Raw genomic sequence first — 461,373 nt, forward strand, 5'->3', positions numbered from 1 at the left:
TATCTGGCGCAGCGCGCCGACATCGACGCGGCGATCCTGCGCGTGCTCAATGACGGCTGGTACATCATGGGCGAGGAAGTCGCGGCGTTCGAACGCGAATTCGCTGCCTTCGCGAAGACCCGCTTTGCGGTTGGTGTCGCCAGCGGAACCGATGCGCTGACCCTGGGCTTGCGCGCGCTCGATGTCGGTCCGGGCGACGCTGTCATCACCGTCTCGCATACCGCTGTCGCAACCGTTGCAGCCATCGAACTGGCCGGCGCCACCCCGGTACTGGTCGATATCGGCGCCGACTGGACCATGGATCCGCGCGCCCTCGGCAGGCTGCTCGACGCCTGGCCGGCCGGCGTGCCAAAGGCCAAGGCAATCGTGCCAGTGCATCTCTACGGTCAGCCGGCTGCAATGGCCGCGATCGCACCGATCGCCGAAGCCCATGACCTCATCATGCTTGAGGATTGCAGCCAGGCCCACGGTGCCGGCATCAACAACCGCCTGGTCGGTAGCTGGTCCCGCCTGGCGGCCTACAGCCTCTATCCGACCAAGAATCTGGGCGCGCTTGGCGATGCCGGCGTCATCAGCACCGACGATCCGGTCCTCCAGGAAAAGCTCTGCGCGCTGCGCCAGTATGGCTGGCGCGATCGCTACATCAGCGACATGCCGGGTATCAACAGCCGGCTCGACCCCATCCAGGCTGGCGTGCTGCGGGTGAAGCTGCAGGTGCTTGAGCGCGACACGGAGCGGCGCCGCGCTATTGCCGCGCGCTACGATGCTGGGCTCGCTGGCCTCTCCGGCCTCGTCCTGCCCGCCCGCTCGGCCGGCTATGCGCCGGTCTTTCATCAGTATGTCGTCAATGCCGGCCCGCGCCGCGATGCGTTGCAGGCGGCGCTTAAGGCGCGGGATATTCTGACGGTGATTCATTATCCCGTGCCGATCCATCTCCAGCCGGCCTATCGCGGCAAGATCGCCATCGGCCCCGGTGGCTTGCCGCAATCGGAACTGGCGGCTCACTGCGTCCTCAGCTTGCCGATGTTTCCGCAACTGAGCGACGAAGATGTCGACTGCGTCATCGCGGCTATCCGCGGTTTCTGGCAGACCGCCTAGCCGCTTTGCCTCAGCCCATGGCGAGGATCCACTCCAGATATTTGCCGTAGGGACCGCTGCCATAGCCGGCCGCGATCTTGGCCACTTGCGCCGCGTCGATGAAGCCGAGGCGCCAGGCAATCTCCTCCGGCACCGAAATCTTCAACCCTTGGCGCTTTTCCACCGTGGCGATGAAGTTGCTGGCATCGAGCAGGCTCTCCGGCGTACCCGCATCCAGCCAGGCAAAGCCCCGGCCCAGCACCTGGACCTGCAATTCGTTGCGCGCCAGATAAGCACTGTTGACGTCGGTCACTTCCAGCTCGCCGCGCGGCGACGGCTTGATACCGGCGGCGACATCGGCGACGCCCGGGCCATAGAAATAGAGGCCGGTCACCGCCCAGTTCGACGGCGCGGGATTCGGCTTCTCCAGGATCGCCTTCACCTTGCGGTCGGCGCCCATATCGAGCACGCCGTACCGCTCCGGATCGGCCACCCAATGCGCAAAGACGAAGGCCCCGGTCTTGACCGATGCGGCCCGCATCAGCAGGTCACGCAGCCCAAGGCCGAAGAAGATGTTGTCGCCCAGGATCAGCGCGCAGGAATCGTTGCCGATGAACTCACGCCCGATCAGGAATGCCTCGGCGATACCCCGCGGCTGCGACTGGACGGCATATTGCAGCCGGATCCCCCACTGGCTGCCATCGCCCAGCAGGGAGCGGAACTTCTCAAGATCCTCCGGCTTGGTGATGATCAGGATATCGCGGATGTCAGCCAGCATCAGGGTGACCAGCGGATAATAGATCATCGGCTTGTCATAGACCGGCAGGAGCTGCTTGGTCACCACGAGCGTCGCCGGATGCAGGCGCGTGCCGCTGCCGCCCGCCAGAATGATCCCCTTCATGCCCGCTTTTCCTTGTCGTCAGAAATCAATCCGATCCGGCGCCGATCATAGCTGGCCTCGGAACGTGCGCAAAAGGCCGGATTGTCGAGATACCACTCCACCGTCTCGCGCAACCCCCGGTCCACCTCGATCGCCGCGTACCAGCCGATCTCGCTCTCGATCTTGCGCGGATCGATGGCATAGCGGTCATCATGGCCCGGCCGGTCGGTAACGAACGCGATCTGCTCGGCATAAGGACGGCCGTCCGTCCTTGGCTTGAGCACATCCAGCAGCGCGCAGATCTTCTGGACGATGTCGACGTTGCGCATCTCGCCGCGCGCGCCGACCAGGTAGGTTTCGCGCGGACGGCCGCCCGCCACCACCGCGCGCAGGGCCGCCGCATGATCATCGACATGAATCCAGTCCCGCACCTGCTGTCCGGCGCCATAGACCGGCAGCGTCTTGCCGGCCACGGCATTGAGGATGGTCAGCGGAATGAGTTTCTCGGGAAACTGGCGCGGCCCGTAATTGTTGCCGCAATTGGTCAGCAGCACAGGCAGATCATAGGTCCGCGCGAAAGCGCGTGCGAAATGATCGGCCGCGGCCTTGCTGGCGGCATAGGGCGAATTTGGGCGATAAGGACTGTTTTCATCGAAGGCGCCGCTCGCCCCCAATTCGCCATAGACTTCGTCGGTGGAGACCTGCAGGAAACGGAACTGCCCCCGTGCCGTGGCATCCAGTCCGGCGCAATAGTCACGCGTTGCCGTCAGCAGCACCGCCGATCCTTCGACATTGGTGCGCACGAAGGGGACCGGGTCGTCGATCGACCGATCGACATGGCTTTCCGCCGCCAGATGATAAATCGCAACCGGCCGTGTTTCGGCGAAGATGCGGCGGACCGCCGGCGCATCGCAAATGTCGACCTGGTGCAGGCGATGGAGGTCGGGCCGCGCCAGGTCGGCAAGATTGTCCGGGTTGGCAGCATAGGTAAGCTTGTCGATCGTGACGACGCTGGTGCCCAGCGCGTTCAATTGCCCCACCAGGGCCGATCCGATGAACCCCGCCCCGCCCGTGACAATGACCGTCATGCAGCCTCCCCATGCGCGCCGCGGCCGCCGCGTTGGCGGCGCCGCCATGCTTCCTTTCGGACGCCCGGCATTATGAACCGCAGCGGCGATTAGGCAACGAAATATCGGCGGTCAGCGGGTTGTCGGTGACGTGTTGACACCTGCTGGACGCTCTTACATTGTGCGGGAGATGGCCGACCGTTCGCGGCGACAGCCCATTTGAGGGGACCAGAATGGCGATCGAAGCCATGTATCTCAACCTGCTGAACAGCGCCATCTCGGCGCGCCGCAAGGCCGTCGGCCCGGACGTCCGCTTGCGCGCGCTGGCGCTTGCCTATCCCGACCTCCTGGTGCCGCACGCGTCCATGGTGCAGCTGTTCGGCGCCGATCTGGTGGCAAGGCTCCCGGTGCGGGAGGATGCCGACAAGATCTGGGGCTGGCACGGGTTGCAGGGCTGCAAGGAGCCACTCTACGATTCGCTCTCCTTGTTCGACGCCCTGGGTCTCGACGTCACCGTGATCGACATCGTCAACGCGCGCGGTTTCGAGCGCATCGTCGACCTCAACGATCCTCTGCCGGGCGATCTGGTCGGCAAGTTCGACCTCGTCATCGACACCGGCACCTGCGAGCATTGCTTCAATGTCGGTGTTGCCTTCCGCAATGCCTGCGAGGCCGTCTCGCTCAACGGCTTCCTGGTGCATGCGGCACCGCTGAGCCGATTCAACCACGGCTTCTGGAATTTCTCGCCCACCGTCTATCCCGATTTCCTCGGCGACAATGCGTTCAAAATCCATGTGCTGACCGGCGTCACCTGCGACCTGCGCAACGGCTTCAAGCCCTTTCAGGTCGAACCCACCCGCCGATTCGACGCCGCCAGCAACGCCGCGCTCTATGTCGTGGCGGAGCGTACCGAGATCCGGCCGATGGTCTGGCCGGTGCAGCGCAAATACCGCACCGCTGCGACATGAACGTCGCGGGCGGTCAAAGCCTGCCGCCACCGTTGCTGGCGGCGATCGAAAAATGTCGCGCCGAGCCCGGCAACATCATGGCCGCCGGCGAACTGGGCGGCCTGTTCCACGATTACGGCATGACCGAGCAGGCGGAGCATATCCGCCACCAACTGGTCGGCGCTCTGGCGACGCTGTGCGCCAAGGGGGCACCGCCGGACACGATCTTCAACCTGCTGCAGATGCTCTACCAGCACTTCACCAAGAAGATCGAAACCGAACAGTATGCGCGCACCTGCTTCCAGGCCTGGCAGGACAGCGTCGTGCCCTATGGCCGAAAATTCCAGGACCCGGTCCTGCCGCGCAAGCTGCATGCGCCGTCGGCGGCGCGCCCGTGGCGCCTCGGTTTCCTGCTGCAGAACGCGGTCATCCTCGGTCATACCGACGGCATGCTCGAAGTCATCGCCAACCGCCCCCATGGCCTGCCCTGGGCCGACCAGCCCATCGTCTACACCTTGTTCGGCGATCTGCCGGCACTCAACCAGCGGGTCCGCGGGATGGGTGCCGAGATCGTCAACTTGGCCCAGAATAGCAGCGAGTCGGTGGTAGCGCGCATCGCGCGCCTGCGCCGCCGCATTGCCGAGGACGGCGTCACGCACCTGGTCTGGGTCTCTGCGCCCACCACGGCCGATTTTGTGCTCGCCATGCGCCTTGCGCCGGTACAGCTGTTCTGGACTCTCAAATTCCACCCGTTCCGCATCCCCGAGGTCGACGGCTATATCAGCTATGGCGGCTGGTCCGAGACGCGTCGCATGGTCCATGACGAGGAATGGCAGGTGGTGCCGTTCCTCCTTGCCAGGCCATCGCCGCCGGTAGCGCCGGAAGCGGTTGCCGCAGCGCGCGCGCGCTTTGCCCAACATCCCGTACTGTTCGGCGCGCTCGCCCGCACCGAGAAGCTCAATTCGCCGCCTTATCTCGCCGCCGTGGCCGAGATCCTGCGCGCCAATCCGGCCGCCGGCTATCTATGGACCGGACGCGAGCAGCATGACGGCATACAGCGTTTCTTCAACGAGGCCGGCGTAGCGGCGCAGACCCATTTTATCGGCTGGGTCGATACCACGCTCTACGCCCAGGTGCTCGACATCTTCCTCGAAACCTTTCCCTTCGGCTGCGGCGTCACTGCGATGCAGGCGCTGGTCGCCGGAACGCCGCTGCTATCCTTCGCTGCGCCCGAAACGCAATACGGCATGCACTTCTTCCGTCCGCTCGCCGAGGGTGGGCCGGCCGCGCCGGAGATCCACCGATTGCTGGCTGGCGAGAACGCCGCCGGGCCGCTGCTCTATGCCGCCGACGCGGCGCAATATGTCGAGCTTGCCAACCGCCTGGCGCGCGATCCTGCCTGGCGGCATGGTGTCGGCCAGGCCGGACGCGACTATTACCAACGTTATCTCGCCGATTCCGGCCGGATGAGCCAGCGCTTCTATGAGGTCGTCGCCGCCTGCAAGCAGCCGAAGCCGGACGCCTGATCCTCAGCGCAGATAGTTGCCACCGTTCATGTCGATGACTGCACCCGTCACATAGGCGCCGGCAGGTCCCAGCAGCGACAGGACCATCGCCGCCACCTCGCCCACCTCGGCAAAGCGTTTGAGCGGAATCGTCTCCTTGATGCGGTCGAGATCGTTCTGCTGCCGCCCCGCCGTCATGCGCGTGCCAATGACGATGCCGGGCGCGATGCCGATGACGCGCACATCAGGGGCAAGCTTCATGGCCAGCGATTTGATGAAGGTGTTGATGCCGCCCTTGGAGGCGTTGTAGGCATCGTCCCAGCCACCACGATAAGCCGATTGCGAGGACAGGAGAATGATGGCGCCGCCGGCATTGATCTTGCCGCGCAGCGCGCCGCAGGCCAGCATCGGGCTGATCAGGTTGACGTTCATGAGGACGCCGATATCGCCCGGCGCCGTATCCCAGATCGCCTTGCCGATCGCCATGCCGGCCGCGTTGATGAAGGAATCGACCGGACCCTCGAAGGACTGGAACGCGCTCTGCGTCTGCGCTGGATCGGCGAAATCGCACAGCAGATGCCGGGTGGCGCCCAGCTTCACCGCATCCTCGGCACGGCGCACGACCGGCACAACTTCATCGCCTGCACGCTGCAACTCCGCGGCGATCCTGGCGCCGATCCCGGAACTGGCGCCGGAAATCAGATGTATGCGACCCATCGCTCTCCCCTCAGCGTCCTGCCGCCATGTCGGCGTGCAGCTGATGATAGGCGGCCGCGACCGCCTTGCCAAATCGATCGGTATCGAAGAAAGGTGGTGTGCCGCAGGCAATCTCCTGCAGCCGTGCGCGCAGCCCCTGCCGCCGAGCCGTATCTTCGCCCAGGGCTACCGTGAGGTCGACATAGGCGGCGCTGGTCTCGACCACAAGTTCGTCCATGCCGACGCTGTGCAGGATCGCGGCACCCTGCGCCGTACGCAAGGTGCGGCCGGCAAGACTGACAGTCGGCAGGCCGGCCTCGATCGCATCGACGATGGTGGTGACGCCGGTATAGGGAAACGAGTCGAGGCCGAGATCGACATGACGCAGCATGGCGATGACCGCATCGCGGCCGGGCAGCGGCGGCGGCACGATCAGGCGATCCGCGGCAATGCCATGAGCCGTCAGTTGTGTGCGCAGGCGCTGCTCGACTTAGACCCCAGCCGCCCCGAAATGAGGCGGGAATGGATAAAGCAGCAGCCGCGCCTGCGGCAGTCGCCGCAGGATGTCGATCCATACATCGACGAGGTCGGCATGCAGCTTCGTATGATTGGCGCCGGAGGTCAGCAGCAGCGTATCGGGCGCAAGGCCGAGCGCCGCTCGGTCCAGCACCTCGGCAGGCATCTGCCGCGACGGGAACAGGAACGCAAAGCCCGGATCGGGCAAGGCCACGAACTGCTCCGTGAATTCGCTGGCGCAGCCGCGCGCGGCGTAATAGTCGCAGCCGAAATAGACATCCATCTGCGGTGAGGCCGTCGTCACCAGGGTCGAGACGCAGCAGCACATGCGCCGCGCGATGCGGTAGAAGCTCAGATAGGCCGGAACCGAGGGCTTCGCCGTGATGTCGTTGCCGAACAGGACAATATCGAGATCCTCCTGGCGCAGCATTCGCACCGCATCCGGTACAGAGGTCGGCAGCTGCACGATCTTGTTGCACACGGTCTTCAGATGATCGACGAAGGCCTGGTGGCCGCGCGCCTCGACTACGAACAGGATCACCTCGATCCCGGCCGCCTTCGCGTGCTGGAAGAACGGCAGCACCGAGGTCGTCTCCGGGTCCTGCTGCATATGCTTGAAGATGATACCGAGGCGCGGCCGCGCACCGTTGGCGACCGGGGTCGCAAACACATGGCTGCGCGGCACGGCGCTCTGGGACAGGGCATAGCCGAACAGCGCTGCGCGCCGCCCCATGAAACCGGTCAGCAAGAGGTCATTGTGCACGGTGTGGCGGAACTGCGCCCCGTGCAGGAACTGCGCTGCGAGGTCGGCGGCAAATCGCGGCTCGGCTGCGCCGCATGCCGTCTCCACCAGCGCCATCAGGCTGTCAGCCAAAGCGAGATAGTCATCATGCTCGGCCGCGGTCTCGAACCACGGCGGCGCATTGAACAGCAGGCCCCACAGCTTGGCGTTGAGGAAGGCGCGCGGCGCCAGATGGAAGGCCTTCTGCGTGGCGGCGAGCGCGGTCGGATAATCGCGCCGCGACCGCGCACCAAGCGCCACGTCGACCAGCTGCTGGAGCGGATTGGCGGCGGCGTCACTCGGCATCTGGATGTCCCGTCTCTCTCTAAGCAGCCGGGGCCGCGCGCGGTGCCAGCATGGTATCGCACTCTATCACGAAGGCTTGTTGCGCGGTGGCCGATTGCAACGCCGACACCTCATGACCCGCACCCGCCAGGCGAATGAGCGTCGCGCCACTTTCGGCCGCGAATTGTTCCGAACGCGCGATCGGCGCCACCACATCGTCCGCGCCGTGAATGACATGGAGCGGTCCCTTGAACCGGAGCGCGTCGACCCTGATGCGGCAGGCATCAAGGCCGCTAAAGAAATCGTGACTGACGACGATCCCGCTCGCCGGCACATGAATCTGGCCGTTGCCGTGGGTGGCAAGGCCGCCACGCTCCGACAGCGGCTTGAAATAGGTGAGATCCCAGTCGAGCGCTGGCGCGAGGGCAAGCATACCCCACAGCAGGCTGTTGCGCTGTTGCTGCGCCGCCAGCAGGGCCCAGGCGCCGAGGCTGGCGCCGATGCCGAGGCAGTTCCGCAATCCGAGGGTGTCGGCCGCGGCCAGAATATCATCGCGCATGCCCGGCACTGACATGCCTTGGGCTAGCGGCGAGGAGCGCCCCTGGCTGCGGAATTCCAGCACGATGCAGGCGCGTTGCCGTTGCAGCGCATATTGGAGGGCGATGGAGCCGATCGGCTTCTCAAGCGCGCTCTTGCCATAGCCGCCGACCACCAGCAGGCCCGGTTCGGCACCACCCACGCGCACGAATCCGAGGCGGTCGCCGTTTGGCAGGTTCATGGTTTCATGCGGCAGGCTTGCCATGACTAGCCTTCGATCGCGGCCGGGGCGCCGCCTTGCGCCGCCGAACGATGCGCGGCCGCGACGATCCGCATCACCCGCACTCCGCTCTGCCCGCTGGCACGCGGCACGGCACCGCTGCGGATGCAGGTGACGAAATCGGCCATCTCGGCGGCCAGGGCCTCCGTGTCGCCGAGCGTCGGCACGGTCACCTCGCCATTTCGGTAGCTGACGTCGGCGCGGCCCGGTACGACGGCGGATTCGGTGCGCGTGATGCCGCTGTCGAAGATGCGGATTCGCTCGCCGACGCGGCTGTCGTCCCAGGCCAGCATGCGAGCATCGCCGGCGATGACTACTTGACGCTGCTTGAGCGGCGACAGCCAATGAGCCGCGAGATGCGCCACCAACCCATCTCGGTAGGTGAGCGTGATATAGGCAAGGCTCTCGCGCAGCCCGCTGAAACTCGCGGCGGCCGTCGCCGACACGGTTGCGGGCAGCTCGGCGAACAGATGTTCCAGGATGGCGATGTCGTGGATCGCCAGATCGTCGACGATGTTGACGTCGCTCTTGAAGATGCCGAGCCCGGTGCGCACGGAATCGTAATAGAGCGGCTTGCCGAGATCCCCCTGCGCCAACGCCTGTTTCAGGAAAGCCACTGCCGGCGTGTAGAGGAAGGTATGATCGATGAGCAGCGTGCGGCCATGCTGTGCGGCGAGCGCCGCCATCGCCGCCGCGTCGGCGACACTGGTTGCCAGCGGCTTGGTCACCAGCACATGCTTGCCCGCCTCGATGGCACGCTGGCAGATCTCGGCATGGGTCGAGGCCGGCGTTACCACGATGACCGCGTCGATGGTAGCATCCGCGAACACCTCGGCGCTGTCGGCGAGAATCCGCGCGGTGGGATGCGCGGCAGCCGCCTTGGCGCGGTTCGCCGCGCTCACATCGCAGATGAGATCGAGGGATAGCTGCGGATTGGCGGCTGCGTTGCGGGCAAGGTTGGTGCCCCAATAGCCATAGCCGATCTGGGCTACCGAGATGGCCTTAGGCGACGCCATAGCAGGCACTCACGACCTTCATTGCATCGCGGAGATTGCGTTCTTCGGCGCCCGTGATCGCGCGCATCTCGATGGCGACGGCGCCGGTATAGCCGATTTTGCGCAGGGCGACGCCCATGGCGCGGTGATCGACCCGGGACGGTGCGAAGGTTCCGAGCGCCGGTTCGCTGGCATGGGCGTGGCCGATCACATCGGCGCAGGACTGGATGGTGCGCTCGATCGGTTCGCCCTCGCCCGCCAGAAAGGCTGAGTCGAGGTTGAGGCAGATGCCCGGGTGATCGACCAGGCGCACGAAGGTCGCGGTCTCGAGGGTGGTGAGCAGGAATCGCCCCCCGGCATCGGCCGGCACCGGCTCCAGGCACAGGCGCGTGCCGGCATCGGCGAAGATTCCGCCCAGCCGCCGCAGACGGCGCAGCGCGATCTCGGCGGCGGCAGCGGCCGCCAGATTGCCGGGGTCGCGGTTGGCCGGCGCCCCGAACACGATCCGCGTCGCGCCGATATTCTTGGCAATTCCCGCAACACGGCGCAGATGCCGTTTCGTAGCTAGCCAGCGCTCGCCATCGGCAAAGATGTTGAGGCTCGTGGTGCCGAAGAAGATCGATTGCATGCCGATGGTGCGCAGGCCCGCATCCGTGACCTGCCGTGCGAATCGCGCCGTCGCAGCGGAATCCGCCTGCCAGTCGGGCCAGATCTTGGTGGGCGCCACGTCGAGCCCGGCATAGCCGTTCGCGCGCAGCAGGTTCAGCAGCGCCGGGTCATCGCCTTGTGTCCAAGCGATGTTGGAGACCGAGAGCAACATGGAAGCTCAGCGTCGCGAGACGACGAAGAATGCATTGCCATGCGGCCAGGCCGCCGTCCAGCTGTCCTTCACCCCGCGGAAACTGTGCGTGGCGGAATCGACATTCCAGCCGTTCTTCTGGAACAGCTCCATCCACCAATGCAGCGGCTCCATCGTCACATGTGTGATGTCACGGTCGTATTCCGGGATAATGAAGCCCTTGCTGTCATCCTTGCCGATGGGAATGGCGGCGAACATGTGCTTCACGCGGCCGCGGGCCAGCTGCAGCAATTCGGTGAGCTGCGCCTCGGTCAGATGTTCGAACACATCCTTCGACACCAGCCAGTCATAGTCGCGGTTGAAGCAGCGCGGATCCTGCGGCCCGGTGATGCGTGTGCACAGACCGCGCACCTGCGGATCGACCCGGTCGATCGCATATTCCGAAACATCGACGCCATAGGCATCGACATCGAGCAGGCGCAGCGCCTTGACCAGGAAACCCTTAGCGCAGCCGAAATCCAGCACCTTCTCGCCGTGCTTGATCGGCAGGAGCTGTACCAGATGGTGCGCCATCTTGATGGTCAGCTCCGGGAGCCAGGAATAATTCTGATAGCCGGACTTCTGCGTCTGCACGCCACGCTCGAAGTAATCCTCGTCATAGGTGCCTGGGTCGACGACCTGGTTCTCAGCCATCAGCCGGATATCCTCGTTCTTCGCTGGTTTGTTCATGGGAAATTCAGATGTTGGAGGCCGGTTGGAACCTCGACCGAGAGGTCACGCGGCGCGTTGATGATTTCCTTGACGGTGCGGTTGTTGCGCATGAAGAGGCACGACGTGCACACCTTGCGCGGGTCGAAATAGGCCTTCACCGGCTCGGTGTACAGGCGGTTCACCTCGGTGTTGGGCACGGTGCCCCATTTCTCGTGATTGAACTTGCGTTCCGAACTGGTGACGGTGCCGCTTTCGTCGCTGTCGACGAGGACAGTCACGGAATCGCATGCATAGCAATAGGACTTGCCATTCTGCTCATGGCCCGTCGTGTCCCAGAACACGCTGTAGGTCTGCAGGAAGCACTGGCCGCCATCCCACAGTTCCTCGGCCTCCGGCTTGGAGCCATGATACTTGAACTGGTGGAAGATGCGGCCCGTCGGGTTGCCCAGCGCGTCGATATAGCCGAGGCGGAACAGGCGCTCGGCCAATTCCCGGTGCGCGATCAGCTGCATCTCGCGCGTCAGGTTGCAATCGGTCAGCGTGCGGCAATAGTCGAAGCCGTTATCGGCCAAGGATTGCGTAATCCGGTTCAGGATATCGTCGGTCGTCCACGGACCGAACACATAGGAATAGCCGACCGTGATATCCTTGTTGTTCCTGATCAGCTCCGGCATGTACTGCTTGTCGAACCGCTGGTCGGGATAGAAGGGCGACGCATCCTCCGGCGTGATCGAAATGCGGATCCACTGGACATGGCGGTAGGTCTCGTCCGGCACCTTCTGCGGAAAGCCGTTGGTAATGAGGCCGAGATCGATATCGAGCGTCGACAGGTACTCGACGAACTCGGCGAAATGCGGCCACAGATTGGGCTGGCCGCCGCCGGACAGGATCAGGCCGCGCAGGCGGATATCGCTGCCGGTCGCGGCCTTGTAGGCCTCGTTATACTCAGGAAAATTCTTGCGGTTGTAGTCGGCCTGGTCGAAATAGAGGCGGTCGACGAAATCCTTGGCTTCCTGCAGGGTCACGGCGTCTTTGCGGTTGCGCGAGATGGTCGAACAGAACGGACAGCGCGATGCGCAGACCTGATGATTGGTCATTGTGGCGCGGATGATGCTGCCGAACCCGGTGTCGCGATACTTGTCGAAAATGGGTTTGTGGTACCACAGCTTGGCGCCGTTGGCGGTGAAGCTCTTCTCGGCGTTGGTGAGCTGGTGGCGCACCTGGGCCGGGGCCGTGCGCTTCGAGCGCTGCTGGTCGAAATGCCCGCTGTCGAGATCGCTGCGATAGATGCTGAAGGATTCCGTGTCGCCACGCTGCTCGAAATTGGCAAACACGAACTCGGCGATCGCATCGTCGATCGGGCGCGCTTCGATCAAGCGGCCATTGTCGTCGAGGATATCGACCCGCGCATGTTCGGCGCGGTGCTTCCCCTCGGTCTTGCCCTGGAGGACGAGCTCACGGCGTCCGGACCGCTGATTGTCGACATAGGACAGGATAAAGCGCGCTGTCTCCATGCGCTTCAACACTTGCCCCGCAGTCATTGTGCTCATCGATCGCTCTCACCTGGTGAAGACGCTGTGAACCCACTTTCGGCCGGCCCGGATGGTCCGTAACGCCTGATAGCCTAGTGATTAGCTTAGCAATTTTCGGGCCAGAAGTCCCGATTTGCCGCCGCCACTGGTCCGCCGGTCGAAGCCGAGCGTTCACCTTCCCCGAACATGGATAAGATTCAGTTAAGAAACGGGGCGCACGTGTGGGCGGAAACGGTCTGTACAGGGGCCGAAACATCGACCACCATGCGGCAGCAATTCGTTAATCATCAGTATTTGCGACGATAGGGGCTTGGAAAATGGATCGAGACGGCGCAATTCGCGACATCCTGGCGCTGCATGGAAGCGGCCGACTTGCCGAAGCTCATAACCTCGCCCAGGAAGCCAGCAAGGTGCTCGCGACCGATGGCCAGTTGTTCCAGATCCTGCATGCCCTGCGCCTCGAACTGATGGCCAACCGCCAGAACGATCTGCTGACGGAAATGGCCCAGACGATGCGCCGCGAGGCCCAATGCACCTCGCAGCTGCTGGTGCGCGACATCCTGCGCGACCCCAAATATGACGACCCCAAGCGCCTGGAACGCTTCGGCTATTCGGTCGCCTCCCAAAACGAAGAGGACGGCATGCTGATGGAGGTGTTCCGGCGCATCGGCACCACCAGCAAGACCTTCTTCGAGTTTGGCGTCGGCAATGGCCGCCAGAACATCACGCTCCATGCCCTGCTCAACCAATGGCGCGGCTGGTGGATCGAGATCAACCCACCCAAGGTGAAGTATATGCGCAAATACTTCGCCGCCGCCCTGGCATCGGGCCAGCTCGTACTGGACGACACCCCGATCGATGCCGAGAACATCGACGCGGTCTGCGCCAAGCTTGGCATTCCGGCGGAAATCGACCTGCTTTCGATCGATATCGACGGCAATGACTATCATGTGTTCAAGGCGATGAAGGCGGTTCAGGCACGCGTCGTGGTGCTGGAATACAACCCGCTCTATCCCCCGCCGATGAGCCTGGTCGGTGCCTATGACAAGACCTACAGCTATACGGGCGACAGCTATATCGGCGCCTCGCTCTCGCCCCTCACCCGCCTCGCCGAGGAAAAAGGCTACCAGCTGGTGGGCACCAGCATCAGCGGTATCAACGCGATCTTCGTGCGACGCGATCTTGTCGGCGACAAGTTCGCAAGTCCGGCGACACCCGAGCATCTCTGCAATGCACCGCGCTACCAGCTCCAGCTATCTGGGTGGTTTCGGGGCTGGCGCCAGTGCCAATTTCGGCCCCATGATTCCGGGGTAACCCGCGGGCGGATCAGCTTTTTTCCTTGCGACGGATAACCTTTGCCGGATTGCCGGCGACGGTCTCGTCCGCAGCCACGTCTTTCACCACGACGGCACCCATACCGACCAAGGCCCTGGCGCCGACCCTTATATAGGGTCGCAGCGACGCGCCGCCGCCGACAAAGGCGCTGTCCTCGACCGTGACATAGCCGAGGATCGTGATGCCGGACGACAAGGTGACATGGTCGGCGATGCGGGAATGGTGATTAACCACCGTGTTCTGCAGGATGATGACGTGATCCCCGATCACCGCGTCCGGGCAGATTACGCTGTTCGCCATGATCGACGTGCCAAGCCCGATCTGCGCCGTGCGGGCGATGCTCGCCGCGGGATGGATGATGGTGACGAACCGCTCTCGCGCCAGGCCTGATCGCGCGACGATCTCCGGCTTCCTGGTGTAGCTGGATTCGCTGGCGATTCCGTTGATGAACCTGCAGTCGGCAAATTCGCGCCTGATCGATGCGCCCCAGCACCGGATAACCCAGGACCGATTTCCCCTGGTTTTCAGGGATGTCGTCAGAAAGCCGCGAAGTTCGAAGCTGGTACCGGTGCCACCGCGCCGGTTTGATCTCTTCAATCGCATCAACGATCGCCAGCGAGTTGCCGCCGGCTCCCAGCACCACTACCGCTATCACGCTCATGCCCTGCTTCCCACTATGTCTAGCCAAGATATAGCCGCATCGCCGCGGGCCTGTACAGCCGCGGGCGACCATCAGGGCAGCAACCGCCGGGCCACGGAAAAGTTTGCTCGGCAATTCGCGCCAACAGACGCGGCCACCGTGCCGGCCATGGATCGTTCCTGATATTTTCCAAGTTATTTCAGTAAGTTGCGCCCCAGACCGAAGTTGGCTCGGGACTTGCTTATAGGTGCCCGAACAAACCAATCTTATGAACCGGGCGAGGTTTTCAATGAGCATCCTTGGGGCAATGTTTACGGCAGTCAGCGGTGTAAACGCCCAATCGAAATCCCTCGGACACATCTCCGACAACATCGCCAACTCGCAGACCACCGGCTACAAGAAGGTGGACACGCGCTTTGAGACGTTGATCACCGTCTCCAACGCCAATCTGCACCAGCCGGGCGGCGTCGTCGCCTCGCCCTATTTCTCCAACACGGTGCAGGGCAACGTCAACCAGACCCAGAGCCTCACCAACATGGCCGTCAGCGGCCAGGGCTTCTTTGTGGTCAGCCGGGCGGAATCGCAGAACGCCAACCAGACCCTGTTCAACGACCTGCCCTATTATACCCGCGCGGGTGATTTCGAGGTCAACCGCGATGGCTACCTGGTCAATAACGGCCAGTATTTCCTGAACGGCTGGGCGGTCGATGAAGTGACCGGCGTCGCCGACACCTCGACCCTGGCCCCGATCCAGATCACCCAGACCATCGACGAGCCGACCGCGACCACCGAGATGGAATTCGTCGGCAACCTCCCGGCTTCCTCGGTCGTCAATCCGACCCCGCCTCTCGCCCCGACCAACATCAAGGTCTATGACGCTCTCGGCAACGCCCACACGGTCTCGCTCGTCTGGCAGAAGCGCGCCGACAATCTGTGGAAGCTCGACATCGTCGCGGCCGACAGCACTCTCGATCCGGTGTCGGGCACCCTGGTCGGCGTCAACGATCAGGCGATGGCCGTCGCCAACTCGACCGCCAACGTGCCGGCGGTGGCCCAGGTCGACACCATCACCCTGCCATCCGACGGTCTGGGCTTCGGCCAGTCCCTCACCTTCACGATCGGCTCGAACTCGATCACCGTGACCGCGCCGGTCGGCGGCTATACCCAATCCCAGGCGGGCGCGGCCCTGGTTGCGGCGATCAACGGCAATGCTGGCCTCTCCGCCCAGGTGACCGCCGGCAACCTCACCGCCACCACCTTCGATGTCTCGGCCGATGTCGGCGGCACGCCCTTTTCGCTCACCCTGGGCGGCAGCGGTTCCGGCCAGACCGACACGATCACCATCCCGGTGACCGGCCTCGTCATCGGCGATACCATCAGCACCACGATCAACGGCACGCTCATCACCTATACCGCGACCGCCGCCGTCGAAAGCGCGCAGACAGCGCGCGATGGCCTCATCGCCCTTATCAATGCCAACGTCACGGTCAATGCCCAGGTTACCGCGACACCCGGCGCCACCAACACCGTCGTCATCAATGCCGATGCAGCGCAAGGCACCTTCACCAACGCCATCGGCGGTGTGCTCACCACCGGCGCCGTGACCCTCGCCACGGCGGCCGGCGCCTCTGCGACCAACACCACTGCCAATGGTCTCCCCATCGCCCAGGTCGACACCGTGACGCTGTCCGGCACGGTCGGACCGGGTGAAATCGGCGATGCCTGGACGGTCAATATCGGCTCGCAGACCATCTCCTATGTCGCCAACGGCACCGAGACAAGCCTCAACGATGTCGCCATCGGCATCGCTGCCCAGATCAACGCCAACTCCTCCCTGGGCGTCACGGCGGTGGCGCTGGGCAGCACTGTCGCCCTCACCGCGATCGCCGCTGGCACGCCCTTCTCCTCGACCGTCAGCGCCTCCAACGGATCGACCGACTCCTTCATCGACGTGCAGTTCGGCACCTCCTCTGCCACCGCCGGCAAGCTGGTCGCTATCAGCAATGCTTACAACCTCAACGGCAACGCCGTGACGCCGACCGCGCAAAGCGCCAATGACGACGCCATCATCTCCTTCCAGGTCGATTACGGCGTCGGCCCGCAGGTCATCGAGCTCAATCTGGGCCGCTTCCAGACGACCAACGGCGTCACCCAGTTCGCCGGCCAGACCATCGATGTGCGCCGCTTCACCCAGGACGGTGTGCCGCAGGGCATCTTCAAGGATCTCAACATCCGCGATAACGGCGACGTCGAACTCAACTACGACAATGGCCGCAGCCGCGTCTTCTTCAAGATTCCGATCGCACAGTTCTATGACGGCAACAGCCTGAAGCGCGAAGGCGCTCAGGCCTTCACCGAGACGTTCGACAGCGGCTCGGCGCGCTTGTCCGGCGCTGGCGAAAACGGCGCCGGCACCTTGCGCGGTTCCGCCGTGGAAGGCTCCAACGTCGATATCGCCGAGGAATTCTCGAAGATGATCGTGACGCAGCGCTCCTACTCGGCCAACACCCGCGTCATCACGACGGCCGACGAAATGCTGCAGGACATCATCAACATCAAACGGTAATTGAACAGCAGATCGGGATAGGCAGTCATGTCACTGACAGGCGCCCTCAACGCCGCCGTCGCCAGCCTCCGGGTCAATCAGGCCAGCATCCAGGTGATGTCGGCCAACATCGCCCATGTCAACGACCCCAACTACACCAGGAAGACCCTCAACCGCGAATCCATGGTGCTGGGCGAAACCCAGATCGGCAGCGTCACCATCGGCTCCTACTCGACCGCGGTGAACGAAAGCCTGCGCAAGCAGATGGAAAGCCTGATCGCCCGCACCAGCACGACCGGCGCGCAGGACGAATACATGTCCCGCGTCCAGCAATTGCTCGGCACCAGCACCGACCAGGCGGCACTTCCCAACCTGCTCGGCCAGTTCAACGCCGCCTGGCAGACCTTGCAGGCGACGCCGGAATCCGAATCGGCCCAGAGCGCCGTCATCCGCTATGGCGAGCAGCTCAGCAACGAGATCGCGCGCGTCGCGGCCGGCCTCGACGCCATCGATGCCGAAGCCAAGGACGATACCGCGCAATCGGTCGGCCAGCTCAACAGCCTGCTGGAGCAGGTCTTCGAGATCAATGTCCGCCTGCGCTCGGCCAGCGAGAACGGCGCCGAACGCACCGAACTGCTTGACCAGCGCGACGCGCTGGTGCGTGAAGTCGCCAAATATGTCGACGTGCGCACGGTCGAGCGCGAGAACGGCGCGGTCGCCCTGTTCACCCCGGCCGGCCTCGGTCTGGTCGACGGACCGCCCTCGACTTTCACCTATGACGGCACCAACGTCTTCCGCACCGAGGACCCGACGACGCCCGTCGACGCGCTGCTGCGCGACGGCAAGATCCGCGCGCTGCTCGATTTCCGCCTCGACAACAGCAACAAGGCGGTGCCGGTCAGCACCGATCCGGCAACCGAGGTGCTTCGCAAGCTGCGTTCGCAACTGGACGCCGTGGTCGGCGCGCTGACCTCGACTGTCGGGTCGACCTTCAGCAGCGCCTACGACGCCGCCGGCCAGTCGCTGCGCATCGAGGCCTCGTTTCAGACGACGGTGAAGGCGCAGCCAAGCTCTGCCCAGTATTCGACCATCTCGCTGACCGGCGACCTGCGCGCCGGAGACGTGTTCGAAGTCGAGATCAACGGCCATGTCTTCAGCTACACGGCGCTCGACACCGACGTCACCCTGGACGCCATCGCCAGCAAGCTTACAACGCTCATCAACAGCGACACCACCCTGGGCGTGACGGCACTGGCCGGCGCCGGCGCCCTGCAACTGGTCGGCAGCGCCGTCGACACGCCGTTCTCCGTCACCACTCTGGTCAATGGTGAACTGCCCGAATTGAAGAGCGGCTTCTTCACCGGAACCGACCGCTTCACCTTCAAGGTCAACCAGGCCCTGCTCGACGGCACCGCGCAGTTGAAGAAGAATTCCGCCTCCGACGTGGTCAACGCGCTCAACAGCACCGACCGGACCTTCGTCTCGGCCGGCCTCACCGTCAGCGGCGTCTCCTACAAGGGCATGATGGTCGGCATTGCCGGCACGGCAATTGCAAATGCCAAGTCAATCTCCGACCAGGCCAAGTTCAATACCGAAAGCCTGAAGCAGACCGAACAGCGATACCAGGCCGATGTCGGCGTCAACCTCGACGAGGAAATCGCGAACCTTCAGGTCCTGCAGAACGCCTATGCCGCCTCGGCCCGCCTGCTGACGGTCATTCAGCAGTTGTTCGACACGCTGCAAGCGGCACTGAGATAGCCGCATGAGACAGCAAGGATAGCGTCATGAGCATCAATGCCTACAGTTCCTACGCCACCTATCTCGGCAACGTCGCTGGTTTCAAGAACCTGCAGACGTCGCTGGCGGAACTGACGCAGCAGCTCAACACCGGCAAGAAGTCGGTGAGCCTGGTGGCCTATGGCGTCCAAGGTTCGCGTCTTCTCGACCTGCGCGCCGAGATCCAGCGGCGCGAAGGGTATCTCGATACCATCAAGGCCGTGACACCGGACATCAAGGCCTATGACAAGGTCTTCAACAGCATGGAGAAGCTGGCTGGCAACATGTACAGCGCCTTCCTCAGCCCGCTCAGCGACCCGCCCACGGCGCAGCAGAACAAGATCACCTTCGATGGCAATGTCGGCGATGTCGGCGACATCTATAAGGTGACCGTGGACGGCAAGCTCTACTCCTATATCACCAGCGGCCTGGAAGGCAGTGTCGACGACATTACCGGCAATCTGGTGGATCAGATCAATGCCGAGCCCGGCGCCCGCGTCATGGCCAAGGTGGTGGGCGAAGACATCGTCATCACCGCGACCGAGGTGGGTGCCACCTACAATGTGGGCGCCAGCGTCACCAACGTCACCGGCGGCGGCGACAATACGGTCAGCACCGTGCAGACCAAGCAGGGCAAGGTTTCGCCCATCGTCGGTCAGATCGACAGCGCGCTCCAGCAGATGCGCTCCTTGCTCAACGAGCAGATCAATGACCGCTTCCTGTTCGGCGGCCTCACCGCCAATGACAGATTGCCCGTGGTCGATCTGAGCCGCCTGCCGGACCCCTCCGGCAGCGCCAATGCGGCGACTTCCTCGACAGCGCAGCAGCTGGCCGCCGGCACCGCGGTGCAGCAGGTCCGCATCACGACCGATTACCTTGGCTCGCTGCAGTCGGAGACTTTCACGATCAACGCCCAGACCTTCACCTTCAACGGACCACTCACGGCGCAGCAGCTGGCCGACCAGCTGCGCACGGCGATCAACGCCTCGGTGCCGCTGACCGGCGTCGTCTCGGTCAGCGATGTCGACGCCAACGGCCTCACCATCACCGCCGTGACGCCGGGCACCGCCTTCAGCACCGTCATCACGGGCACCGATCCCACCCCGTCCAAGGTCGCGACCGTGAAGCCGAATGTTCCGATCGGCCTCAGCCAGGTCGATCTCATTCAGCTGTCGGGTCCGGTCGGGACGATCAACGAGACGTTCAGCGTCACCATCATGGACCCGCCGAACAATGCGCTGCCGGTCACCATCGACTACACAACGACGGGCGACGAAAAGAGCCTGGACGAGATCGCGGTCAAGCTGATCGAGAAGATCAACGCCTACCAGCCACCCTTCACCGTCACGGTGACGGCGCCTGGCTACGGCCGGATTCAGCTTAGTTCGACCACGGCCTTCGAATCCCACGGCGCGGTGCAGGATAGCGGGTCGGTCACGACCACGCAGCGCACTGTGGTGCCCGTCGCGCAGGAGGACGAAGTGACCTTCCCCGGTCCCTTCGGCGACAATGGCGACGTTTATACCGTCAACTTCACATCGCCGGTGGGCGGGCCGTTCACCGTCACCACCACCAATCTTGACGACGACCAGTCGATCGCCCAGAAGTTCGCCGGCGTGATCAACGCCGCCAACATCGGCGTTACCGCCGGCGTCAAAGGCGGCAAGCTGGCGCTTGAATCCGACACGCCCGGCACGCCCTTCACCTACACCGCGGTCCTCACCACGGATGTGGGTACCGTCAGTGCCGCGCCAACCACGGCGACGGTCATTGCCAACATCCCGGCAGGACCCCTGCCGCAGATCGATACCGTGGCCCTGTCGGGGCCGCTCGGCCGCAAGGGCGATGCCTATGAACTGACGGTCAATGGCCGCACCATTCGTTACACAACCACCGGCAACGAACGCGATATGGACGCCATTGCCATCAACCTCGTGGCCCTGGTCAATGCCGCGGTCCCTGCAATGCCGGTCTCCGCAACCGCGGGTGCCACCGGCACCGGCACCTTCACCTTGACCTCCACTGCGCCCGGCACGGTGCTCGACACGTCGTTCAAGGTCATCCAACCGACCGTGGTGGGCAATCCGGTCGCACCGATCTACAACGAACATCAGGAACCGCTCGATTCCGCCAATGCCTGGGAGCGCGGCAAGGTCACCATCGCCGACCAGCTGACCCTGCGCAGCACCTTTTCGGCCAATGAAATCGGATTCCAGAAGCTGCAACTCGCCTTGCGCTACGCCCAGTCGGCGGTAAACGATCTCGACAACTATCAGGAAAAGATCGAGATCGCTCGCGGCCTCACCAACGATGCCCTGACCAGCATCCGCGCGCTGCATGCCGACAACACGGTCAATGATGCGGTCATTACAGCGACCACCCTGTCGCACCAGACCTCGATCAATCTCTATACCGACGGCTCCGCCAAGATCGAGGAAGTCGATCGCAACGAGGTCGCGGCCAAGATCGACGTCGCGCAAACCCAGTTGCAGGCGATCTTTGCCGTGATGGGCACCACCAATCAGATTTCTCTCGTGAATTTCCTGGCCTGAGGACCGTTGAATGGAAACAAATCGCATCGACCTGTTCTTCGGCCTCGCCGGCAAGGGCAGCAATGCAAAGGGCAGCGATGGCAGCGGCGGTTTTGCCGACATGCTGTTCGGCGTGATGAGCAAGCGTGCCGGCGGCGCTGTCCTCGATCAGGGCCTGGTAAAACCCGCGCCCACGCTGGACCTTCCGCCACTCGCCCAGCGCCCGCTGTTCGAGCATGACCGCGCCAGCGACGCCGATGGTGGCAAGCGCCGCGACGCAGATACCTTGCCCGACCGACGCGCGGATTGCGACCAGGCGACGCGCGGCCGCCGCGGTGACGGCGATGCGCTCGCCCGTCCGTCCTCGGCCCAGGGCGAGAATGTGGTCAATCATCCGCGCCTGGAAAGGAAGATCGAACACGCGTTGAAGCAGGCTCATGGCGATCAGGGCACCTGCGATGCCGTTGATGACGGCGCGCTCGATGCGGCCGGCGGCATCGACGGCTCCGGCGAAACCGAAATGTCCGACGATGGCCAGGAACTCGGCCTGGGCTCTGGTGCGGGCCAGGGCGATAGCTTGGCGGACGGCGAGACGGGCGAAGACCTGAACTCTCAGCCGACCATCGTCGCCTTGCCAGCCGCCATCGCGGCCGTTGAGCCCGGCGCAACGACGGATCTCGATGCGCCCGGTTCGGTTCCGGCCGTTCCCGGTGCTGCGATCGAGACAACCGAACCCACTGCCGAGCCGGATCAGGCCGCGATCGCCGCGGCAGCCGCCGCCATTGCCGATGGCGCTGACATCGCGCTTGCCGAGGAAGGCGATACGCCGCCGCTGTCAGAGGACGGCACGGCGGTCGCCGCGCAAACGGCGGCACCGACGGAAAAGAAGGGACCGATCACCTTCCTGGAAACCACGTCCTTGTCCGATGCCAGCGACCTTGAGGCGGCGGCACAGGGCCAGGCGGCAGCGGTAGAAAGCGAGAACCAGCGCCAGCTCGAAGACGGGGGCAGTTCTTTTCGCCGCAACGCCGGCAACGCCCGCAGGGCCGCAGCCAACGGCCAGGGGGCCACCGATCACACCACCCAGCAGCAGTCCCAGGCCAATCAGGCGACCGCCGCGCAAACCCAGGCTACTGCCATCCCGGGCGGCAGCTCGACCGCGGCAAGCTCGACGGCCCCCGCCGGATTGGCACCGATCGGCTTTGACACCGGCCTTGGCAACGTCACGGGCCTGCCCGGCTGGAACCTCCACCTGGCCCAGGGCGCGGCGGCCAGGCGCGGCGATTTCGTCGCCAATCTCCGCCAGCACCTGCAGAATTTGCCGGTCCACGACCAGGTGGCGCTCAGCATCCAGCGCTCGCTCCGCGATGGCGGGGGCAGTATCACCCTGCAGCTTTCGCCGACCGAACTCGGGCGCATCAATCTGAAGCTCAATATAGACGAGGAAAATAACGTCCAGGCCCAGATCATGGTCGAACGCCCGGCGACGCTCGACCTTCTTCAGCGCGACATGAAGGCGTTGGAACGGGCCTTGCAAGAGGCTGGATTGAAATCCGGTCCGGGTGACCTTTCCTTCTCACTTCAGGGGGGCGACCCGGAAAACTTTTGCCCGTGATTTCGGCTCCGGCAACGGCTCCGGTTCGGGCGGCAATGGTCGCGCGACCGAAGACGGGGTCGACGGTCAACCGACCGAAACGGCCGCTGCGGTGATCGCCACGGGCGATGGCTGGGTGGACGTGCAGGTCTAGATTCAGGAATTGGAGAGTATCGCCATGGAAGTTCCCAGCATCAGCCAGACGCTCGCCGAGAAGACGGCTGCCAATCAGGCCAACGCCGCCTCGACCGGCAAGGATGCGCTTGGCAATCTCTCCGACAGCTACGACAATTTCCTCACCCTGCTGACCAAGCAGCTGCAGAACCAGGATCCGCTCTCGCCGATGGATACCGCCGAGTTCACCCAGCAGTTGGTCGCTTTCTCCTCGGTCGAACAGCAGATCCAGTCAAACAAGAACCTCGAAAAGCTGATCAACCTGCAATCCTCGACCAATGCCTATGCGGCGGTGAGTTTCATCGGCACAGATGTCGCGGTCGATACCGACAAGATCATGCTGGTCGATGGCGAAGTCAGGTTCGACTACACCCTCGACAAGGCCGCCACCAAGGCAACGCTGCAGATCTATGACAAGAACAACCAGATCGTCATGGTGACGGAAGCCGATCGCGCCGTCGGCCCCCACAAAGCTGTTTGGGACGGAACCGACGTCTTCGGCAACCAGTTGCCCGATGGCGAATACCGCGTCGCCGTCAGTTATGAGGACGCGCAGGGCAAGAGCTATACCGCGCCCATCACCAGCTACGGCATGGTGGATTCGGCCGAGATCATCGACGGCGGCGTTTTCCTCAATATCGGCAGCATTCGTGTACCGCTCGATAAGATTGAGCGCATCACCAAGTCGTCGAGCGACGCCTAACCCGCACAAACGCTTGTTTTTCCAAGAGGTTTTTAAGAGCTTTTGCCGCAATGCGGCCAAATCGGTCGCTGCGTGTTTAGGACTTTTTAAATGGCCGTGGCGTATGAATGGTCGCAACCGAGAGCGGATTCACGGGAGATCCTGATTGGGATGCCCAGCATGGCCATGGCAGAATTGAGACCATCGCAGAACAGCATCATCGATGCGTCACCCAAAAGCATCGAGGAATTGCCGCCGCCGGGGACCCGTCGCTGGGTGATCCGGCGAAAGGCCGAGGTGGTAGCCGGCGTCCGCGCGGGCCTGATCAGCATCGAGGAGGCCTGCAAGAGGTACTCCCTTTCTGTCGAAGAGTTCCTCTCCTGGCAGCGCGCGATCGACCGGCACGGGCTCCGCGGGCTGCGCACGACCCGGATTCAGGATTATCGTACTATCGATAGGGTCGAACCTGAGGATGAATCCCCACACTCGTGAGAGCTAGAGGTAATATTCCTTAACGCCTGTGGATTACCTAATTTTGATTAACCATATCAATGTTCTAGCTAGGCAGAATTTTCACGCCAACTAGGCAATTCTTACCGACATTAACTTCTCCTTAAGCCCTCCGTCCTAAATTGAACCTCGTTTCCGCGGCAAATCCGGCCCCAAACCAAGCAATTCGTCGAAAATTTTAGTATATAAAATTTTAGTCGAATTGTGCGGCCCGAGTCGGCAAAAGCTGCCTATTAGGAGCGAGTGGCTAACGTGAATCCATTGATGCAGACGCTGCGCAACCTTGGCCCTGTGCGCCTTGCTAGCCTCGCCGCTGTGGCTTTGGCGCTGGTCGCGTTTTTCGGCTTTATCGGGTCACGCCTCACGACGCCGGGCATGGCCCTCCTTTATGGCGGCCTCGACGGCACGGATTCCGCGGCCATCGCCGCCAAGCTCGAGGAGACCCAGGTCCCCTTCGAGATCAAGGGCGACGGCGCCCAGATCTATGTCCCCGACGACCAGGTCGGCCGCGTCCGCCTCGCCATGGCCGGCGAAGGCCTGCCGAATGGCGGCTCCATCGGCTACGAGATCTTCGATCGCGCCGACGCCCTCGGCACCACAAATTTTGTACAGCAGATCAATCAGTTGCGCGCCATGGAGGGTGAACTCGCCCGGACCATCCGCGCGCTCCGCCAGGTCAAGGGCGCCCGCGTCCATCTGGTGATGCCCAAGCGCGAGCTGTTCTCCCGCGACAAGGCGGAACCGACCGCCTCGGTGGTGGTGACCCTGCAGGGTGCCCTTGAGAAGGAACAGGTGGCGGCCATCCAGCACCTCGTCGCCTCCTCCGTTCCCGGCATGAAGACCGCCAATGTCTCGGTCATCGACGACAAGGGCCATCTCCTCGCCAAGGGCGGCTCCGAAGACGAATTGAGTTCCGCCAACGCCGACGAAATGCGCCGCGGTTTCGAACTGCGCATGACCCAGGCGATCGAAGATCTGCTGTCGCAGACCCTGGGGGCCGGCAAGGTGCGCGCCGAAGTCACCACCGAACTCGACTTCAACCAGGTCACCACCAACACCGAGAGCTTTGACCCCGAAGGCCAGGTGGTGCGCTCGACCCAGACCGTGGACGAGAACGAGCAGAACCAGGAACGCTCCGCCAACAACGACGTCTCGGTCGCCAACAATGTGCCCAATCCGCCCGCTGCGGCCGGTGGCAGTGGCGGCGACACCAGCAACAGCACTGTCCAGCGCACCGAGGAGACCGTCAATTACGAGATCTCCAAGAAGGTGCAGACCGAAATCAAGCACAGCGGCGACGTGAAGAAATTGTCCGTCGCCGTCCTGGTCGACGGCACCTACACCACCGATGCCAACGGCGTCCGCACCTATGCCGCCCGCCCGCAGCAGGAACTCGACCAGATCTCGACCTTGGTGAAGTCCGCCGTCGGATTCAATGCCGATCGCGGCGACACGGTCGAGGTGATCAACATGCAGTTCGCCGAACCTGAGATCGTCGAGGAAGGCATCAGTATCCTCGGTCTCGAGAAGACCGACCTTATGCGCATCGCCGAACTGGTGGTGCTCTCGCTGGTGGCGGTGCTGGTCCTCCTCCTGGTCGTGCGCCCGCTCCTCAACCGCCTGCTGGCGATCCCGGGGGCGGCCCCCGAACAGTTCGCCATCGCCGGTCCGGGTGGCGCGGCCCTGCCCCCGGGTGCGGCGGCGGCCCTTGCCCTGCCCGGCTCCGGACCGGTCGACATGGCGGCGCTGACCAGCGGCCAGCCCACCTCCATGGGTGAAATCACCAATATTGCCAACGAGATCGAGCAGATGATCGACATCAACCAGGTCGAAGGCCGGGTCCGCGCCTCGTCCTTGAAGCGGATCGCCGATCTGGTTGACCAGCATCCCGAACAGGCAGTGAATATCATGCGTCAGTGGATGTATCAGGAAGCCTGACATGCGCAGCAAAGATGATTACAGGTCGCTGACCGGCGTCCAGAAAGCTGCCCTCCTCCTGATGTCGGTGGGTGAGGAAAGCGCGTCCAAGCTTGTCGCCATGATGCATGACGACGAGATCCGCGAAATCTCGCAGACCATGGCCAATCTCGGCACGGTGAGCGCCACCGTGGTCGAGCGCCTGTTCGTCGAATTTGCCGACAGCATCTCCTCGACCGGCTCGCTGACCGGCACCTTCGAATCGACCGAACGCCTGCTCGCCAAGGTGCTCGACAAGTCGAAGGTCGATCAGATCATGGAAGAAATCCGTGGTCCGGCCGGCCGCACGATGTGGGACAAGCTCAGCAACGTGAATGAAAGCGTGCTGGCGAACTACCTGAAGAACGAATATCCGCAGACCGTTGCCGTGGTCCTCTCCAAAATCAAGCCGGACCATGCCTCGCGCGTCGTGGCCCTGCTGCCGGAAGCCTTCGCCATGGAAGTCATCATGCGCATGCTGCGCATGGAATCCATCCAGAAGGACGTCATCGACGATGTCGAGCGCACGCTCCGCAACGAGTTCCTCTCCAACCTCGCCCGCTCGTCGAAGCGCGATGCCCACGAACTGATCGCCGAGATCTTCAACAATCTCGACCGCAACACCGAGCAGCGCTTTGTAACCGCCCTCGAGGAACGCAACCGTGATTCGGCCGAGAAGGTGAAGTCCTTGATGTTCACCTTCGAGGATCTCTCCAAGCTCGATCCGGGCGGCGTGCAGACCCTGATGCGCGGCGTCGACAAGACCAAGCTGCCGATTGCCTTGAAGGGTGCCTCCGAGGGCCTGCGCGATCTGTTCCTCTCCAACATGTCGGAACGCGCCTCGAAGATGCTGAAGGAAGACATGGCCGCGATGGGCCCGGTGCGCCTCAAGGATGTCGAGGAAGCGCAGATGTCGATGGTCAACCTCGCCAAGGAACTGGCGGCCAAGGGCGAACTGATCCTGGCCGACAGCAAGGGCGATGACGAGCTGATCTATTGATCTTGATCCAGGGAAGACAGGCTTGAAAACCGTGCGCAAATTCATGTTCGAGACCGATTTCGACGATGCTCCCGAAGCATCGCCGCGCGGTCCTGCGCGCAAGGTGAAGGCCGAGGCGGCACCGGTGGTGGAACCGCCTCCCCCGCCACCACCACCCCCCGCCCCCACATTCAGCGAGGCGGAACTGGCGGCAGCCGTGGCCGAGGCCAGGGCCAGCGGCCTCAAGGAGGGTATCAGCAAAGGCCGGACCGAGGCGCAGGCGCAGATCGAGGCGCAGATCGCTTCCGCTCTTGGCAGCATCACCGGCGACGTGGCGGCCCTCACGGCGAAACTCACCACCGACCGCGCGACGATCCTCGGCGAAGCAGCCGGCCTCGCTTTGGCAATGACCGCGAAGATGCTGCCGGAATTCACCCGCCGCGGTGGCTTGGCCGAAGTTGAAGCCGTGATTGAGCAATGCCTCGTCGATCTCCGCCGCGAACCGCGCCTCAATGTCCGCGTGCCGGCCGACCTTCTGCAGGCGCTTCAGGCCAAAATCACCGAGATGGCGAACGCGCAGCATTTCGAGGGCCGCGTCACCCTGCTGTCCGACCCCACGCTAAGCGGCGCTTCCTGCCGCATCGAATGGGCCGATGGCGGCCTCGAACGGCATGACACCACCATCTGGCAGCAGGTTTCCGCAGCACTCGACCGCTGCCTCACCTTGCAGGGCATCGTTCCCGTGCCCCAGCCTGACATAACGACCAGCGCGGCGGAGACAGACTCCATCGCGGGCGACGACGACACGGCCGCGACCACGCGGGCCGACTGAACAAGGAGCGGACCATGGGTGACGAAGAGAACCTGCAGCTGCAGGAATTCGAGGAGCAGGCCGCCGGCGGGACAGATGTCTCGACCGAGGGCGCCCGCGTGCCGACCAATGCCAAGGAACTGGACGCCGTCTACGACGTGCCGGTCCAAGTCTCGGCGGTGCTGGGACGCGCCACCATGCAGGTGAGCCAGCTGCTGAAGCTTGGCCGCGGCGCGGTCGTGGAACTCGACCGCAAGGTGGGCGAGGCGGTCGACATCTATGTCAACAACCGCCTGGTTGCTCGCGGCGAGGTCGTGGTGGTCGACGACCGCCTCGGCGTCACCATGACGGAAATCATCAAATCCGATCGCGGCTGATACACGCCAGGAAGCCAAGCGCCAGGAAACGAAACCATGTCCGACACAGCCAACGACCCGATCCAGAGCTTCACCGCCAAGAGCGACCTGCCCTTGCGGCTGGAACCGGCGCGCCAGGGCATCGACATGGCGACCGTGCTGGGCCTGCTTGGCGCCTTGGCGCTGATCGGCATCGCCATCTTCATGGGCGGCAACTGGTACGCCTTCATCGACGTGCCTTCGATCCTGATTGTCCTCGTCGGCACCTTCGCCATCACCATGGTTTCCTATTCCTTCACCGAGGTCATGCAGGCGCAGCCGCTCATGCTGCGTACCATGTTCAGCCATGGCCACACCCCCAACGAGGCCGCGGCCAAGGTCCTGCAGCTCGCGGAACGGGCGCGTCGGCGCGGTCTCCTGGCGATGCAGAATGAACTCTTCAGCCTGAAGAACGAGCCCTTCCTGCTGCGCGGCATGACCATGCTGGTCGACGGCATGCCAATCGAGGAGATTGAGCGCAACCTCACCTTCGAAACCCATGCCATGGCCCAGCGCCATCAGCGCTCGACCGGCATCCTGCGCCGTGCCGCCGAAGTATCCCCCGCCATGGGCCTCATCGGCACGCTCATCGGCCTCGTGCAGATGCTGGGCTCCCTTGACCAGCCCGAAGGCATCGGCCCGGCCATGTCGGTAGCGTTGCTCACCACCTTCTACGGTGCGGTCCTCGCCAACGTCTTCTTCCTGCCGATCGCCAGCAAGCTGGAACGCAATTCCGCGATCGAGCTGCTGATCAATCAGATCTTCCTCCTCGGCGCCCTCTCGATCGGGCGCCAGGAAAATCCGCGGCGTCTGGAACTGGTGCTCAACACCATCCTGCCAGCCAGCCAACGCGTCAAATATTTCGATTGAACGGAGACTAACCGATGCGACTTCTCATCGTCGGATCCCTTGATGGCCATATCACCCTGGCTGGCAAGATCGCCATCAGCCGGGGCGCCAAGGTGGCCCATGTCGACGGTGTCGACCAGGCCATGACCGCCTTGCGCAACGGCCAGGGCGCCGAGCTCATCATGTTCGATGTCAGCCTCGACATCACGCACATGATCGACAGCCTGAAGCGCGAGCGCATCAGCATCCCGGTGGTGGCCTGCGGCATCGGCACCTCGGCCGAAATCGCCGTCCGTGCCATCAAGGCCGGCGCCAAGGAATACATCCCCCTCCCGCCCGATGCCGAACTCATCGCCGCAGTGCTGGCCGCCGTCACCGAGGAAAGTTCCGCATTTATCTTCAGCGACCCCATCATGAAGGCGACCCTGAAGCTCGCCGACCAGGTGGCACCCTCCGATGCCAGCATCCTCGTCACTGGCGAGAGCGGCACCGGCAAGGAAGTGATGGCGCGCTACATCCACACCCATTCGAAGCGCGCGAACAAGCCCTTCGTCTCGGTCAACTGCGCCGCCATCCCCGAGAACCTGCTGGAATCCGAACTGTTCGGCCATGAGAAGGGCGCCTTCACCGGCGCCATTGCGCGCCGGATCGGCAAGTTCGAGGAAGCTACCGGCGGCACATTGCTACTCGACGAAATCAGCGAAATGCACCCGCGCCTGCAGGCAAAGCTGCTGCGCGCCGTACAGGAGCGCGTCATCGACCGGGTCGGCGGGTCGCAGCCGGTCAAGGTCGACATCCGCCTCATCGCCACCTCCAACCGCGACATGCAGGAGGAAGTCCGCAAGGGCACCTTCCGCGAGGACCTCTATTTCCGCCTCAACGTCATGTCGCTGGAACTGCCGCCCTTGCGCGAACGGCCCGGCGACATCGCGCTGCTGGCCGAGCATTTCGCCCATAAGTACGCCGCCGCCAACGGCGTCCACATCGATTCCATCGCCCCCGAGGTCATCGACCTGCTGAAGGCCCATGAATGGCGCGGCAATGTGCGCGAGCTGGAAAACACCATGCACCGCGCCGTGCTGCTCACTCATGGCCCGATCATCGAGCAGGATTCCATCATGCTGACCGGCGGCCGCGGCCTGCCCGTAGTCGGCGCCGGCATGATCGCGGTAACCTCGCCCACCGACAGTGCCGTGGCCAAGGCCGCCGCGGTCGCCGCTGCCGGCACCACGGCCCTGGTCGGCCGCACGGTAGCCGCGGTCGAACGCGATCTCATCATCGACACGCTCAGCCATTGCCTCGGCAACCGGACCCATGCCGCCAACATCCTCGGCATTTCCATCCGGACGCTCCGCAACAAGCTCAAGCAATACAATGACGAAGGCTTTGCCGTTCCGCCTGCCCATGGCGAAAGCGAAGCCGCCAACGCTTGAGGCTTCCGCCTGATTGCCCGCTCTAGGTTGAACATGTCGAGACAAAGGGGATAACGGTCGATGACCGATACGGCAACGGGCGCAAACACCGGCGGCGGCATGGGCGCCTTCAATCAGGCCGTCAAATTCATGAAGCGCGGCGAGATCGCGCTGGCTCTGGGCCTGGTTGCTGTGCTGTCCGTGCTGATCTTCCCGATGCCGGCCTGGCTGCTGGACGTTTCGCTCGCCTTCTCCATCACCGTCTCCATCCTCATCCTGATGGTGGTGCTGTTCATCGAAAAGCCGCTCGACTTCTCCAGCTTCCCGACGGTCCTGCTGCTGGTCACGATGCTGCGTCTCGCCTTGAACCTCGCCTCGACCCGCCTCATCCTCACCCATGGCCATGAAGGCACCGATGCCGCCGGCCACGTCATCCAGGCGTTCGGCGGTTTCATCATGGGTGGCAATTACGTTATCGGCATCATCGTCTTTGCCATCCTCGTGCTGGTCAACTTCGTCGTCATCACCAAGGGCTCGGGCCGCATCGCCGAGGTCTCGGCGCGTTTCAGCCTCGACGCCATGCCCGGCAAGCAGATGGCGGTCGATGCCGATCTCTCGGCCGGCCTCATCGATGAAAAGGAAGCAAAGCAGCGCCGCAAGACCCTGGAGGATGAGAGCAACTTCTTCGGCTCGATGGACGGTGCTGCGAAGTTCGTGCGCGGCGACGCCATCGCCGGCCTCATCATCGTCTTTATCAACGTCATCGGCGGCATCATCATCGGCGTGGCGCAGGCCGGCATGTCGATGAGCGAGGCGGCCTCGACCTATACGCTGCTCAGCGTCGGCGACGGCCTCGTCTCGCAGATCCCGGCCCTCATCGTCTCGACCGGTGCCGGTATGCTGGTGACCAAGGCCGGCGTCGCAGGCTCGACCGACAAGGCGGTGTTCAAGCAGCTCTCCGGCTATCCGGCAGCGCTGGGTCTTGCCGCCTTTCTCATGACCCTCCTTTCCATGATGCCGGGCATTCCGGCCGTCCCCTTCATGGCGCTGGCCTGCATCACCGGCACCATGGCCTTCCTCGTCATGCGCCATCAGCGCAAGGTCGTGGTCGAGGCGGCGCAGGCCCACGTCGTCGAACAATCCCATGTCCCGGTCGCCGAAGAGCCGATCTCGACCGCCCTCACGCTCGACGCCATCCGCCTCGAACTCGGCTACGGCCTCCTCGGCCTCATCAATACCGAACGCGGCCACCGCCTGACCGATCAGGTGAAGGCATTGCGCCGCCAATTGGCCGGTGAAATGGGCTTCATCCTGCCGGCCGTCCGCATCCAGGACAATCTGCAGATCAACGCCAATTCCTATGTCATCCGCATCAAGGAAATCGAAGCCGGCCGCGGCGATCTCCGCCCCAACATGATCCTGGTCATGGACCCGCGCGGCGACAAGATCAACATGACCGGCGAAGACACGACCGAACCCACCTTCGGCCTGCCCGCCATGTGGGTCGACCCCAGCGCCCGCGAGGAAGCACTCTTCCGCGGCTATACCGTGGTCGATCCGGCGACCGTCATCACCACCCATCTGACCGAGCTGGTGAAGGACAACATGCAGGAATTGTTGTCTCATTCGGAAACACAGAAGCTGCTCGACGAGTTGCCCAAGGAACACCAGAAGCTGGTGGCCGACCTCATCCCGGGCCAGATCTCCGTGGGCGGCGTCCAGCGCGTGCTGCAGGCGCTGCTCACCGAACGCGTCTCGATCCGCGACCTCTCCAACATTCTCGAAGGCATCGCCGAGGCCACCGGCTATTCGCGCAACGTGAATGCCATCGTCGAACATGTCCGCGCCCGCCTCGCCCGCCAGATCTCCGACGCCAGCAGCGACAATTCCGGCGTCATTCCGCTGGTCACCTTGTCGCCGGAATGGGAACAGGCCTTCGCCAACGCGGTCCGCGGCGATGGCGAGGAGCGCCAGCTGGTCATGGCGCCCAGCGACCTCCAGCAATTCATCCAGACCGTACGCCAGACCTTTGAACGCTTCGCCATCATGGGCGACAGCCCGGTGCTGCTCACCAGCCCCGGCATCCGGCCCTTCGTGCGCTCGATCGTCGAGCGCTTCCGTCCGGCGACGACCGTGATGTCGCAGAACGAAATCCACCCCAAGGCCAAGATCCGTACGCTCGGGCAGATCTGATGATGGGCAGGTTTCACGCTCCCACAATTGTCATGGGCAACCCCTGACATGCGCCTGCGCAGCTTCAACGCGCCCAGCATCAAGGATGCCATGGCGTTGGTGAAGGCCGAGCTTGGCCCCGACGCGGTCATCCTCAACACCGAACAGATCGGCCGTGCGTTCAAGATCACAGCTGCCCTCGACCGCGATGCGATCCTTGCCCAACCGCGACCCAACACCTCCCAGGACCCGCTCGACGCCATCGCCCAGGCGCTTGACTTCCACCGCGTGGCACCTGCCCTGGCCGAGCGGCTCACCCACCAGGCGGCCAATGTGCTGCTCGACAGTCCGCACCAGGCGCTGGCTTCCGCCTTGCGCGCGCGCTTCCCGGTGCAGGCGCTGACCGACCGGCAACCGACCAGGCCGATCATGCTGGTGGGCCTGCCCGGTGCCGGCAAGACCGCGACGCTCGCCAAGCTGCTGGCGCGGGCCAAGCTGCGCAGATGGCCCGCCATCGCCATCACCTGCGATGTGGTGAAGGCCGGCGCCATCGAACAATTGGGCACCTATGCCAAGGCCCTGCAGATACCGGCCTTTCGCGCCAAGGATGCGGCGACCCTGAAGCGCGCCGTCGACCAGGCGCCGCCCGGCGCCTTCGTCATCATCGATACGGTCGGCTGCAATCCGCTGGATGCCGACGACCTCGCTCATGTCTCGGCCCTCGCCCAATCCGTAAAGGCCGAGATGGTGCTGGTCATGGCCGCAGGCGGTTGCCCGGTCGAATCCGGCGAACTCGGCCAGCTCTTCACCGAAGCCGGTGCGCAGCGCCTCATTCCGACCCGGATTGACGCCGCGCGGCGCTACGGTGGTATCCTGGCCGCGGCTGAAAGCGGTCGCCTGGCCTTTGCCGAATTCGGCACCTCGCCGGAAATCGCCAACGGGCTGGAGATCGCCGGCGCCGATCGTCTCGCCGACTGGCTGCTGGAGACAACGGCCGGGCCGAGATTGGCGGTGCACGACCTAGCGCGCAGCGAGGATGACATCAGGACCAACGAAACCAGGGCGAGTGGAACGTGGCTATGAGCGAAGCGGGTCAGACTGGAATTGCCGCGGCCAAGCCGGACGCCGGCGTGATCAGCGGCGCCATCGCCATCGCGTCGGGCAAGGGCGGGGTCGGCAAGACCTGGCTCGCCATTTCGCTGGCCCAGGCACTGGCCCGGAACGGCGAACGCGTCATGCTGTTCGACGGCGATCTGGGTCTTGCCAATGTCGACATCCAGATGGGCCTGACGCCCGCCATCGATCTCGGCACGGCGCTTGAACGGCAATGGCCCCTGGCGCGAGCGGCGACCCAGGTCCCCGCCGGCTTCGACGTCATTGCCGGCCGCTCCGGGTCGGGCGGCCTTGCCAACATGCCGGCGCACCGCCTCGCCATCCTGACGGCGGGGCTGCGCGATGTGGCGGTGGGTTACGACCGGATCATCGTCGATCTTGGCGCCGGCATCGACCGCCCGGTGCGCTCGCTGGCAGCACTTTGCGCCACCATCATCGTCGTCATCAATGACGAGCCCACCACGCTCACTGATGCTTACGCGCTCATCAAGATGCTGACCGCGGACCAGGCGCCCTCCAGGATCGGCATCGTCGTCAATTCGGCGCAGGATATGGCGGCCGGCCAGCAGACCTATGCGACCCTGTCCAAGGCCTGCCAGAACTTCCTCAAGCTCAACCCGCCGCTGCTCGGCATCATCCGCCGCGACCCCAAGGTCAAGGATGCGATCCGCGCGCAGACACCCTTGCTCACCCGCCATCCAGGGGCGATCGCCGCCCAGGATGTTGAGGCCCTGGCCGGCCAGATCCCGCTCATCGCGCTCACATGAGCGACTTCCTCAACCCGCTTGGTGGCCGCTTCATCGGACCCTCCGGTCCGGTCGGCACCAGCGCGGTGATGGGCACGGTTCCTGATCCGCCGCGCGGCTTCCGCCTGCTCGACCCCGGCACGATCATCAAGGGCGTGGTGCTGGGGCGCGAGAGCGACGGCCTCACCGCGATCGCCACCGACAAGGGCACCATCCGGGTCGCGAGCAACGTCACCCTGCCGGTCGGCACCCAGGTAACGCTCGAAGTGCGCCCGACCGGCGATCGGTTGCAGGTGCTGATCCTCGCCAACGATGCCGCCCAGCATCAACCGCAGACCCAGCCACAGCAGACATCGGCGTCCGGCCAGGGCACGCAGGCCATGCCCACCGGCCCGTATCCGCCGGGCGGCGGCGGCCATGGCAGCGAGGCGCGAGCGAGCGGTCAGCAGGCGACACCGCCGGCTGTGACGCCGCGCGCCGATCCACCGAGCATCCAGGTGGCTGGCTCCAGCCTGCGCGCCGTCGTCGTTCACGCACCACCCCCTCAGGCGCTGCAAGTCCAGGCGCTGCAAGCCGAGGCACCGCAAGCACAGCCATCACAAGCCCAGCCATCACAAGCACCGGCACCGCAAGCACAGTCATCGCAAGCACAGGCACCGCAAGCCCAGGCACCGCAAGCCCAGGCACCGCAAGCGCAGCCGCCGCAAGTGCAGCCGCCGCAAGCACCGGCACCACAACCATTGCCGCCACAACCTCTGCCACCTCAGGCCCAATCCCCACAGGCCCAACCACCGCAGGCCCAACCACCTCAGGCCCAATCCCCACAGGCCCAACCACCACAGGCCGGCACGCCCGCACCGGCGCAACCGGCACCGCAATCGCCACCGCCGACACCTCTGCCGCCAACCACCGCCAGCGCCGCGCCCCAGGTCCCGACGCAACCGGCCACACCGCCAACAACAACACTACCGGCAACCACACAGCCGGCGGCGACGCCACCAGCAGTGACACAGCCGGGGACCGCACCGGCGACCACCACGACGGTCACGGCTCCCGTGACCTCACCGCCGCAAGGCCAGCCGCCAGTGCCGCCGGGCATCGTTTTGCCCAACGTGCCCGGTCCATCGGCGATCCCCAATCTTGCCACCACCCAGGCAGCCCTCATCGCCGCCATGGCGGAAAAGAAGGACCGGCCGCCCACGACCACCGCCACCGCGGCAACGCCGCGCGCCGGCGCGGCGGCGCTGCCCAACATGGCGCCGCTGGGACAATCCACGGCCCACATGCCGCCCGCCGCGACCGGCGCGGCACAGGCGGCGGCAACGACCTCCACCAGCCCGCAGCAGATTCCGGCGAACTCCGCCCTCAGTGCCGACACCAGGCTGCGCATTCTCGCCCTCTTCGCCAGTGCCAGCGCCACGGCCGAGCACAGCCAGCACGCCGCCACCGACGAGGTGCAATCGCCGCAGCAGCCGATCAGCGCCAAGCATCCGGCCTTGCCCCTGCCTCTCGGCGCCGAGTTGAAGCTGCGCGTCCTTGCCGTGCAGATGCAGGCCCATCAGCAGATCGAGATCGACCCCATCGCCCAGGATCCGGACGGAAACGGCCAGGTAATCTTCGGCCGGGTCGTGGCGATCACGCCCGCGGGCCACGCTGTCATCCACACGCCCATCGGCGACATCATGCTGCAGGACCGCTCCAGCCTGCCCCTGGGGGCGCGGCTGGCGCTCAGCATCGACACGCTGGAAACCGCACCTCCACCGGCCGCCATCGCAGCGCCCATCGTGCAGACACCGCAGCAGGCGCTGCTCACCCTGGCGCAAGGCTGGCCGACCCTCGCTGAACTGATCGCGATCTTCCGCGGTACGGCCGCGCATCCCGGCCAGCCCGGCGGTGTCGATCCCGAGATCGCGCGCCAGGCTCTGGGCCTGCTGCCTCAGGCCGGCAACAAACTCGGCGCCGGCATGATGAATGCGATGGCGGCCCTGCGTGCTAGCGATCTTGGCAAGCTGCTGGGACCGCTCTTCACCAGCAAGGGCGCCGGGCCCGAGCGCGAGGAAATGGTGCGCCGCCTCAAGGGCGAGTTCGCCCAACTCTCGGCCCTTGCCCAGGACCGGCCGGAAGTCGATTGGCGCGCCTTGTTCCTGCCGGTGATCGACGATCAGGGCCGCGTCACCCAGATCAATCTCTTCTACCGCCACCCGAAGAAGGACGAAGGCGCCGACCGTCCCGGCGGCGGCACCGGCACGCGCTTTGTGGTCGAGGCGGATTTTTCCCGGCTTGGGCCTTTCCAGCTCGACGGGTTGATGCGCCAGCAGCGTTTTGATCTCATGATCCGCAGCCGCACCCGCCTCACCGACCGCATGCGCCGCGAGATCGAAGCGATCTACGAAGAAGCCCGCGGCCTCACCGGCTTTTCCGGCAGCATCGCCTTCCAGACCGTCGACGAATTCCCGGTCATCCCCCTCGACGACCTGAAGCGCGGCACACCGACGGTGATGGTCTAGGGAGACCCCTCATTCCCCTCGCCTCGTCAGGTGGAATTGTATACCGGGCTGAACAAGGAATCGGCCCATGCGAATAAGCGACAGGCTGACGCTATTTGTGGGATTGAAGCTATCCCTGCGATGAATGAGGTGGGTGCTCGAGTTATTCGCGCGTATTAATCCTTACGTGCCCCTTTACGATGTGGAGATGGCTGCTGTTCTTTGCTGGGAGGCGATGCTTTCAGGGCTTTCGCCAGCATTAGGGCGCGCCTCCGATCAAGCAGCTTGCCCTGAAGTATCTCGTAGCGCTTCAGGACACCGAGAAGCTCTTTGAGCGTCACTTCTGTCTTGTTCAGGAAGCTGTGGTATTCCGTCTCGGCTTCTAAGTAGATGGTTTCGCCGTCATCATGCGTGTACCAAAGTCCATGAGCGTAGGCGTTGCGAATTCCGTTCAGGTCCTTGTATTCCTTGATCAGCTCATCAAAGAATATCGTGCGGTCGGCGTGCTGCGGAGCCTTCTCTAACATTGCCGTCATTATCTGAATGCGTGCCTTCTGATTGATGATACTTCGGAAGATCAGTCTGGCAGACGACTCATCTTCGACGCCGATTAAGTCACCAAAAACTATGACCATTTTTCTTCGATATGGGGCCAGAAGGTTATAATCTGTCCCAGTATATTAGTGAATTGATCGTTCCAGATGCCGGAACGCGAAGGGCCATCTTTTGTCGGCACGATCTTCGCGCGGTAACGGGTCGGTGATTTTGTCCGGGGTGTATTCATGGCTGGCTCCAGATTCTAAAGCGGATGCTCAACACGCCGCATAAGCCGCACGATGCGAAGGAAAAGCCGAAGGCCAAAGCGAAAACTAAGAAGCCCGCGAAATAGCGGGCTTCTATCCATGGAGGTGACGCGATGCGAACAGCAGTGTTCAGCGCGATTGCCTGATTGTTCAGAATGACTTTCAGCGTAAATGGTCTGCCCTATGGCGTAAGGCGGCGGCGAGGCCAGATGGACAACGGGGATTAGAGATTTTCGTCCAGCCACTTATTCGTCCCATCGTTAGCTTTTGTGAAATTTGGGCGCTTAGTAAATTCGATAACCATTAACTTATCGTCGTCGTCGATGTACTGGGCGAGATGATCTTTGAGATCCTTGCCCGTTCCGTCCACATTCATCAAATACAAAGAAGCAAGCGCCTTGCGGCTGTTCATGCGGCCTATTTCTGTCAGCAGCTTCTTATAATCTTTGTTCTTTATTAGATCATACGAGACCATAAACAGGCCCATTGGTAGCCTCCACCTTAGGGTGCTGAGGAGCAATCGATTCCACAAAAGGTTGCGGAAGTCCAGTAGTGCGACGGGAAAGGCTAACCCCTCCCCTTTTATCCATCTGTGGCTTGGCCTGACGCCAGTTAACTGGCTTGGTTAGTCCGCCGATAGGTCAGGCGCTTGCCTTCGGCGCCTTTGATGGCTTCGATGGCGCGCATGTTATCGCCAACCTTAAGGCTGGCGCGGTTGTTGCAACGGAAGTCGATCGATCCCACTTGCGCCTGCGGGATTGTAATCACGATCAGGGATAACGGATGATAGAAAGCTGTACATCAGCGGGAATACGTACTCTGCCATCTGCTTGATCAGGAGAACTGGAGCAGTCGTTTTCCACGATAGAACCGATTATGAGTGAGAAATGAGGGGTGCCAGCAGGAAGGTCCCTCACTATTTGTATCGAGCGAAAGGTGTTCAGTTCGTTCGGAGCCCCTACGCTTGGAACATGCACGAACTCAACTGCCGGTCTAAAATGAGGAAGAATGATTGTCTGTGAGTTACTTCCAGCACTATGCACGACAGCTAGCTGATACCAGACTTTGTAAAGGTCCCCGCTGCCGCATCGACGGAGTCGTAGAATCCCGCGAGGCACTACCAGCGCGTTTATCCGGTATTTTCCCGCGCCCAGGGCAGGACAAAGCCATGTCGCTTCCTCGCCCTTTCCCAAAACATCAACTGGACTAGGTGTAGTTGAAATCGTGCAGGCTGTGGCGAATGCTTCATTTGCAGGGTTGTTGCTTGGTGCAGCGCACCCCACGATCAATAACATCGTTGCAATCAGTCCGCAGCGCAGCATGATTCTGACTCCCCAACGATCCAATTGCGCAACTAATACTATCACGGGAACAACCATCACGCTAGCATTCTGCCGCATCGTGAAGGGGTGGGGGTCAGAGTGAGTTTATTCGCGGCCGCCGCGCGACACCGCTGCCGGCCGGGAGGCCGCACAACGACCACGACGAGGATCGACATAGCCGGGGATGAAGGCGGCAAGTTCGTTCGCCCCCTTTCAGGCGGAGGCTAGGCGGGGGTGCGGGTAATGGCTTTGTGAAAGCGGAACCGGACCGCCCCCCACCCGACCTCCCCCCTGAAGGTGGGAGGAGCAGCAGACGGCGCAGAACCCCCTACAAACTCCGCGACGCACCCCCATCCACCCGCATCATGCTGCCCGTCACATAGGCGGCCGCCTTGCTGCACAGGAACGCCGCGGCGGCGCCGAACTCGGCGGGGTCGCCATAGCGACCGACCGGAATGGAGGCCGCCGCCGATTGTGCCACCACCGCTTCCGCGATCCCTTCGCGTTCGGCCTGGCGGCGGTTGATCGAGATCGTCCGGGCTGTGGCAAAACTTCCCGGCAACAGCATGTTGACGGTGACACCCTCGCCCGCCACTTCGCCCGCCAATGTCTTCGACCAGCCGGCGATCAAGCCTCGCAGGCCGTTCGAGATGGCCAATTCCGCGATCGGCTCAACAACGCTGGTCGAGGCAATGTTGACGATGCGGCCCCAGCCACGTTGCCGCATCGCGGGCAGCAGCAAATCCGTCAGTTGGAAGGTCGAGAGAACCATCTGCTGGAACTGCGCCTGCCACAAGGCGGCGTCGGCATCGGCCGCCGTCACCGGCGGCGGCCCGCCGCAATTGTTGATGAGAATGTCGATCGGCCCCAATTGCGCCTGCGCCTTGGCAACGGCCTCGGCGATGGCGGCGGGATCAGCAAGGTCGGCAATAAGTGCCACGGCGCGCCCCTGCTTCCGGCCGTTGATCGCCTTTGTGGCCGCCTTCAAGGCGGCGGGATCGCGTGCCAGCAAGGCGACCGACACGCCCTCGCCGGCCAACGCCTCGGCAACACCCTGCCCCAAGCCCTTGCTGCCGCCCACGACCAGCGCGTTGCGCCTGCCTAATCCGAGATCCATCGTCCTTGTCCCTTCAGAAACCGTGTTACCGCACGATGTCGCGCAGCTCTTCGCACAGCGCGTCGATTTCCTGCTCGGTGTTGTAGACATGGACCGAGGCGCGCAGGATTTCGGCAAGGCCACGCGCCTTCATGTCGAGCGGCGTGTAGGCGGCACCACCGACCGAAATGTTGAACTGCCGGCCATGGAGCCGGTTGCGCACGTCGAGCGCCGTCAATCCCTCGACCGTGAAGGACACGATGCCGGATTGGCGCCGGCCCTGATCGCGCAGGGTCACGCGGTCGATGCCCGCCAGCTGGCGCCGCAGCGTGGCCGCCAGCTCCGTGATGCGCGCCTCGATCGCGTCCAACCCCAGCGCCAGCGCATAGCGGATGGCAACGCCCAGGCCAAGCTTGAGGGCGCGCGCATTCTCGTTTGTCTCCAGCATCCTCGCATCCCGGGCAAAGACGATCTCGCCGCTCTCCGACATCGTGCCGCAGGAATTGTCGACCAGCACCGGCCGCATCTTCTCCAGCAGCGATGGACGGATGTAAACGAGGCCCGTGCCGCGCGGGCCGCGCAGGAATTTCCGGCCGGGCGCCGTCAGCATGTCGCAGCCGATCGCCGCGACATCGACCTTCATCTGCCCGACCGATTGCGCGGCATCCAGCAGGAACGGAATGCCGGCCGCGCGCGCGATGGCACCCACCTCCGCCGCCGGATTGACCATGCCGCCATTTGCCGCCACATGGGTGAGCGCGATCAACCGGACCCGATCGTCGATCAGGGTCCGCAGCGCCGCGATATCAGGCGTGCCATCCGGGCCGGTCGGGATAAGCTCAACGGCTGCACCCGCCGCGCGTGCCGCATCCAGCAGGGCGATGTAATTGCCGGCCCATTCGCTGGCGGAAGTGAGGATGCGGTCCCCGGCGCGGAACCTGCCATTGCCCAGGGCAAAATGGCTGAACGCCAGGCTCCAGGCGCGCGAGCCGCTCTCGGGGCTGGCGATCTCATGGGGCTGGCAGTTCAACATCTGGGCCGCCGCGGCGTAAGAATCGTCGATCGCCGCCGTGGCGGCAAGTCCGGCTTCGACCGGCCCCTGCAGGGCTTCGCGTTGCAGGTGGGAGATGACCGCCTCCAGCACGGCGCGCGGTGGCAGCGACCCGCCGGCATTGTTGAAATGCCGCACCAGCTCGCAGCCCGGCGTCTCGGCGCGCAGCCGGTCAATATCCATCGCCATGATCATGCATCTCCCCTCATCAGCACAATTGCCGTCGATCAATCGGCGATCTCGAAGATACCGTCAACTTCGACCGCCGCATTGACCGGCAGATTGGCGACGCCGATCGAGGTGCGCGCATGGCGGCCGCGCTCGCCGAACAGGGCCACCATCAAATCCGACGCACCGTTCATCACCTCCGATTGCTGATCGAAGCCTGGGGTACAATTGACAAAGCCACCCAGGCGCACGCAGGCCTTCAGCCGGTCGAGATTGCCGCCCAGCGCATGGCTCAACTGCGCCACCAGATTGAGCGCAGAGAGTTCCGCGGCCTTCCTGCCCTCGGCCACCGTGACCTCGGCGCCGAGCTTGCCGGCATAGGTGATCTCATCGCCGATGGCGGAGATCTGGCCGGAGATATAGAGCAGGTTGCCGGTGCGCCGGCTGGGCACGTAATTGCCGCCGCTGCCGCCGGCCGGTGGCAGGTCGAACCCCAGTTCCTTGAGACGCGCCAGATATTGATCAGCCATGAGCTTCCTCCGTTGTCAGAACGAAGGGCACGCTAGGGGGCGAAGATCAGCCCGACAAATCAGTCTTTGGCCGTGGGTCGGTGAGTGAGACTCATGCATCGCCTGCTTCGGCGAGGAGCCAGGTGCGAAACGCGTCGATCGCCTGATCGCCGCGCCGTGCCGGCAGGGTCACCAGGTAATAGCCCATCGCATTGCGCAGGGTCTGCGCCAGCGGCTGCACCAGCTCGCCTGATCGGAGCCGCTCCTCGACCAGGATGCGGCGGCCGAGCGCCACCCCCATGCCGTCGAGGGCCGCCTGCAGGACCAGATTGTAATCGTAAAGCATCGTCTGGCGCGGCACCGATTTGAGATCGAGGCCGGCCGAAGCCGCCCAATCCTCCCAATCGGAGCGCGGTCCCGAGAGCAGCAGATTGTGCTGCGCGAGGTCCGCCACCACGTTAAGCGGTGGGCCCTTGGCAAGCAGGGCCGGGCTGCACACTGGGAACACTTCTTCCGGCATCAGGGCGGTGGCATCGAGACCCGGCCAGTTGCCGCTGCCATAGCGGATCGCCGCATCGATGCCTTCGGCCGAAAGATCGATGATCTGCACCCCCGGCTCAAAATCGATGCCGATCTCCGGATGTGCTGCGGTGAACCGCGCAAGTCGCGGCAGCAGCCAGTTGGCCGCGAACGAGGCCGTGAGGGCGACCTTGAGGCGCCGTTCAGCCCGCGATTCGCGGATCTGCCGGCTGCCCGACGCCAGGAGGTCGAACGCCTGCCGGACGGTCCCAAGATAGGCCGCACCCGGCACGGTGAGTTCGAGGCTGCGAACGCGGCGGTGGAACAGCTTGACGCCCAGCTCATCCTCGAGCCCGCGCACGTGGCGGCTGATGGCGCCTTGGGTCAGGGACAACTCTTCGGCGGCGCGGGTGAAGCTCAGATGCCGGCCGGCAGCTTCAAAGGCGCGTAGGGCCAGCAGGTTCGGGAGTTCGCGGGCCACGTGTTGCTAGCTGTCGCGCTTCGCCTTGCGGCGGTGCTGCTCAGGCCCATCTCGTCGGTCTCGATCTGCTCGCGCCTGGCCATCGCCTGGCGCTTGCGCTCAAGCCGGTTCTCGATCGTCTGCTCGGTCTTCTTGATGTCGCCGAAAGTCTCTGCGATTTCGTCGCGCACCCGCTCCAGCTCCAGATTAACGTCGGCCACCGATTGTTCCAGCCGCTCACGGCGCTTGCCCATCATCTCGCGGTAGGGCGGCAGGTGCCGGCTGGCTTCGAGATTGCTGCGCGCCACCTCGATCTCGCGCGCCACATCCTCGTCGAGCCTTGCAATATCGCCCTGCAGCCGCTCGATGAGCGCCATCAGATCAGCCGCCTGGCGCCGCTTCTCGTCCAGCGTCCATCTCTGCAACCTGAGGAGCTGGTTGAGGCCGTTCATGACTCAGCGACCTCTTCCGCTGCCGCCGCCGGCCGGGGCGTGTCATCGACCATGCCGAGGATCGCGGCAAGCTGCGCATAGCCGCTGGCGAGGTCCGACTGCTCGCCGCGCTGCTGGCCGGAGGAATTTCTCGATCTCCGGATAGAGCTGGATAGCCTGGTCGACCGCCGGGTCCGTACCGCGGCGATAGGCGCCGAGCCGGATGAGTTCCGCCATGTCCTCATAGGTCGACATGTGCCGCCGCGCCTCGCGCACGATCCGGTTCTGGAACTCGCTGTTGCAGCCCGGCATGGTGCGCGAGAGCGAGCGCAGGATATTGACCGCCGGATAGCGCCCGCGCTCGGCGATCGAGCGCTCCCAGCACGATATGCCCGTCGAGAATGCCACGGCAGGCATCCGCGATGGGCTCGTTGTGATCGTCGCCCTCGACCAGCACGGTGAACAGGCCGGTGATCGAGCCTGAGCCAGCAACGCCCGGCCCTGCCCGCTCCAGCAACCGCGGCAGTTCGGCAAAGACCGAGGGTGTATAGCCCTTGGAAGCCGGCGGCTCGCCGATCGACAGCCCGATTTCGCGCATCGCCATGGCAAAGCGGGTGACGGAATCCATCAGGCACAGCACGTTCTCGCCTTGGTCGCGGAAATATTCTGCGAGCGCCATCGTCATCTGCGCCGCCTGGCGCCGCAGCAAGGGCGATTCATCCGAGGTCGCCACCACCACGACGCTGCGCGCCAGCCCTTCCGGCCCCAATTCGTCCTCGATGAATTCCTGCACCTCGCGGCCACGTTCGCCGATCAGGCCGATGACATTGACATCAAGCGACGTATAGCGCGCCATCATCGACATCAGGACCGACTTGCCGATGCCGGAGGCGGCGAAGATGCCGAGCCGCTGGCCCTGGCACACGCTGGTGAAGGTGTTGATGGCCTTGATGCCGAGATCGATCTTGGCACCCACCCGCATGCGCGTATGGGCGGGCGGCGGCTGGTTGCGGATGCGGCAGGGCTCGATCCCCTGCGGCAGCGGTCCCTTGCCGTCGATGGGTTCGCCGAATGCATTCACCACGCGCCCGAGCCAGGCGCGGGTCGGGCGCACCACCGGTTCGCCATCCACCAGCACCACCTTGCTCCCCAAGCCAACCCCTTCGAGCGAGCCATAGGTCATGGCGAGAGTCAGGCCCTCGCGGAAGCCGACGATCTCGCACGGCACATGGCGGTCGTTGCGATCAACCAGCGCGCAGCGCGCGCCGATCGAGAGCGCGCTTTCCATGCCGCTGATTTCCACCAGCATCCCGACCACGGCCGCGACACGGCCATAGATGCGCGTCAGAGGCACGCGCGCGAGTTCACGGTGGAAGGCGTCGAATTCGTGCAACTGAACGCTCAACGGATCGGACTTCCTCACTGTTGCGCCGCCGAAATGGGCCATCTGCAGCGGCAGGATAGACTAGCGCCCGGTGATTAAATAAGTGGTTAAGACAGTCTTTATGCCCGCTTTAGGCGCGAAAAATTCGTTAACAGCCTGTTCTTGCAGGACTTTAGGCTGAAATTCCTGACTGACAATCCTTCACTACTTCTTCAAAGTTAACGCCAAGCGCTTTACATAAGCTGTAATTGATGGTTAAGATTCACACATCAATCGGCTGCGGTCGAGAACCGAATGAGGTCCTTGCCATGCGCGTGCTAGTCGTCGAAGACGATTCCAACACCGCCCAAAGCATCGAGCTGATGCTGAAAGCCGAGGGCTATATTGTCGACACCACCAATCTCGGCGAAGACGGATTGGAAATCGGCAAGCTCTACGATTATGACATCATCATCCTGGATCTGATGTTGCCGGATATCGACGGCTATGAAGTGCTGCGCCGCCTGCGCGCCGCGCGCATCAACACACCCATCCTGATTCTCTCCGGGCTCTCCGAGCTCGACAGCAAGATCAAGGGTTTGGGCTTTGGTGCTGATGATTACCTGACGAAACCCTTCGACCGCCGCGAACTGATCGCGAGACTTCAGGCGATCGTGCGCCGCTCCAAGGGCCATTCGGATTCGATCATCAAGACCGGCCGCCTCACCGTCAATCTCGACACCCGCACCGTCGAGGTCGAGAGCCAGCCGCTGCATCTCACCGGCAAGGAATACGGCATCCTTGAGCTGCTGTCCTTGCGCAAGGGCACGACCCTCACCAAGGAAATGTTTCTCAACCACCTCTATGGTGGCATGGACGAGCCGGAACTGAAGATCATCGACGTCTTCGTCTGCAAGCTCCGGAAGAAGCTCAGCACGGCAACCGGCGGCGACAATTACATCGAGACCGTGTGGGGCCGTGGCTATGTGCTGCGCGACCCGGAAGACAGCACCCTCCCCGCGAAGACCGCCGAGCGCGTAAAACTTCCTCAACATCCCTGTTCTGGAAATGCCCGGGTCGATCCCGGGCATTTTCTTTTGGGTGCATCATGTCTTGCTGGGATGGCGGTCTCCCCTCGCCTTCAGGGGGGAGGTCGAGCTCAATCTACGCCACTGGGGCTATCGCCGGAAAATAGTCGGCGCTTCACGCAACAAAATGAAGGGGAAGCTGACTACCGCGGCGCCGCGGTGCTGCACCCCGGGTGCCGAACGCGGTCGGCGCCTTGATGCCGCCGGTCAGGCCATAGATGCCGCGCTGGCCGGCGAGCAGCTGGAACTTGTCGGAAATTCCGAGCACGGTTTCCGCGCCGCCCAGGAACAGATAGCCGTCTTCCGGCATCTGCTTGGCGATGCCCGCCAGCACCTTGGTCTTGGTCGGCTGGTCGAAATAGATGAGCACGTTGCGGCAGAACACGATATCGAACTTGCCCAGCGGAGACGGATCGTTGAGCAGGTTCCATTCGCGGAACTGCACCTTGGAGCGGATCGCATCGGAGATTTTCCAGCGATCGCCCGTCTGCTGGATATACTTCACCAGCAGGGGGATGGGGAGGCCGCGCTGCACCTCGAACTGCGAATAGAGACCGTCCTTGGCGCGTTGCAGAATTTCGCCTGAAAGATCCGTGCCAACGATCTCGATCTTCCAGCCGGCAAGCTGCGCCCCCATTTCCGAAAGGATCATCGCCAGCGAATAGCCTTCCTGCCCCGACGAGCAGGCGGCCGACCAGATGCGGATCGATTTCGACGAAGCGCGCGCCTTGATCAGCGCCGGCAGGCAGATCTGCTTGAACTGATCGAACGGCTTGGTGTCGCGGAAGAAGAAGGATTCATTCGTGGTCATCGCCTCGACCACGTCGCGGATGACCGCTTCATCATTCTTGGTCCGGATGAGGCGCACGAGATCGTCGAAGGTGGCGAGCTTCCACTTGCGCGCGACCGGCAGCAACCGGCTTTCCAGCAGATAGGCCTTGTCGTTCGTCAGCAGAAGGCCGGACCTGGTTTTCAGGATCTGGCAAATAAAGTCGAAGTCCGTGATCGTCATCGACGTTTGCCTCATGCCACGCTGCGGGTGATAGCCTTTTTGACGAACGGACCGATATCCGCGAGCGGCAGAACCGCGGAACACAGGCCGGCTGTCGCCACGGCACCGGGCATGCCCCAGACTACGGAACTTGGTTCGTCCTGAGCAATCACCGTTCCCCCGACATTGGTTAGCTCCGTCGCCCCCTTCATTCCATCCTGCCCCATTCCCGTAAGCATGACAAACAAAGTCTTGTTGCCATAAACCTTTGCAATGGAACGCAGCATCGGATCAACCGCGGGGCGGCAGAAATTTTCAGGCGGATTCTTGTTGAGGCGCACGACGCGCTGCGTCGCATTGCCTTCGACGATCATATGGAAATCGCCGGGCGCCACATAGATGCGGCCAGGGACCACCGGTTCCCCGTCCTTGGCTTCGGCCGACGGCATGCCTGCCGCCTGACCGATATGTTCGGCGAGGATGGTGGTGAAGGTGGCCGGCATATGCTGGGTCACGAAGACCGGCAGGTGCGTGATCTTGCCGATGGCCTGGAACACCTTGAACAGCGCCTGCGGTCCACCGGTCGAAGAACCGATCGCCAGGCAATCCGGCCGCAGCAAAGGTGGCATGTCGCGCAACTTGATCGGCTGGCCGCCGTAAAGACGCTTTGGCGCGGTCGGCGTCGCGCTGCCGGGCTCGGCGGTGGCCGAGGGAGCCGCGATGCCGCGCTTGCGGCGTCCTGCCTGGGCCCAGGATTTTACCTTTTCGACCAGGTCCGCCTTGAAATCCGTGGCGGCGGAAATGGCGCCCGTCGTGGTCGGCTTAGGCACATAGTCGGATGCGCCAAGCGACATCGCCTTCATCGAGACCGAGGCACCCTTCAATGTCAGGGTCGATGCCATGATGACGGCAACGCCGGGCTTCGTCTGCAGCAGGCGCGGCAGTGCCGTGATGCCGTCCATCACCGGCATTTCGATATCGAGCACAATCACTTCGATGTCGTTATCTGGGCGGCCCAGCGCATCGATCGCCAATTGTCCATTGCCGACGGTCGTCACTACCTTGATGGTCGGATCGGATTCGAGGGCGCGGGTGAGCAGGCCGCGAATGACAGCGGAATCGTCAACCACCATCACACGGTAAGGCCCTGCCTTGCCGCCACTGGCGCTCACCGCTGCTGCCTTGAAGGGTGTCATGCCGCGAACCTACCCCAGCCTGCCGTCACAGCGCGCCCACAGTCACCGCACGCAGGGCGATCACAGCAAGCCGACCTGGGAGAACTTGGATTCGATGATCTCACTGTCAAAAGGCTTCATGATGTATTCGTTGGCGCCGGCCGTGATCGCTTCCTGGATGTGCTGGATGTCGTTCTCGGTTGTGCAGAAGACGACGATCGGCGTCTGGCCGCCATCCATCTTGCGCAGCTGGCGCAAGAAGTCGATGCCGCTCATGACTGGCATGTTCCAGTCTAGCAGAATGGCGTCCGGCATAGCCTTGGCGCATTCTTCCATGGCCAGCTTGCCGTTCTCCGCTTCGACGATCTGAAAATTCAGGCCCTCGAGGATCTTTCGGGCCACCATGCGGACGACTTTCGAATCGTCAACGACCAGGCAAGACTTCATTCAGAAACTCCGTTCGTCGAACGTATGCACTTGCGACCAAGAAAATCCTGTTGGCGTGGGGATGGCAGTACAAACTGTCACTGCGGCCCCGAACCATCTCTCTATCAATAGTCAGCCTGGGCCGGGTCCGTCAATTGCCGTACCTGGTTTTTTAGCCGAATTCCTTCTACAGAAAGAGATTCTACCCCCGCCTAAACCACCGCGCCCAAATCGCCTGACCGCGTCACCCATCTGACGCTCCCCAAACCGACCCCTGGGAAGCGTCCAGGAAACAACCCAACGTCCCGGGCGGCAAACCCTGCCACCCGACCTTTACTGTCGATCAGGCAACCCAGACCGATTGCCGAAATCAAGCAGCGATCCGACGCTGAGAACCACCAGCAAGGAACCGTTGAGACGATAGATACCGTCCGAGAACTCCCGCAGGCGCGGGCTGAGCGTTGGCGGGTTGCGCTGATAGTCGCGCGAATTCAGGCTCAGCACTTCGCCGACGCTGTCGACCAGCAGGCTGTAAAGCTCGTTTTCGTGTTCGACCACGACCGACATTGCCGCTTTGCCGCCTTCACGTGTCGCAAGGCCAAGGCGCGGGCGGACGTCGATCGCCGTCACGATACGGCCACGCAGATTGAGACTGCCGGCAACTTCCGGCGGTGCCAGCGGCACGCGGGCAATATTCTGCGGCCCCAGGACGTCCTGCACCGTCAGCACCGGAATGCCGAACATCTGGTCGCCGATCGACATGGTGACGTAATCGCGCTGCTCGCCGCTGTTGGTGCTGGAGCTGCTTGTCGCGCCGACATCGATGTCGGCGCCGTTCTTCATACCGCTCATGCGGCACCTCGCACTTCGGAAAGGGCTTCGTTGATCGTGTGGACCAGGCCTTCGCGGTCGTATTTGGCGACGTAATCGTCAAACCCGACATGACGGCCCTTGGCCAGTTCCTTGGGGCTCGCATGGGACGACAAGGCGATCATCGGCGTTGTCGTCCAGCGGCCGCTCTTCTTGACCGCTTCGCAGAAGGCAAAACCGTCCATCCCCGGCATTTCGATATCGGAGATGATGAGATCGAACTCTTCGCCCGCTTCCGCAAGTTCCAGTGCCTTGTCGCCGCTGTCGACCGCGGTAACAGAGAAACCGGCCGCCGTCAGCTGCGGCGCAAGCAAGTTACGGAAGAAGGCACTGTCATCGACCATCAGCACGCGCTTCACGGCAGCGCCCGTTGCATCGGCGCGGCGCGAACCAATCCGCAAAGGCCTGGGCAAGGAAGAAGCCCGTGTCGATGATATCGGTCGCCTGCCCCGCGATGATGGCGCTGCCGATGCGGCCCGGCGTGTCGGCCGTGAGGTCGACATTGAGCTTGGCTTCGACGATGTCGACGATCTCGTCGACCATCAGGCCCATCGAATGTTCGCGGTCCGAGAACACCAGCACGGGTTGGCGGCCTTCGGTCGCGGTGAGGTCGGGATAACCCTCAAGCGGCACCAGCGGCATCAACTGGCCGCGATACTGCACGACCAGGCGATCGTTGGAACGTTCGATGGAACCGCGTTCGATCTCCTCGAGGCGCGCCACCAGTGCCAGCGGCACGGCCTTCGGCGCACCCTGGCCGGCACGGAACAGCAGCAGCGGCACGGCCTCGTCGCCATGGGCGCGGCTCCTGATCGCCTGCTTCTCGGCGGCATCCGCATCGCCCATGCTGATCTGGCCCGACGTGGCGGCAATGCCATTGGGGTCGAGGATCATGATGACCGAACCGTCGCCAAGGATGGTGTTGCCCGAGAAGACCTCGATATGGCGCAGGATCGGCGCCACCGGCTTCACCACGATTTCTTCCGTGTCGAACACGCGGTCGACCATGATGCCGAACTGATAGGTACCGACCTGCGTCACGACGATGAAGGTATCGTCGCTGCTGCGGTCGGTCTTGGCTTCCAGCTTCAGCTTCTCGCGCAAGCTAACGAGCGGCAACAGCTTGTTCCGCAGGCGCAGGACCGGCGTGTCGTTGATGCGCTCGACCTTCAGCTCGCCGGTCGGGCTGGCGCGAACCAGTTCGACGACGCTGATCTGCGGAATGGCGAAACGCTCCTCGGCGCATTCGACCACCAGCGCCGAAACGATAGCGAGAGTGAGCGGGATCTTGATCGAGAAGCTGGTGCCCTTGCCTTCGACCGAGCGGAGCTCGATGGTGCCGCCGATCTTTTCGATGTTGGTGCGCACCACGTCCATGCCGACGCCGCGACCCGAGACCGAGGTCACCTTGGCGGCGGTCGAGAAACCGGCCTTGAAGATGTATTGCTGGATCTGCTGATCCGACATGTTCTCCAGTTCAGCCTCGGAAGCGAGGTTGTTCTGGATGATTTTCGCCTTGATCTTGTCGAGGGCGAGACCCTTACCGTCATCGTTGACTTCGATGATGATATGGCCGCCTTCGTGATAGGCGTTGAGGGTGATCTTGCCGGTTTCCGCTTTGCCGGCGCGGCGGCGTTCCTCGGGGATTTCGATCGCATGATCGGCCGAGTTGCGCACCATGTGGGTGAGCGGATCCTTGATCATCTCAAGGACCTGGCGATCAAGCTCGGTATCCTGACCGATCATGATCAGATCGATCTTCTTCTTCAGTTCGTGGCTGAGGTCGCGAATGATACGCGGCAGCTTGGCCCAAGCATTGCCGATGGGCTGCATGCGCGTCTTCATGACGCCTTCCTGCAGTTCCGAGGTCACGTGGTTGAGGCGCTGCAAGGGGGCGGCGAACTCGCTGTCCTTGTGCTTCCTGAGGATCTGCAGCACCTGGTTCCGGGTCAGCACCAGTTCGCTGACCATGGTCATCAAGTTTTCAAGCAGCTCGACATTGACGCGGATGCTCTGGTTGGCAATGGCCGATTCCTTGGCCTCGCCGTCGACCGGGGCTTCCTTCTTCACGGCCGCGGCCTTGGCGGGCTTCGGCGCTGGTGCGGGCGCAGCTTCTTCGGCCGCGGGCGCGGCGGTGGCAGTGCTGCCGGTTGCTTCCTCGCGGCCGGCATAGATCATTCCCATGACCATCGCGGCGATCTGCTGCGGCACTTCAAGCGTGTTGAGTGCTGCCTGCAGGTGGCCGCAGAAGGCGTCGAACTGGGTGTCCGACAAGGCGCGGCCGGCGAGCGGGTTGGGTGTGTTGGAATCCGGACCACCGCACAGCTTGGCGAGATACTCGCGCATATGCCCTTGCAGGTGATCGATGCTTTCTCCTTCGAAGATGCTCTTGACCCGGAGATCGCCGACGATGCGCATGAACATGACTTCGACCACGGCATCGACCGTGCCCATGCCGATCTGTTCATAGATCGTGGCGCCGGACTTGGCCGGGGCAGCGGCTGGCGCGCTCGCGGCGGCTGCCGGTGCGGCTGCAGGAGCCGGGGCGGCAGCAGCGGGTGCCGCGGCCTTGCCGCCTTCTGCAAAAGCATTAAGGCTTTTGATGAGGACCGAATCGTCGCCCTCGGGTTCCGTGCCGGTCGCCTCAAGATCGCCCATGATGGTGCGGATGCGATCGAGGCAGGCCAGGATCAGGGTGACGGCTTCGGAATCGACAACCAGTTCACCGTCGCGCACCTTGCCGAGCACGTTTTCGCCGGCATGGGCGACTGATTCCAGTCGCGGCAGGCCGAGGAAGCCGCAGGTGCCCTTCACCGTGTGCACCAGTCGGAAGATGTTCGACAACAAATCGATGTCGTTGGGATTTTGTTCGAGCTTCACGAGCTCGACATCGAGTACGGCGAGGTTCTCGTTGGTTTCGGTCAGAAACTCGCTTAACAGATCGTCCATGGCGCCTGCCCCACTCCGTTTGCCAATATGGCCAGCGAATCTTCAGCCGGTCGGCCGATTTCGCGAAGCTAATCCTTGGCCAAAAGGATTAATATTGCGTGAAGCTGGCGCCGCTTCTCCAAGATCCTGTTTTATTTACGCAATCCAGGTCTGTGGGCGATCTTCGACCAGGCGTCAGGCATGGGCGCTGGCCAGAAATTCCAGGCGTCCGGGGCCGCTCTGGCCAAGCTCGATCTTCATCCCGGATACGCGCGGCCAGCAGGCCGGTGAGGTAGGCCAGCACATTGCGCGCATCGAGGGTCGCTGTGCTGGCATTGGCGGCGAGCAGTGGCTTGTAATCCTCCGCCAGCACAATCTGCTGGCCCTCGGCGATCAGGCGGAAGCCGGCGCCCGGGCCTTCGCCATCGACCACCAGCAGCAAATCGCCACCCCGTGCCAGGGTCTCCGACATCAGGATGACGCTGACCAGCAGCAGTTTGGGAAAACCGGTCGGCAGGTCGCTCGGCGACATCGCCGGGACACCTGCCAGGATCACCCGCCCGCCTTCCAGGAAATCGCGCGCCAGCTTGATCGCCTCGCCGAAACCGAAGCTCGCCTGGTTGCCGGCATTGCCCAGCGCGCAACGATAGGCCTGCAGCAGGATGCTGGCGCGCCGCGCGGATCGGGCGGCAAGTGCCCGGGCTTCCGCCACCAGCTCCGGATCCTGCTCATCCTCCAGCAATTCGAGGCCGTTATTGACCGCCCCGATCGGGCTGATGAGATCGTGGCAGAAGCGCGACACCGTGAGTTCAAGAATGGCGAGGTCTATTTTCATGTGCCTGATCCGTATAGGCTCTGAGGATGAGCGAATCTCTGATACCCGCCACTCTCGCCCCTGGCGGCTTCGTGCGCAACCCGAACCAGCCGGATTGGGGCCTGGGTCGCATCCAGACTGTGCTGGGCAGCCGCGTCACCGTCAATTTTGAGCATCTCGGCAAGGTCGTCCTCGACCTCGCCACCGTGACCCTGGTCGAAGCTGAGCCTGAGAATAATCTTTAGTCATCCGGTCGGGATTGGCGCAGGCGCTTGACGCCGCCGCGCTTGGCCTTGCTCTCCATCCGCTTCTGCTGTGACGCCTTGGTCGGCTTCGTCTTGCGCCTTGCCTTGGGCACGATGGTGGCGGCGCGGATCAGCTCCAGCAGCTTCTCCAGCGCATCGGCCCGGTTCATCTCCTGGCTGCGATGGCTCTGTGCCGTGATGACGATCTCGCCGCCCAGCGTCAGGCGGCGGCCGGCGAGCTTCATCAGCCGCTCCCTGACCCCCTCCGGCAGATTGGGGGAGTTGCGGGCGTCGAAGCGGAGCTCGACCGCCGAGGAGACCTTGTTGACGTTCTGCCCACCCGGGCCCGAGGCACGGATGAAACTCTCCTTGATCTCGCGCTCGTCGAGATGGATTCGGCTGGTGACCTCGATCATGGATCGCAAACTAGCAAATATCCCCGGGAAACGTGCAAATATCCCCCGGAAACCGACCCGATTTTTGGGCTATTTGGGCAATTCGACCCCGTGCTGGCGACAGGCGGCGAGCAGCGTCGAGTGCAGCAGCATCGCAATCGTCATCGGCCCGACACCCCCAGGACCGGCGTGATCGCCCCGGCGCGGGCCACGCAGGACTGGAAATCGACATCGCCCACCAGGCGGAATTTCCCATCCTTTTCAACGCGGTTGATGCCGACATCGATCACCACGGCACCCTCCTTGAGCCAGTCACCCTTGACCATTTCCGGGCGTCCGACCGCCGCCACCACGATATCGGCGCGGCGCACTTCGCCCGGCAGATCCTTGGTCTTCGAATGCGCGATGGTGACCGTGCAACTCTCGTTCAACAGCAGCTGAGCCATTGGTTTTCCAACGATATTTGACCGCCCGATGACCACCGCATGCAGGCCAGAGAGGTCCCCCAGCCGATCCTTCAGCAGCAGCAGGCAGCCATAGGGCGTGCAGGGAACAAGCCCTTGCCCACCCGTCGCCAACCGCCCGGCATTCACCACATGAAAGCCATCCACATCCTTGTCCGGGTCGATCGCATTGATCACCGCCTGCGCATCGATCTGCTTGGGCAAAGGCAGCTGCACCAGGATTCCGTTGACTGATTTGTCCTTGTTCAACTGGTCGATCAGCTTCAGCAGCGTTTCCTGCGACGTGCTGGCATCAAGCTTGTGCTCGAAGCTCGCCATGCCGGAGGCCTTGGTCTGCTCGCCCTTGTTGCGCACATAGACCTTGCTCGCCGGATCTTCGCCGACCAGCACTACGGCGAGGCCGGGCGTAAAGCCGTGCGCCTTCTGCACGCTCGCCACCTGGGTCGCGATCTTGGCGCGGATATTCTCGGCGAAGGCCTTGCCGTCGATGATCTTCGGGTTGCTCATGATGGAATAGCCTCGTCTTTCATTGTATCGGCCAGCCAGTCCTCAAGCGCGCGCGCCAAGGCTTCCGGATCGCCCCGAATGTCCACCAGCTTGCGTCGGTCTTTTGCCCCCACGGCGACCGAAATGGCCGCTTTTGCGACAGGAAGATGTTTCGCCAGCAAGGCAATGACGGCGGCATTGGCCTTGCCGTCCTCGGGTGCCGCGTTGATGCCGAATTTGAGGGCGACACCACCTTCGGGCAGGTCGACAAAACCCTGCGGCCCGGCGCGGCGCGATTTCGGCGTCACACGCAGGCGAAGTCGCAACCCGTTGGCGAGGCGTTCGTAGCAGGCCGGGCGCATTGGTCCAGATCGCGCTCAGGCGAAGATGACGTATTCGAACAGCAAGTCGCGGATGAGATAGAGCAGCAGGATCAGGATGACTGGCGATAGATCCAGACCGCCGATCATCGGCACATAGCGGCGTATGGGGCGCAGCAGCGGGTCGGTCAGGCGAGAGGTGACGTCGCCAACGATTTGCACGAATTTCTGGCGCGCATTGACGATGCCGAAATGGATCAACCATGTCAGCGCGATATTCACAATCAGGACGAAGATGTAGATCTGGACGACTGCGTTGATAAGGTTGCCAAGGGCCAGCATTGATTTTCCCGTCGCGGCGTTTTCTCTGGGACGCAAGCTAAGCCAGCCTTTGCCGACTAATCAAGTGTTTGGACCGCCCGCCGTGGGTGGGCGGCCCCCAGCCTTCTGGAGAATCGCCGCAACTCCCCCGGAAGCGCTCGGAAGATGGGGTTTTTATGCTAGAATTCAAGCCATTAACGTAGGCTTGACAGCGCCCCTCCCCAACCATATTCCCGCCCGTTCCGGCCGTGCGCCGGAATCCCAGCGGGTGGGCCCGTAGCTCAGTTGGGAGAGCGCCTCGTTCGCAATGAGGAGGTCGTCAGTTCGATTCTGATCGGGTCCACCAAATTTCTCTGAGTCAGGTCAAAGACTTAGAGACGGCGGCAAGAGCCAAACAGAACCCAGAAGGATCAACCTGTCACACTGGCGTCACAGTGAGGTGGGGTTTTCGTGGCAAATATCCGCAAGCGAGGCAGTCGTTGGCAGGCCCAAGTTCGCCTGAGAGGCAGCCTTCCAGTTGCCAAGAGTTTCGATCGCCGAGCAGATGCTGAAGCCTGGGCAAGGCAGCTTGAGACCTCGATCGACGGCGACCCTCGCCTTATCGAAGCCCGAACCGGTCGCATATCGGGCCCGACCTTAACCGAACTCCTCATTCGGTACCGAGATCAGATCGTACCCCGTAAGCGGTCCCGAGATCAGGAAACCTCCGCCATCAATGCCTTCTTGCGTGAGAGGCTTTGCCAGCTGCCCGCTGCCGCCATCACCGTCGAGGCCATAGCGGACTACCGAGATCGACGATTGCTGACACTCAAACCGGCCTCCGTCTGCCGCACCCTTTCGATTGTCCAGCATGCCTATGAGACCGCTATTCGGGAGTGGGGACTACAGATAGCAGGAAACCCGGTCAAAGCCGTGAAACGCCCACAGTTGGCGAATGCCCGCGTGCGGCGGCTCTCATCGGATGGGGGAGCGAAAGTCAGAGTCTATTCGGAGGAACCAGCGGAGCTGGGCACGGTTTGATCTGCATGAGCTATTCGCAAGGAGAATCATGATGAAGATAAGACTTCTGCTCGGCGGCGCCGCTTTGATGGCGCTGGTCAGCACCGGCGCCCTGGCGCAGCAACAGAACAATCCGACCGATCCATCCGCGCCTTCTGGTGGCTGCACCGGCTTTCCTGGTGATTCTGCGTCTTGCAACAAGATCGAACCCGCGCTGCCGAATGAGACCGTACCTGAAGAGCCCGAAGCGCCGGATCTCGACACGCAGTCAGGTGACCAGGAACCTTTGCCAATGCCAAATACCAACGGCAACCAGTTGGACCTTCCCAGCGGCGCAAGTCCAGACAACCCGGCCACCAATCCAGACGCGGGCAGCGGCAACTGAGCGGATTGCGCTTTGCGCGAGGATATCCTCAATCGCCGCGATGGTGCGATATCGTTGACAGGCTTCATTGTTGTCGCGGCGCAGGGTCGAATCTGACAGATCGGTCAAGGCGCCTGGTTCTGGACCGCGCAGGCGTTGACCGCCGTGCCGACAGCTATCGGCAAGGAAATCGGCTCCGCCTCATATATCGACCTCCGCCGGGTCATCCATGAAAATGACGCGATACTTGGTCGCAAGAGTCGGGCAGCGATCCAGGAGCGCACCGCGAATAGCTGCCGACACTTCTCGGGCGCGCGGCGGCACGGGCCGGCCATTGGCAAAGATGGGCAAGCCATTCTTGTGCGTGCGCGGATCGCTGAGATCCATCGGCACAACCGGCCCGTCGATCGGCGAGTACCAGAAGTATTTTATGAAGAGCTCGTTGGCCCAACCGTTGAAATAGTGGCCACTGAGCGCCATGGAAATCTCGCGCTGGTCGCCGGTCGGGATCACGCTGATGATTGACTTCAGAGCGCAATCCTCCAGCGCCGGCCAATCTTCACCCACCACGCCTGGCGGGCGGTCGATGGTCGTATACTTGCGGATCGCGGCTTCAAGAGTCTCGGCATAGCCCGTGGTATCAACTTTGGCCCCAGCGCAGCCGGCGGCGAGCATAAACAGGATCATCATGAGGCAGAAGCGCATCGAAGCATGCCGATTCTTGTCCGTGGGAGCGGCTACCTTTGCGCGTCAGAACAAATTTGTCGAGTTGTGCGCTGGTTGGAGCGTACGTGGGTGAAGATTGCGGGATATGGAGACAGAAGGCGCCCCCCTCCCAGCTTCCCCCCAGAAGGGGGGGGGACGAGGAGAGAATATTCAGTTGCTAACCGCGCGCCATGATCCGCTCGGCGACCAGATCCTGCAAATGCCAGAGATGGCGATCATGGATGCCCCTGGCCTCGAGATGCGCCACCGTGTTGTGGAGATATTCCGCGCCGGCGCCCCAATGGCCGCAGGCGATGCTTAGGATGTCGGCGGTCTCTTCGGGTGAGAGCTTGCCGGTATAGGCCGCGGCCTGTCGGTTCATTACAAAAGCAATGGCCCGCACATTTCCCTGCGCCGTGGCGACCGTGATCCAGCGCGGCTGGCAGTTCGCCGGCTTCACCGTGAATTCGCGACGGAACAGCTTGTTGATCTGCTGGTCGAGATCGTCATCGGCCAGGCGATAGAGCATGCCGCCGCATTGACCACCGCGATCCAGCGCCATCATGAGGCCGGGCTGGGCGCGCGTGCCGCGAAATCGTGTCACCCGAAAGCAGAAGGCGCGGTGCCAGCCGCGCGCCTCACCGCGCATCTCCGCCACGTGCGGGACCTCCGGCTTCCAGATCAGCGCCCCATAGGCAAACAGCCAGCAGGCGGCGCCGGGCGGGTGGATGGCCAGCATGGATGTCGTGATCGCGGCGTAGTCGGCGTCGTCGTGGTAATGCAGCCCGGGGTCCGGCCCCTCATCGGGCAAAGTCTGGTGCACGCGGGCCACCAGTTCCGGTGTCAGCGCCATCCGGCGGGGCTTTTCTACGTTGGCGTTCAGCGGTTTCTCGCGACAATGCTGCAAAGCACAAATTGCACACGACATGGTCGCCGAGCTTGGCGTAGAAGAGCAAGTGATGATTTTTCACGCGCGCCGTGAGCCGAACACCCATCTGCCAGGAAAGATGCATGAAAACCGCCCTGTTGTTCGACCTCGACGGCACCCTGGTCGACACCGACCACCTTCACCTCGACGCTTTCAACCAACTGTTCGCCGAACACGGTTTCCAGGTCGACCGCCCCACCTACACCGCGAGGATCATGGGCAAGCCCAATAGCGGCATCGCCGAGGCGTTCCTGCCGCATATGCCGCGGGCTGAGGCGCTGGCGCTTCTGACGCGCAAGGAAGCGGCCTATCGCGATATGGTTGGCGAACAGCTCACACCGATCGCCGGCCTGATACATCTGCTCGACTGGGCGGATGGGCATCGGATTCCCTGCGGCGTGGTGACCAATGCGCCTCGCGCCAACGCCGAACTAGTGCTGGCGGCACTGGGCATTAGCCAACGGTTTCAGACCCTGGTCATCGGTGACGAGCTCGCTCATGCCAAGCCGCACCCCCTGCCCTATCTCACCGGTCTGGAACGGCTGGGGGCTAGCGCCGCTCACTCTGTCGCGTTCGAGGACTCACCCTCGGGCCTGCGCGCGGCAGTGGATGCAAGGATCCCCGCCGTCGGGCTGATGACAGCGCTCGCCGCGGCGCAGATCCTGGAGATCGGCGCCACGCTGGCGGTGGCGGATTTCCGCGATGACCGCGTGCGCGACCTAATTCTGCAGCGGATGGCGGACGCTGCCTGAGGAGGCGCTTCTGACGCCTTGCGCCGCAAGCTCAAGCCGCTTCTCCGGCTCTTTGCCGGTTCCAGGGCAGCGCCTCTTCAGCCGCCGGCGATGTCAATGAGGGCCTGGACGGTGCGGCGGCGGCGACGCGGCTTCAGATAGACCAATGTGTTCCTGTTCGAACCGCGCAGGTCGCGCAATGGCACGGCGGCACTGCGCGGATCCTCATTCTGTTCCTGATCGAAGATGAAACCGATGCCGATCTTCCGTGAGACGGCCTCGATCATCGCCTCACGGCTACCGACCACCAGGACAGGCTGCAAGGGCAGGCGCATCTTCTTCAGGCGCGCCTCGAGGGTACGCTGGGTGTTGGAACCATGTTCGCGGAAGATCACCCGCTCGGCGGCAAGGTCCCTAAGCGCTACGTCTGGGCGCTTGGCAAAGGCATGGCCCCGCGGCACCAGCACCATCATGTCCTGTTTCACCACCGGGATATAGCCGACGCGCGGGTCCTCGGGTGGATTGGCAAGGATAGCGACATCGACCACCGACTGCAGCAAGGCGCTCCAGGTCTGCGTCGCATTGCCCAAGACAAGTTCCAGGGTCACGCGCGGATAGAGCTTTCGATACTGCGCCACCAGATCGAGGGCCAGATGCGGGCCGTCGGCGCCAAAGCGAAGATGGCCGCGCTGCAAAGTCTCGGCGGATTCCAGAAAATCCTCGATCTCGGCCTCAAGGATGAACATCTGCCGGGTGAGCGCGAACAGCGCCGTGCCGTCGGTGGTGAGACTGAGGCCCTGCCCGGAACGTTGAACGAGGTCGGTGCGATAGGCGCGCTCAAGGGCTGCCACCTGCAACGAGACAGCGGGCTGGGTCACGCCCAGCATCTGCGCGGCACGGGAAAAGCTGCCGGCCCGGGCCACTGCGTCGAATGCCTTCAACTGGCTGTAGCTCATGATGACAGTATAAGTCTTGTTGTGTTTTTAAGTGATGATTACCAATTTGCTTAATGTCAAGACCGGGCGGAGTGTAGGGGTCAGTCCCCCAAGTTGGAGAGCCCAGTCCATGGATACCGCCGCCCCGAATCTCAAGCCGCTTGCCAGCACCATGCCGGACATGCCGGTGCATCGGATTCCTCTCGTCCTGGCGACGCCGGAAAACCTCAAGGGCTATGGCGAGATCATCGACAATCCGAATGCCCGCGCGGTCGAGATCGTGCGCTGGCCTTCCTTGGGCTGGCGCAAGGTGGAGCCCGGTACCGGCGACCAGGGCGGCACCACCGAGGGAGAGTTCGCCTTCAAATGGCATGGCGATGTGCTGCGCGCGCGCAACGAAGCGGTCAATGACGATTATGTACTGGGCTGGTCATGCCAGCCTTCCCAGGCGCGGGAAGATCGCATGACAGGACCGCGCGAGGATCTGCTGATGTGGCGCAGCAACTACCATCCCGATGTCGGCCAGCTCTTCTTCCCGCTGGAGCCCGGCCCTTTCGTCACCACGCTCGCTTTGCCGGGCGATGACATCACACCTGAGAGCTTCGTCGCCTTCTGGTCAGATGGCGGCACCGGGCTCTACATCCATCCAAATGTGTGGCACGAGGCATTGTGCCCGGTGAATGACAGCTTCCGCTTCTTCGGCCGTCAGGGAAAGGTGCATGCGCGGGTTGGTTCGAACTTCCCCAAGGAGTTCGGCTGCTATCTCTCGGCGCCTTTGCGCAAGGAGGCTGCGCGCGCGAAGCTCTAGTTTCGCTTCGGCCGGCGCAACATTGCATCCGGATCGGGCAGGTCGGCGCCATAGTTCCGGTAAGAGGCACGCGCCGCGTCCTGGCGCGGTTCGAAATCCCAAGGCGCAATGCGGCCCTTGATCAGCGCATCATGCACGATCCGACGGCGGCGCTGGCTCTCCAGCACACGGGCGCGCAGATCGTCCAGATCCCAGCGTGATTCCGCTTCGGCGGTGAACCGGGCCAATTCGACCAAACAGGTCGGGTCACCAGCAAGATTGTTCTGCTCCAGCGGATCGATGCCAAGGTCGTAAAGCGTCGCGCCATCTTCCCGGGAGTAGGTAAACTTGCGGTTGCCGCGACGGATCATCACGGCCGGTTGGGTGTAACCCTCCCCCATATACTCCGCGACCACCTCGCCGGCCGGCTGCTCGGTGCCGGCGAGGCTCGGCCACAGGCTGCGGCCATCGGCATCAAGACCGGTGAACGCGCTGGCACTGAGATCGGCAAAGGTCGGCAGGAGGTCGAGATGCGAGACCGGCGCCACAATGCGCCTGCCCTTGCCGATACCGGGACCAGCGAAGATCAGTGGCACACGAACCGCGCGGTCGAGAAACGTCATCTTGTACCAGAGACCACGTTCACCCAGCATGTCGCCGTGATCGGACGTCACGATGACGATGGTATTGTCGAGAACGTCAAGCATCTTCAGCGTCTCAACGAGGCGACCCAGGAGATCGTCGCAATAGCTGATCATGGCGTAATAGGCATGGCGCGCCTTGCGGATCTGCGTGTCGGACAACGGAATGTCGCCGCGGTCGTAGAGCCGGTACATGCGCATGCCGGCAGCATCGCGCTCATGCGGTGCCTTCGGGGCGACGGCCGGCATATCGATCTCGGCAGGATCATACATGTCCCAGAACTTGCGCGGAGCCTGATAGGGATCATGGGGATGCATGACCGAGAGCGTCAGCATGAACGGTCGGCCATCCGGGCGATCGGCATGCTGATGCAGCCACTGTCTGGCGCGGAAGGTCGCATCCTCGTCATATTGCAGCGATAGCGAATAGTCGCACGGGCCTGCCTCCGCCACGGATTGCAGCGTATGATACCACGGCTGCACCACATCAGGATGGTCCCAGTCCGGCGTCCAGCCGAGATCGGAGGGCGACAGATCCGTCGTCAGCCGCTCCTCATAGCCATGCAACTGATCGGCCCCGGTGAAATCCATCTTGCCGGAAAGACAGGTGCGGTAGCCGGCGCGCCGCAGCAGATGCAGAAAGGTAGGCACGCTGGACGGCAACTCGCTGGCATTGTCGAACGCACCAATTCTGCTCGGCAAATGCCCGGTCAGCATGCCGAAGCGAGAGGGTGAACAGAGTGGGGCCGCGCAATAGGCATTCTCGAACAAGGTACCACGCGCCGCGAGCGCATCGAGGTGCGGCGTCTTGACCAGCTTGTGGCCATAGCCGGGCAGCGAGAGGGCTGCCATCTGGTCGAACATGACAAATAAGATGTTGGGCTGGGCCATCCGGATCACCTGACGTCGAGCCGGAAGCCCGCGCCGATAAGAGAATTAGGGCATGGGCGCCGGTTCAGGAACGAATACGGCGATAAATGAACAGCAGGATCAAAGAGCCGACCACGGCGATGATAAAGCTTCGAATATCGAAGCCGGTTATATCGCCTAAGCCCAATTGCGTCGCCAGCCAGCCGCCCAGCATCGCGCCGATGATACCGATGACGATGGTCATGATGAAACCGCCAGGATCACGCCCCGGCATGATGAACTTTGCGATGATGCCGGCGATAAGGCCGAACAGGATCCAGGCAAGCCAGCCCATGTCGATATTCTCCGCATTTTGTTGCTGCGACAGACTAGCCAATATTCGGGCTTTCCGCCACTGGTGACATCGTCGTGGAAAATGATCTTTGCCTTCACGGCAATGTCACCACCCTCCCGATTTGGACGCGGAACGATCAACTCACCCGACCATTTCAATAGTGAGCTGGGCATCCATCTGGTGCCCGTTCGCCAATGAAATGTTGTGAAGGAGAACGTCATGAAGAAGCGCATTGCCTTGCTGGCAACCGTGGCTGCATTGTCCATGGGATCGGTCGGGGTTTCCGGCGCTCTTGCCGACGACACCACCACCATCACACCACCGCCTGCCGAAATCACCACCCCGGCAGCTGACGCCCCGAGCAGCGCAGGCGTCGGCATCGTGGAGGCGGAAGCTCCCGCGACGCCACCGCCAAGCGACGCTGTCATTCCCGCCCAGCGCGCCAATGAAGTCCGTGCTGAGACATTGATTGGGGCCACCGTCTTCAGCCCCGACGGTGACAAGGTCGGTACCGTAAAGGACATCCTGTTCGACACGAGCGGCAAAGCCACCGGGGTGGTTCTTTCGGTGGGCGGCATTATGGGGTTGGGCGCCAAATCGGTCGGCCTGACCTGGGAGGAAGTCGATGTGCAACCCGACCCGAAGCTGCTGCAAGTGAAGTACACCGAAGACCAGCTTGAGGCTGCCCCGACCTTCAAGACCCAGGAAGCCCAGCAGGCGGAAGCGGACGCCGCCCGAATGGAGCAGCAGCAGCCGGCCGCGCCAATGACGACGGCACCGGCGCCAGCTCCCGCAACGACCGAATAAAGTCGTTTAGGCGAATGACCTCGGCACATCGGGTGCCGGGGTCATTTCCTTAGCCGTGTAATGTACGCGAGGGCGGGAATGAGACGGTCACCGTCGTGCCCCTGTTGGGCGAACTGGCCACGGCAATCTGACCGTCATGGGCTTGGACCAGTTTCTTGGTGATGGCTAGACCAAGACCCGTGCCGCCATAGCGGCGGGAAACCTTGGCATCCACCTGGTAGAAGGGTTGGAAGAGCTTTTCGAGCGAACCAGCAGGGATTCCGATACCGCTATCGCTGATGGTCAGCTCCACGCCACCTTGCTGGTTGCAGCGCGCGCCGACACTTGCTGTTCCGCCGATTGGCGTGAACTTGACAGCGTTGGATAGAAGATTGAGTACGATCTGCTTCAGCGCACGCTCGCCGCCCATCATGAGTGGAAGCCCCGGCGCCACCTCCGTAACAATGGTGACGCGGCCTTCGCTCGCCTTGCGTTCGACCAGACGTAGACTGCTGCTGATTACCGCGGGAATATCGACTTCGCGCTCCTCTATGTCGACCTGTCCCGATTCCAGCTTGGCCATATCGAGAATGTCGTTGATGAGCTGCAGCAAAAGCTGGCCGCTGTCGAAGATATCCACTGCGTAGCGGCGGTATGTCTCAAGATCGGTCGCAAGACGCTGGTCGCGAATAATCTCGGAGAAACCCAGGATGGCATTGAGCGGCGTGCGTAGTTCGTGGCTCATATTTGCCAAGAACTCGGACTTGGCGCGATTGGCAAGTTCCGCCTCATTTTTGGTCGCGATCAGATCTGCCTCGAATCGCCGCTGTTCGGTAACGTCGAAACCAATGCAGACGAGGAGAGAGATGCGGCCCTTGGCGTCCTTGAGCGCGACATTGGACCATCGCAACAACCGTCGTTCGCCGCTGCGACTTACCCAGTAGTTCTCATTGATGATGGGGTATTCGTCTGCCCGACGCCCCGCGACGATCGTCGTGACCCTGTCATAGTCATCGCCCGGCAGGATTGCCCGCCAGGTGGATTCTTCATGCAACTCCGCTTCACTGTAGCCGGACAAGGTTTCGGCACCCCTATTGGCGCGCAAAAGTTTGCCATTGGCATCGTAGACCGTGATGGCGGCATCGACTGAGTCGAGGATCAGGGCGACGAAGGCGTCCTCAAAGACCGGCACATTCTTTCGGAGACTGACGGCCAAACCACAAATGCCAGTATTGGCAACGAGCACGGCTCCGACCAAGGCAACCGGGAGCCATCCAGCATCCGCCGTATCGGAGAGGACGGGCTCGGCGATCCAGGCTACGAGGACGGCAAGGCCCGTTAGATTGAGCACCAATAATGCGAACGCAATCGCCAGGCGGCGACGAGGCATCATACCAGCAGTGCCGATGGAACTCGCGCTCACGCCGTCAGCCGCCCGCCAGAATTCCCGCCTCGGAATTGATTGCACATAGCCCGCCAGCCTCACGCCACAATTGGCTAGGAGTGTCCACCAGAATGGTTAATAAAGTGTTCACTCGCTGAAAATTATCCTGCGATTCTTGCAGGTTACCCCAAAAAGACCGGCGAGCATCGAGATGCCCACCGCAATCTCCCGAGATCCAAAGAGGGGCCTTATTTGTGATGGGTCGTCTGCAGGAAGCCTTTCAGGCGGTCGGAACGCGGATTGGCAAATACCTCTTTGGGGTTGCCCTCCTCCTCGATACGTCCCTGATGCAGGAAAATGACCTTGTTGGCGACTTCGCGGGCGAAGGCCATTTCGTGGGTCACGACCAACATCGTGCGCCCTTCTTCCGCCAATTGGCGCATGACGCGCAGCACTTCACCGACAAGTTCAGGATCGAGAGCCGATGTCGGTTCATCGAACAGCATCACCTTTGGCTCCATGGCAAGCGCCCGGGCAATGGCTGCACGCTGTTGCTGACCGCCGGAAAGGTGATTGGGATAATGGTTGCGCTTGTCGGCAATGCCGACCTTGGCAAGCAGCTTTTCTGCGCGCTCAATCGCTTCCTTGCGTGGGAGCTTCAAGACATGAACCGGTGCCTCGATGACGTTTTCGAGGATCGTCATATGCGACCACAGGTTGAAGCTCTGAAACACCATACCAAGACTGGAGCGAATGCGGTCGACCTGTTTCCAATCTTCCGGAGTCGCATGTCCGTTCTTGAGCGGACGCATGCGGATCAGTTCACCGCTCACGGTGACGCGGCCGGAGTCAGGCGTTTCCAGCAGATTGATACAACGCAGGAGGGTACTCTTGCCCGAGCCGGACGAACCGATCATGGCAATGACGTCGCCCGTATGGGCTGTCAACGAGACGCCCTTCAATACTTCCAGTTCGCCGAATCTCTTGTGCAGATCTTCGACTTCGAGCGCATTTTGCACCATTTGGTCCCCCTTGCCTGCCCCTGTCCCGGGTCGATTGGTTTTTGCGTCGGCCGCTTGGCGCGGCTATTCGGCAAAGTTAAACCCACTTTCCCCTGGATCGCCAAGGAAAAATCATGACCAACGCCCCAATCTCGCCGCTATCCTGCGGTGAAATCCCCAACGCGGCTACCATTTGACATCAAATGCCGCCTTCGCCAAAGTCGCGCAACGACAAAGCGCCAGCAACTGAATCGGGAAAAACAAGAATGAGTCCAGTCGATCAGCAACATCGCAACCGCCACCATCTCCAGCTCAAGCGGTTTGCGATCCTGGCCATCGGCGCCCTATCACTTGGCTGGATTTCGGCGGCTGCCGCGGAGGATGAAGTCGAATGCGGCTCCATTCGCATCGAGATGCAAAGCGATGGCTATGACATGACCTGTGGTGTCGAGAACATCACGGATGTCACCGTGGAAACGCTGGAAGCGAATTCGGTCGACGGCAGCCATTTTCTGGTCGTCACCGATTTCCGCACCAATTATGGCTACATCTTCGAAAGCCGCGGGTTGCGCCAGGGTCTTGCCACGATCTTCAACGATCTCGAGATGGAGGATTGGACCGGCGGAAAGGGAGAACAGGGACTGACGACGTCCGAATTCAGCAGCGTCTACAAGACCGTTCCTTCGGAATGCGTAGGCTTCCAAAGATACACGTCGCGCGACCAGTGGGGCGGTTGGCGCCGTCATGTCATCGGGTTCGGTTGCAGCCGCGTCGGTGACAAATCGCAGGTCTATGAAGCGATGAAACGGGTGAAGTTCCCGCAGTAACCGCCCCCTCCTGCCGGCATTCGGGCGCCGCAACAGCTTCGGTCCGACCAATTTTTCCCGGGCGCCAATTTGCGCATACCGCTCTGCAACATGTGAACTTTCCTGAACAGCCCGCTTGCTGCTAGATTGCCTGCATGTCAGAGATCGAAACTCAACGTGCCATTCTCGACCGTCGCAGGCTCATGGCGGAGCTGGACGCGCTTGCCGCCTCCCTGCCAGATCCCACCAATCCGGGGCCGGAACTGGTCGACATCCTGAAGCGCCATCTGCAGGCCGGGCGCGACGAGATACAGCGCCGTTTCTTCAGTAACAGCCGCGGCGCCCATGCCGGCCTTACCAGCGCCCGCGAAGCAAGCTTCCTGGTCGACCAGTTGCTGCGCGGCCTGTTCGATTTCACCACGACCAGGGCCTTTCCACTCGGCAATCCGACCATTGCCGAAAAGCTGAGCCTGATCGCAGTCGGCGGCTATGGCCGCGGCGAACTCGCCCCCTATTCGGACGTCGATCTCCTCTTCCTGCTGCCTTACAAGATGTCGCCATATTGCGAGCAGGTCGTCGAGTTCATGCTCTATCGCCTGTGGGATCTAGGCCTCAAGGTCGGCCAGGCGACGAGGTCGGTAGAAGAATGCGTCCGCCAGGCCGAGGCCGATCTCACCATTCGCACCAACCTGCTAGAAGCGCGTTATGTGTGGGGCGACCAGGATCTATTCGAGCAGTTCAAGGCGCGCTTCCAGAAGCAGGTCGTCAAAGGCCATGGCGAGGCGTTCTATCAGGGCAAGCTCGCCGAACGGAACGCGCGGCATCAGCGCCACGGCGGCTCGCGCTATACGCTGGAGCCCAATATCAAGGAAGGCAAAGGCGGCCTTCGTGACCTGCAGACCTTGCTGTGGCTGGCGCGCTTCGTGTGCCGCGTGGACAGCATGCAGGCGCTGGTCGACCAGGGCATGTTGACGTCGGCCGAGCGCGGCGCCTTCGACAAGGCTCTCAACTTCTTTTGGACGCTGCGCTATCACCTGCATTACCTCACCAACCGCGGCGAGGAGCGCCTCACTTTCGATTTGCAGCCGGAGATCGCACAGCGTCTCGGCTATACCGACCACGCTGGCACCAAGGGTGTCGAACGGTTGATGAAACACTACTTCCTGATGGCAAAGTCGGTAGGTAGCCTCACCCGCTATGTCTGCGCCGCGATCGAGGCCAAGCTGATCAAGAAGCCGATGCTGCGCATGCCGGCGTTGGGCATCCTGCGCAAGGAACTGGGTGGATTCCCGATCGCCGGCGGGCGCCTCAGCATTGCGCGCGCCGATCATTTCGCCCAGCACCCGATCGACCTACTGCGCATCTTTGCCGTCGCGCAGAAGCATGATGTCGAGATTCACCCGACAGCTATGACAGAAATGTCGCATGCGCTGCGCCTGGTGGATCGGTTGCGCGACGATCCAGAAGCCAATGCGCTGTTCCTCGAAATGCTGACATCCGACAAGAGCCCGGAGCTGACGCTGCGGCGCCTGAGCGAAGTGGGCATTCTCGGGCGCTTCATTCCCGATTTTGGCCGCGTCGTGGCGCAGATGCAATACGACATGTATCACAGCTATACGGTCGACGAGCACACCATCTTTGCTATCGGTATCCTGGCGCGGATCGAACAAGGCGAACTCAAGGACGAAGCGCCGATCGCAAGCCAGGTGGTCAAGGAAGTCCTGTCGCGGCGAGTCCTCTATCTGGCCGTCCTATTGCACGACATCGCCAAGGGTCGCGCCGGCGATCATTCGGTGCTGGGTGGCGATGTGGCGGAGAAGCTGTGCCCGCGCCTTGGCCTCACCGCAGAAGAGACGGAACAGGTTGCCTGGCTGGTGCGCTATCACTTGCTGATGAGCAACACTGCGTTCCGGCGGGACATCGATGACCCGAAGACCATCGCCGATTTCGTGGATCTGGTTCAATCGCCGGAGCGCCTGCGCCTGCTGCTGGTGCTGACCGTTGCCGATATCCGCGCTGTGGGCCCCAAGACCTGGAATGGTTGGAAAGCGCAGCTGCTGCGCGAACTCTATCACCGTGCCGTCAACCTGATGCTGGGTGGCCTTAACACGGCCGAGGAAGACCGCGCGGCATCGGCCATCACCATCCTGCAGCAAGAATTGACGGATTGGAGCGACGAGGATCTGGCGAACCATGCAGCGCGTGGCCACCCGGCCTATTGGCTGGCTTTCCCACCCGCAGCCCTGGGCCGGCAGGCACGCATGATCCGCGCGGCGGAGGCCGAACAGCGGCCGCTATCGGTTGAGTTCAATGTCGACCGCTGGCGATCGATGACTGAAGTCACCATCTACACCCCTGACCGCCAAGGTCTGTTCTCGCAACTGGCCGGCGCCATGGCGCTGTGCGGCGCCAGCATCGTCGATGCGCGCATTTTCACGCTGCGCAACGGCAAGGCGCTGGATACGTTTTTCGTACAGGATAGCGAGGGCGGCCCGTTTGACCGGCCGGCGCGCCTCGCCAAATTGTCATCGACGATCACCCGCGTGCTTGATGCGCCGGAACCGACCCTGGCGCAATTGCAGGAATTGCCGCCCCTGGCACACCCGGCGGCACGCAACTTCCCGGTCATCCCGCGCGTTCTGATCGACAACCGAGCAAGCGCCACGCATACAGTGGTCGAGGTGAACGGCCGCGATCGGCGCGGGCTGCTTTACTACCTCACGGCGGCGCTCACAAATCTCAATCTGCAGATCTCCAGCGCCAAGGTTTCAACCTTCGGTCATCGCGCGGTCGATGTGTTCTATGTGAAGGATCATTTTGGCTTGAAGGTCGAAAGCGAGGCGCGCCTCAAGATCCTGCACAGCGCCTTGATGGTGGTGCTGGCCGAAGCGGAACCGGAAAGCGCACTGCAATCGCGCGCGCTCAAGGTCGATTCGTGGCCACCGGTGGCCCCTTCCACCGCCGCCCAGTGACGCGCTATTCGTTGCGGAGATAGGGCGCCGAGCGGGCGCTGAGCGCGCGCCACGATCCGGCAAAGCCCAGACCCAGCGCCAGGACCAGGCTGATGGCTAGTATGCCCACCGCCAGCGGCGCATCGAAGGCCCAACTGCTTTCCATCACTTCGGTGAGGAAGAAATAGGCCCCGACGCTCCCGATCACGAGAGCAAAGAGGGCGCTCAGGCCGGCCAGCACGGCGAACTCGGTGACATATCCCAGCGCGACATCGCGCCTGGTGCCGCCCAGCATCTTCAGCAATACGGCTTCGTAGATGCGGCGCTGTTGCCCGGTCGCCATGGCGCCGGCCAGGACCAGCGCACCCACCACAAGGGCGATGCCGGCGGCGGCGCGCACTGCCCAGCCGACCGCATCCAGAATGCGCGTGGCAGTCGAGATGGCATCCTTGACGCGGATCGCCGAAATATTGGGATAGCGCGCCGCCAATTCGGTCACCAGCGCGCTTTCGCGGGCTGGGTCGACATGGACCGTGGCGATATGCGTCTGCGGCGCGCCTGAGATCATGCCGGGCGAGAACACCATGACGAAATTGATGTCCAGCCTTCCCCAGTCGATCTCACGGAAGTTGGCGAGGCGGCCGGTGAGTTCGCGCCCCAGGATGTTGACGGTGAGGTGATCGCCGATCATGAGGCCGAGACCGCGGGCGGTTTCGACGTCGAGTGAAATGAGCGGCTCGCCGCTGTAGTCCGCAGCCCACCATTCACCTTCGACGATCTTCGAGTTGGGCGGCGGCAGCGCCGACCAAGTGATGCCCCGATCGCCGCGCAGGACCCAGGCGATATCCGCCGGCGCATTCACTTTCTCGGAGGGCGTATCGTTGATCTTGACGATGCGGCCGCGCAGCATCGGTACATGTTCGAGGCCGGTGGAACTGGGGTAAGCCGCCAGTTCCTTTGCAAAGCTGTCCAGCTGGTTCGGCTGGATGTCGATGAAGTAGAAACTCGGCGCTTGGGCCGGCAGGGTTTCCTCGATATCGCGGGTGAGGCCACGCTGGATGAGGCCCACCGCCACCAGCACGGTAAGACCTAGGCCCAATGAGATCACGATGCCGGCCGCCGGTGCCTGCGGCCGCACCATGGCGCCCAAGGCAAAGCGGATCGCCTGCGGCCAGGCGTTGCGCTGGGCACGGCCGCGCAAGGCAGATGCCAGCATGCGGATGCCGATGGCAAGCAGGCGGAACAAGGCGAGCGAGATGACAGACGCAATGATGAACCACATGCCGAGCATGCGATCCTCGCTGCCGAGGAGGACCAGGCCGGCCAGCACGATTCCGATGAGGCCCAGCGGAATGGCGTCCACCCGCCGCACGGCGCCGAGTTCCAGCGCCAGCGCCCGGAAGAGCTGCGCGGGGCGAATCCTCTGCGCCCGCAGCAGCGGGAGCAAAGAGAAGCAGGCGGCTGTCAGCAGGCCGACTGAGGTCGCGAACAGCAGGGGGACTGCATAGAGTCCTGGCAGGATGCGCAGGCCATAGCCGCTCAAGGCCGATTGCGCCCCGAAGGGCAAGGCCACACCGATGGCGAGGCCGAGCATCACGCCAATCGCGGCCATCACAAGAATCTGCAACCCATAAATGGCAAAGAGAAGATTCGACGTCGCGCCGAGACACCGCAGGATGGCGAGCGATTGCGCCCGGCTTTCGAGATAGGCGCGCACCGCATTGGCGATGCCGATGCCGCCGATCAGCAGGGCTGCGAAGCCCACGACATTGAGGAACTGTGCCGTGCGGTCGATGAAGCGATTGGCACCGGAGGCAGCATCGCCCAGATCGCGGATGCGCCAGCCGGCCTTGGGCAGATCGGCCCGCAGCTTGTCGAGAAAGGCCGGACCGTCGAGCGTGGGAGCATAGGCGACACGGTAAAGATGATAGACCAGGGCACCCGGCTGGAGCAGGCCCGACTCATCAAGTGCTGCCGGTGCCACCATCAGGCGCGGCCCGAGGGAAAAGCCGCGCAGGCCGCGATCGGGTTCGAACTGCAGCAGCGCCTTCAGCCGATACTGCGCGCTGCCGATGGTGAGGAGGTCGCCAACCTTGATGCCCAAGCGGTCCGCCAGAGCGGGTTCCGCCACGGCACCAAAAACGCCGTCGCTGCCTTTGCCAAGCGCCTCCGCGAGGGGAATCACCGGTGCCAATTCCGGCTCGCCATAGAGCGGGTACACATTGTCAACGGCCTTCACCTCGGCAAGGGTCGGCGGCACGTCACTCTTGTCGACCTTGACCATGGCGCGGAGCTCCATGGCGTGGGAGACAAGGCCACCGGCGTCGAGTGCTGCCCGTTCTGTGACATCGGCTTCGCGATAGGCAAGGCGGAACTCGGCATCGCCGCCGAGGATCGCGCGGGCGTCCTGGGCGAAGCCGGCCTCGATGGCGGCGGAGAGTGAGCCAACGCCAGAAATGATGCCGACACCCAGGGCCAGACTGGCGATGACGATGCCGAAACGCTTGAAACCGCCACGCAGTTCACGGCGGGCAAGATTGAGGGCCAGCTTGAAGGTCGGCATGTTCAGGCAGCGAGCCTTTCGTCGCTGACGATGCGGCCATCGGCCATGCGCAATGCGCGGTCGCAGCGCTTTGCCAGGGCGGGATCATGGGTGATGAGAAGCAAGGTGGCACCCACCTGCTCGCGCAGGCGGAACAGCAATTCGATGATGCGGCCGCCGGTTTCGAGATCGAGATTGCCGGTCGGCTCATCGGCCAGCAGCAGTTTGGGCTTGGGTGCGATGGCGCGCGCCAGGGCGACGCGCTGTTGCTCTCCGCCGGACAGCTGCGAGGGGTAATGCGTCAGCCGGTGGCCGAGCCCCACCTCGGTGAGCGCCTGGGCGGCGATGCCGAATGCGTCGGGGGTCCCCGCCAGTTCCAATGGAATGGCGACATTCTCCGTGGCCGTCATCGTGGGAATGAGGTGGAAGGATTGGAACACGATGCCGATCTGGCGGCGGCGGAACAACGCCAAGGCGTCCTCGCTCATGCCTGAAATATCGGCACCGTTGATGCGAATGCCGCCGGAACTGGCGCTTTCGAGACCCGCCAGGAGCAGCATCAGGCTGGTCTTGCCGGAGCCCGATGGCCCCACCAGCCCGACGGTTTCTCCCGCCGCAATTGATAAATCGATGCCGTTAAGGATATTGACCTCGCCGGCCGCGCTACCCAGTTTAAGAGTAACCTGAGATAATTCGATCATTCGTCCTGTTCCGGAAATCCCCATGAACCGCCGCTATTTGGCCGCCCTTACCCTAGCCGTCACGCTGTTCGCCGCCATTTCTGGCGCAGCCTTTGCCGCCCCGGTTAAAATCCTAGCCTTTGGCGATAGCCTGACCGCTGGATACGGTCTGCCCGAGGGTGATGGATTTGTCCCCCAATTGCAGCAAGCCCTGGAGAAGATGGGGCGTGAGGTCACTGTAATCAATGGCGGCCTGTCGGGCGACACCACGGCGGGCGGCCTGTCGCGGCTCGACTGGATGCTGGCCGATAAGCCGGACGTGGTGATCCTGGAGCTCGGCGCCAATGACATGCTGCGCGGCCTCAGCCCGGATGAGGCCCGCGCCAATCTCGATGCCACCATCCAGCGCATCAAGCAGTCCGGCGCCAAATTGCTGCTGGCCGGCATGCTCGCTTCGCGCAACATGGGGGCGGATTACCAAAGCAGGTTCGATGCGATCTATCCCGACCTCGCCAAGGCCCATGATGTTGCCCTCTACCCCTTCTTTTTGGACGGGGTGGCGGCAAAGCCCGAGCTCAATCAGCAGGACGGACTGCACCCGACCAAGGACGGGGTGGCGGTGATCGTCAGCAACATCCTGCCCCATGTCACAAAGCTGCTGGATTCGCCGGAATCATGACTGGTACGGCAGAGCCATTTGCCAGCGCCCATGCCAGCGGCAAGCACCGGGCCGACATTACCCGTGCTTGCCTAGCCACCCTGGGTCCGGTATCGCGCGAGCATGCGCTGGGATTTGTCTATGTGACGGATCATCTGGCCCAGGACCTTCCCGCCATTGTCGATCAGCTACGCCTCACCACCGGGCTGGAGCATTGGATCGGCACCGTGGGCATCGCCATCAGCGGTCAGTCCGGTAACGCGCCGGCCGAGGAGTACATCGACGAGCCTGCCATCAGCCTGATGGTCGGCCATTTTGCGTCGGACAGTTTTCGCCTGCTGGAACCGGAGCCGGGTGGCGTCGGCAGCCGCTTGCGTGCATGCGAGGAATGGCGCCGCCGACGCAGTCCCGCCGTAGCCCTGGTGCATGGCGATCCGCGCAACCCACAACTGCCCAATCTGATGCGCCAGATGACCGAGGAATCCGGCCTCTTCCTGCTGGGCGGCCTCACCTCATCGCGCGCCGGTATGCCACAAGTGGCCGGTGCCGTCGGCGAAAGCGGTCTCTCAGGCGCGCTGCTCGCCGGCGACGTGGCGCTGGTGACGGGGTTGAGCCAGGGTTGTTCGCCGATCGGGCCGCAGCACGTCATCACCCGGGCGCAGGACAATATCATCATGGAGATCGACGGGCGCCCGGCGCTCGACATCTTCCGTGAAGAAATCGGCGTAGTCCTGGCGCGCGACATTCGCAAGATTGCCGGCTTCATCTTCGCCGCCCTGCCGATCACCGGCTCCGATACCGGCGACTATCTGGTGCGCAACATCACCGGCATCGACAGCAATAGCGGATGGCTCGCCATCGGCGCCGAGGTCGCGGAAAACGATCCGATCATGTTCGCCCGGCGCGACCGCAATTCCGCCCTGGCTGACCTCGAACGCATGCTGGAGCGGTTGAAGCAGCGGATCGACCGGCCGATCCGCGGTGGGCTCTATGTCTCCTGCATTGCCCGCGGACCCAATCTGTTCGGACCGGATGCGACCGAAACCAGGCTCATCGCCCAGCATCTCGGGCAGTTTCCCTTGACCGGCTTCTTCGCCAATGGCGAGATCAGCCATGATCGCATCTATGCCTATACCGGCGTGCTCACGCTGTTCCTGTAATCAAATCAACTAGGGGATCGTCCCATGGAATACCGTCGCCTCGGGCGCAGCGACATCAAGGTCAGCGTCATCTGTCTCGGCACCATGACATGGGGCGAACAGAACACGGAGGCCGAGGGCCATCAGCAGATGGACCTGGCCCTCGACCGCGGTGTCAATTTCTGGGACACGGCCGAGATGTACTCCGTGCCGCCGCGCCAGGAAACCTACGGCGCCACGGAAACCATCATCGGGACATGGCTCAAATCGCGCGGCAAGCGCGACAAGATCGTGCTGGCCAGCAAGATCGCCGGCCCCGACAAGCGCCTCACCTACCTGCGCGACGGCAAGCTGCCCTATGATGCGAAGAACATCGCAGCAGCGGTCGATGCCAGCTTGAAGCGCCTGCAGACCGATTACATCGATCTTTATCAGCTGCACTGGACCGAGCGAACCACGAATGGCGCGGCGCGGCTGGGCTATGAGCATCTTGCAGACGAGACATTCACGCCATTCGCCGAAACCCTGCTGGCCCTCCAGGAGCAGATCAAGGCCGGCAAGATCCGCATGATCGGGCTCTCCAACGAATCCGCCTGGGGCACGATGCGTTGGCTGTCGGAATCGGAACGGCTCGGACTGCCGCGCATGATGTCGATCCAGAATGCCTACTCTTTGCTCAACCGCAGCTTCGAAGTGGGCCTTGCCGAGGTCGCGATCCGCGAGGAATGCGGACTGCTCGCCTATTCGCCGCTCGGCATGGGCATTCTCTCCGGCAAATATATCGGCGGGGCGGCACCCGCGACGGCGCGCCTCAACCGGTTCCAGCAGTTCCTGCGCTATCTCGGGCCGATCGCGGCGACAGCCACAGAGAAGTATGTGGCGATCGCCCGCAGGCATGGACTGGACCCGGCCCAGATGGCCCTGGCTTATGTCAACAGCCGCCCGTTCCTGACCGCCAACATCATCGGCGCCACGACCCTGCCGCAATTGGAAGCCAACATCGCCAGCATCGACATCAAGCTGTCACCGGAAGTGCTTAACGAGATTGATGCAGTAAATAAGGAACACACCTATCCCTGCCCTTGAGACCACATATCCGGGGGTGCGGTGCGGCATGGCCAGGGAATGTGATCGCTGGTATGATGATGGCAAGTTCGATTCGGCCGTTAATTTCGGCAGGTGAGTGATGCGCCTATTCGTGGCCATTTCGCTGCCCGACCAGGTGCGCTGGCAGTTGCGCCTGCTTTGCGGTGGCCTGCCGACGACCAAATGGGTCCCGCCGGAGAACTTCCATATCACCCTGCGATTCCTGGGCGAGCTTGATGGCCGCGACCTCGATTATGTCGACGCGGCGCTCGCCGGAATCCGGGCCCCCACCTTCACCCTGCGCCTTGCCGAGGTCGGCCATTTCGCCAGCGGCGGGCGGGTCAAGACAGTCTGGGCGGGTGTCGCGAAGGAACCGGCACTCACGCATCTGCATGACAAGGTCGAATCGGCCGTGGTGCGTGCCGGCCTCCCCCCGGAGGGACAGAATTACCGCCCGCATGTGACTTTGGCGCATCCCAAGGATCCGCCGCCGCACAAGCTGCAGCAATATCTCGCCATGCATAACCTCTTCCGCTCAGAAAGCTTCGAGGTCACGCATTTCACTTTGTTCTCGAGCCATATCGGCAGCGAGACGCCGATCTATCATGCCGAGCGGTCCTACGACCTGTCGTCCAACCTGGTGCGCTACGCCGCGCAGCGCTGAGGCACCCTATTCCGCCGCCTCGACATGGCCATGATCGGCCCAATAGGTCATGGCGAGCGAGAGCACGCCCAGCACGGCAAAGCCGATGCAGAGCGGCAGGATCGTCCCTTGATAGAGCTGACCGATGATGGCGCCGGTGCCGGCAGAGACAAAGGTGGTGAGGGCGCCAATGACAGCGGCACCGACGCCGGCGATATGCCCCAGCGGCGCCATGGCGAGCGCGTTGAAATTACCGAACAGCAGGCCGATGAGGAAAAAGGCCGCCAGCATATAGGCCATGAAGAGCCAGAAGGGTGGCTGGCCATCGAAGGCAAAGGCCACGAAGACGAAGATCAGCGACAAGACCGTATGCGCCCACAAGGCGCGGTTGGAAAGCTTGCGCATGCCGAAGCGCATCACCAGCTTCGCGTTGATTAATGAGGCTGCACCCAGGGTCGCGGCCAACGCGCCGAAGCAGATCGGGAACAGCGTGCCCATGCCGTACATTTCCTGGAAGATCTGCTGGGCTGAGGCGAGATAGCCGACGAAGGCCCCGAACACCAGACCGGTCGCCAGCATATAGCCAAGTGCAACTCGCGTGCGGCAGGTTTCGGCAATCGCGCGCAGAATCCGCACGAAGGAGAGTTCGCGGCGACGCTCGATCGTCAGCGTCTCCTCCTGGCGCAGGGCAAACCAGACCGACGTGATGATCCCGAGCGCCAGCAGCATCCAGAAGATGACGCGCCAATGTGCCAGCAGGATGATCCCCTGCCCGACCGACGGCGCCACCACCGGCACCAGAATGAAGACCGAGGTTACCAGCGACATGATGCGGGCCATGGCACGCCCTTCATAGCGATCACGCACCATGGCAACAACGACAGTGCGCGGCCCGGCGGCACCAAAGCCCTGCAGAAAGCGGCCGATCAACATGGTATCGAAATCGGTCGAGAAAATGCACAGCAGGCTGCCCAGAATGAAGATGAGGAAGCCGGCATAGATCACCGGCTTGCGGCCAACGCTATCGGAGATGGGGCCGTAGAGAATCTGGGCGATGCCGAAGCCGGCGAACAGTATGGTGATCACCATCTGCCGGTCATTGTGGTCGGTCACACCGAGGTCGGCGGCGATCTCCGGCAAGGCCGGCAGCATGGAATCGATGGCGAGCGCCACCAGCGAGATGGTGAGCGCCAGCAGTACCACGAATTCCACCCGCACCTGTTCGGCGATGGCGCCCTTTTCCTTGATCGTCGTCACGGTTTTCACGGCCTCATATCGAAACGCGACGGGCCGCCAGTTTGACCAGCGGCCCGCAATTTCTGAATTTGAGGAACAGCTATATCCCGGGGCGATGGCACACGGCCAGCCATGAGACCGAATAGGTGCTATGCAGAGGCCGTCGGCAAAGTCGGACCAATCGCTGTTAACCCTATTCCGCCGCCACCCGTTTCATCCGATAGATCATGTTGTCGAGCGCAAAGACAGCCGTGTCCTGATCGATGAGATCGAAATCCATGCTGATATCGGCGACGTCGGAGATGCAACTCATGCTGAGCTGGAGGATGTCGCCTTCGGCAAAGCCCAGTTCCTTGGCCTGCCGCGCCGGGTCGGTAAGCCCGCCCTGGAACAGATATTCCGGCGGCACTTTCATGACCTCAAAATGCGCCTTGTCGCAATTGAGGAAGCCAGGTCCCTGCACGGAATCGGCCATGAAGGTGATGCGGCCGCGCGCGATCTCTTCGTTGAGATAAGGCTTGTTGTCGGAATTCGCATCGACCCAGGGCGCCGCGTGCACGTTGAACACATCCCAGGAGCCGGCAAGGGCTTCCTGCGCAGAAGCGGGTCCCGCCTTGAGGATAAATCCGATGCCAGTGGCCGCGATCGCCAATCCGAGTGTGGCGATCACAAGTTGAATGCGCGTCATCTCTCGTCACTCCCGCCGACCATCCCGTCGGCGCACGGTTTCTTGTCCCCTTGGAAATGAGTGGTACAACGCCGGCGCCGTCGTGAGCAACCGTCAGCGCTGTGCGCTGCGTCACGCGGCCGTCACATTTGCGGCATAGATGGACCGAGATACGCTAGCGGCGCACGCGGAGACCGCCGAGATTGGGCAAAAAGACTGCCAACAGGCCGAGGGCCGGCAGGAAAGCGCAGAGATTGTAAACATAGGTAATGCTCGTGAGGTCGGCCAACTGGCCGAGGACTGCAGCACCGACTCCGCCCAGGCCGAAGGCAAAGCCGAAGAACAGGCCGGCCACCATGCCGACCTTGCCGGGGATCAGTTCCTGGCCATAGACGACGATGGCGGCAAAGGCCGAGGCAAGCACCAGGCCGATGGGGATCGTGAGCAGCACCGTCCAGAAGAGGTTCACATGCGGCAGGATCAGGGTGAAGGGCAGCACGCCGAGGATCGAACCCCAGATTACGGCCTTCGGCCCGACGCGGTCGCCGATCGGCCCACCAAGGATCGTGCCCAAGGCAGCGGCCCCGAGGAAGACGAACAGATAGACCTGGGCATCCTGCATCGCCACGCCGAAATGGTCGATGAGGTAGAAGGTGTAGTAGCTGCTGATACTGGCCATGTAGAAGTATTTCGAGAACAGCAAGCCAAGGAGAACCGCGATGGCGCCGGTGATCTGCCGACGCGACAGTGGATTGGCGATGGGGGCGACGAAAGGTCGCTTGGCCCGCGCGGCGCGATGCGCCTTGTACCAATTGCCGACGCCGGCCAGCAGGATGACGCCAACAAGCGCAGCACCTGAGAACCAGCCGACGCTGCTCTGTCCGTTGGGCACGATCGCATAAGCTGCGACCAGCGGGCCGACCGCGGAACCGATATTGCCACCCACCTGGAACAGCGATTGTGCAAAGCCATGACGGCCACCGGAGGCGAGCCGGGCGATGCGCGAGGATTCCGGATGGAAGACCGAAGACCCCAGGCCGACCAGAGCCGCCGCCGCCAGAACCATTGGATAGGTATCGGCAAAGGCCAGCAGCAGCAGGCCGCAGAGGGTGAAGCTCATGCCCACCGAGAGTGCGTAGTTTTTCGGCCGCTGGTCGGTATACATGCCGATCAAGGGCTGCAGCAGCGAGGCGGTGATCTGGAAGGTGAGCGTGATGAGGCCGATCTGACCGAAATCGAGCGCCAGTCCCGCCTTCAGCATCGGATAAATGGCGAGGATCAGCGACTGCATCATGTCGTTGAGCATGTGGCAAAAGCTGATGGTGAGCAGCACCGCGGTCGCGGATTTCTCGCGCCGGTGCGGGCTGTCTTCGGTCAATTCAGCAGTCAATTCAGTCTCCGGCGGGCAGCCTTCGGCGCCCAAAAATGGCTCGACAGGCGCAGAATAGCCGATAGGATTAGGCCTGCATTCCATAATGGGTCATATACTTTCGAGATTGGGCCATGGTTCGTAATATCAGGGGGACGGAGCTCGATACGGCGATCCGGCCCGTCATCGCGTCGGGCAACGATTATCCGCATGATTACGAAATCGCCCCGCATCACCATGCGCGGGGCCAGCTGCTGCACGGCGTCCCAGGTGTCATGACGGTGCGGACCGAACATGGTGCCTGGGTGGTGCCGCCGGATCAGGCGGTCTGGATTCCACCCCATATCGAGCATTCCGTGCGCATGATGGGCGAGGTCGAAACCCGATGTGTCTTCGTCGACCCCAACCATGTCGCTGGACTGCCGGAGAAGTGCCAGGTGCTCAGCGTGTCGCCGCTGATGCGCTGTCTCATCCAGGCGGCGGTCGATCTGCCGCTCGACTATGCCCTCACCGGCCGCGAGGGCGAGATCATGGCGCTGCTGCTCTCCGAACTTCGGGCGCTTCCCGTGCTGCCGCTGTCGCTGCCCTTCCCGGCCGATCCGCGCCTGGGCGAACGTTGCCAGGCCTTTCTCGCGCGGCCCCTCGCGCATCAGACCATCGACGAATGGGCGGACAGCCTGGGTATGAGCCGGCGCACCTTCACGCGCCACTTCAAGCGCGAATGCGGGTTGAGCTTTGCCGCCTGGCAACGGCAGGCCTGCCTGTTCGCGGCCCTCCCGCGTCTTGCCGAAGGCGAAGCGGTCACCACCATCGCCCTCGACCTTGGCTATGAAAGCCCGGCCGCCTTCACCACCATGTTCCGCAAGACCCTGGGTTTTCCGCCCAGCCGATATCTCACCGCCGCGGCAGCCTAGAAACCACGCAAGGGCAGATCGGCACCGCGCCGCAGCCAATTGTCGGCAGGATAGGTGCTGGCGCCATCGATCACATGAAGCGTGTAGGCGTGGCGCGACCGCGAAGAGCGGTTGGCGGAGCTGTAATGCGGCAACAGGCCATGCAGCACGATGAGGCTGCCCTTCTTCGCATCGAGCTTGACCGCGGGCTGGTCGGGCCAGGGCGCATCATCGAGCGTTTCAGTGACCAGCGCGTCACCCTCGTGCCGGAACCGCTTGCGCAAGGGACCGCGATGGGCGCCGGGCATAGCCAACATGCCGCCGTTGCTGCTGTCGGCATCTTCGAGTGCGAACCAGAAACCGATGCAGCTCATCGGTTCGGTATAGAGATAGGTTGAATCCTGGTGCCAGGAGACCTCGCCGCCGATGCCGGGCTGCTTGAAGATATACATCGACTGCAGCAGCAGCGGATCCTGGAACAGGCCTTTCGCCAAGGCAGCCAAATGCCGCTGTCGCGAGAATTCGGAAAAGACCGGATCAAGATCATGCATGGCATGGCCAAGCTTGTTGACCGCAAGGCGCTTTGGGCGCGTGAGGTTGCCGTCAGCATCGACCGCTTCTTCTTCCAGGAAGAAGCGGATGGCGTCGCCGGATTCCTGGAAATAGCGGTCGGCGGCATGCGCCACCGACTGCGTGGAGAACACGGTCCGGTGTACGCTGGCATCAAACCCATCGACCAGCGCATTGGCGCGCTCGATCAGGCGATCGCACAATTCGGGTGCTACGAAATCTTCGATCAGCAGATAGCCCTCTTCGGCAAAGGCCGCGCGCATCGCAGGCGTGAGGCCATCGTCATGGGCGGTAAAGCGGTGTAAGTGTCAACCATCAAGCCTTTCCAGTTGCGTGAGCACATACTTGTTGAACGAGCCGTCCCAGTAGCAGATCACCGCCAATGTCGGATCCTGACGTTCAGGGCAACCGTCCAGCACTTCATCTGTCATCGATAGGAACCGCTTCGCCTCGTTGCGCGCGCAGGCGTAGAATGAACCATCAGACACCGTGCCTGACGGATCGCATACCTTGTGCGTCTTTTCAAACCAATGTACCCAAAGGTCATTGTCATTGAGATCGAAGGTGGCCCAATTCCCGCGCATCGGCTGGCCGATCAGGCCGCTCACATAGTTCCAGTAACCAAAGTCCAACAGACAGGCAGCGGTCGGACGGCTGCCGACGAGGCCCGCACATTCCTTGGCGCCGGGCTGCGCGTCGGGCCAGGCTGCGAGCAGCTTGGTATGAGCGCAGGCGCCGATCTGAAGCTCGGTCGCGCCGTTGACCGAGCACGCGTCGGTGATGGGGCGCAACGCGTCATCCGCCGCCTTGTTTGTCGGCAGGCGCCAAACGCCATTGGATTGGCTAGATCCCGGACCAGCGAGGATTTGGTCCCACCGTTCGTGCCGCCTTGCGATGTCACACAGGCCGCCAAGAGCATCGTTAAGGCCAAGATCATTACGCGCTTATTCATCGCATTTCCCCGCTTGATTTCCCGCGATCAGACCCTACTACGAGGCCGGCGAATGCGGCAATCAAAAGCACGCCTTGCCATGAGTGAGCGGTGGGATGCCGAGATGCTTGGCGAGCGTCTGGCCCATATCGGCAAAACTTGCGCGACGGCCGAGCGAGCCGGTGGGTGCGCCAGGGCCGAAGAACAGCACCGGCACGAATTCGCGGGTGTGATCCGTCCCGCCTGATGTCGGATCGCAGCCATGATCAGCCGAGATGAGGGCGAGGTCTCCGGGTTGCATCGCGGCCAGGAAGTCCGGGATGCGGCGGTCAAAGGCTTCGAGTGCCGCCGCATATCCGGCGACATCGCGGCGATGGCCGAACAGCGTGTCGAAATCGACGAAGTTCGCAAAGGTGAGGCTGCCCGCCGGGGCCATCTCCATCAGTTCCAACGTCACGTCGACCAATGCCGCATTATCCTCGCCCTTCACCTTCCGCGTGATGCCGCGATGGGCAAAGATGTCGGCGATCTTGCCGACCGAAATCACCTCGCGACCAGCTTCCTGCAAGTGATCCAGCAAAGTGGGTTCCGGCGGCGGCGTGGTGAGGTCGCGGCGATGGGACGTGCGCTTGAACTGGCCAACCCTTTCACCGAGGAAGGGCCGTGCGATCACCCGCGCGATGCGATAGGGCTCCAGCAGGCGCTTGGCCACGGCGCAGATGTCGAGCAATCGGTCGAGACCGAAATGCTCTTCATGGGCGGCGATCTGGAACACGGAATCCGCCGAGGTGTAGCAGATGGGCTTGCCGGTGCGGATATGCTCCTCGCCCAGGCGATCCAGCACCTCCGTGCCCGAGGCGTGGCAATTGCCGAGGATGCCCGGCAGCTTGCAGGTGGCGATGAAGTCGGCGAGGAAGTCCGCCGGGAAGCAAGGCTCGGTCCTCGCAAAATAGCCCCAGTCTAGCGGCACCGGACAGCCGGCCATCTCCCAATGTCCGCTCGGCGTATCCTTGCCGGCGGAGAGCTCAGCCGCGGCGCCATAAGCTGCCGTGACCGTCATGGTCTCAAGGCCGACCGGCACCCGGCCGGTTGCCAGTTCAGCCGCGCGGCCGAGGCCGAGGCCGGCAAGGTTGGGAAGCTGCAGGGGACCTTGGCGCAGGCCGGCTCGATCGGCCTTGCCGGCAGCGCAATAGGCCGCGATATGGCCCAGCGTATCGGCGCCGGCATCGCCGAATCGATCGGCGTCGGGTGCCGCGCCAATTCCGAATGAATCCATTACCAGGATGAAGGCGCGTTTGTTCATGGTATCATTCTACCCTAACGCAGTTCCTCGATCACGACGGGCCCGATCTTGGTGGCCTCGCCGGTGACGCGGATAGGCGGCGTGAACCATGGCGATCGGGCGGTCCGGGCCGATCGCCTCGCCCAGCCCGACGATCTCGGTCAGGCCCACCCGGTGGTCAATGCCGTCGCCAGGCCGCGTCCTGCCGCCACCCAGCGCCACCACGGCCATGCCGATGGCGCGTGTATCCATGACCCGCACCTGGCCCGGATCCTCGGGGAAGCAGGGCTTGATGACCGGCGCCACCGCCAGATGCTTCTCGGGCCGCTCAAGGATGTCGGCGGGACCACCCAACCCAACGACCATGCGCTGGAATTGTTCCGCGGCGCGGCCGCTTTCCAGCGCGCGCTCGGCAAGGCGCCTTCCTTCGCGCGCATCCCCTGCCCGGCCACCCAGCACCAGCAGTTCTGCCGACAGCGCCAGCGTGCAGTCGAGCAGGCGCGGTTCCGCCGGCTCGCCCTTCAGGCAGCGGATCGCTTCCTGCATCTCGACCGCGTTGCCGGCGGTGCGGCCGAGGACCTGGTTCATGTCGGTGATGAGGGCGCTGGTCTTGACCCCAGCGCCATTGGCAACGCGCACGATGGAATCGGCAAGCTCCCGCGCCATCTCGAGTTCGGCGGCAAAGGCGCAGGATCCGTTCTTCACATCCAGCACCAGCGCCTGGAGCCCCGCCGCCAGTTTCTTCGACAGGATCGAGGCGGTGATGAGCGGCACTGATTCCACGGTCGATGTCACGTCGCGGATCGCATAGAAGCGCCGGTCCGCGGGCGCCAGATCCGCGGTCTGGCCGATGATCGCACAGCCGGTCTCTTTCACCACGCGACGGAATGTGTCGAGATCAGGCGCCGTCTGATAGCCCGGGATCGCATCGAACTTGTCGAGCGTGCCGCCGGTATGGCCAAGGCCGCGGCCGGAGATCATCGGCACATAGCAGCCGCAAGCCGCCACGATCGGCCCCAGGATCAGCGAGGTCTTGTCGCCGACGCCGCCGGTCGAATGCTTGTCGACGATCGGCCCATCCAGTCTGAGTGGCGCCCAGTCCAGCACCGTGCCGGAATGCATCATGGCGCGGGTCAGGGCCACGCGCTCGGTCATGTCCATGCCGCGGAAGAAGACCGCCATCGCGAAGGCCGCGATCTGCCCTTCGGTGACGGCACCTGAACTGATGCCGGCAACAAAGAACTCGATCTCCGCCGGCTTCAGGCGCTGGTTGTCGCGCTTTTTCCGGATGATCTCCTGCGGCAGCATCATGATTGTGAGTCCAGAAAGGCGATCAGCAGGCGCGTCAGCTTCTCGGCGGCGGCGGTCATCTGTGCGATCGTATGTTCGTGGCTGAGCTGCTCGTCGCTCATGCCGGCGCCCATATTGGTGATGGCGCTCACCGCCAGCACCTTCATGCCGAAGTACCGGGCAAGGATCACGTCCGGCACAGTCGACATGCCGACCGCATCGATGCCAAGACCGCGCAGGGCTCGAATTTCTGCAGGCGTCTCGAATTGCGGCCCAGCGAGCCAGGCATAGACGCCCTCATGGAGAGTAATGCCCTGTCTATCCGCCTGCGCCTTCAACTGCTTGCGCAGTTCAGCATCATAGGCGCCCACCATGTCGACAAAGCGCTTATTGGTGGCGATGCCGAAGAGCGGCGAGGCCTGCACGCAGTTGATATGATCGCTCAGCATCATCAGGCCGCCAGGCCCGACCTCGGGCATCAGACTGCCAGCAGCATTGGTGAGGATGAGGGTCTGGCAGCCGAGGCCATGCAATGTTTCGATCGGAGTCTTCATGGCCGCAGCATCGCCGCGTTCGTAATAGTGGATGCGGCCCTGCAGGACCGCGACCCTCACCTTGCCAAGACGCCCCAACACCAGCCGCCCGGCATGGCCGCTGACACCGGATTGCTCAAAGCCCGGGAGATCGGCATAGGGCAGCGCAATCTGGTCCAATACCTTGTCGGCAAAATCACCCATGCCTGAACCCAGCACCAGACCGATATCCGCACGGAATCCGGGCGCCTTGCGCGCGATCACCTGGAGGGCGGCATTGCTCATCCGAGATGTTCCTTGCCGAAGGATTCTGGCAGCAGATCGCCCAGCCGGAAGCTGCGACGATGGCCTTCCGGGCCGCAGATATGGACCGGTGTTTCGGCATTGCCGAATTCGGCGATGCGCTGGCGACAGCCGCCGCATGGAGTGGTGAGACCCGCGCCACCCCCGATCACCGCGATCTCGCGGATCTTTCTGGCGCCACCCAGTACCATGGCACCTATGGCCGTGGTCTCGGCGCACCAGCCCTCTGGATAAGACGCATTTTCAACATTGCAGCCGGCATAGATGACACCGTCGTCACCCAGGATGGCAGCGCCCACCTGATAGTTCGAGTAGGGCGCATGTGCGCGTGCCATCGCCTGGCGCGCGGCATCGAGCAGGCGGGAATCCATCGTCATCGCTCCTTGATATAGGGCAGGCCCAGGGCCTTGGGTGCGACGGCCTTGCCGATGAAGCCGGCCAACAGCACGACCGTGAAGATATAGGGCAGCGCCTGAATGAAGGGGACTGGCACATGGCCGATGCCAGGCAGCGAGACACCCTGCAGGCGAATGGCGATGGCATCGAGGAAGCCGAACAGCAGGCAGGCAAAGAAGGCCGGCCAGGGTCGCCATTTGCCGAAGATCATCGCCGCCAGCGCGATGAAGCCGCGCCCGGCGGTCATTTCTTTCTGGAAGGTGGCGTTCTGCGAAATCGACAGGAACGTGCCGGCGACACCGCAGAGCAGGCCGGCGACCATCACCGAGGAATAGCGCAGGCGCACAACTGATATGCCCGCAGTGTCGACCACCGCGGGCGCTTCGCCCACCGCCCGCAGGCGCAGGCCGAAGCGCGTGCGATAGAGCAGGAACCAGACCAGCGGCACCAGCAGCATCGCGGCATAGGTAATGAGGCTGTGGCCACTGATAATGTTGGCGTAGACCAGACCGATGACAGGCACATCGCGCAAGGCATCCGCCCCCGGCAGGGTGATCGGCATGAAGCGCTGTTCCGGCGAAAGGTCGGGGGTGTTGCCGCCGCGGCCATACCACGCATGCCCCAGGACCACGGTGAGGCCGACTGCTGTAATGTTGATGGCAACCCCGGAGACAACCTGGTCGCCCCGATGGGTGATGCAGGCAAAGCCGTGGATCAGCGATAGCAGGATGGCAACGATGATTCCCGCCAGCAAGGCGAGATAAGGCGAGCCGGTCTCGGCGGCAACCGTCGCCGCGGCGAAAGCGCCGGCCAGCATCTTGCCTTCCAGGCCGATGTCGATGACGCCGGAGCGCTCCGAGAACAGACCTGCCATGGCACAGAGAATGAGCGGTGTCGCCATGCGCAGGGTCGCTGCCAGCGTGGAGATGAGGATGTCATCCATGAACGGGCGCCTCCGTGACCGGAGAAGCGGTCAACCGCAGATAGAGCCGTTCGACCCAGGGCCGGTTCATATAGGCGAGGGCACCGGAGAACAGGATGATGAGACCCTGGATGGTGATGATCATTTCCCGCGTGATGGTGGGAATTTCGAAGGCGATTTCCGCACCACCCTGGTAGAGCGCGCCGAACAGGATGCTGGCGAGGACGATGCCGAACGGGTGATTGCGACCCATCAGGGCGACGGCGATGCCGGTGAAGCCCGCACCGGCCACGAATTCCAGCAACAACCGATGCTGCACGCCGAGGATCTCGTTGACGCCGACCGACCCCGCAAGTGCCCCGGAAATCGCCATGGCGATCAGGGTCACATGGGCGGGCTTGATGCCGGCATAAATCGCGGCGCGCGGTGAAAGGCCCGTGGCACGGATTTCATAACCCAGACGCGAGCGCCAGATGAAGACCGTCACCAGCACGCAGCAGATCAGTGCCCAGACGAGCGAGAGATTGAGCGGCGTCGAGGGAATCTTGATGCCGACCCAGCTGAACACCGTCGCCATCTCCGGCAAGGTCGCCGCCTCGGTGAAGGTACGGCTCTGCGTCGACATCTGGCCGGGATCGCGGAACACATCGACCAGCAGGAAGACCATCAGGGACGATGCCAGGAAGTTGAACATGATCGTCGTGATGACGATATGGCTACCGCGATATGCCTGGAGATAGGCCGGCACGATGGCCCAGGCGGCACCGAAGACGGCCGACGCGAGGATCGCCAGCGGCACCAGCACAGGGGCCGGCAGAATATCGTCGAAGGCGAGTGCCATGGCGCCAGCGCCGAGACCGCCCAGAACGGCCTGCCCCTCACCGCCGATGTTGAACAGGCCGGCATGAAACGCCACGGCGACGGCAAGGCCGGTAAAGATGAAACTGGTCGCGTAATAGAGCGTATAGCCCCAGGCATAGCCGCTGCCGAAGGCGCCCTTGACCAGGATGACGATGGCGTCGAACGGATCGGCTCCGATCGTCCACAGGATGAGACCAGCGACCATCAGGGCCAGCAGGACATTGAGGATCGGCAGCAGGCCGATCTCGATCCAGCGTGGCAGCTGGCTGGGACGGGCACTCATGATGCCACCACCTGCGGCTCGGCGCCGCCGGTCATCATCAAGCCCAATTGCCGCTCGTCAGCCTTGTCACCGGCAATCTCGCCGACGATGCGACCCTGGTTCATGACCAGAATTCGATCCGCAAGTGCCAGGATTTCGTCGAGCTCGACCGAGACCAGCAAGATGGCGACACCACGATCGCGCAATGCCATGATTTCGCGGTGAATGAACTCGATGGCGCCGATATCGACACCGCGCGTCGGCTGGCCGACGATCAAGATTTTGGGTTGGCACGCCATTTCACGCGCCAGAATGAGCTTCTGCTGATTGCCGCCACTGAACTTGCTTGATCCAAGCTCCGGCTGTGGTGGTCGCACGTCAAAATCACGCATCATGTTCTGGCAACGGTCGATCATCGCCTGCCGATCTAGCAGGAAGCGCCCACCGAGGGCAGCGTCGCGCTGATAGCCGAGTGCGGCGGATTCCCAGGCCGGGAATCCTGTGACCAGGCCCAAGCGATGGCGATCCTCCGGGACATGGGCAAGACCCAGCTCGCGTCGGCTGGCCGGGCCACCGGGGTGCTGCGCCGAAGTAACCTGGTCGCCGATATGAATGGTCCCGCTGCTCGGCGCGCGAATGCCGGCAAGCACTTCAAGGAGCTCGCTCTGGCCGTTCCCAGAGACGCCGGCGATGCCAACGATCTCGCCGGCGCGCAGCGCGAAGCTGATATCCTGCAGACGCGCAACACCGCGATCATCGATAAGGGAGAGATGCTCGACCGTTAGCTCGGCATCATGCGGCCGGGCCGGGACCTTGTCGAGATCGAGCCTCACCTTGCGCCCGACCATCAGTTCGGCGAGTTCGCTGGCATTGGTGGCAGAGGTTTGCCGGTCGGCCACTACCTGACCGCCGCGCATGACGGTCACCCGGTCGGTCACCGCCAGCACTTCCTTGAGCTTGTGCGTGATCAGCAGGATGGTGACGCCGCGTGTGGCGAGCGCACGCAGGATCCGAAAGAGCTGGTCCGTTTCCTGGGGCGTCAACACGCCGGTCGGCTCGTCGAGGATAAGGATCGAGCAATGGCGGAACAGCGCCTTCAGGATCTCGACGCGCTGCTGGTCGCCCACGGGCAGATCGCCGATCCGCGCATCGGGGTCGACCACCAGGCCGAATTCCTGCGCCAGGCGCACCAACTCGGCGCGGGCCTTGTCGGCGCCTTCGGTGAGGAGCGCGCCGCCTTCGGCGCCCAGCATGACGTTTTCCAGCACGGTGAAACTGTCGACCAGCATGAAATGCTGGTGCACCATGCCGATGCCGGCAGCAATGGCGTCGGCGGAGGTGCGGATCACGGCTGGTTTGCCATCGATCTCGATGGCGCCGCTGTCGGCGTCGTAGAAACCGTAGACGATCGACATCAAGGTCGACTTGCCGGCGCCATTTTCACCGATGATGCCGTGGATCGTGCCTTTCTCGACACGCAGAGAAACATCGCGATTGGCCTGGACGCTGCCGAAACGCTTGTTGATTTCGATCAGTGCGATGGCAGGCGGCGGCGCCCGCCCAGTAACTGAATGGGGAGACGCCGCCGCCTTCATCGCCTGATCCGGCCCGTGAGGGACGGGTGGCATAGTTGGATATCGAACCGGGTTAGTAGGTGCAGGTATTGTCGGCCATGTAATCATGGACCTGGATCTTGCCGGCAATGATGTCGGCCTTGGCAGCCTCGACCTTGGCACTCATATCCGCCGTGATCAGCGACTTGTTGTTGTCGTCGAGCGCCCAGCCCACGCCGTCCTGGGCAAGGCCCATGACCGTGACGCCCGGCTTCCAGCTGCCGTCCTTCACGGCCTTGGCCGAATTGTAGACGGCAACATCGACGCGCTTGAGCATCGAGGTCAGCATGGTGCCGGGATGGAGATGGTTCTGGTTGCTGTCGACACCGATGGCGAGCTTGCCGGCATCCTTGGCGGCCTGATAGACGCCGGTGCCAGTGCCGCCGGCCGCCGCGAAGATCACGTCGACACCCTGGTCGAACTGGCCCTTGGCCAATTCGGTGCCCTTGGTCGGGTCGTTCCAGGCGGCGGGCGTGGTGCCGGTCATGTTTTCAGTGACCGCCACGTCCTTGTTGGCGAACTTGGCGCCCTGCTCGTAGCCGCAGGCAAAGCGGCGGATGAGGGGAATATCCATGCCGCCGATGAAGCCGACCTTGGCCGACTTGCTGGCCATCGAGGCGAGGATGCCGACCAGGAACGAACCTTCATGTTCGTTGAACACGATCGATTGCACGTTCGGCAGATCGACCACCATGTCGATGATGGCAAAATGCTTGTCGGGGAATTCCTTGGCAACCTTGGTCAGCGCATCGGCCTGGCTGAAGCCGATGCCGATGATGGGATCGGCACCCTTCTCCGCCATGCGGCGGAATGCCTGCTCGCGCTGGGCGTCGGTCTGCACTTCAAATTCGAGATAGGTATCGCCGGTTTCGGTCTTGTATTTCTCGATGCCGTTGAAGGCGGCCTCATTGAAGGATTTGTCGAACTTGCCACCGGCATCGTAGACCACGGCCGGCTCGGCCGAGGCGGAACCCGCGGCGAAGACCAGGGCCAGCGCCGTGGCGGCCTGCAACACGTACTTGTTCATTTCACGTCTCCCAAATTGGGCCTTTTGGCCGTTTCTTGTCGTCAGCCAGATGGCCGAAGTGAATTGGCCACCAGTCTTGGGGGGATAATGCTGACCCTTTGGACAGGAATCAACCTGGATATCCCCTGGATCGGTCAAAGATGATCCTCGGCGCGGTATTTTCAAAGAAAGATTGTGAGAGTTTCGCGTGACAGCCGCGCTGCCCAAAAGGCGGGTTTCGCGGTGTAAGCTGTTGGTCGGAAATAGGCATGGAATCAGGGGGCAGCGACAGATGCCGGGGGAGAAGTATCCGCGCGATCTCATCGGCTATGGCAACCGGCCACCTCGGGCGAACTGGCCCGGGGATGCCCGCATCGCCGTGCAGTTCGTGCTGAACTATGAAGAAGGCGGAGAGAATTGCGTGCTGCATGGCGATGCGGCATCGGAATCGTTCCTGTCCGAGATCGTGGGCGCCCAGCCCATTGTGGATCAACGTCATCTCAGCATGGAATCGATCTACGAGTATGGCAGCCGGGTCGGCGCCTGGCGGGTGCTGGATCTGTTCCAGCGCCAGGGCATTCCCCTCACCATCTTTGCCGTGGGCATGGCGGTCGAGCGGCATCCGGCGATCATCCGGGCGATGCACCAGGCGGGCCACGAGATCTGCAGCCATGGCTATCGCTGGATCAACTACCAGAACGTCGACGAGGCCACCGAACGGGATCATATCCGCCGCGCGATCGAGGCGATCAGGCAGGCAACAGGCGAGCGGCCGCTTGGCTGGTATACCGGACGCACCGGTCCCAACACCCACCGCCTGGTCGCCGAAGAGGGCGGATCTCTCTACAATGCCGACGATTACAGCGATGATCTGCCGTTCTGGTCGACGCTCTACGGACCGCCGCAGCTGATGGTGCCCTATACGCTCGACGCCAATGACATGCGCTTTGCGACGCCGCAGGGCTTCAACAGCGGCGATCAATTCTTCGCTTATCTGCGCGACAGTTTCGATGTCCTCTATGCGGAAGGTGACCGGACGCCCCGCATGATGTCGATCGGCCTTCATGCCCGGCTGATCGGACGGCCTGGCAGGTTGCGGTCGCTGGAGCGGTTCATTGAACATGCGGGTGGCCATGACAAGGTCTGGTTCTGCCGACGCATCGACATTGCGCGGCATTGGCGCGAACATCATCCCTTTGGAGAGACGGCATGAGCATCCCGGTTACCGACCAGCACCCGTTCGGTGCATCCGTCATCAATCTGCTGGACCCGCGCCTGGGTGCCGAGGCGCTCTCCGCCAGCGACGATTTTTTTGCGCCCAAGGAGCGGATGCTCAACCCCGAGCCGGCAACGTCTATCCCCGGGAAGTATGATGAGAACGGCAAGTGGATGGATGGTTGGGAGAGCCGCCGCAAACGCAGCGAAGGCCACGATCACTGTATCTGCAAGCTGGGTCTTCCCGGCCGGATCAGGGGTTTCGACATCGACACCAGTCATTTCACCGGCAACTACCCGCCGGCTGCCTCGATCGACGCCTGCCTTGTGACGGGAACGCCCGACGCCAAGACAGTGTGGCAGACAATCGTGCCGGCTTCGTCACTGAAAGGCGACAGCCATCATTTCATGCCGGTCGCGAGCGACGGCGTGTTCAGCCATGTGAGACTCAACATCTATCCGGATGGCGGGATAGCAAGGTTGCGCGCCTATGGGCGGCCAGCGGTCGATTGGACGACGCTCGATCGCTCAAAACCACTCAATCTCGCCGCCGTGGAGCTTGGCGCCTATGCCATCGCCTGCTCTGACCAGCATTACGGCACGCCGATGCGCCTGCTCTTTCCAGGACGCGGCGTGAACATGGGCGACGGGTGGGAAACGCGGCGGCGGCGCGAACCCGGGAATGACTGGTGCATCATCGCCCTGGGCGCCCCGGGCCGGATATCGAAAATCGAAATCGACACAGCCCATTTCAAGGGAAACTACCCCGATCGCTGCTCGGTCCAGGCATCAATGATGGGGAATTCAACCGAACAATCCATCGTCACGCAATCGATGTTCTGGCGGGACCTGCTCCCGGAACAGAATATGACGATGGACAGGCAGCACAGCTACAGCAGCGAGATTGTCGATCTGGGCCCGATCAGCCATGTCCGGCTGAATGTCATTCCGGATGGCGGCGTGTCGCGCCTGCGCCTGTGGGGATTGCCGGCATGAACATCAGGATCGAGCCACTGACCCGCGAGGCCTTCGCCCCCTTTGGCGACGTCATCGACGGCGATGCGGCGGCGAAACACTACACAATCAATGACGGCTATGCCGAACGATATCATGACCTGACCAGGATCGACGTGGCCGAGGCGAATGGTCGACCGCTGCTCAACATCTTCCGGGCCAAGGCGCGGCTTCTGCCGATACGAATTGCCTTGATGGAACGCCATCCATTGTCATCGCAGGCTTTCATCCCGCTTCAGCCCGGCTCCTTCCTGGTGCTGGTTGCGCGTGCCGGCGATGCGCCGCGACCCTCGGATCTGCGCTGCTTCAAGACAGTGGGCTCGCAAGGGGTCAACTACGCGCGGGGTACCTGGCATCACCCGCTCATCGCACTCGACGATTCCCAGGATTTCCTGGTCATCGATCGCGGCGGCGTCGGCAAAAACTGCGACGAGATCTCCTACAGCGAAGAAATCTACCTGACCGACTAAGTCGCCAGCGGCAGGCTGAGCGTCACTTCAAAACCACCCTCAGGCCGATTGCGCGCGGAAACGCGCCCACCCATCAGCTCGATGTTCCGCCGCACGATCGCGAGACCAAGGCCAAAATGCGGACCGCCCGAGGCGCGCCCGACCGTGCCATTCGACTGTGGCCGGTGCGAGACATGCCGCTCGAAGATCGCCGGCAGCAGTTCGATCGGCACCCCCGGCCCCTGATCAATGACGGCGAGGCGCGCTCGCCCGCCGCCTTGCTTCAGTTCCAGGCGCACGGTCGATCCCGGTGGCGCGAAGCTCACCGCATTGTCGACCAGGTTCTCAATTGCTGTCTCCAGCGCCTCTTCGCTGGCCGCTACCTTGATGCCGGCCTCTACATTGGCCACGATCTTGACATTCTTGCCATGAGCTTCGGCAAACGCGCGGGCCGTGTTCTCGACCATGGAGGACAGCTTGATCGGCGAGGACGGCGCATCGATCATTTCGGCGATGGCTTCGTCGATCCGCCGCGCGGAGGCAACCAGATCCTCCATCCGTTCCAGCGCTCGTTCGATCGTCTCGACCGCGCGCTTGGCGCGATCGTCATTGATGGCGTTGGCAACGCGGCGGATGGGCTCCACCGCCTGCGCCATCGCGGCAATGGGCGCCTTCAGCGCGTGGGCGTTTTCTTCCGCCGCTTCGCGGATCGAGCGCGCCGAGGTTTCCAGCGTGGTGACGAGGCTGTCGAATTCCACCGCGACGGGCTTGAGTTCCGGCACCGGCGTCGCATTGGCAAAGCTGATCTGACGCCGCCCGGGCGCGCGGCGAATGAGTCGCGCGAGGCGCGCAAAGCGCCGAAGGCCCAGCGCCACCGAGACGGCAACCGCAAGAATAAGCAAGGCCATCATCGCATAGAAGATGCCGGCCCAGCGCACCTCTGGAGCTGAGGCAAAGGGACGCGCCAGCGTCGTGCCGGCAGGATCGCTCTCGGCATAGGCCGTGATGACCGCCCAGCAACCGACTTCGGTATGGAAGGGGGAGATCGACGTCAAAATCTCAATGGTGCCGGTCGGGCCGGTAAAGGTCTGGCTGAGGCTGCGATTGCCGGCACAGCTTTCCTCGACCTTGCCAAGGATACCGGTGGCCACCAGCGCCTCCCTCTCGGCATCGAGATAGGCGGCATCGACCGTTGGAAAGGCGGCCACGTAATAAAAGCTTTGTTGCTCGCCCACAGGCCGCATCAGGAGCTTTATGCGCAAGCTGCTGGTGCCCAGTCGTGCCACCCAATCGGCAGCGGCAACCGGCGCTTTGGCCCCTTCGGCGCGCAAGGCGAGTTCCAGACCTTGCGACAGCAGATAGCCCTGGTTCTGGAGGTTGCCCAGCAGCAATTGCTGGCGCTCTTCATCAACCGTGGCGAAGCGGCCATAGAGGATCATCGGCACGCTCAGGAATACAAGCCCGAGCAGCACCAACTTCACCAGAACCGATCCAAACAACGCGCGCAGCATCCCTTCCCCCGAACGCCCCAGAATGATCCCCTGGTCTTATGGTTCCTTGCCGGCCGCGCGCCAGCGATAGCCGAAGCCCGGAAAATTCTCGATTGCGTCGAAACTCGGGTCGACGGCGATGAATTTTGGCGCACGCGCTTGATCAATGCGCGCACATTGGCACGATACCCATCGGGCCCCTGGCCAGCCGCGAAATTCTCACCGCGCAGGGCATCATAGATCTCGCGGTAGCTGACGTCGCGCCCGGCACGCACCATCAGCGCCACTGATTTGAATTCACCCAGGGTCAGGCTCACGGGTCGCTCATGCCAGCTCACGGCATGGGAACCCGCATCAAGTTGCAATGGGCCGGTCTGCAGGATGCCGTCCGCCGAGGCATGCGCATCACCCTGCCCTTCGGCAACTTCAGACCGGCTGAGCGCCAGTTCGATACGACGCTGGAGAATGGCAAAGCTGCGGGTCTTGCCGACAAAATCGATGGCCCCCGCCTTGAGCGCCGCCTCCTCGTAGATGACGTCATCCAGCGACGTCAAGAATATCGCCGGGGTCATCAAGCCGATCTGGCGCAAACGCTGCAGCAGTTCGAGGCCGGTCAGTCCGGGCATCTTCCAGTCGAGGATCAGGAGGTCGATCGTCGCTTCCGGAGCCACGCTCTCTGCACTCAATTCCTCGAGGGCGACATCAGGCGCAGAAAACTCACGCACGCTGAACCCAGCTTCCGACAGATTGCCGACCAGCATGGGGCGAAACAGATCGTCATCGTCAACGACGACAATGCGTGTGGCCTCAGCCATTGGTTCTGTTCCGATCTTTATTGCACATGTTGAGCTTCCTTGAGGGCCTTGTAGCAGCCTTGGGTTAGGTCGTCCTCGGGCACCATCTCGTAGCTCAGGGCCCGCCGTCGATTGTCAGCGACATCGAGGAAGAAATAGACATCTAGGGAGCAAGTTCCCGCGCGATATGTCCAAACCGTTCCAGTCCCTTCGCTGCGGGTCGTGACGGGCTTTCCCAGGAGCGCAATGACTTCGGATTCCGCCTTGCTCTTGAGCTCATCCGGCGAGGCAATCTTGGACACGGGTTCCGGTTCTGCCGGAACGACGGCCGGTGCGGGAAGCGTTGCAAGGTCTCCAGCCGGAACACCGCCAACGTTCGAAGAACTGCCCATCGGCGAGCCAAGGGGCATGCCGCTTGCGTCGCCCGCGTCCTTTTCTACCGCTTCGACGAGTTGTCCCGCCGGACCATCTGGCGCCAAAGCGCCGGCCGCGGCATCCTCTGCCGGTTCCGGTTCAGTCAATCTTGGCGATGCTGGCGCCTTCTTGGGGTCTTAGGTTTCAGTTTGGGAATGACCGGCTCTTCGGGTGGTTCTGCCTTAACCACAGGTTTCGCCACCACAATGGCCGGCTTCTGCCTATCCTGATCGCCCACGGCACAAGCGGAAAGCAGCATTGCCGCGACAAATCCGTTAACAAGCTGCGAAATCACGCGTCGTGTCATGCTTCTACTCTTGGCATCGCCCGGAGGCTGTCTTTTTTGGCGTATCGTGGCCTGCTGATAGCCGGCAAACCCGATCGCTACAAGATAGTGATCAAGCCATGGCGGTGGGGCAACACCAGAATGTAGCCAATTCGCTCGCGCAGCGGTCAAATGCCCGAGCCAAACCACAGCGATTTAGATGATTTATCACAGAAATCACACCACGCTGCCTGGCCACAACCACGGCCCCAGGTCGCGACCAGGGCCTCTTACCGGCAGTCCTGGCCGCGAATGGACCGACCTAGTGCCCGCACCTTTCGGGCTGCCGGGGTGATTTCGAATTGCGGCAGTTCTGCCAAGGTCACCGCCAGATAACCAATGGCCGTCCGATCATTCGCTACCGCCAGGCTTCGCGCGAAATCGGCGGCGCCGGCAAGGCCACGCCGAAGGGTGATGGCGTGCCAAGGCAGCAGGACCCGCGGGACGGGTGATGAGGAAACTGTTTCGCGGAAGAAAATGGTGGGCGCAGTAGGACTCGAACCTACGACCCGCTGATTAAGAGTCAGCTGCTCTACCGACTGAGCTATGCGCCCGCGCGGCCAACCCTGGCCATGACCAGAAGGTCCGGTCGGCGCGCGGTATAGCAAACGCCCCGCGGCCTGTCGATAACAAAAATTCAACAGTTAGTCCCGGGACTTACCGCGCTGTTTGCAAGGCTTAATTTTCCTCGCGACCAGAGCGGCCGATCTTGGCGTCCCGGTGGACATAGGTCGACATCATCAGACCGAATCCGGCCAGGACCGTCATCATCGCGGTGCCGCCATAGGAAATCAGCGGCAGGGGCACGCCGACCACCGGAATGAGGCCCATGACCATGGCGGTATTGATGAAGAAATACGTGAACAGATTGAAGCTGAGACCGAACGCCATCATCTTGCCGAACTGGCTTCGGCAGCGGAGTGCAATCACAACACCGTAGAGTACCAGCATCGAATAGAGCGTCAGCAGGACGACGCCACCCACCAGCCCCCACTCTTCGGCAAACATGGTAAAGATAAAATCGGTCTGACGCTCCGGCAGGAAATCGAGATGGCTTTGCGTTCCTTGCAGAAAACCCTTGCCCCAGACCCCGCCAGACCCAAGCGCGATCTTTGACTGGATGATGTGATAGCCGGCGCCGCGCACGTCTGATTCCGGATCGAGGAAAGTAAGAATGCGCGCCTTCTGATAGTCGTGCAGCAGGTCGGAGTTCCAGGCGAAGTATGCGCCCACCACGCCGATGGCAATGATGATCGCAAACTTCCACCATCTGACACCGGCAGCAAAGAACATGGCGCCACCGACGATCATCAACGTGACCGCTGTACCAAGATCTGGCTGCTTCATCACCAGGCCCGCCGGTGCCACAGCCATCAGCGTTGGCGGAATGAGGACCCAAGGCTTGCCGACCGCCTCCCAGTCCGTACCATGAAAATAGCGCGCCAAGCTGAGGACCAACGCGACCTTCATCATTTCCGAAGGCTGCAGCTGGATGAAGCCGAGATTGATCCAACGCTGGGCACCCATGCCGATCTCACCCAGGAATTCGACATAGACGAGAAGAACGAAGGCGAGTGCATAGAACGTGTAGGCAAAGCGCATGTAGAGGCGCAGGTCGATGAGACCCAGCACCAGCATGCCGATGAGGCCCAGGCCAAAACGCTTCATCTGCGCGGCCATCCAGGGCTCGGCATTGCCGTGTGCCGCCGAATAGAGCATGGCAAATCCGATCGACGCGACCGCCGTCACCAGCAGCACAAGGCTCCAATTGAGCTGCACCAGCTTCTCGCCCAGCGAGACCTTCTTCTGCTTGTTGCCCATCGGCGTCATGGCAAACATGCTAGACGCTCCCGCCAAATGGGGTTGTTGTGCCGAATTGCCTCATGGCATTTCCCGCCTGCCGCCTTCGTCATTGGGATTGCGGCGCGCCGGGTCACGACGCTGGCATTCAATGAGAATGTCGCGCGCGATCGGCGCGGCAAAGGTAGAGCCGCCACCGCCATGTTCGATGACGACCGAGATGGCGTAACGCGGCTGGTGTACCGGTGCGTAGGCGACAAACAAGGCATGATCGCGCTGCGGCCAGGGCAGATCTTCGTTCTTGCGCACTCCAGTCGCACGTTCCGACATGGTGATGCGACGCACCTGGCTGGTACCGGTCTTGCCCGCCATCTCCATACCTGGAATGTCAATGCGACGACGATAGGCGGTCCCGCGCTGATCGTTCGTCACCAGATCCATGCCGCGCCGAATAATGGCCAGATGGTTGGGATTGACATCCATCTTGGGTGCCGCCCCTTCGGCGAGACCGGCATTGGCGGCGAGTTCGCCGGCCTCCGCCGCGGCGCCGCCAGAGGCGCCATAGCGCTTGAACAGGCGCGGCGTGATGGCATAGCCACCGTTGGCGACCCGTGCGGTCATCAGGCAGAGCTGAAGCGGTGTCGTCTGAATGAAGCCTTGGCCGATTCCCGCGACCAATGTCTCGCCCGGATACCACTTTTCGCCCAGCGTTCCGATTTTCCAAGCCTGGTCTGGAATGACACCGGAATTCTCGCCGGGAAGATCGATGCCCGTGACTTTGCCCAGTCCAAACTTGCGCGCCATTTCGGCGATGGCATCGATACCGACCCGCTTGGCAATATCGTAGTAGTAGACGTCGCAGGAGTGCTTCAGCGCATCGGTCATCGAGACATGGCCGTGCCCTTCTTTCTTCCAGCAATGCAGGCGCATCGGCCCAAAAGTGTAGAAGCCCGGGCAGAAGACGCTGAAGTTGGGGCTTATGCCGGCTTCCTGAGCTGCCATCGTGGTCACGATCTTGAATGTCGACCCAGGTGCGTAGCCATCTGAAATGGTCTTGTTGGTCAACGGCCGGAACATGTCGGTGTTCAGCATCTGCCATTCGTCGCTTGAAATGCCGCGATAGAACGACGCGGGATCGAAGCTGGGCGTCGAGGCCATTGCCAGGATTTCACCGGTGAAGATGTCCATGACAACAGAGGAACACGATTGCTCGGCGGCGATGCGCTGTTGGGCGAATTCCTGCAGACCGATGTCGATCGTGGTGACGAGATCCGCGCCGGCCTTGCCTTCGACGCGTGACAGCTGCCGGATAATGCGGCCAACTGAATTGACTTCAATCTCACTCTTGCCGGCCGAGCCGCGCAGCGACTTGTCATATGTGCGCTCGAGACCATTCCGCCCGATACGAAATCCAGGCAGGGTCAGCAGAGGATCGGCATCGGCCGCTACCTCGCTTTCCGAGGCCGTCTGAACATAGCCGAGGATATGTGCGGTGAGACCGGCAAAGGGATAGTACCGCTTCTGGTCTTCTTCGATCGAAATGCCGGGCAGTTCCGGAAGGTTGAGCTCGACCTGGCTCATCTGCTCCCAGGACAGATCCTCCTTCACCGGGATCGGCGTAAAGGCCCGGTTGCGCTTCAGTTCACGCATCACCTTGGTGCGCTCGCGCTCTGTCAGCGGCACCAGGCGGGCGAAATCCCCAAGCGTCTGTTCCAGATCCTTGGTCTGCTCCGCGACGAGAATGGCGCGGTAGTTCGGGAAATTGGCCGCGAGCGGAACACCGAAGCGATCGAGAATGAGCCCCCGCGACGGTGGCAGGAGTCGAAGGTTGATTCGGTTCTCATCCGCGAGCAGGCGATACTTTTCGGATTCAATGACCTGGAGATAATAGAGGCGCGCAATGAGCGAGCCCACAAGCGTCGCCTGCATCCCGCCCAGGATCATTGCCCGCCGGGAGAATATTTTGGCCTGATTTTGAGCCTGTTGCTTATTTCCAGCCATGGCGCATTCTCAATCGGTCGGCAGCAATCGGCGCTCGATCCACGCGAAGACGTAAGCGAGGGGCGGATAGCAAACCAGTTCGAGCAGGAAAAGATTGAATGCCTGGGCTGGATTTACCAGCATCTCCTGCAGGAACGATACCAGCAGCCAGGTCAGCAGCGTGGCGCCGGCGGCGACGACACCGAACAATCCCCAGATCAACAAAAACGGCATCCCGTTGAGCGCCTTGCGCTGCCAAAGGGCGATCCCATGCACGATCAGGAGTACCAGAAGGCCAACACCGAAAGGCGCCAACGTCATCAGGTCGTGGATAAGCCCGATCGACAGCACGCCCCACATACTCATCAACCCCGGCTGATGCAACGTCCAGAAGAAGACCGAGATCAGCACCAAGGCCGAGGCAATGGTGCCGAGGCGCGGCAGATGCCAGGACAAGAGAGCCGCGAACATGAGCAGCAAAGTCAGTCCGACGGGTAGTGCTGCGCGCCAGGCGATATCCGCCTGCTGGCCCAGGCTCGGCCTGATCACTCCGATGCCCCGGAGGTAATCGTTCCGGCCTTGGCTGGACTGAGGGCCTTGGTTGTATCGACGCCGAGATCGTTGAGCAGAATGCCGGGCAGGCTGTAATCGATCAGTCGGATGTTCTCGAGGCGGCTGAAATCGACAAAAGGCTGGACGAGGATATGGCCGCCGGTGACCGAAACCACCTCACCCACCGGCAATCCGGCCGGGAACACACCGCCTTGCCCGGAGGTGACCATGCGGTCACCGATTTTGACGTCGCTGTCGCGGGACAGGTAAAGAAGCTCCGGCAGATCGGAATTGCGTCCAGCGAGAACCGCCTGGTCGCGGCTGCGTTCCGCCACCACCGGCACACGGGCATTGATGTCGGTGATCAGGAGGATGCGCGCCGAGCGCTCCCCCACCTCAAGCACGCGCCCCGCGAGCCCACTCCCCGTGACCGCAGCCTGCCCCTTGGCAACGCCGGCCCTGGTGCCGCCCAGCACGATCAGCGAGCGGACAAAGCTCGATGAAGTGTCCGCAACGACACTGGCCGTCACGAAACTAACCTTGGGGCCCGGCTGGAAGTTCAGCAGGTCACGCAAGCTGGCATTTTCGGCCTGCAGTTCACGCGCCACCCGCTGCCATTCCAAAAGGGTGTCGTTCTGACGCTTGAGCGCTTCATTTTCGGCCTTGAGCGCGAAGTAGTCGCGGACATCACTCGCCGTTTCACGGGCTGCATCGATCGGCCGGGAGACTGCATTGATCACCGGCGCCGTGATATCCATCATCATCATGCGAACGCGGCTGACCAGGACGGAATCAGGTTTGCCGATCAGCATCAGACCGAAGGCAAAGGCGACCAAAAGAACAAAAGTGAAACGATGGGTCCATGAGCGAGACGCCGCGGCGGCCCCGATCGATCCCATACGCTTGTTCACCTATGATTCCTCCCAAACCAAGGAGACCGACCACGAGTCTGAGGTCAATCAATCACTTAGGGCATTTTTCCACAGGCAGGGTTAAAGCGCAATTAATAAGCTGGCGAATTCTCGTGAGAAATCGCTCAGCGAGGGCCAACCGCCTCAATACATGTTGATGAGGACGTGCCTGTGGGCCTTGATGTCTTCAAGGCAGCGCCCCGTGCCCAACGCCACGCAGGAGAGCGCGTCGTCGGCGATCGAGACCGGCAGGCCGGTCGCGTGACGGAGGACGAAGTCGAGGTTGGCCAGCAGCGCGCCGCCGCCGGTGAGCACGATGCCCTTATCGACGATGTCGGCCGCGAGTTCCGGCGCCGTGTGCTCAAGAGCCACTTTGACGGCCTCGATAATGGCGCCTACTGGTTCGGCCAAGGCCTCTGCGACCTGACGCTCAGTGATCACCAATTCCTTCGGCACGCCATTCATGAGATCGCGACCCTTGATCTCCATGACGCGGCCCTCGCCGTCTTCCGGCGGGCAGGCCGAACCGATTTCCTTCTTGATGCGCTCGGCTGACCCTACGCCGACCAGAAGGTTATGGTTGCGGCGGATATAGGCGATAATCGCCTCGTCCATCTTGTCGCCCCCGACGCGGACCGAGCGGGAATAGACAATGCCGCCAAGGCTGAGCACAGCAACTTCCGTGGTGCCTCCACCGATATCGACGACCATCGAACCTGTAGGTTCGGTCACCGGCAAGCCAGCGCCGATCGCAGCCGCCATCGGTTCCTCAATGAGGTAAACCTTGCTGGCACCGGCGGATTCAGCGGATTCCTGGATGGCGCGGCGCTCGACGGCGGTGGAACCGGAGGGCACGCAGACGATGATCTGGGGACGCGCGAAGCTGCGACGGTTGTTATGCACCTTGCGGATGAAATGCTTGATCATCTCTTCGGCAACTTCGAAATCGGCGATGACGCCGTCGCGCAAGGGGCGGATCGCCTGGATGTTGCCGGGCGTGCGGCCCAGCATCAGCTTGGCCTCGTCGCCCACGGCGAGCACATGCTTCTTGCCCTTCACGTCGGCGATGGCGACGACCGACGGCTCGTTTAGCACGATGCCACGGCCCTTGACGTAAACCAGCGTGTTTGCAGTACCGAGGTCGATCGCCATATCGGCGGAGAACATGCCCATCAACTTCGAAAACATCAGTACCACCTGCTTGCCGCACCGCGCGGCGTTATTGTTCTTACCGGCATGCCCGTTACAGCCTGCTCGGGATCAGACATATTGCAATTCCTTGGCCTGCATTCCCCTGGTGCAAATCGCGCGCTGCCGGCAGATACCTTGGCGACGCCCTGATCTATCGGGAATATTCCTTGGTTTTGTCATGCCTTACTGGCCCGAAACGCACCCGACTCCGGAAGTCTGCGCGATCCGATCCGGGCTTGCTTTTACCGCCCGCATGTAACCGGGACAAGAGGATTTGTAATGGAATTCCAAACGAGTGCCGGGCATTTTGGAAAATCGAGGTGCGGATGCTGGCCCGGTCCCGGCAAAATCACCTGTGCATCACAAGGCGCCGGACGGCCAACTTACCCATGCCAACGCTGAACCTTGGCCGCAAAGCCGCCCTGGAGGGCTCGCTGTCGCGGGCAATTACCGTAAAAATTGCCCTATTTCCCGGCCGACTGACGGCACCTCCAAGGGCGGCCGGCATGTCGCTCAATGGCCGAAAAACAAAAGGACGGTTCCGATGGAACCGTCCTTGTCCTTGAGCGCAACCCGGCAGTCGCTTAATTCTTGGTCTTGTCGACCAGGCGGTTCTTGCCGATCCAGGGCATCATGGCGCGGAGCTTGGCGCCTACTTCTTCGATGCCGGCTTCGGCCTGACGGCGACGGGTCGCCTTGAAGCTCGGCTGACCGGCCGCGTTCTCCAGAACGAAGTCGCGCACAAAGCGGCCCGACTGGATGTCCTCGAGGACCCGCTTCATTTCCTTCTTGGTCTCTTCGGTGACGATGCGGCCACCGGTCACGTAGTCGCCGTATTCGGCGGTGTTCGAGATCGAGTAGCGCATGTTGGCGATGCCGCCTTCATAGATCAGGTCGACGATCAGCTTCACCTCGTGGAGGCACTCGAAATAGGCCATTTCCGGCGCATAACCGGCTTCGACCAGGGTTTCATAACCGGCCTGGATGAGGGCTACGAGACCGCCGCACAGCACGACCTGCTCGCCGAACAGATCGGTTTCGCATTCCTCGCGGAAGTTGGTCTCGATGACGCCCGAACGGCCACCGCCGATGGCGCTGGCATAGGAGATGGCAAGCTCAAGCGCATTGCCGCTGGGGTTCTGCGCGACGGCCACGAGGCAGGGGACACCGCCGCCCTTCACATATTCGCCGCGCACAGTGTGACCCGGGCCCTTCGGCGCGATCATGACGACGTCGAGATCGGGACGCGGCTCAATGAGCTTAAAATGGATGTTGAGGCCGTGGGCGAAAGCAAGTGCCGCACCCTGGCGCATGTTCGGCGCCAGATCCTCGGCATAGAGCTTCGCCTGCAATTCGTCGGGCGTCAGGATCATGATGAGGTCGGCCCACTTCGCCGCCTCGACCGGGCTCATGACCTGCAGGCCCTGCGAGGTTGCCTTGGCTTCCGACGCGGAGCCCTTGCGCAAAGCCACGCGCACGTCCTTGACGCCACTGTCTTTGAGGTTGAGCGCATGGGCATGGCCCTGGCTGCCGAACCCGACCACGGCAATCTTCTTGCCCTTGATCAGGTTCACATCGGCGTCACGATCGTAATAAACACGCATGGTCTTTCCCTTTCAGTAAAACAAGTCAGCTCCAGCTTTCGGGCCGGACGATTAGTTGGCTTCGCTGCCGCGCTTCATGGCGACGATCCCGGTACGCGACACGTCAGCCAGGCCCAAGGGCTTCATCAGGCCGATAAAAGCATTGAGCTTCTCAGTCGAGCCAGTCATCTCGAACACGAAGGATTCGATTGTCGCATCGACCACATGGGCGCGGAAGATGTCGGCGATGCGCAGCGCTTCGACGCGCTTATCGCCAATGCTCGCCACCTTGACCAGCGCCATTTCCCGTTCCAGCGAAGGTCCCTCGACCGTGAGGTCGGTCACGCTATGCACGGGCACCAGGCGCTGCAACTGGTTCTTGATCTGCTCGATGATCATTGGCGTGCCGGAGGTCACCACGGTGATGCGCGAGACATGCTGGTCGGCATCGACCTCGGCCACCGTCAGGCTCTCGATATTGTAGCCGCGGCCGGAAAAGAGGCCGATGACACGGGCGAGGACACCGGCTTCGTTGTCCACCAGCACCGACATCGTATGGCGTTCGATCATTGTATCTTTCACGTTTGTAGCCTCCCCGCTCAGCTTCATGCCACCGGCAATTCCGGTCGGCACGCCTGAGACAATTCCCAAACCACGACGCTTTGCATCACTCATGATCAGACCAGAACCATGCCCTCTTCCGAGACCGGCCGGGCAGACTGATCATCGGGACCAAGCAGCATTTCGTTATGCGGCGCGCCGGAAGGAATCATCGGGAAGCAGTTCTCCTTTTCATCGACGCAGCAATCGACCATGACCGGCCCCTTGATGTCGATCATCTGCTTGATGACGTCATCAAGTTCAGACGGCTTCGTGGCACGAAGGCCGGAGGCGCCGAAGGCTTCGGCAAGCTTCACGAAATCCGGCAGCGCATCGCTGTAGGATTCGGAATAGCGGCCGCCATGCAGCAATTCCTGCCACTGGCGCACCATGCCCATCCATTGATTGTTCAGGATAAAGATTTTCACGGGCAGCCGGTACTGCACCAGCGTCGCCATTTCCTGGATGTTCATCAGGATCGAAGCTTCGCCGGCGACATCGATCACCAGGGATTCCGGATGCGCCACCTGCACGCCATAGGCAGCCGGCAGGCCATAGCCCATGGTGCCGAGACCGCCCGAGGTCATCCAGCGATTGGGCTTCTCGAATTTCAGGAACTGGGCAGCCCACATCTGGTGCTGGCCAACTTCCGTCGAGATGTAGAAGTCCTTGTCCTTGATCGCCGCATAGAGCCGCTCAAGTGCAAACTGCGGTTTGATGATCGTGTCGTGCGGCTTGTATTTGAGGCAGTTGCGGCCGCGCCATTTGTTGATCTGGTCCCACCAGGTCGCCAGGGCCTTCTGGTCGGTCTTGATCTGACGCGCCTTCCAGATGCGCATCATCTCTTCGACCACATGCCCCACATCGCCCACGACCGGAATGTCGACGCGGACGCTCTTGTTTATCGAGCTCGGATCGATATCGACATGGATCTTCTTCGATCCCGGCGAGAAGGCGTTGAGGCGCCCGGTCACGCGATCGTCGAACCGCGCGCCGATATTGATCATGACGTCGCAGTCATGCATCGCATGGTTGGATTCGAACATGCCATGCATGCCGACCATGCCCAACGACAGCGGATCGGAGGCCGGGAAAGCGCCGAGACCCATCAAGGTCTGCGTGCAGGGAAAGCCCGTGAGGCGCACGAAATCGACCAGCATCTTGCAGGCCAGCGGACCCGAATTGACGCAGCCGCCACCGATATAGAACAGCGGGCGCTTGGCAGTCGCCATCAACTCGACGGCCTTCTCGACCTGCGCGCGGTCCGGCTTCTGCACCGGATTATAGGTGCGGTGACGCTGGCCGGCATGGTTGACATATTCGTACTTCGCCTGCTGCACATCCTTCGGCAGATCGAGCAGCACCGGGCCGGGCCGGCCGGAGCGGGCGACATAGAAGGCCTCATGGACCTTCCGCGACAAATCCTCGACCGACTTCACCAAGTAGTTATGCTTGGTGCAGGGCCGCGTGATGCCGGTGGTGTCGGCTTCCTGGAAGGCATCGTTGCCGATGAGATGCGTCGGCACCTGGCCGGTGAGGCAGACCAGCGGGATCGAATCCATCAGCGCATCGGTAAGGCCGGTGACCGCATTGGTGGCACCGGGGCCCGAGGTCACGAGGACCACACCGACCTTGCCGGTCGAGCGCGCATAACCCTCCGCCGCATGCACAGCCGCCTGCTCGTGCCGCACAAGAATGTGGCGCACCTTGTTCTGCTTGAAGAGCGCGTCATAGAGCGGCAATACGGCCCCGCCGGGGTAGCCGAAAATTACCTCAACCCCTTGATCAATCAGTGCTTTGACGATGATTTCCGCACCGGTGATAGGTTCTGCTGCCATGATCTGATCCTCAGGTTGCGCCCCCTTGGGCACAAGAAATTCCAATCGCAGGGCGAATTTCGCGCTGCGGTGGCCGGACCTTAGTGTCTGGTCCCTAAGGGGTCAACAGGAAATCGCGAATTTTGTGGCGCATTTCTGCCGTATAACTTTGCGAAAATTTCATAGCTGGTACGTCAGGCGATATAAAATATGCATCCGTGATTTGGTGGCGAAACCAGGTGAGTTGACGCTTGGCATAGCGGCGGGTCGCCTGCTGCGCTGCGGGGATCGCTGCTTGCAGGTCGGTGGCCCCTTGGACCACGGCTGCCAGCTCAGGATAACCCAGCGCTTTGCGGCCCCCGGCCACGGCCTGACCCGGCAGGCGTTCCGCCGCCGCGACCTCGGCCAGCGCGCCGCGATCGACCATGACTCTGAAACGCCCATCAACCGCCTCGTAAAGCGCTGCTCGATCCGGATTGATGACCAGCGTGAAGAAGCGATGCGCCGTCGGCGCCACGGGCGCTTGCGCCTGCCACCAGGAGAGCGGCTGGTCCGTCGCTGCCAGCACCTCCCAGGCCCGGGCGACGCGCTGCCGATCGGTCGGCTTTAGGCGCGCGGCACTGATTGGGTCCCGCTCCAGCAGCAACTCATGGACGGCTGGCGCGCCCTGCTCCGCCACCATCGTCCGGGCAGCGCTGCGGATGGCTTCGGGAATATCCGGCAAGGGGCTGAAACCCGTGATGAGTGCCCGCAAATAGAGCCCGGTGCCACCCACGAGGATCGGAACGCCACCACCTTCGATGACCTTACTTATCTCGGTGGCGGCAAGGTCTGCCCAGCGCCTTGCGTCGCAGGCGTCATCGAGATCGAGAAACCCGTAGAGGCGATGCGGCACGCTGGTGAGATCGGCCGGATCCGGCTGCGCCGTGAGGATGGGCAAGTCGCGATAGACCTGCATGGAATCCGCGTTGATGATAGTGCCGCCCAAGGATTCCGCCAGATCGAGCGCCAGGGCGGACTTGCCCGAGGCCGTAGGTCCCGCAAGCACAATGACGCGCCCAGCACCTGCCGGCTTGTCCTCTACAGCCCTTTCCTCTATACGCCCAACCGTCATGGAGCTCGTTCTCACCATCGTTTCAGCCACCGACAAGGCCCGCCTCGACCCGGTCAGGCTTGCCGGCATTGAGGCTGCTCTGTCCCGCGCCGGCGCCAAAGTCGCCGGTCCGGATTGGCTCGACCCCGGTTTTGCCTGCGATCTCGCGTTCACGGGCCTTGGTGCCACCAGCGCCCAGAATATCGCCCTGGCGATGCTGGGCGGCGATGCCGTCGATTGTTATGCCCAAGCCTCGGCCGGGCGCAAGAAGCAGCTTCTGCTCTGTGATATGGACGCCACCATCGTCACGGCCGAAACGCTCGACGATCTTTCGGTCTTTGCCACGAACAAGGCGGAGATCGACGCCCTCACCCAGAAATCCGTGAAAGGAGAGATCAATTTCACGCAGAGCCTGATTGCGCGGGTGGCGCTGCTTGCCGGCCTGACCGAGACCGAGTTCGCCGCCGCCTATGACAAGGTCGAAGTGTCGCCCGGCGCTGAGACCCTCATCCGCACCCTGCGGCGGGACGGTTGCTATACGGCCCTGGTATCGGGTGGCTTCCGCTATTTCACCAGCCGCGTCGCATCCCGGGTCGGTTTCGACATCGATATTTCGAACGATTTCGAATTCGAGGACGGCAAGACGACCGGCCGCCTGATACCGCCGATCGTCGATCCGGATGGCGAGTTCGGCAAGCTCGGCCGCCTGCGTCACCTCACCAGGGAATTGAACCTCGCGCCAGGGCAGACCGCGGCCATCGGTGACGGTTCCAACGACATCCCGATGCTGAGTGCAGCGTCCCTGGGCTGCGGCTATCGCGGCAAGGCCAAGGTCAAGGCAACCATCGGCTGCCAGCTGAACTACGCCGATCTCACCGGCCTGCTGTTTTATATGGGCTATCGTCGAGCTGAGTTCGTTCAGTAGCCGTGCGAGCTACTTCTTCCCGATCTTGACCGCGATCCATTGGAAATCGCCCTCACGATTGATCAGCAGCGTGACCAGACGATAGCCATTTTCCTGGGCCGACTTGACCCGGTCACGCACATCGCCGGGCACCACCACCGCCTTTTGGTCGACCTCGGCGATCACATCGCCAGGCCGCAGATCCTTCTCCGCCGCCGGACCATTCTCATCGACCGATAGAACAACGACGCCCTCGGCATCCTCCGGCAGCTCGAACCTTGCGCGCGCAGCGCCATCGATCTTGCCGACCTCCATGCCGAGAAGCTCGATCTTGTCACCCTTGTCGGGTGCCGCTTCAGGTTCGCCTTCCGGCTGGGTCGTCTGCAAGGCAGCTTCGGCCTGTTCGTCGAGTTCGCCCAGTTCCACGGTGACTGTCGTCTTGGCACCTTTGCGCCAGATCGAGACGGGCACCGATTTGCCGAATTGGGAATCCGCAACGAGGCGCGGCAGGGCCTTCATGTCGGCCACGTCACGACCATTGAACTCCAGGATAACGTCACCCTGCCGAATGCCGGCCTTGTCAGCTGGGCCACCGGCTGAGACGCTCGATACCAAGGCACCCTTGGCTTCAGGTAGCCGCAAGCCTTCCGCCAGTTCCGGGCTGACTGTCTGGATACGGACCCCCAACCAGCCACGTCGCGGATGGCCGAACTCCTTGATCTGGGCGATGACGCCCTTGGCAAGGTTGGAGGGGATCGAGAAGCCGATACCGACCGAACCGCCCGATGGCGAATAGATCGCTGAATTGATGCCGATCACCTCGCCATCCAGGTTGAACATCGGGCCGCCCGAATTGCCGCGGTTGATCGAGGCATCGGTCTGGATGAAGTCGTCATAGGGACCGGCGTTGATGTCGCGCTGGCGCGCCGAGACGATACCAGCCGTCACCGTGCCGCCCAGGCCGAACGGGTTGCCGATCGCCAGGACCCAATCGCCGATCCGCAACGCGTCGGAATTGCCCCAATTGACGGCCGGCAGCGGCGTCTTGGGTTCGACCTTCAGCAAGGCAAGATCGGTCTTTTCATCGCGCCCCACCAGCTTGGCCTTCAATTCCTCGTTGTCGTGGGTGATGACCGTGATTTCCTCGGCACCGTCGATCACATGATTGTTGGTGACGATGTAGCCGGTGGCATCAATGATGAACCCGGACCCCAAGGAGGTCGCCTTGCGTGGCTTGGGCCTTTCGCCATCCTGACGGTCCAGGAACTCCTTGAACATCTCATCAAGATCCTGGACCTGGCTGTCCGGCGAGACCATCTGCGTGGTTGAGATGTTCACGACGGCCGGCAGGGACTTCTCGGCAAGGTCGGCGAAGCTCTCCGGCGCTGAGCGCGCGGTGGCCAGTTTGAGGCCGGCCAGCATCGCCAGCAGCACCACCAACAGCGCCAACCCAAGGAGGCGGAGCTGGCCGATGCCGATCATCGGCCGCGCCACGGCAATTGCCCGGGTCTGTGCATGGTTCCGGTTTGTATGCATCGCCCTGTTCACCTCGTCATGATTGGCGCCAATGGTGCCGCCACCTGACTACGTGTTCGGCCGCCACTCGGATTTCATTACCCACTATAACGCAAAAACCGACCGGGCAAGATGCCCGATCGGTCCTTGTCAACAAATCAACAATGCTGTCGCAGCAAGGTTTCTTCAGCTCTTTACTGGGCAGACGGCTTTTTGCCCATCTCGGTTCCGAAAAACCGGAAGAAATCGCCGCTCGGCGGACCGACATAGGTGGTTGTGTCGCCGCGCAGGCCTTCCTGCATCGCCTGGAGCGAGCGGTAGAAATCGAAGAAGGCCGGATCGCGCCCAAACGCCTGGTTGTAGATGCCGATCGCTTCGGCCTCGCCCTCACCGCGCAGGATTTCGGACTTCTTGCGCGCCTCTGCCACCACGACGATCCGCTGCTTGTCCGCTTCCGACCGCTTTTCACGGGCCTCTCTGGCACCCTCGGCGCGGATACCGGCTGCTTCCTGGGCACGCTGTTTGCGCATGCTGTTGAAAACCGCTTCGCTGTTCTGCGCCGGCAGATCGACACGCTTGAAGCGCACATCGACGATCTTGATGCCATAGGGTTCAGCCGCCTGCCGCGTCAGCTCGCTGCGGATCTGCCGCATGATATCGGCCCGCTTCGGGGTCAAAGTATCGACGAGGGCGACATTGCCGATGACGCTGCGCAGGGTCGAACCCAGCACGCTGCGGATCTGGCTTTCCGCGTTCGAGTAAGTGCGGCCGACCTGATAGAACTTCAGGCTGTCAACGATCTGGTAGCGCACGAAGGCTGAGATCACGACGCGCTTCTGATCACGAGTCAGAAGTTCCTGCGCCGGCGCGTCAAAGTTCAGGACGCGACGATCCAGGATCACGAGCTGGTCGGCTACAGGCACACGGAGCTTCAACCCCGGCTCCTCAATCACGGCCTGCGGGTTGCCGAAACGCAGGACAATAGCAGACTCAGCCTGCTGCACCACGAATGTGGAACTGTAGGCAACAATCGCCGCCAGGACGATGACAATAGCAGCAAGAACGATCTTTCCCTGGCTCATTGCGAAGCTCCCGTAATGCTACCGGAAGCCGGCGCTGGATCGGTTGACGTCGTGTCAGGTGCCTGCTGGCGCGATTTCAGTAACTGATCGAGCGGCAGGTAGGGGACGGTGCCGCCGGCGCCTGAATCGTCAATCAGGATCTTGTTCATACCGGCAAGGATACCGGCCATGGTTTCAAGATAGAGTCGGCGCTCAGTGATATCCGGCGACTGCTTGTATTCCTCATAGACCGAGATGAAACGCTGCGCGTCACCCTGGGCGATGGCGACCTTTTCTGCCTTGTAGGCTTCGGCCTGCTTGACGATCTGGGTTGCCTGCCCTTTGGCCTCTTCGGTCACCTGATTGACATAGGCCTGGGAGTCGTTGATCGCCGCTTCGCGATCGGCCCGGGCCTTCTGCACATCGCGGAAGGCGTCGATGACTTCGCTTGGCGCATCGACCTTCTGCAGTGACAATTGTTCGATGATGATGGCGCCAGCCTTGCTCTCTTCGACTTCGCCAGCCGTGGGCAAGCGATAGCTGTCAAGCATCTGCTGCGCGAGGTCGCGCGCCTTCACTTCGATCTGGCCGCGACCCTCGGTAATCGCGAACTCAAAGCTGGACTGGCCGATAATCTCGCGCAACGCCGCTTCAACCGTGTTCTTGACGCTGGTCTCCGGATCGCCAATTCCGAACAGGAACTGCTCGACATTGTTGATGCGCCACAGAACGACCGCGCGCACGTCGATGATATTCTCGTTGCCGGTAAGCATCAGGCTCTCTTCCGGCACATCTCGGTCGGAGCCGCTGGCCGTTTCGGCCCGGAAGCCGACCTCGACGCGGTAGCGGGTCGCGACATCCGGCGTGTAGTGATCGCCGATCGGGACCGGCCAGTTCCAGCGCAGGCCCGGCGTGGTCTGGCTGACGAAGCGGCCGAACAGCATGTTGACGCCGACCTGGCCCGGATTGACCACATAAAAGCCGGTCAGCAGCCATAAGGCAACCGCTACGGCGCCGATCAGCGTCAGGGCCCGGCCGGAACCAAACCCGCCGGGCAGGATGGATTTCATCCGGTCCTGGCCACGCTTGATCATTTCTTCGAAATCGGGGGGTTGATTGCCGCTGCCGCCACCGCGACCCCAGGGACTTTGCCCGCCACCCCAGGGACCGCCCTGATTATTCCACGCCATAAGAATCCTCGAGACTGGTCATGAATGAGACCGCTGCCGGCCAGCGCCCTTTTATTGGTCGCGTCAAAGCCTTATATGACAGCCGCCGCACCACCGCAATCAAAGGACCTTAAGAGCTCGGTCCCTCTGAATGATTGGATGGCGCGCGCATCATATCGGGGTGGAAAGAGGGTATTTCAAGGATGGCCAGCATCACCGAAGCGGAAATTCGCTCGATTCTGTCGACAATTACCGCTCCAGAAGGCGGAAATCTCATCGACCGCGGCATGGTTCAGGGCTTGGTGCTGCGCGAAGGCCATGTCGGGTTCACCATCGAGGTCGATCCGGCCCTGGGCGACAAGCTCGAGCCACTGCGCAAAGCGGCCGAGGCGGCGGTCATGAAACTCCCTGGCGTCCTGTCGGTCACCGCTGTCCTCACTGCGCATAAGGCACCGGCGGCCGGTGCGGCGGCGCAACAACGACCGGCGGCACCCGGGCAGAAACCGGGCGGCGCCAAGGCATTGGTCCCGGGCGTCAAGCACATCATTGCCATCGCCAGCGGAAAGGGCGGGGTCGGCAAATCCACCACCGCCACCAATCTGGCCCTCGCCTTCACCACCCTCGGCCTCAAGGTCGGCCTGCTCGATGCCGACATTTACGGTCCATCGCAACCCCGCCTCATGGGCCTGAGCGGTCGCCCCGAAAGCAAGGACGGCAAGACGCTGGAGCCCAAACAGAGCTTCGGCGTCAAGGTCATGTCGATGGGCTTCCTCATCGAGGAAGACACACCGATGATCTGGCGCGGCCCAATGGTCATGAGCGCCATTACCCAGTTGCTGCGAGAGGTAAATTGGGGCGAGCTCGATATCCTGGTTTGCGATCTGCCGCCTGGAACGGGCGATGCGCAGTTGACCATGTCGCAATCGGTGCCGCTGTCCGGCGCCGTCATTGTCTCGACGCCGCAGGATATCGCCCTCCTCGATGCCAAGAAGGGCCTGAACATGTTCCGCAAGGTCGATGTGCCCGTGCTGGGCATCATCGAGAACATGAGCTATTTCAGCTGCCCCAATTGCGGCCATCGGACGGACATCTTTGCCCATGGCGGCGCGCAGCGCGAAGCAGTGAAGTTCGGTGTCGATTTCCTGGGCGAGATCCCTCTCGACATCCAGATTCGCGAGACATCCGATGCCGGCACCCCGATCGTCGCCAGCAATCCCACCTCGCCGCATTCGCTGGCCTATGGCGAGATCGCCACAAAGATCTGGACCAAACTGGAAATGACACCGCAGCGCGTCGCGCCGCGCATCGTGCTGCAATAGGAGATCTCCAATGAAAGCGCGTGTGACCTGGGTCGAGAACAAGACGTTTTTGGGTGAGAGCAACAGCGGGCATGCGGTCGTGATGAGTGCTGCCACGACGCCGGGTGGTCCGACCGTGGCGCCATCGCCCATGGAATATCTCCTGCTGGGTACCGGCGGTTGCACCTCCGTCGACATGGTCATGATTCTGCAGAAGGGCCGCCACGACATCCGTGGCTGCGAATGCCGGCTGGAAGCCGAACGGGCTGACAGCGACCCCAAGATTTTCACCAGGATCAACATGCACTTCGTCGTTACCGGCAGCAATCTGAAGCCGGAAGCGGTCCAGCGCGCAATCGACCTCTCGGCGGAGAAGTACTGTTCCGCCTCGATCATGCTCGGCAAGACCGCCGAGATCACCCACAGCTTCGAGATCGTTGCCGTCTAGAATCGAGCGCCTTTTCAGATTGCGTCGAGTGCGCGCGACAGTTGACAGTCGCTTTGCCCCCTGCGCCAATAAGGCATTGTCTGATTGTCGCGGGGTTGTGGGGTGGTGGCGCGACCAAAGTTGAAAACTGTGGCGGTTGTCGCCGCCGCAATCCTTGTTGCGGTGCTTGTCTTTCTCATAGGCGAATTTGCCTATCGTCGCGATATTGCCCGCGCTTCCGAGGCCCGCACCAGGAGCCAGCTTGAAACCCTTGCTAACAACTTCTTAACTGAGATCGCCGCGGGGACCGACCTCGGACTGGGTCTGGCTGCCCTTGTCGCCGCCGAGCCAAACATCAACGAGCGAAAATTCACGGCGATCTGCCGCACCATTTTGTCGGCACAGCCGAAGGTGCGCAACATCGCCCTCATCGTCGGCGAAACCGTCAAGTACAATTGCCCCTTCGGCGCGCCACCAATGGCCATCGAGGCCGATCCGAAAAGCGCAGGTGACCCACCGGGTTCTTATGACAAACTCACTCCAGTCCGACGATGCTGTTGTCTCGGGACCGATGCAACTCCAGTCGGGTACGTGGTCATCGTCGTGCGCATCCCGATCCGGATCAAATCGGAGACCGGCCTTCTCAACTACTGGGGTGCGATCAGCCTGCCGTTAAGATTGGACGGACTGCTGCAGCAATCGGGGATTTCCGATATGACATTGGGCCTCAAGATCGCCATCCGCGGCAACCGCCAGCCAATGCGCGTGCCGGATGTCATATTTGGTGATGCGGGCATCTTTGCCGCAGACCCGGTCGAAGTTCCCATCCGTCTGCCAGAAGGACAATGGTATCTGGCAGCCCAGGTTGTTGCCTCGGCACCGGACCACCAGCAGACGCTGCAACGCCTGTTCATTATTATTGCTGCCGTGTTCTGCGGCGCTGTGGTTCTCGTAGCGGTGCCCTATGTGGAACGTCGTCGGCGACTGGAGATAGAGGTCAATCGCAATCGCGATCTGTTGCGCGCGCTGATGAGAAACTCGCCTATCGCCATGTATGTCAAAGGCACGGATGGGCGTTACCTGGATCTCAATGAAGAGGCATTCAGGGCCTACAAGATCGGCGAACGGGATTTCCGCGGGCGGACGGCAGATGACTTCGTCAGACCGGAGCTTGCGCAGGAACTGGCACGGGACGACGCCCTCGCCCTCAAGGGGGAGGTTATCAGGGCGGAGCGTCGGTCGGACGATTCGAGCCTCTATACCTGGGAGCGGGAGATCAAGTTTCCGGTGATCGACGCCGCCGGAAAGGTCATTGCCATTGCCGGTTACGTGCTGGACATCACGAGTCAGAAGCAGGCCGAGGCACGCATGCTGGAGGCCTTGCGCCGCGCCGAGGCCGCAAATCGCGAGAAGTCGAAGTTCCTCGCCACGATGAGCCACGAGCTGCGGACGCCACTGAACGCGATTATCGGATTCTCCGACATTCTAAGACGAGAAATGTTCGGGCCGATCGGCAATGCCACATACCTCAACTATGCCACCGACATCCACAAGAGCGGCCAGGTGCTGTACGATCTGCTGGGCGGGATCATTGACCTCTCCGCCGTCGAAGCCGGACATCTCGACATCAAACCCGAATCTTTGACCCCGGACCAGCTTCTGAGTGACTGCCGCGCCATCCTCGATGCCCTGGCCCGGGAATACGGGCACAGCCTTAACATTCAGGTCGAGACGAATGACGCGTGCTGGGGCGATCGCCGGTTGATGCGCCAAGTCGTCATCAATCTTACCAGCAACGCCGCCAAGTACACCCGCAGAGGCGGTCTGATCGATGTCATTGTGGCGGCGGATGGTGATGATCTGGTGTTTCGCGTAATCGACAACGGCATTGGCATGGAGCCCGGCGACATCGAACAGGCCCTCCAGCCCTTCACTCGCCTCGGCGACCCGATGCGGGCGGAAGTGGGTGGTTCGGGCATCGGATTGGCGCTGGTGAAGCGTCTGGTCGAGGCCATGCGCGGGACATTGACGATCACGAGCGCGCTCGGCGCCGGGACCAAGGTTGAGGTGCGCATGCCGCGCGCCAGATAGCAGGTTCACCTCGCATCCGCGGTCTGGCCATCCGGCCCTTGGCATCGCAGCGGCGGCAAATGTTGACAGCATCAGCTCCCCCTGCCCCAATGACATCTCGGTATCATTCAGGGCAGAATCGCCATCATGCCCAAATCGCGCCTCGTGAGGTACCTCCTGATCGGTCTCGTCGCGATGGCCGTGTTTATGTCGAGCGAATACATGAACCGACAGAGGCTGGAAGTATCGGCGCGCAACAACCTGCGCAGCACTGGCTCTTGAAAGGCAGCATGCCTTGACGATTGTCGACGCGGCCAGATGCTCTTGTCTCGCTGACCGGCGTCTCCTTCGCCAGGTGCTGCTCAATTTGGCCAGCAATGCCGCCAAGTACACGCGCAAGGGGGGCAGCCTCGTCTTCGCAACAAGCGATGACGGCGACGTGGTGACGTTCCGCGTAACTGACAATGGGGTCGGCATGGCTCCCGAAGAGATCGAGCGCGCCATGCAGCCCTTCACACGCCTGGGCGATCCCATGCGGGCGGAGGTCGGTGGCTCCGGCATTGGCCTCGCCTTGGTCAAGCGCCTGGTCGAACTGATGCGTGGCCGCTTGACAATCACCAGCACCCCGGGCGTCGGGACGACCGTGGAGGTCGCCATGCCAAAGGCACAGGATGCTCAGCGTTAAGGCTGCTTGAAGAAGTCCTCCGGCAGTTCGGAAATGTCCGGCGGTACAATCAGTTTGGGTTCGAACTGCAGGGAGCGTTTCTGGGCCGCTTCCAACTGCGCCGGCGTCAATAGAGCGGCGACCTTCTCACGTCGCTCCACCATCTCCAGGCGCTCCTTGCCCTGCGGCAACTGCGCAACGGCGATGTTGTACCACATGTATGCCTTGCCCGGGTCGATGAGAGTACCGTCGCCGTTTTCATACATCTGCGCCGTGGGAGCGTAGGCGGCAAAGCAGCCCTGCATGGCCGCCTTTTCAAACCAGCTCAATGACGTACGCAGGTCCAGCGGCACGCCTTGTCCGAAATAATAGACATTGCCCATCAGCCATTCCGCCACTGGGTGACCCAGCTCGGCAAGCCGCGCAAAGACGGGCACGGCCTTCGTAAACTCGCCATTGCTGTAAGCAATCCATGCGGTATCGGTGCCCTTCTCAAGCATGTCCCAGGTATAGGGAATTTCCTCGACGAAGACCGTGTGCTTGCAGGCACGCTTTTCGTCGACGGGAGCTGCCGGCGCACTCGCTGCCAGCGACGGATCCGTGATGGCCGATGCTGGCCCCTCCCCGGGCGCTGCCGAGGCGCCGTCCGGCGGAGGCAGAGGGGTTGCTTCCTGGGCAGCGGCCAGGCGAACGACCAAAAGACCGGCACAAAGGGCCGCCGAGAACAGGATGTGTCTGATTTTCATGGACCGAACGTCAAAATTGCCCGCTTACCTTAGCATTTTCCGAGCCAGTTAAGCTCACAATCCGTTTATAACCTCTGAATTCCGCCACCCTCGGCTACCACCAGGCTTGCCAGGCAGGATCTGACGCCCCATCTGTGATGACGCTACGGGGAAGGAGAATTGTTTGACGGAGCCATCCAGATCGATGACTGAACCGGCCGAATCCGCCAAGTTTGAACGTGACAAGGCCAGAGTCGAGCAGGGATTCTGGCCGAAGGTGCGCCGTATCGCCAAGCGCATTCCCTTCCTGGATGAATTGGTGGCGGCTTACTATTGCGCCACTGACCCGGCCTCCCCCTTCAAGGTGAAGGCGGTGCTGATGGCTGCCCTTGCCTATTTTGTCCTGCCGCTTGATGCGGTCCCCGACTTTCTCGCCTTCTTCGGGTTCGCCGACGATGCCGCCGTGGTCTATGGGGCGGTAAAAATGGTCGCCAAACATATCACTCCCGAACATCGGGCGAAGGCCCGGGCAATGATCTCCAACCTCGATTCCTGAGGGTGCCCTACGTCCCGGGCAATTTGGCCTGCGACTGGCCAAGGCGCGCTTCGCGCTGGGCAATATAAACCGTGCTGCTGATGATGAGTCCGGCACCAATCAACGTCCAATGATCTGGCAGTTCCGCAAAGACCATGAACCCGACTGCGCCGGCAAACAGCAGCCGAAGATAGTCGAACGGCGCCACGACTGACGCCTCGCCCGCCTTGAACGCCAGGATCCACCAATACTGCGACATCGCCCCGGTCGCCCCGATGATGATCAGATAGAGCCATTCGATGGGCTCTGGCCATTGCCAATAATAGATCGCGGGGGGCGCCACCAGCGCGGTCGCGATGAGGCCATAATAGAACAGCATGATAAGCGGCGTTTCGCTTGCCGGCAGGCGCTTCAGGATGGTGATCAGGAGGGCGATCGACATGGCATCGCCCAGGGCCAGCAATGCCCAGGGGTTGAAAGCACCACTGCCAGGCTGCATCATCACCAGCACGCCGAGGAAACCGACGATCGTCGCCGCCCAGCGTCGCCAGCGCACGTCTTCCTTTAAAATGATCACGGCGAGCAACACGGCAAAAAGGGGTTTGGTGAAGCTCAGCGCCGTATAGGTCGCCAGCTCCAGCTTGGCGATGCCGAGATAGGAACAGGCCATGGCCACGATGCCCAGGCCAGAGCGCAGCACATGCGCCTTCAGATGCTGCGTGTGCAGGCCCCGCGGCCCTGTCTTCACGATGAACGGCACCAGCATCAGGAAACCGATGAAACAGCGGAAGAAGGTGATCTCGAAGGTATTGATACCGGCTTGGCCCACCAGCTTGACGAACGCCGCCATGACGGAAAAGCCAAGACCGCACAAGGCCATCCAGATGCAGCCGCGGGCATTGCCCGAGAGATTGAGGAAGCCCTGCCTCATCGCGGCACATCACCTTGGCTGGAATTTTTAGGGGCGTTGACGTCGGCGCCGATACCTGGCTGCGCACTCTCCGCGCTGGCCTGCATTGCAACCGCCTTGGTCCCACGCGAGCCGCGCAGAAAGGCTTCGCGCTGGGCGATGTAGAGACCCGCGGCAATGATCACGGCCGAGCCGATCCAGAACCAGTGATCCGGATTCTCGCCGAACCAGATGATGCCGATCCCGGTGGTGAAAATCAGGCGTGAATAGTCATAGGGCACGATGGCCGAGGCATCGGCCATGGCGAAGGCGCGGGTCCAGCACAGATGCCCCAACGTGCCGAACAGGCCCAATGCCACGACATAGGGCCAGGCGGCAAGGCTCGGCCAGTCCCAGTGGAAGAGCGCCGGCCCGAGTGCCAGCGGCGTCGACAGCAGGACCATATAAGTCACGATGGCCTGCGAGCTTTCGCTGCGCGAGAGGGTCTTGACGATGACCGAGACGGTCGCCGTCAGGAAGGCGCTGCCGATCACGAGGATCTCCCCCAGGCCGATGCCGGTCGACCCCGGCTGCAGCACGATCATGACCCCGGCAAACCCCAGCAGCGTCGCCGACCAGCGTCGCAACCGCACCTTCTCCTTGAGAACCAGGGCCGCAAGAATGGTCGCGAACAAGGGGGCGGTGAAGCTGAGCGAGGTCGCATTGGCGATCGGCATGTAGGCGAGTGCGGTAAAACCGCACATCATGGAGATGACACTGAGCCCGGACCGGAACAGATAGGTGCCGAACCGGCCCGTCCGCAAACTGCCCAGGCCATGGCGCCACAGCCAGGGAATCATGAAAACGAAGCCGAACAAATTGCGCCAGAAAGCGATGGCGAACCCATGCAGCTCGGTCGACAGATGCTTCACCGTAGCGCTAAGGCAGGCAAAAAAGACGCAGGCGCCGAGGGCCAGGAGGGCGGCCAGCATCGGGTCCGGCAGGCCGCTTCTCTTGTGGTCGGAACTCGTCATGTGTATGTCGGGAATCGTCTTGCCAGGGGCAGCGCGGCCTCGGAAGATGCGCTGGCTCGACACAGTAAGGGTCGGGCGCGGCAATAAAAAGGCTCGACAACGCGGCCAAGCCTTGCATTTTCCGCAGGTCGGGTCAGTTTGGGCATGTTGCAGCGCGGCGCGCGCTGGGCAGGTAAGGGGATTGAGAGTATGGACGATTTGCTGTGGCAGCCGAGCGAGGCCGTAATCGCCGGCGCCAACATGACCAAGTTCCGCACCCAGGTGGCCCGCGACTGGCAAATCAACCTGCACGACACCGCGGCCCTGTGGGAATGGTCGGTGGCGGAGATCGAGAAGTTCTGGGTCTCGCTGTGGCGTTATTGCGAGGTCATCGGCGACGGTCCCGGCCAGCACGTCCTGGTCGACGGCCATCTGATGCCCGGCGCCAAATTCTTCCCCGACGCCAGGATCAACATCGCCGAAAACCTGCTGCGCTTCTCCAAAGCCGGCAGCCAGCATGATGCCCTGGTCTTCTGGGGCGAAGACAAGGTCAAGCGCCGCCTCTCCCATGGCGACCTCCACGACCGCGTCGCGGCACTTGCCGCCCACTTCCGCGGCATCGGCCTCAAATCCGGCGACCGGGTCGCGGGCTTCGTGCCCAACATGCCGGAAAGCATCATCGCCTCGCTCGCGGCTGCGTCCCTCGGCTGTGTCTGGTCCTCCTGCTCGCCCGATTTCGGCGTCCAGGGTGTGCTCGACCGCTTTGGCCAGATCGAGCCCCGCGTGCTCATCACGGCCGACGGCTATTGGTACAACGGCAAGAGCCATGACTGCCTGGAGCGAGCCGCCGAATTCCTGGCGCAGCTGCCCAGCGTCGAAGAAGTGCTGGTCATTCCCTATATCAGTGATACACCGGACGTTTCGAAACTGCCCAACGCCCGCAACATCGATGACGTGATCGCCGCCAATATCGGTGCCGCCCTCCAGTTCGAGCGCGTGCCCTTCAATCATCCGCTTTACATCATGTTCTCCAGCGGCACGACCGGTGTGCCCAAATGCATCGTGCACGGCCAGGGCGGCACCCTGCTGCAGCATCTCAAGGAGCATCGCCTGCATTCCGATGTGAAGCATGGCGACCGCGTCTTCTACTTCACCACCTGCGGCTGGATGATGTGGAACTGGCTGGTCTCGGGTCTCGGATCCGGCGCCACGCTGCTGCTCTATGACGGTTCGCCCTTCGCGCCCGACGGCAACATTCTGTTCGATTTTGCCCAGGCCGAGAAATGCACCTTCTTCGGCACCTCAGCCAAATATATCGATGCCTGTCTGAAAGCCGGCATCGATCCGATCAAGACCCATGATCTCTCCACCATGCGCACCATCGGCTCGACCGGATCACCCCTGGTGCCGGAGAGTTTCGACTACGTCTATGAGCATGTGAAAAAGGATGTCTGCCTGTCGTCGCTCTCGGGTGGCACGGATATCGTTTCCTGCTTCATGCTGGGCAACCCCACCGGCGCGGTCTGGCGTGGCGAAATCCAGATGCGTGGTCTCGGCATGAAGGTCGAGGTCTGGGACGACAACGGCAAGCCTGTGCAGGGCGAGAAGGGTGAGCTGGTTTGCACACGTCCCTTCCCCTGCATGCCGGTCGGTTTCTGGAACGATCCCGATGGCAAGCGCTACAAGGCGGCCTATTTCGAACGCTATCCGAATATCTGGCACCATGGCGACTATGTCGAACTGACGGAGCATGGCGGCATCATCGTCTATGGCAGGTCGGATGCCGTCCTCAATCCCGGCGGCGTCCGCATCGGCACGGCGGAGATCTATCGCCAGGTCGAACAGGTCCCCGAAATCCTCGAAAGCATCGTCATCGGCCAGGATTGGCAAAGCGATGTGCGCGTCGTGCTGTTCGTGCGCCTGCGCCCCGATGTGAAATTGGATGAGGCGCTGGAGAAGAAGATCAAGAACCAGATCCGTGCCAACACGACGCCGCGCCATGTGCCGGCGAAGATCATCGCAGTGACCGATATCCCGCGCACCAAATCCGGCAAGATCGTCGAACTCGCCGTGCGCGATGTGGTCCACGGCAACGCGGTGAAGAACAAGGAAGCGCTCGCCAATCCGGAAGCGCTCGATCTTTATGCCAATCTCGCGGAGTTGAAATCTTGAGCCTGTCTGCCAACCCGCTTTTGGCCGCCGTTGCCGTACCACCCATCGCCGAGGCGCAAGGCTGGATCGAGGGCCGTCAGTTTCCGGCCGACAAACCGCTGATCGATGTCTGCCAGGCGGTTCCCGGTTATGCGCCGCCTGACGCACTGATCGCGCATATGGCCGAGGCGTTGAAATCGCCCGCGACCCATCGCTACACCGATATCAACGGTCTCGAAGATCTGCGCGCGGCCTTGGCCGTCGACATCAACCGCGTCTACGGCCCCGCAGACCGCGCCGTGGTGACGGCCGACAACGTCATGATCACTGCCGGCTGCAACCAAGCCTATTGCCTGGCGACCGCGGGACTTGCCAAGGCCGGCGACGAGATCATCCTGCCCTTGCCCTACTACTTCAATTACCAGATGTGGCTCGACATGATCGGCGTCACGGCGCGCCACGTCCGCTTCCGTCCCGAAGCCTGCGGCCTGCCGGATTTGATGGAGATTCGCGACGCCATCAACGCAAAGACCCGCGCCCTCGTGCTCATCTCGCCCAACAATCCGACCGGCTCCGTCTATCCGGATGAATACCTGCAAGCTGCCCTGCAGCTCTGCAAGGAGACCGGCATCGCGCTCATTCTTGACGAGACCTATCGCGATTTCATGCCCCATGATGCGGCGCCACACAGCCTGTTCCGAACCCATTGCTGGGAATCGAACCTCATCCACCTCTACAGTTTCTCGAAAGTGTTCTGCCTCACCGGCCACCGTGTCGGCGCCATCGTTGGCGATCCGAAACTGCTCGATCAGATTGGCAAGGCAATGGATTGCGTCGCCATCTGCGCGCCGCGCATCGGCCAGATCGCGGCCAAGCACGGGCTGCAGGCGCTGGGTGATTGGCGCCAGGGCAACACGGGCCTGATGCGCGACCGCCTGGCGGCGTTGAAGACGGCCTTCGCCCGCAACGATCTCGGCTATGAAGTGGTCAGCGTCGGCGCCTATTTCGCCTATTTGAAACATCCCCATCGCGGCCGACCGGCAACCGCCGTGGCGAAGCGTCTCGCCGACAAGCAGAACCTGCTGGCGTTGCCCGGCTCGATGTTCGGCCCCGGCCAGGAAGACTTCCTGCGCGTGGCTTTTGCGAATGTCGATGCGAAAGCGATGCCAGAGATCGCGGCACGGTTGGCCGCGGACGCTGCGGATAGGGTTTGGTAGGCCCCCTCACCCCAACCCCTCTCCCGCGAGGGGAGGGGCTTGTGCCACGCACTCTCACGCACCTCAACGCTAGATCGCATATTGCCGGCAGATCTCATCCCCTCTCCCCTCGCGGGAGAGGGTCAGGGTGAGGGGGTATGCGACGGCTCCCACCCATTCAGTCGTCGGAAAGTTTACGGCCGGATCTCGATCGGTGTACCCAATGCAACAGCCGACCAGATCACATCCATCGCCAGGTTGCTCACCCCGATGCAGCCATTGGTGAGCGGCGAGCGGTTGAACCAGCGCCACCATTGCCGCTGGCCGTGGATCATGATGCCGCCGCCGGCGTCCTGGCCGTTGGCCACCGCGCGCGCCGCCTGCTTCCTGGTCGGATACGACACCAACAGCGAGCGGTGATGCGTCGATGCGTCATTGCCCCAGATCAGCTTGTAGGAACCTTCCGGGGTGCGCTGGTCGCCCTCGCGGCGCTTCTGACCCACCGGGTTCTTGCCCAGCGAAATCCTGGTGCTCCACACCGCCTTGCCATCACGCATCAGCGACAATGTCCGCGCGCTCTTGTCGACCAGCACCTTGTCGACCGGGCCGATGACCAGCGCCATGATCGGACCCGGCAGCGTGTTGAGCGCCATCAAGACAAACGCCAGGATCATCGCGGCAAGCATGTATGACGCCGCCAGCGCACATACTTTGCGCGCGCGCGCGGAACGTCCCGCCAGTCTGCTACGTCGAGGGCAGCGATATCGAGGGCGATGTCCGTCATGCCCGATCAATCATTCCTGTCGAGCAGTGCCTGCAGCTCGGTCCATTCGCGCCGGCCCATGCCGCTTGTCTCCTGCGTCACAGTCTCGCCGGCGAGGCGCCGCTTCACGACGGCAAGCGCGTTCTTCGACAAGGTGACGGAATTCAATCGGTGCTGGACGAAGGCCTCATAGGTGAGCGGCACCCAGCGCTTGAGCATGTCGAGCATCGCATCGGCATAGACGCGGATCTCATACTGCGCATGGGCATCGGCCCGCAGCGACAGGAAGTGCATGAGGTTGTGGAGGTCGATCTTCCAATACCATTGGGTATAGAAATTGAGGCTGAGATTCATGCGCGCAAGCTCGCGGGCAAGGCCCGGGCGGCTGGGGTCGACCGGTTCACCGTTCTCGGTCTCGTTCAGCATCTCGGCGTAATGATCATAGGCCTGGGTCGAATCCTGCTTGAGGAGATCCAGCACCCTCTGGGCCTCGGCACCCTCCAGCACTTCGCCGCGCCCCTGGCGGTTGGAGGCGGATTGCGCCGCCAGATGCTCTGGCGCCGGAATGTAGAACTCCCGGTCGAGGATCGAATAGCGCGCCGAATATTCGTTCACATTGGCGGTGCGGTGGCGGATCCATTGCCGGGCCACGAAGATCGGCATCTTCACATGGAACTTGATCTCGCACATCTCGAACGGCGTCGAATGGCGGTGGCGCATGAGGTAGTGAATGAGCCCCTGGTCTTCCGAGACCTTCTTGGTGCCGCGGCCATAGGAGACGCGGGCCGCCTGCACGACCGCGTTGTCGTCGCCCATGTAGTCGATGACCCGGACGATGCCGTGATCGAGGACCGGCACGGCCTGATAGAGGATTTCTTCGAGGGCCGGGGCGACCGCGCGGCGCGTGCTGTTCGTCTGCGCGCGCTGGTCCTCGATCGCCGCCAATTGCTCGGGTGATAAGGGCATGCCGGGTCCCGTCTGATGATGCTGCGCCGGAAGGGCCTGATTCGCCGCCTCCCCCGGCCAAAGCCGGTCGCGCGTTTTACCGGGAACCGGTCTGGAGGACAAATCCGAACTTAACGATCTATTGCCGCGGGACTTTCACATCCCGCCCGGCACGCCTATATTAGGGATGTCGGGAGACCGACTATGGCGATAAACGCCTTGTGAAATAAGCGTTGCGGACCCGGGGGCGGTACCCGGCGCCTCCACCATTTAACCTTACCTATCAATCAGTTGCTGATTGCCGGTCGGGCTCCATGGGGGCGAAACAGGATCGACGTGCGCGGTAAAGACATGGCTTTTGCTCGGTATGATACCCGCCGTTATCGGGTCAAACCTAGAGATGCCAACGACAACGTTGCATCCGATCTTCGTATGGCTGCCTAACATCCCTAACGGGCTGTAAGTAGCTTACAAAGAACGCGGTACCAGGGGGCGCCGGGCAACGAAAGCCCCCCACCTGATTTCCGGCGCCACGCATGGGGCGCCTTGGTTCAGCCAGGGGGCTGGGCCGCCGGAACGGGATTTTGAGGGAGATGGGACGGCACTATGGCGAAAGATTGGTTGCGGTACGACCAGATGGTGGAAGACGCCCTGCGCGGCGTCGTGCGGCGGGTGTTGACGGAAGCAGCCGTGAGCGGCCTGCCCGGTGACCATCATTTCTACATCACCTTCCGCACCGACAGCCCAACTGTCCGCATTCCCAGCACCTCAAGGCCCAGTATCCGCGCGAAATGACCATCGTGCTTCAGCATCAGTTCTGGGGCCTCGAGGTCACCGATGACAGTTTCACCGTGACGCTGAGCTTCGGTGGCAAGCACGAGCCCTTGTTCATTCCCTACGACATGATCGTGAGCTTTGCCGACCCGTCGGTGAAGTTCGCCCTGCAATTCGATTCCGGCGAGAATGACGCGGAAGACGAAGGCGAGACCGATGAGACCGAGGGCAATGATCCGATTCTGGCCCTCGACAAGCCCGAGGTGAAACCGGCTCTGCCCGATCAGCGCGCTGGCGCCAAAGCCGAGGGCGATGCTGTCGCCGGGCCGAGTGGCGGCACGGTCGTTGCCCTGGACGCGTTCCGCAAGAAGCAGTAGCTGCTGGACGCAGCTACCCGGAAGCCACACCCACCTCCAAAATTTGCATCGATAAATTTTCTCGGCTTGACGGGAGTCGGCCTGCTGCGTATTTTCGCCGCACCTCTCGAACAAGGAGGAGGACCGTCGAATGAACTATGTCACCCGAAAGAGCTGCCAAGCAGCCTGAGATTCGATGTCGGCCGACGTGCCGATGACGTGTCCCTATTACCCTTGTTCTCCGGAAATCCCTTTCAACTCTAACCGCGTAACGTCGGATTAAAGCCGTCGCTGACTGACTCTCCCCTATGGAGATCCTGACAGCGCCAGCTGTCGATCCGTCACTTTCCGGATCCGCTTGGGTATTCGCACGCCACCGCCGCTCGCGTTGAGCGGATGCAAAGCCGCCATCGAATCTCAACCACAAACCCCAGCCCTTGATACCGGTCGTTCGCCCCTTTTAGGTGTGTTCGACGGAACGGTGGAACTTTGCCGGCATCACGGGCGATCTGAAAAAGAAGGAACTACGTCATGCCGATCCATCTCAATCTCTGGCCCATGATGCTTGGCCGCTGGCTCTATCGCTCGCGTCAAAGCAGCGCTTTGACCACCGTCGACAGTAGCCACGCTGCATGGGATCGCAGTGATGGCGACAAGCCAAGGCGCGGACAGGCACCACCGCTCGATCTGGACCGGTTGTCGACGCATCTGCGTCGTGACATCGGGCTGGAGTTCGATCGCGCTTAAGCTGAGAACCCCGGGGGCGAGGCCATGCCCTGCCCCCGGGATCCCGGCTATTAGAGAGAGTCCGTGACGCGCGCCAGGCGCTGGCTCGCCGTCAGCGCGATCTGCAGAATCTGCACACGGCGGCGATTGCCGTTGAGCGGCGATGGTGTCGGCTCCCGAAGGATGGCGCCGCCATGCCGATCGGCGACGATGAGGCCGCAATCCGCCGGCAGGATGTCGCGCGGAAAATCCGGGTCGACGGCGAAGAAGAACCGGTCGCAGAAATCCAGATAGTCCGGCCATTTCTGGTCCGACTTGAAATCAGCGCGGCAGGACTTGATCTCGACAATGATGATCTCGCCGGCATTGTTGAGCGCCACGATATCGGCGCGCCGCTTCACCCGCAGCGGAAATTCCTGCAAGGCCGCATAGCCCAGATCGGCAAACAGGCGCATGACGCCGCGGGCGATCCCGGCGGCAACCAATGGATTGCCGTTGGCTTCATCGGCGATGGGAAAAAGACTGTCAGGCATCGCAAAAATCCTCCATCGGCCGAGCTTGCCTTCACGTTCCCGTTTTGTCCAGATGCCTGCAGCTTGCCTGCCCGTCTCCGGCCAGATATCCAGGGCCCCTGTATGAGGCGGGGGGTTTTGAGGGGCGGCATGATCCAGGCGGAAATCAAGAAGCGACCGAGCTGGCTGCGCCGCGCCTGGCGACTCCTGATGCGCGTGATCGCCCTCTTCCTGATGATTTCCGTGGTGATGACGGCGGTCTATGCTTGGGTCCCGCCGCCGGTCACCTGGCTCATGCTCTGGCGTGTTGTCGAGGGCAATTGGATTCACAAGAACTGGGAAGCCTACGACAACATCTCGCCCAATCTGGTGCGCGCCGTGATCGCTGCCGAGGATGCCAAGTTCTGCGAGCATGAGGGCTTCGATTGGGAATCGATCGAGAAAGCGTGGAAGCGGAACCAGAACGGCAAGCGCATCCGCGGTGGCTCCACCATCAGCAACCAGACGGCCAAGAACGTCTTCCTGTGGCCGGACCGAACCTATGTCCGCAAGGGATTGGAGTTCTATTTCACCGGCCTCATCGAACTGATGTGGACAAAGAAGCGCGTAATCGAGGTCTATCTCAACGTGGTCGAGTTCGGGCCGGGCATCTACGGCGCCGAAGCCGCGGCACAAGCGCATTTCAAGAAATCCGCCAAGGATCTCAGCCGCCGCGAAGCAGCTCTGCTCGCCGCCGTTCTCCCCAACCCGATCCGCTGGTCCGCCTCGAAGCCCACCAGCTACATCCGCGGCCGCGCCGGCACGATCCAGGCGCGGATGAACGATGTGCCGGATCCCACCGGCGACCCCTGCGCCAAGGCGACGCCCGCCAATTAACCAAGACTCCATCGCATAACGGTCGCAAAATGGTGCATGCCCACGATCGGCAGCGCCGTCAACAATGGTCAAGGACAGGTGATCGGGAGATTGCCGGGTGGTGCGCCCGGTACCGAGACGCTTGTCGTGCGCAAATTGGCACAAGGCGAAGCGTCAACCGCTGCCGCACCGGCAAACGTCCCCGGACAACTCTCCGAGAGCGACCGCCGCGTCATCGCCGAATTGCAGCAGCGCGACCGCGAGGTCCGCAACGAGGAAGAACGTCACGCCGCCACGGCCGGCCAGTTTGCCGGCGCCCCGCAATACACCTTCAAGCGCGGCCCGGACGGCAAGCTCTATGCCGTCGAAGGCAAGGTGCCGATCAACGTCAACGTCTCGGGCACAGCGGAAGATCGGGAGCGCGCGCTACGCCGTGTGCAGGCAGCAGCAGTGTCGGTGCAATCGCCATCATCGGGCGATACCGGTGCGGTTGCCGGCGCCGCTGCGGCTTTGGTCGCGCAACGTGACAGCACCGAGCTCTCTTCGGCCGAACGACGCCAGCAGGCAGAGAAAGCCTATCGCCAGGGACAGGAAACAGAACGCGCAGCCGGCCTTGCCGCGCAGATCTTCGGCGCGATCGCCGATCAGCGGATCTAACCCCTCACCCCAACCCCTCTCCCCGGAGGGGCGAGGGGCTTGTTGCAATGACTGGATAGAAACTCCCTCGCCCCACGAAGTAGGGAGAGGGCCGGGGTGAGGGGCGTTCGCCGCAACTCGCTCCCTGCCTTGTCATCCCCCGCCCAGGGCTTGAGGCAGGGGCGGGGCATCCACGAGTTCCCCTTCTTCAGGCCACACCTCCCGTGACGTCGTACCCCGCATCTTCAATCGCCGCCACGACTTTGCCTCGGTCCGCAGCACCCGTGACCTTCACGGCGCCGGTCGGAATATCCACCGCAACCTCGGCCCCTGGGGCCGCCACGGCCAGCGCCTTCTTGATGGAGCTGACGCAGCCGCCGCAATTGATGCCTTCGACCTTCAAATTCAACATATGCCGTGTCTCCTGCCTGATCGCGTTCCAGGCCTGAATATGGGTCTTCCCATCATGGGAAGGTCAAGGCCGCCCGAAAATTTCTGATGCATGGGCTTGAAACAGACCGTATTTAGATATATCTAACATCAGATATATCGAAACAGAAAGGACAGATATATGTTTTTCAAACACTTAAAGGAATGTCGCGAGAGGCGCTTTGCTCGAGACGAGCTGGGCGGCGGCCGCGGTTTCGGTCATCGCCATGGTTTCGGCGGCCGTCACGGCTTCGGCGGTCGGGGCAAGTTCGCCCGGATCTTCGATCATGGCGACCTCCGCTATGTCATCCTGCAGATGATCGCCGAGAAGCCGCGCCACGGCTATGAGGTGATCAAGGCGATCGAGGAGAAACTCGCCGGCGCCTATACGCCCAGCCCCGGCGTCGTCTACCCGACCCTCACCCTTCTCGAGGAAACCGGCTACGCCACGGTGGCCGAGGCCGAAGGCAACAAGAAGCTCTACGCCATCACGGATGCCGGCAAGGCCTTCCTCGCCGAAAACCGCTCGATCATCTCGGCCATCTTCGACCGCATCAGCGAGACCCACGCGGCACACGGTGGCGGCCCCGCCCCGCAGATCCTGCGCGCGATGGAAAACCTGAAGGTTGCGATCCGCCTCCGCCTCTCGCAGGGCCCGCTCAATGACGAGCAAACCCGTGCCATTGCCGCCGCCATCGATGCGGCAGCGCAGGCAGTCGAGAATGTGAAATGATGGTGATGATGATGGCAGAATCCGTCGCGACCAAATTCACCTCGATGGCGCGCGTGCCGACGACCTCGCCCGCGCGCTATCTGGGGCAGCTGTGCAAGCATTTCGCCCACAAGGTCCCGGCGACCCATGATGCCGAGACCGGGCGGATCGAATTTCCCTTCGGCCTCTGCGAACTGGCGACCGGCAAGGACGTCCTGGTCATGTGCGTCTCGGCGATCGATCCAGACTCCCTCGCCCGGATGGAGGACGTGATCGGCAGCCACCTCACCCGCTTCGCCTTCCGCGAGCCGGTCGAGATCAGCTGGACGCGCGGCGAGGCGTGAGCCTTGGGGACGTCCCGGGTTACTGCGCCTGTTCCTTCACCTTGAGGAAGCGCAGTTTGGGGTGGTCCTTCTCGGCCCGGTCCAGATGCCAGGCGTTGCGCGCCAGGAACACGTGATCGCCATTGTGGTCCTTGCCGACACTGGCCCGCGTCTCGTCGAGGAAGGTCTTCAGCGCCGCCGGATCGTCGCTTTCGATCCACCGCGCCGTGTAGAGGCTGGTCGGCTCGAACCGCACCGGCAGGCCATATTCGGTCCGGATGCGGTCGGCCAGGATCTCGAACTGCAGGGCGCCCACGACACCGACGATGTAGTCGGTGCCGATCTCCGGGCGGAAAACCCGGGCGGCACCCTCTTCCGCCAATTGTTCCAGCGCCTTGCCGAGATGCTTGGCGCGCAAGGGATCATCGGCGCGCACGGCCTGCAGATGTTCCGGTGCGAAGCTGGGGATGCCCACGAACTGCAGCGGCTCACCCTCGGTCAGCGTATCGCCGATCCGCAGATTGCCATGGTTGGGAATGCCGAGGATGTCGCCGGCATAGCCCTCCTCCGCGATTTCGCGGTCCTGGGCCAGGAAGACGACCGGATTATGGAGGTTGATCTGCTTGCCCGAGCGGACATGCAGCATCTTCATGCCGCGTTCGAACTTACCCGAGCACAGCCGCGTAAAAGCAATACGATCACGGTGCTTGGGGTCCATGTTCGCCTGGATCTTGAAGACGAAGGCCGTGGTCTTTTCCTCTGTCGGTTCGACCATGCGTGTCGCCGCTTTCTGCGGACGCGGTGGCGGTGCCATCTCGGCGAGGCCCGTAAGCAGTTCGCCGACACCGAAATTGTTCACCGCCGAGCCGAAATAGACCGGGGACAGATGGCCTTCGCGATAGGCCGCGAGATCGAACGGCTTCATCAGCCCCGCGCCATCTCGATATCGTCGCGCAGGCGCTGCACTTCGTCCGGCTTCAGATTGGCGTCGAGCTTGGGGTCATCAATACCTTTAATTTCAACGACATCCTCGTCCTGCTTGCCGCCACGCTCGAACAGGATCAGCCGATCCTTCAAAAGATCGTAGCAGCCGCGGAACGTCTTACCCATGCCGATCGGCCAGGATGCCGGCGTCACGTCGAGCGCCAGCTGCTCTTCGATTTCCGAGAGGAGATCGAGCGGCTCGCGGCTTTCGCGGTCCATCTTGTTGATGAAGGTGATGATCGGCACGTCGCGCAAGCGGCAGGCGGCGAACAGCTTCAGGGTCTGCGCTTCGATCCCCTTGGCGGCATCGATCACCATCACCGCGCTGTCGACCGCGGTCAGGGTCCGATAGGTGTCTTCCGAGAAATCCTCGTGGCCCGGCGTGTCCAGCAGGTTGAACGCACAGCCTTTGTACTCGAAGCTCATCACCGAGGCGGTGACCGAGATGCCGCGCTCACGCTCGACCTTCATCCAGTCCGACCGCGCGCGGCGCTGCTCGCCACGCGCCTTCACGGCACCGGCCAACTGGATGGCGCCGCCGAACAGCAGCAGCTTTTCCGTAAGCGTGGTCTTGCCGGCGTCGGGGTGCGCGATGATCGCGAACGTCCTGCGCCGGGATACTTCATTCGGCAGATTGGCCATGAATCTCTCGGGGTGTCTCAAGGGCAACGGATTGGTGCGCAATCTAAGCAATTCGGGCGGATTTTCCACCCAAATCCACGCTCAAGGCCGATTCGCAACCAATTGATTTTCAGGCTTTTTTGGAACTGACCAGCATGACGCCGCCCAGCACAAAGCCGGCACCCACCATCTGTTCGATTGAGACGTCCTCGCCCAGGATCAGCCAGCCGAAAAAGATCGTGGCCACCGGCCCGATCGACCCGACGATCGAGACCTTCGAAGCCCCGATCAGCTGAATCGCCTTGGCGGTGAGGAAGATCGGCAGGATGGTCGAAAGACCAGCCATGGCCGCTGCATAGGCATAGACCTGCCAGGGCTGCTGGACAGCCTCAACCAGGGGGCTGGCAAGCATGAAATGGATCATGACAGAGACCGCGGCGACGCTGGTCGCGAGTGCTGCAAAGCGGGTCGATCCCATGCGATTGGTCATCTGGCCGCTGCCCACCAGATAGATGGCGTAGGTGATCATGCACAGAAAGATGAGGCCGCCGCCGATCATCGTCGCCCGGTGGTCGCCGGTGATCTCGACGTCGTGCAGGAAAGCAATGCCGATGCCGATATAGGACAGCACCATGGCGAAGATCGCCCGCCTGCTGATGGTCTTCCCGAACATATAGACCGAGATCAGCACGACCACGGTCGGATACAGGAACAGGATCAGGCGCTCGAGCCCGGCCGAAATATAGGCAAGACCCAGGAAATCGAGCAGGCTGGAGAGGTAATAGCCGACGAAGCCCAGGAAGATGATGTTGCGCCAATCCCGCGCCGTCAGCCTCAGTTCGGAATTCCGGCCGGACCACCAAGCCGCCGCCAGCAGGGCCGGCAGGGAGAACGCCATCCGGAGCGCCAGGAGCAGCACAGCGTCAACGCCATAGAGATAGGCGAGCTTGACGAAGATGGCTTTCATCGAGAAGGCGGCGGAGGCAAGAAACGCCAGCAAAACGCCGCGATTGGCGAGCATGATTTGGTCCCGGTCGGAAACGCGTGCAACTCGTTTCCGACCCTAAACAGCCGGGCCATCTCTGAGTAGCGCGAAACCATGGCCCCATCTGCCGGAAATCGCATGGCGGGCCGACCCGTCACCTTCTCCCTCACCCCGACCCCTCTCCCGCGAGGGGAGAGGGGCTTTTGCCACGCGATTCCGGTGAGATCACGCGGCCAGACTGTTTATTGCCGGCAGATCTCTTTCCCTCTCCCCTCGCGGGAGAGGGTCAGGGTGAGGGGGCCTTCCTTGCCACCGACAATCATTCCCAAACCTTGATATCCGCCCCCTGAATCCCCATATGCGGCAAGGGCTTGGTCCGGGACCCTCGCCCTCCTCACCCATCCATGCAACGAACCTGCGACGTGAACTATGCCGCACGCCACGCCGCTCATTGCCACGATTGTCGGCAGCCTTGCCTTGGCCTTTGTTTTCGGCACCTTGGCGCACCGGCTGCGCATCTCGCCGCTGGTGGGATACCTGCTGGCCGGTGTGATCGTCGGCCCCTTCACCCCCGGCTATGTCGCCGATCAGGGGCTGGCGCTGGAGCTGGCCGAGATCGGCGTCATCCTGCTGATGTTCGGCGTCGGCCTCCACTTCTCATTGAAGGACCTGCTTTCGGTGCGCGCCATCGCCGTGCCCGGCGCCGTCGTGCAGATCGCCTTCGCCACATTGCTGGGCTGGGCTCTGGCCTGGGCGCTCGGCTGGCCGATGGCCGGCGGCCTGGTTTTCGGCCTTGCTCTCTCGGTGGCGTCGACCGTGGTCCTGCTCCGCGCCATGCAGGAACGCCATGCCCTGGACACGGATCGCGGCCGCATCGCCATCGGCTGGCTGATCGTCGAAGACTTGGTCATGGTGTTCGTCCTCGTCCTGCTGCCGCCCATCGCCGCCGCCTTTACCGAGGGCCAGGCAACCGGTTCCGAGGGTGGCGCCGATTTCCTGATGCCACTGCTGATCACGCTCGGCAAGGTCACGGCCTTCGTGGTCTTCATGCTGGTGGTCGGGCGGCGGGTCATTCCCTGGATCCTGCATTACATCGCCCATACCGGTTCGCGCGAGCTGTTCCGGCTTGCTGTCTTGGCAATCGCGCTGGGTGTCGCCTTTGGTGCGGCGGCCCTGTTCGGCGTGTCCTTTGCACTCGGCGCCTTCTTTGCCGGCATGGTGCTGGCAGAATCCGAGCTCAGCCACCGGGCCGCCGAAGAATCCCTGCCACTGCGCGATGCCTTTGCGGTCCTCTTCTTCGTCTCGGTTGGCATGCTATTCGACCCAAACATCCTCATAACCAGCCCATTTCTAGTCGCAGCCACGTTCGGGATCATCGTTTTCGGGAAATCGATCGCGGCCTTCCTCCTCGTCCGGCTGTTCCGGCATCCGACCGGCACGGCCCTGATCATCTCGGCCAGCCTCGCGCAGATCGGCGAATTTTCCTTTATTCTTGCGGCATTAGGCGTCGAACTGAAGCTGCTTCCTCAGGAGGGGCGCGACCTCATTCTGGCCGGCGCCATCCTCTCCATCCTGGCCAATCCGGTCCTCTTTGCCGCCATCGATCGCCTCAAAGGGAAAAAAATCGAGGCTCAGGAAATTAGAGCCTCCGCGGACCAGCTCGTCACCACCGGCCTATCGCATCACACCGTCATTGTGGGGGGTGGCCGGGTCGGCAACGCGCTCATCGACTACCTGCGCCGGGCAGGGCTGCCATTCCTGGTGATCGAGGACCGGGCGAACGCCCTGAAGCGCCTGCGGGCGGACGGGATCGAGGTGATCGCCGCCAATGCCGCCGATCCGGAAGCCATCACGGCTGCCAATATAGCCGGCGCGAGGCGGTTGTTCGAGGCGATCGACAATGCGTTCGAGGCAGGTCAAGCCGTCGAGCAGGCGCGTGCCGCCAATCCATCGCTGGAGATCATCGCCCGCGCCTTCTCCAGCGACGAGATCGACCATCTCAAGCTCCACGGTGCCGACCGCATCGTGGTGGGTGCGGAGGCGATCGCCCAAGGCATGCTTGGCACGGCCTTCGGGAATCAGGCCGACATCAGTTCAGCGCCACCTCAAACAGCTGGCTAGGTCTTAGCCGACAGCCTGCAGCGTTTCCGGTTCCGGCTGGTCGATGCCCCACATCTTTTCCAGGCTGTAGAGCTTGCGCACATCCGGCCGGGAACAGATGGATGATGATGTCGTTGCCGTCCACCAGCACCAGTCACCCTGGCTGATGCCTTCGATGCCGATCGGCTTCGCCCCGGCCTTGGCAAGCTTTTCGGCAATGTGATGCGCCATGGCAGCCAACTGCCGCGTATTGCGACCGGTGGCGATCACCATGTAATCGGCGATGGCCGATTTGCCGGAAAGATCAATCGTCACGATGTCCTCGGCCTTGTCCGCATCCAGGGACTTCTCGACCATCTTCAGGAGATTGCGCGACCATTGGTCGATCGGCCGGGATGCCGTCGGCACAATAGACTTTGTGCCAATCGCCTTCACCGCGGGCTTCTTGCCAGCGGTTTTCGACTTCACGGCCGTCTTGGATTTTGTCGCCACCTTGGACTTCACGCCATTGGACTTCACTGGCGTCTTCTTGACAGCAGCCTTCGCTCCCTTGGGAGCAGATGCCTTCTTCGGCGCGGCCTTCTTCGTGGCGGGTTTGCTTTTGCTGGTGCCGGACGCTTTTGTTGCGGTCTTCCGGCGAACCGCGGTGTTCTTTTCGGAAATGGCGTTAATCCTCCTCAAGCCGGCGTCATGGGATAGAAATCATCGGGGCATCGTCGGCTCTGCCGCCCGTGGACCTGTCTCGCCCCAAAGCCGCCTACGGCGAATTTCGGTGGCAGAGATCGGGTTCAATCGATGATGCACAAACGTCCACGCCGGCGGTGGCGACGTAACCAGCGTTCGGGCTGCTTGCTCCCGCGCCCGAAAACAGGCGAATCGCCGTGCCGCCTTAGCGGCCAGTGCACGGTAAGTATATGTCGGACGGTCAAAAACCGCAATTGGCACCAGATGAAAGATCTGTTGCCAATCCTTCCACTGGTCCATGCCGGCAAGGTTGTCGGCCCCCATCAGCCAGACAAACCGAAAGTTGGCGAACTTGCGGGTGAGGTGCCGGAGGGTATCCGCGGTATAGCGGGTGCCGAAACGGCGCTCGATATCCGTCACCCGGATGCGCGGGTGATGCGCCACCCGTTTCGCTTCCGCCATCCGGGCTTCAAACGAAGCCATGCCGGTGCTGCTTTTCAAGGATCCTGGGGTGCCACCATCCACCAGATCTCATCGAGGCCGAGATAAGCCAAGGCAGCCAGGCTGATATCCCGGTGCCCGTCATGGGCCGGATTGAAGGAGCCGCCCAGGATGCCGATCTTGCGCGCGACCGTGCCCACGCTTACGGCCGTACCTGGCCGTCGCCGCGCACGATGTATTTATAGGAGGTGAGCTGCTCCGCCCCCACCGGCCCGCGGGCATGGAGCTTGCCGGTCGAAATGCCGATCTCGGCCCCCATGCCGAACTCACCGCCATCCGCGAATTGGGTCGAGCTGTTCCAGATCACGATGCCGGAATCGATTTCGTTGAGAAAGCGCGCGGCCGTCGCCGCGTTCCTGGTGACGATCGCTTCGGTGTGATGAGAGGAGTGACGCTCGATATGCTCGATGGCACCATCCACACCGTCGACCACGCGGACCGACAGGATGGCATCGAGATATTCGGTATCCCAATCTTCCGGTGACGCCGGTGCAACACGCTTATCGAGGGCCTGGATCGCCGAATCGCCACGCAATTCGCACCCGGCCTTGATGAGATCGTCGAGGATCGGTTTCGCAAAGGCGAGCGCCGGCCGGTCGATCAGCAATGTTTCGGTGGCACCGCAGATGCCGGTCCGGCGCATCTTGGCATTGACCACGATCTTGCGCGCCATCTCGGGGTCGGCTTCACCATCGATATAGGTGTGGCAGATACCGTCGAGATGCTTCAGCACCGGGATGCGGCTTTCATTGGCGACGCGTTCGATGAGGCCCTTGCCACCGCGCGGGATGATGAGATCGATGCTCTCGGTCATGCCGAGCATGATGCCGACGGCGGCGCGGTCGGTGGTCGGCAGGCGCTGGACCGAAGCTTTCGGCAGGCCGGCCGCGCAAAGACCTTCCTGCAGGCAATCGAGGATGGCGGCAGCACTATGCGCACTTTCCGACCCGCCGCGCAGGATCGCGGCATTGCCCGATTTCAAACAGAGGCCCGCGGCATCCGCTGTCACATTCGGCCGACTTTCATAGATGATGCCGATGACACCGAGCGGCACCGAGACGCGCTCGATCTTCAATCCGTTGGGACGGTCCCAGGCACCGAGCGAGCGGCCGACCGGGTCCGGCAATTGCGCGATTTCCTCAAGGCCCGACGCCATGGCCTCGACCCGCTTTGCGTCGAGCAGCAGCCGGTCCAGCAAGGCACTGGAAAGACCGCGCGCTTGCGCCGCTTTCATGTCGCGTTCATTGGCGGCAAGGATCTTCGCCGACTGCACGCGAATTTCAGCAGCCATGGCTTTCAGCGCCAGGTCCTTCTTCTCCCGCGGTGCCTGGGCAAGCTTGGTGGAGGCCGCCTTGGCCGCACGGCCCAGCGCCAGCATCTCGTTCATCAACGAATCGCCACCGACATCCTTCTTGAGCGCGGTCATTTGTTGTCCCTAGCTGACGACCAGATCATCCCGGTGGATCATCTCATCACGGCCGCGATAGCCGAGCAAGGCCGCAATCTCCTTCGACTTATGGCCCATGATGAGCTTGGCATCGGCGGCGTCATAGGCGGCAAGGCCGCGAGCGATCTCATTCCCGGCATTGTCGACCACCAAGACGGCATCCCCGCGCTCGAAGCGGCCTTCGACCCGGGTGATTCCGGCAGGCAGCAAGGAGCGGCCGCCCTTCAATGCCGCCAGGGCGCCATCGTCGACCACGAGCTTGCCTTTGGCTTTCAGCGAACCGCCGATCCAGCTTTTGCGCGCGGCCTGGACCGCTCGCCGGCAGGAACCAGGAACAGGTGCCGCCATCGAGGATCGCCTGTAGCGGATTCATCTCCTTGCCGCTGGCGATCACCATGCGGCAGCCGGCCGACATGGCGATGCGGGCTGCGGCGATCTTGGTGACCATGCCGCCCGACGAATAACCGGCCGGCGCCACGCCGGCCATGGCTTCGATATCGGCCGTGACCTCGGTGATCTCGCCGATAAAGGCCGCCGACTTGTCCTTGCGCGGATCGGCGGTGTAGAGGCCATCGATGTCGGAAAGCAGCACCAGCGTATCCGCGCTGATCATGGCGCCGACACGCGCAGCCAGGCGGTCATTGTCGCCAAAGCGAATCTCGCTGGTGGCCACGGTGTCGTTTTCATTAATGACGGGCACAGCGCCCATCTGCAGCAGCGTCGCCAAGGTCGAGCGCGCATTGAGATGGCGGCGCCGTTCCTCGGTATCGTCGAGGGTGAGCAGGACCTGGGCCACGGTGATACCGTGACGCGCCAGCGTTTCCTGATAGGCATGAGCCAAGCGAATTTGGCCGGTTGCGGCAGCCGCCTGTTTCTCTTCCAGGCGCAGGACACCATCGGTCAGCCCGAGATGGCGGCGACCAACGGCGATGGCGCCGGATGATACCAGCAGCACTTCCTTGCCCTGGGCACGCAAGGCCGCGACATCATCGGCGAGCGCATCGAGCCATTTGCGGCGAATACCACCCGTCTCGTCATCGACCAGCAGCGCCGAGCCGATCTTGACGACGATGCGCTTGGCGCTGGCGAGCGATCGCTCTTTTCTTGATACCTTCTTCTTGTCACTCATGTCAGCGCCCCCTCGCGCTTCACTGACCCTTTAGGCGTCGCCAGCATCGATTTCGATGCCCTGACTCATATCCTTCGCCGCTTCCGCTTCGCGCGCCTTGTCAGTATCGATGATTCCAAGCATGGTGCGCATCAATTCCTTGACGCCCATGCCGGCAGCCCCCGACACCCGGTAGACCACTTGCCCTTTCTTGAGCTTCGCGGCTTTCCTGAGCGCGGCAGCTTTTTCTTCGATTTCCTCTTCGGTCAGCGCATCGCATTTGTTGAGGGCAACCAGTTCCTGCTTGGCGGCGAGCATCGTGCTGTAGGATTTCAGCTCGGTGCGGATGGTCTTGTAGGCGCCGGCCACATCTTCCTGGGTCCCGTCGATGAGATGGAGCAGCACACGGCAGCGCTCGACATGGCCAAGGAACTTTGTGCCGAGGCCTGCCCCTTCATGAGCACCCTCGATCAAACCTGGAATGTCCGCGAGCACAAATTCCCGCTCATCGACATGCACAACACCGAGCTGCGGCTTCAGCGTGGTGAATGGATAGTCGGCGATCTTCGGCTTGGCCCGCGACACGGCGGCCAGCATGGTAGACTTGCCGGCATTGGGCAGGCCGACAAGTCCCGCATCGGCGATCAATTTCAGGCGTAGCCAGATCCAGCGCTCTTCCCCTGGCCAGCCCTGTCCCGCCAGGCGCGGCGCCTGGTTGGTCGCGGTCTTGAAATGCGCATTGCCGAATCCGCCATCGCCACCGCGACACAAGACGACGCGCTGACCGGGCGTCACGAGATCGAACAGCAGCGTTTCCTTGTCTTCATCGAAGATCTGAGTGCCGACCGGCACCTTCATGACGATGGTCTCGGAATCGGGGCCGGTGCGATTCTTGCCGCTGCCGTGATAACCGCGACGCGCCTTGAAATGCTGCTGATAGCGATAGTCAATCAGCGTGTTCAGATTCGCCACGACCTCGACGATGATGTCGCCACCGCGCCCGCCATTGCCGCCATCCGGCCCGCCGAATTCGATGAACTTCTCGCGCCGGAAGGAGACGCAGCCAGCGCCACCATCACCAGACTTCACGAAAATTTTGGCCTCGTCGAGAAACTTCATTGTATTGGTCTTTCACCAAGATGCTGGCAGAAGCGCAGCAAATATCCGTCAGGGTCCTGCACCAGGAATTGGCGCTGGCCGGTCTCATGTTCATCGACCCGGTACCAGCGGTCGACAGGCTCTCGATAGAAGGCAATGCCAGCCCGCTTTACTTTTGCCGCGAGGTTATCGAGATCGTCGATCTCGATCTGCAAGTTGATGCCGCGGCCATAGGGCTGCGCCATCTCGCCGGTGAGCCACGAACCTTCATTGCTGAACTGCTCGATCATGAGCTGTGCCGCACCGCGTTCGAGATAGGCAAACAGATCTTCCGGCCGCTCATAGGCCGGACGGAAACCCAGCAGATCGACATAGAACGCCCGCGACCGCGCGAAATCGCTGCAGATCAGTTCGGGCACCAGGGCGTTATAGGCAAACTCGCTCGGTTTCATGTTCAATTCCAAAAACGAAAAAGGGGAATGGCGTTTCCGCCATTCCCCTTTTAAACCGCTTCAGCGAATGGCCGCGCCCTCAGGGGCGCAAATGGCTCACTCGGCTGCCGGGAGTGCCACAGGCAGCACCGACACGACGGTACGCCCGCCAACGCCGGTCTTGAACGTCACACGACCCGCCGCCGTAGCGAACAGGGTGTGGTCCTTGCCGATGCCGACATTCTGGCCGGGGTGAACCTTGGTGCCGCGCTGACGGACAATGATGTTGCCCGAGACGATGACTTCGCCGCCGGCCTTCTTCACGCCCAGGCGACGGCCAGCGCTATCGCGACCGTTGCGCGAACTACCACCGGCTTTTTTATGTGCCATTTGGAATTCTCCCTAATTCGATCAGGTCGGCCCTCAGGCCGCCTTGATGCCTTCAATCTTGAGCACCGTCACGAACTGACGATGGCCGCGCTTGCGGCGGTAGTTGTGGCGACGGTTCTTCTTGAAGATAAGAACCTTGTCGGCCTTGCGCTGCTCCAGCACCGTGGCCGTCACCGAGGCGCCAGCCACATTGGGCGCGCCCACCGTGATGTTGCCACCTTCGCCGACCATCAGCACGTCACCCAGGGTGACGCTCGAACCCGCTTCGGCCTCGAGCTTCTCAACAAGGATGATATCGTTGGTAGCGACCTTGTATTGCTTGCCGCCCGTCTTGATCACTGCAAACATAATTGCCGTCCTAGAGGCGGGTCGCGGGTCGGATCTAAACACCGGGCCGCGCAGCGCCATTTCATGCCAAAAGCTTCGGGCCGCCGAAGGGCGACCCGTTCGAGGTGGGAAATAGACGTTATCGCCCCTGCCTGTCAACCGGATTCGCGGCGAATATTGTCCACCCGGTGCGCTTTCCGAAGGCGCTGTAACTGACCCTAAGCCCTTGGTTTCAGGCCCTCAAGCCGCAGAATCTGGGTGGCCGGGACAGCGCTGTCGCCAGACTGTTCCAGGCCCAGCACCACCATATCACCGGCGACGCAGTCCATCATGACAGCTAACCGGCTGTATTTATTAAGAACAGGATAGCGCAGCCAGTCGAAATCTGCCGGCAAGGCCGCCATCTCTCGGGCCAGGACACAGGCATCCCGGAACCGCCCGGCACTATCCACCCCGCGCTTCCAGCCGGGCGGCCAGGCTTTGGCCACACCTGGCAAAGCCGGCCAATGATTGGAAATGGCGACGGGGCCAGGGCGCAGCCGATAACTCGATTCCAGCCGTTCGACCACGACCGACTGGCCATCGGCGCCAGTCAGGCTGAACAGGGCCGGCATCGACAATTCGGTATCCCGCAGCAGCGCCAGCGCTTCGTCAAAATTACACGCCTTTTCAAATACCTGACGCAGGAGATGGGTGGGCGGAATGGCCTGTCGCCGGCCGACACGGACACGCTCAAAAATCCAATCCAAAGGCCTTATCCAGGTCACTCTCCGGATCGGCGGCTGGTTGAAGGAGGCAGCGAAGCGCCCCGGCGCTAGTCCGGTCAGCACCCCCACAAAGCCCGGCCAAGTCGCCTGCCACCAGGCCCCGAGGGGACAGTCGTGCCGCGTCACGGTGAGACTAGGTCCCATGCCATGAAGTGGCCAATCCAATGTCCGCATCAAGCGCCCGCCATGGACCATGCTGGAACAGGCCCATTCGGTACTGATATTGAGGGCGTAGACACCGGATACCCCTGGAATGGCTGCAACCCGGTCGATCTCCACCTTATAAGGGGTCACATTCCGGGCGAGCCAGGCTTTGGAGCGCCAATCCATGAGCGCCTGGACCGGTCCCGTGACGAGGGCGCGACCGGCGGCTGCCAGCAGCAACACCTTCTCGGGCGCGGATGTCGCCAGATGGTCGAAGCTCAAATGCTTGAGATCGACCACCGGGATGATCGGTAATTTGGCAGGGGCCATGTTCACAGCCCCTCCTCCGGGCTTCTGGCCAGAGGATCGGCGTTAACTGTGAATGGGGTCAAGCCGGGCTTGCGAAGACTGATTCACTTCGTTAGGTTCCGCGCGCGTCAAACGGCCCGGATTGCCCGGATCCCTGCGGAGGGGTGCCAGAGTGGCCGATTGGGACAGTCTCGAAAACTGTTGTACGTGCAAGCGTACCGTGGGTTCGAATCCCACCCCCTCCGCCATCGCACCGCTGTAAACAGCCGCTTTCCTCACACTTTTTAAACGACTGTTCCGAGAGCCGCCCATCGATTTCTGGGACAATCCGGGACAAAAGGGTTTTTGAGGAATGGCCAAGCGCAAGCTGCCATCCGACGTAAGTTACCGGGGCAAAAACACAGGACGGACAGCCCAAGCATCTGGGCAAGGTCCGGATGCGCGGCCACAAGCTGAAAAAGCTCTTCATCGGTCCAGAATCCGATCTCGAAGCTGGCCGATGGGTCGTCGAAACCAAGGCGGCAAATCGCGGCGACGACGACAAGGACTTTAAGAAGGAAGATGAAGGATACATCTGGCATCTTCCGGAAACTAAGAACGGCACTGCGCGCGATGTGGCGCCTCTTCCGGAAGCGGAGGCGCTGGCATTCGAATTGATGGATGTAGCTCCAAAGCGCAGGGACGTTTATGTCTTCGGCGACCCAGATTTGCCAGCTTCCGAAGGTGGCTTCAATACGAACTTGGTGACCATGGCTCACCGCAATGCGGCGATCCGATCAGGTTATCGCGACCCCGGCGACACCGAGGGAGACATTGAAGACGACGAACTGGATCGGGATCTCGATAAAATCGCAATCGGTGCTGTCTTGGAGACCGACTCAGAGGGTGAAAAGAAAGTCGAGCTTAAGGGCAAGTCGACAAATCACGATCTCCGGCACACCGCGATCACTATGCTCGCGAAATTCCACCCAACATTCTCGAACTCCAAGAAGTCACGCACCATAAAACGCTGAGCTAACTGAAGCGCTACTACAATGTGTCACGTGCAGAAAAGTAGCAAACTTGAAGCGCTGTCCACGCAACCATACGCGGAAGCTGGGAGACGACCGCATTGCTGCAAAGAAGGAGCACCTGCGCGGCGAGCCTGCGCCTGTCAGTCCTCATGAAGAGAGGCCCGAGACTGCTGCCGGCGCGGCATTGATTGATCGCACGGCCTGCCTGCTCGCCCCGCAGGCGAAGGGCTGCTAGATCAGCCTCGGCAAGCATATCTTGGAAGAGCAGGTTCGCCGGGTGAAGCAGTTCCTCGTGCTCTGATCGCGCCGTCCTCTACGCCCCCTCCGTCCGCCATCAATCCTGATCAAGCGCTTCACGTCCCCATTCCTGGCTGGCGCAATCTTGCCAGCGGCGCCGAGCCAGGATGGATTCGTTTCGGATTCTAGTCTGCCAATTTCGCCATCGCGACTGCTATATCCTGGCGACGTCCCGCATCGGCGTCTAGACGATCGGGCCGTGGGCGGCGGCAAGAGCTTTCTGCAAGTATTGCGCAGCCTTCTCCTTTTCCCCCTGCTCTATCAGATAATCGGCAAAGAAATAGTTTTCATCAATTCCGGCCGGATTCAAGGCTAGGCCCTTCGTCAGATACTCGGCGGCCTTGTCGTCGTCGCCGAAGCCCAAAGGCCATCCCGGCACCCGGTAGTAGAGTGCGCCAATCGACGTGTCGATACCGCCGCCGATTGCCTTCTCATCGATTTCTGCTGCGGCCTCCAACGATTGAAGCGCCCGCTTGGCGAGGTCGAGCGCGCCCAGCCCTCTCTTGGCACCGGCATATGTACTGAGGATGATGCCGCGCCACGCCAATAGCGCCGCAGATTGCGGGTATTTCTGGACAGCGCCATCGGCCATTGGGACGAGCGCCTTGAAGGCCTCCTCACGTTCGTTCTCTGGAACCTGGTAATTGGCGGTCGCCCAACGATGCTGCAGAGCGAGGAGTACACTCGCCTGGTCATCTCCGGCGAATGCCGTTCCGGCCAATCCCCCCAACGGCACAATGACGGCCAAGTGTATCATCAATTGACGTATGTTCATCTTAACTACGCTCCTCTTCAAGTAAATGTCGGGTAGCAATTTCTGGTGCATGAGCCAGGATCTTACGGTTCGTCCGGCTGAGGCCACGATCAACAAGCCGGGGAATTATGGCATTCAGCTTGGCAAATGCCCGCTCCGGCCAGCCGATAAGCGTCTCCGGGCGTTGATTGACGATCGCCTCAACAATGCGTCTTGCCACGGCATCTGGAGCATCCATTGTCATGCCGGTCGCTCGCGCCATCCTGTCAACCGCTCCGTCGTTGAATGCGGTCTTCGTGTAGCGTGGCGCGATATAGACAACCTTGACCCCGGTGCCACTAAGTTCCCGACGCAGAGCTTCTGAAAATCCGCGCAAGGCGAACTTGCAGGCGCTGTAGACCGGAAACCCGGCAAAACCGATGCTGCCGAAGACAGAACCGATGTTGACAATGATCCCACGCCCGCTCCGCCGCATGCCGACCAGCGCCGCGCGGGCCATGCGGATCGGCACCGTGACATTCGTGGCAATCAGCCCGTCGATATCCTCATCCGGCATATCCGCAAAATGACCAAACCAGTTGATGGCTGCGTTGTTGATCAAGATGTCGATCGGACGATTGCTGTTGGACACGCGTTGCAGAAGTTCCGGATAATCTGATTGTGTCCCGAGAGACATGGCGATCTCGGTTACGGTGATTTCCTCATGCCGCAGTTCGTCAGCAAGTACAGCCAAACGTTCCGGATCGCGCGCAATCAAAGTGAGGTCACATTTCATGCCAGCCAGTCGGCGAGCTATTGCCGCCCCGATGCCGCCGGTGGCGCCTGTGATCAGGACGTGCGGTCGCGAGTTCATGCCGGCGACCGGTCAATGCCACGGAATACATCGGCATAGAGGCGATAGAAGGCCCTGGCCGCATGCACGACCGCCTCCTGATCGTCGCCTTGATCGAAGCGGTTGACGAGGCTGGCGAACACTTTGGTATGTTCAATATCGAGTGTGCCGTGGGACGCCAAATAGGTGAAGGCATTGGCCGGAAGTGCGAGCGCCTTGTGCAGGACATCTGCAGCCTGACTCGCCAATTGTACGCTGGTACCCTCCAGCACATGCGCCATACCGAAGAACACGACCGGATTGCGGCGTAGAATACCATCATAGGCATAGGCGACCATCACCTCGGTCGCATGGCTGGGGGGACTTTGCGTACGGCCGCCGAATTGCCGCCGGCGTGATCTATATCTGACAGAATCCACTCGTCATGGCCGGTCTCTTCATCAATATAGTCAACGATCGCGTCCCGCAACCAACCCATCCGATCGGGCAGACGCGAGCCACACGCCATCAGCAAGGGTACTGTGTGATGCACATGATGATAAGCTTGCGCCAGGAAATCGAGATAGCTTTCGCGTGTGACATCGCCGCGCAAGGCATCTTGAATCAGCGGCACTTCGAACAGCGCCTGTCGTTCCCCTTCGGTGCGAGCGACCAGTTCCTCAAAAAACATCTGCGGCATCCTCTTCATACAAAAAATCAATACGATTTTGATAGATGGCGGCTATCTGTTGACGGCGCAGGCGACCATTCCAAGTCATCAGACCATTGCTCGTGAGGAATGGCTGATCGATCGTCAACCAGCGCCGAATCCTGGCGTAGTCAGGCAGACGATCATTGACGGCTGCGACCTCTCCCGCCACCAGATCTCGACAAGCGTCGTTGCCCTTTGCCAGCGCCTCTGACCGCGGTACGATCACCGCAACGTTCCAGGGCCTAGCCTCGCCGAATACAATGGCCTGGCCGATGGACGGCATCGCGGTGAGTTCGCATTCGACCCAGTCGGGTGCAACATTTCGGCCATAGGCGGTAATGAACATGTTCTTCTTACGCCCAAGCAGATAGAGATAGCCGTCGTCATCGAAGCGACCGATGTCACCGGTTGCAATCGGGCCCGACGCCAGATCTGACACGTCGCCGTTTGGCTCGAGATAGCCCACAGCGCTCGAACCGTCGACCAACACTTCACCATCCTCTGCCAACCTCACATCGCAATGGGGCATTACACGCCCGACGCTGCCGGGACGATTGTGAGTGCGAGTGTTCAGAGAAACGACAGAGCCGCATTCAGACAGTCCATAGCCCTCGAAGACCGGCAATCCCAGGCCCCTCGCCTGTTCCACGGCACCCAGCGGCAATGACGCGCCGCCTACTGCCACATGGCGCAGATAGTCCTGTCGCCATGATGCCTTGTGCACCATCTGCATAAGAACTTTCAGTATCTGCGGTACCGTAACGATGCTGCTCGGCTGATAGCGATCCAGCGCCGTTATCAAATGTTGTGGCTCAAGGCCGGAGGAACCGGTGAACCCCAGAGAGGCGAGTGGCAGCGCACAGATTTCGGCACCAGCCATCAGCGTCACATCGATGCCTGCAATATTCTCCAGCAACGCGGGATAGGGCAGGATGCTGAGGTGCCGATCATGGGAAATGCCCTCAGTGGCAACCAGAAGCGTGTGTGCGACCCTGTCAATAACAGCATCGCTGAGGCAAACACCCTTTGGTTGGCCGGTTGTCCCGGATGTGAAAGTGAGTTTCCGTGCATGCGGTGGCAAAGACGGATGCGCATCGCCTGTTTTGTGATCGAGTCGGAACAGCCGCACCCGCTGCAACTCGAGGTCTTTGCCCAGTGTCGTTTGCGATGGAATCAGTCTGGCCATGGCCAGACGTCCCAGACGCTCGGGCACGTCCGTAACAACAAGATCAACACCCGCACGGCGCAAGACATGATCGATCTGTGCCTCCAAGAAGTATCCAGGCAGCGGTACTGACACGCAGTTTGCCTTTCGGAGCGCCAGATCGGCGACAATCCAGCCGAGCCCATTGTCCATAAAGATTGCGCATCTCTTGCAGGATGCTGCATCCAAAAGGGATGCTGCCTCAGTGACCATCTGCTGCAACTCACTGAAGCTAACGTCACGTCGCTCCGTACGAACTGCGATTCCGTTCGGCCGCGAACATGCCCATTGACCCAGGGCTGTCAGGGAATCCGGGGGCTCCCGCGCGTCACCGCCATGACACCGGGCCCGACGACGCTGTCGCTTCAAGCATGCGATAGCCATTCCGGATATCGCCAGCCATCACCTGCGGTGCGGCTGTGAAATAGTCGCCCCACTTTGCCAGGTCGGCCGGTTCGAGGCGGCTTGGCTCAGCCGCGGCAAGGATCATGGGTTGAAGGCCAAGTCGGGAAAATGCCGCCCGCAGCGCTGTAACGCCAGTAAACACCACCCAATGAAAGTCAGCGTTATAAAGATATCGGGTCAACGTCACGATCAATGATCGGGCGTTTCCGGGCATGGAAGCCAAGTTGCCGACCTCGATCACTTGCGACCGGTCAACGGATCTGCATGCACGCTCCGCGATAACACTCTCGACGGGCTGATCCAGGTATTGTTCCATGTACAGCCTCTCCTTGGCGGCTTCACGCAAGCCAAATGCACAAACCAGCTGGCCATCACCATCTGCCATCGTGAACAGGCGTGGCATCAATGTGTGGAGATCTGCGCCATATGACTTTCGGAAGCGGCCGCGGATAAGTTCTTCAGTGCGAGATCGATCCGTTCCCATGCACTCCCGAAGGACTGACCCTTCAGTGCCTTGGGGCCATTTTGGCAATACTGACATTTCCCTGTCCTCGTCTTTTCGCGACGCATCGATCTCTTCACCCCACAGTCACGCAAAGTGAATGGTCTCTAGACCACGGGCGTCGTCTGTTGCGCGACGGGACCTTAGGCCGGGCATGCTGACGGATCGCTGTCGGTTTAGATGCGACGCATTGACCTCAAGCACGACTCTCGATCATTCACGGGTAAGTGAATGGCGACAGCTTTCAACGCTGTCTTCAACGCTCAGCTAGCTGACTTTATCCTGACAAGGGATTGGACTCTGAACACGAGCAAGGTGCGCGCGTTGATCAGTCTGCGACGGTGCACAATCTCGTTGGCAACGTTCGCCCTGAAATCGAGGGAATCCTCGTTACTGTAGCAGCGCTCCGCAGCAGGGACGGGATGACTCGCGCTACAGCCATGATGGCCACCTGCCCGACATCGTGAAGCATACCAGCTGAAAGGATGCCCGCACGTGCGACTTGCGGGCCAATCTCCGCACGCATCCGGCGATGGTAGACTTCCGCGGCCTCACCAATGAGGCAGGCCTCTGATGCAGCAAATGCCGTATGCAAAGCGATCGACATGCCATCGCCAGTGAAGGATGGCGTCACCGCCAGCTGATCACCGAGGCGGAAGAAGGCACTGTTGTCACAGTTGTTCGGATGGTGAACGAACCCAAAGGGGATGCGCGAGATGGCCAGCGGGCGCTCCAGTTCCTCGACAGCACCCATCAGCCGGTCGCGCAATTGGAGGGTCTCCAGTTTCAGGCTTGCGATGAGACTCATCCAATCCTGACCAGCCTCGTCGAAACGCTTGCGTCGCATCAACAGACAAAGATTGGCGAGGTCGCCCTCGACCATCTGCAAGCCTGCATAGCCGCCACGGAACAGGATGATTTCAACCTGCTCCCGCAGGGCATCGACCTGATCCGGCGCCAAACGGAGATAGGTTTTCAACCCGATCAGGTCGTTCGGCCTTGCGGATGACCTGCGCCCAGCCCCACGGATTTCATGCTTGCCACAGGCGAGGAACAGCGCCTCGGGGCGCACTTCTCCGATCTCATCCACAACAAGTCGCATTTCCCCCGTCAGATCAATTTCCCGAATGACATGACCCCGTATCACTTCGGCACCGTGGCTGGTAGCCAGCTCCAGCAGCGCCTCGTCCAGCACATGACGCGACAAGCTCATGCCGCGGAACGGCAAGTCAGCACCAATGGCATGCTTCCGATGCAAAAGCCGAACGCGATCGATCGGAATAGCGCCGAGTTTCGCAAGATCGAGGCCCAACTCGGAAAGATAGTGTTGAGCCTCGTAGCTCAGGAACTCCCCGCATACTTTGTGCTTGGCACTTCGTTCACGTTCGATCACGCAGACGGCCCTTCCGGCCCGCGCCAGAAGGCAGGCAGCCGCGGCCCCGGCCAGGCCGCCGCCCGCGATGACCAATGGCTTCCGGGTCGCCCTCATTGCCCTCTCGAAGAATGATCGAGTTTCATTCTACTCACGCAATAGCGGAACGGCATGTGCCAGCGAATTGTCGCTGATACACCGGCTAGCCTCAGGAACGCCTCCCAATCCCCGCGACGGAAGCTGCGAGCGATCGAGACCGGACCATCGTGGCGCACGAATCGATGCCAGCCAGCGATCCCAGCCATCAACCGGAAAATGTGATATGGGGCAGGATGCCGATGAAGGTCGTTGATGAACCATCCGCCGATCGACTGACCTTCCAGCAAACGCAAGAACGAGACCACCTCGTCATTCGACAGGTGATGCGTCAGGAGCGAGCAGATGATGAAGTCGAACTGCGGCGACGCCGGCAACGCAAACACATCGCCTGTTCGGTAGTCGATCTGCATATGGGACGGCGTTGCCCGCTTCGCAGCGGCTACGCTCAGCGGATTGAGATCGACACCCACCAATTCGGCCTTCAAGCCGCGCCGTTGGCACATTTCCCAGATGGCTCGCAGCATATCGCCCTGGCCGAAACCGACGTCGAGAACCGTGATGGCACTCCCGGCTGGGAGCGGGCGGAGCGCTGCAGCCAGCCAGGACAAAGTCGGCTGCTTCGCCATCGTGAGGCGATTGACGGTCGCAAGATCTGCTAGGCAGGCCGCGAAATCATCGGCCGTAACGATCTCGGTATCCATAAGCTCCGGGAGCGTGCTGCGCTGGGCAAAGTCCATGGCCGGTCATGCCGCGAGGGAAAATCGGGCCGTCTCCGCCACCATGCCGGGGCCGAAGGCCATGGCCATGCCACGAGACAGAGAGCTTGCCTGGAGTTTTGGCTTGCGCAGCATCCGCTCCAGCACGAACATGATGGTGGCCGAGGACATGTTGCCATAGTCACGCAACACGGCGCGCGAATGGTCAAGCGCGTCCGCGGCCAGCGACAACCCATGCTCGACAGCATCAAGAATGCTCTTACCGCCGGCATGAACGGCCCAGAGGTCGACCGCCTGGGTTCCCTCCCCGCGCAACAGTCCATCAGGCCCTTCGCGCCCCATTTCCTGGCGCAAGGACTGGCTGATCCGCTTCGGAACCTCACCTGACAGATACATGTCGAAACCCTGATCGCCAATCTGCCAAGTAATGAGATTCGCCGTTTCCGGAATGATGACCGATCTGAAATCCTCAAGCGCGATGCCGCTCTCTTCGCTGGATATCAGGGCAGCAGCGCAGCCATCCCCAAACAAGAGAAAAGACAGCATGGCTTCGAGATCGTCTGTCTCCTGAAGATGCAGCGTGCAAAGTTCAAGGTTGACCACAAGGATGCGCGCCATGGGTTCGGAGCGAATGATGTGATGTGCCGCGCGCAATGCGGGGATCGCCGCGGAGCAACCCATGAAGCCGATCATCTGTCGCTCAACATTGATTGAGAGTCCCAACCGATGCGCCAGTTGCAGATCGAGGCCCGGCGCGCTGAAGCCGGTGCAGGATGCGACGATGAGATGGGTTATGCCCGCCATTTTCCGGTCGAGCATCAGGCCATCGATCGCCTGCCCAGCCAAAGCCAGCGCGTCCGGCGCATAGCGCTCCATACGCCGCGCCGTGGTGGGGAAATTGCCGTGTTCATAGAACCGCACGCCATCGACTGCCGTGAGAACGTCGCTCCCAACCGGCAGGAATGAATAGCGGTGAGATATCCCGCTGCGCCGAGCAGCACGATCGAACAAGCGGATACGATCCAGGTTCCCCAGCATATGGCGGGCGTGGGCGAGAAAGCCCTCGTGGACATCATGGGGTGGCACCGCGATACCGATGCGATTGATGTGAGCTTTGGCGACTGTCTTCATATTTGTCACGGCTGTCTCTGCTTTCTGGCCAATACTGACTGTTCGATCTGAGCGACTGGCGCTCGTCCGAGCCCAATCTTGGGGTGGGACTCCGGTTTCGCGCGCTACACGTAGCTGACAATCAATGGCTGCCGAGTGAAATGGTTCACTTTACGATCGCACCATCACATATTAGCTCTGATGGCAGCCACATCACGGAGAAGAACAGATGCCCGCCTATTGTATCGTCTACGAGCATATTGACGATCCAGCGCTATTCGAGATCTATCGGTCACAGGTCATGCCGACGATCAATGCCTTTGGGGGCAAGTTCCTTGTCCGCGGTGGCAAGTTTACCACCCTGGAAGGCGAAATGCCGTTCGAACGGATTGCCATGCTGGAGTTTCCCAGCCGCCAAATTGCCGAGGATTGGTATAACTCACCGGAATACCAGCGAATTTTGCCCTACCGTCTCAAATCAACGCGCTGCCAGTTCATTGTTGTCGATGGGGTGGACTGATGCGGAGCCCGACATCTGGCGCTTGAGCAGCAGAGCCACCAGCAACGCTGCGAACCAGAGCGTGGCCGTTGCCGCGAAGGAGACGGTCCGGAACCCGGCTAGCGTGTAGACGGTGCCGAAAATGGCGCCGCCAAGGCCCACGGCGACATAGGTGATGAACGAGAAGAGCCCCATTGCGGTGCTGCGCGCCGCCGGCGGCGCCGTGCTGATAAAGGAGACCAGCACGTTCATGCAGACATGGTTGGCAAGGCCCCAGACGAAGGGGAACAGGAACACCGACCAGATCGCCAACATGGCAAAGGGCAGGATCACGTAATTGAGGCCGACCGCGAACAGCGACAGCGCCATGACCCGGACTGGACCCAGCCGATCCAGCCAGGAATTGCACAGAATGGCGGAACCGAAACCAATGCCGTAGGAACAGGCAACCACACCACCCAGCCAGGCACCGGCCTGGTGTAGGTTGCGCACATGATCGCCGATGAAAGTATAGGTCTGATAGAAGCCGATCATGTAGGCAAAAGTCGCGATCAGGCAGAGCTTCATCCCCGGCACGCTGAACACCTGCGAATAGGAAATGCGCTCCGACGCGATGGTGCCGCTGCCGCGTGGAACAAGGCCGACCACGGCCACCATGACCATGCTGACCATGGAAATGAGGCCGAATGTGCTGCGCCAATCGAGGAGGTCGGCCAGGAAGGCAGCGAGTGGAATGCCGCCAACCATGGCAACGGACCAGCCGAAGATCACCTTGCCGATGGCGCGCGAACGCATCTCGGGTGCCGACAATTCCGCGGCAAGGCCATAGGTCGCCGGCAGGATGATCCCTGCCGAGAGTCCGGTCACGAATTGCCCAGCCACCAGAACACGCCAATCCCAGGCGAGGCCGCAAAGTGCGAGACCCAGCGCCATGACGGCAAAGGCGAGTTGAATCGCCAATGCCTTGCGCCACTGACCGAGCCGAGGGGCGGCCAACAACGCCGCCAACGCAACGCCAACGCCGTAGGCGCCGGTTGCAAAGCCGATCTCCCGCGGCGATGCGTGCAAAGCGGCTGCGATGTCCGGCAGCAGGGGCGAGAGCATCAGGGCTTGGATTCCAACCGCGGCGATCCCGCACATCAAGATCAACAGGCTGCCGCTGGAGGATTGGATCACATTGTTACTGGACATGAAACTAACTATGTTTTGTCAATTTATACAATTGCCGTACTATGTTATAATCTCACTTACAATAGGCAAATTTCTTACTCTAACGCCATTCGAAAAGCCGAGCTCATGGACGCCACCGACCGAAAATTGTTAGGCCTGCTCGCCGACGATGCCACCATCGCATATCGCGATTTGGGCGAGAAGTTGGGCCTCTCCGCCCCCTCCGTCTTCGAGCGGGTCAAGAAACTAAAGGCGCAGGGAGTCATCAAGCAGACCACCATCGCCATCGACGGCGAGGCGATCGGCCGGCCGCTCATGGCCTTCGTCCATGTCATGACCGAAGGTTGGGGCAAGACGCCGGAAATGATGGCCCTCGAGACCGATCCACGGGTGGAAGAAATCCATGCCGTGGCCGGCGACACCTGCATGATCCTGAAGGTCCGTTGCGAAGGAACCCGCGCGCTGGAGCAGTTGCTGAAGGCCATCTATGACATTCCCGGCGTCAAGGAGACTCGCTCCTACATCGCGCTCAACACCTATCTTGAACGCAATGTGCGGGTGGAACTGGCCTCAGGCTGAACAGTTCCCGCTCAGTACATCCGGCCTTTGCCGCTCGGGCCCTTGTATTCCTGGATCGAGTTGCCGCCATCGACCACCAGCATCTGCCCGGTGACATAGGATGCGTCGCGGCTGGCAAGGAACGCTGCCACGGCCGCAACCTCGTCGGGTCGGCCCGGACGCTTCGCCGGCGTATGATTGCCGGCGACAATCTCGGATTTTGCGGATGAACCTGTCTGGATCCAGCCTGGCGCCACCGCATTCACCGTGATGCCCTTGTCGGCGACTTCGATCGCGAGTGCGCGCGTCAGGCCCACCATGGCGGCCTTGGCGGCAGAATAGCCGGCGCTACGCGGGTTGGTCACCAGCGGCCCGGTGACCGAGGCGATGTTGACAATGCGGCCATATTTCCGCCGCAGCATCTGCGGCAGCACGGCGCGGCTGACATGAAAACATGTGTTGAGGTTGATATCCATGGTGCGCAGCCAGTCTTCGACAGCGATCTCGTGGAAGAGGCGCGCCCGTTCGCGCTTGCCGGTCTGGATCATGCCGGCATTGTTGACCAGGATGTCGATCCTGCCGAGCCCGGTATTCACACCCTTCACGAGTTGCGCGACCGCTTCGGCGTCGGTGAGGTCGGCAATGAGCGCCAGATGCTGGTCTGCACCGCCCATGTCCTTGAGCCGGGATTTGATGCGGTTGGTGGTTGACGTTATCGCCACCCGAGCACCTGCCGCCGCCAGTGCCTGGGCGATGGCAAAGCCGATCCCATCTGGGCTGCCCGCCCCGGTCACCAGGGCCACCTGGCCGGTCAATGTCGTCATTCCTGCGTCCTCTGCTGGCATGTGCGGCAGCGGAGACTAGCGCGGCACCTTTTCAATTGACAGTCCGTCGCGCCAGTCCTACCAAACGATCGATTGCTGGGCGCATGTTGGCCCCGGCCTATGTCAGGAACTGTCACATGAACCGGGCACAATCCACCGCCGCAGAGCCTCCCAGTACGCGCTCAACTGGCGCGGCGCGGACCATCACAGGCCCGGACTCATCCGCAAGCACAGGCTGCCACTAACCATCTGAGCCTGTTGCTGCCGATGCCTTCGGGTGGAACGTCACCATTCGTTTACCTTCGGAGGCCGGCATGATCACCGCTTATGTCCACCAAGAGGACGTCCTCACCAAGATCGTCGTGAGCGGGCTCGCAACACGTCCCGTCGTGACCGACCTGCCCGCCGCCGAGATGCTACCGAGCCGCCTGCAGGATGCCGCCGACCATGCCGCCGAGACCTTGCCGCGCGATGCCGTCTGGGTCGATCTCCTGGAGCCCACCCCGACTGAAATCCAGGCGGTCGAGACTGCCTTCGCCATCGAGGTGCCAACACGCGAAGAAATGCATGAGATCGAGGCCAGCAGTCGCCTCTACAGCGAAGAAGGCAGTTTGGTGATGACGGTTCCCGTCTTGCACAAGGCCGCGACCGAGCATCCGGAGAGCGGCGCGGTCACCTTCATCCTCACGCCGACCGCCTTGATCACCGTGCGGTTTGTCGACCCCCTGCCCTTCGCGGTCTTTGCGCGGCGCGCCCTGCGTCACCCCAACATTGCAACCGGCGCGCAGCCGATTCTTCTCGGCCTGCTCGAAGGTATTGCTGACCGCCTCGCCGATATCCTGGAACTGGCCGCAGCTGATATGGAGCAAGTCTCGCGCGACATTTTCTCCAAGCAAACCGGTGCCATAGGTTCACGGTCGCAGAACAAGGGTCGCGGCGCACATAAGAGCAGCAGCCTCCAGGATGTGTTGCGGCGTATTGGTCGCAACGGCGATCTTGCCACCAAGGCACGGGACAGCCTGCTCGGCCTCAGCCGCGTCGTATTGTTTCTCAACGCGCAGAACAACATGAAGAAGGACGTCAAGACGCGCGTCAAAACACTGTCGCGCGACGTCGCTTCGATCGCCGATCACGCGACCTTCCTCGCCGGAAAGATCAACTTCCTGCTGGACGCGACGTTGGGCCTCATCAATATCGAGCAGAACGCCATTATCAAGATCTTTACGGTGGCGGCCGTGGCCTTTCTGCCGCCCACCTTGATTGCCAGCATCTACGGCATGAATTTCGAGCATATGCCGGAACTGTCCTGGGATTACGGCTATCTCGTCGCCATCGGCCTGATGGTGCTCTCGGCCGTCCTGCCCTTCTGGTATTTTCGTAAACGCGGCTGGCTCTGAGTTAACCTCCTCGCCAGGCATTTGACGCCTTCGCTGCATTGCGGCAGCGCAACAGCCCATTGCGCCTCAAGGGGTTAAGCCCGCCTCTTGCTAATCCCCCTGGGCAGTCGTTATCAATGGCGCCTCTTTGGCCCGTCGCGGCCGCAGCAGAAGGACAGAGTGCACGCATCATGGAATTATCGGAAGCCGGCCTGCCGAAGGCGCAGGTCGAGGCGATGACAAAGCGAGAGACTGACCGCTACATCCAGTCCAACCCGATTTCACAGCAGCTGGGCGAGGCAGCCCGCGCCAACTGGATCAAGGGTGTGCCGCATCATTGGATGCTGGATTGGTCGACTCCTTCCCTCTCTTTGTCGCCGATGCCAAAGGTGCGACACTCACCGACGCCGACGGCCACACCTATGACGATTTCTGCCTGGGTGATACCGGGTCGATGTTCGGCCATTCACCGGAACCGGTCGCCAAGGCCATCGCCGCGCAGGCATCCCACGGCCTCACCTATATGTTGCCGACGGAAGACATCATTGCCGTTGGCCGGCTGCTTGAACAGATGTTCGGCCTGCCGCAATGGCAAGTGACGACGACGGCGACGGATGCCAACCGCTTCGTCATTCGCTGGTGCCGTGCCATCACCAAGCGCACCAAGGTGCTGGTTTTCCACGGCGCCTATCATGGCGCGGTCGACGACACCTTCGTGCGCCTGAAGAATGGCAAAGCCATTCACCGGCCGGGCCTCATCGGCCAGGTCTATGACCTCACCACACATACCAAGGTGGTCGAGTTCAACGATGTGGCGGCGCTGGAAGCGGCCCTCAAGGAACGCGACGTCGCCTGTGTCATCACAGAGCCAGCCCTCACCAATATCGGCATGGTGCTGCCACAGTCGGGTTTCCTCGATGCCCTGCAGAAGCTTTGCCGCAAGACCGAAACCCTGCTGGTAATCGACGAAACGCATACGATCTCGACTGGCTATGGCGGCTACACCCGCACCCATGATCTGAAGCCGGATTTTCTCACCTTGGGAAAGCCCGTCGCCGGCGGCTTACCGACGGCCGTCTTTGGCTGTACAGCCGAAATAGCCGCCCGCATGCGCGTCGCGGAACAGGAGGCGGGATCGGGCTATAGCGGCATGGGCACGACGCTGTCCGCCAACGCCCTCCAGTTCAAGGCGATGCGCGCCAATCTTGAGCATGTCATGACGCCGGCAGCCTATGATCACATGTTGCCGCTGTCAGAAAAACTTGCCCGTGGCATCGAAGCGGAAATCCGCAAGCGGGATATCCCCTGGCATGTCTCCAATGTCGGTGCGCGCGCCGAGTTTGTCTGCGCGCCAAATCGGCCGCGCAACGGGACCGAAGCACAGGCCGCCATGCATGGTCCGGTGGAACTCGCTGTCCATCTCTATCTACTCAACCGAGGTCTTTTGATCGCGCCCTTCCACAACATGACGCTGGTCAGTCCCGTGACGACGCCGGCGCAAGTGGATCGGTTGGTCGCGACGATCGGCCAATGTCTGGACGAATTGGCTGCCTGATCTGGCGCCGTTCTAAATTTTGGGGGTTTCTATGAGTACGACTGTCAGCAATATCGCCGAATGTGATGCCTTCCTCGCCGCCCATCCGGACGTGAAGTTCGTCCAGATTTTCTTCACCAACCAATCCGGCGTACCGCGCGGCAAGAATCTGCTGCGCCAGGACATCCGCCCGATCTTCGAATATGCCCGCTTCCTGCCCGGCACCATGCTGGCGCTCGATATCACCGGCGAGGATGTCGAGGAATCCGGTCTGGTCTGGGCCGATGGCGATGCCGACCGGCTGGGCAAACCTGCCCCGGGCGGCCTGACCCTGGCGCCCTGGCTGGGCGATGATTTCGCGCAGATGATGCTGTCTGTCTATGAACTCGACGGCACGCCCTGCGACGTCGATCCGCGCCATGTGCTGAAATCCGTCATCGACCGGTTCAAGGAGTTCAACCTCATCCCGGTTGTCGCCTGCGAGATGGAGTTCTATCCCATCGACCGGCAACGCCGTGCCGACGGCACGCTGCAGCCGCCGGTCTCCGCGGTGACCGGCAACCGCTCCTGGGACATTCAGGCCTATGGCCTGCGGGAGCTGGACGATTTCGAACCCTTTTTCCGTGACGTCTATGCCATGGGCGAGAAGATCGGGCTGCCGCTCGAATCCGCCATCTCCGAGTATGCGCCGGGCCAGATGGAGTTGGGCCTCCGTCACCAGGCCGATGCGCTCCAGGCCTGCGACGAGGCGGTGAAGTACAAGCGCCTGGTGAAGGGTGTCGCCGTCCGCCATGGCTTCGAGGCGACCTTCATGGCCAAACCGCACAGCGATATCGCGGGGTCCGGCATGCATCTCCATGTCAGCCTCGCCAATCCGGACGGCAGCAACGCCTTTGCCAGCGATGACCCGGCCGGTACGCCGCTCCTCGCCCAAGCCGTCGCCGGCATGCAGGCGCTGCTCAACGACTCGATGGCGATCTTCGCGCCCAACGCCAATTCCTACCGCCGCTTCCGGGCCAACTCCTACGCACCGGTCGCCCCCACCTGGGGTATCAATAATAGAACGGTGAGCTTCCGTGTGCCGGCTGGTCCGGCCAAATCGCGCCATATCGAGCACCGGATCTGCGGCGCGGATGCCAACCCCTATCTCGCCGTGGCGGCGATGCTGGCGGCGGTGCATTGGGGCCTCAAGCAGAAGCTCGATCCCGGTGCGCCGATCGAGGGCAATGGCTATGCCAAGGCCCAGGAAATGGGCTTAACTATCCCCACCAACTGGCAGGCGGCCATTGATCTGTTCACCCGCTCGACACGGATGAAGGAGTATCTCGGCGAGCGCTTCCACCACGTTTTTGCAGCCGTGAAACAGGCCGAATACGACCGCTTTAACGCCCGCGTGACCGAACTCGATTACGCGTGGTATTTGCGCAACGCCTGAGGGATCGCAAATAAGGTCACAGCCTTGGCACCACACGACCTTGTTCGGTTCGGGTTCAGATGCTACGTTCCCGCCCGAATCAAGGTCATAGCCGCCAAGATGCCGGTAAGTCCCGGGGCCGACTCGGCCAGCGGCCGGCCTGTTAACGATCGCTGCCAGACGAGCGCTGAAGACATGGGCCTGTTCAGTTCCAAGAAAGACAATCGGGTAACGGTCGGCGCGCGCTACAAGTCCGCCGACACGAACCTGATCACCTGGGAAGTTGCATCGATCTTCAACGGGATCGATGGCACGCCCTATGCCCACATCTTCTGTGTCCAGGATCAATCCCGGCGCAAGACCGTGGCGCAAAGCTCGCTGGAGTCAGGGGTCCAATACGTCCGCCTGCCAAACCGACCGGCCTGAGCCTCGGCGCGATGGCCAAGCAACCACTCCAGGTCAGCGAACGCCTATACAGCTACATCCTTGAATTTGGCTTTCGCGACGACCCGCTCCTGCAGGAGCTGCGCGCGGAAACGAGCAAACTGCCCGCCAGCATGATGCAGATTTCGCCCGAGCAGGGACAGTTCATGGCCCTGCTCGCCCAATTGATGGGAGTCCGGCGGGCCATCGAAATCGGCACGTTTACCGGCTATTCGAGCCTCTCGGTAGCGCGCGCGCTGCCGGCCGACGGCAAGCTGATCTGTTGCGATGTCAGCGAGGAATATACGGCCGTTGCGCGCCGCTATTGGGCCAAGGCAGGCGTCGCCGGCAAGATCGACCTGCGTCTGGCGCCGGCGCTCGATACATTGGCAGCGCTGAAGAAGTCGGCTCCGGGCAGCTTCGACATGGCCTTCATCGATGCTGACAAAACCAACTATCCGCATTATTACGAGGCCGTCCTGGACCTGCTCCGGCCGGGCGGCGTGGTCCTGATCGACAATGTGCTGTGGGGTGGCGATGTCGCCGATCCAGCGTCGCAGGATCTGGAAACGACCACGCTGCGAAAACTCAACAGCTTCATTGCCGCCGACGCCCGCGTCGATTTCTGCCTGCTGCCGATCGCCGACGGGCTGACGATCGCCCGCAAACGCTAGGTTATGGCGTCGGCTGGGTCGGCTGAGCCGGCCACTCCACCAGATCGCCCGGCTTGATCCCCAGTTGGGCGGCCGATCCGCCCAGGATTTCCAGAACAGCCTGAGCCGGCCCGTTGGAACTGATCGGGCTGGTATCGAACGGCACGGCCATGGATGCCACGTGAATGATGCGGCCTTCCCCGCCGATGAAGAGCAGATCCAGCGGCAAAGGCGTGTTCTTCATCCAGAAGGAGACCGGCTTGGCCGTCGGATAGAGAAACAGCATGCCTTCATTGGCAGCAAGCTTCTCGCGGAACATGAGGCCTTGCGACCGCTCCTCGGCCGTATCGGCGATTTCGGCGGCGAACTTGTAGGTGCTGCCGCCTGCATGGATCAAGACGGGCACCTGCTCAAGCGCCGCAGTCGGCGACGCGATTGCCAGTGAGAAGGCGATGATGGCGTACTGCCATAGGTTCCCGAGTTTCAACGATCCCTCATATGCAAGATGCTATCCCCGGCAAAGATTGGCCGTGTTGGCGGACCAGCGTCAAGGACAAGCCGAGCCCGTTGACAAGATGTGACCGGCGCGCCTCTATTCTGACCCCATGTCAGGTGGGAGTTTAAGCCATGGAAATTTCCGGCATGTATCCGATCAAGGCCCCGCGTTCTGTGGTTTGGGCAGCGCTCAATGACCCAGATGTGCTGAAAAGCGTCATCGCTGGTTGCAAGGAACTGGTCCGCGACGGCGACGGTTTTACGGCAACCGTGGTGGCCAAGGTTGGCCCCGTGAAGGCCAAGTTTGGCGGCCGCATCACGCTGTCCGACCTTGATCCACCCAATGGATACACCATCACCGGCGAAGGCCAGGGCGGCGCTGCCGGATTTGCCAAAGGCAGCGCCAAGGTGGCTCTGGAAGATGACGACAGTGGCGGCACAATCCTCAAATACACCGCCGCCGCCCAGATCGGCGGCAAGCTCGCACAGATCGGCTCCCGCCTGATCGAAGGCACCGCCAAGAAAATGGCCGACGATTTCTTCAGCGCCTTTGCAGCCGCCGTGGCGGCGCAGCCGGCTGTTGCGACCTCGGAAGCAGCCGCCGAGTCAGACATTGCTGCCCAGAGCGAGATGGTATCCCCCACCCTTAGCACACAGACACCGCCCGCGCAGAAGGGCCTGCATCCGGCCATCTGGATTACCGGGTTGGTCGTTGTTCTTGGCGGCGTACTCTACTTCTTCATGAAGGAATAAGGCACTCGCTGCCAAGCAGGACAAAAGTCGAATAGAGCACAGATGGTCGCGAACCTTTCGCAGCGAGGGCGCCGGTATCACCACGCCAAAATCTGACGCAATGCAGCAATGAACAATAAATAGGCAGGCTTCCGTCATCAGCCTGTCGCATGTTCCGCACGATAGCAGTGCGACGCCCGGGTTCTGATTCTAGACCTTGACATTCAATTGACCGGGCAAGCTTAATTCTCTCATTCGATCACGACGAACCGGCCTCACCCAGGTGAAGGCCGGCAAGACGCAAAAGGCAGCTAGTGGCGGCAAGCCACGGCAACTCAGGGAGGATCGTTATGCCCACCGTTAAGATGACGGTGAACGGCAAGGCTGTTTCGGCAGATGTCGAAGCACGTACATTGCTCGTTCATTTCCTACGCGACAAACTGGCTCTCACGGGAACGCATGTCGGTTGCGACACCGCGCAATGCGGTGCCTGCACCGTGCATGTCAACGGCAAGGCCGTGAAGTCATGCAATGTCCTGGCCGTTCAACTGGACGGCGCGCAGGTGACGACGATCGAAGGCCTGGCGACGGGCGACACCATGCATCCGATGCAGGAAGCTTTCCGCAATAACCATGGCCTGCAATGCGGCTTCTGCACGCCCGGCATGGTGATGAGTGCCATCGACCTGGTACAGGGGAAGCCAGCGCTGAGCGAGAGCGAAATTCGCGCCGGCCTCGAAGGCAATATCTGCCGCTGCACCGGGTACCACAACATCGTGAAGTCCGTGAAAGCGGGCGCCGAAGCGATGCAAGCTGGGAAGGGGAAATAAGCCATGGCTGACTCTGGACAAGAAACTGGCATCGGCCATTCACCCAAGCGGAAGGAGGATTTCCGGTTCCTGACCGGCCGCGGCACTTATACCGACGACATCAACCGCCCTGGCCAGACCTATGCCTATATCCTGCGCTCTCCGCATGCCCATGCTGAGATCGTCAAGATCGATACGGCGAAGGCCAAGGACATGCCGGGCGTTGTCGCCATCTTCACCGGCGCCGACTATGACAAGGGCGGCGTTCCCTGCGGATGGCAGATCCACAGCAAGGATGGCAGCCCGATGATCGAGCCGCCGCATTTCCCACTGTGCAAGGACCGCGTCCGCCATGTCGGCGACCAGGTGGCGCTGATCATCGGCGAATCACTGGCCGAAGCGCGTGATGCCGCGGAAGCCGTCAACGTCACTTACAAGGAATTGCCGGCAATTGTCTCAACCGGCGGCGCTGACAAGCCGGGTGCCGCCCAGGTCTGGCCGGACGCGAAGAATAATACCTGCTTCGACTGGCATATCGGGGACAAGGCCGCCGTCGATGCGGCTTTTGCGAAGGCACATCACGTCACCAAGATCGACCTCGTCAACCAGCGTCTCGCCCCCAATGCCATGGAGCCGCGCGCCGCTGTCGGTGACTACGACCGCGCCACCGGCGAGTACACGCTCTACACCACCAGCCAGAACCCGCACGTCATCCGCCTGCTGATGGGCGCCTTCGTGCTGCAGATTCCCGAACACAAGCTGCGCGTCGTGGCACCGGATGTGGGTGGCGGCTTCGGCTCCAAGATCTTCCATTATTCGGAAGAAGCGCTCGTTACCTGGGCGTCCGAGAAGGTACGCCGGCCGATCAAATGGACCTCTGACCGTTCCGAAGCCTTCATCACCGACGCACAGGGTCGCGATCATGTCAGCCATGCAGAACTCGCCCTCGACAAGGATGGCAAGTTCATCGGCCTCCGCGTCAACACCATCGCCAATATGGGCGCCTACCTCTCCACTTTCGCGCCTTGCGTGCCGACCTATTTGTCGGCAACCCTGCTGGCCGGCGTTTATACGACCCCGGCGATCTATGCCGAAGTGAAGGCCGTCTTCACCAACACCGTGGCTGTCGATGCCTATCGCGGTGCCGGTCGCCCGGAGACGACCTATCTCCTGGAACGCCTGGTCGAGAAGGCGGCACGCGAGACCGGAATCGACCGGGTCGAATTGCGCCGCAAGAACTTCATTCCGAACAGCGCCTTCCCGTACCAGACACCGGTCGCCCTGCAATATGACAGTGGCGACTATGGTGCCACCCTCGACATCGCCCTCAAGCTGGGCGACTGGAGCGGGTTCGAAGCACGCCGGGCCGAGGCCAAGAAGCGCGGCAAGCTGCGCGGTATCGGCATCTCGACCTATATCGAAGCCTGCGGCATTGCGCCGTCGGCGGTCGTGGGCTCGCTGGGCGCCCGTGCCGGTCTCTATGAATGCGGCTCGATCCGCGTGCATCCGACCGGATCGGTCACCGTCTTCACGGGCACCCACAGCCATGGCCAGGGCCACGAGACGACCTTTGCCCAGCTGGTGTCGGATACGCTTGGCGTCGCGTTTGAGAGCGTCGAGGTCAGCCACGGCGATACCAACAAGATCCCCTTCGGCATGGGCACCTATGGGTCGCGCTCGCTCGCAGTCGGCGGTTCAGCCATCGTCAAAGCGATGGACAAGATCATCACCAAGGCAAAGCGCATCGCCGCTCATTTGATGGAAGCCTCGGTGGCCGACATCGATTTCAAGAACGGCGAGTTCACCGTGAAGGGCACCGACAAGAAGGTGACTTTCGGCCAGGTGGCGCTGACGGCCTATGTGCCGCACAACTACCCGATCACCGAGTTGGAACCAGGGCTCGAAGAGACCGCGTTCTACGATCCGCTCAACTTCACCTATCCGGGCGGTACCCATATCTGCGAGGTCGAGATCGATCCGGAAACGGGTGTCACCCAGGTCCTGAACTTCACCGCGGTCGACGATATCGGCCGGGTCATCAACCCGATGATCGTCGAGGGCCAGGTGCATGGCGGCGTTGTCCAGGGTATCGGCCAGGCGCTGCTGGAAAGCTGCACCTATGACGAGGTGACGGGCCAGCTCCTCACCGGCTCCTACATGGATTACACCATGCCGCGGGCCGATGACGTGCCGAACATCACCGTCGCCAACCACGCCACCATGTGCACCCACAACCCGCTCGGCTCTAAAGGTGTCGGCGAAGTGGGCGCCATCGGCTCGCCGCCCGCCGTCATCAATGCCGTGCTCGATGCGCTGCTGCCGGTGGATGTCACCGATATCTCGATGCCCGCGACCCCGCACAAGGTGTGGCAGGCCATTCAATCCGCCGGCAAAGCTAAAGCGGCAGAGTAAGGGAGGAAGCAAATGCATAATTTCGCATTCCATAGGCCGGGCTCTGTCGCCGATGCCGTAAAGGCCATCGGTGCGGCAAGCGACGGCAAGATCATCGCCGGTGGCCAGACCTTGCTGCCAACGCTGCGTCAGCGCCTGGCGGAACCCAGCGATCTCATCGATCTGGGCGCCATTGCCGAGCTCAAGGGCATCAAGGCGGAAGGTGAGGGCATCACCATCGGGGCCATGACCACCCATGACGAGGTCGCGAACTCCTCCGTCGTCAAGGGTGCCATCCCTGCCCTCGCCCATCTGGCCGGTCATATCGGCGACCGCCAGGTGCGCTATCGCGGCACGATCGGCGGATCCTTGGCCAACAACGATCCGGCGGCGGATTATCCGTCGGCGGTGCTGGGCCTCGGCGCCACCATCCGCACCAACAAGCGCGAGATCAAGGCCGACGACTTTTTCCAGGGCATGTTCACGACCGCGCTGGGAGAAGGCGAGATCATTACCGCCGTTCATTTTCCGAAACCGGAAAAGGCCGGCTATGAGAAGTTCGTACAGCCCGCCTCGCGCTTTGCCCTCGTCGGTGTGTTCGTCGCCAAGACCAAGGGCGGCGTGCGCGTCGCGGTGACGGGTGCCGGCCAGGAAGGTGTCTTCCGCGCCAAGGAAGTGGAAGCGGCCCTTTCTGGCAGCTTTACCGCCGAGGCGGCCAAGGGCGCCAAGGTCTCGGCCGGCAACATCAACAGCGACCTCCACGGTTCAGCCGCCTATCGCGCCCATCTCGTGAGCGTGTTGGCGGGGCGGGCAGTCGCTGCAGCGAAATAAGGGGTTACCTCCGACCGAACGGAAACGGGCGGGACCTTGGTCCCGCCCGTTTTCTATGCAATCCCGTCTTTGCGATCAGCCGGCGCGAATCTTGGCGATGAACGCATCGACCTCGCGCCGCAAAGCCTCAGATTGCTGCGACAATTCGGATGACGCGCCAAGGACCTCGCCGGCAGCACCACCGACCTCGGTTGCCGCCTGGTTGACGCCGCCGATATTGCGGGCAACTTCATCAACGCCCATCGCCGCCTGCTGCGCATTGCTGGAAATTTCCTGGGTCGCCGCCGATTGCTCCTCGACCGCAGCGGCGATCCCCGAGGCAATATCGTTGATCCGGGCGATGGTCGAGCGGATGCTGCCCATGGCGCCGGCCGCGGTGCGTGTCACCTGCTGCATGCCGCTGATCTGGAAGGAAATATCCTCGGTTGCCTTGGCGGTCTGACTTGCGAGGTTCTTCACTTCCGACGCCACCACGGCAAAACCCTTGCCGGCCTCGCCGGCCCGGGCCGCCTCAATTGTCGCATTGAGCGCCAGCAAATTGGTCTGGCTGGCAATGTCATTGATGAGCTGAACAATCCCGCCGATCTTCTCAGCTGCCACCGCGAGGCTTTCGACCGTTTCGCCCGTCTTGGCGGCCTCATCGACCGCCGATTTTGCGACCGTCGAACTGTCGGCGACTTGCCGGCTGATCTCGGTGATGGATGAGGAAAGCTCTTCCGCCGCCGCTGCCACAGTCGTCACATTGGCCGATGCCTGCGTGGTGGCTGCTGCCACCGCCGTCGACTGGCGGGTGGCCTCTTCCGCAGTACCAGACATCGAGGTAGCACTCGACTGCAGCTCCGTCGCTGCCGAAGAGACACCTTCAACCACACCTTTGATCGCCACTTCGAATCCATCGGCAAGATCCAGCATGGCTTTGCGCCGTTCAGCCGAGACCCGCTGCTCAGAAACCTTCTGCTCTTCCCGCAGCCGGTCGACCTCGATCAGCTTCTCCTTGAAGAAGTCGATGGCGCGCGCCATGACACCAAGTTCGTCGCGGCGCGTGGTAAGAGGCACGTCAAGGGCGGTATTGCCGCCTGCCAGCCCCTCGACGGCGCCGGTCAGTTTGCGAACTGGGCTAGCAGCGAGATAGCCGACCAGCAGGGCGATGATGATACCCAGCGCAGCAACGATCGCGGCAGCGACGATCAGCACCGTGTTGGTGAGTTCATTGACCGGGGCTTGTATCTTGTCCTTTGGCAGATTCACCAGCACCGACCACCGATCGCTAGAGAGGCCAGCGGTCACCGGCATGAAAATGCGCGTGACATCGGTATCGAGCGACTGAGAGTGATCCTCTGTTACCAGCCGTTCGCCGTCCTTGATCGCCGGCAACGCTGCCTTGAGCGTCGCCGATGCTTCTTCAATCGGCTTACCAAGTGCTGCCACGTCCGTATAGGCAGCCCACAAGCCGCCGTTGGAGATGAGTGATACGGATCCTGTTTCAAATGGCTTCATCTCGCCCAGCAGGCCGTTGAGCCCCTCCAGCAACAGGTCGATGCCCGCGACACCGACAACCTTGCCATCGGCCACGATCGGCACAGCGGCGCTGGTCATCAGCACATCCTTGCCGTTTACGCGATAGAGGTAGGGTTCCAGCAACTGCTCCTGACCGCTGTCGCGCGCCAGCAGATAGTAATCGCCAAGGCTCGGCGTTTCGTAGTCGGTTAGTGCCGTCAGGCTCGACCCTTCCCCATCCCGCGCCACATAGGGCACGAAACGGCCGGTCGCATCGTGGCCTTCGGCGGACACGAAGCTTGCATCCTGGCCATCAAAGGCATTCGGCTCAAAGGCGACCCAGGTCGCCAGCAGGCTTGGATTGTCGGCCAGGAGTTTGCGCAATGAGGCGAGCACGCTGGCGCGGCTGGCTGATTTTCCTTCGATTTGACCCACTGTGTTGGCCGCCGTGGCTCGCGCGGAGGCAAACGCGCCGGCAATAACATTCTCAACCTTGTCAGCGGCGGAGACAGCTACCTCCATACCAAGGTCACTGCTGAGCTTGCCAACGGTCATGCTGCTTTGAGAGACTGTGACCCAAGTGGAAAGGCCGAGGCCAATCAGAAGCGCCGCCGGGATGGGCAGCAGGATCTTGACTGCCAATGAGCCCCCGGAAATACCGACACGTGACATATGAAATTTCCCCCGCTGAAATATTATTTAACAGTGGGAATTTCGACTATATCCCTTAATAAGTTATGAACGCTCTCGATCGAAGATGGGGCGACTGCCTTCATGGTGGACCGGTTGGCACCGGGGAGCATGATCGAAAACGATACCCGGAAGGCACAGCTGGAACCACCCGGCAACGACAACCGGCTCATCGCGTGGATTGACAATTACCGCATTAGAGTCACGAACTGCACATCTCTGTTCACTTGGCAGACAATGCCCGCCATCTCGTGACAGGTCGCCGAGTGCCGCAACGTATCATGATAAACTTTCTGCCCAATGCAGCGAAATGCAACAGGCATGATGGCAGCATCTCCGTTGCGTCGCGACGAAAGGATACCGGCGTGCTTCTTGTCATCGAAGGCACGGGGCCTGGCTTGCCAATCGTCCACGCGTTGATCGCACTCATCGGCGGAGATATCTCCCATACATCCACCGATGGCATTGGAGCACGGCCTGAACTTCTCCCGCCAGACTGAACGAAAGAGAGTATCTGCGTCGCGTGATTCTTTAGAGACGCCTGCAGATGCGTCCTTTTGGTTTGTCAGACAGCTCATCCGCATGGCCTTTCACATAGTCGCGCAGAGCATCAAGGTCACCTCCGCCCTGGACCAGGTTGCGCCCTTCGGTCAGGATCTTGAAGCGATCTCCGCCGCCAGCCAGGAAGTTGTTGACGGCAATTCGATAAACTACATCCGGCCTGAGAACCTCGCCGTCGAGGCTGATCGTTTCTGCAAGGATCTTGTTTCCTTCGGCGCGACGGTCGTCGTAGCAATAGCTGAAACCCTTGGAGATCTGCAGAATGCGCGGCTTTCGGTCATCCGGCTGACCGATCCACTGCTGTTCCAGAAGAAGCTTCAATTGCGCACCAGAAACATCCATGACCACCAGATTGTTGCCAAACGGCTGCACCGCAAAGAGATCACTCAGGGCCACCCCCAGGCCTTTCTCCGGGTCACTGGGAAGATCCTGGCGGATGCCGCCAAGATTTGTCAGGGCAATAACGGCTCCAAGATTCCGCGTTGCCGCCAGCTGCGCGTCTGCGACGACGTCACCCAGGGCTGACTCGCCTGCTTCATTCTGTTGACGTGTGAGAGCGGACGGCAAGGTCGCTGCTTTCTCCTGGCGGATCGGCGCGGTCGCCACTTCGGCAAGGGTCAACTCAGCTAGGATGCCAGTATCCGGGGCGACGTCATGCGTAACAGCGACATTGTGCGCCGACGCCGAAGTAATCTCGCCGTCGGCAGGATCGAGCAGCAGATCGACTATGCTCATTGATCGGCCATAATTTCCTGCCTGGGTCACCAGGCGTCCACCCAACCGGCAGGCATAGCTTTGATGCGTATGTCCCGTCACGAAAAGATCGATCGCCGGATCCACCCGGGCAACGATTTCATTCAGCTCCCCGGAGAGGCCGACACAGTCCGATCCGTCCAACGGCGTATCCGGGCCAGCATTTGACCCCTCGTGAAGGACCGCAACTATGGCGCGGACGCCGCGCTTGGTAAGTTCCCTGGCATAGCGATTGAGTGTTTCGGCTTCGTCCAGAAATGTCAGGCCGGCAACGCCGCGCGCGGCGACGATACTGGGTGTTTCTCTGGTGACCACACCAATGAAGGCAATCTCGACGCCTTCGAACTCGCGCACCACATAGGCTGGGAACAATGGCTTGCCATTATCGGCATCGACGACATTGGCCGCCAGATACTCAAATGCCGCCCCAGTAAAGGAGCCTTCCGGGCAAAAGAGCGACGTGGCACAATCGCCCAGCGATTTCCTCATCAGTTCGCCGCGACCAAGATCGAACTCATGATTGCCAACAACATTGATATCTAGCCCGATCTGATTCATGACTCGGATGGTCGGCTCGTCCTTTAACAAGCCTGACAGCATCGGGCTGGCTCCCGTCAGGTCGCCTGCGCTGATCAGCATCGTGTTGGCGTGATCGGCGCGTTCACGCGCGACGATGGCCGCGAGGTAGGCCGCACCACCAACCTCGACCAATTCCTGTTTGCCATCCCTGACGACGGCAACGCGTCCGGGGCTGGGATCACTGGACTGGATGTTACCGTGGAAATCGTTGATGGCGAGAAGTCGTAGCTCTACGGGGCTCGATGTCGTTCCGGCGCAGCTTGCAAGCAACATAGGCAGAACGACAATGAGAGATCGAGGCGACATGTCCCTGGCTCCTGATTAATGTCTGCCAGCTACTTGTTCTGGTGCTGCTCGTCCGGTGCCTTTGGCGCTGGAAGTGTGTTCTGTCCGGGTGCAGTTTCTCCATTGCCCTCGACATCCGGAAGTTCTGTTCCGTCATCGGTAAAAAGATCGCGAATAAAGCCGGGGGCGAGCGCCGACCATTCATTGACATCAATCTTGGGTTCGTCAAGGTTGCCGGTAACGGCGTAAGTAGCCGCGAAAAGACCCTCGCCCTCACCGCCTTGGATGATGGAGCCAATCAATGGAATATTGCCAAGCACGCTGTTGATGGCATAGGCCGGTACGAGCGTACCTTTGACATTGATCAGGTTTCGATCCAGGTCGATCTGCCCCTGTGCGGTCATGCCCACTGACGGTCCTGCACTGCGAAACCGTGAAATCTCTATGTTACCCCTTGTCTTCGTAAAGCGCCCCTCGGCACCACCAAACAGAAAACCCTCACCTGTGACCGCATCCACGACCCCGGTGATCGTGGCTACTGTCAGGAAGCGTGCAACGAATGGGGTGTTGATGACGCGGAAAGACGACATCGAGATCTTGCCGCGCAACGGCCGCCAGGGCTGGTTGTCCTTTACGGTCCCGGTAATGGATAGCGTTCCACCTTTGATGGAATCATAGAGATCGAGAATGCGCAAAGCGCCACCGCCATCCTTGGTCGAGATGTTGAGCGCGTGCTGACCTGGCTTGCCCGGCCTGTAGTCGAAAGTGATAGGCGCTCCACTAGGTAGCGTCGCCTGGAAACTCACGACATCCCACCAATAGGGGTCATGGATTGCCTCAATCGTCGCATTGGCCAGTTCACGTCCCTCACCAAGTCGCAGCTGCGCCAGCTGACCCTTTAGAGTGAATGGGCGTTGCTGCTCAGGTCCGGTTTGCGCCAGTTCTTCGGGCGTCAAAGTTGACGTGTCTTCGCCCAACCATGGTTCTGCGTCCAAATTGCCGCCAGCAACTGTGACCAGCGTCCAGCCCTCTTTCAGCTCAGCATCGAAGCCGGTCAAGTGTGACGGCCCGATCTTCAGCTCGGGCAATGTCACGCGAGAAATGGTCCCGTCTGCGGCGAACTGAATCGCGCCACCCGTGGCAAGATCGCCGGCGGATACCATAAAATGAGGAATAGCGACCGGCTTGTCGTTCAACATCTCAAGGGTCAATTCGGCGCGTCCGGCAACGCCCGCATCCTTGTGCCATTTCGCTGCCGGTACGTCCAACACGGACGCGGTGAGGTCGAATACGCCCTGCAGGGTTGCTCGACCATCAGCCAGGGTCGTATAGGTGACATCGCACTGGCAACTGCCTTCGACCCAGGGGCGATAGTCGAAGCCGAGGGATGCCAGTTGCTCTGCGGTAGCCGCGCCGTTGACGTGCAGTTTCTCGTCGAACGCGGCGTCGTCCGAAAAGGTCTGACTCCAATCGAGAATAATCGGAATATCTGCGAAGACGATTGGCCCAGCGATGTTCATGCCTTTCTCGTCAAGATTCAGCTTGAGCACGCCCTGCGTGACATCCTGATCGAAGCGCATCTTGGCGATTTTGACATCGTTCATTTCGGCCGCCACCTTGACCTTCACTTCGGCGAAGGTGAGTTTCTTGGCAGCCGGGAAGTCGAACAGGATATTTGCCTTCGCGGTGCCGCCTGCCGTCTTCGGGTCGATTCCCAGTTTCTTGGCATATCCAAGGCGCGGATGATCGAGCAGGTCGAGGGCGTCCTTCAACGGTGACGCGACATCGCCACTGACTTTGATAAACTGGTCCTCGACATCGAGCCCGGTAATGAGCAGATCACCCGCCGTCACCTTGATGTTGCCCACCTCGCCGCCCGTAATCTTGGCGGTAAAGGTCTTGGCATCGAACTCCGCCGTCGCAATACCTTTGGTAATGGGCGGCATCGGCCGCAGATAGTGCACCGTCATGTCGCTGGTCTTGAGGATCCCCTTGACGGATTCAACCTTCGCGCCAACGACGTCGAGTGGCAGTCGAAGGACAAGATCAGCGCTCGCTTCTTCGACCATTCCATGAGGAATGTTGGGCACAACCCAGTTTCGCGTGTCGCTCGCCACCGTTTCTGGCCAATAGGGGTCCAGCAGTTCCGCAGGCAGTTTGGTAACTTTGATGGCGGCAGTCAGCAGAGGCGCGGCACCGTCTTTGGCCTTACCACTGAAGGCACCCTGCCAATCCCCGTTGGCAGTGATATGCGGCCCCCCGATATCAAGATCGAAAGCCCTGATCGCCATGATATCCTGGTCCCTGTCGACGCGCCCTTCGACCGAGAGACTGGCAACTGGAATCGGCTCCTTTGTGAGACCCGGCAAATCTAGGGCGCCAGCGCCGCTTGCCAAAGTGAAATCAACCTCGCCAATGTCGCCGAGATGCTCGCTGGCAATCTGGATGGACGTCTTTACCGTCGCCGTCACGGCGAGATCGGCCGTCGACAAATCGGAAAGCGCCGGCTCAATCAGGCCGAGCGATGACAATTGAAGAGCCGCTACCGCTGCATCAATGCTGAGCTTCTCGCTGTCGCGGCGATAGTCGAGCTTGGCGCTGACGATGGCTGGATCGCCGAATTGCGGCATCGCCGCGAAGAGATCGCCAACCAGGCCGCCTACATCGCGTCGCGCCTCCGCGCCGAAATTGTCGGCCTGCCAGGTCAGGCCGGTGACATGGTCGATGATCTGAACGCTGCCATTGAGGATGGCGGCCGAGGTCAGGTAGCCCGTCGGCTTGGTGCGATCCGGCGGCTCCAGCATATCGCCAGCCAGCAGCATGAGCGCTTCGAAACTGCCATCGGATTCCTTCGTGGTCGGCGAACTGGTGACACCACCGGGGCCAAAGGCTAGTGAGCCGTCTGCGTTCCGAATCAGGGTTAGCTTGGGGCCGATGATCTCGATCTTGCTGGGTGCAACCAGTCCTTTCAGCAACGCCCGAGCACTGAAGGTAATTGATACTTCCGGCAAATTGGCGAGTTCGCGGCCTTCCTGGTCCCGTACGCGCAAGTTGATCGCGCGCACGTCTAACGCCCGGTCCCAGCCCGCCCAGGTCAGGACTGTATCGTCGATCGAAATGCGATAGGGTTGGTCATTGCGGATCAGCGCCTGTTCCACATAGGAAGAGAGAAAGCGCAGATGGATCGGACCTTCCTGAGTCAGGCGCCATGTCAGAAAGGCAAGGATGATCGCTGCGCCCGCAAGGGCCGCGCCGAGAACTTCGAGTGTTATTTTTGTCGTTCGACGAATCACGCGCGGTTAGCTCCGATCGGCAGGCGGTAAGGTCAGAAGCACTATTCTGCTGAAGAAACACGTCCCGGTGCCAAGGGTTTCCGCACCCCATACAAAGCATTGGCTTGACCAGGACCGGTAGCTTCAGCAGTCTCTCGGTTTCCCCGCTGACAACAGCCAGACAATGCCCCTCGCAACCATTGCCGCCATCGACCCCGCCTTGCTGCCGCGCCCGAGTGATCAGCGGCAGGCCGAACTCCATCTGGAACAATTGACCCAGAACCTGACGCCGGAGGCAGCCTCGCTCCTGGCAACTCCCACCGTTGCCGGTCTGCTCGCTGCGCTTTTCGGCAACTCTCCCTTCCTGGCTCGCTGCCTTTTGGCAGAAACTGAGGTGTTTTTTGAACTTTTAACCCAGGATATCGATTCTGTCTTTAACAATGTCGTGAAGGAGATATCACCCAAAGCATTGGAAAGCCTCGATGAAGTAGCGTTAATGACAGCCTTGCGCCGAGCCCGCCGGCAAGTGGCGCTCATCGTAGCAACAGCAGATATCTGCGGGTTGTGGGACCTCGGCGAGGTAACTGGTGCGCTGAGCAGCTTTGCTGACGTCTGTCTACAGGCAACGATCTCGCACCAGTTGCGCAAACTCGCACTTTCCGGGGAGATTTCCTTACCGTTTCCTGACGAGCCGGAACGGGATTGCGGCCTGATCGTGGTCGGCCTCGGAAAGCTTGGTGCCGGCGAACTCAACTATTCCAGCGACATCGACCTTATCCTGCTCTTCGAACGTGACAAGGTTCGCTATACGGGGCGCAAGACCGCCCAGGAATGTTTCGTCCGCCTGGCGCGAAATCTGGTGCGGATTCTGCAAGATGGAACCGCCGAAGGCTATGTCTTCCGCATCGACCTGCGCCTGCGACCCGACCCGGCTTCGACACCGCTGGTGATATCCACCCTGGCCGCCGAGACATATTACGAAGGCATGGGGCAGAACTGGGAGCGCGCCGCCATGATCAAGGCGCGTGTTGTTGCAGGCGATATCAGCGCCGGCGAGGTTTTTTTGTACCGGCTTAGGCCGTTCATCTGGCGCAAACATCTGGACTTTGCAGCCATCCAGGACATTCACTCGATTAAACGGCAAATCTACGCCGTCAAAGGGCATCGTCATGTGGCGGTCGCCGGTCACAACATCAAACTCGGCCGAGGTGGCATTCGCGAAGTCGAGTTCTTCGCACAAACCCAGCAGTTGATTTGGGGCAGACGCGCCAAGGAACTGCGCAAACGCGCGACCTGCGCGGCGATCGAAGGCCTCGTCCAAGTCGGCAAATGTCGGCGTGACGTCGCCGACGAGCTGATCACCGCCTATGCCTATCTTCGCAAAATTGAACATCGCCTGCAGATGATCGACGATCAGCAAACCCAGACTTTGCCGGACTACGGGCCGGCGCTGGACCGGGTCGCTATCTTCAGCGGTCATGCCAATACAGTGGAATTTGAAGCGATGCTGCGCCACCATCTGGGGCGGGTCGAAGATCACTACGCCGAGCTTTTCGAGGAGGCACCGACCCTGGGCGCCGAAGAAGCCGGTATTGCCGGCAGCCTGGTCTTTACCGGCACCGACGACGATCCTGAGACGGTGCGCAACCTTGAGAGCATGGGCTTTCCCAACGGCAGCGCCGTCGCCGCCCAGATTCGTGCCTGGCATCATGGGCGCTACCGCGCAACGCGTAGCGCTCGGGCTCGCGAATTGTTGACCGAGTTGATGCCGCGCCTGCTGACAAAGCTCGGTCGGACGGCAGAACCCGATACCGCCTTCCGCCGCTTTGATGATTTTCTGCGCGCCCTTCCGGCAGGCGTTCAGTTCTTCTCGCTCATCTATTCCAATCCAGCCCTGCTCGACTTGATCGCGGAGGTCATGGGAACGGCGCCACTGCTGGCCGAACAATTGGCACGGCGCCCGGCCTTGCTCGACGGCGTCGTTGCCGCCGGCCTTTATGACGCCAATGCCGATCGGGCAACATTGTCCTTGGATCTCGACCGCCAAATGGATCTGGCGACCGACTTCCAGGATGCCATTGACGTTCTGCGGCGCTGGACCAAGGACCAGCAGTTCCAGATTGGCGTGCGTATCCTGCGCGGTACCTTGGACGGAGATGACGCCGGTCCTTTGCTGTCGGACGTTGCCGACTGCGCATTGGCAGCATTGTTTCCGCTTGTTGCTGCCGAGTTTGAAGCCCAGCACGGGAAGTTGCCGGGCCGCGGCCTGGTCTTCTTGGCGCTAGGCAAACTTGGCAGCCGGGAAATGACCATCACGTCCGACCTCGACCTGGTCTTCATCTATGACGCCCCGGCAGACGTGCCTGACTGGGATACAAAGCTGTCCAGTGGTGCCAAGCCACTGGCACCGATCCAGTACTATGCCCGCCTCGCCCAACGCCTGATCAATGCCATCACGGCGGCCACGGGCGAAGGAAGGCTGTTTGAGGTCGACATGCGGTTGCGGCCGAGCGGCAATTCCGGACCCATCGCAAGCGGCCTTTCGCCGTTCGAAAAGTATCAAATGACCGAGGCATGGACCTGGGAGCATATGGCCCTGACGCGCGCGCGCGTTATCGCCGGCGATCCCGGTCTGGCCAATGACACGATGGCGATGTTGAATCGCGTTCTGCGCCAGAAACGCGATCCTGAAAAACTCCGGATCGATATCCTGGATATGCGGCGCCGCATGGCCCAGCAGTATCGCACTGACGACATCTGGGATCTGAAACACTGTCGTGGCGGTCAAGTTGATATCGATTTTATCTCGCAATATCTGGTTCTTAAAAATGCTGCCGAACACCCGGACATTGTCGCAGGCGACCCGGTTATTGCCTTGGGTCGCGCGCATCTCCTGGGGTTGATTGATCCCGTGACGGGCGACAGGCTGATCACCGTGGCAAGGCAGTGGCACCGCCTGCAGCAAGTCATCCGCTTGATTGTCGGTGGCAAACTGGAGGAAGAAAAGCTCGGCGCGCCGGCCAAGAAACATCTTGCTCAGATCGTGAGCGAACCGGATTTTCCGACACTTAAGGCCCTGATCATCGAGCAAGAGGCAATGGTTTTCGAATGCTTCGAGACCATATTTGACGTTGAATCCATCCCGGAATGAAGGAGACCACAATGGCACTCGAAATCGGCGCCAAAGCGCCTGCTTTCTCCATGAAGACCGATGGCGCAGGAAAAGTCGCACTGAGCGAGTTGAAGGGCAAGAATGTGGTCCTTTATTTCTACCCCAAGGATGACACCAGTGGCTGTACAGCAGAGGCATGCGGCTTTCGTGACCAATTGCCCAAGTTCAAGAAGCTGGACGCCGTCGTTATCGGCGTGTCGCGCGACAGCGTCGAGAGCCACGACAAGTTCAAGAAGAAGTACGACATCAACTTCACCCTCGGCTCGGACGAGTCCGGCAAGGTCACCGAGGCCTATGGCGTCTGGGTCGAGAAGAACATGTACGGCAAGAAATACATGGGCATTGAGCGCGCGACCTATCTGATCGACGGTAAGGGCATCATCCGCGGCGTCTGGCGCAAGGTGAAGGTACCGGGCCATGTCGAGGAAGTCGCCAAGGCGATCAAGAATCTCGATTGATGCTGGATCTGGCGCAAGAAGCCGTCGGGATTCTCACAACCGCCGACCCGCTGGAAAAGGCGGCTGCCGCCCGCAGTCTCGGCGTAGCGTGGCGTGGCGGGCAGGTGACGATCCAGGGCCCCGGCTCCCCACCGCCGCGGCCGGCGCGGCCGCTTCGCCCTGATCTCCGGCGCCCCGGAGACATGCCAAAACGCAAGGCCAACGGTGGGCTGGAGAAGCGTGTCGCCTTGCTGCACGCCTTGGCGCATATCGAATTCAACGCGATCGATCTTGCCTGGGATTTGATCGCGCGCTTCGGGTCAGCCGATTTGCCACGTGCCTTCTTCGACGATTGGGTGCGCGTGGGAGACGAGGAGGCACAGCATTTCACCATGCTGGCCACACGCCTTAATGAACTCGGCGCCAGCTACGGCGACCTGCCGGCCCATGACGGGCTGTGGCAGGCGGCCGAGGAGACGTCCCATGATCTCCTCGCTCGCTTGGCCATCGTCCCATTGGTGCTGGAAGCGCGTGGGCTCGACGTGTCGCCGGCAACGATTGCCGACCTCAGACGCTCGGGCGACGAAGCCTCCGCCGCCGCCCTCGACATCATCTACCGCGATGAAATCGGCCATGTCGCGGCTGGCAAGCGCTGGTTCGACCATGTCGCGCTCGCCCGCGGGCATGATCCAGCGACGATCTGGCAGCATCTGGTGGCCAAGCATTTCCGCGGCCGGCTGAAACCACCTTTCAACCGCGCTGCGCGCGACGAAGCCGGATTCTCCGCCGCCTTCTATGAACCCATCGCGCTCGCCTAGGCGGGCAAGGCGCCGAACAGCAGGTTATCTAGACCGCGTACCAGCCCCTTCAGCGCCACGACACGCCGCGCTGCCAGCAATGTGCCCGCAACATAAGGACCGGCCGAGGTCCCGGCATCATGACGGATGGTCAGACGCTCGCCATCCTTGCCAAAGATCGCTTCCACCGCGAGCACGTAGCTTGGCAGCCGCACGGCATGGACACGTCCGCCACCCACGTCGGCGCCGCGCGCTTCTTGGGGGCCGATAATGTCCTTAATGGGATAGCCGGGAACGCTCTTCTGGATGGCGCCCATACGCTCGGCCAACTCGCGGGCCGTTCCCGAAGGCACATCCGGCTTGGTCGCCTTCGCATAATCGATGATCTCATAGTCGGATACGTGCTGCGCCGCCAGGAGCGAAAAACGCGTCAGCAAGCTTGCTGTGATCGAGAAATTGCCGCTGGCGACAACGCCCAACCCTTGCTTGTCGGCGAACTTGGCGATCTCATCATATTCGGCGGCGGCGAGACCCGATGTACCAACCACCGCCGGCACACCCATCTCCAGGGCCTTCAGCACATTCGCCTTCACCGCCGATGGATGTGTGTAGTCGATGTAAACGTCGGTCGGCTCGGACTTGAGCGCCTCTTCCACGCTGGCCGACACCCCGAGGCCCAGCGCGTCCAGGCCGGCCACGATCCCGGCATCCTGGCCGGCTGCTTTGCGTGCCACGGCGCCGGAAAGGGAAAGATCCGGAGCCGCCACAATTCCCGCCACCAAGGCCTTTCCAGTCCAGCCGGTGGCACCACCGACGCAGATACGAAGCGACATAACTAACCCCTTCAAATAAGTATGATGTTTACCAGAGGTGCGACGGCATGCCCCACAGCCGGCAATGGCTCGGGGCTTTGACTTCGGTCTGGCGACAGAGGATATTGCCATTAGCGTCATAGAACCAGCCGCCAAGGATGGCAAACGGCTGGTCTTTTTATGTTCGGAACAGGGATATCATGACCGCAAGACCCAATTCGCTCGCAGCGCGTGACGGCGCCTTTCATTTCCACGGCTATACCAATGCGCTGAAGAATGAGCAGGAAGGCGGTTTTGTCGTCACCCGTGGCGATGGCCCCTTCGTATATACCGAGGACGGCAAGGAGTATTTCGACGGCTTGTCCGGCCTGTGGTGCTGCTCGCTGGGTTTCGGCCCGCAGCCGCGCCTGGTCGAGGCGGCGAAAAAGCAGATGGAAACGCTGCCATTTTACCACACCTTTACCCAAAAGGTGGCGGCCCCGGCCGTGGAACTGGCTGAGAAGCTGGTGCAGCTGGCACCGGTGCCGATGTCGAAGGCCTATTTCTGCAATTCAGGCTCGGAAGCGAATGATACCGCGGTCAAGATGATCTGGTATCTCAACAACGCGCTGGGCCGTCCGCAGAAGAAGAAGATCATCGCCCGGGTGAAGGCGTATCACGGTGTCACCGTCGCTGCAGCATCGCTCACCGGCCTGCCGGCGCTCCACAATGATTTCGATCTGCCGATCGCCGGCATCCTGCGCACCGACTGCCCGCATTACTACCGCTTCGGCGAAGTCGACGAGAGTGAGGAAGCGTTTGCCACGCGCTGCGCGGACAACCTTGAAAAGCTGATCCTGGCGGAAGGGCCGGATACGATCGCGGCACTGTTCGCCGAACCGGTCCAGGGCGCCGGCGGCGTCATCATCCCGGCCAAGACCTACTGGGCGAAGATCACCGCCATCCTGAAGAAATACGACATCCTGCTGGTGGCCGACGAAGTCATCACTGGCTTCGGCCGGACCGGCAACTGGTGGGGTACGCAAACCTTCGGCCTGCAGCCGGACATCATCACCTTGGCCAAACAGCTCTCCGCCGGACAACTGCCGATCGCCGCCGTTCTGATCAACCAGCGCGTGTTCGAGGCGCTGCGCGACAACTCCAACAAGCTGGGCGGCTTCGCCCACGGCCTCACCTATTCCGGCCATCCGGTTGCCGCGGCCGTCGCGTTGGAGACGATCAAGATCTATGAAGACCTCAAGATCGTCGATCACGTCCGCGCCGTGGCGCCGCATTTCCAGCGCGAGATGTTGGCCTACGCCGCTCATCCGCTGGTGGGCGAGGTGCGCATGGTCGGCCTGGTCGGTGCCATCGAACTGGTCAGGAACAAGCAGACGCATGAAAGCTTTGATTCCAAACTCGCTGTCGGTCCGACGCTGGTCAAGTTCGCCCACGAGCATGGGCTGATCGTGCGCCCGGTGATAGACTCGCTCTGCTTCTGTCCGCCGATGGTATCGACCGAGGCGCAGATCACCGACATGTTCGGTCGCTTCGGCCGGGCGCTGAAGGACACGCAAGATTGGCTGAAGCGTGAAGGACATGCCTGACAAACAGACCGACTTCGCAACCCTCTTTGCCGCCCGTCTCGAGGCGCTGAAGAACGAGGGCCGTTATCGCGTCTTTGCCGATATCGAGCGCATCGCCGGCCGCTTTCCCAAGGCGCTCTACCGCAGCTCGCTGGGCGGCACGCCGACCGAGGTAACGGTCTGGTGCAGCAATGACTATCTTGGCCAGGGTCAGGATCCGGCGGTCATGGCCGCCATGCAAGCGGTCATCGCCAGAACCGGGACGGGTGCCGGCGGCACCCGGAACATCTCCGGCAACAGCCACGAACTGGTCGAACTGGAGCGCGAGCTCGCGGTGTGGCACGGCAAGGAAGCAGCGCTTACCTTCACCTCCGGCTTCGTCGCCAATGAGGCGGCGCTGAGCGTACTTGCCCGTCAGATCCCGGATTGCATCGTCTTCTCCGATGCCTCGAACCATGCATCGATGATCGCCGGCATTCGCAACAGCCGGGCCGCGTACCAGGTCTTTCGCCATAACGACGTGGCGCATCTCAGGGAACTGCTGGCAGCGGCGCCGGCGGGTCTGCCAAAGCTCATCGCCTTCGAGAGTGTCTACTCGATGGATGGCGATATCGCCCCCATCGGCGCGCTATGTGATGCCGCCGCCGATTTTGGGGCGCTCACCTATCTCGACGAAGTTCATGCGGTTGGCCTTTACGGCACAACCGGTGCCGGCATTGCCGCGCGCGATGGGCTCTCGCATCGCCTCGACGTCATCCAGGGAACTCTCGGCAAGGCATTTGGCCTGATGGGCGGCTACATCGCCGGTTCGGCCTTGCTCGTCGATTTCGTGCGCAGCTTCGCGCCTGGTTTCATCTTCACGACGGCTCTGCCGCCGGTCATCGCCGCCGGTGCCAGGGCCAGCCTTGCCAGTCTGATCGCGGCGGGTGACCTGCGGCGGAGGCACCAGGCAAATGCCGCCCAGCTGAAGCAGTTGCTGGCAGAGGCCGGCCTGCCCGTATTGCCCAGCGAAAGTCATATCGTGCCCCTGATGGTCGGCAATGCCGACGCCTGCCGGGAAGCCGCGAGGCTCCTGCTGCAGCGTCATAAAATATATGTCCAACCGATCAACTTTCCGACCGTGCCGCGTGGCACGGAACGCTTGCGCCTAACCCCGACGCCTTTCCACGATGAGGCCCTGATGATGGCGCTGGTGGATGCACTACGTGATGTTTGGCGCGAATTGTTTCTGCCACTTGCCGCCTAAGGTTGCTGCACCAATTCACTGAAAGCTCTCTGAATTGAGACCATCTGCGTTTTGCATTTGACTCATTAAGCTCGGTTGCTTTAAACGCGGATGGCGGGAAAAAATGCCGCGGCCGCGAAGGGGTCCTTTGGATGCATTCGCGGTACTAAAAAAACCAGAAACAGCGAGTGATGTGACCTGTCAGGGTTACTCATACGGGGGCTAAGCTTAGGGACGATGGGAACGACCAACGATCCGTTTGTCACATTTACCGATGTCCAGAAAACCTATGACGGCGAAACTCTGGTCGTCAAAAACCTCAATCTCAGGATTGAGCAAGGGGAATTCTTGACCCTTTTGGGTCCGTCCGGTTCTGGCAAGACGACGACGCTCATGATGCTGGCCGGCTTCGAAGTGCCGACCCATGGGCGTATCGAAATGGGTGGCGTAGAGATCAACAACGTCGCTCCGCACAAACGCAATATCGGCATGGTGTTCCAGAACTATGCCCTGTTCCCGCATATGACGGTCGAGGAGAACCTCGCCTTCCCCCTGCAGGTGCGCAAGGTCGCCAAGGACGAAATCACCAAGAAGGTCCAGCGCGCCCTCGACATGGTGCAGATGCCCCAGATGAGCAAGCGCCGGCCGGCGCAGCTCTCCGGCGGCCAGCAGCAGCGCGTAGCACTCGCCCGCGCCCTCGTCTTCGACCCGAAATTGGTTCTGATGGACGAACCATTGGGCGCCCTCGACAAGCAGCTGCGCGAGCATATGCAGATCGAGATTAAGCATATTCACGAGCGCCTGGGTGTTACCGTGGTCTACGTGACCCACGATCAGTCCGAAGCGCTCACCATGTCGGACCGGGTCGCCGTGTTCAATGACGGCATCATCCAGCAGTTGGCCAAGCCCAGCGATCTCTATGAGCGCCCGGAAAATTCCTTCGTCGCGCAGTTCATCGGCGAGAACAATCGCCTCAGCGGCAAAGTCGCCTCGGTCAATGGCAAGTCCTGCGGTGTCGAGATCCCCAATTTTGGACTGGTCAATGCGATACCAGTGAGCGTGCAGAGCGTGGGCAGCCCGACTACCCTGTCGCTCCGCCCTGAACGGGTGCGGATCAACCCGGAAAGCGGCGCCTACGCCAACCAGTTCGATGCCGAAGTGCAGGAACTGATCTATCTAGGCGATCACACGCGCTGCCGCGTCTCGGTCCTCGGCAATTCGAACTTCATTATCAAGGTTGCCAACGCCGAAGGCGTTCCCAGCCTGACCCCCGGACAGATCGTCCGGGTGGGCTGGAAGCCTGAGGATTGTCGCGCGCTGGACGCCTACTGACGCGGAAGTGTTTGGGCGGTCGCCCCCTGCGACCGTCATGATGTGCGGACGTCACCATTTGGCTACCGGGCCCGGGCTTCACACCGCTCCGGCCGGGCTCCGGGAGAGACGAGCGGTAAGCTTAAGCGATTCCAGGCCGAAACCCGTTTCGGCCGGGGCAACAGGGAAGGTTCCACAATCATGAAGAAAAATCTCCTCACCACGGGCTTCGTTGCTGCGGTTGCAGCGGCGGGTGTCCTCGCATCGGTCGCCTATGCGGCTGATGGCTTGACCGTCGTCTCCTGGGGCGGTGCTTATCAGGAAGCGCAGCGCAAGACGATCTTCGAGCCGTTCAACGCCAAGACCGGCAGCGCGATCAAGGAAGAAGAATATAACGGCGAAGTCGCCAAGATTAAGGCGATGGTCGAAAGCGGCACAGTGAGCTGGGACATAATCAGCGTTGATACCGCCACCGCCCTGCAGGGCTGCGATGACGGCGTTCTCGAAACGCTCGATTACTCCAAGATCCTCGACAAGGCCAAGGTGCTGCCGGGTGCGGCACTCGATTGCGCGATCGGCAGCGACGTGTATGCGACGGTGTTTGCCTACGATACGGCCAAGCTGCCGAACGGCCCGGCCAGCATCAAAGACCTTTTCGATCTCGAGAAGTTCCCGGGCAAGCGCGCGCTGCAGAAGAACCCGTTCGTCAATCTCGAATGGTCACTGATTGCCGACGGCGTTGATCCGGCGCAGGTCTATGACGTGCTCGGTACGCCGGAGGGCGTAGATCGCGCTTTCAAGAAGCTCGACACCATCAAGTCGCAGGTCGTGTGGTGGGAAGCCGGCGCTCAGCCGCCGCAGCTGCTCGCCGACGGCGAAGTCGTGATGACCTCGGCCTGGAACGGCCGTATTGCCAACGCGATCAAGGAAGGCAAGACCTTCAAGATCGTCTGGGACGGCCAGGCGCCCGACCTCGACATGTGGGCCATTCCGAAAGGCACGCCGAACCTCGACAAATCGTACGAGTTCCTGGCCTTCGCCAGCTCGGCCGAAGTCCAGTCGGCATTGGCGCCGCACATCCCCTACGGCCCGACCAACCTCGATGCGGTTGCCCTCGTCGATCCGGAGCTGGCCAAGTCGTTGCCGACCCATCCGGACAACCTCAAGGCCGCCATTCCGCTCAATCCGCAATTCTGGGGTGACAATGGCGAAGAACTGCGTGCCCGCTTCAATACCTGGCTGGCACAGTAACCAAGACTGAGACGGCCCTGGCGGAAGGTCACTTCCCGCCGGTATCGTTTTGGTGACCTGAGTATTTTTGACGAACCATTTTGATGGCGGCTTCCGGCGACATGAGTGTCAGCGCAATATCCGATGATCGATCGACCCTGAAATCAAGACTGCGCCGCGCCGAGCGCGTGCAGCGTCTCCGCGCCATTGGCCTCGTGCTGCCGTTGTTCCTGTTTATCCTGGTTGTGTTCGTGACACCCATCATCATTCTGATGACACGGGCGGTCGACAATCCCGAGATCGCCGACAGCTTGCCACTTACCAGCGCCGCGCTCGCCAATTGGGACCGTGAAGATGTTCCGGGCGAAGACGTGTTCGCGGCTTTTGCCGTCGATCTGGTCGCGGCCCAGAAGAACAAGGCTACCGGCCTTATCGGCAAGCGCCTCAATTACGAAATGCCTGGCACACGCAGCAAAGTGCTGCAGGCCGGCCGCGCTGCCGAAAAGATGACGGCGGCCCCCTACAAGGATGCCTTCCTGAAGCTCGACCCGCTCTGGGGCAAGATCGAAACCTGGAAAGTGCTGGAGCGCGCCAGCCACCGGAACACCACCTTCTATTTGCTGAAGGCGGTCGATCTGCAATGGAGCGCCAATGACGAGATCGTCAATGTGGCGCCTGACCAGGCCCTGTTCCGCGATGTCTTCGTTCGCACGCTCGGCATCAGCACGCTGGTGACGTTCGCCACGCTGCTGCTGGGCTTCCCGCTCGCCTATATGCTGGCGACATTGCCGCCCAAGCATAGCAATATCCTGATGATCCTGGTCCTGCTGCCGTTTTGGACATCGTTGCTGGTGCGCACCACCGCCTGGGTCGTGTTGTTGCAGACGGAAGGACCGATCAACGATCTGCTGCTCTTCCTCGGCCTTACGGACGAGCGCCTGCAGCTCATCTTCAGCCGCTTCGGCACCATCGTCGCCATGACGCACATTCAGCTGCCGTTCACCCTGCTGCCCATCTACAGCGTCATGCGCACGATCTCGCCGAACTATGTCCGCGCAGCGCGGTCCCTGGGCGCCGGCCCATTCCACGCCTTCTGGACGATCTATTTCCCGCAGACGATGCCTGGCATCGCTGCCGGCTGCCTGCTCACTTTCATCCTGAGCCTCGGCTACTACATCACCCCGGCGCTGGTCGGTGGCCCGACCGACCAGATGATCAGCTACTTCGTGGCGCTGTACACGAACAAGGAACTCAACTGGGGCCAGGCATCGGCCCTTGGCGCCATCCTGCTGATGGCGACACTGGTCCTTTATGCCGTCTATAACCGTCTGGTCGGCATCGACAAAATGAAGCTCGGATAAAGATCATGATGGCCTTGCCCCCCTACGCATCACCGCTTGAGCGCCTGTGGCGCGTCGCGTTCATCCTGTTGTGCGCCCTGGTGTTGCTGTTCCTCATCTCGCCGATCCCTGCGATCATGCCGCTGAGCTTCAATGCCGAGCCCTACTTCACCTATCCGATGCCTGGCCTGTCCATGAAGTGGTATGCGGACTTCTTCCAGGATCCGCGCTGGCTGGATTCCGTGCGGGCCAGCGTCTTCATCGCGGTCTGCACGACTGGTCTTTCCATGGTTTTCGGCACGCTTGCTGCCCTGGGTCTCAGCCGCAGCAATTTCCCGCACCGCGCCCTGGTCATGGCCTTCCTTATCTCGCCGATGATCGTGCCGGTCGTCATCACCGCCGTCGGCATGTATTTCTTTTTTGCGACGCTTGGCTTCAACAACACCTACTTCGGCATCATCCTGGCGCATACGGCGCTGGCCACGCCCTTTGTCGTCATCACCGTGACGGCGACGCTTATCGGCTTCGACCAGTCACTGATCCGCGCCGGTGCCAGTCTCGGCGCGCCGCCAATGACCGTGTTCCGGAAGGTAACCTTCCCGTTGATCCTGCCAGGCATTATCTCCCGCGCGCTGTTCGCCTTTATCACCTCGTTCGACGAAGTGGTGGTGGTGCTGTTCATCGCCAGCCCCGACCAGCGCACCCTGCCCAAGCAGATGTTCAGCGGTATCCGCGAGCAGATCAGCCCGACCATCGCCGCCGCCGCTACTTTGCTGATCATCTCCGCTGCCTTGATGCTGGTTGCGGTCGAACTGCTGCGGCGACGTTCCGAGCGCCTGCGCGGCATCAGTTCCTGATCAGTGATGCCCGCGCCGCGACGGCATAGCGGCCTCGTTCACCGATCCAGCCGGCTTACCGTCTATGCATTAGCGGGATTGCTGGTCGTCAGCGGCTGCGCGACACCGACACCGACACCGACATTATCCCCGCACCTTGCCTACGGGACCGAGCAGATGGTCGCGGTCGGCCATCCCAGCGCAGCGCGCGTTGGCCTTGATATTCTCAATCAGGGCGGATCGGCCGTCGATGCCGCTATCGCCATGCAGATGGTCCTTACATTGGTTGAACCACAATCGTCCGGGATAGGCGGTGGCGGGCTCCTGCTCCACTATGCCGCTGCCCGCGACCGGCTGGACAGCTATGACGGGCGAGAGAAAGCGCCGACAGCGGCACGCAGCGACATGTTTCTCGGCACGGATGGCCAACCCCTGCCGTTCATGGAGGTGATGCCGGGCGGCTTGTCGGTTGGGGTGCCGGGTGTCATGCGCATGCTGGAGATGGCCCATCGCGACCATGGCCGCCTGCCCTGGCGCGACCTGTTCGCACCGGCGATTGGGCTCGCAGAGCAGGGTTTCGACATTTCGCCGCAACTCGCCGCCAAGATCGCCGGTAACGAGATTCTCGCCAGGCAACCCAGCACCCGATCCTACTTCTTCGACAGCGCCGGAAGGCCGCTTGCGGCCGGTGCCCACCTGACCAACCCCGCCTTGGCACATAGTCTGCGCGCCATTGCCGAAGGTGGAGCCGATGCCTTCTACCATGGCGCCATCGCAGCTGACATCGTCAAGGCTGTGACCGGCGCGCAGCCGCGCCACGGTCAGATGACCCTCGAGGATCTGGCAAACTATGAGGCGCAGAAGCGGCCTGTCCCCTGCCTCGACTATCGCGACAGCAAGGTCTGCTCCATGGGCCCCCCTTCCTCAGGCGGACTCGCGGTGTTGCAGATCCTCGGACTTCTGCGCCGCTTTGACATGGCTGCTTTGCCGCCGGACAGCACCGCGGCTGCGCACCTCATTGCCGAAGCAAGCCGGCTCGCCTTTGCCGATCGGGAGCGCTATGTCGGCGATCCGGATTTTGCGCCGGTACCAGTGGAACGCTTGCTGGCGCCGGAATATCTATCGGCCCGCGCGGCGGAAATCGATCCCCGGAAGTCCATGGGCGAGGCCAAGCCGGGTCGCCCGGCCGACGCGGCCCTGCTCGGCAGTTTACCGTCTCCGCCCCTACTACCGGAACCGCTGTCCACCAGCCACATGGTGATCATCGATCGCGACGGTAACGCAGTCAGCTTCACGACCACCATCGAGGGCGCATTCGGCGCCCATATCATGGCCGGCGGCTTCCTGCTCAACAACGAACTGACCGATTTCGCCTTTGCACCAGCCGCCAAGGGCCGCCCCGCCGCCAACCGGGTCGAAGCCGGCAAGCGGCCACGCTCCTCCATGGCGCCGGTCCTGGTCTTTGACCGTAAAAGCGGCGCCTTGACCGCTGCCCTTGGATCGCCCGGCGGCGGCAACATCATTGGCTATGTGACCCAGGCCCTGATCGGCCTGATCGACTGGCGCCTGGACCCATTTTCGGCCATCGCCGCCCCACATGTACTCAACCGCAATGGGCCGACGATCATCGAGGCCGAACAAGGTCTTGAGACGCTGGCGACGGACCTTGAGGCCCTCGGCCACAAGGTTAAGGTGCAGGAACTCAACAGCGGTGCTAATGTCATCGTCGTTCGCGACGGGCAACTAATCGGCGCCAGCGACCCCCGGCGCGAAGGTGTCGCCCTGGGTGACTGACCATCCGGGCGTGTGACCCCCGATCCGCTCACCTTATCAGACTGAAAAGACAGGATATCTTCTATGACGAAGCGGCCCACGATCCATTTGAAATCGGGCGAAGAGCGCCGTGTGCTCGGCGGCCACCCTTGGGTCTATTCGAATGAACTGCAAACCGGCCCGGAACTGAAGGCGATCAAACCGGGCAGCATTGTAACCTTGCGCCAGGCCGACGGTCGGCCCATGGGTCTCGCCTTCTTCAACGCCAAATCCCTCATCAGCGGCCGCGTCATCACCCGCGACCACAGCGTCGAGATCGATGCCCAGTTCTGGCAGCGCTGTCTGGAGCGGGCGCTCAAACTGCGCGACCGCCTGATTGGCGCCCCCTATTATCGCCTGGCCCACGCCGAGGCCGATGGCCTGCCCGGCTGCGTCATCGATCGCTATGGCGATGTCGTCGTGATCGACGTCTCGAGTGCCGGCATGGACGGCGAGATCGAGAATCTGGCTGCCGCGATCGACAACCTGCTGCAGCCGCGTGTCATCCTGGTGCGTGGCGACGGACCGGCGCGCGAACTCGAAGGGCTGGAACCGGTGAGCCGCCTCGTCAAAGGATCCCTCGATGGGCCGGTCGAGATCATCGAGAATGGCGTCAAGTTCATGTGCGACCCGCGCGAAGGCCAGAAGACGGGCTGGTTCTTCGACCAGCGCGACAATCGCGCCTTGATCAGCCGCCTCGCCAAGGGTGCCAAGATGCTCGACGCCTACAGCTATATGAGCGGCTTCGGCATTCAGGCGCTGAAGGCAGGGGCAGCCGGCGTGCTGGCCCTGGATCGCAGCGCTCCGGCGCTGGACCTCGCGCGCAAGGCTGCCGACCTCAATGGCGTCACAGCTTCATTCGAAACGCGCCAGGGCGACGCCTTCGATGTCCTGCCGGAAATCGCCCAGAGCCCGGCGCGCTACGACATCGTCGTCGCCGACCCGCCCGCTTTCGTCAAATCGCGCAAGGATTTCCATCAGGGTGCCCGCGCCTATCGCAAGCTCGCGCGCCTTGCCGCCAGTTGCGTCGGCAAGGATGGCATTCTCATGCTCTGTTCCTGCTCGCACAACATGCCGGCCGATGAGTTGATCAAGCAGACCGATCGCGGCATCGCCGAGGCTGGCCGCTCAGCGCGCCTGCTCTACCACACCGGCGCCGCGCCCGACCACCCGGTTCACCCAGGTCTTCCCGAGAGCGCCTATCTGAAGGCCCTGACCTTCGCGATCGAATAGAACATCAGCCCCACGCAAAACGCGCTGAAGCCAAGGCCGCCCCAATAGGGCGCGCCATGGCCGGCGCGAGCCGTTGACATCTCCGGAGTTGATCGAAGCTGGCAAGAATTATCGCGACACCGCGTCCATTTTTCAATGCGCGAGGTTCAGCTTGTTCGGCAAATTGATCGCAAACGATGCGCCGCTCGCATCGCTGCGCAACAGGCGCAGATCGCCGCCCTGGCCACGCATCAGTTCCCGCGCGATCGCCAATCCAAGCCCGGTGCCGCCGGCCCTGGCGGATCCCTTGAAGGGGATAAAAAGATTTTCGATGGCTTTTGGCGGCAGCCCAGGACCATCGTCGCGTACCCAGATTTCCACGCCTTCCGGTTGCTCCCTGGTGTCGACCGTGACGGTATGAGCGCCCATTTGCAGGGCGTTCTCACCTAGGTTACGCAGGATACGATAGAGCTGGCCGCGATCCGCCATCACTGTCAACGTGTCCGGGATCTCGTTTGACCAGAGCTTTCCGTCGATCAACAACTTGGCCAGCCCCTCACCCACTTCATCTGCCAGTTCTTTGAGGCGGATGCGCTCGAACTCAGGCTTCGGAGGGCCCTCACGCGTGAAGTTCAATGTGTCGGAGCAGAGGTCGACGGCTCGGTCGAGTGATCTCAACAATGCTGGCGCGGCCTTCCGCACCTCGGGATTATCGCTCTCCGCAAGCCGGTCTGTTATAAGGCGCGCGGTCGCCAGAATGCCGCGCAGATCATGGTTGATCTTGCTGACAGCCGTGCCGAGCGCTGCCAATCGTGCCTTTTGCTGAAGAGCCTGCCGGACATTCGTGTGCATCTCGGCGAACTCACGCTCGGCAACACCGATTTCGTCGCCGCGCGTCGTGGCACCGAACTCGCCCAGCATCGCCTCCGGGTCCTGGCGGAATGCAACCATGCCACCGGTGAGTCGTCGCATCGGTCGGATGATCAGCCACTGCAGAGCGCCGAAGACCAAAGCGGCGGTAATCAGCGAAATGACCACGGAGAGGCCCAGCACCCGCCAGGAATATGCAATCATGGCTTGGCGCAGCGGCCATTCGTCAAACACGACATCGACCACGACGTCAGCCGCGCGTGGTGAATAGCCTTTCACGCGCAGAACCCGGTTGCGCGGCTGCACCAGCGTGTCGATCCCATCTTCCAGCAGTTGAACAAAGCCGCGCTCGCTGAGATCTACTGTCGCATCCACCAGCAGTGGCGGCGTCGTGCCGCGCATGATCAGGTTCTTGCCGTCGCTGCCGCGCAAGCCGATGATCCGTGCGCCGACATGATCAAGCAGCCGGATCTCAAGTTCCGGATCGATCATGTAATCCGGTGTCGCCTCCAGCGCCAGGATGGCGAGATGCGCGGTGTTGAGCTTTTCCTCCAGCCAATCAAGCCGAAAACGTGCGATCGAAGGGGCATAGATAAGGACCTCGCTGACCAACACGAACAAGATGGTGAGCAGCAGGACCCGGGCCGAAAGGCCGCGACCGAAAGTCGGCAGCTTGACGGCCTCAGCCTTCATGGCAGCCTCAACAGGCCGCGCACGAGTGACCGCACCCCCGGGACTGAACAGGCGCGGCGCATAGTAATTGCCGGCCAAGCGCTTCGATATTTCAGACAACGTCGGATAGGGCAGCAATAGCCCCGCCATCGCCGACAGCTTCAACCCGCGCGCGATGGCGAGGCACCAGGGTGCCAACAGGTCGCCAGCTTGGTGCCCGACAATGCCGACACCCAGGATCTGGCCATTTCTGCGCAGCACGATCTTGATCAGTCCATCCGTGCGCCGTTCGCTGCGCGCCCGGTCATTGGCTGAAAAATCCAGTTGCTCCACCCTGACATCCTTGAAGCGCGTCCGGGCCGACATCTCGCTCAATCCCACATAGGCCAGTTCCGGATCGGTAAATGTCACCCAGGGAATGATGTCGGCGTTCACCTTGGCGGGCAGCCGGAAGAGGATGTTCCTGAGGACGATACCGCCATGATAGCCGGCGACATGGGTAAAGGCCGGGCCGCCGACGCAGTCGCCGATCGCAAAGATCTTCCTGTTGCTGGTTCGCAGTCGGGCGTCGACTTTGATGGCCGCTCCGTTGAGGTCGACGCCGGCCTTATCCAGCCCCAGGCCCTGCGTATTGGGCCGCCGACCGACTGCCAGCAGGAGATGGCTCGCGGTGACCGTTTCCGTCGCACCGTCATTTCGTGCCAGGTGAACGGCAATCCCGTCACCATTCTTCTCGACGCGGACGACACTGGTTCCTTCGCAGACTCGGATCCCATCGTTGACCAGCGCTTGGCGGACGCAAGGCACGAGGTCCGGATCATCCTTGGGCAGCAGACGCGCCATCTCGACAATGGTGACTTTGGCGCCCAATCGCGCTTGCGCCTGCGCCAGTTCGACACCGATTGGACCACCGCCGATGACCAGCAGATGATCGATCGGCTCGGTCACGGCAAAGATGGTCTCATTCGTGAGGTATGAAACCTGGTCGAGACCCGCAATCGGCGGAATGGCGGGCACCGACCCGGTCGCAATCACGAAGCGCTTTGCGAAAATCCGTCTGCCGCCGGCTTCGACCGCATCCGGTGCCACGAAGGTCGCGCGTTCCTGAATGACCGTGACACCTAGGCCGGTGAAGCGCTCGACGGAATCATGCGGCGCAATGCCGGCGATGACGTCCGCGATATGCTTGGCGAGTGCAGTCCGATCGATGGTTGGCGCCTCGAAGAAAATGCCGAACTTGGTGGCGGATTTCGCCTGCGCCGCGACATGGGCTGCCGCCAGCAGGGCTTTCGATGGGACGCACCCGTAATTGAGGCAGTCGCCACCCATCTCCCCGGCTTCAATCAGCACAACCTTGGCCCCAAGTTGCGCAGCACCTGCGGCAACCGTAAGGCCCCCTGATCCACCGCCGATCACACAGATATCCGGGCTAAGGTCCACCAAGTCACTCATGAGATTTGTTCCGCCTTGCGGCAAAGCGTTTGAAGATAATCGGCAAGGCACTCAATGCGGCCAGACCCAAGAGAGCACCCAGAACACCAGGCGACAGCGCTGCCTTGAGATCGCCGCCGCTGGCAATCGCCTCCTCCAATCCGGTCCCGACCAGTGCGTAGATAAAGGTCGCGGGTATGATCCCGAAGAAAGTCGTCACCGCGAAGCAACGCAGGGATACGCCCAGAAACGCCGGCACCAGATTGACGACGAAGAAGGGAAAAAGAGGCACCAGGCGCAGGATCAGCATGTAGCTCCAGGCATTGTCATGAAAGCCGGCCGCGAGCTTGGTCAACCACGGCCCGGCCCGCGCCCGCAACGGCTCACCAAGTGCTGACCTCGCTGCCAGGAACAGGATTATGGCGCCGAGGGTTGCCGCCACCACGATATAGCATGTGGCGGCGATGGCGCCAAACATGAAGCCCCCGGCGACCGTCAGCACGGCCCCGCCCGGCAATGAAAATGCCACCACCAGCACATAGACCGCCATATAGGCCAGCACCGCCTGCAGATAATGCTCGGCGACGAATATGGCGAGTTCTCCATGGCGGCGCTGCAACTCGGCAAAGCTCAGAAGCCGGTAGCCGCCCAAGCTGAAAAAGAGCGCGATTCCGGCCAGGATTGCCAGCATGGGCCATAGCCGGCGCAGCGGCCAATTGTGATTGTCTGCCATCCTCGCTCTTTCCCCGCCTAGGCCAGATCGTCGCAGTTGGCGCAGGACCAAAAGGTAATCGGCTTGTCGCGGCCGCGCACGGGCTGGTCCACCCGCAAGGTCAACCCCCGGATCAGATCATCGTGGCCGAGGTCCCGGACGGCCGACACCATATCATCAGAAATTACCAAGATAGCGCCGATCGATTTGGCCGCTGCTTCCAGCCGGCTCGCAACATTGACCGTATCGCCGGCAGCTGCAAGCTGTGCCTGGTGTCGCCCGCCGAGCTGCGCCATTGCCACGGGTCCGAAATGCAGTCCGACCCGGGCTGGGATATTGGGCTGCCAGCGCGCAAGGCGCAGCAACATGTCGCGCGCGCAGGCCAGTGCCGCCGCCGGGTCATCTTGCTGTGGTTGCGGCAACCCCCACAATGCCAGAGCACCGTCGCCCAGGAACTGGGCAACGATGCCGCGATGCGCCGTCACGACCTCCTCCAGCTGCCCATGGAATTCCTTCAGGAAATGCGCTGTGTCGGCTGGCGAACGACTCTCGCTGGCATGCGTAAAGCCCTGCAGGTCAACGAAGAGAACGGCAGCCATTTGTTCGCGTTCGTCAAAGGCCGGTCGAGCCCGTTCCGCCAGCGTCTCCACCATCGTCGGCGGCACATAGCGCGCGAGGTTGCCGCGCTGCCGCTCAACTTCGCTGCGCAGGCGCCGCTCATAGACCATGCGGCCAATGGCACCCAGTACCGCGCCGATGACAATGGCAGAACTCGGCCCCGCTACGGCAACCCATCGATACTCCAGGACGAACAAGGCCTGGCACATTGCAAACCAACTGATCAACAGCAGCATGTTGAACAGCAAGCCCCAACGTGGCCCAGGACTCTTGGCACCCAGGAACCACGCTGCGACAGCCAGCAGGACAATGGCGAGCGACTCATAGAAGCGCTGCTCAACTGTGCGAATGATGCTGTCCCCATGGAGTAAATTGGCAACGCCCGTCGCCAGCACCTCGACACCCGGCAAATTGAGGGCATAGGGTGTCGTGAAGATATCGCCGAGCGAAGTCGCCGTAGCTCCGACTAGGATCGCCCTGTCCTTCAGCAAAGGATGGGGGATGCGATCCTCCAGCAGGTCAAGCACCGAATAGGTGCGGAACGTACCGGCTGGGCCTAGATAGTTGAGCGCCAGACCATATGCGTGATCCATTTCGATCTTGTGCGGGCCCAGGACAAGCCTGCCATCTCTGCTGACACCGATTGATCCTCTCGACAAATCCTGCTGGAGGGCGGCGACCATCAATGAAAATGATGGGATGAACCACTCTCCATACCCAATCACCGGATATTGCGCTCTGGTCTGTCCGGAATCGTCCGATTGCTGGTTGGTATGGCCAACGGCGGTTACCGCCTCGAACTCGGCAAGCGGGCGCAACATCCCATCGGCGGTGATCGATCTGGTGTCCTTGAAAGCGGCAAGGCTAATCTTGTCGACATCCTTGACGGGACTGCCCGCCGGCGAGCCATCATTGAACAGCATGGCCATGGCGAGCACAGTGCGCCCATGGCGGGCGAGCGCATCCGCCAAGGCGCGATCCCCGGCACCGCTTGCATCCGGCTCATGCTCGGACAGAATGATATCGAGGCCGATGGTCTTGGCACCCGCGTCGTTCAGGCGATTGATGACGTCGGCAAGAACGGAGCGCGGGAACGGCCATTGCCCAAGTTTAGCCAACGACCGGTCATCGATCACGATGATGGCAATATCGTTCGGTGGCGGCTGTGAGCCACGCAGCCTGAAACGCCAGTCCAGGGTGACGCCCTGCTCGAAAGATTCCAGATTTGGATGCGCGGAGATGTGCAGGACGGCAACGCCAATGCCGAGCACAAGGGCGAGCACGAAGCCAAGCCAACCTCGTTTTGCCGTCCTGTTGCCATCTCCGATAGAAGCCATCTAGGGATCTTGACGCCGGCCTATGGGATTGTCACCCGCGCCAATGCTTCGACACGGCGCTTCTCGCCCCAGAATTTGGCAACCAGATCGACATACTCGCCGGTCACGTCGACGCCCTGGCCCTCGCGCAAGACGACCGTGCCTGCACCGACCCGGCTGGAAACCGCAACGCGCCCCTCAGCAACGAAGACCGAGCTCTTTTCCGGCAATGCCTCGACGAGATAATCCGTGCCGCGCACGGATGCCACTGCTGTTGTGGTTCTGACTTCGAAGCGGCCCCAGGCCGTGGCCTTGTTGACCGTCATGCGGGCAATGCCGGAGACCAGGTCAAGGATAGCCGCCGACTCATTGGCCTCCGGCGCGAAAAAGGAGACAGCCACGTCGCTGTTGGGGCCGACCGTCAGGACTGAGCCGTCGGTGAAGGTGACCTCGGCGCGGCTATCCGCAGCCGTGCGGATGGTGTCTGCGATGTTGATCGCCTGTTCGACGGCGAGTGGCGTTTCCGCACCTTGCCGGACGACGATCGCTGTCCCGGCCAGCCGGGAGACGCGACCAGCAAGCCCGTCCTGGGCCGATGCCGGCCGGGATCTGGCGAGACCGAACAGAGCCGGGCAAGCGACTGCCGCCAAAGGCAGTGTCAGCAGAAATTCTCGTTTGGTGAGGGCCATCTTCATCTCCTTGCGCGGACCGCCAGCCTCGGCGAGGCTTGGCTTTGCAGGCTAGGTAGGTTGCCGCAAAGCCTCAAGCGGCTTGATGTCCATGATGTGGGCACCGTCACGATACCAGCTGTGAAGCGGATCACCATTGCCCCCGGAAACTGACATCGCTTCCTCAGGAAACCATTAATTCATTGAATTAATTAAATTATTCTCACGCCAAGAGTCGTCGAGGCTGCCGGATCGGGCATGTTCGACAGATTATTCGACAGATTATAGGCCAGGTTGCTCGGAACGGACCAAATCAGCCCGCGGCGCATTCGCGTCCAGGAATCTCTGGAGTCGAAGCGGCCACAGCGGCAACGCGGACGGTTAGTCGCCCGGGCAATTGCGGATCACGGCGGGCGTGCTGGGCATATTCCCTGCTGCCCGCCTACTTTCACGCGAAGATTGGCGGATAACCGTGGGCAGGATCGACCAAAATCGGTCGCTGAACGCTTCTCAGGCAGGATTTGGGCCGCTAAACTGCGGCCAGTGACCGGGCCCGATTGGCGGGCTGCGATCAGGGGAGATTGACGATGAATGTACGGGGCCTGCTCATCACAACGCTGATGAGCGCCACACTCCTTGCGGGCTGTGAAGGAGCACTTTTGCCATGGAGTGGCGGCGCCAGTGAGCCGGTCCAACCGGTAACCCCGATCACGGCGGCGGTTCCGCAAGCACCGGCCATGATGAACGTGGCCCAGCCCAATGAACTCATCGGATCCTGGCAGATGGTGCAATTGCCGCCGACCTTCATGCAGCCGACGCGGCCGACGGCCCCCTTCAGCAACCCTTGGCAGTGGTTCATCATCAGCCCAATGGATGCCACCGGCGTTGGCAGGATCGGGCTCGTGACTCGTGCCGATCCGCCGCAGGTGCCGATCAACGACCAGATCCTAGCGGAAGCCTGGGCACAAGCGCCGATGTACGACACCTACCGCATGGCCGGTGGCGTTATGTCGATTACCCCCGTCGCGGTGACCGGTTGGTCCGCCCAGGGCACCCAGACCTGGCGGCTCTATACCGTGACCAATGCCGGGATGATGCTGGGCATGCAAGCACTGCCGGGCGATCTGCTCATGGCGTTGACGACGCCGGATAACAAGCCGCTCTTTTACCGCATGCTGCGGCGTATCCCGCGCGTCCAACCCTGAGCCAAAAGCCACGAAGACTGCGCAGCGCGGGGTCCGGAGATGAATCGGCACCCGAGCCCTTGGGACACCGCCCTGCCCCACGCTGGGCGGCGCGTCTCATATGATCGTTTGACACATCCCCTGGCGCCCGCCAGGGGAACTGACGCGAATTTCTGAGGCCTCGCCCGAGAAAAACTCGCTCGCTTTGCGCCCGGTCGCACCACTAGACCGGGGTGCAGCCAATCGCGACATGGTGAACCATTTCGCAAGGTGATCGCGAACCACTTGTATTACAAATGACCAGTAGACTCCCCAATTGTTGACGTACTAGCCTCGCTCTCAGTGATCTGCTGCTGTCTGATCACGCTGATTTCAATGCTGAATGGCGTCTTGCGATGATTGTTCGATCCATAGCCGCGCGCCTCGATCAGGAGCGGATTGTCCTGGCGATCGCTGTCGCCTTGTTTGTCGTTGCAGCCATTGGCTTGCCCGGCTTCTTCACGACCGCCAACATCATCTCGATCATTCGGAGTGTCTCGGTTCTTGGCATCCTCGCCGTCGGCATGGCGATTGTGATCATCGGCCGCGGCATCGATCTTTCGGCCGTGGCCATCATGGCAATGTCCGTGGCCTGGTACCTGCAGATGCTCGGCAATGGCACACCTGACAGCACGGCATTGCTCAGCGCATTGGGCGCCGTTTTGCTGATTGGCCTCGCCAATGGCTTCCTCGTGGCCTACGCCGACGTACCACCGATCTTCGTGACACTGGCCAGCGGCTCCTTCGTGTTTGGCTTTGTTCGCTCGCAACTGATCTCCCAGGACGCTATACCCGTGCCCCCACAGCACTGGATCGAGACCTTGGGCCAGACCCGCTGGCTCGGCATCCCGATCGAGGTCTTTCTTTTTTCCTCGATTGTCTTCCTGGCGTTTCTTTTCCTTCGCTTCACAAAATGGGGCCGCTACGTCTACTTCGCCGGTGACAATCCGATGGCGGCCCGCAATCTGGGGATGCCAGTGCGGCCGATGATCCTCCTTCGGTATTCGATCTCGGCGCTCATCGCCTTCGTCGCCGGAGTCTTGACGGCATCCAGCCTGCTCTCCATCAATACCCGCGTCGTCAACTCGACCCTTCTCTACGACATCGTGCTCGTCGCCGTAATCGGCGGTATCGGCCTGTCCGGCGGCAAGGGCGGTATGCGCAATGTTGTTGTCGGGGCGCTGCTGATCGGCATCATGCTGAACGCGATGACCATTCTCGACATTCCCAACATCTACCAGAACCTCATCAAATCGACGATCCTGTTGGCCGCCATCATCATCGATGGACTGCTCAACCCGCGCGACGAGCAGACAGCACAGCAGGGCGATATCTAAGCCAACTTACAACAATGACCAGACAGGAAAGGTGCAACATGATCAGCCTCAAGAACACATTGGCCGCCGCAGCGGCGGCCGTGACGCTGACTTTCAGCGGCGTGGCATTGGCGCAGGAGGATCCCGGACCCGCTGCCTATAGTGCCGCTCTCAAGGATAAGCGCGTGATTCTGGTGCCGATGGCCATGGGCTTTGATCTTGCACAGGGCTGGGCTGCCTATATAAAGAAAGAAGTCGAAGGCTTTGGCGGTGTGTTCGAGACGCGCGATCCGAATTGGAGCATTGAAGCCGGCGCTCAGGCGATCACCGAGGCAATCTCCTCGGATCCGAAGCCGGATGTCTTGGTGGTGCACGCACCGGACCTCAACTCCTATGTCAAACTTTTCAAGAAGGCACAGGAAGCCGGTATTTATGTCGTCGCCATCGACAATCCGGTCAACTACAAGGTCGATGCTTTCATCGGCAGCGACTGGGATCGCCTCGGGCAGCTGGAAGCCGAAGCCGTGATCAAGGGTTGCGGCGAGAACTCTTCAAAGCAGATCGGCCTGGTGCAGGGCGACCAGGTAAACGCCTCCAGCCTCTATCAGTACGCCGGCATCATGAAGGTGCTCGAAAAGCACCCTGACTTCAAGGTCGTGGCGAAGCCGGATTCGAACTGGGACGCGACCACGGCGCGTAACGTCACCACCACAATGCTGCAGCAGTTCCCCGACATCTGCGGCATCATCGACTTCTGGGATGGCGACGCGACTGGCACCGCGGCAGCGATCCGCGAGGCTGGCAAGCAGGACAAAATATTCCTGGTCACCACCGGCGGCGGCGAAAAGGTCGATTGCGATGCGCTGGAGAACGGCACCTACGGCGCGGTCGTGATGACCGAACTGGCCGGCCAGTCCCGTGACATCAACGCCATCATCAAGTACCTGCTACAGAGTGGCCAGAAGCCGGGCACCTCGTCGGCATACATCTACACGCTCGAGAAGGCGACGACGAAGGCCGATTTGAGTCCGAGCTCCTGCTGGGACCTGAAGGCCTTGCAGGCGGCAGCCAACTGATCTTACGACACGGGCTATAACGCGGTCGGCGCACCTGCCGGCCGCGTTGTTGCATCCACATTCGGGAACACCCATGTCCTTTCGGGAAACACGGCAGCGCTGGCGTTACAATTTTATCCCCGATCATCTGATCGGGGAAATCCTTACCAAGCGCTGGACGGACAGTGCCATTCCGTTCCTGGCGCTGGTCATCACCATCGTTGGCTTCGGCACGGTCATCGACGGATTCTTCAAGCCAGCTTCGCTCAGCGGCTCCACGAGGCAACTGGGCGAATTTTCGATCGTCGTCACGGGGCTCACTATTGTCATGCTGGGTGGCGGCATCGATCTCTCTGTGGGCTCGATCTTTGCCCTCGCTGCCTTTGCGGCTGTTTCTTCGCTCTTCATCTTCGACCTCCCGATTTGGGTGGCCCTGTTCGCTGCCATCTCGGTCGGTGCCGTTTTCGGAGCAGTCAACGGCTTTCTGATCGGCTACGTACGGCTGCGTGCCTTCCTGACGACTCTTGTCACCTTTATTATCGGCCGCGCGATTTACGACATACTCGTGGTCAATTTTGCCTCTCAGGTTCAGCTCTCGGACGTAACGTCAGACACCTGGGACTTCATCGGCGATGGCACTGTCTTTGGCATCCCTATCAGCGTCGTCGTCGCACTTTTCATCGCCCTTCTCGCACATATCGCCCTCACCCGTTCTCGACCCGGCTGGCACATCCTGGCAGTCGGTGGCTCGCGCCGCTCGGCCCACAATGCTGGCATCCAGGTGCGCGAAACTGTCTTCATGACCTATGTCATTTCCGGTATCTGCTGTGGCGTGGCGGCATTCCTGTTTGCCTGCCGTTTGAGTGGGGCCGGGCCGGGAACAGGCCACAACCTCGAAATCATGGCGCTGACCGCCGCGGTCGTCGGCGGTAACAGCCTCGGCGGCGGGCGTGGCTCCATCGTCAAAGGGTTGATGGGCGCCGTCATTGTTCTGGTCATGACAAACGGGCTTATTCGCCTCGGCTATGGCACGGGCACCAATCAAATGGTGCTGGGTGTAATGCTCGCCGCTGCCGTGACGCTCGACATACGTTGGCTCAAGAACCGCCACAAGGTGCTCAACGAAGTCTATGTGGCACCTATATATCAGCGCATGGGCGACACCCAATCGGCCGAACCTGGTTCCGGCTCACCCTATGCGCTCAACAACGATCTCGCCAAGACGACCTATATCGGCCTGGGAGAGCTGGAGGGACCAGAAGACGTCATCCTGGACGCCAACGATCATCTCTATTGCGGCACCCGGCACGGCGAGATTATCCGCTTTTTCGCGCCCGACTATCAGAAGTCCGAAGTATTCGCCCATACCGGCGGATTTCCGCTGGGCCTGGCCTTTGACCGCGCGGGCAACCTTATCTCCTGCGTCGGCGCTATGGGGCTCTATTCTATCTCCAGGGACCGAACCGTCACCAAACTCACCGCGGAGACACGCCGCAGCTGGACCTCGGTCGTCGATGACGCGCGCCTGCGCGACCCCAATGATTGTGACGTTGCGCCGGACGGTCGAATCTTCTTCACAGATTCTACCAAGCGCTACGATGCCCATGACTGGGCGCTGGATTCGATCGAGGCTCGCCCGACAGGCAGGTTGCTCTGCTATGATCCAGCGACAGGCAAGACCACGACGCTGCTCGATAACTTACTTTATGCAAATGGCGTCTGCATCGCCCATGACGGACAATCGCTGTTCCTTGCCGAATCCTGGGCATGCCGTGTCCATCGTTACTGGTTCGACGGGCCAAAGGCTGGCCAGGTCGAATGCGTCATCAAGGACATGCCGGGCTATCCCGACAACATAAACCGCGCTTCCGACGGTACCTATTGGATGGCCTGGCTCGGTATGCGGACGCCGAGCTTCGATCTCTCGCTCCGCCACCCAGCCATGCGCAAGCGCATGACGCGCCGACTGCCGCAGGATGAATGGCTGTTCCCTAATATCAATACCGGCGGGGTCGTCAAATTCGATGAAACCGGCAAAATCATCGCGACGCTCGGCGATCTTACTGGCACGTCGCATCCGATGGTGACCTCCATGCGCGAACACAAGGGCGACCTTTTTGTGGGTGGCATTCTCAACAACCGTATCGGCCGTCATAGACTCTCCGGCGCAGATCCTGATTGGACGGGCCTCACATCATACTGGGGTGGGGCCAAATGATCTTCGACCCCATCCTCGACCTCTTCCGAGGCAAAGCGGTGACGATCCCACCGCTCGACGGTGCCTTCCGACCGAATATGGTTCTGGACGAGGCGCAAGTTCAGCGCGATGTCGCAGCCCCGGACAACCTCTGTGCGGCCGGCGGCCGGATCCTGTTTTCGTCGGGTCCGGACCTTCATCAGATGAATGCGACCAGCTCAACAATCCTCGCCAACTTCGAGGCATCCATCTCCGCAATCGCCTTGGCACAGGATGGCTTGCTGGCTCTCGCCTTGGACAATGGCCGATTGTTTGTGGGCGACAACGAGATCACTTTGCCAGACGAGATGCGCTGCCTGACGGCACTGTGCTTCGGCCAGGACAATATGCTCTATGCCTGCAACGGCTCAAGCGCTCATAAGCCCAGCGACTGGGTCATGGATCTGATGGCCGCGAACGCGCTGGGATCAATCTGGCAGATCGACCTCGCGCGCGGCAAGATCGGGGCCCTGGCCACCGGCCTTGCCTTTCCGCATGGCCTCATGCTGACGGCCGACGGAAGGTCTTTGCTTGTCGCCGAAAGCTGGAAACATCGCCTGCTGCGCGTGCCGCTCGACGGGACAAAGCCGATACCTGTCCTGGAGAAGCTGCCTGGCTATCCGGCGCGCCTGTCCCCGGCCCGTGACGGCGGCGCCTGGCTTAGCCTCTTCGCCCCGCGCAACCGATTGGTGGAGTTCGTCCTCCAGGAACCGGCCTACCTCGCCGACATGCTGCAATCGGTACCGCGGCCCTATTGGATCGCCCCCAGCCTGTCGTCAGGAACCAGCTTCCTCGAACCCCTGCAATGCGGTGGCATCAAGACCATGGGCATTCACAAGCCTTGGTCGCCCAGCCGCTCCTATGGGCTGGCAGCGCGACTGGACAGCGCCTGCCGCCCAGTCACCAGCTTCCATAGTCGTGCGAACGGCAACCGCCACGGCGTGACCAGTGTGGTCGAGATAGGCACGTCTTTGCTGGTCGGGGCGAAGGGCGGTGATGTCATCCTCGATGTTGATCTATCAGCGCTGGTGGCATGATGACAGACCCGATCATTGAAATGCAGAAAGTCACCAAGGCCTATCGTGGCGTACCGGCGGTGCGTGAGATCGACTTCGATCTGCGTTCCGGCGAAATCCACGCGCTGCTCGGTGAAAATGGCGCCGGCAAATCGACGCTTACCAAGATCATGGCCGGTGTGGTCGAAGCCACCAGCGGTCGCATGCTCTATCGCGGCCAGGAGGTGGCATTCAAGACACCGCATGAGGCCCTGCAGGAGGGCATCGCCATGGTGTTCCAGGAAACCAGTCTGGTACCGTCCATGACGGTGGCGCAGAACCTCTATCTCGGCGAAGAGAAGTTCCTCAACAGACTGCGCGGCATCTACATCTCAGCCCAGCAGTTCCTGCAATCGCTGAATTTCCCGGTAGATCCCGCGGCCATCGTGGAAACGCTTGGCTCCGCGAAACGGCAGATGGTCGAAATCGCCCGCGCCGTTCATCACAATGCCGAGGTGATTATCTTCGATGAACCGACCGCGACGTTGACGCCAGAGGAGAAGCGCCATTTCTTTGCCCTCATGCAGCGTTTGAAGGCGCGGGGCGTCTCTATCGTCTTTATCAGCCATGCGCTGGAGGAAGCTCTGGCGCATGCCGACCGCATCACCATCCTGCGCGACGGCGAGCATGTCATCACCGCAAATGCCGCAGACTTCGACCGTGACAAGATCGTGCGTGCCATGGTCGGGCGCGCGCTGTCCGACGAACTCTACGGGAAGCACCGCGATGTCGCGACCCTGCGCAAGGCCGGCGCTAAGGTGCTGTCGGTAGAAGATATTTCGATGGGTGCCGTCGTGCGCAACAACTCCTTCTCGGTCTTTGAGGGGCAGATCACGGGCGTGTTCGGCCTTATCGGCTCCGGCCGGACGGAGACCTTCAAGATCGTGTCCGGCATCTACAAACGCGACTTCCTGCGCGGTGGCGAAATACAGCTCGACCACCGGCCGGTGCGTTATGTCGTGCCCCGCGAGGCCGTGCGTGATGGCATCGTCTATGTGACCGAGGACCGCAAGGCCGAGGGCTTCTTTGAAACGATGTCTATCGCCGAGAATCTCTTTTCCGGCCTGCTCGCCTCGGGCCGCGAGAAGCACAGCTATGTTTCCTTGCGCGAGATGCAGGCATTGGCGGCGGAATGGAAGGGCACGCTTAACATCCGCGCCATCAACGACAATGCCCGCGTGGTTGAACTCTCCGGCGGCAACCAGCAGAAGGTCGTGATCGGCAAGGGATTGGTGCAAAAGCCTCGAATCATCATCTTCGACGAGCCGACCCGAGGTGTCGATGTCGGCGCCATCGCCGAAATCCATCAACTGATCAACCGCCTGGCCGATGAAGGTCTCGCCGTCGTGGTGATCTCATCCTATCTGCCGGAGATCATGAATCTGTCGGACCGCATTCTGGTTTGCCGCCAGGGTCGCATTGTCGAGGAGTTCTCGCCGACCGATGCCACGGAGGAGAAGATCATGTATGCTGCAGTTCACTGACGAAGGATCAACGCCATGGCGACCGTAAAGCTGCCGAGCATTGCCGAGGCCGAGAGGAATCCGGCCGTGAAGGAAGTCTTCGACGATATCCGCGCCACGCGGAAGTCCGATTTCATCAACAACATATGGCGCGGACTGGCCGGCAGTCCCGATCTCCTGAAGCGAGTCTGGGCGCAGATCAAGATCGTCATGGCAACGCCCAGCGAATTCGATCCGCTCACCAAGGAGTTGATCTACATCGCCGTCTCAACCGCCAACGGCTGTTCCTATTGCGTCCATTCCCACACAGCGGCGGCCCGCGCCAAGGGCATGACCGACGCACAGCATGCGGAACTGATGGCAATCATCAGCCTCGCCGGCCAGACCAATCACCTGGTGACGGCAATGCAGATCCCGCTAGACCCGGAGTTCGAGGTGAAGGCGTGATGGCCGCTGCCTCCAGTCGGATCCTGGCGGACGAGCCTTGAGTCTATCCAGGACCGGACCTTTTCTTGGGTGCCGCGCGCAATAGCCGGTCCGTGATCGCTGGCGACAGCGTACCGAGCAGCCAGGCAATGAAGGCAGTGGGCAGGGGAAAGGCAATCCGTGCCTTGTTGCGTCCCAGCCCCCGCATGATGATCTCGACCGCGCGTTCCGGCGGCATCAGGAAGGGCATTGGAAAATCATTGACCGCTGTCATCGCGGTCGTGACGAAGCCCGGCATGATCACGCTGACGCCGATGCCCAAATCCGCCAGATCGCCGCGCAATCCCTCACCCCAGACCTTGACCGCCGCCTTCGAACCGCAATAGGCAGGCGCACTTGGAAAACCCCGATGTCCGGCGAGCGAGGCCATGATCGCGATCTGGCCGCGGCCGGACTTTGCCATCAAGGGCACCACCGGCAGAACCGTGTTGAGAACGCCGTCGACGTTGACGGCAAAGATAGCACGCACCTGCGCATCGCTCTCCGGCCCATCCGAGGTGCCACCCGAAATGCCGGCATTGGCGATGACCAGATCCAATTCTCGCAACTTATGCGCCTCGGCGATCCACTGCGCCATTTCCGCCGCCATTGTTACATCGACAACGCGCGTATTGACCTCGGCACCTTTGGCGCGACATGCCGACGCCAGCTCGGCCAGCAGGTCGCCCCGGCGGGCACCAAGATGGAGCGTGACGCCGGTCCTGGCATAGCCCGTGGCCAGCGCCGCCCCAAGCCCGGAGCTGGCGCCGGTGATAAGAATGGATCGAAAGGACTTGCTCATTTTGCCTCTTTGGGTCGGTCGCCGCATGATCGCAATCTCAACCGGCCCAGCCACGGCTTGCCAGCGGACAGAGCTTCCGTGATGATGGTGGCTCTTTACAAGGGGGTATGCCGTGTCGATCGCCAGCATGACCGGATTCGCGCGCACCAGCGGCGCAGTCGGTGACTTTTTATGGACCTGGGAACTCAAGACCGTCAACGGGCGCTCGCTTGACGTCCGCTGCCGTGTGCCCCAGGGGTTCGAGGCGATGGACGGGCTGGTGCGCCAGGCTGCGGCCGAACATCTCAAGCGCGGCAACCTGTCGGCCAATCTCAGTGTCGATGAGATTGCCAGCCGGGGGCGCCTGACCGTCAATCGCGGAGCGCTGGATCAGGTCCTGGCGCTGGTCGGCGAATTGCAGGGCAAGCTCGATGCCCGCGCACCCAGCATCGATGGTCTCCTTGGTCTCAAAGGTGTGCGGGAGGTGGAAACGCCGTTGGTCGATGCTGACATCATGGCCAAGCGACAGCTGGCAATCGAATCCGGCCTGAAGCTGGCAATGACCGAACTTGGCGCCATGCGCCGGGTCGAGGGCGGGCGCCTCGGCAAAATGGTGCTGAGCCATCTCGACGAAGTCGAACGGCTCCGTGTTGCCTCTGTCGCAACCGCGGGCGCCCAGCCGCTCAATATCCGCCTGCGCCTGGAAGAACAGCTGAAGCAGTTGATGCCCGAAGGCGTACCGGTCGAACCGGAACGCCTGGTGCAGGAATTGGCCATCATCGCCGGCCGTGCAGATGTCAGAGAGGAAATCGATCGCCTCGCAGCCCATGTGGCGGCGGCGCGCGACCTGATCTCCAAGGGAGGCGCGGTCGGCCGCAAGCTCGATTTCCTGTGCCAGGAATTCAACCGCGAGGCGAACACATTGTGTTCCAAGGCGGCCGATCTGGCCTTGACCAACCTGGGGATCGAGCTTAAGGCAGCGATCGAACAGTTGCGTGAGCAAATCCAGAATATTGAGTGAGACGAGAACTGTGACCGATTCCGCTTCCGACAATTCGGGCTTCGTTGACATCCGCCGTCGCGGGCTGATGCTGGTCCTCTCCTCGCCTTCTGGTGCCGGCAAGACGACGATTTCACGCCGCCTGCTGGATCTCGAGCCACAGATCGCCCTCTCCGTCTCGGCTACTACCCGGGCAAAACGCCCTGGCGAAACCGCCGGAATCGACTACCATTTCGTCGAACCCACTGAGTTCAACCTGATGATCAATCGCGGTGAGTTCCTGGAATACGCCAAGGTATTCGATAATTACTACGGCACACCGAAGGCGCAGGTTGCCAAGGAGATTGCGCGCGGCCGCGACATCCTGTTCGACATCGACTGGCAGGGCACGCAGCAATTGGCCCATAACGCCCGCGAAGACCTCGTAAGCGTGTTCGTGCTGCCGCCGACCACGCGCGAGCTTGAACGGCGCCTTCACACGCGCGCGCAGGACAGTGCCGAGGTCGTTGCCAAGCGTATGGCCAAGGCCGCGGATGAAATGAGCCACTGGGCCGAATACGACTACATCATCGTGAACCACGACATTGATTCAAGCGTCGATAGCGTGCGCGCCATCCTGCGCGCCGAGCGCCTGCGCAGGCAGCGTCAGATCGGGCTCACCGACTTCGTGAAGGGCCTCAGAGAGGGCCAGTAGCAGCACCTGGCCCGCGCCGCGCCTTGAAGGCCCGCGCCAGCGCGCAGAACTCTTCGATCGTCAGCTCTTCGCCCCGTGCCGTCGGCGCGATGCCGGTGGCAACCAGCACCTCTTCCGCCTGGGGCGACACCTGCCGCAGGGATTGCCGCAACATTTTGCGGCGTTGGCCAAAGGCCGCCGCCGCCACCTTCTCCAACATCTCCGCATCGGCCGGATAAAGCGGCTCCGCGCGGGGAATGAGCTGAACCACGGTCGACGTTACTTTCGGGGGTGGCGTGAATGCCCGCGGCGGCACATCGAACAGGCGCTTCACATCGGCTCGCCATTGCGTCGCGATACTGAGGCGGCCGTAATCCTTCGTGCGTGGCTTAGCGGTAAGTCGGTCAGCGACTTCCTTCTGGAACATCAGGGTCAAGCTGGCAAAGGCCGTGCCGGAATCAAGCCAGGCCAGCAGCAGGGGTGTTGCAACATTGTAGGGTAGATTGGCAACGATCCGCCGCGGTGCCTGGCCCAGTTTCGCGGCATCAACCTTGAGTGCGTCGCCGTCGATAATCTGCAGGCGGCCGGGATAGGCGGCGGCGATTTCCGCAAGAATGGGCTGAAAGCGGCGATCCCGCTCGATCACGATAACCTCGCGCGCACCATGATCGAGGAGTGCGCGCGTGAGCCCACCCGGCCCCGGCCCGATTTCGATGACGCTGCCCGTATCCAGGGGCGCCGCGGATCGGGCAATCCGCCCGGTCAGATTGAGATCAAATAGGAAGTTCTGCCCCAGCGCCCGGTTGGCACTCAGCCCATGACGCGCGATGACATCCCTGAGCGGTGGCAGCGGATTGACCGGCGGCGAACCCTGCCGCTTGCCCGGATTGAAACCGGACTCTTCATCGGCGTCGTCCGCGCCGTGGCCGATCATAGCCGGATATCGATCACCGCGGCCCGGCGCAGATCCGAAAGATAGCCGCGCGCCAGCGTGTCCAGCCTTTGGCGCCCCAGCCGATCGGCGACGCTGACTCGCGACAAGGCAGCGTCATCACCACCGCCGCGGTTGCAGACAACATAAATGCCAATACCACGCGCAGTCCGGACAGGCGGGCTCGGTTCACCGATCGGCTGGTTGAGTGCAAAGGGTTGCACCTCGACAGGAAGGTCATTGACCAGCACATTGCCGAGGCTCCGATGGACGCCCGGCTTGGCATCCGGCGCAACAGTGTTCATATCGCCGCAGGATTGCACCCGGGGATCAGAGTATTGGCCTGCGAGATCGCACTGTCGATTTCGGACTCCGCGGCATTGGACGGCAGCGACCAGAAAATCTGCTCCATCTCCACGGTGCCGGCCAACACGGCCGTCACATCGATAACGCGGGTCCCCTTCACCAACACGACATAGTAGCCGCCGGCGCCGCGCACGGGCCCGCCGACTTGCCCCGGCGGCAGCGCCTGCACAACCTGGGCAACCGGCGGATCGAGCATGTCGAGCCGTACCCAGCCCCAATCGCCGCCGCGGATCGCCCCCTGATCCTGGGAGAACTCCGTGGCCAGGGCGGCAAAGTCGGCGCCATGCTCCAATTGCTCCTTCAAACGCTGGGCCGATTGCAGAACGCTGGCCTCGTCGCCACTGGCTGAGGACAGGAATATCTGCGACAGGCGAAACTCTGTCTGGCCTTGCGCTGCTTGCATCGCCGCAAGTGCCTGGTCGATCTCTTCGTCGGTGATCTTCACTTGCGACCGGAGGCGGCGCTGAACGAGGCGAGCCCAGCTCACTTCCGTCTTGATCTGGTCCGCCAGGACATCGATCAGGATGCCGTTCGATTCGAGGGTTTGGGCGAATTGATCCGTCGTTATGCCATTGCGCTTGGCGAGATCATCGATGCGCCGCTGAATTTCGGTCGCAGCCACCGGAATGCCCTGCCGCTTGGCTTCTTGCGCCTTCAATCTTTCGTCGATCATCGTTCGCAACAGGGTTGGCAACAATCGCTGCCGTGTCTCCGGCGTGTCGCTGAGTTTTGCCGACAGCATGGCGAGACGCATGCGCATGAAGAGATCGAGTTCCGTGATCACGTCTTCGTTGACAACAGCCACGATCTTCAGCGCGTCCTGGGCGGATGCCGGCGTCATCGGCATGGTCGCTGCGCCCAGCACACACGCGGCGCCAATCAGAAATGCGCGAAGTTTCATCATACTCATCGTCATAAACTCTTGTCCCAAGCTCAGGCAGCAAGGATAGCTCGCCACGCGGCGTTAGAAATTGGATCCGATATTGCCAAGGTTGGTGAACCGGAATTGCACCATGGCCGTGAAATCTCCACTCGAATCTTCGTCGTCGCTCTCGGGCGAATAGGCGGCATTGAGCATCATGCCAAAGCACTCATCCTGATACTCGAGCAGCGACCCGATAGCAATCAGCTCGGAATCATGAATGTCATAGGTTCCTTGGGTACCAATGGTCCAGAACTCACCAAGCTTCGCGCGCACGCCCGCGCTGACCTGTTCTTCTTTGCTGTCCTCGACGTCGTTCTCGAGCTGGATATAGTGCAGATCGACACGGAATTCTTCCGGCCCCGCGCTTAGTCCGAGATCCTGACGATTCATGTCCAGGTCATCGAGGTCGAGCCGGAAGCGATATGTCATATCGAGCCAGTCCGACGGCACAACCGCAATTCGCCCAACCAGGTCGGAAAGATCCTCATCGATACCGCTGCCGTCGCGCAGTTCGTCGTTGTCGTTCCAGAAACGCAGACTCTGCCCGAGGAATACATCCGCATAACCGCCTTCGGGCAGATAACCGGTCCACTCGAAACCGTAATTCAGGCGCGATCCGGAGTCGACGCGATCCAGTCCCGAAAAGCGATCTGGATCGAACACTTTTGTGTCATCCCACTCAAAGGCCCGGCTGTCATCATTCGGAATCTCACCGACATTGCAGCAATCCGGCGCCAGCACCAACTGCGCGATCGGCTGGAATACCTGGGTGATCGTCTCGCCCGGACGCACGAATGGATAGCGCCACTTCAGGCTCGCTTCCGGAAAGAAGCGACCAGCCACGCCATCAAAATCATCACCGCCGCCAGTCACGCTGTCGGAATCTTCGTCGACATCGTTAACGACATAAAGGTCGCTCTGAAACGAGAGCTTCAATTCGTAAATGTCGCCGATCGAACTGGTGTAGGGCAGCGTCCAGTTGGGGCTGACCGAGAAACGCAGCGAATCCCGCTCATCCACCCGCACAATGTTCTGGATGTTTGCATTGAGGCCCCAATAGGCGCCGTACTGCCCTGGTTCGCCGACAAAATTGTAGTTGAGCGACGGCAGAACCATCGGCGCGTTGTCGGATTCCAAAATCCTTGTCGGTCGACTGGAACCCCATGGCGCGCGCGTCAAAATAGGAGCGACCAAAGAAACCCTCGGCCCAGAGCTGGCTTTCCAGCCAATCCGGCGATCCGAAATGGTATTGGCTGAGATAGGATTTGTCGGTTGCAACCTTGCTGTTGAAACCCCAGCGCCAATCCCGATTGATCTCGAACAGGCCGTCGCCTTCAAAATGGCCGCGCAGTTCGTTGTTCTTGACGATCGAGGTATTGTCGTTGCCGACGCGGTCCTCATAGGTGCCCGAGAGTTCAAGGCGGAAGCCGCCATCGCGTACGCGCTGCCGGTATTCAATGTCGCCGACAGCGCCGGCCGAATCAGGATCTCCGCCGATGCGCACGATTGGCGTGACCGTTAGGTCCTTATCCGGCCCCAGCGTCACGAAGTACGGCTGAGCATATTGCGTCCCGGCGCGACCCGATGAGTAGCTGAAGCGCGGCTCAAGCAGCCCCGACATCCGCGCGACGCCTGGTTCGGGATGCTGGAAATACGGTGTCCAGAAGATCGGCACCCCCACATTTCCATCCAGGCGTTGTGATAGGTGATCGTCTGCTCGGTGGAATCCTGGACGACGTCGCGTGCCTTCACCTGCCAGACAGGTTGACGGGATGGGTCCGTCCTGCAGGGAATGCAGGGCGTATAGACGGCATTCTTGAGTACCATTTTGTTGCCGCCGACGCGCTGCGCCGTCGCTGCGGCCATGCGCGACTGGTCCTTGAACAGGGCTTTGAACCCCTGGACGATACCGTCGTTGAAATCCTCGCTGACATCGGCGTAATTGCCAAACAGCGTATCGCCGTTGGGCATCAGCATGGCGACATTGCCATTGGCCGTGACGGTCTTGGTCCGTTCGTTATAGGTCAGCGTGTCGGCCATGATGATCTTGTCGCCGCGCTGGGCCTCCACGTGGCCGCGCGCAACATAGATGCCGAAATCCTCGTCATAGCCGACTTCGTCGGCGACCAGATGGACCGTATCATCGGCTTTGGCGACACTGATTGTCCCCACGGTCACGAGAGTGCCGTAGAGGGCAGCGCCGAAGGCTGAACCCAACAAATCGAACCGCGCCAAAGTCGCTACCCCCAAACCGCCCTGTTCAATATTTTAGGTCCCGGCCTTTGGCAGCCGGAAACCGGGGCTAAAGTACCACGCCATGACCATTCGTCCACAGATTTCAGTAGGTTGGCGTATATTGACTGGGATGCTCAGGCATTGGCGGACCAAATCCCTTTGTGCTAAGGCTTCACCCTACATCATCTGGCGAATCGTCCCCCCGACCCGGTCGACGCGACGCCGCATTCAGGCAATTTCCTGCCGCCATCGCGGCCCCGTTCCCGGGTCTCGGCCACCGGAAAATTGCGAAAAAGCAGGAGAATCAAGATGAAGGTCGCCTTTTCCAAACCTGAGTTGCCGAGCCAAGGCGCCTACATCGTCGGCGTGCTCGAGGGACGCAAGCTGACGAACGCTGCCGCGCAGGCGGAAAAGGCGACCAAGGGCGCGGTTTCACGCGCCCTCAATGCCAGCCGTTTCAAGGGTGGCCATGACGAGCAGTTGATCCTGCTGGCCCCGCAGGGACTGGATGCCAGTCGACTGATTCTGAGCGGATTGGGCAATGCGGCCAAGCTGGATGGCTTTGCTCTTGAAGCGATCGGCGGTCGCCTCGTCGCTGCCCTTAACGGCGCCGGCGAGCGCGAAGCCACCATTGCCGTCGAAACAATTGCTGGCTGCAATCTCAGCGAAGGCGAGATGGCGGCACGTATCGCGGCCGGGGCGCGCCTGCGTTCCTATCGGTTCGACAAATATCGGACCAAGGAGAAGCCCGAGCATAAGCCCACCCTGAAGAAGCTGACGATCACCCTGGGTGACCCCGCCAGCGCCAAGAAGGCATTCGATTCGCTCGACAAGATCGTCGATTCCGTCCTCGTCACCCGCAACCTGGTCTCGGAACCCGCCAACATCATCTACCCGGCCACATTGGCCAAGGAAGCGAGCCAGCTCGCAGAGCTTGGCGTGACCGTCCAGGTTCTCGGTGAAAAAGAAATGAAGAAGCTTGGTATGGGCGCCCTTCTCGGCGTCGGCCAGGGCTCCGAGCGCGAAAGCCAGCTCGTCACCATGGAATGGAACGGCGCCGGCGACAGCAAGGCGAAGCCGATCTGCTTCGTTGGCAAGGGTGTCACCTTCGATACCGGCGGCATCTCGATCAAGCCGGCTGCCGGCATGGAAGACATGAAGTGGGACATGGGCGGTTCGGCCGTCGTGATCGGCGTGATGCGCGCCCTCGCGGCCCGCAAGGCAAAGGTCAACGCGGTCGGCGTGATCGGCCTGGTCGAAAATATGCCCTCCGGCACGGCGCAACGCCCGGGTGATATCGTGACCTCGATGTCCGGCCAGACCATCGAGGTCCTGAACACGGATGCCGAAGGTCGCCTGGTCCTCGCCGACGCCCTCTGGTACGCGCAGGAGAACTTCCGGCCGCGCGCGATCGTCGATCTTGCCACCTTGACCGGCGCCATCATGGTCGCCCTTGGCACCGAACATGCGGGCCTCTTCGCCAATGACGATGATCTGTCCGACAAGCTGGTCGCTGCCGGCAAGGCGACGGGTGAGTTGCTTTGGCGCATGCCGCTGGCACCCGCCTATGACCGCCTGATCGATACCCCCGCGGCCGACATGAAGAACATCGGCGGCCGTTATGGCGGCTCGATTACCGCGGCGCAGTTCCTGCAGCGCTTCATCCACAAGGGCACGCCCTGGGCGCATCTTGACATCGCCGGCGTGACCTGGAGTGAGAAGGACCGCGCGACAACACCCAAGGGCGCCACGGCTTTCGGTGTGCGGCTGCTGGAGCAGTTGGTCGCGCGGGAATACGAAGACAAATAACCAGCGATATGGCGGAGATCCGCTTTTATCATTTGACGAAGTCGCGATTGGAGGATGCGCTGATACGCCTCCTCCGTCGCGTCGTCGACCGCCAGGACCGGGCCGTCGTCATGGCCGGGTCGAGCGAACGGGCGGAGGCGCTCAATGCTCATCTGTGGTCATTCGACCCGGCAAGCTTCCTGCCCCACGGTTCGGCCCGCGACGGCAATGCGGCCGAGCAGCCGATCTACCTGACGGCGCGTTGTGAAAACCCCAACGGCGCCAAGCTCCTGATGCTGTGCGACGGCGCCGAACCGCCAGCTGCCGCTGACCTTGCGGCACAGGGATTTGACATGGTTTGCGCCCTGTTCAATGGCCAGGACGAAGACGCGCTGGCGGCGGCGCGGGGTAGTTGGCGAACCTACAAGGCGGCCGAGCAACGTCTTGTTTACTATCAGCAGGACGAGGACGGCGCCTGGGTCGAAAAGGCGCGCCAGTAACTGCGGATCGGCCACCGGATTTCTTACATCATGGTGCAGGCAATGCCGTTCTGAGCTTGCTGCCACTAGACTTCCAGCAGCGTTGGCCTATCCTTTTCTCTGGCCTCGGACGCGCTGTCGGCGAGCCATTTCCACCGCGCGTGTCGGCCGATACAAGCTTCCTGGATGGCCGGAAAACTGCGCACAAAATGAGACAAATTGATTCCATTCGCAGGCGCCTTCTCGGCGGCCGCAAACTCGATGATAGTGGCGTTGCGATCATCGAATTTGCGCTGATTGCCCCGGTCCTGTTTCTGATCACGTTCGGCATCATCGAACTCGGCATGATGATGGCGACATTGACCAGCCTGGAAGGCGGCCTCAAGGAGGCATCGCGCTATGGCATCACCGGGCAGAGCCCGGACGATGCCACGCGCATTGAGAAGATCCGGACGATCCTCGATCAGCACACGATCGATCTTGTCGATTTCAGCGAGGCCACTTTTACCGTCAAGACCTATCCAAGCTTCTCCATGGTCGGGCAGCCGGAACCCTTCGTCGACAGCGGTCCTGGGGACCCGGATGATCCAAACCCTTGTCACAACGACAAATATGACGCGGATCCTCTGCGCGGCGAATCCTTTACCGATCTCAACGGCAATACGCAGTGGGATGAGGATATCGGCGAGGACGGCGCCGGCATGGGGGGCGAGGTCGTTTCCTACACCGTCCAGGTGCCGTGGCACATCATGACGCCGGTCTTTGACAAGGTCCTGGGCAAGGGCGGGTCGCTGCCTTTGCAGGCGACCATCGTGGTTCGGAACGAACCCAACCTTTATCAGAATCCATAGGCCGAACGATGCGCAGAGCCTGGTCGAAGTCCGGCATCAAGCAGTTGAAGACCGCTGAGAGCGGTTCCATGGCCGTCGAGATGGCATTGTTTCTGTTCTTCTTTTCGACGCTTTTCCTCGGCACTTTCGAGGTGCCGCGCTTTCTGCTGCTGGGTCAGAAAGTTGAGCGGGCGTCGGCGTCGATGGCGGATCTCGTGGCCCAGATCGATCCGTCGCAGGGCAATGTCGAGGCCAAGATCGACGACCTGTTCGAGGCCGCCAACGGGCTGCTGGAAGGATATGACCTGCAGACCAAGGGCCGAGTCATCGTCTCCTCGATCGCCAATCCGACCGGCGATGCCGAGGTGATCTCCTGGCAGATCATGAGCCCCGGTAGCTTTGATGCGATTAGCAAATTAGGCGTTGCCGGTGCCGCGCCGACCCTGCCCGGCGATCTTGTCGTGCGTGAGGGGGAGAACATTATCGCGGCCGAGATCGTGTTCCTGTACGAGCCGCTGTTCGGGTCGATCATCTATGATCCGCGGACACTTTATGCCCGCTCGTTCACCCGCCCGCGCTTCACCAACCTCACCGACGTCCCGGACTGACGCCCCAAAAAAACTGGCATTTCAGGTCAGTTTCCGGGGGATATCTGCACGTTTCCGGGGGATATCTGCAAGTTTCCGCGCTGGCCCACGGGGCCTGGCGCCGGCAGCCCACCCGGATCGATCTCCGGGGGCTGGCAGCAGCCTTTACTTGGCGAGGCGGAGGACCGAGAGGCTGGCCGCGATCTTCTTGAAGGCGGTCTGCAGGGCGGCCGGAGTCATTGGCCTGGTAGTAGTAGGGCGCTCCCGGCTCCGTCGCCACGGATTGCAGCAGGGTCTTGAGCGACGTGCTCGGGTCGTCATATTGCACGACGTAGATCTTGACACCCTTGGCGGGGTCCGCGCCCTTGATGGTGGCCGCGAGCTTCTTCAGGCGCTCATTCAGATTGTTGTTGGTGGTGCCGCTGATCTTGCCATGCTTGTTGGTGGTGCCGGCACCGTTGTCGGGACCGAACACGCCCTTATAAGCATCGCCATTCTCGCCGGTGATCTGACCGTCGGTCAGCAACACGATGGCCTGGGTCCGCGTGAAGGGCGTTGACGCCTTGGCCTCGTTGAAGGGTTCGCCGGCCATCAGCACTTCCCAGGCCCAGTACAGACCCTGGGGCGCATTGGTATTGCCCTTTGGCACCGAGCCCGGCGGTGCATAGAGACCCTCGATCGAATTCACCACCAGCTGCTTGCTGGCGGCATCGCGCACACCCTGTAACGGCAGGATGCCGTGGGTGAGTGTCGGCGTGCAGTCGCTGGTGCTGGCGTAACCCTGGCCCGGATTGCCTTTCACCCAATAGCCGGGTGCAAGCGGAATGCTGGGCGGTGCGCCATTGTCGGCCGCCCAATTCGGACGGTCGGGATCGGCCACATCGTCGTTCCAATAGGCCTGGCTGCAGCTCTTCTGCGAACTCTTCCAGGCCGCACCATAGTTGTTGTTGTTGGGGTAGGTGCCGCTGATCGGCTCACCCTCCTGCGGCGGAATAGGTTCGAAGGCGAGCCAATCCTTGGTGCCAAATCGCGTGTAGCCGAGCTTGAGGTCGCCGTCATTGCTTTCATCGTTCGGCACCGCGGGGGTCGCCCCAGCCGGCGCCCGATAATCGTCGATATAGCGGGCATAGACGCCGCCGTTCCAACCGGCCGGCGGTATGCTCAGCAGGCGGACGGGGAAATATTCGTGACATAGACTGCGTTCTGGTTGACGCCGGTGACCGGGTTCACGAAGGGCGGGTTGATGGTCAACGTCGAGGTGGCAGCCGGGTCATAGGCAGCATTGCTCACGGCCGCATTGTAGCGAATATTGACCTTCGCGTTCCACGGCACCATGCCGATGTTGAGCAAGGAATAGTCGATGCCGTTGAGCGTCACCGATTTAGGGTTGGGGTCGGCATAGAGCGTGTCGATCAAGGTCTTCGCGGCCGTCTCGGCGGCCTCGATCTTGGTGCAGGGCGAGCACATCGAGCCCGACATGTCGATGGCGATGACAACATCGAGCCCGTTGAGGCCGCGCACGGCGCTGGCGGCGGCGCCCACGGTGATGGTGTCGAAACCCAGCACCGACATCAGCGTGGAATCGATCGTCGCCTTGGCGTTCACGCTGACCGTGTTGGTATCGATATCGGTATCGATATACGGCCCGTCGACCGTGGCATCGAGGTCGCCGGCCGGGAAGTTCGCCGCGAAGAACATGTTGATGTCGCTGTTGACATTGTCGGAGCCCAGCGACTTGGCACCCGCGAGGGCCGCCGCGTCGAGCGCCTGGGAGAGGCGCGCCTTCACCATGTAGCCGCGCGCCGTATCGATCGCCATGCCGGCACAGCCGATGAAGACGGTGAGGGAAATGCCAACCCAGACAGCGACCGAGCCGCGCTGATCTCGACCAAATCGGCCGAGGAATCCAGTTGGCCGGCCGATGGTCCGGGACGTCAGCAATTTGCCCATAATGGCTTCCTCTCAGTTCCGCCAAACCGATCCAAATGGACATGGTTCAACGCGCGCCGACATGCGCTGGTCATTTCCTCAAAGCAACATCAGCCGCCGCAGCGGCCAGGTATTTCGCACCCGGCCAATGGCCTCAGTAGGGGGCGATGATCGTTCCGGGCTGGCCGCTGACCGCGCCACCAACCGCACTGCCAGCCTGTCCCGTGCCGCGATTGGAATCCGCCACACCCTGAGCCGTCTGCCCTGCGGCAGCACCCAGTTCAGCCGATGGATCGCCCGGCACCGCGCCGCCGCCAACACCAGCCGCGGAACTGCCGCCACCCTGGGCGCGCACCGAGGCATAGGTCGTGCCGGCCGGACCCAGCACCTGCACGCAACGGGTGAGACAGGTCCAGCTCCGCTCGGTGATGACATTGCTGCCCGGCGAGATAATCGAGACCTGGCGATCGTCTTCCGGCATCACGATGATGACGGCGTCATAGAGCACCGTATTGTCGGATCCCAGGACCATCATGTTGGTTTCGCCCGGCACCTTGCCGAACACCACCACCTGGCCGGACCCTTCCAGGGTCACGTCGATGACCTTGGGATCGCCGATGATGATGCTGCTGACGCCGCCGCCGAACGACATGATCTCTGCCTTGCGCCAGGTGATCGAGACCACGTCGCTGGCAAGTGCCGGCACCGCCATCGCGCTGATGGTCGCCAGCGTCAACGTGGCGAGAGTGGCCGTAACGATCGCACGCATGAGGCACCTCTATCTTTGTCTGGCGCGGGCCAGATCGAAAGTGCATCCTAGCGCCAATCGAGTTTCGCCTCAATGAAATTTCCTATGTAACTGTTGGATTTAGCTTGGATTTGTGCGAAACTACTTGAATGTCGTTCAGAGCCGTGAGGGCCAGTCGATGATGATTGCCAGGAATAGCGCGCTGGGGTTTGGCCGGGGATTGCCAGGATCATCCTGGCGGCCGGAATCATGGGCATGGCCGCCGGTTGCGAAACGATGAGCGGCGCCTCGGACAAGAACATGGCGACCAATGCGGATGGCGCCCCCGTCGCCAAGCCGTCCGAACTGGACCCCCAGATCCGGCTCGCGGCATTGCAGGCGGAAGCGCAGAACAATTACCTGGAAGCGGCCCAGCATTACCAATCGCTGCTGACCCGCGATCCCCAGAACATGGAATTTGCCCTGGGACTGGTGCGCAACCTGCGCTTTGCCGGCAGCACGCCGCAGGATATCGACATCATCAACCAGCTTATCGCGAGATCCGGCCGGACGCCGCAATTGTTGACCGAACTCGGCAAGTCCTATGTCTCGAGCGACAAGATGAACCTTGCCATTCCGATCCTGGAAGAGGCTTGCGCGATACCGGGCGCCACCTGGGACAGTTTTTCGGCGCTGGGCGTCGCTCTCGATTACGAAGGCGAGTTCGATCGCGCGCGACAGGCCTACTCCCAGGCGCTGCTGCTGTCGCCGCGCAATCCCGATGTCCTCAACAATCTGGCTTTGTCCCAGGCCCAGGCGGGCGACCTTGATGGCGCCATCCAGACGCTCGGCCAAGCCGTCGACCAGGCCAGCGCCTCGCCGCAGGTCAGGCAGAATCTCGCGCTGATGCTGGCCCTCAAGGGGGACACCGTGGGTGCCGAGCGCCTGGCGCGCAAGGATCTGCCGAAGGATCTCGCCGATCTCAATGCCGAGTATTACCGCTACCTCGCCAGCAGCGACTGAGTTTCACGCGTGGCCGCTGCAAGGCCCGCGTCAACCACCTGTCGTCACTTGAACGTCGCCGACACTTTGATGACGATCGGCACGATGATGACGATGAACAGCACCGGCAGGAAGAACACGATCATCGGCACGGTGAGCTTTGCCGGCAGGGAGGCGGCCTTTTTCTCGGCCGCCATCATGCGCTCCTCGCGATTCTCCTGCGAGATCGTGCGCAGGCCGACGGCGATCGGGGTCCCGTATTTTTCCGCCTGGACCAGGGTGGTCGAGAGTGACTTGAAACTGCGCAGCCCGGTGCGGACGGCCAGATTTTCGAAGGCGACGCGGCGATCGCCGAGGAAAGCCAGCTCGGCCGCTGTGATGCCGATTTCCTCGGCGAGCTCAGGTGCCGATTCCGCCATCTCCTCGGTCACTTTCTGGAAGGCGGCCTCGATCGACATGCCCGCCTCGACGCAGATCACCATGAGGTCGAGGGTGTCCGGGAAGGCGCGCCGCAGTGCCGCCTGGCGCTTGTGAATGCCGTTGCGCAGCCACAGATTGGGAAAGACATAGCCGAAGGCCGCCGCCGCGATGGCGACACCAAGATGCAATTCCGCCGATTTGTTCGGCAAGGCGATCGACATATAGAGATAGCCGCCGATCAGCAGCACGATCGGCGCGGCGATGCGGGCGAAGATGAAGCGCACCGGCGTCGAGGGGTGGCGCCAGCCGGCCTGCTGAAGCTGCACGCGCAGCTCCTTGGCCTGCAGCAGATTCTCCATTTTGAAGAGGTTGATGATGGCGCGCATCATGCCTTCCTGCCGCGTCGGCATCAGGCGCTTGCGCTGCTGGAACTGTTCCTGCTGCTTGACCCGCAACTCCTCGCGCCGCACCGCCACGGATTTCAGGCGGTTGGCGAAACTGTCGCGCATGACGAAAGGCAACGCGACCGCCATGACCGAGGCGAAGGCGGCAATGAAGGAAATGACGATGATGAGGGACGGTAGGTTGAGGCCGAAGTTGAAGTCCTGCATGTCCGGCCTCAGATATCGAAATGGATCATCTGCCGCATGACCAGCGAGCCGATGAGCATCATGACGATCCCGATGCCGATCCACAGATTGCCGGTCGTGGTCGTGAACAGCAGCTTGATCAGATGTGGCTGCAGGACGGCAAGCGCACCACTGAGAATGAAGGGCAGCGAGCCGATGATGGCGGCCGACGCCTTGGCTTCGCTCGACATCGCCGTGACCTTGTCACGCATGCGCTTGCGTGAGCGGAGCACGTCGGAAAGCTTGGCCAGCGTTTCGGCGAGATTGCCGCCGGTCGTCTGCTGGGTGATGAGCACGATGGTGAAGAAGCGCACTTCCGGCGTCGGCACGCGGTCAGAGAGGCGCTGCAGCACCTCGCCCATCGTCATGCCGAGCTTGATGCCCTCGTTCACCAGCGTGATTTCGGGACCGATCGGCGCCGGCATTTCGCGCGCCACGATGTTGAGGCACTCGCCGACCGTCAGGCCGGAGCGGACGCCGCGCACGATGATGTCGATGGCATCGGCGAAATAGGTGGTGAACTTCGCCTTGCGGCGCTTGGTTAGGAAGCTCAGCAGCAGCTTCGGCAGACCGAACGCCCCGATCGGCAAGGCGACCGGCCACACGAAGCTGGGGGCACCCATCAGCCAGGCGAGGAATGCGAGGGTCACGCCGCTGACGGCTGACAATATCATGAAACGCTTGGGCGACATGGTGAGGCCGGCATGGACCAGGGCTTCCCGCAGCCGTGCGCCGGCGCCGCTGGCTCAGCGCTTCGGCTTCCTTGAGCTTTGCCACGACCTGTTTCTTACGCCCGGCAAGTTGCTGTTCCTTGCCAGCGCCTTTGCCGTCGCCCGCATAGTGGGGGCCGGTGCCGACGACCGCGGCGATGCGTTTCTTCATGCGCGCGCGCGGCGCGCCAACCACAGCCACGACGGCCAGAATGACCAGCAGCAGCGCTATCCCCGCCACGCCGGCGAGCAGCAGGATCTGCGGCATCATTTCGGCAACCTGGCTAGACACTGCTCTCCTCCATGACATCCGCCAGTTCGCGCTCCTTGCCGAAATAGCGGACCCGCTCATAGAAGGCCGGCCGGAGGCCTGTCGAGCGATGTCGGCCGACGATGCGGCCCTGCGCGTCCTCGCCCTGGATTTCGTAGATGAACAGATCCTGCAGCGTCACCACCTCACCTTCCATACCGACGATCTCGCTGATATGGGTGATCTTTCTGGACCCGTCGCGCAGGCGCGAGGCCTGGACCACGACATTGACCGCGCCGGCGATCTGCTCGCGCACCGTCTTGGCCGGCAGCGTGTAGCCACCCATGGCGATCATGTTCTCGATACGCGAGATGCATTCGCGCGGGTTGTTGGCATGGATGGTGCCCATCGAGCCGTCATGGCCCGTGTTCATGGCCTGCAGAAGATCAAAGGCCTCAGGCCCGCGGACTTCGCCGACGATGATCCGTTCCGGGCGCATACGCAGGCAGTTGCGCACGAGATCGCGCATGGTCACCTGGCCGACACCTTCGAGGTTGGGCGGGCGCGTTTCCAGGCGCACCACGTGCGGCTGCTGCAGCTGCAGTTCTGCCGCTGTCCTCGCAGGTGATGATACGTTCGTTGCGGTCGATATAATTGGTGAGGCAGTTCAACAAGGTCGTCTTGCCGGAGCCGGTACCGCCCGAGATGATGACGTTGAGCCGGCAATGACCGATGATCTCGAGCAGCCGGCCGCCGGGGTTGGAGATCGTGCCGAACTTGACCAGCTTGTCGAGCGTCAGCCGGTCGCGCTTGAATTTTCGAATGGTGAGGGCCGGCCCGTCGATGGCGAGCGGCGGGGCGATGACGTTGACGCGCGAACCGTCCTGGAGGCGCGCATCGCAGATGGGGCTGGATTCATCGACGCGCCGGCCGACCGCCTGCACGATGCGCTGGCAGATGTTCATCAGCTGCTGGTTGTCACGAAACTTGATGTCGGTGAGCTGGATGAGGCCGTCGGTCTCGATATAGACCTTGTCATAACCGTTGACCATGATGTCGGCGATGTCATCGCGCGCGAGCAGCGGTTCAAGCGGCCCCAGGCCCAGGATGTCGTTGCAGATGTCGGTGATCAACTGCTGCTGTTCGACCGCCGACAGCATCAGGTTGCGCATGTTGATGATTTCGCCGACGATCTCGCCGATCGCCTCGCGCACCGATTTGTGATCGAGCTTGGCGAATTCGCCGAGGTCGACGGTGGCCATCAGGTCGTTGAAGACACTGACCTTGACCTCGCTCAACCGGCTGTCCATCTCGGCCGAGCGCGTGTTGGGCGCCATCGAGACATTGCCGGAGGTGGCGGCCGCCGTGGCAACGGGCAGTTGCGCCGTCTTCTCGACAGCGTCGGTCTTGGGCGGTGTCTTGTCGCCCGCTGTCCCGATTGGCGTGTTGCGCTTGCCGAACATCAAAAATTTCCCGGCTCGTAGGTTACCCGAATACTACCGCGGGATCATTTCTTGGCCTTGGCCGGCCGTTTCAGCCAGCTCAAGAGTTTGGGCTGCGACGCCGGGCGCGCGGTGCCGCCCTTACGACCGCCAAGCTGTTGGGCGAACTGGCGCAATTGCTCGTTCAGCCGGTGCGATTTGGCACCCTCACCGACCATCTGGCCATTGTTCGCCAATTGCGCAAACAGCGTCGGATCGAACCCGATGGTCAGAACCGGCGCAAGGCCCAGCGTATCCTGGAAGTCCTTGGCCGACAATTGGTTCCTCTTGGCCACATCCGCCTTGTTCAGCACCAGGCGATTGGTGGCGCCGCCGCGGCGGCCTTTCAGCCAGTCGAACAGCATCTTGGCATCGCGCAGATTGGCAAGGTCCGGATTGGCGGTGACGACGATCTCGTCCGAGAGCAGCAGCGTGGCGCTGACCCAACTGTTCCATTGGCGCGGCAGGTCGAGGATGACGACCTGCGCCATCGACCGGCAGAGGTCGACCAGCCGCTCGATCGCGTCGGCCGACGGCTCCGCCATCTCCTTCAGCGAGCCGGTGGTCGACAGGACCGAGAGATGCGGCCCATGTTCGGTCATGAAGCGTTCGACCAGCACCGGGTCGATGCGCTCGGCGTCGCTCAGGGCTTCGATCAGCGGCTGCTTGGGATCGAGATTGAGCGACAGGGCCATGGTGCCGAAATTGAAGTCGAGATCGATGCCGATGACCTCGTCCTGCAGGGTGTTGGCGAGCGTCCAGGCGGTGTTCACGGCCAGCATCGAGCTGCCGACGCCGCCGCGGCTGCCGATGAAAGAGATCACGCGACCCTTGGGCGCGGAGCTTGCATCCTTGACGCAGCTCATGATGGCGGCGGCGATGTCGGCAGTGGTCACCGGGCCGACCAGATATTCGCTCACCCCCTGGCTGATCAGGCGGCGATAGGCCTGGACGTCGTTGATGGTGCCGATGACGATGACCTTGCGGCCCGGCTCGACCACGTCAGCGAGGGATTCCAGGCCCTTCTGGATGTCGTCGGGTCCGCCATTCTCCTCGACGATGATGAATTGCGGGCTGGGATTGTCGACATAGTGCTTGGCCGCCCGCGCCATGCCGCCGAAATGAATCGTCATGCGGGTCTTGGCGAACTCGCGTTCGCCGGTCAACCCTTCCAGCGCGGCCTCGGTATCCTTGGAGAGCGGAAACGCCTCGATGCTGAAGCGATGAATCACTTAGAATCCCCCGGTCGTGGTCGAGGTCGAGAGCGCCGGGGTCTCGTTCGATGCGCCGATCTTGCCGCCGATGATGTATTTGCCGACGACATTGTCGGCGCGGGCCGCGAGGCGGCCGGTGGGTGCGGCCGCATCCACGAGGTCGCGCGGATTGACCACCATCGCCGCGATGTTGCGTTGCATCGAGCAGCCGAAATTATAAGTGTTCTCGTTGACCGGGGTGAATTCCGGGCGATCCTTCCAGATGCCGCATTCGTCGGCTAGCGCCACATAGATCGGAAATTCCATCACGGCGCGGCCGTATTTGGCCGAGTCCGGGTCGGTTGCGTAGCTGAGCTGGATGGCGCTGGGCGGCACACCGCGGCTGACCAGGACCTGCGCCACGTCATTGGCAAAGGCCGCGGCGAGCGGGTCGCTGGCGCTGGCGGCGCCGATCCGCACCTCGATGCCGCCTGCCGCCTTGTTGCCGAAATCGCGGCTGAATTCCTCGATCGCCGGCGCATCCATCAGCTTGACGCGGCCGCCGGGGCCAGGTTCCAGGATAAGGAGAGCGGTGCGCGTCTCGACCTTGATCGGGTGCTGCACGGTGGCGTCGTAATCCGCCATGTTGCCTTCGCAGGCACCGAGCCCGGTGGCGGCAATTCCGGCCAGCAGCATGGTCGCAAACAGATGGCGCGTCATGGATCGCCCCTCCTACCGAATGATGTAGCCGACCGGACCCTGGAGCTGCGGCACCTGTTCGCGCGCCGCCCCGTCCCGGTTGGTATAGATGTTCTGCAGATGGCCCAGCAGATAGAAGTCGAGGTCGTTGGCCGGCGCGAAGCCGTCGGTCGGCAGCGACAACACGTTGGGATCGGTCGGCTGCACGATGAAGGCGCGCGCCACGATCACCAGTTCGGATTCACGCTGCTGGAACGAGGTCGAGCGGAATAGGGTCCCGAGGATCGGGATGTTCATCAGGCCCGGCACGCCCCGGAGGGCATTGGTGATGTCGTTGTTGAGCAGGCCCGCCATCATGATGCTGCCGCCGCTCGGCAGTTCGACGGTCGAGGTGGCGCGGCGCACGATGAAGCTGGGCAGCACGATGTCGCCGATCGCCACCGAATCTGTGAAGTTGGCGGCACTCACTTCCGTGGCGATCTTGAGGCTGATGCGGCCGCGGTCCATCACGATCGGCAGGAAGGTGAGCGAGACGCCGAACGGCTTGAAGGTCACGGTGATGACGCCGTCATCGGTCGCGGTCGGGATCGGCACTTCGCCGCCGGCCAGCATGGTGGCGTATTCACCGGAGACGGCGACCAGGTTCGGCTCGGCGAGCTTGTTGGCAAGGCCGTGCTGTTCCAGGATCTTGACCGCTGAATCGATGGCGCCCGGACCGTCGATGAAGAGCGCGCCGGCGGGTGTCGCGGTGGTCGCCGCCGAGGTCAGCAGCGTGCCGAAGCCGCCGCCGATCACCGCCGAGGCGCCGCCGGTGACGCCGGTGATGACCAGATCGCCGACCGTGGTCGGGCTGATGAGGTTTTCGAGGCCGAGTTCCTTCAGCGCCGATTTCTGCACCTCGGCCACCGACACCTTGATGAGGACCTGCTGCTCGGCGTTGATCCGCATCATGTTGATGATCTGCGGGTCGGCGATGACGAAGCGGCGCGCGATGCTGGTCGCCTGGCGCGAGGCAAGATCGGATCCGACCGAGCCGTTGAGCACGAGCGAGTCACCGGCACCGGTCACGGTCACGCGGTCGTTCGGCAGGGCCTCGCGAATCGCCGCCTCGGCCGCCTTGGCGTCGGGATGGACCGAGACCTGGTAATGGTCGATCATCTTGCCGGCGGCATCGAGCAGGAAAACGTTGGTGGAGCCGATATTCTTGCCGGCGATGAACAGGCGCGTCGGCGAGCGGATGATGACGTCGGCCACATCGGGATTGCCGACGATGATGTCGCGCGCCGGTTCGGCGAGGGTCAGTTCGCGCGTGTTGTTGATGGCAAGCTCGATGCGCTTGTCGACCGGCGCTTCCGCGGGAATGAGGCTGTCCGGCACCGTGGCCGGCTGGACCAGCGTGCTCTGGGCATGGGCGGTGCCGACCGACGGCTGCCCCATCATGAGGCCGATCGCGATCCCCGCGAGTGCCATGCGGGCACCCGCCGACCGTAACGAACATCCCTGCTTCATTTTCGCCCGATCATCTCTGCCAGTATTTCGCTGCCCGCCCCTCATTGCCCGAGGCTTTCGACGGTGACGGCACCACCACGATTGATTCGGATGGTCTGCGACACGACCGGCGCCCGCGGCGCTTCCGGTTGCTCGTCGGCCATCGGCATCTCGAACAGATCGGTCTGCAGGCCGCCGCGCATCAGGTCGTCGAGAACCTTGCTGGTGCTGCGATCGGTAACGAAGATCGGCGCCTTGGCATCTTCCGCGGCGGCCACATCGTTCCTGGCCCAGCTGCGCAAGGTCAGCACGATCTGGCCGAGCTGGGTTGCAACGAGGATCTTCTGTGCCTGTTCGGAGGTGACTTCCATCGTCACCGTCTGCGCGTTGAGGCCGGGGCCGGTGCCTTCGGGCGGGCTCAGATTCTGGTTGACCGCCAGCACCTTGATGTCGCGCATGACGGCTTCGACCGCGACCGTGCTCAGCAGATCGCGGCCCACATCCTCGGGCACGCCGGCAAAGTCACGCACATTGGTGATCATGAAAACGTCGACGCGGTCGCTGGGCAGGATGAGACCGGCGGCACCAGTGCGCGGCGAGACGTCGATGGTGACTGTGCGCATGCCGGGAGCGAGCACGGCGGAGGTCATGCCGGCGTCGCCGCGCTTCACGATCGCCGCGTTGGAGAGGGGTTCACCTAACATGATGGCGCGGCGCGCCATGGTATCGCGGAAGCCGGCCAGCGGATCTTCGCCGGCACTTGCCTTCACGACAAAGCGCTGATCGATCACGCTCTTGGGCCATTGCTCCCACCGGAGGTCGCTGTCGACCAAAACGTCGCCGGGCTTGATATCGCGGGCGGCCACCAGGACTTCCTCGACGCCGCCAACGGCGGCTTCGGGGGTCGCCTGGACGGGCTGCTGCTGCACCGAGGCCAGGAAACTGGTCAACATGAACGCCGTCAGGACCGCCGCCCCAAGCGCCACCACGATCAAAATGATCACTATCGGTCGCATGAGGCCCCTCTTTTTCCGGCCCGCAGACTACACCCACGGCTTGGGCGATTCATTTCGCCGCGTCACTTCCCCGTAAACCATTATTACCAATTTTTGGTTAAGATGCCAGTAATTTCGCCCGAAAACAGCCATGCTGCATTGCGATTCAGCCGTTTGAGTCAAAACGTTGCGAAGCTTTCTGAATATTTAACAAGAAGTCCCCGGATTAACCCCCGCCGTGTGGCGCCGGCGACATCGCGGCGCGCGCGGTCAGATTCCCCATATGGCCCGGAGATTTGTCGCCAAGTAGCTGTGCTGAAACCAGAAATCGAGGCTGGCCGCGGCAATGGCGACGCCATAGGGCAAATGCCGCTTGCCGTTCTGCAGACCATAGGCTGGGCGGAAGCGCGCCAGGATCAATATCCCAATGGCGAGCAGCCCGCCCAGCAGGGTGGTCAGCATCAGGAAACGCACCAGCACAAGATTGAGCCCGATCCAGAGAGCCAAGCCAGCCAGCCATTTGGCGTCACCACCGCCCAGCATGCGGAAGCGAAAGGCGAGGATGCCAACGCCCAGCATCACCGCGCCGGCGGCAAGATGGAGCAGCGCGTCGGTGAGCGATGTGACCGAGACCAGCGCCGCCGCCGATCCCACGAGGGCGGTCGCGATGGTGAGCCAGTTCGGCAGGCGGAATAGCCAGACGTCGCAGACGGCGCCCGCGATCAACAGACCGAACAGCAGGATTTCGCAGGTGGCGAGAAACATGGGCGATGGTCACCAGGCGGGATTGACGGAAGCGGCCCCCAGCGTATCAGGCAATGCGGTCGATGGGCAGTTGCCCGGATGCGGTGGCCCACAAAAAGGAACGCGCCGGCCCATTTCTGGGCCGACGCGCTTCCAAGCAAACCAGATAAGCGTCGTAGAACGCTTAGTTGGTCGCGGTGCTCGAACCTTCCGCGGTGGTCGCGGCGTTTTCCATGGTCGAACCGATGACCTGGAACATACGGTTCAAGCCGTTACCGGCCAACTGCGCGCCGACGAAGATCGCCAGAGCGACGAACGCTGCGATGAGGCCGTATTCGATGGCCGTCGCACCGGATTCAGACGAGAGAAACTTACGGATCTTGTTCATGATCATCTCCAAACTTTAAGAGGACGTTGCAACCTCGACCACGATTTGATTATCGCAATCGGTAATTCTTTTTGGTGCTTCTTGACGCCAAGACATGACGCGGGCACTGAGGGTCATCATCCAACGCGACTCATGGCTTCGCAAGTCATTCGAACACCAGGCCTCTACAACATTGTGTGCGCAAACTCCCTGATCGGCACCTTTTGCCTCGTAGGGCACCAGCTTGGATACCACGGCAACACTTTATTAAGGATTAACGCACGGAATTGGGGCCACCTATTTTGGACCAGGCACGCATGCAATCTTCCTACGGGCGCCTCCACCTCGCCGCCGACACGATCGTCATCATCTTGGCCGCCGCAGCCCTGCACAGCGTGCTGGCCTGGCAAAGCGACCTCGTCGGCGGCGGCAATCTGCGCGACACGGACGCTTATATGCGCCTCATCCGCGTGCAGGAACTGTGGCAGACCGGCGATTGGTACCAGACGGTGACGTCCAGCCTGGGTGCGCCGGACGGGTTGTCACTGCATTGGACACGCCCGCTGGACATCTTGATCCTGCTGCCGGCACTGCTGCTGCATCTGTGCGGGATGGCGATCGGCACGGCCATTTATTGGTCAGGGGCGCTCGTCTCGCCGGTTCTTCATCTCCTGACCTGCCTTGCCGCGGCTTACGCCGCCAAGCCGATCTGGGAACGGCATGGAGCCTGGCGCGTTGCGGCGCTCGCCATTCTCTTCAACGGTGCCGCCATCACCTATTGCATGGTCGGGCGACCGGACCATCACAGTCTTGGCCTGCTGCTGACGGTGCTGGGGGCCGGGCAGACGATCCGCGCAATGCTGGCGCCGGACGATACACGGAAGGCATATGGCGCCGGCGCCCTTGCTGCGATGGGCATCTGGATCAGCCCTGAATCGCTGGTGGGCGTCGCCCCGGCACTCATCACCTTCGGTCTTTTGTGGCTGGCAAAAACATCCGATGGCAAGGCCGGCGCCGGCCAGCATTGGGCGCGCCTCGGCCGACGCTTCTGCCTCGGCATGGCGGCGACCCTGCTGCTGGCCATCGTCATCGAGCAGCCGCCCGCCCATTGGCTGACGCCCGAATATGACAAGGTCTCGGTCCTCCATCTTGTCATCGCCGCGCTGGCGGCCCTCGACTTTGCGCTGGCAGCAGCGATGCCCTGGACCGATTGGCGCCGTATCGCAGCAGCCGGCCTCGTCGCCGTCCTGTCGGCGGTAGCGCTCGCCTTGCTGTTCCCGCGCTTCTATCTGGGTCCGCTCGGTGACGTCACCGATCAAACGGTGCGGATATTTCTCGACGATGTGAAGGAAATGGCGCCGCTGTGGCCAACCAGTGCCATCGCGGCCGACCAGTTCTTCGGCCTCATCGGCAACACGCTGGCGGCCCTGCCGGTCATTCCCTATTGCCTGTGGCGCTGGTGGCGGCAACCGGCCTTCGTCGCCGGACTCTTCCTGTCGCTCTCGTTCCTCACAGCATTGGCGGGCGCCCTGCTGCATCAACGCCTCGCCGTGCCGCTCAGCGCCTTCGGCGCGATCCTGGGCTGCGGCCTCTTTGCCATCCTGTGCGATCTGGTCATCATCCGGCGCCCGATCACCCGGGCAGCGACACGGCTGGGCGCCGCCGCGATCGTGGTATTCGGGGGCCAGTTCTGGCTGGTCTTCACCAAGGCGCCGGCAGCGAATGCGACCACTTCTGCCAATGTCGCCAGCGTCGCCTGCGATCCCAGATATGTGGCCGACTGGCTCAACGCCACGCGCCCGGGCATCGTGACCGACGATGCCCTTGGCGCCCAGCGCACGACGCCGATCATCCTCACCGAATCCATCAACTATTCGCCGGACCTTGCCTACCGTACGCCCTATCGCTTTGTCGGCGGCCCCTATCACCGCGGCATCGACGATATCGCCGACATGTTCAACGCCGCGATCGGGACCGACGACACGCAGGTTCGGGAGATCGTCAATCGGCGCCAGGCTGACTACATTTTGATCTGCATTCGAGAGGTTCCGAAAGCGATCGGTGAATCGGCGCCCGGGTCATTGTATCATCGGCTGCTGAGGGGCGAACCGCCATCGTGGCTGCAGCCCATCCCCATGTCGACGGAGGCTGGCCGGGAGTTCAGGCTGTTTGCCGTGCTACGTTGAAGCCGGTGCGCGGCAGGTATCTATGCATCACCAATTATCGGTGGTAGAAGATTCCGGGGACGCGACCGCGGCAATGGGCACGCCGTTGCCGGTCAAGCGGAGACAAAAGGCGAGATGGCGCGCGACAAAGACCTGATCCTGGTGGTCGATGATTCACCCACTAACCTGGCGATCCTGAACGTCGTGCTTCGGGAAATCTACCAGGTTATCACATGCAACAATGGGGCGGACGCCCTCACCCTCGCCGCGGCCGAAGAACCGGACCTCATCATCCTCGACATCATGATGCCGGGCATGGACGGGTATGAAATCTGCGACCGGCTGAAGGCCAACCCCGCCACCCGCGACATTCCGGTGATGTTCGTGACCGCGATGGACCAGGAGCGCCAAGAGGCCAAGGGACTGGCGCTAGGTGCCGTCGATTACATTGCCAAGCCCGTGAGCCCGCCCATCGTGCTGGCCCGCGTGCGCAATCAGTTGGAACTCAAAAAGCAGCGCGATTATCTGCGCCGCCTTTCCGCCATCGACGGTCTGACCGGCATCGCCAACCGCCGCGCCTTCGAAGAGGATTTCGACCGCGAATGGCGCCGCTGCATCCGCCTCAAATCCAGCCTCTGCGTCTATCTCACCGATATCGACAATTTCAAAGCCTATAACGACGCCTATGGCTTTCTCGCCGGCGACGATTGCCTGCGCATCCTGGCGCAGGCGATGACGAAGGCGCTGATGCGGCCGGGCGATATCCTGGCGCGCTACAGCGGCGAGGAATTCGTCGGGCTGATGCCGGACACGGATGCGAGCGGTGCTGCCATCGTCGGTGAGCGCCTGCTGAGTGCGACGCGCGCCCTGGCCCTGCCACATTCCCATTCGGGGACGGCCTCGATCATCACCGTGTCAATCAGCGCCGCCGTGTGCCGCCCGGTGCCGAGCAGCGACCGCGCCAGCCTGTTCAAGCTGGCCGGCGATGCGCTCTATGCCGCCAAGAAAGGCGGCCGCAACCAGGTGCGCGTCTTCGAGATGCCGGATTCGGTGACGGCGATCTAGTGGATTGACTCAAACGGTCGCGATCCATGTGCGGTACGCCGCCGCGCAACGATGGATCGCGTGAGGCCAGCCCCACATCCGGTGGAGACGACCGGCTCTGCCAAGCGGGTGGCTCATACACCAGAGACTATCAACGCGGTGTCTTTGGCTGGCGGGTATCTCGAGCTAACTATCTGAACCATCGGTTGGCGAGACAGCCGAGGCCGCGGCCTGCGCGGCGACTGCAAGCTGGGACATGACACTCCCAGCAACACGCGATGCCTCTTCGCCAAGTGCCTCAGCCAACCGTACCCGGGCGCGCTCCCAAGCGGCCATGGACTCGTCCATCAGCCGGCGGCCCCCCTCGGTAAGCACCAGGCGTTTGCCGGCTCGGCCGAGCCCCCGCCCCCCATGATTGCGGACGAGACCCCGCCGCTCCAGGCTCTTTACGCTGCGGCTGAGCGTGGTGGCATCGACCCCGGCGCGTGCCGCCAGCTCGGCAAGCGTTGGCTCGTGGCTGCCGCCTATCCCCACCAGAAGGCTGAACTGCTCCGCAGTGATCCCCAAGGACCGGAAGCAGGCATTGTAGTAGCGCGTGAGCGCCCGCGCGGTGACCCGGGCCTGGAAGGCCGGGCACTCGGTTTCAACGCGGCGATAGAGGTCGGATGTCTCGGTCATTTGTTGCTCTCGACAAGCCCTGGCGCATGAAATACTGTATATGCAGTATTCATGAGGAGCTATAGCATGACGGCCTATGTTCACGTCAACCTGCGTATCAAGGACCCGGCCCGGCAAGCCGCGCTGGCTCCGCTCTTTCAGGCGGCGCTGACGGCAGCAGGAGGCCGCATTCTCCACTTCGGGCCGGTGGCCCGGATGCTGGAAGGAGACGTGGCGCCCTTGCCGATGGCCGGTATCTTCGAATTCGCAACCCTGGCGGACGCTCTGGCCTTTTATAGCTCGCCAGAATATGCGCCGATCAAGATCGAGCGCGACGCGGCGCAAGAAGCACGCATGTTTGTCGTCGACGCAAGTTGACGCAAGCGGCTATGGCCATCCACCAGCCGGACAGTGGCAAAGCCAGACGGCTTGTCCTCGTCTGGTTCTGGCTGCTAGCGTCCAGCCATGACATTCTCTGTCCTTCTCGACCTCGACGGCACCCTGATCGATTCCTGTCCCGGCATTCTGGCAAGTTGCCAGGCGGCCCTGCGCGCTCTCGGACATGAGCCGGATGAAGCCCTCGATGTGAGACGCTTCATCGGGCCACCGCTCGAAGAGATACTGCACGTCCTGCTGCAGCCATATGGCGACGACAGGGTCGATGCAGCCGCTATCGCCTATCGCCAGCATTACGGCGAAAGCGGATACCGGAGTAGCATCCCCTATCCCGGCATTGGCAAAGCCCTGGAAGAGATAAAATTTGCAGGATTGCAGGTCTATCTCGCGACATCAAAGAGGGCGGTCTTCGCCCACCGCATCCTGGATCATCTGAAGTTTGCCGCCTATTTCGACGGCATCCATGGCTCGGTGCCAAGTGGCAAGCTCGATCACAAGCCGGAACTGCTCGCCCATGTCATCGCGCAACATGGCCTGTCGCCGTCGCACTGCCTGATGGTCGGCGACCGCCGGCATGATGTCGCCGGCGCCCATGCGGTCGGCATGCGCGGTCTCGGTGTGCTGTGGGGCTATGGTAGCCGGGAGGAACTTGAAACGGCCGGCGCTGATCAGTTGGTGGAGTCACCGGCCGATCTCTCTTCTGCCATCCGCGCGATGCTCGAGGGGCAGGCACGCCCTTGCTAAAGTGATTGCGACACCCGCGCGGGCCAGGCCGGTTCCGGGATGGCGGGGTTGCCGGCCAGCCAGTCGCGCACGATCGCGGCTTCGGGCGCCAGGGCTGTACCTTGCGACCAGACGATGTGAAAGGCGAGGCCCGTCACCCAGGGCCGGTCGAGCGGATGCATGAGAAGGCCGCGCGCCACCAGATGATCGGTCTGGTGCCGCCAGCCCAGTGCCACCCCCTGCCCTTCCAGGGCCGCCCCCACCACCAGCGCATAGTCATTGAGATGAAGGCCGCGATCATCGGGGGCGAGGCGTTCACCGGCGGCGCGGAAGTAATCGGCCCAGTTCGGGCGCGGGCGGAACGGCTCGTCGAGATGGATGAGGCGCTGGCGCTTGAGGTCGGCCACGCTCGCGAAGGGACCGGCGCGCTCCAGATAGGCCGGGCTGCAGATGGGGATGATGGATTCCTCGACCAGCTTCACGGCATCGCAGCCGGGATAGCGGCCATCGCCGCGCCGGATGGCGAGCGAGATACCCTCGGCGTCGAGATCGATATCTTTGTCCGTGGTCTGCAGGCGGAGATCGATGCCGGGATTGTCCTGGCGAAAGCGGGAGAGGCGCGGCAGCATCCACCAGGAGGCGAAGGCGGTCGAGCAGGACAGGGTCACATGGGTCCCCGTCTGGCGCTGGCGCAGGGTCTCGGTCGAGCGGCGCAGATGCTCGAGTGCCAGGGTGACGTCCTGATGATAGCGTCGACCGTCCTCAGTCAGGCGCACGCGCTGGTGTTCGCGCCGGAACAGGGCAAGGCCCAGCGCTTCTTCCAGCTGCTTGATGCCATAGCTGACCGCCGCCTGGGTCATATTGAGTTCGCGCGCGGCCTGGGTGAAGCTCGCCAGCCGGCCGGCAGCTTCGAAAATGATCAAGCCGTTCAAGGGCGGCAGTTGAATGCGCAGGGAGTTCATAAGTAAATTCTATCAACTTCCTTATTTTTTTCCAGGATTACATACAGGCCATAGCCGCTAGCATGATTTGACTGGCTTACCCCGCAGGCCGGTACCAGGGGAAGGTAGACGAGATGAGCGAGCCAACCACCAGCGCGCAACCCGCCGCAAAGACGCGCAACCGCAGCCGCGTAAGACCGGCGGTGGCCGCACCCACATTCCTGCGGCGGCAGATTCCACCTACACCTTCCTGCAGCCCGATGGTCTTGACCGGCTGCACGCACAGGCCGAGCAGATCCTGGCCGAGATCGGCGTCGAGTTCCGCGGTGATGATGAGGCGCTGGAACTGTGGCGCAAGGCCGGCGCCAAGGTCGAGGGCGTGCGTGTCAAGTTCGAGCCGGGGCATGTGGTCGAGATCATCAAGAAGACCACGCCCAGGACCTTCATCCAGCATGGGCGCGACGGAAACCATGCGGTCGAGATCGGCGGCGATGCGGTGGTGTTCGCGCCGGCCTATGGCTCGCCCTTCGTCTATGACCAGGAGAAGGGCCGCCGCTATGGCTCGCTCGAGGATTTCAAGAACTTCGTCAAGATGACCTGGATGTCGCCCTGGCTGCATCATTCGGGCGGCACCATCTGCGAGCCGGTCGACGTGCCGGTCAACAAGCGCCATCTCGACATGGTCTATGCCCATATCAAGCATTCGGCGAAACCCTTCATGGGTCGGTCACCGCACCCGAGCGCGCGGAGGATTCGATCGAGATGTGCCGCATCCTGTTCGGCGCCGATTTCGTCGACAAGAACTGCGTCATCCTCGGCAACATCAACACCAACTCGCCGCTGATCTTCGACGGTGTCATGTCGATGGCACTCCGCGCCTATGCCCGCGCCAACCAGGCGGCGGTGGTGGTGCCGTTCATCCTGGGCGGTGCCATGGGACCGGTGACGACGGCAGGCGCCATCGCCCAGGCCCATGCCGAAGCCATGGTCGGTGTCGCACTCACGCAATTGGAACGGCCGGGCGCACCGGTCATCTACGGTAACTTCCTCTCCTCCATGTCGTTACGCTCCGGTGCCCCCACCTTCGGCATGCCGGAACCGGCCATGGCCTATCTCGCCATCGGGCAGTTGGCGCAGCGCTTGGGCGTGCCGCTCCGCTGTGGCGGGTCATTGACCGCGTCCAAGGTCGCGGATTCACAGGCGGCACAGGAGAGCGCTGATTCCCTGTGGCCGGCGCTGCTGGGCGGGGCGAACTTCATCCTCCATGCGGCCGGCTGGCTCGAGGGCGGTCTCGTCATGGGGTATGAGAAGTTCATCCTCGATTGCGACCATCTCGGCATGATGCACAAACTGCTGGCTGGCCTGCCGATGGATGAGAATACGCTCGCCATGGATGCCTTCCGCGAGGTGGAGCCCGGCAAGCACTTCCTGGGCTGCGCGCATACGATGGCCAATTACACGACCGCCTTCTATGACGCGGACCTTGCCGATAATGATTCGTTCGAACAATGTCGCGATGCGGGATCAAGGCCGGCCGATGTGCGCGCCGACAGGAAATGGCGGGCATTGCTGGCCAGCCACACGGACCCCACGATCGATCCCGGGATCGACGAGGCGCTCAACGATTTCATGAACCGCCGCAAACAATCCATGGCGGATGCCTGGTACTGAGGACACGAAGATTATGGAAACGCATGCGAAGGTCGTCATCATCGGTGGTGGCGTGGTGGGTTGCTCGATCCTGTTTCATCTGGCGAAGTTCGGCTGGAAGGATGTCATTCTGCTGGAGCGCAGCGAACTGACCTCCGGCTCCTCCTGGCATGCGGCTGGGCAGATCCACACCATCTCGTCGGATCCCAACATCTCACGCCTGCAGGGCTATACGATCAATCTCTACAAGGAGATAGAGGCCACCTCGGGCCATTCGGTCGGCATGCATTCGACCGGCGGCTTTTATCTCGCCTCCAACCAGATTTGGTACGATTACCTGAAGCGCGAACGCTCGAAGGCGCGCTACATGGGCCTCGACCAGGAATTCATCAGCGTCGAGGAAGCAGCACGCCGCCATCCGCTGATTGATCCCAGCCGCTATATCGCGGCGCTGTGGGATCCCCTGGATGGCGACATCGATCCCTCCGGCGTCTGCTATGCCTATGCCAAGGCTGCCAAGGTGCATGGCGGCAAATACTACACGCACACGCCGGTCATCGAGACCAAGCAGCGCGTGGATGGCAGCTGGAACGTGGTGACGCCCAATGGCACGATCAATGCCGAGATGATCGTCAATGCGGGCGGGTTGGGGGCGCGCGAGGTTGGGCATCTTGCCGGCATTCATCTCCCCGTGCAGCCGATGGAGCATCATTACCTCATCACCGAGGCGATCCCCGAGATCGTCGAGCGTGGCGAGGAACGGCTGCCGGCCGGCATCGATTACGAAGGCAACATGTATTTCCGGCAGGAGCGGCAGGGCATGCTGCTCGGCACCTATGAACCGCGTGCCACACCCTGGTCGGTCAAGGGCACGCCGCAGGATTTCGGCCATGAACTGCTGGAACCCAAGCTCGACAATATCGCCGAGCGGCTGGAACTGGGCTTCCAGCGCATTCCGGCCTTGGGCCGCGCCGGCATCAAGAATGTGATCAACGGTCCGTTCACCTTCGGTCCCGACGGCAACCCGATGATCGGCCCCGTGCCGGGGATGCGCAATTACTGGGTCGCGGTCGGTGTCATGGCGGGCTTCTGCCAGGGGGGTGGTGTCGGCCTCTGCATGGCGGAATGGATGATGGACGGCGAGCCCTCGATCGATGTCTGGGCGATGGACGTGGCGCGCTTCGGCAATTTCGCGACACCGGAATGGGGCACCATCAAATCATCGGAGAATTACGAACGCCGCTTCGTAATGACCTTCCCCAATGAGACGCTGCCCAAGGGTCGGCGCCAGAAGACGACGGCGCTCTATGACCGGCTGACCGCCAAGGGGGCGGTCTGGGGCCAGGGCTTCGGCCTGGAACACGCGCTGTGGTTTGCCGACGGGCCGGCGGATGCCCATGAGGCACCGACCTTCAACCGCCCGCGCGCCCATGACTATGTTGCGCGCGAAGTGAAAGCCGTGCGCGAGGCGGTGGGGGCGATCGAGATCGCCAATTTCGCCAAGCACGAGTTCAAGGGACCTGGGGCGCGGGCCTTCCTCGACCATGTGCTGGCGGGGCGGTTGCCGAAACAGGGCCGCATGTCCTTGACGCCGATGCTGACGCCCAAGGGCAGGCTCTATGGCGATCTAACCGTGGCGTGCCTGGGTGACGATCATTTCATGCTATTCGGCTCGGGGGCGATGCAGGAAGCCCATCGCCGCTGGTTCGAAAAGTATCTGCCGGCAAGCGGTGTTGCCTATCGCAACATGTCGGACGAGCTGCATGGCATCGCGCTCTCCGGCCCACGGTCGCGCGAGCTGCTGGCGCGGCTGGTGCGGGAGGATGTATCGAATGCGGCGCTGAAATTCCTCGACATCCGGCGGAGTTTCGTCGCCGGTGTGCCGGCGATCCTGGCGCGTGTCTCCTTCTCCGGCGAGCTTGGCTATGAGATCTATGTGGCACCTCCTTATCAGCTGCGCCTCGCCGAGGCGATCGAGGAAGCGGGCCAGGATTTGGGCCTCCGCTGGTATGGTGCGCGGGCGCTCATGAGCCTGCGGCTGGAGAAGAACTGGGGTGTCTGGACCCTCGACTACCGCCCGGATTTCACGGCCGCCGAAAGCGGGCTCGATGCCTTCATCAACTGGGGCAAGGAGTTCATCGGCAAGGAGGCGGCACTGGCGCAGAAGACCAAGGGGCCGGCGAAGAAGCTCGTCACCATGGTGGTGGCGACGAAGGATATTGACGTCACCAATGACGAGGCGGTGATGGTCGGCGACAAGGCGGTGGGCTATGTCTCGTCGGGCGGTTATGCGCATTCGGTGGGAAAGTCGGTGGCGTTCGGCTATGTGCCGACAGAGCTTGCCAAGGCCGGCACCAAGGTCGAGATCGAGATCAACGGCCAGCGCTTCCCGGCTGAAATCCTGGGTGCCCCCCTCTACGATCCCAATGGCGGCAAGATGCGCGCCTGAGCCAACAAGAAAAGCCACACATCGGAGTCACCATGGCCGACCCCTTGCTGCAGCCCTATCAACTGAAGCATCTCAAGCTCAAGAACCGCATCTTCTCGACATCCCATGAGCCGGCTTACTCCGAGGCCGGACGGCCGGGCTTGCGCTACCAGCTCTATCATGAGGAGAAGGCCAAGGGTGGCGCCGCCATGACGATGATCGGCGGCTCCTCGGTCATCGCCAAGGATTCGCCGCAGGCCTTCGGCAATCTTTACGTCCATGACGATGCGATCATTCCGGACTTCAAGGCGCTGGCCAAGCGCGTCCATGCCTATGATTGCGCGGTGATGTGCCAGATCACGCATCTCGGCCGTCGCACGTCCTGGAGCAAGGAACATTGGCTGCCCATCATCTCGGCATCCCACGAACGCGAGCCCGCCCATCGCGGCTTCCCGAAGATGATGGAGGATTTCGACATCAGCCGCGTCGTGAAGGCCTATGGTTCTGCCGCCAGACGCTGCCGCGAGGGGGATCTCGACGGGGTGGAAATCGAAGCCTATGGCCATCTTTTCGATTCGTTCCTGTCGCCGCGCACCAATTCGCGCGAAGACAATTACGGCGGCAGCCTCGAGAACCGCATGCGCTTCGGCATGGAGGTGCTGGCCGACATGCGCCGCCAGGCCGGGGCCGATTTCATCATCGGCGTGCGCATGGCGGTCGATGAAGCGGCATCCGATGGCTTTGGTTTCGACGAAGGTCTCGAGATCATGCGGCGGCTGCACGCGGCCGGCCTCGTCGATTTCATCAATGTCATCGTGGGGACGATCGACACCGATGAATCACTGTCCCACATCATCCCGCTCATGGGCACGCCGGCCGGGCCGAACTTTGCCAAGGTGAAGGCGGCGCGCGCCGCCCCTCCCCGGCCTCCCCATCTTTCACGCGGCGCGCATCAACGATCTCGCCACAGCGCGGCATTGGGTGGCCGACGATGCGGTCGACATGATCGGCATGACGCGGGCGCATATGGCGGACCCGCATATCGTGGCGAAGATGATGCGCGGCGAGGAAGAGCGGATTCGCCCCTGTGTCGGTGCCGGCTATTGCATCGACCGCATCTATCAGGGCGGCGAAGCGCTGTGCCTCCACAATCCGGCGACGGGGCGCGAAGAGACGATGCCCCATGTCATCGCGCGGAGTGACGGGCCGGTGAAGAGGATCGTCATCGTCGGTGCCGGACCCGCCGGCCTCGAAGCGGCGCGTGTCTCAGCCTTGCGCGGCCACAAGGTGACGGTGTTCGAGGCCACCGACCGTGTCGGTGGCCAGGTCGCCATCGCCGCCACGGTGGGCCGACGCAAGGAACTGGTCGGCATCACCGACTGGCTCTATGCCGAGGCACAGGCTGCCGGTGCCGAATTCCGCTTCAACAGTTTCGTGGAAGCGGCGGAGATCGTGGCAGAGCAGCCGGATATCGTCATCATCGCCACGGGCGGCACGCCGAACACGGCACCGTTCCAGCAAGGCGGCGATCTCGCCATCTCGACCTGGGATGTGCTCTCCGGCCAGGTGGCCCTTTCCGACGACATCATCCTCTATGACGATGAGGCGGGGCATGAGGCGCTGTCGACGGCGGAATTCCTGACCGCCAGGGGCATCAAGTTCGAGCTCATCACGCCGGAGCGCATGATCGGCGCGGAAGTGGGCGGGCTCAACTACCCGGCTTACTACAAGGCGTTCTATGCGGGTGGCGTGACGCTCACCATCAACCAGCGCATGACCAAGATCGCGAAGGTCGGCAACCAGCTGGTGGCGACCCTGTTCAACGCCTATGACAAATCGACATCCGAGCGCCGCGCGCAGCAGATCATCGTGGCGCACGGCAATCTGCCGGCGGATGCAGTCTATTTCGATCTCAAGGAGCAAAGCGTCAATCGCGGCGAGATCGATATCGACAGCTTCATCGAGGGCCGCCCGCAGGCGCTGAAGACGAACGCGGCGGGATCCTTCCAGCTGTTCCGCATCGGTGATGCGGTCTCCACCAGAAACATCCACGCCGCGATCTATGACGGCTTGCGGCTGTGCAAGGTGTTTTGAAGTGAGCCCCCTCACCACAACCCCTCTCCCTCAAAGGCGCAAGCCAAAGTAGTTAATCATTGCTCGCAAGCAAGACTTGCGGGATGATTGCCATAGGCCCTTCGGGGTGGTTTAGGCCCCCAGACCCCCGAGACATCGGGGCAACTCTGGGCTCTCCGACGCCGACACCATTTGTACTGGTGTCCTGGGAGATGGCTGTGCGCACAGCCGGATCTCACCCGATGAAGCCCCAAACGGCGGGTTATCCGTAATGGGGACGCGATAAGCAGACCTTCAATGGCCTGCGGTACCGTGGGTCTGAAAGGACTTGCCGTGCGCAAGATTCAGATCACCGTAGACATCAAGTTTAACGTCGCTTCCACCCTCGGGTGGTTGTGCTGGCTAATCGTGATGCTGGCCTAAAAGCCGGGGCGGTTCCTTAGGGGGCCGCCTCTACCTTTTCCCTTCTTCGTCGCTATCTTTGGCGTCGCTTTCGTTTCGTGCGGCGTTCGTGGCGTATTCAGCATGCGCTTTAGACTCTCTTCACGCTCTTGATCGTCAAATTTGGAGTCAGCCATGGCCCGCCGTCCCTCTCGAAAGAAATATGCCGAAACCATAGGCGAAATTGCCATCGGGTGGAACTTGCTAGAGCGACGCGTAGACGTTGTTGGGTTTCACTATCTCGGCGGAAAGGCCGAAGTAGCGAGCCGAATTTTTCAAAGCATGGGCAATCAAACCAAAGAAGAATTCTTCCGGTACTTGGTGAAAAAAATCGAACCTGACGCCCGCATATCGGAATGCGTCAATCATCTCCTAAGTGCAACGAGCATTCTTCGAGAAAACCGAAACACTATTTTGCATGCTAGTCCGGCTATAAATCCAATTACCGCTACGCCTAGATATGAGGGACGAATATTTAAAACTCACAAGCTCGGGCACTCATCGCATTTCAACGTAAGCATCGAAGTTTTAGAAGAGATAGTCTTCAACCTTAAAAACTTCGCTGACTATGCCGCTATAATATCGGCCAGCTTAGAATCGGAAGACAACGACGGATTGAAGCAGGGTCCTTCGACAAAAGAAGCGATGACTCTTGCGCTTTCAACATTGAAAACCAAACTTCCTCTACCGTATAAGATAGCCTCACTCCCGCTGCCTGAAGATCCGCTAGGCGCAAAACCCCGGCCCAAACCGTCTCGGGGATCGCCCCCCAAAGAACCCCCTCGTCCCAAAAAGCTCTCATCTGCACAGAAGCGCGCCCTTCTCGCTAAGGGCAAAGCTTCGTAGCGCCGACCTGTCGTTTGCTCAAATGGTCGTCGCCTTCTGTTCAGTCAAGCATACAAGCACTCTCCTTCAAGGGGAGAGGGGGGTGCATATGGTAATTTGTAGGTCGTCATCCCCGGGCTTGACCCGGGGATCAGTCCGCAACTGAGGATCAGAGCCCAGTCGTATCTGATGCCCGGGTCAAGCCCGGGCATGACGATACTGGATACATACGATTGCCCTCCTCCTTCAGGCGGAGGCACTGTCGGCGAATGCCGACATTCGTCGGCGGGGGTGGGGCGTGGGTGATGATTGTGAGAAATGCAGACTGAGCGCAGCCCCCCTCCCGACCTCCCCCCTGAAGGTGGGAGGAGGAAGCGATTCCAACAGAACAGGAATCGATCTAGCTGCGCAGGCGGGATGAGCTGGGGTCGAAGGGGGCTTCCTTCAGACGCGAGGCCGGCACGCGCTTGCCCATGACCTCGATCTCGAAACTGTCGCCGCTCATCGGCAGATAAGCGAGTGCCAGCTGCTTGCCAGTCGAATGGCCGACTCACGAAGCGGCCCCAATCGGCTTCTGCCGCATTGTAGTCGGCGGTGAAGTCGCGGCCCCAGGAGCCATAGCCCTTTTCCATGCGCATGGAATGGAGCGCGCGGACGCCGAACATCTTCAAGCCATGATCGGCACCTGCTGCGCGCAGCCGTTCATAGACATGGATGAGGTTATGGGGCGCCACATAGATCTCGTAGCCGAGCTCGCCGGTGAAGCTTGCGCGGATGACCAAGGCGTCGGCGAGGCCGACATGGATCTGCCGCGCATGGAGGAAGGGGAATGCGGCATGGCTGAGATCGGTCTCGGTCAGCTGCTGCAGGACGGCGCGGGCCTTGGGGCCGGTCAGCGACAGGCCGGAATAATCGTTGGTGACGCTGCGGATGGCAACCCGCTCGCCTCTGAGATTGGTATGGAGCCAGCGCGTGTAATAGACCTCCGCGCCGCCGGAACCGATCATCAGGAAGGTATCTTCCTTGGTGCGCGTCACGGTGAGATCGCCGAAGATGGCGCCGTTTGGCGACAGCATAGGACACAGCACGGTGCGGCCCAGAGCCGGCAGCTTGTTGCTGACGATGCGATCGAGGAACGAGGCGGCATCGGCGCCGCTCACCTCGATCTTGCCGTAGCTCGAGGTTTCCCAGATGCCGACATGCTCGCGCACCGCCTTCACCTCGGCCGCCACATGGGGGAAGGCGTTGGAGCGGCGATAGGTCGGCTCCTCCTTGGGCTCCGTGCCCTTGGGCGCGAACCAGAGCGGGTATTCCCAGCCGAAGGCCACCCCGAACAAGGCACCTTCGCTTTTCAGATGCGGATAGATGGGCGAGGTCTTGAGGGGCCTTGCCGCCGGCAGTTCCTCGTTCGGGAAGGTCATGGTGAAACGGCGGCGATAGTTTTCGGTGGTCTTTTCGAGGGTGAAGGCGCGGTTGTTATGGGCGCCGAAGCGCGCCACATCCATCGCGAACACATCCATGCCCGGCTCGCCGTCGATGATCCAGTTGGCGACAACCATGCCGACACCGCCGCCCTGGCTGAAGCCCGCCATGACGCCACAGGCGCTGAAATAGTTGGTGAGGCCCGGCACGGGACCGACCAAAGGGTTGCCGTCGGGGGAGAACACCATCGGCCCGTTGATGGTGCGCTTGATGCCGCCCTTCTCCAGGCAGGGATAGCGCGTCATCGCAAATTCCAGCGCCGACCAGATGCGGTCGACATCTTCCTGCAGCAGTTCATGGCCGAAATCCTGCGGCGTGCCTTTCAAGGCCCAATGGCGGCAGTCATGTTCATAGGTGCCGATGAGCAGGCCCTTCTGCTCCTGGCGCATGTAGCTCTCGCCCTCGAAATCGATGGTCATCGGGATCTCGTGATCCAGCGCCTCGACCTCGGGGATCGCATTGGTGACGATGTATTCATGTTCCATCGGCAGGATCGGGAGATCGATGCCGGCCAGGCGCCCCACTTCGCGCGCCCAGAGGCCGGCGGCATTCACGACATATTCCGCCTCGATGGTGCCTTCCTTGGTCACCACCAGCCAATGGCCGTTGGGCTTCTGGCGAAGCTCCAGAACCGGGTTGCGCAGCGAGATCGTGGCGCCCTTGTTCTTCGCGGCCTTGGCATAGGCGTTGGTGACGCTGGAGGGATCAACATGGCCGTCGGCCGGATCGAACATCGCCTTGGTGAATTTGGAGGTGTCGACCAGCGGGTTGATTTTCTTCACCTCGTCCATCGAGACTTCATGGAGGCCGATACCGAGATAATGGGCCTTGGCGAGTTCGGTCTTGAAATAATCGGCCCGCGCCTCGGTGCCGGCGAGATAGAGGCAGCCCACGCGGTGGATGCCGCAGGACTGGCCGGATTCGCGTTCGAGCTCATCGTAGAGCTTCACGGTATAGGCCTGCAGATGCGACATGTTCGGGTCGCCATTGATCGTGTGCATGCCGCCGGCAGCGTGCCAGGTCGAGCCCGACGTCAGTTCCGAGCGTTCGACCAGCATGACATCGGTCCAGCCGCGCTTCGTCAGATGGTAAAGCACGCTCACACCGACCACGCCGCCCCCGATGACGACGACCCGCGCCTGCGATTTCATGATGCAGAGATCCCTTTTCGATCAAGCAGATAGGTTGAGCCGCCCAACGCGGCCGCGATGGCCCTAACTATGCCAAGGCGGGGCGGGCGGAAAAGCCTGGAAATCTCATAAATCGGGTGAGTTTTCGTGTTTTGGACATGAAAAAGGCCCGCGGTATCACCACCGCGGGCCTTTTCCTCAGGGAGCGAAGAAAGCCGTCAGGCGTCGACGAGATCGCTTTCCAGGGCCGGATAGTCGGTATAGCCCTTGGCGCCGCTGCCATAGAAGGTGCTGGCATCCCAGTCGTTGAGCTTGGCACCCAGGGCAAAGCGCCTGGGCAGATCCGGGTTGGCGATGAAGAGCTTGCCGAACGCCACCGCATCGGCGTTGCCGGCGGCGATGATCGCCTCGGCGCTTTCCTGGGTGAAGCCTTCATTGGCGATGTAGACGCCGCCGAACGCCTTCTTCAATTGCGGGCCAAGACTGTCCGGCTGCTGCGCCTCGCGGGCGGCGATGAAAGCAAGACCGCGATTGCCGAGCTGCTCGGCCACATAGCCGAAGGTGGCGGCCGGGTTGGAATCGCTCATGTCGTGGGAGTCACGGCGGGGGGCGAGATGCATGCCGACGCGGCCCGGGCCCCAGACCTTCAGCACCGCATCGGTCGCTTCCAGCATCAGCCGGGCGCGGTTCTCGATCGGGCCGCCATAGATGTCGGTGCGCTTGTTGGTGCCGTCCTGCAGGAACTGATCCAGGAGATAGCCGTTGGCGCCGTGCAGTTCGACACCGTCGAAGCCGGCCTTCTTCGCATTCTCGGCGCCCTGGGCGTAGGCCGCCACGATGCCGGGCAATTCGTCGAGCTCAAGGGCGCGCGGGGTCACATAGGGGCGCTGCGGCCGCACGAGGCTGACATGGCCGGCAGGGGCGATGGCGCTGGGCGCCACCGGCAGATCGCCATCCAGGAAAATCGGGTCGGAGATGCGGCCGACATGCCAGAGCTGCGCAAAGATGCGGCCGCCCGCGGCATGGACCGCGTCGGTGATCCGGCGCCAGCCTTCGACCTGGGCATCGGACCAGAGGCCGGGCGTGTCGGCATAGCCCACACCCTGCGGCGTCACGGCAGTGGCCTCGGTCAGGATGAGGCCGGCGCCGGCGCGCTGGACGTAATAGTCCCGCATCAGATCGTTGGGTACGCGGCCTTCGCTTGCGCGGGCACGGGTCAGCGGGGCAAGGACCACGCGGTTGGGAAGACGCAGATCACCAACGGTGATCGGATCGAGGAGCTTCGACATGTGCGGGTTGCCTATCTTTGTGAAAAAGGGCGCGAATGGGTCCGGGGGTGGAACAGCGCCTGGACATGATTCCCCGCCGTCTTGTCCCCGTCCTTCTCAAGCTAGGAACCCTGGCTGCACTGCACAATGCCCAGCGACGATGGGTAGCAATGCTTTGACTGCAAAGCCTTATTTCACACGAGGTATGCTTGAAAACTGCCTGGAAACCGCCGATTGCCGTCAATTTACATAGGTAATGGTGACGACGCGGCCATCCTCGCTGGTAACGATGGCGGCGCCCGACGCCCGCCCGCGGGATATTCTGGCCTGGTAAGATGGTCTCCCGCCGGCGGTGTGCCGTACCAAGTGAACATATTTGCATCGGATTCAGAGCCCCATGACCCCGTCCCCCGTCCACCACCGCCCCGGCCTTGGCCGGCAGATCGCCGTTCTCCTGGGTTTCCTGGCCGTGAGCCTCGCCTTTTCTGCCATGGGCGGTACCTTCACCGCGTCATCCATCGCCAGCTGGTATCCGACGCTCGCCAAACCCAGCTTCAACCCGCCCAACTGGATCTTCGGTCCGGTCTGGTCTCTCCTCTATGTAATGATGGCGGTGGCGGCGTGGCGCGTTTGGCGGCAGGTGGGCTGGCGCGCGGGGGGCAATCGCTCGCCCTCTATCTGGTGCAGCTCATCGTCAATCTCGCCTGGTCGGTCTTGTTCTTCGGGTTGCAGCGGCCGGACCTGGCGCTCATCGACTGCCTGCTGCTGCTGGTCCTCATCATCTTCACCGCGCTTTCCTTCTGGCGGCATGATGGTTGGGCGGCGGCGCTGTTGTTGCCCTATGCGGCCTGGGTGGCCTTTGCCGCCCTTCTCAACAGCGCCATTGTCGTCCTCAACTAGATCAGGCTAGAAGCTTGCCCCCTGGGGTCCCAAACGTCGAGGAAGACACATGCCGTCCTTCATGACGCCGCAGCTGACGCCGATTGTCCTGCTGGCGATTTCCAACGTCTTCATGACCTTTGCCTGGTACGGGCACCTGAAGTTCACGTCGAAGCCGCTATGGCTGGTGATCATCGCCTCCTGGGGCATCGCCTTCGTCGAATATTGCTTTGCGATCCCAGCCAACCGGATCGGGCATTCGGTCTATTCGGCGGCCGAATTGAAGACGATGCAGGAGATCATCACACTGGTCGTGTTCTGCGTCTTTTCCTGGGCCTATCTCGGCGAAGCCATTCGCTGGAACCATGCCGTGGGATTCACCCTCATCGCCGCTGCCGGTTTCTTCGTGTTCCATAAATGGTGAGCGCCATGATTGCCGCAGAGCCGGCCTTGCTGCATCATACCGGTGCCTCGAACCACCGGAACTGGACCCTCTTTTGAGCAAGCTTACCACGCCCGATATCGAGCTGATGGCAGCCGCCAGCGATTTCATCCGCAGCCGCTACCAGGAGAACCGGCATCATATCGGGGCAGCCGTGCGCGGTGCCTCGGGGCGCATCTATCTCGGCCTCCATCTCGATACCTATGTCGGCCGCTGCTCGGTCTGCGCAGAAGCCGTAGCGCTGGGCAGCGCGCTCTCGGCGGGCGAGACCGCGATCGAAGCCATCGTCTCGGTCCGCCACCCGCGCCCTAAGGAGTTGCATGCCGAGCCGCAGGTGGTTTCGCCCTGCGGCATCTGCCGGGAGATGCTGACCGATTTTGCCCCCGGCAGCGCCGTGATCATGTCCCATGAGGGTGATCTGAAACGGGTGGCCGTCGCTGACCTGCTACCGGAAAAATACCGGCGGGCGCTCTGAAAAAGGCCGATTCCGGCGCAATCTGTCGCCCTTGAAGGGTCTTTCCTTTTGCCACGGCCGGACTATGCTCCGGCGCCCGCAACGAGAGCCATGATGAGCGACACACTGACCAGCACGACCACCCTTCCGACTGCCGCCGGCAGCCGATCGGCCCGCCGCAGCGTCGGGCGCTGGTTGTTGCTGTGCTGCGGCATGATCGCGGTCATGGTGCTGCTGGGGGGATCACGCGCCTCACCGATTCCGGCCTTTCCATCATGGAATGGAAGCCGCTGATGGGCGCCTTCCCGCCCTTTTCCGACCATGAATGGGAACGGGTCTTTGCGCTCTACCGGCAGATCGCCGAGTACAAGCATGTCAATGCGGGCATGACCCTTGAGGCTTTCAAGGGCATCTTCTGGTGGGAATATTTGCACAGGCTGTGGGGCCGCCTGCTGGCCGTGGCGTTCCTGGCACCGATGGTCTGGTTCCTGATCCGGGGCCAAATCACCCGCGCCGAACTGCCGCGCCTGCTCGTGCTGTTTGCGCTGGGCGGCCTGCAGGGTGCGGTCGGCTGGTTCATGGTGGCAAGCGGTTTCCAGGACCGGGTCGATGTCAGCCAGTACCGGCTCGTCATCCACCTGATGCTGGCGCTCGCGATCTTCGCACTGATGCTGTGGTATGCGCTCGACTATCTCGATGACGTGCCGCTCGAAGGCGACGCCGCCGCAGCGGCGAAACTCGGCCGCCATGCGCGCTGCATGAATTTGCTCATCGCCCTGGAGATCGCGCTGGGTGGCCTGGTCGCCGGCACCGATGCCGGCTACGTTTACAATGATTTTCCGCGCATGAACGGCCATTGGCTGTCGCCGAACCTGCTGCTGCTGTCACCCTGGTGGAGCAATTTCACCGAGAACCTCGCCATGGTGCAGTTCCAGCATCGGCTCACCTCGGGCTTCGTCGCCATCACCGTCATCAGTTTCCTCATCCGCGTGCGCCGGCACGATATCGCCGCCATCATCAAGCGGCGGGCACTCACTTTGCCCTTCGCGCTGGCGGCGCAGGCATTCCTCGGTATCGCAACGCTCATGCTGGTGGTGCCGATGTCGCTGGCCGTGCTGCATCAATTGGGCGCCTTCGTGCTGCTGGGCTGCGGCCTCATCGCGCAGCACGCGCTCCGCCGCCAGGCAAGGCGCCTGTCATGAGCGCGGAAGCCGCACCGGCGCCGGAACGGCTGCCGGTTTCCGTCATCACCGGGTTCTTGGGCAGCGGCAAGACGACGCTGCTGAAGCATCTGCTGGCACATCCCGACATGGGCCAGACGGCCGTCATCATCAATGAATTTGGTGAAGTGGGCCTTGACCATCTGCTGGTCGAGAAGGCTGAGGACGATACCATCCTGCTTGATTCCGGATGCCTCTGCTGCACCATCCGCGGCGATCTCATCGACGCCATGCGCCGGCTCTACAAGCGCCGGCACAAGGGCGAGATCCCGCCCTTCAAGCGCGTGGTGATCGAGACCACGGGGCTGGCCGATCCGGCGCCGATCCTCCACACCTTGATGCAGGACCCGCTGCTCACCACGGTCTACCGCCTGGACGGCGTCATCGCCACGGTCGATGCGGTGAATGGCGAGATGCAGATGGACCGGCAGATGGAATCGGTGAAGCAGGCGGCGGTTGCCGACCGGCTGCTGCTCACCAAATGCGATCTGGCTGATGTGGACAGCATCGCCGCGCTGGAGGCACGCCTGCGCCGGCTCAATCCGGCGGCACCGATCCTGCGCGTCTCGAACGGTGTCGTCGATCCCGCAGCCCTGTTCAATGCCGGTCTCTACAACCCGGACAGCAAGAGCCTCGACGTGCAGCGCTGGCTGCGCGAGGAGGCCTATGTCGTGCCGCATCATGATCATGACCATCATGGGCATGACCACGGGCACGAGCATCACGGGCACGGGCAGCACGAGCACGGGCACGGGCTCGATGTGAACCGGCACGATGCGCATATCCGCGCCTTCTGTATCATCCGCGACAAGCCGCTCGACTGGGAACGTTTCTGCGCCTGGATCGATATGCTGACGACGACCCAGGGGCCTGACCTGCTGCGCATCAAGGGCCTGCTCAGCGTCGCGGGCGAGGCGCAGCCGGTCGCCATTCACGGGGTCCAGCACCTGTTTCATCCACCGGTCCTGCTGCCGTCCTGGCCCAGCGACGACCGCCGTTCGAAGCTGGTTTTCATCACCCGCGATCTGGACCAGGTCGCGATCACCGAATCCATGACCGCGTTCCTGGACGACGCAACCGCAGCGTAAACCGGCAAACCAGCCTCCCATCCCCCCCAAACGGCGCCGGAGCGGCATGAACTAACCGGCAACCGACGTTTTTCAGTTTTGCATCGCCAGGAAGATTGCTAGCTTTCGCCTTGATCGAGGGGAAACGTGAGGGCCTGCCAGGCAGCGCCGCCGGATCCTGTCCGTCAGCAACAAAGGGAGGGATAAAAATGTCCGTTAAGTGGAAATTGGCCGGCACGAGCGTTGCCGCAGCCTTGGTACTGGGCAGCATAGCTGCCCAGGCCGAACCGTTGCAGAGCATCGGCGAAGGCGAAGGCGAAGTCGCCATCGTCGCCTGGCCGGGCTATATCGAGCGCGGCGAGACCGATCCGGCCTATGATTGGGTGACCGGCTTCGAAAAGGAAACCGGCTGCAAGGTCACGGTGAAGACCGCCGGCAGCTCGGACGAGATGGTGTCGCTGATGAATGGCGGCGGTTTCGATCTCGTCACCGCCTCGGGGGATGCCTCCGTTCGTCTCATCCGCGGCGGCACGGTGCAGGAAATCAACACCGCCCTCATCCCCGATTACGGCAAGGTCGATCCGCGCCTGCAGAGCGCCGCGTGGCACACGGTCGACGGCAAGCATTTCGGCGTGCCATGGCAGTGGGGCGCCAACGTGCTCCTCTATAACGCCGACGTGTTCGAGAATGCGCCGCAGAGCTGGTCGGTGGTGTTCGAGGAACAGACCCTGCCCGACGGCAAGTCGAACAAGGGCCGCGTTGAAGCCTATTACGGCACGATCTACCTCGCCGACGCCGCTCTCTATCTGATGGCCAACAAGCCGGAACTCGGCATCAAGGACCCCTATGAGCTGACCCAGGCCCAGTTCGATGCCGCGGTTGAACTGCTGCGCGGCCAACGCCAGATCGTCAACAAGTACTGGTCCGATGTCGTGGCCCAGATGGACGATTTCACCAATGAAGGTGTCGTCGCCTCGACCAGCTGGCCCTATCAGGTGAATGCGCTCCGTGCCGGCGGCAAGGTGCGCATCGGCTCCACGGTGCCCAAGGAAGGTGCGACCGGTTGGGCCGACACCACGATGATGCATGCCGAGGCACCGCATCCCAACTGCGCCTACAAATGGCTCAACCACTCGTTGACCAATGTGGCACAGGCGGGGACCGCGTCCTGGTTCGGCAGCGTGCCGGCCGTGACGGCCGCGTGCGAGGATCCGATCCTGGGCGGCACGGGCTGCGTCGCCAACGGTTCGCAGCTCTTTGCCCGCATCCATTTCTGGCGTACGCCGGAAAAGGATTGCCCGACCCAGGGCGGTGCCTGTGTGCCCTACAAGGATTGGGTGGCAGCCGTCCAGTCGGTCCAGAGCGGACAGTAACCCTTTCTGATATCTGATCGGGGCGGATCAGCAATGATCCGCCCCATTTCTTTAGCAGCGATACGGATTGTATCATGAGCTCAGCCAGCGGTCCCGCCGCCGTCTCCTTTCAGAATGTGTCGCGCCACTATGGCGCGGTGAGAGCGGTCGATTCCGTCAGCTTCGACATTCGCGAGGGCGAATTCTTCGCCATGTTGGGGCCGTCCGGCTCCGGCAAGACCACCTGCCTGCGGCTCATCGCCGGATTCGAGCAGCCGACCGACGGCCATGTGATCGTCCATGGCATCGACATGAACGGCGTGCCGCCCTATGACCGCGACGTCAACACGGTGTTCCAGGATTACGCCCTGTTCCCGCATATGAGCGTGCTGGACAATGTCGCCTATGGCCTGATGATCCGCAAAGTTCCCACCGAGCAGCGCCGCAAACAGGCGGAAGAGATGCTGGAGATGGTGGCGCTGGGCGGGTTCGGCGGCCGCAAGCCGTCGCAGCTCTCAGGCGGCCAGCGGCAGCGCGTGGCGCTGGCCCGCGCCCTCGTCAACCATCCCAAGGTGCTGCTGCTCGACGAGCCGCTGGGCGCCCTTGATCTCAAGCTCCGCGAGCAGATGCAGGTCGAGCTGAAAGCCATCCAGCGCCGCGTCGGCATCACTTTCGTCTATGTCACTCATGACCAGGGCGAAGCGCTCTCCATGAGCGACCGGGTGGCCGTGTTCAACCAGGGCAAGATCGAACAGCTGGCGAGCCCGACCGAGCTTTACGAAAAACCGGCCACCACTTTCGTCGCCGGATTCGTGGGCATCTCCAACCTGCTGGAGGGAGCCGCGGCGCGCGCCGTGACCGGCGCCGAGCAAGCCTGTTCCATCCGCCCGGAGAAGATCCATCTGGAGCGCAGCGGCGCTCCGGTCCCGGCCGATGCCATGACCGCGCGCGGCCGCGTGAGCTCGATCCTCTATCTTGGCGCCAACACGCGCTATGAAGTGGCGCTGGAAGGCGGCGGCGAGTTGACCGTCACCCTGCAGAACCGCGAGGCGCATGTCGAACCCTTGGAAGGCGAGTCCGTGCAATTGTGGTGGGAGGCGCGTCACCTGATGCGCTTTGCGCGGTAGGTGCGAACATGACCCAGACCGACCTTACCCGGCCGCGCTCGCTCAGCAACAGCCTCTCGACCTTCCTTTACCAGCGGCCGCGTTTCGTCATGGCCCTGCTGCTGGTGCCGCCCCTGCTGTGGTTGGGCATCATCTATCTGGGATCGCTGTTCACGCTGCTGGCGCAGAGCTTCTTCTCGATCGACGATTTCACGGCGCAGACGATCTATGAGCCGACGCTTGCCACCTATGCCCGGCTCTTCACGGCGACCAATCTCAACATCATCTTCCGCACGCTGGCCATGGCCAGCGTGGTCACCGTGATTTCCGGGATCATCGCCTTCCCGCTCGCCTATTACATCGCGCGCTTTGCCAGCGGGCGCATGAAGGCGCTGTTCTATGTCGCCGTCATGCTGCCGCTTTGGTCCAACTATCTGGTGCGCGTCTATGCCTGGAAGCTGATCCTGGCCAAGGAAGGGGCGATCCACTGGTCGATCAATTCCCTTGGGCTGGGACCGGTGCAGGACTGGATCCTGACTCTGCCGGTGGTCGAAGGCTCGTCGCTCTCGACCTCCTATATCGGCACGACCCTGACCTTCGTCTATATCTGGCTGCCCTTCATGGTGCTGCCGATCCAGGCGGCCCTCGAACGCGTGCCGCGCTCGCTGCTGGAAGCCTCGAGCGATCTTGGCGCCCGGCCCAACGAGACCTTCCGCAAGGTGATCTTCCCGCTCGCCATTCCCGGCATCGCCGCGGGCTCGATCTTCACCTTCTCGCTGACGCTGGGCGATTACATCATCCCGCAGCTGATCGGTTCGTCACGGCCCTTCATCGGCCAGGCGGTCTACCAGTTCCAGGGTACGGCCGGGGACATTCCGATGGCCGCCGCCTTTGCCATGGTGCCCATTGTGATCATGGCGGTCTATCTTGCCATCGCCAAGCGGATGGGGGCCTTCGATGCGCTCTAAGCAGACCCAGGTCAGCGACCGTTCGAAGGGCAAGGCCGGCTGGGGCCTCAAAGCCGCCGCCTGGTTCGGCGTGCTCTATCTCAACCTGCCGATCCTGTTCATCGTGCTCTATGGCTTCACCACCGACGATGCCAGCTATTCCTTCCCGCCGCCCGGCCTCACCACGCAATGGTTCGCGGTCACCTGGGCCAGGGCCGATTTCTGGGATGCGTTCTGGTTGTCGGTGCAGGTCGCCTTCCTCTCCATGCTGATCGCCATGGTGCTGGGCACCTTCGCGGCGGCCGCCATGTACCGTTTCAAGTTCTTCGGCAAGGAAGCGGTGACGCTCCTCATCCTGCTGCCGATTGCGCTGCCCGGCATCGTCACCGGCATCAGCCTGCGCTCGGCCTTTGCCTTGGGCGATGTGCCGTTCAGCTATTTCACGATCGTGCTGGGCCACGCTACCTTCTGCATCGTCGTGGTCTACAACAATGCGATTGCGAGGCTCAGGCGCTCGTCACCGGCGCTGATCGAAGCGTCGATGGACCTCGGCGCCGACACGTTCCAGACCTTCCGCCATGTGATCCTGCCCAATCTTGCGACTGCGTTGCTGGCGGGCGGCATGCTGGCCTTTGCGCTGTCGTTCGACGAAATCATCGTCACCACCTTCACCGCCGGCCAGCAGGAGACGCTGCCGATCTGGATGTTCGGCGAACTCAGCCGGCCGCGGCAACGTCCCGTGACCAACGTGGCGGCGATTTTCGTCATGATCATCACCTTCGTGCCGATCCTGGCCGCGTATTACCTCACACGGGATACCGATGACGTCGCCGGCAGTGGCAAGTAGCATCGTCACCGGCACGGTGCTGTGGTTCAAGGCGCAGAAGGGCTATGGCTTCGTGAAGCCGGATGACGGCGGTGCCGACGTGTTCGTGCATGTGGCGGAACTGGCGGCGTCGGGCCTCACCGAGCTTCAGGAAGGCGACCACCTCGCCTTTTCCCGCGACAGCCATGGTGACGGGCGATTCTTTGCCGTCAACATCAGCCTCATCGGCCAAGGCGCCTGAGCCTGAACCCAGGGGCCGCTACGCTTCGGCCTTGCGCTTGGCCAGGACTTCGTCAAGCCAATCAACCCGCAATTCCGGCACCGACGACAGCAGCCGTTCCGTATAGGGGTGGAAAGGCGGCGCAAAGACCTCGGCCGTCGGCCCATCGGCGATCAGTTCGCCACGCAGCATCACCGCCGTGCGATGCGAAATCCGGCGCACAATGCCGAGATCATGGGTGATGAAGAGATAGGCGACACCCAGTTCTTCCTGCAGGCGTCCCAGCAACTTGAGGATTTCATCGGCCACGAGCTGATCGAGCGCCGAGGTGGGCTCGTCGCAGATGATGATGTCCGGTTCAGCCGCGAGCGCGCGGGCAATGCAGATGCGCTGCTTCTGGCCGCCGGACAAGGCCGTGGAAAGACGCTTGGCATAATCCTCCGGCAGGCCGACCTGGTTGAGCAGGCTGCGCACTCGTTCCGCCACTTCGGCGGGAGATTTCTTGAAGTAGAACTCGACCGGGCGACCGATGATCTCGCCGATGGTCTGGCGGGGATTGAGCGCCACGTCGGGCTGCTGGTAGATCAACTGGATGCGGCGCAACTGATCGCGGGGCCGATCCTTGAGGGCCGGCGACAGCTCCTGCCCGTCAAACACGACCGAGCCCGACGCGCGCGGCAGCAAGCCGACGATCAGTCGGGCGAGCGAGCTTTTACCCGAACCGGATTCACCGACCACGGCCACGGTTTCACCGCGCGCCACCGATATCGAGACATTCTTCACGGCAACGAAGGATTCGTAGAGTCCGACGGCATCGCTGACGGTGAGAATGGCGTTCTCGTGCGCGACCGCGCGGTGGGTCGAAATCTTGTCGGCAGCCTTGCGCTCGGCCACCAACGCCCGGGCGTAATCCGTTTTCGGTTCGAGGAGCACCTGGGCCGTCTCACCGATTTCGACCGTCTTGCCGCCACGCAGGACCATGATGCGGTCGGCAACCTGGGCGACGACCGCAAGATCGTGGCTGATATAGAGTGCCGCGGTATGGAATTCGCGAATGAGCTTCTTGATCAACGCCAGCACTTCGATCTGCGTCGTGACGTCGAGCGCCGTGGTCGGTTCGTCGAAGACGAGAATTTCCGGCTTGCACGACATGGCCATCGCAGCCATCGCACGCTGCAGCTGCCCGCCGGACACCTGATGCGGATAGCGTTCACCGAACTTTTCGGGATTGGGAAGATCGAGTGCCCGGAACAATTCGATCGCCCAGGCGCGTGCGTCCGTCTTGTTCATCTGGCCGTGCAGAACCGGCATTTCGCAGATCTGGTCGATGATCCGGTAGGCCGGGTTGAAGGAAGCCGCGGCACTCTGTGCGACATAGGCGATATGTTCGCCGCGCACCTTGCGCCTGCCGTCGGCACTGAGGGCGCGGATATTCTGCCCCTCAATCTCGACCGTGCCGCCGGTGATCTTGCACCCCGCCCGGGCATAGGCCATCGAGGCGAGGCCGATGGTCGATTTGCCGGCGCCGCTTTCGCCGATCAGGCCCAGCACTTCGCCCGGCCGCAGTTCGAGCGAGACGTCGTCGACCAGCACGGCACCCGAGACGGCCTCGATACGGAGGTTCTTGATCTTGAGGATATTGTCGGTCACTGGCTCACATCTCCGCCGAGGCGCCGGACGGGCGCGCATTGATGGACAGGATCCAGTCGACGATCAGGTTGACGCCGACCGTCATCGTGGCAATCGCCATGGCCGGCCACAAGGGGGCGAGCAGACCGAAGCTGATGGCCTTGCCGTTGTCGCGCACCATGCCACCCCAATCGGCGAGCGGCGGCTGGATGCCGAGGCCCAGGAAGCTGAGGCCAGCCACGAACAGGAAATTGAAGCAGAAGCGCAGGCCGAATTCGGAGATCATCGGCGGCATGGCATTGGGCAGCACCTCGCGGCGCATGATCCACCACAGGCCTTCGCCGCGCAGACGCGCCGCCTCGACATATTCGAGCACCACGAGGTTCATGGCGACGGCGCGCGAGAGGCGGAACACGCGCGTCGAATCGAGGATCGCGATGGTCATGATGAGGGTCGGAATGGACGAGCCGAACACCGACAGGATGATGAGGGCGAACACCAGCAGCGGGATCGACAGCATCACGTCGACGAAGCGCGACAGCACCTGATCGACCAGCTTGCCACCGACCGCCGCCCACAATCCCAGGGACAGGCCGATGATGAAGGAGAGAATGGTGGTGGCCAGCGCCACGCCGATGGTCGTGCGCGCCCCATAGACCAAGCGCGAGAAGAGGTCGCGGCTGATATTGTCGGTGCCCAGCAGGAACTCGGATGTCGGCGGACTCCAGGTCTTGCCGACCTTTTCGGATTCGCCAAACGGCGCGATGAATGGCGCGAAAATGGCCGTCGCGATAAACACGCTGACAATGATGATACCGATCCAAGCCGACAATGACGGCTTATGTCCCAGAATACGCATAGCGCCCCCTATCCCGCCCTGATTTTCTCAGGTTCTGATTTATCGCGGCTTCCGCAGACGCGGGTTGACCAAGATGCTCATCACATCGGCAAACGTATTGAGAATGACAAAGGCCGCCGCGAAGACCAGGCCGCAGGCCTGTACCACCGGCAGGTCGCGCTTCGTCACCCCGTCCACCATGAACTGGCCCACGCCCGGATAGACGAACACCACCTCGATCACCACCACGCCGACGATGAGATAAGCGAGGTTGAGGGCGATGACCGTGATGATCGGCGCCGCGGCATTCGGCAGGGCGTGAACGAAGACGACGCGCGAGCGCTTGAGGCCCTTCAGGAACGCCATCTCGATATAGGGCTGCGACATGATCGAGAGGACCGACGATCGGGTCATGCGCAGCATATGCGCCGCCACCAGCATGGTCAGCGTCACGGCAGGAAGTGCCGTCACATGGAAACGCTGGCCGAGGGTCATGTCGTCGAACACTGTCGACAGCGACGGAAACCAACCGAGCTTCACCGCAAAGATAAGGATGAGGACATAGGCGATGAAGAATTCGGGAAAGGAGATCGCCGCCAAGGACGCGACGTTGGCAACGCGGTCGATCCACTTGCCTTCGTTGATGGCGGCGAGGATGCCGAGACCGACCGACAGCGGCACGGCGATGAGTGCCGCATAGCCGGCCAGGAACATGGTGTTTTCGAAGCGTGGCGCGATCGAGGTCAGGATATCGCGCTTGTTGGTGAGGGCAACACCGAGGTCACCCTGCAGCGCACCAAAACAGCCATTCGAAATAGCGGATATAGGCCGGTCGATCGAGGCCCAGTTCGGCGCGAAAGGTCGCCAGCGTTTCTGGTGTGGCGCCTTGCCCCAGCACCGCGCTGGCAACGTCGCCAGGCAGGATTTCAGTCGCGGCGAAGATAAGCGCACTTACAGCAAGCAGTGTGAGCAGGCCGAGGACGACCCGAGCAGCAATAACCTTGAGCATCGGGTCGCCCCCTCCCTGAGTGAAACTGGCTTCAGACCGTCTTAGGCAAACCAGCCCTTCTCGGCAATGCGATTGTCATTGAGGTCGTAACGCGCATGTGGTTCCGCCCCCATGACCTTGGTCGAATAGCCGTCGAGATAGTCGGTGATGGCAAAGCACACCATGCCACCCTCCTCGGCGATCATTTCCTGGCACTGGAAATAGAGCTCCTTGCGCTTTTCCTGGTCGAGTTCGATACGCGCTTCTTCGACGAGCTTGTCGAAGGCCGGAATGCGCCAGTCGCTGTCGTTCCAGTCGGACGCCGAACCGTAGACCTGGGTGAAGGTCTGGTCGGCCGACATGCGACGACCCCAATAGACCGCGCAGAACGGCGCCTTCAGCCAGACATTGTCCCAATAGCCGTCGGCCGAGACCTTGTTGACGTCGAGCGTGATGTTGGCCTTCTTGAGCGACTCCTGATAGAGCGAGGCGCAATCGACCGCGGTGTTCCAGGCGCCTTCCGACGTCTGCAGCTCGATCTTGGTGTCGCCGAGCCCGGCCTTCTTGAAGTGGAAGGCGGCCTTGTCGGGGTCGTAGGCACGTTGCGGCATACGCGTGTTGTAGAAGGGATTGAGCTCATCCAGCGTATGGTCGTTGCCCGGTACGGCGTAGCCGCTATAGACCGAGTCAATGATGCCCTGACGGTCGATGCCGTACTTCAAGGCGAGACGCAGGTCCTTGTTGTCGAACGGCTTCTGGGTGACGCGGGAAACGAAGCAATAGCGGTTGCCGGTGCCCTTGGTGCGGACGATGCTGAGATTGGAGTCCTGCTTCAGCAGGTCGACCGTGCGCGCATCGAGGCGGTTGACGGCATCGACTTCACCCGATTGCAGCGCCGCCGTGCGGGCGGCCTGATCCTGGATGTTGCGGATTTCGACGGTGTCGAAATTGCCACGGCCCGGCTTCCAATAATCGCCGCGGTTCTTGAAGACCAGGCGCACGCCCGGCTCGAAGCTCTCCAGCGTGTAGGCGCCGGTGCCGATCGGCTTCTGCCAGTCGCTGAAATCCTTCGGCACGACGACCAGGTGATAGTCACCGAGAATGACCGGGAAGTCGGCATTGCCGCTGGACAGCGTGATGGTGACTTCCGAGGCGGAGGTCGCCTTGATTTCCTTGATCTGCTCGAGGATGCCTTTGGCCGGCGATTTGGTTTCGCCGCGATGGATCTGGATCGAATAGATGCAGTCCTCGGCGTCGAGGGTCTTGCCATTGGAGAATTTGATGCCCTGGCGAACCTTGAACACCCATTCGACGGCGCCGGGCTTTGCTTCCCAGCTCTCGAACAGTTCGCCCACGGGATTGCCGGCGCTGTCGAATTCGACCAGGCAGTTCATGATGCACAGCGACGAGGCAATCATGACCGAGTCAGCATAGGTACGCGGATCGAGCGAGTCGCTGGCCGATCCGCCTTCCATACCGATACGCAGCGTGCCGCCCTTTTTGGGCTCCGCGGCATAGCCGGCCTTGACCATCAGGCCGCTGGCGAGGCTGGTCGTGATGCCGAGTGCCGCGGCATAGCGCATGAATTCGCGACGGTTCACCCGCCCAGACTTGGCCGCCTGCTGAAGTTGTTCCCATTGATTCATTGTCATCTCCCTATCGACCTGCCGGCTGAGGACAAAAGGTCCGTGCCGAGGCAATTGTCATGTTTGTTACGGTCTTTGTGCCCGCTTATCGTGGCAACTATGCAGAAATCAAAAAATCCCTGCAACAGTCCCCTGCAACAGCCCCCTGCAGCAGTCCCCCGCAATCGTCCCCGGAGCAGCATGCGGGCATACGCTCCTGGGAATACTAGAAACAGAACCTTGTCGGAATAAACTATCGCCAGAGAGACCAAAGTTGCGCTAACGCGACAGTTTTTGATTTAACCTTGGCGATGGTTCGGCCGCCCCCTGCTATCCGGCCCGATTGCACCTGATGGACCGAGGCGACGGCGCTTTCCCGTCTCAGCGAGAAACGGCCCGGTTGCCCGGGCCGCTCTCCGTTTCTGTCAATTGGCCGGGATTACTTGTCCCACCACATGGCTTCGCAGAAGTAATACTCCGTCGGGTGCGGCAGGTAGCCCTTCAGCTGCTTGTCGAAGGGCTGGTAGCTCTGACGCCACAACGGTTGGACGATCGGGCCTTCTTCCTGCATCAGGTGCTCGATCTCCTTGATCACTTCCTTGCGCGCGGCGAGATCGACCAGGCCTTCGGCCTTGGTCAGCAACTCGTCGAACTTCGCGTTTTTGAAGTTGCTCTCGTTCCATGGCACGCCGGTCCGGTAGGCCAGACCCAGCACCATGATGCCGAGTGGACGATGGGTCCACACGGTGAAGCCGAACGGCACCTTGGTCCAGACGTCCCAGAACTGGGCCGAGGGGAGCACGGTGAGCTTCACGCGGATGCCGGCTTCGGCCCATTGCTGGACCATCGCCTGGCAAGCCGTCGGTTCCCAATCGGGATCCTTCTTGGCGTGGAGTTCGACATCGATGCCGTCCGGATAGCCGGCGTCAGCCAGCAGCTTCTTGGCGGCGTCGAGATCGCGCGGCATCGGCATGTCGACGAATTCCGGATGCACCGGCGAGACATGGTGATGCTGCGCCGGGGTGCCGAGTTCGCCATAGGCAATCTTGGCGACGGCAGCGCAATCGATGGCAAGGCGCATGGCCTTGCGCACGCGGGGATCATCGAACGGCTTCTCGTCACAATGCATGCGGGCAACCGCCGTCTGCGCCGTGTTGATCTTGTGCAGTTCGACATGCTCCAGCTTCTGGATGCTGGGATAGACCTTGATGTCGGCGTCGTAGAGGCCGTCGACCTGCTTCGAGGCCAAGGCCGCAAGCTTGGTCGCCGGATCGTCGCCAAGATCGACAAAGTGCACTTCGTCGAGATAGGGACCTTCGCCCCAATAGTCCGCGCGTGCCTTCAGAACCACTTTCTTGCCGACTTCGATTTCGGCCGGCTCGAACGCGCCCGTACCAATGGCGCCGACGCCCCACTTGCCTTCGTCCTTCGGATGCAGAATGAGGGCCGGGTAATGGAACAGGTTCTCCGGCACAGCCAAGGTCGAGACCTGGCCGTTGAGCTTGATGGTATGGTCGTCGACCTTTTCGATCGCGTTCGCATCCCACAGCTCGGTGGTCATCTTCGGGTTGCCGGCTTCGTCTTTTTGACCGGTATCGACTTCCTTCAGCATGAAGCCCTGGAACAGGCCCAGCACCGACGAACCCACATTGGGGTCGAGCCAGCGCTTGATGTTCCAGATGACATGGTCGGCATTGAGCATGTCGCCGTTCGACCACTTCACATCCTTGCGGACGCGCAGCGTCCAGGTCTTGAGGTCGGCGCTCGGCTCCCAGCTTTCAAGCAGGATGGGAACGGTGATGCCGTCGCCCAGCGTCCGGGTCAGATAGTCGTTGGATTGGCGGACGATGTTGGAATCGTAGACCCACGAGAACGTCGCGGGGTTGTCGACGGCCGGAACGCGCGCGCCAATGCGCAGGACGCCGCCCTTTTTCGGGGTCTGCGCCTGGGCAGCACCGATCATGTCACCGCCCAGCACTTTGCCGGCGATGCCATAGGCAACGCCCGCCGACATGCCGAGGAGCGTCGCCGTCCGCAAGAAATCGCGGCGGCCGATATGCCGCTGCTCCAGCGCCTCGACCAACCGGGGAATGTCCGGATGTTGGCCTTCGCCTTTGCCAGATCGAAAAGTCATTAGAAACCTCCCTGTGGAAAAACTTCCCTGTGTCGCGCGCACCAGATCGGTGCACGCTTGCCGCATCAACCGCCGGTTATTTCCGGAACGCCCACCCTGGTTCGGTCCGCTTGGTCTTGGTGGCGGTGTCTCGTAAATCTTAGTTTCATACAGCTTCGACCGAAAATCATTCCATCGTCAATCGTCCATGCGAAAGTCGCATCATGACCTGAGCCTGGGTAATCATGGTCGATGGAGATCAAAACGGCATTGGTATGGGATTGGCGGAAAAGGATCTGCCCGGACAGGTGCGGCCCCTGGACTTGCGGCAACCGTCCGGACGCGCTATTGCCCGGATGAACCCGCATTTCCGCCCGACGATTTCCGCCCCACGAGGCCATATGACCGCGAAGCTCCACAAGATCGAAGACGCCATCGCCGACATCGCCGCCGGCCGCCCTGTGATCGTGGTCGATGACGAGGATCGCGAAAACGAAGGCGATCTGATCATGGCGGCGTCGAAGGCCACACCGGAATATGTAGCCTTCTTCATCCGACACACCAGCGGCATCCTGTGCACCCCCCTGACCCGGGCCGATGCCCGGCGCCTGCACCTGTCGCCCATGGTGGCGGACAACGTGGCGCCCCATGCCACGGCCTTCACCGTCTCGATCGACTATGCCAAGGACCTCACCACCGGCATTTCGGCGCAAGAACGTTGCGCCTGCATCCGGGCGCTGGCCAATCCGAACGTGGCGGCCGAGGATTTCGTGCGCCCGGGCCATATCTTCCCGCTCATCGCCCGCGAGGGCGGCGTCCTCATCCGGTCCGGCCATACCGAGGCCGCGGTGGACATGTCGCGCCTCGCTGGTTTGCCGCCGGTCGGGCTTATCGCGGAACTGGTCAATGATGACGGCACGGTCAAGCGCCTGCCCGAAATCATGACCTTTGCCGCAGAGCACAAACTGCTGGTGGTATCGATCGACGACCTCATCGCCTATCGCCAGCAGCGGGAATCGCTCATCACCCGCACCTCGGAAGGCGATATCCGGACGGCGATCGGGCCCGCGCGCGCGGTGGTCTATTCGACCGCCTTCGACGCGGCGCACCATATCGCGGTGATCTACGGCGATATCGGCGACGGGCGCGACGTCATGATCCGCCTGCAGCAGGAAGAAGCCATGACCGACGTGTTCGACCCGGAACATGGCAGCGTCATGCGCGCCCTGAAGCAGATCAAGGCTGCGGGCCGCGGCATCATCATCTATCTGCGCGAAGGCGCCGTCGGTGTGACACCATCGGCCCCGCATGCGGCGGGCAGCGAGGCCTCGCGCCTGGAGCAATGGCGCGAAGTGGGGCTCGGCGCGCAGATTCTGAAGGATCTCGGTGTGAAATCGATCCGCGTCATTGCCACCAAGGAGCGCCAATATATGGGCCTCTCCGGCTTTGGTGTCGAAATCCTCGGCACCGAGCGGCTCTGAGCCATGGCGCCATCAGCCCAGCCGCAGATTGCCTTTGTCACCGGCGGCGCCAAGCGCCTGGGCCGCGCCATCGCCCTGAAGCTGGCTGGTGCCGGCTGGGACGTGGCCGTTCATTGCCACAGTTCGATTAACGAGGCCGAAGCGACGGCTGCTGAGATCCGCGCACTCGGGCGGCGCGCCCTGGTGCTGCAGGCCGACCTTGGCCAGGAAGCCGAAGTCGAGCAGTTGCTGCCGGCCATCGGGCGCGACCTGGGGCCAGTGAGCTGCCTGGTCAACAACGCCTCGGTCTTCGAGATGGACAAGGTCGACACGGCGACCAGGGAGAGCTGGGACCGGCATATCGAGACCAATCTGCGGGCACCCCTGGTGCTGTCGCAGGCCTTCGCCAGACAATTGCCGGCGGGTGTTCCAGGCAACATCATCAACATGCTCGATCAGCGGGTGTGGAAGCTCACGCCCTATTTCCTGTCCTACACCGTGGCGAAGATGGGCCTGTGGACCCTGACCCGGACGCTGGCCCTGGCGCTGGCGCCGCAGATCCGGGTCAATGCCATCGGGCCCGGCCCGACCCTGCCCAGCCCGCGCCAAACGCCAGAGCATTTCGCCGCGCAATCGGCGGCCATGCCACTGGGCCATGGGACGACACCCGATGAAATCGCCGCGGCGGCGCTCTATATCCTGTCCTCGCCCTCGATGACCGGACAGATGATCGCGCTGGACGGGGGCGAGCATCTGGGCTGGCAGGTGCCCAACAAGGGCTTCCAGCCGAAAGAATAGCCAGCCCTGGCCGGAGAGCCTATAATGCCATCGAACCATGGGCCCCAGGGTGCGGCCCTCCCATTCACCCCCATCGCCCCAGAGCGCGGCGATCGGTGCGGTGCCCCAAAGCCGGCCGCAGGCCGTCTCAGTGAGGAGGTCCAGGGACCATGAATCCATTGGAAAAAGTTTTGCCATTGCCAAACATCGCGCCGGCCCGGACGATGCGTGTCTTTATCCGCGACCTGGTCCTGCCCTGCAGCATCGGCATCCACCAGCATGAGCGCCTAGCGCAGCAGCGGGTGCAGATCAATGTCGAACTGACGTGCCTCGAGCACCCGGCGATCAACGACGATGTCGACAATGTGGTCTGCTATGCGACCGCCGTCATGGGGATCAAGGCCGTGGTCGCGGACGGGCATATCAACCTGGTCGAAACCCTGGCCGACCGGGTTGCGGATGTGTGCCTTGCCGACCACCGGGTGCTCAATGCCAAGATCCGAATCGACAAGCTCGACGTGTTCAAGGAGGCCTTCAGCGTGGGGGTGGAAATCGAGCGCAGCCGGGCTGGACGATAGGCTGGGCCGGAACGCGAAATTTTGCCCGCCGAGGAGTCGGAAAATTCCTGACCGATTCACCAAAAGTTAAACCTTTCAGGACTCTACCGACCGATTCCTGAGCCAAGTTGTTCACAACGGCTTGCCCGAGTCCGATGGCCCCAGAAGAGTCAAGACTGAATTCCATTCGTGACGATGATGTTGCAAGTCGCGCCATATAAATCTCGTGATTACAGATACTTATATTTTTTGCCTAATTTTTGAGCAGACGCAGGGAAAGCCTGATTCCACGACCAGTCGGAGAAAGCTACCGGCGATATCGACAGACTTATCCACAGAAATGGTGGATATCCCTGAAGTTACTTGAGCGGCGCTGCCATGCTAGCTTCCGGGCTCCGGAGCCGGGCCTTGGAACATCCCTTGGAAGCGGCAAATCCGGTCCCTAATTATCCGTTCTATGACAAGCCGATGGGCATGATTGACGATCCAGAACATCCACATCCGGGCGAGGCGGATCTCGACGACCTGGAGACGCCCGGCGAGGGCACGCCGCGCCCGCGCGGCATCAGCCGGCTCGCCCATGGCGCCGCCATCATCAAGGCCAAGGTGCGTAACCTGCCCGCCGCGCCCGGCTGCTACCGGATGATTTCGGCCAGCGGCGAAGTGCTCTATGTCGGCAAGGCCAAGGACCTCCGGAAGCGGGTCACCAACTACACGCTGCCCAACCGGCAGCCCAACCGCACCCAGCGCATGATCGCCGAAACGGCGACCATGGAGTTCGTCACGACCCATACCGAGGTCGAGGCGCTGCTGCTGGAAGCCAATCTCATCAAGCGCTACCGCCCACGCTTCAATGTGCTGCTGCGGGACGACAAGAGCTTTCCCTATATCCTGATCACGGCCGACCATCCGGCGCCGCAGATCACCAAGCATCGCGGGGCGCGCAACCGGCCGGGCCAGTATTTCGGACCGTTTGCCTCGGCCGGCGCCGTCAACCGGACGATCGTCGCCTTGCAGCGAGCGTTCCTGCTCCGGCCCTGCTCGGATTCGATCTTCGCCAGCCGCACGCGACCGTGCCTCCAGTACCAGATCAAGCGCTGCTCGGCGCCCTGCGTCAGCCGCATCACGCCGGAGGCCTATGCCGAACTGGTCGAGGAGGCGCGCGACTTCCTCACGGGCAAGAGCGACAAGGTCAAGCAGCGCCTGGGCGCCGAGATGCAGAAGGCATCGGACGCGCTTGAGTTCGAACATGCCGCCAAGCTGCGCGACCGGCTGCAGGCCTTCGCCCTCATCCAGAGCCGCCAGGACATTTACCTGGAAGGCGTCGAGGAGGCCGATATCGTCGCCGCCTATCATGAAAGCGGGCATAGCTGCATCCAGGTGTTCTTCTTCCGCAACCACGGCAATTACGGCAACCGCGCCTATTTTCCGGCCCATGACAAGACCACCGAGCCGCCGGAGATCCTGGCGGCGTTCCTGGCGCAGTTCTATGAGAACAAGACGCCGCCGCGCCTCATCCTGGTCAACGAGATGCCAGCGGAGATCGATCTCCTCACCGAGGCGCTGAGCTTGCGCGCCGGGCGCAAGGTCGAAATCCTGGCACCGCAGCGCGGCGACAAACGGAAGCCGGTCGAACATGCCATGGCCAATGCCAAGGAAGCGCTGGCGCGGCGCATGGCGGAGAGTGCATCCCAAGCCAAGTTGATGCTGGGGATGGCCGATATTTTTGGTCTGGAGGCGCCGCCCAAGCGGATCGAGGTTTATGACAACAGCCATATCTCGGGCACCAATGCCTATGGCTGCATGATCGTGGCCGGGCCCGACGGCTTCATGAAGAACCAGTATCGCAAGTTCAGCATCAAGCCCGCCAATGAGGAGGCCGGCGAAGCGCCGATCGAGCCCGGCGATGACTACGCCATGATGCGCCAGGTGCTCACCCGCCGCTTCACGCGGGCGCTGAAGGAAGATCCGGACGATACCCATGCGACCTGGCCGGATCTGGTGCTGATCGACGGTGGCCAGGGACAGCTCAGCGTCACCATGGAGGTGTTCGCCGAGCTCGGCATCGACGATGTGGCGGTGGCGGCCATCGCTAAGGGCCCGGACCGCAATGCCGGGCGCGAGCGCTTCTTCATGCCGGGGCGCGAACCGTTCGGCCTCGACCCCAAGCATCCGGTGCTCTATTACCTGCAGCGCCTGCGCGACGAGGCGCACCGTTTCGCCATCGGGACTCACCGCGCCAAAAGGTCGAGCGATATCGCCAAATCGCCGCTCGACGATGTGGCCGGCATCGGCGCCAAGCGCAAGAAGGCGCTGCTCATGCATTTTGGCTCGGCGCGCGCCGTGGCGCAGGCGGGGCTCACCGACCTCGCCTCGGTACCCGGTATCTCGGAAACGGTGGCAAAGGTGATCTACGATCATTTCCACCAGAGCTGATCGGGCCGTCTTACCGCGGGATGCTGTTTGAGAGGGTGTTGATCACCAGAACGCCGCCCAGGATCATGGCGAGACCGAGCACAGCCCAGAAATCCAGTTTCTGGCCAAAGGCGACATAGCCGATACCGGCAATCAGCACGATGCCAAAGCCGCACCAGACGGCATAGGCGATGCCGATCGGGATGACCTTGAGGGCGAGGCCGAGGAAATAGAAGGTGCCCACATAGCAGACGATCGTGCCCAGCGTGGGCCATAGGCGGGTGAAACCGTCCGCCTGTTTGAGGAGGCTGGTGGCGATCACCTCGAAGACAATGGCCAGCATCAGGTGAATCAGGTGCATTTGTTCCAACTTTCCCCGTTATGGCAGCGCAACATATCGCAGGCCTGCACCCGGCCCTAGCGCCGTGATCACCTTCCTGCGATGCAACTGGGCCATGCGCCGGGCCCCTGTGACAGGGGAACACGTTCCTGCTATGGTCCGGCATCCCATCGGATTCCAGTCTGTTGCGAAAGTCGCCATGCCGAACATTGCCAATATCCTGACCCTGTCGCGGATCGCCTCCATCCCGCTGATCGCCGCCCTGCTGTTTTTCGAGCAGCCCGTGTTCCGCTGGACGGCGCTGGTGCTCTATGCAGTCGCCTGCATCACCGATTTCTTCGACGGCTATATCGCGCGCCGCATGGACCAGGTCTCGGCGCTGGGCCGGTTCCTCGATCCCATCGCCGACAAGCTGGTGGTGGGGGCCATCCTGATGGCGATGACGGCGACGCAGCAGATCGACGGCTGGTCGGTGCTGCCGGCCCTCATCATCATGTGCCGCGAGATCATGGTCTCGGGCCTCCGCGAATATCTGGCAACGCTCAAAATCGGCGTGCCGGTGACGCTGCTGGCCAAATGGAAGACCACCCTTCAGATGGTGGCCCTGGGATTCCTCATCGTCGGCGATGCCGGTCCCGGCTGGCTGCCGGTGACGCTGATCGGCGATGCACTGCTGTGGATCGCGGCGGTGCTCACCGTCATGACGGGCTATGACTATCTACGCGTCGGCATCAAGCACATGGCAGACGGGCAGCAGACCTAGTGTCGTCGATCAATTCCGGTGAGCTGGCGACGACCATGCGCATCCTTGGCATCGCTGGCTGGAGTGGCGCCGGCAAGACGACGCTGCTGGCCAAGCTCATTCCCGAACTGACCGGGCGCGGCATCCGTCTTTCCACCCTGAAACACGCCCATCATGGCTTCGACGTCGATACGCCGGGCAAGGATTCCTATGTCCACCGCGCGGCAGGCGCCACCGAGGTGATGGTGACGTCGGGCAAACGCTGGGCCCTGATGCACGAACTGCGCGAGGAAGCCGAGCCGGATGTCGCCGACCTCGTCCGCCACATGACGCCGGTCGATCTGCTGCTGATCGAAGGCTTCAAGCGGCAGCCCCATGACAAGGTTGAAATCTTCCGCGCCGCCAACGGCAAGCCGCTGCTGTCGGCGAGCGATCCCACCTATGTCGCCATCCTGAGCGATGCGCCGCTGCCGGAGGCGCATCTGCCGGTGATCGACCTAAACGATATCGGTGCCATCGCCGATTTCATCGTCGCGCATTGCCGTCTGAATCCGCCCCGGACGGTTTGACGATGATCACGCCTGCCGGGAAAAAGCTGGTGGCGACGCTCGGCGCAAAGCTGGCACCGCTCGGCCCGTTTCTGGCGCGGCCGATGTTCGGCGGTTTCGGCCTATACATCGATGGGTTGATCTTCGGCATCATGGCCTTGGACCAGGTGTACCCTCAAGGTCGACGACCAGAACCGCGCCGCGTTCAGCGCCGCCGGCAGCGAGCCGTTCAGCTTTGAAACGGCCCGGGGCGAGACTACCATCACCAGCTATTGGCGCTGTCCCGATGCGGTTCTGGGCGATGCGACGAAGCTGTAACTGTGGGTAACCGGCGCGCTGGCCGCCAGCCGTCGCAAGCAACTGAAGAAGCCGGCACGCAATAAGGCCGCCCCCAAGAAGGCTGCCACCAAGAAGATTGGCCGCAAGAAGACTGCTGGCAAGCCAACGCGACAACGCAACCCGTTCCAGTGAGCCGCGCCGATTCCCTTCGCACAGGTCTCGCCCTGTGCGCTGCGCTGCTGGCCAACATGGCGTGCTTCAGCGTGTTCGCGGCCCTGCTGCCGACCCTGCAGGCGGCCTGGCGCCTTTCCAACACCGAAGCCGGCATCATCGAAGGCGCCTTCCTGATCGGCTATCTGGCGTCGGTGCCGTTCCTGGTTGCGATGACCGATCGGCGCGATGCGCGCGCCATCTATCTCGTCTCCACGCTCCTCGCCGTGCTCGGCAATCTCGGGACGGCGATTTTGGGCGACGGCGTCTGGACGGGCGTGGTGACACGGCTCATCGCCGGCATGGGCCTCGCCGGCACCTTCATGCCTGGCCTCAAACTGCTGACCGAGCGCCTGAGCGGCATCGGCGGCAACCGTGCCATTGCGTTCTACATGGCGACCTTCAGCCTAGGTGCCAGCCTCTCCACCATCCTTGCCGGTGCAGTCGGCCATCGCTTCGGCTGGCAGGCGCCGTCTTACGTGGCCGGCGCCCTCGGGCTGCTGGCGATCCCGCTCGTCCTCGGCAACACCCGGGCGCAGGCCAAGCCACCGGGCGCGTATCAACCGCTGTGGCGGCGCCTGGCGATCGCCTGGCGCAACGAGACCGCCCGCGGCTATTCCCTCGCCTATGGCCTTCATATGTGGGAGCTCTACGGCTTTCGTTCCTGGCTGATCGCCTTTCTGGTCATGGCCACCACCGGCACGGTCGGCGCCTCGGCGGATACCAGCCTCACAACTTGGGGCGGACTTGTCCTTGTCCTGGGCTTGCCGGCCAGCATCATCGGCAACGAGATCGCGCTGCGCATCGGCCGGCACCGCTGGCTGACCTTCATCATGCCCGCCTCGGCCGCCTTGAGCCTGGTCATCGGCTGGAGTGTCGATTGGCCGCTGGCCGCTGTCCTGGCGCTGCTCGCCCTCTATACCGTGACGGTCAGCGCCGACAGCGCCACCCTCACGGCCGGTGCCGTCGAAAGCGCGCCCGCGGAACTCAAAGGAGCCACCATGGCGCTCCATACCCTCATCGGCTTCACCGGGGCGTCGCTGGGACCACTTGCCGCAGGCGGGCTCCTCGACCTGTTCGGCGCCGATACGCGGCTGGGCTGGGTCATCGCCTTTGCCGCCATGGGACTTGTCGCGGGCTTTGGCCCAAGCCTGATCCGGCGCCCTTCCTAACAGCGCCGAAAATCGCTAGAACGGGGCAATATCATTGATCTGATGAGGGAGACCCGATTATGGCGAAGAAGCCGGCGACGCGCGTTGAAAGCGATTCCATGGGCCCGATCGAGGTGCCAGCGGACAAGCTGTGGGGCGCCCAGACCCAGCGCAGCTTGCAGAATTTCAAGATCGGCGGCCAGCGCATGCCGGTTGGCGTCATCCGCGCCTTCGGCACGCTGAAACAGGCGGCGGCGCTTGCCAACATGAAGCTCGGCAAGCTCGACAAAAAGCTCGGCAAAGCGATCGTCGTGGCGGCGGGCGAAGTTTCCGACGGAATCCTCGATGATCATTTCCCGCTGGTGGTGTGGCAGACCGGCTCCGGCACCCAGACCAACATGAACGTCAACGAGGTGCTGGCCAACCGCGCCATCGAAATGCTGGGCGGCAAGCGCGGCGACAAGAAGCCGATTCATCCCAACGACCAGGTCAATTACGGCCAGTCGTCGAATGACAGCTTTCCGACCGCCATGCATATCGCGGCCGTGCACCAGATCGCCAACGAGGTGGTGCCGGCTCTCGATCACCTCGCCGATGCCCTGGAACATAAGACCAAGGAATTCTCGAAGATCATCAAGATCGGCCGCACGCATCTCCAGGATGCGACGCCCGTGACACTGGGCCAGGAATTCTCGGCCTATGCCGCGCAGATCCGCTTCGGCATCGACCGCATCATGGCGACCGCCCCGCGCCTTCTCTCGGTCCCGCAGGGTGGCACCGCGGTCGGCACCGGCCTCAATGCCGCCAAGGGCTTCGACAAGGCGTTCGCCGCGGAACTCGCCAAGCTCACGGGGCAGAAATACAAATCGGCCGCCAACAAGTTCGAAGGCATGGCGGCCCATGACGTGTTCGTCGAAATTTCCGGGGTCTACAACGTCATCGCCGTCTCGCTGATGAAGATCGCCAACGACATCCGGCTGCTGGGTTCCGGTCCGCGCTCGGGCATTTCCGAGATCAACCTGCCGGAGAACGAGCCGGGCTCATCGATCATGCCGGGCAAGGTCAACCCGACCCAGGCGGAAGCCATGACCATGGTCTGCGCGCAGATCATGGGCAACAATGTCGCGGTGACCGTGGCTGGCTCCAACGGCCATCTCGAGCTCAACGTGTTCAAGCCGGTGATCATTCACAACGTGCTGCAATCGGGCCAATTGATCGCCGACGCGGCACTGAGCTTCACCGACAATTGCGTCGTCGGCATCACGCCCAACCTGCCGCGCATCCAGCAATCGCTGGAACAGTCGCTGATGCTGGTGACGGCGCTCAACACCCATATCGGCTATGACAATGCCGCGAAGGTGGCGAAGAAGGCGCACAAGGAAGGCACCAGCCTCAAGGAAGCGGCTCTGGCGCTGAAGCTGCTCACCGCCGAACAGTTCGACAAATGGGTCCGCCCGCAGGACATGCTCGGGCCGAAGTGAGAGCGAGGCTGACAGCCCCTCACCCCAACCCCTCTCCCCGCAAGCGGGGCGAGGGCCTTAAGGCGGAACTCGCTGGAAGCTCCCTCGCCCCGCGACAGCGGGGAGAGGGTTGGGGTGAGGGGTCGATTGCTTGACCTCGCCCACCGCCCTCAAGAAACGCTCCGTCAACATCGCGGGACACAGCACGTCCGTGACGCTGGAGCAGGCTTTCTGGCAGGCGCTGAAGGAAATCGCCGAAACACGGCGAAGCTCGGTCGCGGCGATCATCGCCGAAATTGACCGGGCGCGCGGGGAGGATCCCGGCGCGCCCAATCTTTCCAGTGCCATTCGCGTCTTCGTCCTCACCACCGTGCAAGGTCGCTGACGCGCCGCGCGTTACTGCGCCGGCGCGGCACCCGGCTCAGCACCTTCGGCCGGCGGCAGGAGTTCCTCCACCGGTGCCGCAGGTTCAGCCGGGGCAGCTTCCGCCGGGGCTGGAGCGGGTTCAACGACCGCGCCAGGTTCTGCAGCGGGCACTTCCTCGATAGGCGCCGGGGCAGCCTCCGCCGGAGCCGCTTCCGCCGGAGCCGCTTCCACAGGTGCCACGTCCGCAGGGGCCGCTTCCGCGGGAGCTGCTTCAGCAGGAGCAGCTTCGGCTGGTACTGCTTCCGCGGGGGCCGCCTCGGCCGGAGCTGCTTCCGCAGGGGCAACCTCCGCCGGCAATGCCTCGGCTGGCACGGCGCCGGGTTCCGGGGCGATTTCCGCCGGAACTGCCTCGGCCGGCGCAACCGTGCCTGGTTCGGCCGCAGCCGGTGCCGCTTCCTGCTTCTTCTGGCCACCCAGCAGATCGCCCACACCCGGGACCTGGTCGAGCAGACCGCCCGCCGGGGCCGCAGCCGCCCCGGGTTCGCCCGTCGCATCCGTGCCGGTGGTGCCGCCGAGGCCGGGGATGGTGCCGATCCCAGGGATTGCGCCGACGCCCGGCAGATTGAGCCCCGGTACCAGACCGCCGGCCGCACCCGCCGCACCGGCAGCGCCGGTGCCGGAGAAAGCCGGCGTCGGGCTATTCACCGGGCCGGTGAGGTTGATGCTCATGAACGCCTGCTCCGCCTGCTGGCCGAACAGGTCGACCAGCATGTTGATTGCCCAGGCACCGAGATCGACCTGACCCTTGGCAGCCCCCCGCGCCTTGGGGTTGGTGAAGGCGAAGTCCTGGGTGTCGAGCACGCCCTGGGCAACGTCGAAAGTGCCTGAGAGCTGGTTGTCGACGCCCATATAGGAGCCGATGACACCGTTGATGCTGTCGGCGACACCCTTCACCTGCTTCACCTTCTGACCCAGGATGCCGAGCAGCGCCGAGCCTACCTGCTGCTCGACCTTGCCGATGATCATCATGGTGCCGCCGAGATCGCCCTTGCCGGTCAAGGACCGCACGATCGCCGCCTGGCTTTCGCCGGCACCGGTGAGATCGAGATTGAGCGAGAGCGGACCTTTGATCTGATTGCCGGCGATGCCGCCACCCAGCAATTGGCCGAGCTGAATCTTGTCGACCGCGATCTTGGCGGCGACCTGCGGTGTCGTCCGCGCATCGACCGAGGTGCCCGAGAGATTGAAGGCACCGCCATAGATATTGCCAGTGAGCGTGCTGATGTTGAGCACGCCGTCCTTCACGGTGAGCTTGGCAACGATGTTGTCGATGCGCTGGTCGGGCAGGATGAGCGAGTCAGCCTTGAAGTCGACATCGGCATCCTGGCCCTTCAAGGCCGAGAGATCGAGCGGCTCATTGGACCAGGGCGAGCCGCTGGGATTGGTTGTCGTCGTCGGCACCCCGGCCTTGCCGGAACTCGGCGCCATGAATGGTACCAGGTTGACGGTGCCGCCAGCGAGGTTGGCCTTGATCATCGGCTTGGCGCCGGTGGCGTCGTAATCGGCGTCACCAGTGAGGCTGGAATCGCCCCATTTGAAATCCAGCCCGCTCACCGCTGCCTTTTTTGTGGTGCCGCTGGCCTTGGCCTGCAGGGCCAAGGGGCCGGCCTTGGTACCGGAACTGGGCATGTCGGCCAGCGCCAGCAACTGGGTGAACTCCGGATGATTGGCCTGCAAGGCGATGTCGAAAGCCATCGGCTCGGCCTTCGCCTTGATGTTGCCGACCACTTTCGCCGTGGCACCCGCGGCCTGGAGACCGAGGTCGAGGTTGAGATCGTCCGCCCCGCCCTTGAGCGAGCCCTTGGCGGCCAATGCCCCCATCGCCTGCGCCTTGGGACCGGCGAGCCCCGCGAGCTGCAGCAACGGTGCCGGCCGGTCGGCGCGGAGGTCGAGCGTGGTGTCGACGATCGGTGTCCCGGAGATGCCGGTGATCTTGCCCGAAAGCTTGCCCGCGCCACCGATACCGGCCAGGGTCAGGTCGACATCATAGGCAAGATCGTCAGTGCCACTTTGCGCATTGCCCTTGAAACTGACGGAACCCAGATTGTCAGCGGCCTTCAGCTGGGTCGCCTTGTCGCCCTCGCCGCCACCCAGCGCGACCAGCGGCGCCAGCTTGTCGATCTTGATGTCGAACACGGAATTGACGCGCGGGATGCCGCCGGCGAGCAGGCCAGCCGCACCACCCTTGGCGGTGCCATCGAGGCCAATGCCGCTCATCTTCATGGCGACGTCATAGGAGACCTCGTCACCACCGCCCGATGCCTTGCCCTTGAGCGAGAGCGCACCGAGCTTGCCGGCGGGTTCGGCGCCAGCCATCTGCGCCAGTTTGTTGGCGTCCTTCGCCGTCACATCGAAATCGAGATCGAAGCGCGGATTGCCCTTCAACTCGACGATTTGCCCCTTGATGGCACCCTTGCCGCCCATGAGGTCGCCCACCGAGAGATCCTCGATGGTGAGCACGCCGGCCGCGAGACCGACCAGGGCATGGAGCTTCTTGATCTGCTGGTCGTTGAGGGTGAGTGCACCGGCCCGAAGCTCGATGTTGGCGTCGAGATCGCCCAGCGGCGCCAGCGCCTTCAATGGATTGCCGCCGACCTCGGCCGGCTTGCTGGTGGTGTCGGCCGCTGGTGCTTCGCTCTTTTTCGGCAGGTAGCCGTCGAGATTCATCTGGTCGACCGAAAGGCCGACACCGAAGGCCATGCGCTGGCGCTTCTTGCCGTCGGGCAGGGCCACGGTGACGCCACCCGCAATCTTGGTGGAATCGAGTTTCGCTGCGAGGTCGGAGAGCGCCACCTGGGTGGGCGTGAAAGTGACGCGGCTGTTGAGCGCAAAGGCGCGCAGGCGATCGCCTGGCACGGAATCAACCGCCCCCTTGGCAAAGGCGTCGATAAGGGCCCGCAGATTGCCGGAGTTCATGTCGAGCCCGCCGGAGAAGGCCGGCTGGCCTTCCTGTGCTTGCAACGTGCCGCCGAGCTTGACCTTGGTGGCGCCGGGCAGCTGCGCCGACAGTTCCGTGAGATTGAGCTTGGCATCGGCAAGCGCCGCGACGACCTTCACCTGGTCGATGGCGTTGCCTTGCACGATGACTTGGTCGATCGTGACCGTCGCATTGGCATTGATGCCGGCCGGCAAGGAGAAGGTACCGGGTGCTGGCGCGGTATCCACACTCGCAGCGGGCGCTGCCTCGGTCGTCGCAGCCTTGGCCGGCATCAGCTTGTCAAGATCAAGCCGCCCCATGGCGAGATTGGCGTCGACGGTGGTGACCTCGCCCATCTTGGCGGCGACCGAGCCCTTGGCTGTCATGTCGCCGAGGCTCGCGGTGAAATTCCTGAGGTCCGCCGCACTCTTGCCGGCGACGATATCGCCGTCGAGGGCGAATGCCTGAGCGAGCGGCCCGTCTTCCGCCTTTCCGCCGGAGAGGACCGCGATCAGCTTGGCGACGGAATCGCCCTTGCCTGTGAGCTTGCCGGTGACGATCGGCTGGTCCGCTGTCTCTGCGGCCTTGAGGTCGGCATTGCCCGAGAAGCCGACTGTGGCGCCGGCCTCCTCGATCTTCAGCGTGAGGTTGATCGGCATGGGTTGCGCCGGATCAAGGCGCCCCACATCGACATCGAAGCCGAGCGGCATGCCCATCGCGGTGACACCACCGGTCGCCTTGAACGGTCCTTGCAGGCTGCCCAGGGCGAGATCGACGTTCAGATTTTCGACGCGCTGTTCGCTCGCGGTGATGAGGTCACGGTAGACCAGCGTGCCGTCGGTGATGCTGGCGCCTTCGATCGAGAGGTCGAAATTGCTGCCTCTTGCCGCATTCGGATCGGGTGTCGAGCTCGTCGCGGCGTCGGCAGCACCAGCGGGCGGCGTGATCTCCCAATTGCCTTTGCCGTCGGGAAGCTTCTCCAGCACGATGGTGGGCTTCACCAGTTCGATGCTCTTGATCTCCGCCTTGCCGGAGAGGAGCGGCATCAAGGCCACCTTCACCTTGACCTTGTCGATCTCGGCCATGTTGGCGGCGGAGCCTTCGGCGGCATTGCAGAACTTGATGCCCTCGACCGAAACCGAGGGGATGGGCAGGAGCGAGAGCGAGATGTCGCCGTCGATGACCAGGTCGCGGCCGGTCGCTTCCTTGGCCTTCTCCGCGATCAGCCCCTTATAGGTGTTGAGGTTGATGAAGAAAGGGGCAACCAGCAACAGCACGATGATGAGGCCGAGGATGCCCCCGCCAATTTTCAGTGCTTTTTTCATGGCATCGATCTCCCGGTCCTTGGCCCTGCGCCGTCGCCCGGACGATGGGCGGCAACGACGGCGAAATTATGTGGGGCTGCTTGAACGCCAGCCCGCTTGGGGCCATTATCGCCTCTGGAGCGAAGCCGGGGCAAGGTTCGAATGACCCGCCTTCTTGACAGTTCCGTGAGGTCAAATTGGCCGAAATCATCAATCTAAACCGCGCGAAGAAAGCCAAGGCACGCGACTCGGAGGAAAGGCTGGCCGCCGAGAATCGCGTCCGCTTCGGTCGGACCAAGGTCGAGAAGGCCAATGACCGGCGCGAAATGGCGCGGCGCGAGCAACTCCTCGCCGGCAAAGAACTGACGGCGCCGAGAGATTCCGGCGAGAAGGAATGAAGGTCTAGAGATAGGCCTGCTGCAATCCGACGCCGATGATGGCGGCTGCCACCATTGCCGCCAGGGCGGCAATGCTCCAGACCGCGAAAGAGCCGCCCGCCCGCAGGATGAAGATGCTCTTCACCAGCGTGTTCGATGCTACCGCCAGCAGGATCGCGATGACGGGGCCAGTGAGATCACCGCCCCCTTCGATACCGCGCGCGACCGAAAGCGTGATGGCATCAACATCGGCGAGGCCCGAGATTCCCGCCAGCACATAAAGGCCGGTCGCGCCGAACTTGTCGCTGAGGAAGCGCTCCAGGACGAGGATCACGGCCAGCAGCAAGGCGAATTTGATCGCCTGGCTGAGTTCGAACGGGTTGGCGAAAGTGATCGTCTCGGCGCCCATCTCGCTACGCCGGGCCTGATACCAGATGACGGCGACGAAGCCCGCAGCGGCGGACGTCGCGAGGCCCAGAGGTAATGCCAGTGCCAGGGCAAGTGGAGGCGCCAGGACAGCAGAGAGGATCACGACGCGCGCCGCCATGATCGCATTGGCAAGGATGGCACCGGCGGCGAGCATGCGGCCGTGCAAGGGTTTGTCGCTGGCCAGCTTGGCGAAGGTCATTGTGGTCGCGGTCGAGGACACCATGCCGCCGAAGAAACCGGTGGCCAGCACGCCGATCGCTGCCCCCAGCGCGCGGATGGCGAAGTAACCGATGAAAGACATGGCGGAGATCATCACCACCATGAGCCAGGTCGAGCGCGGGTTGAGCGCCTGATAGGGGCCGTAGCCCTGATCCGGCAGTACCGGCAGGATGACCAGCGAGATCACCAGGAAGCGCACGGTTGCCTTGAGCTCCGCCTCGGTCAGCTTGCCGACCAGCCCATGCAGCACCGGCTTGGCATAAAGCAGCGCCACCACGATGACGGCGCAGGCAACCGCGAGTTCAATGGCACCGGTCGTCGCTAGCATGCCCAGGAGCGCGGTGACGATCGCCGCCACCAAGGTCGTCAAATCCTCTGACAGCAGGGCTGTGCCGGCCTTCCCCGATGCGCGGCGGTCGCCGACCAGCAGGGCGGCCAGGGAAAGAAGGGCTGCTGGCGCTACCCACGGTCCCAGGCTGCTTTGCAATGTGCCCGCAAGGCCGCCGAGCAGCCCCATGAAACCGAAGGTCCGAATGCCGATGCGCGCATGGTCGTCATCGCCCTGCTTGCGCCATTCGCGCTCTAGGCCGATCAGCAGGCCGATGGCCAGCGCGACGATCAGTTCGGTGGCGAGGCGCAAGTCGAAATGGCTGAAATCGAAATCGACACTTCCCACCACCGATCCGGCACCGGCTTGTTCAGCCTCCATCGGACGACCTGCCTAGGAGCGGCGACGGCGGCGCGGCCGCATGCCGGCCGGCAGCGCGCCAGTGGCTCCCGAACCAGCGGCAAGCGGGCCGGCGGCCTTGGAGAACAGAGCGAGCGGATTGGGCAGGCGATCGAACATCGCGCGCAGCTGGCCTTTGATCTGCGGGATCTTCATCACTTCGCCGATGCGGCGGTCGAGGAAGGCCCAGGTGGCCGCATGGCCATCGCTCTTGTCGTTGAGCCAATAAAGCAAGGTCGCCGAGTAGACCGCGGCGAGCAGCGCGCTTGGTGTAGAAGCTGAAATCGGTCGACTTGTCGCCGATCGCCAGCCAGATCGCATCCACCGTGCCATAGAGCAGTTTGGGGCCGAGCGGCGCATTCTCCGGCAGCAGCAGGAAAGAAAGGCCCGAGCGGATCGCCTCGCGCTGCCCAGCGACGAGTTCCAGTCGCAAGCGCACCGCGCGGGTGATGCGGTCTCGTATCTTGCCGCCGGCAATATCCTCTTTCGTCATGGCATTGATCATCAGGGCGTCATTGCGCTGGTGATTGTAGGCGAGCAATTCGGCCATGCCGCCGGGAAAGGCATTGAGTGCGCGCGGCAGGTCGATGCCGCAATCGGCGGAACCGGCGCGGAACGCGGCATCGGTCCAGCCGTCGAACGGGACATGGGGCATGACGGCCTCAACCAGCCTGTCGCGATCATCCTGCCAGTCATAGGCCTTCGCTGGTTCGCTGCGCGCTTCTGTCGCGGTTACGGGATTCACGGGCACACTCCAAAGCAAACATCGATCGGATGGCAGGCGGTCCACATCCCCGCCCATTGCTGGCCGCAGTCTGCCACGGACTGTCCCGGATAGCCACATCGGGGTCACCGCGCGGCACGCGGCACGCCATGTGTGAAGGGGTTCACAGGTAGCCAGAACCGTTGCGGCGCCGGCCTCGACAGATCGGGCATGGGCAAGACGCTCATGAATGCAACCCGATAGGACAGGAGCTCAATCATGAACAAGCAGTTGACCGCTATTGCCGCCGTCGCTTCGCTCGTCGGCATCCTTGCTTTTGCCGGCCATGCCGCCGCCGCCAACGACCGCAATTATACCTGCAAGAAAGGCAGCATCACCGTGAAGTCGGTGACGCCCTGTTATGTCACCAGCTATGGCATCAGAGTGCCAGGCAGCCATAAATCGGTCGAGAGCGGTAACAAGAAAGGCGACTCCCCGAAGGACCAGCAAGGTGGTTTCAAGGGGCCGAAGGACCTCAAGGACAAGCCGAAGGGCGGTGGCTTCAACGGCAAGGGACCGCAGGACATAAAGTCCTGACCAATGCCCGATCAGGCGGGGCGGCCCAGCGCCGCCCCGCAGGCCTGTGAATTGCTTCACAAGCTGCCTCGCAGTCGCGCGCTATCTCCAGGTCATGCCCAGCGCACAACAGAGCGCCGGGCAGGGGAATGAACCCCATATTCGACAGGAGACAAGAAAATGACCTTGCGACTTTCACTGCTCAGCGCCGCTGCCATCACAGCACTTTTGGCGCAGAACACCGCCCAGGCCGACAGCTATGCCTTTTCGTCCTGCGTTCGTGGCACGCTGGACAGCTTCCTCTGCTCAGTCAGGACCAATGCCGATCTCGGGACGTCACGCAGTGTGGGCGACGGTGATCACGATGGGGGTGGCGACAAGGAGAATGCCGGCGATAACGGGAAGGATCGCGGCAACGGCAATGGCGGCGCCAGTGGTGGCAACGGTGGTGGCAACGATGGTGGTGGTGGTGGCGAAGGTGGCGGCGACTGATTGTCGCCACGCCCTCACCCCGAGGGCCTTCGACCGGGCGCGGGTGGCAGCGATGCCGCCCGCACCGTTTTTGTCAGAAGCAGATCGCTCAGTCCGCGGCCTCCTTGTCCTCATAGCGGCGCAGTTCCTCGACGAAGCCGAGGCTGGTCATGTCGCGCATGCGCATCGGATAGAGAATTCCGTCGAGATGATCGCATTCATGCTGCACCACCCGGGCATGGAACCCCGAGGCCTCGCGCTCGATGACCGTCCCGTTGGGGGCGAGGGCCCGGTAGCGGATGCGCCTGAAGCGCGGCACGGTCCCGGCCAGGCCGGGCACCGAGAGGCAGGCCTCCAGCCCATCGACCATCTCGTCGTCCAGGGGCGTGATTTCGGGATTGATCAGGGCCGTCAGGGGAATGCCGGCTGGCGGGGCGCCCTCTGTCTGGTCTTCGGCGGCGAGTCTGGCGCCGGGGACGTGGAAGATCACCACCCGCAGCGGCATATGCACCTGGGGAGCCGCGAGGCCAGCCCCACCGATATCCGCCAAGGTATCTACCATGTCATTGATAAGTTTATGAATTTCTGGGCTGGTCGGGTCCGCAACGGGGTCGGCGATCCGTTTCAGGACCGGATGTCCCATGCGGGCTATTTTGAGGATGGCCATCGGCGCTTCTTTCGCTATTTGGAAGGAATATGGCCATAAAACAGGGGTTTAGGAAGTCCCCAGCCAATGCCTTCCTGATGCGGCGGGGCTTCACAAGCCGAATTGGCTGTGGTAGAGCATCGCCCGAGACGGGCTTCCAGCTGGGCAGCCCGAGAGAATTCTTCGTTTTTAGTGTTACTCCATTCGGCGAAAGGAGCCGTGGCAAACCGTGCAAGTTCTCGTCCGTGACAACAATGTCGATCAGGCACTGCGTGCGCTCAAGAAAAAGATGCAGCGCGAGGGAATCTTCCGGGAAATGAAGATGCGTCGTAACTATGAGAAGCCGTCCGAGCGCAAGGCGCGCGAATCGGCTGAGGCGGTGCGTCGTTACCGGAAGCTGATGCGCAAGCGCATGGAGCGCGAGGGCTTCTAGTCCCGCCTTCCCGGCAGCCATCAACCGCTGCCGCTTCGACGAGAGAACGCATTTTGCTGTCGCCCTGCCGGTCCTGCCGGCGGGGCGATGACTTTTATGGCGACTTTTTGTCGCTGCCCGGAAGCCTGATTCCGGCACCGGTTAGCTGGTTCTTCATCTGTGTCAGGTATAACCGGCCCTCGACCCGAATAGGAATATGCAGGACCGCACCCTTGATGCAAGGATGCCGCCCGCGGAGACCTTCCAGGGGAACATGATGGCGGACGCGGATACCGAGGTGCCGGATTGGCTGGCCAAGGCAAGTGACCATGTTCAGGCGCTTTACCTCTATTGGCGCACAAAATGCCGTGACGGGCGCTTGCCGCGGCGCATCGACATAGACCCGACTGAAATCCCGAAGCTGCTGCCCTATCTCACCATCGTGGAGGTGGTGGAGGATGAGCGCCGCTACGTTTATCGCCTGGTCGGCACCAAGGAAGTCGAGATACGCGGCCAGGACCCGACCGGAAAATCGGTGGCCGAGGCCTATTACGGACCCTCCGTCGAGGAAGCACACAGCTTCTACAATCAGGTCGTAGCGAGCGCCCGCCCGGTCTATGACGATTCGCCGTTCGTCGGTCCCGATGGGCGCTACAAAGATGACGAGATGCTGTTCCTGCCGCTGGCCGAAGATGGCCGCAAGGTCTCGCGCATTCTGCTGATCACACGCAGCTCGTTGACGCCGGATTTCGCGTGATGGCCGGGCCTGCATCGCCGGAGGATGGAACTGGCGACCCTGCGACCCAGAGGATTGAATCCGCGCTGACCGACGAACCCGTCTGGTTGGCCAAGGCGGGCGCGCAGATTCAGCACATGTATCGCTATTGGCGCGGCAAGGCACGAGATGGCCGATTGCCACGGCGCGCCGATATCGACCCAGCGGATATTCCCCGCCTCCTGTCGCATCTGATGATCGTCGAGGTGGTCGATGATGCGAGGCGCTATGTCTATCGCCTGGTCGGCACCAAGGAAGTCGAGATGCGCGGGCGTGATCCCACCGGCCTCTCCGTGATCGATGGTTTTCTCGGGCCATCGCTTGAAGATGCACTATCGATGTATGACGGCACCGTCCGCTTGCGCACACCGCAATATGACGACAAGCCCTATGTCTCGACCAACGGTCGCTGGGTCAGCGACGAAACCCTGTTCCTGCCCTTGTCGGATGATGGCGCGCGCATCAACCGCATCCTGGTCTTTGCCGCCACTGAACCCTATCGCAAGCCAACCAGGCGCCCCTAGCGGAGCCAGACTTCGATCAGCTGCAGCGACAGGGGCGCACAGTCCAGCCGCGCCCTCACCCCTAGCGGCAGCACAAATTGCGGATCGGTATGGCCGAAATCCATGTTGGCGATGATCGGCAGGTCCGGCCTTCCATATTCGCCGCCGATGATGGCGACCAATGCCGCCTCCAGCGCCAGCTTGTCTTCATCGCTGTAGCGGGCGGCGCGGCCCACCAGCAGGCCGGCGACCTGGTCCCAGATCCCGAGCGCACCATAGCTGCGCAGGATCCGCGAGACCGTCTCGACCGACGGTGCCTCCTCGGAGGTTTCCAGGAACAGGAGCTTGCCCACCCAGAAATCGGCTGGCGGCCAAAAATTCGTCTCGCGCACCATCTCCAGCACCTCGAGGCAGCCGCCGAAGAGGACGCCATCGACGCTCCCCTGCCCTTGCAGCAGCCGCCAGCCTTCATGGGGCCGCAGCGTGTTGACCTGGCCGGCCTTGGTTGCATGGCGCCAGTCCGGATATCCGTCGGTGTATTGCGCATAGGGGCGATAGTCGTGGCCCTGTGCTGCCACGAACAGCATGTGCCGGACATGGGCGGCGTAATCCGGCAGGGCCGCCATCTGCGCAAAGCCCGCCATGACCGAAGGGCCGTGCAGGGTCACAAGGCCGTGCAAGGCGCAGAACAGGTGCAAGGTAGTGGTGTCGGAATAGCCGAGCAGGATCTTGGGATGGGCGGCGATCACCGCGGCGTCGAGATAAGGCAGGATGCGCACGCTGTCATTGCCGCCGATCGAGGCGATGATGGCCTTGATGTCCGGATCGGCGAAGGCGCGGTTGATGTCGGCCGCGCGCAGCTCCGGATGCGCCGCAAGCTCGGCTGCCGGCATGCGCGCCGTGGGGTATTCGACAACACGCAGGCCCCAGGCCTCCAGCAGATGAATGCCCAGATCATAGATGTGCGGAAACACGCTCGGCCCGCCCCAGGACGGCGAGACGATGGCAACGGCATCGTCGATGTGCAGGCGCTCGGATTTCAGCCGGTTCATCCGGCCAGTGTCTCAGGCCTGGCCGAGGTAAACAAGCCGGTGCCGAGGCCCGCGAAGGTTTCATACATGCGCCGCTGCAGCCAGGGGAACTGATCGATGAGCGGCATGGCGAGATCGCGGAGATCGGCCAGCAACCGGGCATCCGACTGGAAGAGCGGCGTCAGCAGCCGGCTCATCATCTGATAGAAGCGGATATGGCGCGCGCGGGCATCTGCATAGGCGCGCTGCGCGGCAGGGAGATCCGGCGCGCGCTGCAAGGCATCGGTGAGGGTCGCAGCATCCAGCATCGCCATGGTGACGCCGGCCCCCAGTTGCGGGCTGGTCGAATGCGCCGCATCGCCAATAAAGACGATGCCGCTGGCAAAGGGGTTGCGCAGGGTGAATTGCGCGTAGCGCGCCAGGGCGAAGGGCGTGAAGTCGGCTGTTCCGTGCAGCAAGGCGGCGGCTTCCGGCCAGATCGTTGTCACGCGGTCGCGCCATTGTTCGAAGCCACCGGCAAGCAGCGCGCCATGATCCTGCGGCTTCAGGCTCCAGAACAAGGTGACCAGCGGCGTGGTGTCGTCCGGTAGATGCCCGACCGGCAGCACGCCCACCATGTGGCGCGCCGCGACATAGCGTTGCACGAGGATGTCGCGCGCAAAGTCCGTATTGGGGAGGCTTGCCCAAATGGCGCCATAGCGATAGGGGCTGGGAGCCGCCACGGCACCGGCCAAACGGCGCAGATGTGAATTGACCCCGCTGGCATCGACGATGAGATCGGCGGCCGGCAACGCGCGGCCATCTTGGCTCACCGGTTGCACACGACCACCGGCAAGGTGCATGACATCGGTAATCTCGGTCGCGGTTTCAAGCGGAATGCCGCGCGCCTTCGCCGCCTTCAGCAGAACGGCAAAGAGCGACGCGCGGTGGATGCCGAGACCGTAGAGATCGTCGCGCAAGGCGGTGTAGTCGACCTCGACCAGCTTCCGCCAATCCGGCGCCGTCCAGCCGCGAAAGCGCGTGATGCGGGAGCCAAGCGCCTCGACCTCGGCACGGCAGCCGATGCGCTCCAGCGCCAGCAGGCCGGCAGGCTGGAGCATGAGGCCGGCCCCCACCGGCCGGGCCTCGGCAAAGCGTTCATAGATGATGGGCCGGTGGCCGGCATCGGCCAAAAAACAAGCGGCTGCGAGACCTGCCGGTCCGCAGCCGCTGATGGTAATCTCAAGAGGTCGCAAGAGCGTACTTAGTGCCCGAAGGCCTTCACCACGTCCTCGCACATCTTCTTGGCATCCCCGAACAGCATCATGGTGTTGGGGCGGAAGAACAGCTCGTTCTCGACGCCGGCATAGCCCGTGGCCATCGAGCGCTTGATGAAGAGCACGGTCTTCGCCTGCTCGACGTCGAGGATCGGCATGCCGTAGATCGGACTCTTGGGGTCGGTCTTGGCGGCCGGGTTGGTGACGTCATTGGCGCCGATGACGAAGGCCACGTCCGCCTGCGCGAAGTCGCGGTTGATGTCCTCGAGCTCGAACACCTCGTCATAAGGCACGTTGGCTTCAGCGAGCAGCACGTTCATATGTCCCGGCATGCGGCCCGCCACCGGATGGATGGCGTAGGTGACTTTGACGCCCTCCTTCTTCAGAAGATCGGCCATTTCGCGCAAGGCATGCTGTGCCTGTGCCACCGCCATGCCGTAACCCGGCACGATGATGACGCTGGCCGCATTCTTCATGATGAAGGCCGCATCATCGGCACTGCCGGCCTTGACCGGACGGTCGGCGGCCTTCGCGCCACCCGCCGCTGCCGCACCACCGGAATCGGTGCCGAAGCCGCCTAAGATGACGTTGAAGATCGAGCGGTTCATGCCCTTGCACATGATGTAGCTGAGGATGGCGCCGGACGAGCCCACCAGCGCGCCCGTCACGATGAGGAGCGGATTGGAGAGGGTGAAGCCGATGCCGCAAGCTGCCCAGCCGGAGTAGGAGTTCAGCATCGAGACCACGACCGGCATGTCGGCGCCGCCGATGGGGAGGATCACCAGGAAGCCCAGCACCAGCGAGACCACCACCAGTGCCCAGAACAAGGGCTGCGACTGGCCAAGGATGAGGGCCACGATCAGCGCCACGATGGCGATGCCGAGGGCCGCGTTGAGGAAATGCTGGCCCTTGAACACGAGCGGTGCGCCGGAGACCAGTCCCTGCAGCTTGGCGAAGGCGACCACCGAGCCGGTGAAGGTGATGGCACCGATGGCAACACCGAGGCCCATTTCAATAAGCGAGCCCGGATGAATGTCGCCGGGCGTACCGATGTGGAACTCGGCCGGCGCATAGAAAGCGGCACCAGCCACGGCGACGGCGGCAAGGCCCACGAGACTGTGGAAAGCCGCAACCAGCTGCGGCAGGGCCGTCATCTGGATGCGCTGGGCAATGACCGCGCCGACGGCGCCACCGATCGCCAGCGCCACGATGATGCCGACAAAGGACGAGCCAGCGACGCTGGGCAACGCCAGGGTCGTGCCAATCGCAATCACCATGCCGACGATGCCGTAGCGCAGGCCACCCTGCGAGGTGGCGGGGCTGGAGAGCCCGCGCAGGGACATGATGAAGCAGACCGAGGCGATGAGATAGAGGAAGGCGGCGAGATTCTGGCTCACTTACTTGCCCCCCTGCTTCGGCGTTTCTTTTTTCTTGAACATCGAGAGCATGCGGTAGGTCACGAGGAATCCGCCGAAGATGTTGACCGCGGCCAGCGCCACGGCAACGAGCCCCATGCCCTGGCTGATCCCGAAGGCCGCCGCCCCCGAGGCAATGAGGGCGCCCACGATGATCACCGAGGAGATGGCGTTGGTGACGGCCATCAGCGGCGAGTGCAAGGCGGGTGTGACGCGCCACACCACGTAATAGCCGACGAAGCAGGCCAGCACGAAGACGGTGAAGAGCTGCACGAAAGGTATGTGGTCAGCAGGCGCCAGAGCAGCGGCGACATCGGCGACCGTTGTTGTCTCATCCATGGCAATATCCCCTAGCCTTGAAAGTTGGGATGGATCACCTGGCCGCCCTTGGTGAGGGCGACGCCTTTGACGATCTCATCTTCCCAATTGATCTTGAGCTGCTTGCTGTCCTTGTCGATCAGGAGTGTGACGAAGTTCAGCAGGTTCTTGGCGTAGAGCGCCGTGGAATCGGCTGAGAGGCGGCTCGGCACATTGGCGTGGCCGACCAGCTTCACGCCGTGTTTCTCGACCACCTTGCCCAGTTCCGAGAGCGGGCAATTGCCGCCCTGCTCCACCGCGAGGTCGACGATGACCGAGCCCGGCTTCATCGACTTGACCATGTCCTCGGTCACGAGCACCGGCGCCTTGCGGCCCGGGATGAGCGCCGTGGTGATGACGATGTCTTGCTTCTTGATGTGGTCGGCGACGAGCGCGGCCTGCTTGGCCTGATATGCTTCCGACATGGGCTTGGCGTAGCCGGCGGTCGTCTCGGCCTGCTTGAACTCGTCATCCTCGACCGCAACAAAGGTGGCGCCGAGGCTCTTCACCTGCTCCTTGGAAGCGGGCCGCACGTCTGTTGCCGACACGATGGCACCGAGACGCCTGGCGGTCGCGATCGCCTGCAGCCCGGCAACACCGGCACCCATCACAAGGACGCGCGCGGGCGCCACGGTACCGGCCGCCGTCATCATCATCGGGAAGGCACGGTTGAATTCCGCCGCCGCGTCAATGACCGCCTTGTAGCCGGCGAGATTGGCCTGGGACGAGAGCACATCCATCGACTGGGCGCGGCTAATGCGCGGGACCAGCTCCATGGCCATCGCATCGACGCCGGCCGCGGCATAGGCAGCCACCTGTTCCTTGGCGCCGTGGGGATTGAGGATGGCGATGAGCGTCGTGCCCTTGGGCAATTGCGCCAGCTCATCGGCACCCTCGGCGGCGGTCATTGGCCGCTGCACCTTGAGGATGACATCGGCGCCCGCAACGGTCGCCGCGGCATCGGCCGCGATCCTGGCGCCCGCGGCTTCGAAGGCGGCGTCAGAGATCGAGGCGGCGACACCGGCCCCGGCCTCGACCACCACCTCGGCACCCAGGCCGATATACTTCTTCACCGTTTCCGGCGTGGCCGCGCAGCGCTTTTCATGCGCGCGCCGTTCCTTCAGGATGCCGATCTTCATGCGCTCCCCAATCTTCTTCTGGATCTAAACCGTTGAACCGGCTGAATTAATCTATGAGAATCGGGACCAGCGCCCGAGCTGCGTCCCCCACCCTCAAGCGGCGGGAAGATTGCCGGGGGAAAACGAGGGTGGCAAGCGGGTTTAGGCAGGGCTCGGTGCGTTATGCCATCACGCAAGCTGATGCCTGAGGCGGTCAACTTGCAGATTCCGGTTTCGTTGCTGGCGCCGCTTCTTGAGGGCTGCAGCGATGATACCTTGCCGCAGGAGCGGCGCTCCCAATATCAAACTCCAAAGCCCTGCCAAGTAAGCTACTAGCCCAATGAACTTCCACTGCCTTGCTGCCTTACGTTCCTCGGCGGCAACTGTCCTGGCTGTGCGAAGCAGCTCTTCCTTGACGTTCGAGGCCGCGAGCAGGTCAAGCGCGTTCTTGGCAATCTCCGCAGTCTTGGCAACTCCTTCGGGGTTCGCCGACCAGTCAGCCTTGCTGAGATCGCGAAGGTTCTGAGAGAACGCCCAAAGAGCTGCTTCAGATCCGCATGTTCGTCCATCATCCGGTTCGTCAAATGGCGATTGTGTTTCAGGAGATAGCTGCATTGACAGCATCCGCTCAGCAAGGGCCTGCTGGGTAGCCCAGAAGCCATTTGCCAAGAATGGGCACTCAGGTGCTCCTTCTGACTCAAACCGAGAAAGCTTAGATGCCGCCCCCGCCAAATCCGACACGGCCCGACCTTTAACAGCGAATGCGTTCAGATAGAGCCTTTGTGCACGACCTGCCATATCTGCGTCAGCCAATGCAGCCAGTTCCGGCAATGTCGACAAGCCGGTTGGCACGGTAAGTTGAGAGTTGTCCGGGATCGACGCAACGACGAGGACCAGTTCCTCAGAGTCAGATGCAGATCGCAGCAGTGGCGGCAAACCAAGTACGAGCGGCGCTATTCCCCAACCAATCGCGACGACCCAATACAGCGGAAACTTGTGAGCCTTGGGCAATCGCATGTCGCACCGAGAGTTGTCAGCGAAATTCCCGCAAGAGTAGCTCTGGAAAGCGGGCTAGGTCAACCAACGAGCCCCACTTCCTTCAACGCCGCCTTCTGGCGCTTGGCGAGCGCCTTTACGTCGAAGTCGCGGATGAGGTCGTGGAACAGCTGGTACCAGTTGATCTCGGCTTTGAGATGCAGGAAGACGGACCCCAGGCCGATCGCGGCGCGGTCCATGAAGACGAATTCCTTGGGCGGCGTCACTGGCCCCAGGCGCCTGAGGTCGGCGTGGACGTTCTCGGCCACCTCGCGGCCATAAATGCCGCTCTCAGCTTCCTGGATCTTGCGGGTGCGGTCCTCGAGCAGCGGGCCGTAGACGAATTTGGCCCAGCGGTTGAGGACGTCGATCACCTCGTTGTTCAATCCCTTGAAACCCCAGCTCTCATAGGCGTGGACCGCCATGTCGCGGTCGCCACGCTCCAGCGCCCAATAGAGATCGATGACGCCCTTCACAAATTTGGCGTCGAAGATGCGGATGCAGCCGAAATCCATGAGGTTGACGGCACCCTGGTCCTTCGTGCCCTTGGGGCGCACGGTGTAGTTCCCAAGATGCGGATCGCCATGGATGATGCCGTATTCGTAGAAGGGCACGTACCAGGCGCGGAACATGTTGAAGGCGACCTTGTTGCGGAGCTCGACCGATGGCTTTTTCTCAAGGAAGGTCATCAGCGGCTCGCCCTCGATCCAGGTCATGGAAAGGAGGCGCCTGGTGGTGAGGTCGAGGAGCGGTTCGGGGAGATGGACTTCCCTTTCACGCGCCAGCATCAGCCGATAGAGCGCCATGGCCTTCGCCTCGCGCTCATAATCCAGCTCCTCGCGCAGGCGGTCGGCAATCTCGCTGTGGATATGTTCGGTAGCGATGGCACGGTCGTAGCGCTCGTAGAGCCGGAAGATGAGCTTCAGCTGCGAGAGGTCGGCCTCGACCGCGGATTGCATGTCGGGATATTGCAGCTTGCATGCAAGCTTGCGCCCATCGAGCGAGACGGCGTGGTGCACCTGGCCCAGTGACGCCGCCGCCGCCGCCTCATGGCCGAATTCCTTGAAGCGCTTCTGCCAATCAGCCCCCAACTCCGCCGCCATGCGCCGCTTGACGAAGGGCCAGCCCATGGCCGGCGCATTGGCCTGGAGCTGGCGCAACTCCTCGACATATTCCTTGGGAAGCGCATCCGGGATGGTGGACATGATCTGCGCCACCTTCATCAGCGGCCCTTTCAAGCCACCCAAGGCTGCCTTGAGGTCGGAGGCATGCTCGGCCTTGTCGACCTTGATCCCCAGATAGCGCTGTCCGGCGACGCGCGCGGCAAGCCCGCCCATGGCTCGGCCGACCTTGGCATAGCGCTTCACACGGCCGGAAAGGGAATTGCGTTCGCTGTCGTCAGTCATGATCCTACCTTACTCGACCTGTCGCCGGATCGGATCATATCAAGGACCTGCCTGTCATGCGACAAATCGGCAGTGTGTCAGGGCTTGGCGTGAATCTCCGTCTTGCGACGAGCTACGAACGCTTCGAGTTCCTCGATCACGGCCGGATCGAGGGCCGGTTGCTCATAGGTGCGTAGCAGGTCCTTCCAGATGAGATGGGCGCGTTCGGTGCCGGTCCTGGCGCCTGATTCCCACCAGTTCTCGAAATTGCGCCAATCGGACAGCATCGGTTCGTAAAAGGCGCTGTCGAAGCGCGACAAGGTATGCTGCGCGCCGAAGAAATGCCCGCCGGGACCCACCTCCTCCATCGCCTCGAAGGCGATGCTGGGCTGGTCGATCTTCATGGGGTCGAGAAAACTACGCATCAGCTGCAGCATCTCGGCATCGAGGATCAGCTTCTCGAACGAGGCGGTGAGGCCGCCTTCCAGCCAGCCCGCCGCATGTTCGATGAGGTTGACGCCGCCCATGATCGTGCTCCAGAGCGACATGCCGCCCTCATAGGCAGCCTGCACATCGACGCAGTTGGAGGCGGTCACGTTCGAGGAGCGGAACGGCACATTGTAACGCCGTGCGAGCTGGCCGGAAGCCAGCTGCGCCTTGGCATATTCCGGCGTGCCGAAGGCCGGTGCCCCGGTGCGCATGTCGACATTCGAGGTGAAGCCGCCATAGAGCACGGGGGCACCCGGCGCCACGATCTGCGAGAGGGCGATGAGGGCCAGCGCCTCGGCATTCTGCTGGGTGAGCGCACCGGCGATGGTGACCGGGCTCATGGCACCCATCAAGGTGAAGGGGGTCATCGCGACCGGCTGGCCAGCGCGCGCCATGGCGCAGAGCCCCTCGCCCATCGGGATATCCAGCCGCAAGGGTGAGTTCGAATTGACGATGGTGAGGGTCGCCGGATTGGCGCGCAATTGTTCGCGCGTCTGCCCCAGCGTGATCGCCAGCATGTCGATGGCGTCCTCGACCCGGTAGCCGCCCAGCGCCCAGCATTGCCAGTTCTTGTCGGTGTAGCGGATGGCGGCGAGGTAGAAATCCAGATGCCGCGAGTCAGCAGGCAGATCCGTGGGCTCGCAGGGGCAGCCGCCTTCCTGATGGATGACGTTCAAGGTCTGCACGAGCTTGATATAGTCACACATGTCCTGGTAGTTGCCGGCGCGGCGGCCGCGTTCCATATCATGGGCGAAGGCCGGACCGCCGGTCGCGGCGAAGATCATGCTGCCATCGCCGACACTGAGATTCTTCGCCGGATTGCGCGCCTGCAGCGTGAAGCTGGACGGCGCCGTCCTGATCTTCTCCTCGATCATCGCCGGATCGAAGCGAACGCGCTGGTTCGACTCATCGACCGTGGCGCCCCCTGCTTTCAGAAGATTTCGGCTCTCGTCATGCAGCACTTCCATGCCGATCTCGGAGAGCAGGCGGAGCGAGGCGACATGGATCGATTCCAGCTCGTCGGCGCTCAACAGTTCGATCGGCGGATAGCGGTTGACGACCTTGCCGAAGGGCAATTGGCGCGGACCGGTCGCTAGCGGCCGGCGCGGGCGGCGTTGGGTTGCGTCGCGAGTCATCGCCTTGATTCCTTCACTTCACGAAGACGAGTTCGCGCTTGAACGGGAACTGATCCGGATCGATCACCTCGCCGAATTCGCGCGCCGCCTTGTGGCCGGCATAGACCGCATGCACGATGGCGCCGGGCACGTCGGCGTCGCCGATATTCTTCAGCGTCAGGATGCCCGCTTCCGCCCGACCCGCCTCATCAGCCTTGAGATCGAGGAACAGGGCATCATCGGAAATGCGCGAACTGACATTGACCAACGTCGCCGCCTCAAGGCGCTTTTCCGTGCCGGTATAGTTGCAGGCGAAAGTAGCGTGATCGCCCCGCCAGCCGGTGAGCTTGTGGGTGAGAACGAGCTTCACGCCGAGCTTCATCAACTTGACCTGGGTCTTGAACTGCTCGTCGGTGAAGACGGACCAGGTCGCGACATCGGTGCCGGGCGTTACCAGGGTCACGTCATTGCCCTCGGCACGCAGTTTCTCGGCAATGACAGCGCCCATGTAATATTGATCGTCGTCATAAACGATGACCGGGCCGGCGACCTTGGCCCCCGCCATGATGTCATGGGGGGTGAGCACATTGGCCGCCTCCATGCCGGCCACGGGCACGTAGTTGTTGTGGCCGACACCGTCGCGCCGCCATTTGGCGCCGGTGGCAAGGATGATGTGGCGATAGCCGGATTCAAGGAGTGCCGCCTTGTCCATGCGGCTTTCGCGGAAGATCTCGATATTGGACAGCTTGGCGATCTGGCCGAGGCGATAGTCACGCACGCGCACCCAGGCGGAGAGGCCCGGCAGCTTCGGCTCGAAATTGAGACGGCCGCCGAGATCACGCGACGCATCGGCCAGCGCCACGTCATAGCCGCGCTTGGCCAAGGACATGGCGCATTCGAGACCGGCGGGACCGGCACCCACGATCAGCACGGGGTCCTCGGCATGGCCGCTCTTGGCGTTCATGATCTCGGGATGCCAACCACGGCGATATTCCTCGCCAATGGTGGGATTCTGCGTGCAGCGGAGCGGCACGCCGGAATTGTTCTGGGCGCGGCAGAGGTTGCAGCCGATGCACTCGCGGATATCGTCCTCGCGACCCTCGTCGATCTTCAAGGGAATGAAGGGGTCAGCAATGGAGGGCCGCGCCGCGCCGATGAAATCAAGAATGCCACGCTTCACCTGGTCGACCATGGTATCGGGCGAGGTGAACCGCCCAACGCCGACCACCGGCTTGGTGGTGAGCTTCTTCACGAAGCTGGTGAACTTCTCCTGATGCGCCTCAGGCCCGAAACGCGAGGAGAGGGAATCATTGTCGACATAGGAGACATTGACGTCCCAGAGGTCGGGAAGTTCAGCGAGCAGCGAAATCACCGCCTCGCCCTCCTCCGCCGCCTGGACACCGTCCGGCCCCATCAGTTCGTCGACGGCGAGCCGGACAGCGACGGCGCAGGTGTCGCCGATCGCGTCCTTGGTATCCTCGATCATCTCGCGCAGGAGGCGGGCGCGGTTTTCGATCGGTCCGCCATATTCGTCCGAGCGCTGGTTCCAGCGCTGTGTGATGAACTGGAACGGCAGATAACCGTGCCCCGCATAGACATAGACGATGTCGAAGCCGGCCCGCTTGGCGCGCTTGGCAGCCTGGACCTGCCATTTGCGCAAGTTGCGGATGTCCTCCTTGTCCATGGCGCGGCTTTGCATCGGAAACACCGCATGCTGGGTCGAACCGGAGGGGGACATCGGCGTCTCGCGGCTCCAGCGATTGGGGCTGTGATTGCCGCCATGCCACAGTTCGACGCCGGCGAGGGCACCATGCTTCTTGATCTTCTCGACGGTGAGCGATTGCGTCTTCACGTCGTTCTCGTCCCATAGCGCGCAGAGGCGATAGGGCGCATCTTCCGACGACCAGTGCATGGAGCAATATTCGGTGTTGATGACGCCCCAGCGGCCTTCGGATTTCAACTCGCGCAGGCGCGAGACCGAATGCGGCAGATCGTAGCCCATGCCGGTGCAATGCGGCACCTGGTAGAAGCGGTTGCGGGCCGTGACCGGGCCGATCTTCACGGGTTCAAACAGGATGTCGTAGCGAGGATTGCGTGGCACGGTTCGTCTCCCCAACAACACCACCTCGCCTGCGGCTCGGATGGCGCCCAGTTTCTGCGTCGTTTCAGATGATTGACCAAGCTGTATACAGCTTGGCAAAAAGAGTCAATTGGCGCCGAGCGCAGCCCAGAACAAGGGGCTTTCGGCCGAGGGCGCGGCACGGCTCAGCAGCGGTACCGGCAATTCATCCGCGAAGGAGCTAACATTGACACCATAAGAAGTGCCGAGCGCCCTCTGCTGGCCGAAACCAGCAAAGATGCCGAACAGGGTTGGCTGGCCGGCCTGGTTGACGAGCACGATGGGGCCGCCGCTGTCGCCGATCCGGATGATGCAGGTGGTGACGACCATGTCGACGGCATAAAGCGGATTGAGGGAGGATTCCTTGACCACCTTGCAGGGCGAATGCGGGCGCAGGATTTCCGCCACGCCATTGCCATAGCCGGCGGTATAGAGTTTTTCGCCGGCGGCAATGCGGGCGATGACCGCGTCGGTGTCGAGCGGCCGCGCAACCAGCGGCCGCACCGCGCGGAGCGGCGGGGCGATGCCGATGAGGGCCCAGTCGCGCACAATATCGGAGCCTTTGTTGACGTCCTTGATAGCGCCGCCCATGGCCCGGATTGACACGCCCTGGAATTCCCCCAGGTCGGGTTCGGCACCGTAATTGGGGAGGAAGGTGAGATCACCAGCCTGTGCCGCGATGCTGTTCTGATGCAGGCAATGGGCAGCGGTTACGATGAGGTCCGGCGCCACCAGGACCGCCGTGCAGGGTCGCGCACTATGCGCGATGACAAGCTTCCCGACAGCGGCCGTCCAGGGAATCTGTTGTGGCGCGCTGATCGGCGGCGGTGGCGATACAACGCGCTCGGCGCAGCCGGCCAGTGTCGCGCCCATGATCGCCAGGAGCAGCAAGATGGACGCGCGGGCCATCGATGGGAGGTTCAGCAACATCGATCAGGGCGTCGACGCGGCGGTCGTCTCGGCATTGATCTTGTCAGCGAAATAGACCGAGCTCGGACCGAAGCTGGAGAAATCTTGCCCGCCATGGGCGCCCCAAAAATTCGTCACCACACCCACCACCCGGCGCTCACCGCTTGGATCGGTCAGCAGGATTGGGCCACCGCTATCGCCTGGGATCACGTCGCAGCTGTTCACGATGACGTCGCGACCGGTTTCGAGGATTTCCTCGACATCGCGGATCAGATGGCATTCGTCGCGCATCTGCAGGCGCTTGCCGGAAAAGGCCCCGTAAACGCCATAGCCGGCATGGGACAAGGTACTGCCCTTCTCCATGCGTGCGTAAATCCCGTCGACACCGATCTTTTCGACCTGGAGCGGCGCCACATAATCGACCGGCGGCGATATGCGCAAGGCCGCCCAATCATCCTTGGGCGCGCCGCGCAGCTGCCCGCTGCCGTCCGGCGTGATCGGCCAACCCATGGCAATGACCGCTGTGACCGACACCGGCTTCAACCGCTCGCGCCCGACATCGAGAGCGGGGGTGAACTCGAAATCCGTGATCTTGGCGTTGCTGCCACGGCCATAGAGGCAGTGCGACGCCGTCAGGATGATGTCCGGCCTGATCAAGGTCGCCGAGCAGGACCCATCTTGGGCATCAAGCCTGCCGATCGCAGCCGACCAAGGCAAAGGCGCGCTCGGCCGGTCCACTGTCCGGATCGGCGTGGCGCAAGCAGCGACCGACAATGCCACGGCGGCAAGGATCAGGACTCCAGGAAGCGTCTTTCGACGCGGCATGGTCACCAGAGAGAGCTTTGGCGGCGCTATGGTCGATGTTGGCATCAAGGGAATCCTGGGGACAATTGTCGAGGCTTGGGAACACCCGTTTTGGGTCGTCATGAGGGCGCCGCGGCCCTGCGCGCGCCACCGAGGTCGATCGGTATCGACAACAAGGCCGCGAAGGCTGGCCGATCCTTGAGAATATCTGCCAGCGAATAACGATCGAGGACCGCCATGAAGGCCTCCAATGCTTCGCCGAGAACACCCGACAAGCCGCAAACCGCGGCGATCGGGCAGGTGTTGTGCTCGACGTCGAAGCATTCGACAATAGTGAGGTTGCCTTCCATCTGACGGACCGTGGTGCCAATATTGATCTCGGACGGAGGACAGTTCAGGCGCATGCCGCCACGCCTGCCGCGGACAGTTTCGATGATGTTGAGGCGCCCGAGCTTGTGCACGACCTTGGTCAGATGGCTCTCGGAAATGCCGTAGGCGCCCGCGATCTCTTCGATGGTGACCAACTCATCGGTACGCAAACCCAGATAGATCAGCGTGCGCAGCGAATAGTCGGAGAACTGGGTCAATTGCATCGGGCACCGCGGACCTTGTGTGGCAATCAGCTTATCGCCTTGCCGAGGTTGTTGGAAGGCTGCTCTAAACCGGCCTGCCGCCGCTAAAATATTGACTTTTTAGGGTATTCCGCGCCACCGGGTGACGTTGGCGCCAGAATAGGCTAAAAGCCAGCCGGGGCCGCACGGCGACCGGGCAAATGAGCGAGGAGATTCAGGGTGGTTAGCAAGGGTCAGGTACTGGCAGCACTCGATACAGTTTCGGCCAGTGAGGCGGTTGACTGGGCGCACCGGCTGGACGGCGCGGTGGCAGGACTCAAGCTGGGCCTTGAATTCTTCCTGGCCAACGGCCAGCTCGGGTATCGGCGCATCGCCGCCGTTGGCCTGCCCATCTTCCTGGACCTCAAGCTGCATGATATTCCCAACACGGTGGCGGGCGCCCTGCGCGCCATCGCCCCCCTGCAGCCGAACATCCTGACGGTCCATGCCGGCGGCGGCCTCGCCATGATGAAGGCCGCCAGCGACACAGCGGCCGCATGCGCCGACAAGGACAAACTGCGCAGGCCGAAGATCGTCGGCGTCACCGTGCTCACCTCGCTCGACGAACAGGATCTCACCGCCGTCGGGCAGGCCGTCCCGGTGGCCGACCAGGTCAAGCGCCTGGCGCTGCTGGCGCGAACCGCCGGGCTTGACGGCGTGGTCTGCTCGCCTCACGAAATCGAGGCGCTACGGCGAGAAGTCGGCGAGGATTTTCTGCTGGTAGTGCCCGGCGTTCGCCCTAACTGGGCGGACAGCGGCAAGCAGGCCGGCGGCGACCAGAAACGCGTCCGCACACCTGCCGACGCCGCCAAGGCCGGCGCCGATTACCTGGTGATCGGGCGGCCCATCACGATGGCCGACGATGCCCGGGAAACCGCGTGCCGGATCGGTCTGGAGATCGACGCCGCCATCGGGCATGACAGTAACTGATCTTAATAAAGACTGCGAACAAGCCGCATCCCATGATACCGCCCCGCAAGACCGACCTGCAGCCCCTGCCCCTGGCGATTGCCGCCTGCCGCCGCACCTGGACCGAGCGCGACGATCTGCTGCGCCTGGCCGTCATGCCGCTGGCGCTGAGCTTTGCCCTCAATCTCTGGGTCTGGCATGCCTATGGTGACGTTTTTTCCGCCATCGCGCGCGGTGAGATGCCGGCGCCGGAACTGGCGGACGCGATGCTCATACCGACATTGTTCGTCGGCCTCGTGAGCTGGTTTGCCACGAGCGTGTTCGCCGTCAACTGGATGCGAGTCCTGCTGCTGGGTCCGGGCGCCGTCGCCGGGTTGGGCCTCGCCATCGATCGTCGCCAAGTGAAGTTCACGATCCTGGCGTTTCTGACGCAATTAGTGCTCGGCGTCGGCATCATGCTGGGTCTGCTGGTGGCCGCCTTCCTTTTGCCGAGCTTTGCGTTGATGGCCATCCTCGGATTTGTGATGCTGCTGCTCTATGTCATGGTGCTCCTGCGCCTGGCGCCACTCTGGGTCGGCATCGCCATCGACGCGCCGCTGAGCTTCAAACAGGCCTGGCAGCGGACCAGCGGCTATGGCATGCAGTTGCTCTCGGCGGCGGTGCTGATTTTCCTGGCGATTCTGTTCGGGCAGACCGTCCTGCAGATATTCCTGGGCGTGCTCGGGCTTGTCCAGGCGGCACCCATGGCGATGCTATTCATTTCGCTGGTTATCCAGTTCATCCTGACGGCCTGCATCTGCGCGGTGTTCGTACTGGCCTATCCGCGCTTCGTGTCGGAGACAGTGTGACATGTCGGTCGCTGTCAAGATCTGCGGGTTGAAGACACCGGACACGGTCAGGGCCGCGGTCGATGGCGCCGCCGCCATGTTGGGCTTCAACTTCTATGCGAAGAGCCCGCGCTACCTGACGCCGAGCCTCGCCGGGGAGTTGGGCAAGCTGGTGCCTGCCGGCATCGCCAAGGTCGGGCTCGTCGTCGATGCCACCGACGATGCCATCGCCGGCATTCTCAAGGAAGCGCCGCTTGATCTGCTGCAGCTGCATGGGACGGAGACCCCGGCGCGGGTAGCGGAGATCCGCGCCCGCTTCGCACTGCCGATCATGAAGGTGATCAGTGTCGCCGATGCGGGCGATGTGGCCGCGGCGCGCACCTATGAAGCCGTGGCCGACCGCCTGCTGTTCGATGCCAAGCCGCCCAAATCGATGACGGATGCCTTGCCGGGGGGCAATGCGCTGTCATTCGACTGGGGGCTGCTCAAGGATCAGCACTTTACCCGGCCCTGGATGCTGGCCGGTGGGCTCAACACAGGCAATCTGGCCGAGGCCGTGGCCCGGACGGGGGCTAGCGCGGTCGACACCTCATCGGGGGACGAAGACCGGCCCGGCGAGAAAAATGTGAACAAAATCAAAGAGTTTCTGGCACTCGCCCACACGCTCTAAGGGAGCAGGTCGACGCGGTTAGGGCTTTGACCTTTGGCCGCTGCTATGGTTGATTGCGCCCTTCAAGCGAATCCACTGATTTGACCTGATTTTCCCCGAGTTTCGGAGCCCAGATCCCGTGAGCACAGCTGCCGCCACCCCTCCCAATTCCTACCGCACCGGGCCGGATGAACATGGCCGGTTCGGTATCTTCGGCGGCCGCTTCGTCGCAGAAACGCTGATGCCCCTCATCCTCGAGGTCGAAGCGGCATATAACGCCGCCAAGGCCGATCCGAAATTCGCCACGGAAATGGATTACTACCGGACCCACTATATCGGCCGGCCGAGCCCGCTTTACTTCGCCGAGCGCCTCAGCCGCGAATTGGGTGGCGCCAAGATCTATATGAAGCGAGACGAGCTCAACCACACAGCCTCGCACAAGATCAACAATTGCATGGGCCAGATCCTGCTCGCCAAGCGCATGGGCAAGACGCGCATCATCGCCGAGACCGGCGCCGGGCAGCATGGTGTCGCGACAGCCACGGTCTGTGCGCTCTTCAACCTGCCCTGCACCGTCTATATGGGCGCCACCGACATCGCCCGCCAGCAGCCCAACGTGTTCCGCATGAAACTGCTGGGCGCCGAGGTCATTCCCGTGCATAGCGGCACGGCGACCTTGAAGGATGCGATGAACGACGCCTTGCGCGACTGGGTCGCCAATGTCGAGAACACGTTCTACATCATCGGCACCGCCGCCGGCCCGCATCCTTACCCCTCGATGGTGCGTGATTTCCAGTCGATCATCGGCGTCGAGACCAAGGCGCAGATGCTGGAAGCCGAGGGCCGCCTGCCCGACACGCTGGTCGCCTGCATCGGCGGCGGCTCCAATGCCATCGGCCTGTTCCACCCGTTTCTGGATGACCGCGAAGTCGAAATCATCGGCGTCGAGGCCGGTGGCGACGGGGTCGAGACGGGACGTCACGCGGCATCGCTCACCGGCGGTCGTCCGGGCGTGCTCCATGGCAACCGCACCTATCTGCTGCAGGATGATGACGGGCAGATCATAGACGCGCATTCGATCTCGGCCGGGCTCGATTATCCCGGCATCGGGCCGGAACATTCCTGGCTGCATGAGATGAAGCGCGTGAAGTATGTCTCGGCCACAGACCAGGAGGCGCTCGATGCCTTCCAGATGCTGGCCAGGGTCGAAGGCATCATTCCGGCACTGGAACCGGCCCATGCGCTGGCCTATGTGCAGAAACTGGCGCCGACGCGGGCCAAGGACAAGATCATCGTCATGAATTTGTGCGGTCGCGGCGACAAGGACATCTTCGCTGTCGCTGAACGCCTGGGAACGAAGCTATGAGCACGCGTATCGAACGCCGCTTTGCCGAATTGAAGGCGGCGAAGCGCGGTGGCCTGGTGGTTTTCGTGACCGCGGGCGACCCCACTTATGAAGTTTCGCGCGAGATCATCCTCAGCCTGCCGCAGGCGGGTGCCGATGTGATCGAGATCGGCATGCCGTTCACCGATCCGATGGCCGACGGCCCGGCGATCCAGGCCTCGTCGCTCCGCGCGCTCAAGAACGGGCAGAACATGGTGAAGACGCTGAGCCTGGTGCGCGAATTCCGCGCCAAGGATCAGGCGACGCCGATCGTGCTGATGGGCTATTACAACCCGATCTATTCCTATGGCGTCGACCGGTTCCTGGTGGACGCCGACAAAGCCGGTGTCGACGGGCTGATCGTGGTCGATCTGCCGCCCGAAGAGGACCAGGAATTGTGCCTGCCGGCGCTCAAAGCCGGCTTGAACTTCATCCGCCTCGCCACACCCACCACCGACGACAAGCGCCTGCCGACGGTGCTCAACAACACGTCCGGCTTCGTCTATTATGTCTCGATCATGGGAATCACCGGGACGCGCGCCGCTTCGGATGTCGATATCACCGCCGCAGTCGGCCGGCTGAAGCGCCATACCGATTTGCCGATCGCGGTGGGCTTCGGCATTTCGACGCCGGAACGTGCCGCCGCAGTCGCCAAGGTCGCCGATGCCGCCGTGGTCGGTTCCGCGGTGGTCAACAAGATCGCTGCCGAACTGGACGCCAATGGCAAGCCTGGCCCGCGCGCCGCCCAGGCAGCCCTTGATCTCGTGAAGAGCCTCGCCGCCGGCGTTCGCGCCGCGCGTGTTTGATCGGAGAATAGCAAGATGAGCTGGCTCACCAATTTCGTCCGGCCGAAGATCCGCAAGCTGGTCCAGAAGACCGACGTGCCGGAGAATCTGTGGGACAAATGCCCCGCCTGCGGCCAGATGATCTTCCACCGCGAACTCGACGCCAACCAGCGCGTCTGCACCCATTGCGGCCATCACATGCGCATCGACGTGAAGACGCGCCTCGCCTTGATGTTCGACGAGGGCAAGTATGAGCGCATCGATCTGCCCAAGGTCATGATCGATCCGTTGAAGTTCAAGGATCGCAAACGCTACGCCGACCGCCTCAAGGAAGCGCAGGCGAAATCCGAAGAACAGGACGCCATCGTCGTCGCCTATGGCACCATGATGGGCGCCGACGTCGTGATCGCCGCGTTCAATTTCGATTTCATGGGCGGCTCCATGGGCATGGCGGTTGGCGAGGGCCTGGTGGCCGCCGCTGGCCTCGCCGTCAGCCGCAAGGCCGCCCTCGTCGCCATACCGGCCTCAGGGGGTGCGCGCATGCAGGAGGGCATCCTGTCGCTCATGCAGATGCCGCGATCGGTCATCGCTGTCGATCAGGTCAAGGAAGCGGGCCTGCCTTTCATCGTGCTGCTGACTGATCCCACCACTGGCGGAGTCTCAGCCTCCTTTGCCATGCTGGGCGATATCCAGATTGCTGAACCTGGTGCGCAGATCGGGTTTGCGGGTGCCCGTGTGATCGAGGAAACGATCCGCGAGAAACTGCCCGAGGGCTTCCAGCGCGCCGAATATCTCCTGGAACACGGCATCATCGATCTGGTGATTGCCCGCAAGGATCTGCGGGAACAGATCGGCCGGGTGATTTCCCTGTTGACCAAGAGGCCGGCTGCGGCCTGACGCACATGGCGCAAAGCCCGACCAGCGATATCGTTCTCGAACGCCTGACCAAGCTGCACCCCAAGCTCATCGATCTTGAGCTGGAGCGGACGCAGCGATTGCTGGCGGCGGTGGGTCACCCTGAGCGGCAATTGCCGCCGGTGATCCATGTCGCCGGCACCAATGGCAAGGGATCGGTCATCGCCTATCTGCGGTCGATTCTGGAGGCCGCCGGCTACCGGGTCCATGTCTATATCTCGCCGCATCTGGTGCGCTTTCATGAACGCATCCGCCTCAACGGCAAGCTCATCGACGAGAACCTTCTCATTTCACTGCTGGAAGAATGCGAGCATGCCAATGGCGGCGTGCCGATCACCTTCTTCGAGATCACGACCGTCGCCGCGTTCCTCGCCTTCACGCGGGAACCGGCCGACATCGTGCTGCTGGAAACAGGTGTTGGCGGCGAGTTCGACGCCACCAATGTGATCGAGCAGCCGATTGCCACTGTGCTCATGCCGATCTCGTTCGATCACATGCAGTTCTTCGGCAATACGCTGACGCTCATCGCCAAGGCCAAGGCCGGCATCATGAAGCACGGTCGGCCGGCGATCATCTCGCCGCAGCCAGATGAAGCCATGGCAGTGTTCGAAGCGAAGGCAGCCGAATTGAAGGTGCCGATGCAACGCTTCGGCCGCGAATGGACCTGCGATGGCGACCTCAGGAACGCCCTGCGCTTCACCGACAGCCGGGGCCCGCGCATCTATCCGGCGCCGGGGCTCGCCGGCCGGCACCAGTTCCGCAATGCCGGCTGCGCCATCGCCACCACGGCGGTGCTGGACGGCTTCAGGATCACCGACGCCCATATCGCCCAGGGCCTGCGCAACGTCACTTGGCCCGCGCGCATGCAACGCCTGGTCAAGGGTCCGCTGGTCGACATGCTGCCCAAGAATGGCAAGTGGGAATTGTGGCTCGATGGCGGCCACAATGCCGAGGCCGGCGAAGTGATTGCGGCGATGCTGGCCGATTGGCGCGCCGAGGACGGCAAGCCGGCCCATCTCATTTTCGGCATGCTCAATACCAAGGACCCGGTCGCCTTCCTGAAGCAATTGGCACCGCACGCAGAGGACATGGCCGCGGTCGCCATTCCGGGCGACCATGCCAGCCTGTCGATCGAGGAGTGTGTTGCGGCGGGCGCAGAGGTGGGTTTGATCAGCCAGGGCTACCGTTCCGTCGAGGCTGCCTTGCGGGCACTGGTCGATGCCCATGAAGGCAGTGCGGAGCCGCGCCGCGTGCTGATCTGCGGTTCGCTCTATCTCGCCGGCACCGTGCTCGCTGAGAACGAGTGACGCCAAATGAAAACCCCACCGCGGGCGCTGCCGCAGCGGGGTTTTATCGACTGGCTAAACGGGGCGCTGGTCAGATGACCGAGTTCACCCAATCGAGCAACTTGCGCTTCGGTTCGGCACCGACTTTGGTGGCTGCAACCTGACCGTCCTTGAACAGCATCAGGGTGGGTACGCCGCGAATACCATATTTCTTCGGCGTCGCTGAATTGCGGTCGATATCGACCTTCACGACTTTCAGCTTGCCGTTCAATTCCTGCGCGATCTCTTCCAGCGCCGGTGCAATCGATTTGCACGGGCCACACCACTCCGCCCAGAAGTCGACCAGCACCGGCTGCGTGGACTTCAGGACATCGGCGTCGAAGCTCGCGTCGCTAACGTGGGTCGTGCTCATCCCGTCTTCCTTCCCAATGGGCTTGGCCATTTGCCGGCCACCCAATTCTACACGTGAACGAGGCCCTTCGGTGGAGCCTCGCATAGACTGAATCTATGGAGCGGGAGGGGCAGCGTCAAGGTGATGGGGTGGTGCAAATCGGCAGGCTTGCTCAGGACGCATAACTGTCCAGGGCCGTTTCCGGGATCGGCATCAGACGTGGCTCGGCGCTCCAGAGAAGATAGCAAGAGACTGTATGCTTTGGATAAATTGCCCTGATGGCAGCGCGATAAAGGGCCAACTGACGAAGATATTGTTTGGAGACCTGCTCAGGCTGCATGGCTGGCGGGCGATTGCTCTTGAAATCGACGATGTGGCATTCGGTTGCTGTCACCAGCAATCGGTCGATCTGCCCGCTCACGATCTGACTGCGCCCGTCTTTTCCCGGCAATTCCGCGACAATCGGCACTTCGGCACGCGACTCCGGCGCGAAGAGATGAGCGAATCGCGGGTCTTCCAGGACGCGCATCACCTCGCCCACCAGTTCATCTAGCACGGCATCCGGCGCCTGCAGCCCGCTTGGCCGATTGCAGGCTTGGAGCCAGTGCCGCGCCGCATCCCGTCGCTCAGGCAGCGGGAGATCGGGCAGCAGTTGAAAGAGCTTGTGAATGACGAGGCCGCGCTGAAAGCGGAAACCCTGATCACGACCCAAGGGTGACAGCAGAGGGCCATCTTCCTGTGCGCTGGCGGTGTCGGTGCTGGGGCGCGAGGGAATGAGCGGCCGTGGTGGATCGGGCTCAGCATCGGCATGCGTGAGCGCCCAATCCTGGAATGGCAATGCGAGATCGAGCGTCAGGCCGGACTTCGCCGCCATGTCCTGGGCATTGTCCTGCTGTGGCGACGTCACCTGCAGCCAGTCGCCGTCCCAGCCATCCTCGTTGCGCCAGTCGTGACTGCCACAGCGGCCACCGGGTGTGCCCGCCAGCAGCATCTCGGTCAAGGCGTCCGAGGCATGGTCGTGCCAGCTTGCCTGTGCCGTATTTTTCTCACCGCGCCAGCCGCAGACATAGAGTCGATCCTCGGCACGGGTGAGTGCCACATAGAGCAGGCGGTTCTCCTCCTCCTGCGCGCGGCGATCGATGTCATTGCGTGCACGGGTGGTAACTTCGACGTCGAGTTCGCGCCGCGCCACCCAAATCGGTATCTCCGGCGCGGAGGACTCCGTCTCGGATCCCAGCCAGAACAGTCCAGGCCGGTTCGGCTTCTGCCGCCGCTGCTCCGCCACAAAGACGATCGGCGCCTGCAGGCCCTTGGCGCCGTGCACCGTCATGATGCGCACCTGACCGCCGCCATCGTCGCTGAGTTCGCGCTTCACTTCCGCCTCGCTCACCTCCAGCCAGTGCCGGAAGTCTTGCAGGGAGGGCGCGTTGTTCTGCTCGAAGGCAAGCGCCAGGTTGAGCAGTTCGTCGATCGCCTCCCCCACCTGCAGGCCGAGCCGCGCGAACAGCCGCTTGCGGCCACCGCCGGCGGACAACAAATCGGCCAGCAATTCATAAGGCGTCAGCCGATCGGCGCGCGCCCGGTAATCGGTCAACAACTGCCACGCCGATTGAAGACGCGGTGAGCCAGTTGCCGCGCGCACCAGTTCCTCCCACAGGCTGGTCCGGCCGCGGGAGATGCAGAGTTCGAACAATTCGGTTTCATCAAGGCCGATGAGCGGCGATTTCAGCAAGGCGGCGAGGTTGAGGTCGTCTTCGGGCAGCAGCAGGAAATCGGCGAAGGCCAGAAGGTCCTGCACAGCGAGTTCGGACAGCAACTTCAGCCGGTCGATGCCGGAGACGTCGACGCTCTGCGCCTTCAGCGCCTTCACCAAGGCCGGCACGAAGGCATTGCGCGAGCGGACCAGCACCAGAATATCGCCGGCACGGATTGGGCGGCCACGTGCCGGCAGGACCTCGTGGCTGCGGATCAACGTCGCGATCTTTTCGGCGATGGTGGCGGCGAGGCGCGTGATGGGGTCGGTCGGGTTGGTATCGATCGCCGGTGTCGCCCATGCTTCGGGAATCGTGCCCGCCAGCGGGATGGAAAGCGGCCAGACCTCAACCAGGCCGGCGGCACCGGCACGCGAGGCCAGGTGCCGAATCGGCCCGGCACCCGGCTCCAGCACGCCATCCCGCGCATCGCCAGCAAAGACGCGGTCGACGACGGCGAGGATCGCCGGGCTGGAGCGGAACGACACATTGAGATCGATGCTCGCGAACGGCGTCCTGGTATCGACCTTGCCAGGTTCGCGGTCCAGCCGCGTCGCAAAATGCTGGCGCGCATCCAGGAACGCGCGCGGCTCGGCACCCTGGAAGCTAAAGATCGATTGCTTGAAATCGCCGACCGCGAAGATCGAGCGCGGCTTGTCTCCATTGCGTTGACTTTCGGCACCCTTGCCAGAGATCAGCTCCTCGGTCAGGGATTTCAGGATGTCCCATTGCACCGGGCTGGTGTCCTGCCCTTCGTCGATCAGCACGTGATCGATGCCGCCATCGAGCTTGTAAAGCACCCAGGGTGCGATGCCGGGCCGCGCCAGCAGGTCGCGCGTGATCAGGATGAGGTCGTCAAAATCGAGGGCGGCGGTCAGGGCCTTCAAGCCGCGGAACCGCTCCATGAGATCGAGGCCCAGAGTCATCAGGGCGGTGGAATCAGCGAGAATTTCAAGCGCGTTCAATTGGCCGTTGATGGCAACGAGGCGCCCGGCTTCGGCTGCCAACACCTCCTTGATGTCCACCATGCCCTTGACCGCCTTGGCGGTCGCAAGGTTCTTGCGGATTTCCCCTTCCTTGGTGAGAAAGACCGCGGCATAGGCATCGAAGCTTGCTGTCCGCTCGGCATCCGTGCCGGCCAGCCACTGCGCCATCGCATCGGCGCGCTTGATGTCGGCCTCGGAACCGAGCAACAAGGCTGCGACGGCCGCGCGCAAAATGGGGCCATCGAAGGCCGTTTCGGCCACCGCCTTGGCAAGGATCGTGGCGCGGCTGCTGTCCGGATCAAGGCGCAGCAGGCGCGCCAGTGCCTGGCGATAGCCGCCGATGCCGCCCATACGGCGTTGCAGGGCGATGAGCCGCGCGCGCTGGCCGAGGAGATCGCCGAGCACGCGGTCACTGGTGAACTCGCCCGCCCGTTCGGCAAGATGCGCGAGGGAAGCGACCAGGGCCGGATCGCCGCCATCGCGCGCCGAGCCCAGCATCGCCTCACGCGCGCTGAACAAAAGTGCGTCGGAATCGCGTTCCTCGATCAGGCGGAAATGTGGTGCAATGCCGGCCTCGAGCGGAAAGCGGCGCAGCAGCGACTGGCAGAAGGCATGGATGGTTTCGACGCGCATGCCACCGGGAGCATCGAGCACCTTGGCGAACAGGCCGCGCGCGCGGGATTTGAACGAGGTCAGGGCAACATCGTCACCGATCAGTTCCCGTAATTGTCTCTGGAGATCGGCATCCGGGATGGAGGCCCATTCGGCGAGGGTCGTGGCGACGCGGTTGGCCATCTCCGCAGCGCCCGCCTTGGTAAAGGTCAGGCACAGGATACGTTCCGGCCTTGCCCCTTCGAGCAGCAGTCGCAAGACGCGGTCGCGCAGCACCTTGGTCTTGCCGGATCCGGCCGAGGCCGACACCCAGGTCGACAAGGTTGGATCGGCGGCGCGGCGCTGGTCGCGCGTGGCAAGTGCTGTCGGTGTCGTCATGACTCGCCCTCGTTCGACCATTCGGCATAGCGGGCAAGATGGACGTAATCGTTGAAAGCAAGCGCAAAGGAGTCGCGTGGTGCCGCCACATAAGCCGCCTCGTCGCTGCTGAAATGCCGCACCAATTCGATGAGGCCCTGATAGGCGTCATCGGCCAGCACCATCGGATCGGCGATGGCCTTCGTTTCCTGATCCTTGACGAGCACGACAGACGCGCCGTCGCGACCACCTTTGAGGTGCCAGAATTCGAGCGCTGCCACCAGCGCCGCGGGCACATCCTTGAAGCCGCCCTGCCAGGCGATCGCCGCTTCCAGCGGCAATTGCGGCGAGAATCCCAAGGTAACGTCGTGGGAGTTGGGCGGCTTGCCTGTCTTGTAGTCAATGATGACGAGCCCGCCATCACGCCGCACATCGAGACGGTCCGCCTTGGCGGTAAGAGTGAAAGGCGGCGAAACCTGGTGGAGCGTGATCTCGCCCGTGCACTCGGTGACGATGCGCCCAAGATCGCCTTCACGGGCACGCATTTCGGTAACAAACCAGGACGCCATCTGGCAGAAGCGCGGCCACCAGAACGCCCAGACGGCCGGGCGCGACATGTGCTGCTGGAATTCCTGCTCGCCCACCTTCAGCAGTCGAGCTTCGGCATCGGGCAGCAGGGGCAGCGGGTTGTCACGCAGGAAGCGATCGAGGATGCCGTGGAAGAGATTGCCGAGATCAACGGCACCGGCATCCTGATCAAGGGGATCGAGCGGCCGCAATTTGAGGATACGGCGCGCATAGAGCACATAGGGGTCGCGCATCCATTTCTCGATATCGGTCACCGGCAGGCGGTCCGGCCGATACCTGGCGCCGGGCTTGGGTGCGGGCCGACCGATCGCCGTCACCTGCGCCGGCCAATCGAGCCGCTGCTGCCAGCCGCGATACTGGCTGGGTCCGTCGATCGGCTCGACGATGCCAAGGGCGCGCAGGAAAGCATCGAGGCGCAGCAGCCAGCGCGACGGCACGCTGGGCTTGCCGCCGACGCGTTGCGCGCGCGTCATGACGACGCGCGGCGCCCCCAGGGCCTGCTGGAAGTCATGGGCGGCGAGGCCGATCTTGCGTTCCAGCGAGGGCAGGCCGAATTTCTGCCGCATCGGACGGCTGAGCCAGGGATCGACCGCCACATCGCCCGGCCAGATCCCCTCGTTGAGGCCGCCCAGCACCATCAGGTCGACCTGCTGCAAGCGCGCCTCAAGAGGGCCCCAGATGAACAAGCGCGGATGAAGGCCGAAGCGCGGCCGAACGTCGATGGCCGACATCAATTCGACGATCAGCGCCGCATAACTCGCCGCGTCGATCGGCGGCATGCCGCGCGTCGCCTGCAGCATCTCGGCGGCAAAGCCCGCCAGCGCCTCACCCGCCTCGCCTTGCCAGAGGTAAAGGCTGCCCTCTCCTTCCGGTCGCGCGGCCAGCGCTTCGGCAAGGTGAACATGCCGGGCAAGGCGGTCGGCCAGCGGCAGAGGCTTGTGCCAATCGGCGCTTGGGCCAAATAGATTCTGCAATCGATCTAGCAGCGCCCGTATCGCCTCACGGTCAGTACCCTCAGGCAGTTCGGCCGTGGCAAAGGCGCCCTCAAGCCCCGCAGGCCCCGGTGCGGGGCGCGGTCCGCGCAGGATCTTCCGCTCCAGGAGTCGCACCTGATGCTGGAAGAGTTCATGCGGAAGCCCGGCCGACGCGAGAGGATGTTTCAGCAAAGCAAGGAGTGGGACCGGCGCCAGGTCTTCCGCGAGGGCTTCAGCGGCCAAGCGGAAGAACAGACCGGGGCCGGTTGTCGGCAAGGGCGTGCCCGCGGAATCATCGATGACAATGCCCCAGCGCCGCAGTTCCGCCGCGACGCGGCGCGCAAGGCCGCGATCGGGCGTCACCAGAGCGGCGCGGGAAGGTGCCGGCTGCGCCACCGCTTCGCGCAGCATCAGTGCGATCACGCCAGCTTCTTCCTGCTCGGTTCGACAATCGATGCGCTGGACATCGCGCCAGGCAACCTCGGCAATGCCCGGCGGCGACGTCATGGTGCGGGCGATGTCGGGCCAGTTACTGGTGACGTTCGCCGGCAACAAGGCGGCGCTGACCAGGCGATTGCGGGTCGGTGGCGCCGAGCGATGGGGGCCCTCGGGCACCGTATGCGGCCAGGGCCATACGGCCTTGGGCGTTGCCTGTAAACGCTCCAGTAACTGCGCAAGGCCGAATTGCGGATGCGCCGGATCCGCGACAATTTCCTGCCACACAGTCTCATCGGCCGCGTTGTCGAGGCCCGGCAGGATGACAAGGCCCAGCGGCAGGCCGGCAATCGTCGCAATAAGATCGGCGCTGGCGGGAATCGAGCCGGTCGAGCCCGCCGCGATGACGGGATGTTGCGGCGGCCGCTCGCGCCACAGCCGGCATTGCCGTTCCAGCAGCATGTTGCGGCGGCGGGCAGCATCGACGGCGCCCTCGCCCGCCAGAATCTCCGGCCAGTTCTGCTGCAGGATATCGAGAAAGCGGAGAGTGAGCTGCCAATGCTCAGCCAGTTCCTCAGGCGCCAGATGGCGGATGTCGGCAAAATCGAGCCGCTCCGTTTCCACCTGGTCCAGCAAGCGCGCCAGTTCCGCGGCAAGCCGCGCCGCCTGATCGAACGACATGTCGCCACCACCCGGCAAGGTCGCGGCCGCCGCCTTTTGTACCAGCTGCGCCAGCAGTAGATGCCGCCGCATGGTGGGCATGGAAGGCGGCAACTCGTCACTGAGGCCATCCCCCAGTGACAGATCCAGCGCGATGCCTTGCAGGCCGAGCTCACTTTCATCGAGATCGCCGAGCGGCATTAGACGCGGCAGCATCAAGGCGCGGCCACCGCTGGCGCCAAGGCGCAAGAAGGCTTCCTGCACCGCGCGGCAGGCGCGGCGATTGGGCAGCAGGACGGTGAAGGCACTGAGGCGCAGAGGATCTGCGGCTGTTTCCTGCATCAGCCCGAACGCCAGCGCATCGACGAAGCTGACGCCGGTCGGGATGCAGCAGATGCGCGAATCGCGGTCGAACAGCCCCATGAACCCCACCTATTTTGGGAGGGCAGCTTGGCTTAGAACTTGATCCCGTGGAAGCTCAAATGCCGTTCGACATCGGCCAGATGCTGCGGTGTCGAGACATGGTACCACTCGCCGTCATGGCGCAGGCCAAAGAGTCGGTCTTCCTCGATTGCGCGGTCCCAAACGACATTGGTGGAAAAGGCCCCCTGTGGTGCATCGCGGAACAGGCGCGGATGGCAGATCTGGATCCCGGCATAGAGGAACGGGGCCACTTCCCAGGCGTGACGGCGGCGTACGCGGCCTTCCTGGTCCATGGTGAAATCGCCCTTGCCGTCATAGCCGACGGCGGTGACGGTCGGTTGCAGCAGCAACAGGGCATCCATCCGCGCCTCGTCCCAACTGGCGGCCAGCCTTACCAGCGCGTCGATCTTGCCGTTGAGCCAGATGATCTTGGCATTGACGGCATAGAAGGGCTCATCGCCCAGGAGGGGCAGCGCCTTGACGATTCCGCCGCCGGTTTCGAGAATTTCGGTTTCTTCCGAATACAAGATCTCGAGATCGCGCCGGTCCTTGAGATGCTCACGGATCTTCTCGCCGAGATGATGCAGGTTGATGACCACCCGCTTCACGCCCACCGCCTGCAGCCGATTGAGCACGACATCCAGCATCGGTACACCTAGCACCGGCACCAGCGCCTTGGGCACGGTATCAGTATAGGGACGCAGCCTGGTACCATAGCCGGCCGCCATGATCATCGCCGTCCGGGGTATCTTGATTTGCATGGCGGGCAAGGCGGAGCTTCCTTTATTGGGTGGCCAGGGCGGCCCGTTCGGCGTTCGGCAAATGGCGCGCATACCAATTTGCCACGGGCGCCAGGGTCGGGTGTCGCAGGTCATGGGCAATGAGTTCCCATACGCGCGGCATGAAGCGCTGGTACCAAGGCTTGCCGTCGCGCTTCAGCAGGCGCGCGAAAGTGCCGGCGATGCGCGTGTTGCGCTGGGCGCCGATGATGGCATAGGCCGCCATATAGGCGTCACGGTCGATCTGCGGATTGGCGGCGAGATAGCGCGCGATCATCCGCTCCATCAGATCCCACGGCAGGTGGCGGCGCACATCTTCGAGCAGGGACACCAGATCGAAGGTCACCGGCGCCAGCACCGCATCCTGAAAGTCGAGCAGCCCACAACCCGCGATTCCGAGCCGATCCTTGAGCACCAGCAGATTGTCGACATGGAAATCGAACAAGGCGATGCTCTTGGGTGCAGCCTCGCGCAGCGGCAGGACCTGTTGCCAGGCCGACACAAATTCGTGGCGTACGTCGTCCGGTGCCGGCGATCCGAAATGTGCCGGCCAATACCAGTCCAGCACCAGCTGCACTTCGCGCAGGGCGCGCGCATCTTCGAACACCGGCAGCAAATCCAGCTCGGCTTGCGGCACGGATTTGTGCAGGGCGATGAGGGTATCGGTCGCCAAGGCGTAGAGTTGTTCGGCGTTCCCGCCGGCGTCGAGTTCACGCGTATAGGTCTGGTCGCCCAGATCCTCCAGCAGCAGGAACCCGGCTTCGGCGTCCTCCGCATAGATCTCGGGGGCGCTGAAACCCAGGCCCTTCAGCAGACGGCCGATGCGGACGAAGGGCCGCACATTCTCCATCGGCGGCGGCGCATCCATCAGCACGGCGGTCCTGCCATCCATCGTCAGCCGGTCGTAATGGCGGAAGGAGGCATCGCCGGCGAGCAGGCGCCGATCGGCCCTGCCCCAGCCGGATTCGGCCAGGACCGCGTCACGCCGCGCCGACCGCGCCTCGGCTTCCATCGTCGCACCGATCATTTCCCCGCAGCTCCTCAACAGATCTTCGACCTCAGCCAGACGCGCACGCCATTCGCCGCCACCGGCCAGAATGAGCCGCCGCGAATCGGCGGCGTCGCCCGGCGCCAGAGTCACGTCCAGGCGTCGCCCTGGCAAGAGCGAGCCAAGCCGATCCGGCCATTCGATCAGCGAAACGCCGTTGGCAAAAGCTTCCTCGATGCCGATTTCATAGGCTTCCTCGGCATGTTTCAGCCGGTAGAGATCAAAATGCCAGATCTCGACGGCATGTCCGGCGATTGTGACAGGATAGGTCTGCACCAGGGTGAAGGTCGGGCTGGGGACGGCATCTTCCTGCGGCAACAGGGCCGCCATGAAACCGCGGGCAAAGGTGGTCTTGCCGGCGCCAAGATCGCCCCACAGCGCCAACACATCGCCCGCCCGAACCAGGCGTGCGAGGATCCCCGCCATCAGCGCGGTTTTCCCCGCGTCGGCGAGGTCGATTTCGATCAGCTTTTCCGGTGCAACTGGCTTCATGGCGTCGGTTTGTAGCCGCCCGGCGACCTCGCCGCAACGGTCATCACATCGCCGGATTTGCCCATTTATTACAATGTGCTAAAGGAAGGCGGGAAGATTGGGAGGGTGTCATGAGTGCAGTTCAGCAGACCGATGTCGTGATCATCGGGGCGGGGCCGGTCGGCCTGTTCGCCATTTTCGAATGTGGCATGCTGAAAATGCGCTGCCATGTGATCGACGCGCTGGAGAGCACTGGCGGACAATGCGTCGCCATGTACCCGGAAAAGCCGATCTACGACATTCCGGGCTACCCCTCGATCGATGCCGCGGCCCTCATTCAGAAGCTTGAGGAACAGGCCGACCCTTTCCATCCCACCTATCATCTGGGCCAGCAGGTCGAGAAGCTGACGCAGATGGGCGATCGCTGGCTGGTGGAAACCAATGCCGGCACCAGGATCGATGCCAAGGTCGTCATCGTCGCCGCCGGCTGCGGCGCCTTGGGCCCAACCGACCGCCGCTCGATCACCTCGCCGAGTACGAAGGCAAGAGCGTCTTCTATCTGGTGAAGCGGCGCGAGGATTTCCGCGGCAAGAGAATCGTCATTGCCGGCGGCGGCGATTCAGCCCTCGACTGGACGATCTCATTGGCCGACCTCGCCGAGAAGATCTACGTCATTCATCGCCGGCCGAAATTCCGCGGCGCACCGGAATCGGTTGCCCGCATGGAAGCCCTGGCCAAGACCGACAAGGTCGAGCTTGTCGTTCCCTATCAATTGCACAGTCTCGAGGGAAGCAAAGGCCAGCTCTCGGCCGTCAATGTCGCGACGCTTGAAGGCGATGTTCGCCGGCTGGAGGCGGATACCCTGCTGCCCTTCTTCGGCCTCGCCATGGATCTGGGGCCGATCGCGCAATGGGGTCTCAACCTTGAGCGCAACCATATCGCCGTCAATCCGCAGAATTGCGCCACCAGCGCGCCTGGCATCTTTGCCATCGGCGATATCGCAACCTATCCCGGCAAGCTGAAACTGATCCTATGCGGCTTTGCCGAGGCCGCGATGGCGGCCCATGGCTCCCACCCGCTGGTTCATCCTGGCGAAGCGCTGCACTTCGAATACTCAACCTCCAAAGGCGTGCCCGGAAGCTGAATAGATTCCCAGTCACCTTGATTATCGCTAGCTTCGATGGGGCTTTTATTCGGCGTTAACACTCTTTTGCCAAGGTGAAACCTGAGCGGGCCTTTGCCCGCTTGGCAATGGCTGCCAAATGCCTTGGCGGAGCGAACGTCAATCTTGAATACGGCGGTTTCAATTCAAGCCGATCAGGCAGCAGAATCCGATAGTGACTTTGGACGCAGTTCAACGCGCCCGAGCCCCTGGCTGATTCTCATCGTCGATGACGACCCCGACGTTCACCTGACCACGGAATTCGCGCTCGGCAACGAGGTTGTACATGGAAGGGGTCTGGAATTCGTCCATGCCTATTCCGCGGCCGAGGCCGAGAGCCTCCTGTCAAAACCCAATGACATCGCCGTCATCCTGCTCGATGTGGTGATGGAGTCCGATGACGCCGGCTTGCGCCTCGTTCGTATCATAAGGGATACCCTGGGCCTCTCGGTGCCGCGCATCATCTTGCGCACGGGCCACCCCGGCTATGCACCCGAACAGGATGTCATCCGCGACTACGACATCGACGACTACCGGACCAAGTCGGAACTGTCGCGCGCCCGACTGTTCACCTCGGTGGCGACGGCGCTGCGCGCCTATGACCGGCTGCGCCAGTTGCAGGAAGCGAACCAGCGCCTTGAGCGCATGGCGCGCGACCTTGAGGTGCTCAACATAGACTATCTTGAGCAGCGCGAAGCAGCCCTGGGTGCAGCGCAGGCGAAGTCACGCTTCCTCAACAATGTCAGTCATGAACTTCGCACGCCGCTCAATGCGATCGTTGGATTCAGCGAATTGTCACTGCGCGCCGTCAAGGAACAGCGGCCGGTCCCGCAGGCCTATATCGAGGACATCCTAGAAGCGGGCCGACGGCTCGCTTCCCTGGTCGACGATATCCTGGACTTCAGCCAGCTGGATGCACGCAAGCGACAGCTAATCTGGGAGCCGGTCAAGATCCAGGAGCTCATCGACTATCAGCATGAACTCTATTTGGGTGAAGCCACGCGCCTGGGCTTGACACTCAACGTCGCGCGCGGTGACGCGGATCTGGCCTGCAATCTGGATCGCAGCTCGGTCAGCAAGGTGCTTGGGCATATCATTACCAATGCTCTGCGCTACTCGCCCCGCGGTGCTGCCATCGATGTCGCCTGGGAGTATCGGGACAATTCACTTGGCGTTTCGATCACTGACCGCGGACCAGACATTCCAAAGTCAATCAAGGACAATCTCGACGAACCGTTCACCATCGGTCAGGACGTCCTCACCAAGGATGCGAGTGGTTTGGGGCTCGGCCTCACTATCTGTCACCATCTGATGACCATGATGGGTGGCAAGATCACAATCGAGGACGGTGTCGGCTGCGGGACGAAGGTCAATCTTCTGCTGCCCAATTTCGCTGGCTAGGTGCATTGGTGTCAGCCACAGCCATTCCCACCGAGAATTCAGCGCCGGTATCGGCGGCAAGTGTCGCCTTCCTGGCGGAACTGGCGCGTCTCCCGGCCGTGCAGAAGGGTGAGTTCAAGACCGTTGCCGAACTGGTGTGTCGGCGGTGCCTGGATCTTGTCGATGCCCGCTATGTCACCGTCTGGATGCTGGACGCCGACCGAAAATTCCTGCGCAGCATCGTCCGCTATGACGGTTTGACCGGGCGCCAATGTCCCGAAATCGCCATACCCTCCGAGCAAATCGTCGACGAACTGGCCGCCTTGCACGGTTCCGCACAGATCGTGAGCGATAACGCGCTGACCGACCCACGCCTCACCGGCGCCCATGATGGCTATCTCAAGGAATATGACATTGCCGCGTTGCTCGAGCATGTCATCCGCGTTTCCGGCGAAGATGTCGGCATTTTCAGCTTCGAACGGGTTGGGCCTCTGCGGGCCTGGCATCCGAGCGATTCAGCCCTGGCCCGCGGGGTCTGCAGTTATCTCGCGCTGACTTCCGTGAACCAGCAGAAATCGGCGCTGGAGCAACGTTCCGCGTCAACAGCGGCGCTGCAGACCGCCATTCTCCACAATGCGGCCTATGCGGTCATTGCCACGGATCCCAACGGCACGATCACCTTCTTCAATCGCGCCGCCGAGCAGATGTTGGGTTATCGCGCCGACGAAATTGTCAACAAAGCGACGCCGGCACTCTTCCACGACGCGGCGGAGGTTGCCTATCGCGCGGCAATCCTGACCACGCAGTTCAATCGCGAAATCGAACCCGGCTTCGGCGTCTTCGTGGCCAAGACCTTGGCCGGCCTGCCGAATGAAGACGAATGGATCTATGTCCGGCGCGACGGGTCGCGCATGACAGTACTTGTCTCAACTACGGCCATCCGTGCCGCCAATGGCGAGGTCGAGGGATTTCTGGGGATCGCCTCCGATATCACCGAGAGAAATCGGATTGCACATCGCCTGCGTCAATCCGAAGAAATGCTATCGCGCGTTCTATTGCAGTCGCCGGACGCCATCCTGATCACAGCACTCTCGGACGGCCGCATTCTCGAAGTCAATCCGGGCTTTGAACAGATCACTGGATATACCCGCGCTGAAGCTTTGGGCCACACCACCATCGATCTTTCACTCTGGGTCGACCTGGTCGAACGCAACGCGATGATCCAGCAGGTACGCACCTCCGGCGAGGTTAAATCCATGCCGGTCCAGATCAGTCGCCGCGGCGGTGATCGCCGTCAATGCATACTCTGGGGTCGCACCTTTGAATTTGCCGGCGTCGACGCTCTTCTGACGTCGGTCCAGGACGTGACAGACATCAAGGAAGCGGCCCAGGCAGCCCGCGAACTCGCAACGCATGCTGCAGTTCGTGCTAGATACAATCCCCTCACGCGTATTCTGGAAGGATCTGGATTCGGTCTATCTCGGCTGCAATCGCCAATTCGCGACAGATGCAGGTCTTGCCGATCCTCGGGATATTGTCGGCAAGACCGATTTCGATCTCGTCTGGCGCGATGGCGCCATGGGCATGATCGCCGTTGACCGGGAAGTTGCCCGCACAGCTTTGCCGATCCTTGACCAACTCGCTTCCTATCCTGACACCAATGGGTGCCATCGCTGGTTCGAAGTCGACAAGGTTCCCCTTGTCTCGGAAAACGGACAAGTGAAGGGGCGTACTCGGCGTTCAACACGATATCACCGAGCAATTGCGCCGCCAGGAAGAACTGCGCGCCAGCGAGGAGAAGCTTCGCTCTTTGTTTGCGCTCAGTCCGCTCGGCATCAACCTTCAGGACATGGAGGGGCGATACACTGAGGTTAACGATGCATTTTTGAAGATCGTCGGATATGAGCGCGACGAGATTCTGACCCTCACCTGCTATGACATCATCCCGCAGCAATACCTGGAGGAAGAGCCGGAACGCCTTCGCCAGTTGCATGAAACCGGCCTGATTCCCGCCTATGAAAAAGCTTATCGTCGCAAGGACGGGAGTCTTGTCGAGGTCTCTACCTCGACCGTGCTGGTGTCAGGGCCGGAAGGTGATGCCTTCAAATGGACGATCGTCGAAGACATCACCGAACGGCGCCAAGTGCAGGCGGCGCAGAAGCGCCTGAATGAGGATCTGGAGGGTTTGTCAGCGAGCGCACGGCTGAGCTGCAGGCGGCCATTCAAGGCCTCATGCGAGCAGAGAAGTTGGCCTCGCTTGGCAGCCTTGTCGCCGGTGTCGCCCATGAGATCAGCACACCGGTCGGCAATGCCAGCCTCGCAACATCGACCTTGGTCGGGGCAATCACGGAATTCCAAAGCGAGCTTGCCGGCAAGCTTTCGCGCTCGGCGCTTGAGGGCTTTGTGAAACAGATGAAGCTGGGTGTCGACATTGCCAATCGCAACATCGAACGGTTAGCCGGCCTCATCCAGAGCTTCAAACAGGTTGCAGTCGACCAGACCAGCTCGCAGCGCCGGCAGTTTCATCTTACCGAAGTGGTCGACGAAATCGTAACCACGATGCATCCCAGCCTGAAGCGGAGCGGCGTCGCAACCCATATTTCCATCCCGGCAGATCTCGTGCTGGATTCCTATCCCGGGCCGCTGGGCCAGGTTCTGACCAATCTCATCAACAATGCGCTGGTCCACGCCTTTCCCAAAGACATGCCGGGCGGCCCTGGCAAGCGGTGGATTCGCATCTCCGCAACGCCGACGGATGCCACCCATTTCCGCTTGGAGATCAGCGACAACGGCGCCGGCATGGAGGCAGCGACGTTGGGGCGGATCTTTGACCCGTTCTACACCTCCAAACTCGGCCAGGGCGGCAGCGGTCTCGGCCTCCATATCGTCCACAACATCGTGGCCGACATTCTTGCCGGCAGCATCGCCGTAAAAAGCGAGCCCGGATGCGGCACGACATTCTCCATTGCGATGCCGCGCAATACCCCATCGCGGCCGGTGGAGCCCAGAGCAGAGGCAATTTCATGACGGGCCCATCCCTGCCGACCCCGGAAGGCGAAGATACGGCGCGCTGGATTCTGCTCCGTCTGAAGCCGTTGGCGGAAGATGAGCCATTCGAGTTCGACGACGACGAAAATGAAATTGCCCTGGCCAGGTACGCCCAGCCCTGGTCAATCCTGGTCGTGGACGATGATCTCGAGGTGCATCGCGCTGTCGAGCTTGCATTGATGATGGTGAAGATTCATGGGAGGCCCCTGCAACTATGCCATTGCGCGTCTGCGGCCGAAGCGCGCGCGCTGCTGCTGGGCGGTTCACAGGTGGTGGATCTGGTCCTGCTCGATGTGGTGATGGAAACGGCCGATGCCGGCCTCGCGCTGCTGGAGGAAATCCGCACTCTGCCGGTCATGCGCGACCTCCCCGTCCTGCTCCACACCGGGCAGCCGGGACAGGCACCGGAACAGGTGGTGCGTGCACAATATGATGTCAGCGGCTATCTCACCAAGTCGACGGTGACCCGGCAGGTGCTGATCGGCGCCCTCGACACCATCCTTGGCGGATCAAACCTGGCGACCTGACTAGGCGGGATTCTTCAGGCAACCGCCAGCGGCAGCGCGCAGACGATCCGCCGCCCCTGCGGTCCGGTTTCGGTCACCAGCTTGCCACCATGCAGTTCGATCAAGGTGCGGGCCAGTGCCACGCCAAGGCCGCGGGTTGAGCTCCGCGCCTGGGAGGAATCGGCGTCTGGACCGACATCGACACCGAAATCATCCTGGGCGCCCTGCACCGCGACACTGATATCCATCGTCTCTTCGCCACGATTGGCAGCGACGACAATGGTCCGCCCGCCAGGCGCTGCACCGATAGCGGCACTGAGCAAATTGCCCAGCGCCTGTTTGAGACGCTGCGGATCGGCACGAATGGCGCCGATATCGGGCGCCACTTCGATCAACAGGTCGATGTTGCGGCTGCGCGCCCGCTGCTGGAACAGCCGGGCGATCGATTCCGTCAGTTGCCGCACATCGACCATTGTCGGCTCAAGATGGATATAGCCCGCCTCGATCGCCGCCACGTCGATGACATCGCCGATCATCAGGATGAGGTTCTGCGCCGAATCAAGGATCGCCGAGGCATATTCCAGCTGGCGCTCGTTCATATCGCCGAAATACTGCCGCGCCAGCAGCTCCGCATAGCCGATGATGGCATTGAGCGGTGTGCGGAATTCATAGGAGACATTGGCGATGAACTCCGACTTCAACCGGTCGGCCGCCATCAACGCCTCGTTGCGCTCGGTCAGCGCACGCTCCATGTTGATGCTGTCGGTGACGTCGGTGTATTTGAACAGCCTGCCGCCATCGGCGAGAGGGATCGCGGCAATGTCGATGATCTTGCCGTCGATGCGTTCCAGGCGCCAGTTCTTGACTTCGCGCTCGGCTACATCGGTGACGATGCGGCGACGCAGGTCCTCCCAGTTCGGGCGACTCTCGAAGAATGGCTTCACGGCGTCGACGATCTGCCGGACGTGAGGTTCGCCTTCCATATCCTCGGGCCGCAAGTTCCAGAGCCGAACGAAAGCCGGGTTGTAGAGTTTCAGCCGGGCATCGCCGCCGAACACGGCAATACCTTCGAACAGGTGATCGATCGTCTCTTTCTGCACTTCGATCAGGGTGTTGTAGTTGCGTTCGAGCGCAAGCTTGTCGGTCACATCCTCGAAAGTGAGAATGACGCCACCAAAGGGATGCGGCGAGGCCAACATCCGATAGGTAGCGCCGCTCGGCACATGCATGAGATCCTCGAACGGCGCGATCACCGACATGATCTGCCGGCTCCATTCCTGCTTGAAGGAGCGGAAGTCCGCCTGCTCCGGGATCTGTCGCCGTTCGCGCAACATGTCGAGCACCTGGTCTACGGTTGGCTCGAGGCGTAGGAAAGCGGGATCGAGATTGAACATCTCACGGAAAGCACTGTTGAAGAATTTGACCCGCTTGTCGGGGCCAAAGATGACGATACCAGTACCCAGCGCCTGCAGGACATCGTCATGGGCCGCGATGTGGCGGGCGAGCTCGGCATGGCTTTCTTCGAGTTGCGTCTGATCGAGGGCGAAACCGATGACCGAACCGTCGGGCAAGGGAACTTCGGTGAGGTCATAAAGGCGCCGCTGCCCCTTGACGACCAGCTGCTGGCTCTCCGATTGCGCAAGTCCCACCCGTTGTGCGCGCTTGGCCAGCGCCTTGGCCGCCGGATTGATTTCACGCCCTTCGCTGATCACGCGTTCGACCGGCAGATCGTAGATATGGGCAAAGGCCGGATTGCACCAGGCGATGGTCAGGTCCGCAGATCGCCGCCACACAGGATAGGGTAGTTGTTCAAGAAGTTGCGCGAGCGATCCGGCAGTCTTCGCAGCATGGCCGGAGGCCTGCTCAATCGGTTCGACAATGTCGCCGACGTCGCTCAGCCACAGGTGACAGGCCTCCCCCTGACGGACGCCGACCCAATGCAGGCGCGTGCCGGCGGTGGCAGCCGGCACAAAGGAGAAGCCACGCCCCTCCTTTTCGAGAGCCATGATGGCGCTGAGCAACTCTGCCTGATCGACCGGTCTGACCTCGGCCACGAGATCGGTCCGGGTACAATCGCCGGCGGGGAGCCCAAGCCATTGGCGCGCGCGCGCGTCGACCGTCGCACGTCCGCCTCTTTCCCAGTAAACATGCGCCAGCGGCGCGGTCGACCACTGCGCGGCCAGATCCTGCCGCGCTGCCTCCGTTGCCGTTGCTTCGGCCCGCATGGCTGCAAGGTTCGCTTCGAGCGTGCGTTTTTGCTTGGCGAGACGCCATGCCTGGCCCGCCGCGGCGATCAATCCGCCACCCAGCAGCCCGACTCCAATCCAAAGGTACAGCGAGTCCCCCATAGGTGAGCACTTTACGAGTGCATGATTCCGGTGACAAGCCACCCATCTGGGACAATTCGGCAAAGAAAAAGGGCGCCCGGCCGGCTATGGCGGGGCGCCCCATCAATCTCAGGTCATCGCAGCATTAGTAGCGGTAATGCTCCGGCTTGAAAGGACCCGCAGCGGCGACGCCAAGATAGGCGGCCTGCTTTTCGGTGAGTTTGGTGAGCCTGGCACCGACCTTTTCGAGATGCAGGAAGGCCACCTTCTCATCAAGATGCTTGGGCAGGACATAGACCTCGTTCTTGTAGGCCTTGTGGTTGTTCCACAGCTCGATCTGGGCCAGCACCTGGTTGGTGAAGGAGGCGGACATCACGAAGCTCGGGTGGCCCGTGGCGCAGCCGAGATTGACCAGGCGCCCTTCAGCCAGCACCAGGATGCGACGGCCGGTCGGGAATTCGACCTCGTCGACCTGCGGCTTCACGTTGTGCCATTTGAAATTGCGCAGGCCCGCGATCTGAATCTCGCTGTCGAAATGGCCAATATTGCAGACGATGGCCCGGTCCTTCATTTCGCGCATATGATCGACCGTGATGACGTCGACGCAGCCGGTGGCGGTGACGAAGATGTCGCCGCGCGTAGTGGCATCTTCCATCGTGGTGACTTCATAGCCTTCCATCGCGGCCTGCAATGCGCAGATCGGATCGGCTTCGGTCACCAGCACACGGCAGCCGGCATGACGCAGGCTTTCGGCCGAACCCTTGCCGACATCGCCGAAACCGGCGACGACGGCGACCTTGCCGGCCATCATGACGTCGGTGGCGCGGCGGATCGCGTCGACCAGGCTCTCGCGGCAGCCATACTTGTTGTCGAACTTCGACTTCGTGACGCTGTCATTGACGTTGATCGCCGGGACCTTCAACGAACCGTCCTTCTGCATCTGGTAGAGGCGATGCACACCAGTCGTGGTTTCTTCCGAGATGCCCTTGATGCCGCTGAGGATATCGGGATGCTTGTCGTGCAGCAGAACCGTGAGATCGCCGCCGTCATCCAGCACCATGTTGGGTTTCCAGCCGTTCGGGCCGGTCACGGTGGCATCGATGCACCACCAGAACTCCTCTTCGGTCATGCCCTTCCAGGCAAAGACCGGAATATTCTTGGCGGCGATGGCCGCGGCGGCATGATCCTGGGTCGAGAAGATATTGCAGGACGACCAGCGCACTTCGGCACCCAGCGCGATCAGCGTCTCGATGAGGACAGCGGTCTGGATGGTCATGTGCAGGCAGCCGGCAATGCGGGCGCCCTTCAGCGGCTGTACCTTCCCGAATTCGGCGCGCAGCGACATGAGGCCCGGCATTTCGGTTTCGGCGATGGCGATCTCCTTGCGGCCCCATTCGGCCAAGCTGAGATCTTTCACCTTGAAGTCATTGGCGGCTGCCATTTGGAGGTCTCCATCAGATAAGGATTTATTTATATGCGCCGTATAGCAGGCCGCCGATCCAGCGGCAAGCGCTGGTTTGAAAGATCGTGGTTAATGTTTAACTAACTGATCTAATTGTGGAATCAAGGCCTATGGGGAGGTTAATAGGCCCATCACCTGGAAGGAAAAAGGCGACCAGAGCGCCATCTGGCGGCCCGATTCCCGCAGCAACTCCGCTGACCAGACATTGCAAGTCCGGAACAGTGAGTACCGTCCCTTGGCGGCGTAGAACGCGTCCTGGGCCCCATAGCCGGGCAAGGGTTCGCGCCGCGGCTGGCCGACGGATCCCTCCAGACTGTCATCAATGTAGCGGAACATCGCCTCCGCGCCCGCCTGGTCCGTGGCTAGGGGCCGGCAATTGGGCAGACCCTGCGGATCGCCGTGATAGGTCACATGGACCACGCTGCTGTCCTGCCAGAACAGTGCCCGCATGACGGGGCCAGGGCGAATGTCGCGCCATTCCTTGGTCGTGGCGAAGAAGCCCTTGGCACCCCAACCGAGGGCAAGATGGCTGGCGCCGGTAATGTCGCCGGCAAAGTCACGCGGCGGAAAGATGCCGAACCAATCGCGCCCGCCGCCTGCCGCGGGCAGGACGATATCGACATGAACGCCATTATCGCAGGCGTAGAAACGATAGTCCGCGGGGCCGACGCGGGATGTCGCTTGCCCGGGCATCAAGCCCAGCACCATCGCCGCCAGAAAGTAGATGAGGCCGAGGGCGATCAGCGCGCCGCCGGCCCATTTGCCCCAGCGCCGCAGCAACCGCACCTGGCTACACCGCCAAAGCGTTGAAATCGTCGAGCAGCATCGCGATGCGCCCGGTATCCCACTGGTCCATGATCAGGCGCGCGCAGCGGGTCGCCGCAAGATAATCGATATTGCGGATGCGTTGCTTGACGCGCGGCAGATTGACCGGTGCCATGGAGAGGTCCTGGATGCCGAGCCCCAGCAGAAGTGGCGCGAATTTAGGGTCGCCGGCGATCTCGCCGCAGACGCTGATGGGAATGCGTGCGCGCAGGGCCGCCTCGGTCGCAAACTGGATGAGGCGCAGGACCGCCGGGTGCAGCGGATTGTAAAGATGCGCCACCTGCTCCTCTCCGCGATCGATGGCCAACGTATACTGGGTGAGATCGTTGGAACCACGGCGAAGAAATCGGAAACCTGCGCCAGCGCATCGGCTGCCAGGGCGGCCCCTGGCACCTCGATCATCACGCCCATGGGTGGCAGCGGATCCGCCATCTTGACGCCACGGCGCTTCAGGCGCTTGGCGACCTGCAACAGGATCTCGCGCACCTGCTTCACTTCCGACAGCGAGGAAATCATCGGCAGCAGGATGCGTACCGGCCCGAAGGCGCTGGCGCGCAGGATGGCGGCCAGCTGCGTCTCAAGGAGCGGCCGTTCCTGCAAGCCTAAGCGAATGGCCCGCAAACCCAGCGCCGGATTGGCCGTCTCGCCGAGGCGGTCACGCAGGGACGGCGCCAACTTGTCGCCACCGACATCGAGGGTGCGGATGGTGACCGGCTTTCCTTCCATGCCTTCGACCAGCGCACGATAGGCCTCCGTCTGCTCGTCTTCACTCGGCAGATCGACGCGGTTCATGAACAGGAATTCGGAGCGCAGCAGGCCAACCCCCTCCGCGCCGGCCGCCAACGCCATGTCGAGTTCGCGCGGCAGTTCCAGATTGACCAGCATGCCGATGCGCTGACCGTCACGGGTGATGGCCGGCAGCTTCTTGAGGCGCGCGAGGATGCGTTCGGTCTTTTCCAGTTCCAACTGGCGGCGATGGAATTCCTCCAGCCTGGCCGGCGTCGGATTGATGAAGACGCGTCCGCCGGCGCCGTCGACAATGACCGTATCGCCGGTCTTGATTGCCGAGGTCAGCCCGGCAAGGCCGAGGACAGCGGGCAACGCCAAGGAGCGCGCCATGATGGCGGTATGGCTTTCGGCACCGCCCAGTTCGGTCGCAAACCCGTGAATGCGCTTCGGGTCGAGGAGGGCCGTATCGGCCGGTGTCAACTCCTCGGCGATGACCACCGCCCCTTCAGGCAGGTGCTTGAACGCTTCGAACGGCGTCTTCGTGAGATTGCGCAAGAGCCGATCACCGACCTCGCGCACATCCTTGGCGCGGGCCGAGAGATAGGGATCGTTGAGATGCTCGAAGTCATGGGCGACGGCATTGATCTCGGCCTGCACCGCGGCTTCGGCATTCTGCTGCGTCTCAAGGATGCGCTTCTCGACACCGCGGACGACACGCGAACCGGACAGCATCTGCAGATGCGCATCGAGCAGAAACTCAAGTTCCTCCGCCGCGGCGCCATGCAGTTCGGCGCTCTTCTTCTTCAGCTTGCGGAGTTGCCGCTCCGATTTTGCAAGAGCGTCGCGAAAGCGTTCGAGTTCCGCATCGACAGCGTCGGCGGCAATCTCATAGTCAGGGACATTGACGACGCCGATCTCGACAACATGGGCTTCGCCGATGGCGATGCCGGCGGAGACACCCAGGCCCTCCAGCAGGACCTCGCGCACACCACCCTTTTCCTGGGTGGCCTTGCCGGCTCCTGGAGCTACCGCTCCCGATTTTGAGGTGCGACGCGGCATGCGCGGCACCTCATTCTTCATCGAATTTTCGTTCGATCAGGTCGACCAGGGCGTCGATCGCGGCCTTGGCATCGCTGCCCTGGGCGCGAATCTCGAGTTCCGAACCGATACTGGCGGCGAGCATCATGAGCCCCATGATGGAACCACCACTCACATCCATTTCACCCTTGGTGACGCGGATGTCGGAGTTGAAGGCTCCGGCCGTCTTCACGAATTTTGCCGCGGCGCGCGCGTGCAGGCCCTTTTGATTGGCGATCTGGGCGCGGACGGTGAGTGTGTTAGGGTCGGACATGGGCGCCTCCGCTCAGCATTCGCTGGCTTTGAGAAGCTGCGAGGCGACGTTGATATATTTGCGCCCTGCCTCCTGCGCCGCGGTGACCGCGCCGGTCAGCGGCAGGGTTCCCCGCACGCTCGCCAGCTTGATCAACATCGGCAGATTGACGCCTGCCACCACCTCGACATTGGCCTTGTCCAACGTCGAAATCGCCAGATTGGAGGGCGTGCCCCCAAACATATCGGTCAGCAGCACGACGCCCTTGCCCTGATCACATTTCGCCACGGCTTCGAGGATCTCGCGCCGGCGCTGTTCCATATCGTCTTCCGGGCCGATGCAGATGGCGGCGGCAGATGCCTGCTTGCCAACCACATGCTCCAGCGCGGCTAAAAATTCGGCAGCAAGATTGCCATGCGTCACCAAGACGATGCCGATCAACTGTGTCTGAACCACGCATACCCCCAAATTCGACAAGCTGCCTTGTTTCGCCCGTCCGGAATCAGATCCCGGCGGCAAGCCATGCAGCCACCTATCCCAACATCGCTCGCGGTCACGTCGCCCATGATGACATTGTCCATCACGATACGGCGCGTCCCACGTCCCGGTGTCGCAGCGTGACCGACCGGCCGCGCTCGCGCAGCCATTCGGCCAATCTGCCAGCGACAAAGACCGAGCGATGCCGGCCGCCGGTGCAGCCGATGGCGATGGTCAGATAGCTCTTTCCTTCGCCCTCATAGCCCGGCAAGAGGGGCCACAATAAGGAAGTCAGGGCCGCAAAGAAACCTGGGAAAGCAGGGTCCGCCTCGATCGCGCGGCCAACTGCCTCATCCTCGCCCGAGAGGGGCCTAAGTGCCGGATCGTAATAGGGATTTTCCAGGAACCGCACGTCGAAAACCAGGTCCGCCTCGCGCGGCAACCCTTGTTTATAGGAAAAGGAGACGATGGTGAGGGCGAGATCCGGGCGGGCGGCGAGGCCAAAATGCCCCACCAGCATGGTCTTGAGGTCGCCGATCGCCGTGTCGCTGGTATCGAGGACCAGATCCGCTTCGGCCCGGACGGTGCGCATCAGATTGCGTTCGCGCAGAATGCCGTCGCTGACCGGTCGATCCTGCGCCAGCGGATGACGCCTGCGCGTTTCGGTATAGCGGCGGCGCAGAACCTCGTCCTCACAATCGAGGAAGACCAGGGTGACGCGAAACCGACGGTCCGCCTTCAGACGGCGCACAAGATCGATGAAGCCGTCGCTTGAGAAGCCGCTGGTACGTGAATCGATGCCAAGGGCAATTGGTTTGCTCATCGCCGGCAAGGTTGTCTGGGCGAGGCCAGCCACCAGATGCGGCAGCAGGTCGAGCGGCAGATTGTCGACCGCCTCGTAGCCAATATCTTCCAGGCACTTCAGCGCCGTCGAGCGACCTGCCCCGGCTAGGCCGGTCACCAGCAGGATATGCCGCCGCATCGCACGCACCTCGGGCTCATGCGGTTCCGTTTGGCCGTCAGTTTGACCGTCAGTCTGGTTGGGCATCGCGGCCGTGGGATCGGGCTGTGTCGCAGGCCTTCGCTTCGTGTACGGCCCATTATATGGGCTGGTCCACATTTCACGGCAAGCCGCAGCTTCGCGGTCGCCGAAACGGCAGACGGGTCGAGCTTCAGCAGCGCGACATCGATGCCGAGATATTCAGTCGTGAGCGCCCCCGGCAGCCGCTCGATCTCCGCGGGTGCTGCCATGTCAATTACCCAGGCCAGCGGCTTGGCATCGGCGACATGGGGGACCGGCACCAGCCCGAGGCCGCGCGCCTCGATCACCCCCTTGAGTTCCGCCGGCATGAGTTCCGGAACCGACACGAACAAGCGGCCATCGCGCCGCTGCAATTCGACCTGCTCATCGCTGATGAGGCGCGCACCTTCATCGATCAGGCGCAAGGCAAGGTCCGATCTGCCGCTGCCCGATTGCCCTCGCAACAGAACGGCCTGATCGTCGATCGCCACGGCGACACCATCGATGCGCAGTTTGGCGTTCGACATTCGACCTCACGCCACCGACAAGGTCACGGTAAAGCGGGCACCGATGATGCGGCCCTGGGCATCCACGCGATTTTCAGCGCGGAGTGAACCGCCATAGGCTTCGACGATCTGTTTCGAGATCGACAGGCCAAGGCCGGAATGGGTCCCGAACTTTTCGCCCTTCGGTCGTTCCGAATAGAAGCGCTCGAAGATGGCGCCAAGCTTGTCCGGCGGAATGCCGGGCCCTTCGTCCTCGACCGTGAGCTGAACCTGACGCCCGATGCGCCGCGCCGCCAGGAGGATGGCACCCTGCGGCGGGCTGAAGGAGATGGCGTTGGCAACGAGATTGCGCACCACCTGGCCGAGCCGTCCTTCGGTGCCGAGCACCGACAGGGCATCACCCTCCGGCAACTGCGTCTTGATCTGCGGGGCCGATTCCTGGCCGGTCGCGGCGTGAATGTCGGCAACCGCCAGCACCAGGTCGCGCAGCTTCACCGGCGCCGATTCCGCGCGCGACATTTCCGCATCGATGCGTGAGGCATCCGAGATGTCGCTGATCAGGCGATCGAGCCGCTGCACGTCATCGAGAATGATGCTCATCAGCTTCTTCTGCTGCGTCGGATCTTCGACCCGCGCTACAGTCTCGACGGCACTGCGCAAGGAGGTCAGCGGATTCTTGATCTCATGCGCCACGTCGGCGGCAAATCCCTCGATCGCATCCATACGTCGCCAGACAGCCTCTGTCATGTCGCGGAGGGCCCCGGAGAGATCGCCGATCTCGTCACCGCGCGCGGAGAGATCCGGAATGGTTTTTTGCCGGCCCTTGTCGCGGCGCACACGGTCGGCTGCATCGGCGAGGCGATGGATCGGCAAGGCGATGGTACTGGCAAGGTAGAGCGACAACAGAACCGTGACGCCCAATGCGATGCCCGAGACGCCAAGAATGGTGAGGCGCGTGTCGCGCAGCGTCGCCTCGATATCGTCGCCAGGCTTGGTCAGCAGCAAGGCGCCCAATACCTGCCGATAGCGCTGCACCGGCACGGCGGCGGAGAGGATCATCTTGCCCTTGCCGGCATCGCGCACGAAGGTCATCGGCTCGCCGCCCATCGCCTTCACGACTTCCTGGTAGTCGGCGGCATTCTGCACGGCCGCTTCCTGATAGGGCTGCAGGATGCGGCTGCTGGGCAGGCGATCGAACACCCAATCATCGGTGCCGGCGACCCATTTCCAGACCAGGCTTTCATTGGGATCGAGCGGTGGCAAAGGCGTGATGGTGACGATACCGCCCGGGCCGGAGAGCAGGAAGCTGTCGGCCACCATCGTGCCATCGGGCGTGAACAGCCGCGCGCGTGTCTTGGAGACATCGACCAGGCGACGGATCGTCTGGCGCGACGTTTCCGGCACCAGCTTTTCTTCACCCAGCGGTCCCGTCACAACACCGCTTGCCGCCAGCGCACCGGAGAACAGCGAACCTTCGGTCTTCAGCAATTCGAGTTCGGACTGCAGCAAACTGTCGCGATACGTCGGCAGATAGAGGAGCCCCAGGACGGGCACCAGCAGCGCCATGATGTTGAGGAGCAAGATGCGGCGGGTGAGCGGCGATTGCCAGAGCGACCGGCGGGAAGCCGGCAGGCGTTTCGGTTTGAGCTTTTCCTTTGCCGGCCTTGCAGGCGGCGGCGCTGCTTCCTCAACCAGGCGTGACGGAACCGGACGGAGCTCCGGCTCAGTCCGCACAGGCTTCGCACGACGCCGCCAGAAGCCGGGTGAAGCGCCCTTCTTAGCCGTCTCGGCGCGGGCCGAAGACAATGGCAGGCGCCAACGTTCGAGCTCGTCGCTGCGCGAAGCCTCGCTCATCTCGGCCGCGGCAGAGCTTGCATATCAGCTCTCTTTGTAGCGATAGCCGACGCCATAGAGGGTCTCGATATGATTGAACTCGCCGATAACCGCCTTGAATTTCTTGCGCAGCCGCTTGATGTGGCTGTCGATGGTGCGGTCGTCGACATAGATGTTCTCGCCATAGGCGGAATCCATCAGCTGGTCGCGGCTCTTCACGTGACCAGGGCGCTGGGCCAGCGCTTTCAGCAACAGGAACTCGGTGACCGTTAGCTCGATCGGCTGGCCGTCCCAAGTGCACAAATGGCGCGTGGGGTCCATCATCAGCGGGCCGCGCAGCAAAGCCGCCTCGCCGGTCTGCGTTGTGGAATTGCGGCTTTCCTCGCGGCGCAGGATGGAACGGATGCGTTCGATCAACAGGCGCTGCGAGAACGGCTTCTTGATGTAATCGTCTGCGCCCATGCGCAGGCCCATCAACTCGTCGACTTCGTCATCCTTCGACGTGAGGAAGATCACCGGCAGCGACGATGTCTTGCGCAGCTTCTCAAGCAGTTCCATTCCGTCCATGCGCGGCATCTTGATGTCGAGGACGGCGAGATCCACCGGCTGGCTGGCAAGCCCACGCAGCGCTTCGGCACCATCGCTGTAGGTGCGCACGGCAAAGCCCTCCGCCTCCAGGGTGATGGTGACGGACGTCAGGATGTTTCGGTCGTCGTCGACAAGCGCAATCGTCTGCGGCACGGAGGTCCTCCTTGGCGTGGGAACAAGTATAGAATTCAGCAGGCCTTGCCAAGATTGACGCCAATGATGACAGAAATGGGGCGCAATCGGCACAATTGCTAGGCCGCTCAAGTATTTGCTTAGATTGTGGCAAGATCATCGCCACACCACCCGGGCGAGCAGGAAAAATGGCTGAACTACTTGATCTCAAAGACGAAATTCGCCGACTGATGAACCTTCCCAAGGCCTATTTTGGGACCATGGCCGATCGCGACGGCAACAAATATCCCTTTGTCAGCCTGGTGGTGCCGGCCCTTGATGGCGGCGGATGCCCACTTCTGCTGCTCTCCGACCTCTCCGATCACGTCAAGAACCTGCAGGGCGAGTCGAAGGCGTCGCTGCTGTTCGACGGCACCGCGGGCCGTGACGAACCCCTCACCGGGCCGCGGGTGACGCTTCTGGGCGAGGTCAGCGTCACGGAAGCAGCAGCTGATCGCGAGGCTTACCTGGCGCGTCATCCATCCGCCGACCTATATGCCGGCTTCAAGGATTTCCGCTTCTACCGCTTCACCTTGCGCGAGGCGCTGCTGGTCGCCGGATTCGGTCGCATTCATCGGCTGGGCGCTGAAGATCTGGCGGCCCGCTGACGCGGCTTAGGCGGCGAACCTCAGAAGGGCGATCAGCAACGCGATCGGTGCAGCTACCATCGCCAGAACAAGCAGAAACGCCAGGAGACCCGCCAGCCAGCGCGGAAGCCGGCATCGTTGCAGGAACGCCGCGATGGCTTCGCCAAGCCGCAGGATGAATTCAAACAAGACCTCAACCACAAACTCGAAAAGTAACCGAGCGACCCAACCAATGATCCGTCCGAATATCCGAAGGATGGCTTCCAGGAGATCGCCCGCGTCGCTCATTACGGGTAATTGGCCCTGTCGACGTAATCGTTCAAGATCGGTGCAAAGAAAAACCCCGCTACCAGTGAGGTAGCGGGGTTTGACGAACCCGGTTGGGTCGATGCGATCAGCCCTTGTTGGCAAGTGCCGAACCCTGGCGCTTGGCCATGAAGGCCTTGGCGGTTTCGACGGCCACAGCCGCGTCGCGGCAATAGGCATCGGCGCCGACCGAATTGGCGAAGGCTTCGTTGAGCGGCGCACCACCGACCAGCACGACGTAATCGTTGCGGATGCCCTTTTCGATCATCGCGTCAACGACGACCTTCATATAGGGCATGGTGGTGGTGAGCAGCGCCGACATGCCGAGGATGTCCGGCTGGTGCAGTTCGATGGCTTCCAGATACTTCTCGACCGGGTTGTTGATGCCGAGATCGATCACTTCGAAGCCGGCACCTTCCATCATCATCGAGACGAGGTTCTTGCCGATGTCGTGGATGTCGCCCTTCACGGTGCCGATGACCATCTTGCCGACCTTGGGCGCGCCGGTTTCGGCGAGCAGGGGACGGAGGATGAACATGCCGGCCTTCATGGCGTTGGCGGCCAGCAGCACTTCGGGGACGAACAGGATGCCGTCGCGGAAATCGACACCGACGATGCGCATGCCTTCGACCAGAGCCTTGGTCAGGATGTCATAGGGGGTCCAGCCACGGGCGAGCAAGATGTTGACCGCCGCTTCGATCTCTTCCTTGAGACCGTCATAGAGGTCGTCATGCACCTGCTGAACAAGCTCTTCGTCGCTCAGCGTATTGAGGTCAAGTTCACCGTCATTGGCCATGGTCACACCTTCGCCTGTGGCATGTTGATTTGCGGAACCGGCAGCCAATCTGGACCGTCGATCCTAATCTCTCGTTAAGAACCGGCGACAACCTGCCCGCTCATTCGAAATTTCGCAACAGGCGTAACGGCTTTCCGGGTTTGCAGGCCGCGCCGCCGCGACACGCATTATCCGGGGAACGACAGGCTTTTCGTGCAGGCGCGCCATATGGCGGGCATCAATCGGTTGCTCTCATCCTTGCAGGAGAAGAATTCATGTGCCGCCGACAGTCAGCCAGGCGGGCAAGGGCACGCGAGGGCGTTGCGAGTCGCTCCGGCAACTTGTATATACAAGATAAGACAAGCGGCCGGTGGCCACCCTTTCCACACGATTTGGACCGTTTCTGGAGAACTGACATGGCGACGACCTTCACCCTCAATCCCGGCCAATTGTCCCTGGCCGACCTGCGGCGTGTGTCGCGCGATGGCGACCAAGTGTCGGTTGATCCCAGGGCCTTTCCGGCGATCGATGCTTCGGCCGCCACGGTCCAGGCGATCCTGGACCAGCACAAGACAGCTTACGGCATCAACACCGGCTTCGGGTCCCTTGCCCACACCCGCATCCCCGACGACCAGGTGACGGAACTGCAGCGGCGGCTGGTGCTGTCGCATGCCGCCGGCACCGGTCCATTGCTCGGCGACGACATCGTTCGGCTGATCATGATCCTGAAAATCAACGGCCTTGCCCGCGGCTATTCCGGGATCCGGCGCGAAGTCATCCAGGCCTTGGTAACGCTGCTGAATGCTGAAATCTATCCGCTTATCCCGTCCAAAGGATCGGTCGGTGCTTCCGGCGACCTTGCGCCCCTCGCCCATCTCTCCCAGGCGCTGCTCGGTGTCGGCGCAGTGCGCCATCGCGGCGACGTGATGAGTGCCGTCGATGGGCTGGCACGCGCCGGCTTGAAGCCGCTGACCTTGGCCGCCAAGGAAGGTCTTGCCCTGCTGAACGGAACCCAGGTTTCCACGGCGCTTGCCGTGGCCGGTCTCTTTGCGGCGGAGGATGTATTCCTGGCGGCGCTCGGCGGCGGTGCCATGACCACCGATGCGACGCTCGGCAGCGACACGCCGTTCGACCCGCGCATCCATGCCATCCGCGGCCAGTTGGGCCAGATCGAGGTCGCCGCGGCCTTGAAAGCCCTGATGGACGGCAGCCCCCTGCGTGCCAGCCATGTCGATTGCGACCGCGTGCAGGATCCCTATTCCCTACGCTGTCAGCCGCAGGTCATGGGTGCCATACTCGACACCTTGCGCCATGCCGCCGGTGTCATCGGCCGCGAGGTAAATGCCGTCAGCGATAACCCGCTGGTCTTCGCCGCGGAGGGCGACATTCTCTCAGGCGGCAACTTCCACGCTGAGCCCATTGCCATCGCCGCCGATTGCATCGCCATCGCCGTCTCGGAAATCGGCGCCCTCTCGGAACGCCGCATCGCCATGCTGACCGATTCCCGCATGAGCAATCTGCCGGCCTTCCTGGTACCGGAGCCGGGGCTCAATTCGGGCTTCATGATCGCCCATGTGACGGCGGCGGCGCTGGCCTCGGAAAACAAGTGCCTCGCCCATCCGGCGAGCGTCGATTCATTGCCCACATCGGCCAATCAGGAAGACCATGTCAGCATGGCGACCCATGGTGCGCGCCGCCTCCTCGATATGACCGACAACACCGCGGGCATCGTGGCGATCGAGATTCTGTGCGCGGCGCAGGGCATCGATCTCAGGCGCCCGGTTGAAACCAGCCAGCCTTTGCGTCGGGTGATGGAGACCCTGCGGGCGAAGGTCGCCTTCTGGGATATCGACCGCGAGATGGCCCCTGACATCGCCGCTGCCAAGGAACTGGTCAGCAGTCCGCTGTTCCGCGAAATCTCGCCGCTGCGCGTGGTGGGGTAAGGTTCAGCCCAACGGCTTGACCGGCAGGACATGGTCCATCTCGGTCAGGGTCAGCGTTAGATGTTCATAGGCGATGGTATGATCGACGCGCTCGCCGTCATTCGATAGCGGGAAAACGGCGACTCGGTAGGGTATCTCGACATCCGCCGTCTTGAACCGGCAAGTGCCGGCAACCGGCGTGCGGCTACTGACGATCTAGTCATAGATCTTCAGCCAATCGGTGTCAGACTCGGACTGGAAAAGCAGCTCGTCGAGATAACGACCGGTATAATCGAAGCCGGCGCTGCGCGCGCAGGCGGTGCCCACGATGCTGTATTTGACGCGCAGCGGCCCATGCTCGATCCGCGCCATGATGATCTGCGGCAAAAGGTCCTTGATGTCGGCGGGGTCGATATCAGCCCGCGACGGCATGGCGCGGGCGCCGCGCATGGCCAGCCAATAGGCTTCCAGTCTCAACAGCGGCTCCGATCCCAGATCGGCAATGCTGGCAGCGCGGATCATCCGGTCGAAACCCTTCCTGTGGCGTTGCCACCTTCTTCCCCACGTCACTATTGCGGAGGGTTGTGACGCCCGCAACCACGGCGACTGGGGCGTCTCGCCCCCCCTCTGGCTCCTCTCGGAGTTGTTGCGGCAAGTGCTCGGGTCGGATAGAGAGGCCCAGCACTTCATCACCGGATGCCAGCAGATCATGCAAGCCTTCCTGGTTTCGACGGGTCTCGTCGCCCTGGCGGAAATCGGCGACAAGACCCAGCTTCTGGCACTGGTGCTGGCGTCGCGCTTCCGGCGCCCCTGGGCGATCATTGCCGGCATCCTGGTGGCGACCCTCGCCAACCATGCCCTGGCCGGTGCCATCGGCCGCTGGGCCACCGCTTTCCTTGACGACTATATCCAGCCCGACTGGATTCGCTGGAGCCTCGCGGCCGGCTTTGTCGCCATGGCAGCCTGGACCTTGATTCCGGACAAGCTCGACGAGGACGACAAGCCGCAGCGGAGGCGCGCCGCGGGCGCCTTCGTCACGACGCTGGTCGCGTTCTTCCTGGTCGAGATCGGCGACAAGACCCAGGTCGCGACCGTGGCGCTCGCCGCCCGCTATCCCGATCTCGTCGCGGTCGTTGCCGGCACGACCCTGGGCATGATGCTGGCCAACGCACCGGTGGTGTTGCTCGGGCATAAATTCGCCGATCGCCTGCCCATCAACGGCGTGCGTTACACGGCCTCGGCCTGCTTCCTGCTGCTCGGTATCTATCTTGCCATGGGGTCGGGGCCGATCACCGGCTGAGCGGGCGTAACGTTATCGATCGCACACGACCGTGTAGGTGATGACCATGTTGACCTGGTGCCCGTCATCGGACAAGGGCAGGAAGATCGTTTCCTGCGAGGCTTGAAAGCCACCACTCGTCGCATAGCGCGCCCAGTCATAGACCATCACTTGGCTGTCGATGACGAGGTTGTAGTTGCGCAGGGCCTCTTCCTTACTGACGGCAAAGAATGCTTCCGCGACCTCGGCACCAGCGTGGCTGAACCCACGCATCTCGACCTCGACCTGTCCCACCAGGCGATAGACCATACGGCGCGGATTTTCGAAGACGTCAATGAGCTGGATGCCAGGCAGCCATGCCTTCATCTCGATGGGATCAAGGTCGCGCCGCCCCGGCATCACGCGCCCTTGCCGCTTGGAATCCCAATAGGCAAAGAAGGCCCTGGTCTGCGGCGTTGCGCGCGCCTGCATTTCCGCGACGTTGGTGGTCCGCGGGTAAGGGCGTGATACCTCACTCATCGCGCGAGGCTCTGGTGATTAGATCTCAAGCGGCATCCTTGGCCAGATGATGCTGCAGCAGGATCAACCGATCATTTCCCCAGAACACCTCGCCATCGACCACAAAGGTCGGCACGCCAAAAGCGCCAGCCTCAACCGCGGCATCGATCGTGCGGCGATGCAGGGCCTGCGTTTCCTTGTCATCGATCAGCGACACCAGCCGTGCGCCGTCAAGACCTGCTTCACCGGCCAGGCGGGCCAGATCATGATCGGTGAGGAGCGTTGCGCCAGCGCCGAAGGTCGCATCGAACAGGCGCCGCGAATAGGCCGCGACATCGCCGACACGGGCCGCCACCACCGCCGCCATGTTGACGCGCCGCCAGTCGATCGCCTTCCAGCTCGGCTCGCGATAGGGAATGTTGTAGAAGGCCGCCCAGCGCGCCGCATCTTCGGAACGGTACTCCGGCATGTACTGCACCGAGACCGCCTGATCCTTGAACGGCGTCAAGCCACGCGCCCGCATCAGATCCTCGGAGAGCAGCGGCCGCCAGCGAACGGCCACCTGCCCGATCGCCTCCAGCCGCTGCACCTGGCTTTGCGCCAGATAGCAATAGCGGCTGCCGATTGCATAGTAGAAGTCGACAATGCGCGCCATGGCGGGACGTCTCCGGAAGCTGGATAATCGGTCGTCACCGATGATCTTTCGCCTCCGGCCCTGCAAGGTCAAGAGGGGGAAGGTCAAGAGGCGGAAGGTCAAGGGGCGTGCTGGCCCTCAGGAAAGCGTTACCGAAACCTGGCCAAGCCTCGTGAATTCCGCCACGATCGCATCGCCCGGTGCGATCGTCAGCGGCTTGATGCAGGTGCCGGTGGTGATGATCTCGCCAGCCTTGAGGCCGCCACCGCGCTTTGACCGCTCATTGGCCAGCCAGGTCAGCGCCAGGCGCGGATCACCGAGCGCGTTGGCGCCCGTACCTTCCGCGGCGACCTTCCCGTTCTTCCAAACGCGCACCGGCTGATGGGGAAGATCGACCTTCACCCAGCCTTCGACCTTGGGTCCCAGCACGAACCAGGCGGCGAAGGCATCATCGGCGGCGATCTGCGCCGGGCCGATATTGTCGAAGGGCTCGAACCGCGCATCGGGAATCTCGATCGCGAGATGAAGGTCAGCAACGGCCGCGCAAACCTCGTCCATCTCATAAGGCGCCGCACGAGGACCAAGATCGCGACCCATGCGGAAGGCAAACTCCGCCTCGACCACGCGCATCTGCAGCGGCCCTGCCGGCAGGCTGGCGCCATCGCGCAAAACAAAATCGGCAAACAGCCTTCCTGCTAATGGCTCGGTGACGCTGATATGCTTCTGACCCGCGGCACTGGTGGCCGCGATCTTCCACCCGAAGATCGGCGACCCAGCGCGTGCCGCCATCGCGTCCTGCACGGCATAACCATCGCCCAGCGTCGCCGGCTTGCAATCGGCCGGCAGCGCGGACAAGCGCCCCTGCGACAGCCGCGCCTGCCAGAGAATGCCGGCGGCTTTGTCAATCGCCGATCTATTCATGTTGTACGCGGCCTTTTGTCCCGTGACGCATCACCGTCAACTGGCTTGTACTTGATAGCCAGCATCGAAAACCAGACATGATGGTCGCGCTCGTCTACCCGCATGGCTTTATATCAGCGCTATTATCATACGTGGATTCTTCTGTCCCAATTGTCTTTTTTTGACGATCCAGATACTGAGTGATAATTTTCTTTGATATCACTTCGCCTTGAGCAAATGACAGCAAAGCACCATCATCATAATACTGAAACTGATGCCACCAAACCTGTCGCCCGTAACTCCATTTGAGTACGCAGACCATTCTGTCATTGCTGTCGAAATGATCCTCATAGTACGAGCGTAGTGAAAGAACCGGTTCGGAGTTCTTCCTTTCGACAGGAGAGTCAAAGGTCCGTGAAGAGATTCGGGATGCATCTGCAGCAGAAATTTCTTTAAGCAGCTTGAAAGGCCAGATCATCATTTGATAGTTCACAAAGAATCTGGGCTTGCTGGCCAACGACTCATCTCCGAGCGCGGAGCTGCTGAGGTGCATTGTACAAATGAATGCACCTATCAAGTATAAGGACTTCAATAGTCGTTTCTCCTTCTTATCCCGACGCCTCTAGATATTATCACCCTGGATCAGACCAAGCTTTCTTATCCCGCTTTCTCTTCGCCTTCCGCTTTCTTATCTGGATCCAGATCGGGATACTGCCGGACGATATGCATAACGAGTTCATAGCCTAGTGCGCGCATAGCCTCGGCAAGACGCCGGCGAACCCAGACCCGTTCGGCTTCATCCTCAATTTGACGACTAAGATCATCGAGTTTGGAGAATGATGTTTCAGGGCTGCATAAAGCCGCCATCATTGACGTTGCCGTATCCCGCTTCATGGCCGCTCCCGAATTAAAAAACTTAGCGATTTAAACTGTCAATCCTGCTTCCCCGCGTAGCGCCGCGCGGATATCCGGCCGCACGCCCATGACCTCGGACACTATTCCGCGCGGACCACAGAAGCCCAAATAGGTATTGTCATGCAGCGCAGCGTAGCGGACAACGCCAGCCGACCGACGGTCGGTCGATCGGTGGCGTTTCGGATTGATCAACGCGTGCGTATAGAGGTCATAGCTTGCAAAATCGCAGGTGGTCATCTCCAGCAGGATCTTCTCGACCTCGTCGAGAAAGGAAGTTACCTCGGCATCCTCGGCGTCGAAGAGTGCGTTGATTGTCAGTGGCGTATGTACTAGGTCGAAGCTGTAATCTACTTGATGCCCGTTCTGTTCCTTCAGCACGGGCACCCGGATGATCGGTTTTTGCTGCTGCGACTGCCATGAGACGGCGATACACCTCCCCATTTGACGAAAATGGGCTCGATTTTCGAGTTGCGACACTTCCACCCCGCCGATCAGTCGGATGGGATCGCCTGATAGAATATCAATGGGCCAAGGCACCCGAAAAACCGCTTGTACTGTATTTCCAGCACGGCTGGCAGCGGTCAAGGTGGAGGCGAATTGGATGCCTTCGGTTCCGATCCATGAGGCCGACTTGCCCCGATGATACTTTTCAGAAAACATTCTGCCTTCTGGAAATCGGTCGAGCAGTTTTTCGCTCAGGATATCGACCTCTTCTTCCAGCATCGCGACCTCAAGCTGGCGCAGGCGCTTCCAGCCCTGCGGCGATTTGCGTGGCGCCGGGAAATAGTCTGCTTTGAATTTCATGAATACCTCAGCTTGTCTGATCGACAGAAACACAATTTCGGCTTTTCGGCCCTGTTGAAAAGAAAGATGCTAGGCGCAAATCGCGCCGAGCTCCATAAGAGGTTACCTAGGTCCGGGATTGGTGCGTCGGCATTCCCTTGTTATCCGAGAGCAGCTGAAGACATTCAGCATGAAATCTTCGATGATTTCATTTATTTCATTGGCGTCATTGGTCATTGGCTTCCGTAGATAGTCATAGGCATATCCAGCCTTACCTGCGTCAGCATTGGCCATTCCCCGAGTTAACGCTGCGGCAAGATTCCTGACGATCTTTTCAGTATTCTGATAGATTCTACTTTCGGCATTCGTCTCGCGCAGGGTGGGTTGGCCGGTCGCTTTAATATCTACGGTGTTCAAGTGATAGAGGCACTCAAAGTCGCCATGCTTGAATCCAAAGGTGAAGTCTGGACGGACACTGTTTAGGTTTCCTGGACTGTCAAAGTCACCGATATGGTATTGTGGATTTCTCGCTTCCGCACCGCCTTTCAACTTTACCAGCTGCACGTCACGGCATCCTTCCAGGGCTTTTTGCACAGCCTCTGCCGCTCTCTTGTCAAGTTCTTGCACTGCTGGACGACCGCGTGAGCCGTGAGGATTGTAGGCTGTTATTTCTTCTCCATTTATCCAAATCTGCGGCAATTGCCCCTGAAGGACCGCGTGCGCAAAGTCGTTCTGAAGGTCGCGCAGGTCTTCCGATGTTGGGTTGAAGGCTTTTGGCTCCGGTAGTTGAGGAGCGTTTTCTAACTCTCTCTCGTCTCCAGCAAGCAAACCAGCCGTCGCTACGGAGGCCACCATCCCGGCAGTGATTCCAGGTCCGCGCGACGGATCATTGTCGTTGGCTGGATCGGGTTGGTTGTCGTTGACTGGCGGTATCGTGCTGCCTCGTAATGAATCTGGATTCTTTATGGTCGGGATTTCAGCAGGTTTTGGTTTGGACAACGCAACCTGTTCGGCTACCCGTTGAAGCTCAGCGTCTTCCTGTTCTTGGGTTTGCGTGGGGGATGTCATGAGGGCGAGGAAGCCGCCAACCAATCCTGCGAATGCAGCACTTCCTGCTGCAGTGGCACCTATTGCTGCATCGCTCAAGAGAGCGGTAACCGTCGCCGCAGCGGCACGGGCTCCGGCGAAGAGTTCACCAGCACCGCCCAGGGCCGGGAGCGCCATCGTCGTGCCGGCGATAACGGGCATAGTGGTTTTGTTCCTAGCCGCAGCTTTATCCGTCTCTTTTGGTCTGCCCTGCCGTTCCTTTTGTTATGCTTCTGCGATCTGCTTGAGGTGCGCAATATCCGCTTTTTTCAAGTCTATCGGTATGCCAGCATCGCCAAAGGTGACGTCAACGGCTTGCAGCAATGACTCTTCGTCTTTGTTTAGCGGTTGGCCGCTTCGCTGCTTCTCTATTGCAGAAATGAGCGTGGATAATCGTGAATGGATAGAAGCGGTTTCTTCGGTTGATGCGCTGGGTTTCTCGAGCAGCTTCGCTGGCATCTCCTCAATGCTTCTCGGCTGATAGCTCCGCGCTACCGCCTCGTCGATTTCCGGATCGTTGTCGTTAGAGGCGATCGGTGCAGGATCGCTGAGGCGTTCTGCTTTCTCCAGAGCAAGTTTCCGGCGCAGGGCCTGGGTTTCGGCGCTTTCCTGGGTGCCTTCGTTGGCAGCGTAGAAAAAGCCGTCGTCATAGCCGCGATAGATGCCGGGGATGCCGAGGGGAATCTCGCTGCCATCCGGCGCGCGGGTGGCCTGCTGCAGTTTCGGCTGCTGGTCCATCGGCAGGGGGTCGCCGTTATGGGCCGATCCGGGATCGACGCCCATCCGGGCGTAATGAAGATTGAGCGCATGGGCGTCCGGGCGGTCGTCGCGCGCTTCATGCGGGCGGCCGAAAGGATATCTGAGGGGCACTTTGGCGATGTCGACCAATTGGTCGACCGGCTTGGGCGCCGCACCCAGATAGACATCGATTGCGTCCTGGCCCTGGGCCTGGTTTGCCGCAACGCGCGGGCCGCTTTTGTAGAGCCGGCCGTTCACCTCGAAATGCTGCGCGTCCGGTTTTTGGCCCGTTTCCTGGAAAGCCTTCTGCACCGCCCAGCTGGCCGGCTGGGCCTCGGTCCAGCGTTCCGGATTGATACCCTGGGTGTGGAGGGCGGTTGCGATTTTTAGCTTTTCGGCGTTTTCCGGCGGTTCTATCGTCTTCAAGCGGTTGTATTTCCTCGCTCTTCTTCGCGAGAATTCCCGCACTCTTACTGGGAATCGGTCTAAGCATGGCAAATCCTCCCACAGGTTGATAAACGTAAATTACATCACGCAAATTACATTCGTCAACCACAATGTTCGTTTTTTGTTCTCACGCCTTGACTCGCCCCACAATGAGAACAAAAACAAAACATGACCCAGGCTCACCCCACGCTTAAGCCACTTTCCGCCCCCGCAACCCAGCCGGCGGGCCTGGCGGCCCTGCGCCGGCAGATTGCCTTGTTGGAGAAGCTGCCGCAGGCCGGCATGGGCGGTCCCGCCACCACGCGCGCACTCACCTGGGGTCTCAACGCCATCGACCTTCATCTCCCCGGGGGTGGCCTGGCACTCGGCGCCCTGCATGAGTTTGCCGGCCATGGACCCGATCTCGAGGAAGCGAGCCTTGCCGCCGCGGCCGTGGCACGCCTCATGGGCCGTCGCCAGCAGCACGGGAATGGCAGCACGCTGTGGATCGCCCGGCAGCGCGATCTTTATGCCCGCGCCTTGCCGGAACGCGGCGTCGATCCGGACCGGCTGCTGCATCTGCGCATCAAGCGCAATGCCGATGCGCTCTGGGCGATGGAAGAAGCATTGCGCTGCGCCGGCCTTAACGCGGTGGTGGCGGAGATCTCCGCCCTCGATCTCACGCAGAGCCGGCGGCTGCAATTGGCCGCGGAGAAAAGCGGCATCCCGGCCCTCGTGATCCGCCGCGGTGGGCGCGCCGATCAGTTGCGGCAACTCGGCAGCCAGCCGATCGCCGCCGTCACGCGCTGGCGCATCGGCCCGGCACCTTCACTGGGCATCGAGGCATTGCCGCACCCAACGCTCCCCGGCCCGGCTCGCTGGCACATCGAGGCTGTGGCTGCCGCGGTGGGCGTCCTGGAACCTGGCATATCGAGGAACATGAAGATGGATGGCGAGAAGCGACGTTTCCTCAGCCTGTTTCTGCCGCACTGGCCGACCGACCGCTGGTGGCGCCGGCACCGTCAGCAGCAGAACCCGGCATCAAGCGCGCCGCCGGTTGAGGCGCCGCTGTTGCTGGTGCGGAGCAGCGGCAATCTGCGCCTGGTGCATGCGGCCGATGATGTGGCGCTGGCGCGCGGGCTGTTTCCCGGCCAGCGTCTGGCCGATGCCTTGGCCTGTGTGCCGGAGGCGCGGGTGGAACCGGCCGATCCCGCGGGCGATCTCGGCAATCTCCATCAACTGGCGCAATGGGCGACGCGCTTCTCGCCGCACACAACGCCGGATGCGCCCGATGGCCTCGTTATCGACATCACCGGCTGCGCGCATCTGTGGCAGGGCGAGGACCGGCTGATGGCCGATGCGCTCACGCGCCTTGCCCGCCAGGGCTTCCAGGCGCGCGGCGCCATTGCGGGGACGATCGGCGCTGCCTGGGCCAGCGCCAGGTTCGGCGGCGACCACGCCATCATTCCGCCCGGCAGCATTTCAACGGCCCTGGGTCGCCTGCCCGTGCGTGCCTTGCGCCTTGATGATGTGACAGCGGCCGGGCTCGAGCGGCTGGGCCTGCGGCGCATCGGCGATCTTTATCCGCTGCCGCGCGCCGCTCTCACCAAACGCTTCGGTGCGCGGTTGCTGGAGCGGCTGGATCAGGCCTTGGGCTATGCCGCGGAGAGTCTCTCGCCCTTGGCGCCGCTGCCCGATCACCGCGTCAGCCTGGTCTTCGCCGAGCCGATCTCGGCACCGGAATCGATCGCGCGGGCGACCGACATTTTGCTCACGCGCCTGCTCGGCGAATTGGCGACACAGGAGTTGGGCGTCCGCCGTCTCGGCCTCATTGCCCATCGCCTCGATGAAGCGGCTCCCGGCCTCATCATCGGCACCGCCCGCCCCAGCCGCGACCTGAAGCATCTGCTGCGTCTGTTGACGGAGAAATTGGATAGCATCGATCCCGGCCCCGGCATCGAGCGCATGAGCTTGAGCGCCCTGGTCTCCGAAAGAATGACGGCGACGCAGGTCGATCTCGAGCGGCGCAATCCCGCCGTCACCGCGGCTGACATTGCACCCCTGGTCGACCGGCTCACCAACCGGCTTGGGTCGGGCAGCCTCACCGTGCCCCGCGCCATCGCCAGCCATGTGCCGGAGCGCGCGGTCACCTTCGTGCCGCCGCTGCAGAAGAAGCAGCCGCCCAATGATTGGAACGTGGCGCTGCCGCCACGACCGATCCGCCTCCTCTCGCCGCCCGAACCGATCGAGGCGATTGCCCCCGTGCCCGATGATCCGCCGCTGTCCTTCCGTTGGCGCCATGTGCAGCACCGCGTCGCCAAGGCGGAAGGACCGGAGCGCATCCGGCCGGAATGGTGGCAGGCAGGTGATGACGGGAAGGACACGCGCGATTATTACCGCGTCGAGATCGAGGACGGCCGCCGCTTCTGGCTCTATCGCAGCGGCCTTTATGCGCAGGATACGGCACGGCCGCCGCGCTGGTTCCTGCACGGCATCTTTGCGTGATGCGCGGCAGCAAGATCATCCCGCTCCCCATCGCGCCGCGCGAACCCCGCGCGGTGGCGGAGGATGCCGGCTATGTCGAGCTTTCAACCATGACCAATTACTGCTTCCTGGAAGCGGCCTCCCATGCCTGGGAGTTGGCGGTGTCGGCCAAGGCGCTCGGCATGAATGCGTTGGGCATTGCCGACCGCAATTCGCTGGCCGGCATCGTGCGCGCGCATGTCGCCTGCCGGAAATTCGACCTCCGCCTCGTGGTCGGCTGCCGCTTGAGCTTCCGCGATGCGCCGGACATCCTCGCTTATCCACTGGACCGCGCCGCCTATGGCCGGTTGTGCGAGCTCCTCACCCTGGGACGCCGGCGCGCACCCAAGGGCCAATGCCATCTCGACTACGCCGATTTCGTGGCGGCCAAGGAAGGTTTTCTGGCGATCGTGGTGCCGCCAGCAACCACCCCTCACCCCAACCCCTCTCCCCAGAGGGGCGAGGGGCTTGTGAGTACACCGTCAGCCCCCTCGCCCCGCGTCAGCGGGGAGAGGGTTGGGGTGAGGGGTGGTCATGACGGGCACGCTCTCCCTGCCTTCCTCCATCGCTTCCGCACTGATTTCGGCGATGCCGGCTATCTCGCCCTTGCCCATCTCTATCGCGGTGACGACGCACGGCGCTTGCGGGCATTGCAAAGACTGGCCGATGAAACGGGCATTCCCACCATTGCCATCAACGAGGTGCGCCACCACGCCCCGGCGCGCAAGACGCTGTTCGATGTGCTGACCTGTGTGCGCCATGGCTGCACCATCGACAATGCCGGCTACCGGCTGGAGAAGAATGCCGAGCGGCATCTGAAACCGGGCAGCGAAATGCGTCGCCTGTTCCGCGGCCTGGAAGATGCCGTGGCGCGGTCCGCCGCCTTCGCCGCGCGCTGCACCTTCTCGCTCGATGAGCTCAAATATGAATATCCCGAGGAGGTCGTGACACCCGGCGAAACACCGCTTGAAAGCCTGAAGAAGTTCACCTGGGCGGGTGCCAAATGGCGTTATGGGCCTGATCTCTCGCCCAAGATCCGCCAGCAGCTTGAGCATGAATTCGCCCTCATCGAGGAGATGGATTACGCGCGCTATTTCCTGACTGTGCGCGATATCGTGCGGGAGGCGCGCCGCCTGGGCATCCTGCACCAGGGCCGCGGCTCGGCGGCCAATTCGGTGGTATGCTATTGCCTCGACATCACCGCCGTCGATCCCATCCAGAACGATCTGCTGTTCGAACGCTTCATCAGCACCGCCCGCGACGAACCGCCGGACATCGACGTCGATTTCGAACATGAGAGGCGTGAGGAAATCATCCAGTACATCTATGAAAAATACGGCCGCAACCGGGCCGGCCTCACCGCCACCATCATCTGCTACCGCTCGCGTGGCGCCCTGCGCGATGTCGGCCGCGTCATGGGACTTTCCGAGGATGTCATCAACCGCCTTTCCAAGACCATCTGGGGCTGGTCGATGCGGGCGCTGACCGACCAGCAGATCCGCGATGCCGGCCTTGACCCCGATGACCGGCGCCTGCGCCTGACCCTTGATCTGGCACAGGAACTGGCCGGCATGCCGCGCCACCTGTCGCAGCATGTCGGTGGCTTCGTCATTTCCAAGGGACCGCTCTCCAGCCTGGTGCCGATCGAGAATGCAGCGATGGTGGACCGCACCGTCATCCAATGGGACAAGGACGACCTCGATGCGCTGAAGCTGCTCAAGGTCGATGTGCTGGCGCTGGGCATGCTGACCTGCATCCGCAAGGCATTCGACCTCATCGCGCAGCAGACCGGCCAGCAACTGGAACTGGCCGGCATCCCGCAGGACGATACGGCCACCTATGACATGCTGTGCGCGGCCGACACGGTGGGCGTGTTCCAGGTCGAGAGTCGCGCGCAGATGACCATGCTGCCGCGCCTGAAACCCCGCAATCTTTATGATCTCGTCATCGAAGTCGCCATCGTGCGCCCGGGGCCGATCCAGGGCGACATGGTCCACCCTTACCTGCGCCGGCGCGAAGGCAAGGAACCCAGCGACTCACCCAGCGAAGAATTGAAGGCGATCCTCGACAAGACCAAAGGCGTGCCCCTGTTTCAGGAACAGGTGATGAAGATCGCCATCGTCGCCGCCGGCTTCAGCGCCGGCGAGGCCGACGAACTGCGCCGCGCCATGGCGACCTTCAAGAAGACCGGCACGATCAACTCTTTCCGCGACAAGTTCATTGGCGGCATGCTGGCGCGCAACTACCAGCGGGATTTTGCCGAGCGTTGCTTTCGCCAGATCGAGGGCTTCGGCAATTATGGCTTTCCGGAAAGCCATGCTGCGAGCTTCGCCCTGCTGGTCTCGGTCTCCGCTTGGCTGAAATGCCATTATCCGTCGATCTTCGCCGCGGCATTGCTCAACAGCCAGCCCATGGGCTTCTATGCGCCGGCCCAGATCATCCATGACGCCGATGAACATGGTGTCGTCATCAGGTCCGCCGACATCAACCACAGCAATTGGGATTACACTATCGAGCGTGTGACCGACGCCAAGCCTCATGCGCCGTTACGCAACCGGCGCGACCGCCTGTTGAAAGCCGCGCAGACGCGCTATGACAAGCACCTCTCCCTCCGCCTGGGACTGCGGCAGGTCGACGGCCTGAAGAAAGCCGAGATCGACCGGCTGATCGCCGCCCGCGGCGATGGCTATCGCAGCGTCGATGATCTGTGGCGGCGAACCGGCCTCACGCCGGCCACCCTGGTGAAGCTGGCCGAGGCCGATTGCTTCCGCTCCCTCGGTTTGGAGCGGCGCCAGGCGCTGTGGGCTGTGAAGGCGCTGGACGAGGCGCCGCTGCCGCTGCTGGCCGGTCTTGAACCACCGCCGCCGCAAATGGCACCCCTGCCGGAAATGCCACTTTCGCAGCATGTCATCGAGGATTACCGGACCCAGCATTTCTCCTTGAAGAAGCATCCCCTTTCCTTCCTGCGCCCGACCCTGCGGCGGCGTGGAACCGTGCCTTGCAACTATCTGGGTCACCTGAAGAACGGAGAGCGCATCTTCGTCGCGGGGCTGGTCCTCGTCCGCCAGCAGCCGGGCACGGCCAGCGGTGTCATCTTCATGACCCTGGAGGATGAAACCGGCATCGCCAATCTGGTGGTCTGGCCGCAATTGTTCGCACAGTACCGGCCGATCGTCATGGGCGCCGGGCTGGTCGGCTGCGTCGGGCGCATCCAGATCGAGGGCAAGGCACCCGAGCAGGTCATCCATGTGGTGGCGCAGCGTCTCATCGACATGACCGAGCTGCTGCATAATCTGAAGGAAGGCGACGGTCCGCACGGCGGTCCACACATGGGCCAAACCCTCGCCGTTCCGGTGGCCAGGGCCGATGAAGTGACCCGGCCCAATGGTGGCGATGCCCGGCAACGCGCCGAAAGGCCCGCCCTCGTTGCCCGCAGCCGCGATTTTCACTGACCGAGCCGATCCATGATAATGTCCCGCCTTGGCAGGACGCGATCGGCACCCCATATATCGCCCTCGCCCTTTCAGGCCGTGAGGAGATCCCCAGATGTTCAGTTTCGCCCGCAAGACCGTCGAGATGCCCAGCCCGGAGACCGCCTTGCCCGGCCGCGCCACCGCGATGTCCTTGCCCAACCCGCATCTGATCACCGGCCATAAGCTGACCCCGCCCTACCCGGCCGGACTGGAAGTCGCTGATTTCGGCATGGGCTGCTTCTGGGGGGCGGAGCGCAAATTCTGGCAGGTACCGGGCATTTATGCGACCGCCGTCGGCTATCAGGGCGGCTTCACGCCCAACGCCACCTATGAAGAGGCCTGCAGCGGCCGTACCGGCCATACCGAGGCCGTCCGCGTCGTCTATGACCCCACCAAGGTGTCATATGAGACCCTGCTGAAGACCTTCTGGGAAAGCCACAACCCGACCCAGGGCATGCGCCAGGGCAATGATGTCGGCACACAATATCGCAGCGCCATCTATACCCATTCAACGGCACAGCATGATCTGGCACTGGCCAGCCGCGATGCCTATCAGGCGGCGCTGGCCAAGGCGGGTGCACGAGATCCGATCACCACGGAAATCGCCGCGGCACCACCCTTCTATTTCGCCGAAGACTATCACCAGCAATATCTGGCCAAGAACCCGGGCGGCTATTGTGGCCTCGGCGGCACGGGCGTCTCCTGCCCGATCGGTGTCGGCGTCGACGCCTAGGCGGCAAGTGCCGCGAGGAAATTGCGGCAATAGGCTTCCGCAGTACTGGTGAAGACGCGGGCGCGCAGATGCGCCATGCGATCCTGCCGTTCATCCTGAGGCATGATCAGTGCCTGGTGCATCGCTTCCGTGATCTCGTCAGGGTCATAGGGGTTGACGATCAAGGCTTCCGCCAGATCCTCGGCCGCCCCGGCAAACCGCGACAGGATCAGCACGCCCGGATCGTTATGGTCCTGGGCGGCAATGAATTCCTTGGCCACCAGATTCATCCCATCGCGTAGCGGCGTCACCAACCCGACCCGTGCTGCCCGGTAGAAGCCCGCCAGCATGGGGCGGGTCATCGGCCGGGTCATATAGCGCAAGGGCACCCAGTCGAACTCGGCAAAGCGGCCATTGATGTTGCCGGCCTTGCGGTCAAGCTCGCGACGCAGCGCCTGATATTCCGAGACGTCTTCCCGGCTCTTTGCCGCGACCTGCAGATAGCTCACCTTCTGCCGATGCTCGGGGTAATCCTGCAGGAGCTTGCCGAAGGCGCTGAACCGGTTCGGCAGGCCTTTCGAATAGTCCAGCCGATCCACCCCGATTACCAATGACCGTCCAACGAGGCTTGACAGCAACCGCCTTGTTTCCGTCGAGCGTTCAGCCTTCGATGCCATGGCGGCAAAGGCACGCGCATCGATGCCGATCGGATTGGCGATGGCGCGCGCGGAGCCACCGGCAGTCACCAGCAGCCCATCCGGATCCGGCTCAATGCCCAGCACCTGCTTCACCGCATCGAGAAAATCGCGGCGATGCTCCTCGGTCTGCAGTCCCACCACGTCATAAGCAAGGAAAGCGCGCAGCAGCGTTTCGCCCTGCGGCAAGGCAGCAAAGAGACTCGCAGGCACAAAGGGAATGTGGAGGAAGAAACCGAGTCGATTGCGTACGCCCAGCCGTCGCAACTCGGCACCCAGAGGGATCAGGTGATAGTCATGAATCCACACGATATCGTCCGGTCGCAGTTCCAGCGCCAAGGCGGCAGCGAAGGTCCGATTGACGGAGAAGTACCCCTCGAGATCCTCGCGTTTGAAATCGATCAGACCAAGGCGGAAATGGAACAAGGGCCAAAGCGTCGAATTAGCGTAGCCAACATAGAACTGGTCATAATCCTCCTGCGACAGATCGATCGTCGCATAAGTGATCCCGCCTGCCTCTACCTTGCGGACCAGATTGAGTGCGGCCTTGGAAATCTCGCCACTCCAACCAAACCAGAGTCCACCATCTTTCAACGCATCGCTGACACCGACGGCAAGGCCACCTGCGCGCGCGCCACGTTCATTGGGCAGCGGTACTCGGTTCGAGACGATTACGACGCGCGCCATAGGCCCTCCTCCCAGCTCCGGCTGAGGCGCATGGCGGACAGGATCATGCCGACCATCGAGAAGGTTTGAGGAAAGTTGCCCCAAAGCGTGCCGTCGATGCCGTCGAGATCTTCCGACAGGAGACCCAGATGATTGCGTCTGGCGAGGATCCGACGAAACAGATCCTCCGCCTGTTCGCGCCGACCGACAGCCACCAGCGCGTCGATGAACCACCAGCTGCATACCAGGAAGGCCGTTTCCGGCCGGCCGAAATCGTCGGGCTCGTCGTAGCGGATGATGAAACCGTTATGCATCAGCCGCTTCTCGATGATGTCCAATGTGCGCAGGAAGCGCGGATCGTCGTAAGGCAGCAGGCCAATCTCGGGCAGCATCAGCACGGCGGCGTCGCACACTTGCGAATCAAAGGCGCCGGCGATCCAGCCGTCGGTGGCAGAAGTCGATCGTTCCAGGATGGTGGTCCGCAAATCGGCAGCGAGCTTCAGCCAGCGGTCGCGATCCGCGATCTCACCCACCGGCCCGGCGATGAGGCCCAACCGGTGCAACGCCGCCCAGCACATGGCGGCAGAATGGGTGTGCACGCCGACGCGCTCGCGATACTCCCAAAGGCCCGCATCCGGCGCCAGGGCAGAGGCTGCGGCAAGATCGCCGATCGGCCGCAACTGGCGATAGAGATCGAGATCGCCCACGGTCGGCAGGCGCTCATCATAGAACATCTGCGCCGCGGTGAGGATGATGGAACCATAGCCGTCATGCTGTCGTTGGATCACCGCAGCGTTGCCGACGCGAACCGGTCCCATGCCAAGAAACCCAGCCAAGGCATCGGCATTGCGCTCGGTCACATCGCTGCCCGGCACGATCGGATAGAGCGGCACCTCCGGCGAGACGCCGGCATTCAGCACCGCATTGAGGATGAAGCGCACATGGTTTTCCATGGTGCGCGTGGCACCCAATCTGTTGAGTGCCGTCACCGCGAAGTAGGAATCGCGCAGCCAGCAATAGCGATAGTCCCAGTTGCGGCCCGAATGCGCGGCCTCCGGCACCGAGGTGGTCAGTGCCGCAACGATGGCGCCGGTATCCTCGAAGGTGCACAGCTTCAAGGTGATGGCGGCGCGAATGACCGCTTCCTGGAAATCGAACGGAACCGCAAGATCACGCACCCATTCGCGCCAATAGGCCAGCGTCTGGTCGAGAAACTCGGTCACCAGCGCTTGCGGCGCCTCAGGCACCGGGTCATCGCCACCGATGATGAGATTGACCGGGCGGTCGAGCATTAATTCGACTTCATCCGCGAGATAGCTCACCGGCATGTCGGTAGTAACGCGCAAGGTACTGTCGCCGGCAACGAAACGGAGATGGTTGCTGCCAATGCTGACCCTGGGCACCGTTGCGCCATAGTCGAAGGTGGGTCGCATGCGCACCGTGATCTTGCAACGGCCGCCGATTGGCTCGATGCGCCGGATCAGCATCGGCGGGCAGAAAAAACGACCAAACCGCATGAAGCGCGGTGCAAAATCGATCACTCGGCAAGATCCGCCTTGACTGTCCGTAAAGTTGGTTTCCAGCACGGCGGTGTTGCGCTGATAGCATTGCGTCGTGGTGGCGACATCGCGAATGACGAGATCGGTAAAGCCGTGTGCTGGCTCAGTCCCGTTCACCAGGGCATTAAACAACGGGTCGCCGTCAAAGCTGGGAAAACAGAACCATTGATGCCGCCCGGCTTGATCCACCAGACTTGCAACGGTCCCATTGCCGATGACACCCAGATCCAATTGCGCCATCTATTTTCCCACTTGATCTGGATTGCGGTCGAAGCTGGCGGCAAGTTCGGCAAGCCATGCGCGGACGCGCGCAGGCTCCCCCGCGAACACGTCTGGTACGCGGAGGCCGACACCACCCAATCGTGCGGCGGCCGCAATGGCATCCTCGTCCGTCACATCATCGCCGATGAACAGCGGTCGACGGCCCCGAAAGGGCTGCTGTGCCATCAACGTCGTCAGCGCATTTCCCTTGTTGACCGTCCGATGGCGCAACTCACGCGCCATCACCGCTGGCAGGACTTGGAAATCGTCGCATCCCGCCATCAACTCCTGCAGCATAGCCATGATCGGCAGTGCTGCCGGCAGATTATGGCGATAATGGATCGCGATGCTGTGGGACTTTTCCTCAACCAGAACGCCTGGCCAGTTCTCGGCGGCAACACGAAGCGCTTCGCGCCATTTGGCTGGTACCACCGTCTCGGACTCGGCTTCGATGATGCCGCCATCCGGGCAACGCAGCACCGCGCCATGTTCGCCGGCCGCTACAAGGAGCAGCGGATGCAGCAAGCGGTCAATGGTGCGCAGCGGTCGCCCCGAAATGATCGCCAAGGCACCGGACAATCCACGTCTCACTTGTGCCAGGATATCGATCAGGTTGTTGGGAACGAAAACCGAATCCGGCGACGCAGCCAGATCGAGCAGCGTCCCATCCAGATCCAGGAAAAGCGCCCAATCGCGCGCATCCAGTAGATATGGGCGCGGCGGGAGGTCTTGGTTCTCCTGCAACGTCATGAAAATTCAGCGTTCATCGCCGCACCAATAGATCCATTGTTCAAAAATTGACGTAAATATGTCGACAAGCTTCTAACGCTGTACATGGGCCATGGTTCCACTTGGGTTTAGGCTTGCCCTCGGCTAGGCTGCCAGTTGGATCCAAGCTGGAGTTGATCACTAGACCATGTCAGACGCCGTGCCGGGCAAAGAACAGCTCTACATCGCCAGTTCGACGGCAGATGACGCATTGCGCTCTGGCACCTATTGCACCGATATTGTTGCGTTCCATGATTTCTGGTGCCGGAAGCGCGGAAGGCGCACCATGCCGGCGCGCCGCGACTTTGATCCTGTCGACATGATCCCCTTTTTGCCCGGCATTGCCCTCATCGATGTCGTCGATGACGATCGTCGGTTCGTTTACCGATTGATGGGTACGCGCGAAGTCGCGATGCGTGGCAATGATCCCACAGGAAAAGGTGTCACCGATGGCTATTTTGCGACCTCGGCCGAGGCTGCCCTTGCATCCTATGACGACGTCGTGGCGCGGCGTGCACCGCGTTTCGAACAGCGTCGGTTTGTGACACCCGACGGACGCATCGGCAACGAACAGACGGTGATCCTGCCGCTGTCCGAAGATGGGCAAGCGATCAACATGATCATCGCCTACACCCATCATTATCTGGTTTGAACGGCTAGAAGCGATCCTTGGCGGCCCGGATCGCCCCGAGGATCTCCGTATCACTGCTGCCTTCGCCGCCAAAACGCCTGCGCAGAGTCGGTTGATCGGCGCGTAGGAAGGGATTGCAGGCCTTCTCGACCGCCAGAGTGGACGGCACCGTGAATTGCCCGGCGGCGCGCGCCGCTTTGATCAGTTCAGCCTGTTCTTTCAGCGCGGCATTCTCCGGTTCGGCGGTCAACGCAAAGCGGCAATTCGACTGCGTATATTCATGGGCGCAATAGATGCGCGTGTCGTCCGGCAGAGCGCGCAGCTTGAGCAGCGACGACCACATCTGCACCGGCGTGCCTTCGAACAGGCGGCCGCAGCCCAGCGAGAACAGCGTGTCTCCGCAGAACAGGGCATGGTCGTCCGCAAACCAGTAGGCGATGTGGCCGCGCGTATGCCCGGGTACGAAGAAGACCCGTGCATGATGACCGGCAAAATCGGCACCGCTCGCCTCATCCACGGCGATATCGATTCCGGGAATGCGATCCCTGTCATAGGCCGGGCCGATGATCGTGCAGCCTGTTTGCGCCTTGAGGTCGAGATTGCCGCCGACATGATCGCCGTGATGATGCGTGTTGAGGATATGCGTGAGCTTCCAGCCATGTTCCGCGCAGGCGGCCAGGGCCGGCGCTGCTTCGGCCGGGTCCACCACGGCGGTGGCGCCACTGACCGGATCATGGATCAGAAAGCCGTAATTGTCCGAGAGCATCGGAAAAACAACGATTTCTAATGGCTGTTGCGGCATCGCGCTGGCTCCAAAATCACTTTGGGGCTGACGATAGCAGCGGATATGCCATAATCAAAGCAGACAGGATCAGACACGGATAGGTTGGCGCGTGTTTCAGGATGTGGTCGATCTCCGCGATTTCTACCAGACGCCGCTTGGCGCGGTGACGCGCCAGCTGCTGCGGGCGCGGATCCGCGAATTGTGGCCGGATGTGCGCGGTCAATCGGTGCTCGGCCTCGGCTTCGCGACACCCTATCTGCGGCAGTTTCGCGGCGAAGCCGAGCGCGTGCTCGCAATCATGCCGGCCGGTCAAGGGGTCGTGCATTGGCCGTACAATGAGCCCAACCTCACCGCCCTTGCCGATGAAACCGAACTTCCGCTGCAGGATTATTCGGTCGACCGCATTCTGATGGTGCATGGGCTGGAGGGATCGGACCATCCTGGCGACATGCTGCGCGAAGCCTGGCGCGTGCTGGCCGGCGGCGGTCGCCTGCTGCTGGTGGTGCCCAATCGCCGCAGCCTGTGGGCGCAGCTGGAACGGTCGCCCTTCGGCTTTGGGCAACCCTATTCCGCCGGGCAATTGTCGCGCCTGTTGCGCAACCATTCGTTCACGCCGCTGCGCACGGCCCGCAGCCTCTTCTTCCTGCCCTTTCGCAACCGCTCGTGGCTGCGGGCAGCCCCCGGCTGGGAAAAGTTTGCGCGACACGCCATGCCGGGCCTGGCCGGCGCCATCCTCATCGAAGCCACCAAGCAAGTCTATGGCGCGATGCCCGTCAAGAGCCGACGCCGCCGCTTGCCGGCCATGGTACCGGTCACGACAGCCGCGACCCGCAGCCTGTCGCGCGATTCGACTTCGGAGTGACGAGGTTTCCTCAGGCGCGCGCCTTTGTTGCCCGCGGCGGCGTAAGCGAGACCAGACCGGTTGCCAGCGTTTCCAGCAGTGTTTCGCGCAGCCGCTGCGTGGCGGGCGGCGGATTTTCCATGCCGACATGCAGGAACAGATCGATCGTCGAATTCATCGCCGGCAGGCCGCTCTCGGCACCCAGAACACACAGGCGCGACGGAATCCCTTCCGACGTGCGCGGTGTGACACCAAGCCCGGCTTCAACCGCCGCGTAAAGACCAGCAAGGCTGGGACTGTTGAAAGCGATGCGCCACGGCATGCCGGCGGCATCAAGCGCTTCGATCGCCCGAGTGCGGAAGGTGCAGGGTTGCTTGAAGGCCAGCAGCGGCACCGGCTCGCCAGGCGCCTGCCTGAAATTGCTGGACCCGATCCAGCGCAATGGAATCTCCGCAACCTTAAGCCGGCGCGGGCTCGGATAATCGCCCCAGCACAAGGCGAGATCCAGCTCCCCCTTCTCAACCGCCACCGCGAGATTGACACCGCGTTCGACCAGGACATCGACCCTGATCTGCGGGTGGGCACGGGCAAAGCGCCCCAACAATTGCGGCAGCCAGCTCTCGGCGAAATCCTGGACCAGGCCGAGGCGCACCCAGCCTTCGACCGCGACGCCGCGGGTCGCTGCCAGGGCCTCGTCATTCAGTTCCAGCAGGCGCTTGGCGTAGGACAGCAGAATCTCGCCGGAGGCTGTCAGGGCGAGGCCACGCCCGTCCTTGCGCAACAAGCTTTCGCCGACCTGCTCCTCAAGCTTCTTCAATTGCAGGCTGATGGCCGATTGCGACCGCCCCAACCGGTCGGCGGCCTTGGCAAAGCTGCCCAGCTCCGTGCCGGTGACGAAACTGCGCAACACATCCATGTCGAGGTTAGTTATCTGCATATCGTTCTATTTTTCGAAACTATCCGTTCAGAACTACCAATTTTTCAAAACAATCATGGGCAATTACATCTCTCTCGTCAAGCCGATCAACCCCGCAAGACGGAGACGAAAATGACCGATTCAACCCATCGCCTGTTTGACCAGCCTGAGGTCGAGCAGCCTGTCCAGACTGTTAGCCTTGGCGCCTCGCTGGTGGCCGTGCTGATCGTGGTCGCCCTGGTCCTCACTGCAGTCAAACTGTTGAGCGAGCCGCAGGAACCGCGTTCCTCCCTGATCCCGCTCGATCAGCCGGCCGCCTGGTCAGGCTTTACGGCCTGAAGCCGGCCGGCATCACCAGCTGGATCGGTTGCGGTGCTATCTCGATGATCGCGGGCAACTGGCCCAGGATGTCGCCATCCCCCTGGATGGGGTCCTGGGCGGGCCCATCGATGGCGACGTGACGTCCTTCAAGAATGCGATAGCCGCGCGCGGTTGGTAGCGTTCCCAGGGCCAAGGCCAGAGCGTAGCGCAGCATGTGAAAGGGGCCCCTGCGCTCGAACAGACAGACCTGGAACGAGGGCTGACCCAGCCGGGCGCGTGGCGCCACGATATGCCTGCCGCCATAGAATCTGCCCTTGGCAACGATGACCGAGGCGGCGTCGAGGATCGGCCCCTGATCGACCCGCACGCGATAGGCCGGAAAACCAAAACGGAAGAGTTGCTTCACCGCCCCGACGATATAAGCCCCTTTGCCGATGCGGCGCTTCAACGCCACATCAAGCCCCGCCACCACATGGGCATCGACACCGACACCCGCCATCAGCGTGAAGGCTCGGCCATTGGCAAGCCCGACATGGATGGCCTGCGTCCGCCGCGCATCGAGAGCCGCGGCAATGGCGTCGGGATTCACCGTGAGGCCGATCTCCGCCGCCAGGACATTGGCCGTGCCCATGGGAATGAGGCCGATCGGCATGGGGGTCTGGGGGTTGGCAGAGACCAGGCCATTGATTGCCTCGCCGATCGTCCCGTCGCCGCCGGCGACGGCAAGGAGGTCGGGCCGGGCCACCGCCGGCAGACCGGCGATGTCGGCCGCGAAACGCTCGGCATCGCCCCTGGCAGCGGTCGGCTTCAGTTCGACCGCCCAGCCGCGGGCCGTCAGCCGGTCGCAGACATCCTCCAGCACCAGGCGGCGGTGGCGGCCGGCCATGGGATTGAAGATGATGGTGATGCGGGGGGCTTGGCTCAAATCAGTCTCGGGAGGGCAGGAATCGATCGGTGGCGGCAGACCCTAAACCGACATCGGTGCTTTCGCCACAGCGCGGCTGAACGGCCGCCAATCTGGCGTCAACAGCTCAACGCAATCGATATATCATGGTGTGAGAACACCAGGACTATACGGCGCCGCTGTGATCCCCTATAAGCAGCGCCTTGCGGCCGTTTCGGTGGCCGGTTGATTGACTCTGGCCGGGGCTTTCTTTATATAGCCGCGCCAAACCACAACTGATTGAATTCTTGGAGATTTAACGTGAAACGTACCTTTCAGCCCAGCAAGCTGGTCCGCGCGCGCCGTCATGGCTTCCGCTCGCGTATGTCGACTGTGGGCGGCCGCAAGGTCATCTCGTCGCGTCGCGCCAAGGGCCGCAAGCGTCTCAGCGCCTAATCTGGCGCTGACCTTGTTCCCTGTCGCTGCCGTAAAGTCAGTTCCCGCGCGATGACCCGCATCGGCCGCCTGAAACGGCGTGCCGAATTCCTGGCCGCCGCGGCTGCTAACCGCAAATGGGTGGCGCCGGGTCTGGTGTTGCAGGCGCGCGCGAACGACGTTGCACCATCCGACGCCATTTCCATCCGCTTAGGGTTCACCGCCAGCCGCAAGGTCGGCAATGCCGTCGCGCGCAACCGGGCCCGTCGGCGTTTGAAGGCAGCTGCCGCTGAGGTCCTGCGCGAGACGGCGGTGACCGAGGTCACGACCGATCTGGTCCTGATTGCGCGCCCAGCCACTGTCGTGCGCGATTATGCGGCCCTCAAGGAAGATTTCCGCCGAGGTCTGAAAAAGCCTGGGCGTCGCCCTGCCGATCCAGGCCACGTCATGATTTCCCCCAATACCCGGTCCTGGTGGTTGTTGATTGGCATCCTGCCGATTCGGCTTTACCAACTGACCCTGTCGCCCTTCTTCGGCTTCAACTGCCGCTATCAGCCAACCTGTTCGGCCTATGGCATCGAAGCAATCGAGCGGCATGGTTTGATAAAGGGTGTTGCATTGACCTTGCGCCGTCTCGGCCGCTGCCACCCCTGGGGCGGTGCTGGCTACGATCCGGTGCCGGGCACCAACGACCACCACCATTCTGACCAGTGCGGTCACTCGGCCGCCCCGTCCGGCCATTAAGTCTCGTCCAGCCACTAAACCTCTTTCTGGGATTCGATCGTCATCATGATGCCGCAGACCGACAAGAAGAACATGATCATCGCCATCGCCTTGTCGGCAGCGATCATCTTTGGCTGGCAGTTCTTCTACGAAATGCCGAAGGCCGAGAAACTGCGCGCGGCGCAGGAAGCCCAGCAGGCCGAGTTGGCGCTGGAGCAGGCAGCCAGCGGCACCACCGCCGCCGCCACGACCGGCAGCACGGCCACGACTGCCACGGCGCCGGGCGATCTCGGCGTCACCCAGCAGATGCCGCGTGAAGGCGCGCTCGCGCAAAGCCCGCGTATCACCATCGACGCGCCCAAGATCAAGGGCTCGGTGGCACTCAAGGGCGGCCGCATCGATGATCTCGTCCTGAAGAACTACCGGGACACCATTGAGCCCAACAGCCCCAACGTGGTGCTGCTCACCCCGGCCAACTCGCTCCACGGCTATATCGCGGAGACCGGCTGGGTCGCCGCCGCGGGCGTCGCCACACCGAATGCCGACACCGTCTGGACCGCCACTGGCTCGGCCCTGACCGACAAGACGCCGCTCACCCTCACCTGGGACAATGGCGCCGGCCTGGTCTTCACCCGCAGGATCTCGGTCGATGACGGCTACATGTTCAAGATCGAGGAATCGGTCGCCAACAATGGCGGCGCCACTGTCGCTCTCGCTCCCTATTCACGCGTCGTGCGCTTTGGCCTGCCGCCGTCACCCAGCCAGACCTATGTCCTTCATGAAGGTCCGATGGGTGTGTTCGACGGCACCCTCAATGAAGAAAAGTACGGCACCGTCAAGGATCAGGCTGTCGATGCCGATGCCAATGAAGCGAAATCGCTGAACTTCACCAGCACCGGCGGCTGGGTCGGCATTTCCGACAAGTATTGGCTGGTGGCCCAGGTGGCCCCGGCAGATGCCAAGTTGAACGCGCGCTATCTCTATGAGCCGAAATTCGATTCCTACCAGGCCGATTACACCGCCGAGATGCGAGATGTGCCGGCCGGTGGCGGGTCGATAAGCTTTGCCCACCAGATCTTTGCCGGCGCCAAGGAAGTCAGCCTGCTGGAGCATTACCGCGACACGCTCAACATCCCCTTGTTCGAGCGCGCGGTCGATTTCGGCTGGTTCTTCTTCCTGACCAAGCCGCTCCATGCCTTCCTCGACTGGATTGTGCGCTATATCGGCAATATGGGCCTCGCCATCCTGCTGCTCACCGTCTGCGTGAAGGCGGTCATGTTCCCGCTCGCCAACAAATCATATGCGTCCATGAGCAAGATGAAGGCGCTGCAGCCGCAGATGGCCACCCTCAAGGAGCAGTATGGCGAGGACAAGGCGCGCTTCCAGCAGGAGATGATGGCGCTCTACAAGAAGGAGAAGGTCAACCCGGCCGCTGGCTGTTTGCCGATCCTGGTGCAGATCCCGGTCTTCTACGCGCTCTACAAGGTGCTCTACGTCACCATCGACATGCGTCAGGCGCCGTTCTTCGGCTGGATCCATGATCTCTCAATGCCGGACCCGACCACCTTCCTCAATCTCTTCGGCCTCATTCCCTGGGAGCCGGCACTCTATCTCCACACCCCGGTCCTCGGCACGCTCATCCACTTCCTCTCGATCGGTGTCTGGCCGTTGATCATGGGCTTCACCATGTGGGCGCAGATGCGTCTCAACCCGACGCCGCCGGATCCCGTGCAGGCCAAGATGTTCGCCATCATGCCGTTCGTCTTCACCTTCATGCTGGGGACGATGCCGGCCGGTCTCGTCATCTACTGGGCCTGGAACAACACGCTCTCGATCGCCCAGCAGAAATACATCATGTACAGCCAGGACAAGGCCAAGGCGAAGCGTCAGGCCAAGGCCTGACCTGTTGAGAAAGTTGACAGAGTGAGCGGCGAACGGAAAGCGGGCGAACGCAGCATCGGCGACAAGCTGTTCCAGCGCGAATGCGTCTTCGTGGCGGGCGCCATGAAGCTTGACCAATTGCCGCCGATGGGGCCGATCGAAATCGCCTTCGCCGGTCGCTCGAATGTCGGCAAGTCGAGCCTCCTCAACGCGCTCACGGGCCGCAAGGCCCTGGCCCGCGTCTCACAGACCCCGGGCCGCACCCAGCAGCTCAACTTCTTCGACCTCAACGGCGAGCTGGTCCTCGTGGACATGCCGGGCCATGGCTATGCCAAGGTCGGCCGCTCCAAGGTCGCCGAATGGTCGCAGCTGATCGAGGGCTATGTCCGCGGCCGCGCCAATCTCCGCCGCCTATTGCTCCTCATCGACAGCCGCCACGGCTTCAAGGAGAGCGACGAGGCGCTGATGAACCTCCTCGACCAGTTCGCCCTCTCCTACCAGGCGGTGATGACCAAGGCCGATACGCTGAAGCCCTCGGCGCTCGAAGCCAACCGCAAGAAGTACACCGCCATGATCGCCAAGCGCCCAGCAGCGCACCCGGAGATCCTGGTCACCAGCTCCGAGACCGGCTACGGCATGAGCGAACTCCGCGACAGCCTGGCCACCTTGGCTGCGCAAGGGTAGGGCCTCCATTTACGCCTCCCACCTTCAGGGGAGTTGCGTGAGAAGAACCGCGGTTGAACTTCAGATCCGTCGGAACGTAATTCATGATGCATCACTCGTTTGTGGATGCCTCACTGTTGTTCAATCGGTGCTTTCATGCTGAGTACTTCTCGCAGTTTCATGCCCGGTTGAACATTGCGGCCGTAAAGCGTCTCCAGGCCCAGTTTATCCAGGAGTTCGATCTCCCTGGCTGAATACTCCATGTTCTTTGCAGAAGGCCCGCTCGCCGGCCCTTTCAGACCAATCGCAAAGAGCAAGTTCTTGGCAATGCAATTTTCCTCGGATGGCGGCGATTGGCCGACAGAGACAAAGCCTACGGCACGAATGATCGTGCCATTCGGCGCTACCACAAATCTAAAGCACTCACTGAGGTCACTCTGAAATGGCTCCAAAACCAGATCAAACTCCTCCCGATCAACGCTCAGCCATTTGAGCAGCCGAGCTTCGCCGAGCGCATCCAATCCGTGCGAAGGCTTGTCCGCAAAGACGATCACTGTGTCTGTTTGTCCAGGCTATGAACCCAATCGAATTTCAAACCTGTGGCCTTATGCACCGAAGCCAGCAAAGGCAGGATCTGGGCTTCTATAAGGCCCGTGATATGTTCGAACTTGATACCCGGTCCATTCTCAAAATAGATGCGAACCGGCTCCACACGTTTCTGAACGACGCCGCGGTCCAACAACTCGTCCCAGGTAGCTCCATCTGGCACATCGGCTGTGCTGACGATCGAGCGAAGAACGTCGTAAGGAGCCGGAACTTCTAGCGACACATTGCCGTTGTTGTCGGCGCGCAACCCAGGCTTCGTCGCGCAATCAAGCAGGGCGAGTAGATAGAGGGTCGCCGCAAAACAAACTACCGTGACAACACACCGCACAGTTGTCTCGACTGCTGATACGATCACCATCTCTATCCTCACGTATTTCATTTTGATGAATGCCTGTATATCGGTGTCGAACGCGGCCTATCGGGTAGTCCTTGCATCATCGACGGCGATGCGGCGGTCGCCAATAATCTCACTCTGACCCCAATTCTTCACTGACCCCAATTCTTCATAATCTCACTCTGACCTCGATTCTTCACGAACTACTCTTCGGCCGCAGGAAAGACGGTGAGTCTCTCAAGCCGTGCTGCTTCAACAGCTCTCATCAGTTCGTTAGAAAAGAACAGCAAGCGGGGAAGCACGTTTGATGTGCGCCACATGTGTTTCCCCTGCACGAGATCCTTCTTCAGGACTAAGCCACGTGGCGACTTTATCGCAACGCGGGAGTATCGTGTCATCTTTCCGCTACCGGACATCGCCTCCCACTCATGCAAGTAGACGGACGACTTTTCGACAACGACTGCGTCAAGTGCATTTAGAGCGTTGAAGACGAAGCACTTCGGATCGCTCGTGCCACTTCCATTCCCTTCGAACTCTATCGGGAAGAATTGATGAACGTTGGGTTCGAGTATCTCCACGATTGAGCGGAAAGTATCCGAACAGACTGGCAGAATCCCAACCCTGAAGAAGTCTGGCAACACCTTATGGGAACTCACCTGCACAGCTCGTAGAACTTGGTCCGAATAGCCTTCAACGAAGGCGCCGCTCTCGAGATCCTGGCCTTTAAACCAGTTCGTCGAGGGGACGACGTTGAATTGTGGGCTGTAACGCCTCTCCCACTCGCTGAAATCCTCAACATACCAAGCCATTTTGGCCACCATCTTACGAATGGAAAATCGGAGTCAGAGTGGAATTCCTGCCCTCTCGCAGGTTTCCACTTAAGCCGCATGCCACCTCGAACCGAAGAATTCTCACCATCAGGGCCTCAATTTATCGGAGAACTTTAGCTCGTCAAGGCGCGCGCATCACCGAACCGGAGATGCTCCCCGGGCATCTTCCGCCGCTTCCTGGGAAGGCTGCGATCCCAATCCAGACGGGGAATGCGCGAATTCCCGGACGCCACCCGCTTACCCGCCCACAAACGCATGGCTGGCCCGGCGTCGCAGGCCCTGACAGCGGAAGGTGGACGCCGTTCGGTTCTGGCCGGTGGCTCACCCTCCCCATACAATTCCCACTTGATTTTACCGCCCCCCGACCGCAACTTGCGCCCCGAATGATCCCCTCCTTCACCTTCCCCCACCAGGGACGAACCGGGCAGCAAAGGCGTGAGATGAGCATCACCGACACCAAATACTGGCTGAAGACCGCGCGGACGCTGACCGACGCGCTGCCCTATATGCAGAAATATGCCGGCAAGCGCTTTGTCATCAAATATGGCGGCCATGCCATGGTGGACATGGAATTGTCCGATATCTTCGCCCGCGACATCACGCTGCTGCGCCAGGTCGGCATCCTTCCGGTGGTGGTCCATGGCGGCGGGCCGCAGATCGGCGAGATGCTGAAGCGGCTCAATATCCAGTCGCGCTTCATCGATGGACTTCGCGTCACCGACGCCGCGGCCATGGAAGTGGTCGAGATGGTCCTTTCCGGCTCGATCAACAAGGAGATTGTGGCGGCGATCAATGCGGCTGGCGGCCGGGCTGTCGGCATTTCGGGCAAGGACGACAACCTCCTCCATGCCAAGAAGACCGAGATGACCAAGGATGGCGAGCGCGTCGACCTCGGCCTGGTGGGCGAGCCTGACAAGGTCAATCCCAGCATCATCCGCTCGCTGGAACAGGCCGGCGTCATCCCGGTCATTGCCCCGGTCGGCTTCGGCCCCGATGGCCAGACCTACAACATCAATGCCGACACGGCGGCCGGCGCCATCGCCGCCGCCATCGGCGCCTCGCGCCTCCTCATGCTGACCGACGTCCCCGGCGTGCTCGACAAGTCGGGCCAGCTGGTGCAGCAGCTGACCGCCGGCGAAGTGCGGGCGCTGGCGGCCGACGGCACGATCTCGGGCGGCATGATCCCGAAGCTCGAGACCTGCCTCAGTGCGGTGGAGAGCGGCGTCGAGGCAGCCGTCATCCTGGATGGCCGCGTGCCGCATTCCATGCTGCTGGAAATCTTCACGCCCCAAGGCATCGGCACGCTGGTGACGCGCGGCTGATTCCCAGACCGCCGGGAAGGCAGCTTCAATAGACCGCGTCGGCCGCCATGCCGTAACCCTGCAGGATGGGGGCATAGCCGCCATCCATGCGCATGACTTCCAGCACGCGCTCGAACTCCGACAGCTTCGCCGCGTGGGGCGAGTTCTTGCTGAAGCACAGGACATATTCGAAGGTGTCGACGACCAGCGGCAGCATCACCAGTTTGCCGGCCAGATCAGGTTCGCGCATGTAATGGGCGCCGGAAGTGGTGGTGCCCAGGGCCAGATCACCGCGCCCCTGCGCCAGGCCATAGAGGGATGACTGGAAGTCCTGGGCGTAGAATACCTTGTGCCCAGCCAGATTCTGTTTTGCCCAGCCATTGCCGAAATAACTGACGATATCGAACTGGCGGAGATCGGCCAGATTCCGCGCCGCCTCGATATCGGTGCGCTGTGGACTGTCTGGCCGTATGATCGGGTGAAGGTCAGCGCGCAGGACCGGGATGCGGCCGCAATTGGCATAGCTGTCACGCTCTGTCGTGGCGACCGTGATGAAACCATCGGCTTCCCCGGACCTGACCATCTGCTGGGCGCGTTCCCAGGGGTAAAGCGTCGTCACGACCGGCTGCTCCAGGCGAACGGCAAAAACCTCCCGCGCGATATCGATCAGGATGCCCTTGGCCTCGCCGGCTTTCTCGAAGGAGAGCGGGGCCAGTTCGGTCGCGAAGACCAACTGGATCGGGGAGGTCGCCTCGCCCTGGGCCAGAGCGGTGACCGCGCAGATCGGCAAGATCGACAGGCCAAGGACAGCCGCAAACAAGGACCGCACCCATCGACGTTGCGCCATCCTCAGCATTGCTGGTCATCCCCGGCGTTCAACTGCTGACGATCCTAGCAAAGGATGGCCGCCGGATGAAATCCGTTCTGCCAGACCGGCGATGAAAGAGGCCAACCCCCGTGATCGCCCTTTGCGAGGTGACGAAGGAGACCGCTATAGTGTTCGAGGACCATTGTCCGGCCAATCATCCGGGACGAGAATTCAAGCACGGAAATAAGAGGTTACCTCGATTTGGCATTCATCAACCAGCTGATCTTCCTGGGCGCGCTCCTGGCCCTCGTCAGCATCCTCCTGGGACAGATCTCCTCTCGGCTTGGGGCACCCTTGCTGCTGGTGTTCCTCGTCCTGGGCATGCTGGCCGGCGAGGAGGGCCTGCTCGGGCTGCAATTCGAAAGCTATGAGACGACCTTCGCGGTGGGGTCTATCGCACTAGCCATCATCCTGTTCGAAGGTGGCTTGCGCACCCCGCGGGAAGTGGTCCGGCTGGTGTTCTGGCCGTCTCTGACCCTGGCAACGGTCGGTGTGCTGCTGACCGCCCTGTGCATGGCCGGCATGGCCGTTCTGGTCATGGGCATGCATCCGCTGGAGGGAATCCTGATGGGCGCCATCCTGGCCTCCACGGATGCCGCGGCCGTCTTCATGCTGCTCCATGGCCAGGGTGTCGCCGTCAACGCCCGCGTCGGCGGCACGCTGGAGCTCGAATCCGGCATGAACGACCCGATGGCCGTGTTCCTCACGCTGACCGCCGTCCATGTGCTGCAGATGGGCGCTGCGACCTCGGGCTGGTATGTGCTGGGCAGTTTCATCCTGGAACTGGTTGGGGGTGGCCTGATCGGCGCCGCGGGCGGCTTCGGCCTCCGCTGGCTGCTGCAGCGTCTGACCCTCAGTGCCGGACTCTACCCGGTGCTGGCCACGGCCGGCGCCCTCCTCATCTTCGGTGGCACCAACGCGGTACATGCGAGCGGCTTCCTCGCCGTCTATGTGGCGGGCGTCATGCTGGCCCAGGCGCCTTACCGCGCCCAGCAGGTGATCATGCGTTTCCTTGACGGCCTGGCCTGGCTGGCACAGATCGCCATGTTCCTCATGCTGGGCCTGTTGGTGACACCCTCGGCCCTCCTCGCCGATCTCGCGGCGGCCCTGGCGCTGTCGATTGGCCTCATCATCATCGCGCGGCCTGGTGCGGTGATGATGAGCCTGCTGCCCTTCCGCTTCAACTGGCGCGAGCGCGGCTTCGTGGCCTGGGTGGGTCTCCGCGGAGCGGTACCCATCTTCCTCGCCTCGATCCCGATCCTGGCCGGCGTCCCCAACGCCCAGGTCTATTTCAACGTGGCCTTCGTGGCGGTGCTCACCTCGCTCCTGGTCCAGGGCTGGACCGTGGGCCGCGCTGCCCGTTTCCTCGGCCTCGAGGTGCCGGCGGCAGCCCCCCATGCCCAGGATCTCGACATCAGCCTGGGACATGGCGCGACGCGCGAACTCGCTGGCTTCCGTGTCCAGGAGGGTGCCCGCGTCCTCAACTATGATTACGGCGAGATCGATCTTCCCCGACAGGCGGAAATCATCAGCGTGATCCGTGAGTCGGCGCCCATCGTCCTGTTCCGCGAAACGCGCCCCAGGGTCGAGGATTACGTCATCGCCATCGCCCCGCCGGCCGAGATTGCCGGGCTCCATCAGAACTTCGCCTATCATGAAGCGGATGAGCCGGCGGCACCGGCTGGCTTCGGCGAATTCGTATTCGATGCCGCGACGCCGGCCACCGACCTCGCGTTGATGTATGGGCTGCAACTGGGAATCGACGCCAAGGGCCGGTCGCTGGGCGACTTCCTGCATGACCGCCTGGGCGAGCATGTCGTCGCCGGCGATCGCTTCAAACTGGGCGAGATCGAATTGGTCGTACGCGAGGCCAAGGAAGGGCGCATCCAGCGCATCGGCCTGGAACTCGAGGATACGCGCGTCCATCTGCCGGTCACGCGCGCCCTGCGCAAGCTGAAGCATCCGATGAAAACCTGGCGCGCGTTCCGCCGCCTGACCGGCGTCTGATGCGCTAGCTGTCCAGCGCCACCTGCTCCAGCAACCAATCGCGGAAGGCGCGGATCTTCGGCACGTTGCGTCGTTCCTGCGGATAGACCAGCCAGTAGTCGAGCTTTTCTTTCACCACGATCGGCAGCACCTGGACCAGCCGGCCAGCTTCGATATCGGCTCGGAAAAAAGCCGGTGTCAGCAACGCGATACCTTGTCCGGTGACGGCGGCACTGCCCAGCAATTGCTGCGTCTCGGCCATCATGGCGGGCATCGAGGTGGGTTGCGGGTTCTGGATCCCCGCCGCGGCGAACCAGCGTCGCCAGGCATTATCGGTCCAATCGAGCAGCGGCAGGCGCAGCAGGTCTTCCGCCTTCTCGATGCGGCCGGCGCGCGCCAGGAAATCGGGACTGGCAAAGACCGTCACTTCGAAGCCCATCAGTTTATGGGCGACAAGGCCTGGCCAGGTGCCGTCACCACTGCGAATGCCGACATCGAATTCCTCCTGCGCAAAATTGATCCAGCGCGAGGACACATCGAGGCGCACGGCAATTTCGGGATGCGAGATCTGGAAGGTGCCCAGGCGCGGCACCAGCCAGTTGGTGCAGAAAGTGTTGACCGCCGTCACCGACAGGACACCCTCATCAGTGCGGCGGAGCGCATCAAAGGCCAGCGTCAGGCGCTGGAATGCCTCAGCGACCCCCGGCGCCAGGCGTTTGCCAGCCTCCGACAGAACGACCTTGCGGGCCTGGCGCAGGAACAGCGGTGCCCCCACCCGGTCTTCCAGTTGCTTCACCTGATAACTGACCGCGGCCTGGGTCATGCCCAGTTCGGCCGCTGCCTTGGTGAAACTTCCATGGCGGGCAGCGGCCTCGAAGGCACGAATGGCAGCAAGCGGGGGCAGCCTCGACATGGTTTATTCATAAAGACTGTTAATGGATTACCCAACAGGATCGATTTGTTTTGTCCGCCTGTCCAGCACAAATTGAAACGGACAGATAAGGGCTCTTCGGCCTTATCCACATCAATCGAGGGCTTGGGTCATGGAGCAGAATATGAGAGTGGCGCGCGTCAACGGCCTGATGTCACGCCTGATCAGATCGACGTTATGCCATTTCGCCAAACTCGGCGGCCGCCCCGCAAGCGCCGGCAAGGAGCACCGTGTGGACCTGGAATCGCTCTCGCCGCACATCCTGCGGGATCTCGGCATTTCGGCGGATCATGCCCGCGACCTCGCCGCCGGGGAGCGGGCGCGCTACCTAGGCTGACCGCAGGGCCTTGACGGTCACCGATGCCTGGCGCGCCACGTCGAAACCGGCCGTCGTCACGGCCATGAACAGGGAGTTCAGGATCGACTCCTCCGTGGCCTCGATCGCGGCGAGGAACAGGGGCGACATCTGATCATTGGGAAGATCGGCAATCGTTGCCACCTGTCCCCGGCGCGCCGGCGTGCGGCGCACAGTCTCGGCGGTCGAAAAGGCCAGGGCGTAGTCCCCCGATCCGTTGCTGAGCGCGGCGCCGGTTCGCGCCAGGCCGCCAAAGCAACGCTCGGCCAGGCGCCGGAGGTTGCGATCCGAGAGCGGCGCGTCGGTGGCAAGCACGATCATGATGGACCCATCCGTATCGGCGGCGGTGCATGCGCGCCGATCGCGCCCATCGATGCGCAAGGCGCCCCCGTAATTGGACTGCACCAAGACGCCGAGATCATAGGCCATACCGGCGACCTCGACCCGGCGGGAACTGGTGCCGATACCGCCCTTGTGCCCGAAGGCAACGGTGCCGGTCCCGGCCCCCACACATCCTTCCGCGACCGGGCCGGTCTTGGCGCTGTCGATCGCCGCGATCACCTGCTCCGCCGTCGGAAGGGCCGCACGGATATCGTTGAGCCGACCGTCATTAGTCTCGCCCACCACCGCATTGAGCGATCCCACCCGCTCATTGCCGGGTTGGGCCAGGGTCCAGCGATTGACGCCCTCGATCGCCCGCCCTACCGCCAGGGTGTTGGTCAGGATGATCGGTGTCTCCAGCTCGCCCAGTTCCAGGAGTTGGGTCGACCCGGCGAGCTTGCCGTAGCCGTTCAGGATGGCGAGCCCGGCCGGCACTTTGTCCTGATAAAGGTTCCCGCCATGCGGCAGGATTGCGGTGACGCCGGTGCGGGTTCGATCGCCCTCCTGAAGGGTCACATGTCCAACCCGGACGCCCGCCACATCAGTGATCGCATTCAACGCACCAGTGGGCAATTGCCCCGGCATGAATCCGAGTGTTCGCGCCCGTTGTGGCAAGGAACGATCAACCTCGGATATCCGCACAGAGCTCTCCCAAATACAAAACCCGCTCCGCACCGGGAATGCCGGTGCCGCAAGCGGGCTCTGCTGTCAGTCATCGACTTAGGGTGGGAATCACCGGAGGGTCGACTAACGGACGATCACGAAAGTTCGGGTTTAGATCGACTCTTTCAGTTCCTTGGCGGCGCGGAAAGCGATCTTCTTCGACGCCTTGATCTTGATGGCTTCGCCGGTGGCCGGGTTGCGGCCCATGCGCGCGGCGCGCTTGCGGACCTGGAGGATGCCCAAGCCGACGAGGCGGATCTTGGAGCCCTTCTTGAGCTGCTTGGCAACCGATGCGATGACGTCCGTCAGGATCGTCTCGACCTGCTTCTTCGGCAGTTCATGCGCCTCGGCGGCTTCGGCCGCGAGATGCTTCAAAGTGACGACGGCTTGTTTGCCGGCGGCGGCTTTCGGGGCGGCTTTTTTGGCCGCGGCTGCTTTAGCCATGATCAGTAAACTCCTTGTCTTGCGGTTGATCCAATTCAGGTGACCACACCAACACGATCAATTCAACGATTCGCTGCGGCAAACCGTCAAAATTGCACTGGTACCAGCGATTTCCTGGCCGGAAGGGGGCTGCGACTCGGGCTACTCGACCTTGTAAACCGCCCTGTTCACCACCGGCGGCATCTTGCTTGGATCGTCATCTTCGCGGCGACCGAGCATATAGGGGCACGGCCCCTCCCCCTGCAGCGACAATTCCATGCCCAGGGACTGGCCAAAGGCAATCAGCGCCTGCTCGTCGTCAATGGCCTGTTCCGTATAGGTATAGTCGTCTGCTTGGCGCCACAAGGCATAGCGAGCCATCAGCCATCTCCTGTCTTGGTCCTGCCGGAGCAGAACGTTCATAAAAGGCATTTGATACTCGCCATTAGCCATGAAACTGCCGAGGCCAGGATTTCCCTGATATCAAGTGCACGCAGTGATCGTGCCCCTAGCCGGAACTAGTTTGCTGCACGGAGGTTCCATTCCTGTGAAAATCAAGTGATTGATGCCAATTCAGTCCGGCCTCGGCCAACGTGAATTGAACGGCGCCTTCGACGCATGACGCCTAATGGATGGAGCTGGGGTTCAATGAGATACGATATCTACCGTCGCGAGAATGCGATCATGGTGATTGAAAGCGCCAAACCGCCCTTGGACGTCGATCTGCTCAAATGGACGCGTCTCTACATTTCGGCGACGCATTATGTCCTCGCCGGGAAGGCAAAGACAGTCGCCGTGATTGACGAGGAAATCAAAGCGCGGGGCATGAGCACCTTTCCCATGAAGGAAGGCGCGCGCAATTTCTAGAACCAGCACCGCCCGCACATCACTCAGATCCCATCAGGAATTGTGCCTGAAACTGGGTGCAGGCTATCGATGAGGGCACCCCTGAAGTTCTTTGAACGCCCGTAAAATAGCCTGCAAGTGCCGCAATTGACAGGCAGAAGGAAGCGGGCGAGCCTGCCCACCCGCCACGAACGCGCACAGGGATTCGACGGCAGATGAGCAACGAGTTTCACCGCACCAAACGCCTGCCGCCTTATGTTTTCGCTGAGGTCAACAAGCTGAAGGCCGCAGCGCGCGCCGCTGGTCGCGACATCATCGATTTCGGCATGGGCAATCCCGATCAACCGCCGCCCAAGCATGTCAGCGACAAGCTCGCCGAGACGTTGCAGGATCCGCGCGCGCATCGCTATTCCAATTCGCGCGGCATTCCTGGACTGCGCAAGGCGCTGGCTGCCTATTACGCACGCCGCTTCAATGTCGACATTGATCCGGAACGCGAGGCGATCGTCACCTTGGGATCCAAGGAAGGGCTCGCCAACCTCGCCCAGGCAATTACCAGCCCGGGCGATGTGATCCTGGCGCCCAACCCCTCTTACCCGATCCATGCCTTCGGCTTCATCATCGCCGGCGCTGCGATCCGCTCGATCCCGTTTCGTCCCGGTCAGGATTTTCTGGTGGCGATGGACCGCGCCGTCCGCCATTCGGTGCCCAAGCCCCTGGCGGTCATCGTCAACTATCCCAGCAATCCGACCGCCGAGGTCGCAGATCTCGATTTCTACCGCGAGGTAGTCGCCTTCTGCCGCAAGCACGGCATCTACATCATCTCCGACATCGCCTATGCCGAGATCTATTTCGGCGACGAGCCGCCGCCCTCGATCCTGCAGATCCCCGGCGCCAAGGAGATAGCAGTCGAGTTCAGCTCGCTCAGCAAGACCTATTCCATGCCCGGCTGGCGGATCGGCTTCTGCGCCGGCAACCAGCGGCTGGTGGGTGCCTTGACCCGGGTCAAATCCTATCTCGATTACGGCGCCTTCACGCCGATCCAGGTCGCCGCGACCGCGGCGCTCAATGGGCCACAGGATTGCATCGACGAGATGCGCGCCCGCTACAAGAGCCGCCGCGACGTTTTGATCGAGGGTCTCAACGCCGCCGGCTGGCCGGTACCGGCCCCGCCTGCTTCCATGTTTGCCTGGGCACCCATTCCGGAACGTTACTGCGAACTGGGCTCGCTGGAGTTTTCCAAGCTGCTCATTGAAAAAGCCGGTGTCGCCGTGGCGCCCGGGATCGGCTTTGGCGAATATGGCGACGACCATGTCCGCCTCGCGCTCGTCGAGAACGAGCACCGCACCAGACAGGCGATCCGGGCGATCAAGGCTGCACTTAGATAGGCGCAACCGGCGATATGACGGGCGAATTCCCGGAACATGCGTCGACCAGCGATGAACCACCAAGACGCGTTAGGGTCCAGCTGTGTGTGGCTGCTCGAGCCGTCTGGGATACGCTCTCACCCCCCAATCGACATTTCCCGGAAGGACTGTAGACCTTGGGAGGGTGGAAAAGGTCACCATTCTTAAGGCCTTCTTCTGACCGGATCGTTTATGCTGTCTGTGCAATTGGCAGATTGGTCGTCAATCCCGCCATATGATCAAAGGGCGCTGAATGTCGACCGTCACCCCCTCGACAGATTATCCCAGAGAGACATCGCTCGCATTCCTGGAGCGCTGCTCACCACGCGACGCATCGTTCTATCGCTATTGGGATGGGAAGCGAAACGGCCGCGCCATGCCTTCTCGGGCCGACCTTGATCCGATCGAGATGAAGCAGTGGCTGCCGGGAATTTCGCTGATCGATGTCGCCCATAATCCACGCAAACTCGTTTATCGCCTCATCGGCACCAAGATGATGGAACTCCGAGGTCGCGACGTGACGGGAATGACCGTCGAGGAAGGCTTTATCGGCTCGTCGCTGGTGGACGTATTGGAGAATTATCGCCTGGTCATAGAGGAAAAGAAGCTGGTCTATGATTGGGACCCGCTGCCTTCTCCCGATGGCTGGTTGCGCGAGCCCGAGGGCCTGTTGCTTCCCCTTTCTTCGGACAGGGAAAACGTCGACATGGTCATCATCTATGCTGAGGTTGAAAAAAGATAAGGGCCTGCCGGGCAGCACGTGGCATCCCGGCAGGCCACCTTTTTACAGTTCCAGCATGTCCCTGGGCGGGCCGGGGAAATCAGCAAACGCGGCTAGGCCGTCTGCATGTCCAAGCAGGTCGCGTACCGCACGCGCCGCCTGATCGATGGCCGAATGGGCGTAGGCATACGCACCAGAATCCGAATTGGCGATGGCGACGCGGCCCCAGGGCTGCCGTGCCTTGACGATCGGCAATTCGCCATCCGGCCAGTATCCATCCCAGGGACGCATATATTCATAGGCATAGCCGTGGGACCAGCGATTGCAGGTAATGCCTTCGATATCCCGCGCCGGGTCGAAGCCGGCCTCGCCCAGCGCGCGGGTCAGCATGTCGCGGATCTCGCGCTCCATCTCCTCAAAGCTCATCGTCACCAGCGACTGTCGACCCGCGGCACATTGTTCGCGGGTTGAAACACCCGCTTCGCCGGTCAGCGGCACTTTCGACAGATGCAGGATGATCGGATCACTGGGGTTCTCCGCGAATTTGTAGTCGCCCATGCTGACCGGGAAGTCGATCGACGCCCCATCCCAGAAACCGGACGGGCATTCGAAGCCGCCAATACCGAGTTTCGCCATCGCCTCCCAGTTGCGCAGTTGCACATTGGTATAGATCAACGGCACCTTCACCTGGTCGTTGAGCGCGTCAATCTGCTCTTGCCCGAGTTCATCGGTGAGATAAGGGATGACTCGGTGCCAGCAGGCCAGCACCACATGCCCACCCCTGACAGCGTGCAATTTGCCATCATGATGGTAAGTGACCTCTACCTCACGGGCATCGGCAATCGGCCCGTCATGCTTCACGCGCATCGCCGGCGCATTGATCCGAATGCGCACGGCATTCTCCGGCCGGTCAAGCATCGCATAGTCCACCGATGCCGTGGCGAGGCTTTCCATGCCGCGGACCGGGAAGGCATCCGGAACGAGGGCACGAAGCAGGGCACGGGCGACACCGGCATTGCCGTCCGGAAAGTGGAAGATATAGGGGTCGGGATCGGTGAGTGCGAGACGACCACTCGGGCTCATCGTCTTATAGGCCTTGTCGCCGAGATCCATGCCGTCGAAGCCCGGATTCCAGTTGCCCCAGGCGTCGAGCGCGGTTGTGCCGTCGATACCCATGCCGAAATAGCCTTCGGTCGAGTTCTGGAAATAGGCGACCAATTGCGGGTCATAGCCGCAGATCTTGGTGAGAAAATCGGCATAGGTGGTTTCGGAGAGGATCTTCATTTTCTCTTCGCGCGATTTTTCCGGCAGGTAATCGCGCGGGGCATCGAGCAGCTCGATGAGATCCCTTTTTGCCTGCTCGTTGAGCGGCGTTTCGGGCACCCATTCGGCAGCCTTCTCGGTTTGCTTCACCAGCTTGTCGGCACCGAACACCTCCTTGCGGAACAGCACCGCCTCGCCCAGGCCCCGCTTCTCCGACCAGTCGCTGTCATAGAACACTTTGAACTTCTCGGTATCGATATCGATATCGGCGAGGAGTTTCTTTACCGCGGGTGAAAAATAGCTTGGCGTCTGCAGCGATTGCGATCCACCATAGCCGATCAGCTTCTTTCCATTGCCTGCGGTGAATTCGTTGCGGCGCGCATGGCCGCCGAAATCATCCTGCGCCTCCAGAACCAGGACCTTGGCGTCCTGCCCGTGTTGCTGGCGGTAGAGATAGGCTGCCGCAAGACCGCTGATGCCGCCGCCGACGACGACAAGGTCGTAGCTCTCGTCCACGGGCTCCGGCGTGCCGGCCTTTTGCCAGAAGGTGTTGTCGCGCAACGCATGCATCACCTCCATCGCCCCGACATTGTGACCACGCAGGCCCGTGAGGCTGGGGGGATAAGCGGCATCGGCCGCCATCGCACGACGCGCGCCCGGCGCGGTCATACCGGCGCCATAGGCTGCAAGAGCCCCGGCCGTGACGGCAACGCCATTCATGAAATCGCGGCGGCTTATCTTGCGGTCCATGCCCAGGGCGCGATCACGTTCCGACATCGACATTATGTCTCTCCCATTTCGGTCGTTGCAGTTTCTTGAAGCGACAGAATGGCGCGCTGGCCACTCAATCGAGAATGGCAATTCTGCCTTGGCTTGACCGGGGAAGCCATATGAATCGGGTCATGCTACGCGGCCCTTTGCTGGGCAGGCATCGGATCTCAGCTTGCGATGCGGCGTTCCATTGGGATGGGCTGTGTCGCCCAGGGAAGAAGATGGTGGGCCCGGAGGGAGTACAGCCCTTCAAACAAACCAAGGCGGTAGGTTCGCAACCTGCCCTTGCCCCTTTCACTGAAAACAAATCCGTTTTTCTAGAAAGCGCAAACCATTTCGGTCGTCCGCCCGATCCGCAAATAGAGAACCCGGTGCCGCTGGCAGGCGGCAACCGGGTTGAAGACGCGTGATGGGGCGTTATACAAAAATAGCCGCGTCGGCGGCGTTTGATCGGTCGATTTCCGCCGAGGCGTTCCGGGTCTTGGCCGCACTCGGAACATATGCCGACGCTGGAGGTGTTTGCTTTCCGTCGGTCTCTACAATCGCAGCGCGTTTGGGATTGTCGCGGCGCCAGATTCAACGCCATCTCCGAGCCATTGAGGCGGCAGGATATTTGATTACCGAGACGCGCAAGCGGACGGACGGCATGGGCGGATTTGGCTCCAATGTCTATCGGGTATTTACTGAGGGCGATGCGTCATCCGATGACGCTATGCTCCCAGAGAATACGCCGTCAGACGATGGGCATGGCGTCACCGGACGGCAAGCAATGCGTCATCCGACGGCAGGCATGGCGTCATCCGAAGGCACTATCATAGCGTCATCCGGTGACGCCCTAATGTACCCATTGAAGGAACCCACTACGAAGGCGCCCAAGGTTAAGGGCGTCGCTAGTGCGCCGCCGACCGATAAGGCGACCCGAGGCTCTCGCTTGCCGGACGATTGGACACCAGGAGAGGTCGGCGCCGCCTTCGCCCGCGAGCTCGGCCTTGATCCCAACCGCGTCTTTGCCAGCTTCCGTGACTTCTGGCTCGGTGCTGCCGGCGCCAAGGGCGTCAAGGCTGACTGGCCTGCAACATGGCGTAATTGGTGCCGGAAAGAGGCCGAGCGTCGTCCCGGCGGCGCACAGGGGCGGCCGGACCGATCCTCGGTGCTCATTGCGGCCGTCCGGAATGTCAACGCCGCTATAGACCGAAGGGCCGGCAGGGAGCGCCAACCGCTTTCGGATGCAGACTTTCCGGAGTTCCGGTCATGACCTCGACCGGATGCCGCACCCATAGCGAGGCCGGCTCCATTGGTTTTGGGTCCGTCCCCCCTCGACCGGTACGGGTGCTGAAAGACCCCGACATATCGCTAGTGAATGAGTCGGGATATGCCTAAGCCTGCGGTCCTAATCAGCAAGGCCGAGTTCGCTCGCCGCCATGACCTCACGACCGGTCGAATTTCGCAGTTAATCCATGAGGGCTTGCCGGTCACGCGCGGCAAGATCGACCCCAAGGCCGCCGACGCCTGGATGCAGGACAACCTCGACGAGGACCGCCGACGGGCCGCCAAGCCCCAGGGCAAGCCGGCAGGGGCCGCGCGCCGCAAGACAGGCGATCTCCCGGCCTATGCCGCCAGCAAGGCCCGCCATGAGGCATTGAAGGCCGAGCGGGTAGAACTCGACCTCGAGGTCAAGCGCGGCAGTCTGGTCGACCGGCAACGCGTCGAGTTCGCGGTATTCGACCGGGCGCGGCGGGAGCGGGATTTGCATACGGCTTGGGTTCTCAGAATTTCCCCGCTTTTGGCAAACGAGCTAAAGGTCGATCCGGCCAAGCTGCATACCCTACTAGCCCGCCATATGCGCGGCCATCTTGAGGAATTGGCGCAATTGACCCTCGCCGATTTGGGCGCTTCCGATGCTTGAGGACCTCGAGCAATGGGTCGACTCTGTCTGGCAAAAAGGGATCGCGCCTGAACCGGATTTGACGGTTTCGGAGTGGGCCGACAGGCACCGCATGTTGCCCTCGACGAGCGCCGAGCCGGGCCGATGGTATACCGAACGCGTTCCGTACCTCCGAGAGATTCAGGACTGCTTGTCGCCCAACAATCCAGCCGAAACCGTCGTTTTCATGAAGGGCGCGCAGATCGGCGGCACAGAAGCCGGCTTGAATTGGGTCGGGTACGCTATCGACCACGCGCCCGGCGTCATGCTGCTGGTCCAGCCTTCAATCGAAAGCATCCGGCGAAATACGGCCGTCCGAATTGATCCAATGATCGAGGCAACGCCGGTCCTCAAGAGCAAGGTCAGGCCGGCTCGGTCGCGTGACGCCGGCAATACGATTTTCCGGAAACAGTTCCCCGGCGGAATGCTCGTCATGACCGGGGCAAATTCAGCGACCGGCCTCCGGAGCTTGCCGGCGCGCTACCTGTTTCTCGATGAAATCGACGCGTATCCCCATGACGCCGACGGCGAGGGCGACCCGGTAAACCTCGCCATTCAGCGCACCGTGACATTTCGCGGCCGGCGGAAAATCTTTCTCGTCTCGACGCCGACGCTCAAGGGCCTAAGCCGGATCGAGAAGTCATATCTTGAATCCGATCAGCGGCGGTACTTCGTGCCATGCCCGCATTGCCACCAAATGCACTTGCTCGAATGGGCAAACATCCAATGGCCGAAAGGGCGCAGGGACCTCGCTCACGCGGGTTTGCCCGGAATGTGGCGCGGCTATCGAGGAGCATGAAAAGCCTGCAATGCTCGCCGCCGGCGAATGGCGCGCGCACCAACCAGGGCCGGGCCGATCCGCCGGCTTTCTCATTTCGTCGCTCTATTCGCCCTTTGAAACTTGGGCCGAGATCGCGGTCGAGCATGGTCGCGTCTTCCAGGACCCGCCGAGGCTTCAAGCCTGGACAAACCTCAAGCTCGCGGAGACTTGGGCCGATCAAGCCGGCGAGGCTATAGACCCGACTGGACTCATGCAGCGCCGGGAGCAATGGGGAAGTACCTTGCCGGCCGACGTTGCACTTCTGACGGCCGGCGTTGACGTCCAGGGCGACCGGATCGAGGCCCAGGTCCTAGGATGGGGGCGCGACGAGGAATGCTGGTCAATCGAGCATAGGGTAATCTTTGGCGATCCCTCCGGGCCGGCGGTTTGGGAGGACCTAGACCGGTTCTTGAAAAACCGATGGGAACACGCGCGCGCGATGCCGGCACTCGGCATCCGGGCGGCTTGTATTGACACTGGCGGCCATCACACCCAAGCCGCCTATCGCTTCGCCGCAGCACGATTCAGCCGGCGCATATGGGCAATCAAGGGCAAGGGCGGTCAGGGCGTTCCGCTGTGGCCGCGCCGGCCGAGCAAGACAAAGCTCAATGTCCCGCTCTTTCTGGTCGGCGTCGACAATGGCAAGGATACTCTCGCCGCGCGCCTCCGAAACGTCGAGCCAGGGCCGGGCTGCATTCATTTTCCGGCGGATCGCGACGCGAGCTATTTTGAGCAACTCACGGCCGAGCATGTGATCACGAGGTACAGCATGGGCCGGCCTAAGCGCGCATGGCTCCCGAAACGCGACGGCGCTCGCAATGAGGCACTCGATACCTTCGTCTATGGCCTCGCCGCGCTGCACGGACTCATTTTCATGGGCTTGCAGTTGAACCGAGAGGCGCAGTCTCTTGAAGCCTTTCCGTCGACCACCGACAGCGCGGCGCGGCTTATGTCATCTACCGAGATGAAGAAGCAGAAAGTAATAAGATCGGCTTGGCTAAATCTGTAGAATCGTTATAGGCCGGCGTCATCAAGGTATTTTGCCGCTGCTGCTGCAACTTCTTCGAAGAGCGTCGCACAGTCCGATGAAGCACTCGACGCTGAGCTATGCTCCAAACGCACAATGTAAGGGAAGTGTTCTGCGGATTTGATGGTTTCGCCGGGAATAGCGTCAGACATTAACTCCGAGTGGAGCGTGTATCCGCTACTAAAGACGTCCGGGGACACTTGATTGCTAACAACAAAATGCTTTGCGCCAGTAGCGATTGTTTGACAAACATCCAGGCCGGGAATGCGCAAAAGCATCTCCTCCGTGCGACTGGTTTTATCTAGGGCCGGCGCGCAGCTAACGCACCAATCCACCAGACTCCAAGCGGTCACGGCACAATCGAATGCAGCAAATTCCGCTTGCTCGAGTGTTTTAGACTGACGCATCCGCCCGATATCAAGTGATAGTTTGCGGAGTAAATCGCGTGGACCTTCAAGACGGAAGCGTGCGGTTTGGATAGGTGCCCTTGTCATAAGTTGTCTGCCCTCTATTCTCCAAAACGCATTGTGCCGAATTTTTCCTTTGGACCAAGCCTTCATGACAAATCATTTACATCGACTATGGAATCGCCGAGTCGCGCTTGTCTGTTCGGCTTGGACTTCTGTTTAGTCGCCAAAATCAGTAGGGCCGCAATTACGTTTCATCACGCGACGTTACTTTATGTAGCGTAATCAATGGGTTAAATCGGCAATTCCCTTGACCTGAAGATGCTCGTCCGCGACTCTTGTTCCGAAACAAGCGTTGGGGAAATTCATGAGCCGCCTAAAGCCGATCTACTCCGCAGATCTATGTGACGCCGCCGGGATTGATCGGCATCGCTTCGACTCCTGGCGCGCGTTGAAAATGCTCGGGTCGAGTGTCAAGCAAGGGCAGATCTTCCGCCGTGTCTTTGTACCGAGAGACGTTCTTCGATTTGCGCTCCTGAATGCGCTCATTGAATGCGGCTATGTTACCAGGAGCGCAGACAGGGTTCTTAAGTCGCTCGATAGCCTCGCCGAATTGGCCGACGTCGGCAGTGTTTGGGCCGACCGAGTTTTTTCAGGTAAGCCGACGCCGGAAGCCTATCTGCTCTTTGTCGTCGGACCTGATGGCAGGGTCATCGACGCGGAACACAGGACCGGGCTTGACCGAGCGGCGGACGTCGTAACAGCCTGGATCAAGTCGCGACCACTCACCAAGCTCGAGCAAATTGGCCGCGTGAATATAACCCAGATCGCACGCGACGCCGCTGCCAAGCTCCGTGAGCGGGGTTGCCTGTGATCGGCGCTTGGCTCAATCGCATTCGCTCAAAGGCCGCACAGCGCAGCATTGACGCCGCGACGAACGGTCGCCGTCGCTCATCGTTCGGTACTTCCTGGAATCCGAATGCTGAAATTCTCGCGGCAAATCCTACGGTCGCGGCACGCGCTGCTTATGCTTATCAGAACAATGGCGCGGAATTCGCCGGCATTGAGGCACTTGTCTCGAATGCGGTCGGAACCGGCATTAAGCCGCAATCGCTACATCCGGATCAGAAGACTCGCGAAGCAATAAATCGCCTCATCGTTGAGTGGGGCGATAACGCTGATTTTGGCGGATTGCTCGATTTCTACGGAATCCAACTTTCAGCGGTACGCAGCATGTTCCGCGACGGCGAGTCCTTCGTTCGCATGATTCCTGAGGGGCGCGGCAAGGTTGCGCTTTCCTTGCAGCAAATCAGCCCGGAACAGGTCGACCGCAACCGGACTGCAGTCACCGCGAATGGCGGCCGGATCATCAACGGAATTGAGTTCGACGCCAAAGGCCGACGCATTGCGTATTGGGTGTTTCGCTATCCGCCCGGCGAACCGTTCCCGACTTCGCTCGATATCGACCGCATTCCGGCCGACGAGATCATTCATCTGTTCAACCCGCTATTTCCGGGACAGGTACGCGGAATCTCAGCATTGACGCCGGCACTTTTGCGCCTGACCGAGCTTGACCAGTACCAGGACGCGCAAATCATGCGCCAGAAGGTCGCGGCGATGTTTGCCGGATTCTTGACTGACGCGAATAACACGGCCGGCGGCTTTGAAGGGGATCAGTCGGGATCATCTCTCGACGGTGGCCTCGAACCCGGCACAATCAAGGTCCTCCCGCCGGGAACGGATATGCGGTTTAGCGAACCGGCTCAGGTCGGCGACGCACTCGGCTTCATCCCGGTCATTCAACGCGAAATCGCGGCGGCTATTGGCGTCATGTATGAGCAAATGACCGGCGATCTTAGCCAGGTCAACTACTCCTCTTATCGTGCCGGCGCGCTCGAGTTCCGCCGCCGGATCGAGGTTCTTCAACACTCGATTATCGTTTTCCAGCTTTGCCGACCGATCTGGCAACGTTTCGTTACCCTCGCCGTTCTAAGCGGCGCCCTAAAAGCCCCGGATTTCGGCGCGCGTCGAGAGGACTATTTCGCGGTCAAATGGATTGCCCCCGGTTGGGATTGGGTCGACCCGGAAAAGGACGCGAAGGCCGAGGAGATTGCTATTCGTGCCGGCTTCAAGAGCCGCCGCGAGGTTGTTGCCGGTCGGGGCGAGGATATCGAGGCGCTCGATGCGGAGATCGCAGGCGACAATGCGCGCGCCTCGCGTCTCGGGCTGGATTTCTCAAAAGCAGGGGTCGCCGATGGCAAGGCCAACTGACCCGCTTCGCTTGGCACAGACATTCGACGATGCCGCTCGCTCGCTTGGCCGTCTCTATCCGCCGGGCGAAATCCTTTCGCGCGCCTGGGTACCTGGAAAAGTCCGGATATCTGATTCTTGCCGGAGATTTTTCCGCCTCGGCGAAGGCCGGCGCAAGTCATGTTGTGTCGGTGCGCCGCCGGGGCGAGGCATTGCCGCTTCTGTTTCTCACGTTTTCAAAGCGGCCGGTAGACGCGGTTACGTCGCTCTACTGGCAACCGGGCGGTTGGGAGATTGAGGCGACCGATCTTTGCCTTGACCCGCTCGAGCATTCATTGACGAGGCACTAATGCCGCTTTCTTTCTACAGACAGTCAGCGAAGCCGGAGACTCTCGACGCCGAGGCCCGCACGGTGAGGCTCGTATGGTCGCGGGGAGCGGCGGTCGAGCGTCAAGATTGGGACGGTCCCTTTCTCGAGGTCCTCGATCTCTCTGGCGTAGTCCTCGACCGGCTCCGCAACGCTCCGTTACTCGATACCCACTCTCAATCATCGGTCGACAAAATTCTCGGTCGGGTCCTCGAGGTCGGAATCGAGAATGGCGAGGCTTGGGCTGTTGTCGAGTTTTCGGAGCGGCCGGAGGTCGAGCCAATCTGGCGCGATGTTGCGGCCGGAATCATCGGTAACGTTTCGTGCGGTTATACCGTCCAGGAATGGCAGGAGAGCAGAGACGCCTCCGGCCGACGGATCATGACGGCGGTCAAATGGACGCCGATTGAAATTTCCCTAGTGCCGGTCGCGGCCGATCCGGGCGCGTCCGTTCGTTCTCAACCTCAGGAGCATATCATGCCAGAACCGACTCCCAATCTGCCGGCGGGAAATAGCCCGGCTCCGGCCGTCAGCACGCGCGCGGCGATCAATGCTGAAATCCGAGACATTGTCGAGCTTGCCGGCTTGGACGCCGCATTCTCCAATGAATTGATCGACCGCGAAGCGACGGTCGACGACGCGCGCTCGTCCGCCTTTCAGGCGATGCGCGAGCGTTCGACGCGACCGATCCAGACTCAACGCGTTTCCGTCGGGCAGAGCTTCGATGATCCGGGGTTCCGTTGCCGTGCGATGGGCGAGGCGGTCTATTCGCGGCTCGATCCGAGCCATAACTTGAGCGAGCCGGCGCGGCAGTTTGCCTATATGTCGCTTTCCGATCTGGCGCGGGAAACGCTCCGCGTTCGCGGAATTTCGACGACGGCGCTTTCCAAGGCGGAAATCGTTACGCGGTCGCTTCACACGACGAGTGATTTTGCGACGATCCTCGGTTCAACCGTCGGCCGCTCGCTCCGCAAGGCTTACGAGCTTACCGGCGGCAATCTCAAGAAAGCTGCAAAGCAAACAACAGCGCCGGATTTCCGGACCCGCTACAAGGTGCAACTCGGCGAGGCTCCGACATTGCAGAAGGACAATGAGGACGGCGAGTTCAAGTCGGGCGCAATGGCCGAGGCAAAGGAGTCCTACAAGGTCGACACTTTCGGCCGGATCATCGGGATTTCACGTCAAGCGATTATCAATGATGATCTCGGCGCATTTGCCGATATTTCGACGCGGCTCGGCGTCGCGGCGGCGGCATTCGAGACTCAGACCCTTGTCGACCTCCTGGTCAGCAATAGCGGCTCCGGTCCGACGATGGATGATGGAACCGCGTTGTTCCATTCCACCCATAAGAACCTCGCCGGCTCGGGTGCCGTCATTGGGGAGTCGACGCTCTCGGCGGCTCGTCTGGCGCTTCGCAAACAAACGGGCTTGTCGGGTGGACTGATCGAGGTTGCTCCGAAATACCTCATTGTACCGCCTGATCTCGAAACGACGGCCGAGAAGCAGCTTGCGGCAATCGCGGCGGCCAAAACCAGCGACGTCAATCCGTTCGCCAATCAATTGACGCTCTTGGTCGAGAACCGCTTGACCAGCGCAACTCGCTGGTATGTGACCGCCGATCCGGCGCTCATTGATGGCCTCGAGTACGCCTATCTCGAGGGGCAAGCCGGGCCGCAGATCGAAAGCCGCAATGGATTTGAAATTGACGGCGTTCAGATCAAGGTGCGTGACGATTTCGGGTGCGGCTTCGTGGAGTACCGCTCCTGGTACTCAAATCCGGGAGCCTAACACATGGCGACGATTGCTGAACTCCAAACCATGCGCGAGACGCTCGTTCAAAAACGTTTCGCTGGCATTCGGGAATACACTATCGGCAGTCGTCGCCTCGTCTACCAATCCGACGCCGAAATGGGTGCCGCACTCCAAGAGCTTGATCGACAGATCGCGGCACTCTCCGGCACTCAATCAGTTAGCACCATCGTTTTTCGCACCTCGAAAGGACTATGACCATGAAGAACTTTGTTCAGCCCGGCGAGGTCGTAACGCTCGCCGCTCCCTATGCGGTCGCAAGTGGCGACGGCTTACTCGTCGGCTCGATCTTCGGCGTTGCTTCGGGCGATGCCTCTCTCGCCGCCGACGTCGAAGCGTCGACCGAGGGCGTTTTCGATCTCAAGAAAACGAGCGCCCAGGCGTGGACCATCGGCGCGCTCATCTATTGGGACAACACGGCCAAGGAAGCGACGAACGTTTCCACCAGCAACAAGCTTATCGGTACAGCCATCGCGGCGGCGAGCAACCCAAGCGCGACGGGCCGCGTCCGGCTCAATGGCGCATTCATCAGCTAGGTCTCGGAGAGGCAGACTGTGAGGGCGCGCGGCGCGTCCGACAACAAAAGCATTGTTCGGGCCTCTCGGCTCTTATCCATCGGGCGACTCCAACGCCGAACAATGCAACGCCGCTTTTCAATCTTGACTGACGAGTTGACACTTAGATAGGCCCAAAGCATCATGAGACTCGGTGCTAGAAACACCTCTAAAAGCATAGGCGGACCCCGCCACGACAGACTTGCGGGTATTTTTATGCCCAGATTCCGCTTAGGTCGGGAGTGCGAGGATATAAGGCCGCAAGGCTCGAATAACTCCGCAGGGTCCTATGCCCCTGTTTCTAGCTCCCGGCACCAGCGACGCTCGCTGGCTTGGCCCAATGGCCGCAAATGCAGGAGCAACAGGCAATGAACAAGCAACAAATCGCAGAACTCGACATTCGGCTCTCCGGAGCCAGGTACGCGCTCAAATTAATGAAGCAACATCGCGGCAATGCGGCGGGACGGGACGAGCTTCTCGACGCCGCACAGCATCACTTGCGTGCTGCGATTAAGGCGCTCAGCGCAACCAAGGGAGCGGCAAGCCGCTAATCGCATGAGAGCGAGCCGCGCCCATACCCTACCGCCCAACTGTCCGCCGCGCCTTCTGACGCGGCTGCAAGCGGCGGAGTATCTTTCCGTCTCGCCAACTCATTTCGACAAGATGATAGCGAGCGGTCAGGTTCCCGAGCCGAAAAAACTTTCGGAGGGGCGCAAGGCATGGGATCGGCTCGCTCTCGACTCTTATGTCGACTCACTCGGCAATGCGCCGGATGAATGCAACCCGTGGGACGAGGTCTTAAATGGCACAGCTTCGGCTTAAATTCGTTCACAGGTTCCGGGATCGGCACGGCAAGGTCCGGCACTACTTTCGGCGCAAGGGTTTTAAGGACGTGCCGCTCGCCGGCTTGCCCGGTTCCGAGGTGTTCATGCTTGCCTATCAGGCGGCGCTCGCTGGTGAAACCGCGCCGCGCCTGGAGATTGGGGCCGACAGGTCAAAGCCCGGCACGATTGCCGCTCTAGTTGCTGCTTACTTCGCATCCTCGGATTTTCAAGGTTTGGCTCCATCTACGCGCATCACATATCGAAACATTATTGAGCGTTTTCGGGCCGAGTATGGGGCGCTCCCTGTCAATCGATTGGAGCGCCGCCACATTCGGGCGATGATCGAGAAGCGGGCGAAAACTCCGGCGGCGGCTAACAATTTGCTAAAGCGGATTCGCAGTCTCATTCGGTTCGCGCTTGCTATCGATATGATCGAGGTCGACCCGTCGACTGAGGTTCGCGGAGTCCGGTCGAAGTCTCCCGGCTACCATACGTGGAGCGAGGAAGAAATTTCGCAGTTCGTGGAGCGGCACAAGCCAGGATCGAAGCCTCACCTTGCCCCTTGCGCTTCTACTTATACCGGCCAGCGACGCTCTGACGTCGTCCGAATGGGACGCCAGCATGTTCGCAATGGCGTGCTGTCGATACGGCAACAGAAAACGAAGGCCGTCGTCGAGGTTCCGTTACACCCCGAGCTAGAGGCCGCACTCAAAGCAGCACCGGCCGATGATCTCACTTTTCTCAGAACCGCATTCGGCCAGCCGTTTACGTCGAATGGGTTTGGCAACTGGTTCCGGGAGCGATGCAATGAGGCCGACTTGCCGCGTGAATGTTCATCGCACGGACTGCGGAAGGCGGCAGCGCGGCGCTTGGCCGAGGTCGGTTGCACGACGCACGAAATCGCGGCGATCACCGGTCACGAATCGTTGCGCGAGGTCGAGCGATACACGCGCGCTTTTGACCGGAAAGACGCCGCCATAAGCGCGATGGCGAAGCTCAAAGATGGAACACGGACTCGCAAACCTTGAAACTCGGTTTGCCAAATCGAAGGAATTTCTTATGGAAATCAAAGCATCGATAGAAGGAATGGTGGGCCCGGAGGGACTCGAACCCCCGACAACACCGTTATGAGCGGCGCGTTCTAACCGCTGAACTACGGGCCCCCGAGGCGTGCGGTATGCGCCTCACCCTACCCTTTGCTCATGCCCGTCTCGAGGCGGGCATGAGGCTCAAGGATAGAAAACGGTATCAGGTGTCGAGGAAGCTCCTGAGCTTCCGCGAACGGCTCGGATGCTTGAGCTTGCGCAAGGCCTTCGCCTCGATCTGGCGGATGCGTTCGCGGGTGACCGAGAATTGCTGGCCGACTTCCTCGAGCGTGTGGTCGGTGTTCATGCCGATGCCAAAGCGCATGCGCAACACGCGCTCTTCACGGGCGGTGAGTGTCGCCAGAACACGGGTTGTCGTTTCGCGCAGATTGGCCTGGATGGCGGCATCGAGCGGCAGAACGGCGTTCTTGTCCTCGATGAAATCGCCGAGATGCGAATCTTCCTCGTCGCCGATCGGCGTTTCGAGGGAGATCGGTTCCTTGGCGATCTTCAGGACCTTGCGGACCTTTTCCAGCGGCATCAGCAGCTTCTCTGCCAATTCCTCCGGCGTCGGTTCGCGGCCGATTTCATGCAGCATCTGGCGGCTGGTGCGGACCAGTTTGTTGATCGTCTCGATCATGTGCACCGGGATGCGGATGGTGCGCGCCTGATCGGCGATCGAGCGGGTGATCGCCTGACGGATCCACCAGGTGGCGTAGGTCGAGAACTTGTAGCCGCGGCGATATTCGAACTTATCGACGGCCTTCATCAGGCCGATATTGCCTTCCTGGATGAGATCGAGGAATTGCAGGCCGCGGTTGGTGTATTTCTTGGCGATCGAGATGACGAGACGAAGGTTGGCTTCGACCATTTCCTTCTTGGCACGGCTGGCTTCGCGTTCGCCCTTCTGCACCGTGTTGACGATACGGCGGAAATCGCCGATCGGCAGATTGACGATGCCCGAGATGTCGGCGATGCCTGTGCGGATGGTCTTGGCTTCATCCTTGAAGTCGATGGCGAATTTCTTCCAGCCCTTGCCGGCAAGCTTGCCGACCTTGGCGATCCATTTCGGATCGAGTTCAGCGCCGTAATACTTCTGCAGGAACTCCTCGCGCTTCACGCCGGCCTTCATGGTCTGGCGCATCAGCTGGCCTTCGAGGCCCATCAGGCGACGATTGAGGCCATAGAGCTGGTCGACCAGCGCCTCGATACGGTTGTTGTTGAGGCGCACCGAGCGCATCAGATCAACCATCTCGAGTTTCTGCTTTTCGTAAGATTTCTCCGAGCGCGGATTGAGCACCTCGCCGGCAAGGATCGTCTCCAGGCGTTTTACCTGCACCTTGTCGAGCTTTTTCTGGAGCGCCGCGATCTTGTCGAAGGTCTCCAGGACCTGCGGCATGAGGGTGAGCTCCATCGACGCCAGCGAGACCGCGGCCTCTTCACCTTCCTCGGCATCCGGGTTGGCGGGCTTGGCCTCGCCTTCGACACCCTCGGCTTCGGCCTCGGCTTCCGGCTCCTCGCCTTCGAGCGCTGCTTCGTTCTGGCGCAGCAATTCTTCTTCGGAGAGCGGTGTCCCGCCCATGCTGGCGTCGAGATCGATGATGTCGCGCAGCAGGAGTTCGCCGGCCTTGAGCTTGTCGCGCCATTCGACGATGCAGCGATGGGTGGTCGGGCTTTCGCCGATACCGCCGATCATCATGTCGCGACCGGCCTCGATACGCTTGGCGATGGCGATTTCGCCTTCGCGCGAGAGCAGCTCGACCGAACCCATTTCCCGAAGATACATGCGCACCGGATCATCGGTGCGACCGACATCGCTGTCGTTGAGATTGCCGGCCGGCTTGGCGTCTTCGTCGCCATCGGCGTCGGCTTCCGCCTTCGGCTCGTCTTCGCTTTCCTCGGTGTCGTCGTTTTCGACGACATTGATGCCCATCTCGTTGAGGAGGGCCAGCGTGTCTTCGATCTGCTCCGAGGACATCTGCTCCGGCGGCAGGACAGCATTGAGCTCGTCATAGGTGACGTAGCCGCGCTCCTTGGCCTTGGCGAGCATCTTGCGGACGGCGGCGTTCATGCCATCCATCAAGGGACCTTCTGCGGTCTCTTCCTTGGGCTTCGTTGCGTCGGCCTGGGGTTTCGCGGTCGGTTTGGTTGCCATCTAATCTCACCTGAGCTCTTTGAGCGTCTTAACTCGGTCAGCGCCTTGCGCGCTTCGTACGTCTAAATCTGCCTGGTCACGTCTTGAACAGCGGATCGAACTCGGCGAGATCCAGATCGCGCCGCCGGCTTTCCGCTTCGAGCTTCTGCTGCTGCGCCGCTTGGAAGCGGTCGAGGTTCTCCTGAGACATGTCTTCCTCCAGGGCCCGTGCCGCCGCTTCCAGCTCGACCTCGATCTCGGTCTCGCGCAAAATCGCCATAACGTGCAAAAGCCCCGCCTCAGCCTGGGCAAGCCCGGCTGAAGGAAGGGCAAATCTGATCGCTCCCGTATGCCGAACCAGGGTCTCGATCGGGCCTGAGAAACCTAAGTCCATCAAATGGTTCCTGAGGTCGCTGGCGTCAAGGTCCGGATGTCGGGAGGCGAGGTCTAACAAGGCCCCCTTCAGCTTGTCAAGCTGACGGTCCGGAATGGGGATCAATGCCGCCGCCTCGCCATGGCGGTGCAGCAGGTCGGGATGGTTAATGAGAACTGCCAGCAGCACCTCATAAGGTAGGCGCCTGACCACGGCCGTTCCCCGGCGGGCCGCCTCGCCACCCCCATCAAGGTGCTGGAAGGGTGAGCCGGGCTGGCGAATATTGGCAAATCGCCCAAGGCGTTGCCCGGATAGGGGCCGGGTCCGGACCTGGCCCGCACGCGTCTGGGCCGGGTTGGCGAACATCTGATCGAGGCGGTTCAGCATCTCCCGCCGGTAGTCTTCCATGACCCCTTTGTCGGCAATCCGGTTGATCGCCCCCAAAAGATCGCGGCGGAACCCGCTGCGGCGTTCCGGGGTATCGAGGGTACGGCCGGCCAGAATCTCCGACCAAAGCACGTCGACCAGCGGTTGGGCCTTTTCCAGCACCTGGCGCATGGCGCCCGCCCCGCCCCCGGCACCGCCCCCATTGGCAGGTCCCCGGATGAGATCGTCGGGGTCCTGGCCCTGGGGCAGCCAGGCAAAGCGCAGCGACAGGCCGGGTTTAAGGAGCGGCAGCACGCGCTCGACGCCGCGGGCGGCAGCCTTCTGCCCGGCATTATCGCCATCGAAGCAAAGGATCGGCTCCTGGGCGAAGCGCCAGAGAAGCTGGATATGGTCCTCGGTCAGCGCCGTGCCGAGGGGGGCCACGGCATGGGGAAAGCCGCCCTCAGCCAGTGCGATCACATCCATATAGCCTTCGACGACGATGATCTCGTTCTTGTCGCGAGCCGGTTTCTGGGCGTGGTTGAGATTGTAGAGGGTGCGTCCCTTGTGAAAGAGCGGGGTTTCCGGGGAATTCAGGTATTTGGGCTTCTCATCCCCCAGCGCCCGGCCGCCAAAGGCGATGACCCGGCCCTTCGCATCCATGATCGGGAACATGACCCGGCCGCGGAAGCGGTCATAGACCCGGCCCGTCTCCTCATTCTTCACCAGCATGCCGGATTCGAGGGAGACCGCCTCGGGGATGTTCTCCTTGGCGAGTTTGGATTTCAGCGCTTCGAAGCTGTCAGGTGCGAAGCCCAGACGGAAGCGCTTCATCGTTTCAGGCGTCAAGCCGCGCCTGCGGAAGTAGTCGAGGCCGGCGCGCCCGGCACTGCCGCCCAATTGCGATTCGAAGAATTTGGCGGAGAGTTCCATGACGCCGGCCAGCGTGTCCTGGCGCTCGGCGCGTTCGCGGGCTTCCGGATTGTCGCGCGGGATCTCGAGACCGGCTTCACCGGCGAGCTTTTCAACGGCATCGCGGAACTGCATGCCCTCGGTTTCCATCACGAAGGTGATGACATCGCCATGGGCGCCGCAGCCGAAGCAGTGGTAGGCGGCTCATCCGGCCCTTCATAGACATGAAAGGACGGGCTTTTCTCGTTGTGGAACGGGCAGAGTCCGGTGGCCTGCAGACCGCGGCGGTTGAGGCGCACGCGCCGCCCCACGACATCAAAGATCGAGACGCGGCGGCGCAGCTCTTCCAGGAATTGCGGCAGCAGCGCCATGTGGGATTTTTCCCCTTAGCCGAGCTTCGCCTTCACCAGCGCACCGGCCTTGCCGAAATCGAGCTGACCCGCGAAGCGCTCCTTGAGGAGGCCCATCACCTTGCCCATGTCCTTGATCGAGCTCGCACCGGTCTCGGCGACGATCGCGGCGATCGCAGCCACCGTGTCGGCTTCCGACAATTGCTTGGGCAGATAGCGGTTGATGACGTCGATCTCCGCCTGTTCCTTGGCAGCGAGTTCCGGGCGATTGCCCTTGGTGTACATCTCGATGCTCTCCTGGCGCTGGCGGATCATCTTCTGCAGCATGTCGATGATCTCGGCGTCGGAAATGCCGTTCATGTTGCCGGGACGCGCGGCGATGTCCTTGTCCTTGATGGCGGCGGTGATCAGGCGGAGGCCCGAAAGCGCCTCATCCTTGGCCTTCATGGCCGTTTTGACATCATCATTGATCCGCTGCCGCAGCATGGGCGCCATCCGTTCCGGTGAGGTATAGTGGAAAGGCCGGACACTACAGGATTCGCATTCACGAGTCCATGTGGCTGATAGTCGCCAAGCCCTTGAAAAACCTTGCTATTCTTTTCGAGACGCAGCTTGACGCGGGGGCTGTCACGGAATAGAAACTCCCAACTTGCGGCCAGCGGTCTTTAAGCTGAAGGCGGCTGCCCAGGTTGGCACGCCTCCCTTTTCACGCACGCACGCAAAGGCCCGCGCATGACCGCCGCGACCAAATCCCCACACGCGCCCGCTTATGATGAAGCTCCCATCGCCACGGCGCTCATCGTTCTTGCCGACGGCACCGTGCTGAAGGGCCGAGGGCTGGGCGCCGAGGGCCATGCGGTGGGCGAGATCTGCTTCAATACCTCGATGACCGGCTATCAGGAGATCATGACCGATCCCTCCTATGCCGGGCAGATCATCACCTTCACCTTCCCCCATATCGGCAATGTCGGTGCGAACCCCGAGGATGTCGAAACCCAGCGCGTGGCAGCACGCGGCGCCATCCTCAACCTCGACATCACCGAGCCCTCGAACTGGCGCGCGACCCAGCATTTCGATGCCTGGTTGAAGGCCAACAATCTGTGCGCCATCGCCGGCATCGACACCCGCGCCCTCACCCACCGCATCCGCGATCTGGGTGCGCCGAATGGGGTCATTGCCGTCAACCATGCGGGCAAGTTCGACATTCCGGCATTGGTCAAGGAGGCCAAGTCCTGGCCCGGCCTCGACGGCATGGACCTCGCCAAGGATGTGACCTGCCGCCAGACCTATCATTGGGAAGGTTCCACCTGGCAGCTCCCCGGCGGCTACGCCAATTCGCCCGCAGCGAAGTACAAGGTGGTGGCGATCGATTACGGCGCCAAGGACAACATCCTGCGCTGCCTCTCGGCCGCCGGCTGCGACGTCACCGTGGTGCCGGCGACCGCCAGCACCGATGACGTGCTGCGCCACAAGCCGGACGGCGTGTTCCTCTCCAACGGCCCGGGAGACCCCGCCGCGACCGGCGAATACGCCGTGCCCGTCATTCGCGATCTCATCGCCAAGAATCTGCCGATCTTCGGCATTTGCCTCGGCCACCAGATGCTGGCGCTGGCCTTGGGCGGCAAGACCCGGAAGATGGGCCGCGGTCATCGCGGCGCCAATCATCCGGTCAAGGATCTCGGCACCGGCAAGGTCGAGATCACCAGCCAGAATCACGGCTTCGAAGTGGTGGCGGAGAGCCTGCCCAAGGACGTCATCATCACGCACCGGTCGTTGTTCGACGATTGCGTCGAAGGCTTGGCGATGACCACGAAGCCAGTGTTCTCGGTTCAGTACCACCCGGAAGCGTCACCGGGGCCGCAGGACAGCCATTATCTGTTCAACCGGTTCGTTGAGAATATGGCGAAGAAGTGAATTGCTACATCGCGAAATAACTAGCGCTCCAGCGCCATCACCTGAGATGAATTATGCCCAAACGCACTGATATCAAATCGATCCTCATCATCGGCGCCGGCCCGATCGTCATCGGGCAGGCTTGCGAGTTCGATTATTCCGGGGCACAGGCGTGCAAGGCGCTGCGGGCGGAGGGGTATCGGGTCATCCTGGTGAACTCGAACCCGGCCACCATCATGACCGATCCGGATCTGGCCGACGCAACTTACGTCGAGCCGATCACGCCGGAAGTTGTGGCGAAGATCATCGAGAAGGAACGTCCCGACGCGGTGCTTCCCACCATGGGTGGGCAGACGGCCCTCAACACTGCAATGGCGCTTCACAAATCCGGCAAGCTCGCCGAGCTCGGCGTTGAGCTTATTGGCGCCAATGCGCATGCGATCGACATGGCCGAAGACCGCTTCCTGTTCCGTGAAGCGATGGACCGGATCGGCCTGGAAAGCCCTAAGGGCCGCCAAGTCGAGACCATGGAAGAAGCGATGGAAGCTCTTGAATATGTGGGGCTCCCCGCCATCATCCGTCCGAGCTTCACCCTGGGCGGCACCGGCGGCGGCATTGCGCGATCGCAGGAAGAATTCATCCGCATCATCGAAGGCGGCCTCAAGGCCTCGCCAGTGGGCCAGGTGCTGGTCGAGGAATCGGTGCTCGGCTGGAAAGAGTTCGAGATGGAAGTGGTCCGCGACAAGGCGGACAATTGCATCATCATCTGCTCGATCGAGAACATCGATCCAATGGGTGTCCATACCGGCGATAGCGTGACGGTGGCGCCAGCGCTGACGCTCACCGACAAAGAATACCAGATCATGCGCGACGCCTCGATCGCGGTCTTGCGCGAGATCGGTGTCGATACCGGTGGGTCGAACGTGCAATACGCCGTCAATCCCGAGACGGGCCGCCTGGTCGTCATCGAGATGAATCCGCGTGTGTCGCGGTCATCTGCCCTGGCCTCGAAAGCGACCGGCTTCCCGATCGCCAAGATCGCGGCGAAGCTCGCGGTCGGCTACACGCTGGATGAGTTGAAGAACGACATCACCAAGGTGACGCCGGCATCCTTCGAGCCCACCATCGACTATGTCGTCACCAAGATGCCGCGCTTCACCTTCGAGAAATTCCGCCGGTGCCGAAGCGATCCTTTCCACCTCGATGAAATCGGTCGGCGAAGCGATGGCAATTGGCCGCTCGTTTGCGGAATCGCTGCAGAAGGCGCTGCGCTCCATGGAGACGGGCCTTACCGGCCTCAACGAAGTGGCGCTCGACGGCGACGACAAGCCGACCATCATGGCGCAGCTCGCCAAGCAGACGCCGGACCGCCTGCTGCTCATCGCCCAGGCCTTGCGCCATGGCCTCACCGTCGAGGAGATCCACGAAGCCTCCAAATTCGATCCGTGGTTCATCCGGCAGATCGAGGAGCTGGTCGAAACGGAAGCCCAGGTGAAGGCCAAGGGCCTGCCGAAGACGCGCCCAGGGCCTGATGCGCTTGAAGAAAGCTGGGCTTCTCCGATGCGCGCCTGGCGCAACTTGTCGGTCCGAAACCGGCAGAGGTCACCAAGCTGCGCCTCGGCCTCGACCTGCGTCCGGTCTACAAACGCATCGACACCTGCGCTGCCGAATTCGCCTCGCCCACAGCCTATATGTATTCCTGCTACGAGGGCGACGGCGTTGAGCCGGCCGAGAACGAGGCGAAGCCCACCGACCGCAAGAAGGTCATGATCCTGGGCGGTGGCCCCAACCGCATCGGCCAAGGCATCGAGTTCGACTATTGCTGCGTCCATGCGGCTTACGCGCTGAAAGAAGCCGGCATCGAGACCATCATGGTCAATTGCAATCCGGAGACCGTGTCGACCGATTACGACACGTCGGACCGGCTCTATTTCGAGCCGCTGACCGCCGAGGACGTGATCGAAATCGCGCGCGTCGAGCAGAGCAAAGGCACGTTGCTGGGCTGCATCGTGCAGTTCGGCGGGCAGACACCGCTGAAGCTTGCGGCCGCTTTGGAAGCTGCGCATATTCCCATTCTCGGCACCTCGCCGGATGCCATCGATCTGGCCGAGGACCGCGAGCGATTCCAGCAATTGCTGCACAAGCTCAAACTGCGCCAGCCGAAGAACGGCATCGCCCGCTCGACCGAGGAAGCTGAAGCCATCGCCAGTGAAGTCGGCTATCCGGTCGTCATCCGCCCGTCTTATGTGCTGGGCGGCCGCGCCATGGAGATCGTCCATGAAATCGGCCAGCTGCGCCGCTATATGCGCACGGCCGTCCAGGTCTCCGGCGACAATCCGGTCCTGATCGACTCCTATCTCGAGGATGCGATCGAGGTCGATGTGGATGCGCTGGCGGACGGGACCGACGTCTACGTCGCCGGCATCATGGAACATATCGAAGAGGCCGGCATCCATTCCGGCGATTCCGCCTGCGCGTTGCCGCCGCATACCTTGCCTTTGCAGGTGATTGCGGAGTTGCGCCGCCAGTCGGAGAGCCTCGCCATCGGCCTCAATGTCGTGGGACTCATGAACGTGCAGTTCGCGATCAAGGGCGCCGACATCTATGTGCTGGAGGTCAATCCGCGCGCCAGCCGCACGGTGCCCTTCGTCGCCAAGGCGACCGGCCTGCCGATCGCCAAGATCGCGGCCCGGGTCATGGCTGGCGAGAAACTGAAATCCTTCGACCTTAATACCAGCCTGCGCCACCATGTCGCGGTCAAGGAAGCGGTGTTTCCGTTCGCCCGCTTCCCCGGTGTCGACATCATCCTGGGGCCGGAGATGCGCTCGACCGGCGAGGTGATGGGTCTCGACTCCAACTTCGCCCGCGCTTTCCTCAAGGCGCAGATGGGCGCCGGCGTCCATCTGCCGAAAAGTGGCACGGTCTTCATCTCGGTCAAGGACAAGGACAAGCCCAGCATTGTCGGCGCCACCAAATGCTTGCTGGATATGGGTTTTGACATCTGTGCGACACCGGGCACGGCGGCTTACCTGCGCAACCAGAACCTCAACGTCCGGGCGATCAACAAAGTGCACCAGGGATCGCCCCATATTGTCGAAGCCATGCAACGTGGCGAAATCAAACTGGTATTCAACACCGTGGCGGGCAACAAGGCGGTCGGTGATAGTTTCAGCTTGCGTCGCGCGGCCCTGATGGGACAGATTCCCTATTACACGACCCTATCCGGGGCCGTGGCGGCGGTTGATGCCTGTGGCGCGTTGGCTGCCGGGGAGCTTGCAGTCGCGCCTCTGCAATCGTACTTTAAGACCTGAACGGGAAAAACGACCGGTAATAGTTAACGGTCGACCAGGGCGTAGCCTAGGGATTGTCTGGGGCCTGGTTCCAACGCACATGTCAGGCTCACCGGGTAGCGACGCGGATCTCTTCAAACAGAGCCGGGCTGCGCCCGAGGGGCTCTTTTGCTTTTTTGCTATGGATTTGACCATGTTGAAGATACCGATGACCGAGGATGGCTTTGTCCGCCTCGAAGAAGAGTTGAAGCAGCTGAAGTCGGTCGAGAGGCCGGCCATCATCCGTGCCATCGCGGAAGCGCGCGAGCATGGCGATCTCTCGGAAAACGCCGAGTATCACGCCGCGCGCGAACGCCAGTCTTTCATAGAGGGCCGCGTGATGGAGCTCGAGGACAAGATCTCGCGCGCCGAAATCATCGACGTCTCCAAATTGACCGGCAAGCAGGTCAAATTCGGCGCCACGGTGACCCTCATTGACGAAGATACCGACGAAAAGACGGTCTACCAGATCGTCGGCGAGGACGAGGCCGACATCAAATCGCGCCGCCTTGCCGTGACGGCGCCGCTCGCCCGAGCCCTCATCAACAAATCGGTCGGCGAAACGGTCGAGGTGACGACGCCCGGCGGCTCAAAATCGTATGAGATCGCCAAGGTGCAATTCAAGTAGACCGAGTTCCCATGACTATGTTCAGCGGCCGCCGGATCAACACGATCCTGGCGGCCGTTTTCTTGTGCGGGATCAGCTTGCCGGCGCAGGCCGACGGTGCGCGCTATGTCCTCTCGCTGTCCTGGCAGCCGACCTTCTGCGACAGCGACGCTGGTGCCAGCAAGTCGGAATGCAGCGGATTGGATGAGGGTGATTGGGCCGCCAGCCATTTCACCCTGCATGGATTGTGGCCCAATGCCGACCGCAACGGCGACGGCCGGCTGGATGAAGCTGATGACTATTGCCTGCCGCCGGAGAGCCGCGCACAAGCCATCGCACAGGACCGGGCCGATTGGGCAAAACTGCCAGCGGTGCGGCTGCCGCCGGATCTGCAGCAACGGCTGACCCAGATCATGCCGGGTACCGTCTCTCGGCTGGAGCGGCATCAATGGATCAAACACGGCAGTTGCAGCGGTCTATCAATGCCCCGGTATTTCGGCGCGGCAGTGTCGCTGGCCGAGGCGATGGCCGAGACAGACTTCAACAACCTAGTTGCCGCTGCTGCCGGTGAGGATATCGCGCGGCGCGACCTCCTTGCCGCCTTTGCAACGGAATTCGGCAAAGGCAGCGAGCGGGCGCTGCAACTGGTTTGCCGCAAGGATGCGGGCCTCTCGGTATTGAGTGAGGTTCGCCTGCACTTGCGCGCGGATGCTGTCGAGAAGGAGCTCTCGGCGTGGTCATTGGAGACAGGCAGGGTCGCGAAGGGAAGTTGCCCGGCACTCTTTCGGATAAAAGCGGCAAACTAACGGCGCCATTCCCAAACGAAAACCCCGCCACCTTGCGGCAGCGGGGTTCTGCACCAATCGACCCGAGGGTCGATCGATAAGCTTACATCGGGTTGGCGAGTTCCGCGTCGTAAAGGGCCAGGAGTGCCTTTACTTCGTCCGAATCGCAGCCATTGTTCCACACCAGTACGCGGGTGTCGGACTTCGCGGCTTCGATCAGCGTCAGGCGCTCACCGGCCGGAATTTCATAGTTGATCTTCTTGTCGACATAGGTGGCAACCTTGCTCCAGGCAGCCGGATCCAGCGTCATTTCACGGCAGATTTCCGCAGCGCGGATCGCCTGATGATATTGGCTGTAGATCGCGGTCTGGTCCTGAGCGGCGGCAAAGCCTGCCGCACCCATCACACTTCCCGCCACCAGGGCTGCCGCCGACAGGCGGATCACGAAACTCTTTGACATGGTTGGATATCCCTCTTTTGAGCCCATGGAATGCAAAACCGGCCTTAGTCTCGTGCGGCCGGGCGTAGAATTCAACAGGAATTTGCCGAAATACCGGGGCAATAACGCGATGGGCGAGCCCAGGTTCCCGAGTTAGGGGCCTAAAATAGCGATTTGGCCCCAACACAATGACCTCAGGCGCCGCTTCACCCCGACTCGGCTCCCGATGGCTATGATAACAGACTATTCAGTGTGTTTCAGACTCAGCAAAAGGTCACGCCATGCGCCGCACCAGCCGTTTTCGCCAGTTGATCGACAGCTCAGAAATCCTGGTCCTGCCCGGCGCCCATGACGCCCTCTCGGTCCGCATGATCGAGCTTGCCGGCTTCGAGGCATTCACCGCCGGCGGCTATGCTGCAACTGCGACATTGCTCGGTGCTCCCGATATCGGGCAGCTCGGCCTCGCCGAAATGGCCGATCATTATGCGCGCCTGTGTGACACCACGCCGCTGCCGATCCTGGCCGATGCCGATACCGGCTATGGCTCGACCATCAATGTTGCCCGCACCTTGCGCGCTTATGAGCGGGCGGGCGTCGCCGCCCTCTTCATTGAAGATCAGGTGGCGCCAAAGCGCTGCGGCCATATGGAGGGCAAGCGCGTCGTTCCAGTAACCGAGATGGTAGCCAAGATAAAGTCGGCGACCGATGCACGCGTCGACCAGGATCTCGTGATCATGGCGCGGACCGATGCGCGTGCGATCGAAGGCCTGGAGGCAGCGATCGAGCGCGCGCAGATCTACCGCGAAGCTGGCGCTGACCTCATTTTCGTCGAGGCGCCCTTGACCGCGGATGAAATGGCACGCATCTGCAGCGAGATCCCGGCGCCCTGCATGGCCAACAATGTCGAGGGCGGGAAGACGCCATTGCTTTCGGCGGCCCAGCTAGAAGATATCGGTTATGCCTGCGTGGCCTTTCCGGTGGCGGCCACCTATGCCATCGCCAATACGTTGCGGCGTCTCTATGCGACCTTACGCGAGAGTGGCGAAACGGCGTCCCTGCAGGGCGAAATGCTCAATTTCTCGGCCTTTCACGACATCGTCCGCCTGCCCGCCTTGCGCGAAATGGAACGCGGATGTGACGGATATGCGCGCGACCTTCTCGAGAAGGTCGCGGCCCGCTCCGTCGACTAGGGGCGCCTGTTGACCGGATTGAGTTCTGGAATGACGTAGCGATCGAAATCGTCATACGCTTCGATAGCGATGAAGGATCCTGCCGGATCATCGCCACGCCACAGAGGCAGAACTGCGAGTCCGACCAGTCGAAAGCGGACGCGGAATGGACTCTGTTCTATGTTGCCCAGCAGAAGGAAGGGCAGGATCGGCTTGATGGCGCTGGGGTCGACGTCGGTGCGTCGCATTTGCCGACCATCCGCGATCCCGGCACGCCAATAGTCGAACAGGCGACGCGTGGATGGCATTCTGGCCTGGCCCATATCCTCGAAGCGTTGAAAGCCCGGCGGCAGGTCGCGCATAGTTGTTCAAATCGCGCTGGCTGGTACCCCGCATTTAGCCAGCCAATCCAGCACCCGCGCGGCGTTGACGCCAAGGTCGCCATGGCCGTAATTGGACCGGCTGTAGATGGCAAGGCCGGCCGCGTCCCCGCCAACCGGCGTTATGGCAATGTTGACGGTGTCTGGGAAGCGAAACAGGCGGGAACGCTGCACGAACACGAGTTTGAGACCCGAAGCGTCCCGCGCCACGAGCTCGGTGCGCGGCTCCCGTGACAGCGTCTCGACCACCTTTGCTGACAGCGTCGCGGCCGCGAGTGGCACCGTCCCGGTGACAAGATCGACCTTTGCCGGGCAAGACCCAGCCGGACATGCCAGCGCGTCGTTGGGCGTGCTCGACCGGGTCAAGGTCGAAAAGTCGATGAAATCTGTGTCGGCGGAGCAGCCCGCGCCAAGGAAGCAGAAACAGCAGAGCAGGCCCAGCAGGGGGCGACGGCGAAATTTGGGCGTTTGGTCTGGCAAGGTCATGGTGGCGGCATCCATCGGCAGAATGGCGGCCTTTATTGCAGATGCCCCGGCCCTTGGCCAGCATCGGCGGAATCGCGCCGCGCTTGATCCAGGAAGGGCGAATTCGGACGCAAGGGATAACTGCTTTGCCAATCACGGTTCCGGCGCTGCAGATACTTCAGAGCGGCCACAAAATCGCGCGCAAGATCGAAAAATACAGGCGGTGTCATTATATCGCCCCGGACAAAGGGAGCGTTGCGCCAGTGCAGGCATTGAATACTGGTCGCCAGCCCGACCATGGCCAGGAAGGGTGTGACCTCCACCGCCCAAAGCTGCAGCAGCGCTTGGTCTATCAGTCCCAGGATGGGGGCTGCCACGGCCAGATTGGCCAGGGCGCCGACGAACCCGGTCCGCCAAAGGGCCCCCTTGAGCGCGCCGGCTACTGCCTGCAGGCGACCGGACCACAATCCCCGGTCCTGGCAGAACTGGGCCAGGAACGCACTGCCGAAGAATAGGAGAAGCAAGGCGGCTGCTTCCCACCAGCCGCGGCTGACCGCGGCAAGCGCCGCAATCCAGATCAACAAATGGAATAGGGCCCAGCCAATAGCCAGCGCACCGCGCCAGAGCGGTCCTATGACACAGAGAAGTTCGCGCTTCAGCGACACGAATTTGATCCACAGTCACTGGCACCGCGCGCTTGCGTGCCCCGTTCATCGGATCATTATCGCCGATTAGTGGAAAACCATCAACAAGACCGCATTAGGCCGGCCGCGCTCACTCCTCGCGGAAGGCGCGGTTCCAGCTATCCGTGATGGGCGAGGTGAAATAGTCGATGGCCCGGCGCGGACCTGTCGCGATCAGGACCTCGGCCGGCATGCCGGGATAGGGCACCACATGCATACCCGCCGGAATGCTGCTGAGATCCATGCGGACGCGTGCGATGTAATAGGCAACTCCCGACCGTTCATCGACCAGCCGATCGGCCGACACGTTGGTTACCACCCCGTCGATTGCGGGCACCCGGCGTTGCTTGTAGGCCAGCAGCTTCACTTCCGCCGGCAAGCCCACGCGCACGGTGTCGATATCTTCGGTCTTCACCTTGACCTCGACCATCAACTGCTCATCCTGCGGCACGATGTCGAGCACCGGCTTGCCCGGCTCGATCACGGCACCGGCGCCGAAGACCTGGAGATTGACGACGCGCCCACCTTGCGGCGCCCGCAGATCCTGGCGCTTGAGGACATCCTCAAGCCCAGCGAGGCGACCGACATAATCGGTGCCTTCCATCAGCACCTGCTGCAGTTCGGCATTCACTTCAGTGGCCCTGGTCGAGCGCAGCGTCTCGATTTCGATGCGCATGCCGGCGATTATCTCGCCAGCCCGCGCGATGTTCGACTTCAGTTCGCCGATCCGGCCGCCCAATTGCGCCGCGTCACTTTCCAACCCGCGCAGACGTGGAATCTCGGTAAGACCCTTTTTGTAGAGCTCGCGAATGCTGACCAGCTGCTTCTCGTTGATCTCGCGCATCTCGCGCGTGGCTGCGATCTGACTCTGATAGCCGTTGATCTCGTTCTCGGTCTCGGCAATCTTCTTGAGCCGCATGCTGGTGCCCTCGTCGAAGGCTGACCACCGCGCATCGAGGAGCGATTTCTGGGAGGCCATCAGCACTTTCACCGCCGACTCATCGGCCTGTGCCAGCAATTCCGGCGGGAAGACAATCTCGCGGCGTCCCTCCTGTTCTGCCGTCAGGCGCGCAATCCGGGCAAGGCGCGAGTAGTGCTCCATATGCAACTGATTGATCTGTGCCTGCACCTGGGTCGGATCGAGGCGCAACAGGATATCCCCTGCCTTCACCTGATCGCCGTCGCGCACCAGCAATTCCTGGATGATGCCACCTTCAAGATGCTCAACGGACTTCTTGTTGCTGTCGACCACAACCGTGCCATCGGCGACAGCGGCGCGGTCGAGCGATGCCAGGATGCTCCACAGCAGGAATCCGCCAAAGCCGAGTGCCACCACCGTGAATCCGACGATCACATAACGGCGCAGGCTGGGCTCCGGATAGATCAGGTTAGAGTGGCCGATTTCCATGACGCTCATGACTTCACCAACCTCGCCACACTGGATGCCGGTGTCAGGGCGCCCTCGCCCTTTCCCGATGCCGTGACCGAGCGCAAGACATCGGCGCGCGGTCCAAACTGTGCCATCCCGCCTTCCCGCAGAACGAGCAACTTGTCGCACACGCCGACAATCGAGGGACGATGTGTGATGAGGACGATGGTCGTACCATCGGCCTTGGCTGCCGCCAGAGCATTCATGAGAGCCTGCTCGCCAGTCTGATCGAGATTGGCATTGGGTTCGTCAAGCACAATGAAGGCAGGATCACCGAACAATGCACGTGCCAGACCGATGCGCTGGCGCTGGCCGCCACTCAATGAATATCCTTGCTCGCCGATCTCGGTGTCATAACCGTGCGGCAACGTACCGATCGTCTCATGGACATCGGCGCGTCGTGCCGCCGCTACGACCTTGGCCGGCTCCGCCTCGCCCATATGTGCGATATTCTCGCGCACAGTCCCTTCCAACAGCGAAACCGACTGCGGCAAATAGCCCACGGCGGTGCCAAAGGAAGCACGATCCCAATTGATCACGTTCTGGCCGTCGAGGTAGACAGCACCCTGGGTTGGCTTCCAGACACCAACCAGCAGCCGCGCGAGAGTCGACTTGCCGGCAGCAGACGGTCCAATGACGCCCAATACTTCGCCGGGTTCGAGCGAGAAAGTAACGTTGCGCAGCACCGCGCGATCAGAACCGGGCGGGATAAAGCCGAGGCGGTCCACCACCAGGCGCCCTTCCGCGTTGGTCAGCGCCATGCCGGCCGGCCGCGTTTCCACCCGACCGATGAGGTCCCTGAGACGCGTATAGGCAGAGCGCGCAAACACCCATTGCCGCCAGCCCTCGATAAGGTGGTCGAACGGCAACAGCATGCGCCCCATGATAATCGACGCGGCCACCATCGTGCCCGGCGATGCCATGCGTTCGATCACCAGAATGGCGCCAGCCGACATCATCGCGATCTGCAGCATGTAGCGGAGGGTCTTGGACAGGGCCGACATGGCCCGGCCACGTCGGTTGCCTTCGTCGAGACCCTGCAGGACCTTGTACTGACCCTGCTCCCAGCGGCGGGCAATTGCCGGCAGCATGCCCATGGCCTGGATAACCTCGGCATTGCGCAAAGCGGCCGAGGTCTGGCTGGTACTCTTCATCGCCGCTTCATTGGCTTCGGTCAGTGGCCGGCGCGCCACCAGCTCCATGGCAAGGCTCAGGGTCACCAGCATGGTCGCCGCACCCACGGCAATGACACCGTAAACCCAGTGCAGCATGAACAAAACGGCAAGAAAGAGAGGCACGAACATCGCCTCGAACGGGACACTGACCGCCGAACCAGTCAGGAATTGACGCAGATCGCTCAGATCACGCAGCGCCTGACCAGGGTGGTTGTTGTGACCGTCAAGATTGTCGCTGACCGCAGCTTCAAGCGTCGGCGCATTCAAGCGACGCGCAAGGCGATCACCCAGAACATGATAGACTCGGCTGCGGATATATTCGAGAGCGCCCAGCAGGATCAGGCCGCCGGCCGCAACCACGATCAGCATGGTGAGCGTATCCAGGCTGCGACTGCCCAGCACGCGGTCATAGACCTGCACCATGAACAACGGCACGATCAGCTGGCAGATGCAAATGAAGAAGGTCAGGAAGCCGACAAAGGCAAGCCCACCACGAAGAGCCCGGATCGCCGCTTCGAAGGGATTGTTGCGCAGGCTGGCCTGGGTCTTTTTACCCGCCATGATCTAATGACTCCAAAGCAACAGGTAGGCGACAAAGGCGCAGGACGCCACCGTCGTCATTCCAGCCCAAGCCCAAAGCAGCAGCGGCTTGCGCTGATAGGAATTCCGTTCGACGGTGGCCAGGCGCTTGTCATAGCCCTGCAGGATCGTGTCGAACCGCAACTGGAAGACTTCCATGGCTTCCAGGCGACGATCAATTGCTGGCAGTGACTCATCAAGTTTATCGAGTGACTGGACGACCCGCTCGTTGAGATTCTGATCGAGGCCGCCACGCTCCTTCGCAACCGTGACCAATTGCTTGATCTGACCTTGCAGACGCTGGTCACGGGCTCGAATCTCGCCCAGCACAACAGCACTCACGGAGGACGGCGACGGTGCCGCGTTCTGGCGTTTGAGCTCAACCGACGACATGGAATCGGTGGTTGAGGCAATGACTGAAATCGGCGCGGCGCGGTCGATTTCGCCGATTGCCGGAATGTTGGCGACAAAGGCGTAGCGGCCATCTCCAATTCCATTGGCGACGAGGTCGGGCCGCGGTTGATTGGCCTCAAGACGCACGATCAACTCGGTTCCCTGGCGAATTTCGATCGTCAATCGCTCGGATGGGTCGACGGTATTCCAGGCCCAGCCGAAAACCCGGTCCGGCTCAATGGCATCAATATAGCCCTGGATATGTGGCGCACCATTTGAGGGCAAGGTCGTGCCTTCGTCGAGCTTCGTAACGACATCAGCATTAGCCGACATGGGACACCATTCTTTCCGCCTTAGCCTTGTAGCTCAGAGACCGCGAAGAGGCTGCCTTGGCTGTCCGTCTCTCACCCTTGACGCCACTTTCCGACAGGAGGCTGCGATAGAGAGCGAGGTGCTCGCTGGCGCAATCGTCCAGGGTTCGTCGTGGCCTGATACCGGCAACGAGATCAGCCCACAGATTTGGCTCGATAAGGGCACGTTCCATTGCGTCTGCCAAAGCGGTGGCATCACCAGACCGGAAGGTCAGCCCGTCTATCCCGTTGGTCACTGATTCGGCCATGCCGCCGAGGTCACTGGCGATTACCGGTCGGCGATGGGCAAATGCCTCGTCGATGACAAGCGGCGCGTTCTCCCACCAGATAGACGGGGTCACTACCCAGTCCGTACTGCGCATGAGATCGGCCATTTCGTCTGCCCGATAGGCGCCGTGCCAGCCGACGAAGCCATCGACTCTGGCCAGGGCGGTATTCAGATCGGCCTTGAAGGCATCGCTCTGGAAGGGCGCACCGCCATGGATATCGATCCGGAACGCGCCCGGATGGCGTTGGTTCAGCAGCCGCGCCGCCTCCAGCAGCACCAAAACCCCCTTGTTCGGGCTGAGATTGCCGAAATATGCGAAGTTGCCCCGCAACCCACCACTCTTCAATGCGCGATGCGGCGCGATATTCTGTTCCGGCCGCGCATTGCGCAGCACCTCTATGCGGTCGGCAGCAATTCCCCACGCGATGTAGCGTCGCCGCAGGAAGTTGCTGGGACTGAGGAACCGGTCAACCACAGAGAAATGCGTTTTCAGGTGTCGCTCACGTAGCACGAACTGCTCTGGCTCAAGTTGCGGGAAACAGCGGTGACAGGCATCGGGCGAAGCCTGGTGGCAAAGCCGTCGGTCGCCGGTTGTAACCATCTGGCCGTCATGCGCGCAGATCGAATAGTAGTCATGAAGCGACATCACGATCTTCGCCCTGGGGAGGACACGCCGCACCAGGAACAGGATCTCGGCACCCATCAGCAGGATGTGATGAAAGTGCACGATGTCCGGCTTGAGAGTGTTAAGAAGATCTGTGAGCTCCGGCACGATGCCGTGAAGATCGATCTGAGACAGGTAGAAATTGTCGAAATGCCCGGTCCACATCAGCATCTCATTGCTGCTCGCACCGATGCCCTGAAAAACCGTGCCTGGCCGCTGGCGGCGGTGATTCTGGTCGACGCAGCCGATGAACAGACCCTCGACATCGCCGGTGGCGTTCAACTGGCGGTGCAGATCCAACGCAAATATCTCCGTCCCGCCAGGATGGAGGGCTGGATGGTTGTGGCACAGATGCAGCACTTTCAATGGCTTCATCATTCCCTCGACTGGCTGCGCTGGAACACGCAAATATCCTGGAAGTTCCCGGCGACACGGCTACTCCAATGCCCAAAGGCGATCGGGCGCTGCAGATGCAACCCTTGCGCACGTGCTGTCCCCAGGAACCAGTCAGCATCAAAGGCAACCGCCGCCATCGGGTGATCGCGATCGGCAATATAGTCGGGACCTGCACCGTCCAGATGAAAGGCTGGCCGCGCCTTCCCTGCAGTTACCAGGGTGCGATTGGCGTCATCCAGGAGGAAAGCCGTGACAAACAGGCGGCCGGTCGGCCGAAGCATCCGCGTCGCTTCGCGCAGATAATAGGTTGTGTAGCCGGGGTCGAGATGCGTGACGACCGAGGTCATGAAGAGAAAATCGACACTCTCGCTTTCAAACGGTAGCGCTGTCTCACCCTCGGCGAGGCGTCCGTCAGGATTGTAGAGCTGGTTGTGAAAGTCGAGATGCAGGAACTCGAAATTCCCATAGGCAGCAGCGATGTTCTGCTGACACCACTCGATGCCCGCGGATACGACATCAAAGCCAGTGTAGCGGCCAGCGGGGGCCTCCAGATACTGCGTCAGCGGCAGCGCCATGCGCCCAATCCCGCAGCCGATCTCGACCACCCGATGCTGCGGCCTTAAGCCGCCCAACTCGACAAAATGGCGCAGGAATTCACAGCCGATGCCCAGAAAGTCGCCATCACCAACAAAGTTGCGTTCCTCCGGCGGAATAGGCAGGAAGCGGTTGCGGCGGATCGACTTCAGGAGGCTCGCAAAGATGGCCTCATCAATCGTGTCGCCGGCCACGACCTTTTCTGCAAGGACCGCACTCATGACGCTGCTTCCTGTGTCGCGGATGCAGTATCCGGATAGCGCGCCATCAAGTCACACATGGCTTCATTCCAGCGCTGTCCGGCGAGCCACCTGTTATAAAGACCGGCGACGCTGCGCTGATAGCCGGCGTGGCGATTGATCGACTTGCGCTCGAAGTGAAACAACACTGCCTTTGGGCAATAGTGAATGTCGCCACCCGCCGCCCGCAACTTCAGGCACAGATCCGAATCCTCGTAATCGCCAATGATGTAATCCTCGGTGAAGCCGCCCACATCGACAAATGCTTGCCGACGCACCATGAGGGCGGCGCCGGTAACAGCCGGGACAGAGCGGGATTCCAGCGCCGGCGGAAACTCGCGTGGCGCGCCCTTAAAATAATGGAGGTTTAGCCAATGCCCGCCGGCGTCGCGGGCAAACCGCATGCCGGCATGCTGCAGTGAATGATCGTCGAACAACAATCGGGCACCGCTGGCCACCACTTTCTTCCCGCGCAGCAGCGGCGCTGAAAGCCTGCGTAGCCACCCGGCTTCCTCTGGCACCACGTCCGAATTGAGCAACACGAGGATCTTTCCACGCGCAATTGCGGCGCCCGCATTGTTGGCCGCGGCATACCCGAAATTGCCCGACATGATCAGTACCGTGATGGGAAGCGCATAGAGTTGATGCAATCCGCTGAGGAAATGCACGAGATCGGCGCGCTGCTCTGGTGAATCGAGCACAAAAATGAGCTCCGCTTCCGCCATGTCAGGGTCAATCGCGAAGCTCCCCAACTGGAAGCGTAAATAGTCCAGATTGCGGTAGAGCGGAATGATGATCGAATAGCGCGGTTCCGGAGCTGCCGCACCCAGTTGCACGACATCCGGGGGGCGGCGCGCAGCGAGATGCGCCTGGTGCAACGCCACCGCCGCCGGCGCTATCACCTTGGCGATCGCCTCGGTGGTCAGTTGCTCCGGCGGAATGCCGCCCAGCACCGCATCCCGGAGCTGTCCTGGCGTACCCTGGGCAGGACGGGCGAGGATATCGAGAGTGGCACCGGATCCAAGGCGCAGTTCAAGCTTCGCCTGGCCGCGTATCGTTCCCGCATCTGGCAGGAAGGCTGCAAACCCCATTGCACCTACGCGCCCGTCGTAAAGCTTGTCGATATCGGGACGCTGATAGCGCAGACAGTTGTCATCCAGGCGCTGCGGCTCGATGCCGACGGCCACCAGAAAAATTTCCGACATAAGCTGATGGGGATCACGAACCCATCCCTTCACAAAAATGCCACCGCGACCATCCGCAATCAGCAGTTCGACGGCGCCACCTAAAGGCAAACGCTTGTCAGTAAGGTTGCGACGCGTTGCAGGCTGAAAGAGTTCGAGTTCGTTCAACAGGGCCGCTGTCGTGTTGTCACCCTGGGCAACGTCTGCCAGGCATCGCATAACAAAGCTACGCGTCTTTCCGGCGATCGCCTTATTCGCCTGCAACCACGCCAGGAAGGGTGTCTGCGGCAGAGCGGTGATGCGCGACGTCGCGAAGCCCTGCGCACCGATGACCACGAGGAGACTGCCTATTCTAAGAGCGGCGCGATCGAGGAGGAGCAGGTTGCGCCCTTTGGCGAATCGCAAGGGCCGGTGAAGCGCGCTCGCAATCCCCTTGTCGCCAACCACAATCACGTCGGACACCTCACCAACATGGCCAGGAATCGGGCAGCTGACCAGCGCCAGGTGCTGATTGACGACAGCTTCTGCGGTCACATTGCCGGGCTGCACCGACAGCTCCGTGAGGATTGAGCGGCACAGGCGTCCATAGGCAACGTCATGTTTCAGGTGGAACAGTTCGCGGCAGACATCCAACAACTGCCGCACGAGACGCAGCTTGCCTGTATCATCCAGACCGACCGTGAGAGCCACCCGGTCAAGCGGTGCGGCCAGCGCAGCATCGGTACGGGCGACAAGACTGCCATCTGCCGCCATCAGGTCCAGTGGTTGCCCGACCTTGTCGGCCGGCCGGAAAACGATCATCTGCCTGATACGACCGTCCGCCAGCGGCAGGGCTACCTTGATTGTCGGCGGTGGCAGCATCTTGCCGCCCTGCATCGGTATGAGGCCGCCGCCTGCATCGCTCAGCAGCAGCTGCAATCCACCCGGCATGGCGAAATGATTGGCGCGATCGAGCGTCCGGCCCGCACTGTGTTGGTCGTTTGAGTGTTGGTTGTTTGGTGAGTGGTCGATGGGCTTAACCAGCATGCTTTTCCAGTATCTGCCAAAGAAAATGGCGTCGAGTCACGCGCCACAACCGGCCGGACCCGACGCCAATCCCTATCAGCTGATCACAAAGAAGGCGCTCGGGTTGGCCTGGACATCGACAGCCTTGACGCCGACCAGGGTCACCTGATCGCCACCGCCGAAGTCGATGACCGTGTTGCCGCCGACTTCATGCGCCAGCGAAGCGACATCGTCCGCGGACGTAACGTCGAGGCCATTGATGTTCTTCGAGATGTGAAGAATGTCTTCACCCTCTTCGAAGTCCATGATGACGTCCTGACCGCCGCCGCCGTGGAAGACAAAGGTGTCATCACCGGCACCACCGCGCAGGAAGTCATCGCCGGCACCGCCGTCGACAAAGTCGTCACCAGCACCGCCTGAGAGCCGGTCGGCGCCATCACCACCCTGCAGGTGATCATCGCCCTTCCCACCTTCAAGGCTGTCGTCACCGGCGCCGCCCTTGATCTGGTCATCGCCGTTGCCGCCATTGAGGTTGTCGTTGCCGGCCTCGCCCTTGAGCAGATCGTCACCGTTTCCGCCACGCAGGGCATCGTCGCCCTCGCCGCCGAACATGCGATCGTCTCCGTTGCCGCCGGTCAGATCATCCTTGCCGGCACCGCCGAACAAATTGTCGTCGCCGCTGCCGCCGTTGATCCAATCGTCGCCACCCTGGCCAGCAATGGTGTCTTCACCGGAGCCGCCATTGATGTAATCGGCATCTGCGCCGCCAAAGACCACGTCGCTGCCGGAACCGCCCAGGATATGGTCGGAACCGTCGCCGCCGTTGATCCAATCGGCGCCACTGCCACCGTTGATCCAGTCATGGCCGGTACCGCCATCGATGAAATCCTTGCCGCCACCGCCACTGATCGCGTCGTCACCGCCGCCGCCCAGGATAAAGTCCCCGTGGCTGGTGCCGACAAGACGGTCGGCGAAGTCACCGCCCGGAATTGTCGCCATCGTGTCTCTCCTCGTCGCTTGGAATGATGGTCGTGGGTGCCGAAACCGCGATCAATTGACCAGCAAATAACGAGGCCTGCAACAATTGTATTGTTATATAAGTATGACCTAAATTTTCGTCGTCATAATTACTGCAGCTTATACTTTAGTGGCATTTTTTAGCCGACCTTGTTGCTCGCTCCGAGCGCAATTCTCTCCCACTCCGGCAACAGCGATGCTTGCGAAAAGTGGCTAACCGCACGGCTTCTTGCTGCTTCACGCAACTTTGACGCGGTGTCTTTCTGTGCCAAAGCCTGGCGCAGCACTTTTTCCAGCTGGGCCACATCGCGATGATCAATAAAATGCGCGGCAGTTTGATCTCCAAGTACTTCGCGGGTCGGTTCCGTGTCGGATGCCACGATATGGCACCCGCAGGACATCGCTTCGACCAGTGACCAAGATGGCACAAACGGGACGGTCAGATAGACATGCACTGTGGAAATCTGCAGCAGGCGTCGATAGTCATCGCGCGGCAAGGTGCCAAGGAAATGGATCCGAGCCAGATCAAGCTGCGGCAGCTCTCGCAGCATGCGCTCCTTATATGTCTCACCGTCTGGCAGGCGTCGCGAATAGAACGTCTGGTCCTGGCCAGCGACCGCGACAACGACATCCGGCTCCGCCTTCAGGACGCCGACGAGGGCACGCATGAACTCTGGAAATCCGCGATACGGCTCAAGGCCGCGGGTCGCATAAGTTAGCAAACGATTAACGCCGCGCAGCTCGACGTCACCAAAGCGACGGCAGGCCGCGGCATCTGGTTTGAAATATTCGGTATCAACACCATCGTGAAGTGTCTGGAGTTTGTGCTGATAGCTCGCCGGAAGCTGTGATCGCTGAAATGCCGTTGGAACAAGGCCAAAATCGACATCCTCGAGGGTCATCAGCAGCGGCGCATTCAGAGTTCTTATTCGACAGGCATTGTCGGGAGTCATGCCATTTGGGTCGAGATAGTCGGCATCAGCGTCATGCGGGTGGTAGTACCATTCGAAGTAGCCGATGAAACGTGCTTTGGGAAAAACTTCGCGAAGATAGAGCGCGACGCCCCAGCCACAATGTCCAAAAATCACATCCGGCACAAAGCCTTCCTCGTGCAATGCATGGCAAGCCTCGAATACTGCCTGTCCATTGAGCACGCCTGCCTCAAATCCATGCAGATAGTGATGCGTTGATGCGCTTGGTCGACGCTTTGCGTGGAAACGTCGCACCATGATACGTCCCGGCAAGATCACATCTGCGGAAGTTACGAAAGCAACACGATGGTGCGTTGATTGCGCCAAGCGCTCCGCGAGGGCGCCAAATTGTCCGGGAAAATCTCGATGTACGAACAGGATGTTCAACTAGGCCTCCGCCGAATGCGCCGCGTTGATGACGTCACATAATTCGCGCAACGCACATCTTCATGCAAGTCTTTGCTCACAGATATTAGATCGAGCTTTATGAATATTATCGCCAATAAGTAATTAGTGCTTTGCAGCATTTCGTTTGATAACTTGCCAATCGAAAACAGCAGCAATGGGGACCTTGATGCGCCATGTGCTCGTGACCGGCGGTGCCGGATATGTCGGTAGTCACGCCTGCAGGATGTTGGCGGCCAGCGGATATCTTCCCGTCACTCTCGACAATCTATCGACGGGTCACCGCTGGGCCGTGAAGTGGGGTCCACTCGAAACGGGCGACATTGCTGATCACACGCTTGTCACAGCGTTGCTGGCAAAGTACCAACCGGTCGCCGTGATGCATTTCGCAGCGCTGTCGCTGGTTGGAGAATCAGGATCTCAGCCGGCGCGCTATTACGAGACGAATGTCGCCGGCACGCTGTCGCTGCTGCAAGCCATGCAGCGACATGGACTTGACCGGTTCATCTTTTCCAGCACCTGCGCCACCTATGGCGAGCCAAAGAGTTGCCCGATCGATGAAGCGACAGCCCAGCATCCGATCAACACCTATGGTCGCAGCAAGCTGATGGTTGAAACCATCCTCGCGGATTTTGCCCGAGCCTATGGCATGCGTGCGACAGCGCTGCGCTACTTCAACGCAGCCGGCGCCGCTGATGCTGACGGGATTGGCGAAGCCCATGAGCCGGAAACGCATCTCATTCCCCTGGTGATTGCTGCAGCCCTCGGCCAGCGCGGCCCGGTACAGGTGTTTGGTGAGGACTACGCGACCGCGGACGGAACCTGCGAGCGCGACTACGTGCATGTAAATGATCTTGCGACCGCGCATGTCCGCGCCCTTGCCTTCCAGGACTCCAGTGCTGGTTTCCATGCCTTCAACCTCGGCACCGGTCGACCGTATTCAGTGCGCCAGGTAATCGCCGCAGTAGCCCATCAGGCAGGCCGACCCGTTCCGCATAAAGCGGCACCACGCCGTGTCGGTGATCCCCCGGCCCTGTTTGCCGACCCTCGTCGCGCCAAGGCGGCCCTTGAGTGGAGTGCAGCGCAATCCTCGCTGGAAGAGATCGTTGCCAGCGCCTGGCGCTGGCATGTGGGTACTGCCAAGGAGGTGCGCCTTGCCGTTTGATCGCATGATTACCGATGATCTGCCGGCGGATGTCCGTCTGGTCTCCGGTCGGCGCTTTGCCGATTCACGTGGCTGGTTCATGGAACTCCACCGCCGGCAATCCACCAACATCGCGGCCAACGACCTGGCGGATGATGGCATGCCTGACTTTTGCCAAGACAATGTCTCGCTCACCAGCCTGCCGGCGGTCGTTCGCGGACTCCATTTCCAGCGGCCGCCCTATGCACAGGCCAAGCTGGTGACCGTGCTGGCAGGCGCCATCCTCGACGTCGTGGTCGATCTACGTCCGCAATCGCCAGATTTCGGACGGGCTGCCGCCATTCATTTGTCGGCCTCAGGCGGCCAGCATCTCTTTGTTCCGGTGGGGTTTGCCCACGGGTTTTGTTCTCTGCAGCCGGAGACACTCGTGCACTACAAGGTCTCGGCCCCTTATGCGCCAAAGTCGGAAGGCGGGATTGCCTGGGACGATCCGGATCTTGCCATTCAATGGCCATTTACCGCGGCCGAGGTACTGGTGTCTGAAAAGGATGCCCTTCTGCCGCGCCTGCGTGACCTTGCGCCGATCGATTGGGGGCGACGGGCCCCTGTCAAGCCCTCCGCCCGCGATGTGCGCCCGGCCGCCACATTGCCGGGGAGCCGGCTTCATGGCTAAGCAGCCCGTCAACAGGTTGTCGGCAGCGCTTGCGGAGTTGGCGCCATGACAGCGCATCCGCGTTGCATCGCCGTGATTGGTCGCCAAGGTCAGTTGGCGCGCGAGCTGGCCGATCTCGCCTGGCCCGCCGATCTCCGACCGCTTTTTTTCGGCCGGACCGACATTAATCTGTTCGACACAGGCAACCTCAAATCACGCCTGCAGTCGCTGCGGCCCTTAGCCATCATCAATACGGCGGCCCATACTGCTGTCGATCTGTGTGAGAGCGAGCCTGATGTTGCCAGGACACTCAACGCAGACCTGCCGGCGGTTCTGGCACGGATTGCAAGTCACACCGGCATCCCGCTGGTTCACGTGTCGACCGACTATGTATTTTCTGGAAGGCAGCCCCGACCCTTTCGTGAGGTGGATGCCGCTGCACCTTTGTCTGTCTATGCGCAAACCAAGCTGGCGGGTGAAACGGCAGTTCTCGCTGCCGGAGCGACTTCAATCATCATTCGCAGTGCCGGACTTTTTGGCCGCCACGGTCAGAACTTTTGAAGACGATCGTTGCCAAGGCCCTGGCAGGTGATGCTCAACCCATCAGGATGGTAGCTGACCAAGTCAGCTCACCGACGCCAGCCACGGCTCTGGCGGCCGCTCTTCAACAGATGGCGATCGATCTCAGCGAGGGCCGCCACCTGCCCCCCTTGCTTCATTTCGCCGGCCAGCCACCCGTGAGCTGGTTCGATTTTACCGCAGCCATCCTTGCAGCCCTCTCCCGTTGCAGCGCCGCGGCATTGCCGGATCTTGTCCCGCTTCGGCTGGCCGACCTGCCGCGCGCGGCGACCCGCCCCCACTTCAGCGCGCTCGACTGCGGCCTCGCGCGACAGTTCGGCTATCCGCCGCCCGAATGGCGCTCGGCACTGGACAATCTCGTCGCAAGCCTGACCAAGAAAAGGATTGCCGCATGAAGGGCATCGTTCTAGCCGGCGGCAGCGGTTCGCGGCTCTACCCGATGACGGCATCGGTGACCAAGCAGTTGCTGCCAATCTATGACAAGCCGATGATCTACTATCCGATCGCCACGCTCATGCTGGCAGGGATTCGCGACATCCTGCTCATCACGACGCCCAGGGATGTCGAACGCTATGTCGATCTTCTCGGCGATGGCGCGCGCTGGGGCCTTAACATCTCCTATGCAGTACAACCCAGACCGGAAGGCATTGCACAGGCCTTCATCATTGGCGGGGAATTTCTTGGCGGCGCACCCTCTGCGCTCATTCTCGGCGACAACCTGTTCTTCGGCAGTGGATTGCGTCAGCGCCTGGTCAATGCCGCCGCGCTACAACAGGGCGCTCACGTCTTTGCCTGCCGGGTGGATGACCCAGAGCGCTACGGCGTGGTCGAGCTCGATGCCGATCAGCGACCCATTTCAATCATCGAGAAACCCCGGCAACCGCTCTCGAACTGGGCCGTTACCGGCCTCTACTTCTTCGATGGACAGGCCAGCGACATAGCACGTCAATTGCGACCCTCGCCGCGCGGTGAACTGGAGATCAGCGACCTCAACGCACACTACCTGACGCGCGGCGCCCTGACGGTGGAGCGCCTCGGGCGCGGTTATGCCTGGCTCGATACGGGTACGCCAGAGACATTGATGGCCGCGACACAATTCGTCTGTGCCCTGGAAACCCGCCAGGGCATCAAGATCGCCTGCCTCGAGGAGATCGCATTCACCCAGGGTTTTATCACGGCCGACAATTTTGCGCGCATGGCGGCATCAGCGCCGATCAGCGCCTATGGCCGCTATCTGAAGACGTTGATGTCGGATCTCGAGATCGAAGCGCGCCCCACGCCGCTGCGCCTGGTTGGCGCATGAATGATCTCATGCTGACAAACTCAGTTACTTACTTGTGACACGCAAGAAAAACTCCTGTTTTTCTATAGTATATCTCGCATTTTTTATTGTTTTTATGGTATATTCACCCATGCGTGATAGTATTTTTATTTATCAATTTCTTGCCGCGTTTCGCTCATCTTGCTATATTGCAGCGCAAGATCGATTGAGCCACTAGATGGAAAGGGTGCGCGCGTGATTGGTGCTGCCACCGCAAGAACTCAGGACATCCACATCCTCGACAACGCCAAGCGCGGTTATGTGCGCAAGCCGGCGATTCTCTTCAGTGGGCGCCTCAGCGACAATGTGAAGGCATTGGCTGGAGACGCCTATGACCTGCTGAAGATCAAGCGCGTTGCCGAGGATCACCTGCTCGTGCGCGACCAGGCAGGCCAGGAGAAGCGTCTCGTTGAAGCACCGCCGCAGATTGCGGCTCTGGTTGCTTTCGGTCAGACGGACCAGGAGCTGGTCGATCGCGCCGGCGACTGGCTGGGCAAGCGCCGCAACAATCCTTTACCGGCACCGACGCTGATCGACGCTGATGATACTGCTGGCTTCGCAACGCTCGTCATGTCGAATGCCAGTCACATGGCGAGGAAGAGCGCCGAATTGACGACTTCGCTGTTCCGGCAACTTGCAGAGGCCCGTCAGGCCAATGAGGAGTTGCAGAATCGCTTCGCTGCCCTCGAGGCCTTCATCGATCGCCATGGATTGCAGCCTTTTGAACTCGCCTTCATCAATCCGCCGGCCGAGGATGATACCGAACCCAATGTCCTGGCGACCGCCAGCAACGCCCGTATCAGCCAGATCCTGCCTGTGGCGAGTTCCGGAGTCAGTGCGGTGGCACTTCATGTCGCCAAGCCGGCACCGCGCAGCGAAGCCATCCTGCACGCATCATTGGCCTCGGTCGAGGACGGCCGTGTCATTGAAAGCTGGACGATCCCTGTGGCCGAGATCGAAGCCGGCTGGATGACGCTTCCGCTGAAAAGCACCATCGCCGGGTTGCGTCGGACCCTGAAGCTGGTGATTTCCGTCGACGGCCAGCGTGCGGACCTGCCAACCCTGTCTTTAGGCAATGCGCAACCACTTGCCCTCTTCCGGCTGCAGGATGCCGAACTCCGGCAATCCGTCTCCAGCAGCAGCCTTGCGCTGCAGGTCTATGTCGGTCTCCCCGGCGTTGTTCCGCCCAATCGCGGCAGTTTTTCAGCCCGCGCGGCGCAGGACAACGATGCCCCGGGCTTGCGCGAAATGTCCTTGCCGCAGGATGCCCTCACTCAGACCCGACAGGTTCACCTGGATGATGATTCCAGCGGTTTCGACGGCGTCACCTACCTCGAAGGCGAGCATACCCTGTCCTGTCATCCACCTGCCTTCGGCACCACCATCGCCAGGATTGCCAGCGGTTGCCCGGCCGGAACATTGCGGCTTTCCGCCAACCTGCTTGTTGCGCATGAAAAGGCCCGGGACGTCGAGTTCGCCCTGGTGGTCGGGCGCGATGAAGGCCGTATTCTCGACCTGCTCAGTGGCATATCGGACCCGGTACCGGGCGAAGGCTTCTCCGGCTGGATCCGCGTTCCCGCCAAGCAGCCGCGCTTCGCCAGCCTCTATCTCGACGCACCCTCGCGCGAAGCCGGCGATCTCTATCTCGCGACGCGCATGGTCGATCCCGGCAATCACGATTTCGCCTGGGCTCGGTTCATGAATCTCCACGCCCTCGTGCAAGGCTGACCCGATGCGTGCGCGCAAGCTTAACAAGCCGGACAATGAGGCCAAGCTCACCACCGGCGACGCGTTGCCGTCGACCGACGACCTGGACTCCTTTGCGCCCACCCTTGCCATCGTCATTCCGGTATACAAGCATTCGGTGCTGATGACGGAGGCCGTGGAGTCCGCGCTGGCCCAGATCGCGACTTTCGACATCGCCATCGTCATCGTCGATGATGGCTGTCCATTCCCCGAAACCGAGGAAATCGGTACCACCTACGCAACCGCGCACGGCAATGTATTTTATCTGCGCAAACCAAATGGCGGCCTGAGTTCGGCCCGCAACTATGGCGTCGATTTTGCCTGCGACCTGTTCCCGTCGATCGAAGCCATTTATTTTCTCGACGCCGACAACCGCATCACCCTGCCGGCCATGCAGGACGTGTTCGCCTTTCTGAAGGAACGTCCGGAGATCGACTGGGTCTATCCGAACATCGACAAGTTCGGCATCGGCTGGAACGGCAGCTATCAAGCTCCCTATTCGAGACTGTTGCACCTGACTTTCGACAACATCTGCGAGGCCGGCAGCATGGTCTCACGCCGTGTTTTCGATGCCGGAATCAGGTTCGATGAGACCATGAAGGCCGGGTTCGAGGATTGGGAATTCTGGCTCCAATGCATCTCGCATGGCTTCGTCGGCGCCAATTATCCGTTCTTCGGATTCGACTATCGCCAACGCGCTGAAAGCATGCTGCGTGATTCACATCGCACCAAGGCCGCGATCATGGCCTATATACGCGAGAAGCATAAGAAGCTCTTCATGCCGGATACGCTGGCGCAATGGGAGCATGAGGAAAGCCCGCGCTTTGCGGCGATTGCAACCGGCACGTATGCGGTATCCCTGTTCAGTGACCCGCTCGCCAAGCATGCGAAGATCGACCTTGAGACCTTCATAGACCGCTACTGGGCGTCGCTGGCGGAACCGGATGCTCATGGTATCCCGCCCTTCATGCTGTGGATCGCTCCTGCGCACCTCGAAGCCATGCGCAAGATCGGCGTGCTCCACAACGTGCTTTGGCACGCCGAACGGCTCAGCGAGAAGCACCATCTGGTCGCCATCCGCCTGGAGCATGACGCCAGCCGCATCGAACTCAAGCAAGTCGAGGCAGGTGCCCCGGATTATATGGCGAAGAAGCCACTTGCCTGGATGTGCTCGGCCGAGATCTTCAAAGCCTGTGTCGACGACATTTCCGACGAATGGATCGGCTCAATCCGCGGCAAGCGGCCATCGCCGGACACGGTTGAACTGGTGATTCGGGGACCGTTCAAGGCGTTCGATCTGGACCGCACTGTCCTCCCCGCCACCAACGGTCTGCTCTCGACCCTTGGGGTCTTTCGTGATTCCGCCTATCGCCGCGTCGCCAATGTACGCTGGACTTGGCGGGGCGGCTATTTTCCGCCGGTCAAGAACCACTATAGGCTTCTGCGCGACGCCTTGGGCGCGAGCCCGGTCCTACCGCGCATCGCGACCAAGAATCAGGCACCGCGTATCGGCTTCCTGCTGCCGATAGCCTCCTTCGGCGGTGTCGAGAAAGTCGCCTATGCCATGGCTCGGGTGATGGCGCGCCTCGGCTATGAGACCCATCTCTATATACTCGGCAAGTCCTCCTGCGAGATGGTCTTCGACCAGGGCGACTTCGCCAGCGTCAACTTTCTCATGGATGATTATCCGCTCTGGGGTGGCGCACACCAATTCGCCGGCCACGATCTGATGATGGCGCAGGATGAAGGTGCCCGCGTCGAGCGCCTTCTCGGCCTCTTTGCCGGGCTGGATGTGGTGGTGAACTGCCAGGTAGCACCAGTCAACGCCGTCCTGGGCGAGTTGCGCCGGCGCGGGGTGAAGATTCTCGATCACGTCCACGTTCTCGATCGGACACGCTCGGGGCGATCGGCCGGTCACCCTTACATTGCGCTGGCCTATGAACACATTTACGACCTGATCCTGACCTGCTCGGAACAGATGGTCGACTGGTTCCATGGCATGGGCGTGCCTACGGCCAAGCTGATGCACATCCGTAACGCGCCGAGTTACGAGATGAGAGACTCCGAAGTGCGAACGGTCCTGCGCCAACGGCAGCGCCGAGGCGTGCCGGAACGTCTCAAAACCCTGTTCATCGGCCGTCTCGATTCGCAGAAGGGCATCGAGCGCCTTTACAACGCGGCCGTCATCATCAGGCGGCGTAAGCTTCCGATCGACATTCGCCTTATTGGCGGCGAGGTATTGAACGACCAGGCCCGCGGCTCCTGGACCGAGCGCTTCGCCGAGATCGGCATCAAGCTTGAGCCGGCCATTTACTCCGCTAAGGCCTTGACCGACGCGTTTGCCGAGGCCGACGTCCTGCTGCTCACTTCGCGCTGGGAAGGCGCCCCGCTTACCATTCTCGAGGCACAGCGTGTCGGCTGCGTGCCGGTGGTGACCGCCGTGGGCGCGGTCGGCGAACTAGTCGAACATGAAATCGATGGCCTGCTGATCAACAGCGAAGATGACAATGCTATCGCTCACGAACTGGTGCGATCGCTTGAGCGCCTGCTCAGCGAACCGCACCTCCTCAATCGGCTCTCTTCCACCGCGGCAGATCATGTTGCCGCCACGAATTGGGCCGAAAACCTGTCGCCGCTCATCGACCGGCTTGAGGCTTGGTTTCCCTTCAGGTCGGAGGAAATCGAGCTACGCCGAACCGTAACCTCGAGTCCGGGCCGATGAGCGGCGGCAACCACATCAGATACCTCGGGCTGCTGGCATTGATCGGCGCGCTGGCCATCGCCGCCGGCATTCCCGCACGAGCAACCGGGGCGGACCCGGCTGCATTCAGCACAGGAGTGGCCACTGCCAATATCGCCTGGGAGAAGCCAGCCATCATCGCAGCGACCCTCGGGGACATAGCCGAAGCCGGTTTCACCCGTGTTCGCATCGGTCTCAAGAACCCACTGTCCGGAACCTACCGTGCTCTTGAAGAAGCCAAGCGGGCCGACCTAGAGATACTCGTCACGATCCCGCTCATCGACGGGGCCGTCGCTGCCAAGGGTGCTGTGCCGCGGCCCCGCACGGACGGTTTCTTTCCATCCTACGGTTTGTCTCAGATTGACCTCGCTCGCTATCAGGCGCGTTTGGAGGATTTCCTGGCTTTTGCCGACGTCCATCAGATTCCGCTGATCGGTCTGGAGCTTGGCAACGAACTTAACTGGTCCGGCTACAACGGGGATCTGCCGCTGGCGGCGCGCGGCCATGTCATTGCCACCGAGGCGGATTGGACTCCGGAACAGCGCGCCCTCTTTGCAGTCGGACTAGACCGCTATCGTGCCGTGATCGATATCACCCGAACGGCACTGGCGAAGAATCCGGCTCTTTCAAAGGTCAAACTGATTTCTGCCGGTCTGGCCGACATCAACAGTGACTTCATCGTCAATAGCGGTGCAACCTATGTGGCGCCTGACCTCGTTTACCGGGCGTTCGACACACGCGATCTATTCGATCATGTCGATGTCGTCGGCATTCACCTCTACGAACCTTTGCGCTTTGCCAACAGTCTGGGGGCGCGGACAGACCTGATCGACAGCCAACTCGCCCCATGCGGCCAAAACGCCTTCGCGCGACGCCCATGCTGGCTCACCGAATTCGGCACTGCGCTGCCGCAGCAGGAATGCGCGCCGGATGACAGGCGGCGTATCGAAATCATGCAGCCACTGTTGGAATATCTGGATACGCCAGGCAATGCAGAACGCGTGCCTCAGGGATTCTACTACGACTGGAACGATGACGCAGGATTTTCGCTGGTGCGCTGCGGCCAGCCGACCGCACTGACCAGAATGTTGCCGCGCTCCAATGACGGCGACGGAAAAGATCCAGGAACACCATGAGCAGGCTAATGCGCCAATTCAAACCCATTCGGGGAGGAGGACTTTCGTGATGAAGAGACTTTGTTTCGGTCGCCAACCGGCGGACACCCGCTATCGCTATCACCCAGGCATGCCCTTCTCCGAAGGGTTGCCGAGATCGAACAGCACGACCTTCAGCACGATGTCGCGCAACTTCTACCTGACGTCGAACAAGGGGAACATGCTGATCGGCGAAGGCTCCTGCCGCATTTTTGATTATGACCGCAACTACAGCTGCATGCTGAGCGTGCATGTCCTCTACGATGCCTACAAGGGCTCGAAGGAGGCGATGGACCTGCTCAACAACAACTTCGATGCGCTGGTTTTGCCGATGGCCAACGAAATCCGCCCGAACCTCAACCACACCTCCCTGGTAAAGGTCCTGGAGCAAATCAAGATTCCAGTCATCGTTCTGGGCATGGGCATGCAGAATGAGATGGAGGATCTCTCCACCCTGGAGCCGGCGACGATCGAACTGCTGCGCTGGATCGATGAACGCGCGCTGGTGTTCGGCGTGCGCGGAACCCAGACTGAGACCTGGCTGAAGAAGATGGGTTTCAAGAACCCAGTCGCGCTCGGCTGCCCCAGCATGATGCTCTACCCCGAGAATATCCTTGGTATCAAGGCGCCGACCAGGAAGCCGGAGGAGTATCGCTTTGTCACTGCCGGCTATCTGCAGAAGAAGTCGGTGCGCGGCCGCCAACTTGCAAAGTTCTTCGCCGGACAGAAATGTTCCTATGTCTTCCAGGACGAGATCTTCCAGTTCAAGGAAGAACTCCAGGGGCGGCATTTCTTCGATGATGCCCGCAATCAGATGATTCAGAATGTGTTCGAGCCCTTGGTCAACGAGGCCATCGGGACCGAAGCACCGTTCGACAAGTATTTTTACTTCGATAGCGTTGATGCTTGGCGCCAGTGCTATGGCTGGCACGACGTATTTATCGGCGATCGGTTCCATGGCGGCGTGGCGGCCCTCCAGGTCGGGTTGCCGACCGCGATCCTGTTCAAGGACCTGCGAGTCAAGGAGTTGAGCGAATTCTTCGGCGTGCCGCACACCACTGTCGATAAAGCATGCACCATGGGCATCGAGGCTTTCATGGCCGAGTTCATGTCCGAGCAGCGCATCAATGCCTTCCTGGACACCTATCGCCTGCGCCTGAAGAACTTCCATCGCCACCTGACCGAGGCTGGGTTGGCGATGACGGAGAACTACCAGGCCATGCTGATGGCCGCTTGAATCTGAGGAAGGGCGGATCTCATGTCGAAGACCCTGCGCACTACCATCATCGGTGGCTCCAACACGGTGATGGAGCCGGGCTATCTCGGTCAGATGCTGGCCGCGACCGAGCGCCAGGGATTGCGGCTCGACATCGTCGAGAACATGGCGATCGGTGGCACCACCAGCGCTTATGGTCTGTTCCGCCTCAAGGCGGGTGATGCACTTGACCGCTCCGACCTGCTAATCATCGAATATGCGCTGAACGATGCTTTCATCTATGGTGATGAGCGGCGCCAGTTCCGGCACTGGGCCCGCATTTATGAAGGCATCCTGCGCTATGCTTTGACCCGCAATCCAAGGCTGCGGATCTGCACGCTCGTCTTTGGGGCGCGCAATGGATCATGGCTTGGCAGCGTGCCCTCCATCGACGCGGGTATTCACTATCTGTCGGATTGGTATGGAACCGCCTGCATCGATATCTCCCGGGAGCTGATACGTCGGTTCGGTCGTCAGGTGGTGACAGACCCCGCCTTCTACAGCGACCAGGGTCATTACAGCCGCCCGGTTGCCACCGCGATGGTGGCCGACCTTGCCGCCGATGCGCTGATTAGGTTCACAGATGGCGAAGCCAAGAGATACAGGGGCGCCGACGCTCTGCCACCGGCCGTCGATCCCGATCATTTCGCCGAGGCCGGCGTGATCGACGTGCCAACGATCTTCCGCGCTGCCCAGGACGCAACCCTGGTGGAGTTCCACAACCGGCGCTTCGCCCTCACGGCCATCGATATCGCCCGCCACCAGCTCACCTTGCGGCTGAGTGGCGGCAAGTTGCTCGGCGTTTTCCATGTCAGCACCCCGGATACGGCGCCGCTTGCGCTGACCCGGGGCGATACCGGCTATCACTGCTCCCTGCTGAAAGGCGGGGTGCGAGATGGCAAGTTCAAATTCCTGGCCGCGATGATGCCCTGCGAGTTTCTCTATGGCGCCGAGCTGCTGCAGGAAGTGCCTGCGGAGACGCTGACCTTTGGCCGCGCCGGGTCCCATCCGTCGCTCAAGCGGCACGTCGCCAAGGACAATGTCGCCCAGGAAGCCCCGGTTCAGGAAACGGCGGCACTCCCCCTCATGGGCCTTCTCTACAGCGGGCAATGCCTGAGCTTCGCAGCCGCCTCGGCCCCGGCTCAACAGGCCGAGCTGCCGCGCCGGACCGCCGCCAATTCGGCCTGACCTCGATCGTTTTCCGGGGCGGAATCCTCTCCTTGCCCGTGTTATAACGAACGCGGATCCAAGTTTGGGGGACAAGATCGTGGCCTATTTGTGGATTGCCTTGGGCAGCGCCCTGGGCGGCATGGCGCGCTACTGGTGCGGCGGACTGATCGCCGCCCGGTTCGGCAGCGACTTTCCCTGGGGAACCCTCTTCATCAACATCCTTGGGTCCTTCATCATCGGCTTCTTTGCGACCCTGAGCGGCCCCGACGGCCGGCTCGTGGTCGGGGAGAACGGCCGGCTTTTCATCATGGTCGGCTTGTGTGGCGGATACACGACCTTTTCCGCCTTCAGCCTGCAAACACTCGATCTGATCCGCGCGGGCAATTGGCCTAGTGCCGGCGGCAACATCGCTGCCTCGGTCATTCTCTGCCTGGCGTTCGTTACCCTCGGCCATCTCGCGGCCCTGGCGATCAACCACACGCGCCCATGATCTTGGCGTTCGCCTCCAAATTGTCCCGATCCTCATAAAAGTCACAGCAACCACCGTGCACCGGCGGTGTTGTCCTAAGACCGAGAATGGGCTGAGAAGAGGAGAGCACCAATCATGCAAAAAGCAGGATCAAAGCAGAGTGAAACGGCTTTCCTCCGGACGCAGGCAGTTGCCGTTGCGCCTGCCGTGGTGGAATCGCGGCAGATTCCGCCATGTCCGCTCCGAATGAAAGCGCTCAACGAGCGTGCAGCCCTCGCCCGTCAGGTGATCTGATGTCCGATCATCACCAGCACATCTCGGCTGAATCGGCGCGCGGTGGTGAGAGGAGCGGTCGGGTACGAAATGTCCTTTTCATCTCTACCGGGCTCGCTGTACTCACCCTCGGAGTGATCGTCGCCATCTGGGTATCCTAATTCCGCGCGATTTCTGCCAGGCGGCAGGTCAGGCGCGGCGGCGACCGACAACCACGAGGCCAAGCCCCGCCACGACGGCAATAATTCCTGCAATATCAGGAATGCGGATGGTATGTTCTTTGTCGGCGGTGGCCACGATCGGGCCAAGCTCGATTACCTTTTCTTCCGTCGTGTAGGAGAACCGCCCAACCGCCAAGGCCACGATTCCGGCGACGATGAGCAGCAGGCCAACGATTGACAATGGTTTCATGATCTATCCTTTTCGGTGAATGCTGAAGGGGCCCGCAATATCAGCGGCGTGCTGGACCGCGATAGCTGAGTTCCGGACCATCGGTTGCTGAATCCTGCTCGAGGAATTCCTCCAATCCATCCGGCTCCGTCGGGGGTGCATCACGGCGTTGGCCGACAAGGCCACCTTGCTCCAATATCTGCTTTAGCTCCGCACGGGCGCGCGACACGCGGCTTTTGACCGTTCCAACCCGGCAATTGCAGACCTCGGCCGCCTCTTCGTAGCTGAAGCCGCTGGCGCCGACGAGGATCAGTACTTCGCGTTGGTCGGCATTCAATTGCCAGAAGGCGCGGCGGAAGTCGTTGAATTCCAGATTGGCGTCCTGTACCGGCCCGATGGATGGCTCGTCACCCGCCATTTCGTCGATCGGCGTCGACTTGATCCAGCGCTTGCGGCATTCATTGTAATATAGATTGCGCAAGATCGTGAACATCCAGGCCTTGAAGTTGGTGCCCGGTGTGAACTGGTCGATCGCGGCCAGAGCCCGCACCACGGCATCATGCGTGAGATCGTCTGCCTGATCGCGATTACGTGTGAGCGAGCGGGCAAAGGCGCGCAGGTGCGGGATAACATCCAGCAGCATCGCTTCGACATCGGCTCTGGATTGTTCTACGACCTGCATTTCCATCTATTCTTCTCCGATACCCCGACCAAACGTCGACCGTGGACAGCAGTTCCCTGCCCTAATGGCGCGGCTCACCTGCCTTGAGCAGGCGCGCGGGTACCTTGCTTGATGCGCTCTATTTCTGGCTTTGCGACTTCAACTGACCGATTAGCCGTGCCAGATCGGGTGGCAACGGCTCTGTGCTGACATCGTTAAACAGTTGATTCAGTTGGTCGTCGAACCATCGATCCAACGCCTGTGGTGGCTTCACCTTACCATCCGCGCCATTCGCCCGCGCTTGAGGCGACGTATCATAGGTCGAAGACCTGGCAATGACTCCCTTTGCCACGGAATCCGGGTCTTTGTCGTTTTCTTGTGAGCTCACGATTGCCAGCTACCTTATTCGTCTACAAACTCTATTGCCGGGTTCGCCGGTATCTTTGCCTGCAAGCAACCGGCCCGTGTTACCAATGTTCCCAGCATACCGATAGAGGAACGCGTCAAATCACGGCTCACGAGATATCGCGCCGTGGCATCCAGGGATCGGTCGGGCGCCGCAGGAAAACACATGGTTCAGTCTATCGGTTTTTTCTGTCCGTTAAGGGAACCCAAAACGCGCAAATCGGTTCCTGATACATCGGAAAAAAGTCGATCTCGGATCGGATCTTAGAACAAAGGGTGGCAAAGTGCGGGCAAATTCTGACGAAATAGTACACAATCTCAAATATTTACGTCGTTATGCGCGAGCGCTTATGGGATCTCAGGAATCTGGTGACCTATATGTCCGTGTGAGCCTCGAGGCGCTATTGGCGGATCCCGAGGTCATTCCTGCCGGGGCGGACGTGAAGCTCGGCCTGTTCAAATTGTTCCACGTGGTCTCCAACCGAAACGTGGAGGCCGATGACCCCAATGCGTTGGTCGACCTTTCGGTCGAAGCCCGGTTGCGGGCCCTTCCTGCCTCTGAGCGCCAGATCCTCCTGCTGACCTCGCTCGAAGGCTTTTCGACCGCGGACGCAGCGACCATCCTCGACATCCCCGTGGCAGAAGCAGAGGCCCTTCTGGTCGATGCCTGGGCGACCGTCAATCTGCAGATTGCGACATCTATTCTGGTCATTGAAGATGAACCGGTGATTGCCCTCGATATCAGCAGTCTGGTGACGGATCTTGGTCACACGGTGGTTGGCGTCGCGGCAAGCCAGACCGAGGCGGTGGCGATCTTCAAGAAGACGCAGCCCGGCTTGGTCCTTGCGGATATCGACCTTGGCGCCGGTGGCTCGGGTATCTCCGCCGTCACGGAGATCCTGCGCATGTCTACGGTCCCGGTGATCTTTGTGACCGCCTATCCCGAGCGCCTGCTCACTGGGGAGCGCCCCGAACCGACCTATCTTGTGACCAAACCTTTCGAATCCGATACACTCAAGGTCACGATTTCGCAGGCTCTGTCATTTACCAGTACCGGGCACGCGAAGCGGATCGCCGTCTAACGTAGAATTGATCAGACACCAACCGGACGCCTTCTGTCGAACATCCTTCGCTTAGTGGTCGACAGGATGCAGGCGTCCGTTGCAGGGATCATGTGTGGCGTGAAAGTTTTTTGGCACAGCGCCAAAGGGTCCCAAATCATGCCATGGCTGAAATTGCATTGGGCGATGGGACCAGAATGATCGGCACGTTCCTGCAACCCTTGCGCCATCGCCTGATACTCCTGTTTGCGATCGTGCTTATCATTCCCAGCGCCTTTGGCGTGTGGGCGGCCATTGACAATTTCCGCGGTCAGATCGCCTTGGCGCGTGACGCCACTTTGCGATTTGCCGCACTTGCGTCCAACTATGAAGCCAACTTGCTGTGGCAATCGCAGCAGATCGTTCAAAACCTGTCACGAGACGATCAGGTACTGGCTGTGCTGCGGGGCGCGCAAGACAGTCGAATCCATCTTGAGTGCAGTGAGTCTTTCGCTCGAGCAGTGCAGCCTTATCCGCCCTATGGTACGGCTGTCCTGTTCAATCTAAATGGCGATGCGGCGTGTCAATGGGACGAGAGCAAGCAACTCATCAATGTTGCCAAGCGTGAGTGGTTCACAAGAGTTCTTGCTACCAGCGCCCCCACACTCAGCGGCTACCTGATATCCCCGGCCTTGCGCGAACCGATCATTTCCTATGCGGCGCCAGTGTTTGATGCCGACGGGACTCTCAAGGGGGTCATTGCCCTCGGCATCCGCCTCAACTGGTTGTCGGCCATCGGGCAGGAACCCGGCCTACCAAGTGCCGGTGACGTTACAATGCTGGATCGCCACGGCGCTGTTCTTGTGAGTTCGAGAGGCGATGGCGAGCGCGCACTTGAAACGCTTCCGGCCAAACCCATTGTTGACTCCATCATTCGTGATGGCGTCCGTTCGCTGGAGGCGCCCGGGCTGGATGGGCAACAACGCATTTACGCGGTAAATGCGCTCGGAAACAATGGACTGTTTATCATCTTCAGCCTGCCACGCGCCGCGGTGATCGACCCACTGCTCCGTGACCTGATGATCCAGATCGGCATTCTATGCCTCGTGTCGATTGCCGGCATGATGGCGGCACTGTTTGGCGCCCGGCAATTGGTGACCCGATGGACAGAGAGGCTCACCGATGCTGCCAATTCAATGAGCTTGGGCAATCTTTTCGCCGATACAGAGTTGCGTGGTGCACCAAGCGAGATCCGTCAGCTGGGCGAGACTCTCAAGGCCATGGCCACTCGCATCGAACACCGCGAAGCTGATCTGCGGGAATCGCTTGCCCAGAAGCAGCTGATGTTGCGCGAAATTCATCACCGTGTGAAAAACAACCTGCAGATCGTCACAAGCCTGCTCAATCTCTACGCACGGCTTCCGCGCGGCGACGCATTCAAACAGGCGCTATCGGACCTGCAGATGCGCATCAACGCCCTAGCATTGGTTCACCGGCATCTTTACGAGAGCGAGGATCTCAAGGAGATCGACCTGGCGCCGTTCATGAAGAACCTGTGCGCCCTGCTCCAGGACGGATCGGGTATTTCATCGCGGCGCGTAACAATGCGTTTCGAGTTCCCCAACATGCGGATGATTGGCGACCGCGCGGTGCCTCTGGCCCTTCTCACGACAGAAATTCTCACCAATTGCTTCAAGCATGCGTTTCCGAATCAGGGAACTGGCAGCATCAGTGTGTCGATGGCGGTTGCGGAGGACGGAGAGGCCTGCCTGTCTATCGTCGACAATGGTATCGGCCCGGCGGCGCGCGGAAACGGCGACCCGGTTGGCACGATGGGCGCCACTCTCATTGCCGCCTTCACCAAGCAGCTAGGCGGAACCATGACTGTTGCCGGCCCGCCGGGGACAGCAACAACGATCAGGTTCAACGTGCTGCCACTCAAGGCTGGCGCGCCGACCGGGAACGGACCCCAATCCGAAGACGACAGCACCCCAGAGGGGGCTGCCACGCGGGGATGATGTCGCCAACGACCCGGGTCACCCGGGTCGTTGCTGCGACCAACGCTGACGGATACCGAAAATTACTACCTCAGATCACCCATTCGCCTTGGTTGCCGACACGACGGCAAATTCCAGATCATCGAGTTCCTGACGCGGCCCCTTGATCTCATGCACAATTGCGAAGCCTCACTGGGTGACAATTTGACGCCGTGGGGCGAGTTCGGAGAGCGGGATTTCCGGATGACATCCAGCAGCCGGCCGATCGCGCCTGGCAAGTCCAATGCTTCCGACAGGACATCCCCCGGCTCTCGGGGGGTCTGGGCGGTGGCCTCCGCCAGCTGCCGCGAATAGGCCTCGAGGAACGGCGCTCTACCGACCTTGGCGAAGCAGGCAGCGTCGAGCAGGACCGATTTGGCCAGCGTGGGACGGCCTGCACGATCCGGGTCGGAATAGTCGCGGATTGTCTTGGGAGACAGGTTCGCGGCCTTTGCGGCATTCGTGACACCAAGGATGCGCAGCACATCCAGGGTCGCGTCTTCAAATGTACCGGCTATGCGTATCTTGGTCATTGTACCTCCAGTTTCTTAACCTGCTCGACACGAGGCGTCTGCAATTGCAATAGACACGCTGACTCTAGGGTCAGTATTCGCACCGAGGCGTTCATCTCTGGGCATAACGACGAAAATCGGAGAGAGTTCCGGACCAGCGCTCTGTCTTTGGTAAAGACGAGAACATTGGTTGCTGGTGGAACATTCACCGGCGCCCCCCGTTGTAACGGCGCAAACCGGCCGCGGCGCCCGCATAGGGCCGCCGCTATGGGGCAAGATATATGAACGGACTCAGGCTTTGACGCTCTCCAGTGGACACCCGCCCGCTCTTCCGGACGTTAACCCTCCGGAGACGTCGACTGCCGTCGATCTTGATCTCGACCCCGTTGCTGTGGCGACCATTGCCATGGGGCTTCTTGCCGGTCTGTGGGCGCTCTACGTGGCACAGCCGGTCGTTCTGCCGGTCATCATCGCCTTCGTCCTCCGACTTCTGTTGCAGCCGGTCTTCCGGTTACTGACGCGGGCGAAGATACCGACGGCCATCGCGGCATTGCTTACCGTGACATTTCTGGTCGCCATCGTGTTGATCGTCTGCGCGCCCCTGACGGGATCGGCCAGCGACTGGGTCGGCAAACTGCCCGAGGCAATGTCGCGCCTTTCCGATCGATTGAGCCTGTTGAGCGAACCTATCGATCTGGTGCAACGCCTGCTCCGTCATGCAGAAAAAGCCACCAATGGCGGCAGCACCACCGTAGCCGTCCAGCAATTCGATCTGGTCGGCATGGTGGTCGGCGGTCTGAGCGCAATTACCGACGGATTGGTAACAACCGGCCTGATCCTGTTCTTCCTGCTGATAGCCGGCGACAAGTTCCTCCGGCGCCTGGTCGAACTGCTGCCGACCTTTCGCCAGAAGCGCCAAGCCATCGACATCTCGCAGCAGATCGAAAGCGATATCTCCGCCTATCTCGTGACGGTCACCGTCATGAATGTCGCCGTCGGCATTATGGTTGGCATCGCCATGTACGTTGTCGGTATGAGCGATCCATTGTTATGGGCCGTGCTGGCGCTGGTCCTCAACTATGTGCCGATCCTGGGCCCCCTGGCGGGGATCGGCATCTTCCTCCTCGCAGGCTTTCTGAGCTTCGACAATTCCTGGTTCGCCACCTTGCCGGCCGCCCTCTACCTCTTCATCCATGTCATCGAAGGCGAGATAGTCACACCGCTTCTGCTTGCCAAAAGGTTCACGCTGAACCCAGTCGCTGTGATCCTGTCGCTGGTATTCTGGTATTGGATGTGGGGTGTGCCCGGGGCAGTTTTGGCGGTGCCGATGCTGGCAATCACCAAGATCCTGTGCGACCGGGTTCAGTCTCTGCAACCGCTCGGCCACATGTTGGAAGATTGATTGTTGAAAGGATCGCCACCGGGGAGATGATTCTCCCCGGTGGGAAACTGCCTTAGCGTGCGTTGGCCTCATAGGCCGGCAGGCCCTTCAGGCGGTCTTTGCTGGCATTGACCGTGGCTTTCACGTCATCCTGCGTTCCGCTGAGCTTGACGTCCTTCCAGTTCAGCAGGACGGAATGCGTGCCCATGCCGAGGAAACCGCCGACATCCACCACGACGCCCTGGACGTTGCCGTCCTCCTGCAGCACGACTTCGCCCACTTCACCGAGATTGTCACCATCGGTATTCTCGACATTGAGGCCAATCAGCTTGCTCGAATTGAGGGTGCCGTCCGCATTCCTGATTGGCGAGGCACTCGGCATCAGGCTGCCGGATTGGTCCGCAGCATAAGGCTTTCCATCACCTGTCATGATCTTGCCGCGCTGGCTGTCATCGGCATAGTCGTATGGCGGCGTCGACTCTGCTGACTCCTTGGTCAGCTTGCTGACGACCTTGCCATCCTCGGTCTGGCGCAGTTCTTTCCACGCAACCGGCACCAGCTTCTCGGTCTGCAACCAGCCACTGACATCGATGATGACAGATTGGACCTTGCCTTTTGCATCAACCATCACGCCGTCGATTTCGCCGATGGTCTCGCCCTTGCCATCAACAACGTCCTTACCGATCAAAGCGCCGGCATCGACATTGCCGTCAGCGGCAATGGTCGTTGTCACTGCGTTATCCGCCATCGCGATGACCGGCGACGCAACCATCAGCACAGCCAAAGCAACACCCGTCTTGAGCATATTCTTCATTCCATCTCTCCTTGTCGTTACGCTTGGATGATAGGAATGAATCGTGATGGCATTGGTTCCTGGCAGTGGCCACCCAAATCTCCGCCAAAGTCGGAGGAACAGGGCATTCGACAGCATGACCTGCAGCGAGCCCGCTGCCCTTCAATTGAGGGGCGCGCCTACGGAGTATCATGGCGCAGCCTTGATACTCCCCCCACAATCTGGCGCGCAGGATTGGATCTTCTACCGCCTTCCAATAGAGCGGGTTTAGGTAGTCGATCGGGGCGCCCGCATCACGCAATGCCTTCACCTGCTGCTGCCCGAAATTGCCAAAGATCACAGCTACGTCGTTGCTCTGATACATCTGCAATAGTTCATCCGTGGTGTCTTAGAAGCTCCGCACGTTGTTCTTGAGCGCGATCTGCCCGTTCTTGATGTCGGCGATTTGCGATCTGGTTCGGTATCTCATTGAGATCGAGGGGCGTGGTGAGTCCGGCATCGACATAGCGTTGCAGCTGTGCGGTGTTGACGGCAAAGAGGTCAAAATCCTGGCGGTCCCTGTTCGTGATCTTGGCCCAGACCTCTTCATCGGTACCGATAAAGACGACACTCACATGGGTGCCCCGTTGCGACAGTTTTCCTCATCGAACGGAACACGGTTGACGGTCAGCTCTCTGCCTTTGATCAGACTGTTAATAGGCGAGGAGAACGGGGATCTTGGCCTCGGCCAGCATGTGGCGGGTCACGCCGCCCAGGAACATCTCGCGCAGTCGGCAATGGCCGTAGCCACCCATTACGACCAAGCCGAAGCTGATCTCTTCCAGTGCGGCCAGCAAGGCAGCAGGAGTCTTCTCTTGCGAACTATTGATCCGCTTTGTCCGCGCCTCGATGCCACGCAGCACAAGGCGTTCGACCAGGTCGGTGGCATCGGACCCCTCGCTCCGGCCGGCCGACATCACCACGGCGTTGCCACATGCGGACAGCAGTGGCATGGCATCGCCGACGGCGCGCGCTGCCTGCTGACTACCATTCCAAAAGATGGCGACGCGCTTGGGATCGAGGCCGCGAAAACCGGCCGGAATGCACATGACGGGACGGCCTGTTTCAAACAGTGCAGCCTCGACGATCATCTGTTGTGCCTGATGTCCCCCCGACCCGGGTTGGGCCAGAACGATCACATCGGCGAGGCGCCCATACTGGATCATGGCGCCATCATAGGTACCCTCGCATTGGCGCCAGGTCGTTGTCAGGCCATTGTTGCGACCGGTGAATGATTTGCTGATCTCGGTTTCCAGGCGGATGTTGTGCCGTCCCATCCAGGCGGAAAAGGAGGATTTGGCCAATTGGTGGCGCCGATTGATGTCTTCCGTGATGCCAGCGACGATATCCGATGTACCCAGGCCGTTGATCCCATCGATGAGACCGGCCAGAATCTGGAAGGGATCAAGGCGGGGGTGCAGCACCTCGATATGGCTGTCATAGATCCGCGACAGCGCCAAGGTAGCGTCGAGGACCTCCGGGTCCGACGCCGCCCCCGTCACCACTGCCAAAATCACGCCCTTCTTCATACCGGCTCCGCCACACCGCGGCGGCCGACAGTGAGCCACCTGCTAGGTTCCCATGGTAGCCAGCAGCAGGACTAACGGTTTTGATCTAGGTCAGAATCAAGGATCAAGCCTGCGGCATTTCGCCATCTGCTTTTGGCGCTGGCCGCTCGGCAGGGGGTGCCGGGGCATCGTCGAAAAGAATGCGCTGCGCTGCACCATCGAGATCGTCAAACTGGCCCGAGCGCATGGCCCACAGGAACCCGCCGAGGCCGAGCCCACCCAGGACCAATGCGATAGGGATCAGGAAAAGGAGGACTGTCACGACAGTTCCCCCATCTGCCCTTTGTCCAGTGTCACCCGGATGCGTCCGGCGCGGAGCGCATTGAGCACCACGACAATGGATGAACTCGACATGGCTATCGCAGCCACCAGCGGGGTGACCATACCCAGGATGGCCAGTGGCACGGCTGCCAGGTTATAGGTGAGTGAAATGACCAGATTCTGCCGGACCAGCCGATCGGCTACCAGCGCGGTGCGCAGCGCAGTGAGGATGGGGGCCAACCGGTCGCCCTGAAACACCAGGTCGGCCGCATTCTGGGCGATCTCAGCACCATTGGCAGGCGCCATCGACACCGTGGCCGCGCGCAACGCCGGCGCGTCGTTGATGCCGTCGCCGATCATCAGCACATGCTTGCCCTCGGTACGCAGCTGCTCGAGCCGCTCCACCTTGTCGGTCGGCAATTGCTGGGCGTGCCAATCTGCTATCCCGACCATCTCCGCCGTGGCAGCGACGGTCGCCATACGGTCGCCGGACCAGATCTCCACCGGTCCGATCTGTTTCAGCGCCTCGACCACAGCCTGCGCATCGTTGCGCAGCGGGTCGACGAATTGGAACGATGTGCCGCGCCCGGCCGGATCGACCAGCCAAAGCGTCATAGCTGCCGATCCGCTGTCAGTCTGCCCGGTAAAGCGCGTACTGCCCAGGCGCCAGACGCCGTCGGGGCCGCGCCATTCCAGACCATGTCCGGGAATCTCCGTCACGCCTTCCAGCGCCACGACGAGCCCGGCCGCGCGGCGCAGGGCCGCAGCCAGGGGATGCCGGCTGTTGCTGGCAATCGATGCCGCCTTCGCCAGCTTGCCGGGATCGCTGCAGGCATGGAGTGTCGGTCGACCGATGGTGAGAGTGCCGGTCTTGTCGAGGAGGACATGGTCCACCAGGCGCAGCCGCTCCAGCGCATCCGGTGACTTCATCAGGATACCAGATTTGAGCAGCCTCTGGCTCGCCACCACCTGCACGGCCGGCACAGCGAGCGCCAGCGCGCATGGGCAGGTGATGATCAGCACCGCGATGGCGATTAGCATCGCATCCTGCCACGCCATCCCGCCCAGGAAGACCCAGGCGAGGAAGGTAGTGAGTGCTGTCAAATGCACGACCGGCGAATAATAGCGCGCGACGCGCTCGGCCAGGCGCACGAACCGGCCGCGCCTGGCCTCGGCCGCTTCCATCAGGCGGATGATATCGGCCAGCAAGGTCGATTCGCCCACCCGCTCAACCAGAATGGTCAGCGGCGCCTCGAGATTGAGCGTGCCGGCAAAGACGTCCGTGCCGAGGCTGGCAGCAACCGGCATGGATTCGCCCGAGATCATCTGCAGGTCGACCCGGCTATTGCCGGCCAATACCTTGCCATCGGCTGGAATGCGCGCACCAGCGACCACCAGCACCCGCTGCCCGGCCAGCAACTGACGCGGCTGCACATCGCGCAGCGAACCATCGCTTTCGACGATTGTCGCTGCCTCCGCATTCAAGGCCAGAAGCTGTTCGGCCGTGGCCCGCGCCGCCCGCCGTGCTCGATGATCGAGGAATCGGCCGATCAACAGGAAGAACAACAAGGTGACGGCCGAATCGAAATAGGCGTGCTGGCCACCGGTAAAGGTCTCGAACAGACTCAATGACGGCGCCAGAATGACGGCCAATGAGATCGGCACGTCCATGTTGGTACGTCCAGCGCGCAAAGCGGACCAGGCCGAGCCAAAGAACGGCCGGCCGGCATAGGCAATGGCCGGAATGGCGATCATGGCCGAGACCCAATGCAACAGGTCTCGCGTGGCGGCATCGGCACCAAGCCAGACCGAGACCGACAGCAGCATGATATTGCCCGCAGCGAATCCGGCCACCGCAAGATAGCGCAGCAGTTGCTTGACCTCATGCTCGTCGCGGCTGGCAAGGCAGCTGGGATCGAGCGGCACCAGCCGGTAACCAAGCTGCTGAACGCCGGCAACAAGTGTCTCCACCTGGACGGCAGCCTTTTCCCAGCGCAGCGAGAGACGCCTAGTGGTGAGCGAGACGCGGGCGCTGACAACGCCCGGCTGCTGCAGCAGGAACTGTTCGATCAGCCAAACGCAGGCGCCGCAATGCAGGCCGTCGATCATCAGCGTGAGTTCGCCGGTCATCTCGTCGATGTCACGCGCCCAGGCAGCCAAGCTCCCCACCTGGAAAATATCCTCCGGCCTTGGCTTTCGCTGCGCCCCGTCCAGGACGCGCCGCTGGTAATAGGCGCCAAGGCCAAGGCCTCCGATCAGCTGATGTGCTGCCTTGCAACCCGCACAGCAATAGCGCTCGCTGCCGACGACCTCGCCGCCACAATGCTGGCACAGGCCGTCGGCCCGGCCCTGCTCGGCGGCAGGCTGGATCATCGCAGGAACAGCCTCTGGCTTTGCTGCCAGGCAACATCGCCACGCTCTGCCTTCAGGCGCAGTTCCCAGTTACCCAGAGCCTGCGGCGTGAACACGGCGCCATAGCGGCCGGCACCGAAATCAGTCAGGGGGATGGTGCTGTCCATGCCGGCATTCGTCGGCCGGACCAGAAAGGCTTCGACGCGCAATTCGGTCACCGGCGCACCAGCGCGATCCAGGATGGTAACTTCAAGCTTCCGCGCGCCGTTGTTGCCACCCGTGACCAGGGGCAGGGCCCGCCAGCCGGTTTGGGCATTGGCGGCGGCGGCGGCCAGAGCCTGATTGTATTGCAGTCCCTTGTCATAGGCACTGTCCGTCTCCAGCCCGCTGAAGCTGCTGACGGCCGTGAAGATCAATATGCCGTTGACGGCGATGACGATGAGAAAACCGAGGACGAAAATCCCCGGGATCCACAGGGAGCGCCTATTTGGCTGGACCGCGGAAGACGGCGTCATGGCTGCTTGTCTCATGGGTTGTCTGATCCTCAATCGTCACCTTGATCGGCGTCGAATCATCGCTCAGGGCCGAAGCCGGGGCATGCAGCAGCATGCGGAAGGTACCGACCGAATCCCCTGGCACCGAAACCAGGGAGCCCGGCTGTCCGATTACCTTCAATCTGATCTGCTCGATGCCACTGACCTTGATGTCATACTGCGCGTCCTCGCGCACCATGTTCAATATCTTGATGCTGTAGCCGTTTTGGATGTCGCCATTGCTCAATCGCACGAAGATGGGCGACCGGTCAGCTTGCAGTGAGACATCAAGGCGCGACCGCGTACCCAACGACAGCACCATCGCTGCGCCGATGAGCGCAATGATGGCAGCGTAGAGCATGGTGCGCGGCCGGATGAAGCGATGTTTTGCCGGCAAGTTCGCCGCGCGCTGTGCCTGATTGTAGAGCGAATCATAGGTGATGAGCTCGGTCGGTCGTCCAATCTTGGCCATCACCCCGTTGCAGGCATCGATGCACAGGCCACAGCCGATGCAGGCCAGTTGCTGGCCGAGCCGGATATCGACACCGGTCGGACAGACATGATGGCAAAGTCCGCAATCGATGCAATCGCCGAGCTTCTCACCGCCAGCGCCAAGCGCCTTTACCTTACCACGCGGTTCGCCGCGCCATTCCTCATAGGTCACCAGCATGGTGCGTTCATCGAACATCGCCGACTGGAAGCGCGGCCACGGGCACATGTAGATGCAGACCTGTTCCCGCGCCCAGCCGGCGAGGAGATAGGTGGTCCCGGTAAAGAGCGCGATGAAGCCATACTGTGCGCTGCTCGCCTGCCCCGTCACGAACTCTCGAACCAAGGTCGGCGCATCGTTGAAGTACATCGCCCAGGCGCCGCCGGTCAGCAAGGCTATCAGCAACCAGACGCCATGCTTAGCCAACTTCAACCCGATCTTGCGAACCCCCAGCGGCTCCTTGTCGAGCTTGATGCGCTTATTGCGATCACCCTCGATCCAGCGCTCGACAAACAGGAAAAGATCGGTCCAGACCGTCTGCGGGCAAGTAAAGCCGCACCACACCCGGCCGAGCAAGGCGGTGGCCAGAAACAGGCCGAAGGCACCCAGCATGAGGATGCCAGCAAAGTAATAGACTTCCTGTGGCCATATCTCGATCCAGAAGAAGTATGCGCGCCGCCCTGGCAGGTCGACCAGCAATGCCTGGTCGGGAACGCCCTCGCCGCGATCCCAGCGCAACCAAGGCATCACATAATAGAGGCCGAGCAGGACGCCCAGCACGAGCCACTTGATCAGCCGGAACTTTCCGAACACGCGTTGCGGATAGATTTTTTCCTGTGCCGCGAAGAGGCTCTTGGGCTGTGCGTCCTGGACCGTCATGTTACATGCAATACTTTAGTCATTCGCCAAATCACTGCCCGCCACCGAGGCTGTGCACATAAACCGTTACCATTTTGATCAGATCGTCGCTGAGCCGCCCCTGCCAAGCCGGCATCACACCGTGGCGCGGGGCGTTGATATGGGCAGCGAAGGCAGCGCGGTCACCGGTGAACTGCCAGATATTGCTGGTAAGCGAAGGCGCGCCCAGCTCCTTGTTGCCGGCCGCATTCTCACCATGACAGACCACGCAATTTTCGGCGAACACCTTGGCACCACGATCCTTGGCGGCGGCATCGAATTCCGCCCCAGTCAGTGACACGACATATTCCGTGACATCGGCGATCTGTGCCTTGTCGAGGAGCCCGTCGACGCCGAAGCTCGGCATCAGCGACTGCCGAGCTTCCGGATCGTCAGCGTTGCGGATGCCGTGGCGCACTGTCTGCTCGATATCGGCAAGGCGTCCACCCCAGATCCAGTTATCATCTGCCAGCACGGGATAGAAGCGCAGGCCTTGTCCACCGACACCATGACACTGTGCACAGTTCTCATTGAACACGGCTTGGCCGCCAGCCAGGGAAAATTCCAGCAACTGCGGATCCTGGGAGATCTGGTCGACCCCCAGAGTCTCGATGCGGTCAGTAAATTGCTTCTTGCCCTCGGCCGCCGCGGCGGCGTCGGTATAGTAATCAGCATGCGAGTTGTAGCCGAGGATGCCTTTGGTGTAGCCGGAGAGGCTCGGCCAAGCTGGGTAGAACACCGTATAGCCCAGCCCATAGATGACGCAGGCATAGAACACCAGCAGCCACCACCGCGGCAGCGGATTGTTGAGTTCCTTGATGCCGTCCCATTCGTGCCCCGTGGTTTGAACACCCGTGGCGAGATCACGTTCGACTTCAGCCATGATTGTTCATCTCCTCAGCATCTTCACGAAAGGGAATCTGGGCACAATCGTTGAAATGGTTCTTGTTGCGACCACGATAGGCATGGAAAACGATCGCGGCGAAAATGATCAGCAACCAAACGACCCATAATTCGCGCGCCATGTGGGAAAATTCGAGCAGGCTCATGGCTGGCTTCCTTCAACCGAGGCCCCGCTGGCCAGTTCCGGGCGATAGGTGGTGAAATCGACCATCCGGCCCAGCGACTGCAGATAGGCGACCAACGCGTCCATCTTGGTGATGCGCGTGGGATCGCCATCTAGATCGCCGATGACAGCCTTCGGATAGCGTTTTAGTAGCCCTTCGGTATCGGCATCTGGGGTCGCCTGGGCCATCATGTCGGCGGCGGCCTCGGCAATCATCTCCTCCGAATAGGGTACGCCCACGATCGTGAGCGCATTGAGATGGGCGCCGATCTCCTCCGGCTCCACATCCTGCTCAGCGAGATGCGGATAGGTCGGCATGATAGATTCCGGCACCACCGAGCGCGGGTCGATGAGGTGCGCCGCCTGCCAATCGTTGGAATATTTACCGCCGACGCGCGCCAGATCCGGCCCAGTCCGCTTGGAACCCCACTGGAATGGGTGGTCATAGATGCTTTCGGCCGCCAAGTTGTAGTGGCCATAGCGCTCGACCTCGTCGCGGAACGGCCTCACCTGCTGGCTATGGCAGTTGTAACAGCCCTCCGAGATGTAGATGTTGCGGCCGGCGAGCTCGAGCGGACTCAGGGGCCGAACCCCTTCAACCTTCTCGATGGTTTCGCCGATCGTGAAGAGCGGCACGATTTCCACCAGTCCGCCGATGGCAACCGTCAGCAGGATGCCGACCAGCAGGAAGATGGAGTTGGTTTCGAAGCGTTCGTGTTTGATCATGACAAGCCCTTTCCTGTCCTAGGCTTGCGCGACGGCAACGGTGCTGCCGATGCTGCGTTCTTGCCGCACATCGCCACGCATCGTCCGGATGAGGTTGTAGGTCATGATGATAGCCCCAATCAGGAAGAGGACACCGCCGAAACCACGCACCACATAGTAGGGATGCATCGCGGCAACCGTTTCGACGAAGGAATATTGCAGGAAGCCAAGGCTGTCATAGGCACGCCACATCAGGCCCTGCATGATGCCCGAGATCCACATAGACACGATGTAGAGCACGATACCGAACGTGGCGATCCAGAAATGCCACTCGACCAGGCGCAGGCTGTAGAGACGCTCGCGCTTCCACAACACCGGGACCAGGTAGTACATGGCGCCGAAGCTCACGAATGCCACCCAGCCCAAGGCACCGGAATGAACATGGCCCACCGTCCAATCAGTGTAGTGGCTCAGGCTGTTCACCGCCTTGATCGACATGACCGGACCCTCGAAGGTCGACATGCCGTAGAAGCCGACCGACGTCACCAGGAAGCGCAGAATCGGATCCGTGCGCAGCTTGTCCCAGGCGCCCGAGAGCGTCATCAGGCCGTTGATCATGCCACCCCAGCTCGGCATCCACAGCATGACCGAGAACACCATGCCGAGAGACTGTGTCCAATCCGGGAGGGCTGTATAGTGGAGATGATGCGGTCCGGCCCAGATATAGAGGAAGATCAGCGACCAGAAATGCACGATCGACAAGCGATAGGAATAGACCGGGCGGTTGGCCTGCTTGGGCACGAAATAATACATGATGCCGAGGAAGCCCGCGGTGAGGAAGAAACCGACCGCGTTGTGCCCATACCACCATTGCAGCATCGCATCCTGCACACCGGCAAACAGCGAGTAGCTCTTGGTGCCGAGGAACGAGACCGGCATGGAGAGATTGCGGCCAATATGCAGCATCGCCACGGTGACGATGAAGGCGAGATAGAACCAGTTGGCGACATAGATATGCGGCTCTTTCCGCTTCATCAACGTGCCGAGGAAGATCAGCAGATAGACGACCCAGACCAGGGTCAGCCACAGATCGGTGTACCATTCCGGTTCCGAGTATTCAGTGCCGCCGGTAATGCCGAGCACATAGCCGCTCGCCGCCAGAACGATAAACAGCTGGTAACCCCAGAACAGGAATTCCGCGAGGAGCGGTCCGCCGAACAGTGCCGTGCGGCAGGTTCGCTGCACGACAAAGAGGCTGGTACCTAGCAACACGTTGCCGCCAAAGGCGAAGATGACGGCCGAGGTATGCAGTGGCCGCAACCGCCCGAACGAGGTCCACTCCAGGCCCAGGTTGAGCACCGGAAAGGCCAGCTGGAAGGCGATGACCACGCCCACCAGAAAGCCCACCAGCCCCCAGAACATGGAGGCCAGGGTGAACATGCGGACAATCTGTTCGTTATAGGATGGCATGACGCCTGCCCGAGATTGTGTCATCGGAGATTCCTTTAGATATCGCTGCTGTTATGCGGCAGCAGAAGAGCAATGACGCGGAACAACATGAGGATGGCAAAGAGCGCGAGGCACGCGCCGAACAGCTGGAACATCCCGTCCACGGCCCGTGCCGTGACGAAGACTCCAAGCAGGGCAAATATTCCCAGAAACAGGATCGCGATCGCACCGGCGATACCGCTGGCATGCTCGGCGTCGTCAACAGACCCGCTGGCTGTGACGGATGGGGCGGCTCTTTCAGTCATTCTTTGTCTCCACCAGATCGCGGTAAGCGTGCCAGCTGGCATGCCCGATGAGGGGCATGGTCACTGCCAGCCCGATGCAGAATGTCGCGATACCCGCGACCGTGAATAGAACGATGAGCGCTGCCCAGCCGATGAGGACGCGCCAATTGACCAAGGTCGCGCAGACCGAGGTGGTGATGGCGCGCAGGCTGCCGCAATCGCGTTCCATCAACATCGGAAAGGCCACCACGCCGATGGCGAAGGCGACCACGGCGAGAACGCCGCCGGTGACGGTGCCGACCAGCAGGAAGGGAATGCCATCGGTCGAAAACAGCACCGCACTCACAAAGTGCTGCCAACTCGCGAGTTCGACGCCAAAGAAGCCGGCATAGATCAGCATGGCGATCCGCTCCCAGGCGAGGTGCAGAAACATCATGATGAGGCCCATGGTGAACAACTGCCCCGCACGCGGCCGCCACGAGAGCGCGATGTCGACGACGTTGAGCGGCAGGCCCTTTTCCAGCCGCCGGCTGATTTCATAGAAGGCAACCCCCAGCAGTGGGGCGATGAAGAAGAAACCGGCGGCGAGCGGAAAGGCGTAAGGCCGCAACTCGCTTTGCCAAAAGCCGAAAATGAGAAGCGCGCTGAACAAGGCGATGCCAATACCGAAGGTGAGGCTGACGGCACCGGCGCGGACGAAGTCCTGCCAGCCGCGCAACAGCCAGCGCCACGGCTGCTCGACAGTCACAAGATTGACCGGCAACTCCAGGTCGATCCCGATGATCGAGGTATAGCGCACGCCGTCGGGATCGCGCGATGTATCGGATCTGGCCATTAGCTTTGTCCCTCGACCGATTCTCCTGGGTGAACCTGGGATGAACCGGACTCTTTCATAGCGCAAACTACCCGCCTCCCAAAGGCGGTCCTTGACATAGATCAAGGCGGTCCTGTCTCAAAAGGTGTTTCCAGGAAAATTATTTGCCGGTAGAACAAGCCGATAGCGGCGCAATGGTGGCTTATGCTGGAACTTGCCAAAGGGCTTGGTGAACACTGCCTGGTGGTGGTGCAGGGCCATGGATCCATCATTTTCAGCATGCTTCTGGCCGGGCTGGTCGGTAGCTTGACGCATTGCGTCGGCATGTGCGGGCCGTTGGTCGCCGCGCAATCGCTGGAACTTGCGGCGTCGCGCACTTTATCGCAGGGACAGATCTGGCGGCGCCTCTCCGGCGGCGCTCTCATCCCCTATCAACTGGGCCGCAGCACAACTTATATGCTCTTGGGCGCTCTCGCAGCTTTACCGATCGGCGCCGGCGGCCAGATTCTCTCCATTTCCTGGCTGCCGCCGGTCCTGCTCTGGACCGCTGCCGCCATGTTCCTGTGGCAAGGTTTGTTGAAGCTGGAGGCAATTCCGGCCGGATTTGCAGCTGGCACATTGACGGCCGGTGGCGTCTTCGGCGGGGTGCCCGCGGGGGCGACTCGCCATCTGCGCGACGCGACTCGCGCCCTCCTGCGCCACCCGACCGGGCTGCGTGGCTATCTGCTCGGCATTCTCCTGGGTTTCCTCCCCTGCGGCCTCCTATATGGCGCTCTGGTCGCGGCTGCGGCCACCGGTGAGCCGCTGGCCGCAGCCATTGCCATGCTGGCCTTTGCGGTCGGCACCTTTCCACTCTCCTGGGCGATCGGCTATGGCAGCCGTTTCGCGGCGGCGCGCTTCCGTGCCAAAAGCCGCGTCCCTCTCGCCCTGCTGATGATCTTCAACGCCGTTCTGCTCTTGGCCATCAGCCTGCCGCTCCTTTGACATTCGCCGTTTTTGCCCCATATCAAGACGGTCACGGGAATTGCTGCCTATCTTTAAGCCAAGATTCTGCCCTTCCGGAGGAGATCCCCATGCTCGCCATCGATATCATGACGCCGGCTGTTATCACGGCCTCGCCCGAGACGTCTGTTGCCGAACTGTGCCGGCTGATGCTTGAATCGCGCATCAGCGCCTTGCCGATCGTCGATAAGCAGGGGGTACTCGCGGGCCTCATCACCGAGGGGGATTTGTTGCGCCGCTATGAGAGCGGCACCGACAAGAAGCGCTCGCGCTGGGCCGAAATGTTCGTCAGCGACGCCACCCTCGCCGCTGAATATGTAAAGTCGCACGGCCGCACGGCCAGGGACCTCATGACCCCGGACGTCGTCACCGTCGACGAAAGCACACCATTGCGCACCATTGCCGACATGTTTGAGTCGCGCGGTATCAAGCGCGTGCCGGTGCTGCGCGAAAAGCGGTTGGTGGGCATGGTCAGTCGCGCCAATCTGCTGCAAGCCCTGGTGGCTAGCGCGCAGACGGCGGGTGAAGCCCCGGCCGACGACGCCACCATCCGCGCCAAGCTGGTGGCTGAGTTTGCCGACAAGCCGTGGCGTCCCAGCAACGTCATCGTGCGTCAGGGGGTCGCCCATCTGTGGGGCGAAGTGACCTCGGAAGAGGAGCGCGCCGCCATGCGGGTCGCCGCCGAGAACACGCCTGGCGTCAGAAGCGTCAAGGACCACACCGTCTATCCCACCGTCTGGCCACCCTTCGGCTGACGGCAGGTCAGCCGGCGATGACGCGCAAGATCACATTCCTGGGCGGTGTCGGCACCGTCACCGGATCGAAATATCTACTCAGTTCCGCCGGACGACGGGTGCTGGTTGATTGCGGCCTGTTCCAGGGCCTCAAGCAACTGCGCCTGCGCAACTGGGCGAAGTTCCCGGTGCCGCCTGGTTCGATCAGCGCTGTCGTGCTGACCCATGCCCATCTCGACCATTCGGGCTATTTGCCAGCACTGGTCCGCGACGGCTTCGCGGGCAAGATCTTTGCCTCCCACGGCACCGAGGAGGTCTGCGGCATCATCCTGCCCGATAGCGGCATGCTGCAGGAACGCGACGCCGAATTCGCCAACAAGCATCGCTTCTCGAAGCACAGCCCGGCGCTGCCGCTCTACACGGCCGACGACGCGGCCAAGGCGCTTGAGCGGTTCGTTTCTGTACCCTTCGATCAGCGCCAAGAGATTGCGCCAGGCATTGCCATCACCTTGCGCCGCGGCGGGCATATTCTCGGCGCCTCCATCGTCGAATGCGATTTCGAAGGAATGAAGCTGGTCTTCTCCGGCGATCTCGGCCAGTTCGGCGATCCCATGATGGTCGACCCGGTCCTGATCAATGATGCCGACTACCTCCTGGTCGAATCCACCTATGGCGACCGCAGGCACGATCCGCTGGATCCAGAAGAAGCATTGCTGCGTGTCGTCAAGCGCACGGTCGAACGCGGCGGTACCGTCGTGGTGCCGGCTTTTGCGGTGGGGCGCGCTCAGACCCTGCTTTACCATCTCAGCCGGTTGCGTAAATCGGGGCGGCTCGGCAGTGTTCCAGTGTTTCTCGACAGCCCGATGGCAACCGACGCCACGGATCTTCTGACCGCGCATCCCGAGGATCATCGCCTCTCGGCCGAGCAATGCCGCGCTGCCTTTGCAATCGCCCGCATTGTCCGCAGCCCCGAGGAATCCAAGGCGCTGACTGCCGAGCCGATGCCCAAGATCATCATCTCGGCGAGCGGCATGGCGACCGGCGGCCGGGTGCTGCATCACATCAAACACTATGTGACCGACCCCAACAGCACCATCCTGTTCGCCGGCTTCCAGGCCGCTGGCACGCGTGGCGCCGCCATGGTCGCCGGTGCTGAAAGCGTCAAGATCCACGGTAGCCACTTTGCGGTGAAGGCACAGGTCGAGAATTTGTCGATGCTGTCCGCTCATGCCGACGTCGATGGCATCATGCGCTGGCTCCACGGCTTCAAGCGGCCACCGAAAATGACCTTCGTGACCCATGGCGAACCGACGGCTTCCGACGCCTTGCGCCAGCGCATCGAAGAAGAACTCGGATGGACCTGCTCCATACCCGAACATTTGCAGCGCGCCATTCTTGATTGACGGCTGATCCAGATCAAGACGGCAGCAGGGACGCCGTGCCATCTTGCTTGAGGTATTGGGAGCTCGACCTTGCAACTGCGGCTGTTCGACTGCGACAGCCCGTCGCAATACGTAGATTCCCTTAGGTAGCATCCCTGACTGTTCGGGCACCCCCTCCTTATCTAGATTTGCCTTGTCCGGCGTTTCCCGGAATTACTGCAAGGGGGACATTATGCCTACAGCCATTCAATTCGTGTCGTCTCACGAACCAGCGCATCCTGGCTTAGGTATACCTTACGGTGTGCCGCTCGGTGTGTTTCCGATGACTGCCCCGGCACCTCAGGCCCTCCCTTCGGCGCTGACCCGCGGCCTCTCGTCGCAGGACATGCTCCGCGTCAATGCGGCGCGCCCCACCTTCTGCACACTCGAAGCCGGTGAATCGCTCTATTATCAGGGTGATGATTGCCGGAACATTTATCTGCTGCTCGACGGCTGGGCCTTCCGCCACCAGATTCTCGAGGACGGCCGCCGCCAGATTCTGGACTTCGCCCTGCCCGGCGTTGTTTTCGGCCTGCCCGGCACCGGAACCATGTCACACAGTCTTGAAACGCTCACCCCCTGCACCTTCAGCGTCTTCACCCGCGAACGCCTGTTTGACCTGATGCGCGACGTCCCGGCCCTTGGCTTCCGTTTGCTGGAAATCATGGCCGATGCAGAATCGCGGGCTTTCGAGCACCTCACCAGCGTCGGCCGCCGCACCGCCAAGGAGCGCGTCGCCCATCTTCTGCTCGAACTCGTCCTTCGCGCCCATAGCGAGACGCCGGCACCGCGTGACGGCACCATGACACTGCCGCTGATGCTGCCGCATATTGCCGACGGCCTCGGCCTCACCAGCGAGACTGTCTGCCGCGCGCTCTCCGCCATGCGCAAGGAACGCGTCGTCAATCTGCGCGGCCAGAAGCTCGACGTCATCGATCTGAAGCGTCTCGCCGCAGCCGCCGGTGTCGACTTGTCGCAGGTCCGCATGCGGCCAGGCGCCCGGACGCAGGACCTGAAAATGGTGTCCTGAGACAAACGAGGATCGCGGTCAGGACAAGCGCAGCGTTCCCAGTTCCATCGCCATCCTCACCAGTTCCGGCAGGCTTTTCGCCTTCATCTTCTCCATCACCCGGGCGCGGTGGATCTCCACGGTCCGGATGCTGATGTCAAGCGTGTGGGCGATGATCTTGTTGGCATCGCCCGCTATCAGAAGATCAAAGACTTCACGCTCGCGAGCGGTCAGGCTTTCCAGCCTCGCCAGCAACTCGGCGCTGACCGGCCGCAGCTTCAAGCGGCCTTGGTGCTTTCTGATGGCCCCTTCAATGCTGCCGAGGATAGCTTCGTCGGCGAACGGCTTCTCGACAAAATCGGCGACCCCGGCCTTCATCGCTGCCACCGCTAGAGGCACTTCGCCATGTCCGGTCATGATCACCACCGGAACATCGACGCCTGCCTTCTCCAGGGCGGCGAATAGCTGCATGCCGTCCATGCCGGGCATACGCACATCGGTCACGATGCAATCCGGCACCTGGACCGAGCAACGATCCAGCACCGGCTGGGCGCCCGGAAAGGCCTCGACCGTTAGACCGGCCGATTCCAGCAGGATGGCCAACGAATCCCGCACGGCGTCATCATCGTCGACAACATAGACCAGCGTCATGCGGCCTTCCCATCCATCTCACCGGTGATCGGCAGGGCAATGTAGAAGCTAGCCCCTCTCTTTGCATTCGGTGTGGCCCATAGCCTGCCGCCATGTGAATCAATAATCGTCTTGCAGATCGACAGCCCCAGCCCCATCCCGCGTTCCTTTGTGGTGACAAAGGGCTGGAACAACTGCGCCATCACCTTGGGCGCGAGGCCGGGGCCGCTGTCGCTGATCGAGATCTGCGCCATATCCTTGCCTACCAGCCCCGTCGTCACCACCACATCGCGCGGCAAGGGGTGCTCGGTCATCGCCTCGACGCTGTTGCGGATGATGTTGAAGACCACTTGCTGGATCTGCACCTTGTCGATCAGTACCGACATGGGTTCGGTGCCGAGCACCCAGCGCACATTGATGCTGCTCTCCTTGGCACCGACCAAGGCAAGTGCGGTCGCTTCCTCGACCACATTGTTCAGTTCCTCGATCTGCCGCTCCGCTTCGCCGCGCTGGATGAAGCCGCGCAGATGGCGGATGATCTCGCCTGCGCGCGCAGCCTGGACAACCGCCTTGTCCATCACTTCCATGATCCTCGGTGAAACCGCCACCGCTTCCGCCTGCAGCAGCCTTCTTGAAGCCTGGACATAGTTGACGATGGCGGCCAGCGGCTGGTTGAGCTCATGGGCCAGGGTCGAAGCCATCTGCCCCACATCGCTGAGGCGCGAGACATGCAGCAGCTCAAGTTGCAGTTCATGGAGCCGATTCTCGGTCAATTGCCGCTCGGAGAGATCGCGGATGAAGCCGGTGAAATGCCGCTTGCCCCCGATCATCGCCTCGCCCACCGATAGCTCGATCGGAAAAGCGCTACCATCCTTGCGCTGGCCGACGACGATCCGCCCAATGCCGATGATGCGTCGCTCACCAGTCTCAAGATAGTGCTGGATATAGCCGTCATGGCGCTCATGATAGGGTGATGGCATGAGAATGCTGACATTCTTGCCGATGGCCTCGGCGGAGGAGTAGCCGAACAGACGCTCGGCGGCTGGGCTAAAGGATTCGATCAATCCGCGTTCGTCTATGACAAGAATGGCGTCGGGCGCCGTCTCCAGAATTGAGCGCAGGCGCGCTTCGCGCTCACGCAGCATCTCGTTGGTCACCGTCGCATCATGTTCGCTCGACATCCCTGCCCCCTGACGGAAAATTGTAGTATAGACAGGCCCCTTAAGGAAGGTGGTTGATGTCAGATCGTTGCGCCATTTTCGGGCATTCCGGTTAGGCGGCCCGGGCAGTGTCGACTCCATCTAGTCACATGTTGCCGGCCGGTCTCCTGCCTCTTGACGCGGATCGAGTGGGGTTGAGCGAAGCCGAAGCCCAGGCGCGCCTGCTGCGCGAGGGCTACAATGAATTGCCCCATGGCGACCGTCGTTCTGTGATAGCTATCCTGCGCGACGTCCTGCGCGAGCCGATGCTGGCCTTGCTGCTCGGTGGCGGGCTTATCTATCTCTTCATCGGCAGCCTCTCTGAGGCGCTGATCCTGCTCGCTTTTGCCTCCTTCTCCGTCCTTGTGACGTTGGTGCAGGAATCGCGCACAGAACGTGTGCTCGAATCCCTGCGCGATCTTTCCAGCCCACGCGCGCTGGTGATCCGCGATGGTGTCCGCAAGCGCATCCCGGGACGCGAGGTAATACGCGGCGATCTGGTCGTGCTGGCCGAAGGTGACCGCATCCCGGCCGATGTCAGCCTGATCGAAGCCAGGGATCTTCTGACCGACGAATCCCTCCTCACCGGCGAATCCGTGCCGGTGCGCAAGGCCGCGCGCGGCGTTGATGCGCCGGTGCCGCACCAGCGGCCGGGCGGCGACGATCTGCCGACGGCCTATTCCGGCTGCCTGGTCGTGCGCGGCGCCGGCCTCGGCGAGGTGATTGCCGCCGGCCGTCACAGCGAAATCGGCAAGATCGGCGAAACATTGCACAGCCTGCAGCAGACGCCACCGCGCTTGCAGGCGCAGACACGCCGCCTGGTTCGGATCTTCGCCATTATCGCAGCACTCGTCACCGCCGCCGTCTTTCTCATCCATGGCCTCGGCCGGGGCGCCTGGCTTGATGGCATCCTCGCCGGAATCACGCTCGGCATGTCGTTGATCCCCGAGGAATTCCCGGTCGTCCTCACCGTCTTCACGGCGATGGGCGCCTGGCGCATTTCGCATGCCCACGTGCTGACGCGCCGCGCCACCGCTATCGAAACCCTGGGCGCCGCCACGGTCCTTTGCACTGACAAGACCGGGACCTTGACCGAGAACCGAATGTCGGTGGCCGAATTCCGCGTCTGGGATGGCCCGACCCTGCGCGTCGAACGCGGTATGGCTGACCACCTGCCGGAGGAGATCGCCGAGCTGGCGGCGATCGGCATTCTTGGCAGCGCACCCGTTCCGTTCGATCCGATGGAGAAGGCCTTTCACGACCTAGCGCCACGCCTCTCCGACACGGTGCATCCCGCCGCCGACCAGCGCAGCCTGCTGCGCGAATACGGCTTGCGCCCGGATCTCCTTGCCATGTCGAATGTCTGGCAGATGCAGGATGAAGTCGGCACCTGCCTCGTCACCACCAAGGGCGCGCCGGAAGCCGTGGCGACGCTGTGCCGCTTCGATGCCGCCGATCATGCCCGCCTCAAGAGTGTCGTCGACGAGATGGGACGCGCCGGCATGCGCGTCCTCGGCCTCGCGCGCGCCAGGGTCGCGGCCGACGGTCTCCCGGACACGCAGCACGGTTTCAGCTTTGAGTTTCTTGGCCTAGTGGGGCTCTCCGATCCCTTGCGCGCCGGTGTGCCAGCGGCGGCGGCTCAGGCGCGCGCCGCCGGCATCCAGGTCGTAATGATCACCGGCGACTATCCCGCCACCGCCCGCGCCATCGCCACCGAGGCCGGCATTGCCGGCCATACGGTGCTCACTGGCAAGGAACTCGACCGGCTCGACGATGCGGCCCTTGACGCCTGCATCGCCGACATTGGCGTCTTTGCCCGCATCTTGCCGGAACAGAAATTGCGACTTGTGAGCGCGTTCAAGCGCCGTGGCGAGATCGTTGCCATGACCGGCGACGGCGTCAACGACGCGCCCTCGCTTAAAGCTGCGCATATCGGCATCGCCATGGGCGGGCGCGGCACCGATGTCGCGCGCGAGGCGTCCTCGATCGTCCTGCTCGACGACGATTTTTCCTCGATCGTGACGGCGATCCGCCTCGGCCGGCGTATCTATGACAATCTCAGAAAGGCGATGGGCTTCATCGTCGCCGTCCATATCCCGATCGCGGGATTGGCCCTGCTGCCGCTGCTGTTCGGACTGCCGATTCTGTTCGGACCGATCCACATCGCCTTTCTCGAAATGGTCATCGACCCGGTCTGCACACTTGTCTTCGAGGCCGAGACGGATGAGGAGGACATCATGCGCCGCCCGGCCCGCGACCCCGAGGCGCCGCTCATCTCGCGCCAGGTATTGGTCTGGAGCATCCTGCAAGGTTTTGCCACCCTCGTCGTATCGGCCTCAACCTTCCTCTATGCCTGGTGGCAGGGTGTGCCGGCTGACGAGCTGCGTGCGACGGTGTTTGCAACGCTGGTCATCTGCCTCGTGGCGCTGATCCTGGTCAATCGCAGCTACAGCAGCTCACTGCGGACAGCAATCATGCGGCCCAACATGGCGCTGGGATTCGTGCTGGTACTGGTTGCCGTCCTTTTGGCCGTCACGTTGACACTGCCGATGGTCAGCGACCTGTTCCATTTTGGCGTCCTGCAGGCGCCCGATTTCCTGGAGGTGGGGGTTGCCGGCTTGCTGCTCTGGGTGATGCTAGAAGCCGTCAAGAAGCTGATGGGAAAGCGACTTCAGCCTTGACTCTGGTCATCGATGCCGCCGCGTGGCACCGAACAGCGCCCAGGCAATGAGCACATTCATCCCGGCCACCGTCACCACCACGCCCAGCGCCAGATGCGCACCCCAGATCTCGATCAGCAGGGCGCCGATCGAGGGAGCTGCCGCCTGCGCCATGAGGCTGGGTCGCGCCAGCTTGCCCATGATCGGCGCATAATCGTCGGGCCCGAACAGCACCAGCGGCAATGTGGCCCGCGCGATCGATTCCAGCCCGATCCCCGCGCCATAAAAGATGAGCGTGAGATAAACCAGCGGCAAATCCCCCACAGCAGGCCGAGGCCAAGCGCCACCAGCGAGACCGAGGCGATCTTGGTCCAGATCGGATGGTGATAGCGCCCGACCACCATCTCGATGAACCGGGCGCCGACCTGCGACGGACCGACCAATGCCCCCAGCGCCACCGCCGCCGCGAGCGAAATGTCGCGCGCCTGGAGGATGGTCAGAAGATGCACCGAGATCACAGTCGAAACCGTCGAGCCGACCATGATCGTGACTGCCAGCAGCAGGAACATCGCGCGCGACGGCGGCGCGGTTGCTGGTACCTCGCCCATCTCGGCCGGCGCACTCGGCAGCGCGCGCTTCTGCACGCCCTCCTTCGGAAGTGCGAACAGATAGAGCGGCAGGCAGATGAAGAGGTGGATGGCGGCATAGGTGGCACAGGCACCGCGCCAGCCCAACTCGGCCACCAGAAAGGCGCTGAGCGGCCAGCAGGCGGTGCTGGCAAAACCGCCGAACAGAGTGAGCGTGGCGATGAGATGGCGCGCACCCTGGCCATAGATTCGGCCGAGGGTTGAGAAGGCCGGATCATAGAGCCCGGCTCCCATGCCGCAACCGATGACCAGCCAGGCCATGAGGAACACCGGCAGGTTGGGCGCCAATGCCAACCCTATGAGACCAGCCGCCAATAGCAGGGCGCTGACGGCAAGAATGGGTCGCCCGCCATGCTGCCGAATTTTGCGTCCGACGAAAGGCGAGGCAAGCCCTGCGATCAGCAGGCCCAGCGAGAGGCCACCAACCACCCAGGAGAGGGACCAGCCCGTGTCTCCGGCAATGGGTTGCGCCAGCACCGCCGGCAGGTAATAGGACGAGCCCCAGGCGAGTATCTGCGTGACACCAAGAACCGGCACCACGACGCGCGGCGAGGTCTTCCAGCCCGCCGCACCGTCAGGGGTTTGCGTCACGCAGCCGCCCCGCAACCGCAGCCTTGCTTGCCGGCCGACTTTGCAACGACATCGGCCACACAGCAGGATTTGCTTTCGACGGGCGCCGGTCCGCCGCAGCACCCAGCTCCGTCCACCGCGCTGTCGGTCGAACAGATCCCAGTCTCCGGCAGGACCAGTTGCACATTGTCGGCCGCCGTCAGGTCGCCCGCGATGGCAGCTGCCACCGAGCGCGCCTGTTCATACCCGGTCAGCAGCAGGAAGGTCGGCGCCCGCCCATAGCTCTTGACGCCGATGGTGTAGAAGCCGGGCTCCGGATGCGACGTCTCGCGATGGCCATGAGGCGACACCGAGCCGCAGGAATGGAGATTGGGATCGATGAGCGGCCCCAGTGCTCTCACGCCTTCCAGCCACGGATCGAGTTCCAGCCGCAGCTCGCGTGTCATCGCAAGATCCGGGCGCTGGCCGGTCGCGACCACTATCCGGTCGATCTCGGGCAAGCTGCGTTCGCCACCTGCCGTCATGCCGACCAATTGCAACCCACCTGCCGTCTCACTGAGCGCCGTGGCCGAGAAACCGGTCACGAGCTGAATGCGTCCCTGCGCCACGAACTGGCTGAGGCGCGTCCCGAGCGCCCCGCGCGCTTCCAGCTGATCGGCCGAGCCGCCGCCATAGATCCGGTTCATGTTGGTGGCGCGCACGACCCACATCGCCTGCGTCTTCGGCGCAGCTTCGACGAGGTGCAGCAGATCAAGCAGCACGTTGATGGCCGAATAGCCACCCCCCACGACGGCGATCCGCTTGTCCGCATAGTCGATGCGCTTCGTCCCCAGCACATCCGGCATGCCATAGGCAATGCGCGCGGCATGATCGGCTTCGTTCAAGGCAGGCAAGCCCGAGGCTCCGAGCGGGTTGGGATTCTGCCAGGTGCCTGAGGCATCGATCACGGCCCGCGCATGATCCAGCCGAGTTGCGCCATTCTCCTGCACGATCCGCAATTAGAATGGCACATCCGCGCGCCCCCTGCTGGTCACCTTGTCGAGGCCAGCGCGCGAGATGGCGACGACCTTGGCCCCGGCCTCGATGCTGTCGGTCAGTTCGGGCACGGTTGAGAGCGGCTGCAGATAGTGCCGGTACAATTCGTCCCCCGTCGGCAAGGCATCAGCCGGTGGCAGTTCCCAGCCATGTCGTTCCAGCAGGCGGCGCGAGGCGGTATCGACATTCTGTTCCCAGGTGGTGAACACGCGCACATGTCCCCAGTCGCGGATATTGGCCCCGACCGAGGGGGCGGCCTCATAGACCTTCACCTTGAGGCCGCGCTCGGCAAGATGCGCCGCGGCGGCAAGCCCGATCGGCCCGGCCCCAATCACCGCCACCGGAAGTGTGTCCATCGCATTCATGGTCGAACTCCTCACTATTTCCAACATATTCGAAATATTCGCTCAAAAAAAGAGACGCCCTAGGCGGCGCGTCCTTGGGGATTGGATTTGAGCGTGTGGCATTTGGCATCCTGGCAGCATTCGTCGACCAGATAGCCGACCAGGCTCTGCATCGCCGGATAGACGGCGTGGCACACCAGCGTCGTCCCCTGCCGTTCCTGGCGAATGAGGCCCGCCTCCATCAGGTGCCTGATATGGTGCGACAGGGTCGAGGCGGCGATACCCAGCTTGTCCTGCAGGGTGCCGCAGGCAAGGCCATCCTCACCCGCCCGCACCAGCGCTCGATAGAGCTCGAGCCGGAGCGGGTTGCCGAGGGAGGCCAGTTGTTGCGCTGCTATTTCGAGTTTCATGGAAATATGATGATGCCTCTGAAACCGGACGTCAAGATACTATTTTCGGATTATTCGAATTATAGGATGAGGCTCCATGCAACCTTCATACCCGCTGCCTTGACGGCATAGCCCCGATTCCGTCATCGTCTACAATGGGAAAACAACTCGCGTGGTTTTGTCCCTTCCGCCCTCGCCCACCGAAACCTCGCACAATTGGCCTGACCGCTGCTGCGGAGTCTGTACCTTGTCCCTGTTCGAACGCTATCTGACCCTGTGGGTCGCCTTGTGCATCATCGTCGGCATCGCTCTGGGCCATTTTCTGCCTGGGATCTTCCAGGCGATCGGCAGCGCCGAGATTGCCCGGGTGAATCTGCCGGTAGCAGCACTCATCTGGCTGATGATCATCCCGATGCTGATGAAGATCGACTTTGCCGCCTTGGGTCGTGTGCGCGAACATTGGCGCGGCATCGGTGTCACGCTGTTCATCAACTGGGCAGTGAAGCCGTTCTCGATGGCGGCACTCGGCTGGCTTTTCATCGGCTGGCTGTTCCGCCCCTATCTCCCGGCCGATCAGATCGACAGCTACATTGCCGGGCTCATCCTGCTGGCAGCGGCTCCCTGCACGGCCATGGTCTTTGTCTGGAGCAATCTTTGCAAGGGCGAGCCCCACTTCACCCTGAGCCAGGTTGCGCTGAACGATGTCGTTATGGTGTTTGCCTTCGCGCCCCTGGTGGGCCTCCTTCTCGGCCTCTCCGCGATCACTGTCCCCTGGGATACTCTCCTGCTCTCGGTCAGCCTCTACATCCTCATCCCCGTCATCGTGGCCCAGATCCTGCGCCGGACCCTGCTGGCATCGGGTGGGTCCGCGGCGCTGCAGGGCATGCTGGGCCTGCTGCAGCCGCTGTCACTCATCGCTCTCCTGGCCACGCTGGTGCTGCTGTTCGGCTTCCAGGGCGAACAGATCATCGCCCAGCCGCTGATCATCGCCCTTCTCGCCATGCCGATCCTGATCCAGGTCTATGCGAATGCCGGCCTCGCTTATCTCCTCAATCGCTGGGCCGGCGAGGCGCATTGTGTGGCGGCCCCCTCGGCCCTGATCGGCGCAAGCAATTTCTTCGAACTGGCCGTGGCCGCCGCCATCAGCCTGTTTGGCTTCCACTCCGGTGCCGCCCTAGCCACCGTTGTGGGCGTGTTGATCGAAGTGCCTGTGATGCTCTCGGTGGTGGAGATCGTGAACGCCAGCCGGGGCTGGTACGAAACTGGCCCCGCCGTGCGCCGGATTCAGAGTCGATAGCCTGAAGATAATCCAATTATTCGACTAGATCGATCATACACAACATAATAATCGATTTCTTTAATCGATCTCGATCCCCTATGTCATACGCACCGTTTTGCGGAAAACATCACTGGAGAGCCGAGACCATGTCGTTGATCAACACCCCCATTAAGCCGTTCAAGGCCGAAGCCTATAAGGGCGGCAAATTCATCACTGTGACCGAGGCCGACGTGAAGGATATGTGGTCGGTTTTCTTCTTCTATCCGGCCGATTTCACCTTCGTCTGCCCGACCGAGCTCGAGGACCTCGCCGATCATTACAGCGAGTTCCAGAAGCTGGGCGTCGAGATCTACAGCGTCTCGACCGACACGCATTTCGCCCACAAGGCATGGCACGACACCTCGGCCGCCATCAAGAAGATCAATTACACGATGCTGGGCGACCCCACGCTGAAGCTCAGCCGCAATTTCGAGGTGCTGATCGAGGAAGCAGGTCTTGCTGATCGCGGTACCTTCGTGATCGACCCCAATGGCGTGATCCAGATCGTCGAGATCACCGCCGGCGGCATCGGCCGCGATGCCAAGGAACTCCTGCGCAAGATCAAGGCGGCGCAGTATGTCGCAGCGCATCCGGGTGAAGTCTGCCCGGCTGCCTGGAAAGAGGGTGCCAAGACCCTCGCCCCGTCTCTCGATCTGGTCGGCAAGATCTAACTGTCGACGTCTCACCGCGCACATCCCGGATCCGCCCTCGCGCGGGTCCGGGATGATGCCGCGGCACCGTATTCCCAAGAGAGCCATCGTCATGCTGGACGCCAATCTGAAAGAACAGTTGAAAGCCTATCTCGAGCGGATCACGCAGCCGGTGGAGCTGGTGGCCTCGCTTGACGACAGCGACGGCGCCCGCGAAATGCAGGAACTGCTGGAGGAGATAGTTTCCCTCTCCGACCAAATCACGCTGATACGGCGCGACAGCGACGATGTGCGCAAGCCTTCCTTCCTCATCCAGCGCGCTGGCACCGCGGTCGGCGTGCGCTTTGCCGGCCTCCCCATGGGCCATGAATTCACCTCGCTTGTCCTTGCCCTGCTGCAGGTCGGCGGTCATCCCGCCAAGGCCGCGCATGATGTGATCGAGCAGATCCAGGCGCTCGACGGCGACTATCTGTTCGAAACCTACTTCTCGCAGTCGTGCCAGAACTGCCCGGACGTGGTGCAGGCGCTCAACCTGATGAGTGTCCTAAACCCGCGCATCCGCCACGTCTCGGTCGACGGTGCCCTGTTCCAGGCCGAAGTCGATGCCCGCCAGGTGATGGCGGTGCCGACCGTGTTCCTCAACGGCGAAAGCTTCGGCCAGGGCCGCATGAGCCTGGAGCAGATCGTGGCCAGGCTCGACAGCGGCGCCGAGAAACGTGCTGCCGAAAAGCTGAAGACCAAGGACGCCTTCGACGTGCTGGTGGTGGGTGGTGGCCCGGCCGGTGCCGCAGCTGCGATCTATGCCGCGCGCAAGGGCATCCGCACCGGTGTCGCCGCCGAACGTTTCGGCGGCCAGGTGCTGGACACGATGGCAATCGAGAATTTCATCTCGGTCTCCCACACCGAAGGACCCAAGCTCGCCGTGGCGCTTGAGGAACATGTCAAATCCTATGACGTCGACATCATGAACCTGCAGCGCGCCGAGAAGCTGGTGCCGGCCAGGGTGCCGGGCGGCCTTGCCGAAGTGCATCTCGCCAACGGCGCGGTGCTGAAGGCGCGCAGTGTCATCCTCGCCACCGGCGCGCGCTGGCGCCAGATGAACGTACCGGGCGAGGACCAGTACCGCAACAAGGGCGTTGCCTATTGCCCGCATTGCGACGGCCCCCTCTTCAAGGGCAAGCGTGTCGCGGTGATCGGCGGCGGCAATTCCGGCGTCGAGGCGGCGATCGACCTGGCCGGTATAGTGGCCCATGTGACGCTGGTCGAGTTCGATGGCCAGCTCCGCGCCGATGCGGTCCTGCAACGCAAGTTGAAGAGCCTCGCCAATGTCAGCATCATCACCTCGGCCCTCACCACCGAGGTGCATGGTGACGGCGCCAAAGTCACGGCGCTCACCTACAAGGATCGCAACAGCGACAGCCTGCATCGCGTCGAGCTTGAAGGCATCTTCGTGCAGATCGGCCTGGTGCCCAACACCGAATGGCTGAAGGAGGCGATCGCCCTTACGCCGCGCGGCGAGATCGAGATCGACCATCGCGGTGCCACCTCGCAGCCCGGCATCTTCGCCGCCGGCGACGCCACGACCGTGCCCTACAAGCAGATCGTGATCGCCATGGGCGAAGGGTCAAAGGCAGCTCTCTCCGCCTTCGACTATCTCATCCGCCTTGCCCCGGCCGAAGAGACAGCGGTCGCCGCCTGAGATGTATCGTCACGAGGCCAGGGTCACCGGTCGGCGGAAGCGCCGAACGGCGGGAGCAACAACGTGATGACCCAGCAGACAACCAGCATCGCGGCCGAACCAAACAGGCAGGCCTCCAAACCGCCCCAGCCATACAGCAGGCCGGACAGCAACGTCCCCGCAAACCGGCCTGCTGCGTTGGCCGCGTAATAGAAGCCGACGTCCTCGGCCGCCCTCTTCGAGCCGGCGTAAGCGAGGACCAGGTAGGAATGGACTGATGAGTTGACGGCAAAGGCCACGCCGAACAGGACGAGGCCGAGAATGACCGGCCAGATCGCAGCGGAGTCCGGTTGGCTCAACCCAGCCATGAGCCAGGCCGCCATCGATGCCGGGATCATCGCCAGTATCAAGGACCACCAGCGCGCCGCCGAGACACCGGGATCGTGATCGTGCTCGTGTCGGGCACGCCGTACCAGGGCGGGTGCCGCCGCCTGTACCACGCCGTAGCCGACCGTCCAAATGGCGAGGAAGCTTCCGACCATGGTAAAGGTCCAGCCTGCCTTGTAGAGGAAGATCGGCAGGCCGACGACGAACCAGACATCGCGGGCACCGAACAGAAAGACACGCGCTGCGGACAGCAGATTGAGGCCACGCCCTTTGGCGAAGAACTCGCGGGCCGAGCGCGATGGTTGCGCCTTCCCCATCCCGGGCGGCAGCGTCAAGATTACGCCCATCAGCACGCAACCAAGGGCCCCGGCCATCGCCCAAAGGGCACCACGAAAACCGAGCAATTCCAGCAGCAACCCGCCCAGAAAGAAACCGAGGCCTTTCATCGCGTTCTTGCTGCCCGTGAACCAGGCAACCCAGCGAAAGAGCCCTCCCGGCAGCATCGCCCGCGGTAACCTTGATGGCCGATTTGCTGGCTGTCTTTGTCAGGTCCTTGGCGACGCCGCAGATGCCTTGCGCAGCGATAACCCACGCAACCGAGGCAGCGACGCCCCAGGCCGGGTTCAGAGCCGACATCATCAGAAAGCCGGCGATCTGGGTGATGAGTCCCACCATCAACATGCGCGGAATGCCGAACCGGGTTGCAAGCCAGCCGCCGATAAGATTGGCGAGGATACCTGCCGCTTCGTAGAGCAGGAACAGGAAGGCCAGTGTAAGGGGCGAATAGCCGAGGCGGAAGAAGTGCAGCAGGACCAGCATGCGCAAGGCGCCGTCGGTCAGGGTGAAGCCCCAATAGGCCGCCGTGACGATGATATAGTGGCGGGCGGCACTCACGATTGCCTAGAGTCCCGCGCGGCCGAGCATGCAGGCCAGATCCACCATGCGGCAGGCATAGCCCATCTCATTGTCATACCAGGCATAGACCTTGAGCAGCGTGCCATCCGTCACCATGGTGGATAGCGCATCGACGATGCTGCTCCGCGTGTCGCGCGCATAGTCCGCTGAGACCAGTGGTCGGGTCTCGTAGCCGAGGATGCCGGCAAGCGGTCCAGCGGCTGCCTGCCGGAACAGCGCATTCACCTCATCGGCCGTCGTTTCACGCTGCAGTTCGAACACGCAATCGGTTAGGCTGGCATTGAGCACCGGGGCCCGCACCGCATGACCATTCAGCTTGCCTTTGAGATCGGGGTAGATAAGCGCGATCGCCGTGGCACTGCCGGTGGTGGTCGGCTGCAGTGAAAGCAGCGCGCTCCGCGCACGGCGAAGATCCCTGTGCGGTGCGTCGGTCACCACATTGGTGTTGGTGGGATCGTGAATAGTGGTGATCTGGCCGTGGCGAATGCCGATCGCCTCATGCACCACCTTCACGACCGGCGCCAGGCAATTTGTCGTGCAGGACGCAGCCGTGACGATCGGATATCTCGCTGGATCATAGAGATGATCGTTCACCCCCACGACGATATTGAGCACACTATCGACCTTGACCGGCGCCGCCACGACGACGCGCTTCGCGCCGCGATCGAGATGACCCTGCAACACCCCGGGCGTCAGGAACTTCCCCGTACATTCCAGCACCAGATCGACGCCGAGGTCACCCCAGGGAATATCCGCGGGCTGGGCTCGAGCCGAGAATGTGATGCGGCGTCCCTTGATGGTAATTGCGTCTTCGCCTTCGACCGCGATGTCGGCGCCGCGCCAGCGCCCTTGCACGCTGTCGAATTCAAGCAGATGTGCCGTGGCGGGGGCGCCACCTTTCAACTCGTTGATGTGAACGATATCGAGGCGGTTTTCCTTCCGCGGGTCATCGTCGGGGCGCTCAGCCGCGCCGAATGCCGCGCGCAAGGCGAGGCGACCGATACGGCCCATGCCGCTGATGCCTGTACGCATGATCCCGGCCTCTCTATCGCGCCATCACATGCGGATCGGCGAGTTCGTCGAGCCTCGCCTTCAAGGACATGCGGTTCAGGGAGTTGATCGGCAAGTTGATGAAAATCTCCAGGCGTCGTCGCAAACCCGCATAGGTTTCATTGATCAGCGTCGCACGTTCGATGGCACTCCCGGTGAATTTCACCGGATCCGGCAGGGGCCAGGCGGCAGTGACGACGCTCACGCCAAAATCCGGGCAGACCTGACCGGCGACGGTGTCGCACAGGGTGATCACGAAATCGATCTGCGGGGCGTCGGGCTGAACGAATTCATCCCAGGATTTTGACCGAAGGCCGGAGACGTCATGCCCGAGTGCCTTCAATTGAGCCAGAACTTGCGGAACCGGGCCTTCCTTGGCCGGCGCCGATCCGGCCGAATAGGCTCGGAAGCGATTGCCGCCAATCTTGGCGAGGATCGCCTCGGCCATGATGGACCGCGCCGAGTTGCGCGTGCACAGGAAGAGGACGTTGAAGGGATCCGCTTGCATGACATTGGCCTCCGTGGTGAGAGACGCGAGAAAGCTGCCCAGCCCGGAGTTGCGGCCCCTGTCAGGCCCGCAACAGGTTTCCGCAAGATAGCCGAGCAGATCCCGCAGGCGCGCCAAATGCGCGGTATAGATCAGGTTGCGGCCATAGCGCCTCATCGCGATCAGGTCGGCCTGCTCTAGGGCGCGGAGATGAAAGGACAGGGTCGAAGACGCAACGCCAAGTTGGTCGGCGATGTCGCCGGCCGACATGCCCCCTGGGCCTGCGGCCAGGAGCGCCCGGATCAAATCCAACCGCGTGGTCTGGCCGAGGGCCGTGAAAAGCTCCGCCGCATCATTCGTTTCCATAATTCGAGAATAATCGAATCAAATAGCAATGAATATGAAACTATTGTTACAAGTTCTCCCCAATCGCCCTGTCTATCAGTCTATAGGTGTAATCTTATCCGGCGATCAGGTGGATGCCGGCTCAACACTGGCCCGCGAAAGCGGGCGCCATATTGTGGGCCGCCTTGCCCTGCTGGCGCAGGGCTACTCCTCGCGAAACGTTCGCGCCAATTGGTCAGTGAGCGGTTTCACGAAATAGCTCAGCACAGAGCGCTCACCGGTCTGCACATAGACCTCGGCAGGCATGCCCGGGACCAGGCGGTCGCGCAGGTCAACCGGCAACGCCTCGCGGTCGAACTGCAGGCGGGCTAGATAGAAGCTCTGTCCCGTGGTCTCGTCGAGGGTGGCATCGGCTGACAGGCTGTAGATGGTGCCAACCAGTTCCGGGGTCGTCTTCTGGCTGAAAGCGCTGAAGCGAACGAAGGCCTTGCCACCGGTTGCGACCTGGTCGATATGCTGCGGGTCGATCCGCGCTTCGATGATGAGGCGATCCTCCTCCGGCACGATCAGCATCATCGTCTCGCCCGGATTGACCACGCCGCCGATCGTGTGGATGGTCATCTCCTGGACGAAGCCGGCGCGCGGCGCCAGGACATCGATATGACGCAGCTGGTCCTCGGCGGCGACATGGCGTTCGGCGAGCTCGGCGAGCTTGGCCGAGACATCCCGGAGTTCGGTGAGGGTCTCCGCCAGCATGTCGGCCTCGAGTTGCGTCATCTGCATCTCGGTCTCGGCGATCTTGTTCCGGGATTGCGCGATCGAGGCGGTGAGCTCGCCGCCTTCGCCATTGAGCCGTTCGGCGTCCCGCTCCAGCGCCATGACACGGGTGACGGGGACCAGCTTCTTGGCAGCCAGGTCATGGACGCCGACCAGTTCCTGGCTGATCAGCTGCAACTGCGCCGCGCGAGAGGCGGATTGCGCGGTCAGCCCCTTCATTTCCTGACGGATTTGCGCGACCTGCTCCTTGAGCTGCTTCCGCTTCTGCGATTTGAGATCGCGCTGAGCGGAGAGCAGGGTCTGCTCGGCACGGAGGGCTTCGTCGAATTTAAGGCGATCGCCGGCGACTTGAAAATCGACCGATAGGACAATCTCGTTCTTACCGTCCCGCATCGCTTCCAGCCGCAGGCGGCGGGCGGTGAGTTCGATAAGCTGGTTGCGGATCACCTCAAGATTGGCGCGCGGCAAGGTCGCATCCATGCGCAGCAGCGGTTGCCCGGCCGCGACCCGGTCGCCTTCGCGCACCAGCAATTCGGCGACCAGCCCGCCTTCGCGGTGCTGCACCTTCTTGGTGTTGGATTCGACCACCACCTGCCCCGTCGCCACCACAGCGCCGGCAATGTCACTGGCCGCGGCCCAACTGCCGACCACGCCGAACAGAAGTGCGATCAGCACGGATCCAGCGATGACGTGGCTGCGGATGCCCCAGGAGTCGGTCGCCTGATGATCTGCCATGTACCTATTCCGCCGCCTGGATGATCTTGGGCTTCGCAGCCCCGGGCTGAGAAAGGACCTGGCGCAGCACCTCCTCTTTCGGACCGAAGGCTTGCGCGCGGCCGTCACCCAGGGTGAGGATGAGGGATACCTCCGCCAAGGCGCTCGGTCGATGGGCGATGACGATGACGATGCCGCCGCGCGCGCGCACCGACGCCACGGCGCGGCTCAGCGCCTCGTCGCCGGCGGAATCGAGATTCGAATTGGGTTCGTCCATGATCACCAGGAACGGGTCGCGGAACAAGGCGCGCGCAAGCGCAATGCGCTGCCGCTGGCCGGCCGAGAGGCGCTGGCCGCCATCGCCCACCTGGGTATCGAAACCCTGCGGCAGGCGGCGCACGAGATCATCAACACCGGCGAGCTGTGCCGCGCGCAACACTTCCTCGGATGTTGCACCCGGATCGAAGCGGGCGATGTTCTGGGCGACCGTGCCGGCCAGCAATTCGATCTGCTGCGGCAGGTAACCCAGGAAACGTCCGGCCTGGATGCGGGTCCATTGGTCGAGGGTGGCGCCATCGAGGCGAATGGTGCCGCGGGCCGGCGCCCAGATTCCGATGAGGGCGCGGGCAAGGGTCGATTTCCCCGACCCGCTCGGGCCGATGATGCCGAGGCCGTCGCCGGCTGACAGGCTGAAACCGATATCGCGCAGGATCGGTTCAGCGACCCCCTCCGCCGTCACCGTGAGCTTGTCGACTTCCATGCGCTGGCTGGGTGCCGGCAGCGCCACCATGGCAGCGGGCAGCGGCGCCTTGAGGTCGTTCTGCAGGCGGCGGTAGCTCTGGCGGGCGCCGATGAAGCCCTTCCAGTTGGCAATCGCCAGTTCGACCGGCGCCAAAGCGCGGCCCAGCAGGATGGAGGACGCGATCATGACACCGCCGGTCACCTCACCCGCGATGACCAGATAGGCACCCAAGGCCAGGACTAGGGATTGGAGGCTCATGCGCGCGAATCTCGATAAGGCGGCAAAGAGCGAGGTGACGTCACTGCCCGAGAGTTGTGCGACCGCTGCTTCCTGCGCGACACCGCGCCAGCGCTGCAGGAGGTGCGCCGCCATGCCAAGCGGCAGCACGGCTTCCGCATTGCGCCGCGAGGCTTCCGCGAGCTGCGCCGCTTCGTTCGATTTCAAGGTCGCCTCGCGCTGATGTTCGGCGCTGAAACGGTCGGTAAGCACGGTGAGGATCGACAGGGTGACGATACCGGCCAGGCCGATATAGCCGAGCCAGGCATGGAGGCCGAACAGCAAGGCTGCATAGAGCGGCATCCAAGGGAGATCAAATAGGGCCGAGGGGCCGCCGCTGGAAAGAAAGCTGCGCAACTGTTCGATATCGCGGAAGGGTGAGTGCGGCTGTACCTTGCCGCCGCCCGGCATGCCGCGTTCGAGATAGGCATCGAAGGCGCAGTCGCTCAACCGGCTGTCGATCGACCGGCCGATGCGGGCAAAGATGCGGGACCGCAGCATCTCGAGCGCACCCTGAAACGTGTAGAGGATGACGATCAGGATCACGAGAGCCATGAGAGTGGGCACGCTGCGGCTGGCCAGCACGCGGTCATAGACCTGCAGCATGAAGAGCGAGCCGCTCAACATCAGGATGTTGATGGCACCGCTGAAGCCCGCGGTCGCCAGGAATGCGCCGCGGGCCGAGGAGAGCGCCGCCGCGGCTGGTGACCGCGGCGGCTTGGTGTTGATGGTCATGCGTTATACAAAGCGGAAGTCGCTCTCATGAAGGTGGGCAAGGACGATGTCCTTGATCACCACGCTGTTGTCATTGTCGATGGCGATGACGACGTCATCGCCATCCTGCTCACTGGCCGCAAGGACCGCGGTGAAGTCGGCGAACAGGGTATGGTCGAACTCGATCTCGTCACCGCTCGACCCGCAGGTCTTGAAGTCGTGGATCGTGCCCTGGCCGAAGCCCGGCTTGAACACGAAGACGTCCTTGGCGGCACCGCCGGTGAGGTCGTCATCGCCGAGGCCGCCATCGATCCGGTCCTGGCCGGCATCGCCGCGGATCGTATCGTCGCCGGCACCGCCGCCGAGGATATCATTGCCCGCTTCGCCGCGGATGTCGTCGCTGTCGGCACCGCCATCGACCGTGTCGTTGCCGGCACCGGCGCGGATGCCATCATCGCCGTTGCCGCCCTCGATCACGTCGTTGCCGCTACCGCCGCGCAGATCATCGTCGCCCTGGTCGCCCTGCAAATGGTCATTGCCGGTGCTGCCATCGAGATAGTCGTCGCCCTCCTTGCCCTGGAGCGTGTCATTGCCCTGACGGCCATGGAGTTCGTCGCTTTCATTGCCGCCGACCAGGAGATTGGCCGAGGCATCGCCACGGAACTCGACCGCCACATCCGGCGAGCCGTTGATGAGGTTCTCGACCTTGGTGACGGTCGAGCCATCGTAATTGCCACCGTCGACATCGCCATGGGCGAGATCTACCGCGACATCGTCGCCGCCGGAAGTCACGATCAGCGTGTCGGTGCCGGTGCCGCCGTCGAAGGCTGTCTCCTGGACGGCATCGTCACCACCCAGCGTATCGTTGCCGGCACCGCCCGAGAGCGTGTTCTCGCCGGCACCACCGGTGAGCTTGTCGTTGCCGCCTTCGCCCTTGACGATGTCGTTGCCGGCACCACCTGCGAGCTTATTGGCATCGTCATTGCCGGTGAGCTGGTCGTCTTCATCGGTCCCGACGACATTCTCGAAATGCACTGCCTGAAGCACGGCACCGTTGAGCGTGATCGCACCGGTCACGAGGTTGACAATGGCCGGACCCGTCGCCTTGGAGAGATCCAAAGTGTCGCCGTCCGTCTCGTTACCCTCGCCGGCATCGATGATCGTGGCGCCGAAGGCGTCGCCCAGCACCACTTTATCATCGCCGCCCTTGAGGTCGATGTCGAGGGGGGTATCCGTGGTGAGGTTGCTGGTGTCGACCAGGTTCGCACCATCCGACCCTTCAATCACGACCTCTGTGACGCCGGTGAGCGCGCCGGAAAGCTTGGCGCTTTCCCCGTCGGCCAGTTCGAGGTTGAGGGTTTCGAGACCGCTGGTCTTCACCAGGGCATCGGCCGCGCCACCGGCGAGGCTGATCGCTATGTCGAAGCCGGCCGCCTTGCCGGTCACGTCATAGACGCGCGGGGCGTTGGTCTCATTGCGGAGCACAGTGAGCGTGTCATTGCCGGCACCACCGGCAAATTTGTCGTCGCCGCCGGGGACCTGGTAGGTAAACTGGTCGTCCCCATTGCCGCCATTGAGATCGTCATCGCCAGCACCACCGTCGATTTCGTCATTGCCGGCACCACCGGCAATGACGTCGTCGCCGTCACCGCCCGTTAGTTCATCATCGCCGGCATTGCCCTCGATATCGTCATCGCCGGCACCACCTTCGACCACATCATTCCCGCTGCCGCCATAGAGCATGTCGTCACCGGCGCCGCCCTCGAGAGCATCGTCACCGGCACCACCATCGACGCTGTCATCGCCGGCACCGCCATCAACATGATCGTTGCCGGCACCACCGGTCAGATCATCATCGCCGGCATTGCCGAAGATGCTGTCGTCGCCATTGCCGCCAGCCGCAACATCGTCGCCTTCGCCGCCGGTGATGGCGTCGTTGCCGGCACCACCCGTGATGTCATCGTCACCTCCATTGCCGGCAAGGATATCGTCATCAGCCTTGCCGTCGATGATGTCGTCGCCATTGCCGCCGGCTAGATTGTCGGCGTCCGGCGTCCCGGTGAGAATCTGGTCCTCGTCGACGATCTCATCGGCCAGTGAAACGACCGTGACGTCCTCGAAGGCGAGACCCTGATTGCCCCAGGAATAGAGCGCAAAGCCGCCTTTGGCGAAGCTGTGATCGGCGATTTCAGTGCCGAAAATCTGCACGCCGTCGATATAAGCGAGGATACGGCCGTCCTTGATGTCGACGCGCAGGTTGGTGAGTTCACCCGGCGTGTACTTGCCGGGCACGATGCCGAGGATTTCTTCGACCCCGCCCCGCATGCGGATCAACTGGAACACGGCACCGGCGCCGTTGCTGGGATTGCGGTCGAGATCGCCTTCGGCATCCAGCTCGATCTTGTAGTAGTTATTGGCATCCACATAGTGGATCAGAATGCCGAGCGCGTCGTTGTCCGGCGTCACGAAGTTGGTTTCGACCGAGTAGTTTTCCCAATCTTCGACGCCGTCGCCGTTATAGAGGGCATAGGTGCCCTTGCGCAGGACATTGACGCCGTCGCCGAGCGGGCTCCAGCCGCGGTCCCAGTAATTGGCCGCTGTGGCGCCGTTCCATTCCAGCTGCCGGCTCTGGAGATCGGTGAGCTGGGTGAGCTTGCCGTCGACGAACTGCCAATCCGACTGCAGGCCATTGGGGCCGATGCCGCCAAACTCGCCTTCATCAACGATGGTCCAGTTGGCAGCCGAGGCGGCCGAGCCGAAATCGTCATGGAACAGGACATCGTCCTGGGCGAACACGGTCACCTTCACCGTGTCGGTCGAGACGGTGCCGTCGCTATCTGTCACTTCCAGCGTCAGCACATGGGCGTTCGGTGCCAGGTTGACGGTCGGGTTAGCTCCGGTCGCGATGACGTTGCCGTCGGCATCCTTCCAGACATAGTGGCTGACCGGGTCGACACCAAAGGTGGCACCGGCATCCAGCGTCACATCGACCGAACCGTCGCCATCGAGGTCGACCAGGCGCTGGTCGTTGCCGGCATGGGCTTCGAGGGTCACCTGATTGACGGTGATGTTGTCAAAGATCGAGGCCCGCTGATTGTCGGAATAGATGCCAACGGTGCCCTGGGTGAGCGGGTCGGTGGCATC

403 protein-coding genes, 4 tRNA genes, 1 other RNA gene and 29 pseudogenes (1 of these 437 only partly in view) are annotated in these 461,373 nt (G+C 62.0%); 199 read left to right on the forward strand and 238 right to left on the reverse strand.

Features of this window, described 5'->3' with window-relative positions; all coding sequences use genetic code 11:
• Positions 1 to 3 precede the first annotated feature (3 nt).
• Complete coding sequence (locus tag IPK59_17785; GenBank protein MBK8160535.1) at positions 4 to 1,098, forward strand: DegT/DnrJ/EryC1/StrS family aminotransferase; 1,095 nt, start codon at positions 4 to 6, stop codon at positions 1,096 to 1,098.
• Positions 1,099 to 1,108: 10 nt separating this feature from the next.
• On the opposite strand, the gene rfbA (IPK59_17790) is transcribed toward IPK59_17785, so the two are convergent.
• Together rfbA (IPK59_17790) and rfbB are read right to left on the reverse strand one after the other, a co-directional pair.
• Positions 1,109 to 1,978, reverse strand: a complete 870-nt coding sequence (rfbA, locus tag IPK59_17790) for a glucose-1-phosphate thymidylyltransferase RfbA (protein MBK8160536.1) — start codon at positions 1,976 to 1,978, stop codon at positions 1,109 to 1,111.
• Positions 1,975 to 3,045, reverse strand: coding sequence for a dTDP-glucose 4,6-dehydratase (gene rfbB / locus IPK59_17795; GenBank protein ID MBK8160537.1), 1,071 nt, complete (start codon positions 3,043 to 3,045; stop codon positions 1,975 to 1,977). The genes rfbA (IPK59_17790) and rfbB overlap by 4 nt, the downstream gene beginning before the upstream one ends.
• 212 nt (positions 3,046 to 3,257) lie before the next feature.
• On the opposite strand from rfbB, the gene IPK59_17800 reads away from it, so the two are divergent.
• Both IPK59_17800 and IPK59_17805 read left to right on the forward strand, forming a co-directional pair.
• Positions 3,258 to 3,992 (forward strand): hypothetical protein, encoded by a 735-nt coding sequence (locus IPK59_17800; protein ID MBK8160538.1) that lies wholly within the window; start codon positions 3,258 to 3,260, stop codon positions 3,990 to 3,992.
• Positions 3,989 to 5,497, forward strand: a complete 1,509-nt coding sequence (locus tag IPK59_17805; GenBank protein MBK8160539.1) for a hypothetical protein — start codon at positions 3,989 to 3,991, stop codon at positions 5,495 to 5,497. Before IPK59_17800 ends, IPK59_17805 begins: the two co-directional genes overlap by 4 nt.
• A 3-nt stretch (positions 5,498 to 5,500) precedes the next feature.
• Here IPK59_17805 and IPK59_17810 read toward each other — a convergent pair whose 3' ends face one another.
• The 8 genes from IPK59_17810 to IPK59_17845 are packed head-to-tail and all read right to left on the reverse strand — an operon-like array spanning position 5,501 to position 12,626.
• Positions 5,501 to 6,193 (reverse strand): SDR family oxidoreductase, encoded by a 693-nt coding sequence (locus IPK59_17810; GenBank protein ID MBK8160540.1) that lies wholly within the window; start codon positions 6,191 to 6,193, stop codon positions 5,501 to 5,503.
• Positions 6,194 to 6,203: 10 nt separating this feature from the next.
• Positions 6,204 to 6,650, reverse strand: a complete 447-nt coding sequence (locus tag IPK59_17815; protein MBK8160541.1) for a hypothetical protein — start codon at positions 6,648 to 6,650, stop codon at positions 6,204 to 6,206.
• A gap of 12 nt (positions 6,651 to 6,662) precedes the next feature.
• Positions 6,663 to 7,775 carry a hypothetical protein gene (locus IPK59_17820; GenBank protein MBK8160542.1) on the reverse strand — a complete coding sequence of 371 codons (1,113 nt, stop codon included), beginning with the start codon at positions 7,773 to 7,775 and terminating at the stop codon, positions 6,663 to 6,665.
• A gap of 19 nt (positions 7,776 to 7,794) precedes the next feature.
• Positions 7,795 to 8,556 carry a hypothetical protein gene (locus IPK59_17825; GenBank protein ID MBK8160543.1) on the reverse strand — a complete coding sequence of 254 codons (762 nt, stop codon included), beginning with the start codon at positions 8,554 to 8,556 and terminating at the stop codon, positions 7,795 to 7,797.
• Positions 8,557 to 8,558: 2 nt separating this feature from the next.
• Entirely contained in the window at positions 8,559 to 9,587 is a 1,029-nt protein-coding gene (locus IPK59_17830; protein MBK8160544.1) for a Gfo/Idh/MocA family oxidoreductase, read from the reverse strand.
• A complete protein-coding gene (locus IPK59_17835) occupies positions 9,574 to 10,386 on the reverse strand; it encodes a sugar phosphate isomerase/epimerase (protein ID MBK8160545.1) in 813 nt (270 codons plus the stop codon). The genes IPK59_17830 and IPK59_17835 overlap by 14 nt, the downstream gene beginning before the upstream one ends.
• A gap of 6 nt (positions 10,387 to 10,392) precedes the next feature.
• Entirely contained in the window at positions 10,393 to 11,094 is a 702-nt protein-coding gene (locus IPK59_17840) for a methyltransferase domain-containing protein (protein ID MBK8160546.1), read from the reverse strand.
• The gene (locus IPK59_17845; GenBank protein ID MBK8160547.1) at positions 11,091 to 12,626 is read right to left on the reverse strand and encodes a radical SAM protein; all 1,536 of its coding nucleotides are present in this window, start codon (positions 12,624 to 12,626) and stop codon (positions 11,091 to 11,093) included. Before IPK59_17845 ends, IPK59_17840 begins: the two co-directional genes overlap by 4 nt.
• Before the next feature lie 299 nt (positions 12,627 to 12,925).
• Here IPK59_17845 and IPK59_17850 point away from each other — a divergent pair, with 299 nt between their 5' ends.
• Positions 12,926 to 13,960, forward strand: coding sequence for an FkbM family methyltransferase (locus tag IPK59_17850; protein MBK8160548.1), 1,035 nt, complete (start codon positions 12,926 to 12,928; stop codon positions 13,958 to 13,960).
• On the opposite strand, the gene IPK59_17855 is transcribed toward IPK59_17850, so the two are convergent.
• Complete coding sequence (locus IPK59_17855; protein MBK8160549.1) at positions 13,935 to 14,540, reverse strand: acetyltransferase; 606 nt, start codon at positions 14,538 to 14,540, stop codon at positions 13,935 to 13,937. The two genes, IPK59_17850 and IPK59_17855, sit on opposite strands and share 26 nt — an antisense overlap.
• Positions 14,541 to 14,890: 350 nt before the next feature.
• On the opposite strand from IPK59_17855, the gene IPK59_17860 reads away from it, so the two are divergent.
• From IPK59_17860 to IPK59_17935, 16 genes are all read left to right on the forward strand, one after another.
• Positions 14,891 to 17,149, forward strand: coding sequence for a flagellar hook-basal body complex protein (locus IPK59_17860; protein MBK8160550.1), 2,259 nt, complete (start codon positions 14,891 to 14,893; stop codon positions 17,147 to 17,149).
• 27 nt (positions 17,150 to 17,176) lie between these two features.
• The gene (gene flgK / locus IPK59_17865) at positions 17,177 to 18,886 is read left to right on the forward strand and encodes a flagellar hook-associated protein FlgK (GenBank protein MBK8160551.1); all 1,710 of its coding nucleotides are present in this window, start codon (positions 17,177 to 17,179) and stop codon (positions 18,884 to 18,886) included.
• 26 nt (positions 18,887 to 18,912) lie between these two features.
• Positions 18,913 to 21,456 (forward strand): hypothetical protein, encoded by a 2,544-nt coding sequence (locus tag IPK59_17870; GenBank protein ID MBK8160552.1) that lies wholly within the window; start codon positions 18,913 to 18,915, stop codon positions 21,454 to 21,456.
• 10 nt (positions 21,457 to 21,466) lie between these two features.
• Entirely contained in the window at positions 21,467 to 23,050 is a 1,584-nt protein-coding gene (locus IPK59_17875) for a flagellar hook-length control protein FliK (protein MBK8160553.1), read from the forward strand.
• Between the two features lie 157 nt (positions 23,051 to 23,207).
• Positions 23,208 to 23,906, forward strand: a complete 699-nt coding sequence (locus IPK59_17880; protein ID MBK8160554.1) for a flagellar hook assembly protein FlgD — start codon at positions 23,208 to 23,210, stop codon at positions 23,904 to 23,906.
• A gap of 90 nt (positions 23,907 to 23,996) precedes the next feature.
• Positions 23,997 to 24,377 carry a DUF1153 domain-containing protein gene (locus IPK59_17885; protein ID MBK8160555.1) on the forward strand — a complete coding sequence of 127 codons (381 nt, stop codon included), beginning with the start codon at positions 23,997 to 23,999 and terminating at the stop codon, positions 24,375 to 24,377.
• Positions 24,378 to 24,647: 270 nt separating this feature from the next.
• The gene (fliF, locus tag IPK59_17890) at positions 24,648 to 26,333 is read left to right on the forward strand and encodes a flagellar M-ring protein FliF (GenBank protein MBK8160556.1); all 1,686 of its coding nucleotides are present in this window, start codon (positions 24,648 to 24,650) and stop codon (positions 26,331 to 26,333) included.
• A gap of 1 nt (position 26,334) precedes the next feature.
• Entirely contained in the window at positions 26,335 to 27,351 is a 1,017-nt protein-coding gene (fliG, locus tag IPK59_17895) for a flagellar motor switch protein FliG (protein ID MBK8160557.1), read from the forward strand.
• A gap of 22 nt (positions 27,352 to 27,373) precedes the next feature.
• On the forward strand, positions 27,374 to 28,162 hold the full coding sequence (locus IPK59_17900) for a hypothetical protein (GenBank protein MBK8160558.1): 789 nt from the start codon (positions 27,374 to 27,376) through the stop codon (positions 28,160 to 28,162).
• Between the two features lie 14 nt (positions 28,163 to 28,176).
• Positions 28,177 to 28,518, forward strand: coding sequence for a flagellar motor switch protein FliN (gene fliN / locus IPK59_17905; GenBank protein MBK8160559.1), 342 nt, complete (start codon positions 28,177 to 28,179; stop codon positions 28,516 to 28,518).
• Positions 28,519 to 28,554: 36 nt separating this feature from the next.
• A complete protein-coding gene (locus IPK59_17910; GenBank protein ID MBK8160560.1) occupies positions 28,555 to 29,406 on the forward strand; it encodes a MotA/TolQ/ExbB proton channel family protein in 852 nt (283 codons plus the stop codon).
• Between the two features lie 14 nt (positions 29,407 to 29,420).
• Positions 29,421 to 30,818, forward strand: coding sequence for a sigma-54-dependent Fis family transcriptional regulator (locus tag IPK59_17915; GenBank protein MBK8160561.1), 1,398 nt, complete (start codon positions 29,421 to 29,423; stop codon positions 30,816 to 30,818).
• Positions 30,819 to 30,878: 60 nt separating this feature from the next.
• On the forward strand, positions 30,879 to 32,990 hold the full coding sequence (flhA, locus tag IPK59_17920) for a flagellar biosynthesis protein FlhA (protein ID MBK8160562.1): 2,112 nt from the start codon (positions 30,879 to 30,881) through the stop codon (positions 32,988 to 32,990).
• 48 nt (positions 32,991 to 33,038) lie between these two features.
• On the forward strand, positions 33,039 to 34,052 hold the full coding sequence (locus tag IPK59_17925) for a GTP-binding protein (GenBank protein MBK8160563.1): 1,014 nt from the start codon (positions 33,039 to 33,041) through the stop codon (positions 34,050 to 34,052).
• Complete coding sequence (locus IPK59_17930; GenBank protein MBK8160564.1) at positions 34,049 to 34,849, forward strand: P-loop NTPase; 801 nt, start codon at positions 34,049 to 34,051, stop codon at positions 34,847 to 34,849. The genes IPK59_17925 and IPK59_17930 overlap by 4 nt, the downstream gene beginning before the upstream one ends.
• Positions 34,846 to 37,335, forward strand: a complete 2,490-nt coding sequence (locus tag IPK59_17935) for a hypothetical protein (protein MBK8160565.1) — start codon at positions 34,846 to 34,848, stop codon at positions 37,333 to 37,335. The genes IPK59_17930 and IPK59_17935 overlap by 4 nt, the downstream gene beginning before the upstream one ends.
• 155 nt (positions 37,336 to 37,490) lie before the next feature.
• Here IPK59_17935 and IPK59_17940 read toward each other — a convergent pair whose 3' ends face one another.
• The 8 genes and pseudogenes from IPK59_17940 to fliI all read right to left on the reverse strand — a co-directional run bounded on the left by IPK59_17940 (position 37,491) and on the right by fliI (position 45,120).
• Positions 37,491 to 37,949, reverse strand: a complete 459-nt coding sequence (locus IPK59_17940) for a hypothetical protein (GenBank protein ID MBK8160566.1) — start codon at positions 37,947 to 37,949, stop codon at positions 37,491 to 37,493.
• A 391-nt stretch (positions 37,950 to 38,340) separates the two neighbouring features.
• Positions 38,341 to 38,604, reverse strand: coding sequence for a hypothetical protein (locus IPK59_17945; GenBank protein ID MBK8160567.1), 264 nt, complete (start codon positions 38,602 to 38,604; stop codon positions 38,341 to 38,343).
• 1,163 nt (positions 38,605 to 39,767) lie between these two features.
• Positions 39,768 to 40,556 (reverse strand): SDR family oxidoreductase, encoded by a 789-nt coding sequence (locus tag IPK59_17950; GenBank protein MBK8160568.1) that lies wholly within the window; start codon positions 40,554 to 40,556, stop codon positions 39,768 to 39,770.
• Between the two features lie 25 nt (positions 40,557 to 40,581).
• Entirely contained in the window at positions 40,582 to 41,769 is a 1,188-nt protein-coding gene (locus IPK59_17955) for an aminotransferase class V-fold PLP-dependent enzyme (protein MBK8160569.1), read from the reverse strand.
• A 44-nt stretch (positions 41,770 to 41,813) separates the two neighbouring features.
• The gene (locus tag IPK59_17960; protein ID MBK8160570.1) at positions 41,814 to 42,284 is read right to left on the reverse strand and encodes a RidA family protein; all 471 of its coding nucleotides are present in this window, start codon (positions 42,282 to 42,284) and stop codon (positions 41,814 to 41,816) included.
• Positions 42,285 to 42,375: 91 nt separating this feature from the next.
• Positions 42,376 to 43,263, reverse strand: a complete 888-nt coding sequence (gene gcvA, locus IPK59_17965; protein MBK8160571.1) for a transcriptional regulator GcvA — start codon at positions 43,261 to 43,263, stop codon at positions 42,376 to 42,378.
• On the reverse strand, positions 43,200 to 43,694 hold the full coding sequence (locus tag IPK59_17970; GenBank protein MBK8160572.1) for a hypothetical protein: 495 nt from the start codon (positions 43,692 to 43,694) through the stop codon (positions 43,200 to 43,202). The genes gcvA (IPK59_17965) and IPK59_17970 overlap by 64 nt, the downstream gene beginning before the upstream one ends.
• Positions 43,691 to 45,120 (reverse strand): annotated as a pseudogene (gene fliI / locus IPK59_17975) (flagellar protein export ATPase FliI). The gene IPK59_17970 and the pseudogene fliI overlap by 4 nt, the downstream one beginning before the upstream one ends.
• 245 nt (positions 45,121 to 45,365) lie before the next feature.
• Between fliI and IPK59_17980 the strand changes: the two are divergent.
• A pseudogene (locus IPK59_17980) lies at positions 45,366 to 46,037 on the forward strand (response regulator transcription factor).
• 202 nt (positions 46,038 to 46,239) lie between these two features.
• Here IPK59_17980 and IPK59_17985 read toward each other — a convergent pair.
• From IPK59_17985 to IPK59_18015, 7 genes and pseudogenes are all read right to left on the reverse strand, one after another.
• Positions 46,240 to 47,136 carry a protein-glutamate O-methyltransferase gene (locus tag IPK59_17985; GenBank protein MBK8160573.1) on the reverse strand — a complete coding sequence of 299 codons (897 nt, stop codon included), beginning with the start codon at positions 47,134 to 47,136 and terminating at the stop codon, positions 46,240 to 46,242.
• 11 nt (positions 47,137 to 47,147) lie between these two features.
• Positions 47,148 to 48,311, reverse strand: coding sequence for a chemotaxis response regulator protein-glutamate methylesterase (locus IPK59_17990; protein ID MBK8160574.1), 1,164 nt, complete (start codon positions 48,309 to 48,311; stop codon positions 47,148 to 47,150).
• A gap of 60 nt (positions 48,312 to 48,371) precedes the next feature.
• On the reverse strand, positions 48,372 to 48,737 hold the full coding sequence (locus tag IPK59_17995) for a response regulator (protein MBK8160575.1): 366 nt from the start codon (positions 48,735 to 48,737) through the stop codon (positions 48,372 to 48,374).
• Between the two features lie 312 nt (positions 48,738 to 49,049).
• Complete coding sequence (locus IPK59_18000; GenBank protein ID MBK8160576.1) at positions 49,050 to 49,559, reverse strand: chemotaxis protein CheW; 510 nt, start codon at positions 49,557 to 49,559, stop codon at positions 49,050 to 49,052.
• Positions 49,560 to 49,564: 5 nt separating this feature from the next.
• A pseudogene (locus IPK59_18005) lies at positions 49,565 to 51,776 on the reverse strand (chemotaxis protein CheW).
• A gap of 357 nt (positions 51,777 to 52,133) precedes the next feature.
• Positions 52,134 to 52,535: pseudogene (locus tag IPK59_18010) on the reverse strand (Hpt domain-containing protein).
• An 88-nt stretch (positions 52,536 to 52,623) separates the two neighbouring features.
• Positions 52,624 to 53,349 carry a histidine phosphotransferase gene (locus IPK59_18015; protein ID MBK8160577.1) on the reverse strand — a complete coding sequence of 242 codons (726 nt, stop codon included), beginning with the start codon at positions 53,347 to 53,349 and terminating at the stop codon, positions 52,624 to 52,626.
• 26 nt (positions 53,350 to 53,375) lie between these two features.
• Between IPK59_18015 and IPK59_18020 the strand changes: the two genes are divergently transcribed.
• Positions 53,376 to 53,573, forward strand: coding sequence for a DUF3553 domain-containing protein (locus IPK59_18020; GenBank protein ID MBK8160578.1), 198 nt, complete (start codon positions 53,376 to 53,378; stop codon positions 53,571 to 53,573).
• Here IPK59_18020 and arfB read toward each other — a convergent pair.
• The 4 genes and pseudogenes from arfB to IPK59_18040 all read right to left on the reverse strand — a co-directional run bounded on the left by arfB (position 53,570) and on the right by IPK59_18040 (position 55,580).
• The gene (gene arfB / locus IPK59_18025) at positions 53,570 to 53,989 is read right to left on the reverse strand and encodes an aminoacyl-tRNA hydrolase (protein ID MBK8160579.1); all 420 of its coding nucleotides are present in this window, start codon (positions 53,987 to 53,989) and stop codon (positions 53,570 to 53,572) included. The two genes, IPK59_18020 and arfB, sit on opposite strands and share 4 nt — an antisense overlap.
• Positions 53,990 to 54,058: 69 nt before the next feature.
• Positions 54,059 to 54,939 (reverse strand): annotated as a pseudogene (gene folD, locus IPK59_18030) (bifunctional methylenetetrahydrofolate dehydrogenase/methenyltetrahydrofolate cyclohydrolase FolD).
• A complete protein-coding gene (locus IPK59_18035) occupies positions 54,936 to 55,280 on the reverse strand; it encodes a DUF167 domain-containing protein (protein MBK8160580.1) in 345 nt (114 codons plus the stop codon). Before IPK59_18035 ends, folD begins: the two are co-directional and overlap by 4 nt.
• Positions 55,281 to 55,295: 15 nt before the next feature.
• A complete protein-coding gene (locus IPK59_18040) occupies positions 55,296 to 55,580 on the reverse strand; it encodes a YggT family protein (GenBank protein ID MBK8160581.1) in 285 nt (94 codons plus the stop codon).
• 249 nt (positions 55,581 to 55,829) lie between these two features.
• On the opposite strand from IPK59_18040, the gene IPK59_18045 reads away from it, so the two are divergent.
• A tRNA-Ala gene (locus tag IPK59_18045) sits at positions 55,830 to 55,905 on the forward strand.
• 741 nt (positions 55,906 to 56,646) lie between these two features.
• Complete coding sequence (locus tag IPK59_18050; protein MBK8160582.1) at positions 56,647 to 56,943, forward strand: hypothetical protein; 297 nt, start codon at positions 56,647 to 56,649, stop codon at positions 56,941 to 56,943.
• A gap of 180 nt (positions 56,944 to 57,123) precedes the next feature.
• On the opposite strand, the gene IPK59_18055 is transcribed toward IPK59_18050, so the two are convergent.
• Together IPK59_18055 and IPK59_18060 are read right to left on the reverse strand one after the other, a co-directional pair.
• On the reverse strand, positions 57,124 to 57,627 hold the full coding sequence (locus tag IPK59_18055) for a hypothetical protein (protein ID MBK8160583.1): 504 nt from the start codon (positions 57,625 to 57,627) through the stop codon (positions 57,124 to 57,126).
• 178 nt (positions 57,628 to 57,805) lie between these two features.
• Positions 57,806 to 58,555: a gamma-glutamylcyclotransferase gene (locus IPK59_18060; protein MBK8160584.1), complete on the reverse strand. Its 750-nt coding sequence runs from the start codon at positions 58,553 to 58,555 to the stop codon at positions 57,806 to 57,808.
• An 83-nt stretch (positions 58,556 to 58,638) separates the two neighbouring features.
• On the opposite strand from IPK59_18060, the gene IPK59_18065 reads away from it, so the two are divergent.
• The gene (locus tag IPK59_18065; GenBank protein ID MBK8160585.1) at positions 58,639 to 59,307 is read left to right on the forward strand and encodes an HAD-IA family hydrolase; all 669 of its coding nucleotides are present in this window, start codon (positions 58,639 to 58,641) and stop codon (positions 59,305 to 59,307) included.
• Positions 59,308 to 59,384: 77 nt separating this feature from the next.
• Here IPK59_18065 and IPK59_18070 read toward each other — a convergent pair whose 3' ends face one another.
• Positions 59,385 to 60,242 (reverse strand): LysR family transcriptional regulator, encoded by an 858-nt coding sequence (locus tag IPK59_18070; protein ID MBK8160586.1) that lies wholly within the window; start codon positions 60,240 to 60,242, stop codon positions 59,385 to 59,387.
• Between the two features lie 109 nt (positions 60,243 to 60,351).
• On the opposite strand from IPK59_18070, the gene IPK59_18075 reads away from it, so the two are divergent.
• Positions 60,352 to 61,029, forward strand: coding sequence for an ureidoglycolate lyase (locus IPK59_18075; GenBank protein MBK8160587.1), 678 nt, complete (start codon positions 60,352 to 60,354; stop codon positions 61,027 to 61,029).
• Here IPK59_18075 and betC read toward each other — a convergent pair.
• Positions 61,026 to 62,540 carry a choline-sulfatase gene (gene betC / locus IPK59_18080; protein MBK8160588.1) on the reverse strand — a complete coding sequence of 505 codons (1,515 nt, stop codon included), beginning with the start codon at positions 62,538 to 62,540 and terminating at the stop codon, positions 61,026 to 61,028. The genes IPK59_18075 and betC overlap by 4 nt on opposite strands.
• A gap of 64 nt (positions 62,541 to 62,604) precedes the next feature.
• Positions 62,605 to 62,853, reverse strand: a complete 249-nt coding sequence (locus tag IPK59_18085; GenBank protein MBK8160589.1) for a GlsB/YeaQ/YmgE family stress response membrane protein — start codon at positions 62,851 to 62,853, stop codon at positions 62,605 to 62,607.
• A 219-nt stretch (positions 62,854 to 63,072) separates the two neighbouring features.
• Between IPK59_18085 and IPK59_18090 the strand changes: the two genes are divergently transcribed.
• Positions 63,073 to 63,660 carry a PRC-barrel domain-containing protein gene (locus IPK59_18090; protein MBK8160590.1) on the forward strand — a complete coding sequence of 196 codons (588 nt, stop codon included), beginning with the start codon at positions 63,073 to 63,075 and terminating at the stop codon, positions 63,658 to 63,660.
• A gap of 49 nt (positions 63,661 to 63,709) precedes the next feature.
• Here the strand turns inward: IPK59_18090 and IPK59_18095 are convergent, their stop codons facing one another.
• Together IPK59_18095 and IPK59_18100 are read right to left on the reverse strand one after the other, a co-directional pair.
• Complete coding sequence (locus IPK59_18095) at positions 63,710 to 65,062, reverse strand: PAS domain S-box protein (GenBank protein ID MBK8160591.1); 1,353 nt, start codon at positions 65,060 to 65,062, stop codon at positions 63,710 to 63,712.
• A gap of 209 nt (positions 65,063 to 65,271) precedes the next feature.
• The gene (locus IPK59_18100; protein ID MBK8160592.1) at positions 65,272 to 66,045 is read right to left on the reverse strand and encodes an ABC transporter ATP-binding protein; all 774 of its coding nucleotides are present in this window, start codon (positions 66,043 to 66,045) and stop codon (positions 65,272 to 65,274) included.
• 245 nt (positions 66,046 to 66,290) lie between these two features.
• Between IPK59_18100 and IPK59_18105 the strand changes: the two genes are divergently transcribed.
• Positions 66,291 to 66,851: a hypothetical protein gene (locus IPK59_18105; GenBank protein ID MBK8160593.1), complete on the forward strand. Its 561-nt coding sequence runs from the start codon at positions 66,291 to 66,293 to the stop codon at positions 66,849 to 66,851.
• 134 nt (positions 66,852 to 66,985) lie between these two features.
• Complete coding sequence (locus IPK59_18110) at positions 66,986 to 69,802, forward strand: [protein-PII] uridylyltransferase (GenBank protein MBK8160594.1); 2,817 nt, start codon at positions 66,986 to 66,988, stop codon at positions 69,800 to 69,802.
• A gap of 4 nt (positions 69,803 to 69,806) precedes the next feature.
• On the opposite strand, the gene IPK59_18115 is transcribed toward IPK59_18110, so the two are convergent.
• Both IPK59_18115 and IPK59_18120 read right to left on the reverse strand, forming a co-directional pair.
• Positions 69,807 to 72,344, reverse strand: a complete 2,538-nt coding sequence (locus IPK59_18115) for an ABC transporter permease (protein MBK8160595.1) — start codon at positions 72,342 to 72,344, stop codon at positions 69,807 to 69,809.
• Between the two features lie 2 nt (positions 72,345 to 72,346).
• Entirely contained in the window at positions 72,347 to 73,024 is a 678-nt protein-coding gene (locus IPK59_18120; protein MBK8160596.1) for an ABC transporter ATP-binding protein, read from the reverse strand.
• A gap of 22 nt (positions 73,025 to 73,046) precedes the next feature.
• Between IPK59_18120 and IPK59_18125 the strand changes: the two genes are divergently transcribed.
• The 4 genes from IPK59_18125 to thpR all read left to right on the forward strand — a co-directional run bounded on the left by IPK59_18125 (position 73,047) and on the right by thpR (position 76,550).
• A complete protein-coding gene (locus tag IPK59_18125; protein MBK8160597.1) occupies positions 73,047 to 73,682 on the forward strand; it encodes an arylesterase in 636 nt (211 codons plus the stop codon).
• Complete coding sequence (locus tag IPK59_18130) at positions 73,679 to 74,821, forward strand: FIST C-terminal domain-containing protein (GenBank protein MBK8160598.1); 1,143 nt, start codon at positions 73,679 to 73,681, stop codon at positions 74,819 to 74,821. Before IPK59_18125 ends, IPK59_18130 begins: the two co-directional genes overlap by 4 nt.
• 24 nt (positions 74,822 to 74,845) lie before the next feature.
• Positions 74,846 to 75,886 (forward strand): NADP(H)-dependent aldo-keto reductase, encoded by a 1,041-nt coding sequence (locus IPK59_18135; GenBank protein MBK8160599.1) that lies wholly within the window; start codon positions 74,846 to 74,848, stop codon positions 75,884 to 75,886.
• 97 nt (positions 75,887 to 75,983) lie between these two features.
• Positions 75,984 to 76,550: an RNA 2',3'-cyclic phosphodiesterase gene (gene thpR, locus IPK59_18140; GenBank protein MBK8160600.1), complete on the forward strand. Its 567-nt coding sequence runs from the start codon at positions 75,984 to 75,986 to the stop codon at positions 76,548 to 76,550.
• A gap of 6 nt (positions 76,551 to 76,556) precedes the next feature.
• On the opposite strand, the gene IPK59_18145 is transcribed toward thpR, so the two are convergent.
• The 3 genes from IPK59_18145 to IPK59_18155 form a co-directional block, all read right to left on the reverse strand.
• Entirely contained in the window at positions 76,557 to 77,759 is a 1,203-nt protein-coding gene (locus tag IPK59_18145) for a multidrug effflux MFS transporter (protein MBK8160601.1), read from the reverse strand.
• Between the two features lie 199 nt (positions 77,760 to 77,958).
• A complete protein-coding gene (locus IPK59_18150; protein ID MBK8160602.1) occupies positions 77,959 to 78,453 on the reverse strand; it encodes a hypothetical protein in 495 nt (164 codons plus the stop codon).
• 154 nt (positions 78,454 to 78,607) lie between these two features.
• Positions 78,608 to 79,906, reverse strand: a complete 1,299-nt coding sequence (locus tag IPK59_18155) for an MFS transporter (GenBank protein ID MBK8160603.1) — start codon at positions 79,904 to 79,906, stop codon at positions 78,608 to 78,610.
• A gap of 29 nt (positions 79,907 to 79,935) precedes the next feature.
• Between IPK59_18155 and IPK59_18160 the strand changes: the two genes are divergently transcribed.
• Entirely contained in the window at positions 79,936 to 80,715 is a 780-nt protein-coding gene (locus IPK59_18160; protein MBK8160604.1) for a helix-turn-helix transcriptional regulator, read from the forward strand.
• Here the strand turns inward: IPK59_18160 and IPK59_18165 are convergent.
• From IPK59_18165 to IPK59_18210, 10 genes are all read right to left on the reverse strand, one after another.
• A complete protein-coding gene (locus IPK59_18165; GenBank protein ID MBK8160605.1) occupies positions 80,712 to 81,527 on the reverse strand; it encodes a phytanoyl-CoA dioxygenase family protein in 816 nt (271 codons plus the stop codon). The genes IPK59_18160 and IPK59_18165 overlap by 4 nt on opposite strands.
• A 45-nt stretch (positions 81,528 to 81,572) precedes the next feature.
• Positions 81,573 to 82,055: a hypothetical protein gene (locus IPK59_18170; protein MBK8160606.1), complete on the reverse strand. Its 483-nt coding sequence runs from the start codon at positions 82,053 to 82,055 to the stop codon at positions 81,573 to 81,575.
• 222 nt (positions 82,056 to 82,277) lie between these two features.
• Complete coding sequence (locus IPK59_18175; GenBank protein ID MBK8160607.1) at positions 82,278 to 83,498, reverse strand: phosphopentomutase; 1,221 nt, start codon at positions 83,496 to 83,498, stop codon at positions 82,278 to 82,280.
• 9 nt (positions 83,499 to 83,507) lie between these two features.
• Positions 83,508 to 84,785: a thymidine phosphorylase gene (deoA, locus tag IPK59_18180; GenBank protein ID MBK8160608.1), complete on the reverse strand. Its 1,278-nt coding sequence runs from the start codon at positions 84,783 to 84,785 to the stop codon at positions 83,508 to 83,510.
• The gene (locus tag IPK59_18185) at positions 84,785 to 85,585 is read right to left on the reverse strand and encodes a purine-nucleoside phosphorylase (protein MBK8160609.1); all 801 of its coding nucleotides are present in this window, start codon (positions 85,583 to 85,585) and stop codon (positions 84,785 to 84,787) included. Before IPK59_18185 ends, deoA begins: the two co-directional genes overlap by 1 nt.
• The gene (locus IPK59_18190) at positions 85,582 to 85,980 is read right to left on the reverse strand and encodes a cytidine deaminase (protein MBK8160610.1); all 399 of its coding nucleotides are present in this window, start codon (positions 85,978 to 85,980) and stop codon (positions 85,582 to 85,584) included. Before IPK59_18190 ends, IPK59_18185 begins: the two co-directional genes overlap by 4 nt.
• Positions 85,977 to 86,942: an ABC transporter permease gene (locus tag IPK59_18195; protein ID MBK8160611.1), complete on the reverse strand. Its 966-nt coding sequence runs from the start codon at positions 86,940 to 86,942 to the stop codon at positions 85,977 to 85,979. Before IPK59_18195 ends, IPK59_18190 begins: the two co-directional genes overlap by 4 nt.
• The gene (locus IPK59_18200; protein ID MBK8160612.1) at positions 86,935 to 88,065 is read right to left on the reverse strand and encodes an ABC transporter permease; all 1,131 of its coding nucleotides are present in this window, start codon (positions 88,063 to 88,065) and stop codon (positions 86,935 to 86,937) included. The genes IPK59_18195 and IPK59_18200 overlap by 8 nt, the downstream gene beginning before the upstream one ends.
• Positions 88,062 to 89,639, reverse strand: a complete 1,578-nt coding sequence (locus IPK59_18205; GenBank protein MBK8160613.1) for an ABC transporter ATP-binding protein — start codon at positions 89,637 to 89,639, stop codon at positions 88,062 to 88,064. The genes IPK59_18200 and IPK59_18205 overlap by 4 nt, the downstream gene beginning before the upstream one ends.
• A gap of 52 nt (positions 89,640 to 89,691) precedes the next feature.
• Positions 89,692 to 90,684 (reverse strand): BMP family ABC transporter substrate-binding protein, encoded by a 993-nt coding sequence (locus tag IPK59_18210; protein MBK8160614.1) that lies wholly within the window; start codon positions 90,682 to 90,684, stop codon positions 89,692 to 89,694.
• Positions 90,685 to 90,955: 271 nt separating this feature from the next.
• Between IPK59_18210 and puuE the strand changes: the two genes are divergently transcribed.
• From puuE to IPK59_18225, 3 genes are read left to right on the forward strand one after another with little or no spacing between them, the layout of a single operon-like run.
• On the forward strand, positions 90,956 to 91,876 hold the full coding sequence (gene puuE / locus IPK59_18215; GenBank protein MBK8160615.1) for an allantoinase PuuE: 921 nt from the start codon (positions 90,956 to 90,958) through the stop codon (positions 91,874 to 91,876).
• The gene (alc, locus tag IPK59_18220; protein ID MBK8160616.1) at positions 91,873 to 92,874 is read left to right on the forward strand and encodes an allantoicase; all 1,002 of its coding nucleotides are present in this window, start codon (positions 91,873 to 91,875) and stop codon (positions 92,872 to 92,874) included. Before puuE ends, alc begins: the two co-directional genes overlap by 4 nt.
• Complete coding sequence (locus IPK59_18225; GenBank protein MBK8160617.1) at positions 92,871 to 93,362, forward strand: ureidoglycolate lyase; 492 nt, start codon at positions 92,871 to 92,873, stop codon at positions 93,360 to 93,362. Before alc ends, IPK59_18225 begins: the two co-directional genes overlap by 4 nt.
• Here the strand turns inward: IPK59_18225 and IPK59_18230 are convergent.
• The 14 genes and pseudogenes from IPK59_18230 to miaA all read right to left on the reverse strand — a co-directional run bounded on the left by IPK59_18230 (position 93,359) and on the right by miaA (position 107,912).
• The gene (locus tag IPK59_18230; GenBank protein MBK8160618.1) at positions 93,359 to 94,852 is read right to left on the reverse strand and encodes a sensor histidine kinase; all 1,494 of its coding nucleotides are present in this window, start codon (positions 94,850 to 94,852) and stop codon (positions 93,359 to 93,361) included. The genes IPK59_18225 and IPK59_18230 overlap by 4 nt on opposite strands.
• Before the next feature lie 36 nt (positions 94,853 to 94,888).
• Positions 94,889 to 95,646 (reverse strand): annotated as a pseudogene (locus IPK59_18235) (response regulator transcription factor).
• 17 nt (positions 95,647 to 95,663) lie between these two features.
• Positions 95,664 to 96,146, reverse strand: a complete 483-nt coding sequence (locus IPK59_18240) for a hypothetical protein (GenBank protein ID MBK8160619.1) — start codon at positions 96,144 to 96,146, stop codon at positions 95,664 to 95,666.
• Positions 96,143 to 96,346 carry a hypothetical protein gene (locus IPK59_18245; protein MBK8160620.1) on the reverse strand — a complete coding sequence of 68 codons (204 nt, stop codon included), beginning with the start codon at positions 96,344 to 96,346 and terminating at the stop codon, positions 96,143 to 96,145. Before IPK59_18245 ends, IPK59_18240 begins: the two co-directional genes overlap by 4 nt.
• 496 nt (positions 96,347 to 96,842) lie before the next feature.
• Positions 96,843 to 96,918, reverse strand: a tRNA-Lys gene (locus IPK59_18250).
• Between the two features lie 124 nt (positions 96,919 to 97,042).
• Positions 97,043 to 98,194 (reverse strand): rod shape-determining protein RodA, encoded by a 1,152-nt coding sequence (rodA, locus tag IPK59_18255; protein ID MBK8160621.1) that lies wholly within the window; start codon positions 98,192 to 98,194, stop codon positions 97,043 to 97,045.
• A 51-nt stretch (positions 98,195 to 98,245) separates the two neighbouring features.
• Positions 98,246 to 100,165, reverse strand: a complete 1,920-nt coding sequence (mrdA, locus tag IPK59_18260) for a penicillin-binding protein 2 (protein ID MBK8160622.1) — start codon at positions 100,163 to 100,165, stop codon at positions 98,246 to 98,248.
• A 9-nt stretch (positions 100,166 to 100,174) separates the two neighbouring features.
• The gene (locus tag IPK59_18265) at positions 100,175 to 100,693 is read right to left on the reverse strand and encodes a hypothetical protein (protein ID MBK8160623.1); all 519 of its coding nucleotides are present in this window, start codon (positions 100,691 to 100,693) and stop codon (positions 100,175 to 100,177) included.
• The gene (gene mreC / locus IPK59_18270; GenBank protein MBK8160624.1) at positions 100,690 to 101,595 is read right to left on the reverse strand and encodes a rod shape-determining protein MreC; all 906 of its coding nucleotides are present in this window, start codon (positions 101,593 to 101,595) and stop codon (positions 100,690 to 100,692) included. Before mreC ends, IPK59_18265 begins: the two co-directional genes overlap by 4 nt.
• Before the next feature lie 156 nt (positions 101,596 to 101,751).
• Positions 101,752 to 102,795, reverse strand: a complete 1,044-nt coding sequence (locus IPK59_18275; protein ID MBK8160625.1) for a rod shape-determining protein — start codon at positions 102,793 to 102,795, stop codon at positions 101,752 to 101,754.
• Positions 102,796 to 103,382: 587 nt separating this feature from the next.
• A complete protein-coding gene (gene ilvC / locus IPK59_18280; GenBank protein ID MBK8160626.1) occupies positions 103,383 to 104,402 on the reverse strand; it encodes a ketol-acid reductoisomerase in 1,020 nt (339 codons plus the stop codon).
• Between the two features lie 51 nt (positions 104,403 to 104,453).
• The gene (gene ilvN / locus IPK59_18285) at positions 104,454 to 104,990 is read right to left on the reverse strand and encodes an acetolactate synthase small subunit (GenBank protein ID MBK8160627.1); all 537 of its coding nucleotides are present in this window, start codon (positions 104,988 to 104,990) and stop codon (positions 104,454 to 104,456) included.
• Between the two features lie 68 nt (positions 104,991 to 105,058).
• Positions 105,059 to 106,819, reverse strand: a complete 1,761-nt coding sequence (locus IPK59_18290) for an acetolactate synthase 3 large subunit (GenBank protein MBK8160628.1) — start codon at positions 106,817 to 106,819, stop codon at positions 105,059 to 105,061.
• Between the two features lie 94 nt (positions 106,820 to 106,913).
• Positions 106,914 to 107,912, reverse strand: a complete 999-nt coding sequence (miaA, locus tag IPK59_18295) for a tRNA (adenosine(37)-N6)-dimethylallyltransferase MiaA (GenBank protein ID MBK8160629.1) — start codon at positions 107,910 to 107,912, stop codon at positions 106,914 to 106,916.
• On the opposite strand from miaA, the gene serB reads away from it, so the two are divergent.
• A complete protein-coding gene (gene serB, locus IPK59_18300; protein ID MBK8160630.1) occupies positions 107,911 to 108,816 on the forward strand; it encodes a phosphoserine phosphatase SerB in 906 nt (301 codons plus the stop codon). The genes miaA and serB overlap by 2 nt on opposite strands.
• Positions 108,817 to 108,825: 9 nt before the next feature.
• Here serB and IPK59_18305 read toward each other — a convergent pair whose 3' ends face one another.
• The 3 genes from IPK59_18305 to hflK form a co-directional block, all read right to left on the reverse strand.
• On the reverse strand, positions 108,826 to 110,277 hold the full coding sequence (locus IPK59_18305) for a DegQ family serine endoprotease (protein ID MBK8160631.1): 1,452 nt from the start codon (positions 110,275 to 110,277) through the stop codon (positions 108,826 to 108,828).
• A gap of 227 nt (positions 110,278 to 110,504) precedes the next feature.
• Positions 110,505 to 111,392 (reverse strand): protease modulator HflC, encoded by an 888-nt coding sequence (locus IPK59_18310; protein MBK8160632.1) that lies wholly within the window; start codon positions 111,390 to 111,392, stop codon positions 110,505 to 110,507.
• Complete coding sequence (gene hflK, locus IPK59_18315) at positions 111,389 to 112,561, reverse strand: FtsH protease activity modulator HflK (protein MBK8160633.1); 1,173 nt, start codon at positions 112,559 to 112,561, stop codon at positions 111,389 to 111,391. Before hflK ends, IPK59_18310 begins: the two co-directional genes overlap by 4 nt.
• 182 nt (positions 112,562 to 112,743) lie before the next feature.
• Between hflK and IPK59_18320 the strand changes: the two genes are divergently transcribed.
• The 4 genes from IPK59_18320 to IPK59_18335 all read left to right on the forward strand — a co-directional run bounded on the left by IPK59_18320 (position 112,744) and on the right by IPK59_18335 (position 117,020).
• Positions 112,744 to 113,859 carry an Mrp/NBP35 family ATP-binding protein gene (locus IPK59_18320; GenBank protein ID MBK8160634.1) on the forward strand — a complete coding sequence of 372 codons (1,116 nt, stop codon included), beginning with the start codon at positions 112,744 to 112,746 and terminating at the stop codon, positions 113,857 to 113,859.
• Positions 113,860 to 113,869: 10 nt separating this feature from the next.
• Positions 113,870 to 114,286 (forward strand): OsmC family protein, encoded by a 417-nt coding sequence (locus IPK59_18325; GenBank protein ID MBK8160635.1) that lies wholly within the window; start codon positions 113,870 to 113,872, stop codon positions 114,284 to 114,286.
• Between the two features lie 105 nt (positions 114,287 to 114,391).
• Positions 114,392 to 116,356: a PAS domain-containing protein gene (locus IPK59_18330; GenBank protein MBK8160636.1), complete on the forward strand. Its 1,965-nt coding sequence runs from the start codon at positions 114,392 to 114,394 to the stop codon at positions 116,354 to 116,356.
• A gap of 274 nt (positions 116,357 to 116,630) precedes the next feature.
• A complete protein-coding gene (locus IPK59_18335) occupies positions 116,631 to 117,020 on the forward strand; it encodes an ATP-binding protein (protein ID MBK8160637.1) in 390 nt (129 codons plus the stop codon).
• Here IPK59_18335 and IPK59_18340 read toward each other — a convergent pair.
• Positions 117,017 to 117,745, reverse strand: coding sequence for a sel1 repeat family protein (locus IPK59_18340; GenBank protein ID MBK8160638.1), 729 nt, complete (start codon positions 117,743 to 117,745; stop codon positions 117,017 to 117,019). The genes IPK59_18335 and IPK59_18340 overlap by 4 nt on opposite strands.
• Positions 117,746 to 117,929: 184 nt before the next feature.
• On the opposite strand from IPK59_18340, the gene IPK59_18345 reads away from it, so the two are divergent.
• Complete coding sequence (locus IPK59_18345) at positions 117,930 to 118,280, forward strand: DUF1232 domain-containing protein (GenBank protein MBK8160639.1); 351 nt, start codon at positions 117,930 to 117,932, stop codon at positions 118,278 to 118,280.
• Positions 118,281 to 118,287: 7 nt separating this feature from the next.
• Here the strand turns inward: IPK59_18345 and IPK59_18350 are convergent, their stop codons facing one another.
• The gene (locus IPK59_18350; GenBank protein MBK8160640.1) at positions 118,288 to 119,190 is read right to left on the reverse strand and encodes a DMT family transporter; all 903 of its coding nucleotides are present in this window, start codon (positions 119,188 to 119,190) and stop codon (positions 118,288 to 118,290) included.
• A complete protein-coding gene (locus tag IPK59_18355) occupies positions 119,187 to 120,182 on the reverse strand; it encodes a DMT family transporter (protein ID MBK8160641.1) in 996 nt (331 codons plus the stop codon). The genes IPK59_18350 and IPK59_18355 overlap by 4 nt, the downstream gene beginning before the upstream one ends.
• 189 nt (positions 120,183 to 120,371) lie before the next feature.
• Between IPK59_18355 and IPK59_18360 the strand changes: the two genes are divergently transcribed.
• Positions 120,372 to 122,333 (forward strand): acetoacetate--CoA ligase, encoded by a 1,962-nt coding sequence (locus IPK59_18360; GenBank protein MBK8160642.1) that lies wholly within the window; start codon positions 120,372 to 120,374, stop codon positions 122,331 to 122,333.
• Positions 122,330 to 123,529, forward strand: a complete 1,200-nt coding sequence (locus IPK59_18365; GenBank protein MBK8160643.1) for an aminotransferase — start codon at positions 122,330 to 122,332, stop codon at positions 123,527 to 123,529. Before IPK59_18360 ends, IPK59_18365 begins: the two co-directional genes overlap by 4 nt.
• A 173-nt stretch (positions 123,530 to 123,702) precedes the next feature.
• On the opposite strand, the gene IPK59_18370 is transcribed toward IPK59_18365, so the two are convergent.
• Together IPK59_18370 and IPK59_18375 are read right to left on the reverse strand one after the other, a co-directional pair.
• On the reverse strand, positions 123,703 to 124,194 hold the full coding sequence (locus IPK59_18370) for a L,D-transpeptidase family protein (GenBank protein ID MBK8160644.1): 492 nt from the start codon (positions 124,192 to 124,194) through the stop codon (positions 123,703 to 123,705).
• 104 nt (positions 124,195 to 124,298) lie between these two features.
• Positions 124,299 to 125,237 (reverse strand): FAD-dependent thymidylate synthase, encoded by a 939-nt coding sequence (locus IPK59_18375; GenBank protein MBK8160645.1) that lies wholly within the window; start codon positions 125,235 to 125,237, stop codon positions 124,299 to 124,301.
• A 129-nt stretch (positions 125,238 to 125,366) separates the two neighbouring features.
• Between IPK59_18375 and ssrA the strand changes: the two genes are divergently transcribed.
• The 3 genes and pseudogenes from ssrA to IPK59_18390 all read left to right on the forward strand — a co-directional run bounded on the left by ssrA (position 125,367) and on the right by IPK59_18390 (position 127,093).
• Positions 125,367 to 125,734: a transfer-messenger RNA gene (gene ssrA, locus IPK59_18380) on the forward strand.
• Between the two features lie 88 nt (positions 125,735 to 125,822).
• Positions 125,823 to 126,367 (forward strand): annotated as a pseudogene (locus IPK59_18385) (hypothetical protein).
• Between the two features lie 510 nt (positions 126,368 to 126,877).
• Positions 126,878 to 127,093, forward strand: a complete 216-nt coding sequence (locus IPK59_18390; protein ID MBK8160646.1) for a hypothetical protein — start codon at positions 126,878 to 126,880, stop codon at positions 127,091 to 127,093.
• 50 nt (positions 127,094 to 127,143) lie between these two features.
• On the opposite strand, the gene IPK59_18395 is transcribed toward IPK59_18390, so the two are convergent.
• On the reverse strand, positions 127,144 to 127,605 hold the full coding sequence (locus tag IPK59_18395; protein ID MBK8160647.1) for an MmcB family DNA repair protein: 462 nt from the start codon (positions 127,603 to 127,605) through the stop codon (positions 127,144 to 127,146).
• Between the two features lie 129 nt (positions 127,606 to 127,734).
• Here IPK59_18395 and mtgA point away from each other — a divergent pair, with 129 nt between their 5' ends.
• Both mtgA and IPK59_18405 read left to right on the forward strand, forming a co-directional pair.
• Positions 127,735 to 128,460 (forward strand): monofunctional biosynthetic peptidoglycan transglycosylase, encoded by a 726-nt coding sequence (mtgA, locus tag IPK59_18400; GenBank protein MBK8160648.1) that lies wholly within the window; start codon positions 127,735 to 127,737, stop codon positions 128,458 to 128,460.
• Positions 128,461 to 128,496: 36 nt separating this feature from the next.
• On the forward strand, positions 128,497 to 129,096 hold the full coding sequence (locus IPK59_18405; protein ID MBK8160649.1) for a hypothetical protein: 600 nt from the start codon (positions 128,497 to 128,499) through the stop codon (positions 129,094 to 129,096).
• Positions 129,097 to 129,283: 187 nt separating this feature from the next.
• Here IPK59_18405 and IPK59_18410 read toward each other — a convergent pair whose 3' ends face one another.
• Positions 129,284 to 129,487, reverse strand: a complete 204-nt coding sequence (locus IPK59_18410) for a heavy-metal-associated domain-containing protein (protein ID MBK8160650.1) — start codon at positions 129,485 to 129,487, stop codon at positions 129,284 to 129,286.
• A 159-nt stretch (positions 129,488 to 129,646) separates the two neighbouring features.
• Here IPK59_18410 and IPK59_18415 point away from each other — a divergent pair, with 159 nt between their 5' ends.
• Positions 129,647 to 130,237, forward strand: a complete 591-nt coding sequence (locus tag IPK59_18415; GenBank protein ID MBK8160651.1) for a PadR family transcriptional regulator — start codon at positions 129,647 to 129,649, stop codon at positions 130,235 to 130,237.
• 44 nt (positions 130,238 to 130,281) lie between these two features.
• Positions 130,282 to 130,560 carry a DUF2218 domain-containing protein gene (locus IPK59_18420; GenBank protein MBK8160652.1) on the forward strand — a complete coding sequence of 93 codons (279 nt, stop codon included), beginning with the start codon at positions 130,282 to 130,284 and terminating at the stop codon, positions 130,558 to 130,560.
• A gap of 19 nt (positions 130,561 to 130,579) precedes the next feature.
• On the opposite strand, the pseudogene IPK59_18425 reads toward IPK59_18420, so the two are convergent.
• Together IPK59_18425 and IPK59_18430 are read right to left on the reverse strand one after the other, a co-directional pair.
• A pseudogene (locus tag IPK59_18425) lies at positions 130,580 to 132,165 on the reverse strand (peptide chain release factor 3).
• A gap of 109 nt (positions 132,166 to 132,274) precedes the next feature.
• Positions 132,275 to 133,165 carry a DMT family transporter gene (locus IPK59_18430; GenBank protein ID MBK8160653.1) on the reverse strand — a complete coding sequence of 297 codons (891 nt, stop codon included), beginning with the start codon at positions 133,163 to 133,165 and terminating at the stop codon, positions 132,275 to 132,277.
• A gap of 393 nt (positions 133,166 to 133,558) precedes the next feature.
• Between IPK59_18430 and IPK59_18435 the strand changes: the two genes are divergently transcribed.
• Positions 133,559 to 135,250, forward strand: a complete 1,692-nt coding sequence (locus tag IPK59_18435; GenBank protein ID MBK8160654.1) for a Kef family K(+) transporter — start codon at positions 133,559 to 133,561, stop codon at positions 135,248 to 135,250.
• 3 nt (positions 135,251 to 135,253) lie between these two features.
• Here the strand turns inward: IPK59_18435 and rsfS are convergent, their stop codons facing one another.
• The 9 genes and pseudogenes from rsfS to IPK59_18480 all read right to left on the reverse strand — a co-directional run bounded on the left by rsfS (position 135,254) and on the right by IPK59_18480 (position 142,456).
• Entirely contained in the window at positions 135,254 to 135,586 is a 333-nt protein-coding gene (gene rsfS / locus IPK59_18440) for a ribosome silencing factor (GenBank protein ID MBK8160655.1), read from the reverse strand.
• A gap of 345 nt (positions 135,587 to 135,931) precedes the next feature.
• Positions 135,932 to 136,524 (reverse strand): annotated as a pseudogene (locus tag IPK59_18445) (nicotinate-nucleotide adenylyltransferase).
• 32 nt (positions 136,525 to 136,556) lie between these two features.
• Positions 136,557 to 137,840, reverse strand: a complete 1,284-nt coding sequence (locus tag IPK59_18450; protein ID MBK8160656.1) for a glutamate-5-semialdehyde dehydrogenase — start codon at positions 137,838 to 137,840, stop codon at positions 136,557 to 136,559.
• Between the two features lie 9 nt (positions 137,841 to 137,849).
• Positions 137,850 to 138,990: pseudogene (locus tag IPK59_18455) on the reverse strand (glutamate 5-kinase).
• A 30-nt stretch (positions 138,991 to 139,020) separates the two neighbouring features.
• Positions 139,021 to 140,088 carry a GTPase ObgE gene (obgE, locus tag IPK59_18460; GenBank protein ID MBK8160657.1) on the reverse strand — a complete coding sequence of 356 codons (1,068 nt, stop codon included), beginning with the start codon at positions 140,086 to 140,088 and terminating at the stop codon, positions 139,021 to 139,023.
• Complete coding sequence (locus IPK59_18465; GenBank protein ID MBK8160658.1) at positions 140,085 to 140,519, reverse strand: VOC family protein; 435 nt, start codon at positions 140,517 to 140,519, stop codon at positions 140,085 to 140,087. The genes obgE and IPK59_18465 overlap by 4 nt, the downstream gene beginning before the upstream one ends.
• 96 nt (positions 140,520 to 140,615) lie before the next feature.
• Entirely contained in the window at positions 140,616 to 140,888 is a 273-nt protein-coding gene (gene rpmA / locus IPK59_18470; protein ID MBK8160659.1) for a 50S ribosomal protein L27, read from the reverse strand.
• Positions 140,889 to 140,921: 33 nt separating this feature from the next.
• Positions 140,922 to 141,236 (reverse strand): 50S ribosomal protein L21, encoded by a 315-nt coding sequence (gene rplU / locus IPK59_18475; protein ID MBK8160660.1) that lies wholly within the window; start codon positions 141,234 to 141,236, stop codon positions 140,922 to 140,924.
• Positions 141,237 to 141,433: 197 nt separating this feature from the next.
• Positions 141,434 to 142,456, reverse strand: a complete 1,023-nt coding sequence (locus tag IPK59_18480) for a hypothetical protein (GenBank protein ID MBK8160661.1) — start codon at positions 142,454 to 142,456, stop codon at positions 141,434 to 141,436.
• 137 nt (positions 142,457 to 142,593) lie between these two features.
• On the opposite strand from IPK59_18480, the gene IPK59_18485 reads away from it, so the two are divergent.
• Positions 142,594 to 142,683 (forward strand) — tRNA-Ser (locus tag IPK59_18485).
• A gap of 189 nt (positions 142,684 to 142,872) precedes the next feature.
• Entirely contained in the window at positions 142,873 to 143,448 is a 576-nt protein-coding gene (locus IPK59_18490) for a hypothetical protein (GenBank protein ID MBK8160662.1), read from the forward strand.
• 422 nt (positions 143,449 to 143,870) lie between these two features.
• On the opposite strand, the pseudogene IPK59_18495 reads toward IPK59_18490, so the two are convergent.
• The 8 genes and pseudogenes from IPK59_18495 to IPK59_18530 form a co-directional block, all read right to left on the reverse strand.
• A pseudogene (locus tag IPK59_18495) lies at positions 143,871 to 144,520 on the reverse strand (hypothetical protein).
• Position 144,521: 1 nt separating this feature from the next.
• Entirely contained in the window at positions 144,522 to 145,352 is an 831-nt protein-coding gene (locus IPK59_18500) for an SDR family oxidoreductase (GenBank protein MBK8160663.1), read from the reverse strand.
• Positions 145,349 to 146,010: pseudogene (locus IPK59_18505) on the reverse strand (iron-containing redox enzyme family protein). Before IPK59_18505 ends, IPK59_18500 begins: the two are co-directional and overlap by 4 nt.
• The gene (locus tag IPK59_18510; protein MBK8160664.1) at positions 145,991 to 147,595 is read right to left on the reverse strand and encodes an AMP-binding protein; all 1,605 of its coding nucleotides are present in this window, start codon (positions 147,593 to 147,595) and stop codon (positions 145,991 to 145,993) included. Before IPK59_18510 ends, IPK59_18505 begins: the two are co-directional and overlap by 20 nt.
• Positions 147,555 to 148,115 carry a thermostable hemolysin gene (locus IPK59_18515; protein ID MBK8160665.1) on the reverse strand — a complete coding sequence of 187 codons (561 nt, stop codon included), beginning with the start codon at positions 148,113 to 148,115 and terminating at the stop codon, positions 147,555 to 147,557. Before IPK59_18515 ends, IPK59_18510 begins: the two co-directional genes overlap by 41 nt.
• Positions 148,116 to 148,461: 346 nt before the next feature.
• Entirely contained in the window at positions 148,462 to 149,601 is a 1,140-nt protein-coding gene (locus IPK59_18520; protein ID MBK8160666.1) for an NAD(P)-binding protein, read from the reverse strand.
• 17 nt (positions 149,602 to 149,618) lie between these two features.
• Positions 149,619 to 150,341 carry a methyltransferase domain-containing protein gene (locus IPK59_18525; GenBank protein MBK8160667.1) on the reverse strand — a complete coding sequence of 241 codons (723 nt, stop codon included), beginning with the start codon at positions 150,339 to 150,341 and terminating at the stop codon, positions 149,619 to 149,621.
• Positions 150,342 to 150,347: 6 nt separating this feature from the next.
• Positions 150,348 to 151,451 (reverse strand): type III polyketide synthase, encoded by a 1,104-nt coding sequence (locus tag IPK59_18530; protein MBK8160668.1) that lies wholly within the window; start codon positions 151,449 to 151,451, stop codon positions 150,348 to 150,350.
• Between the two features lie 208 nt (positions 151,452 to 151,659).
• Here IPK59_18530 and IPK59_18535 point away from each other — a divergent pair, with 208 nt between their 5' ends.
• Complete coding sequence (locus IPK59_18535) at positions 151,660 to 151,950, forward strand: DUF1330 domain-containing protein (GenBank protein MBK8160669.1); 291 nt, start codon at positions 151,660 to 151,662, stop codon at positions 151,948 to 151,950.
• Here the strand turns inward: IPK59_18535 and IPK59_18540 are convergent.
• Positions 151,909 to 153,120 carry an MFS transporter gene (locus IPK59_18540; protein MBK8160670.1) on the reverse strand — a complete coding sequence of 404 codons (1,212 nt, stop codon included), beginning with the start codon at positions 153,118 to 153,120 and terminating at the stop codon, positions 151,909 to 151,911. The two genes, IPK59_18535 and IPK59_18540, sit on opposite strands and share 42 nt — an antisense overlap.
• Before the next feature lie 105 nt (positions 153,121 to 153,225).
• Here IPK59_18540 and IPK59_18545 point away from each other — a divergent pair, with 105 nt between their 5' ends.
• Positions 153,226 to 153,678 (forward strand): Lrp/AsnC family transcriptional regulator, encoded by a 453-nt coding sequence (locus IPK59_18545; GenBank protein ID MBK8160671.1) that lies wholly within the window; start codon positions 153,226 to 153,228, stop codon positions 153,676 to 153,678.
• A gap of 11 nt (positions 153,679 to 153,689) precedes the next feature.
• Here IPK59_18545 and IPK59_18550 read toward each other — a convergent pair whose 3' ends face one another.
• Positions 153,690 to 154,481, reverse strand: coding sequence for an SDR family oxidoreductase (locus tag IPK59_18550; GenBank protein MBK8160672.1), 792 nt, complete (start codon positions 154,479 to 154,481; stop codon positions 153,690 to 153,692).
• A 413-nt stretch (positions 154,482 to 154,894) separates the two neighbouring features.
• Here IPK59_18550 and IPK59_18555 point away from each other — a divergent pair, with 413 nt between their 5' ends.
• From IPK59_18555 to IPK59_18575, 5 genes and pseudogenes are all read left to right on the forward strand, one after another.
• Positions 154,895 to 155,878 (forward strand): magnesium transporter CorA family protein, encoded by a 984-nt coding sequence (locus IPK59_18555; protein MBK8160673.1) that lies wholly within the window; start codon positions 154,895 to 154,897, stop codon positions 155,876 to 155,878.
• Between the two features lie 170 nt (positions 155,879 to 156,048).
• A pseudogene (locus tag IPK59_18560) lies at positions 156,049 to 157,412 on the forward strand (aspartate aminotransferase family protein).
• Between the two features lie 31 nt (positions 157,413 to 157,443).
• Positions 157,444 to 158,826 (forward strand): glutamine synthetase, encoded by a 1,383-nt coding sequence (locus IPK59_18565; protein ID MBK8160674.1) that lies wholly within the window; start codon positions 157,444 to 157,446, stop codon positions 158,824 to 158,826.
• A 174-nt stretch (positions 158,827 to 159,000) separates the two neighbouring features.
• Positions 159,001 to 159,231 carry a hypothetical protein gene (locus IPK59_18570; protein MBK8160675.1) on the forward strand — a complete coding sequence of 77 codons (231 nt, stop codon included), beginning with the start codon at positions 159,001 to 159,003 and terminating at the stop codon, positions 159,229 to 159,231.
• An 11-nt stretch (positions 159,232 to 159,242) separates the two neighbouring features.
• Positions 159,243 to 159,902: a class I SAM-dependent methyltransferase gene (locus IPK59_18575; protein MBK8160676.1), complete on the forward strand. Its 660-nt coding sequence runs from the start codon at positions 159,243 to 159,245 to the stop codon at positions 159,900 to 159,902.
• Between the two features lies 1 nt (position 159,903).
• Here IPK59_18575 and IPK59_18580 read toward each other — a convergent pair whose 3' ends face one another.
• Positions 159,904 to 160,368, reverse strand: a complete 465-nt coding sequence (locus IPK59_18580; GenBank protein ID MBK8160677.1) for a DUF192 domain-containing protein — start codon at positions 160,366 to 160,368, stop codon at positions 159,904 to 159,906.
• A gap of 140 nt (positions 160,369 to 160,508) precedes the next feature.
• Between IPK59_18580 and IPK59_18585 the strand changes: the two genes are divergently transcribed.
• The 4 genes from IPK59_18585 to IPK59_18600 all read left to right on the forward strand — a co-directional run bounded on the left by IPK59_18585 (position 160,509) and on the right by IPK59_18600 (position 165,139).
• The gene (locus IPK59_18585; protein ID MBK8160678.1) at positions 160,509 to 161,129 is read left to right on the forward strand and encodes a carbon monoxide dehydrogenase subunit G; all 621 of its coding nucleotides are present in this window, start codon (positions 160,509 to 160,511) and stop codon (positions 161,127 to 161,129) included.
• A gap of 329 nt (positions 161,130 to 161,458) precedes the next feature.
• Positions 161,459 to 161,938 (forward strand): (2Fe-2S)-binding protein, encoded by a 480-nt coding sequence (locus IPK59_18590; GenBank protein ID MBK8160679.1) that lies wholly within the window; start codon positions 161,459 to 161,461, stop codon positions 161,936 to 161,938.
• 3 nt (positions 161,939 to 161,941) lie between these two features.
• Positions 161,942 to 164,329 carry a xanthine dehydrogenase family protein molybdopterin-binding subunit gene (locus tag IPK59_18595; GenBank protein ID MBK8160680.1) on the forward strand — a complete coding sequence of 796 codons (2,388 nt, stop codon included), beginning with the start codon at positions 161,942 to 161,944 and terminating at the stop codon, positions 164,327 to 164,329.
• A gap of 12 nt (positions 164,330 to 164,341) precedes the next feature.
• Positions 164,342 to 165,139, forward strand: a complete 798-nt coding sequence (locus IPK59_18600; protein ID MBK8160681.1) for a xanthine dehydrogenase family protein subunit M — start codon at positions 164,342 to 164,344, stop codon at positions 165,137 to 165,139.
• Between the two features lie 75 nt (positions 165,140 to 165,214).
• Here the strand turns inward: IPK59_18600 and IPK59_18605 are convergent, their stop codons facing one another.
• The 3 genes from IPK59_18605 to IPK59_18615 all read right to left on the reverse strand — a co-directional run bounded on the left by IPK59_18605 (position 165,215) and on the right by IPK59_18615 (position 172,797).
• On the reverse strand, positions 165,215 to 167,308 hold the full coding sequence (locus IPK59_18605; GenBank protein ID MBK8160682.1) for a methyl-accepting chemotaxis protein: 2,094 nt from the start codon (positions 167,306 to 167,308) through the stop codon (positions 165,215 to 165,217).
• A gap of 549 nt (positions 167,309 to 167,857) precedes the next feature.
• Positions 167,858 to 169,525 (reverse strand): bifunctional metallophosphatase/5'-nucleotidase, encoded by a 1,668-nt coding sequence (locus tag IPK59_18610; GenBank protein MBK8160683.1) that lies wholly within the window; start codon positions 169,523 to 169,525, stop codon positions 167,858 to 167,860.
• Between the two features lie 29 nt (positions 169,526 to 169,554).
• Entirely contained in the window at positions 169,555 to 172,797 is a 3,243-nt protein-coding gene (locus tag IPK59_18615) for an AsmA-like C-terminal domain-containing protein (protein MBK8160684.1), read from the reverse strand.
• 163 nt (positions 172,798 to 172,960) lie between these two features.
• Here IPK59_18615 and IPK59_18620 point away from each other — a divergent pair, with 163 nt between their 5' ends.
• The 3 genes from IPK59_18620 to IPK59_18630 are packed head-to-tail and all read left to right on the forward strand — an operon-like array spanning position 172,961 to position 177,203.
• On the forward strand, positions 172,961 to 175,927 hold the full coding sequence (locus tag IPK59_18620; protein MBK8160685.1) for a bifunctional [glutamine synthetase] adenylyltransferase/[glutamine synthetase]-adenylyl-L-tyrosine phosphorylase: 2,967 nt from the start codon (positions 172,961 to 172,963) through the stop codon (positions 175,925 to 175,927).
• An 11-nt stretch (positions 175,928 to 175,938) separates the two neighbouring features.
• Entirely contained in the window at positions 175,939 to 176,406 is a 468-nt protein-coding gene (bcp, locus tag IPK59_18625) for a thioredoxin-dependent thiol peroxidase (protein MBK8160686.1), read from the forward strand.
• On the forward strand, positions 176,406 to 177,203 hold the full coding sequence (locus IPK59_18630; GenBank protein MBK8160687.1) for a ferritin-like domain-containing protein: 798 nt from the start codon (positions 176,406 to 176,408) through the stop codon (positions 177,201 to 177,203). Before bcp ends, IPK59_18630 begins: the two co-directional genes overlap by 1 nt.
• Here the strand turns inward: IPK59_18630 and dapB are convergent.
• Positions 177,200 to 178,015: a 4-hydroxy-tetrahydrodipicolinate reductase gene (dapB, locus tag IPK59_18635; GenBank protein MBK8160688.1), complete on the reverse strand. Its 816-nt coding sequence runs from the start codon at positions 178,013 to 178,015 to the stop codon at positions 177,200 to 177,202. The genes IPK59_18630 and dapB overlap by 4 nt on opposite strands.
• 179 nt (positions 178,016 to 178,194) lie before the next feature.
• On the opposite strand from dapB, the gene IPK59_18640 reads away from it, so the two are divergent.
• The 8 genes from IPK59_18640 to IPK59_18675 all read left to right on the forward strand — a co-directional run bounded on the left by IPK59_18640 (position 178,195) and on the right by IPK59_18675 (position 188,546).
• Positions 178,195 to 179,580, forward strand: coding sequence for an aspartate aminotransferase family protein (locus tag IPK59_18640; protein MBK8160689.1), 1,386 nt, complete (start codon positions 178,195 to 178,197; stop codon positions 179,578 to 179,580).
• Complete coding sequence (gene hemA, locus IPK59_18645; GenBank protein MBK8160690.1) at positions 179,573 to 180,805, forward strand: 5-aminolevulinate synthase; 1,233 nt, start codon at positions 179,573 to 179,575, stop codon at positions 180,803 to 180,805. Before IPK59_18640 ends, hemA begins: the two co-directional genes overlap by 8 nt.
• Positions 180,806 to 181,021: 216 nt before the next feature.
• Complete coding sequence (locus IPK59_18650; protein MBK8160691.1) at positions 181,022 to 182,116, forward strand: ABC transporter ATP-binding protein; 1,095 nt, start codon at positions 181,022 to 181,024, stop codon at positions 182,114 to 182,116.
• Between the two features lie 180 nt (positions 182,117 to 182,296).
• Positions 182,297 to 183,346, forward strand: a complete 1,050-nt coding sequence (locus tag IPK59_18655; GenBank protein MBK8160692.1) for an ABC transporter substrate-binding protein — start codon at positions 182,297 to 182,299, stop codon at positions 183,344 to 183,346.
• A 101-nt stretch (positions 183,347 to 183,447) separates the two neighbouring features.
• On the forward strand, positions 183,448 to 184,686 hold the full coding sequence (locus tag IPK59_18660) for an ABC transporter permease (GenBank protein ID MBK8160693.1): 1,239 nt from the start codon (positions 183,448 to 183,450) through the stop codon (positions 184,684 to 184,686).
• Between the two features lie 8 nt (positions 184,687 to 184,694).
• A complete protein-coding gene (locus tag IPK59_18665; protein MBK8160694.1) occupies positions 184,695 to 185,522 on the forward strand; it encodes an ABC transporter permease in 828 nt (275 codons plus the stop codon).
• Positions 185,523 to 185,528: 6 nt separating this feature from the next.
• Positions 185,529 to 187,295: a gamma-glutamyltransferase gene (gene ggt, locus IPK59_18670; GenBank protein MBK8160695.1), complete on the forward strand. Its 1,767-nt coding sequence runs from the start codon at positions 185,529 to 185,531 to the stop codon at positions 187,293 to 187,295.
• Between the two features lie 63 nt (positions 187,296 to 187,358).
• Entirely contained in the window at positions 187,359 to 188,546 is a 1,188-nt protein-coding gene (locus IPK59_18675; GenBank protein ID MBK8160696.1) for a class I SAM-dependent rRNA methyltransferase, read from the forward strand.
• 132 nt (positions 188,547 to 188,678) lie between these two features.
• On the opposite strand, the gene IPK59_18680 is transcribed toward IPK59_18675, so the two are convergent.
• From IPK59_18680 to IPK59_18695, 4 genes are read right to left on the reverse strand one after another with little or no spacing between them, the layout of a single operon-like run.
• Positions 188,679 to 191,519, reverse strand: coding sequence for an FAD-dependent oxidoreductase (locus IPK59_18680; GenBank protein ID MBK8160697.1), 2,841 nt, complete (start codon positions 191,517 to 191,519; stop codon positions 188,679 to 188,681).
• A complete protein-coding gene (locus IPK59_18685; GenBank protein ID MBK8160698.1) occupies positions 191,512 to 192,231 on the reverse strand; it encodes a TVP38/TMEM64 family protein in 720 nt (239 codons plus the stop codon). Before IPK59_18685 ends, IPK59_18680 begins: the two co-directional genes overlap by 8 nt.
• A gap of 17 nt (positions 192,232 to 192,248) precedes the next feature.
• Positions 192,249 to 194,165: an adenylate/guanylate cyclase domain-containing protein gene (locus IPK59_18690; GenBank protein MBK8160699.1), complete on the reverse strand. Its 1,917-nt coding sequence runs from the start codon at positions 194,163 to 194,165 to the stop codon at positions 192,249 to 192,251.
• Between the two features lie 20 nt (positions 194,166 to 194,185).
• On the reverse strand, positions 194,186 to 194,833 hold the full coding sequence (locus IPK59_18695) for a FecR domain-containing protein (GenBank protein ID MBK8160700.1): 648 nt from the start codon (positions 194,831 to 194,833) through the stop codon (positions 194,186 to 194,188).
• Between the two features lie 566 nt (positions 194,834 to 195,399).
• Between IPK59_18695 and IPK59_18700 the strand changes: the two genes are divergently transcribed.
• The 7 genes from IPK59_18700 to IPK59_18730 all read left to right on the forward strand — a co-directional run bounded on the left by IPK59_18700 (position 195,400) and on the right by IPK59_18730 (position 203,607).
• A complete protein-coding gene (locus IPK59_18700; protein MBK8160701.1) occupies positions 195,400 to 196,017 on the forward strand; it encodes a hypothetical protein in 618 nt (205 codons plus the stop codon).
• A 374-nt stretch (positions 196,018 to 196,391) separates the two neighbouring features.
• Positions 196,392 to 197,372, forward strand: coding sequence for an ABC transporter permease (locus IPK59_18705; GenBank protein MBK8160702.1), 981 nt, complete (start codon positions 196,392 to 196,394; stop codon positions 197,370 to 197,372).
• A 38-nt stretch (positions 197,373 to 197,410) separates the two neighbouring features.
• Positions 197,411 to 198,427 (forward strand): sugar ABC transporter substrate-binding protein, encoded by a 1,017-nt coding sequence (locus IPK59_18710; protein MBK8160703.1) that lies wholly within the window; start codon positions 197,411 to 197,413, stop codon positions 198,425 to 198,427.
• Between the two features lie 73 nt (positions 198,428 to 198,500).
• A complete protein-coding gene (locus IPK59_18715; GenBank protein ID MBK8160704.1) occupies positions 198,501 to 200,624 on the forward strand; it encodes an SMP-30/gluconolactonase/LRE family protein in 2,124 nt (707 codons plus the stop codon).
• Positions 200,621 to 201,679 (forward strand): hypothetical protein, encoded by a 1,059-nt coding sequence (locus IPK59_18720; GenBank protein ID MBK8160705.1) that lies wholly within the window; start codon positions 200,621 to 200,623, stop codon positions 201,677 to 201,679. Before IPK59_18715 ends, IPK59_18720 begins: the two co-directional genes overlap by 4 nt.
• Positions 201,679 to 203,181, forward strand: a complete 1,503-nt coding sequence (locus tag IPK59_18725; GenBank protein ID MBK8160706.1) for a sugar ABC transporter ATP-binding protein — start codon at positions 201,679 to 201,681, stop codon at positions 203,179 to 203,181. The genes IPK59_18720 and IPK59_18725 overlap by 1 nt, the downstream gene beginning before the upstream one ends.
• 15 nt (positions 203,182 to 203,196) lie before the next feature.
• Positions 203,197 to 203,607: a carboxymuconolactone decarboxylase family protein gene (locus tag IPK59_18730; protein ID MBK8160707.1), complete on the forward strand. Its 411-nt coding sequence runs from the start codon at positions 203,197 to 203,199 to the stop codon at positions 203,605 to 203,607.
• A gap of 43 nt (positions 203,608 to 203,650) precedes the next feature.
• On the opposite strand, the gene IPK59_18735 is transcribed toward IPK59_18730, so the two are convergent.
• Positions 203,651 to 204,427, reverse strand: coding sequence for an SDR family NAD(P)-dependent oxidoreductase (locus tag IPK59_18735; protein ID MBK8160708.1), 777 nt, complete (start codon positions 204,425 to 204,427; stop codon positions 203,651 to 203,653).
• Between the two features lie 127 nt (positions 204,428 to 204,554).
• On the opposite strand from IPK59_18735, the gene IPK59_18740 reads away from it, so the two are divergent.
• Complete coding sequence (locus tag IPK59_18740) at positions 204,555 to 205,427, forward strand: YicC family protein (GenBank protein ID MBK8160709.1); 873 nt, start codon at positions 204,555 to 204,557, stop codon at positions 205,425 to 205,427.
• Between the two features lie 67 nt (positions 205,428 to 205,494).
• The gene (gene gmk / locus IPK59_18745) at positions 205,495 to 206,100 is read left to right on the forward strand and encodes a guanylate kinase (protein MBK8160710.1); all 606 of its coding nucleotides are present in this window, start codon (positions 205,495 to 205,497) and stop codon (positions 206,098 to 206,100) included.
• On the opposite strand, the gene rsmA is transcribed toward gmk, so the two are convergent.
• The 6 genes from rsmA to IPK59_18775 form a co-directional block, all read right to left on the reverse strand.
• Entirely contained in the window at positions 206,084 to 207,013 is a 930-nt protein-coding gene (gene rsmA / locus IPK59_18750) for a 16S rRNA (adenine(1518)-N(6)/adenine(1519)-N(6))-dimethyltransferase RsmA (protein MBK8160711.1), read from the reverse strand. The genes gmk and rsmA overlap by 17 nt on opposite strands.
• Complete coding sequence (locus IPK59_18755) at positions 207,010 to 207,315, reverse strand: hypothetical protein (GenBank protein MBK8160712.1); 306 nt, start codon at positions 207,313 to 207,315, stop codon at positions 207,010 to 207,012. The genes rsmA and IPK59_18755 overlap by 4 nt, the downstream gene beginning before the upstream one ends.
• A complete protein-coding gene (locus IPK59_18760; GenBank protein MBK8160713.1) occupies positions 207,312 to 208,277 on the reverse strand; it encodes a peptidylprolyl isomerase in 966 nt (321 codons plus the stop codon). The genes IPK59_18755 and IPK59_18760 overlap by 4 nt, the downstream gene beginning before the upstream one ends.
• Positions 208,278 to 208,340: 63 nt before the next feature.
• Positions 208,341 to 209,417, reverse strand: a complete 1,077-nt coding sequence (locus IPK59_18765; protein MBK8160714.1) for an LPS-assembly protein LptD — start codon at positions 209,415 to 209,417, stop codon at positions 208,341 to 208,343.
• Positions 209,314 to 209,847 (reverse strand): LPS-assembly protein LptD, encoded by a 534-nt coding sequence (locus IPK59_18770; protein MBK8160715.1) that lies wholly within the window; start codon positions 209,845 to 209,847, stop codon positions 209,314 to 209,316. The genes IPK59_18765 and IPK59_18770 overlap by 104 nt, the downstream gene beginning before the upstream one ends.
• The gene (locus tag IPK59_18775; protein ID MBK8160716.1) at positions 209,844 to 210,536 is read right to left on the reverse strand and encodes an LPS-assembly protein LptD; all 693 of its coding nucleotides are present in this window, start codon (positions 210,534 to 210,536) and stop codon (positions 209,844 to 209,846) included. The genes IPK59_18770 and IPK59_18775 overlap by 4 nt, the downstream gene beginning before the upstream one ends.
• 309 nt (positions 210,537 to 210,845) lie before the next feature.
• Between IPK59_18775 and IPK59_18780 the strand changes: the two genes are divergently transcribed.
• The 4 genes from IPK59_18780 to IPK59_18795 all read left to right on the forward strand — a co-directional run bounded on the left by IPK59_18780 (position 210,846) and on the right by IPK59_18795 (position 214,241).
• Positions 210,846 to 212,345, forward strand: a complete 1,500-nt coding sequence (locus IPK59_18780) for a leucyl aminopeptidase (protein MBK8160717.1) — start codon at positions 210,846 to 210,848, stop codon at positions 212,343 to 212,345.
• 8 nt (positions 212,346 to 212,353) lie between these two features.
• Positions 212,354 to 212,824 (forward strand): DNA polymerase III subunit chi, encoded by a 471-nt coding sequence (locus tag IPK59_18785; GenBank protein MBK8160718.1) that lies wholly within the window; start codon positions 212,354 to 212,356, stop codon positions 212,822 to 212,824.
• A 188-nt stretch (positions 212,825 to 213,012) separates the two neighbouring features.
• Complete coding sequence (locus tag IPK59_18790; GenBank protein ID MBK8160719.1) at positions 213,013 to 213,654, forward strand: pilus assembly protein; 642 nt, start codon at positions 213,013 to 213,015, stop codon at positions 213,652 to 213,654.
• Between the two features lie 8 nt (positions 213,655 to 213,662).
• Positions 213,663 to 214,241 (forward strand): hypothetical protein, encoded by a 579-nt coding sequence (locus tag IPK59_18795; protein MBK8160720.1) that lies wholly within the window; start codon positions 213,663 to 213,665, stop codon positions 214,239 to 214,241.
• Here the strand turns inward: IPK59_18795 and IPK59_18800 are convergent.
• The 3 genes from IPK59_18800 to IPK59_18810 all read right to left on the reverse strand — a co-directional run bounded on the left by IPK59_18800 (position 214,222) and on the right by IPK59_18810 (position 216,918).
• Positions 214,222 to 215,298: a hypothetical protein gene (locus tag IPK59_18800; GenBank protein ID MBK8160721.1), complete on the reverse strand. Its 1,077-nt coding sequence runs from the start codon at positions 215,296 to 215,298 to the stop codon at positions 214,222 to 214,224. The two genes, IPK59_18795 and IPK59_18800, sit on opposite strands and share 20 nt — an antisense overlap.
• Positions 215,299 to 215,381: 83 nt before the next feature.
• Positions 215,382 to 216,170 (reverse strand): hypothetical protein, encoded by a 789-nt coding sequence (locus IPK59_18805; GenBank protein ID MBK8160722.1) that lies wholly within the window; start codon positions 216,168 to 216,170, stop codon positions 215,382 to 215,384.
• 133 nt (positions 216,171 to 216,303) lie between these two features.
• Complete coding sequence (locus IPK59_18810; GenBank protein ID MBK8160723.1) at positions 216,304 to 216,918, reverse strand: pilus assembly protein N-terminal domain-containing protein; 615 nt, start codon at positions 216,916 to 216,918, stop codon at positions 216,304 to 216,306.
• Positions 216,919 to 217,152: 234 nt separating this feature from the next.
• Between IPK59_18810 and IPK59_18815 the strand changes: the two genes are divergently transcribed.
• On the forward strand, positions 217,153 to 217,899 hold the full coding sequence (locus tag IPK59_18815; protein MBK8160724.1) for a tetratricopeptide repeat protein: 747 nt from the start codon (positions 217,153 to 217,155) through the stop codon (positions 217,897 to 217,899).
• A gap of 44 nt (positions 217,900 to 217,943) precedes the next feature.
• On the opposite strand, the gene IPK59_18820 is transcribed toward IPK59_18815, so the two are convergent.
• Together IPK59_18820 and IPK59_18825 are read right to left on the reverse strand one after the other, a co-directional pair.
• Positions 217,944 to 218,909, reverse strand: a complete 966-nt coding sequence (locus IPK59_18820) for a type II secretion system F family protein (GenBank protein ID MBK8160725.1) — start codon at positions 218,907 to 218,909, stop codon at positions 217,944 to 217,946.
• An 8-nt stretch (positions 218,910 to 218,917) separates the two neighbouring features.
• On the reverse strand, positions 218,918 to 219,601 hold the full coding sequence (locus IPK59_18825; protein MBK8160726.1) for a type II secretion system F family protein: 684 nt from the start codon (positions 219,599 to 219,601) through the stop codon (positions 218,918 to 218,920).
• Here IPK59_18825 and IPK59_18830 point away from each other — a divergent pair.
• Positions 219,600 to 219,944 carry a hypothetical protein gene (locus tag IPK59_18830; protein MBK8160727.1) on the forward strand — a complete coding sequence of 115 codons (345 nt, stop codon included), beginning with the start codon at positions 219,600 to 219,602 and terminating at the stop codon, positions 219,942 to 219,944. The two genes, IPK59_18825 and IPK59_18830, sit on opposite strands and share 2 nt — an antisense overlap.
• Here IPK59_18830 and IPK59_18835 read toward each other — a convergent pair.
• The 7 genes and pseudogenes from IPK59_18835 to IPK59_18865 all read right to left on the reverse strand — a co-directional run bounded on the left by IPK59_18835 (position 219,922) and on the right by IPK59_18865 (position 226,875).
• Positions 219,922 to 221,350 (reverse strand): annotated as a pseudogene (locus IPK59_18835) (CpaF family protein). The gene IPK59_18830 and the pseudogene IPK59_18835 sit on opposite strands and share 23 nt — an antisense overlap.
• Positions 221,351 to 221,394: 44 nt before the next feature.
• The gene (locus IPK59_18840) at positions 221,395 to 222,600 is read right to left on the reverse strand and encodes an AAA family ATPase (protein MBK8160728.1); all 1,206 of its coding nucleotides are present in this window, start codon (positions 222,598 to 222,600) and stop codon (positions 221,395 to 221,397) included.
• Entirely contained in the window at positions 222,601 to 223,281 is a 681-nt protein-coding gene (locus IPK59_18845) for a CpaD family pilus assembly protein (GenBank protein MBK8160729.1), read from the reverse strand. It lies immediately after the preceding gene.
• Positions 223,282 to 223,293: 12 nt separating this feature from the next.
• A complete protein-coding gene (locus tag IPK59_18850) occupies positions 223,294 to 224,730 on the reverse strand; it encodes a type II and III secretion system protein family protein (protein ID MBK8160730.1) in 1,437 nt (478 codons plus the stop codon).
• Positions 224,731 to 224,810: 80 nt separating this feature from the next.
• The gene (gene cpaB / locus IPK59_18855; GenBank protein MBK8160731.1) at positions 224,811 to 225,764 is read right to left on the reverse strand and encodes a Flp pilus assembly protein CpaB; all 954 of its coding nucleotides are present in this window, start codon (positions 225,762 to 225,764) and stop codon (positions 224,811 to 224,813) included.
• A gap of 249 nt (positions 225,765 to 226,013) precedes the next feature.
• Positions 226,014 to 226,508 carry a prepilin peptidase gene (locus IPK59_18860; GenBank protein MBK8160732.1) on the reverse strand — a complete coding sequence of 165 codons (495 nt, stop codon included), beginning with the start codon at positions 226,506 to 226,508 and terminating at the stop codon, positions 226,014 to 226,016.
• 163 nt (positions 226,509 to 226,671) lie between these two features.
• The gene (locus IPK59_18865; protein MBK8160733.1) at positions 226,672 to 226,875 is read right to left on the reverse strand and encodes a Flp family type IVb pilin; all 204 of its coding nucleotides are present in this window, start codon (positions 226,873 to 226,875) and stop codon (positions 226,672 to 226,674) included.
• A 296-nt stretch (positions 226,876 to 227,171) separates the two neighbouring features.
• Between IPK59_18865 and IPK59_18870 the strand changes: the two genes are divergently transcribed.
• Both IPK59_18870 and IPK59_18875 read left to right on the forward strand, forming a co-directional pair.
• Positions 227,172 to 229,040, forward strand: coding sequence for a hypothetical protein (locus IPK59_18870; GenBank protein MBK8160734.1), 1,869 nt, complete (start codon positions 227,172 to 227,174; stop codon positions 229,038 to 229,040).
• 114 nt (positions 229,041 to 229,154) lie between these two features.
• A complete protein-coding gene (locus IPK59_18875; GenBank protein MBK8160735.1) occupies positions 229,155 to 230,084 on the forward strand; it encodes a diguanylate cyclase in 930 nt (309 codons plus the stop codon).
• Positions 230,085 to 230,249: 165 nt separating this feature from the next.
• On the opposite strand, the gene IPK59_18880 is transcribed toward IPK59_18875, so the two are convergent.
• Positions 230,250 to 230,741 carry a winged helix-turn-helix transcriptional regulator gene (locus IPK59_18880; GenBank protein MBK8160736.1) on the reverse strand — a complete coding sequence of 164 codons (492 nt, stop codon included), beginning with the start codon at positions 230,739 to 230,741 and terminating at the stop codon, positions 230,250 to 230,252.
• Between the two features lie 66 nt (positions 230,742 to 230,807).
• On the opposite strand from IPK59_18880, the gene IPK59_18885 reads away from it, so the two are divergent.
• Positions 230,808 to 231,098 (forward strand): DUF1330 domain-containing protein, encoded by a 291-nt coding sequence (locus IPK59_18885; GenBank protein ID MBK8160737.1) that lies wholly within the window; start codon positions 230,808 to 230,810, stop codon positions 231,096 to 231,098.
• Between the two features lie 87 nt (positions 231,099 to 231,185).
• Complete coding sequence (locus IPK59_18890) at positions 231,186 to 231,860, forward strand: HAD hydrolase-like protein (GenBank protein MBK8160738.1); 675 nt, start codon at positions 231,186 to 231,188, stop codon at positions 231,858 to 231,860.
• Here the strand turns inward: IPK59_18890 and IPK59_18895 are convergent.
• A complete protein-coding gene (locus IPK59_18895) occupies positions 231,857 to 232,801 on the reverse strand; it encodes a LysR family transcriptional regulator (GenBank protein ID MBK8160739.1) in 945 nt (314 codons plus the stop codon). The two genes, IPK59_18890 and IPK59_18895, sit on opposite strands and share 4 nt — an antisense overlap.
• Before the next feature lie 196 nt (positions 232,802 to 232,997).
• Between IPK59_18895 and IPK59_18900 the strand changes: the two are divergent.
• The 4 genes and pseudogenes from IPK59_18900 to IPK59_18915 all read left to right on the forward strand — a co-directional run bounded on the left by IPK59_18900 (position 232,998) and on the right by IPK59_18915 (position 240,218).
• Positions 232,998 to 234,451 (forward strand): annotated as a pseudogene (locus tag IPK59_18900) (trimethylamine methyltransferase family protein).
• Positions 234,452 to 234,464: 13 nt separating this feature from the next.
• Positions 234,465 to 236,879 (forward strand): GcvT family protein, encoded by a 2,415-nt coding sequence (locus tag IPK59_18905; GenBank protein ID MBK8160740.1) that lies wholly within the window; start codon positions 234,465 to 234,467, stop codon positions 236,877 to 236,879.
• A 32-nt stretch (positions 236,880 to 236,911) separates the two neighbouring features.
• Positions 236,912 to 238,952: pseudogene (locus IPK59_18910) on the forward strand (FAD-dependent oxidoreductase).
• A gap of 555 nt (positions 238,953 to 239,507) precedes the next feature.
• Entirely contained in the window at positions 239,508 to 240,218 is a 711-nt protein-coding gene (locus tag IPK59_18915; protein ID MBK8160741.1) for a hypothetical protein, read from the forward strand.
• 379 nt (positions 240,219 to 240,597) lie between these two features.
• Here the strand turns inward: IPK59_18915 and IPK59_18920 are convergent.
• Both IPK59_18920 and IPK59_18925 read right to left on the reverse strand, forming a co-directional pair.
• A pseudogene (locus tag IPK59_18920) lies at positions 240,598 to 242,830 on the reverse strand (GcvT family protein).
• A gap of 197 nt (positions 242,831 to 243,027) precedes the next feature.
• A complete protein-coding gene (locus tag IPK59_18925) occupies positions 243,028 to 244,098 on the reverse strand; it encodes an alkene reductase (protein ID MBK8160742.1) in 1,071 nt (356 codons plus the stop codon).
• 376 nt (positions 244,099 to 244,474) lie between these two features.
• Here IPK59_18925 and IPK59_18930 point away from each other — a divergent pair.
• From IPK59_18930 to IPK59_18975, 10 genes and pseudogenes are all read left to right on the forward strand, one after another.
• A pseudogene (locus IPK59_18930) lies at positions 244,475 to 244,977 on the forward strand (tryptophan-rich sensory protein).
• Between the two features lie 49 nt (positions 244,978 to 245,026).
• Positions 245,027 to 245,380, forward strand: coding sequence for a DMT family protein (locus IPK59_18935; protein MBK8160743.1), 354 nt, complete (start codon positions 245,027 to 245,029; stop codon positions 245,378 to 245,380).
• A 73-nt stretch (positions 245,381 to 245,453) separates the two neighbouring features.
• Positions 245,454 to 245,873, forward strand: coding sequence for a cytidine deaminase (locus IPK59_18940; protein MBK8160744.1), 420 nt, complete (start codon positions 245,454 to 245,456; stop codon positions 245,871 to 245,873).
• 182 nt (positions 245,874 to 246,055) lie between these two features.
• The gene (locus IPK59_18945) at positions 246,056 to 247,054 is read left to right on the forward strand and encodes a COX15/CtaA family protein (GenBank protein ID MBK8160745.1); all 999 of its coding nucleotides are present in this window, start codon (positions 246,056 to 246,058) and stop codon (positions 247,052 to 247,054) included.
• Positions 247,051 to 248,160, forward strand: coding sequence for a GTP-binding protein (locus IPK59_18950; protein MBK8160746.1), 1,110 nt, complete (start codon positions 247,051 to 247,053; stop codon positions 248,158 to 248,160). Before IPK59_18945 ends, IPK59_18950 begins: the two co-directional genes overlap by 4 nt.
• 188 nt (positions 248,161 to 248,348) lie before the next feature.
• The gene (locus IPK59_18955) at positions 248,349 to 249,512 is read left to right on the forward strand and encodes an ABC transporter substrate-binding protein (GenBank protein ID MBK8160747.1); all 1,164 of its coding nucleotides are present in this window, start codon (positions 248,349 to 248,351) and stop codon (positions 249,510 to 249,512) included.
• 74 nt (positions 249,513 to 249,586) lie between these two features.
• Positions 249,587 to 250,618, forward strand: a complete 1,032-nt coding sequence (locus tag IPK59_18960; GenBank protein ID MBK8160748.1) for an ABC transporter ATP-binding protein — start codon at positions 249,587 to 249,589, stop codon at positions 250,616 to 250,618.
• Positions 250,619 to 250,626: 8 nt separating this feature from the next.
• Positions 250,627 to 251,565 carry an ABC transporter permease gene (locus tag IPK59_18965; protein MBK8160749.1) on the forward strand — a complete coding sequence of 313 codons (939 nt, stop codon included), beginning with the start codon at positions 250,627 to 250,629 and terminating at the stop codon, positions 251,563 to 251,565.
• Positions 251,555 to 252,391, forward strand: a complete 837-nt coding sequence (locus tag IPK59_18970) for an ABC transporter permease (GenBank protein ID MBK8160750.1) — start codon at positions 251,555 to 251,557, stop codon at positions 252,389 to 252,391. Before IPK59_18965 ends, IPK59_18970 begins: the two co-directional genes overlap by 11 nt.
• Before the next feature lies 1 nt (position 252,392).
• Positions 252,393 to 252,611 carry a cold shock domain-containing protein gene (locus IPK59_18975; protein ID MBK8160751.1) on the forward strand — a complete coding sequence of 73 codons (219 nt, stop codon included), beginning with the start codon at positions 252,393 to 252,395 and terminating at the stop codon, positions 252,609 to 252,611.
• Between the two features lie 18 nt (positions 252,612 to 252,629).
• On the opposite strand, the gene IPK59_18980 is transcribed toward IPK59_18975, so the two are convergent.
• The 5 genes and pseudogenes from IPK59_18980 to IPK59_19000 all read right to left on the reverse strand — a co-directional run bounded on the left by IPK59_18980 (position 252,630) and on the right by IPK59_19000 (position 259,804).
• The gene (locus IPK59_18980; GenBank protein ID MBK8160752.1) at positions 252,630 to 254,240 is read right to left on the reverse strand and encodes an ABC transporter ATP-binding protein; all 1,611 of its coding nucleotides are present in this window, start codon (positions 254,238 to 254,240) and stop codon (positions 252,630 to 252,632) included.
• A 4-nt stretch (positions 254,241 to 254,244) separates the two neighbouring features.
• Positions 254,245 to 255,078, reverse strand: coding sequence for an ABC transporter permease (locus IPK59_18985; GenBank protein ID MBK8160753.1), 834 nt, complete (start codon positions 255,076 to 255,078; stop codon positions 254,245 to 254,247).
• Positions 255,079 to 255,117: 39 nt separating this feature from the next.
• Positions 255,118 to 256,066 (reverse strand): annotated as a pseudogene (locus IPK59_18990) (ABC transporter permease).
• A 41-nt stretch (positions 256,067 to 256,107) separates the two neighbouring features.
• Positions 256,108 to 257,691, reverse strand: coding sequence for an ABC transporter substrate-binding protein (locus IPK59_18995; GenBank protein ID MBK8160754.1), 1,584 nt, complete (start codon positions 257,689 to 257,691; stop codon positions 256,108 to 256,110).
• Positions 257,692 to 258,109: 418 nt separating this feature from the next.
• Positions 258,110 to 259,804 (reverse strand): ABC transporter substrate-binding protein, encoded by a 1,695-nt coding sequence (locus tag IPK59_19000; GenBank protein MBK8160755.1) that lies wholly within the window; start codon positions 259,802 to 259,804, stop codon positions 258,110 to 258,112.
• Positions 259,805 to 260,184: 380 nt separating this feature from the next.
• On the opposite strand from IPK59_19000, the gene ribB reads away from it, so the two are divergent.
• The 4 genes from ribB to uvrC all read left to right on the forward strand — a co-directional run bounded on the left by ribB (position 260,185) and on the right by uvrC (position 265,013).
• Positions 260,185 to 261,264 carry a 3,4-dihydroxy-2-butanone-4-phosphate synthase gene (gene ribB / locus IPK59_19005; GenBank protein MBK8160756.1) on the forward strand — a complete coding sequence of 360 codons (1,080 nt, stop codon included), beginning with the start codon at positions 260,185 to 260,187 and terminating at the stop codon, positions 261,262 to 261,264.
• Between the two features lie 3 nt (positions 261,265 to 261,267).
• Positions 261,268 to 262,041, forward strand: coding sequence for an SDR family oxidoreductase (locus tag IPK59_19010; protein ID MBK8160757.1), 774 nt, complete (start codon positions 261,268 to 261,270; stop codon positions 262,039 to 262,041).
• Positions 262,042 to 262,190: 149 nt separating this feature from the next.
• The gene (locus IPK59_19015) at positions 262,191 to 262,598 is read left to right on the forward strand and encodes a dihydroneopterin aldolase (protein ID MBK8160758.1); all 408 of its coding nucleotides are present in this window, start codon (positions 262,191 to 262,193) and stop codon (positions 262,596 to 262,598) included.
• Between the two features lie 447 nt (positions 262,599 to 263,045).
• Complete coding sequence (gene uvrC, locus IPK59_19020; protein MBK8160759.1) at positions 263,046 to 265,013, forward strand: excinuclease ABC subunit UvrC; 1,968 nt, start codon at positions 263,046 to 263,048, stop codon at positions 265,011 to 265,013.
• 10 nt (positions 265,014 to 265,023) lie between these two features.
• On the opposite strand, the gene IPK59_19025 is transcribed toward uvrC, so the two are convergent.
• A complete protein-coding gene (locus tag IPK59_19025; protein MBK8160760.1) occupies positions 265,024 to 265,353 on the reverse strand; it encodes a QacE family quaternary ammonium compound efflux SMR transporter in 330 nt (109 codons plus the stop codon).
• 178 nt (positions 265,354 to 265,531) lie between these two features.
• Here IPK59_19025 and pgsA point away from each other — a divergent pair, with 178 nt between their 5' ends.
• From pgsA to IPK59_19060, 7 genes and pseudogenes are all read left to right on the forward strand, one after another.
• Entirely contained in the window at positions 265,532 to 266,095 is a 564-nt protein-coding gene (gene pgsA, locus IPK59_19030) for a CDP-diacylglycerol--glycerol-3-phosphate 3-phosphatidyltransferase (protein ID MBK8160761.1), read from the forward strand.
• Positions 266,096 to 266,130: 35 nt separating this feature from the next.
• Positions 266,131 to 266,643, forward strand: coding sequence for a molybdopterin-guanine dinucleotide biosynthesis protein B (gene mobB, locus IPK59_19035; GenBank protein MBK8160762.1), 513 nt, complete (start codon positions 266,131 to 266,133; stop codon positions 266,641 to 266,643).
• A gap of 2 nt (positions 266,644 to 266,645) precedes the next feature.
• Complete coding sequence (locus IPK59_19040; protein ID MBK8160763.1) at positions 266,646 to 266,861, forward strand: TfoX/Sxy family protein; 216 nt, start codon at positions 266,646 to 266,648, stop codon at positions 266,859 to 266,861.
• Positions 266,788 to 266,940: pseudogene (locus IPK59_19045) on the forward strand (TfoX/Sxy family protein). The gene IPK59_19040 and the pseudogene IPK59_19045 overlap by 74 nt, the downstream one beginning before the upstream one ends.
• Positions 266,941 to 267,089: 149 nt before the next feature.
• On the forward strand, positions 267,090 to 268,283 hold the full coding sequence (locus IPK59_19050; GenBank protein MBK8160764.1) for an MFS transporter: 1,194 nt from the start codon (positions 267,090 to 267,092) through the stop codon (positions 268,281 to 268,283).
• 59 nt (positions 268,284 to 268,342) lie between these two features.
• On the forward strand, positions 268,343 to 269,743 hold the full coding sequence (gene fumC / locus IPK59_19055; protein ID MBK8160765.1) for a class II fumarate hydratase: 1,401 nt from the start codon (positions 268,343 to 268,345) through the stop codon (positions 269,741 to 269,743).
• A 130-nt stretch (positions 269,744 to 269,873) separates the two neighbouring features.
• The gene (locus tag IPK59_19060) at positions 269,874 to 270,107 is read left to right on the forward strand and encodes a ribbon-helix-helix domain-containing protein (GenBank protein MBK8160766.1); all 234 of its coding nucleotides are present in this window, start codon (positions 269,874 to 269,876) and stop codon (positions 270,105 to 270,107) included.
• 11 nt (positions 270,108 to 270,118) lie between these two features.
• Here the strand turns inward: IPK59_19060 and IPK59_19065 are convergent, their stop codons facing one another.
• Complete coding sequence (locus IPK59_19065; protein ID MBK8160767.1) at positions 270,119 to 274,390, reverse strand: AsmA family protein; 4,272 nt, start codon at positions 274,388 to 274,390, stop codon at positions 270,119 to 270,121.
• 176 nt (positions 274,391 to 274,566) lie between these two features.
• Between IPK59_19065 and IPK59_19070 the strand changes: the two genes are divergently transcribed.
• On the forward strand, positions 274,567 to 274,767 hold the full coding sequence (locus IPK59_19070; protein MBK8160768.1) for a DUF4169 family protein: 201 nt from the start codon (positions 274,567 to 274,569) through the stop codon (positions 274,765 to 274,767).
• A 4-nt stretch (positions 274,768 to 274,771) separates the two neighbouring features.
• Here IPK59_19070 and IPK59_19075 read toward each other — a convergent pair whose 3' ends face one another.
• Both IPK59_19075 and IPK59_19080 read right to left on the reverse strand, forming a co-directional pair.
• A complete protein-coding gene (locus IPK59_19075; protein ID MBK8160769.1) occupies positions 274,772 to 276,103 on the reverse strand; it encodes an MgtC/SapB family protein in 1,332 nt (443 codons plus the stop codon).
• Between the two features lie 12 nt (positions 276,104 to 276,115).
• Positions 276,116 to 276,923 (reverse strand): annotated as a pseudogene (locus tag IPK59_19080) (COQ9 family protein).
• Positions 276,924 to 277,103: 180 nt separating this feature from the next.
• On the opposite strand from IPK59_19080, the gene IPK59_19085 reads away from it, so the two are divergent.
• Together IPK59_19085 and IPK59_19090 are read left to right on the forward strand one after the other, a co-directional pair.
• Positions 277,104 to 277,421 carry a hypothetical protein gene (locus tag IPK59_19085; protein MBK8160770.1) on the forward strand — a complete coding sequence of 106 codons (318 nt, stop codon included), beginning with the start codon at positions 277,104 to 277,106 and terminating at the stop codon, positions 277,419 to 277,421.
• Positions 277,422 to 277,580: 159 nt separating this feature from the next.
• A complete protein-coding gene (locus IPK59_19090) occupies positions 277,581 to 277,892 on the forward strand; it encodes a hypothetical protein (GenBank protein ID MBK8160771.1) in 312 nt (103 codons plus the stop codon).
• 88 nt (positions 277,893 to 277,980) lie between these two features.
• Here IPK59_19090 and IPK59_19095 read toward each other — a convergent pair whose 3' ends face one another.
• The gene (locus IPK59_19095) at positions 277,981 to 278,538 is read right to left on the reverse strand and encodes a peptide deformylase (protein MBK8160772.1); all 558 of its coding nucleotides are present in this window, start codon (positions 278,536 to 278,538) and stop codon (positions 277,981 to 277,983) included.
• A gap of 208 nt (positions 278,539 to 278,746) precedes the next feature.
• Between IPK59_19095 and IPK59_19100 the strand changes: the two genes are divergently transcribed.
• The 3 genes from IPK59_19100 to IPK59_19110 all read left to right on the forward strand — a co-directional run bounded on the left by IPK59_19100 (position 278,747) and on the right by IPK59_19110 (position 280,228).
• Positions 278,747 to 278,950 carry a 30S ribosomal protein S21 gene (locus IPK59_19100; protein ID MBK8160773.1) on the forward strand — a complete coding sequence of 68 codons (204 nt, stop codon included), beginning with the start codon at positions 278,747 to 278,749 and terminating at the stop codon, positions 278,948 to 278,950.
• A gap of 256 nt (positions 278,951 to 279,206) precedes the next feature.
• Entirely contained in the window at positions 279,207 to 279,686 is a 480-nt protein-coding gene (locus tag IPK59_19105) for a PAS domain-containing protein (protein MBK8160774.1), read from the forward strand.
• Complete coding sequence (locus IPK59_19110) at positions 279,686 to 280,228, forward strand: PAS domain-containing protein (GenBank protein ID MBK8160775.1); 543 nt, start codon at positions 279,686 to 279,688, stop codon at positions 280,226 to 280,228. Before IPK59_19105 ends, IPK59_19110 begins: the two co-directional genes overlap by 1 nt.
• Here IPK59_19110 and IPK59_19115 read toward each other — a convergent pair.
• The 12 genes from IPK59_19115 to IPK59_19170 form a co-directional block, all read right to left on the reverse strand.
• Positions 280,225 to 281,259 (reverse strand): LD-carboxypeptidase, encoded by a 1,035-nt coding sequence (locus IPK59_19115; protein ID MBK8160776.1) that lies wholly within the window; start codon positions 281,257 to 281,259, stop codon positions 280,225 to 280,227. The two genes, IPK59_19110 and IPK59_19115, sit on opposite strands and share 4 nt — an antisense overlap.
• Entirely contained in the window at positions 281,256 to 282,473 is a 1,218-nt protein-coding gene (locus IPK59_19120) for an FAD-dependent monooxygenase (protein MBK8160777.1), read from the reverse strand. The genes IPK59_19115 and IPK59_19120 overlap by 4 nt, the downstream gene beginning before the upstream one ends.
• 8 nt (positions 282,474 to 282,481) lie before the next feature.
• Positions 282,482 to 283,891 carry an NAD(P)(+) transhydrogenase (Re/Si-specific) subunit beta gene (locus IPK59_19125; GenBank protein MBK8160778.1) on the reverse strand — a complete coding sequence of 470 codons (1,410 nt, stop codon included), beginning with the start codon at positions 283,889 to 283,891 and terminating at the stop codon, positions 282,482 to 282,484.
• Entirely contained in the window at positions 283,892 to 284,248 is a 357-nt protein-coding gene (locus IPK59_19130; GenBank protein MBK8160779.1) for an NAD(P) transhydrogenase subunit alpha, read from the reverse strand.
• A gap of 11 nt (positions 284,249 to 284,259) precedes the next feature.
• A complete protein-coding gene (locus tag IPK59_19135) occupies positions 284,260 to 285,405 on the reverse strand; it encodes a Re/Si-specific NAD(P)(+) transhydrogenase subunit alpha (protein MBK8160780.1) in 1,146 nt (381 codons plus the stop codon).
• Positions 285,406 to 285,573: 168 nt separating this feature from the next.
• A complete protein-coding gene (locus IPK59_19140) occupies positions 285,574 to 286,401 on the reverse strand; it encodes a hypothetical protein (GenBank protein MBK8160781.1) in 828 nt (275 codons plus the stop codon).
• Positions 286,402 to 286,460: 59 nt separating this feature from the next.
• Positions 286,461 to 287,825 (reverse strand): AarF/ABC1/UbiB kinase family protein, encoded by a 1,365-nt coding sequence (locus IPK59_19145; GenBank protein MBK8160782.1) that lies wholly within the window; start codon positions 287,823 to 287,825, stop codon positions 286,461 to 286,463.
• Positions 287,826 to 287,902: 77 nt separating this feature from the next.
• Positions 287,903 to 289,429: a trimethylamine methyltransferase family protein gene (locus IPK59_19150; GenBank protein ID MBK8160783.1), complete on the reverse strand. Its 1,527-nt coding sequence runs from the start codon at positions 289,427 to 289,429 to the stop codon at positions 287,903 to 287,905.
• A 13-nt stretch (positions 289,430 to 289,442) separates the two neighbouring features.
• Positions 289,443 to 291,509: an FAD-dependent oxidoreductase gene (locus tag IPK59_19155; protein MBK8160784.1), complete on the reverse strand. Its 2,067-nt coding sequence runs from the start codon at positions 291,507 to 291,509 to the stop codon at positions 289,443 to 289,445.
• 105 nt (positions 291,510 to 291,614) lie between these two features.
• The gene (locus IPK59_19160; GenBank protein MBK8160785.1) at positions 291,615 to 292,436 is read right to left on the reverse strand and encodes a trypsin-like serine protease; all 822 of its coding nucleotides are present in this window, start codon (positions 292,434 to 292,436) and stop codon (positions 291,615 to 291,617) included.
• Between the two features lie 24 nt (positions 292,437 to 292,460).
• Positions 292,461 to 293,306: a trypsin-like serine protease gene (locus tag IPK59_19165; protein MBK8160786.1), complete on the reverse strand. Its 846-nt coding sequence runs from the start codon at positions 293,304 to 293,306 to the stop codon at positions 292,461 to 292,463.
• 53 nt (positions 293,307 to 293,359) lie between these two features.
• Positions 293,360 to 293,833, reverse strand: coding sequence for an Rrf2 family transcriptional regulator (locus IPK59_19170; protein MBK8160787.1), 474 nt, complete (start codon positions 293,831 to 293,833; stop codon positions 293,360 to 293,362).
• Positions 293,834 to 294,031: 198 nt separating this feature from the next.
• Here IPK59_19170 and pyrF point away from each other — a divergent pair, with 198 nt between their 5' ends.
• The 7 genes from pyrF (at position 294,032) to IPK59_19205 (ending at position 300,627) form a co-directional block, all read left to right on the forward strand.
• Positions 294,032 to 294,781: an orotidine-5'-phosphate decarboxylase gene (gene pyrF, locus IPK59_19175; protein ID MBK8160788.1), complete on the forward strand. Its 750-nt coding sequence runs from the start codon at positions 294,032 to 294,034 to the stop codon at positions 294,779 to 294,781.
• A gap of 32 nt (positions 294,782 to 294,813) precedes the next feature.
• Positions 294,814 to 295,608 (forward strand): hypothetical protein, encoded by a 795-nt coding sequence (locus tag IPK59_19180; GenBank protein ID MBK8160789.1) that lies wholly within the window; start codon positions 294,814 to 294,816, stop codon positions 295,606 to 295,608.
• Between the two features lies 1 nt (position 295,609).
• Positions 295,610 to 296,257, forward strand: a complete 648-nt coding sequence (locus IPK59_19185; protein ID MBK8160790.1) for a phosphoribosylanthranilate isomerase — start codon at positions 295,610 to 295,612, stop codon at positions 296,255 to 296,257.
• Positions 296,258 to 296,375: 118 nt separating this feature from the next.
• Positions 296,376 to 297,602: a tryptophan synthase subunit beta gene (trpB, locus tag IPK59_19190; GenBank protein ID MBK8160791.1), complete on the forward strand. Its 1,227-nt coding sequence runs from the start codon at positions 296,376 to 296,378 to the stop codon at positions 297,600 to 297,602.
• The gene (locus tag IPK59_19195; protein ID MBK8160792.1) at positions 297,599 to 298,426 is read left to right on the forward strand and encodes a tryptophan synthase subunit alpha; all 828 of its coding nucleotides are present in this window, start codon (positions 297,599 to 297,601) and stop codon (positions 298,424 to 298,426) included. Before trpB ends, IPK59_19195 begins: the two co-directional genes overlap by 4 nt.
• 15 nt (positions 298,427 to 298,441) lie before the next feature.
• Complete coding sequence (locus tag IPK59_19200) at positions 298,442 to 299,302, forward strand: acetyl-CoA carboxylase carboxyltransferase subunit beta (protein MBK8160793.1); 861 nt, start codon at positions 298,442 to 298,444, stop codon at positions 299,300 to 299,302.
• Between the two features lie 5 nt (positions 299,303 to 299,307).
• On the forward strand, positions 299,308 to 300,627 hold the full coding sequence (locus IPK59_19205) for a bifunctional folylpolyglutamate synthase/dihydrofolate synthase (GenBank protein ID MBK8160794.1): 1,320 nt from the start codon (positions 299,308 to 299,310) through the stop codon (positions 300,625 to 300,627).
• A 70-nt stretch (positions 300,628 to 300,697) separates the two neighbouring features.
• On the opposite strand, the gene trxA is transcribed toward IPK59_19205, so the two are convergent.
• From trxA to tsaE, 5 genes are all read right to left on the reverse strand, one after another.
• Positions 300,698 to 301,018, reverse strand: coding sequence for a thioredoxin TrxA (trxA, locus tag IPK59_19210; protein MBK8160795.1), 321 nt, complete (start codon positions 301,016 to 301,018; stop codon positions 300,698 to 300,700).
• A 151-nt stretch (positions 301,019 to 301,169) separates the two neighbouring features.
• Positions 301,170 to 304,724 carry a double-strand break repair helicase AddA gene (gene addA / locus IPK59_19215; GenBank protein ID MBK8160796.1) on the reverse strand — a complete coding sequence of 1,185 codons (3,555 nt, stop codon included), beginning with the start codon at positions 304,722 to 304,724 and terminating at the stop codon, positions 301,170 to 301,172.
• On the reverse strand, positions 304,721 to 307,783 hold the full coding sequence (gene addB / locus IPK59_19220) for a double-strand break repair protein AddB (protein MBK8160797.1): 3,063 nt from the start codon (positions 307,781 to 307,783) through the stop codon (positions 304,721 to 304,723). Before addB ends, addA begins: the two co-directional genes overlap by 4 nt.
• A 32-nt stretch (positions 307,784 to 307,815) precedes the next feature.
• Entirely contained in the window at positions 307,816 to 308,544 is a 729-nt protein-coding gene (locus IPK59_19225; GenBank protein MBK8160798.1) for a nucleotidyltransferase family protein, read from the reverse strand.
• A 22-nt stretch (positions 308,545 to 308,566) separates the two neighbouring features.
• Positions 308,567 to 310,102 carry a tRNA (adenosine(37)-N6)-threonylcarbamoyltransferase complex ATPase subunit type 1 TsaE gene (gene tsaE / locus IPK59_19230; GenBank protein ID MBK8160799.1) on the reverse strand — a complete coding sequence of 512 codons (1,536 nt, stop codon included), beginning with the start codon at positions 310,100 to 310,102 and terminating at the stop codon, positions 308,567 to 308,569.
• A 110-nt stretch (positions 310,103 to 310,212) separates the two neighbouring features.
• On the opposite strand from tsaE, the pseudogene IPK59_19235 reads away from it, so the two are divergent.
• The 6 genes and pseudogenes from IPK59_19235 to IPK59_19260 all read left to right on the forward strand — a co-directional run bounded on the left by IPK59_19235 (position 310,213) and on the right by IPK59_19260 (position 316,198).
• A pseudogene (locus tag IPK59_19235) lies at positions 310,213 to 311,225 on the forward strand (NAD(P)/FAD-dependent oxidoreductase).
• Positions 311,226 to 311,369: 144 nt separating this feature from the next.
• Entirely contained in the window at positions 311,370 to 312,644 is a 1,275-nt protein-coding gene (locus tag IPK59_19240; protein ID MBK8160800.1) for a hybrid sensor histidine kinase/response regulator, read from the forward strand.
• Between the two features lie 8 nt (positions 312,645 to 312,652).
• Positions 312,653 to 314,221 carry a PAS domain S-box protein gene (locus IPK59_19245; protein MBK8160801.1) on the forward strand — a complete coding sequence of 523 codons (1,569 nt, stop codon included), beginning with the start codon at positions 312,653 to 312,655 and terminating at the stop codon, positions 314,219 to 314,221.
• 164 nt (positions 314,222 to 314,385) lie between these two features.
• The gene (locus IPK59_19250) at positions 314,386 to 315,030 is read left to right on the forward strand and encodes a PAS domain S-box protein (protein ID MBK8160802.1); all 645 of its coding nucleotides are present in this window, start codon (positions 314,386 to 314,388) and stop codon (positions 315,028 to 315,030) included.
• Positions 315,027 to 315,650 (forward strand): HAMP domain-containing histidine kinase, encoded by a 624-nt coding sequence (locus tag IPK59_19255; GenBank protein MBK8160803.1) that lies wholly within the window; start codon positions 315,027 to 315,029, stop codon positions 315,648 to 315,650. The genes IPK59_19250 and IPK59_19255 overlap by 4 nt, the downstream gene beginning before the upstream one ends.
• On the forward strand, positions 315,647 to 316,198 hold the full coding sequence (locus tag IPK59_19260; protein MBK8160804.1) for a response regulator: 552 nt from the start codon (positions 315,647 to 315,649) through the stop codon (positions 316,196 to 316,198). Before IPK59_19255 ends, IPK59_19260 begins: the two co-directional genes overlap by 4 nt.
• A gap of 14 nt (positions 316,199 to 316,212) precedes the next feature.
• Here the strand turns inward: IPK59_19260 and IPK59_19265 are convergent, their stop codons facing one another.
• The 10 genes and pseudogenes from IPK59_19265 to IPK59_19310 all read right to left on the reverse strand — a co-directional run bounded on the left by IPK59_19265 (position 316,213) and on the right by IPK59_19310 (position 327,428).
• Positions 316,213 to 318,474: a PAS-domain containing protein gene (locus IPK59_19265; GenBank protein ID MBK8160805.1), complete on the reverse strand. Its 2,262-nt coding sequence runs from the start codon at positions 318,472 to 318,474 to the stop codon at positions 316,213 to 316,215.
• Positions 318,475 to 318,649: 175 nt separating this feature from the next.
• Positions 318,650 to 319,945, reverse strand: coding sequence for an adenosylhomocysteinase (locus IPK59_19270; GenBank protein ID MBK8160806.1), 1,296 nt, complete (start codon positions 319,943 to 319,945; stop codon positions 318,650 to 318,652).
• 129 nt (positions 319,946 to 320,074) lie between these two features.
• Positions 320,075 to 320,752 (reverse strand): TIGR02117 family protein, encoded by a 678-nt coding sequence (locus IPK59_19275; protein MBK8160807.1) that lies wholly within the window; start codon positions 320,750 to 320,752, stop codon positions 320,075 to 320,077.
• A gap of 4 nt (positions 320,753 to 320,756) precedes the next feature.
• Positions 320,757 to 322,579: pseudogene (ptsP, locus tag IPK59_19280) on the reverse strand (phosphoenolpyruvate--protein phosphotransferase).
• 10 nt (positions 322,580 to 322,589) lie between these two features.
• A complete protein-coding gene (locus IPK59_19285) occupies positions 322,590 to 322,871 on the reverse strand; it encodes an HPr family phosphocarrier protein (GenBank protein ID MBK8160808.1) in 282 nt (93 codons plus the stop codon).
• A 12-nt stretch (positions 322,872 to 322,883) separates the two neighbouring features.
• Positions 322,884 to 323,291, reverse strand: a complete 408-nt coding sequence (locus IPK59_19290; protein ID MBK8160809.1) for a PTS sugar transporter subunit IIA — start codon at positions 323,289 to 323,291, stop codon at positions 322,884 to 322,886.
• Between the two features lie 139 nt (positions 323,292 to 323,430).
• Positions 323,431 to 324,309 carry an RNase adapter RapZ gene (gene rapZ / locus IPK59_19295; GenBank protein ID MBK8160810.1) on the reverse strand — a complete coding sequence of 293 codons (879 nt, stop codon included), beginning with the start codon at positions 324,307 to 324,309 and terminating at the stop codon, positions 323,431 to 323,433.
• The gene (locus tag IPK59_19300) at positions 324,285 to 324,875 is read right to left on the reverse strand and encodes an HPr kinase/phosphatase C-terminal domain-containing protein (GenBank protein MBK8160811.1); all 591 of its coding nucleotides are present in this window, start codon (positions 324,873 to 324,875) and stop codon (positions 324,285 to 324,287) included. Before IPK59_19300 ends, rapZ begins: the two co-directional genes overlap by 25 nt.
• A gap of 6 nt (positions 324,876 to 324,881) precedes the next feature.
• The gene (locus tag IPK59_19305; protein ID MBK8160812.1) at positions 324,882 to 326,708 is read right to left on the reverse strand and encodes a stimulus-sensing domain-containing protein; all 1,827 of its coding nucleotides are present in this window, start codon (positions 326,706 to 326,708) and stop codon (positions 324,882 to 324,884) included.
• A gap of 24 nt (positions 326,709 to 326,732) precedes the next feature.
• Positions 326,733 to 327,428: a response regulator transcription factor gene (locus IPK59_19310; GenBank protein MBK8160813.1), complete on the reverse strand. Its 696-nt coding sequence runs from the start codon at positions 327,426 to 327,428 to the stop codon at positions 326,733 to 326,735.
• Between the two features lie 167 nt (positions 327,429 to 327,595).
• On the opposite strand from IPK59_19310, the gene IPK59_19315 reads away from it, so the two are divergent.
• Entirely contained in the window at positions 327,596 to 328,054 is a 459-nt protein-coding gene (locus tag IPK59_19315; protein MBK8160814.1) for a pyridoxamine 5'-phosphate oxidase family protein, read from the forward strand.
• A 6-nt stretch (positions 328,055 to 328,060) separates the two neighbouring features.
• Here IPK59_19315 and IPK59_19320 read toward each other — a convergent pair whose 3' ends face one another.
• Both IPK59_19320 and IPK59_19325 read right to left on the reverse strand, forming a co-directional pair.
• Entirely contained in the window at positions 328,061 to 328,321 is a 261-nt protein-coding gene (locus IPK59_19320; protein ID MBK8160815.1) for a hypothetical protein, read from the reverse strand.
• 106 nt (positions 328,322 to 328,427) lie between these two features.
• Positions 328,428 to 329,135 carry a B12-binding domain-containing protein gene (locus IPK59_19325; protein ID MBK8160816.1) on the reverse strand — a complete coding sequence of 236 codons (708 nt, stop codon included), beginning with the start codon at positions 329,133 to 329,135 and terminating at the stop codon, positions 328,428 to 328,430.
• A 395-nt stretch (positions 329,136 to 329,530) separates the two neighbouring features.
• Between IPK59_19325 and hutH the strand changes: the two genes are divergently transcribed.
• Positions 329,531 to 331,057 (forward strand): histidine ammonia-lyase, encoded by a 1,527-nt coding sequence (gene hutH / locus IPK59_19330; GenBank protein ID MBK8160817.1) that lies wholly within the window; start codon positions 329,531 to 329,533, stop codon positions 331,055 to 331,057.
• A 195-nt stretch (positions 331,058 to 331,252) separates the two neighbouring features.
• Here the strand turns inward: hutH and IPK59_19335 are convergent, their stop codons facing one another.
• The gene (locus IPK59_19335; protein ID MBK8160818.1) at positions 331,253 to 331,558 is read right to left on the reverse strand and encodes a PAS domain-containing protein; all 306 of its coding nucleotides are present in this window, start codon (positions 331,556 to 331,558) and stop codon (positions 331,253 to 331,255) included.
• A gap of 187 nt (positions 331,559 to 331,745) precedes the next feature.
• Here IPK59_19335 and IPK59_19340 point away from each other — a divergent pair, with 187 nt between their 5' ends.
• Positions 331,746 to 332,336, forward strand: a complete 591-nt coding sequence (locus IPK59_19340; GenBank protein ID MBK8160819.1) for a TMEM165/GDT1 family protein — start codon at positions 331,746 to 331,748, stop codon at positions 332,334 to 332,336.
• Positions 332,337 to 332,348: 12 nt separating this feature from the next.
• Here IPK59_19340 and IPK59_19345 read toward each other — a convergent pair whose 3' ends face one another.
• The 8 genes from IPK59_19345 to IPK59_19380 all read right to left on the reverse strand — a co-directional run bounded on the left by IPK59_19345 (position 332,349) and on the right by IPK59_19380 (position 338,337).
• Positions 332,349 to 332,834 (reverse strand): PAS domain-containing protein, encoded by a 486-nt coding sequence (locus IPK59_19345; GenBank protein ID MBK8160820.1) that lies wholly within the window; start codon positions 332,832 to 332,834, stop codon positions 332,349 to 332,351.
• Positions 332,835 to 332,859: 25 nt separating this feature from the next.
• Positions 332,860 to 333,468 (reverse strand): DsbA family protein, encoded by a 609-nt coding sequence (locus tag IPK59_19350; protein MBK8160821.1) that lies wholly within the window; start codon positions 333,466 to 333,468, stop codon positions 332,860 to 332,862.
• Between the two features lie 117 nt (positions 333,469 to 333,585).
• The gene (locus tag IPK59_19355; GenBank protein ID MBK8160822.1) at positions 333,586 to 334,368 is read right to left on the reverse strand and encodes a fumarylacetoacetate hydrolase family protein; all 783 of its coding nucleotides are present in this window, start codon (positions 334,366 to 334,368) and stop codon (positions 333,586 to 333,588) included.
• A 94-nt stretch (positions 334,369 to 334,462) separates the two neighbouring features.
• Entirely contained in the window at positions 334,463 to 334,864 is a 402-nt protein-coding gene (locus IPK59_19360; GenBank protein MBK8160823.1) for a hypothetical protein, read from the reverse strand.
• 140 nt (positions 334,865 to 335,004) lie between these two features.
• On the reverse strand, positions 335,005 to 335,241 hold the full coding sequence (locus tag IPK59_19365; protein MBK8160824.1) for a hypothetical protein: 237 nt from the start codon (positions 335,239 to 335,241) through the stop codon (positions 335,005 to 335,007).
• A gap of 30 nt (positions 335,242 to 335,271) precedes the next feature.
• Positions 335,272 to 336,066, reverse strand: a complete 795-nt coding sequence (locus IPK59_19370) for a hypothetical protein (GenBank protein ID MBK8160825.1) — start codon at positions 336,064 to 336,066, stop codon at positions 335,272 to 335,274.
• Between the two features lie 102 nt (positions 336,067 to 336,168).
• Positions 336,169 to 337,293 (reverse strand): hypothetical protein, encoded by a 1,125-nt coding sequence (locus IPK59_19375; protein MBK8160826.1) that lies wholly within the window; start codon positions 337,291 to 337,293, stop codon positions 336,169 to 336,171.
• A 63-nt stretch (positions 337,294 to 337,356) separates the two neighbouring features.
• A complete protein-coding gene (locus IPK59_19380; protein MBK8160827.1) occupies positions 337,357 to 338,337 on the reverse strand; it encodes a hypothetical protein in 981 nt (326 codons plus the stop codon).
• A gap of 897 nt (positions 338,338 to 339,234) precedes the next feature.
• On the opposite strand from IPK59_19380, the gene IPK59_19385 reads away from it, so the two are divergent.
• From IPK59_19385 to msrA, 3 genes are all read left to right on the forward strand, one after another.
• Positions 339,235 to 340,800 (forward strand): DNA polymerase Y family protein, encoded by a 1,566-nt coding sequence (locus IPK59_19385; GenBank protein MBK8160828.1) that lies wholly within the window; start codon positions 339,235 to 339,237, stop codon positions 340,798 to 340,800.
• On the forward strand, positions 340,800 to 344,270 hold the full coding sequence (locus IPK59_19390) for an error-prone DNA polymerase (protein MBK8160829.1): 3,471 nt from the start codon (positions 340,800 to 340,802) through the stop codon (positions 344,268 to 344,270). The genes IPK59_19385 and IPK59_19390 overlap by 1 nt, the downstream gene beginning before the upstream one ends.
• 94 nt (positions 344,271 to 344,364) lie before the next feature.
• Positions 344,365 to 345,024 (forward strand): peptide-methionine (S)-S-oxide reductase MsrA, encoded by a 660-nt coding sequence (msrA, locus tag IPK59_19395; GenBank protein ID MBK8160830.1) that lies wholly within the window; start codon positions 344,365 to 344,367, stop codon positions 345,022 to 345,024.
• On the opposite strand, the gene IPK59_19400 is transcribed toward msrA, so the two are convergent.
• From IPK59_19400 to otsB, 3 genes are read right to left on the reverse strand one after another with little or no spacing between them, the layout of a single operon-like run.
• Positions 345,021 to 346,385 carry a trehalose-6-phosphate synthase gene (locus IPK59_19400; GenBank protein MBK8160831.1) on the reverse strand — a complete coding sequence of 455 codons (1,365 nt, stop codon included), beginning with the start codon at positions 346,383 to 346,385 and terminating at the stop codon, positions 345,021 to 345,023. The genes msrA and IPK59_19400 overlap by 4 nt on opposite strands.
• Positions 346,370 to 348,163 carry a glycoside hydrolase family 15 protein gene (locus IPK59_19405; GenBank protein ID MBK8160832.1) on the reverse strand — a complete coding sequence of 598 codons (1,794 nt, stop codon included), beginning with the start codon at positions 348,161 to 348,163 and terminating at the stop codon, positions 346,370 to 346,372. Before IPK59_19405 ends, IPK59_19400 begins: the two co-directional genes overlap by 16 nt.
• Positions 348,164 to 348,934: a trehalose-phosphatase gene (gene otsB, locus IPK59_19410; protein ID MBK8160833.1), complete on the reverse strand. Its 771-nt coding sequence runs from the start codon at positions 348,932 to 348,934 to the stop codon at positions 348,164 to 348,166.
• A 166-nt stretch (positions 348,935 to 349,100) separates the two neighbouring features.
• On the opposite strand from otsB, the gene IPK59_19415 reads away from it, so the two are divergent.
• Positions 349,101 to 349,604, forward strand: a complete 504-nt coding sequence (locus IPK59_19415; GenBank protein ID MBK8160834.1) for a PAS domain-containing protein — start codon at positions 349,101 to 349,103, stop codon at positions 349,602 to 349,604.
• A gap of 4 nt (positions 349,605 to 349,608) precedes the next feature.
• On the opposite strand, the gene gloB is transcribed toward IPK59_19415, so the two are convergent.
• Entirely contained in the window at positions 349,609 to 350,385 is a 777-nt protein-coding gene (gene gloB / locus IPK59_19420) for a hydroxyacylglutathione hydrolase (GenBank protein MBK8160835.1), read from the reverse strand.
• 91 nt (positions 350,386 to 350,476) lie between these two features.
• Here gloB and IPK59_19425 point away from each other — a divergent pair, with 91 nt between their 5' ends.
• Positions 350,477 to 351,229 carry a methyltransferase domain-containing protein gene (locus IPK59_19425; protein ID MBK8160836.1) on the forward strand — a complete coding sequence of 251 codons (753 nt, stop codon included), beginning with the start codon at positions 350,477 to 350,479 and terminating at the stop codon, positions 351,227 to 351,229.
• Positions 351,230 to 351,239: 10 nt separating this feature from the next.
• Here the strand turns inward: IPK59_19425 and IPK59_19430 are convergent, their stop codons facing one another.
• The gene (locus IPK59_19430; GenBank protein ID MBK8160837.1) at positions 351,240 to 352,145 is read right to left on the reverse strand and encodes a LysR family transcriptional regulator; all 906 of its coding nucleotides are present in this window, start codon (positions 352,143 to 352,145) and stop codon (positions 351,240 to 351,242) included.
• A gap of 111 nt (positions 352,146 to 352,256) precedes the next feature.
• Here IPK59_19430 and IPK59_19435 point away from each other — a divergent pair, with 111 nt between their 5' ends.
• Positions 352,257 to 352,463, forward strand: a complete 207-nt coding sequence (locus tag IPK59_19435) for a hypothetical protein (protein MBK8160838.1) — start codon at positions 352,257 to 352,259, stop codon at positions 352,461 to 352,463.
• Here IPK59_19435 and IPK59_19440 read toward each other — a convergent pair.
• Positions 352,453 to 353,370 carry a diacylglycerol kinase family lipid kinase gene (locus IPK59_19440; protein MBK8160839.1) on the reverse strand — a complete coding sequence of 306 codons (918 nt, stop codon included), beginning with the start codon at positions 353,368 to 353,370 and terminating at the stop codon, positions 352,453 to 352,455. The two genes, IPK59_19435 and IPK59_19440, sit on opposite strands and share 11 nt — an antisense overlap.
• A gap of 279 nt (positions 353,371 to 353,649) precedes the next feature.
• Between IPK59_19440 and rpmH the strand changes: the two genes are divergently transcribed.
• The 5 genes and pseudogenes from rpmH (at position 353,650) to IPK59_19465 (ending at position 357,051) form a co-directional block, all read left to right on the forward strand.
• On the forward strand, positions 353,650 to 353,784 hold the full coding sequence (gene rpmH / locus IPK59_19445; protein ID MBK8160840.1) for a 50S ribosomal protein L34: 135 nt from the start codon (positions 353,650 to 353,652) through the stop codon (positions 353,782 to 353,784).
• A gap of 51 nt (positions 353,785 to 353,835) precedes the next feature.
• Positions 353,836 to 354,198, forward strand: a pseudogene (rnpA, locus tag IPK59_19450) (ribonuclease P protein component).
• A 12-nt stretch (positions 354,199 to 354,210) separates the two neighbouring features.
• Entirely contained in the window at positions 354,211 to 354,507 is a 297-nt protein-coding gene (gene yidD / locus IPK59_19455; GenBank protein ID MBK8160841.1) for a membrane protein insertion efficiency factor YidD, read from the forward strand.
• Positions 354,508 to 354,555: 48 nt separating this feature from the next.
• Positions 354,556 to 356,388 (forward strand): membrane protein insertase YidC, encoded by a 1,833-nt coding sequence (gene yidC, locus IPK59_19460; GenBank protein MBK8160842.1) that lies wholly within the window; start codon positions 354,556 to 354,558, stop codon positions 356,386 to 356,388.
• Between the two features lie 21 nt (positions 356,389 to 356,409).
• Positions 356,410 to 357,051, forward strand: a complete 642-nt coding sequence (locus tag IPK59_19465; GenBank protein MBK8160843.1) for a YihA family ribosome biogenesis GTP-binding protein — start codon at positions 356,410 to 356,412, stop codon at positions 357,049 to 357,051.
• Between the two features lie 110 nt (positions 357,052 to 357,161).
• Here the strand turns inward: IPK59_19465 and IPK59_19470 are convergent, their stop codons facing one another.
• From IPK59_19470 to IPK59_19480, 3 genes are all read right to left on the reverse strand, one after another.
• Positions 357,162 to 357,584, reverse strand: a complete 423-nt coding sequence (locus IPK59_19470; protein ID MBK8160844.1) for a hypothetical protein — start codon at positions 357,582 to 357,584, stop codon at positions 357,162 to 357,164.
• Positions 357,581 to 357,994: a hypothetical protein gene (locus tag IPK59_19475; GenBank protein ID MBK8160845.1), complete on the reverse strand. Its 414-nt coding sequence runs from the start codon at positions 357,992 to 357,994 to the stop codon at positions 357,581 to 357,583. Before IPK59_19475 ends, IPK59_19470 begins: the two co-directional genes overlap by 4 nt.
• A gap of 179 nt (positions 357,995 to 358,173) precedes the next feature.
• Positions 358,174 to 358,779, reverse strand: a complete 606-nt coding sequence (locus IPK59_19480) for a hypothetical protein (protein MBK8160846.1) — start codon at positions 358,777 to 358,779, stop codon at positions 358,174 to 358,176.
• Between the two features lie 461 nt (positions 358,780 to 359,240).
• Between IPK59_19480 and argB the strand changes: the two genes are divergently transcribed.
• Positions 359,241 to 360,122: an acetylglutamate kinase gene (argB, locus tag IPK59_19485; GenBank protein MBK8160847.1), complete on the forward strand. Its 882-nt coding sequence runs from the start codon at positions 359,241 to 359,243 to the stop codon at positions 360,120 to 360,122.
• Between the two features lie 25 nt (positions 360,123 to 360,147).
• Here argB and IPK59_19490 read toward each other — a convergent pair whose 3' ends face one another.
• Positions 360,148 to 360,921, reverse strand: a complete 774-nt coding sequence (locus IPK59_19490) for an ABC transporter substrate-binding protein (GenBank protein MBK8160848.1) — start codon at positions 360,919 to 360,921, stop codon at positions 360,148 to 360,150.
• A 249-nt stretch (positions 360,922 to 361,170) separates the two neighbouring features.
• Between IPK59_19490 and IPK59_19495 the strand changes: the two genes are divergently transcribed.
• Positions 361,171 to 362,976, forward strand: a complete 1,806-nt coding sequence (locus IPK59_19495) for a potassium/proton antiporter (GenBank protein ID MBK8160849.1) — start codon at positions 361,171 to 361,173, stop codon at positions 362,974 to 362,976.
• A 4-nt stretch (positions 362,977 to 362,980) separates the two neighbouring features.
• Here IPK59_19495 and gcvA (IPK59_19500) read toward each other — a convergent pair whose 3' ends face one another.
• Positions 362,981 to 363,868 (reverse strand): transcriptional regulator GcvA, encoded by an 888-nt coding sequence (gene gcvA, locus IPK59_19500; protein MBK8160850.1) that lies wholly within the window; start codon positions 363,866 to 363,868, stop codon positions 362,981 to 362,983.
• Positions 363,869 to 364,016: 148 nt separating this feature from the next.
• On the opposite strand from gcvA (IPK59_19500), the gene IPK59_19505 reads away from it, so the two are divergent.
• Positions 364,017 to 364,223, forward strand: coding sequence for a hypothetical protein (locus tag IPK59_19505; GenBank protein ID MBK8160851.1), 207 nt, complete (start codon positions 364,017 to 364,019; stop codon positions 364,221 to 364,223).
• Here IPK59_19505 and IPK59_19510 read toward each other — a convergent pair.
• The 3 genes from IPK59_19510 to IPK59_19520 form a co-directional block, all read right to left on the reverse strand.
• A complete protein-coding gene (locus tag IPK59_19510) occupies positions 364,215 to 365,207 on the reverse strand; it encodes a P1 family peptidase (protein ID MBK8160852.1) in 993 nt (330 codons plus the stop codon). The genes IPK59_19505 and IPK59_19510 overlap by 9 nt on opposite strands.
• A 189-nt stretch (positions 365,208 to 365,396) precedes the next feature.
• A complete protein-coding gene (locus tag IPK59_19515) occupies positions 365,397 to 365,729 on the reverse strand; it encodes an HU family DNA-binding protein (GenBank protein ID MBK8160853.1) in 333 nt (110 codons plus the stop codon).
• A 141-nt stretch (positions 365,730 to 365,870) separates the two neighbouring features.
• Positions 365,871 to 366,089: a hypothetical protein gene (locus tag IPK59_19520; protein ID MBK8160854.1), complete on the reverse strand. Its 219-nt coding sequence runs from the start codon at positions 366,087 to 366,089 to the stop codon at positions 365,871 to 365,873.
• 267 nt (positions 366,090 to 366,356) lie between these two features.
• On the opposite strand from IPK59_19520, the gene IPK59_19525 reads away from it, so the two are divergent.
• The 3 genes from IPK59_19525 to IPK59_19535 all read left to right on the forward strand — a co-directional run bounded on the left by IPK59_19525 (position 366,357) and on the right by IPK59_19535 (position 368,702).
• On the forward strand, positions 366,357 to 366,575 hold the full coding sequence (locus tag IPK59_19525; GenBank protein MBK8160855.1) for a hypothetical protein: 219 nt from the start codon (positions 366,357 to 366,359) through the stop codon (positions 366,573 to 366,575).
• 194 nt (positions 366,576 to 366,769) lie between these two features.
• Entirely contained in the window at positions 366,770 to 367,942 is a 1,173-nt protein-coding gene (locus tag IPK59_19530; protein ID MBK8160856.1) for an LL-diaminopimelate aminotransferase, read from the forward strand.
• Positions 367,943 to 368,213: 271 nt separating this feature from the next.
• Positions 368,214 to 368,702 (forward strand): PAS domain-containing protein, encoded by a 489-nt coding sequence (locus IPK59_19535; protein MBK8160857.1) that lies wholly within the window; start codon positions 368,214 to 368,216, stop codon positions 368,700 to 368,702.
• Positions 368,703 to 368,744: 42 nt separating this feature from the next.
• Here IPK59_19535 and IPK59_19540 read toward each other — a convergent pair whose 3' ends face one another.
• Positions 368,745 to 370,727: an FAD-dependent oxidoreductase gene (locus IPK59_19540; GenBank protein MBK8160858.1), complete on the reverse strand. Its 1,983-nt coding sequence runs from the start codon at positions 370,725 to 370,727 to the stop codon at positions 368,745 to 368,747.
• Between the two features lie 107 nt (positions 370,728 to 370,834).
• Between IPK59_19540 and IPK59_19545 the strand changes: the two genes are divergently transcribed.
• From IPK59_19545 to IPK59_19560, 4 genes and pseudogenes are all read left to right on the forward strand, one after another.
• Positions 370,835 to 371,125, forward strand: a complete 291-nt coding sequence (locus IPK59_19545) for a hypothetical protein (GenBank protein MBK8160859.1) — start codon at positions 370,835 to 370,837, stop codon at positions 371,123 to 371,125.
• Positions 371,125 to 371,970 (forward strand): helix-turn-helix domain-containing protein, encoded by an 846-nt coding sequence (locus tag IPK59_19550; GenBank protein ID MBK8160860.1) that lies wholly within the window; start codon positions 371,125 to 371,127, stop codon positions 371,968 to 371,970. Before IPK59_19545 ends, IPK59_19550 begins: the two co-directional genes overlap by 1 nt.
• Before the next feature lie 117 nt (positions 371,971 to 372,087).
• A complete protein-coding gene (locus IPK59_19555) occupies positions 372,088 to 372,621 on the forward strand; it encodes a hypothetical protein (GenBank protein MBK8160861.1) in 534 nt (177 codons plus the stop codon).
• A pseudogene (locus IPK59_19560) lies at positions 372,614 to 374,468 on the forward strand (phage terminase large subunit family protein). Before IPK59_19555 ends, IPK59_19560 begins: the two are co-directional and overlap by 8 nt.
• 5 nt (positions 374,469 to 374,473) lie before the next feature.
• Here IPK59_19560 and IPK59_19565 read toward each other — a convergent pair.
• Entirely contained in the window at positions 374,474 to 375,046 is a 573-nt protein-coding gene (locus tag IPK59_19565) for a hypothetical protein (protein MBK8160862.1), read from the reverse strand.
• Positions 375,047 to 375,260: 214 nt separating this feature from the next.
• Here IPK59_19565 and IPK59_19570 point away from each other — a divergent pair, with 214 nt between their 5' ends.
• The 8 genes from IPK59_19570 (at position 375,261) to IPK59_19605 (ending at position 381,725) form a co-directional block, all read left to right on the forward strand.
• A complete protein-coding gene (locus IPK59_19570) occupies positions 375,261 to 375,767 on the forward strand; it encodes a hypothetical protein (protein ID MBK8160863.1) in 507 nt (168 codons plus the stop codon).
• On the forward strand, positions 375,758 to 377,164 hold the full coding sequence (locus IPK59_19575; protein ID MBK8160864.1) for a phage portal protein: 1,407 nt from the start codon (positions 375,758 to 375,760) through the stop codon (positions 377,162 to 377,164). Before IPK59_19570 ends, IPK59_19575 begins: the two co-directional genes overlap by 10 nt.
• Positions 377,165 to 377,193: 29 nt before the next feature.
• Positions 377,194 to 377,493, forward strand: coding sequence for a hypothetical protein (locus IPK59_19580; protein MBK8160865.1), 300 nt, complete (start codon positions 377,194 to 377,196; stop codon positions 377,491 to 377,493).
• Positions 377,493 to 379,298 carry a Mu-like prophage major head subunit gpT family protein gene (locus tag IPK59_19585; GenBank protein MBK8160866.1) on the forward strand — a complete coding sequence of 602 codons (1,806 nt, stop codon included), beginning with the start codon at positions 377,493 to 377,495 and terminating at the stop codon, positions 379,296 to 379,298. Before IPK59_19580 ends, IPK59_19585 begins: the two co-directional genes overlap by 1 nt.
• Positions 379,299 to 379,301: 3 nt before the next feature.
• The gene (locus IPK59_19590) at positions 379,302 to 379,517 is read left to right on the forward strand and encodes a hypothetical protein (GenBank protein MBK8160867.1); all 216 of its coding nucleotides are present in this window, start codon (positions 379,302 to 379,304) and stop codon (positions 379,515 to 379,517) included.
• Positions 379,518 to 379,519: 2 nt separating this feature from the next.
• On the forward strand, positions 379,520 to 379,855 hold the full coding sequence (locus IPK59_19595) for a DUF2190 family protein (protein ID MBK8160868.1): 336 nt from the start codon (positions 379,520 to 379,522) through the stop codon (positions 379,853 to 379,855).
• A 386-nt stretch (positions 379,856 to 380,241) separates the two neighbouring features.
• A complete protein-coding gene (locus IPK59_19600; protein MBK8160869.1) occupies positions 380,242 to 380,424 on the forward strand; it encodes a hypothetical protein in 183 nt (60 codons plus the stop codon).
• A gap of 251 nt (positions 380,425 to 380,675) precedes the next feature.
• Positions 380,676 to 381,725 carry a tyrosine-type recombinase/integrase gene (locus tag IPK59_19605; GenBank protein ID MBK8160870.1) on the forward strand — a complete coding sequence of 350 codons (1,050 nt, stop codon included), beginning with the start codon at positions 380,676 to 380,678 and terminating at the stop codon, positions 381,723 to 381,725.
• Between the two features lie 59 nt (positions 381,726 to 381,784).
• Here the strand turns inward: IPK59_19605 and IPK59_19610 are convergent.
• The 5 genes from IPK59_19610 to IPK59_19630 form a co-directional block, all read right to left on the reverse strand.
• Positions 381,785 to 381,860 (reverse strand) — tRNA-Met (locus IPK59_19610).
• Between the two features lie 85 nt (positions 381,861 to 381,945).
• The gene (gene rpoD, locus IPK59_19615) at positions 381,946 to 383,937 is read right to left on the reverse strand and encodes an RNA polymerase sigma factor RpoD (protein ID MBK8160871.1); all 1,992 of its coding nucleotides are present in this window, start codon (positions 383,935 to 383,937) and stop codon (positions 381,946 to 381,948) included.
• Between the two features lie 76 nt (positions 383,938 to 384,013).
• Positions 384,014 to 385,729 (reverse strand): DNA primase, encoded by a 1,716-nt coding sequence (locus IPK59_19620; protein MBK8160872.1) that lies wholly within the window; start codon positions 385,727 to 385,729, stop codon positions 384,014 to 384,016.
• Positions 385,717 to 385,938: a hypothetical protein gene (locus tag IPK59_19625; protein MBK8160873.1), complete on the reverse strand. Its 222-nt coding sequence runs from the start codon at positions 385,936 to 385,938 to the stop codon at positions 385,717 to 385,719. Before IPK59_19625 ends, IPK59_19620 begins: the two co-directional genes overlap by 13 nt.
• 15 nt (positions 385,939 to 385,953) lie before the next feature.
• Positions 385,954 to 386,403, reverse strand: a complete 450-nt coding sequence (locus IPK59_19630) for a GatB/YqeY domain-containing protein (protein MBK8160874.1) — start codon at positions 386,401 to 386,403, stop codon at positions 385,954 to 385,956.
• A gap of 246 nt (positions 386,404 to 386,649) precedes the next feature.
• Between IPK59_19630 and carA the strand changes: the two genes are divergently transcribed.
• From carA to IPK59_19650, 4 genes and pseudogenes are all read left to right on the forward strand, one after another.
• Complete coding sequence (gene carA, locus IPK59_19635; GenBank protein MBK8160875.1) at positions 386,650 to 387,831, forward strand: glutamine-hydrolyzing carbamoyl-phosphate synthase small subunit; 1,182 nt, start codon at positions 386,650 to 386,652, stop codon at positions 387,829 to 387,831.
• 53 nt (positions 387,832 to 387,884) lie between these two features.
• A pseudogene (gene carB, locus IPK59_19640) lies at positions 387,885 to 391,121 on the forward strand (carbamoyl-phosphate synthase large subunit).
• A 172-nt stretch (positions 391,122 to 391,293) separates the two neighbouring features.
• Positions 391,294 to 391,767 carry a transcription elongation factor GreA gene (greA, locus tag IPK59_19645; GenBank protein ID MBK8160876.1) on the forward strand — a complete coding sequence of 158 codons (474 nt, stop codon included), beginning with the start codon at positions 391,294 to 391,296 and terminating at the stop codon, positions 391,765 to 391,767.
• A gap of 11 nt (positions 391,768 to 391,778) precedes the next feature.
• On the forward strand, positions 391,779 to 392,552 hold the full coding sequence (locus IPK59_19650; protein MBK8160877.1) for a hypothetical protein: 774 nt from the start codon (positions 391,779 to 391,781) through the stop codon (positions 392,550 to 392,552).
• 82 nt (positions 392,553 to 392,634) lie between these two features.
• Here IPK59_19650 and IPK59_19655 read toward each other — a convergent pair whose 3' ends face one another.
• Positions 392,635 to 392,991 carry a hypothetical protein gene (locus tag IPK59_19655; protein MBK8160878.1) on the reverse strand — a complete coding sequence of 119 codons (357 nt, stop codon included), beginning with the start codon at positions 392,989 to 392,991 and terminating at the stop codon, positions 392,635 to 392,637.
• Between the two features lie 260 nt (positions 392,992 to 393,251).
• Here IPK59_19655 and IPK59_19660 point away from each other — a divergent pair, with 260 nt between their 5' ends.
• Positions 393,252 to 394,160, forward strand: coding sequence for an oxaloacetate decarboxylase (locus IPK59_19660; protein MBK8160879.1), 909 nt, complete (start codon positions 393,252 to 393,254; stop codon positions 394,158 to 394,160).
• Here the strand turns inward: IPK59_19660 and IPK59_19665 are convergent.
• From IPK59_19665 to IPK59_19715, 11 genes are all read right to left on the reverse strand, one after another.
• Entirely contained in the window at positions 394,157 to 394,501 is a 345-nt protein-coding gene (locus IPK59_19665) for a PAS domain-containing protein (GenBank protein MBK8160880.1), read from the reverse strand. The two genes, IPK59_19660 and IPK59_19665, sit on opposite strands and share 4 nt — an antisense overlap.
• Positions 394,502 to 394,507: 6 nt before the next feature.
• The gene (locus IPK59_19670; protein MBK8160881.1) at positions 394,508 to 395,005 is read right to left on the reverse strand and encodes a DUF1499 domain-containing protein; all 498 of its coding nucleotides are present in this window, start codon (positions 395,003 to 395,005) and stop codon (positions 394,508 to 394,510) included.
• Between the two features lie 32 nt (positions 395,006 to 395,037).
• Positions 395,038 to 395,649 (reverse strand): hypothetical protein, encoded by a 612-nt coding sequence (locus IPK59_19675; GenBank protein ID MBK8160882.1) that lies wholly within the window; start codon positions 395,647 to 395,649, stop codon positions 395,038 to 395,040.
• Positions 395,650 to 395,758: 109 nt separating this feature from the next.
• Complete coding sequence (locus IPK59_19680; GenBank protein ID MBK8160883.1) at positions 395,759 to 397,084, reverse strand: HlyD family type I secretion periplasmic adaptor subunit; 1,326 nt, start codon at positions 397,082 to 397,084, stop codon at positions 395,759 to 395,761.
• On the reverse strand, positions 397,081 to 398,832 hold the full coding sequence (locus tag IPK59_19685; GenBank protein MBK8160884.1) for a type I secretion system permease/ATPase: 1,752 nt from the start codon (positions 398,830 to 398,832) through the stop codon (positions 397,081 to 397,083). The genes IPK59_19680 and IPK59_19685 overlap by 4 nt, the downstream gene beginning before the upstream one ends.
• Positions 398,833 to 398,835: 3 nt before the next feature.
• Positions 398,836 to 399,576 carry a hypothetical protein gene (locus tag IPK59_19690; protein MBK8160885.1) on the reverse strand — a complete coding sequence of 247 codons (741 nt, stop codon included), beginning with the start codon at positions 399,574 to 399,576 and terminating at the stop codon, positions 398,836 to 398,838.
• On the reverse strand, positions 399,566 to 400,921 hold the full coding sequence (locus IPK59_19695) for a glycosyltransferase family 4 protein (GenBank protein MBK8160886.1): 1,356 nt from the start codon (positions 400,919 to 400,921) through the stop codon (positions 399,566 to 399,568). Before IPK59_19695 ends, IPK59_19690 begins: the two co-directional genes overlap by 11 nt.
• A complete protein-coding gene (locus IPK59_19700; GenBank protein MBK8160887.1) occupies positions 400,921 to 401,757 on the reverse strand; it encodes a class I SAM-dependent methyltransferase in 837 nt (278 codons plus the stop codon). Before IPK59_19700 ends, IPK59_19695 begins: the two co-directional genes overlap by 1 nt.
• Positions 401,754 to 403,985, reverse strand: coding sequence for a glycosyltransferase family 2 protein (locus tag IPK59_19705; protein MBK8160888.1), 2,232 nt, complete (start codon positions 403,983 to 403,985; stop codon positions 401,754 to 401,756). Before IPK59_19705 ends, IPK59_19700 begins: the two co-directional genes overlap by 4 nt.
• A gap of 75 nt (positions 403,986 to 404,060) precedes the next feature.
• Complete coding sequence (locus IPK59_19710) at positions 404,061 to 404,963, reverse strand: calcium-binding protein (protein MBK8160889.1); 903 nt, start codon at positions 404,961 to 404,963, stop codon at positions 404,061 to 404,063.
• Between the two features lie 158 nt (positions 404,964 to 405,121).
• Positions 405,122 to 406,339 carry a glycosyltransferase gene (locus IPK59_19715; GenBank protein MBK8160890.1) on the reverse strand — a complete coding sequence of 406 codons (1,218 nt, stop codon included), beginning with the start codon at positions 406,337 to 406,339 and terminating at the stop codon, positions 405,122 to 405,124.
• 187 nt (positions 406,340 to 406,526) lie between these two features.
• Here IPK59_19715 and galE point away from each other — a divergent pair, with 187 nt between their 5' ends.
• The 11 genes from galE (at position 406,527) to crcB (ending at position 418,608) form a co-directional block, all read left to right on the forward strand.
• Positions 406,527 to 407,522: a UDP-glucose 4-epimerase GalE gene (galE, locus tag IPK59_19720; protein MBK8160891.1), complete on the forward strand. Its 996-nt coding sequence runs from the start codon at positions 406,527 to 406,529 to the stop codon at positions 407,520 to 407,522.
• Positions 407,523 to 407,526: 4 nt separating this feature from the next.
• Positions 407,527 to 408,174 (forward strand): dTDP-4-dehydrorhamnose 3,5-epimerase, encoded by a 648-nt coding sequence (gene rfbC / locus IPK59_19725; protein MBK8160892.1) that lies wholly within the window; start codon positions 407,527 to 407,529, stop codon positions 408,172 to 408,174.
• A gap of 45 nt (positions 408,175 to 408,219) precedes the next feature.
• On the forward strand, positions 408,220 to 408,714 hold the full coding sequence (locus IPK59_19730; GenBank protein MBK8160893.1) for a sugar nucleotide-binding protein: 495 nt from the start codon (positions 408,220 to 408,222) through the stop codon (positions 408,712 to 408,714).
• Entirely contained in the window at positions 408,711 to 409,127 is a 417-nt protein-coding gene (locus IPK59_19735; GenBank protein MBK8160894.1) for a sugar nucleotide-binding protein, read from the forward strand. Before IPK59_19730 ends, IPK59_19735 begins: the two co-directional genes overlap by 4 nt.
• Entirely contained in the window at positions 409,124 to 410,035 is a 912-nt protein-coding gene (rfbA, locus tag IPK59_19740) for a glucose-1-phosphate thymidylyltransferase RfbA (protein MBK8160895.1), read from the forward strand. Before IPK59_19735 ends, rfbA (IPK59_19740) begins: the two co-directional genes overlap by 4 nt.
• A gap of 213 nt (positions 410,036 to 410,248) precedes the next feature.
• On the forward strand, positions 410,249 to 411,781 hold the full coding sequence (locus IPK59_19745) for a hypothetical protein (protein MBK8160896.1): 1,533 nt from the start codon (positions 410,249 to 410,251) through the stop codon (positions 411,779 to 411,781).
• Between the two features lie 4 nt (positions 411,782 to 411,785).
• The gene (locus IPK59_19750; GenBank protein MBK8160897.1) at positions 411,786 to 414,521 is read left to right on the forward strand and encodes a glycosyltransferase; all 2,736 of its coding nucleotides are present in this window, start codon (positions 411,786 to 411,788) and stop codon (positions 414,519 to 414,521) included.
• Positions 414,518 to 415,675, forward strand: a complete 1,158-nt coding sequence (locus IPK59_19755) for a hypothetical protein (GenBank protein ID MBK8160898.1) — start codon at positions 414,518 to 414,520, stop codon at positions 415,673 to 415,675. Before IPK59_19750 ends, IPK59_19755 begins: the two co-directional genes overlap by 4 nt.
• A 49-nt stretch (positions 415,676 to 415,724) precedes the next feature.
• Entirely contained in the window at positions 415,725 to 416,930 is a 1,206-nt protein-coding gene (locus IPK59_19760) for a polysaccharide pyruvyl transferase family protein (GenBank protein MBK8160899.1), read from the forward strand.
• Between the two features lie 21 nt (positions 416,931 to 416,951).
• Positions 416,952 to 418,136 (forward strand): SGNH/GDSL hydrolase family protein, encoded by a 1,185-nt coding sequence (locus IPK59_19765; GenBank protein ID MBK8160900.1) that lies wholly within the window; start codon positions 416,952 to 416,954, stop codon positions 418,134 to 418,136.
• Positions 418,137 to 418,215: 79 nt separating this feature from the next.
• Positions 418,216 to 418,608 (forward strand): fluoride efflux transporter CrcB, encoded by a 393-nt coding sequence (crcB, locus tag IPK59_19770; protein MBK8160901.1) that lies wholly within the window; start codon positions 418,216 to 418,218, stop codon positions 418,606 to 418,608.
• A 441-nt stretch (positions 418,609 to 419,049) separates the two neighbouring features.
• Here crcB and IPK59_19775 read toward each other — a convergent pair whose 3' ends face one another.
• The 3 genes from IPK59_19775 to IPK59_19785 form a co-directional block, all read right to left on the reverse strand.
• On the reverse strand, positions 419,050 to 419,271 hold the full coding sequence (locus IPK59_19775) for a DUF3185 domain-containing protein (GenBank protein ID MBK8160902.1): 222 nt from the start codon (positions 419,269 to 419,271) through the stop codon (positions 419,050 to 419,052).
• 40 nt (positions 419,272 to 419,311) lie between these two features.
• Positions 419,312 to 419,893 (reverse strand): sigma-70 family RNA polymerase sigma factor, encoded by a 582-nt coding sequence (locus tag IPK59_19780; protein ID MBK8160903.1) that lies wholly within the window; start codon positions 419,891 to 419,893, stop codon positions 419,312 to 419,314.
• Positions 419,894 to 420,050: 157 nt separating this feature from the next.
• Positions 420,051 to 420,299 carry a hypothetical protein gene (locus IPK59_19785; GenBank protein MBK8160904.1) on the reverse strand — a complete coding sequence of 83 codons (249 nt, stop codon included), beginning with the start codon at positions 420,297 to 420,299 and terminating at the stop codon, positions 420,051 to 420,053.
• A 322-nt stretch (positions 420,300 to 420,621) separates the two neighbouring features.
• Here IPK59_19785 and IPK59_19790 point away from each other — a divergent pair, with 322 nt between their 5' ends.
• Positions 420,622 to 421,398, forward strand: a complete 777-nt coding sequence (locus IPK59_19790; GenBank protein MBK8160905.1) for a response regulator — start codon at positions 420,622 to 420,624, stop codon at positions 421,396 to 421,398.
• Positions 421,399 to 421,574: 176 nt separating this feature from the next.
• Positions 421,575 to 423,374 carry a hypothetical protein gene (locus tag IPK59_19795; GenBank protein ID MBK8160906.1) on the forward strand — a complete coding sequence of 600 codons (1,800 nt, stop codon included), beginning with the start codon at positions 421,575 to 421,577 and terminating at the stop codon, positions 423,372 to 423,374.
• 65 nt (positions 423,375 to 423,439) lie between these two features.
• Here IPK59_19795 and IPK59_19800 read toward each other — a convergent pair whose 3' ends face one another.
• Positions 423,440 to 423,925 (reverse strand): hypothetical protein, encoded by a 486-nt coding sequence (locus IPK59_19800; GenBank protein MBK8160907.1) that lies wholly within the window; start codon positions 423,923 to 423,925, stop codon positions 423,440 to 423,442.
• A gap of 385 nt (positions 423,926 to 424,310) precedes the next feature.
• Here IPK59_19800 and IPK59_19805 point away from each other — a divergent pair, with 385 nt between their 5' ends.
• Positions 424,311 to 425,306: an AI-2E family transporter gene (locus IPK59_19805; GenBank protein ID MBK8160908.1), complete on the forward strand. Its 996-nt coding sequence runs from the start codon at positions 424,311 to 424,313 to the stop codon at positions 425,304 to 425,306.
• 52 nt (positions 425,307 to 425,358) lie between these two features.
• Here IPK59_19805 and IPK59_19810 read toward each other — a convergent pair whose 3' ends face one another.
• From IPK59_19810 to IPK59_19870, 13 genes are all read right to left on the reverse strand, one after another.
• Positions 425,359 to 426,099 carry a PRC-barrel domain-containing protein gene (locus IPK59_19810; GenBank protein ID MBK8160909.1) on the reverse strand — a complete coding sequence of 247 codons (741 nt, stop codon included), beginning with the start codon at positions 426,097 to 426,099 and terminating at the stop codon, positions 425,359 to 425,361.
• A gap of 353 nt (positions 426,100 to 426,452) precedes the next feature.
• Entirely contained in the window at positions 426,453 to 426,692 is a 240-nt protein-coding gene (locus IPK59_19815; GenBank protein ID MBK8160910.1) for a hypothetical protein, read from the reverse strand.
• A 78-nt stretch (positions 426,693 to 426,770) separates the two neighbouring features.
• Positions 426,771 to 427,646, reverse strand: a complete 876-nt coding sequence (locus IPK59_19820) for a universal stress protein (protein ID MBK8160911.1) — start codon at positions 427,644 to 427,646, stop codon at positions 426,771 to 426,773.
• A 103-nt stretch (positions 427,647 to 427,749) separates the two neighbouring features.
• A complete protein-coding gene (gene ccoS / locus IPK59_19825) occupies positions 427,750 to 427,947 on the reverse strand; it encodes a cbb3-type cytochrome oxidase assembly protein CcoS (GenBank protein ID MBK8160912.1) in 198 nt (65 codons plus the stop codon).
• The gene (gene cadA / locus IPK59_19830) at positions 427,944 to 430,319 is read right to left on the reverse strand and encodes a cadmium-translocating P-type ATPase (GenBank protein ID MBK8160913.1); all 2,376 of its coding nucleotides are present in this window, start codon (positions 430,317 to 430,319) and stop codon (positions 427,944 to 427,946) included. The genes ccoS and cadA overlap by 4 nt, the downstream gene beginning before the upstream one ends.
• Positions 430,316 to 430,813, reverse strand: a complete 498-nt coding sequence (locus IPK59_19835) for a FixH family protein (GenBank protein MBK8160914.1) — start codon at positions 430,811 to 430,813, stop codon at positions 430,316 to 430,318. Before IPK59_19835 ends, cadA begins: the two co-directional genes overlap by 4 nt.
• Positions 430,782 to 432,200: a cytochrome c oxidase accessory protein CcoG gene (gene ccoG, locus IPK59_19840; GenBank protein ID MBK8160915.1), complete on the reverse strand. Its 1,419-nt coding sequence runs from the start codon at positions 432,198 to 432,200 to the stop codon at positions 430,782 to 430,784. Before ccoG ends, IPK59_19835 begins: the two co-directional genes overlap by 32 nt.
• A 31-nt stretch (positions 432,201 to 432,231) precedes the next feature.
• Positions 432,232 to 433,101, reverse strand: coding sequence for a cytochrome-c oxidase, cbb3-type subunit III (ccoP, locus tag IPK59_19845; protein MBK8160916.1), 870 nt, complete (start codon positions 433,099 to 433,101; stop codon positions 432,232 to 432,234).
• Positions 433,094 to 433,261, reverse strand: a complete 168-nt coding sequence (locus tag IPK59_19850) for a cbb3-type cytochrome c oxidase subunit 3 (GenBank protein MBK8160917.1) — start codon at positions 433,259 to 433,261, stop codon at positions 433,094 to 433,096. Before IPK59_19850 ends, ccoP begins: the two co-directional genes overlap by 8 nt.
• A 2-nt stretch (positions 433,262 to 433,263) precedes the next feature.
• On the reverse strand, positions 433,264 to 434,010 hold the full coding sequence (ccoO, locus tag IPK59_19855) for a cytochrome-c oxidase, cbb3-type subunit II (GenBank protein ID MBK8160918.1): 747 nt from the start codon (positions 434,008 to 434,010) through the stop codon (positions 433,264 to 433,266).
• An 18-nt stretch (positions 434,011 to 434,028) separates the two neighbouring features.
• Complete coding sequence (gene ccoN, locus IPK59_19860) at positions 434,029 to 435,483, reverse strand: cytochrome-c oxidase, cbb3-type subunit I (protein MBK8160919.1); 1,455 nt, start codon at positions 435,481 to 435,483, stop codon at positions 434,029 to 434,031.
• 11 nt (positions 435,484 to 435,494) lie between these two features.
• Positions 435,495 to 435,743: a hypothetical protein gene (locus IPK59_19865; protein ID MBK8160920.1), complete on the reverse strand. Its 249-nt coding sequence runs from the start codon at positions 435,741 to 435,743 to the stop codon at positions 435,495 to 435,497.
• Positions 435,736 to 436,557, reverse strand: coding sequence for a DUF2189 domain-containing protein (locus IPK59_19870; protein ID MBK8160921.1), 822 nt, complete (start codon positions 436,555 to 436,557; stop codon positions 435,736 to 435,738). Before IPK59_19870 ends, IPK59_19865 begins: the two co-directional genes overlap by 8 nt.
• Before the next feature lie 183 nt (positions 436,558 to 436,740).
• On the opposite strand from IPK59_19870, the gene IPK59_19875 reads away from it, so the two are divergent.
• The 4 genes from IPK59_19875 to IPK59_19890 all read left to right on the forward strand — a co-directional run bounded on the left by IPK59_19875 (position 436,741) and on the right by IPK59_19890 (position 440,723).
• Entirely contained in the window at positions 436,741 to 437,520 is a 780-nt protein-coding gene (locus IPK59_19875) for a sulfite exporter TauE/SafE family protein (GenBank protein MBK8160922.1), read from the forward strand.
• 89 nt (positions 437,521 to 437,609) lie between these two features.
• The gene (locus IPK59_19880) at positions 437,610 to 438,293 is read left to right on the forward strand and encodes a CBS domain-containing protein (protein ID MBK8160923.1); all 684 of its coding nucleotides are present in this window, start codon (positions 437,610 to 437,612) and stop codon (positions 438,291 to 438,293) included.
• A gap of 17 nt (positions 438,294 to 438,310) precedes the next feature.
• Positions 438,311 to 439,675 (forward strand): MBL fold metallo-hydrolase, encoded by a 1,365-nt coding sequence (locus IPK59_19885; protein ID MBK8160924.1) that lies wholly within the window; start codon positions 438,311 to 438,313, stop codon positions 439,673 to 439,675.
• Between the two features lie 301 nt (positions 439,676 to 439,976).
• Positions 439,977 to 440,723 carry a Crp/Fnr family transcriptional regulator gene (locus IPK59_19890; GenBank protein ID MBK8160925.1) on the forward strand — a complete coding sequence of 249 codons (747 nt, stop codon included), beginning with the start codon at positions 439,977 to 439,979 and terminating at the stop codon, positions 440,721 to 440,723.
• Positions 440,724 to 440,741: 18 nt separating this feature from the next.
• Here the strand turns inward: IPK59_19890 and IPK59_19895 are convergent, their stop codons facing one another.
• Positions 440,742 to 441,353, reverse strand: coding sequence for a response regulator (locus IPK59_19895; GenBank protein MBK8160926.1), 612 nt, complete (start codon positions 441,351 to 441,353; stop codon positions 440,742 to 440,744).
• Positions 441,350 to 442,633 (reverse strand): PAS domain S-box protein, encoded by a 1,284-nt coding sequence (locus tag IPK59_19900; GenBank protein MBK8160927.1) that lies wholly within the window; start codon positions 442,631 to 442,633, stop codon positions 441,350 to 441,352. Before IPK59_19900 ends, IPK59_19895 begins: the two co-directional genes overlap by 4 nt.
• An 8-nt stretch (positions 442,634 to 442,641) precedes the next feature.
• Between IPK59_19900 and IPK59_19905 the strand changes: the two genes are divergently transcribed.
• On the forward strand, positions 442,642 to 445,212 hold the full coding sequence (locus IPK59_19905) for a cation-translocating P-type ATPase (GenBank protein ID MBK8160928.1): 2,571 nt from the start codon (positions 442,642 to 442,644) through the stop codon (positions 445,210 to 445,212).
• A gap of 6 nt (positions 445,213 to 445,218) precedes the next feature.
• Here the strand turns inward: IPK59_19905 and IPK59_19910 are convergent.
• The 3 genes and pseudogenes from IPK59_19910 to IPK59_19920 form a co-directional block, all read right to left on the reverse strand.
• Positions 445,219 to 446,378, reverse strand: a pseudogene (locus tag IPK59_19910) (MFS transporter).
• A 47-nt stretch (positions 446,379 to 446,425) separates the two neighbouring features.
• A pseudogene (locus IPK59_19915) lies at positions 446,426 to 447,808 on the reverse strand (FAD-dependent oxidoreductase).
• A 59-nt stretch (positions 447,809 to 447,867) separates the two neighbouring features.
• A complete protein-coding gene (locus IPK59_19920) occupies positions 447,868 to 448,197 on the reverse strand; it encodes a helix-turn-helix transcriptional regulator (GenBank protein MBK8160929.1) in 330 nt (109 codons plus the stop codon).
• 226 nt (positions 448,198 to 448,423) lie between these two features.
• Between IPK59_19920 and arsB the strand changes: the two genes are divergently transcribed.
• The 3 genes from arsB to ahpF all read left to right on the forward strand — a co-directional run bounded on the left by arsB (position 448,424) and on the right by ahpF (position 451,843).
• A complete protein-coding gene (arsB, locus tag IPK59_19925) occupies positions 448,424 to 449,473 on the forward strand; it encodes an ACR3 family arsenite efflux transporter (GenBank protein ID MBK8160930.1) in 1,050 nt (349 codons plus the stop codon).
• A 128-nt stretch (positions 449,474 to 449,601) separates the two neighbouring features.
• A complete protein-coding gene (gene ahpC, locus IPK59_19930; GenBank protein MBK8160931.1) occupies positions 449,602 to 450,165 on the forward strand; it encodes an alkyl hydroperoxide reductase subunit C in 564 nt (187 codons plus the stop codon).
• Positions 450,166 to 450,256: 91 nt separating this feature from the next.
• Entirely contained in the window at positions 450,257 to 451,843 is a 1,587-nt protein-coding gene (gene ahpF / locus IPK59_19935) for an alkyl hydroperoxide reductase subunit F (protein MBK8160932.1), read from the forward strand.
• Between the two features lie 23 nt (positions 451,844 to 451,866).
• Here ahpF and arsJ read toward each other — a convergent pair.
• The 6 genes and pseudogenes from arsJ to IPK59_19965 form a co-directional block, all read right to left on the reverse strand.
• Positions 451,867 to 453,106: pseudogene (arsJ, locus tag IPK59_19940) on the reverse strand (organoarsenical effux MFS transporter ArsJ).
• 3 nt (positions 453,107 to 453,109) lie between these two features.
• Positions 453,110 to 454,156 carry an ArsJ-associated glyceraldehyde-3-phosphate dehydrogenase gene (locus IPK59_19945; GenBank protein MBK8160933.1) on the reverse strand — a complete coding sequence of 349 codons (1,047 nt, stop codon included), beginning with the start codon at positions 454,154 to 454,156 and terminating at the stop codon, positions 453,110 to 453,112.
• 13 nt (positions 454,157 to 454,169) lie between these two features.
• On the reverse strand, positions 454,170 to 455,027 hold the full coding sequence (locus tag IPK59_19950) for a metalloregulator ArsR/SmtB family transcription factor (protein MBK8160934.1): 858 nt from the start codon (positions 455,025 to 455,027) through the stop codon (positions 454,170 to 454,172).
• A 183-nt stretch (positions 455,028 to 455,210) separates the two neighbouring features.
• A complete protein-coding gene (locus IPK59_19955) occupies positions 455,211 to 456,518 on the reverse strand; it encodes an HlyD family type I secretion periplasmic adaptor subunit (protein ID MBK8160935.1) in 1,308 nt (435 codons plus the stop codon).
• A 4-nt stretch (positions 456,519 to 456,522) separates the two neighbouring features.
• Positions 456,523 to 458,244, reverse strand: a complete 1,722-nt coding sequence (locus IPK59_19960; GenBank protein MBK8160936.1) for a type I secretion system permease/ATPase — start codon at positions 458,242 to 458,244, stop codon at positions 456,523 to 456,525.
• Positions 458,245 to 458,253: 9 nt separating this feature from the next.
• Positions 458,254 to 461,373: the 3' portion of a hypothetical protein gene (locus tag IPK59_19965; protein ID MBK8160937.1), read on the reverse strand. Its footprint extends 2,778 nt past the window's final position; 3,120 of the gene's 5,898 nt are visible here — the last part of the coding sequence; the start codon falls outside the window, past its right edge — the gene reads right to left on this strand; its stop codon occupies positions 458,254 to 458,256.

This window comes from Rhodospirillaceae bacterium, from assembly GCA_016712715.1.
Lineage (GTDB): Bacteria > Pseudomonadota > Alphaproteobacteria > Dongiales > Dongiaceae > Dongia.

Bases quoted from the DNA above. Each gene is read 5' to 3' on its own strand.
- rfbA (MBK8160536.1), bottom strand. From the start codon at position 1,978: ATGAAGGGGATCATTCTGGCGGGCGGCAGCGGCACGCGCCTGCATCCG.
- rfbB (MBK8160537.1), bottom strand. From the start codon at position 3,045: ATGACGGTCATTGTCACGGGCGGGGCGGGGTTCATCGGATCGGCCCTG.
- IPK59_17800 (MBK8160538.1), top strand. From the start codon at position 3,258: ATGGCGATCGAAGCCATGTATCTCAACCTGCTGAACAGCGCCATCTCG.
- IPK59_17805 (MBK8160539.1), top strand. From the start codon at position 3,989: ATGAACGTCGCGGGCGGTCAAAGCCTGCCGCCACCGTTGCTGGCGGCG.
- IPK59_17810 (MBK8160540.1), bottom strand. From the start codon at position 6,193: ATGGGTCGCATACATCTGATTTCCGGCGCCAGTTCCGGGATCGGCGCC.
- IPK59_17820 (MBK8160542.1), bottom strand. From the start codon at position 7,775: ATGCCGAGTGACGCCGCCGCCAATCCGCTCCAGCAGCTGGTCGACGTG.
- IPK59_17825 (MBK8160543.1), bottom strand. From the start codon at position 8,556: ATGGCAAGCCTGCCGCATGAAACCATGAACCTGCCAAACGGCGACCGC.
- IPK59_17830 (MBK8160544.1), bottom strand. From the start codon at position 9,587: ATGGCGTCGCCTAAGGCCATCTCGGTAGCCCAGATCGGCTATGGCTAT.
- IPK59_17835 (MBK8160545.1), bottom strand. From the start codon at position 10,386: ATGTTGCTCTCGGTCTCCAACATCGCTTGGACACAAGGCGATGACCCG.
- IPK59_17840 (MBK8160546.1), bottom strand. From the start codon at position 11,094: ATGAACAAACCAGCGAAGAACGAGGATATCCGGCTGATGGCTGAGAAC.
- IPK59_17845 (MBK8160547.1), bottom strand. From the start codon at position 12,626: ATGAGCACAATGACTGCGGGGCAAGTGTTGAAGCGCATGGAGACAGCG.
- IPK59_17850 (MBK8160548.1), top strand. From the start codon at position 12,926: ATGGATCGAGACGGCGCAATTCGCGACATCCTGGCGCTGCATGGAAGC.
- IPK59_17860 (MBK8160550.1), top strand. From the start codon at position 14,891: ATGTTTACGGCAGTCAGCGGTGTAAACGCCCAATCGAAATCCCTCGGA.
- flgK (MBK8160551.1), top strand. From the start codon at position 17,177: ATGTCACTGACAGGCGCCCTCAACGCCGCCGTCGCCAGCCTCCGGGTC.
- IPK59_17870 (MBK8160552.1), top strand. From the start codon at position 18,913: ATGAGCATCAATGCCTACAGTTCCTACGCCACCTATCTCGGCAACGTC.
- IPK59_17875 (MBK8160553.1), top strand. From the start codon at position 21,467: ATGGAAACAAATCGCATCGACCTGTTCTTCGGCCTCGCCGGCAAGGGC.
- IPK59_17880 (MBK8160554.1), top strand. From the start codon at position 23,208: ATGGAAGTTCCCAGCATCAGCCAGACGCTCGCCGAGAAGACGGCTGCC.
- IPK59_17885 (MBK8160555.1), top strand. From the start codon at position 23,997: ATGGCCGTGGCGTATGAATGGTCGCAACCGAGAGCGGATTCACGGGAG.
- fliG (MBK8160557.1), top strand. From the start codon at position 26,335: ATGCGCAGCAAAGATGATTACAGGTCGCTGACCGGCGTCCAGAAAGCT.
- fliN (MBK8160559.1), top strand. From the start codon at position 28,177: ATGGGTGACGAAGAGAACCTGCAGCTGCAGGAATTCGAGGAGCAGGCC.
- IPK59_17910 (MBK8160560.1), top strand. From the start codon at position 28,555: ATGTCCGACACAGCCAACGACCCGATCCAGAGCTTCACCGCCAAGAGC.
- IPK59_17915 (MBK8160561.1), top strand. From the start codon at position 29,421: ATGCGACTTCTCATCGTCGGATCCCTTGATGGCCATATCACCCTGGCT.
- flhA (MBK8160562.1), top strand. From the start codon at position 30,879: ATGACCGATACGGCAACGGGCGCAAACACCGGCGGCGGCATGGGCGCC.
- IPK59_17925 (MBK8160563.1), top strand. From the start codon at position 33,039: ATGCGCCTGCGCAGCTTCAACGCGCCCAGCATCAAGGATGCCATGGCG.
- IPK59_17930 (MBK8160564.1), top strand. From the start codon at position 34,049: ATGAGCGAAGCGGGTCAGACTGGAATTGCCGCGGCCAAGCCGGACGCC.
- IPK59_17935 (MBK8160565.1), top strand. From the start codon at position 34,846: ATGAGCGACTTCCTCAACCCGCTTGGTGGCCGCTTCATCGGACCCTCC.
- IPK59_17940 (MBK8160566.1), bottom strand. From the start codon at position 37,949: ATGGTCATAGTTTTTGGTGACTTAATCGGCGTCGAAGATGAGTCGTCT.
- IPK59_17945 (MBK8160567.1), bottom strand. From the start codon at position 38,604: ATGGGCCTGTTTATGGTCTCGTATGATCTAATAAAGAACAAAGATTAT.
- IPK59_17950 (MBK8160568.1), bottom strand. From the start codon at position 40,556: ATGGATCTCGGATTAGGCAGGCGCAACGCGCTGGTCGTGGGCGGCAGC.
- IPK59_17955 (MBK8160569.1), bottom strand. From the start codon at position 41,769: ATGGATATTGACCGGCTGCGCGCCGAGACGCCGGGCTGCGAGCTGGTG.
- IPK59_17960 (MBK8160570.1), bottom strand. From the start codon at position 42,284: ATGGCTGATCAATATCTGGCGCGTCTCAAGGAACTGGGGTTCGACCTG.
- IPK59_17970 (MBK8160572.1), bottom strand. From the start codon at position 43,694: ATGAACGGCCTCAACCAGCTCCTCAGGTTGCAGAGATGGACGCTGGAC.
- IPK59_17985 (MBK8160573.1), bottom strand. From the start codon at position 47,136: ATGACGATCACGGACTTCGACTTTATTTGCCAGATCCTGAAAACCAGG.
- IPK59_17990 (MBK8160574.1), bottom strand. From the start codon at position 48,311: ATGACACCCTTCAAGGCAGCAGCGGTGAGCGCCAGTGGCGGCAAGGCA.
- IPK59_17995 (MBK8160575.1), bottom strand. From the start codon at position 48,737: ATGAAGTCTTGCCTGGTCGTTGACGATTCGAAAGTCGTCCGCATGGTG.
- IPK59_18000 (MBK8160576.1), bottom strand. From the start codon at position 49,559: ATGAAGAACGGCGCCGACATCGATGTCGGCGCGACAAGCAGCTCCAGC.
- IPK59_18015 (MBK8160577.1), bottom strand. From the start codon at position 53,349: ATGAAAATAGACCTCGCCATTCTTGAACTCACGGTGTCGCGCTTCTGC.
- IPK59_18020 (MBK8160578.1), top strand. From the start codon at position 53,376: ATGAGCGAATCTCTGATACCCGCCACTCTCGCCCCTGGCGGCTTCGTG.
- arfB (MBK8160579.1), bottom strand. From the start codon at position 53,989: ATGATCGAGGTCACCAGCCGAATCCATCTCGACGAGCGCGAGATCAAG.
- IPK59_18035 (MBK8160580.1), bottom strand. From the start codon at position 55,280: ATGCGCCCGGCCTGCTACGAACGCCTCGCCAACGGGTTGCGACTTCGC.
- IPK59_18040 (MBK8160581.1), bottom strand. From the start codon at position 55,580: ATGCTGGCCCTTGGCAACCTTATCAACGCAGTCGTCCAGATCTACATC.
- IPK59_18050 (MBK8160582.1), top strand. From the start codon at position 56,647: ATGGCGCTGGTCAGCACCGGCGCCCTGGCGCAGCAACAGAACAATCCG.
- IPK59_18055 (MBK8160583.1), bottom strand. From the start codon at position 57,627: ATGCGCTTCTGCCTCATGATGATCCTGTTTATGCTCGCCGCCGGCTGC.
- IPK59_18060 (MBK8160584.1), bottom strand. From the start codon at position 58,555: ATGTCGTGTGCAATTTGTGCTTTGCAGCATTGTCGCGAGAAACCGCTG.
- IPK59_18065 (MBK8160585.1), top strand. From the start codon at position 58,639: ATGAAAACCGCCCTGTTGTTCGACCTCGACGGCACCCTGGTCGACACC.
- IPK59_18070 (MBK8160586.1), bottom strand. From the start codon at position 60,242: ATGAGCTACAGCCAGTTGAAGGCATTCGACGCAGTGGCCCGGGCCGGC.
- IPK59_18075 (MBK8160587.1), top strand. From the start codon at position 60,352: ATGGATACCGCCGCCCCGAATCTCAAGCCGCTTGCCAGCACCATGCCG.
- betC (MBK8160588.1), bottom strand. From the start codon at position 62,540: ATGGCCCAGCCCAACATCTTATTTGTCATGTTCGACCAGATGGCAGCC.
- IPK59_18085 (MBK8160589.1), bottom strand. From the start codon at position 62,853: ATGGGCTGGCTTGCCTGGATCCTGTTCGGCCTTATCGCCGGCATCATC.
- IPK59_18090 (MBK8160590.1), top strand. From the start codon at position 63,073: ATGAAGAAGCGCATTGCCTTGCTGGCAACCGTGGCTGCATTGTCCATG.
- IPK59_18100 (MBK8160592.1), bottom strand. From the start codon at position 66,045: ATGGTGCAAAATGCGCTCGAAGTCGAAGATCTGCACAAGAGATTCGGC.
- IPK59_18105 (MBK8160593.1), top strand. From the start codon at position 66,291: ATGAGTCCAGTCGATCAGCAACATCGCAACCGCCACCATCTCCAGCTC.
- IPK59_18110 (MBK8160594.1), top strand. From the start codon at position 66,986: ATGTCAGAGATCGAAACTCAACGTGCCATTCTCGACCGTCGCAGGCTC.
- IPK59_18115 (MBK8160595.1), bottom strand. From the start codon at position 72,344: ATGCCGACCTTCAAGCTGGCCCTCAATCTTGCCCGCCGTGAACTGCGT.
- IPK59_18120 (MBK8160596.1), bottom strand. From the start codon at position 73,024: ATGATCGAATTATCTCAGGTTACTCTTAAACTGGGTAGCGCGGCCGGC.
- IPK59_18125 (MBK8160597.1), top strand. From the start codon at position 73,047: ATGAACCGCCGCTATTTGGCCGCCCTTACCCTAGCCGTCACGCTGTTC.
- IPK59_18130 (MBK8160598.1), top strand. From the start codon at position 73,679: ATGACTGGTACGGCAGAGCCATTTGCCAGCGCCCATGCCAGCGGCAAG.
- IPK59_18135 (MBK8160599.1), top strand. From the start codon at position 74,846: ATGGAATACCGTCGCCTCGGGCGCAGCGACATCAAGGTCAGCGTCATC.
- IPK59_18150 (MBK8160602.1), bottom strand. From the start codon at position 78,453: ATGACGCGCATTCAACTTGTGATCGCCACACTCGGATTGGCGATCGCG.
- IPK59_18155 (MBK8160603.1), bottom strand. From the start codon at position 79,906: ATGGAATGCAGGCCTAATCCTATCGGCTATTCTGCGCCTGTCGAGCCA.
- IPK59_18160 (MBK8160604.1), top strand. From the start codon at position 79,936: ATGGTTCGTAATATCAGGGGGACGGAGCTCGATACGGCGATCCGGCCC.
- IPK59_18165 (MBK8160605.1), bottom strand. From the start codon at position 81,527: ATGCGCGCGGCCTTTGCCGAAGAGGGCTATCTGCTGATCGAAGATTTC.
- IPK59_18175 (MBK8160607.1), bottom strand. From the start codon at position 83,498: ATGAACAAACGCGCCTTCATCCTGGTAATGGATTCATTCGGAATTGGC.
- deoA (MBK8160608.1), bottom strand. From the start codon at position 84,785: ATGCTGCCGCAGGAGATCATCCGGAAAAAGCGCGACAACCAGCGCCTG.
- IPK59_18185 (MBK8160609.1), bottom strand. From the start codon at position 85,585: ATGAGCAATGCCGCCCTCCAGGTGATCGCGCGCAAGGCGCCCGGATTC.
- IPK59_18190 (MBK8160610.1), bottom strand. From the start codon at position 85,980: ATGACGATGGATTCCCGCCTGCTCGATGCCGCGCGCCAGGCGATGGCA.
- IPK59_18195 (MBK8160611.1), bottom strand. From the start codon at position 86,942: ATGGATGACATCCTCATCTCCACGCTGGCAGCGACCCTGCGCATGGCG.
- IPK59_18200 (MBK8160612.1), bottom strand. From the start codon at position 88,065: ATGAGTGCCCGTCCCAGCCAGCTGCCACGCTGGATCGAGATCGGCCTG.
- IPK59_18205 (MBK8160613.1), bottom strand. From the start codon at position 89,639: ATGAAGGCGGCGGCGTCTCCCCATTCAGTTACTGGGCGGGCGCCGCCG.
- IPK59_18210 (MBK8160614.1), bottom strand. From the start codon at position 90,684: ATGAACAAGTACGTGTTGCAGGCCGCCACGGCGCTGGCCCTGGTCTTC.
- puuE (MBK8160615.1), top strand. From the start codon at position 90,956: ATGCCGGGGGAGAAGTATCCGCGCGATCTCATCGGCTATGGCAACCGG.
- alc (MBK8160616.1), top strand. From the start codon at position 91,873: ATGAGCATCCCGGTTACCGACCAGCACCCGTTCGGTGCATCCGTCATC.
- IPK59_18225 (MBK8160617.1), top strand. From the start codon at position 92,871: ATGAACATCAGGATCGAGCCACTGACCCGCGAGGCCTTCGCCCCCTTT.
- IPK59_18230 (MBK8160618.1), bottom strand. From the start codon at position 94,852: ATGCTGCGCGCGTTGTTTGGATCGGTTCTGGTGAAGTTGGTGCTGCTC.
- IPK59_18245 (MBK8160620.1), bottom strand. From the start codon at position 96,346: ATGACACGACGCGTGATTTCGCAGCTTGTTAACGGATTTGTCGCGGCA.
- rodA (MBK8160621.1), bottom strand. From the start codon at position 98,194: ATGACGCCGATGGGCAACAAGCAGAAGAAGGTCTCGCTGGGCGAGAAG.
- mrdA (MBK8160622.1), bottom strand. From the start codon at position 100,165: ATGGCTGGAAATAAGCAACAGGCTCAAAATCAGGCCAAAATATTCTCC.
- mreC (MBK8160624.1), bottom strand. From the start codon at position 101,595: ATGGGATCGATCGGGGCCGCCGCGGCGTCTCGCTCATGGACCCATCGT.
- IPK59_18275 (MBK8160625.1), bottom strand. From the start codon at position 102,795: ATGTTTTCGAAGTTGATGGGCATGTTCTCCGCCGATATGGCGATCGAC.
- ilvC (MBK8160626.1), bottom strand. From the start codon at position 104,402: ATGCGTGTTTATTACGATCGTGACGCCGATGTGAACCTGATCAAGGGC.
- ilvN (MBK8160627.1), bottom strand. From the start codon at position 104,990: ATGAAGCTGAGCGGGGAGGCTACAAACGTGAAAGATACAATGATCGAA.
- IPK59_18290 (MBK8160628.1), bottom strand. From the start codon at position 106,819: ATGGCAGCAGAACCTATCACCGGTGCGGAAATCATCGTCAAAGCACTG.
- serB (MBK8160630.1), top strand. From the start codon at position 107,911: ATGGAGCTCGTTCTCACCATCGTTTCAGCCACCGACAAGGCCCGCCTC.
- miaA (MBK8160629.1), bottom strand. From the start codon at position 107,912: ATGACGGTTGGGCGTATAGAGGAAAGGGCTGTAGAGGACAAGCCGGCA.
- IPK59_18305 (MBK8160631.1), bottom strand. From the start codon at position 110,277: ATGATCGGCATCGGCCAGCTCCGCCTCCTTGGGTTGGCGCTGTTGGTG.
- IPK59_18310 (MBK8160632.1), bottom strand. From the start codon at position 111,392: ATGAGCCAGGGAAAGATCGTTCTTGCTGCTATTGTCATCGTCCTGGCG.
- hflK (MBK8160633.1), bottom strand. From the start codon at position 112,561: ATGGCGTGGAATAATCAGGGCGGTCCCTGGGGTGGCGGGCAAAGTCCC.
- IPK59_18320 (MBK8160634.1), top strand. From the start codon at position 112,744: ATGGCCAGCATCACCGAAGCGGAAATTCGCTCGATTCTGTCGACAATT.
- IPK59_18325 (MBK8160635.1), top strand. From the start codon at position 113,870: ATGAAAGCGCGTGTGACCTGGGTCGAGAACAAGACGTTTTTGGGTGAG.
- IPK59_18340 (MBK8160638.1), bottom strand. From the start codon at position 117,745: ATGAAAATCAGACACATCCTGTTCTCGGCGGCCCTTTGTGCCGGTCTT.
- IPK59_18345 (MBK8160639.1), top strand. From the start codon at position 117,930: ATGACTGAACCGGCCGAATCCGCCAAGTTTGAACGTGACAAGGCCAGA.
- IPK59_18350 (MBK8160640.1), bottom strand. From the start codon at position 119,190: ATGAGGCAGGGCTTCCTCAATCTCTCGGGCAATGCCCGCGGCTGCATC.
- IPK59_18355 (MBK8160641.1), bottom strand. From the start codon at position 120,182: ATGACGAGTTCCGACCACAAGAGAAGCGGCCTGCCGGACCCGATGCTG.
- IPK59_18360 (MBK8160642.1), top strand. From the start codon at position 120,372: ATGGACGATTTGCTGTGGCAGCCGAGCGAGGCCGTAATCGCCGGCGCC.
- IPK59_18370 (MBK8160644.1), bottom strand. From the start codon at position 124,194: ATGCTTGCCGCGATGATCCTGGCGTTTGTCTTGATGGCGCTCAACACG.
- IPK59_18375 (MBK8160645.1), bottom strand. From the start codon at position 125,237: ATGCCCTTATCACCCGAGCAATTGGCGGCGATCGAGGACCAGCGCGCG.
- IPK59_18390 (MBK8160646.1), top strand. From the start codon at position 126,878: ATGCCGATCCATCTCAATCTCTGGCCCATGATGCTTGGCCGCTGGCTC.
- IPK59_18395 (MBK8160647.1), bottom strand. From the start codon at position 127,605: ATGCCTGACAGTCTTTTTCCCATCGCCGATGAAGCCAACGGCAATCCA.
- mtgA (MBK8160648.1), top strand. From the start codon at position 127,735: ATGATCCAGGCGGAAATCAAGAAGCGACCGAGCTGGCTGCGCCGCGCC.
- IPK59_18405 (MBK8160649.1), top strand. From the start codon at position 128,497: ATGCCCACGATCGGCAGCGCCGTCAACAATGGTCAAGGACAGGTGATC.
- IPK59_18410 (MBK8160650.1), bottom strand. From the start codon at position 129,487: ATGTTGAATTTGAAGGTCGAAGGCATCAATTGCGGCGGCTGCGTCAGC.
- IPK59_18415 (MBK8160651.1), top strand. From the start codon at position 129,647: ATGTTTTTCAAACACTTAAAGGAATGTCGCGAGAGGCGCTTTGCTCGA.
- IPK59_18420 (MBK8160652.1), top strand. From the start codon at position 130,282: ATGGCGCGCGTGCCGACGACCTCGCCCGCGCGCTATCTGGGGCAGCTG.
- IPK59_18430 (MBK8160653.1), bottom strand. From the start codon at position 133,165: ATGCTCGCCAATCGCGGCGTTTTGCTGGCGTTTCTTGCCTCCGCCGCC.
- IPK59_18435 (MBK8160654.1), top strand. From the start codon at position 133,559: ATGCCGCACGCCACGCCGCTCATTGCCACGATTGTCGGCAGCCTTGCC.
- rsfS (MBK8160655.1), bottom strand. From the start codon at position 135,586: ATGGTCGAGAAGTCCCTGGATGCGGACAAGGCCGAGGACATCGTGACG.
- IPK59_18450 (MBK8160656.1), bottom strand. From the start codon at position 137,840: ATGACCGCGCTCAAGAAGGATGTCGGTGGCGATTCGTTGATGAACGAG.
- obgE (MBK8160657.1), bottom strand. From the start codon at position 140,088: ATGAAGTTTCTCGACGAGGCCAAAATTTTCGTGAAGTCTGGTGATGGT.
- IPK59_18465 (MBK8160658.1), bottom strand. From the start codon at position 140,519: ATGAAACCGAGCGAGTTTGCCTATAACGCCCTGGTGCCCGAACTGATC.
- rpmA (MBK8160659.1), bottom strand. From the start codon at position 140,888: ATGGCACATAAAAAAGCCGGTGGTAGTTCGCGCAACGGTCGCGATAGC.
- rplU (MBK8160660.1), bottom strand. From the start codon at position 141,236: ATGTTTGCAGTGATCAAGACGGGCGGCAAGCAATACAAGGTCGCTACC.
- IPK59_18480 (MBK8160661.1), bottom strand. From the start codon at position 142,456: ATGGCCCCTGCCAAATTACCGATCATCCCGGTGGTCGATCTCAAGCAT.
- IPK59_18490 (MBK8160662.1), top strand. From the start codon at position 142,873: ATGCGCGGCCACAAGCTGAAAAAGCTCTTCATCGGTCCAGAATCCGAT.
- IPK59_18500 (MBK8160663.1), bottom strand. From the start codon at position 145,352: ATGAACTCGCGACCGCACGTCCTGATCACAGGCGCCACCGGCGGCATC.
- IPK59_18515 (MBK8160665.1), bottom strand. From the start codon at position 148,115: ATGGGAACGGATCGATCTCGCACTGAAGAACTTATCCGCGGCCGCTTC.
- IPK59_18525 (MBK8160667.1), bottom strand. From the start codon at position 150,341: ATGGACTTTGCCCAGCGCAGCACGCTCCCGGAGCTTATGGATACCGAG.
- IPK59_18530 (MBK8160668.1), bottom strand. From the start codon at position 151,451: ATGAAGACAGTCGCCAAAGCTCACATCAATCGCATCGGTATCGCGGTG.
- IPK59_18535 (MBK8160669.1), top strand. From the start codon at position 151,660: ATGCCCGCCTATTGTATCGTCTACGAGCATATTGACGATCCAGCGCTA.
- IPK59_18540 (MBK8160670.1), bottom strand. From the start codon at position 153,120: ATGTCCAGTAACAATGTGATCCAATCCTCCAGCGGCAGCCTGTTGATC.
- IPK59_18545 (MBK8160671.1), top strand. From the start codon at position 153,226: ATGGACGCCACCGACCGAAAATTGTTAGGCCTGCTCGCCGACGATGCC.
- IPK59_18550 (MBK8160672.1), bottom strand. From the start codon at position 154,481: ATGACGACATTGACCGGCCAGGTGGCCCTGGTGACCGGGGCGGGCAGC.
- IPK59_18555 (MBK8160673.1), top strand. From the start codon at position 154,895: ATGCTACCGAGCCGCCTGCAGGATGCCGCCGACCATGCCGCCGAGACC.
- IPK59_18565 (MBK8160674.1), top strand. From the start codon at position 157,444: ATGAGTACGACTGTCAGCAATATCGCCGAATGTGATGCCTTCCTCGCC.
- IPK59_18570 (MBK8160675.1), top strand. From the start codon at position 159,001: ATGGGCCTGTTCAGTTCCAAGAAAGACAATCGGGTAACGGTCGGCGCG.
- IPK59_18575 (MBK8160676.1), top strand. From the start codon at position 159,243: ATGGCCAAGCAACCACTCCAGGTCAGCGAACGCCTATACAGCTACATC.
- IPK59_18585 (MBK8160678.1), top strand. From the start codon at position 160,509: ATGGAAATTTCCGGCATGTATCCGATCAAGGCCCCGCGTTCTGTGGTT.
- IPK59_18590 (MBK8160679.1), top strand. From the start codon at position 161,459: ATGCCCACCGTTAAGATGACGGTGAACGGCAAGGCTGTTTCGGCAGAT.
- IPK59_18595 (MBK8160680.1), top strand. From the start codon at position 161,942: ATGGCTGACTCTGGACAAGAAACTGGCATCGGCCATTCACCCAAGCGG.
- IPK59_18600 (MBK8160681.1), top strand. From the start codon at position 164,342: ATGCATAATTTCGCATTCCATAGGCCGGGCTCTGTCGCCGATGCCGTA.
- IPK59_18605 (MBK8160682.1), bottom strand. From the start codon at position 167,308: ATGTCACGTGTCGGTATTTCCGGGGGCTCATTGGCAGTCAAGATCCTG.
- IPK59_18610 (MBK8160683.1), bottom strand. From the start codon at position 169,525: ATGTCGCCTCGATCTCTCATTGTCGTTCTGCCTATGTTGCTTGCAAGC.
- IPK59_18620 (MBK8160685.1), top strand. From the start codon at position 172,961: ATGCCCCTCGCAACCATTGCCGCCATCGACCCCGCCTTGCTGCCGCGC.
- bcp (MBK8160686.1), top strand. From the start codon at position 175,939: ATGGCACTCGAAATCGGCGCCAAAGCGCCTGCTTTCTCCATGAAGACC.
- IPK59_18630 (MBK8160687.1), top strand. From the start codon at position 176,406: ATGCTGGATCTGGCGCAAGAAGCCGTCGGGATTCTCACAACCGCCGAC.
- dapB (MBK8160688.1), bottom strand. From the start codon at position 178,015: ATGTCGCTTCGTATCTGCGTCGGTGGTGCCACCGGCTGGACTGGAAAG.
- IPK59_18640 (MBK8160689.1), top strand. From the start codon at position 178,195: ATGACCGCAAGACCCAATTCGCTCGCAGCGCGTGACGGCGCCTTTCAT.
- hemA (MBK8160690.1), top strand. From the start codon at position 179,573: ATGCCTGACAAACAGACCGACTTCGCAACCCTCTTTGCCGCCCGTCTC.
- IPK59_18650 (MBK8160691.1), top strand. From the start codon at position 181,022: ATGGGAACGACCAACGATCCGTTTGTCACATTTACCGATGTCCAGAAA.
- IPK59_18655 (MBK8160692.1), top strand. From the start codon at position 182,297: ATGAAGAAAAATCTCCTCACCACGGGCTTCGTTGCTGCGGTTGCAGCG.
- IPK59_18660 (MBK8160693.1), top strand. From the start codon at position 183,448: ATGAGTGTCAGCGCAATATCCGATGATCGATCGACCCTGAAATCAAGA.
- IPK59_18665 (MBK8160694.1), top strand. From the start codon at position 184,695: ATGGCCTTGCCCCCCTACGCATCACCGCTTGAGCGCCTGTGGCGCGTC.
- ggt (MBK8160695.1), top strand. From the start codon at position 185,529: ATGCCCGCGCCGCGACGGCATAGCGGCCTCGTTCACCGATCCAGCCGG.
- IPK59_18675 (MBK8160696.1), top strand. From the start codon at position 187,359: ATGACGAAGCGGCCCACGATCCATTTGAAATCGGGCGAAGAGCGCCGT.
- IPK59_18680 (MBK8160697.1), bottom strand. From the start codon at position 191,519: ATGAGTGACTTGGTGGACCTTAGCCCGGATATCTGTGTGATCGGCGGT.
- IPK59_18685 (MBK8160698.1), bottom strand. From the start codon at position 192,231: ATGGCAGACAATCACAATTGGCCGCTGCGCCGGCTATGGCCCATGCTG.
- IPK59_18690 (MBK8160699.1), bottom strand. From the start codon at position 194,165: ATGGCTTCTATCGGAGATGGCAACAGGACGGCAAAACGAGGTTGGCTT.
- IPK59_18695 (MBK8160700.1), bottom strand. From the start codon at position 194,833: ATGGCCCTCACCAAACGAGAATTTCTGCTGACACTGCCTTTGGCGGCA.
- IPK59_18700 (MBK8160701.1), top strand. From the start codon at position 195,400: ATGAATGTACGGGGCCTGCTCATCACAACGCTGATGAGCGCCACACTC.
- IPK59_18705 (MBK8160702.1), top strand. From the start codon at position 196,392: ATGATTGTTCGATCCATAGCCGCGCGCCTCGATCAGGAGCGGATTGTC.
- IPK59_18710 (MBK8160703.1), top strand. From the start codon at position 197,411: ATGATCAGCCTCAAGAACACATTGGCCGCCGCAGCGGCGGCCGTGACG.
- IPK59_18715 (MBK8160704.1), top strand. From the start codon at position 198,501: ATGTCCTTTCGGGAAACACGGCAGCGCTGGCGTTACAATTTTATCCCC.
- IPK59_18720 (MBK8160705.1), top strand. From the start codon at position 200,621: ATGATCTTCGACCCCATCCTCGACCTCTTCCGAGGCAAAGCGGTGACG.
- IPK59_18725 (MBK8160706.1), top strand. From the start codon at position 201,679: ATGACAGACCCGATCATTGAAATGCAGAAAGTCACCAAGGCCTATCGT.
- IPK59_18730 (MBK8160707.1), top strand. From the start codon at position 203,197: ATGGCGACCGTAAAGCTGCCGAGCATTGCCGAGGCCGAGAGGAATCCG.
- IPK59_18735 (MBK8160708.1), bottom strand. From the start codon at position 204,427: ATGAGCAAGTCCTTTCGATCCATTCTTATCACCGGCGCCAGCTCCGGG.
- IPK59_18740 (MBK8160709.1), top strand. From the start codon at position 204,555: ATGACCGGATTCGCGCGCACCAGCGGCGCAGTCGGTGACTTTTTATGG.
- gmk (MBK8160710.1), top strand. From the start codon at position 205,495: ATGCTGGTCCTCTCCTCGCCTTCTGGTGCCGGCAAGACGACGATTTCA.
- rsmA (MBK8160711.1), bottom strand. From the start codon at position 207,013: ATGATCGGCCACGGCGCGGACGACGCCGATGAAGAGTCCGGTTTCAAT.
- IPK59_18755 (MBK8160712.1), bottom strand. From the start codon at position 207,315: ATGAACACTGTTGCGCCGGATGCCAAGCCGGGCGTCCATCGGAGCCTC.
- IPK59_18760 (MBK8160713.1), bottom strand. From the start codon at position 208,277: ATGAAACTTCGCGCATTTCTGATTGGCGCCGCGTGTGTGCTGGGCGCA.
- IPK59_18765 (MBK8160714.1), bottom strand. From the start codon at position 209,417: ATGGTTCTGCCGTCGCTCAACTACAATTTTGTCGGCGAACCAGGGCAG.
- IPK59_18780 (MBK8160717.1), top strand. From the start codon at position 210,846: ATGAAGGTCGCCTTTTCCAAACCTGAGTTGCCGAGCCAAGGCGCCTAC.
- IPK59_18785 (MBK8160718.1), top strand. From the start codon at position 212,354: ATGGCGGAGATCCGCTTTTATCATTTGACGAAGTCGCGATTGGAGGAT.
- IPK59_18790 (MBK8160719.1), top strand. From the start codon at position 213,013: ATGAGACAAATTGATTCCATTCGCAGGCGCCTTCTCGGCGGCCGCAAA.
- IPK59_18795 (MBK8160720.1), top strand. From the start codon at position 213,663: ATGCGCAGAGCCTGGTCGAAGTCCGGCATCAAGCAGTTGAAGACCGCT.
- IPK59_18805 (MBK8160722.1), bottom strand. From the start codon at position 216,170: ATGGGCAAATTGCTGACGTCCCGGACCATCGGCCGGCCAACTGGATTC.
- IPK59_18810 (MBK8160723.1), bottom strand. From the start codon at position 216,918: ATGCGTGCGATCGTTACGGCCACTCTCGCCACGTTGACGCTGGCGACC.
- IPK59_18815 (MBK8160724.1), top strand. From the start codon at position 217,153: ATGGCCGCCGGTTGCGAAACGATGAGCGGCGCCTCGGACAAGAACATG.
- IPK59_18820 (MBK8160725.1), bottom strand. From the start codon at position 218,909: ATGCAGGACTTCAACTTCGGCCTCAACCTACCGTCCCTCATCATCGTC.
- IPK59_18830 (MBK8160727.1), top strand. From the start codon at position 219,600: ATGAAACGCTTGGGCGACATGGTGAGGCCGGCATGGACCAGGGCTTCC.
- IPK59_18825 (MBK8160726.1), bottom strand. From the start codon at position 219,601: ATGATATTGTCAGCCGTCAGCGGCGTGACCCTCGCATTCCTCGCCTGG.
- IPK59_18845 (MBK8160729.1), bottom strand. From the start codon at position 223,281: ATGACGCGCCATCTGTTTGCGACCATGCTGCTGGCCGGAATTGCCGCC.
- IPK59_18850 (MBK8160730.1), bottom strand. From the start codon at position 224,730: ATGGCACTCGCGGGGATCGCGATCGGCCTCATGATGGGGCAGCCGTCG.
- cpaB (MBK8160731.1), bottom strand. From the start codon at position 225,764: ATGCGACCGATAGTGATCATTTTGATCGTGGTGGCGCTTGGGGCGGCG.
- IPK59_18860 (MBK8160732.1), bottom strand. From the start codon at position 226,508: ATGTTTCTCGCCACCTGCGAAATCCTGCTGTTCGGTCTGTTGATCGCG.
- IPK59_18865 (MBK8160733.1), bottom strand. From the start codon at position 226,875: ATGAACAAGATCCGTAAGTTTCTCTCGTCTGAATCCGGTGCGACGGCC.
- IPK59_18870 (MBK8160734.1), top strand. From the start codon at position 227,172: ATGCAATCTTCCTACGGGCGCCTCCACCTCGCCGCCGACACGATCGTC.
- IPK59_18875 (MBK8160735.1), top strand. From the start codon at position 229,155: ATGGCGCGCGACAAAGACCTGATCCTGGTGGTCGATGATTCACCCACT.
- IPK59_18880 (MBK8160736.1), bottom strand. From the start codon at position 230,741: ATGACCGAGACATCCGACCTCTATCGCCGCGTTGAAACCGAGTGCCCG.
- IPK59_18885 (MBK8160737.1), top strand. From the start codon at position 230,808: ATGACGGCCTATGTTCACGTCAACCTGCGTATCAAGGACCCGGCCCGG.
- IPK59_18890 (MBK8160738.1), top strand. From the start codon at position 231,186: ATGACATTCTCTGTCCTTCTCGACCTCGACGGCACCCTGATCGATTCC.
- IPK59_18895 (MBK8160739.1), bottom strand. From the start codon at position 232,801: ATGAACTCCCTGCGCATTCAACTGCCGCCCTTGAACGGCTTGATCATT.
- IPK59_18905 (MBK8160740.1), top strand. From the start codon at position 234,465: ATGGAAACGCATGCGAAGGTCGTCATCATCGGTGGTGGCGTGGTGGGT.
- IPK59_18915 (MBK8160741.1), top strand. From the start codon at position 239,508: ATGGCCCGCCGTCCCTCTCGAAAGAAATATGCCGAAACCATAGGCGAA.
- IPK59_18925 (MBK8160742.1), bottom strand. From the start codon at position 244,098: ATGTCGAAGCTCCTCGATCCGATCACCGTTGGTGATCTGCGTCTTCCC.
- IPK59_18935 (MBK8160743.1), top strand. From the start codon at position 245,027: ATGCCGTCCTTCATGACGCCGCAGCTGACGCCGATTGTCCTGCTGGCG.
- IPK59_18950 (MBK8160746.1), top strand. From the start codon at position 247,051: ATGAGCGCGGAAGCCGCACCGGCGCCGGAACGGCTGCCGGTTTCCGTC.
- IPK59_18955 (MBK8160747.1), top strand. From the start codon at position 248,349: ATGTCCGTTAAGTGGAAATTGGCCGGCACGAGCGTTGCCGCAGCCTTG.
- IPK59_18960 (MBK8160748.1), top strand. From the start codon at position 249,587: ATGAGCTCAGCCAGCGGTCCCGCCGCCGTCTCCTTTCAGAATGTGTCG.
- IPK59_18965 (MBK8160749.1), top strand. From the start codon at position 250,627: ATGACCCAGACCGACCTTACCCGGCCGCGCTCGCTCAGCAACAGCCTC.
- IPK59_18970 (MBK8160750.1), top strand. From the start codon at position 251,555: ATGCGCTCTAAGCAGACCCAGGTCAGCGACCGTTCGAAGGGCAAGGCC.
- IPK59_18985 (MBK8160753.1), bottom strand. From the start codon at position 255,078: ATGCGTATTCTGGGACATAAGCCGTCATTGTCGGCTTGGATCGGTATC.
- IPK59_18995 (MBK8160754.1), bottom strand. From the start codon at position 257,691: ATGAATCAATGGGAACAACTTCAGCAGGCGGCCAAGTCTGGGCGGGTG.
- IPK59_19000 (MBK8160755.1), bottom strand. From the start codon at position 259,804: ATGACTTTTCGATCTGGCAAAGGCGAAGGCCAACATCCGGACATTCCC.
- ribB (MBK8160756.1), top strand. From the start codon at position 260,185: ATGACCGCGAAGCTCCACAAGATCGAAGACGCCATCGCCGACATCGCC.
- IPK59_19010 (MBK8160757.1), top strand. From the start codon at position 261,268: ATGGCGCCATCAGCCCAGCCGCAGATTGCCTTTGTCACCGGCGGCGCC.
- IPK59_19015 (MBK8160758.1), top strand. From the start codon at position 262,191: ATGAATCCATTGGAAAAAGTTTTGCCATTGCCAAACATCGCGCCGGCC.
- uvrC (MBK8160759.1), top strand. From the start codon at position 263,046: ATGGGCATGATTGACGATCCAGAACATCCACATCCGGGCGAGGCGGAT.
- IPK59_19025 (MBK8160760.1), bottom strand. From the start codon at position 265,353: ATGCACCTGATTCACCTGATGCTGGCCATTGTCTTCGAGGTGATCGCC.
- pgsA (MBK8160761.1), top strand. From the start codon at position 265,532: ATGCCGAACATTGCCAATATCCTGACCCTGTCGCGGATCGCCTCCATC.
- mobB (MBK8160762.1), top strand. From the start codon at position 266,131: ATGCGCATCCTTGGCATCGCTGGCTGGAGTGGCGCCGGCAAGACGACG.
- IPK59_19040 (MBK8160763.1), top strand. From the start codon at position 266,646: ATGATCACGCCTGCCGGGAAAAAGCTGGTGGCGACGCTCGGCGCAAAG.
- fumC (MBK8160765.1), top strand. From the start codon at position 268,343: ATGGCGAAGAAGCCGGCGACGCGCGTTGAAAGCGATTCCATGGGCCCG.
- IPK59_19065 (MBK8160767.1), bottom strand. From the start codon at position 274,390: ATGAAAAAAGCACTGAAAATTGGCGGGGGCATCCTCGGCCTCATCATC.
- IPK59_19075 (MBK8160769.1), bottom strand. From the start codon at position 276,103: ATGGAGGCTGAACAAGCCGGTGCCGGATCGGTGGTGGGAAGTGTCGAT.
- IPK59_19085 (MBK8160770.1), top strand. From the start codon at position 277,104: ATGAACAAGCAGTTGACCGCTATTGCCGCCGTCGCTTCGCTCGTCGGC.
- IPK59_19090 (MBK8160771.1), top strand. From the start codon at position 277,581: ATGACCTTGCGACTTTCACTGCTCAGCGCCGCTGCCATCACAGCACTT.
- IPK59_19095 (MBK8160772.1), bottom strand. From the start codon at position 278,538: ATGGCCATCCTCAAAATAGCCCGCATGGGACATCCGGTCCTGAAACGG.
- IPK59_19105 (MBK8160774.1), top strand. From the start codon at position 279,207: ATGGCGGACGCGGATACCGAGGTGCCGGATTGGCTGGCCAAGGCAAGT.
- IPK59_19110 (MBK8160775.1), top strand. From the start codon at position 279,686: ATGGCCGGGCCTGCATCGCCGGAGGATGGAACTGGCGACCCTGCGACC.
- IPK59_19115 (MBK8160776.1), bottom strand. From the start codon at position 281,259: ATGAACCGGCTGAAATCCGAGCGCCTGCACATCGACGATGCCGTTGCC.
- IPK59_19130 (MBK8160779.1), bottom strand. From the start codon at position 284,248: ATGGATGAGACAACAACGGTCGCCGATGTCGCCGCTGCTCTGGCGCCT.
- IPK59_19135 (MBK8160780.1), bottom strand. From the start codon at position 285,405: ATGAAGATCGGCATCCTGAAGGAACGGCGCGCGCATGAAAAGCGCTGC.
- IPK59_19140 (MBK8160781.1), bottom strand. From the start codon at position 286,401: ATGCGATTGCCCAAGGCTCACAAGTTTCCGCTGTATTGGGTCGTCGCG.
- IPK59_19145 (MBK8160782.1), bottom strand. From the start codon at position 287,825: ATGACTGACGACAGCGAACGCAATTCCCTTTCCGGCCGTGTGAAGCGC.
- IPK59_19150 (MBK8160783.1), bottom strand. From the start codon at position 289,429: ATGACTCGCGACGCAACCCAACGCCGCCCGCGCCGGCCGCTAGCGACC.
- IPK59_19160 (MBK8160785.1), bottom strand. From the start codon at position 292,436: ATGGCCCGCGCGTCCATCTTGCTGCTCCTGGCGATCATGGGCGCGACA.
- IPK59_19165 (MBK8160786.1), bottom strand. From the start codon at position 293,306: ATGCCAACATCGACCATAGCGCCGCCAAAGCTCTCTCTGGTGACCATG.
- IPK59_19170 (MBK8160787.1), bottom strand. From the start codon at position 293,833: ATGCAATTGACCCAGTTCTCCGACTATTCGCTGCGCACGCTGATCTAT.
- IPK59_19180 (MBK8160789.1), top strand. From the start codon at position 294,814: ATGATACCGCCCCGCAAGACCGACCTGCAGCCCCTGCCCCTGGCGATT.
- IPK59_19185 (MBK8160790.1), top strand. From the start codon at position 295,610: ATGTCGGTCGCTGTCAAGATCTGCGGGTTGAAGACACCGGACACGGTC.
- IPK59_19195 (MBK8160792.1), top strand. From the start codon at position 297,599: ATGAGCACGCGTATCGAACGCCGCTTTGCCGAATTGAAGGCGGCGAAG.
- IPK59_19200 (MBK8160793.1), top strand. From the start codon at position 298,442: ATGAGCTGGCTCACCAATTTCGTCCGGCCGAAGATCCGCAAGCTGGTC.
- IPK59_19205 (MBK8160794.1), top strand. From the start codon at position 299,308: ATGGCGCAAAGCCCGACCAGCGATATCGTTCTCGAACGCCTGACCAAG.
- trxA (MBK8160795.1), bottom strand. From the start codon at position 301,018: ATGAGCACGACCCACGTTAGCGACGCGAGCTTCGACGCCGATGTCCTG.
- addA (MBK8160796.1), bottom strand. From the start codon at position 304,724: ATGACGACACCGACAGCACTTGCCACGCGCGACCAGCGCCGCGCCGCC.
- addB (MBK8160797.1), bottom strand. From the start codon at position 307,783: ATGGGGCTGTTCGACCGCGATTCGCGCATCTGCTGCATCCCGACCGGC.
- IPK59_19225 (MBK8160798.1), bottom strand. From the start codon at position 308,544: ATGCAAATCAAGATACCCCGGACGGCGATGATCATGGCGGCCGGCTAT.
- tsaE (MBK8160799.1), bottom strand. From the start codon at position 310,102: ATGAAGCCAGTTGCACCGGAAAAGCTGATCGAAATCGACCTCGCCGAC.
- IPK59_19260 (MBK8160804.1), top strand. From the start codon at position 315,647: ATGACGGGCCCATCCCTGCCGACCCCGGAAGGCGAAGATACGGCGCGC.
- IPK59_19270 (MBK8160806.1), bottom strand. From the start codon at position 319,945: ATGGCAGCCGCCAATGACTTCAAGGTGAAAGATCTCAGCTTGGCCGAA.
- IPK59_19285 (MBK8160808.1), bottom strand. From the start codon at position 322,871: ATGTCCGACCCTAACACACTCACCGTCCGCGCCCAGATCGCCAATCAA.
- rapZ (MBK8160810.1), bottom strand. From the start codon at position 324,309: ATGCGGCGGCATATCCTGCTGGTGACCGGCCTAGCCGGGGCAGGTCGC.
- IPK59_19300 (MBK8160811.1), bottom strand. From the start codon at position 324,875: ATGTCGAACGCCAAACTGCGCATCGATGGTGTCGCCGTGGCGATCGAC.
- IPK59_19305 (MBK8160812.1), bottom strand. From the start codon at position 326,708: ATGAGCGAGGCTTCGCGCAGCGACGAGCTCGAACGTTGGCGCCTGCCA.
- IPK59_19315 (MBK8160814.1), top strand. From the start codon at position 327,596: ATGGCTGAACTACTTGATCTCAAAGACGAAATTCGCCGACTGATGAAC.
- IPK59_19320 (MBK8160815.1), bottom strand. From the start codon at position 328,321: ATGAGCGACGCGGGCGATCTCCTGGAAGCCATCCTTCGGATATTCGGA.
- IPK59_19325 (MBK8160816.1), bottom strand. From the start codon at position 329,135: ATGGCCAATGACGGTGAACTTGACCTCAATACGCTGAGCGACGAAGAG.
- hutH (MBK8160817.1), top strand. From the start codon at position 329,531: ATGGCGACGACCTTCACCCTCAATCCCGGCCAATTGTCCCTGGCCGAC.
- IPK59_19335 (MBK8160818.1), bottom strand. From the start codon at position 331,558: ATGATCCGCGCTGCCAGCATTGCCGATCTGGGATCGGAGCCGCTGTTG.
- IPK59_19340 (MBK8160819.1), top strand. From the start codon at position 331,746: ATGCAAGCCTTCCTGGTTTCGACGGGTCTCGTCGCCCTGGCGGAAATC.
- IPK59_19345 (MBK8160820.1), bottom strand. From the start codon at position 332,834: ATGAGTGAGGTATCACGCCCTTACCCGCGGACCACCAACGTCGCGGAA.
- IPK59_19350 (MBK8160821.1), bottom strand. From the start codon at position 333,468: ATGGCGCGCATTGTCGACTTCTACTATGCAATCGGCAGCCGCTATTGC.
- IPK59_19355 (MBK8160822.1), bottom strand. From the start codon at position 334,368: ATGAATAGATCGGCGATTGACAAAGCCGCCGGCATTCTCTGGCAGGCG.
- IPK59_19365 (MBK8160824.1), bottom strand. From the start codon at position 335,241: ATGAAGCGGGATACGGCAACGTCAATGATGGCGGCTTTATGCAGCCCT.
- IPK59_19370 (MBK8160825.1), bottom strand. From the start codon at position 336,066: ATGAAATTCAAAGCAGACTATTTCCCGGCGCCACGCAAATCGCCGCAG.
- IPK59_19375 (MBK8160826.1), bottom strand. From the start codon at position 337,293: ATGCCCGTTATCGCCGGCACGACGATGGCGCTCCCGGCCCTGGGCGGT.
- IPK59_19385 (MBK8160828.1), top strand. From the start codon at position 339,235: ATGAAGATGGATGGCGAGAAGCGACGTTTCCTCAGCCTGTTTCTGCCG.
- IPK59_19390 (MBK8160829.1), top strand. From the start codon at position 340,800: ATGCGCGGCAGCAAGATCATCCCGCTCCCCATCGCGCCGCGCGAACCC.
- msrA (MBK8160830.1), top strand. From the start codon at position 344,365: ATGTTCAGTTTCGCCCGCAAGACCGTCGAGATGCCCAGCCCGGAGACC.
- IPK59_19400 (MBK8160831.1), bottom strand. From the start codon at position 346,385: ATGGCGCGCGTCGTAATCGTCTCGAACCGAGTACCGCTGCCCAATGAA.
- IPK59_19405 (MBK8160832.1), bottom strand. From the start codon at position 348,163: ATGGCGCAATTGGATCTGGGTGTCATCGGCAATGGGACCGTTGCAAGT.
- otsB (MBK8160833.1), bottom strand. From the start codon at position 348,934: ATGACGTTGCAGGAGAACCAAGACCTCCCGCCGCGCCCATATCTACTG.
- IPK59_19415 (MBK8160834.1), top strand. From the start codon at position 349,101: ATGTCAGACGCCGTGCCGGGCAAAGAACAGCTCTACATCGCCAGTTCG.
- gloB (MBK8160835.1), bottom strand. From the start codon at position 350,385: ATGCCGCAACAGCCATTAGAAATCGTTGTTTTTCCGATGCTCTCGGAC.
- IPK59_19430 (MBK8160837.1), bottom strand. From the start codon at position 352,145: ATGCAGATAACTAACCTCGACATGGATGTGTTGCGCAGTTTCGTCACC.
- IPK59_19435 (MBK8160838.1), top strand. From the start codon at position 352,257: ATGACCGATTCAACCCATCGCCTGTTTGACCAGCCTGAGGTCGAGCAG.
- yidD (MBK8160841.1), top strand. From the start codon at position 354,211: ATGATTTCCCCCAATACCCGGTCCTGGTGGTTGTTGATTGGCATCCTG.
- yidC (MBK8160842.1), top strand. From the start codon at position 354,556: ATGCCGCAGACCGACAAGAAGAACATGATCATCGCCATCGCCTTGTCG.
- IPK59_19475 (MBK8160845.1), bottom strand. From the start codon at position 357,994: ATGGTGATCGTATCAGCAGTCGAGACAACTGTGCGGTGTGTTGTCACG.
- IPK59_19480 (MBK8160846.1), bottom strand. From the start codon at position 358,779: ATGGCTTGGTATGTTGAGGATTTCAGCGAGTGGGAGAGGCGTTACAGC.
- argB (MBK8160847.1), top strand. From the start codon at position 359,241: ATGAGCATCACCGACACCAAATACTGGCTGAAGACCGCGCGGACGCTG.
- gcvA (MBK8160850.1), bottom strand. From the start codon at position 363,868: ATGTCGAGGCTGCCCCCGCTTGCTGCCATTCGTGCCTTCGAGGCCGCT.
- IPK59_19510 (MBK8160852.1), bottom strand. From the start codon at position 365,207: ATGCCGGGGCAATTGCCCACTGGTGCGTTGAATGCGATCACTGATGTG.
- IPK59_19515 (MBK8160853.1), bottom strand. From the start codon at position 365,729: ATGGCTAAAGCAGCCGCGGCCAAAAAAGCCGCCCCGAAAGCCGCCGCC.
- IPK59_19520 (MBK8160854.1), bottom strand. From the start codon at position 366,089: ATGGCTCGCTATGCCTTGTGGCGCCAAGCAGACGACTATACCTATACG.
- IPK59_19525 (MBK8160855.1), top strand. From the start codon at position 366,357: ATGAGATACGATATCTACCGTCGCGAGAATGCGATCATGGTGATTGAA.
- IPK59_19530 (MBK8160856.1), top strand. From the start codon at position 366,770: ATGAGCAACGAGTTTCACCGCACCAAACGCCTGCCGCCTTATGTTTTC.
- IPK59_19535 (MBK8160857.1), top strand. From the start codon at position 368,214: ATGTCGACCGTCACCCCCTCGACAGATTATCCCAGAGAGACATCGCTC.
- IPK59_19540 (MBK8160858.1), bottom strand. From the start codon at position 370,727: ATGTCGATGTCGGAACGTGATCGCGCCCTGGGCATGGACCGCAAGATA.
- IPK59_19545 (MBK8160859.1), top strand. From the start codon at position 370,835: ATGAATCGGGTCATGCTACGCGGCCCTTTGCTGGGCAGGCATCGGATC.
- IPK59_19550 (MBK8160860.1), top strand. From the start codon at position 371,125: ATGGGGCGTTATACAAAAATAGCCGCGTCGGCGGCGTTTGATCGGTCG.
- IPK59_19555 (MBK8160861.1), top strand. From the start codon at position 372,088: ATGCCTAAGCCTGCGGTCCTAATCAGCAAGGCCGAGTTCGCTCGCCGC.
- IPK59_19565 (MBK8160862.1), bottom strand. From the start codon at position 375,046: ATGAAGGCTTGGTCCAAAGGAAAAATTCGGCACAATGCGTTTTGGAGA.
- IPK59_19570 (MBK8160863.1), top strand. From the start codon at position 375,261: ATGAGCCGCCTAAAGCCGATCTACTCCGCAGATCTATGTGACGCCGCC.
- IPK59_19580 (MBK8160865.1), top strand. From the start codon at position 377,194: ATGCCGCTCGCTCGCTTGGCCGTCTCTATCCGCCGGGCGAAATCCTTT.
- IPK59_19585 (MBK8160866.1), top strand. From the start codon at position 377,493: ATGCCGCTTTCTTTCTACAGACAGTCAGCGAAGCCGGAGACTCTCGAC.
- IPK59_19590 (MBK8160867.1), top strand. From the start codon at position 379,302: ATGGCGACGATTGCTGAACTCCAAACCATGCGCGAGACGCTCGTTCAA.
- IPK59_19595 (MBK8160868.1), top strand. From the start codon at position 379,520: ATGAAGAACTTTGTTCAGCCCGGCGAGGTCGTAACGCTCGCCGCTCCC.
- IPK59_19600 (MBK8160869.1), top strand. From the start codon at position 380,242: ATGAACAAGCAACAAATCGCAGAACTCGACATTCGGCTCTCCGGAGCC.
- IPK59_19605 (MBK8160870.1), top strand. From the start codon at position 380,676: ATGGCACAGCTTCGGCTTAAATTCGTTCACAGGTTCCGGGATCGGCAC.
- rpoD (MBK8160871.1), bottom strand. From the start codon at position 383,937: ATGGCAACCAAACCGACCGCGAAACCCCAGGCCGACGCAACGAAGCCC.
- IPK59_19625 (MBK8160873.1), bottom strand. From the start codon at position 385,938: ATGGCGCTGCTGCCGCAATTCCTGGAAGAGCTGCGCCGCCGCGTCTCG.
- IPK59_19630 (MBK8160874.1), bottom strand. From the start codon at position 386,403: ATGCTGCGGCAGCGGATCAATGATGATGTCAAAACGGCCATGAAGGCC.
- carA (MBK8160875.1), top strand. From the start codon at position 386,650: ATGACCGCCGCGACCAAATCCCCACACGCGCCCGCTTATGATGAAGCT.
- greA (MBK8160876.1), top strand. From the start codon at position 391,294: ATGTTGAAGATACCGATGACCGAGGATGGCTTTGTCCGCCTCGAAGAA.
- IPK59_19650 (MBK8160877.1), top strand. From the start codon at position 391,779: ATGACTATGTTCAGCGGCCGCCGGATCAACACGATCCTGGCGGCCGTT.
- IPK59_19655 (MBK8160878.1), bottom strand. From the start codon at position 392,991: ATGTCAAAGAGTTTCGTGATCCGCCTGTCGGCGGCAGCCCTGGTGGCG.
- IPK59_19660 (MBK8160879.1), top strand. From the start codon at position 393,252: ATGCGCCGCACCAGCCGTTTTCGCCAGTTGATCGACAGCTCAGAAATC.
- IPK59_19665 (MBK8160880.1), bottom strand. From the start codon at position 394,501: ATGCGCGACCTGCCGCCGGGCTTTCAACGCTTCGAGGATATGGGCCAG.
- IPK59_19670 (MBK8160881.1), bottom strand. From the start codon at position 395,005: ATGACCTTGCCAGACCAAACGCCCAAATTTCGCCGTCGCCCCCTGCTG.
- IPK59_19680 (MBK8160883.1), bottom strand. From the start codon at position 397,084: ATGAGCGTCATGGAAATCGGCCACTCTAACCTGATCTATCCGGAGCCC.
- IPK59_19685 (MBK8160884.1), bottom strand. From the start codon at position 398,832: ATGGCGGGTAAAAAGACCCAGGCCAGCCTGCGCAACAATCCCTTCGAA.
- IPK59_19690 (MBK8160885.1), bottom strand. From the start codon at position 399,576: ATGTCGGCTAATGCTGATGTCGTTACGAAGCTCGACGAAGGCACGACC.
- IPK59_19695 (MBK8160886.1), bottom strand. From the start codon at position 400,921: ATGAAGCCATTGAAAGTGCTGCATCTGTGCCACAACCATCCAGCCCTC.
- IPK59_19700 (MBK8160887.1), bottom strand. From the start codon at position 401,757: ATGAGTGCGGTCCTTGCAGAAAAGGTCGTGGCCGGCGACACGATTGAT.
- IPK59_19705 (MBK8160888.1), bottom strand. From the start codon at position 403,985: ATGCTGGTTAAGCCCATCGACCACTCACCAAACAACCAACACTCAAAC.
- IPK59_19710 (MBK8160889.1), bottom strand. From the start codon at position 404,963: ATGGCGACAATTCCGGGCGGTGACTTCGCCGACCGTCTTGTCGGCACC.
- galE (MBK8160891.1), top strand. From the start codon at position 406,527: ATGCGCCATGTGCTCGTGACCGGCGGTGCCGGATATGTCGGTAGTCAC.
- rfbC (MBK8160892.1), top strand. From the start codon at position 407,527: ATGATTACCGATGATCTGCCGGCGGATGTCCGTCTGGTCTCCGGTCGG.
- IPK59_19730 (MBK8160893.1), top strand. From the start codon at position 408,220: ATGACAGCGCATCCGCGTTGCATCGCCGTGATTGGTCGCCAAGGTCAG.
- rfbA (MBK8160895.1), top strand. From the start codon at position 409,124: ATGAAGGGCATCGTTCTAGCCGGCGGCAGCGGTTCGCGGCTCTACCCG.
- IPK59_19750 (MBK8160897.1), top strand. From the start codon at position 411,786: ATGCGTGCGCGCAAGCTTAACAAGCCGGACAATGAGGCCAAGCTCACC.
- IPK59_19755 (MBK8160898.1), top strand. From the start codon at position 414,518: ATGAGCGGCGGCAACCACATCAGATACCTCGGGCTGCTGGCATTGATC.
- IPK59_19760 (MBK8160899.1), top strand. From the start codon at position 415,725: ATGAAGAGACTTTGTTTCGGTCGCCAACCGGCGGACACCCGCTATCGC.
- IPK59_19765 (MBK8160900.1), top strand. From the start codon at position 416,952: ATGTCGAAGACCCTGCGCACTACCATCATCGGTGGCTCCAACACGGTG.
- IPK59_19775 (MBK8160902.1), bottom strand. From the start codon at position 419,271: ATGAAACCATTGTCAATCGTTGGCCTGCTGCTCATCGTCGCCGGAATC.
- IPK59_19780 (MBK8160903.1), bottom strand. From the start codon at position 419,893: ATGCTGCTGGATGTTATCCCGCACCTGCGCGCCTTTGCCCGCTCGCTC.
- IPK59_19795 (MBK8160906.1), top strand. From the start codon at position 421,575: ATGATCGGCACGTTCCTGCAACCCTTGCGCCATCGCCTGATACTCCTG.
- IPK59_19800 (MBK8160907.1), bottom strand. From the start codon at position 423,925: ATGACCAAGATACGCATAGCCGGTACATTTGAAGACGCGACCCTGGAT.
- IPK59_19805 (MBK8160908.1), top strand. From the start codon at position 424,311: ATGGGGCTTCTTGCCGGTCTGTGGGCGCTCTACGTGGCACAGCCGGTC.
- IPK59_19810 (MBK8160909.1), bottom strand. From the start codon at position 426,099: ATGAAGAATATGCTCAAGACGGGTGTTGCTTTGGCTGTGCTGATGGTT.
- IPK59_19820 (MBK8160911.1), bottom strand. From the start codon at position 427,646: ATGAAGAAGGGCGTGATTTTGGCAGTGGTGACGGGGGCGGCGTCGGAC.
- cadA (MBK8160913.1), bottom strand. From the start codon at position 430,319: ATGATCCAGCCTGCCGCCGAGCAGGGCCGGGCCGACGGCCTGTGCCAG.
- IPK59_19835 (MBK8160914.1), bottom strand. From the start codon at position 430,813: ATGACGCCGTCTTCCGCGGTCCAGCCAAATAGGCGCTCCCTGTGGATC.
- ccoG (MBK8160915.1), bottom strand. From the start codon at position 432,200: ATGACGGTCCAGGACGCACAGCCCAAGAGCCTCTTCGCGGCACAGGAA.
- ccoP (MBK8160916.1), bottom strand. From the start codon at position 433,101: ATGGCTGAAGTCGAACGTGATCTCGCCACGGGTGTTCAAACCACGGGG.
- ccoO (MBK8160918.1), bottom strand. From the start codon at position 434,010: ATGATCAAACACGAACGCTTCGAAACCAACTCCATCTTCCTGCTGGTC.
- ccoN (MBK8160919.1), bottom strand. From the start codon at position 435,483: ATGACACAATCTCGGGCAGGCGTCATGCCATCCTATAACGAACAGATT.
- IPK59_19865 (MBK8160920.1), bottom strand. From the start codon at position 435,743: ATGACTGAAAGAGCCGCCCCATCCGTCACAGCCAGCGGGTCTGTTGAC.
- IPK59_19870 (MBK8160921.1), bottom strand. From the start codon at position 436,557: ATGGCCAGATCCGATACATCGCGCGATCCCGACGGCGTGCGCTATACC.
- IPK59_19875 (MBK8160922.1), top strand. From the start codon at position 436,741: ATGCTGGAACTTGCCAAAGGGCTTGGTGAACACTGCCTGGTGGTGGTG.
- IPK59_19880 (MBK8160923.1), top strand. From the start codon at position 437,610: ATGCTCGCCATCGATATCATGACGCCGGCTGTTATCACGGCCTCGCCC.
- IPK59_19885 (MBK8160924.1), top strand. From the start codon at position 438,311: ATGACGCGCAAGATCACATTCCTGGGCGGTGTCGGCACCGTCACCGGA.
- IPK59_19890 (MBK8160925.1), top strand. From the start codon at position 439,977: ATGACTGCCCCGGCACCTCAGGCCCTCCCTTCGGCGCTGACCCGCGGC.
- IPK59_19895 (MBK8160926.1), bottom strand. From the start codon at position 441,353: ATGACGCTGGTCTATGTTGTCGACGATGATGACGCCGTGCGGGATTCG.
- IPK59_19900 (MBK8160927.1), bottom strand. From the start codon at position 442,633: ATGGAGTCGACACTGCCCGGGCCGCCTAACCGGAATGCCCGAAAATGG.
- IPK59_19905 (MBK8160928.1), top strand. From the start codon at position 442,642: ATGTTGCCGGCCGGTCTCCTGCCTCTTGACGCGGATCGAGTGGGGTTG.
- IPK59_19920 (MBK8160929.1), bottom strand. From the start codon at position 448,197: ATGAAACTCGAAATAGCAGCGCAACAACTGGCCTCCCTCGGCAACCCG.
- ahpC (MBK8160931.1), top strand. From the start codon at position 449,602: ATGTCGTTGATCAACACCCCCATTAAGCCGTTCAAGGCCGAAGCCTAT.
- ahpF (MBK8160932.1), top strand. From the start codon at position 450,257: ATGCTGGACGCCAATCTGAAAGAACAGTTGAAAGCCTATCTCGAGCGG.
- IPK59_19945 (MBK8160933.1), bottom strand. From the start codon at position 454,156: ATGCGTACAGGCATCAGCGGCATGGGCCGTATCGGTCGCCTCGCCTTG.
- IPK59_19950 (MBK8160934.1), bottom strand. From the start codon at position 455,027: ATGGAAACGAATGATGCGGCGGAGCTTTTCACGGCCCTCGGCCAGACC.
- IPK59_19955 (MBK8160935.1), bottom strand. From the start codon at position 456,518: ATGGCAGATCATCAGGCGACCGACTCCTGGGGCATCCGCAGCCACGTC.